Below are 461,373 nucleotides of genomic sequence, written 5' to 3' on the forward strand. Positions count from 1 at the left end.
GTGCTTCATTTGCTACATAATCAAGATCACATTCTTCATCTGGTGTTTCAAGGTTAATCGTTGGCGGAATGACACTGTCTTTAATCGCCAGAACAGAGAAAATCGCTTCTACTCCGCCTGCTGCGCCAAGTAAATGACCTGTCATTGATTTTGTCGAGCTGATCGCAAGCTGATTCGCATGCTCTCCGAACACTTCTTTAATCGCCATTGTTTCAAACTTATCATTATACGGTGTGCTTGTTCCGTGGGCATTGATATAATCAATTTCTTCCACTGTTAAACCTGCATCACGAATGGCTTCTTTCATTGCACGTACGCCGCCTTCTCCGTTTGGAGCAGGTGCTGTGATATGGTATGCATCTCCAGTTGAGCCGTAGCCAACGATTTCTGCATAAATGGTCGCACCACGTTTTAACGCATGCTCTAATTCTTCAAGAACAACAATTCCCGCTCCCTCACCCATAACAAATCCGTCACGGTTTTTATCAAATGGACGACTTGCTGTATCTGGATCAGGATTTGTCGAAAGGGCTTTGTTTGCACAGAAACCAGCAAACGACATTTTCGTTAATGGTGCTTCTGTACCACCTGTAATCATCGCATCTGCATCTCCGCGCTGAATGACTTTAAAGGCATCACCAATGGAGTTTGTTCCTGTCGCACATGCTGTTACAGTACAAGAGTTAACCCCTTTTGCGCCAAGTGCAATTGAAATTTGGCCTGTTGCCATGTCTGGAATCATCATTGGAACGAAGAACGGGCTTACGCGTCTTGCTCCTTTATTCGAATACACTTCGAATTGCTCTTCGAATGTTTCAAGTCCGCCAATACCAGATCCAACCCATACCCCAACACGAGGTGCGTTTTCATCTGTAATTTCGAGGCGTGAATCTTCTAAAGCCTTTTGAGCAGCAACGACTGCATATTGTGTGAAGCGTGCCATCTTTCTCGCTTCTTTTTTCTCCATGTAATCTTCGATGTTAAAATCTTTTAGTTCTGCTGCTACTTTTGCTGTATATTCACTTGAATCAACACGTGTGATCGGGCCAACACCTGATACACCTGCTACAGCATTTTTCCATGTTGTCTCTACATCGTTGCCAAGAGGTGTCAAAGCACCTAATCCTGTAACAACTACTCGTTTCTTATCCATTAATTTGTGCACCCCACTCTTTTATCGGCCCCATCGCATAGCGATTGCGCCCCACGTTAATCCTCCACCAAAACCAACCATTACAATCACATCGCCGTCATGAATTTTTCCGGCTTCGATTTCTTCACATAGTGAAATTGGAATGGATGCTGCTGATGTGTTTCCATATTTATGGACTGTTTTCGACATTTTTTCAACTGGCAGCTCTAAGCGTTCGCGTGCTGCTTCCATAATGCGAATGTTTGCTTGATGCGGAATCAAAAAGTCTACGTCTTCTTTTGATAGTCCAGCTTTTTCTATCACGTTTACGCTTGACTCGCCCATTTGTCTCACAGCAAATTTAAATACTTCTCTTCCATTCATGATTGTATGATCTTTTTCATCTAAGTACAAGTGCTTCCCGCCGCTTCCATCGGCTCCAAGCTCAAATGATAGAATTCCCTTGCCTTCGCTGACTGTTCCTAGTACAGCAGCCCCTGCTCCATCTCCAAACAAAACAGCTGTGTTGCGGTCATCCCAGTCGGTAATGCGAGAAAGCTTTTCTACACCAACGACAAGCACGTGTTTGTAAGTGCCTGATTCGATAAATTGTTTTCCAGTAACAAGCCCATACATAAAGCCAGCGCAGGCAGCGCTAATATCCATTGCACATGCTTTATGTGCACCGAGCTGCTCTTGAATCATACAAGCGACTGTCGGAAATGCTTGATCTGGCGTAACTGTCGCTACAAGAATCATATCAATATCTTCTGCAGCCACATCTGCGTCAGCTAATGCTTTTTTTGCAGCAGCAAGCGCCATATGAGATGTATTGACATCATCAGATGCAATTCTTCTTTCTTCTATACCTGTTCTAGTACGAATCCACTCGTCAGAAGTTTCAACCATTTTTTCTAAATCACGATTTGTTAATACTTTTTCAGGTATATAGCGGCCAAGGCCAATAATTCCAGCATTCATTGAATAAGACTCCTTTTACTCATACGAGCATGTGATATTGTGATCTTATATTAGTATCTGGTACTAATTTTACCTTATTTTTTTCTCCTTGGCAATACAAACGTCTAACCTTTCCTCTCACTTTTTTCATAGATTAATGATATACCAATAGTAGAAAGGAACATGTGATATGGCGCAAAAGGATATTTTCTCAGCAATGATGTTTGGTCAGCCGCTTGAAAAGGAGAAAAGCAAGACAGAAAAAAAGGAGGAGCGTGCAGAGACTTCTTCAAGTGATGACTCCATTGACTACATGCATGTCATGAATCAAATTGGAAACATTATGAACTCCATCGATGAGCTGAAGCCTGTGTTTAAAGATGTTGGTCCTATGATTAGTGCCTTCAAGAAAAAATTATCATAAAAAAAAGCCACTATTCTGTGGCTTTTTTTGATTGTTGACAAAGGGCTAAAATATTTTAGCCCTTTGTCTTCTTCTCAGCGTGATAGAAAACCTTTGCAGTCTAGGATGGACGAGCACTGGAGCGGAGCGAATTTGTCATTCGTGAGCACCAGCGCGCAGGACTGACAAAGAATGCGAGGGTTTGTCTACACGCTGAAAGCCACTATTCTGTGGCTTTTTCTGATGCTGCATCTGCTTTTCCAAGCTCATATGCCTCTTGCATGACAGATGTAAACAAAGAGAGAAGCGGCTGAAGTGCTTGTGGATCAAGCTGAATCCCTGCTTTATCTAATTCTTCTTTTGCTTGTGGAAAATACTTCATCGCAATTTGTAAAAACTCCATCGATTTTTCGTGTTGCATGTTCAACGTCCTCACTTTTCATTTGGCAATTTGCCTGTTTTTTTGTAATTCGCAATATCCTTCTCAATGTCTTTCACAAAAGCGCGGTCTATGGTTGAGCTAAATTTCCCCATTTCGATCACTCCTTCTTTAAAGTCAAAGGAGTACTCACCTTGTTCGTTTAGCTTGCCTTCATTAAACTTCTTCGCAATGATACTGTACGCTTTATCGACATGCTGTACAGTGCTAGTTAACACCGTATGGCTTCCAAGGTTGGATTGATCAGTGACATATCCGATCGCAGATAAATTGTCGGTTTTGATTTGTTCAATGACAGGGATATTATAACCATCACCTGCTGGATACACAACATCTACACCTTGTTTTTTCAATTTTTGATAGAGGTTCACCGCTTTGTCAGCATCATCCCAGTTTTCGACAAATTCCGCTAGGACTTGCACATGTTCGTCCTGATATTTTGCACCTTTGATAAAACCGTCTACTTCACTTTGCCAATCATATGTAGCCAGAATACCAATCTTTTTTGTTTTGGACATATGTGCTGCTGTCATGCCTCCGAAAAAGCCCATTGCTTCTCCTTTAAACGTGACGTTTGTGACATTATCAGCTTGAGGCTTGCCTCCATTGACCGTGATAAATTGTGTTTTCGGATAATCTTCACTGATCAAGTTGAAAATTTCGCTGTATTCATTGCCATGGCCAATAATCAAATTGACTCCTTTTTTATGAAATTCTTCAATGGCATCAACGATTTTCTCCTTGTCGACCATCCCTTCCTTATAATAAACATCTACACCAAATGTTGATTGGATATTTAATAAGCCTTTATAACCTTTCGTTCCCCAAACTTGATCATTAATCGTATCGGGGACGAGTAAACCCACCTTCTCAATATGTCCTTTTAACGGCGCCTGTGAGCAGGCAGATAGCATAAGAAGAAGGAACGAAAAGATCATGACAAGCCGCTGGTACTTCATGCCATGTTCAACTCCCTTTGCAACACGCAGGCATGAACCTGTATGTTAAATATAGGTTTATTTTATACTGAAAAAAGATAAGATGGAAGATCATTCTTGCTTTTTGTCGAAAAATGTTGAGTTTTGTCTTTTCCATTCTGCTATGATTTCTTCTGCTTGTTTGTCACCTGTTTGTCTTTCTACCTTCAATTGATGGATCATTTCCTGCCTTTGATCAGTCCGTGCCCACTTTAAAAGCTCCTTTGCGACATCTTCTACAAAAAATGCGTGATCGTCCTTTATTCGTCTCTCTTCATGGAGTGTCCACGGACCAAACATGCGTGGAAGGATAACAGCCGAAACGCTTTGTTCATGCGAATGACTTTCGGGTTCTTCGTAAAACAAGCGGTATATGCCATGCTTCGCTTCGAGGTCTGTCTCTCTGTTCATTGAATCATCTGATTGAAAAAAGATCAGGTCATATGCCTCTTTCCTAACTTGACCATCAATAACGCGGACAAGATCATTGCGGCCGAGCCACATCATCCGCTCTTCTAATAACATTTTTTGCTCCTCTGACTGCTCCTTAGGATATGTGATATCCACTTGTATGCCCTCTTTCATCATATATTCACAAAGTGTCAGTCCAAAAAATTCATCTGCACCTATGATCAGTCCTGTTTCCATGTTCATGTCCCCTTTTTTAGCATATCGAATAAAAAGAAGAGCCCTTTCCATGAAGGGCTGTTATCATCCTATTCATTACAATTCTCTTTCATGCGATTTATAAAACTTGTGAATGGACTGAAAGATTCTTCTTGGATGATCAAACATATGCAAGGTAAGGTCCATCTGACAATGGTCTGGATTCATCATATGCTGATCAATAAAAGGCTTTGCGTGTAGTTCATAGGCATACGGTGCGCCGTTTAGTCTCTGCCATATATGAATCGGTACATGAGCTGAATGAACGGGGCAAGAAGGAAGTGGATACGTTTCCGCTTCCTTTGCAGAGCACCCATAGCTCTGTGCGAGTTCTTTCATGAACTGTTTGTAGAAAAATTTGTGTTCCTTTTCTCTTTCTCTTTGTGCTTGCAGGTGTAAACATGGATTCATCATGGCTATAGACCTTAGCACTTCTGGCATTTCTTCGGCAAGACTCATGGCGACAAGTGCTCCCATTCCCTCTGCCAGCACATGAATTTCCCGGTTTAATATTTCTTGTTTTAATGTGTGATGAACAAGCTGTTTCGCACTAAAAACAGCATCTTCACATCCCCAGTGATTCCCATGAAGATGACTATTAAACAATGTATATCCTTCATCCTTTAAAGCAGTTAAAAGCTGGTTTCTTCCGTAATGCTGAAGCCAGAATGATGTATTTTCCTGCACAAAGTGATTTCGGTCACCGAGGATTAGAATGCCAAAGCCATTTGGTTTTTGAGGAAGGTGAATGACGTTCCACTGGGAACCAAGCTGGAAAAAACGTTCGCTTACACCCATATGGCCAGCCTCCTTTCAGTGATTCTGCTTTCTATGATATGAACAACAACTCTTGTAGGAATAAGGAAATCCCCTAAAGACAGAAGAATTCTTTTTATTTTTATAGTAGAAGGTCTCAAAATGGTCACATAAAGGCGGAAAACAGTCTTTTCTCTGAACTCGTATCTATGGTATGATAGTCAATAGATTGTTACATAAAGGACGGTGGAATAATGCATTACATTATCACCCTCATTTGGACTTTTCTGCTGACACATATGGCTGGTTACATCGTTGCATCTATGAATGGAGCTGCTTATGATTTTACGTTAACTTCCATTCTTGCCATAGTGTTTACGGTTATTTTATTCATCTTTGCTGAAGTAAGTCCAATGAAAGAAACAGAAAGTTCAACAGAACATTCTTAATATTGCTGGAAAAGAGCTAATGATTTGAGGTTAGCTCTTTTTCTTTTTTTCAGAATGATGACCAGAAGTTGAGAGCGCACGCTAAAACCCCCTGCCGTCAATTACAGGGGGTTTTTGAGTTACACCTCAACCGTTTCGGACTTCTGTTTGTCTGCTGACAAATGGCTTTTCGCAAGCCCTGTGAACAGGAAGATCGCAATGCCCGATAAAATTTCAAGCACACCACCCCCCGCAATGACAGGTCCTGCTCCAAAGCGTTCTGCCAGGACGCCCGATATGACGGCTGCAAGCGGGAGAAAGACATTTGATGACGCATTGATCACGGCATATACTTGCGGCTGATCTTCTTGGTCAACAGACGTTTGAATAATGACCATCTCTGGAACATTGATCGCACTGACGGCTGCACCAAAAATAAAGGAAGCTAGAAGAACGACTGGAAGCCATGTACTCATTCCAGTGATAAAGAATGCAGCTCCTTCAATCATGCCTGCGACAATAAAGAACAAGCCAAACCTTTTGATTTTCACCTTCGCCAGTGCAAAGCCCATCATAAACGCACCGACTGCGGCGACACCTCTTAAAATGGAATACACCATTGAATCACTTTGCAGCGCTTCTGCTACATATACAGCGGATAATGCCTGCCACGGAGCTGCGGCGACATTCATTAAAATACAATAAAGGGTCAGTGCAAATAAAATATGATGATTTTTAACGACTAGAAAGCCTCTTTTTAAGTTATACAGATATGTATTCTTTGCTTGTTTAATGCCTGCTGCTTTTTCTTCGTCAGACTTCTTCAGTTTAACGCCAATAATAAACATGCCCGATATGATGAATAAAGCAGTGGTGATTAGGAGCGTATCTGCAGGGCCAATTAATTTGACCAAAAGACCAGCGACCATCACCGCAGCAAGTGCGACAATTTCAAAAGATGATTGCAGGATCGCATTTGCTTTTTGAATGAGATGCTTTGGAACAATCTGCGGCAGGATGGCCACAGAAGCCGGGTTATATGCTGCACCTGTTGCCGATTGAATAACCATTAATGAGATCAATAACCATAGAGGCAATATGTGCGAAAAATGCAGTAGTGGAATAATGAGTACAATGGTTGCTCGAATGACATCTGAAGCAAACATCCATTTAGATAAATGATGTCTTTTCATAAGAGGTCCTAGTATTGGGGCCAACAATGATGAAGGAAGAACTGTCACTGCTAGAAGAAGTCCGGTACCGAGCGCTCCATCCCCTCTTAAAATCAATAACCAAAGAACGGATGTAAAAGCAAAACTTTCTCCTGTATTTTTTATGAGTCTTGATATGAACAATGAGGTGAAGCGTTTATTCCAAACACTTTCACTGAGATTCATCTTTTCCATCACACAAATCCTTTCAACCTTATACTATTCTTACATATTTTACCTTAATCTTTCTTTTTTTCATACTATTTATTTGAAAATTGGAACTTAATTGTTTTTTATTATAAAGAAAAAAGAGGCATGACACATGCCTCTAAAGACTTATTCATATGGACTCTTAGTCAATTGCTTACGGCTTTCTTTGGTAAGTCCAAACGCGGTTATGGTTCGAGTTATCTGGAAAGACGTCTCCTGCTTTAAGCTTTATCTTTAAAGGATCTTTCACCATACTACCGGTCTCACCGATTTCGATATAAACACCATTATTAGGTGCCTTATTACCAGATTTAAACTGATGCTGTTGACCCATTTCCATCCTCCTTTCTCGATTGATGTTATTATGTCCCGTCCATTGTCTCTCCAATCCAACATGTAAAAAGTCCCTGCTCAGTCGAGACAGGGACACTTGTGATTTATTTAGGTTGTTGATACATGAGCTCTTTGATTAACGCTTTTTGCACATGCAGGCGATTTTCTGCTTGCTGGAATACTTTAGAGTGTGGTCCATCAATGATATCAGCCGTCACTTCTTCTCCGCGGTGTGCCGGCAAACAATGAAGGAAGATATAATCTGCTGCTGCATGTTGCATGAGTTCCTCATTGACTTGATATTCTTTAAATTCAGCTAGACGTTTCTCTGTTTCAGCTTCCTGTCCCATGCTTGTAAATACGTCTGAATAAATGACATCTGCATCCTGAACAGCAGCTACTGGATCTGTTGTGACGATGACTTCTGCGCCTGATTGTTTTGCAAACGCCTGGGCAGTCTCTGTCACCTCTTGAAGAGGTTCATAGCCTTTTGGTGATGCAACGGCAATGTCACAGCCTAACTGCGCGCAGCCGACCATTAAGGAATGAGCCACATTATTCCCATCACCGATGTACGCCACTTTCACACCTTTTAGTGTGCCTTTTGCTTCTTTAATCGTCAGTAAATCAGCCAGTGCCTGACATGGATGAGAGTAGTCCGTTAGTCCGTTGATCACTGGAATAGAGGCGTATTTTGCAAGTTCTTCTACCTTCTCATGTTCAAAGGTTCGAATCATAATGCCATCTACATACCCAGACAGCACCTGCGCTGTATCACCAATCGTTTCTCCTCTGCCAATTTGCAGATCATTTGAGCTGAGGAAGAGCGCATGTCCGCCTAGCTGCGTCATGCCCGCTTCAAACGAGACACGGGTTCTAGTTGAAGATTTTTCAAAGATCATCGCTAATGTTTTTCCTTTGAATAAATCTTGATATGGATGTTGTTTCATTTCTTCTGCTTTTTCAATTAAGTACGCAATGTCATTGATCGAAAAGTCTTTTAACGATAAAAAGTCTTTTCCGTATAATGCCGGTTGCACGTCGACTTGGCTCATGCCGTCACTTCCTTTTTATATAATTCGTGGAGAGATACTGGTGATACATCACCATCTTTTCCTTGCAGGAACGCTTGCGCTGTTTCATATTCGGTTAGAACTTGAACACCATGTGTGAGTGCTTTTACACGCTGTTCTTTTGCCTCTTCATCATCACCTAAATGAATGTGAAGCGATTTATCGTCTTGTTGCAGCCACGATTCAAAGCTGCCAGTCCAGACGTCAAAGCCTGCTCGTTTTGCTTCATCTACGAATAATTCACTGCCTTGTATAAAGAGGCTTCCTTTCTGTTTCCAGATCGGTGCAAACACTTTTTTCAAGGCGCTTTCGACGTTCTTTCCTACACACATTCCTTCACCCGTCGCCTTCATTTCAGGTGTGAGCTTTAAATCGATATCTTGAATGGCGTGTGAGGAGAAGACTGGGAATTTAACAGCTGTGCCCCCCTTATTCTTCGTTGCCGGTTTCAATTCTTCAAGCGTTGCACCAGCTAACAGCTGAGTCGCCATTGGGATCATGTCAACACCCATGACTTTACTTACAACTGGAACAGTCCGGCTTGCCCGAGGATTCACCTCTAATACGAGCGCCTGGTTCCCTTTTATCACAAATTGAATATTCATAATGCCTTTAAAAGCTAATTTCTTTGCGATTTGTTCAGAAGCGTTATACACCTGCTCTTTGATGTCTTCACTAATAGAGACACTTGGTAAGATGGCAAAGCTGTCACCTGAGTGTACGCCCGCTTTTTCAATATGCTCAACGATTGTTGGAATGAATGTCGTTTGTCCGTCTGAAATGAGATCCACTTCCACTTCTTTTCCAGTGACATACTCATCAATTAAGATCGGATAAGGTAAATGATCTGGCTGATCAAGTATTGCTACCAATTGAGCTTCTGTATGGACAACGATCATGCCCATTCCCCCAATGACATATGATGGACGAATAAGAACAGGGTACCCGATGCTTGCAGCATGCTCCAGTGCTTCTTCTTTTGAATGTGCTGTATCTCCTTTTGCATGAGGAAGGTTCAGTTCATTAAGAAGCTGATAGAATAAATCGCGATCTTCTAATGCATCTAGTGTGTCAAAGGACGTGCCTAACAAGGTAACGCCGGCTTTTTCTAATCCTTCCGCCACATTGATTGCTGTCTGCCCGCCAAATTGAACGATGACAAAATCAATTTGCTCCGCTTCAACTACGTTTAAAATATGTTCTAACGTGATCGGCTCAAAGTATAAACGATCTGCAATCTCATAATCGGTACTAACCGTTTCTGGATTATTGTTCATCATGATGGTTTCAAATCCAAGCTTTTGTAAAGTAAGAACGCCGTGAACGGCACTATAATCAAACTCGACCCCTTGCCCAATTCGAATCGGACCAGATCCAATGATGAGTGCACGCTGCTTTGTTTTCTCTTGATGCTCTCCATCACTTTTGCCAAAGTACGTAGAATAGAAGTAATTCGTTTTTGCATCGAATTCAGCCGCACATGTATCGACAATTTTAAATGAAGCGGCAATGCCATACTCTTGGCGAAGCTGTCTGATATCTTGTTCACTGCGATCCGTCAGAGAAGCGATTGTTTCATCAAGGAAACCTTTTTCTTTCACCTTTCTTAAAGTGTCTTTGGATAGCGTCCCCTGATGATTCTTCAATTCTTGTTCGAGTGTGATCATATTCTTGAAGACATGTAAGAAAAACAGATCAATCTTCGTCGTTTCATGAATCGTTTCAACGGTTTCTTGTCTGGAAAGCAGCTCCATGACAGCAAAGAAACGGCGATCGTCCGGTGTTTTGATTAATTCAAATAACTGTTCAGTCGAATGTTCTTTCAGTTCAGGCAAGTGGAAGCCCTTTGTTTTGATTTCAAGTGATGCGACGGCTTTTTGAATGGCAGATTCTAAATTACGGTCAATCGCCATGACTTCACCAGTCGCCTTCATTTTTGTGCCTAATTTCCGGTCTGCCTGTTTAAATTTATCGAACGGCCAGCGCGGGAATTTCACCACGACATAATCGAGTGCCGGCTCAAAGCTAGCATACGTTGTTCCTGTAAGCGGATTTTTCAATTCATCTAGTGTATAACCGACCGCAAGTTTTGCCGCCATTTTGGCAATCGGATAGCCTGTTGCTTTCGATGCAAGAGCAGAAGACCGGCTGACCCGAGGGTTGACCTCAATGACAAAATATTCTTTGCTAAGTGGATCAAGAGCGAACTGGATATTACAGCCGCCAACGACATCAAGCGCTGAAATGATTTTTAAGCTCGCTGAACGGAGCATTTGATAATCCTGATCCGTTAATGTCTGTGACGGTGCAACGACAATCGAGTCACCTGTATGCACACCAACTGGATCGATATTTTCCATGTTACATACAGTGATACACGTATTTTGACGATCTCTCATAACCTCATACTCGACTTCTTTAAAGCCAGCAATGCTTTTTTCAACTAAGCACTGATGAATCGGACTCGCTAGAAGAGCACCTTCAATCAGCGGTTTAAAAGCCTCTTCAGTTAAAGCGATGCCTCCCCCTTTACCACCAAGTGTGTAGGCTGGTCGAAGAATGACGGGAAAGCCCACTTCTTTTGCAAATTGAAGGGCGTCTTTCGCATTATCCACAATTTCACTTTCTGGTACAGGTTCATTCAAATGCTTCATGAGAGCACGGAATTTCTCACGATCTTCACCGTTTTCAATTGTTTCAACTGACGTTCCGAGCAGTTTTACCCCATGCTTTTTCAGCACACCGGCTTTTTCCAGCTCGACAGCAAGGTTTAAAGCCGTCTGTCCGCCAAGATTGGCTAAAAGACCATCTGGTTTCTCTTTTTCAATGATTCTTGTCACTGAATCAACTGAAAGCGGTTCAAAATAAATTTCATCAGCAAATGACTCGTCTGTCATAATGGTTGCTGGGTTGTTATTCACTAAGATGACGTTGTAGCCTTCTTCTTTTAAGGCCATACAACCTTGGGTTCCTGAGTAATCAAATTCTGCTGCCTGACCAATGATGATTGGACCAGACCCGATGACTAGAATGGTTTGTATGCTTTGATCTTTAGGCATGTGCGACTTCTCTCCTTGCTTGTTTCACTTTCTCAATAAAATCATCGAATACCCATTCACTTTCTGCAGGGCCTGGATGTGCTTCTGGATGAAATTGAACGGACATAATCAGCTTCTCTTTATGAATGAATCCTTCAACAGATCCGTCATTCACGTGGAGGAATTTGACGTCCACTTCTTTGTCATTCATGCTTTTTTCATTGACCACATAGCTATGATTTTGGCTTGTCATAAAGACACGTTTTGATTCTGTATCTTGTACAGGATGATTCGCCCCGCGGTGGCCAAAAGGAAGCTTATACGTATCCCCGCCAAGCGCAAGAGCAATTAATTGATGACCTAAGCAAATGCCTAGTGTCGGGAAGGTCATCATGATGTCATGAATGGTTTTTAAATATGGCTTCATTGTTTTTGGATCTCCAGGTCCATTTGACAAAAGGATCGCATCTGGCTTGATATCAAATACCTTTTCCATTTGTTTGTACGGAATCACTGTGACTTTACAGCCGCGCGCTTCGAGTGAGTCCGCAATAGATTTTTTAAAGCCAAAATCAATGAGCGCTACATGTTCCTCGCCGCTTCCTTGTGTGTATACTTCATCTTCTGTGACCTGCTCAATCACATTGTCTTGCTTCATTGCAGGAGGCGTTTCATTTTCGTCTAAACTAAGCACTGCATTCATCGTTCCATTTGCTCGAATGTTCTGCACGACTGCACGAGTATCTGTATGTGTAAGAAGCGGAATGTTCCACTTCTGTAAATAATCTTTTAAGCTTACGGCTGCAAGGTGATGAGAAAAATGGTCAGCTGCCTCATAGACAACGACCGCTTTCACTTGTGGTTTTTTGCTCTCAAAGTCTTCATGATTGATGCCGTAATTTCCGATGAGCGGATATGTGAAGACAATGATTTGTCCTTTATAAGAAGGATCTGTGAGCACCTCCTGATAACCTGTCATCCCTGTAAAAAAGACCACTTCACCTGTTATGCCAGCTTCTCCTGTCAGATCTCCTTCAAAAGAGGCTCCATCTTCTAAATTTAAATAACCTTTCATGCTTGTGTCACCCCGTATTGAATAATTAATAATATAAATGCATGTTTATACGTTTCGATGCAAAAAAATTTAGACCGTTACTGTTTCATTTGCTAACACTTGAATGACCGCTTCTATTGCTTGATCCAATTCAACTTTTTTGACATTCAGTGGAGGTAATAAACGAATGACATTCGGACCAGCTGGAAGCACCAGCAAACCTTGCTCTCGAAGAGCTGTGATGTAATCACCTACTGGCTGGTGACACTCAATCCCTGCCATTAATCCTTTGCCCCGTACTTCTTTCACGATATTCAGCTGTTTGACTTCTTGCAGTCTCTTTAAGAGATACGCACCCTTTTCTTTCACTTCTGAAAGAAAGTCTTCTTTGAATATCACATCAAGAGTTGCGTTCACAGCTGACATAGCGAGCATGTTGCCACCAAATGTTGTGCCATGAGAGCCTGGAGAAAATGCATCCCCTAAAGCTTTTTTCCCTATCACTGCACCGACTGGAAACCCATTTCCTAAACCTTTTGCGGCTGAAATAATATCAGGATCAAGTCCCGATTGCTCATAGGCAAATGCTGTCCCTGTTCGCCCAATACCCGTTTGGATTTCATCTACAATCAGCAGCGCTTGATGTTTTTTGCAAAACGTTTGAACGGCTTCTAGAAATTCAGCTGTAGCTGGATTCACTCCACCTTCACCTTGCACCACTTCCAGCATGACAGCTGCGACATCATCGATTTCACACGCTGTAATCGCTTCAGGGTCATTAAACGGTACATAATGAAAGCCTTCCAGCATCGGTCCAAAACCAGTTTTGATTTTATCTTGACCTGTGGCAGCCATACCAGCATACGTGCGCCCATGGAAAGAGTGCAAAAACGTCACAATATTTGTTTTACCTGTTGCTTTTCGGGCCAATTTGATAGCCCCTTCATTCGCTTCAGCCCCGCTGTTGCAGAAAAATACGAGATCTCCTGAACTGTTTGCTGCCAGCTTTTCCGCTGCTTTTTCTTGCAGTCCATTTTCAAATAGATTTGATACGTGCCAGACCTCGTCAAGCTGCTTCTTGATGGCTTGATTGACCTTTGGATGATTGTGACCTAAATTCGTGACCGCAATGCCTTGTATAAAGTCTAAATATTTTTTCCCAGTTGTATCAACTGCCCAAGAACCTTCTGCCTCTTTAATTTCAACATTCCACCGTCCGTATGTTTGAAAAAGATGACTCACAGGACCGCCTCCTTTTGTTTTACAATTCGAGTTCCTTTAAAGGTATCTCCTGTAAAAATACTGCCTTTTCCATTCACAATCATGACTTCATCCACATCTCCTGATAAAGCACTGAGCGCGGATTGTACTTTTGGAATCATTCCCCCGGAAATAATGCCTTCATCGATGAGCTTGAGAGCTTCTTGTTCGGTGACAACGTCTAACAGCTCTCCATTTTTTAAAATTCCTTCCACATCTGTGACAAACATGAGCTTATCAGCTTTCATAGCTCCTGCGACTGCTGATGCTGCAAGATCAGCATTTACATTTAACGTTTGGCATTCTTCGGTCATAGATAGCGGCGCAATGACGGGAATGAATTGTTTCTCCATTAGTGCTTCTGCCATCTCTGGATTGACTTCTTTGATTTCGCCAACGTACCCATATACATCTTGATCGAGAAAATCGGCGACAAGCATCTGTCCATCTTTACCAGATACACCGACAGATGATATATCATGCTTTGCCAGTTCTGAAACAAAGTATTTATTCACCGTTCCTGAAAGGACCATTTCGGCTACCTCTAACACCGGCTTTGTTGTTTTGCGCTGTCCATCTACAAATTCCGTTTTCACTTCTAATTTTTGCAGCATGCTCGTGATTTCAGGGCCCCCGCCATGTACGATAGCCAGTTTAAATCCAGCAGCTTGAAGTGAGCGGACATTTTCATAAAAGGTATCGGAAAGTTCTCGAATGACACTGCCTCCACACTTGAACACGATCGTTTTATCCATGTCTATCTCCTTCATTATGTGCGATAGCTCGCGTTAATTTTCACATAATCATAGGTAAGGTCACAGCCCCATGCTGCCGCTTCACCATTTCCTTCATTCATTTGAATGAAAATCGTAATCTCATCCTGCTCTAGATACGCTTTTGCTTCCTCTTCTGAGAAAGACTGAGGTTCATTATGTTTAAACAGACATTGCCCGCCTAAGTAAACTTCAACCTCATCTGGCGTGACAGAAGCTGCGCTATGACCGATTGCTCCGACAATCCGGCCCCAGTTGGCGTCCGTACCGTATACGGCTGTTTTCACAAGACTTGAACCTACGATTTTTTTGGCAATAATACCAGCTTCTAAGTTGTTTTTTGCACCAACAACTTTCGCTTCGATTAATTTAGTTGCGCCTTCTCCGTCTCTTGCAATCTCTTTTGCTAGATCTTCGCAGGCTAGTTTTAATCCTTCTTTAAACAATGGCCATTCTGGATGTTCTTCATTCAGTGCCTGGTTTTCTGCCATTCCATTTGCCATCACAAGCACCATATCGTTAGTTGATGTTTCTCCATCGACGGTAATTTGATTAAACGTCACATCTGTGATGTCACGAAGAGCATTTTGCAAAGCTTCTTGTTCGACATTTGCATCGGTTGTGACAAACCCGAGCATTGTGGCCATGTTCGGATGAATCATACCAGAGCCTTTTGCTGCACCAGAAATGAGAATCTCTTTCCCGTCTATCGTCAAGGAGTATGTCGTATTTTTAATGACTGTATCTGTTGTTAAAATCGCTTCTTCAAAGTGGCCATTTCCTGCTTTTGCTTCTTTTAGCTGAGCGATGCCTGTTTTGATTTTATCCATATCCAGACACTCTCCAATGACACCAGTAGAAGAAACAGCAATGTAATCAGGCTCTGTCCCTAACATGTCTGCACAGGCTGCCTGCATGTCGTATGCATCTTTTAATCCCTGCTCACCTGTACATGCGTTGGCGATGGCACTATTGACAATGACACCTTTTAGTTTGCCCGTCTTTTTCAAGCTTTTTTGTGTGACTTGAAGAGGCGCAGCTTGAAAGTGACTTTGAGTGTATACCGCTGCACTCGCTGCTGGTACTTCACTGATGATCAAGCCAAGGTCTTTTTTTGAATAGCGTAATCCTATATGAATCCCCTTTGCTTCAAAACCTTTTGGTGATGATACGTCCCCGTCTATTTTGACAATACTTTTTTCATTCAATTCGATCATGTTTGTTGTCTCCCCTGTTCTTATGGATAGAGAGGTGTCATTGTGAGGCCCGCCTCTTCATGAAAGCCTTTGATGATGTTGAAGTTTTGAACCGCTTGGCCGGCTGCACCTTTCATGAGATTATCTATGACAGATACAATCGTCAGTCTACCTGTTCGCTCATCTAAATGAAAACCAATGTCACAGAAGTTACTGCCGTATACTTCTTTTGTTTGTGGATATATCCCATGATCTCTCACTCTTACAAAATAGGAATCTTCATAAAAATTCTTCATCCGTTTCATTAATTCTTCTTTTGTGACATCTGATTTCAATTGTGTATACATCGTCGCCATAATCCCTCTTGTCATCGGGACAAGGTGTGTTGAAAATGTGATGTTCGCCGTTTGCGGGTTCCATTCTCTAAGTACTTGTTCTATTTCAGGTGTGTGCTGATGTTCATTCACCTTATAAATTTTAAAGTTATCGTTCAGCTCTGAAAAATGTGTGCCAAGTGAGGCTGATCGCCCTGCACCGGACACCCCGGTTTTTGCATCTATAATGATCATAGATTCATCGATTAAATTCTGTTTCATCAGCGGTGCTAAACCTAGAAGAACTGCAGTAGGAAAGCAGCCTGGGTTTGCAATGACTTCCGCTTGCTTAATGGTTTCACGATTCAATTCAGATAATCCGTATACAGCTTGTTGAACCGATGCTTCATCCGCTGCCCTTCGTTTATACCACGCTTCATAAACAGTTCCATCTTGAATGCGCAAGTCACCTGATAAATCAATAATTGGCACCCCTTGATTCATGAGCTTCGGTGTGAGTTCACTTGAAACGCCTGCTGGTGTCGCTAGAAACACAGCATCTGTTTCTTGCACAATGGTAGCCGGATCAATGGCTTTTAATGTTTGGTCAGTAATCGTTGTCAGATGCGGATAAGATTGACTGTATAATTGCCCATCACCACTTGATGAATACAATATACATTCCTCCACATGTGGATGCTGCTTAAAGATACGAACTAATTCCGCACCACCGTACCCTGTAGCACCTATAATACCTATTTTCAACGTCAATACACCCTCTTGATCTTTGTGAAATTATTTAACATTATAACATGTATAAAAATTAATTCAATTGTATATTTAATATTTGTTTTCATTTTTTTTCATAAAAAAATCCACATATCTTCGTGAGACATGCGGATTTTATCTATTGTTCTTCATATTGAGGACCAGAAGCGCACTGCATAAATATAATAGGGAACTTGCATAAAAAATCAAATGAATGGTGAAGAAATCAGCAAACAGGCCGCCAAGCATAATGGCGATAGATGAAAAAAGCGCTGTCCAAAAATGATAGTGCCCAACTTCTTTCATTCGCTTCTTCTCATTTGTGAGTTCGGTGACGAGCAGTTTCTCTCCGTGCTTCTGAACACCACCTAGCACACCTAAGGCAAGCTGAATCATATAAACTTGCTCTACTTCTGTGATATGTGGAAAAAGGAGAAGAAGAAACGCCATACCAAACGAATGAATGATTAAAAAGAGACGCCTGTCGGTCGTTTCAGGAAGTTTTCCTAATAATAAATGAATGAACGCACCGCTCAAACCAAACAGACCATAAGCAAGACCAAATTGAGAATAGCTCGACCCAACATTTTTAATAAAAAGAATATAAAAAGGGAAAATGAGACTACTGGCGAAAAACAGTAGACTTTGTGAATAGACGAACCATTTCATTGCTTTAGCATTCATTGTGTATTGTACCTTTCATAAAAGTAGTTGATAAATCTGCCATCTGGATCTGCTTGCTTTTTCTTTTGAAAGAATAGATCGGTTTTTGGATACGCTTGTTTCATTTGTGCTTTCGTTTGATAAGGCATGTATGGTAAGTAATAGCTTCCATGGTGCCGTAAGGTGATATCTGTCATTTGCCGGATGACCCGCTCTGCTTCTGCCTTCTCTTCTTTCTCAAAACCATAATTCACTAACAAAACAAGTGCAAACATATCTTCTTTCGCATATGAGAGATCCGCTTTTTCATTTTTTTGTACGTAACGGATCGTGATGTTCATTAAATTCAATTCTTCCTGTTGTAAAAAGCTTCTCATGTCATCGATATACGCACGAAAACGATCAACTGGAACAAAGTATTCTTGAAGCACATCGGTATCTGACTCATTTTCATATTCTAAAAAAGCAGAATCAGACCGCATCACGTTATTTCTTGTGATCAGCTGGTCATTTTGACTTTGAAAATACTTCTTTTGCAAGTTCCATAGCAAATCTTTCCCCATATCAAATCTTCTCGAAAGGCCGAGCATAAATTTTAAAGGGATGACGAGCTGATCTTCTTTGAGCTCGCGGTATGAATCGATCTGTTGATCAGAAGTAAGTGAATAATTCGTCACATACATCTCTTTCAAAAAATTTGTTTTCGCTGTAGAGATTCTTGCGAGATGCATGCGCACTTCTTTATTGTTCTTTACATGCTTTTGAAAATAATCAGTGTATTCATCGTAGTGTAGAGAGGTTGTCTCCATTTTATATAATTCATCCTTTGTTAAGGAAAGCTCAACATCTAAAATGACACCGAATAAGCCGTATCCTCCAATCACGGCAGTAAATAAATCATCGCTAGGCTTTACTGTGATGATCTCTCCATCTGCTTTTAACAGTGTGAAAGAGCGCACAGTGTCAATAAGTGAGCCGTAGCGAATGTCACGTCCATGTGCATTTGCACTTAACGAGCCACCAATCGTAAAGATGTTTTGAGATTGCATCACCTTTACTGCAAGACCATATGGGTTCACATATTTTTGAATATCATCCCATGTGGCGCCGCTCTGGACCCGAATGGTCTTCTTATTTTCATTAAATGATACGATTCGGCGAAATTTCGTCATGTCTAGTACAATGCCATTTTCATAATACGTGTGGCCGCCCATACTATGCTGCTTTCCGGCGATTGAAATGGGCAGATTCTTCTCTTTTGCTTCTTCTAATACTTCTTTTAAAGATTCTATTTCTTTTCCTTGCACGACTTTTTTTATTTTGACCGGCATGAGGTGACTCACATCTGTAAACGCCTCAAGTCCTTGTCTTTTGTGTGCTTGATCTTCACGTATAGAGACTGATGCAAAAAAGGCAGCACCATATCCCATCAAAAGGACGATCCATATCCACTTTCGCTTCATTATAGGTACTCCGTTCTATAAAATTACATCCATTATATCATTCCATACTCCTCCTTCACCTTAATTTTTCATAAAAAAAACCTAGCATGAGTTCAACTCATACCAGGCATTTTTCGTATTTACTTATTGAATACCAAGCGCAATTTTTGCGTACCTTGACATTTTGTCACGTGTCCAAGGTGGATTCCATACGATGTGAACTTCTGTTTCTTTCACTTCAGGCAAGTCGCTCAATGCTTTTTTGACTTCATCGACGATAACTGGTGCAAGAGGACAGCCCATTGATGTTAAAGTCATTGTGATATCCGCTTTTCCATTCTCATCAAGATCGACATCATAGACAAGTCCAAGGTTGACGATGTCTACGTTTAACTCAGGGTCAATCACCTGTTCTAGGGCGCCTAAAATATTTTCTTTCAATGCTTCATCCATGATATCCACTCCTTTTTCAACTAGTATAACGTACTTTTCCTTTTGGCTAAACGTTTGTGCTTTTCAGGTGTGTCACAAACCAATCAATCGTTTCAAACATCGCTTGTCTTGAGACCTTATGGCCAGCCTGTCCATCTGTAATAAAACGAATCAGGTGCGGATCTTCTTTATATTGGGTTTCTGCTAACTCGTCATAAAGAGCTTTTGCATGTCTGTAAGGGACAACTGGATCGTTTTCTGCATGCCAGAATAACAGCGGTCTTTTGTTTAATCGATCTGTTTGCAGCGTTAAATCATAAGGACGCAGAGCGTCTAATTGCTGATTGACTTCTTCGTCCGTGATATCTTTCATCAACCCTTTGTGACGCATGTCCATGATTTGTGCTTGTAGGAATGTCGTATATTTCGGACTGCCCATCAAGCTGACTGCCGCTTTAATCCAATCATGTTTTGCGAGTGCACCAAAGGTCGTGATTCCTCCCATAGATGTACCCGCAACACCTATTAGATCGGCTTCAATCAATTGTTTTTCTTGAAAATGTGTCTTAAGTATATCGATTTCACGGATTTCGTTCAGGACGATTTCCCAAAACTTTGATGCCAGTTCCTCTAAGCTGAGGTTTTCTGATCTTACACCATGATAAGCACAGTCAGGCAAAATGACTCTCATGCCTTTTTCCGCCAAATGAAAGGCGAAGTGTAAGTTGTGCTCGCGTGCACTTGTAAATCCATGTATAAAAAATACAAGTGGCAGTGGTTTGTCTTTATTTTCAGCTTTTACGATATGTAAAAATGGAATATCGTGCGTCATTTGCTCATCAATGGTGATCACAGCCTATGAATCCTCCTTTATCATTCCCGTCTTTGTTTATTTTAACATGTAGACAACGAAGATGTGATAAAGATACACTATAGGTGGAGGCACCCGCACCAGCTGCCTCCTATTACTTACAGATCAAAGGAGATTTTATGGAGACTAAACCTTATCTAATCGCACTTGACCTGGATGGCACGTTATTAAAAGACGATAAAACGATTTCAGCACACACACTTGATGTCATTCAAAAAGTGAAAGACAGCGGGCATCATGTCTGTATTTCAACTGGCCGGCCATTTCGTTCCAGCTCTCCTTATTATCAGCAATTGCAGCTCGATTCACCGATTGTGAACTTTAATGGAGCGTTTGTCCATCATCCTCTTGATGAAAAATGGGGCAGATTTCACACATCACTTGATCTTCAAGTCGTGAAACAGCTTGTGGATATTAGTGAGGAATATAAAGTACACAATGTGTTAGCTGAAGTGCTAGACGATTTGTATTTCCATTATCATGATGAAAAGCTCATTGATATATTTAATATGAATGCAAACAAAGTGACCGTTGGAGACCTTCGGAACAATCTTGGAGAGAATGTCACAAGCGTCTTAATTCACGCAAAAGAAGAAGACGTCGGAGCGATTCGGAGCTATTTGACAGATGTTCATGCAGAAGTGATTGACCACAGACGCTGGGCTGCTCCGTGGCACGTCATTGAAATCATTAAAACAGGTATGAACAAAGCCGTTGGACTGCAAAAGATCAGTGATTATTACGGTGTACCTCAGGAGCGGATTGTGGCATTCGGAGATGAAGACAATGATTTAGAGATGCTTGAATTTGCTGGATGCGGGGTTGCCATGGGCAACGGAATTGATGCAGTGAAACGCGTCTCTAATGAAGTGACAGATACGAACGAACAAGATGGGATTGCAAAATTCCTAACGAATTACTTCTCGCTTTAATTTTTCCATTCATACATAGCAGGTCGAAGCGGGCATACTACCGTTAGACAGGTTGTCCTGTCAGCTTGTGTAAAGGGGCGGATTCCGAATGGGTAAAAGAAGCAAATCGAAACGCTTTATACAACAAGGTAAAGATTCAGTCAGTCTGCATGACGCACGTTTTCCGTATCGTTCCACACTTGAAGAAGCTGCGGAGGACAGGGGAAATATGAAGACTGATGCTTCTGGAGGTTCATTGTGAGAAACGAACTTTTTGATCAAGCCAAATCATTTACTGAAGAAGCCCTTACTTCTTCATTTCCATCTGGTTTAGAGCGTCAACAAGCAGTTCAGCGAGCTAAAAACGCCGTATCATCTGCATTTGCTAATTCGACAGATGCAGAAAGAAACCAGCTGCATACGTTCCAAGACCTGCTTGATGATCTTTAACGAAAAAAGCTGTCCGCTTTGTGGACAGCTTTTCTTATGCTTATTTCACTTGGAACGTTTTCTTCTCAGTGATTTGCTTTAGCCCTTCTGCTTTTCCTTTAAATGTGACGACCGCTTCATACGTTCCCGGCTCCACACCGTTTGACCACGTATCTTGGAAGTCATATGTTTCATCTGCTTTCAGCACAAAGGATTGGATGGCTTGTGTGAACATACGGTCTTTCGAGTAACGGTATTTTTCATTTCCGTCTTCATCGTACACACTCAATTCGAATTTTTGGCTTGTGTTAAACGTGAATTCAATATCTCGATCTGATTCATTTTTGAGTGACATATGAAATTGAACTGAAGAACCTTTTTGGACGGGGTCTACTGTGAGTACAACGGTTTTTTCTCCCATTTGACCGGATACCTCCTTGTCTGGTTCATCCTTTTTTTGTTGTCCACAAGCTGTTAAAACCAATAGAACGAGAAAAAGCACTAACCCTTTTTTCATCTTCTACCCACCTTTTAATCTCGTCTGAAAAATCCAAGAATATTGGTTGTTTGAACAATATTTGTAAAGGCTTTTGGATCGACTTCCTTTATAATTTGTTCAAGTTCATACAGCTCATACCTTGTAATGACAATGACCATCATTTCTTTTTGTTCATTGGTAAATGCCCCTTTTGCCGGAACAGTCGTAATCCCTCTGACCATTTTTCCATAAATGGCTTCTTTGATTTCATCTGCTTTCTTTGTCACAATCATGGCAGTCAGCTTTTCATGTCTCGTATGGATGGCATCAATTACCCTAGTCGTCACATATAATGTGACAAGGGTATATAAAGCTTTCTCCCAACCTTGTAACAATCCTGCTGTAAAAATGATAATTCCGTTTAAAATGAAGAAATACGTGCCCACTGGTTTGTCTTTCCATTTCGCTAAAATCATCGCAATAATGTCAAGGCCGCCTGTAGATGCCCCATATTTCAGTGTAATCCCAATGCCAAGTGCAGAAATGACTCCGCCAAATACAGCATTTAATAAAATATCTTCAGAAACACTTGTCTCTGGTAAAATGCCGAGGAAAATCGTTGTCAGTGCCACACTAATAATGCTATACAAAGTAAAGGAACGACCAACCTTCATCCAGCCTAAAATGCCGACCGGAATGTTTAAAATAAATAATAGGATTCCTGTTGATAAATAAAACGGTGCATATTGATCGATTAAACTGGATAACAGCTGGGCTACCCCCGTAAAACCACTTGCATATACGTCAGCAGGGATTAAAAATAAATTCAGCCCAATCGCATTGAGTAAGGCACCAATGACGACGACGATGAGTTTTTTTGCTTCTCCAATGAACATGTTGTCATTCCTCCACTTACCATTCTCTCTATGGTTTTCCCTAAAATTTAGAATTTGAACACGAAAAGATGATTTTCTATGATATAGTTAGGCTAAAAAGATGTAAAATATGGTTGATTTTTTTAGAAAGAAGGGATTTTGATGACCGTTCATATCATAGCAGACAGTGCTGCTGATCTGCCTCTTTCTTATTATGATGAACAAAACATGACACTCATTCCGCTGCGTGTGTTACTCGGCGAGCAGGAATTTGAGGATTTGATTACCATTGAACCAAAACAAGTATTTGATGCGATGAGACAAGGTGCAAGTCCAAAAACATCACAAGCTTCACCGAACCGGATAAAGGAAGCCTTTGTTTCTGCAGCACAAACCCATACATCGGCTATTTATGTTGCCTTTTCATCAGAGCTTTCAGGTACATACCAAACCGCTGTGATGATGGCAAACGAAGTGAAGGAAGAATACCCTGATTTCGATTTACGGATCATTGATTCTAAATGTGCTTCACTTGGTTATGGACTAGCTGTCAAACACGCTCAATCACTTGCCATTGACGGAAATACAATACAAGAAATTGAAACGTCTGTAAAGCATTTTTGTGAATCTTTACAACATATTTTTACTGTAGACGATTTATCGTATTTAGCAAGAGGCGGAAGAATCAGTAAAGCGTCCGCATTTGTTGGCGGGTTGTTAAGTATTAAACCCATTTTACACGTTGAGGATGGAAAACTGATACCCCTTGAAAAAATTCGTGGCCGGAAAAAATTGTTGAAACGCATTATCGAGCTAATGAAAGAACGCGGATCTGACTGGTCCAGCCAAACTGTTGGCATTAGTCATGGAGATGACCCTGCACTTGCAGAAGAAATGAGACAATTAATCGAAGCCGAATTTCATCCAAAAGAAATCGACATCCAGGTCATCGGCGCAGCTGTCGGGTCCCACTCAGGCCCTAGCACACTTGCCATCTTCTTTACAGGCAGTCCATCATAAAAAGCACCCTTCCCTGAAACATCACGGGAAGGGTGCTTTTCTTATGATAACTTAAATCGGTGAACGGTTTCGTTTAACCTTGCCGTCATACTCATCAGTTCTTCTACTTGTTTGTTCATTTGATGGAAAGATTGCAGTTGTTCGTTTGCCGAGGCAGAAATTTCTTCGCTGCCCGCTGCCGTTTCTTCTACAACGGCACTAATATTTTCAATCGAGTGCAGCACTTGTCCGCCAAGCTCTGTTGATTGAATAATTTGGTCATTTAAGACCGCCATTTCTTGCTTAATATGTTGTGCTTTTGTTTCTATATCTTCAAAGGAGTGTGAGGTTTTGTCCATTGCATCTTGCTGCTGAAGTGATAGCTTGACCCCTTCTTGTACAGTTTGGCTAATGGATTGAATGCCTTTTTCAATATGACTCACCATGTCAAAAATTTGTCTTGTTGCACGAGACGATTCATCTGCCAGCTTACGAATTTCGTCCGCTACGACGGCAAACCCTTTGCCAGCTTCTCCTGCTCTTGCCGCTTCAATCGCCGCATTGAGCGAGAGGAGGTTTGTCTGGTCCGCAATATCAGAAACCGTTTTGGCCATTGCGGAGATTCCGCTTGCGTACTGAGTGAATTCTCCTGCAGACTCTTCAATTTGTCTCGTCGCACGTGTATTTTTTTCAATGGCTGCTTTTGTTTCTGTTAACGTGTGCTTTCCGCTTTCTACCGCTTCAATGGCATCCTCTGTACTACGAATGACTGTATGTGATCTTTCGGAATTCTTACGGCCATGTGAATCCATTTTCTCAATCAAACTAACGCCATGCTGAAGGTCTTCTGAAATCGCTTGTGAACCATTTGCCATTTCGTCTGTCGATACAGACACTTGATTGGCTGATTCCATAAGCTTTTTGTTTTCATCATCTAACTGAATCGAAAATGATTCTACTTGGCTTGAGACATGGCTGATTTCTTGAATCAAGCTAATCAGCTGATCCGTCATTTGATTGAACGACTCATTTAATCCGCCGATTTCATCTTTACGCTTGATGTTCATCCGCTCTACAGCGAGGTTTCCTTCGGCAATCTGTTTTGCCCGGTAAGAAAGGGATTTGATTGGTGTCACAATGGATCTCGTTAAACCAATATTTAAAAAGACGGCGATGACAATCAGCGTGAGGGCTGCGACAGATGCGCTTGTAATGATCCATTGCACATTATCTGCCGCCTCCTCTAAATGGTATTCATACGCTTCTTGTGCTCTTTTATTCATCGTATGCACGTCGTTTAAAACACCGTCAATTCTGGCAGCCACTCGTCTGGCATCAGAGGCATTTTTTTCACCAATGGCATTGTTTGCTTCTTGCGTCCATGTGTCAAACTTTGAATTTAACCGTGTTAGGGCTTCTTTGTTCATATTTCCTGCGTTTTTGTTTAACGTTTGCAGCTGTTTTTTCGCTGTCGATATATCGTTTTGAACGACCTCTAGCTGTTCATCTGAAAGGGTCATGGAATAATTGGTCATGGCTTGTTCGACACTTTCAAAGCTGGCCTTCGTTTTTTGTACATTCAGTAAGGTTTGAACTTCTGTTTCGCTTGATGACTGAATCTTTGTCATGCTCACAATAATAAAGGCAATTACGCCAACCGCTAAAAGAAGTGAAATGAGTGAGTTGAGCAAAATTTTGATGCGTAAGCTCATGATGCTGCCCCCTCTTCTTTCAGAAGTGTTTGCTTCAGTCCATTTAATTTTTTGGTCAATTTCTCAGCATCTTTGAGCACCCGGATTCTTGCCATATCGATTCCGTCATTACTTAAGTCATAAACGATATGTCCACTTTTGATTTTGCTGCTTTTGACGAGCTGTTCGCTGAATTGATAGACGACTTCATCTACTTTTTTGACCATAGACGAAATAACGGCTTTTTCAGCTGTATAATACTGATCGCTGTCCACGCCGATTGCATATTTGCCTTGCGTTTGCGCTTCTTTTAATACACCAACACCCGTATAACCGGCTGCGGCATATAAAACATCTGCTTTCTTTTTGATCATGTCTTTCGCTATTTTACTGCCTTTGCCTGCATCACTAAATGTGCCAGCATACGTGGATACGACCTTGATTTTCGGATTCACTAATTTTGCGCCTTTTTGATAGCCTTGTTCAAATCGATGGATCACCTCTGCATCGACTCCGCCCACAAAACCAATGACATCACTTTTTGTTGTCATGGCAGCAAGTGCTCCCGCTAAATAGCTGCCCTGCTCTTCTTTAAAAGTCACTGATGTGACATTTTTCAATTCAGACACAGCATCAATGAGTAAAAATTGCTTTTTCGGATATTTTTTCGCTACCTTTTCTAAGTCTTCTTGCATACTGAAACCTACACCGATGATCAGGTCATTTCCATCTTTCACAAGCTCGGTCAGCCCTTTTTCATATGTATCGGTTTCTGCAATTTCTCTATAATCGAATTCAATGCCAAGCTCATCACGTGCTTTTTCTAATCCCTTAAATGATGAATCGTTAAATGATTGATCACCAAGACCATCATCCGTCAGCATGACACCAATATGCTTCGTATTTGATACCGGTGGTCCTCCCTGCTGATTGCTGCATGAGGCGAGTACCATGATCATAGCTGCCATCAGAAGTAATGAAATCTTCACTTTCATCCAAAAACACACTCCTTTTATCATCCTTACCCCTTATTTATCGGATTTGAGAGTCATTGTTTCAATGATAAAGTGAAGGATTTTCAGCTTTTTTCATGACTTTTTTCACTGAAAAAAACCATTATTTATGACAAAAATAAAAAAAGCGAGCAAATGCTCACTTTTTCTCGTATGTCCATCCTTCTTTTTGGTAAACAAGATCATTTTTCATCAGATGACCTAATGCTCGTTTGAAGGCTGCTTTGCTCATTTGAAATCTTTCCCGGATATCTTCTGGATCACTTTTATCCCCGTAAGGCATTGCACCGTTTCTCGTTCTCATGTAAGTTAAGATTTCTTCTGCATCGACAGATAATGCATCCTGCTTTCTCGGAAGCAGAGAAACGTTTACAGTTCCGTCCTCTTTCACTGCAATGACGCGTCCTGTCACGGTCGATCCCAATCTAGGCTCTTCCTTTCGTTCCGTGCGGTGGATAAATCCACGCACGCCTGTATCTGTCAGCATAAAAGAACCTGTCGCAATTAAGCGATAGATTGTTCCAGTAATTTCTTTGTTCATTAACGTTTCTGGCGCTTCAGTAAATAATTCACTGATCACATCTTCAGTGGCTGGTTTTGCGAACATTCTCCCGTAACTTGTCACTTTGAGCATACAGTATAGTTTGTCGCCTTTTTTCGGCCACGCTTCCTCAAAAGGCGGGAGGTGTTCAGTTGCAACAAGTGCATCCTTTGACAAACCTATATCGACAAAAGCACCCATATCTTCTACAACGTCTACAACTTCTACCCAGTCGTATGTATGTGCATTGATTTTAGGAATTTTCATCGTCGCTGCCAGTCTTTCTTCATGATCTACATATAAGTAGACCTCTACTTCATCACGATCTCCAATATCCTCTGTCATCTCACTGCGATGTAGGAGAACAGAATCTTCGCCATCTGTTAAAAAGTAGCCGTATTCCATCTCGTTATCTATTTGCAAGGTCAGTTGCTCACCTGGTCTCATGTTCTCTTCCTTCCTATCTGCCCTTAAAAGAGCGTTCGTTCATCTTTTGATTCACTTTATTCTACTATACTTCTGTCATCATGAACATCTCTAGTTCTGTTAGCTAAAGTGGACAAACTGTACTTGAATTATACCGCATACATCTGAACTCTCTTCGATAAAGTTTCTTCTTCCCCTATGGGCATGATAAAATAGACGCAATATCTATAGTTGGAGGTCATATGTGATGGCAAAAGAAAGTTCATTTGATATTGTATCGAAGGTGGAGCTGCCAGAGGTGCAAAACGCCATTCAAGCAGCACTGAAAGAAATTAAAAACCGTTATGATTTTAAAGGAAGTAAAAGTGATATTTCACTAGAAAAAGAAGAACTCGTTCTCATTTCTGATGATGACTTCAAGCTGGAGCAGCTAAAGGATGTCCTTGTGACAAAACTGATTAAACGAAACGTACCGACTAAAAACATTGACTACGGAAAAACAGAACATGCCCTAGGTGGAACCGTTCGCCAGCGTGCAAAGCTGATTAGCGGGATTGATAAGGACAATGCCAAAAAGATCAATGCCTTGATCAAACAATCTGGTATAAAAGTAAAGTCGCAATTTCAAGATGACCAAGTGCGTGTGACAGGAAAAAATAAAGATGATTTACAAGAAGTGATTGCGCTTATGCGCAAGGCAGATTTACCGATTGACGTCCAATTTATAAATTTTCGATAAATTTCAAATTTTCCATTGATTATTTCCGATTTTTTCGATACAGTTGATGGAAGTTCAATTCATTGACATGTTCATATCGCTTTCTTATCAAGAGAGGCAGAGGGACTGGCCCTGTGAAGCCTCAGCAACCGGTGTAGTAGAAATCTATTTTCTATGACCAAGGTGCTAAATCCAGCAAGCAACTGCTTGGAAGATAAGAAGAAGAATTTCCATACAGCCAAAAAGTCTTCTTCTTATCAGAAGGCTTTTTTTGTTACATAGAAATAAGGAGGAAACCAATGGGCCTATTACAAGACTTACAAAATCGCGTACTGATTGCTGATGGAGCAATGGGAACACTTTTATACTCTTATGGCATTGACCGTTGCTTTGAAGAATTAAATTTATCAAAAGAAGATGAAGTCAAAAGAGTGCACGAGGCATATGTGCAAGCTGGAGCGGACATTATTCAAACGAACACATACGGTGCGAATTATATTAAACTATCCCGCTACGGTTTAGAAGAAGAAACAAAACGCATTAACACAAAAGCTGTACAAATTGCCAAAGCAGCCGCTGGCTCAGCTTATGTCCTTGGAACGATCGGTGGCATTCGAACATTTAACAAAAATGCCTACTCTTTAGACGAGATTAAACGGAGCTTTAGAGAACAGCTCTATATCCTTTTAAATGAAGAGCCTGATGGATTACTGCTTGAAACATATTACGATATTGAAGAAGCAAAAGCCGTTCTTGAGATTGCTCGCAAAGAAACAGCGCTTCCGATTGTCATGAACGTCTCCATGCATGAGCAAGGTGTATTGCAGGACGGGACACCGCTAAAAGACGGTTTATCTGAATTATCCTCACTTGGCGCTGATGTCGTCGGCATTAACTGCCGGCTGGGCCCTTATCATATGATTCAGGCACTTGAAGGTGTTCCACTTTTGGAAAATTCTCATTTATCTGTCTATCCAAACAGCAGTCTCCCCTCCCTTGAAGAAGGCAGACTCGTCTATGATACAGATAATGATTATTTCCGAAAAAGTGCACTTGAGTTTAGAAATCAGGGCGCACGAATCATTGGAGGCTGCTGCGGAACAACCCCTCAGCATATTAGCGCCATGGCTGAGGCGGTCAAAGATTTAGCACCTATCACCGAAAAAGAAGTGAAAATATTAAAAGAAGAAATCATTTCCATCCAAGATCAACGGACAGAACCAGGTCTTGACGAGCTGGCTGTGAAAAAACGTTCGATTATCGTCGAGCTAGACCCGCCGAAGAAGCTGAACTTTGAAAAATTCCTCGTCGCAGCGAACGAATTAAAAAGTGCAGGCATTGATGCCCTCACACTGGCCGATAACTCTCTAGCTACCCCGCGTATTAGCAATGTGGCATGCGGCGCTTTATTAAAACAGCAGCTTGATATGCGTTCACTTGTCCATATCACATGTCGTGATCGCAATTTGATTGGACTCCAATCCCACTTAATGGGGCTGGACACACTTGGACTAACCGATATTTTAGCCATCACAGGCGATCCGTCTAAAATTGGAGACTTCCCAGGTGCGACATCTGTGTATGATTTAACCTCCTTTGATTTGATCCGTCTGATCAAACAATTTAACGAGGGACTATCTTTCTCCGGGAAGCCGCTCGGGAAAAAGACTAATTTTTCAGTGGCTGGCGCGTTTAATCCAAATGTCCGTCATATTGATAAAGCAGTCAAACGCCTCGAGAAGAAAATCGAATACGGTGCCGATTATTTTATTTCACAACCTGTATACTCTGAGGAACAGCTTGTGAAGATTCATGAAGAAAGCCGACATTTGGATAAACCGATTTACATCGGTATTATGCCGCTAACAAGCAGCCGAAACGCAGAGTTTATTCATCATGAAATTCCCGGCATTAAATTGTCTGACTCGATTCGTGAGATTATGGCCAAGGCAGGCGAAAATAAAGAAAAGCAGCGGACAGAAGGGTTAGCGATTGCCCGCTCTTTATTAGATACAGCTTGCGAATTGTTTAATGGTATCTATTTAATTACCCCTTTCCTTCGATCAGATTTAACAGCAGAACTGACAACTTACATCCATCAGAAAGAAAAGGAGCCAAACATCCATGCCAACTATCACTGAACAGCTCAAAAAACGCATCCTCGTCCTTGACGGTGCAATGGGCACAATGATTCAAAACGCCGATCTCACAGCAGAGGATTTCGGCGGAGAAGAGTATGAGGGCTGTAACGAATATTTAAACGTCACAGCCCCTCACATTATCTCCACGATTCACCGGCAATACCTAGAGGCAAGTGCTGACCTCATTGAAACAAATACATTCGGTGCGACGAAGCTCGTTCTCGATGAATATGGACTTGGCCATCTCGCCTATGAATTGAACGTAAAAGCAGCTCAGCTGGCAAAGCGTGAAGCAGACCGTTTGTCGACGCCAGACTGGCCCCGCTTTGTAGTAGGCGCAATGGGGCCCACTACAAAAACATTATCCGTGACAGGCGGCACAACGTTTGAAGAGCTCGTTGCAAATTATGAAGAACAAGCCCGCGCCCTGATTGATGGGAAATGTGATGCTCTTCTTTTAGAAACGAGTCAAGACATGCTGAATGTCAAAGCTGGATTTAAAGGCATTCAAGAAGCCTTTCACGCAACCGGTATTGAGCTACCACTGATGGTGTCAGGGACGATCGAACCAATGGGCACCACCCTTGCCGGTCAAGATATTGAAGCCTTTTATATCTCACTTGAGCATATGAAACCAATCAGCGTCGGACTAAACTGTGCAACTGGTCCAGAATTTATGACAGACCATATCCGTACACTTTCCTCCATCTCAAAGTCGGCTGTCAGCTGCTATCCAAACGCTGGTCTCCCTGATGAAGAAGGACAATATCACGAATCCCCTGCTTCGCTTGCTAAAAAAATCGCCGCTTTTGCAAAAGAAGGCTGGTTAAATATCGTTGGCGGCTGCTGCGGTACAACGCCTGCACATATTAAGGCATTATCAGATGAAGTACGTCCGCTTCAGCCCCGCAGCATGTCGCATGAGTCATCACCGCATACCGTATCAGGAATCGAGCCCCTCATTTATGAAGAAGCGATGCGCCCCCTCTTTGTTGGTGAGCGCACAAATGTCATTGGTTCACGCAAATTCAAACGGCTCATCGCAGAACAAAAGTTTGAAGAGGCAGCAGAAATTGCCCGTGCTCAAGTGAAAAATGGCGCTCACGTCATTGATGTGTGTTTAGCAGACCCTGATCGTGATGAGATAGCAGACATGGAAGGCTTTTTAAAAGAAGCCATGAAAAAAGTGAAAGCTCCTTTTGTCATTGATTCAACCGATAAACATGTCATCGAAAAAGCACTCATGTATTCTCAAGGAAAAGCCATTATCAATTCTATTAATTTAGAGGATGGAGAAGAGCGCTTTGAAGAGATTCTTCCGCTTGTCAAGCTATATGGCGGCGCACTTGTTGTTGGAACAATCGATGAAACAGGGATGGCCGTCACAGCAGATCGAAAACTTGAAATTGCCGTAAGATCCCATGACCTGCTCACGAAAAAATATGGAATCCCTGCGAGTGATATCATTTTTGACCCGCTTGTCTTTCCAGTAGGTACTGGAGACGAACAGTATATTGGTGCTGCTGAAGAGACGATTAAAGGCATTGAGCGAATCAAAGCAGTACTGCCTGAATGTCTCACCATTTTAGGCATTAGTAACGTGTCTTTCGGACTCCCGCCAGTTGGTAGAGAAATATTGAATGCCGTTTATTTGTATCACTGCGTCAAAGCAGGGCTTGATTATGCGATCGTGAATACTGAAAAGCTTGAACGCTTCGCTTCAATTCCAAAGGAAGAAATCAAGCTGGCTGAAACTTTACTTTATGAAACAAATGATCAAACCCTTGCTGAGTTCACACAATTTTATCGCGGGAAAAAGAAAACAGAGAAAAAACCAAAGATCTCCTTATCGCTTGATGAAAGACTGGCACTCTATGTCGTCGAAGGGACGAAAGAAGGCCTGATTGATGACCTTGCCCTTGCTTTGGAGAAATTTGAATCACCTCTTCATATCATCAATGGACCATTAATGCAGGGAATGTCAGAGGTTGGGCGCCTTTTTAATCAAAACGAATTGATTGTAGCTGAAGTGCTTCAATCCGCTGAGGTCATGAAAGCATCTGTTTCATACCTTGAGCAATTTATGGAGAAAAAGGACGCAAGCGGCAAAGGGAAGATTCTCCTCGCCACCGTCAAAGGAGATGTCCATGATATAGGGAAAAACCTGGTCGACATCATTTTGAGCAATAATGGCTTTCAAGTCGTCGATCTCGGAATCAAAGTAACCCCACAAACATTGATTGAAGCGGTGCAAAAAGAAAAGCCAGATATGATTGGACTATCAGGTTTACTTGTCAAATCAGCACAGCAAATGGTCTTGACCGCTCAAGATTTACAAAAAGCAAACATCTCTGTTCCCATTTTGGTGGGCGGCGCGGCGCTTTCACGGAAGTTTACGAAGATGAAAATTTCGCCTCAATATGATGGCCCCGTCCTTTACGCCAAAGATGCAATGGACGGTCTGTCTTTAGCGAATGAATTAAGAACGAACCCTCTTCAATTTCAAACAAAACCCTTAGAGGATCAAGAAACGCTCCATAAGGAAAAAGAAACAACGCAGCCAAAAGCTGTGATTGAATTACTAGAAAAACGCGCGACACTTCCGGAGGCAGCGATATTCACGCCAGAAAATACGAAACGCCATTATGTACGGGATATTGATTTGCACCACATAATGCCCTATGTCAATGAGCAAATGCTGATCGGCCATCACCTCGGTTTAAAAGGAAAGGTCAAAAAGCTCTTGGCTGAACAGCATCCAAAAGCATTGGAGTTAAAACAGCTGATCACAGATCTTCTTCAAGAAGGCAGAGAGAAAAACTGGTTTGCACCTGCATTCGTCTATCAATTCTTCCCTGCCAATTCAAATGGGAATGACCTGCATATCTATGATCCAGAAGCGCCTGACCGCGTCATTGAGACATTCCAATTTCCAAGACAGGAAAAACTTCCGTACCGGTCTATTTCTGATTATGTGCGGAAAACCGGAGAGAACGAGAAAGATTATATCGCCTTATTTGCAGTGACGGCTGGTGCCCGCATACGAGAAGTTGCGCAGCAATTTAAACAAGAGGGTGACTATTTGAAAATGCATGCTGTCCAAGCTTTAGCACTTGAGCTTGCAGAAGGATTGGCTGAACGAACGCACCAAGTAATTCGTGATAAATGGGGATTCCCAGACCCAGTCGATTTCACGATGGAGAAACGATTCCAAGCCAAATATCAAGGTCAGCGCTATTCCTTTGGTTATCCAGCGTGCCCTAATCTAGAAGACCAAGAAAAACTATTCCACCTGCTGCAGCCAGAAAAAATCGGGATTCATCTCACAGAAGGGTTTATGATGGAGCCTGAAGCATCCGTTTCAGCCATTGTCGTTTCTCATCCTGAAGCTCGATATTTTAACGTTCACTAAAAAAACCTCCTGAATTGGAGGTTCTTTTTATAAATAAAAATGGAATAAATATGAAAAATTAAGTTTATTTACCGATATTATAAATGAAAGTCATTTACTTAAAAGGAGATGTTTGTCATGTTCAAAAAGAAGATCGGGGTTTTATTGCTTACAGGCCTCTTTATCGCTAGCCCTCTTTTCCAATCACCTGCTCAAGCAAGTGAAACGTCTACTAAACAAACCAAATATTATACAGAAGAATTGGAGCATCTGTATCCAGACAGTGATTATGCAAACAATGATACGATGGACAAAGCTCAATTCTTACAGCACTCTCTTCATCTAAACAAGACCTATTTATATCACGAAGGCAGTATCTCTTCTATGAATGACATTGATTTTTACCGGTTCACCAGCTCTAAATTTGATGGAGCAGATGGCCGCTTTTCTATCAAACTCGTCAATGTGAAAGCTGGAAATGATTTCGATCTTTATCTTTACAATCAGAGCGGGTCACTCGTGTCTTCCTCTGTGCGAACAAACAACCAAAATGAAATCATCCATATGCCGAAAATTGCCGCCAGTACTGACTACTATTTAGCCGTCAAACCAAAGCAATTATTAAATGAAGAGGACAACATGTATCGTATTGTCTTTGATAAAAGTATTGAAAAAGGCACAACCAAACGATATGGATCACCTGCCACATTGAATAGTTTCAATGAAGCCGGATCTCCCAATTCTTCTTTTGATTTAAGCAGCTTGCCGCAGGATGCCGTTGTCACTGGCCTGTCATTAGAAGCTGAAAAAGGTAGTACAAATGCATATAATTATGTATTCACCGTCTCTTCCTTAAAAGGCGGAACAGTGAACGTACCTTGGAACGGTCAAAAAGTTGACATCTCTTCTTATAAAACAAGTCAAGTGCCAGCAAAAGACCGCTTTTTTGTTTCTTTTAATGCAACCGAGGTTCCTCAATTGATCGGTGGACGGTTAATCAAAGTAGGCGTTGTCTCAATTAAGAACTTACAGCTCACCTTTGAATATGAATACAACCGTGACCTCAATTATTAAACTAGACAAAAGGAAAAGGTATCCCCTTTTCCTTTTTCTTATGCGTTCTTATGGTACGATACATAGAGAGAAATCAGCTAAGAAGGAGTTGCGTGTATTGCCAAACGTTATTCAACGATCTTTAACCCTTGATGACATACCAGACCTTGTCGCATTGTCAAAAGAGGTCGATTGGCCTGATTACAATGCGGAAGAGCTCACATCTCTTTTAACAAATGGACATTTTACCGGTTTTACAACAACTGAAGGACAAGTCATTTCATGCGCTGGACTTTTTCAGTATGACAGTGTGGCATCAATTGGAGCGGTCATTGTATCTGAGACACATCGAGGCCTCGGTCTTGCCCGTCAAATGATTGACACACTGCTTCGTCATAGTGATCCAAGTGTCCCTGTCGTTTTAACGGCTACTGTACAAGGACAGCCAGTCTATGAAAAAATCGGCTTTCAGACAGCCGGTTATATTCATACATACAAAGCACAAAAAACAAACCCTAGTGCGCTTCATCCGTCACATCAGATTCATCTTTTTCCCGCTGATGAAACGCACCTCCCGTCTATTGAAAGACTGGATGAAAAAGGCGCAGGAACCAATCGATCAAACTTCTTAATAAAACGAATGGAGCGAGCAGCATTTAAACTGATCGCAAAGGATGAACACCACGAAATCACCGGCTTCGCGTTTGGTGTGGAAACACCAGCTAATCTGATGATTGGCCCGCTTGCAGCAAACGATGAACAAACGGCGCTATTACTCATTCAATCACTTCTCACGTCTTATTCTGGCGCCTTTCGTTTAGATATGCAGGAAGAAACAGCTGAACGCCTGCATGCATCACTTGTAGAAGCAGGATTTACGAAAACAAACGTCGCACATTTTATGATGATTCGCGGGAACGAAAAGCAGAACGATCCTGCGCTTCTCTATTTCCTGGCCTCACAAGCATTTTCTTAAAAAATCAAAAAGCTGTAGACAGATGTTGTCTACAGCTTTTCTTATTTATTTTTCGCCTACGGATGAGAGAACTTGAGCGAGTGCATTTGTGACCTTGCCATGCTCTGATGCATGCGGCCGGTCATCTCCATCTCCATAGCCATAATCAATCATGCGATTACGGTTTAAGCAAAGCTTTGTCAGCTGAGGCTGGAATAGATCAAATAAAGCAAAACGATCTTTTAGTTGTGGAAATTGCTTTTGATACTGCTGAATTTCTTCTGCAAGCAAGCGCCAAAGCGTCGTTTCATCTAACAGATTGTGATTGTCTAACACGTTTGACACGTAACGAAGATTGCAAATAAACAGGCCCGTAAAAATAAATTGTACAAGACCCTCAGGCGGCTCACTACGCAGCACTTCCTTTAGATCTTCTTCTAATGAAGCCAATTCAGGCAGCGGTTGATCACTAATGTTCACATCATCAACAAAATCTTTGATCGCCAAACGATGCGGCTTATGATCTTTTAATACAAGAATTGTATTTTGTCCGTGCGGTGAAAACACCGTGCCATATTGATACATAAAGTGCAGAAGCGGCGGCATGACAACATGGAAGAATGACGCCATCCATTCTTTTGCTGACAGACCCGATTTTTCAATGAGCTGCTTCAGATAAGGCTCGCCTTCATGATCTTCATACGTCAGTGCCGCCAGCGTAACAGGGCTCTCCCCTTCATCTAAATACGTATAAATGCTTTCTCTAAAAATGACTCCAAGCATTTCAAGGTATTGATATGGCGCACCAGGTAGCTTGCTGTAATAAGGATGATCAACATTGATACTCGCATTCTCACCTGGTAAAATGACGCGGCATACATCGGACAAAAAGACGTCTTGATCGGCGATGCCTTTAATATGCGCTGTAATACGAGGAGCAATCACCGTACGTTCTGATGGGAGCCCCCGGTACACTAGCGTATTTAAAATACTCATTGGCAATTTAATATGATGCTTGCCTTTATTTGAGATGTTCGTAAAGGTTCTGATCGATTGCTGTGGAATATATTGATCCAGCCCTTCTCCTAAATACACAATACGGCGCATCGCTAAATCTTCGGGGAAATGTTGGATGATCATATGTGTCCACTGCCATTTATGAACAGGCATCATATAATAATCAGCCGCATTCAGCCCTTCATCCTTTAACACACGTTGGAATTGACGAATCGTGACTTCGTCTAATTCCTTGGCAATGATGTGCTCATAGTTCTCATGATCGACCGCATGGAAAGTCGCAAGCTCTCGGTGAACAGCAATCCAAGACAGCTGCACACATTCCTGCCTTTCAGGTGCATAGGCTAAGTAATCCTCGTAGCTGAACCCAATACGCCCTTTGTTATAGACGATCCACGGATGACCAGTCATCTCGCCTTCAATCCATGCGTAATCTGTATCCGTCAGCTCATCTGCACGAAGTGCTTTTTTCGACAGCAAATGAACATCAGCTAACAAGGTATGGTGAAGCTCTTTGATCAGATGGCCAGTTGTTTCAGAAGACATTGGGATGATCGGCTGAATGTCTAGTAAAAACACAATGGCACTAACATCCTTTGTCCACGTTCCGTCTTGACAGCACTCGATCGATTCAGCAATCGTATCAAAACTATCAAACAAACGAGGTTTTGCGAGATAACGATATTTCTTCTGTTCGTGAATGATTAATTCATATTGGGCGATGCCATCCTGATGATTTAGCTGAACGGGATGAAGCATATCCTCATACATATATTCGGACAGCATTTTTGCCACCATTCGCTGGTTTGCTTTTTTCCAAGCAGCAGGATTGACCGCTTTTTTCATTTCATCTTGTATACTCATCGGTTCATCCTCCTTACCCTTTGATTTCTTCAAATGTATTTGCGTGTTTATGTGTACCGAATGTCTGGAAAACATGCTTTTGATAAAGTGGATACACAGGTCGACGAGCCAGTTCATTGATAATGACACTGTTTCGGTACGCCCCTAGCCCTAAATCTGGTGCGCCTACTCCATGTGTATGAAGCTCTGCATTTTGTACAAAAATATCATTTTCACCTAATGTGTTTGTTTTCAATCGATATTCACGTTCAACCTGGAAGCGTCCTTGATGATCCCACTGAATATGATGGGAAATCGGATCAATAAATGGCGGTAATACAGATTGATAGCCCGTTGCCAAGACGACAATGTCTGTCTCATGCGTAAAAGATTCCTCTTTGACCCATTGATTGCATGAAAGCGATAAGCCGTCCCTCGTTTCCTCAATCAAATTGACCTCCGTCATCGCCTGCAGCACGGTGTTCAGCTGCTCTCCGCAAGCAGAACGTTCATAAAGCAAGTGATAAATATCTCGGATCATCGCTGAGCTGATGCCTTTATACAGCAAATCTTGCTGCTTTAATAGCGCATCTTTTTTAGGCTGCGGAAGCTCATAAAAGAAATCAATATAGTCTGGAGAGAAATACTCAAGACCCAAATTTGAATATTCCATTGGGAAAAACCCTTTAGAGCGTGTAAACCAATGAATATCCTTCGCCTCATCGTCTGATAAAATGTCATAGAATACTTCTGCCGCACTTTGACCAGAACCGATGACCGTCACGGATTTTCCTTTAAAACAGCCTTCTTTCTTTCGTTTCAAGTAATCAGCAGAATGAAACACCCGATCCCCTAAAGCTGGCTGAAGAGATGCTGGTACCGCAGGCTGTGTACCGATACCTAAAACAAGATGCTTACTTTCAAACACCTCTACCGTTTGATCTTTCACATGACGGACATGCACTTCATATCGTTTTTCTCCAGCTTTTTCAACGATAGAGACAGATTCGACATTCATGCCAAATCGGCAAGAATCTAATTGATCCGCGACCCAGCGGCAATAATGGCTATATTCCTTGCGCGGGATATGGAAGTCTTCTAGAAAGTAAAATGAATACAAACGGTTTTGTTCCTGCAAATAGTTGAGAAAGCTATATTTGCTTTTCACATCCGCCATACTGACAAGATCCGCTAAAAAGGGGACCTGAAGTGTTGTCCCTTCAATGAGCATACCTGGATGCCAGTGGAACGCTTCACTTCTTTCAAAAAACAAAGCGTCAATTTCATCTACTTCTTCAGATAATGCAGCAAGCCCTAGGTTAAATGGTCCAATACCAATCCCAATGACATCCACTACATTATTTTGCTTGTTGAACCGCGTCATGGTTATACTTCCTTTCAAATCGATCTCGATGACAAAACATCAAAAGACCTGTTTTATCTGGTAAAGTAACTGGTTTCACACGTTCGAATCCACACTTTTCAAAGACATGAATCATTTTTTCGTTCCGAATATCTGGCTCAGCCACGATTTTTTCTGTTCGTTTGTTCTGCTCAAACTGAAATGCTGTCATGGCTTGAAGCAGCGGAGCCGCAAATCCTTTCCCTACATAATCTGGCTCTCCAATTAACAGGTGAATGCCTTGATCATGCGGAGAAGGCTCATAGTACGATTCAATGATATCCCCTTTCACATTGTATGCTTCAAAATAGCTCATCGGCGTTCCATCAATGGTTCCTAAATAAAGGGTTTGATGCGGATCATGAATGGCCTGATAAAAGTGCTTTTCAAAAGCAGGAAATGGAATATTCAAATGCCAAAATGGGTGGACATACTCTTCTTGCATCCACTTGTGGACAAGCTGGACGTCCCGTTCATATTCAGCGCGAATGAACCCAATTCGATGCCTCATCCAATCAGCGCCTCCTTATGTAAAAAGAGCGGATTCAACACAGACGTGTACCTGGATTGAGTTTCTAAAGAACCCGTCAGCTCATCCATATCTTCAAACCTCGTGAGTAAGTTCGCTTTTGAAGGCAGCTCCTGTGACCGAAGAAGACTGTTCGTCAGCTCAGATGCACCATATGTCTCTTCATGCGCAAGCAGTGTGTCTCTAATCAGGGCTAATAAATCTTCTTCTTTTGCAAGCCCCTCTGTACCAAAACCATTCACAAGACCAAACAAATGATTAAAGAAGAAATAGTAACGCAGTCTCTCAACCGCTACATCGTCTGCACAAATGGTTTCACTTCTGACGCTTAAGTTTTGAACAAGCTTCGCAAGCTGATCCTTTTTCGATTCGCTATAATAGTAGCCTTGATTGTCACGATAATAGAATGTGTGCGGATATCCATTCTTTAGCTGTACGACAGCATTTTGCTGATGGGCTTCAAGGGCAAGACCATACGTTTCAAACAACCAAAGCATCGGCTCTAACGAAATCGATAAATATTGTGTGAACCAATCACGGCTGACATCTTCTGTTGATCTGCCTTCAGCATCTGCTAATTCATTGATAATGCCTGAAAGCCTTGATTTTCCTCCGTATGCATGATCCTGACATAGCCCTGCAATTAAGCTTGCCCCTTTTTCATGATGCAAAAATGGATTTTGACGAATGACGACTTCAAAGCCAGATTCCGCCTCATCCCCTTGAATAGATAGATACGCAGGATCTTCAATCACACGGAATCCAGAGAATTTGTCATATAATGAAACGCCTAATTCTGTTTTTAAGATACGAGACATCTCAACTCCACGATCAAGTTCCTTTTGTTTGTTAACGCGTAAAGAGTTTGTGATCTTTACAGGGACAGAGAATTTAAGCATGTACGCAGAGTCTTTTTGATAGACCGTTCTAAAGGAAGATGTCGCTGTGTATTCAGATCCTAGCGGCCCTAAATACGTCAGCATTCCGTCCTCTATATAACGCTTGACGAACGCTTTCTCCATGACCACTTGGACTTGTAGCGGATGAATCGGAATCAGGACATATTGACCGCCTTCTGTTAACGTCGTCAGTCTCTCTTTTTCTTCTGGCATCTGTCGCATGAGCTCCTCAAACATGAGGCTTGCCGCAGACTGTGAAATTGAAGAATCCTGAAGCACAATTGACGGATGTGCTTTAAAGTAATGAAGCTGGAAAGAGCCTTTCAGCTCAGGAGAATAAATAGCTTCCTCCTCTTCTTTCATTCCTTGTCTGCTTTTTGGTGTAGGATGCGTTAAATGCCCAAGAAGAAGTGACTGCTCCGCTTCAATATATTCAAAATCAGCTGAAGAAAGAGCCGCTCGATCACTTTCTCTCTCTCTGATGAATCGTTCAATATTCCGGCAGCTTAAAATGATGCGAAGCATGAACTCATCCTCTGCATCTGTGCGGCCATATTCAATGAGAAGTTCCTTTGAACATAAAGCAACAAGTGTGGTGTAATCGATGATCGTTCCCTGTTGCTCACTGCCTTGCGGGCGAAAGCGAACGGGAAAATCAAAGAGATGACGGCCTACAGGCGAAAAATATCGAATCGGAATGACAAGCTCAAGATCTTGTTTTGCTAATGCTGCTACAAATACAAGTGAGCCGTCTGCTTTTGTCTCTTTCTTTGCAGATCGATCAATTCCTGTTTCACGTAAAAAACAGTTTAAAAAGCTTTGCATAGTTGCATTTTCAGCCATTTGTTTATATTGACTCAACGTAGTACCCTCCCGGATTGAATATGAGCGATCCCGATATCAACAATGTCAGAAAGGATTTCCTCAATATGTGTAATAGTCGTTCTCGGATTTAACAAAGTGAATTTTAAGCAAGTTTGACCATCGGCTACTGTTTTTGCTACGACAGCCGTTCCTGTTTGGAAAAGTGTGCGATGAATGATTTTATTGATGTCCTCTGCTTGATGATCATCTATAAAACGAAACACGACTGCATTGATTTCTGGATCAGGATTGATCACCTCAAGATGCTCATTTTTCTCAATCAACGTAGCCACATCTTTCGCAAAATGGATGGTATGGTCAATGATACTTGCAAACCCTTCTTCTCCAATCATACGCAGAGAGAGAAGGAGTTTTAGCGCATCAAACCGGCGCGTCGTCTGAACAGATTTATTCACGAGATGCAGAATGCCTTCCAGTTCATCTTCCTTTGGGTTGAGATAATCTGCGTGGTAATCAATCAAACCAAAATGTCTTTTATCCTTTAGTAAAAATGCCCCGCAGGAGATCGGCTGATAAAATTGCTTATGAAAGTCAATCGTGATCGAATCAGCCAGCTCGATGCCATCTAATTTTCCTTGGAAGGTTTTGCTTAATACAAGCGCTCCTCCATAGGCAGCATCTGCATGAATCCACAAACCGAAAGGCTTCACCATGTCATAAATGTCACGTACAGGATCAATACTGCCAAAATCAGTTGTCCCGCAAGTCGCCACGACTGCAAATGGAAGCAAATCCTGCTCTTTAAGCTCCATAAGCTTCTTCTGCAAATCATGCAGGTCCATTCGGTGATGTTCGTCCGTCTCAACTAACACAACAGCCTGTTCACCTAAACCTAGCTGAGATGCTGATTTTTTCACAGTGAAGTGGGCATTCTTGGAGCAAAGAATCCGCATACGGTTTGCCTCGCTCGGCAACCCTTTCTGCTGTACATTCCATTGCCAAGTGTTTTCGCAAAATGCATCTCTTGCTAAAAGCAGTCCCATGTAGTTAGATTGGGTTCCACCGCTCGTAAAGGTCCCATCTGCTCGTTCTCCATAAGAAAATTTTTCACATAACCACTTGAGGATTTCCTCCTCAACCAAAGATGCAATGCCGCTTTGATCAAAGGAATCCATTGATTGGTTAAAGGAACTTACGATCACCTCTGCTGCCAGAGCAGGGATAAGAGGTGGGCAATGCAAATGTGCCAGGCATTTAGGATGTGACACATCAACTAAATGCGGTAAAAGGTGATTTTTTATATCTTGAAAAACAGACTCAATGGATTCACCAGCCGGTTGAATCTGGAATAACGATTCGACATGAGCCGCTAATTTCCCAGGCAATATTCCACTATACGGTCCTCTGCTTGTTTGCCACTCTGCCAGTAAGCTGTCGATGGATGTGTAGAGAGCCGCTTGGAAGGACTCCCTCCCAAGCTGGCTTTGTTGAATAAATAATGAATCGACAGATGGTTTAGTTGACTGCATCGTAAACTGCCTCTTTAAAAATCGTGATGACTTTTTCAAGCTGTTCTTCTGTCATGATCAAAGGCGGTAAGAATCGAATCACACTTCCAAAACGGCCTCCTGTCTCCACAATTAAGCCTTTATCAAAACAATTCTTTTGAATGAGACTGGCTAGCTCTGGATTTGCTGGATAACTGCCGTCCACATCCTGTTTCTCATCTGGATTCACAACTTCAACACCAATCATTAATCCTCTTCCTCGTACATCACCGAGAGCAGGCACTTGTTTTTGAATGTCTTTTAGATTGGCCTGCATACGCTGACCAAGTGCTTCTACATGATCAAGCAGATTGGTTTCTTTTATAAATTTAAGCGTAGCAGTTCCAGCTGCCATCGCCATTTGATTTCCTCTAAACGTGCCAATGTGCGCACCTGGATTCCATTGATCTAAGTCTTTGTCATAAATCATAACGGATAGCGGAAGGCTTCCCCCAATTGCTTTTGATAACACAATGACATCTGGCACAATACCAGCATGTTCAAAGGCAAACATCTTACCTGTTCGGCCGATGCCTGACTGAACCTCGTCAATAATAAGTGGAATTCCTTTTTCTTTTGTGATTCGTCTCATTTCTTGTATCCATTCAATTGATGCCGGGATGGAGCCGCCCTCCCCTTGCACCGCTTCAAAGATCATGCCTGCTGGCGGGAGAATTCCACTCTCAGGGTCATTTAATACACGCTCAATATAAGAGCTTGAAATGCGATGTGAGTCTTTACCGCCAATTCCAAATGGGCAGCGGTATTCATATGGATAAGGCAGGAAGTGAACATCTGGCATTAATCCTTGTACTTTTTCTTTTGGCGATAAGTTGCCGCTTAATGACATCGTGCCATGTGTAGCACCATGATATGCTCCGTGGAATGATAGAATGGAACGATTTCCCGTCGCTGTCTTGACTAATTTAATTGCTGCTTCTATAGCATCACCACCAGTTGGTCCACAAAATTGAATTTTTGCTCTTTTTGCAAACTCCTCTGGCAAGTGAGAAAAAATCTCATTCACAAATTCTTCTTTAATCTCTGAAGTGATGTCCAGCGTATGCAACGGTCTTTTTTCATGAAGCATACGTTCAATAGCATCTATAACAACCGGGTGATTGTGACCAAGGGCAAGTGTTCCTGCACCTGCTAGGCAGTCATAAAATTCTCTACCATCTGCATCTGTCACGATCATACCTTCGGCTTTTTGCATGGCTAATGGGAACCGTCTCGGGTAAGACCTTGCATTAGATTCTCTTTGACTTTGTTGCTCTAAAAATTGCTGATTTTTAGAAACGGTTTTGATGGACATAATAAAACACTCCTCCAATTGATAAAGATTATCATTTTCATTTACTAGCCTAGAGGATGTAAGATACGAAAGTCAATTGTATTCAAAAAGATGATTCTAAAAGCATATGAATGCTATATTCTCTTTTTAACGAGTAATTTCGTGTATTTTTTACAAACATCTACAGCCATAAGGGCGATGTAACGTTTGAGCATGAAAAATGTTGAAAAAAATTACAAATCAATTCTCCTGGTTCTTTTGCTCTATTCGTTGTAGCTCCCTTGTTTGATACGGGACGGCCGAATGAAATGAATGCAGTAAAACAAAAAATGAACGTTATTTTATCTTGATATAAATGGTTATGATGGTATAATTTCTCTGAAACGAATGGGAATCGAGGGAGATCTGATGATTTTAACGAAGCATGACCTTCACCACTACTTGGCACAAGATCAGAAAGCACTTGCCATCAATCGAAAAAGACCAAAGTGGCTTGGGGATGATATTTGGAAATATCAAAGATATTTACGAAAATATGAGTACTATACGAATAGCGGTGCTACGTTACGCAAATGGTTTTATCGTTACTTACATAAAAAGAAAGGCATGCAGCTTGGCTTTGATATCCCAATTGGTGTATTTGGACCTGGGCTCAGAATCAACCATACTGGGCTGTTGATTGTGAACAAGCATGCCAAAATTGGCGCGTTTTGTGATATTCATCAAGGCGTAAATATCGGTCAAAACCATCATGAAAAAGATGTGCCCGTCATCGGAGATCATGTATGGATCGGCCCTGGCGCTAAACTGTTTGGAAATATTTATATTGCGAATCATATTTCCATCGGAGCAAATGCAGTAGTGAATCGCTCCTTTCATGAAGAGCGGATTGTCATTGCAGGTGTCCCTGCTCAAAAAATAAAAGAAAAAAGCCCTTCTTTATGAAGGACTTACTTGACCAAAGCAGTGAGCCACATGAGATAAAATAAGATGGATACACATGAGGATCATCCTGTCCGAGCCCCATCACCATTTATCCTATGATGCTTTGGCGCAATCAAACCATCAATCGGTAGCAACTTGAAGTGAAACAAATCACCACAGCCGTACTCTCTAATTTGCGTTGGAGTACCCGAAGACCAGCATGAGAAAGTACAAGACAAAGACGAGGATGGCAATCGCATAGATGAAAATGGACACAATCAGTACTGTCCAGCCCAACCCTTTTCTTCCTGTTTGAATGAGATATATTCCAAGTGTGAAGAGCCCGAGTAAAAGACCTAAGATAGCCCATAACCATTTATTTTTCCCGTGTTTTGGTGCATCAACGAATAGGTAGATTGCGACTAAGATGGATACAAACCAACCTGTAATCCATTTCACATTCATCCGCCACCCTTCTTTTTCAATTTATTTAATCTTACTATACTTTTTTCCTAATCTTAAAAACAACTATTCAAATGAATGATTCGGAAGGCTTTGCCATTCTTCTCTCAGCATCCCATACCGCATCGAATCATAATATTCCCCTTGATAGTAACGAACCTTACGCAGTCTTCCCTCAAGGATAAACCCGCATTTCTCTGCGCAACGCATCATGCGTTCATTTCCAGACCAGGTGGTCAGACCGATGCGTGGAATATCAATGTGTGAAAAGAGTTCATCGATCCATAGACGCAATGCCTTTGTTCCAACGCCCCCATTCCAAAAACGTGAGTCATAAATAAGAATCCCACACTCCAGCCAACGTGTGCGCTCATTCTCCCAATAATAAGAAACTGTGCCCTTTAATTCACCTCCGACATCAATGCCAAATAGTTTTGGCAGGACAGAATCATCCTGTAAATAGCGTTTTTTAAATGCAGTAAGCGATATGTCATGTTCAATAAAATACGGTGCATTCCACTTTCGATAGGCCTGGTCTGGTGCTTTAAACCTTAAATGCCATACCACTTCTAAATCGGTTTCGTCTAATGGACGTATGCTCACAATCTCTTCTTTTTTTCCTTTCATCTGTTCACGTTCCTTTACTTTGTCGTTCTTTTAGCAAGATGACGATACTCGATAGGCGTCATGCCTTCATTTTGCCGAAACAGCTTTGAAAAATAAGTAGGGTCATCAATGCCTACATGTTCTGCAATGAGAGCTATTTTTTCATTCGTTGAAGCAAGCAGGCTTTTGGCTTTTTCAATTTTGAGTCGATTGATGTACTGGCTCGGCGTCAGTCCGTACACGGTCTGCATGCACCTTGTCATGTAATCAGGATGATAATGAAGAATCTCTGCCAGCTTCTCCATCTGTAATTTTTGCGTAAAATGACGTTCAAGATAGTGAACCACTTCTGAAGCGACAGTCTCCTTTGCACTTGGAATATGAAATGCTTCTTTTTGTAAATGAATGAGCATTTCCTCAAATTGAAGCTGCTTTTTGAGCTGAAGTTCAGACGCATCATCATTTAAAGCGCGCATCGCTGAAAGATGCTTCTGTAGCACGCTTCCCCCTTTCACTTTTCCTTTTCGGGGCAGACGAAATTCATAGCTTGCTGCTTTTTCAAAAGTGGCTTGATTTTGCTTCATGTCAAACCAGTGTTCTCTCGGCCGATCTGTAAACTCAAATGAATCGATTGAAAAATGCAGCCACTCATAAAGTGTTTCTTCTTTGCATGGCAGATGTCCACCATGGGCAAGTCCCGGTGATAAGATGATATATTCTCCCTCTTTTACATGATGAGGCACCTCGTCTTCTGTGATCCACAGTTCACCTTTTGTGACATAAAGAAGATCAAATACGGTGAAAATTCTGGAGATATGTCGTTCTCCTGGGTGGAATACACCTTTGCCTGAAGCAATATAGACTGGAAATGGTGGTACAGTAAATGTAATAAACGGACCCATATTCATCCCCTTATGAAGTCGGATTTCTCCAATAAGTTTCGGTTTCATCTCTTCTTATTATAGTCGATGCAAGGTACACTATAAATCGGATTTATACGAAAGAAGGCGATGTGATGAAACCACAAGCACTGACAATACAAAAGGTTCAAGCCAAAAGTGAAAAATCCCACCCTTCATTATTTGCATTAACTTGGCCTATTTTTATCGAAATCTCTTTATATATGCTGATGGGGAGCGCAGATACACTGATGCTCAGCCAGTATTCTGACAATAGTGTTGCCGCAGTAGGGGTAAGCAATCAGCTATTAAATCTATTGATTGTGATGTTCAGCTTCATTACGACTGGGACGACGATTGTCATTGCGCAGCTTTTAGGAGCGAGCCGCAAGCAGGAAGCGACCCAAGTTGCCTATGTATCACTAGGCACCAACTTCCTCATTAGCTTTGTGATCAGTCTTCTTATGTTTGTGTTAGCTGTGCCCATCCTGCATATGATGGGCTTATCAAGCGAGCTCATGCCAGATGCAACCGTCTTTTTACAGATTGTCGGCCTGCTTTCTTTTATTCAGGCGCTCATTATGACCTATAGTGCTATTTTAAAAAGCTATGGATTCACGAGAGATACGATGTATGTCACCATCGGTATGAACCTGTTAAATGTTGCTGGTAATTATTTGGTCATCTTCGGACCATTTGGCTTCCCTGTATTAGGTGTCATGGGTGTCGCTCTTTCCACATCATTTGCACGGTTGATCGGTCTTACAGCCATGATACTCATTGTTCGACACCGCATTGGATTGCGGTTTTCATTCAAGCGAATGTTTTACATCCAGCGAACGCATTTAAAAAAACTGCTAAAAATCGGCATTCCTTCTGCTGGAGAACAACTTTCTTATAATGGCTCTCAAATGATTATTACGCTGTTTATCACATTTATGGGCACGCAAGCACTAGCAGCAAAAGTCTATACCCAGAATTTGATGATGTTCATTATGTTATTTGGTGCCGCCATTAGCCAAGGAACACAAATCTTAATCGGGCGCCTGATCGGGGCGAAAGAATTTGATGCGGCCTATCGAAGATGCATGAAAAGCTTATACTGGGCCATTGCCATCTCGCTTCTTTCTTCTACTGCTTTATCTTTATCATCGACGCATTTACTTACTTTTTTCACTAGCAACAGTGAGATCATTCAAATAGCGAGCCTCCTCCTCATATTGACGATTGTTTTAGAGCCTGGACGTTCTTTTAATATGGTCATCATCAACTCCTTGCGGGCAGCTGGTGACGCGAAGTTTCCAGTCTATATGGCGATGATTTCAATGTGGGGCATCGGCCTTCCGATCGCTTATTTATTAGGCATTCAACTTGAGATGGGCCTTATCGGGGTTTGGATTTCTTTTATTGTGGATGAATGGGTAAGAGGTATCTTCATGTATAGGCGGTGGCGTTCAAGGGTGTGGACGGAGTACCGGTTTACTTCCACATAAAAAGGACTGCGGGTGCAGTCCTTTCAGATTGTTGTCAAAGGGCTAAAACGAACTTTATTTTACCCCTTTGTCTTCTTTTCATTACGTAATATCTTCTAAAATAAGTGCTTTTTCTTGTGTTGAAATATATGACCGCTTCGTAAAGACGCGGTATTCGTTTTCTCTAGTTTTATCTAGAATAGCCTTATAAAAGTGAGCAGCTGCTTTCACTGGTATCCTTGAATAAAGTGGGAATTCATGGAGATGGTCAAAAAATTCCTCATAGTACGCCTCTGCCTCAAACGCAATATATTCCCATACATGCTGGAAGGCTTGATTGACGATCCCTTCTTGTAATTCTTGCTCTGTATACCCAAATTGATCCATGACTTGTTTTGGCAAATAAATGCGGTTCCTTTCCGCCTTATCCTCACCAATGTCTCGAAGAATATTGGTCAACTGCATGCCAATCCCAAGGGAAATCGCGGCTTCTTTTAGCTGTTCTTTTTTACGCGGTGCAATGATCGGAAGCAGCATTAATCCAACTGTACTTGCGACATGATAGGAATAAATGAGCAGTTCATCTAACGTTTCATACCGGTGCTGCTCTAAATCCATCTCCTGTCCTCGCAGCAGGTCACGGAATGGGGATTCATCCATACGAAACTGTTGAAATGTATACTCCAGCGCCACCCACATTGGATCATCACTATCTACTTCTCCTTGCAAGAAACGTTCAAATGCCTCCTGAAAAGACGCCAGTTCTTCCTTTGGTGAAGGAGACTCATCTACAATGTCATCCGCTCTCCTACAAAAGGAATAAACAGCCCAAACAGCCTGTCTTTTCTTTTTAGGCAGCATGGAAAAGGCACGATAAAACGTTTTTGAATGGGTTTGAATGGTCTCTTCACATATTTTCAATGCTGTTTGCACATCAACCACTTAGCTTCACTTCCTTTCTGTTGTTCAGCTCTTTAAGCAGTACAGAAGCCATGAGCTTTGCACTTTGCATCACGATCGGTACCCCGCCGCCGGGATGGATGGAAGCACCTACCGCATATAGATTGTCTACATCTGCAACCTTTACTTGCGGGCGAAACACACCTGATTGAAACAAATTAGGAGCGAGTCCAAAGCTGCCGCCTTCAAACAATCCTTCTCGCATTGAATCATTCGGTGTTCTCACCTTATGCCAGACAACCGCCTCTCGCAGCTGTGGAAAGCCTCTTTTTTCAAGACGCTCCACCATTTTATCCACAAAGTCTGTCTCTTGTTCCCAATTGATGTGATCTCCTGATGGAACAGGAATGAGCATATATAGGACACTGCTGCCTTCTGGGGCAAGGGATGGATCGATGGTCGATGGATTAAACGTATAAAATGATGGATCTTGAGGTATCGTTTTCGTTTGGAACACCTCTCTCATATGCTGATCAAAGTGTTCTCCCATGAAAAATTGATGAACAGGTGCTTCATCGTATACTTTGTTTAACCCTAGATACACCATCACGCAGCCGGAGGATGGAACGTATTTACGCCGGTCTTGTTCACCTAAACCAAGCTGTTTTAACGCCGCTGGATAATCTCCGTTCATCACAAATGCATCAGCTGCTATGTGTTCATCATTTATTTTTGCCTTGACCACACGTTTCCCCTCAAACTCAAGTTGTGCGACTTCTTCACTTTTTCTTATGTGTACACCCGTCTTTAAGAGCTGTCTCTCCAATATATCTACTAAACTCGCATATCCGCCTTTTAAATAGTAAATTCCGTGTGCGTGCTCACTATATGAAACAAGCGAATAAATGGCAGATGCTTCATACGGATTTCCTCCGACATAGAGGGTTTGAAGTGCATATGCATCTCGGAGGCGCTCATCCGAAAAATATTTTTTGAGAGAACTTTGAACGGTTCGATATGCTTTTAATTTCATTAAAATCTTCATGTTCGCTTTTGTAAAAAAGGTTCGTTTTTCATGAAATGATTTTTCTAGAAAAGCTTGCTGCCCTTCTTGAAACCGATCCGTCATTTCTTGCATAAATGTTAAATATCCCTGTTCTTCCTTTGGAAATACACGTTTGATTTCTTCTAGTTGTCGCCGTGTATCAGAGTATTTCGTGTAGGAGGTTCCATCTTGATAGTGGATCGTATACAGCGGATCGAGCTGCAAGAGATCAAGAGATGTTTCATCAATGCCTACGTCATGTAAAATGCCTCTTAACATATCAGGAAGTAGGACAATGGTCGGACCTTCATCTACTTTATATCCTTTCTCACGTACAAAAGCAAGTCTCCCGCCGAGCCGTTCATTTTTTTCAACAAGGGTGACATCATGTCCAGCTTTTTTTAAATAGAGGGCTGAGATCATTCCGCCAATACCGCCGCCAGCAATCAATATATGTTTTTTCATGAGGCGCTCCCCTTTTCTTCATGTGGCACTCTTTTGTGCGTATGTTTCTCTTTTGACAGAATCGCATTTGTCGTGATACGCGCTGATTCTAAAATGGTTGGCAATCCGCTCCCTGGGTGGGTTCCTCCACCAACGAGCCAGCAATGTTTCAACTCATCAAATTCATTATGCGGCCTGAGTACCATCATCTGCGTCAACTGGTGACCAAGATTAAATGTAGCTCCTTCATACACGTACAGCTCTTCTTCCCAATGCTTCGGCGTGATCATCCGCTCGACTTCGATATGCTGCCTGATATTCTTAAAGCCCGTTTTCCGCTCCAGTGTATCCAGCACAAGCTCTCTAAATTCTTCTTGATGCGCTTCCCAGTCAATACCGCTTTGATTATTGGCAACGGGTGCTAACACATAAAGAGCGGACTTGCCTTTTGGCGCAAGCGAATCATCCGTCACACTTGCATTTTGAATATAAATGGACGGATCATCCGGCAACTCAAAGGTTTTCGTAATCTCTTTGACGAACTTCGCATAGTCATCGGAAAAAACGATGGTATGATGCGGCTCATCATATATCGTATCTAAACCTAGGTACAGCATAAAGGTGGAGCATGAGAATTTTTTCTTTTTCAGTTTCTTCTCGCTATATTTCTTTAAAAGACCCGGCTCTACAAGCTTTGTCATCACGTGTGCAAAATCACCATTTACGACCACCTCATCTGCCCGTATTTCTTCACCGGTTTCTAAGCGAATGCCCTTCACTTTCCTGCCTTCCGTCAGCAACTTCTCAACTCCAGTTGATAGATGAAGGGTAGCCCCAGATTCAACAGCTGCCTTTGCCATCGCTTCTGACAGCTGATTCACTCCGCCTTTCGGATGATAAACGCCTGTGTCATGCTCCATAAAGGAAAGAATTGAGAACGCTCCTGGACATTCCCAAGGTGACATCCCTAAATATTTTGATTGGAATGTAAAGGCATATTTCACTAATTCATTTGAGAAATAATCCGACAGCACATCATATAAGCTTTTATTTAATGAGAGCTGAGGAAGTGCTTTGATGACTTTTGGACGCAAATAATGATGGAAACGATCCATTTTACTTTGTAGAATTGGTGTTAGGCGGTCCATTTTTCGTTTTGTATCATTCATAAAACGTACATACCCTTCGCCCTCCCCAGGTGCAAAGGCTTCTAGCCGTTTGTACATTTCATCTCGATCTCGAATCATATCAAGCTTCTCATCTTGAAAGATTAATCTATACATTTCTTTTAATTCAATCACATCTATATAATCATAGAGATTTTTACCGGCAAAGGTGAATAGTTCCTCTGCAATATGAATCATACTGAGAAAAGTAGGACCTGTATCAAACGTGAAATCACCAAGTTGAAACTTAGAGTTACGTCCGCCAACAAAGGACTGTTTTTCATATATATGAACATCATGTCCTTTGCTTTGCAACATCATAGCTGCTGCAAGTCCCCCTGGTCCTGCTCCGATCACAATGATTTTCATTATCCTTTTTCCTCCAAATTAATTCACTTTAAGTTAATTATACAAATTAAAACTGTTAGTTCAACTTTTGATGTGCTCTAAAAGTCTCATGTTATGTATAAAAAAGCCGACTTCCTTTCAACAAGTGCAAGAAAGCCGACCCTTTGTTATGCTTCTATATCAATTCGATATGTTTCAAACCAATGGTGAATCTGTGCCAAATGGGCAATGAGCTGTGGGCCTTTCATTAACTGACCATACCAAGGAACCTGGAAAGAAGCCCCTTCTGTTTCAATCAGCTGTTTTAATTGATGTGGATCTAAAAATTCATGAAGCACAGAATCCTTTTGCGCGAGACAATCTGTTAACATCTCTTTTACCGCCTGAGTATAAGCAGGATGATGTGTTTTCGGATAAGGGCTCTTCTTGCGATAAAGCACTTCATTCGGTAAAATTCCCTCTAATGCTTTCCTCAAAACCCCTTTTTCCCGATTTCCATACATTTTCATTTCCCAAGGAATATTCCATACATACTCAACAAGACGATGATCTGCGAATGGAACACGTACCTCAAGGCTCGCCCCCATGCTCATACGATCTTTTCGATCCAGAAGCGTGGTCATAAACCAAATCATATTTAAGTAAAAAAGTTCTCTTCGGGCTTTATCTACTCCGGTTTCTCCATCTAAAAGAGGGGTTTCTGCCACGGTTTCTTCATATTTGCTTTGCGCATATTCCTTCAGTGATAATTTCTTTTGCCATGAGTCTTGAAGAAGCTGAATGCGTGCTTCCGTTGATCTCATCCACGGAAATCCATTGGTTTCGCTTGCCATGTGAAACCATGGGTAACCTCCAAAAATTTCATCTGCACATTCACCTGATAAACCGACAACAAAATCCTTTTTAATTTCTCGACAGAACCATAGTAAGGAAGAATCAATATCTGCCATCCCCGGCAAATCTCGCACTTCAACCGCTTCTTTCAAATAAGAAGCCAGCTCTTTTTGCCCGATGATACAGCTGTGATGATTCGTTTGAAACGCTTTGGTCATTCGATCAATCCACGGCCCGTCAGCATTGGGCTGAAATTGACTTGCTTCAAAGAATTGATCATTTCCGTCGTAATCAACGGAATACGTATGCAGCGGGGCTTTCCCTATTTTCTCAAAGTGCTTGGCGGCAATGGCCGTAATGGCACTAGAATCCACTCCGCCCGATAAAAACGTACATACAGGCACATCAGAGACGAGCTGTCTTGTAACGGCATCCGTAAAGAGTTCCTTCACGTGCTGAGCGGTGTCATCAAGCGAGTCTGTATGCTGCTTGCTTTTGACATTCCAGTACCTCCACACACGCAAACCATCTTTTGAGAAGGTTAAGGCATGAGCAGGTCTCAGCTCTTTCACCCCTTTAAATACCCCTTGCCCTGGTGTTCTAGACGGCCCTAGGCCAAAAATTTCTGATAAGCCTTCATGATCGACTTTGGCTTTCATTTCAGGATGAGCCAGAAGTGCTTTGATTTCTGAGCCAAACAAAAAGGAATGATGACGTTCTGTATAGAAAAATGGCTTGACACCGAGCCGGTCTCTTGCTGCAAATAATAATTCACGTTCACTATCCCAAATGACAAATGCAAAAATTCCATTAAAATGGGTCACACACTCTTCCTTCCATTCTGTATAGGCGTGAAGAAGAACCTCTGTATCAGAATGCCCAAGAAAGCGGTGCCCCCTTTTGAATAATTCTTTTCGTATATCCTCTGTGTTATAGAGTTCTCCATTGTATACCACCGTATAATCATGGTGTTGATGGGTATATGTCATCGGCTGCTTTCCGCCTTCAACATCGACAACGGCTAACCGTTTATGGCCGAAAAGAACGTGCTCACTTTTCCACGTATTTGTATCATCCGGCCCTCGTTTAGATAATGTATCTGTCATTTGATTGATTACATGATCCTGTTGGATGAGCTGCTTTTTAAAGTCTGCCCAGCCTGTTATTCCACACATCATCATCAGCTCCCATCCGTTTTTCATCAAGTGTTCTCATTTAGCCTTTCTTAGTTTATGCATCGTCTCCTTGATAGTTGATTTGTCCTTTTTTCCTCCTGTGTATAGGACAAGCTTCATTTGGTAAGAAAAGAAAGAGGAAAGGAGGTTTTGCGAATGGAGAACCGCATGACATATCTTCAGCAAAACCACCCAAAATGGTGTAACGGATACTTACTGATGGAAAACGGTCATTGTCTGATTGAAGACGAAGAAGGAGACATCATGCTGCCTGAAAGCCTTCAAAGTTCTATGATCTGTTTGAAAGAAAAGGATCGATGGACAAAAGGAGAATTGCTCGGGTCTGTCGTTCTTTGTGATAATGGGAAGTTGATGGAGGTAAAAGGCGGTGAACGCATTCAATATACAGCGTCTCTTTCTAAAGGGTGGCTTGATTTGCTCATGTTCGTACCAGAAAGCGTCTTTTATCAGATCATTGACCATGTAGAACAGCTTGGCTTTTCCGTCTATGATTGTGTCTTCTCTTCCTTCCATCCTTCTCATCGCGTGTCTTTTTTTCAATTTTCAGGAGACATGCAATCACTTGCCCTTCAATGCCACCATCATTCGGGTACAAATCAAGTTCAATTGGAATGGACGACGTCTGACGGTCACCGGCTGATGTCTCAGTTTGATCTCACATAAAAAGGGCACTGCTTTTGATAAGCAATGCCCTTTTTATCTTAAAAGATATGGAAACCGATCGGCAGACGTAAGCCGAGAAGAATGGTCACAATGGCAACCACGATAAAACCAATGAATACACCCGTCACCGATTTTCCTTTTTTCTTGCGTACCAGGACCATTTCCATGAAACCAATCACAAGAATACCAAGTATCATTTTTCCAACATACTCGCCCCCGTAACCCGGGATTTTCATTCCTGTGCGAACATACAGCTCTACACCCGTTGCAATAATAATCAAGTAAAATAGGCGTACGATCATATGCACAATTTTAGCGCCTTTATCGTTTTTACCTGCTAATGCAAAGGCAACGAAAAATAGAATAATACCTAGCACCCACGCTGTAATATGTAAATGTGTTCCCATTTGTGATTTCCCCCTTTATCAGAACAATTACCTTCTCATCGTACCACGAAATAAGTCGAACACAAAGCGACAATCCTGTGTCAACACGCCTTTATTTGACGCGATTTGATAACGTCCCAATTGGTTCAATTGTTACTTCAACCTGATCGCCTGAGGCTAAAAATTTTGGCGGTTCAAAACCTTTGCCGACTCCAGAAGGTGTACCTGTTGCAATGATGTCTCCCGCTTCTAGCGTCATCCCTTTTGAAAGAGTTGACACAATGTCTTCAATTGGGAAGATCATTAATTCCGTACTGGCAGACTGACGAACCTCTCCGTTTACCTTTGTTTCCACATGGAGTGCTCCATGATCCTTGATCACTGACTTGTGAACGATATAAGGTCCCATTGGACAAGTTGTATCTAAGCTTTTTCCGATGAAAAATTGTTTGTGTTTTTTCTGCAAATCTCTTGCCGTTATATCATTTAAAATGGTGTAACCGAAAATGTAATCGTGGACCTCTTCAGGAGCAATATTCTTTCCTGTTTTGCCAATGACAATGGCAAGCTCCCCTTCGTAATCCAATTCACTTGTCACATCTTCATGGAGAAGAATGTCCGCTTCATGCCCTACAACAGAGGTAGGCGCCTTTGTAAAGATCATCACGTCTTTAGGAATATCTGCCGCACTTCCCATTTCCATGACGTGATCTTGATAGTTTTTCCCAACACACATGATGTTTTTCGTTGGTTTTGGAATCGGTGCATGGAGTGTCACGTCCGAAAGCGGATAGACATAAGAGCCACGGTCTTCTTCTTTTTTCTCCGCCCAATCAAGAAGCTGTTTGACGTGTTCGACAAACTTGTCCCCCATGTTGATGCATTCAGATAAAGAGTTTGGCAATGTTTCTAGCTCAAATAGTTTTGCTTCTGCCTTTTTGACGTCCATCACCCATTCATCATCAATGACGACCCCGATAAACAATCTGTTATGTATCTCACCTGTAAAAAACTTCATGTCTTCCCCTCACAATCTTCATTTCAATACATTATGATGTCTCATTTTTATTTCTCTACGAAATAAAAAAAACCCTTTTTTATCATACTCTCTTTTAAAAAGGGTTTCAAAAATGAAGACCTGACATTTAGCGGTAGCGTCGATACTCCCACATATTCCCTTGATCCCATTTACGATCAACATTTCCTTGATGGCGGGAATGATGTTTTTTCTTTCCGCATCTTCGGCAAGAGTGACTCCGTTTATGGTGATGAGAACGTTTAGATCGATGGCTGCGGTGTGATTTGCGGCAGCTTTTCTTATGATGTGATCTGTGTTTGCTGCGGCATGATTTTCTTGGTTCACTCTTTTTGCTGTGGCAAGACTTTTTACTTTTATACGACTTTTTGCTTTTGCATGGTTTCTCGCTCTTTACACTTTTTTTTGAACAGCGACTTTTTTTAGAGCGATAGCTTTTATGGCTTTTTTTGCTGCGATGTGACTTACGGCAGCCTCCTCCACCAAAGAACCAGTGACGGCGATTTGAATGACGAGAACGAGATGATTTGTGCGAATGTCCCGATTCGGGTTCACGATCTAAGTGTTGATCACGCCCCTCACTTCGAAGTGAATCAACTGCATGTTCAATATGCGAATGATCAAATGTGCTCACGAACAATTCCCCTCCCAATCTGTGCTCTGACAAAACAAACAGACGAAGCTGTTTATCTTCTCTGCTTTATGTTACGAGACTCGATAGACAAGTGTTCTTGGCGAATGCCTCTTTCTTAGAAAACTCCATGAATACCTACCAGCAGGTACAGGACATTCCTTCATTTTCATATAGTGGAGGAGATATAGGAGGGTGATGAACGCATGGACACAGAACCTTTAAAACAACTGGATATCTGGATTCATCCAAAAGATCTCATGGAATTAAAAAAGGACGTATGGAACGATGAACCCGTCGAGGCCATTCTGAAAACCGGCCAAACGAAGTCACATATTTATGCCTCATACCGAGGATCACACATCCGAAAGCTCAAGAAAAAATCCTATCAAATTGAATATCGAAAACCAAAGCAAAGACAGGGCGAATCCCTTTTTCACTTAAATGCAGAGTACAATGATCCTTCTTTCATTCGCAACAGGTTGTCTTTTTATTTCTTTGAACAAATGGGTGTGTTCAGCCCGTCCGCTTCTCATGTGTTTCTGACCATTAATGGAAGAAAAGAAGGCATTTATTTAAAAATAGAATCTGTAGATGAGCTGTTCCTCCAAAAACGACAGCTGCATGGAGGCGGCATTTATTATGCTGTAGATGATGACGCCAATTTCTCTCTTTTAAGTTCATTTGATAAAAAGCCTAAAAAACATCTTCTTCTCGGTTATGAGAAAAAAACAGGAACACCTGAACACGACAAGCAGCTGAGTGAATTTATTTACTTTTTGAACACCGCAAGGGACGACACGTTTGCAAATAAGATTGAGCAGTATCTTGATGTGACACAATATTTCCGCTGGCTCATTGGTGTCGTGTGTACCCAAAATTTTGATGGCTTTGTTCATAACTATGCCCTTTATGTGAATGATCAAGGAAGGTTTCAAGTAATGCCTTGGGATTATGATGCGACTTGGGGGCGTGATATTCACGGAGAAGAAATGGCGTTTGATTATATTCCAGTCAGCGGTTTCAATACATTAACCGCTAGATTACTAGACATCCCTGCATTTAAAAGAGACTATTATGCCCTTTTCCAGCACGTACTAGATACACATTTTTTAGAAAAACGACTTCTCCCCATCATTGAGACATGGCATGCTTCGATTGAGCAGCGAATTGGAGATGATCCATATACGAAAAACCGACAAGACATGCTGCGTTCAGAGCGAGAATTAATCCGACAGTATATCAACAAAAGACGACGTTATTTACAAACTGAGATTAAAAAAGAGACATCGCACCTGTAAAGACACTTTCGAATTTTGTCACTTTAGTTCTCATATTGACGAAAGAGCTTTTTTTATAGAAAAATAGGGTATACTAACCATATCCTTCTATTTGATAAAAAATGTGAGAGTTGGCGTCCGTTATGATCAATTATGAAATTGAACAAAAAAGATTACATTTAATTGAGACCGCAAAAAAATTCGGAATGAATGCCGAAGAAACCATCAGGTGCAGTCAAGAGCTTGACACACTCTTAAATAAAGGCATCAAAACCACCTCTAAAGAATGCTCGAATAAAGGGTAAACCATACACTTCATTCCTCTCATCAAAGTTCTTCAAAAAGACAATCACATATTAAAAGACCCATCATAAGCTATGGTGAAACGCCCAAAAACGAAGTGCCCTATTTTTCTAAAGGATGTGCACCGCTATGCCGGCTATTGTTGGAGCCTTTAAAGTAAATGCCGTCGGAACGAGCGGAGTCGTTCATGTTGGAGATTGCATCACCATTTCTCCAAATAGTCAGGTTAAAACGTTTGCCGGCGCAGGCAGTTTTAACACTGGTGATCAATTACGCATTAGCAACTATAAAAGTGTGACAAATACGTATGATAGTGATGTCATTGATCAACCGCTTGTTGGTAACTTGTAAGGAGTGAGAATCCATTGAACTTCTATATTAATCAAGCGATACAAATTAATTACTTACGTGTGGAGTCTGTGAGTAACTCATCCGTTCTTCAAATCGGCAGTGCTGGATCAATCAAAGCACTCTCCAATCTGTATAACACTGGTAGCTACGTAGAAGCAGCACCTGCCGCAGCAGGCACACAAGGAATTGAAGAGTCTCAGGGCGCAAGCACGGCACCTTTTGTACCGCTTCAGTCACCAACAACATAAGTTCATCTGCAATCCCCGGAGGTGTATGCATATGTATGACTATCAAAACAGCGCTTCACAAATGTATGGCATCATTCAAAAGCAAACACAGCAAATCATGATGCTTGAAAAAAGGCTTAACGAGCTTCAGCAGGAAATGCAAATGATCAAAGATAAACCGACAACAACGATTGAACGGATTGATTATCAATTTGATCAACTGAAAATCGAGCGGCTGGAAGGCACATTAAATATCGGCCTCAATCCATCTGATCCAAATAGTGTTCAAAATTTTGAAGTGGGCCAAACAACAACCCCGGGAATTGGAATGATGCAGCAAGAAATGGCTGATCAATTTTTCAATCAAACACGCCAGCTTGTCGATGCATTCTTAAATGAAGAAGCACCGCAGCTTCTTGAAGAACTAGAGCAGCGATACGAAGGCTCGCTTGATGAAAGCAACAAACACCATATCATTGAGGACATTCGAAAACAAATAGACAGCAGAATCAAATATTATGCGGGGCAGCTGCCACAAAGGGAAGATATGACCCCGCTTCAACGTTCCGAGCAAATTGCTGAATACGTGAAACATGATGTCAAACGGGCAATCGAACACTTTTTAGCCCATATTCCAAATGAAACGAAAGGAGAGGAAAACGGATGAATTTCACAGTCGTCAACCGCAACATCGAAACCGGAAGCATTAAAGTAGTTGGGGTATCGTCCTCTTCCCTATTTATTATCGGGGACACGGATCACGTACAACTGTCATCGATTTTTGATACACCGCCAGAATCATTAATTATTGGCCCGTTTGTTCCTCTAGCCCCTCGATAATGATCAAGCGCACATCTCAAGTAAAGTTCTCGAAGGTGAATTCTGTCGGGATTGCGAGTGTTGTTCAAATTGGTGATACACAAGAGCTATGCCCGAACGTGAAGGTGTTAGCTGTTCAGCGAACCATTAGTTTGTTTTATGGAAATGAAGCTGAAAACCTAGATGCAAAAGAATTTGAAGTGTATTATGAGCCGATCCCATTGATGCTGCCAGAACGAGCGGTTAGAACGGCCTTTTATCATGAAAAGCCTCTCATTAAAGTGTCGTCCATTCATGTAGAAGGGGTCTCTTCCTCCTCTATCTATCAAATTGGCTCTACGTGCGGAATAAATGCCGTTGCGCGAGTGAAGCATATTCGAGAGTTATTTAGCAACAATGACGAACATCCGCCAAACTCACAATTGGACCTACCTTCGCATATGATGGTGATATGACTTCGAATAAAGGATGTCGATTATGCCAGCAATTGTCGGACCCATTTACATTAACTCGATTTCTGGGGGCGTCGTAAACGTCGGTGACTCATTTTATCTTTCGCCTAAAAGTTCTTCAAAATCTGCTTTAGGCTCTGGAGCGGGGAATACCGGAGATTTCTTGATTTTAAATAATGGCATTAGCGCCACCAACTATGTGGATCCTGACTTAAATGATCAGAATATGGTAGGCAATGCATAAAGCGGCTCCTCTACACTCATTTCATTTAGAGGAGCGCTTTTTTATGCTCATTTCTTTCTGCGTTGTCTTGATTTCTTTGTTTTGACCAGCTTGCTTGCCGGCTGCTTTCGAATCCATTTGATGTACGGAACAAGCTTTTCATCTTGTCTTAGTGCATCCAGCGTATTCAAACGTGCGGCAAGCTCCTGGTTTGTATAAAGAGCATGTACTTGTTTATGGCAAGGGATACACAGGAAGGCAGTCGGTAGAAAGGCCCCGCCCTCTTCTTTTGGGGTCAAGTGATGTTCCGTAAGGACGACCTCTTGTCTTCCGCACAGCTCACATAATCCAATCGTTTGCTTTGCCATCCTGAGATCACCTCACTTTACATTAATTCCATCGAGACTGTTGTTCCTTTCCCGCTTGGATCTGCTGGGTGGACAATCAGTTTCTTTGGCAGTCTCATCTTTAATTCTTCCACATGGCTGATCACACCAACAGCTAAATTTTGAGACTGCAGCTTCTCTAATGCTGTAATCACCGTATCTAACAAGTCTTGATCGAGTGTACCAAATCCTTCATCTAAGAAGAAGAATTGCAGCGGGAACTCACCTCTCAGCTGAATTTGTGCAGACAGAGCAAGAGCAAGTGCTAAAGACGTCAGGAAAGTTTCTCCCCCAGACAAGCTGGATACCGGACGTCTGACACCTCCATTGGCATCATCCCGCATCACAAAACCGCCCTCTGAATCGACTTCAATGGCATATCTTTGTCTTGTCAAAATCCCAAGACGATGAGAAGCATCACGGCTGACACTTTCTAGCTGTTCTTCTGCTAGGAACTCAACAAATGTATTCCCTTTAAACACAGTTTGAAGCTTATCCAGCCGGTCAATTTCTTGCTGCAGTTCTTCAAGACGTTCATGAATGCTTGCAAAGCGTTGATGGTTTGCTTCAATCACTCGCAGATGCTCTTGTGCAGATCCACTCAGCGCTGTCGCTTCTTCAAGCGCTTTTTCCGCCGCTTCTTTTTTTAGTTGAATATCTGTCCACTCGTCTTCATCCAGCGACTCACCTTTTAACAGTTCCGAAATTCGCTTTAAGTTTGCTGCACATTGCTTTCTTTTATCCTCAAATTCATCAATTTCCTGTTTGACTGTAAGACGTACAGATCGATCCATTAAAGCAGGTGCTATCTCCTGAGGATGAGCAAAAGGAGTAGATGCTGTTTCTTTTTGCCACGCTTTCTCAGCTTCTTGTTTTCGCCGCTTAGCCTCTTGGAGCTGACGTTCACTGCTTGAGAAATGGCTTTGCGCCTCACTAAATAATTGCTGTGCATGCTTAAATTGCTCGTACGATTGCTGTTCTTTTTCATTTAGATGAACAAGAGATTGTTGAACTTCGTCCAGTTCATCAGAAAGAGAAGCGGCTTTTAAAGGATATCGCTGTAAATCTGTTTCATATTGATCGATCAGGTGTTGCTGGCTTCCCAGCTGATGCGCCAGCTTATCGAGTTCCTTCTCTAGATCGTATATGGCTGTTTGCAGATGCTCTTTTGCCTGCTGTTTTTCCTCTAGAAAAGAAATACTCTTCTCAATACGCTCTTGATAACCTTCCGCTTGTTGATCCTTTTCGTCAATTTGTTGCTGCATTTCCTGCACTTGGTTGATTGTCAGGTGAGGAAAGGTCTGTTCAAATTGCGTCAGTTGTTCGGAAAGCTCAGATCGAAGCTCCTTGATCAGCATGTCTAGTTCTTGTATGCGCTGCTGCTCAAATGTCAGTTGATCTTTGACTTTGCTCATTTCTGCCGCTTGATCATAAGTAACGTCCATTAAACGAGCTCGTTTGCTTTCGATTGCTTGAATATCTTGTTTTACGCCTTTCCATTCTTGAATCAGCTGGTGCAAAGACTGCGGATTCTGTACTACTTCTACTGCTGCAGCTACTTCCGAATCGGGGGCTTTTTGAGATAAAAAGGAGAACTGTTTAACTAATTGATTGGCATGCGTTTCAAGCAGCTGCTTTGCAGCAAACATGTCTCTAGCATATTCCTCTGCCAGCTTGAGCTCTTTATCCATTTTTACAATCCATTCATCAATTTGGGCAACCGTTTCTTCATGGACATTGTCTATCACAGCCTTTGGATCATGATGAATCGATCCACAAACAGGACATGGTTCACCGTCTACTAGCTCTGCCGCTAATTCTTTTCTTAATTCTGCCGATCTGACAACATCGCGCTGTTTTAATTTTTCTTGTTTTTTGTCCTGCTCTTTATGACTCCATTCTGTAAGACCTCGTTCAAATTCACATACATAAAAATACAATTGTTCTATCGCTTGAAACGATTGATTTATTTTTTCATGATGATCTTTTTGCTGTTTTTGAAGCTTTTCATACGATTGTGTCGCCTGTGCTGAACGCTGTCTTAGCTCCTCAATCTTTTGTTCTTCCTTTTGAATGCTCACATTCATTCTTTGAACATTTTCACTGAAACGAAGTGCGTCTTGTACAAGTTTTCGCTCTTTGACAGAGACTTGTAATTGTTCCAGCTCATGCTTCAACTGTGTTTGTTTCGCAAGCGCACGCTCTAATAAAGATTGCACGTTTTCGGCTTCCGCTTTTTTTTGAGTCAATTGCTGCGCTTTTTCATGGTTTTGCTGCTCTAGTACGGTCTTTTCCTGAAGAGCTGTTTCTTTTTTTCGTTCAATTTCTTTTAATTGAATCAGCTGCTCTTTCTTTTGAAGAAGCTCTGGCTCATTTTCCATTTTCTTTTGCCGCGTTTGCTCATACTCCTGCGTCATTTGATCATAGATCGTTCGTTGATGAAGTAAATGTTTTTCTGCTTCCTGCTTCTCTTTTGATGCTTGAGAGAGCTGCTTTTCAGCCTTTGTTAATGCATCCGCATAAGGCTTTAATGTCTCTGCCTGCTCTGCAATGTGAAGTTGATTCTTTTTCTCTTCCATCGTAGATGCCAGCAGATTGAGGTTGTGTTGTTCCTTCTCGTACGCTTCTTGTTCCTGTTGATACTGCCAGATGGCTTGCGCTTTTGTAAAAGCAGTGAACGCTTCGTCCCGCGTTTGTTTTTTCTCAAGAAAAATAGCTTGCGCCTGCGCAGCTGCTTCTTTAGCTTTCGCTAATGCCTCTGGACCAGCTTCTCCTAATCCAGTCAGTTCAGCCAGCAGTTCGTTTTTCTGTCCATAGTGATTTTGAGCCTTTGCGCGTAAACGTTTGACAAGCTGATCACCATATTTCTCCAAATTAAACAAACGCTGCAGCATTTGGCGTCTGTCGGCTCCTTTCAATGAAAGGAATTCCGCAAACTTTCCTTGGGGTAAAACAACCGCTCTCGTAAAATCGTCAATGGTTAAACCAAGTAATTCTTCTATTTTACGATTGACCTCACTTGCTTTATCTGCAAGAACTGTCTGCGTATCACCAATTTCAATCAATCGGCATAACGTCGTTCTAACCTTCATTTCATCTGCCCTTTTAAAGGCACGTTCCACTTTATAAGAAATATGGTGTTCCCTTTGCAAAGCGAACGTAAAGGAGACAGACAGCTTTTCTTCAGCTTGGTTCAAAATACCATGCGTATTATTGAGTGCACGTTCGACCTTGCCATAGAGTGCTAGTGTCATGGCATCTAATATGGACGATTTTCCGCTTCCAGTCGGTCCAAAAATACCAAACACACCTGCATCACATAAGGAGCTAAAGTCAATGGTTTGCTCTTCTCTGAAGCTATGAAGTCCTTTAATGGTTAGCGTGATCGGCTTCAATTCGCTTCCTCCTCTTGCATGTCATTGGCAAGCTCTAAAAATAGCTTGACGGTTTTTTCATCAGGTAGACCTCCACCTGTCTGACGCTCATAAAATTTCACGAACCGCTCTTCAATCGAGAGCTTTTCCACTTGTTTTTGTTCTTCTTTTTGCTGTAACTCTTTAAACTTTGGTCTAATATGGACAAATCCACTATGCTGTTTTCTAAGCTGATGAATTTGTTCGATCGACAGCTGATCTGTTAAGTGAATCTCTAAATCAATCCAGGCTTGAAGATCCCGCTTTTCATCCAGCCAACTGTGTACTTGGCTCAGCCCTTCAGTCGCCTTCCACTTCATAAGTGGTTTACCGCTTGATAAAAACACTTCTTTCCAGCTTGCTGTTTCATTCGGTTTTGCATCCACAATGGTGACTGATTTGGCGTAGCCTGCTTCAGAAAAGCTGTATGCAAGTGGAGATCCAGAATAGCGGGCAATCGTTTTGGCACGTTTAATGGTTTGGGGGCGATGCAAATGCCCCAGTGCGACATAACAAGCCGCCTCAGGCAGACTTTCGGCCGCAACGGTATATGCGCCTCCCACTTCAATCGGCCTTTCCGAATCCGTTTGACTGCCACCTGCCACATAAATATGACTTGTTGCGATATTGACCGTATCCGCCTGAAATTGGTTGCTTAAATGTTGAAACATTTGTTGTATTTTTAAATTGTACTGATCACGAAGCAGTTTCTCTTCAAATGTTTCAGCCAGCACCTCGTTTAGCCTTGCTTCGGACGGGTAAGCGAGTGCGGCAATAGATAGACGTTCACTTGCAGAAGGAACATCGACATGAATTAAATCATTAGTCGGATATCCAATTAAATGAATCCCCTGCTCATTCGTTAAAGGAGATGCGGCTGATAAACGGTCTGGGTTATCATGGTTGCCAGAGATCACAACCACCTGACGCTTTCCTTTATCAGATAATGCAGACAGACTTTCATAAAAAAGCTGTTCTGCGCGAGCAGGAGGGTTCACTGTATCAAAGGCATCGCCTGCCATCACAATGACATCAATGTGTTCATCCTTGACGATTTGATTTAATTCATCTAAAAACTCCGCTTGCTCCTCAAGCCGGCTTCGGCCTTCTAGGGTTTTCCCTAGATGCCAATCCGCTGTATGCAGAATCCTCATGTGATTCACCTCTCATTCATTCCACCTATAAAGAAATTTCTAGATTTCCATCAAAGAAATAAAGGATTTTTTCCTCTAATGTTCTGTTTGTTAAACGTTCTACCGCTGCTGTATACAACGATATTTGCGTTTCATAGCGTTTTTTTAACATCGCTTCAGCTTCCTCTAATCCACCTGAGAATCTGCCAGTCACTCGATCTGTTTTATAATCAAGTAAATAGAGCTTGCCATCTGCTTCAAATAAACAATCAATCATTCCTTGAATGAGCACAGGTTCACCTTCTGCATCAATATGGCTGTATACCTCTTTAACCGGTAAAACCATACTAAACGATACTTCTCGTTTCACCCAGTCCGCTTTCCGCAGTTTTTGACCAATAGCAGTAGAAAAGAAGGCCACAATTCCTTCTCGATTGATGGACTGGATTTGTTCATCTGTTAGTAAGTCTTTCTCTTTTAAAGAATGGAGCAGCTCTTCTACACGAGATTCATCATATGGTTCATTTGAAGGAAGAGGGATATGCTGCATAACTGTATGCATGGCCGTCCCTTGTTCTGCGGCTGTGAGTGTTTTTTTCTTCATAAAAGCCGGTCGTTCGTAAAGTGTCGCATGAGCTTTTCGAATGGAAGAAGGCACACTGTATTCATCCTGTATTTCTTTCATTCTTTTGATCTCAGAAACTGACTGCTTTGTCCCTACTTGGGAGGCCGCTAAATATGGATAACGCCATGTAAGTCTTTCTTTTACTTCCTCCTCGTAATCGCCATATCCTTGAACAGGCACACCTTCCATTAATGCTTGTACCACTTCGTCTTGTTTTTGTTTTTCAAGTGACATGTCTTCTTGTAGAAGATCGGACGCTTGATGAAAGGTGATAGAAAATGATGATGGATGAGAGAGAACGACTTCTCTCGATTCTTCTAAAAGAGAAGACATCGCTTGATGACGGATAAGAGCAGGGCCAATAAAATCTAAGTATGTTCTCGCTTGATAACGTTCAAAATCAGGGAGAAGCCAGTCGTCTCCGTTTGCGGCATTTTGCCACTTGCTTAAAGCTTTCACTTGATTTTTGACAGAACCGACTAAAAATAATTTTTCTTTCGCCCTTGTGAGCGCCACATATAGAACCCTCAGTTCTTCAGATAATAGTTCTTTTCTCATCTTTTTTTTCATCGCGATCAGCGGTAATGTTGCATAACTAATTCTCAGCTCAGGATGAATATATTTGCTGCCAAAACCTAATTCTTTATCGAGCAAATAGGACTGGTTTAAATCCATCATATTAAAGTTCCTGCCAAGTCCTGCAGTAAACACAACAGGGAATTCGAGTCCTTTACTGCTATGAATGGTCATCATGCGGACAACATCCTCTGTTTCACTGAACGTTTTTGCTGCTCCAAGATCATCTCCACGCTCTTGCATTCTTTCAATAAATCGAAGAAATCGAAACAGCCCTCTAAATGCAGCCTTTTCATACTGTTTCGCTCGATCATATAAAGCCCGAAGGTTTGCCTGTCTTTGCTTACCTCCTGGCATCCCGCCGACATAATCTAGATATTGTGTATCTCGGTACACTTCCCAAATCAGTTCTGCTACCGAATGCTGAATAGAAAAATCACGCCATTTGCGTAATTGAAGGAAGAAACGCTCCAGCTTTCTGCATGTCGGATGATCAGAGTTTGTCACACTCATAAATGCCTTCACAGCGTCATAATAAGTGCCTTTTTTATCACTTGTTCTAATCAGTGCCATCTCATTTTCGTCTAAATGAACAAGAGGTGACCTTAAAACAGCAGCGAGCGGAATATCTTGATATGGATTATCAATCACTTTTAACAAAGAAAGAATGACAGATACTTCTGTAGCTTCAAAATAACCTGAGGAAAGATTCGCATAAACAGGGATTCCCTGCTTCTTCAACTCTTCCATCATTTGCGGAGCCCACGGCATTGAGCGAAGCAAGATCACAATGTCTCGATACTGCAAGTTGCGGGTCAGCTGCTGTTTTGCATCGTACACTTGAAAAGGCTGTTCTACCAATTCTTTTATTTTCTTTGCAATCACTCTCGCCTCAAATTGAACCGTCTCTAGCTCTTCTCGTTCTTCATCGCTTTCTGTGTCGTGCTGATCTAAATGAACAAGAAGCATTTCTGTCGTCGTGTCTTCGCTTTGCGGATAACTCGCTCCAAGCTTTAATTCAGCTTGTTCGTCATATTCAATTTCTCCAACTGTTTCTCCCATCAGCTGTTTGAACAGAAAGTTGGTACTGTCTAATACATCAGCCCGGCTACGGAAGTTTTTATTTAGATCAATTCTTTTACCTGTTTCATTGCTGTCTGCTTTAAATTGTTTATATTTATTTAAAAAGAGCATCGGCTCTGCAAGTCTAAAGCGATAAATGGACTGCTTCACATCACCAACCATAAAGCGATTGCCTTCGGCAGGATGTTTCCCTTTAGACACAAGCTTTAAAATCGTTTCTTGGACAAGGTTTGTATCCTGGTATTCATCCACGAGTACTTCTTCAAATTGCTGTTGATAGTACTTAGCCGCTTCTGTTTCAATGAGATTTCCTTCTGCGTCCTGCTTCGCTAAAATGCGCAAACAATAATGTTCTAGATCCGAAAAGTCTACGATTGATTTTTCTTGTTTTGCTCTTTCGAAACGCTCTCCATATTGAATCACAAGCTCTACAAGTGTTTCTACAACTGGCTTCATTTCAGCCAAGCTTTTTAAATGCTGATCGGGACTGCGCATAAAGTATTCATCTTTTAGCTTTTCTAATTGTTTTTTGGCTTGATTGCGTGCATCTGTTGCTTTTTCTAACAGAGCTGGGTCATAGTCATCCCCTTTGCAAGTCTTTAACCTTTTAAAATTGATGTTTGGCAAAAGCTCATAAAGTGTTCCAAAATCATCTTGATGCCTTATTAATTCATTTACTTGCTCTAAATCATCTATAAAATTCTCTGCTCTCGGTGCTGGACCGCCCGGCTCTTTTGATAAAGTGAGCGCTTGTTCCAGCAGTTCCTGACAGCTTCTTAAAACGAGAGAAAGGTCCTCTTTGATATATGGATAAAAGGGTAATTCTTCTACCTTTGTCTGTGTATCCACATCATAAAGAGAAAGGAATGCCCGCATCCACTGTTCGGGCGCTGGATGTGACCTAGAAAACTCATAAATTCTTTTGACAAGCCATTGAAGATCTAAATCATGCCGATCAGATGTGTAACGATCAACGAGTTCAAAGAATGACGGCTTTCCAGCCTTATACTCATCCTCAAACAGTTCATCTAACACTTCATCTCCTAGTAATTCTCCTTCTGTTTGATCACCCAAACGAAAACCTGGATCAAGGTCAATCTCATAATAAAAAGTGCGCAGAACTTGCAAACAAAAGGAGTGCAAGGTAGAAATATTGGCACGATTCATAAGTGACAGTTGTCTCCGCATATGAAGGGAACCAGGTTTTTTAGATAGTTCTTTTTCAAGTGCTTCAGTGATCCGGTGCTTCATTTCTGCTGCTGAAGCATTGGTAAAAGTCACTACGAGCAGCCTGTCCACATCAACTGGCTGCTCCGGCCGAGTCATTTTTCGAATGAGCCGTTCAACCAAGACCGCTGTTTTCCCTGACCCCGCCGCCGCAGCAACAAGAATATCTTGTCCTTCTGAAACGATGGCGTTCCATTGGTCATCTGTCCAAGTACTGTTATTCGGTTTTGGTATTTGCATACTGATCCCCTTCTTTTTTGATCCGGTCTAACATGACATCATCCTTCTCAGAGGTGAGCACCCTAAATTCATTATCTTCTATTGATTCATCAAATTGGCAAATAGACTTAAAGGAGCAAAAGCGGCAAGGGGTTTGATCCTTTAATTTATATGGGTTTATCTCTACCTCACCGCTTGTAATTCTTTCTCCTGCCTCTTCAAAGGTTCGCCGAACGTGTTTTGTGAGAATGTGAAAATGATCTTCACTTAATACCGCAGAGTCAGATCGGAAAGAACCATCCTTTTTCAAACCAGCTTGGATGACTTGTGATCTTCCTGATTCGAGTGTTTGATCCATCAACTTCACTGCTTCCACATCTTCGAGCAATAGACCCTTCATTTTAAATTTCTTCAATATTTCCTGCTCAATTGCATCCTCTGCGAGCGGAATAGGCGCTTGAATCAGCGGGTCATGAATATGGAAGTATAAAATCCCTGCCGGTGTCGCTTCCATGCCAAGCCATTCTTTAGAATACGTAATGGTCAGGTCTAAATAAGTGAGCATTTGCAAGGCTAAACCGTAGTAAACTTCTGCTAGATCAAGCCCCTTCTCACTGGACTTATAGTCGACAATTCTTAATAGAAGTCCTTTTGATCCTTCTGCTTTATCCACTCGGTCAATCCTTCCAACAAGCTCCATCGTGCAGCCGTTTTTTAATTGAAAAGTAAACGGCGGCAGAGGTCCTTGACCTCCAAAACCTAACTCAAGTCCAACCGGAGAGAATCCGCTCACTTTTGCATGTTCGCTTAATATAGAAGACACCCTGATGAGGATTTTTTGGAGCTTTTCTTTGATATAAGCATGCCGATTAGAGCTTAATAAAATTTCTTTTTGCAGACGTGGAGCCAGCTGTTCGATTGCATGCCTTGAGTAGGTCACACAATCTTCCTTCGTTAAGTTTTTCCAATCCTTTTTTTGTTCAACAAGCGTATCTGAAATCAGTTTTAAAGCTGAGTGAAAGAGCTGGCCGATATCAGGTGCTTCTAATTTGTAAAATTGTCGATCTTTTAGTTTTAGCCCGTGGGAAGCAAAATGAGAAAATGCACATGCATTGAATTTCTCCATTCTTGAAACACTGCCCTGAATATGGTCACCGTAAAGTTCTTTTGTGACATTCGGCTTTAAACGTGTCGCTCTATTTGTAAAGAACAAGCTGGACATGATTTTTTTTGATACGTCGCGGTTGGAAGAGGTCATCAAATGATTATATACACTCCACCATACGCCGCTGATCGGATATTGGTTGAGCCATTGTTGCAGCTGCGAAACGGTATAGGATAACGAGACATGCTCGTTTGTTACAAATTTTAATTGCTCCTGATCATCCAACTGCTCTGGATCTAACACATAGAGGGCTTGCTGATGGTTTGGCATCAGTTCCTCACAATACTTGATGAGGGTCGAAGGCAAAAGAGACCGCCCTTCCGTATCTGAAGCTGAATAGGATACATACAGGTAGTGCGATGGACTGGACAGCGCTTGATAAATCAAAAATTGTTCATCCAGCAGCCGTTCCTTCCCTGTCTCTGCCAGCTCTGCTCCTGCACGTTTTAACCATTCCCGGTCGTCTTCAGACAATACACTTTCATCAGAGGGCCGTGCAGGTATAACCCCATCATTTACTCCAATGACAAACGTACACTTTACTTGATACATTCTGGATAAATCCATACTTCCGATAAACACTTGATCAAGTGAAGGGGGAATCAAAGCGAACTTGAGAGAGGACAGTCCTGTATCCATCATCTGTTGAAATAATGGAAATGAGAGCTCCTCCTCGCCCAGCATTTCAACAAATTCATCCATCAATTGAACGACAGCATCCCACACTTGCCCATGCTGCATCGCTTCAGCTAATCTGCCTGCTTCTTCTGCCTCAAGCCTTGCCTTTTCAAGCTTTTCTGGCACTTGGGCTTCCTCTAGAAAGACATACACTGCCTCCACCATGTCTCTTAGCTTTTGCGCTTTTTTCAATCTTTTTTGCAATTGAAAGAGAGGCGGAACAATCCATTCTTTTACATCATTCAGCATTTGCTCCATTTCTATTTCTTGATCGGTTTGTCCAAAATCTTCATCTAGTGATTGGAAGCGGCGATAATGAAATCGTGAACCATTCGTCCAGCGTTCACCTTTTACACCGTAAGCAATACAATAGTTTTCAAGCTGATCCGCCTGTTCTCTTGCTTTGTTTTTAGCGAGTTCAAGCGGAAATAAGAACTCCGTTTTCACGCAGCGAAACACCGCCTCATACCGCCAGTTCCCTTTTATGACATCGAGGCTCGAACGAATGAACTCAATGAGCGGATGATACTGCATCGATTCATTTCCATCAATAAAGAAAGGAATATCGTAATCTCGAAACACCTCTTTTAACGTATCTTTATAGTCGTCTACATGTCTTGCAACAATTGAGATGTCTCGTAACCTAAGACCTTCCCCTCTTACTAAATCAAGAATATCTCTCGCTACTCCCTCAATTTCAGCTCGTTTATTTGCACTTTTCGATACGGTAAGGTGAGGCGTTTCTTCTTGATACGGCTGCAAAGGTCTCTGTTCATATTGATTTTCTAAATAAGCTAGATCTGGGGTATGAAGATGCCGCTTATTTCTCTCCAAAATGTTCTCAGAAATAGCCGCTCCGCACTCTTTGGCCAACTGATAAAGCTGGGAATATGTCTTACCTGTCATGCGAAATAAATCAAGTTCATTTGGCTGCGTGTCATGATAGGAACGATCCACTGTGAATGCAGCTGTTATTTTTTCTGCATGTAGCAAAAGCTGTTCAATGACAAGAAGCTGCTGGGGGGTAAACTGATAAAAACCATCTATATAAATGTGTGCCCCTCTCAATTCTTCTGATAAAGGAATTTGCTGAGCCAGAAGTGTCAAGTAATCCTCTGAGTGCACATACTCATCTTGCAGATGCTGCTCCATCTGCTGATAAAGAACATGAAGATCATGCAATTTTTCCGCCGCACGTCTTTCTTCTGTATACTCTGAATGCATACTGGATGCCGAGATTTTTTCAATATCCTCCGGCATCATACAGTACCTTTTGAATTCAGCCATCGTCTTTTCTATTTGCTCAACAAATCCCGGTTTATCACTCGCCTTTTTGAATACCTTAAACTTGTCTTTCTGTTCTTCTATTACTTTTCTTAAGAGCATTTGAATTCCTGTGCTTGTGACAAATTGACGGTTCGCACCGCCAGTCTGCTGTAATATAGACCAGGCAAGCCGAGTAAAACTAAAGACTTTGGCCCTGATCATTCCACCAGCTTCAGATGTTTTTGCAAGCTCATATTCCATTAAAAATGTCATTTGATCCGGGACTAAAAAAATGATTGGCGGACCCAGCGGATCAAGCCGAAGTTGTTCTTTGATTTCTTCTAGAATTGCAGTCGTTTTTCCACTCCCTGATCTGCCTGCTAAAAACTGAATCTCCACGTTCCACAACACCTTTCTTATGTACTCATATTCTAGCGAAAATAAAGGTAAATAGCTATTTTCCTATCACCTTCCCTTTCTCCTCCGATTGAAAAGAAAATAGGCACCTTTCCCGACTCTTTTCATATCATAAACCATCATGATCTAAAAGGAGGCTGGCAATATCATGTATTACGGTTATTATGACTACTCGCCATATGACATGCGCCAAAACACAAGGATCATTGCAGACCTTGAAAAGGCCATCAATGGCGAATATTCTGCGATCCAATGCTATGAAAAACTTGCACAAAAAGCAAAAAATCCTGAAGCGAAAAAAATCATTCAAGAAATACGTCAGGATGAAGTCAGACATTATCAGCTATTTACAAAGCTATACTATTCTTTGACTGGTAAAAACCACAAACCAAGCATAACAGAGCCTTGTCCAGACCAATTTAGGGAAGGTCTCTTATTTGCCTTTAAAGACGAACAAAAAACAGTCGATTTTTACTTAACGGTATCAGACTATGTCCGTGATCAAGGAACAAAGGAATTAATGAAGCGTATTGCTCAAGATGAACAGCAGCATGCTGTCTGGTTTCTATATCTTTTAACGCACCATGTTTCTTAGTTACCCCTATTTTAATAGGAGATCGTATGTTCCGTCAAAAAATGAAATTGCTTTTTTGCTCATTCAATATGTGAAATAAAGGGCTGTCATCATCAAAACGACTCTTCGCTTTTCCTTTTTTAATGATAAAACGACCTTTTGACCATAAAAAAACTCCTCTGCTACAAATCGCAGAAGGAGTTTTTTGTTATTTAATGAAATTTTGCTTCATTGCTTTGTTGCTGTTGTTTTAACAATCCATCAATCGAAAGCATCTTGCTGCCACTAAGTGTCAAGTAAAGCGCCATGACCATTAAAGAAAGTTCAAATTCATAACCGCCCACAAATCCTCTTGCAAAACCAACTGTGATAATGGCTACAGCCATAATTGGCACAAATAAAGCTGCGAAAAGACGTGTGCCTAAACCTAGAATCAGGGCAATTCCACCAACCAGTTCAATTGTTTTGACAATATAGGCCATAAATTCAGGAACACCAATTTGACCAAAAAATGCCGCAGTGCCTCCTAGTCCACCTTGATATGCTTGAAGTCCATGTAAAAAGAAAATAATGCCTAAGATGACGCGTACAAAAAGTGTTCCTATTTCTTGATTTGTTTTCATATAGTGATTTCCTCCCATTTTTACACTACATCATGTAATGTTCATTCGTAAAAAAAATTAGTAATTTAAGTTGAGCATAATCATTAAGACCAACATGAGGATGGTTGATGTCACAATTGGGATAAGTGGTACATTGAACGGTATGTTGTATGTTGGGTTTAAGATTTTTTGGATTCTTAAATTCAATGCTCTATCTCCAAAGGACACGGCAAATTTCGTTTGTTTTTGAAACTGGGTTCTATTTTTAATGAGTTTCAAAAGGGCTTGCCCTACTCCAAGCTCAGTCCCTGTCTGCTGAATGGCATAGTCATCTGCAATGACTTCACGAAAAACGGAGTAACTTTGTCTCATATGCTTTAACACAGGAATGTACCAAATCACTTTTGTGAGCATAGAGAAAGTGAAAGTCTTTAAAGGATCGTAGCTGTATTTGTGATGTAATTCGTGATAGACAACAGCATCGATTTCTCCTTCATCCAGTATGTCTATAAGCGCTGTTGAGAGATACACTTTTGGCCGAAGCATCCCCATTGCGAAAGCAAGCGGTTCATGGCAATGAAACACAATGATCTCATTTCTATACTTGTCTGATAGACTTTGCGTTGAATGTTGATCGACTGCCATCATCATATTTCTTTTGAAATGAAGATACTTTCTGACCTGCTTCGTCATATAGAAAACGGCAAAACCAAGCGTATACAAGACGAACGCATCCAGAAAATACTTTAACGGAGTGAATCCATAAAATTCGAGAACAGATTGACACACATGGATCAGGTTATATGCTTGATTCCAGCCAAAAAAGCTTGAGAGTACATAATAGCCCATCTGGTAAAAGATCACTAAGCCAATCAATATACCGCCTAAAAACAGCAGACTCGACTTCATTTTAATCATGTCGTTTCTCCTCTTTTTTGGATGCAAGCCTTGCTTCGAGTACCTTCAGTAATTCAGGATCAGCACTTTCAATTGCGTCCACCATATGATTGACTGCAAGGGGGCCGAAATCATCCATCAGTCCTTGAGTAATCCATTTCGTTTGCTCATTTAAAAATTCTTCTTTTGTTAAAACAGGGTTATAGATAGATGAACGCCCTTTTGTTTTCTTTTCCACAATTCCTTTTTCGGTTAATCGATTGAGTACCGTCATGACCGTGTTGAAATTAATTGGCTTCTCATCTGACAGCTTCTGCTGTACCTCTTTAATCGGCATATCCTCACCTTGATAAAGGATCTCCATAATCCTTCCTTCTAAAGGACCGAAAAAGCGGTTCAATCCCTTTTCATTATATTTAAAAGAAGGAATTTTCATGTCATCACCTCACACTAAGCATTGTAGTGTAATTGAAAATGATAGTCAACCGATAACAAAAATAGGGGAAAATCGTTGTATATTGTATTTGTTTTTGACAAAAATTATATGACATTTATATCAAAAACAATTTTTTCTAACAGAGTTAACCATAAGATAATCTTATGAAAATACTAAAAAAATTCGTATTTTATTTATAGAGACTTTTGTATTATAGTGAAGATAACAACATTTCACTTACTGAACAAATATACAGGAAGAAGGTTTATACGTGATGAAGCAAGGAAACAGCCTTCGAACCGATCTCATTTTGATTGCGGTAAGCGGTTTAGGTGGATTCCTTTTATCTCTAACAGGGATGTCTATCGGCTGGATGATTGGCACATTAATGACAGCTGCATTTATTGCCCTGCGCCGTCCCGCCCTGTTTCAGCGTAAAGGAAAGAATACCTTACGTATTCACAGCAGATGGCTACTCCTTGGTCAATTCATTCTCGGAATCGAACTAGGACAAAAAATGAACATGAAAGTCCTTCACATTTTCGCTGAAAATTGGCTTCCCGTGAGTTTCATGCTCGTCTTTTCTATTTTATTAGCCATGCTCTCCGGGTTTGTCTTATGGAAGCTGAGTAAAACAGATATGCTGACTAGCTTTGTCGGCACTGCCCCCGGCGGTCTTTCCGCTATGCCGGGCATCGCCCAAGAGGTTGGAGCAAATACAGCTGTAGTGAGTCTCGTACAAACGATACGTGTGTTAATGGTCGTACTGACCATTCCATTTACGGTATTTTATTTAAATACAAAAAGCCAATCAGATGTGGTAGTCGCCCAAGGCAGCGCCTTCTCATCAGGCGTTTTCACAATATCAAACATTTCTTGGACTGCTGCACTCATTTTAGGGGCATGGCTGATGTCACGCCTAGCCGTGCGTCTTCACTTTCCCGCCCCTTGGCTCATCGGCAGTATGTTAGGTGTGGCAGCTCTCCAAGTAGGGGCAGGCGCCTTGACAGGTCATGATTTGATTCCTTACTGGCCAGCCCAAGCGAACATTGCGTCACAGGTATTTCTAGGGGCAACCATCGGGTCAAAAATGAATAAACAAATGTTTGTCGGGTTAAAAAATACCTTGATTGTGGCCGTCGTCAGCTCAGCCGGATTGATTGCTGCGACCGTTCTCAGTTCAATTGCCATTGCAGAAATAACAGGTATTTCTGTCATTACAGCCATTCTTGCTTTTTCGCCTGGCGGTATTGCAGAAATGGCCACAACAGCTGTTACACTTCATGAGGATTCCACATTTGTTGTGGCTGTACAAGTCGTCAGAATTATTTTGGTCATCGCCATGCTGCCACCGTTTTTTCGTTTCTTACATCATGTCTGGGCAAAAAGACAGACTGATTATAAAACCGCTAAATAGAAAAAGCCGCTCTACTTATGCAGAGCGGCTCTTTTTTATTCATCATGATTCCTTTTTACACCGACTACTTGATCCTTTGAGATGGTTCCAAAATGCCGGCTGTCAAAGCTATGTATTCGATTATCTCCGATCACGAAGTAATGATTGTTTTGTATGTTCTGACGACCGGTGATGGCTTTCAGCTGAAAATCACCTGTTAGGACGTTGCCCATTTTATGTTTTTTCTGCTCTTTTAAATACGGCTCTTTCCACTTTACACCATCAACAAACAGTTGATCATCTTCATATTTGATTGTTTCTCCTGGAAGCCCAATGACCCGTTTGATCAAGATTTGATTTTTAGGGCCATGAAATAACACATAGTCAAACCGGCTAATTTTCGTGAGTTTTGGCGAGAACTTGTTAATTAATAATTCTGTTCCATCTGTAAATGTCGGGTCCATACTAACCCCTTCTACTTTGTACGTGACAAACATGAAATTCTTTACTTGGAACAACAAGACGATGCATGTAATAATCATGAACCATAGCAATGGCTTCTTTTTCATTAAGAGCCTCCTTTGTCCTCACGCTGACTCATCCGAATATTCAACCTATTTTCTACTCTCTTTCCAACATACCATAATAAAGCAATGACTAGAACCGCAAAAACACTTCTTAACGGATTCTTTACTAAAGCAGAAATGTCATAGCCGATAAAACTAATAATAAAGAGCATGACACACTTCCCTGATAAAGCAGCTAATGAGAACTGCCAGACGCTGATTCTTGATAGACCTGCTACGACATTAACGGCAGCAGAAGGTGTAAAAGGAAAGCAGAGTAAAATAAACAACGGACCAAATCCCCGCTTTTCAACCCAAAGCATTAGCTTTTGAATAGAAGGGTGTCTGCTAATAAAGTTCAGCATCCTCATCTGTCCAAATTTTCTGATCAGTAAAAAGACAAGGATAGACCCTGCACTTGCACCAATCCAGGTCAATAAAAAGCCTTCCCATAGCCCAAAAGCATTTGCATTGGCCACCGCAAATGCCACGAGAGGTAAAAACGGTAGAAATGCTTCTATTAAAGGGAGTAATATAGCCACAATGGGTCCAAAAGCCTTGTAGCTTTCAAAAAATGATGTGATATTTTCATGAGTAAATATAGCAAGAAATGATGGCAACTTGTTTGACTCCTTCAAGGTTTGTCTATCTTTCATTTTACATGGAAAACATAAAAATATACAAATGAATCCCTCTCAGCCCCCCCTTGAGATTTTTCAACTCATCCGATATAATAAACAAGAACAAGTGTTCTACATATAAAGAAAGCAGGCATGGACATGACGAGATTATCAAGCGTACAACTTCAGATGATGGAACAAGCCATCTTTCTTCCAATGGTCATCTCCATCCTCAATCGTGATTTGACGCACCTTAAAAAACATCAAACATTCAAACTAAATGAACCATATATTCAGCTAGTCACCTCTTCATTAAAAGAAGCACAAAAAGCCCTTTATCAACTGAAACAACAGTTACGTAAAGAAAAAATGAACGTACAGCAAATTGAACACGATGAAGGATTTACGACATATTTATTTCTGATAAATGGCTATGAAGAAAAGCATAAATATTTTAATCCCCGTATACGTCATCGTGTAGAGGAAATGCTCACCCATTATTTTCTCCATTCTGGAAAATAATATGGTTATATTTTACATTTATAGAAGGAACTCTTTAGTTTTTGGCGAATTGATTGTTATACCAAAAATTAGGAGGTTTCAACTCATGTTCAAAAAAATAACAGCACTTACCTTAGCAGCAGGATTACTTGTGCCAAGTACCGTTTCGGCATTAGAACCACTGCAAACAGGAAAACAAGCCCCAGCAACATCTGCACAAATAACAAGTGTAGCTTATACAACGGTTTCTATCGTTGGAAAACGAGTGAAGTTTGAAGTGAAAGCACTCGAAAATCCTTTTAACATGAATTACTATAATCGAATTGCTTGGACGAGTACGGACGAAGAGCCAAGTGTATTCAATGACAATATTCTATCGGTCATTGTCGCTAAAAAAACCGGACAGTCTTATCAAGTCTTTTCATACGAAGCGCTCACTTCGGTAAAGGACAAGATTGAATCAGGTCAAAAGGTGTATGGCTGGGCGCTTGCTTTAAATGGTGTGTGGTACCCAACGATGCCTGCAACCCTCTATTATTAAAAAAAGCCTGCCACTGTGGCAGGCTCCAGATAGTTGACAAAGGGCTAAAATGAACTTTATTTTAGCCCTTTGTCTTCTTTTCAGCGTGATAGAAAACCTTTGCAGTCTAGAAAGGACGAGTACTGGCGCGGAGCGAATTTCACATTCGTGAGCACCAGCACGCAGGACTGACAAAGAATGCGAGGGTTTGTCTACACGCTGAAGCCTGCCACAGCGGCAGGCTCTTTCTCCATTATGACAATTCGAGCTGTTTTCTCAGCTCTTGTCTCACTTCTTCTAATCCTGGTCCATCTAACTCAAAGTAATACACATTCCCAGGCTGGTAATCGTGCCCTTTTAACTGGATGGTATCCACTGATTTTAATGAACTCAGTAAAGGGAATAGACCGATCAACTGCTTCATGGATAAATTGGTGGAGACGTTATCCCCAAGTGTATCAATGATGTTGTCATAAGACGGTATGGAAGAAATGGATTTGGATTTTTCAAAGATGGCTTGAAGTGCTTCCATTTGGCGCTTTCCACGCATGAGATCACTATCTGCCTTTCTCGTTCTCACAAACGCTAATGCTTCTTCACCACTGAGCGTATGCGTGCCTGTTTCCACATGAACTTTTCCTTTTGAATCCTTTTCCATTTGTTTTGCAATGCCTTCATCTTCAATCGTTACGTCAATTCCATTTAGCTCATCGACAATGTCTTGAAACGCCTTAAAGTTTCCTGCAATCACATAGTCTACCGGGATGTTTAACAAATTCTCTACCGTTTTGACTGATAAATCTGCACTCCCAAACGCATGGGCGTGAGCAATTTTATCATATCCTCTCCCCGGTATATCAACATAAGAATCACGAGGAATACTTAGGAGCTTGATCGTTTTGTCTGTTCGATTCACCGTCGCCAGTAAGACCGCATCACTTCTTGCTTCGTCTACCGTTTCACCTGGACGGCTGTCAATCCCTAAGAGCAGCACCGAAAAGCTATCCTTTCCTGGATCAAAAGCTTTCACACGCTTTTGCGAGGTCTCTCCTCTTTCTAAAGATACTTGCGCTTTATTCGACGCTTTTGAAATTTTATAGTATGCATATCCTGTGACAGATACAGCCATAACCATGACAAATGCCATGATAAACAGCACGACTTTCACCCAAGGTCTTAGCCTTCTTTTTGATCTTGTTTTCTCCTTCATCCTTTCCGAACCCTCACTCTATCTTAGTCTCACAATGTAGGTTCCACTATAACATATTTTGATGAAAGTTTCCTGCATGCAACATATTTTTATGTATCCACAATAAAAAACTGCTCGATAGGAGCAGCTTTTCATCGATTACTTTTATTCAATTCCTTTTTTCACTTCATCAATCATCGCATTCAATGATTCAAGGCCGCCGCCTGCTAAATACCACATGTCAGAGTTTAAATACACCACATGATTGTTTTTAACTGCTTTGACTGATTTCACATAATCATTTTCAACAAGCTGTTTCGCAGACGTTTCTTCTCCAATCGCCGCACCGCGATCCACGACAAATAAGTAATCTGGATTCGTTTTGACCATATACTCATACGAAATGCTTTGTCCGTGTTTATCAGATGGCTCTAGCTTTTGATCTGCTGGTGTGATGCCAAATACATCATGGATCAGACCATATCTTGACTTAGGACCAAATGCCGTCATTTTGCTGTCGTTCGCCATGATGACGAGACCATTTTTCTTTAACTCTTTTGCTTGTTTCTTTAATGCATCTACTTTTTGATCAATAGCAGAAAGTTCTTTTTTGACTTGGTCTTCCTTATCAAAAATCTTCCCTAACGTCTCAGCATTCTTTTTAAATGAATCCATATAGTTTGCATTATCTACATCCATATAAATCGTCGGAGCAATTTCAGAAAATTCATCAAATGCATCTGCTTGACGGTGCTGAATAATGATCAAGTCAGGCTTCATCTCTGCAATTTTCTCAAAGTTTGGCTCTTTTAACCCGCCGACATTTTCATATTTGTCACTTTCATATTTAGATAAATAGTGAGGAATCACTTGTTTTGGTAAGGCTGTCACGTTGACACCAAGCTTATCAAGTGTATCGAGACTTCCCATATCAAAAACGACGACTTTTTTCGGGTTTTTCTTGATCTTCACACCGTCTTTATTCAACATATCCTTTACTGTTACGGTTTCCTCATTCGTTCCCGCTGTTTTCCCTTGGTTACCACAGGCAGCAAGGACAGCAATCGCTGTTAGTAATGTTATCATCCAAATCCATTTTTTCATGATTGATCACCTCTTCATTTTTTCAAGAAAAATATAAGCAAATACGCTCACCACGAATGATTTCGATCGGTATGCGCATGTCATAAATGTGTTCAAGTGCTTCTGTTTGAATCACTTCATCAACGCTTCCTTCTTTGATCACCTGACCCTCTTTTAAGGCGACGATGTGATCTGAATAGACAGATGCAAAGTTAATATCATGGAGAACAACAACAATCGTTTTTCCAAGATCTTTCACGAGCTGCTGAAACAGCTTCATCATTTCAACTGAATGGTTCATATCTAAATTATTTAAAGGCTCATCTAAGAAAATATAATCCGTATCCTGAGCCAGCACCATGGCAATAAAGGCTCTCTGCCTTTGTCCGCCGCTTAGTTCATCTAAATATTGATGCTGGATTTCGATGAGTCTCATGTATTGAAGCGACACATCAATCATGTTCTCATCTTCTTTTGTCAAGCGGCCTTGAGAGTAAGGAAAGCGGCCAAAGCTGACAAGCTCACGAACGGTCAGACGCACACTCATGTGGTTCGACTGCTTCAAGATGCTCATTTTTTTCGCAAGATCCTGAGGAGAGTACGCTCGATAAGGTTTATCCTCTAAATAAGCTTCCCCAGTATCAGGTTGAATCAGGCGGCTCATGATGGACAAAAGCGTACTTTTGCCTGCGCCATTTGGACCAATGAGAGAGGTCAGCTGTCCTTTTTTTACACTGACAGTTGTTTCGTGAAGCACTGTTTTTCCGTTATATGTCTTACTGACTCCCTTCATCACGACCATGAACGACTCTCCTTTAAAAGTAGATAAATAAAATACAGTCCGCCGACTAAATCAATCAGCACACTAAGCGGTGTTTGAAACGTAAAAACCTTTTCCACAAGAAATTCCCCGCCAACAAGCGCAATGACACTAATGAAAAACGAGCCTAATAGCAAGTACGTGTGCCGATATGTACGAAACAGCTCTCTTGCCACATTTACGACGAGTAAGCCAAGAAACGTAATTGGGCCGACGAGGGCCGTCGCAATAGAAACAAGGACGGCAATGACGATCAGCATCTTTTTTGTGATCCCGTCATAGTCAATCCCGAGATTCACAGCCTGTTCCTTTCCTAACGACATGACATCTAATTTCGCGCGGAAGGTCCATATATAAAGACAAAGTGCCGCAAATAAAAGAGAAGCGAAGAGTAAAATATCTGTGTTCATGTGATTAAAGCTGGCAAAGGACTTGTCCTGTACGACTTGGTATTCATTCGGGTCAATGAGCATTTCCATAAAGGAAGAAAGACTTTTGAACAATGTTCCAAACACAATCCCGACAAGCAGGAGTAAGAAAATATGCTTGTTTTTGCGCTTGAACATGACCGTATAGAGCAGCACAGAAAATAGAATCATTAATCCAACGCAGAGAAAGAAATTCAGGTTCTTATTCGCGATCATCAAATTGGTCGATCCAAAAAGATAAATAATTGCCGTTTGCAAAAACAAGTAAAGCGCGTCTAACCCTAAAATGCTTGGCGTTAAGATTCGGTTATTGGTCAATGTTTGAAACACAACAGAGGAAAAGGCAATCGCGCCTCCTGTCAAAGTCATGGCAAGCACCTTTTTTAAACGGCTCGGCACTGTGTACTCCCAGTACCCCATTTGAAAGGTGACGAAGATGACAGCGAATACGGCTGCAATGGCTGCAATGAGAAATAATGTTCGTTTCTTATGCATAGCGCTTCCTCCTTAATAACATGTACAGGAAGATCGCACTTCCAATAATGCCGACCATAAGCCCGACAGATATTTCATATGGATAAATAATCACCCGTCCGAGCACGTCACATATGAGCACAAAAATGGCCCCTAATAAAGCCGTATGCGGCAGGCTCTTTTTCAAGTGATCCCCTCGGTAGATCGATACAATATTCGGAATGATTAAGCCAAGGAATGGCAGCATGCCAACAGTCAAAATCGTTACAGAAGTAATCATCGAAACAATCACCAAACCAACTGCCATGACACGTTTATACGTTAAACCTAAATTGACGGCAAAGCTCTCACCCATACCAGCCACTGTAAAGCGGTCAGCATATAAATACGCGATGATCAATAGAGGAACACTCACATAGAGCAGTTCATAACGCCCCTGAACAATAAGAGAAAAATCCCCTTGCAGCCATGCGGATACGTTTTGGATCAAATCATATTTATAGGCTATAAACGTGGAAATTGAACTAACAATTCCGCCAAACATTAAGCCGACTAACGGTACGTAGATCGTATCGTTCACCTTAATATGGCGTAGAATTTTTAAGAATAATAGATTGCCAGCTAACGTAAATAAAAACGCAATCGCCATTTTCATCAGCGGGCTTGCTTGTGTAAAAACAAGCATAGCGGTTAAAATACCCAGCTTGGCCCAATCCATTGTTCCTGCAGTCGTTGGAGAGACAAATTTATTTCTCGTCATGCTTTGCATGATAAAACCGCATAAGCTCAGGCTCATGCCAGCAAGCACAATACTCATCAGCCGCGGGATGCGACTTGAAAATAAGGTGTTCATTTGTTCATCTGATAGATGAAACAACTGTAAAAGAGACAGGTCCTGTACTCCGACAAACAGCGACGCACATGCCAAACACACAAACAACAAACTTAATTGGTACAACTTCATACAGGGTTCACACTTTCTATCAAGCTCTCTGCCACAAATGATTATCATTATCAATTAACGGCAGTTCATATATTATCATATTTAGTGAAATATTCAATAGTAGAATGAGAAAGGGTGAAAACCGCATAAAAAAACAGCTTTTAGGATCAGCTGCTTTTTTACGCTTCAATATTCAATTGAAACTGCCCTTGCAGTTCCTCTTCAGCCTCTTGAAATAACTGCCGCAAATTCTCTGCATAATCACCAAGCTCGTCTTTGCTTGCTTGATAATGAATCCATGTCAGCTCTATAGGCAAGCTCACTTCTCCTGTTAAACAGTCCCAAAGGGCATCAAGATTTTTCCCGTAATGATCAGGAAGTTGTAACACTGTTTTTAGTTGATCATGAAGCTCCTCTTGTGATCTGCACATCGCACCATTTAGCTGTACTTTTTTCATTTCCCTCCCCCTCTTCTGTCTTTATTTTAAACGAATTGGAGAGGAAAGAGAAAGAATCCATTTCACTTTTGCCTCTCTCTGAAACTTAAACTAAGCAAGATCAGACAGGCAGCCAGCACGAGCATGAAAAAGAGCGTTAACACTGTCTGAGTACCGTACATATCAGCAAAGAGACCAACGAACACACTTGGTATGCCAAGACCTAGATACGCAAACAAGTAATACCCAGCAACGGCTCTAGCCGCTTCCTTCTTCCCTTTCTCAACAATCAGCTGGAGACCGCCTAAGTAAGTAAATCCATAGCAAGCTGTGCCCGCTAAAAGAGTTCCAGCAAGGACAAGGAAAATGGACCCGCTATTAGCACCGAATAACAGCAGGCCATATCCGCACGGAAGACAAATAAAACCGATACGAAGCGCTGCACTGCTATTCATCTTTCGGACAAAAGGCTGCATCAGAACACCTGCCATATTAATAAAAAACAGTGCCGGGCCTACCCACAATTCATAGCCATTTAATTTAAGCTGTGCTGGCAAAATCGAAATGACAAGACCGCACACAGACCATGCGATAGCAATGGCTAAGTTGGCAGGCATTGTCCCTTTTGGAAACCTCGGCATGTTCATGAGCGGTTTACTTGCATCCCCTTGTACAGGCGGCACCAAAAAGAATACAGCAACAATCGTCAACATAATCAAGACCAACACAATCCAATAGCTAAGAGGCGTCAGTGACACTTGCTCAAAAGAAAGAATCGCTGTAAAAAGAGCACCTCCACCAAATCCAATTGAACTGCATAATGCGATAAACGTTGGGATCCAGCCCGATTTCTCTGGATATAAAGCAATCAAGTAGGCAGTACATGTGCCAACACTTAACCCAAGTCCCACTCCTTGCAGCAGCCGGGCGACAAAGAGCATTTGTATGGTCGGATGCACGATCATGAGCAGGGTGGCACATAATGAAAAACAAAGTGCGATCAATAAAATCGGTTTTCGTCCAGCCCGGTCAGACATGCCGCCAAGTAACAGTAATACTGGAATCAGTCCGAAAACATACGCAGCAAACACAAGGGCTGTTGACGCCTTTCCGTATCCTGCCTGCTCTGCATATTCCGTATAAAGAGGGACTTGCAGGTTCACTGCTGTTGTAATCATAAAAAGGCTAAATAAAACGAACACAAACGGAATCATGGATAGCTGTGCTGTTTCTTCTTTTGATGCAGGAATCATGGGACTCTCTCCTCTGTGTAAATGATATGAACCAGTGTACACATCATTTGGATTTCTTCCCACATCCAAAAATGAAGCTATTGACCAGTCCATAATTCCATGTCATCATCAATGATGACATGACAAAGGAAAGAAGGTGCACTGTGTACATTCATTTAGACCGTTCCAGCTCTACCCCGCTCTGGCAGCAAATCGTCAATGGCATCATTCAAAAAATTCATACAAACACACTGAATCCTGATGATCAGTTGACTCCGACAAGAGTATTGGCACAAGAGCTCAACGTATCTCGATCCACCGTACAGCTTGCCTATGATGAACTGCTGGCAAGAGGCTATGTCAGCACCTCTAGAAGAGGCGGAACAAAGGTCATTTCAAGTGATCACTATGCTGCTTCTCCCCCACATCAAAACGAACCGCCTTTTGCACTTCCGACAAGACCTCACTTTGACGAGGCTGAAAAACAAATGGATCACTGGCTCTCGGCCAATCAATTTCATGACACACTTGAGATTGATTTCCGCCATCAAGAACCAGCCATCGACGACCATTTTCAAAACATATGGAAACGCTCGCTTCTAAAAGCATTACAGCGTTTAAATATGAAAGATTGGGGCTATTCTTCTCCGCATGGATTATGGGAAGTGCGTTCAGAAATTCGCCAATACTTATCCGTTGAACGCGGCATTGATATAGAAGAAGACCAAATGGTGTTAACAGGGGGAACACAACAAGCCATTGACTTGATTTCACAAGTCATGCTCAAAAAAGGAGATACAGTCGCTGTTGAAGATCCTGGTTTTCCTGGAGCTAGGTTGTCCTTTTTACATCGCGAAATGACTATTTACCCCGCACCAGTCGATGAAGAAGGAATGATGGTGAATACATTGCCAGAACGTACAAAGCTGATCGCTGTAACGCCCTCTCATCAGCGGCCAACCGGTGTCTGTATGAGCGTCAATAGAAGACGGGAGCTGTTGCAGTTTGCTGCGAAGGCTCAATCTTACATATTAGAAGATGATTTTGATGGGGATTATCGTTATCATGGCGGACCGCTTCCTTCTTTATTTTCAGAAGCACCCGATCATGTGATCTATATTGTCAGTTTTTCCAAGGTGCTTGCACCAGGCATCCGCCTTGCTGCCATCATCGGCTCCAAAGCAGTCATCAAAGAAATCGCTGCACTGCAATCACTTATTCAAAGACAGCTGCCGATCATGGAGCAAATCACCCTTGCCTCTTTTTTCAGAGAAGGCGAGTTTACGCGATATGTCAGGCGGATGAGACAGGTGTATAAAAAACGGCAGGCAGCGATGATGGATGCTCTTTTGACACATCACTTTGACAAACACTTCCGTTTATATGGAACCGATACAGGCCTTCACGTCTTTTTAGAAGGAACATCAGACTTTGATGAACAAGGCACGATTGAGGCCGCACAAGCGGCAGGTGTCGGCATTTATCCATTAAGCCCCTATTGTTATGAAAGCAAAAGGAAAGGGTTGCTGCTTGGCTTTGCCTGTACGGATGAAGCCATGATTCAAGAAGGTGTACGCCGATTAAAGCAAACACTGCACATCTAAAAAAGCCTGGAAGTCTCTCTTCCAGGCTTTTCATTGAGATTGCTGAACGTTTCCTACTTCTTCAATGAAAGAGGCTGTCTCTTGCAATCCATCTTGAAAATGTTGAGTTGCTGACATAAACAGCTTTTCTTGATCAGGACGCTTCAACAGCTGCTCTACCTTGCTCATTCCTTTTTCAAATGAAGCAAGACCTGTCTTTAATTGTTTGTCTGCCTTTTGATACACAGCTGGCACTTCTTGATGAGTAAGCCCTTTTTGAATGACACGGTCGAATGCTTTCGTCGCTTTTGTCAATTTTTCATTTACTTGAATTTTTCCATGTCCATCTGAAATAAATTGATCGGTCATGTTTTCATATGCTTCATTTAACTCATCCATATAACGCTGAACCCATTGTTCATACGCAGCTTCTTTTGTGTTTTGTTTTGAAGGCGGCTGACCTGCTTGATTGCAGGCCGTGAGTAGTGTCACTGTCACGGTAAATAGCAGCATCAAATGCCATCGTTTTTTCATACAGGGCCCCCATTTCTCTTTCCCATTTGTTCATATCGGTCAAATATGATCAACTTTTACCTCATACGAACACATTGCAAGAAATGACTTGTTTTTATTGTAACAGACCGCATGTATCACTTCTGTGATTTATGCGGAAATGAATGAAAATCCTTCTAATGGTTCACATTTCCCTGCCATTTCATGATGATACAGTCAATAGACGACGAGAGAGGCACGTTTGGTTTCAATCTATTTCATCTTCGTCATTTTTTCTCAAATAAAAAAGACCCCTTTCGGCGCCTTTTTCTTAGATGTATGGATTTCAAATGATGATCTTTCTTAGAATGGAAGCTGCCTTATATTCTGCTCTGCATAGCGGCAACACCCTCTATGACCCTACCAATTTATTGCAGCTTTCCTTTACAAGCAATCTCCAGCTCTTCTACCACTTCGCCATCTTGAATGAGGTATGCTTTTTCATGAAGATTCACAGCAGGACAGATGTGATTCGGAATAATTTGCACCTTCTCACCGATCTGTACACTTTGACGAAAGCCTTCATGATAGATAATGGCATGCTCGTCAAATACGCTTGAAACAAATACATCATCATATTCTTTCACTTTGCCTAAGCCCTCTGTTTTGGTCAGCCCTTTTGTACGTGTTTGTGCCGTCAGCCCCTTGGCCCCTACATCTGTAATCACCCGGCGCTCTGTCGGTTTACTAATGACCGTCGTCAGCACAGATGCTGCACAATGTGAATATGTGCCGATTACATTGGACTGGGAAGCATCCATCAAGATGTATGTGCCTGGCCGTATTTCTGTGACTCCTTTTGGGATATCAAATTGAAATAAAAATGGCGGTGTTGATCCAATACTGACGACCTCTATCGGCATACCAGCTTCTTCTGCAATCTGCGCAAAACGGAGCGTTCGATTTACAGCCTCCTTGTATAATGTCCGGCAATGTGCTTTACTTTCCGCTTGATATGTATGGCCATCATGAGAAAAAATCCCCTTTAAATGAACGGCATCACTTGTTTGAATCGCCTCTAATATGTGGCAGAAATCACGTTCTTCAATGACACCAGACCTTCCTTCTCCAACCTCTATCTCAATTAAAACCTCCGCTTTTTTCTCTGATTCACGAAAGACTTGCTCAATCTGCTTCACATGCTCAACACAATCTATACCGAATGAAATCTGTATCGACTCTGCCAGTTTACGAATCCGCTTGAGTTTAGTCTCACCTACAATTTGATTGGCGATAAAAATATCCTTGAGCCCATGGGCTGCCATTACTTCAGCCTCTCCTACTTTCGCTACCGTAATGCCAGATGCACCTTTCTCTTCCTGCAGCTTGGCAAGTGCAGGCGTTTTATGCGTTTTCGTATGAGGGCGCAATTTGACATGCTGACGGTCTGCGTATTGCTGCATCGCCACTACATTCTCCATCATCACCCGTTTATCAATGAGTAGTGCCGGCGTATCCAGTTCTTCATACATCATCCCCATGACCCCTTTCGTTATATAAAAAATTATATGATATAGATAAATTATATATTTTTTTATACGATAATCAATGGTTTTTTCTGCAAAAAAGTGATGACGATGAGTAAGCAGTCCAGCGGCTGTCTGCCGCTGGTCTCTCACTAATAACGATTACGAAGTTCTCTTAAGATAAAATCATACACAAGGTTGAGCTGCTGTTCCTTTGGATACAGCATAAATTCTTGTTTCTTAGGAAGACCTCCATCAAGTCGATCTTGAAATTTCGTTCGGAGATACGCTGTTCGGTGTACCTGACTCTCAAATGACTTATATGAGACATCTAATTTGACCGATTGCTCATTTGTAAAAGTAACAACCGTGTCTCCGAGGGATGATTCCTGAAAGATATGAATGTATTTGTGGGAGATCCATCCGCATTGAGGGCGGTTGGATGAATAGGTTGGGAAGAAATACAGATGATTGGATGAGTCAATCACGATGGGAGGCTTGTGGGAAATACCTGTTACTTCATATGTTCCCGCTTTTCTGCCTGCATAGCTTGAGCCAAAGAACCTGCAACTGCGTTCTATAATTTGCAGCGGCTTTAATTCAACGTAAAAGCTTGTCTCTCTTTCGATCACTTTTGAATATACTCGTTTTCCTTCTTCAACCGGAAGGACCGCCATTGTTGTTTGATTAATGACGTATGAATCTAATGGTGTTTCACTAATTCCTGACACTTCATTTCCTCCTGTGTTAATTTTTGGTTATTTTAGATACTATTAATCTATCACCAACGTATAAGAAACGACAGGATTTTTTCAATATTTATTTAAAATTATCTTTTTATCATGTTTTTTAGTACATTCGATCTATCTAAAAGCCATTTTTAAAGATATATCGCATCTTGTCGACTGGACAAGTGGTGTCGATATGGCTCAAAAATAAATTGTCTAAAAATTATAAATTCTTGTTGATTTTTTCTCCGCCAATCCATATACTATAAAAAAGGCATCGGGGGGATTCTTTATGAAAGAGAAAAAAACGTATGCTGAGCTCATGAAGTCCCGCAACACCCAAAAAACCGAAGAGAATGGCGTTACTATTTTAGACATTTATATTCAAATGGTTTTAGATGAGGCGCTTTATAAACAGCGCTTAACCTTCCTTAGAGAAGAGATTGACAAGGCGCTAGATCAGCGTGATGAAAAGCGTTTTAATGACCTGTCAGCTCAATATGCAGAACACTGCTTACATCAATCATGATGATTTTACTTGCGGCAGAGAGACAGAAACTTGTCTCTTTACCGCAAGTTTTTTGTTTTTATCCATTTAATATGGTTCCGCCATTCACATGAATCATTTGTCCATTCATATAAGAAGAGTCTTCGCTCGCTAAAAATAAATAACTCGGTGCTAACTCTACTGGCTCACCAGGCCGCTCCATTGGGACATCACCACCAAATTCAGACACTTCCTTTTCCGTAAATGTGGATGGAATCAGCGGTGTCCAAATCGGTCCAGGCGCTACCCCATTTACCCGGATCCCTTGTTTGATAAGAGATAGAGATAATGACCTTGTAAACGTTACAACCGCCCCTTTTGTCGATGAATAATCAATTAAGGTTTCATGACCTTTATAAGCAGTGACCGATGCTGTATTAATAATACTGCTTCCTTTCTTTAAATGAGGGAGCACCGCTTTTGTTAAATAGAACATGGCAAATATATTCGTTTGAAATGTCCGAAGAAGCTGGTGAGAAGTAATCTGTTCAATGCTTTTTTGCGGATGCTGTTCACCTGCGTTGTTGACCAAAATATCAATCGAACCGAAAGCATCTTTTGTTTGTTTGACGACCTCGTTTGAAAAAGCTTCATCCCCTAGGTCACCTGATATTAAAATGACGCGGCCTCCCATTTTTTCAATATAGTCCTTCGTTTCTTCCGCATCACGATGTTCATTCAAATAAACAATCGCTACATTGGCTCCTTCTTTCGCAAATAAGACAGATACTGCTCTTCCAATCCCGCTGTCTCCACCTGTGACAATCGCCGTTTTCCCTGTCAGCTTTTTGCCTTGCACCTCTCGATCAAAGATAGGTCTAGGGTTCATTTTATATTCAAGTCCTGGACGTTCGTTCTGATGCTGAGGCGGTAACGTTTTCTTTGGCTGCTTTGTTGACACGTCAGTCCACTCCTTCCTTTTTATCTCGTTTATTTTTATGTGTTGCTCATTTTTTTATGTATTTCGCTCTTGTTTTCATTAAAATGTATGATTTTCAGCATCGTGGAAAAATTATACACAACAAGTGACTGGAGGCGACAACATGGAACAAGAACATAAAGGATCGGAACAAGCAAAGTCGTTATGGCTAGCTGATAGTGAGAAGCCCTCTTTTCCTACTGTCAGCGAAGATCTTACAGCAGATGTCATCATTGTCGGTGCCGGTATTACCGGTATCGCTACTGCATTTGAAATGACAGAACGCGGACTGAATGTCATCATCATAGATGCTGATCAAGTATTGCAAGGAACCACCGGACATACGACAGCGAAAATTACCTCCCAGCATGATGTGTACTATCATGAGCTGATTCAGCATATAGGTATGCCGAAAGCCCGTTTATATGTAGAAGCAAATGAAAAAGCAAAGGAACTCATCCAAGCACGTGTGAAAGAGTATGACATTGATTGTCATCTTGAGGTAAAAGATGCTTACCTTTATGCAACAGAAGAAAACGGCGTCAAAAAGTTAAAGAAGGAATTAGATGCGTACAAACAGCTCGGTATCGATCGCGAATGGAAAACAGCGCTCCCGTTTGATGCTGGCATCAAGGCAGCCCTCGCCATGACGCAGCAGGCACAATTTCATCCTCTTCATTATCTTCATGCACTGATCGATCAGCTCATTGACCGAGGCGTGCGCATATTTGAACAGACAACGGCAGTCGATGTAAAAGAAGGAAAACACCCTGCTGTCATCACAAAAAGTGGCCATCATCTGATGGGGCGCTCTATCATTTCATGCTCACACTTTCCTTTTTACGATGGCAAAGGACTGTATTTCACGCGAATCCATCCTGAGCAATCTTATGTCGTCGCAGCCAAAACAAAAAAACCGCTCCCAGACGGCATGTACTTAGGAATTGATCAGCCTGCCCATTCATTAAGAACGGCGAAATTCCATGGAGAAGATGTCGTGCTCATCGGTGGACAAGGCCATAAAACCGGACAAGGCGGAGATGAATCCGCACACTATGAAGCACTAGAAAAGTTTGGTGAAGCCACCCTTGGTATAACGGAAGTCCTTTACCGCTGGTCCACGCACGATATGGTCACAATGGATCAAATCCCTTACATTGGCCGCCTGACATCGCATCATTCGAATATTTTTGTGGCAACAGGCTTTAGAAAATGGGGCATGACCACAAGCCACGTAGCAGCGACACTGATCGGAGATTTGATCGAAGGAAAATCGAATCCTTACGAATCCATCTTTACTCCATCAAGACTCGTATCAGACGCATTCGTAAAAGACTTTATCAAAGAAAACACCAATGTTGCAGCAAAGCTGATCAGCGGTAAATTAAAGCGAGCTGATCAAACAATTGATGATTTAAAACCGGGTGAAGGCGGGATTGTGTCTTATGAGCATAAAAAATGTGGCGCTTTTAAGTCAGAGGACGGCGATATCTTTCTTGTCGATACAACCTGTACTCATTTAGGCTGTGAAGTCGCGTGGAATAATAGTGACCGCACGTGGGACTGTCCTTGTCACGGGTCTCGTTTCTCCATTACGGGAGAAGTAGTAGAAGGTCCGGCGAAAAAACCACTAAAAAGGTCATATAAAGAACAGTAAAATTTCACTGTTTCCCCTTTAAAAAATCCAATATTATCCGATAAAAAACATAAAGTCTGATATTTTTGATGATCATGGGGGGACAAACACATTGTTATTTAAAAAAGAGAGTAAAAAGAAAAACACTGCTTTTTTCACACAGCAGGATGATGGGATAAAACGAATCAATTTTCCGGAGAATACGGACATTGCCAAACAAATTAAAATGATTGATTTGACGCAGCAAGACCTTTTTATCTTGAAACAGCTGAATCCAATCGTTCAAGATGAAATTGAACATATCGTCGATAAATTTTATAAAAACCTAGAAGTCGAGTCTTCCTTGATGCACATCATTCAAGATAACAGCTCAGTCGAGCGTCTAAAGAAAACACTACGCATTCATATTAGTGAAATGTTTGCCGGTGTGATTGACGAATCTTATGTGGCCAAAAGAATTAAAATTGCACAAGTTCATTTAAGAATTGGACTTCAACCTAAATGGTATATGGCAGCCTTCCAAGACCTATTGCTATCCATAATGGATTTATTTGCCCAGCATATCCAAGATTTCAAAGAATATCAGACGGCAGTGAAGGCGACGACGAAAATTTTAAATCTAGAGCAACAGCTTGTCCTAGATACGTTCCAAAATGAATACTCTAAAGTTCGTGATGAAGCAGAACTACAGCAAAAAGAGCTTCATACAAAAATTACAGAAACATCTAATTCACTTGCTTCTCTCTTCTCAAACACAACAAATGCAGTGGACAAACTTGTATCAAAATCTGATGAGATGGCGGATATGTCACAGGCTGGCACAAAGATCTCAGCACAAGTTGAAGAGAAATCAATTGGCGGTAAAAAAGAGTTAGAAATTCAGCAGACGCAAATGAACCAAATTGACGGCAGTATGACAAAGATTGAAACAGAAATTAAACGCTTAGAAGAAATTGCGAAACAAATTGAACAAATTTTTGGGATCGTCACAGGTATTGCGGAGCAAACGAATTTACTATCTTTAAACGCTTCAATCGAATCAGCTCGAGCAGGTGAACATGGCAAAGGCTTTGCTGTCGTTGCAAATGAGGTTCGCAAATTATCAGAGGATACAAAGAAAACGGTTTCAACTGTATCTGAGCTCGTCAACAACACAAATTCACAAATCGCCATTGTGTCACAGCATATTGCTGATGTGAATTTACTTGTGACAGACAGTAAAGAAAAAATGACCCAAATCAACTCGCTATTCGATGATATCGTCAGCAGCATGAACTTAAGCAAAAACCAAAACGGAAAAATTGAAATAGATTTGCAAACATTCCTAAACGAATTGAAAGAAGTCAAACAAACAGTGTCCCAAGTGGCAAGTTCGGTCGAGTCTTTAACGAGTCTGACAAATCACTGATCCAGTCATTCTTCTTCTGTTTTAGTATAATAGAGGAAAAGATAGAAAAGGCGGGATTTGATTGACAGCAATTTGCCTAGTCAGACACGGAGAAACCGATTGGAATGCAGCAAAACGAATTCAAGGACGAACAGATATCCCTTTAAATGACACTGGTAAATGGCAAGCGGAACAAACCGGTCTTTACTTAAAAAATGCCCACTGGGATGTTGTCATTTCCAGTCCGCTATCAAGGGCAAAAGAAACAGCTCATTTGATTTTACAGCATGTACATGCACCGCTCGTGATCATGGACGATTTTATTGAACGTGACTATGGCGACGCTGAAGGCATGTCATTTGAGGAACGTCAGAAACTGTTTCCAAATAAACAGTATCCAAATATGGAACCACTATCGGCACTTCAAGATCGAATGCTAGAAGGTATTGAAAAAGTGAGAGCAACCTACCCAGATCAACGGGTACTAATCGTAGCACACGGTGCTGCCATCAATGCCTTACTCACCTCACTAGCTGACAAACATATGGGTATTAAGGATACAAGACTTGAGAATGCCTGCTTAAATTATGTGGAATGGACAGATGGTGAATGGAAGGTGAACGATTACAACGTGGTCAGCCATTTAACACAATCTGCCCCTTCTTAAAGAACCTGTTTTCATAGCAGGTTCTTTTTCATGTCAAAAACAATGATAAAATAATATTTTTTTATATCGAAATTCGAAATAGATGATAGCCTTTTCTACCTATTTTATGGCATTTCGGGTATCGAATGTTTATCCTCAAATGGATCATGAGAAAAAAAGCACGATTCCTTTTTAATAGAAAACCGTTGGAAATATAAAATAAACATATTTTACCATCATTTCCAAGTGACTTAATTCCCTATTTTTCGCTAGGACTTCCACAAAAATTCAGGTCTACTCTTATTTGCCTATCTCTATTAAACTGAAAATACAGAATAATCAAACGGATCATTCTAATAGACTACGGATGATTATTCTGAAATAAGAAAAAGGGATGTGGAATGTGCGTGAAAAAGAAAAATGTGATGACAAGTGTTTTATTGGCTGTCCCTCTTCTGTTTTCAGCAGGGTTTGGAGGCTCGATGGCAAATGCCGAAACTGCCTCAAAGTCAGAAAGCGAAAAAAGCTATATCGTTGGCTTTAAAGCTTCTGCCACCACAAACAGCTCTAAGAAACAGGCAGTGACACAAAATGGTGGGAAATTAGAAAAACAATACCGCCTCATTAATGCTGCACAAGTGAAGATGTCTGAACAAGCCGCAAAAAAACTTGAACACGACCCTAGCATTGCTTATGTAGAAGAAGACCACAAAGCAGAAGCATATGCCCAAACCGTCCCTTATGGTATCCCTCAAATCAAAGCTCCAGCCGTACACGCTCAAGGTTATAAAGGTGCTAACGTCAAAGTAGCTGTCCTTGATACTGGAATCCACGCCGCACACCCTGACTTAAATGTTGCAGGCGGTGCTAGCTTCGTCCCTTCAGAGCCAAATGCCACACAAGACTTTCAATCACACGGAACTCATGTAGCCGGAACCATTGCTGCCCTTGATAACACGATTGGTGTTCTTGGGGTTGCGCCAAGCGCCTCCTTGTATGCCGTTAAAGTATTAGATCGTTACGGCGATGGACAATACAGCTGGATTATCAGCGGTATTGAATGGGCTGTTGCCAATAACATGGATGTCATCAATATGAGCTTAGGCGGACCAAACGGCTCCACAGCGCTTAAAAATGCTGTAGACACAGCGAATAACCGCGGAGTAGTTGTCGTTGCCGCAGCAGGGAATTCAGGTTCAACTGGCTCTACTAGCACCGTAGGGTATCCTGCAAAATACGACTCTACAATTGCTGTTGCCAACGTGAACAGCAACAATGTCAGAAACTCGTCTTCTAGCGCAGGTCCTGAATTAGATGTTTCTGCACCTGGTACATCGATTTTAAGTACAGTACCAAGCAGTGGATATACGTCTTATACGGGAACATCAATGGCATCTCCTCATGTAGCAGGAGCAGCAGCGCTTATCCTTTCTAAGTATCCGAATCTATCAACGTCTCAGGTTCGTCAGCGCTTAGAAAATACGGCAACACCGCTTGGTAATTCGTTCTATTATGGAAAAGGATTAATTAACGTTCAAGCGGCTTCTAACTAAAATAAGTGTGACAAAAAAATCCGGCGAACTGAGCCGGATTTTTTATTTATTGCTTTTTCGATGTTTCCTCTTTTTTTGCGGCTTTTTCCATATCGAAGATTCTCTCCATCATCGTCGGGTGTCCATAGCGGAAGATTTTCACTAAAAGTGGCGGATTGACTTGGGAAAGCCCTGATTTTGCAAGCTTTTGAAATGACGTCACCCCCGCCTCTCCATCTTTCGTCAAGTTCACGGCGTATTCATCAGCTGCACGTTCTTGATGCCTTGACACAGCATTTGTAAAAGGAGAAGCAACAAATGACAGCATAGATACAATGATCAACAGAAGCGGAAGAGCAGCAACGTCATGTGGTGCCTTCAGACGAAATGGAGAAGCGCCTTTTTGGTAAAGGTAAAAATAAAGACGGTCAATGGCAAAAAATCCAACCAGAGACAGCACTAAATATCCTGCTAAACCGATATACACATGCTTCATCACGTAATGTCCCATCTCATGCGCCATGATAAATAAGATTTCACGGTCTTTCAGCTTTTGAAGTGTCGTATCCCACAAAACAATACGCTTATTTTCACCAATTCCTGTGACGTAAGCATTCATCGTGTTTGTTTTCTCTGACATGTTGACTTCATATACATGATCTGCTGGAATGTGTGCTTTCTCTGCAAGAGTTAATATCTTTTTCTCAAGCGCTTGATCCTTCAATGGGTAAAAATCATTGTAGAGTGGATCAATAACGACCGGCTGTATAAAGAAGAGAAATAGAGTAACTGGAACGGTTAAACACCAAGCATACAGCCACCAATACTTCCTTTTCTTTTGAATGAGCCAAAAGAACACAATCGCGCATAGAACAAGCAGTGGATATTGAATCCAAAAATCAAGCGTTTGGTCTTTTAGCCAACTTGCCGTGCTTTGTGCTGAAACACCGTAGTTCAAGGACAACTGGTAGCTCACCCACTTGACCGGCAATGTGATCAGCATCGTCAAAAATGACAGCACAAACACATACACAAGTTTGCTCAAAAGGTGAAAACGAGCTGCTGCCAAGCTCCAATCTGCTAATTTCCTTGAAAACCCTGAAATGAGCAAAAGGAAAAAGACATACCAATCTAAAGGAATTGTCATAAAGTACAACAGGTTACGAATGTTCGAGTAACTTTCACTAATCACAAGCTCATGGCTTGTCATAAATGTATGCGGGTCTGCACTTGTCCCTTTCACACTGTCAGGGACAGATGAATCCCCCATTAGAAATAAGTAAGAATAAATAAAAAGACCGTACAATATGTATGCTACCGTTGCAAGAGCTACCCATTTGCGTACTCGCACTGGTCAGCCTCCTTTCCATTTCTCTCTCTATTGTAATCACGCACGCTTTTGTTTAGAACCTGTCTCATGTGGCTCCATCATAGCATGCCCTATCTGAAAAAGCTTGAGTGAAAAAAATGATTATGCTGTTCAAAAATCGGAGAAACTAACCATAAAAAAGTGAGTTGGAGGTTCATCATGAAGAAAATCCTTGCAGGAATTGTGATTTTTGGGCTTTTACTGATTACCTTCTTTTATGTGTTCAGCCGGACAAGTGACATCTTCGATGAAAATCGAGCAGAGAAATTATTGCTTTCACCGACGAACCAGTCCATTTCTTATGAAATAGATGATAAAGATACAACTGAAGATCTAATTGAACAATTAAACAAAGGGAAACAAACAAGCAGCCATCTCAAAAAGAATGTAAAAAAGCCAGATTATATTGCCAAGGTCATGTTCGGACGGACAAATGGCACTTCTTTTCAGCTATGGACCAACCGCTCTCAAGTTGTTTTTTTAGTAGACGGCACCTATTATGAATTAAATCAAAAACAGTCAAATTCCTTTCGAAAACAGGTACAAGAAGCGATTCAAAAAGGAGACTCTTCATAGGAGACTCCCAGCGTGTAGACAAACCCTCGCATTCTTTGTCAGTCCTGCGTGCTGGTGCTCACGAATGTGAAATTCGCTCCGCGCCAGTACTCGTCCTTCCTAGACTTCAAAGGTTTTCTATCACACTGAAAAGAAGACAAAGGGCTAAAATAAACAACATTTTAGCCCTTTGTCAACAATCTGAGGAGCCTCTTCAAGAGGCTCCCTTTTTATTTACTTGTTTCTGCTTGGTACTTATCCTTTAGCGCTCTTCTTAAAATTTTACCAGTCGTGTTTTTTGGAATATTATCAATGAAATGGATCGTTTGGGGCTGCTTATATTTCGCCAAATAGCGTGAACAATGTGTGATGATGTCTTCTTGATTGATGTGAGCATGTTTCTTAGGGGAAATGTAACAGACAACAGCCTCTCCTGTGTTTGGATCTGGCACACCGATGACAACGGCTTCTGCTACAGCTTCATGTTGATAAAGCACTTCTTCTACTTCTCTTGGATAGACATTATACCCGCCAACGAGAATCATATCCTTTTTTCGATCGACGATATAAATATATCCGTCTTCATCTCTTCTCGCCAAATCTCCTGTGTACAGCCAGCCGTCTTTCAGGGCCGCCTCTGTGTCTTCTGGCATTTGATAATAGCCTTTCATAATGTTTGGCCCTTTTGCGATGAGTTCTCCGACTTCGTTTGGTCCAACTTCCTCTCCAAGTTCATTCACAATCTTATTTTTCACATTCATAATATCAGTGCCGACCGAGCCTGGTTTTCTTTTTCCATCAAGGGGATTGAATGCCGTCACTGGGGAAGCCTCTGATAATCCGTAACCCTCTAGCACCGTGACACCGAACTTTTCTTCAAAACCGTGAAGTAAAGCAACAGGCATGGACGCACCGCCTGATATACAAATCCTCACCGACTTCATCGCTTCCTCATGACCGTCCTGGCGGTATAAATAGTTATACATGGTTGGAACACCAACAAATAGCGTTGGTTTTTCTTTCTCCATCATTCGTAAAAGCTCTGATGGGCTGAAATGCGGCAGGACATAGATGGTCGCTCCATGAATCAAGGGGGCATTCATACAGACGGTCAAACAAAACACATGGAACATCGGCAAAGCAGCAATCACCTTGTCCTTCTCATCAATTGACAGGTACTCCGCAATGTCTCTTGCATTTGAATAAAGGTTAACATGAGTGAGCATTGCCCCTTTTGGTTTTCCTGTTGTGCCAGATGTAAATAAAATAACGGCCGTATCGTCAGGTTGTATGGCAGGATGCTCAGCTTCTGGTGCATCTCCAGACACAAGCTTTCCGAAGAAAACAAGACGATCAGATACTTCTTTTAAGCTTGACCTGCACGCAGATTCATTTTGAGCACAAATAATGACTCGTTCAATCGCTGGAAGCTGTTCATACACCTGCTCGTATATCGGCAGAAGCTGATCCGGTGCAACAATCCCTTTTACATCACCAGTGACCAGCATATAGCCGATTTCACTTGGCGTATATGTTGGATTGACAGGTACAACAACAAGCCCTGCCTTTAATGCACCAAAAAATGAAATCACAAAATGCGGTGAATTTCCTAAAATCAGCGCGATATGATCTCCCGCTTGAAACCCTTCGCTCACTAAACCATCTGCAAAACGTTCGATACTTGTCATCAGTTCTCGATAGGTCCACTTGTTCCCTTCAAAAATCAGTGCGACGTTCTCTCCCTTGGTCATCGCAGTCTGCTCAAGATTTTTGATCAAATCCATTCTCCCACCCCTTATACTTCATCAATGAATGAATAGCCATTCATTTTATGACCAAACATTCCTCCTTTCTATTATAATAGACAATCGAAAAAATCCACAAGATCAAATGTAAACCGCTTTCATCCCTTTCAATAGAAAAAGCACCGCTATCTCTAGCCGTGCTTGTCCTTGCTTAATAAATCAAATCCAGAAAATCTTCTTTTGATACGTTACCAAAATAATGGCGCATATCCATGTCTTCTAATACATCACTAATGGTTTTGCGATCATATTGCTGCCCAATGAGTCGTTTCTCAATATCAGCAATATCCCCTACACCGAAGAAGTCACCAAAAATTTTGCAGTCTTGAATGATGCCTTTTTTCACTTCTAATCGAAGATCAATCGATCCAGCTGGAAAACGCTTAGAGTGCTGCAAGTTAAACTTAGGTGAACGGCCGTAGTTCCATTCCCATTTTTGGTATCGATCACGAGAAATCTCATGAATCTTCTCCCAATCCTTTTCTGTCAGCTGATACTCAGGCACGTCTCCGTTCGTGTCAAAAATATAGCTTAAAAGAATTTTTCTAAATTCTTCTGTTGTCATCTTTTGATCCATCAGTTCACTAATATTCGCAACCCTGCTTCTAATGGATTTGATGCCTTTTGATTCGATCTTTTCTTTCTTCACATTTAATGCCGAGACAACATGTTCGATTTCTGAATCAAATAATAGGGTGCCATGACTGAAGATACGTCCTCGTGTAGCAAATTGAGCATTCCCCGAGATTTTACGCCCATCTGCCATGATGTCATTTCTGCCGCTTAATTCCGCTTTGACGCCAAGCTTTTCAAGCGCTTTGATGACTGGCTCGGTGAATTTTTTAAAGTTATGAAAGCTGTCCCCATCGTCTTTTGTAATAAAACTGAAGTTCAAGTTTCCTTTGTCATGGTAAACTGCACCACCGCCAGATAACCGGCGAACGACTTTGATGCCATTGTCTTCCACATATTTTGTGTTGATTTCTTCTATTGTATTTTGGTTCTTTCCAATAATAATAGACGGCTGGTTGATGTAAAACAGCAAATACGTTTCTTCTGGATCTAAATATTTTAAGCAATACTCTTCAATGGCTAAATTAATCATTGGGTCATAATGTTGCTCGTTATCGATAAACAGCATCTCTATCTTCCTTCCTTGTTCCATCTAAGCCCTGAATGGGCAAGCTGTATATTGCCAGTATATAACGCCTGTGCTTCATTGACTAGGTCTTTATGCCGACCGAAATGAGGCAGATGGGTGATGATGAGCTCCCCAACATTTGCTTCACTGGCCAGCTTCCCTACTTCAGTGCTGTTCATATGTCCTGCACCCGATCCGTCTTGTCCGGCGTAAAAGTTGCTTTCGGCAATAAGTAAGTCTGCATCCTTGCTAAAAGGGATAAATGCATCTTGATAGCTGGAGTCGGCTGTATACACCACCACAGCCTCATGTGCCTGAATTCTCATCGCATAGCATTCTGCCGGATGAACCGTTTTCAAAAAATCAATTTGAAATGGTCCGATTTGAATGCCCTCTTCCGGCTGATAAGGTTTTGCCTTTGTATGTACATCATCAGAGAGCCGCTGAAATGCTTCTTGATCCCCGGTGTGTCCGTAGATCGTCAGCGGACCACTGCTTTTTCCTAAATGATAACCCACTAGCTTCGCATATTGGAGAGGTCCGATATCTGCAATATGATCGTGATGATAATGAGAAAGGAGTACAGCATCTAGTTCTTCTATATCAATGTATTGCTGAAGCTTTGACAGAACTCCACTCCCGCAGTCGACAAGCAGACGAAAACCATCTGATTCAAAAAGATAACCTGATGTGGCTTCACCAGCTGCTGGAAATCCTCCGTAGCAGCCAATCACGGTTAATTTCATCGTCATATTTCCTCCTTTTCAAAAAATCCCCTTCTTACAATATACCCATTTTTCATAAAAAAAGCATTCTTCTTGCCTATTGTTACAAAACAGATTGACAATTATTAATCTGTTATAATACAATGATAGCAATAAAACGTATTGGAGGATGACAAATGCTAGGAAAAATCACTGAGTTTTTTAGAAATTTGCCTTCAAAAAAATGCACAAAATGTGGAAATGATTTAATGGAACAGCACGAGTGTTACGGTAATGAATGTGAGGAATGCTCACAAGTAAGTTATCTTAAATAAGGTAATAAATAGAATAAAAAAGCACTTTTTTCCTCCATCGTCAGTTGGAGTCAAAAGTGCTTTTTATTTTTTCTGAAAAATAGGCAAAAAGGTAAAACCCTTGGTACAGAAGGGTTTTTTAGTATTTTCATATGATGACTTTTAGTTCGGAAGGCACTTTTTATTGACTTAAAACAACGAAGGGGGTTCGAAGTGTCCATTTTTTCAAATAATTTTGTATTTTCTTAATATAATTTAATCGTGGACGAACCTCTTTAATTTTAGTTATACTTTAATTCATATATTAAAACTTAATATAATGGGAATATTCCTTTAATGAATATGTTAGGGAGGAAATCTATGAAAAAATTAAAATTTGGATTAGCTACTCAAATCCTAATCGGTCTTATTCTCGGTGTCGTGGTTGGTGCGATCTTTTTCGGTAACCCTGGTGTTGAGACATATTTAAAACCAATTGGAGACTTCTTCTTACGACTCATTAAGATGATTGTCATTCCGATTGTCGTATCTAGCTTAATTTTAGGTGTTGCAGGTGCGGGTGATGGTAAAAAAGTAGGGAAGCTTGGTTTTAGAACCATTCTTTATTTTGAAATTATCACAACGTTTGCGATCATCCTTGGTCTTGTGCTTGCTAACTTTGTTCAACCAGGTGCAGGCGTTGACTTTGGACATACAGAAAAACAGGATATTAGCCAGTATGTTGAAACGGAAAAAGAACAAAGCAGTAAATCAGTTGCTGATACGTTCCTTCATATCGTTCCGACGAACTTCTTCCAATCATTGGCGGAAGGTGATTTGCTTGCGATTATTTTCTTCACTGTATTATTCGCACTTGGCGTTTCAGCGATTGGTGAACGCGGCAAACCAGTGCTCGCCTTCTTTGAAGGTGTGTCACATGCGATGTTCCATGTCGTCAATGTTGTGATGAAAGCTGCACCATTTGGTGTGTTCGCGCTCATTGGTGTGACAGTATCAAAATTTGGTCTTGAATCTCTTGTTTCATTAGGTAAGCTCGTAGGTCTTGTTTATTTTGCGCTCGCTCTCTTCCTTATCGTTGTATTCGGAATTATTGGAAAGATGATTGGCGTCAATATTTTCAGATTTCTTGCTTACATGAAAGACGAAATGCTTCTCGCCTTTAGTACATCCAGCTCTGAAACAGTTTTACCGAGAGTCATGGATAAAATGGAGCGCATCGGGTGTCCAAAAGGAATTGTTTCTTTTGTTATCCCAATTGGTTATACGTTTAATCTGGACGGCTCCGTCTTGTATCAAGCCATTGCGGCGCTTTTCCTAGCGCAGGTATATGGCATTGACCTCACGATCGTACAGCAGCTCACACTGATTCTTGTACTGATGGTGACATCAAAAGGAATGGCTGCTGTTCCTGGTACATCCTTTGTTGTATTACTTGCAACACTCGGAACGATTGGTGTTCCTGCTGAAGGTCTAGCCTTTATTGCAGGTGTTGATCGTATCATGGATATGGCAAGAACCGTTGTCAACTTAACTGGTAATGCACTTGCAGCTGTCGTGATGTCTAAATGGGAAGGGCAATATGACCCTGAAAAAGGACACCGCGTGATGACTGGACAAGATGTACCTGAGCCAACACAGCTTTCAAGCTAATCAAAAAGAACCCCGCGATCGGGGTTCTTTTTTTATGCTGTGATTAATTTGCTTTGAACATAGTGGTACAGAAGATTGGCTGTATGAATCAATGAGTCTTCATGGGTTCTTTCAAAGGCATGCGAAGAGTCAATGCCAGGTCCAATCAGTCCATGAATGATATCATGCCCTGCTCGAATCGCTGCCGACGCATCTGAGCCATAATAAGGGTAAATATCAAGGCGGTAATCGATCTTATTTGCCTCAGCTAATGCTGCTAAATGTTTGCGCAGACCATAGTGATAAGGACCGCTAGAATCCTTCACACATATCGACACACTGTATTCATCGGTTGATTGACCATCACCGATGGCTCCCATATCAACGGCCAAATATTCCACCGTTTCTTCCGGGATATTCGAGTTCCCACCGTATCCGATTTCTTCATTATTTGAAATTAAGAAATGTGTCGTATGCGGCAATGTGATGTTCTCTGTTTGAATGCGGTGAATCAATCTCAGCAACAACGCCACACTTGCCTTATCATCAAGGTGTCTTGATTTAATAAAACCTGAAGATGTCACTTCCACTCTAGGATCAAATGAGATAAAGTCTCCTACTTGAATGCCGAGTGCTTGCACATCGTCTGCATTTTTCACTTTCTCATCTAAGCGAATCTCCATATTTTCTTGATTTCGCTTCGCTTTTCCAGCATCCTCATATACGTGAACGGACGTTTGATGCATCAGAATGGTACCTGTGTATGTACGGCCTGTTACTGTTTCAATTTCACAATACTCGCCTTCTATCGAGTTATATTGAAAGCCTCCAATGAGTGCAAGACGCAGCCGGCCATTTGATTTAATTTCTTTGACCATCGCACCGAGCGTATCGACATGTGCTGTCAGCATGCGGTGTTCCTTGTCATCTGTTCCTTTTAGGGTGGCAATTAATCCGCCTTTTCGATTTCGCTTCGTTTCAATATGTAAATCTTGTAAAAAACGTTCGACAAAGCCAATCACTTTCTCAGTATTTCCTGATGGACTTGGGATTGACACAAGCTTTTGAATAAGCTGAACCGTTTCATTTACTTCCGTTGTCATTCGGCATATCCTCCTTCATCTAAAAGAAATTCTTTCCAAGCATGCCTTTTTTCAGCATCCTTCTTAAAATATATCGCTTCGGGTTCCTGATGTCTAATTTCTAATCAAAAAAACCTTTCTCATGGAAGAGAAAGGTTTCAGATTGTTGACAAAGGGCTAAAATGAACTTGATTTTAGCCCTTTGTCTTCTTTTCAGCGTGATAGAAAACCTTTGCATGCTAGGAAGGACGAGCATCGGGGCGGAGCGAATTTAACATTCGTGAGCACCGAAGCGCAGGACTGACACCGCATGCGAGGGTTTGTCTACACGCTGAAAACCTTTCTCATGGAAGAGAAAGGTTTTTTTGATTAAGCTTCTTCTTGTTTCATTTTTCTTATGTTCCAAGCAAAGTATGCTGTTGTTGCAGCCATCATGATGATGGCTACTGTTCCAAGAATCGCTGCTTGGTGCCATAAATAACTGTTATCACCGCTTGCAATGATCGTTCTAAATCCGTTGATGGTATACGTCATTGGAAGCAGACTGTGAATGACTTGGAAGAATTTTGGTACAAGCTCTAGCGGGAATGTACCCGCACTTGCTGCAAGCTGAAGAACCAAGATAATGACGGCAATGAAGCGACCTGGATTCCCCATTGTCGTCGCAAGAAGCTGAATGATCGCTAGGAATGTCAGACTGACGATGATCGCAAAGAGATAGAAGCGCCAGAGGCTTTCCACCTCAAGTCCAAGTCCAAAGATGAGCATAGAGCTTGCAATCACTGCCTGCAAGATACCGACTAAGAGAAGCACACTATATTTGCTGACAAACCATTCAAACGCATTTCTAGGGCGTCCTGCAGGATCTTTCATTGGGAATACAACAGTCAGCATAAGAGCTCCAACAAAGAGTCCCATTGATAAAATATATGGTGTGAGCCCTGTTCCATAGTTATCAATTTTTTTCGCTGTATCATTCTCTGTTTTGACTGGGCTTGCAATCATATTGTAATTGTCCTGCCCCGCATCAATGTCTCCTGTTTCATCTGCAGCGCTTTTTAGCTTATCAGAAAGCTCTCCAGTCCCGCTTTTTAAGTCACCTAATCCTTTATCAAGGGATTTTGACCCTTCAGCCAGTTTAGATGAGTTGCTTTGGATACTCGCTGATCCACTTTCTAGTTTATTCAATGCTGCACTAAGCTGGCTTGAACCATTTGCCAGTTTATCCGCACCACTTTTCGCTGTATCAAGCTTTCCATTTGCTGTTTGCAGGCCATCTTGTAATTTCCCTTGGCCCGTTTGAAGCTTCAGTGCACCTTGATACAATTTATTCGTACCGGATGTCATTTGATCAATCGCATTTTGTATGGCGACTGTCGATGTATACAGCTGTTCTGTTTTCTCTGGCAGCTGCTTGACTTGCTGTAGCTGTGCTTTTGCAGATGCAACCGCAGACTGAACTTCACTTGCGTCAGGCAGTTCCTGCAGCGCCGCTAAGCTTTGCTCAAGACCAGACATATCAGGCAGTTCGATTGTAGGAAGACTGTCTAGCTGATCCATTGCCGCCTTTTTCTCTTCATCTGTCATCGAGCTGTTTTGAATAATACTTTTTACTTTTGCATCTCGATTAGATAATGCTTCTTTTAAAGAAGCAAGTTTGGTACTAAACGTTTTTGCATCTTTTTTCACCTGATCAATCTTAGGCGCCATCTTTTCAAGATTCGCTAATTCAGGTGAAGACAATACTTTCTCCACAGCAGCGATTTTTTCTGAAAATGACTGTGCTTTATTGTTCAGCTGCTCAATGCCTGCTGTAAATTGCGGCATTTTAGAAGAAAGCTGCTCATGTCCTTCACGGCTTGTGTTTAACCCTTCGGTCAATGTATCAATTCCTGTGCCAAGCTCACCAAATTTCTGATCAATCGTTTGATAGCCTGTTAAGAGCTGACCAAGACCGCTATCAAGAGATTGAATTCCAGTGTTCAGTTCACCCATTTTTCCTGCAAACTGATGAACACCTTCGCTATACGTTAACGTTCCTTCTGCCAATTTCGCCAGATTGTCTTTTAACTTTTGGCTACCGTCTTTTGCGCTTTTTGTTCCGTCATCAATTTTCTTCGCTCCATCGCTTGCTTGATCTAATCCTTTTGCAATCGTTTTGAAGTTATCAAAGATGACCTCTGCATAATTTTCTGTGACTTCCTTTGAAACCGAATCTTTTAATTTGATAATGGCGTTATTCGCAATTTGAGACGCAGCATAGTTTGCGCCTGGATTCGTATAATATTTCAGATTCGATTTTTTCGGATGTTTGTCTAGTACTGTACTCGCATTTTTCGAGAAATCTTTCGGAATCTCAACGACAAGATAATAGTCTTCGTTATTTAACCCTTTGATGGCCTTTTCTTCACTATCAACAAAATGCCATTTAAAACTATCGTTTTTCTTCAATTCCTTCACTAAATCATCGCCTACTTGAAGGGTTTTGCCGTCATAATGACTGCCTTCATCCAAGTTGACAACCGCTACAGGTAATTGATCAACTGTACCATATGGATCCCAGTAAGCTTTTAAAAATACACCACTATAAATCAGTGGAATAAATAAGACAGCTAAAATCGGGATCAGTAGTTTTTTGCTCGTCACAATGTCTTTCCATTGATTCCGAATTACATTCATTGCTGTTTTCCTCCCATTGATGAATGACTAAATTAAGAATTCGGTCATTTGAACTCAAAAAAAATTATGTTGTTGCAGACAGTCCTTTTAGTACATAAAGCTCGAGCGATTCAGCGACCTCTTCTTTTGTTAAAGGCTCATATCGCTTTTCCCAGTCAAAAATAAGTGCAATATATAGTTTCACCATCACAAATGCCGTCAATTCAGGATCACAGGGCTTAATGTCGCCTTTTTCAATCGCTTCTTTTACTTTTGTTTTAATATAGCGAATGATCATCTGCTCCATTTTTTCAATCATTTCTTTCACTGCTGATGTGCCAAGCTCCGCATTTTCCTGAAAGATTTTAATTGTAAGCTGGTGGTTTTTTCGAAATTCTAATATTGCAAAGAGTGCTAAATGAAGGTTTTCTGAGAAACTATTCTTCTCATCTATTGCTTCATCTGCAATTTTCTTCATCTCCATTAACAGTGATGTGAAAATTTCATCGAACAGCTCTTCTTTGTTTTTGAAAAAGGTATAAATCGTTCCTTTTCCGACGTTGGCAAGCTTTGCTACAAGGTCCATTGTCGTGGCTTTATACCCGAACTGAGTAAATGCCTTTGTTGCTCCATCTAAAATCATTTGTCTCCTATCAACACTCATGATCTCACTCCCAAAATGACTATTTGAACGTTTCGGTCATTAAGTACAGAAAATAATATACCACATCCTTTTCTTCAGATGCAACAACTTTGTTCAATTTTATTATTCACCACTCTTTTCTAAACATACGAACATGAAAAACTCCCTTTCCATGACAGAAAAGGGAGTTTGTTTTTTATGAAAATAGATAAGATACAGCTTCTGAGATGGCAGCTTTTCCTTGATCAATACAATCAGGAATCCCAACACCTTCAAATGCAGCACCCGTGATATAAATACCAGGATATGATTGCTTAAACGTTTCTCGCATCGTCGAAATCTGTTTTTGATGACCCACATGATATTGCGGCATGCTTGTTTTCCAGCGAGTCACTGTCGTCAGCTCTGGATCTGCTTTAATATCCATGATCTTCTTCAAATCCTCCAGCACGATGCTCACGATTTGATGATCAGACTGTTCAACAATTGATTCATCGCCAGCTTTCCCAACATATGCACGAAGCAATGTTTTTCCTTTAGGTGCAGTGTGAGGCCATTTCTTATTTGTCCACGTACATGCTGTAATGGAGAAATCACTATTTCTTGAGATGACAAAACCAGTACCATCATATTCATTGTGAACATCCTCTTCTTTAAATCCGAGTGCAACTGTTGCAACAGAAGTCGATGTCATGTCATGCAAGTACTCAAGCCCTGCTTCTTTTGGAAACATGGAATAGATCGATTGGTGAGGAGTTGTCACAATGGCAGAATCTGCAAAAAGCGTTTGACCGCTGTCTAATTGAACGCCATAACCTCCCTCGGCTTTTTCGATCTGGGTCACTTTTGTCCCTTTGTAAATCTTCGTCAGCTTGAGTTTACTTTCGACCGCTTCAACAAGTGCTTGCAGCCCTTGATTGATTGTCTGGAACTGTCCTTGCTTTTTCGCTGTCACTTGTTGCGCTTTTGCATGCTGCTGTGATTTTTTCATCCCAAGAATCAAACTGCGATGCTTCTGTTCTGTTTGATAGAACTGCGGGAAGGTAGACATTAAGCTCAGGCGATCAATGTCACCAGCATAAATGCCTGATAGTAGCGGTTCAATTAAATTCTCCACCACTTCATCACCCACACGTCTTCTAAAAAATTCCCCCAGAGACTGATCTTCTGTCTGTTTGCTTTTTGGCAAAACGAAATCCATCGCTGCACGTGCTTTTCCGGCAACTGAAAAAAGCCCAGTTGTAATGAAAGGACTGATTTGAGTTGGAATGCCCATGACAGCGCCCTTTGGCATCGGATGAAGGGTTTCATTGACTAATACATACGCTTGCCCTGTTTCATTATTGACGAGCTGATCAGATAGGCCAACATCTTTTGCCAGCTGGGGTCCACTGACCTTTCTTTCTAAAAATGAATCGGGTCCACGTTCAATGATATAACCGTCTTTATATAATGTTTGAATTTTTCCACCTAGCCTAGGACTCGCTTCAATAAGAGATATTTGGATAGGAAGGCCTTTTTCTTCAATTTCCTTTTCCAAATAGAAGGCGGCGGCCAAACCTGTGATGCCACCGCCAATGATGACAAGGTGTTTTTGATTGTCATGCATAGGATCGCCTTCTTTTATATGATTACTTGCTTTCATTAAGCTTCTTTAATACGACTGCTGCCAGTGCATCAATAAATGCTGGTTTCGCATTTGGCATTTCTGGACGATAGTAAGCTGCACCAATTTCATCCGTGACGACTTTACATTCATAATCATTGTCGTATAACACTTCAAGGTGATCAGCGACAAAACCAACAGGCACGTATACAAATGTTTTATAGCCTTTTTGCTCAAATAGGTCACGCGTGAGATCCTGTACGTCTGGTCCAAGCCACGGATCAGGCGTATTGCCTTCACTTTGCCAGCCAATTTCATAATGCTCAATTCCTGCACCTTCAGCAATCATTTTTGCAGATTGTGCAAGCTGATCAGGGTATGGGTCCCCTGCTGCAATAATTTTTTCAGGAAGACTGTGTGCAGACACAATCAGCACTGCTGAATCTCTCTCTTCCTGACTCATGGATGCATACGTCTCTTTCACTTGTTTCACCCAATAGTCCACAAACTTCGGCTCATCGTACCAGCTTTCAACAGAAGTGATATTTAACTGGCCAAGCTTTTCTGCTTCATCTTGTGCACGTTTGTTATACGATTTCACACTAAATGTGGAGAAGTGCGGTGCAAGGACAATACTCACCGCTTCTGTGATACCATCTCGGTGCATATCAGCGACCGCATCCTCAATGAAAGGCTCGATGTGTTTTAACCCAATGTATACATGAAATTCAATCTCGTCTTGGATCTCATTCAAATGTTCACACAAACCATTTGCCTGCTGTTCTGTAATTTTGGATAAAGGAGAAATGCCGCCAATTGCCTTGTAGCGGTCCTTTAAATCTTGCAGCATCTCCGGCTCTGGCTTTCTGCCTCTACGGATATGTGTATAGTAACGTTCAATGTCTTCTTCTTTATATGGGGTGCCATATGCCATGACAAGTAGCCCCATTTTCTTTTTCTCCACAACCAACACTCCTTCAGATCATTTGAAATATTTAGATGGATGTTTTTTTATGTTTAGCTGAATAATCGTGAATAAAGTCAGTCAGCTTCTTTAACGTGTCTGGTGAGACATCAGGAAATACCCCGTGACCTAAGTTAAAGATGAATTGATCTGATTTCATCCCTTGATCTAAAATCGCTGCTGCTCTTTCTTCAATCACTTCCCAAGGAGAAAGTAAAATCGTTGGATCAAGGTTTCCTTGTAACGTTTTTGTTAAGCCTTCTTTTCGCGCTTCGTCTATACTCATACGCCAATCCAGTCCAACGACATCAAGCGGCAAGTCATGCCAATCTTTCGCTAGATGGCTCGCACCGACACCATACATAATCATTGGTACGTTTTCAGACTTCAGCTCTGTGAAAATACGCTGCATGACAGGCTTAATGAAGGTCCGGTAATCTGCTGCATTTAAAGCGCCAACCCAAGAGTCGAAGATTTGAAATGCTCGGACGCCTGCTTTTACCTGAGCGCGTATGTATGTGATCGTCATATCGGCTAATTTATTCATCAAAAGCATCCATGTCTCTGGCTCACTGTACATGAGCGCCTTTGTTTTATGATAATTTTTAGATGGACCGCCTTCGATCATATAGCTTGCCATCGTAAAAGGTGCACCTGCGAAACCAATCAGCGGAACATTCAACTGCTCCTCTGTTAACAGCTTGATCGTATCAAGCACATACGGCAGGTCTTCTTCAGGATGAAGCTCTCCAAGACGCTGGATATCTGCCTTTGTCCGAATAGGCGAGTCAATCACTGGTCCAATTCCATTTTTAATTTCAACATCCACACCAATAGCTGGAAGCGGAGTCATAATATCTTTATATAAAATAGCGGCATCTACACCATATTGTTCTACAGGAAGTCTTGTTACGTAAGCACATAGCTCTGGCTGATGCGTAATTTCAAATAGCCCGTATTTTTCTTTAAGGGCACGATATTCAGGCTGCGAGCGTCCTGCCTGTCTCATATACCAAACTGGTACATGGTCTGTTTTTTCCCCTTTGCACGCCTTTAAGAACGTGTCATTAAAAGCCTTCGTTTTTCCCATTACCTTTCATTCCACCTTTCGCCTCACACTCTCTTTGTATAAGGCTCAAACACTGCTTTTACTATACCGCTTTTTCAGGGCTCGGTATACTAAAGCGGCTCAATGTTCAAAAAATCGCCGAATATTAACGTCCAAAAGCCTCTGGCTTGATATAAGCACTACCTTCGCCTTCTTCTTGTGTTTGAGTATTGTATGGAACAACCTTATACTGCGCATCTGAAAACACATTTGCATACGGCATTGTGTAGCTGTTTGTTCCTGTTACAGAATCGATCAGGGTCTCGCTTCCATTTCTCTTTTCATAAATACGATATTCAACGCGTTTGTCTTCCTGTTCATCCCATGACAGCTCCAATGTAAAGAGCCCTTTGATTTTAAATGCATAACGTGCTTCAAAGCCTGACAGTCCTTCTAAATGGATTGGCGATTGAAGTTCTTTAATTCCCTCTGGTTTTTGGAATGTTTCATTGGTTATTTGGGCTGTCGTTAAAATATCTTTCATTAACTGCACTGGATACTGACTGCCGCCAGTTAAATAATGACTGTTATCCGTTTTGTCATACCCCATCCAGATTGCCCCTGTTGTACTAGGCGTGTAGCCAGCAAACCAAGCATCTTTCGTTGCCCCTTTGACACCGGAATACGTAGTTGTGCCTGTTTTACCAGCCAAATCTCCAGCGTATGATCCGCTCTGAGCGGTTCCGCCTTTGACGACCTGTTGAAGCATTCTTGTCATATTCCAAGCATTTTGTACGCTAAACACTCGTTCTTCTTTGTTTCGATTTTTTTCAACGGTTTCACCATCATCATTCGTGATTTTCTGAATGAAGAACGGCTTTTTATAGACGCCTTCATTTGCAAATGTATGAAATGCTCCAGCTATCTGCAACGGAGAAACCCCTTTTTCTAAACCGCCAAGCGCTATGGCAAGTCCTTTATCCGAAATATCCATTCCCATTTTCTCAAGATAGGATTTAGACGTATCGATGCCAAGCTGGCTTAACGTCCATACGGCAGATGTATTTTTACTTTTCATGAGAGCCTCTACCATCGTGACCCTGCCTTCGTACTGTCCATCGTAGTTCTTTGGAGAATAGCCGTCATAGCTTTTTTCCTTGTCCTCAAGCAGTGAATACGGTCTGAATTTTTTCTCCTGCATCGCTGGACCATATACTGCGATCGGCTTAAAGACAGAACCAGGCTGTCTAACAGCTGTGACTCTGTTATAGCCTCTTGCCTGATATTCTCGTCCGCCTATTGCTGCTTTTACACCACCAGATGCGTTGTCAATAAACACAGCGCTGCCTTCAGGTGACCCGCTTTTTCCCGGGAAATAACGATTGTTTTTCATCGCATCATAGGCAACTTTTTGCAAATTCATATCGATTGGTACGGTAATAGTATAGCCGCCTTGAAGCAATTGTTCATGCGAAATCGAATACTGTGATTCTGCTTCTTTAATCATGAGATCTACATAACTGTCCACCCAAGGGGTTTCTGATTTCTTTTTTAAATGAATACCAAGTGTTCTTCCTTTTGCTTCAACTGTTTCTGTAGAAGACAAATATCCTTGTTCATTCATTAAATTCAGGATGGTATCCCGTCTTTGTTTATTTTTATCTGGGTGTAGAACAGGGGAATACGTTGAAGGTGCCTTTGGCATGGCAGCAAGTGTAGCTCCTTCACTGACAGTGAGATCTTTTACATCTTTACTAAAATAGTAATTGGCCGCTGCTTGGATCCCATAGACGCCATGACCAAAGTAAAGCTGATTCAAATACATTTCAAGCAGCTTGTCCTTTGAATAATCTCTTTCTAAATTGATCGCAATAATGACTTCTTTTGTTTTTCGAAGAAACGTTTTATCATTTGTGAGAAAGATATTTTTGGCGAGCTGCTGGGTGATGGTACTGCCGCCTTCTACCTTTCCACCTGCTAATATATCTCGATAAACCGCCCTTGAAATCGATTGTGCATCAATTCCGTGGTGCTCATAAAAGCGCTTGTCCTCTACAGCAACAAAAGCTTTCGCCACTTTATCTGGGACCTCTTTTAATGACACAGGGTCCCGATTTTCTGAATACATGCTTGTGAGTTCTTTTCCATTCTGATCAATGATTTTCGAGGAAGCGTGAAAAACGAGCTTCTTCTCATCTATGACATAATGTCCTAAAAATAAAATGGTCAGATAGCCAATAAATGAAAGCACGATTGTACTTCCTGCAATGACTAATGGAATGATTATCTTCTTTTTCTTCAAATTAGGTCACCTCATTCCTTTATACGGATAGTATGGGATGTATTGCTTCATAATATGTTTTATGGATTGACTACCAAAGAATTATATATCATTCTTTTGTTATACTATCAAGCAGGAGGCGGTTTAGATGAATTTCTATATTACATATGGAACAGCAGACTTTTTGCAAAAAATCGCAAAAAAACATCATCTTGAAAATCTGCTTTATACGGTCGGTAAGGAACAAGCGGCTCTTTTTCATGAAACGGAGGGTGAGACAGTCTTTAAAGCCCCCCATGCCTATGATGTGATTTATACAAAAGGTGAGCTCGTCCAATCTGGCTTTGTCACGCTGAATCATATCCCTGTAAAGCTCGAAAGCAGAGCACTTTTTGAATCCACCTTTCAGAAAAAAACAAACATGTCAGAGCACCAGCGCGGCTTTCAGGCGCTTCGTGTGTTAAGACCAAAAAAGGATGAAGAAGTGTACTTGATATTGACCCTTTGGGAATCTGAAGACTTATTTCAAGACTTTCAAGAGTCAGAAGCATTCTTTCAGCCGCACGAGGATACTGGCTCCATCTTCTCTCGTCCTGCCTATCTGACATCCTATCATGCCGTCATAGACCATTAAAGAAGTGCTGCTCTTCGCACTTCTTAGATTGTTGACAAAGGGCTAAAATGAACTTGATTTTAGCCCTTTGTCTTCTTTTCAGCGTGATAGAAAATCTTTGCAGCCCTAGGAAGGACGAGTACTGGAGCGGAGCGAATTTGACATTCGTGAGCACCAGCACGCAGGACTGACAAAGAATGCGAGGGTTTGTCTACACGCTGGGAAGTGCTGCTCTTCGCACTTCTTTTTTTCATGAAAAAAAGCCCTTCTGCTGGGCTTTCAACGCTTATCTCTAAGCTCGTACCGATGAATGATTGGCTGAAGTACATAAAAATTCAGCAAGATCCATCCTAATAAGATTGGCCATTTGAGCATAGGTGAAGCACCTTTCATCTGAATAAGTAGTACCAACAGTGGAATCAAACAAATCATCAAAAAGCTCATCTTCGAAACGAACGTTTCTTTGATTTGATGCCGGCAGCTTGGACAAAGCATCATTCTCGTATGCGATAAATGAAATTTTTCGACGAAAGAAAATGCTTTTGAACAATTTGGACAGCTTCCCAATGCCACTCCCCCTTTTTCAAGCTTCATACTTAACCTTCGACTTTTATGTAAAATGACCTTTTCTATCATTCTCAACATCCTCTTCTATTGAAAGATTCTAACAATTACCATACAATCAGTAAAAGAGCCTAAAGGAGGTTTTCGGATCAATGACAGTATCCACTTTACACAAAAGGATCAATGAACGTCTTGATGAACATTATGAGGAAATGGTTGAAATTAGACGCTATCTCCATATGAATCCAGAACTTTCTTTTCAGGAAGAGGAAACAGCTGCTTACATCGCTCAATATTATGACAGATTACATATCCCAACACGCACACATGTAGGCGGACATGGTGTACTCGCTTTTATTGAAGGAGCTTCCCCTGGACCGACCATTGCACTGAGAGCTGATTTTGATGCACTTCCCATTCATGATGAAAAGGATGTACCTTACCGTTCAACAAAACCTGGCGTCATGCACGCATGCGGTCACGATGGCCACACAGCAACACTTCTCGTCTTAGCGAAGATCTTACATGAGCACCGAGATCAATTAAAAGGAAAAATCGTCCTTATTCATCAACACGCTGAAGAATATGCCCCCGGCGGTGCGAAACCAATGATTGAAGATGGCTGTTTAGACGGTGTTGACGTCATTTTCGGCACCCACCTTTGGTCCTCAGAGCCATGCGGCACTGTTCTTTATAAAAGCGGGAACTTTATGGCAGCCGCCGATCGTTTCTCTATTCAAGTGCAAGGGAAAGGCGGACATGGCGCACAGCCGCACCTGACGAAAGATGCCGTACTCATCGGTTCACAAATTGTAGCCAATCTTCAGCAGGTCGTGGCCCGTAAAGTCAACCCGATTGATTCTGCGGTTGTATCTGTAGGGGGATTTGTCGCTGAAAATGCCTTTAACGTCATTGCAGATTCGGCCGTGCTGACAGGTACTGCACGTTCCTTTGAAGAGAGTGCACGCCATATCATTGAACGTGAAATTGAACAGGTGGTGAAAGGTGTCTGCCACATGCACGATGCTTCTTATACTTATGAATATGTAAGAGGCTATCCTGCAGTCAAAAATCACCCTGCACCAACTGAATATATAGCAGAAATAGCCAAACAGACAGAAGGAGTCACAGAAGTAAAAGAAGCCGAAACCCAAATGGGCGGAGAAGACTTTGCTTACTACCTTCAGCATGTTCCTGGTACTTTCTTCTACACAGGCGCTATGCCAGAAAACAGCCAAGATGTGTATCCACACCACCATCCAAAATTTGATATTAACGAAAACGCAATGCCTGTCGCAGCAAAGGTAATCGCTCATGCCGTCCTTTCCTACGATGAATGAAAAAAAGCCGCTGCTGGGCAGCGGCTTTTCTATTTCGATTCTTTCAACACTCTCAAGTGAAACACATGGCGTGCGACTTCACCAAGCTGTCCTGTCAGCTGATGATTTGCCACCCCACCAACAGCGGCACCGACCACAGGCATTAATTGAAACAGCTTCACAAGGTCAATATAATCTCGATATTCCTGCTGAAAGCTATACCAATCCATTTCTTCCCGGGTTGTTTCCCATTCTTCAATGAGTTTCATCATTTTTTGACGGTGTGTACTGCTTGAAAAGGCGAGTTGAAAAATACAAAGCAAAAAGAGTCTTTCCTCTTTTTGAGACAAATCAAATCCATATATACAGGCAAGCTCATAAAGACATTTCATCTTGATACTTAAAAGGAGAGGGAAATCCGCCATTCCGAGAAACAATCCACCCGCACCTGTGCCAATTCCTTCAATCGCAGCGGCCTTTTGATAATATGTCACCTTTTCCTTTGCCAGCTCATTTCGCTCTACAATAGACAATTGTTCATCAATGACTGTAAATGAAGTAAAATGGCTTCCTGATACGGTGGATTCAACCATTGTTTTCACCGCACTTGTGATGACTTGATGAAATCGAGCAGGGATTCGGCGATTCACTTGCTGCTGAACACCTTTTGAAAACCGCTCGATCTTGGATGGTTTTCTTAAAAAACGCATTTGAAAAAAAATGGCCTCTTCATACAGTTCCCGTTCAGCTGCATTCATCCCAGTTCCCTCCTTGGTGACATCATACACACGCTGTAAAAAATGCTTATCTCATCTTTTTTAATCTACTTTGTACGTAAGGCTTAAATAGGACAAGCACAAATACCAATGAAATGAGAAGAGCAAGTCCGCTTCCCTTCCATCCACCTGCTGGGAAAACGGCGGAGCTCAGTAAAATTGACTGGATAATGAGTACATTTCGTACGAGAACAAAAAAGCTTCGATCTTTTTCTTGCTGAGACACAGGATAAAGTGCCTGTAACGACAGATGAGCAAAGTGCTTTGTTAACGGGACAAGCTGTACACCTGTGATAAAGACTGTAAACAAGACAAGTAATGCCCCCACCCAGCCTGCTGCACCTGTATACAAGAGGATGAGCACAAACACGACCGTTAACCTAAACACAAGACCAAAATAGTCATTTGAACGTAAAAACGCCCTCACATACATATAAGAAAAAGCTTTACGCTGTTCATAAGGAACAAACTGCAAGACCCAGTCCATATACGCCCTTCTTTTCACTTGTTTCTTTAAATGAGGGACATCCGTAAATAAGTTTGCCAAGCGGTAAAAACGCTGTTTTCGTTTTAACTCATCAGAAATATGCAATTCCCATTGAAAGGGCTGTTTTTTTACTGCATTTGTTAGATAAATGAGATAGACAGCATATAAAAGATAAAAGACGATGGCAATGGCATAAGCTGCTTGTAAAACGGTATACATTAACATTGTATTGAGCAGAAAACGAATCACTGCATCAATCCATCTGACATGTTTCCCTTGAAAATAAGTGATTCTCCACTGAATCGCTGTATTCAGACCTTTTATTAAGATCATTTGCGCCAAAATGAGCACATATAGCATCAGATCGCCTGAGGAGACAGCCGAATATAGCGGAAGTGCAATAATGGACACGGCAATCAAAGGAAATAACTGAGAAATGAAGCTAAAGTTAAACGCTTGTTTTAAATAAGGGTCCATCTTAGCTTCCAAAGGAAGCATAAACACAAGATCTGCCTCTTTGATCAACGTTCGCACGTAAGAACTAGTCAGGACCAATGAGAAAACAACTGCCATGACCCAATAGGATGGGAAGTGAGCTGGAATATGCTTCAGCCAATTACTGTACCAGCTCGCCCCGCCTGCAAGGAAAAAAATGAGCACAATCACAAGATGATCGTTGAACATATATTTTAAATATTTTCTTGTTTCTTGTACGTGTTCTTCTAATCGTGATTTCCAAATGGTTTGCGTTGTTTTACTCATAGCTTTCTTCCTTTGTTAATTCCAAATAAAGATCATCGAGTGTCGCATCTCTCATGTTGAACTGCTCTCTTAGTTCTGTCAGTGTTCCTTTCGCTCTAATTTCCCCTTCATGCAAAATAATAAAGGAATCACAATAACGTTCCGCTGTGGCTAAAATATGCGTTGACATCAGAACACTTGCGCCGTTTTGTTTCGCCGCATTCATCCGTTCTAATAATGCGTTGATCGCAAGCGGATCAAGCCCTAAAAACGGCTCATCGATAATATACAACTCTGGCTCCACAAGAAACGCACACATAATCATCACCTTCTGCTTCATCCCTTTAGAAAAATGAGCAGGGAACCATTTCAATCGCTTCTCCATTCGGAATTCCTTCAGCAAAGACGGCAGACGTTCTTCTAATTGTTCTTTTGAAAGGCCGTAAGCCATCGCTGTCAGCTCTAAATGCTCTTTTAACGTTAATTCTTCATATAAGACAGGTGTCTCTGGAATAAACGTAAATTGTGAACGATACGCCTCTTGATCTTCTTGAAGGGTTCGTCCGTTCAGCTCAATGACCCCTTTATGAGGTTTCATTAATCCAATAATATGACGAATGGTTGTACTTTTTCCCGCCCCGTTTAAGCCAATGAGACCAACGATTTGGTTTCTTTCTAATTCAAATGAAATATTTTTCAGAACGGGATTCTTTGTATATCCACCCGTTACATCTTTTACAGTTAGAAGGGACATCAGTTCGTTCCTTTCTTTCTTTTTTCCTTTATAGTACCAAAAACGAAAGACAATTTGAAATGTTTACCTATAGACAACTCATGAATAAAACATCGGCATACTGGTCATCATAATGTATGTAGAAGAAATGAACTTGATGACCAATACGTAAATGAGGTGTTTGTTAAAGGCAATAACCGCATGACAAGTTGGTTTTTCATCTAAAAACCTTAGCTTCTGTTTTGCTTCACTGATTCTTGATTTTTGTGTCCTATACAAATATGTATACGACGAACCAAAACGTCAAATGAGGTGTTTACGGCAGAAATAGCAGGCATATGAATTCTTTATTTCAGTAAATAAAGAATTCAAAAGGCATATCAAATGAAAGCATCAGCATTTCTTCTGCAGGAGCAGGATGAGCGACCAAAGGAGTTCGCTTGTCCTGTTTTCTTTTTTTCTTCTTTTTGTGATACGATAAAGGAAAAATAATGAGGAGTGACATGGCGTGAGCGACTGCATTTTTTGCAAGATCATTGATGGAGACATTCCATGTGCAAAAGTATATGAAGACGAGCATGTATTGGCTTTTCTTGATATCAGCCAAGTAACAAAAGGACATACCCTTGTAATCCCGAAAATACATAAAGAAAACATTTATGACATGACACCAGAAGTGTCTAATCATTACTTCCAAGCGATTCCAAAAATCGCTAGAGCCATCAAACAAGAATTTGAACCAATTGGTTTAAACCTTCTGAACAACAACGGTGAAAAAGCCGGACAATCTGTGTTCCATTACCATATGCATATTATTCCGCGTTATGGCAAAGGCGACGGCTTTGGTGCCGTATGGAAATCTCACCAAGATCAATATACATCAGAGGATTTAAAAGACATTTCTTCTGCCATCCATACGCGCCTTACCTCATCTTAATTGATGAGGTTTTTCTTTTTTTCGCCTCTTTTCTGAGCTTATCCTCTGAATCGTAAGATATTTAGGACGATTCAAATTTTTTGTCCAAATGCTTCAAATTTGTGATAGGATGGTTTTATCTTTTGATCCATTAACGCGAGAAATAGGGAGAGATTGTGATGAAGCGAACGACGAATTTTAATGCTGGTCCGGCGGCGCTGCCGCTAGAAGTGCTTCAAAAAGCACAGGAAGAACTTGTTGATTTTAAACAAACCGGGATGTCTGTGATGGAACTTTCTCATCGCAGCGGTGAGTATGAAGAAGTCCACAATAAAGCGAAAGCACTCTTGGTAGAATTGATGGACATTCCAGAAGATTATGAGGTCCTCTTTTTACAAGGCGGGGCAAGTCTTCAATTTGCAATGATTCCGATGAACTTCTTACATGAAGGCGAAACGGCTCATTTCATCCAAACAGGTGCTTGGTCAGAGAAAGCCTTGTCAGAAGCAAAAGGGTTTGGTGAAACATCAGTGTTTGCCTCAAGTGAAGACGACAACTATTCGTATATTCCAGATGTAGATGCGTCCGTTTTAAATGACGGTGCTTACTTGCACATCACATCGAACAATACCATTTTCGGTACTCAGTGGAAAACGTTCCCGAACACGTCACTCCCGCTTATTGCCGACATGTCCAGTGATATTCTCAGCAAAAAAATAGACGTGTCTTCATTTGATTTCATTTATGCCGGGGCACAAAAAAATCTAGGGCCTTCTGGTATCACGATTGTGATCGCGCGCAAACGTTTATTAGAGAAAGAAAAAAGCGGCACACCTAAAATTTTAAAATATTCAACACATGCCAAAGCCAATTCTCTTTATCACACACCACCAACTTTTGCGATTTATATGCTGTCCCTTGTCCTGGAGCATGTGAAACAGGCGGGCGGTGTAGAAGCAGCAGAAAAACGCAATGAACAAAAAGCAGCGCTTCTGTATGATACGATTGATCAAAGTGGCGGTTTTTACAAAGGGCATGCACGTGCTGACAGCCGTTCACATATGAATGTCACGTTTACCCTGCGTGATGATGCACTCACTGCATCCTTTGTGGAGAAAGCAAAACAAGAACAAATGGTTGGACTCGCCGGCCACCGTTCTGTTGGCGGATGCAGAGCCTCGATTTACAACGCCGTCTCTATAGAAGACTGCCAAAAGCTTGCGGACTTTATGAAAAAGTTCCAGCAAGAAAATGAGTAAAAAGGCTTTTCTATCGTGAAATAAATTTGTTATAATAACGAGAAATATAAAGTCATGACTCTTGCAATAAATGATCAGCCATATTATTGGAGAGTTCTAAGAGCTTAGCAGAGGAGAGCATAGAAATGAAAACAAAAGAATTAGTGATTATGTCATTGCTTGCAGCAATGGGAGCTGTTTTGCATACGATTTTCCCGCCCATCTTTTTTGGAATGAAACCTGATATGATGCTGGTTATGATGTTTTTAAGCATCATCCTTTTTCCGAAAGTACAGCATGTCGTTGTGATCGCCCTAGTTACTGGGGTCATTTCCGCTTTGACAACAGGTTTTCCAGGCGGACAAATTCCAAATATGATTGATAAACCGGTGACAGCCTTTATCTTCTTAGCCCTTTTCTTATCTTGCCTGAAGATCAAGAACAAAGTCGTTCTGACCGCTGTACTCACCGCTGTTGGGACCGTCGTATCGGGCGTGATTTTCCTATCTGCCGCTTTACTGATTACTGGACTGCCGGCTGCGTTACCAGCACTTCTTGTAGGTGTTGTCCTGCCAGCAACTGTGATCAATACGATAGCTATGGTATTTGTCTTCCCGATTGCTCAGTCCATATTAAAGCGCGCAAGAATGATTGAAGTCGCTTAACGAATAACTGAACCTCTTCATTAGATGAAGAGGTTTTTTTCATATTGTTGACAAAGGGCTAAAATGATTCTTTATTTTAGCCCTTTGTCTTCTTTTCAGCATGATTGAAAGCCCTTGAAGTCTAGGAAGGACGAGTACTGGCGCGGAGCGAATTTGACATTCGTGAGCACCTGCACGCAGGACTGACAACGAATGCGAGGGTTTGTCTACATGCTGGAACCTCTTCATTAGATGAAGAGTTTTTTTTCATGCTTCTATAAAAGAAAAAGGGTAAGCAGCAAAATGGAGAGCGAAATCCCTGCACCTGCAGCACACACAATTGCTTTTTGTCTTAATACATGTTTTGGCGGATAAGACCCTGCATACCCAAGCTGCCTTACATAATGAATAGAACCACCTGCGAAAATCACACACATACACGTAAAAACGAACAGAAAGACAGACAACCTTCTCCCCTCCCTTTTCTTCAAAAGTATGCTAAAATAAAGCAAGCTATGTATGGAAGTTCAATGAAGCTGATCGTCAGCTCAGAGAGAACATGCGAATGTGTAAAATTTGACTAGAGGTGATTGGAATGGCTAGTGGACGTTCTTTATTAACAGGATTATTTGTAGGCGGTCTCCTCGGAGGTGCGGCAGTGCTCCTGACGACTCCCTCTTCTGGCAGAGATGTACGCGGAAAGATGAAAGACGGCTATGACAAATTCGAAGATACGCTGACAAGATTAAAAAGAGATGGACAAGCTTTAAAAGAGCAGATTGTTGAAACCGCAAAAGAAAGTGCTGAGGTCATTAAAGAGGTCGGAACTGAATTGCAAACATCCATTCAGCAATGGCGCGAGGAAATCAAACCTCATCAGCAGGACTTACAAAAGGAAATTCAGGAAATTGAGGAAAAGCTCAAACAACTGGAGAAAACCTTACAAAACTAATATACTCACAAAAAAATATTCGTTTACAAAAGTGTGCGGGGTGCGTATCCCGCACTTTTTTTGTTGAAAAAAGGTTATTTTGTCAATGTTTTTCATGACTTTTAAAAATTCTTGAATTTTCAGCTTTATTAATCTTTATTTTATTGGCATAATAGAATTACAAGAAAAAGAGAAGTAGGTGAAATGGATGAATCATTCGGAACAGCCTTTCGATGTAAAAGAAGCACTTTTATTCAGTCAAAGAATGGCCCAATTGAGCAAAGCTCTTTGGAAATCCATTGAAAAGGACTGGCAGCAGTGGATCAAACCGTATAACCTAAATATCAATGAACATCATATTTTGTGGATTGCGTATCAATTAAAAGGAGCTTCAATATCAGAAATTGCAAAGTTTGGCGTCATGCATGTATCAACGGCGTTTAACTTCTCCAAGAAACTGGAGGAACGAGGATTTTTAAAATTTTCTAAAAAGTTAAACGATAAACGCAATACGTATATTGAGCTAACGCCAAAAGGCGAAGAGACATTCCATAAACTACTCGAAGATTACGACCCGGCCCGAACTGGTATTGTCAAAGGCGCACAGCCGCTTCATGACATTTACGGAAAGTTCCCTGAAATTTTAGAAATGATGTGTATTATCCGAAACATTTATGGTGAGGATTTCATGGAGATTTTTGAGAAATCGTTTTCAAACATTGAGAAGGACTTTTTGAATGAACGTGGGAAAGTCACGAAAAAGCCTGAAGAACTTGAAGACACAGCAGAGGAAAAAGCGGCTAAAGCAAATCAAATTGTTTAATGATCTTTATAAATTCATTCATTAACGGCTGAAACAGCCCTTGATCATGCAAAGCAAAAATCGTCTCATGAACATCCAGCTTTTCAATTAACTGTCCCGCAAACAGCGCAAGGAGATCGTCGAACATGACGTAGCCTTGTGCTTTTTGCTTGTCCATTTCATCTGAGAGCTCAACACAAATACGCTCAATGTCCTTTGCCTCTTCTTTCGATACACGCTGCCGGATCAATAGCGCATAATATGGATAACGGCTCATATCTGTCGCCGTCAGTAACAGTTCCATATAATATTCGAGCTGGCTCATTCGTTCCTCAATACTCATGTACGTTCCCTCTTTCTCTTAGTCACTCTATTTTAGCCGAAATTACTCATTGACGAAAGAGACGAACCTCCCTCTTATGTCTTTTTTTCTTGAAAAACCCAAAGTTTCCTCTCTTTACTCCATATGAATGTAACAATTTATTTTTTTTCATGAAAACCATTGATTTTTATCCTCAGGAAGAGTAAATTATCTTGAGATATTCAATTAGTTTTTTTGAGATTGGAAGGATGAAAAATGAATTGTTGGAAGACCATTAATCTTGAAAAGGATTATGGTTATACGAGAATGATGATTTCAGCCATATGTCTTACTGTATTTTTTTTCATTATGGCATTTTTATGTTTTCAACTGACTCATCCTGAAACGAGACTCAGCAGTCACAATGCACCACTTTTTGTCGTGCTTTTACTTGCGACATTGCTTGTCCACCGCGTGGTTCACTTGATCCCAGTCATGAAACATAAGAAAAAAATGACGTTATTTAAACGAAATTGCTGGCAGCGCGTGCCTAAGAGAGTGATGCTTTTCTCACTGCTCAGCCCGTTTTGTGTCATCTCACCTGTTTACTTTGTTTTAGGAATGGCGTTTCCAATGTACGCACACTATTTTATCATGATCGCAAGTATTCATGCAGGCTATTGTTTGCCTGACTTTTTATTTGCTTGGAAACTGCTCAAAGCGCCAAAATCATGCATCATTGATCAAGCCCAAGACGAGTTTGATATTTTAGTTGACCCAACTTCCTCATCATGAGGTTTTTAAAGCCAACTTCTATCTTTTTCATAAAAAATTTGGTAATGTAGTATGGGAATAGCATAGAGAGGGGGGATCTCCGATAGTTTTATTTTACTTCATCGTCTTTGCCGCGTTTATTGTGTATTCAATAAACAGGCTTACTAATACATTATGCCTTGTCAGAGAGATTCCTGAAGAACGGCAAGATAAGGTGTTTCGCTTTATCAATGTATCGATACTGATCTTACTGATCTCATCATTTGTTGAAATTACCATATCTATTTAAGATCAAAGCAAAAGCTGCCTGTTTGATGGCAGCTTTTTGTGTATGATGATCTATTAGCAAATCCAAGATGCACCGATAATGATCAATAAGATGAATAATACGACGACTAGTGCAAAACCGCCAGCAAAGACTTCTCCTCCCATGTGAAAACACCTCCTGCCAGTTCTTCCTCTGTTCTAAGCTCAGTGTATGCAGAAAATTTTAAAACGTTTAGGCACTTGTCATCGTTTTAAAAAAGAACCGCCCGCACGCATGGCAGGACGGCTCCTTTCTGTCACAGCGATTTAATTAATAAAGATATGCTGCACCAACGATGATCAGCAAAATGAATAGCACGACCAATAAAGCAAACCCATTAGAATATCCTGCTCCCATATAATTCAGCCTCCTTTTTGTGATCAATATATGTGTATGTTGGTCGCAAAAATTTGACTAGACGAATGCCCTCCCATTTGCATTTCTTTTTACAGCATGTCACAATATGTTATGATACAAGCAATGATAAATAAATTGGAAAGATTAGGAGTGTTTTTTGAATGAAAAAAATGGCTTTAGCAGCTGTAACAGCAGTAAGTGTTTTAACTCTTGGCGCATGCAGTAGCGGTGACAAAGAAGTGATCGCAACAACAAAATCAGGAGATGTCACAAAAGAAGAGCTTTACACAACACTTAAAAAACAAGCAGGTGGAGATGCTTTAAACCTACTTGTTCAACAAAAGGTTCTTGCTGACAAATACAAAGTATCAGATAAAGAAATTGATAAGAAATTGGAAGAATATAAAAAGACACTTGGTGAAGATCGTTTAAAACAACTTCAAGATGAATTCGGAAAAGATTACATCAAAGATCAAGTAAAATATGAGCTGCTGACTCAAAAGGCTGCCAAAGCTAACATCAAAATCACTGACAAAGAAGTAAAAGCGTATTATGATGACCTAAAAGGGAAAATCCGTGCAAGCCACATTTTAGTTGCTGACAAGAAAACAGCAGATGAAGTAGAAAAGAAATTAGATAAAGGCGAAAAATGGGATGACCTTGTATCTGAATATTCAACTGACACTGCTTCAGCAGCACAAGGCGGCGATGTAGGCTGGTTCGCAAAAGATGGCCAAATGGATGAGAACTTCAGTAAAGCTGCCTTCAAACTAAAAGTAAATGAAATCAGCAAACCAGTAAAATCTCAATTTGGTTACCATATCATTAAAAAGACCGAAGAACGCGGTAAATACGATGACATGAAAGCAGACTTGAAAAAAGAACTGCTTGATCAAAAACAAGCAGATAACAATGAAATTCAGACGATCTTAAACAAATTGGTGAAAGATGCTGATGTGAAAGTAAAAGATAAAGAACTTGAAAATACATTCAAAGAAAAATCTGAGCAAACCACACAACAAACAACAAACCAATAATGAACGAAAAACCCCTCTACATGAACTTGTAGAGGGGTTTTTTTATTCTTATTGATTATGCAATCGAATGGTCCTCATGCTTCGCCGTTTCCTGTGATCGTTTCATTTGCTGTCCTTGACGTCTACGCTCTCTCTCCTGCTCCATTCGTTCGATAAAGATTTCTCCCTCTTTTTCAATAAAGGATTGATCAATCTCTTGCTCCTCTTTGGCTGTCGTCATTAATTTATAGGCACAAAAAATAATACCAATGATACATGCATATACCCACCATGGAAAAAATAACATTGTCTTCCCCTCCTTTTTCAGGACTAATCTCTCTTCCTTTGTGTTACATGCTTATGCGAAAAGAAGACAAGTTATGAAAAAAAACGCCCGCATCAAACGGGCGTTTTATCATGATGATTCATTGTGAAAGGTTGGTTTATAAAACGAACGATTCTCTAGTGCAAAAATACGCTCTGTATATTCTCCTGGCTTCACATGCTCAAGCGCACGATCCATCATGTTCATTTTTGCATCTAAATTATCTATATAGTGGAGAATTTCCGCTTCCTTCACCATTGGTGGTTTAGGACTGCCCCACTCCCCTTTTCCATGATGACTCAGCACTAAATGCTGCAGAATCAGAATTTCCTCAGAATCAATGCCAAGCTCCTCTGCGGCTTTCGCAATTTCTGTCACCATAATAGAAATGTGGCCAATTAAGTTCCCTTCTACTGTATATGTGGTGGAGACAGGACCCGAAAGCTCTTTGACTTTCCCTAAATCATGTAGAATGATCCCTGAATATAAAAGATCTCGATCAAGTGATGGGTATAGATCAACAATGGATTTCGCTAAATGAAGCATCGATACCACGTGATAGGCAAGACCCGAAACAAACTCGTGATGGTTTTTCGTAGCTGCTGGGTAATCAGCGAATTCCTGTCCATATTTCTTCAGCAAATGTCTTGTGACACGCTGAATATTAGGGTTTTTCATATCAAAAATATATTGCATGATGGTATCCATCATATCGTGCTTTGGAATAGGAGCTGTTTCTAGAAAATCATCAATGCGGATTTGCTCGTTTTCAGCAACAGGACGTATATTCCTAAGCTTCAGCTGATTCCTTCCGCGATAATGATGAATATCACCTACTACCTTTACAATGGTTTGTGCGGCATATGTGAGTTCATCATTCTGCTTTGCATCCCATAGCTTCGCCTCAATATCTCCACTTTGATCTTGAAGAATTAACGTTAAAAATGGTTTGCCATTACTCGCAATCCCTTTAGTAGATGATTTAATTAATAAATGCAGGTCAACTTGTTCGCCGACGTCATAGGTCATGATCCCTTTAGCCATTCAATAAATGCTCCTTCCATGTTTCTGCTCATATAAGTATAACATAAGTCATAATTTGTCAATCATTCCACTGCTAAACTCGTAATCTGCCCGTTTTCCGCTGCTTGTTTCATATAATGATGACAAGTGAAATAAAACAGCTGTGTTTCAAAACGAGTGAGTTCATTCATCAGCTCCAGTACCCTTTCTAGACGGACATGATCAAAGTGAACGAAACTGTCATCCATCATAAATGGGAGCTGACAATCTTGCTGGTGGGACAAAGCAAGTGCAAAACGAATCGAGAGATAAATCTGCTCACATGTTGCTTGTGAAAGCTCCTCCGGGCGGAATAGGCGTCCATCCCTCCGTTTCACAATCAGCCGGTCATCTTCGGCAGAAAATAAAATCACTTCATATCGATCATTCGTTAACGGCTGAATAAATCGGGAAGCTGTTTGGAGGAGTGCTGGTAGCCTCGTTTCTTTATGCTCATTGAGTTTCTCTCGAATGACGGAACGAACGAGCTGAATAGCCGCCCATTTTTTCGCTAGGTGCTTTGCCTGCTCCTGCTCTACAGCAAGCTGATGAGTCAAATCAGACACCGTACCTGATGCTTCTATTTGGCGTATTTCTACTGCTAATTCTGCCAAGCGCTTTTTCATATTCGTCACATTCTCTTGCATGTCATTCAGACGTCTTTTCGCTTGTGCACACTGCTCCTCAAGGGTGCGCAAACCTTTACGGACAATGACCTCTTCCTCATCTACATAACCGCTTCTGTGCAGCTCTTGGTTCAGCTGCTGCAAATTGTACAGTCGCTCCCGGTATTCTTTGGATAGATGAGACAGGACATGATAATCTTCTTTTGACGCTGCTTCTACTTTTTGAAAAAGCTCGTCCGTTTGTTTTTTATAATATTGAACTTCTCCTTCTAATGTTGTCAGCTGCTGCTCTACATGCTGAATGGATACGTGTAATGTCTGACGTTCTTTTTCTTTTTTTTCCTCATCTTTCAATATCTCTTGAAAGGCTGAGATATTCTCTTGAATGGTCCCTTCTTTTCTTTGAAGGAGACTCATGAGCGCTGAAACTCTTTGCTCGTAGGTCGATTGCTGCTGTGTGAGCATCTCTATTTCCTTGTTAAGCGCCTCATATGCCGCTGTATTCGCTTTTAATTGTTTCAAGATATGGAAAGCTTCCACAAGGAATGAGAGCTCTGAGGACAAACCTAGCTGCCTTCTCATATCTTCTACTTGCTGCTGTACAGGTTCCAGTTCCCGCTCCCAGTCTTCATATTGCTGTATCATTCTTTCGTATAAAAGCTCCTTTTGCTTCACTAGCGTTTCAGCTGAAGCTGTTTGAACGTGAAAGGAATGATAGGCGTTACTGTCGTTTGCTTCCCTCATCTGAGTCTGTTTAAGCACTGGATAAATAACGATCAAGATAAATACGGAAAATCCTGCAAACAGTAACGTCACCCAGCTCTCTGCTAAAACGAATAAAATCGTGAGAATGACAGCACATAGCACGAACATCAGCGGGAATAACCACACTCTGGAATGATTCTGTTTCACTGTAGCCCTTGTGCCCCTGACATCTTCTGCATCTTGCTGTTTAACGGGCTGTTCCTTTAATCCTTTTAGAGCGGTTTCCGCTTCTTCTAGCTCATGTCTTGCATGATCAAACCGGTCATCGAGCTGCGTTTTCCTATCCATTAAACGAACGTATTGGCTCACAGCCTCTTTTAATTCCCACTCAAAGTCAAGTGAATCATCCAGCTGGTCAAGCTTGATTGGACGCTGCCACTTCAGCTTCGCTGATGCTTCTTCTATTTTTTGTTTCAAAGAATTCTGCTCTGTTTTCCCTTCTGCTAAGCGTTTCTTCACAAGTTCAGCATCAGATGATTCAGCTATGACCTGCTTCATCTCCAATACCGTATCCTTGTCATAGAGTGGCTGAACTTGCGTGAGCGACGTTTGCAAATGATCTAATTTTTGTTTCAGTGCCGTCAATTGCGCCTTTTTTGGGTGAAGGTGTGATTCTAATTTATCAAGTTCATGCGCGGTTTCCGGTCTAAACCGCTTGACTCGTTCTGGATAACTAGCCAAATCTTTTTTTAACTCTATCTTTTTTTCTATCATAGGATAAAGTCGAATATGTTCAGTCAAATGCTGAATCTCTTTTTCAGTCTGTCTCATTTCATGCTGAAGCATTTCTACCTTCTCGGTTAATTCAGCTTGTTCTTTTTTCTTTTCGGTATACCGACTTTCTACCAATTTGGCCTGTTTCAACTTACCTGACAGCTCTTTTACATGATCGAGCTGCTGATTTAATTCAGGCTTACGTCCATTCGGTTTAAAAAGCTGCTCCTGCTGTTTTAGCAACCTACTGTCCATTTTGGATGCCGCATCTGAGCCAAACAAACTTGAAAAGAGTAGAAATTCCCCTATTTGATCTTGATTTAATGCTTGTACATTTTGCAGACCAAACACGTCAAAAGAATAGATCGATTGGTATAATCTGCGATCCGTTCCCTTTAACATCGCATGTAGAAAAGCTTCATCTTTCACTTCACCATTTGGAAGCAACACCTGAGCTTGGCCGCCATGATCAGATGTTCTTTCAATATGAATCACACCTAATTCCTCATCTAAACACGTAAGAGAACCACCATAAAACGAGCCATGCTTTGGCTTATACATATGGCTTTTGGAAAAACCAAATAACATCGATTCAATAAACGCCTTCAATGTCGTTTTCCCCGATTCATTCAGGCCATAAACTAACTGAAAACCGTCATCAGAAAAGTGGAAGGTTTGATTGGAAAATTTCCCGAAATTCGCAATATGGAGTGAACGTATTTTCATCATGCCTCTCCTTTTCTCATAATTGCTTCAGCTGTTCTGCCAGCAGCCTTTGTGCCTCTTCTTTAATATCGATCTCGTCCTCTTTTGTAAGAGCTTTTCCTGCTTTTCTATAGGTTGGATGACGCTTGATCGGTAAAAGCAGCTCATCATACGCATCAAACTCGGCAATTTCTGCTGTTAGTTCTGTCAAAAAAGAATCTTCTGGATAGACGGCATCTTCATGTGTCCGGCAGTCAATCGACATCACCCAAACAAACAAGTCTTCATCTTCCTCCTGTTCATGAAGTACAGCCATCAGCTCCTCAAGCACTTCAAGCTGCGTGAGCTCCATATAAGCAGGAGCATCGCCAGTTAGTACGATTTTCACAAAATGAGGAACACCTCTCTCTTTCAGCCCACTCATCTTTTTGTCCACAAGTGTCACAAGATCGGTCATATGAGCGGTATGTGTGATATCTATTGTCAATGTCTCAAAGATGACATCTGAACAGCTCATAAACTCCGCTCTTTGAGCATCTTCAGATAGGTAAACGACATAACAGCCTTTCTCTCCTGTTTCTTTTATATGTCTTCCTTGCACGTTTCCAGGATAGATCACCATTGGATCTTCATGCAGAAGAGCCCGCTTATGAATATGTCCAAGCGCCCAATAATCAAAATCCCGCGCTAGAAGCTGCTGAAGCTGAAATGGTGCATACGCATCATGCCCTTCTTGACCTGCTAATGTGCCGTGAAGCATGGCAATATGATAGGGGGCATCTGTTTTTTTTTCATAATAAGGTGTCATATTTTCATGGACAGCCCGCTCTTTGTAGCTGAACCCGTAAATACTTGCCACAAGCTGACCTTCTCTATAAAAGGCTTGCTCACTTGGCGTACTGCTCAAAAAAACGTGAACATTCTCTGGCCACTCAATTGGTGTCCATTCACCACCTAAATGATCATGATTACCATAAATAATAAACACTTCAATCCCGTGTGATTGCAGCTGAAGAAACTGATTTCTTAAAAAAAGCTGTGCTTTTAGGCTGCGATTCGATTCGTCAAATAGATCTCCGCTAAGCAGCATAAAGTCTACTTCTCGATCAATTGCAAGTTCAAACATGTTCTTGGCACTTTGAAATGTACTTTCTTTCAACCTCTTAAAAATTCGGTTCGGTATATTGGACATTCCCGCAAACGGACTATCTAAATGAAGATCTGCGGCATGAATAAAAGTGAGCTTCGTCAAACGTCTATCTCCTTGTACGTTACTGTAGTTATCCATATTTTATCACGCCGTTTTTACGAATGCACGTTCTATCGCTCTTATTCTAAAAAACACATTTTTAGGGGTAAAAAAAGAGGTTTTAACTTCCTCCTTGTATAATTCATTAAAAAACAAGAAGAAAGGGAAGATCAGAGATGGAGAAAACCTACTTTTTGACTGTATTTGATTCGTCAGGTGAAACCTTATTAAACGAAAAAATCACCACAGATAGTGATGAAAAAGCAAAAGAATTAGGACGTCATCGTTTAATCGAACAACAATACACAAAGCATTCTCACCGGCTCGTAAATGATGCAGGTAAACTGCTTTTATTTGAACGTTAAAAAAGCCGGCATCCGCCGGCCATTCATTCTTCTATTTAATGAAACACAGGACGTCTTTTTTCCAAAAACGCTTGAACACCCTCCTGATGATCACGGCTTTGTCTCAGTCTAGCTTGTGCAGCACGCTCTTTTTGAAGAACGGCTAACAGCTGTGATTCTGACTGCTGAAAATAAATCATCTTTGTTTCAACAAAGGCTTGGAGTGGCATATTTAAAAATGGCTTGACGCACGCTTTTTGATACGTATCCACCTCATCTTGAAACACGCCGTCTGCAAGGCGAAGCTTGAGCGCTTCTTCAGCCGGCAACTTTTGCCCGCTCCAAATCAATTGTTTAGCGGTTTGTTCACTAACTCTTTTGGTGAGGAAAAAATGCCCTCCGCCATCTGGGATTAACCCGATTCCATTAAAGTTCATGGCAAGTTTAGCATCTTGATGCATAAACAAATAGTCACAGCTAAGGGCAAAGCTAAAAGCAAGACCAGCCGCTGCCCCGTGGACAATTGCAATCGTCACTTTTTTCATACTGGCTAAAGAAAGTGTAATTCCCTCGATCAGATCCATCACGCGATGAAAATCTTCTTCACGATCTTGCTTTAGCATCATGCCAATATCTCCGCCTGCTGAAAACCCTTTGCCCATCCCCTTGAGTACAACAATTTTTGCACTGCTCTCACTCGCTGTATCACACGCTTCCTTCAATTCAGCAAACATGTCAACATGGAACGAGTTATACGCTTCAGGTCTATTGAAAGCGATCTCAAAAATATCCCCATCTACCTGACAATTGATATATGTCATCATCCATTCCCCCTCTTCTTTTCAAGCTCATCACTTACTTCAATTTCCATCAAACAATTCCTTTTCCTCTACACAAAAAATTTCAAGATCAACTGATACTAAAATAAGCATAATTGTTGAAACGAGAAATATATTTTTATATAGTAAAATAAGAAATAAAACATCATATGAAAGGGGGAGAATGATTGATAAGAAGTTCCATATGTATATTGATTAGCTGCATCGTCATGTTTTCTCCCTTTTCAAATGTCGTTTTTGCTTCACAAGCAGAAGCGAGCACACCCAGCCTGATTTCTCCATCGATTTATGATGAAGAAATCAATGCTGTGAAGACACCTCCGTTTTCAAAAAAACATGCCGCATCTCTTCTGTTAAAACAGAGGTTATCAATGGGCGCTTCAAAAGCTTTTCTTGTAAAGCTTGCATCAACCACAGCGTTATCTATTGATTTATGTTTTTTAGAAATGAAGTGTGCGATCCCCATTATGTACCAATCAAATTACCTCGACTGATTCATTTTATTTCATCCGTACTCACTATATGAAAAACAAAACCTATCATATTCGGAGGGATAAAATGAACATTAAAGAAAATGATCTTCCTGGGATTGGAAAGAAATTTGAAATTGAAACGAGAAATAGAGAAAAGATGACGATTGTGATTCATGATGATGGCAGACGGGAGATTTATCGTTTCGACGATGAAGATCCAGATGAAGTACTGTCCACCATTTCTCTCGATGATGCTGAAGCCCGGCAAATTGCTGCCATTATTGGCGGTATGGTGTATAAGCCGCAAGCACTTGAAACGATTGAAATGGCGTTCAATGATTTGATCATTGAATGGTTTAAGGTAGAAAAAGACGCAAAAGCGGTTGGACATACACTCGGCGATTTAGATGTGAGACAAAATTATGAAGTCACCGTCATTGCGATCATTAAACATACAAATGAAAAATTACTCAACCCCGGTGCCGATTCGATTATTCAAGCAAATGATACGATGGTCATTTCAGGCGAAAGAAAACACTTGAAGCGATTGATACGTGATTTTCTTTCTAGAGGGGGAGAGTGATGAATGGATCATTTAGTCTTTGAAGTTGGAACGGCGCTTATTCTCATCGCCATTGCCAGCTTAATCGCCAATAAAATTAAATTTTCTATCATTCCTTTTCTCATTGTCCTCGGGATGGTTGTTGGTCCGCATGCACCAACCATCGGGATCATTGATTTGAAGTTTATCGAGAGCACCGAGATTATTTCATTTTTTGGTAGAATGGGTGTCCTGTTCCTTCTATTCTACCTCGGGCTTGAGTTCTCTGTCGGCAAACTCATAAAATCGGGTAAATCCATTGCAGTCGGCGGATCTATTTATATTTTGATCAACTTTAGCTTAGGATTGCTTTATGGGTTTATCACAGGCTTTGGATTCCTTGAAGTTCTCATTATGGCAGGCGTTATCACCATTTCATCCAGCGCCATTGTCGCCAAAGTCCTTGTCGATTTAAAACGGACAGCGAACCCTGAAACAGAGTTAATTCTTGGGATTATTATGTTTGAGGATATTTTTCTCGCCGTTTATTTATCTGTCGTATCAGGTCTTGTCCTTGGAGATGCCACGTCCGTTGGCGGTGCCTTATTATCTATTTTAATCGCTTTTGGTTACATGATGATTTTCTTTATCATCGCGCGTAAGCTGCCAAAACTATTAAACAAACTATTCGATATCCGTTCAAATGAAGTATTTATCATTGTCATTTTTGCCGCTTTGTTCTTCGTGGCTGGTTTTTCAGAGACGATTCATGTCGCAGAGGCCATTGGCGCTCTCTTACTCGGTCTTGTGTTTTCAGAAACAGAGCACTCAGACCGCATTGAACATCTCGTTGTTCCTTTTAGAGATTTCTTTGGCGCCATGTTCTTCTTCAGCTTTGGACTAAGTATTGATCCATTTACATTAGGAGATGCCTTCTGGCTTGCGATCGGTGCTGTCATTCTCACCTTGATCGGGAACTTCACCGCCGGGATGTTTGCTGGAAGAAGAGCCGGTTTCTCTCATAAAGCCTCTTCTAATATTGGATTAACCATCGTATCAAGAGGAGAGTTTTCCATCATTGTAGCCGAACTTGGGATTGCAGGCGGGCTTGCCGCTACATTGAAGCCATTTGCTGCATTATATGTATTAATCCTTGCGATTTTAGGACCGCTAGTGACGAAAGAATCAAAGCGTATCTATCAAATCCTAAACAAAATCTTCAAATGGAAAACTGAAAAACCAAAAGTAAAAAGAGAAACAACCATTTAATTGAAAAGGGCCCTGTGCAGGGGCCCTTTTTTATATCTATTCAAATTGCTGAAATGCTGTTTCTTGCTTCACTTGTTCTTTCGTATCCCCGCGAATGGTTCGGATGACTTTCTGATTGCGGTAGATCGATAGTTTTAAATTGGTCGCCGCTGTTCCATGAGAGTGATCGAGGTTCGTGAATGTAAAGAAATGATGAGACCGTTTGTCTTTAAACACAAGCCTGAAGTCGTCTGTCACTTTAAAATGCTTATCGCTCTCCCATTCAATCAATGGTTCATATACGCTAAACCATTCCGGAATATTAGGCGTATATCCTGTAGCCAATACCACATGATCGGCTGTGATTTTCTTTTCTTTCTTCAGCTGCCATTGTTTCAAATGCAGCTCTACCTGCTGCTCATCCTCCATATGTATCGCTTCAAGCTCCGTCATTGGCTGAATGAGTACAGAAGGCTCTTCTCCTGAAACGGAGCGATGGTACAATTCCTGATAAATACGAGAAAGCGTCGATGCATCTATGCCATTCCTTAATCCTGCCAGTCTAGGCAATGTGTTCATCCGTTCTTCATAAGGAAGGGAATGAAAATATTCCACATACTTAGGTGTAAATAGCTCCTGACCAAGCTCCGCTGTCTCTAGTTCTCTAAATTCACTTGAACGTGTAAACCATGAAAGCTTCTGTCCTTTCTTCTGATGCTGAAGCAGGTCTAAGAAAATTTCAGCTGCACTTTGACCTGAACCAATCACCGCCACCGTTTCAGCTTCATGAAGTTCTTTTTGTTGATCTACATAACGGCTGCTATGGGTCACATGCGGCAACGCAGCTTCTGGCACATCGACAGGAATCATCGGCTTGCTTCCAGTTCCAAGGACGACATGCTTTGCACGATATTCAGAAAGCGCCCCATCTTTCAACCGCCGAACTTTTACAAGATACCCGTCTTCACAGTCGGTCACTTCTTCCACCTTCATCCCGAACTGACAGCTATCTAATTCACCTGCAACCCATGATAAATACTCATTGAATTCTCTCCGGGGGATATCAAATTGTTCAAATGTATAAAAGCGGTGAAGCCTGTTTGATTCATGTAAATAATTTAAAAATGTATACTTGCTCCTTGGATTAGCCATTGTCACAAGGTCCGCTAGAAAGGAAACTTGTAAGTCCGTTCCTTTGATGAGCATACCAGGATGCCAAGCAAATTCGCTTTCCTGTTCAAAAAAACAGCATGTCACATCTTCATACTCCTCTAATAAAGCGGCCAATCCTAAATTTGCTGGCCCAATCCCAATTCCGATCACATCCATCATATGTACACCTGCTTTACCTTTTTACCCCCTATATACCCTTTTACAAATGAAAAAAACACTGCGTCACCGCAGTGTTTACATGTGAGAAACAAATAATGACTCAAGAAACTGAATCTTCTCTTCCGTATAGTGCTCATAACGATCATTATAAGACTTTGGATCTTTTGGATTGGCATACTGCGTAATTTTTCCGGTTCGCGGATCAATGAATTTACTCGCAGCGCCGCATCCAATGCCAATGATCGTCTGCACCTCTTCCATAATGATAATATTATACAAACTTTCCTGTCCATCTAACGAATACCCGACATTTTCTAGATTCCCCAAAATGTTTTTTTGTCTGTATAAATAGTACGGATGATAGTCATGTGCCTTTGTCCAAGCAACCGCTTCATCCATCATACGTGTGATCTCTTCTCGGTCTGCCACTTGATACTTTTCCTTATTGCGGGTCATTTCAGACGCTCTCTTAAAGGAAAGTGTATGCACCGTTAAAGATTCAGGCTTCAGTTCTTCTGTCTTGTTCAAGGAATGCTGGAATTCCTTTAGCCCTTCTCCTGGCAGCCCAATGATTAAGTCCATGTTAATATTATTCATGCCATACTGCCTTGATAAATGATACTTTTCAATCGTTTCTTCCACACTATGGTGCCGGCCAATCGCTTTCAGTGTTTCATTCTCATATGATTGCGGATTGATACTAATCCGGTCAATATGATAACGGTTGAGCACTTCCAGCTTATCAGGTGAAATCGTATCAGGTCGTCCCGCTTCTACAGTGACTTCCCGAATATGTTTCACATCTGGAAAAGAGCGATACATCTCCTCATACAGCAAATCCATTTCTTCTGCTGTAATACTCGTTGGAGTACCTCCGCCAAAATAAACAGTCGTCACTTTAATCCCATGTTCCTTTAACCATTCGCCCATTTTTTGCATCTCATAATGCAGCCCAAAAAGAAACGTTCCCACTCTTCCAGCTTGTCCTTGAATGGCATAAGCAGGGAACGTGCAATAAGCACATTTTGTTGGACAGAAAGGAATACCGATATAAATACTCACTTCCTCCTGTAGATCGTACAGATCTGGAATGGCTTTGATTTGACGATCAACAATCTCCTGCATCAAATGGATCTTTTCATCATGAATCAAGTAATCGCGCTTTAACGCTGCATGTGCTTCTTCCTTTGTCATGCCTTCTCTTAGCATCTTATGAAGTAATTTCGTAGGGCGTATCCCCGTAAGAATCCCCCATTTTTGCGTCATTCCTGTATATTCCTGAAGCAGATGTAAATAAACAGACAGCACAGTGTTTTTGATTTGCTTCCAGCGCTCTTTATCGTTCAAGCCCTCTGGCATCTCTCTTGTAAAACGGCTCGTCATATCTGATCCAGCAATATGGCCAGAAGCCTCCACCATACCATGGGTTTCTTTCCAATCAAACACCATCACTAGGCCATCGTTTGCTTCACCTGAATCAAACAGCACTTCACTATCTTCCTCGAATAAATTGGCTATATTGACAAGCGGTCGATGAAATCGTTCATCAGACAGCCCTTTAACTAAAATTCGCATCGTATCACCTTTATCTTCAAACTTGTTTCATTTTACAAAATTCATCTAGGAAAAGCAATGAAGAGAACAGACGAAGGCCCTGCCATTTCTTAATAGACAGGGCCTTCACTGTATTATCGTTTAATATCAAATTGATGTAAAAAACCTTCCCTTTGCTGCATTCTAAAGTATTCTTTGATCATATAAGCAACACCCTGTTCATCATGAGAACGTGTCACCCAATCGGCTTTACGTTTGACCGAATGAGGTGCATTCCCCATCGCAACGCCTAAGCCAGCTAACTCAAGCATCGGGATGTCGTCTGTCCCGTGACCGATCACGACCGTATCTTCTAATGTAAAACCTAGTGCTGAAGTTAAAAGAGAAAGTCCTGCTTCTTTCGATACCCCTTTGCATACAATGTTCATTTTCTCATCACTGATCTTAATCAGATCCACAGATGGGAATGCTTGTTGAATGGTTGTGTGGATTTCAGGCTGAAGTGCTGCCGTCGAATACACTTCAATGACAGGTGTGCTAACCGGTTCATCCATGAGCATATCACTTAATGATTCAACAAATTGAACGGGATAGAAAATGGGATCAGACGGATGAATCAACGTTTTTCCCATCAATTGAGACTGTGTTTTTTTCCGATTGCCGATTGAGAATTTTTCATGTAACAAGCGAACATTACAATCAAAGCTTTCAAGGATCTGCACAAGATTAAATGTTTTCTCTTCCGTTAATTTCTTCACATGGAGCGGCTCATCAAGCTTATCCGCGATAAATGCACCACTATGCGTCACAAGAGTTGAAGTTGGTATTTTCAACGCCTTGGCAATTTTTTGTGCAGATCGAAAATGACGGTTGGTGACAATCGTCACGTAAACCCCTTTTTTCTTAACATATTCCACAGCTTCTTTTGTAGCGGAATGGATTTTCCCATTGGAACGAAGCAACGTTCCATCTATATTGAGTGCAAGTAGCTTTTTTGACACTGAGGCATCCCCCTTCTTGATGACTGTACTTACGATGAGGATATGCCCTAGCTTAGCGCTTTAGAACATGCAGTTGAAGCAGCCCTTGTTTTATGCCTCAATCGCAAATAAAAAAAGCCTACCCCTAGGCTTTTTTTTATGTATGGTTTGGATGCGTAACAATGGCGTGATGAAGCTCCCCATGATCCCCTCATCTTTCACACACCAAAGCATTGCTTATATCATATCCCCTTATGCTTTGCTTTTCTCCCAGAAGCGCTTCTCTCTCATTTGGCTCATCGCCGTAAATCCAAAGTGGAACGCACCCAATTCATCACGATAGCGCTTTTTGAAAGCACTTTCAATAAGTATTATCGCAGAATTTACGAGCTTCGACAACCCTTTTTTTAAAGATATACAAGCGGCGATATGAATGAAAAAAAGGGCGAATATGATCGCCCTTTCAATTAATTTTCTTCAGTATTTCCATAAAGCTCTTCAAGAGGCTTCATGATAATTTTATTTAATTCACCGATGAGAACACTTACGCGTTGTTCTGCTTCCATCAACTGAGAGATTTTATCGTGCTGCTGCACAAGTGCAACCGTTTTTTGCGCTTGCTCTACTTCTTCTTGTGTAATCTCTTGACCAGTCATTTGTTTTTGTTGAAGGTTTACTTGAATGTCACGGAAGTTCTCAAACATTCTTTTAGAGGACTCATCCCCGTTTACCTCATCATAAAGATTTCTTAACGCTGAATATTCTTCGCTATGACGCAGTGCTTTTTCAAGGTCATATGCAACATCATAAAGATTTACAGACATGTTATGTCTCCTTTCTATCCGTTATCACCGATATGGATCGGCGGACACCACTCCACTATAACAAACTATGGCTTTCGTTTCACATATATACAATAAATTCATCGAAATTTCTCGATCTTGCCTTAGAATAAGGTGACAAAAATCGCTTGGACAGCACCGATCAATCCACCTAAAAGACCGCCTAAAAATGTGATCATCTTCAGCTCCTTATTAGATATGCTGATTACAAGCTCTTCCATTTTTTCAAGCGGGAAAAGTTCAATTTGTTCACGAATAATTTCTTCAAATTGGAGCTTTGCGAGCAGTCCCTCAAGCGCATTAGATGCGGCTTCAATCGCTTTATCAATGAGAGATGGAGCAAATTTGGTCTTAAGATCATCCGCTACTGCACTGATGTAAACTCCTACTGGTCTATCTAACAGCACCTTTGTAGAAAAATGTGAAAGCAATTGCTTTTTCACACTAAATAGAAGCTCTTTCACATTCCATTTTTCATCAAGCTCATGTAAAGAAAATTGCTTTACCTTGTCCCATTCTTGAACAAGTAAATCTGATAAAAACCTTTTTGTCTCTGCATTCTTTAAGAACTTCATCATTTCAGGATGCACGCGATCAATTAAGCTTGAATTCCCTAAAAACATTTGGACCATACTGCCAAGCATTCCTCGTTCTTTTAAGAAATCATCTATCATATGACCGAGTCTTGCTTTTCCCTCATCACTTTCAAAATAATGAATGCCTCTCTTTAAAATATAATCTGCGGCATCTGGAATTTTTGATGCAAGCTTATTTTCTACATCCTGTGGCAACAGCTCAGACAATGTTTGCTGATCATACTTTTCAAGCAGTGAGTGGAGCTTATGATCAGTCCACTGATGAAGCCATGCGTCAGCTTTAACGTCAGCCTGTGAAAAACCGTATTTTTCTAACATGGAGAAAACCGTCATTTCCATATCAGCACCTTTATCAATATATCGGTGCACTGTCCGCAATATCTCTTGCTTTGCCTCTGATGATTCAAATCGTTTTTTAATGCCCTCTGGCGTTAGTAAATGCTCCATCACCATGACGCCAACCTGCTTGGCTACTTCATCTCTTCTTTTAGGAATGAGACCCGGTGTAAATGGGAGCTGCTTCCCAAATAAATAATATGGCTTATACGGACGAAAAAGCATTTTAATCGCGAGATGGTTTGTTGCTGCCCCTATCACTGCACCTATCACAATCATAAAGATAAACGTTGTGAATATATCCAAAGTCGTCATCTACCTTTCAAACAACACCTGAAGTTTATTGTTTTAATCTATACGTATTATAGTTGTTGTCAAGAGTCCAAGCAAATGAAGCATTCAATATGACATATGAGACAACGATCTGTCGTAATGATATAGGAACGCCAAGTTTATGTAAAATCAACAAAAAGTGTTTTTCAGATGTTAAAAAAAGAATTTGAAAAGTAGGTGTTGTTTCATGACGTCAACGCTCGGCATTGTCACTCTTTCTCCGAAGCATGAAGAAGCATTCTCACATCAGCTTGCCAAAGCAGCCTCTTCTTTTGATTTAGAAGTTGTTCGTTTTTCACCTCTAGATTTAAAGCCTGCTTCAAATGTCATTCACGGTCAAAAATTTAAGACTGGCAAAGGATTTGAAGCGTCAGAATTTCAGATTCCTGACTTGATTTATGATCGTTGTCTTTATCAGCATGACGCACAATCTAAAAAAGCAAAACCTATCATGAATTGGTTAAAAAAGTATCCAAAAACCGTTTTTTTGAATACTGGAATTTCAAATAAAATGCGGCTATTCGAGCAGCTCCGTCTCCTCCCTTCTTTACAACCATACTTACCTGTCTGCTCTCTATTGACAGAGCCTTCAGACCTGCTCAACTTGGTCAGAAAGGGCGGATATTGTAAAATACAGCCGCTTTCTCAACAGCACGCAGCACCCTCTTGCTTCATTTCTTTAAAAGACAAATCACTCATTACTGTGCAGCTAAACGCTAAGCAAATCATCACCTTTTCACATTCAGCAGAGGTTGAACGCTGGTGCAAAAAGTATATCGGCCGATCTTTCCTTCAATTTTTTAACACGAATGATCAAAAAGACGTTATATTCAATGAAATTAGGATTTTTCTTATAAAAAATTCACAAAATCAATGGAATAGCATGGGGATTCATACAAAACCATCAGTAGAAAACAGCCTTTTAAGCAATACACAAAATTCCATTCATGTGGTAGCCTTTGATCACTATTTAAACTCATTAAAGCCACACATCAAGGAGCTGTTGTTAGATGATATTGCCTCCATTCAATCATCTCTTCCAGCGTTTATAGACAAAACTTTCTCACCGTGTATTGAATTCGCTATAGACTTGCTTCATACAAATGAAGGCAGACTTTTCATCTCAAATGTAAGATCAAAGCCAGGACGATCCTCTTTTTTAAAAGCTTACCCTGAGAGGGAGAATCAATTGATTCAGACCATACTTGAACATGCCAAATCGATGATGGCTGAAGAAAAGGAGGTTCCTTATGAAGAGAAAACGCTACATCATCGCTCCTCATTCAGCAAGTGAAAAAACAGTATATCTCCCTGCTCAGTTTAAAGAGCAGGAGGCAATTTTATCTATTGCTTTAGGTTCTTGTTTAGTAGATGATTTCGCCATTTCCTATCATCATCAATCTCAAATGATTTTATTATCAGAAGACCTTTATCGCGCTTTATTCATTCCATACAAAACGAAAGCTGATGTCATATTAGTTCAACATACACTCTATATAGGACCTCTCATCGGCATTTTCACTGCAGGATTCGAACAAAATACAGCACCTTTAGGCGCAAGATCTTCCTATTTTATGAAATTGCTGCAATCTTGCAGGCAGCATGCTGGTTTTGCATATCTTTTTGGTACTCATTCTATCGATTGGGATAAAGGAATAGTAGAAGGTTTGCTTTACCAAGAGGAGCGCTGGGTAAAAAAGCAGATGCCCCTCCCATCCGTTGTTTATGACCGGCTGCCTAATAGAAAGGCTGCTCAGTCGGCATTCATTCAAGAAACAAAACGAAAACTCACTCAAGACTACGATATCCCTTGGTTCAACCCTTATTTTTTTAATAAATGGGACATTCATGAACAGCTATTAACAGATGAAAAAACAAGCTCTTTCTTACCACATTCTATACGATTAGATCCTGTTGATGCTTTAAATAAAATAGAAACACTCCTTCATATGCATCATGTCATTTATTTAAAACCAACAAACGGCAGTCACGGAGACGGGATTTATCAGTTAAAGAAGACGGAAAACGGGGTCACTGTCTGCTCAAATAAAGGGAAATCCACTTCATATCATTCCGTAGACCATTTCGTAAAAAAACTGCGGGAAGATTGTGCAATTCACGACTTGATTGCACAACAAGGCATTGAGCTTCTTCAAATAGACAATCAACCACTGGATTTTAGAATTCATACGAATAAAAATAAGTATGGTCATTGGACTGTTACAGCCGCTGCTGGAAAAGTTTCAGGAGATCACACTGTCACAACCCATCAACTGCATGGTGGTTCAGTAAAAACACTGTATGATATCTTTCCTGATGCAGAGAAACGTTTGAAGGTTTTGCAAGAGCTCTCTGATACTGCCCTCGCACTTAGTCGTGTGATAGATGAAAAAATGCCCGGTCTGATTGGGGAAATTGGCTTTGACTTAGGTATTGATCACTTAGGTGCTATCTGGATGTTTGAAGCCAATTCTCGTCCAGGCCGCGAGATTTTTCTGCATGCACCATTGAAAAACTCAGAATGGCTGATTGGGAAAAGAATCGTTGAATACGCATCTTACCTAACACAAATGGCTCTTACTCCTATAGACCATGCAAACGCCTATTGATGTTTTCTTTTCATGTCTCTGAAATCTGTGCTTTCCCTATGCTCTTTTCATCAGATGAGATACAATAAAACCAAGTTCAAGGTTGTTTCCGTATTGTCGTGTGTATTTATTGTTTCATCAATAAAAGCAAGGAGGCAATGATGATATGATTTCTCATTTTCAATGGAAACCTCTCTTTAAAAAAGCGCAATTACCTGGCTGGAAAATATCCTTTTTTCATAATGGTTCACACTATGAAGGCATTTATCACAAAACGGGTGATATTGAATGGGGCTCTCAGCTTCCGCCTCATGAAGTTGAACCAACCTTAAAAGAAGAAATCCACGAATTAATGCTATTCCATGTGTATGATTAAACTGTTTAAGGAGCCTCGCCATGTTAGAAAAACTAAAACTTGTTTACGGACACCATATCATCAGTTCACCAACAAATGATAAACAAACTCTCTGGTATCAAACAGACGAAGGCGAAATATTCGGAGTAAACAAAACGGAGCTAACAGAAAGGGAAACGCTTCTTCTCAATTCATTCCTCACACCAATTGATGTACCTCATACGCAGGAAACGGAAGAAGAACAGAAATGGTACAGCTATCTCTTTGAAAACAAATCAATCACCATCGATCACTCCGTCCGTGTTCATTTTTTTAAAATGGATCACCAAGCAGAACAAAGGCAGCAAATAAAAGAGGCTGTGAACAGCAGCCTCGAACATATTCATTTCATATGGACAGGCACTGAAACAGCTATGCTCATTCAAACAAACGCTACATCAGAAAATGGTCAACTTGAACAGCTACATGATTTGTCTCAAGCCATCACAAGTGATTTTTTAACAGACGTTGTCTTCATGCAAGGACAGCTGCATTTGCCAAATGAAAATTTAAAAAAGAGATTATTAAATGAACATCAGCTCTTCTTATGGCATCTGAAGCAAGGAAAACTTAGGTCAGGGGTTGCAACATTTTATCAATGTCTACCTGCTTTCATTCGCCATGATACAGACATGGTTTCTGCCGCTATTTCAGATGCATTTATAGAAACAATCTTTGATCGGGACGTTTACCGGACTCTCACGACCTATATGCAGTGTAATTTAAATGCATCGCAGGCAGCAAAAGCTTTATATGTTCATCGAAACAGCCTTCAGTATCGGATTGATAAATTTATTGAACGGACAGGACTAGATATACGGCATTTTCAAGAAGCGTCAGCTGCCTATTTCATGATGAATCTTCTCGATCTTTCTTAAATGATCCTATCATGAGCACCTTGCCTAAAAATGAAAATAAGATGTTGTGCACGTTGTCCATTTACAGACACCCTTCCTTTTTATACACTTCATTTATAAGTAAAGCGCTTTCAAAAAAAGGACTGGGAGGCTACCACCTATGGCTGAAATGATACTGAATCAAATTTATAAAGTGTATGATAACAAAGTAACAGCAGTAGATAACTTTAATCTACATATTGAGGATAAAGAATTTATTGTGTTTGTTGGTCCATCTGGGTGCGGAAAATCAACAACCCTCCGCATGATTGCAGGCCTTGAAGAAATTTCACAAGGGGATTTTCTATTAGACGGCAAGCGAATGAATGATGTGGCACCAAAAGATCGGGATATTGCGATGGTTTTCCAAAACTATGCCTTATACCCTCATATGAATGTGTACGATAATATGGCTTTTGGATTAAAGCTTCGAAAATTTCCTAAAGCAGAAATTGATGAGCGGGTACGAAACGCTGCGAAAATATTAGGGCTTGAACAATACTTAGATCGAAAACCTAAGGCATTGTCTGGAGGTCAAAGACAGCGTGTTGCACTTGGAAGGGCCATTGTGCGAGATGCAAAAGTCTTTCTTTTGGATGAACCTCTCTCTAATTTAGATGCTAAACTTCGTGTTCAGATGCGTGCCGAAATTTCTAAACTTCATCAGCGGCTGCAGACGACATTCATCTATGTCACACACGATCAAACAGAAGCCATGACAATGGCTACTCGGCTTGTTGTCATGAAAGATGGCTTTATTCAGCAGGTTGGCGCACCAAAGGATGTGTATGAAAACCCAGAGAATGTCTTTGTAGGAGGATTTATTGGCTCTCCAGCGATGAACTTTTTTACAGGAAAACTGTCTGACGGAGCCATTGCCATTGGGAATACGCACATTCGTGTACCAGAAGGAAAAATGAAAGTATTACGCAGTCAGGGCTATATCGGAAAAGATGTGATTCTAGGCATCAGACCAGAAAATTTCCATGATGAGCCTGTGTTTATAGAGGCTTCTGAAGGAACAAAAATTGAAGCAAACGTAGAAGTGGCTGAATTAATGGGAGCCGAAACGATGCTTTATTCTTCTCTCGCTGGTCAAACGTTTATTGCACGAGTTGATTCTCGCACAGATATTCAGGCAGGTCAGACGATCCCTCTTGCCATTGATATGAATAAAGCGCACTTCTTTGATACAGAGACTGAGCTGCGCATCCGCTCAGCTGAATAAGAAGACGTTCCACAAACCATCACCATTGGGTGGTGGTTTTTTGTATGTGAAAACAACATTTACCATGTTCTTTTTCCGTATGTTTTTTTCGTAGCGAACCATAATATTTAGTACAAAGCAGTTACCGCATTGGGTTTCGCCAAGTGGCAAATGACTTGGTCATTTCGCTGGTGCGACTCCAGCAAACCCAACCAAAAAAATCATATATAAAAAGGAGATTCACATCATGGCAAATTCTAATAGTTCAAATCAATTACTAGTTCCTGGAGCAGCGCAAGCAATCGATCAAATGAAATACGAAATCGCTTCTGAGTTTGGTGTAAACCTTGGAGCAGAAACAACAGCTCGTGCTAACGGTTCAGTTGGTGGAGAAATCACGAAACGTCTTGTATCTTACGCTCAGCAAAACCTTGGCGGAACAAAAGCTTAATTTCATATCTGGATCATAGAAGGCACCTCTTATGGTGTCTTCTTTTTTTGGTTTTATCCCTCACCGATTCCTTTTGAATTCATATGATGTATTAGAAAGGAGCGGATCTTCATGGACATTATTTCAGGTATGAATTTTGAACTTCTACAATTTGTCGGTCTCTCTCTATTATGTGAATATGCTCATAGTATTCGGTCCTTTCATCTTTATAAAAAAAGCATGACATAAAACTGTACCATTTTAAGTTCTTTTCACTTATAGTATGTAGTGGAGGGATCGATCAGATGAAAATAGCTCTTTTCGGTGCTCATGGACGTGTAGGACAAGCATTTCTTCGTTTCGTAAAAGAAGATGATCGTTACATGGTTCGCTCGTTAATTCGGACAAACCGGGAAGAAATGCTTGCGGGTATGTTTCAAGTCACCGGCAATTCCAGAAATCAAGAGGATGTTCTTGAAACAATTAAAGGATCAGATATTGTCGTGAGCTGTCTATCAACAGATGGTGATGATACTTTATCTGTTTCAATGGAGCATATCGTACAAGCCATGAAGCAAACAGGAACATCAAGAATTATAACGATTGGTACAGCAGGGATTTTGAAAGCAAGGCAGCAGCCTGAGCTTTACCGCTTTGAAACAAATGAATCAAGGCGAACCACTTCCCGAGCTGCTAAAGAACATGCCAAAGCATTTGAAATTCTTCAATCAACTGAACTAGATTGGACAATCATTTGTCCAACCTATTTACCAGATGGAGAAGTGACACGGTCATATCGCTATGAAAAGAATTTTCTCCCTATAGATGGACAGAAAATCTCAGTTGAAGATACCGCACACTTTTTGTATCAGCAGTTAAACTCAAAAGAATTTGTGCATCAACGCGTCGGTATCGCTTATTGACCATTTAGTTCGTGTAAATGATATACAACCAGTAAAAGTCGAGATCATTTCATGAAGCCTCGACTTTTTTCATTGCCATGAAAAAAGCCTCTTTCAAATTGAAAGAGGCTTTTTCTACTCATCCTATCAGCTGCTCGTCACAGCTCCCTTTTGTAATTCGTACATTTGCGCATACAGTCCGCTTTGCTCCATGAGCTCTTCGTGGCTGCCGCGTTCGACAATTTCACCCTTTTCTAACACCAAAATCATGTCAGCTTTCTTAATAGTAGATAATCGGTGTGCAATGACAAAAGTGGTTCGTCCTTCTTTGACGACATCCAGTGCCCGCTGAATGATGGCTTCTGTTTCTGTATCGATGTTAGCCGTCGCTTCATCTAGAATTAAGATCGCTGGATCGTATGCCAGTGCACGGGCAAATGAAATCAATTGACGTTCCCCAGAGGAAAGAGTACTCCCCTTTTCAACAACTGGTTCATCAAAACCTTCAGGCAAATGCTTTAACAGTTCTGCTGCGCCCACTTGCTTTAACGATGTTTCAATCGTTTCTCTTTTAATGTCTTCATTTCCTAAACTGACATTGGACGCAATCGTTCCAGAGAACAAATAAGGATCTTGTAGTACAATGCCCATTTGCTTACGCAGCGTTTGGCGCGACTGATCATAGATGCTTTCTCCATCAATGAGGATGTCCCCATGCTGAATATCATAAAAACGCAGCAGCAAATTCATGATCGAACTTTTCCCAGAACCGGTATGTCCAACAAGTGCCACCGTCTGACCTTTTTTCGCCTCAAAGGTGATGTTCTTTAATACATTTTTCCCTTCATTATACGCGAAGGTAACATCCTGAAATTGAACGTGTCCCTCTAGTTTCTTCTGAACTGGTTCTTCCACTTCAGTACCTGGCTCATCTAATAATCGAAAGACCCGTTCAGATGAAACCCTTGCTAATTCTAATCTAGAAAATTGATTCACAATGCCTGTAATCGGCTGGAACAAACGATTTAAATAATCGACAAATGCATAGAGCACCCCAATCGACACAATGCCCGTCGCACTTAAGGACGCGCCGCCAAAATACCAAATGAGTGCGACATATGCTAAGTTCCGAAGCAGATTCACCAGGTTATGTGAAAGCAGTGAATTTAAATGAAGCATCTTTCGCTGATATCGAAAGTGATTGTTATTCAGCTCATCAAATTCTTCTTTCGTTGCTTGTTCATGTCGAAATGCTTGAATAATCGTCATTCCTTGAATAGCTTCATTTAGCTTGGCATTAATTTCACTGATGATGGATCGAATGCGATGATTGTAAACCGACGCAAACTTTCGGTAAGTCATCGACCATAGGAAAATAATCGGAACAGCCACTAAACAAATGAGCGCCAGCTTCACATTTAATAAGAACATGGCGATATAAATGCCAACCATGTAAATGGCACTTGTGACGAAATTAGCGAGTACTGTTACATATAAATCACGAATGGTTTCTGTGTCATTCGTAATCCGCGCGACAACCTTTCCAGCCGGTAAATTATCAAAATACCGAATCGGAAGCGTTTGGATATGTTCAAATACGTCCACTCGCATTTTTTGAATAATGCGATTTGCAATACGCTGGAGTAAATAGTGCTGCCCATATTGAAAGAAAATCGCAATGACGAGCATCCCAAAATAAAATAGAACAAGCTGCACCAAACCACTGATTTCCGGCTGATAAAAAGCGAAGATTTCCTCTTTGGATAAACGCTGTACCTGATACGTCTCACGCTCGCTCCCATTTTCAATGGTGAGCTGATCCCCTTCTATTGTCCGGCTCCCGTCAAATCGAATCGGTTCATTCACAAAATAGTACCCAAATCCGACTTGCACGACATTGATTTGCTTTCCAGCTTCATTTTGATTCTGTAGCCGGTCACTTCTTATATAGTTATTTCCCTGGTAATAAACCGTTTTATCTGTTTTTTCATCTACCTCAACATACGGTTTTTCTACACCTAAAATATGATCATCAATCATTTTTTTCCCAATGAAAGGTCCTGTCAACTCAGCACCAACTGCAATGATCAGAAAGATCAAAGCAACAGACAATACTTTTTTATATAGGAGTGCATAGGCAAGAAGTCTTCTCCCTGTTGTCATGCCTCATCCCCTCCTTCCAGCTGATTTGTCAGCTGCTGACGCAGAAATTGCTCTTTATACCAGCCATCTTGCTGAATAAGCGCTTGATGGGTTCCCTTTTGAACAATACGCCCTTCTTCCATGACAAGAATGAGATCCGCATGCTCAACAGCTGATAGACGGTGGGTTGTAATAAATGTCGTTTTTCCATGACGATTTTGTCTTAAATTCTCTAAAATAGCCGTTTCTGTTTTTGCATCAACTGCAGATAACGAGTCATCCAAAATCAAAATGTCTGGATCAATTAATAATGCACGTGCAATGGAAATCCGCTGCTTCTGTCCTCCTGACAGCGCCACTCCCTTTTCTCCAACCATGGTTTCCAAGCCTTCTGGTAAAAGGCGTAAATCCTTTTCAAAGTAAGCATCTTTAATCGCTTGTGCTAATTCAGCTTCTTTCGCGTCTCTATGACCGAAACGCATATTCTCTTCTACACTTTTTGAGAAAAGGACATGATCTTGCGGAACATAGCCAATCCATTGGAACAGTTGATCCAATTCAATGTCATCAATTGGAACACCTGAAAACAAGATCTTTCCATCACCTGTCGGATACTGACGAAGAAGCTGTTTGACAATCGTTGTTTTTCCGCTTCCCGTTTTTCCTGTAATACCAATCGTTTGCCCTTTTCGTACAGTAAAGGAGACATCCGTTAGATTATCTTTAGAGGAAGTTGGATATCTAAATGTCACATGTTCAAATTGAATATCGCCAGGCTCTTGTAATCTTTTTGGCTTGGCTGCGTCAGTTACATCCGGTTGATAACTGAGTGTATGATTCAACCGGTCTAATGAGGCATTTCCTCTTTGCATGATATTAATCAATTCACCAATGGCAAACATTGGCCAGATCATCATCCCCAGATAGACGTTAAATGCGACAAGCTCACCAATGGTTAAATCACTTTGGAACACAAGATATGCGCCATAACCGATACCGATTAAATAACTGATCCCCACAAGCAATTTCACCGTCGGCTCAAACAATGAATCAATGATCGCCACTCTCATATTTTTTTGAAAAACATCATCTGTCATTTCTCGAAAGCGATTAACATCTTGTTTTTCCTGTACAAAAGACCGAATCACCCGAATGCCGGCAACTGATTCTAATACACGATCATTCATATCACCAAATGCATCTTGAGCGACTGTAAAGCGTTCATGAATTTTACTGCCATAAAACGCTATCAAAATCGCCATCAGTGGCATTGGAATAATGGCCATTAAAGTTAATTTCCAGCTGATCGTCAGCCCCATCGTAAAAAAGATCATGAGCATGTAAGCAGTGGAATCGACTAATGTTAAAACGCCAAATCCTGTTGTTAAAGCCACAGCATTCAAATCATTTGTACCTAGTGCCATTAGATTTCCGGTTTTTTTCTTTTCATAAAAGGTGGGTGTCATCTTAAGTAAGTGGCGCATTAATTTTCCGCGCATCACACGCTCCATGACATTTGCGCCGCCAAATAACTGATACATCCAAAAATAGGTGAGCGCATAGACACTGACACCAAGTAAGCAAAAAATGGTTACGTAAAACAGAATACTGGATGTTGTAAATTGACCAGACCGAATGTCATCAACTGCTTGACCTAGATACCTCGGTGGCAGCATTTCAAGCACATTCACAATGAGCAGCAGCGTAATGGCGATTGTATAGCGCCTCCACTCTTGTTTAAAGAACCAGCCTAATTTCACAAATACTGAAAACATGTTTGTCTCTCCTTTTAAAGCTAGCCGCTTTCTATATTTTCCTGATTGTCACCTTGTTTCGTTTTTTGAGCTTTTGTCATTTGTCTTGCCTTTGGCATGTTCACATGCTTTCACTCCTCTTCATTTAGTTGTTGATGCATTCCATTATTTCGAGATACGAAATGTATACAACAAAAAAAGAGGCAACCAGCTGACTGGTACGCCTCTTTTATACATGATAAAAAGGCGCATGTTGACAAATACGCAACATACGCCTTGATTCATCCGATCAATTGGAACATACGAGTCCCTTTTCAATGACCAATGAAGGTGTAATTGTCACGTGAATCAACCCATTCATGCAGTTTGATTTCATTCTTCCAATGATGTTGCACATGACATTTCCTCCTTTTGGCTCTTGAATCTTTTTTTATCTTATAGTGGCTGTCACTATTTTGTCAATAAATATTTTTCAATAAATGAAATTTTCTAACAAAAAGTTCACACCCTTTATGTGTATCTTTTTCAGATATCGGGTATACCATGAACGTATAGACTCCTTTTGAAAGGAATGAGGACATTGTTTCAAGCTGATCGGATGGTCGTTGCGTTTGATGGACATGAAGACAGTAAGAAAGCATTAAAGAAGGCAATCGCTTTAGCCAAAACGTTGCATGCCAAGCTAACCGTTGCCTACGCTCATGATGGGAAATCCAGCAGACAGGTGTTTGATGCACCTCGCCCAATGACTGGCGGCGCTTATATCGGAGGCGGCATGGCAGACCTTCAAACACCCCCTGTGTATGTACCTCATGATGAACAGCAAAGTCCCTTGATTTTTGAAGACCATACAGAAGAGGTCGTTGCAGAAGCAAGAATGCTGTTAAATGAAGAGCAGTTTGAAGCTGCGATTGAAATTGTTGAAGGGGAGCCTGCAGAAGCGATTATCGAATACGCTGAAAAGATTTCAGCAGACCTCATCGTCATGGGAGCACGTGACAAGAGCAGATTGAAAAAAATGCTCTTTGGCAGTGTGAGTGAAAAGTTATCTTCCAAATCAGATATACCTGTACTGATCGTGAAATAAATATAAATCACAAAAGGCTGTAAACCAATGTTTACAGCCTTTTTCTTTTTATGAAGAAATAGATGCTTCGCTTTCATGCTTAATTTTTTTCTGGAACCCTTCCTGTACACGCTTCGTGATCTCTCCTGGAACACCTTTCCCAACTGGCTGACCATCTATCTCTACAATTGGAATCACTTCAGCTGTCGTTGAACTAATGAAAATTTCCTGTGCATGCAAAAGTTCGTCTTTACTCATGCGGGTTTCTTCCACACGACATCCTTCTTCCTGACAAACCTCTAGCAGCTTTCTACGTGTAATGCCGTTTAAAATCAGGTTATTTGCTGGGTGTGTACGAATGACACCATCAATGACGGCATACACATTCGAGGACGTCCCCTCTGTCACAAAGCCGTCTCTTATTAAAATCGCTTCAAACGCACCAGCTTCAGACGCTTTCTGCTTTTCCATGACGTTATATAAAAGGTTTAAGCTTTTAATATCACATCTTAACCAGCGAAGATCTTCAGACAATAGAGCTTTCGCACCAGCTGTCTGCTCTTGAATAGGCTTTTTCACTTGAAATGTATATGCCGTAATTTGAGGGGTAAGTGCACCATATTGATGTTTACGAGGTGCGACGCCTCGCGTGACTTGAATATACACGCCGCCATCAATCACTTGATTATCTGCGACTAGCTTCTTCAAATTCTCTTCCATATCGGATACTGTACCTTGCAGATGAATGCCGATTTCCTTTGCACTCTTGAATAGACGCTCAGTATGCTCTTTTAATGTAAACAAAGTCCCATTATATACGCGGATGACCTCATAGACTCCGTCGCCAAATTGATAGCCTCTGTCTTCAATATCAACATGTGCATCTTTTTTTTCAATAAAATCCCCATTGTACAATACTTTCATATGGAATCTCCCCTTCGCTTTGCTTAATGGTTGAATCTGATGCTATCTTAGCGGATAAATGTAAACGTTTCAATGATTATTCAGAATTATTTCATATCCATTTGACTGGATAACCTTCTATTGTAACAAATATAGATTCATAACCAAAAAGATTCCAATTTTTTAGCATCTTCTATATTCATAGGCTCTTTTTTCCTGTATACTTACTCCATATGAGCACGACAAAAAACAGCGAAAAAAGACAGAATCCACTACATGATTCGACACAAACTACTGATTTATTGGAGCGATTGTAATGCAACGGGTTACGAAAAAACAGACACCTTCAAACACGATGCTGCTCTCAAAGGCGATTGGTCTAGTCATCCTGACATTGATCCTTTTTTTCATTTGGGATATGTCTAAAACCAATATGCAGGCAGCAGATCAACCGAATGAAGTGTCTGCGAGCAGTCCATTTCGAGACACAAGTACAAGTCTGAAAGCAAAAGATGATTCGCCAAAAACATTAGATGCACATTTTAAGATCAATCCAAACAAACATGTAACGGATCAAACGATCTTTTTGACCTTTGATGATGGCCCTTCTGCTACATCAAATCAGCTGTTAGATGTGCTAAATTCACAGCAAGTGAAGGCCACATTCTTTATGCTCGGGCCTCAAATCAAAGAACACCCAGCAGCTGTGAAAAGACTTCATCAAGAAGGTCATCAATTAGGACTTCATGGCATCACGCATGATGTGAAACGCTTTTATCAAAAAAGTGATTCTCCTGTAAATGAAATGAAAGAAGATCAACGTATATTGGCTTCTGTTACTGGTGAATATACACATCTTGTGAGAACACCTTATGGCAGTTCTCCAAACTTAACAGACCAGCAAAAAACACGTTTAAAACAAAAAGGCTTTGTATACTGGGACTGGACCATTGACAGTCTTGACTGGAAATATAAAAGCTCAAAATATGTACCAGAAGTATTAAATCAGCTGCAAGTGCTTGAAACCAAGTACCCGAAAGAGCCAAAAATCATCTTAATGCATGATCAACCAGCTACCGCAAAATACTTAAACAGTCTGATCACACAATTAAAGGCGAAGGGCTACACGTTTGAAGTCCTTGATGAAACAATGAAGCCACTACAGCAATAAAGCAAACCCGCACCTGTTGGATGCGGGTTTTTTATGATTTATAAAGCATTCACAAGCTCGCCAATTCGTTCGTGAAAGACAAGATCAAACAGCGGATCGAATTCCGTTTCACTTAAATTCATCATGACCTTAAAGATGGAAGGATGATGAGCAGCATCTTCTGGAATATATCGGGCTGGTGCCACTTCTAAGGACGTTCCCATGACGAGTAGCATGTCCGTTTGCAGGAGCGATTTCTCCACTTGATCAAAGTGCTTCACCATGTCCCCAAAAAGGACAACATCTGTTTTAAGTACTCGTCCACATGTACGGCCGTCTGATGAAATCCGCTCACAAACCGGTACCTCTTCTTGTAATAAATAAGGCAGTTCGTATGTTGACCCGCATGATGGACATGTAGCTGTTTGAATGGAACCATGCAGTTCATACACATGCTGGCTTCCCGCTTTTTTATGCAGACCATCGATATTTTGCGTGAAAATATCCACACGTTTTCCTTGCTTTTCTAAATTGGCTAAAAAAGCATGTCCAGCGTTTGGCTCGTACTCTCCACTCATCTTCATTTGAAACAATTCTTTGAATTTCGGCCAAAATTGATGCGGATGTGATAAAAAGTAGGACCGGCTCATTGCCTCCATGCGAGAGGTATCTTCTGTCCATAGTCCACCCGTTGATCTAAAATCGGGAATTCCCGATTCTGTGCTCATCCCAGCACCTGAAAGGACTGTAATATGTGAGGCCTTTGATAATCTCTCTCTTAGCGCTGCCACTTTTGTTTGATCCAACCACCATTCCTCCTTTATTCACCGAGCTGTTTCTCACCTTTTTGTTTCATATAAATGGTCTGTCCAGGAAAAGCAAATTCTACCCCTTCTTCATGGAAGATATCAATAATGCGATAGTTAATATCCTGCTTAATATCCAGGTTTTCAGACCAAGCCGTTGTGTTTGTATAAAAGTTAAAGAATAAGTTTAAATAGCTGTCTGCCAGCACATCGAAATTCACCATAATCGTTTCCTTATGAACCCCATCATGCTCATAAAGCATTTGCTTCAGACGTTTGATGCACTTATCAATGTTTTCTTTCGGTGTATTGTAAGATACGCGAACGGAGAACGTAATTTGACGTTTATTCATTCTCGTCCAATTTGTGATCGGCTCCTTTGAAAGGGTCGAATTTGGCACGGTCACCACCGCTTCAGCAGGTGTTCTAAATTTTGTGCTTCGGAAGGTAATGTCCTCTACAGTCCCAAGTACACTTGGAGTCTCTACAAAATCGCCCATTGTAAAAGGCTTCTCTGTAATAATCACAATTCCTCCAAAAAAGTTCGCCACTGTATCCTGCGCAGCGAGTGCAAAAGCAAGACCACCTAGGCCAAGCCCTGCCACAAGTCCGTTCACATCATAATTAAATTCTTGTGCAATGACGCTAATACTCAGTGCAATAATCATAAACCGAAGAACCTTTGATAAAAATGGGGCTAAAATATCATCCATCTCTAATTCAAATTTTGAATTCACTTTTTGAAATAAGAAGGAAGAAGCTGCGGTTAGATTACAAAGCCCCCACGTCAGCATCAAAATAATAGAGGATCTATACAATTTGACAATAACATCCATATGGTGCTCAAAGTATGGGGCTTGTCTTAACGCAAAATATAAACCTAGTGCCACAAAAAACAGTCTCGCAGGTTTTTCAAACGCCACGACAATTTGGTTAATGACTTCGGTTTTAGACCGATTTGTCAGCTTAAAGAGCAGGTGAAACAAGTATTTCGTAAATACTTTTCGAAGTAATAAAAAAAGCAATAAAATACAAAGGCTAATGCCTATTTGGATCGCAATATCGACTGTAAAATATGTATCCATCCATTTTTGTGTAAACATCTCTGTCTCTCTCCTTTAAAACAATCCTCTCTAGTTTATAATATAACCTTCGTTTATGTCCTCTCTTAAATGTCTGACCTCTATATAAAAAGCCTCGGGACCTATCCCGAGGCATGATGTTCAATTATGAAATTTTGGCTTGAGACATATCGACGGGCAGCAAACTACTTTTTCTTCTGAGCCTGATCAAGGAGAGTCGCTTTAAACATTTCAGCATCCGTTTCGGCCTTAATACGTTCTTCCACTCTAATTCTCCCTTTACCCAATCATCTCGCCTCCTTTTCATCATTATAAAACATCAGAATTTTCAGTCAACATGACGAAAGCACTAATATTTTGACGAACGCTGACGATTTGGACAAAATTGATCGAAGAAAAATTGATGTAATTCAGGTTTACTCAATCAAAGCTTGCTCTATTCCTGTAAACTTTTCAAAATGATACATCAAGCTTTTTCAGTACTGAGGTTCCATGATAATACGGCGCTCTTCTTCTCCATATAGTAAAGAAGGAAAACCAACAAAGCATTTGATATGATAAGACCAGAACTTATGTCAGGGAGCTGGAGCAAGTGTATATTATCGCACATAGAGGGTCATCAAGCGCAGCCCCAGAAAATACAATCGCTGCGTTTGATGTAGCTGTCGAGCAAGGAGCAGATTATATTGAATTAGACGTACAAATGACAATGGATCAGCACGTCGTCGTCATCCATGATGATACCGTTGATCGAACGACGAACGGAAACGGTTTAGTCAAAAGCTATACACTTGATCAGTTGAAAAAATTGGACGCAGGAAGCTGGTTTGACCACCAGTATACGAATGAACGAATTCCAACATTACAAGAAATTCTTGAAAGATACAGTCAGCGGATTGGGATATTGATCGAGATCAAACACCCAAAACGGCAGATAGGAATCGAAAAGGCCGTTGCCCGCATCATCAATCGGTTTGCCTATTCTCGTCATATCATGATTCAATCTTTTGATGTTCATGCACTGCAAAGAATCAAAGCATTCGCCCCTTCTCTTCGCACAGCTTTGATTATAAAGCCTGATGCATTTAAACTAACGAAACGAAAGTTAACGACATACAGCTCGTTTGCAAATTGTCTTAATATGAAGAAAACGATGATCAATAGATGGTGGATAGACCGCATCCACACATTCGGGATGGATGTGTTTATATGGACTGTAAAAGATCAAAAAACAGCGGATCGAATCAAAAAATATCCAATTGATGGTGTGGTAACCGATAACCCGCTATTTTTTCAAAAGGAGAAATGATGCAGATGAAAACTTATTTCGCCGTTTTTATCGGTGGATTGATTGGTACACTTTGCAGATATGAACTAAGTCAAACTGTCATCAGCCAGACATTCCCCTATGCAACGATGATTGAAAATATTTCCGGCAGCCTGCTTCTTGGTTTTGCGACAGGATACTTTCTATTTCAGAAAGGAAAAAAAGATCTTGCAGCTTTGATTGGAACAGGTTTTTGCGGCGGGTTTACGACCATGTCCACCTTTTCTAAAGAGACAGTTCTTCTGTTACAGGCAGGGCAGTTCAATTTAAGTATGATGTACATCCTGCTCTCAGTCATTGCTGGAGTAGCCGCTGCTTTAGCTGGCCTGATCCTTGCTGAACGGCTCTTTCATCAAAATAAGCAGCAGAAAGGAAGCAGATAAATGATTGTTTTTTGTACAGCTGTAGCTGGAGGGATCGGTAGTGCATGTCGTTTCTTCATCAGCCAAACAATCCAGAAAACTCCATCCCATGCCCTTTTCCCGTACAGTATTATTTTCATTAATTTATTAGGTGCAGCCGGTTTGGGTTTTCTCACAGGAGCTTTAACGTCCAATCATCCACTGCTAGTGATCATAGGAACCGGTTTTTTTTGGCGGCTTTACCACATTCTCTACGTTTAGTGTAGAATCTGCGACGATGCTGATGCAGCGTCAAATAGGAAAGCTTGCTGCCTATTTACTTGTGACAATTATCGGCTCTTTATGCCTTTTTGCGGCGTTTTATCAAATAGGACAACTTCTGTTTTAAATATCTGTGATGGCAGCTAGGCTGATGAGCAGTTGATCCATCAGCTGGCGCTTCATTAAAAATAGTGTCTTCTCACTATAGCCGATTTCGATTGCACATTTTGCCATGCGCCAATCTCGAAAATACTTATAATCAATGAGCTGCTGCTCTATTTCATCCAATTCTTTTAAAGCCGTTTCAATACAAGCAACAATCAGTTCATACTGACTTTTCTGCTCTTCTAATTTTTGACGTGCCATATGATGATGTTGGAGAGAACTTCGCTTTTCAAGCTGTCTTTCAATATTTAAAATGGCCGCTTGATAGTTCTTGAAATTTTTTAAATGAAACTCAATACGTTTCATTGAGGTTTTTTTCTCCGTGATACTTGCTGTTTCATACCAGAGCATGTCCATCCCCCTTTTACGAACGTTTGTTCTTATTATATACGAACATACATTCTCAAAAAAGAGGCTAAATACCTAAAAAAACCTTGAGCTTATTTTTCGCTCAAGGTCATTTCATTTACTAACAGTGGCTCTTTTATATCAAGCCCTGTTCGTGTATTTTCTTTTACTGATGATGTGACGCCTTTTTTCAGGTCGATCTTTTTCACATAGCGTCCATCCATCTCCAAGACCTTCATCCGAATATCATCAAGATAAATGGATTGTCCTTCTCGGATATCAATGTTCTCATTTAAGATTAGCCCGCCTATCGTATCAATTTCTTCATCATGATATGACATTTCGATCAAATCTTGAACTTCCTCTAATCTCACTTTTCCATCTAATATATAATGATGCTCCGCTCTCTTTTGAATGACCGGCTGCTCATCTTCATCGAATTCATCTCGAATGTCTCCAACAATCTCTTCTAAAATATCCTCCGTTGTGACAAGTCCAGATGTCCCGCCATATTCATCCGTTAAAATCGCCATATGCATTCGATCGCGCTGCATCTTGACGAGAAGCTCTTGAATTGGAATCGTGTCAATCACTTCAATCACTGGATAAATATAATCTTGAAGCTTCAGTTGATCTTTTTCTCCTTGGTACACAATATCTGCAAAGAGCTGCTTTTTGTTGAGCATGCCAATGACATGGTCTTTATCCCCTGAAAACACTGGGAAGCGTGTGTACTTTTCCTTTGTCATGATCGCCAATATTTCGTCTAACGGCATATCTTCTGGAATCGCACAAATTTCTCTTCGCGGTATCATAATTTCTCTTGCGATTCGATTATCAAAATCGAATATCTTGTTCATATAATTATACTCTGATGAGTTGATTTCCCCATTTTTTAAGCTTTCAGATAATAAAATCTTTAATTCCTCTTCGGAATGGGAATGTTCTTTTTCAGACCCCATATCGATACCCATCATTTTCGTTAGTACACGGGCTGACCCGTTCAAGACATAAATGAAAGGGTACATAAGGATATAAAATGCATGCAGCGGTCCTGACAGCCAAAGCGTCATTTTTTCTGCCTTTTGTATGGCAAGTGTTTTTGGTGCAAGCTCGCCAACAACTACATGCAAAAAGGTAATAATAGAGAACGCAAGTGTTGCTGAGATCAGGCTGATTGCTGAATCAGGAATGTTTGTCAAACCAAAACCTCGAACTAAAAGTTCTTTTACTGCCGGTTTACCGATCCACCCTAAACCAAGGGATGTCACTGTAATACCGAGCTGGCAGGCTGACAAATATTCATCTAGCCTTGATGTCACCTTTTTCGCCATGATAGCCTTTTTGGACCCTTCGGCAACAAGCTGATTAATTCTTGAACTTCTCACCTTTACAATGGCAAATTCAGATGCAACAAAGAAAGCTGTTAAAGCAATCAAAACTCCGACTATACTCAGATTAACAATATCGTCCATTTAACCTTGCTCTTTCTTAGAAGAACAAGGAGTCACCTCCTGATTGATGATGTTGTCTTTTGCAAAACGGTTAACTGATTAAATAAGACTACTTTGAGGGCCCCACTTAACCACCTCCGGTTCACGTAAAATCCGTCTCTCTACATATATATGAAACGGTATTCATTTTATCTTACCATAAATAATCTGAAAATTCCTGTATCGCTACAGTATTTTAGAGATGACACCTAAATTGATGGAAATGCCCTTTATTTCTTCATATTGGCAGGAAATCTGAACAATTATCTTGTATTTCAGACTCGAATTATATTAAACTATTTTCATAAACTATAACGTGACGGTTAGGAGGAGATGTTCAGATGGGGCTGAGAAAAAGTATCGTATTGGTGAACTAGCACAGATTGCACAGGTGACGAAACGAACTGTAGATTATTATACGAATCTAGGGTTGCTTGCGCCTGTTAGATCTTGCTCTAATTATCGTTATTACGATGAACATGCTTTAAAACGATTACAATTAATCGTTCTTTGCAAACAGCAGAGATTGGCTCTTTCTGACATCAAATCCAGATTAGATGAACAATTCCCTTCTCAAAAGGAAGAACATGACGAACTTGTCCATTTAACCTCTGATATCGATCGGATGAATGAGCATATGGACCGCATTTTGGCACGTTGTAAGCAGCTTCAGCCAGAACAACGTGAAAAACTAAAAGAGCAGCTTACTCCTGAAAAAATGACGGCTGTCCAATCATTTTTACTGCTGTTAAGTTAAAATTTTTACTAAACAGGAGGTGTTACCTTCGTTCTCAAAGTCAGAACGAAGGCCTTAATTGGACATAGTGAATTTACTCATAGTTGCTTTACTTATAGCTTTAACCGCGTTTTTCGTTGCATCGGAGTTTGCGATCATTCGCTTAAGAAGCTCAAGAATTGATCAATTAATTGCAGAAGGTAATAAAACAGCAGTTGCTGTCAAGCACGTCACCACTCATCTTGATGAGTACTTATCGGCCTGTCAGCTTGGTATCACCATTACCGCCCTTGGGATTGGTTGGTTAGGGGAAGAAACAATTGCGCACATGCTTGCTCCACTATTTGTAGAGCTGTCGATTCCTCAATCAGCCAGTCATATTGTCACTTTTATTATTGCGTTTAGTATTATGACGTTTTTACACGTCGTGGTTGGAGAGCTTGCACCAAAAACACTCGCCATTCAAAAGGCTGAGCAAGTGTCCCTTCTATTTGCTAGACCGCTTATGATTTTTTACAAAGTGATGTTCCCTTTTATCTGGGTATTAAATGGATCTGCTCGTTTGTTAACAAAAGCATTTGGTCTTCAACAAGTTTCTGAGCATGACATGGCGCACTCTGAAGAAGAATTGCGGATTATTTTATCTGAGAGCTATAAGAGCGGCGAGATTAACCAGTCTGAATTCAAATATGTGAATAAAATTTTTGAATTTGATGACCGTCTGGCGAAAGAAATTATGATTCCTCGTACCGAAGTTGTCAGCTTCCCTCATGATATTACCATTGAGGAAATGCTGAAAGTGACTAAAGTCGAGAAATATACACGTTATCCAATTGAAGATGGCGATAAAGACAACATTATCGGTGTTGTGAATATTAAAGAAGTACTCACTGCATGTATTAGTGGTGAATGTTCCACAAGTGATACGATCGAACATTTTGTAAACCCGATTATTCATGTAATTGAAACAGTTCCTGTTCATGATCTACTGCTTAAAATGCAGCGTGAGCGTGTACACATGGCCATTTTATCAGATGAATATGGCGGTACAGCAGGACTTGTAACAGTTGAAGACATCCTTGAAGAAATCGTCGGTGAGATTCGTGATGAATTCGATATTGATGAAATCAACGAAGTGCGTAAACTGGGAGAAGACCACTATATCTTTGATGGAAAGGTCCTTGTAGATCAAGTTAACCTGCTACTAGGTATTCAGCTTGATAACGAAGAAGTCGACACAATCGGCGGCTGGTTCCTTACACAAAAATATGAAGTCGAGAAAAATGACGCGATTCGTGAACAAGGCTATGAATTTATCATTAATGAAGTCGATGGACACCATGTGGCATACATCGAAGTCAAAAAACTAAACGAACAACTATTAGAAGCAGCTGAAGAAGGCGCTTCTTAAGAAAAAAACGACCCTTGCCTTAGCAAGTGGTCGTTTTCTTTATCCCTTTTCGATTAACTTAGCTTCAAGTTCTTTGATTCTTGTGTTTAATACTTCTGTCATCGCACCTAATCTTTCTTTTGGCGGCAGATGATCAAATTCAGACAGCTCAATCGGTTCACCAATGATTAAGCGCATTTTTCCCTTCTTAAAAAGGCTTTTTGCATTAGAAGGTCCTTTGTACGCTGCTGGAACGATTGGTGATTTGCCGAGCTGCGCAATCGTAACGGCCCCTCTTTTTAAAGGAACATCTTCTGTTGTACGTGTTCCGCTTGGAAAAATCCCAACGATTTTCCCCTCTTTTAATAATTTAATGGGCGTTTTAATACTGCTTGGCCCAGGATTCTCTCGATCAACAGGAAAAGCATGAATCTTCTTTAAAAATCCGCCGATCCATTTATTTGCAAACAATTCTTTTTTCGCCATGTAGTGGATCTCAAACGGAAGAATTCCTGCGCCTAATGCAAGAACATCCACAAAACCCTCATGCGTACAAGCAATGACAAACCCCCGGTCTGTTGGCAGATTCTCTTTTTGATATACTTTGATTCCGCCTCGGAGAGCAAAAAATGCTTTGACGGTATAGCCTGAAAATTTATACATAGTGCACTTCCTTTGTTTGAAGAATGAAGGATTTGTTTCTATTATAACAAATTTTTTATTACCTGGTACTAAAAATTTTCTCCTGCTGATAAAATAGAGACGGTTCACTAAAATTATCTTTTCACTTAAGATGACCGCTCCTTCTGTATTCAAGTATGTGTTTTTAGGAGAGAATAGAGGAAGAAATGTGTCCAAAATTGTCGTTTTTTGAGTTTTTTTCCTGATTTGTTCTATTGAAAACACTTTATAAATGATGCAAATTTCGCTATGATAAGGAGAAATGATTTTGATTCGGTGAAAGAGATGAGTAATGTACGGCCTATGAGAAGTTTCGTGCAACTTTATGCCTTTCTTATGCGTGTATAACATAGAGGGGAGAAAAATCAGTGACGATCGATGAAATTTATCAAATGTATATGAACGATGTTTACAGGTTTCTGCTCTCCATGACAAAAGACAAACATTTGGCAGAGGACTTATTGCAGGAAACCTTTATGCGTGCTTATATACATATTCATTCCTACGACCATAGCAAAGTGAAACCTTGGTTATTTCAGGTGGCACGAAATGCTTTTATTGATTATGTCAGGAAACATAAAAAAGAAGTGACCATATCGGATGATCTCATTGGCGGCCTTTTACAAACGTCTGTACAAAGTCCTGCTGAACAGATTGAAATAAAAGAAGTCCTCAACATGTATTTGGAGCAGCTTCCAGATAACTACAAGGAAGCGTTGACATTGTATTATTTAAAAGAACTGAATTACAAAGAAGCATCCAAGGTCATGAATATTACTGAAGCAAATTTTAAAAGTGTTTTATTTCGTGCAAGGCAGCGCCTAAAAGCACTATATAACAGAGGTGTTAATGATGAATGAAGAGTTTAATAAGCGATGGGAACAGTATAATAATGGCGAGATGAATGAAGAAGAAATGATGGCGTTTGAAGAAGAGCTCGAAGAAAATGAAAAACGCTTAAGCCAAGAACTGAATGACTCAGATTGGACAGACTTCTCCATCAGTCCTGAAAAACAAAAAGCCATTTTACAATACGGAAAAAGAAAGTCCTATTTACGTATTTCTGTGCTTGCTGTCATATCTACGCTGATTATTTTACCGCTTTGTACACTAGGTAGTTATCTATACTACGGCGTTGGCGGAGCAGACAGTAAAGGCAATCATTTTATGGAAACGGCCGCTGTAACAGTCGCCCTAACAAAACCGAATGTCGCCATTGATATGAAGGATTTAAAAGGGCAAGTCAAACTATTTGGTATGAACACAGAACTTAAGCTACAAAAACAAATTGGCAATAAAACAGAAGCCATCGGCAGTGAACAAATCGAAATGTTTTTCGATAAATTAAAGCAGCCTACGATCTCTTATTATGGCGACAGCGCACGTAATACGGAGGATTTCTTTACGCACCCTTCGTCTCAGGCAGATACATCAAAAAAACAAACACTCACTACTCTAGACAAGCTACCTGAAGGAACAGTGAGTGAAGTGTATGTATCCTATGACAAAGCATACACACCGAAAGACGTGTATTCATTTTCTAAAAAATATGATATGAAAGTGCTTTGGAATGCGATAAAAACAGAAGATTCATTAAGTGGAAATCAGCGTCCAATCGGTTTTCCCGGGAAAGACTCTGAATTTTTAAAAGAGCTTCAGCACACATCAAAAACAGAGGTTGATCAGTTCAAAGATGCCCTCGCCTATGTCAACCAGCATCCATCCTGGGCAAAAACGATCTCTGGCAGACCTGAACTTGACCTCTCTAACCGAATACGCTACATCAATCAAAATGGTGTCACGGTTTACGGTTCTGTTGTCACAGGTCCTTCTAAAGAAATAGAGAAATTTGTGAAGACAAAACGCATTAAAACGGCCAAAGTGAGCGAGGTGGAATTATGGAATTGGTAAGAATTTTTAAAGAGCATAATGTGTTTGGCTGGATTTCGGTCGGCACCGCTATTTTATCGCTGCTCATGCTGAACCTCGCCATTATCAGCAATGTGACATTTTATTCGTTTCAAATGCTTCCTTTTGCAATGGCCGCAGTTCCATTCGGTGTGATTGAACTGTTCATTAAAAAAGGCCGCACTGGACCAGGTTTCCTAGGCGTCGTTCTGAATATTTTTGTCATCGTTTGTGTCTATGCGATCGTCTCCATTGATGTCGATCTTCAATTAGGTTTTTAATACTAAAAAGCCAGTCATACTTGACTGGCTTTTTCTGTACACTCTTATTTTTTGTTTAATTCGGAGTGCTTTCTTGAATATAAGAAATAGACAACAAGCCCAATGGCAAGCCAGATTAAGAAACGAACAAATGTGATGGTGCCAAGCTTATAAATGAGCAGTCCGCAAGATAGAATAGCCAAGATTGGAATGAGCGGCACTGCGGGGCATCTGAATGCTCTCGGTAAATCAGGCTGTGTTTTTCTCATGACAATGACAGCAACTGAAATCAAAATGAAAGCTGAAAGTGTTCCGATGTTCACTAGACTTGCCAGCTCATCAAGCGGAATGAATCCACCCATTAATGCTGACAATGTTCCAAAGAAAAGAGTATTGATATAAGGTGTTTTATGTTTTGGATGAACCTTTGAAAGAACCTTTGGTACCAAGCCATCACGAGACATGGCAAACATGACACGTGTTTGGCCGTACAGCATGACAAGCATGACCGTGGTCATCCCTAAAATCGCCCCAACATCTACAATACCCGCCACCCAATTTTGACCGGCTACTTGTAAAACAAGAGACACTGGATGGGATACTCCCTCAAAGTTCATAAATGGAACAATGCCTGTCATGATCGCACTGACTACCACATACAACACGGTACAAATCAATAAGGAAGTGATGATTCCTCTTGGCAAGTTGCGGGATGGATTTTTTGTTTCCTCTGCCGCAGAAGCAACTGCATCAAATCCGATAAATGCAAAGAATACGAGAGCTGCTGCACTTAACACGCCTGAAGTTCCAAAAGGAACGAATGGTGTCCAGTTTTCAGGTTTTACATATTTCACAGCGACTAAAATAAAGAGCAGAATCACCGCAATTTTCATAATGACCATAATGTTGTTGACTCGTTTTGATTCTTTAATACCGAAGTACAGCAAGAAGGTGATGATCATTAAAATAATAAATGCAGGAAGATTAAAATATGTCACTTGACCCTTTAAACCACCTGGTGCTGCTGTTAATTCAACCGGTATATGAATCCCTATCCCATTTAAAAACGACACAAAGTAGCCTGACCAGCCTGCTGAAACGGCACTAGCGGCTAGCATATATTCTAATATCAAATCCCAGCCAATGATAAACGCTAAAAATTCTCCCATAGATGCGTACGTAAATGTATAAACAGATCCTGATACTGGCACTGTGGAAGCGAATTCCGCATATGACAATGCCGCAAATAAACATGCAAGACCTGCAATCACAAATGATAAAACAAGTCCTGGTCCTGCTGTGACGGCGCCTGTACCTGTCAGTACAAATATCCCTGTACCGATAATCGCTCCAATACCAAGCATCGTTAAGTCAAATGAACCTAATTCCTTTCTTAACGCTTTTTCCCCTTGTGTTGCCGCAATTAGCTCTGAAATGCTCTTCTTTCTAAACAACGAATTGCTCATACCATCACTCCCAAAACTTAGTATCCGTCTAAAGACGCCACCACTTCGTAATTCACTTTATTTTCTGAATATTTAGATTTAATTTAGCGCAATAAATTAGTGGCGTAAAATTATTATATATGAAAATTAAAAAATGAAAACACTTTTTTTCAAAATAGAGTGAAAATTCTTATTTATCAACAAAATATTTGTCAATCATCAGGGTAGATTTTCTTCAATCTTTATTCAAATCATAGCTTGGCTTCTTCTATTTATTATACAAAATACAAAATTATACTTTTTTGATATAATTTTTATAAAGTGAAAATAAAATTATTCTTTTGATAACTTGTCTTCACTTTTGCTTATTTAAAAGCCTTTAGACTCATAGAGAGCTATGATAAAGGACTGATTGAGCTGCGCAAACGATATACAAAAAAAAAGACTGCCTAGTAAGCAGTCTCTTAAGATCCATTATTAGTTTACAAATGTCTTTGCGCCAAGGTAAATTGGCTTCCAATAGCTTGAAGTCATATCGCTGATTGTCACACCATCAGAAGCAGCGTGGATAAACTTGTTGTTCCCAAGGTAGACACCCATGTGAGATGGGCCAGATTTATAGGTTGTAAAGAAGACAAAATCTCCAACTTTAGGTGTTGAGACGCTTTTCATTGATCCCCAAAAACCTTCAGTTGTTTGTCTTGAAATCTTTGTTTGTTTGTTAATGATATACCACATAAAACCGCTGCAATCAAAGCCTTTCGGTGTCGTTCCACCCCATTTATATGGTGTACCGTTTTGTGCTTTCGCATCTGCTACGAGTTTAGACGTGTTTAAAGAAGAAGTAGCAACTGTTTTTTCTTTGACAGGTGTTGGTTTCACTTTGGACGTCTTTTTCACTTTCAGCTTTTGTCCAATTTTAATCAGATCTGTTTTGAGTTTATTTAACGATTTCAGCTCTTTCACTGTCATTCCATATTTTTTGCCGATTTTAGATAAAGTATCTCCTTTGACAACTTTATGAGTGGCTGTCGTTGAAGACGCTTTTACTTTTGTTGTTGTTTTTGATGTTTTCGTTACCTTTTTTGAAGAAGTACCATTCACTTTTAAGGTTTGTCCAACATAAATCGTGTTAGATTTCAACTTATTGTCTGATTTAATCTTACTCACGGTTGTTTTGTATTTTTTCGCTAGAACAGAAAGAGAGTCACCTTTTTGAACCTTTACTGATTGTGCTGAGGCAGCTCCGGCAAATAATGTCGTCCCAAGTAGAACTGCACTTGCAGCTGTGATCAATTGTTTTTTCATTTGTTCCTCCTGTATGTATCTATCGTGATCCGAATTTTTATCTACTTTCTATTATAAGGATCGAATACCAGAAGAAATAGTCTTGACTTCCTACGACATTATGCTTATTAATTCGGCAAAAATTATTTTTTTTTAGGGTTCTTTTTATTTCATTTTTATTACACAATCATGACAAAACAAATGCATCTTGTCATAGATAAATCATACATTCATTTCTCTTTTTGGTTCATTCTATGTAAAGTGGACCTTTACAATTTTAAAGTGAACTTTACGGTGCTGTCATTTGGAATCCACACTTCTGCTCTACCATTGTAAACGTGAGAGCGATACATAAACAATGAGGAGGCAAAATGAATGAGTGTGTTGAAAAGCTCGAAAACGAAAATAGCTGCAATCGCAGCCGCATCTGTGTTATCGATTGGTATTTTTTCAGGAATTGAATTTGGACAGGCTGACAAAGCTGAGGCTAAAAAGAAACCAAAAAATGACGTACAAAATGTGATCGTGCTCATTGGAGATGGCATGGGAACACCTTACCTTTCAACTTACCGCTCATTTAAACACAACGGTGATCTTTCCAAGCAAACAGCGTTTGACCCTTACCTCACTGGCATGCATAAAACATACCCTGATGATTCTAAAAGTAACATTACTGATTCAGCAGCAGCTGGTACAGCCATGGCAACTGGTCAAAAGACATACAACAACGCCATTGGTGTAAACAAAAATGGCAAAAAACTAAAAACAGTATTAGAAGAAGCAAAACGCAAAGGAAAGTCTACTGGTCTCGTCGTCACATCTGAATTAACCAATGCGACACCTGCTGCGTATGCCGCCCACGATGTGTCTAGAAAAAACACAGCAGCCATTGCTGATGATTTCTTCGATGAGAAAATTGGCAAACAGCATACAGTCGATGTCATGCTTGGCGGAGGACTGATCGATTTTGTCCGCAAAGATCGTGATTTGACGAAAGAATTTCAAAAAGCAGGCTATCGTTACGTAACCAATAAAGCTGACTTACAAAAAAACAAACAGCAAAAATTGTTAGGCATTTTTGCTGACGGTGGTCTCGATAAAGCAATTGATCGTGATAAAACGACCCCTTCCTTGCAAGACATGACATCCTCAGCCATCAAACAGCTGTCTAAAAACAAAAAAGGATTTTTCCTCATGGTTGAAGGCAGTCAAATTGACTGGGCTGGACATGACCACGATATTGTCAGTGCGATGAGTGAGATGAAGGATTTTGAAAAAGCATTTGAAGAAGCCATTCGTTTCGCAAAAAAGGATAAAAACACATTAGTCATCACGACCGCAGATCATTCAACTGGCGGCCTTTCCTTCGGAGCAGACGGCTCGGGCAGCTGGGATTATCAGCCTGTCAAAGCAGCAAAAAAGACACCTGATTTCATTGCAAACAAAATTGTAGGGGGTATGACGGTCGAGACTGCGCTTCAACAATACATCGACCTTGATTTCACAAAAGAGGAAATCGCCTCTATTCAAAAGGCGGCTGAAACAAAAGATCCTGTTCAAATCGATGATGCCATCGAAAAAGTCATCAATACGAGGTCTCATACAGGCTGGACCACATCGGGTCATACAGGGGATGAAGTACCATTTTATGCTTATGGACCAACAAGTGAGCAGCTAAAAGGGCTTATGGAAAATACAGATCAAGCGAAACACATTTTCAAACTGCTGAAAAACCAATAAAGTGCTAATCACAAAAAAAGATGTCTAGTCGTAGACATCTTTTTTGATCATTAAGTGAGATACTTCCTATGAACCCCTTTTCCATCGTATGAAAACATCACTTCTTTTCCTTCAAGAACTGACTCGATGTGCACACTTCTTCCCCATAGCTGATACAAATATGGAAGCACCTTTTCTAAGTATTTGAGATCAAGCTCAATGCCTTCATACCAATGTTTAATATAGAGTTCGTTGTTTTTTAAATAGTCGCCATCAATGACTGTCAAATACGGAAAGCCGCCATTGACCCTCATGCTGACTAGCTGATCACGGACTGCCTTCCATTCTTTATCAATGACTTTATAGTCTCTCCCCTGCTTTTGAAACAAGTACAAATCTTCCCTCATCACAAGGTCTTTCGTTAAGTAATTTCGAATAAAAGAAATGTCTGATTCAATTTCTCGCACTTCAAACATTTTGCTGCGACCGGACCCTTCCGTCACTCCTGCTTTTTTTAATTCCTCGCATGGATGATCGTAGCGCTCTTCAATATCTTCAAAAATCTTCAGCCCTAAATAGTAAGGATTGATTCCTGTCTTAGATGGCTGCACGACACCTGCATTTAATTTTGCAAATTCAATCGATTCACTTGAATCTAAATCAAGTTCACGCATAATCCGCTGGTGCCAATACGATGCCCAGCCTTCATTCATGATTTTCGTTTCTAGCTGTGGCCAAAAATAGAGCATTTCCTCTCTCAGCATCGTCAGCACATCCCGCTGCCAAGGCTCTAGCTCCCGGGAGTGTGCCTCGATAAAGAGCAAAATATCTTTTTCTGGATTTGGGGGGAATTGCTTGATCGTTTTCTTTTTCTCACGTGTTTTCGGTTCATCCATTCCCCACAAATCATCATATGGCGTTTGACGTTTTGGTTTGTCCTCTTCATATTCATCTTCATCGTCGAGATTCCAGCTTAATTTTGAACGAACAAGCGACGGATCAATATGCTCCTGCAATGCCAATACAGCATCTAAAAAGGACTCGACTTCTTTTGTACCGTGGATATGTTCATATTCTTTAATTCGCTCTGCTGCCGCTGACATACTTTCCACCATATCTCGTTTTGTGTTTTGGAAACGGCAGTTGTTTTTAAAGAAATCGCAGTGTGCCAAGACATGAGCCACAATTAGTTTATTTTGAACAAGCGAATTGTTATCAAGGAGAAAGGCATAGCAAGGATTTGAATTAATCACCAGCTCATAAATTTTGCTTAATCCTAAATCATAATGAAGCTTCATTTTGTGAAATTGCTTTCCAAAGCTCCAGTGGCTAAATCGTGTTGGCATGCCATATGCACCGAATGTATAAATAATCTCCGCGGGACAGATTTCATACCTCATCGGATAAAAATCCAGACCAAATCCTTCTGCAATTTCTGTAATTTCATCAATGGCTCGTTGTAAAAGACGCTTTTCAGATACGCTCAAGGAAACCATCCCTCCTCATCGGACTTATCCCTACTATATGAGCGTACCTAAAAAAACATGATGTTCAGCCAGTTGTTTAGACGACTTCCATCTCTTTCATGGACTGCCCGCCGAACGCTTCAAAATGGATATTCTCTTCTGGGATGTCCATCGCTTTTAGAATAAGGATCATCTCTTGAGTAAATGCTGGAGAACCGCAAACATAAAATTGGCCTTTTCCTTCACCAATCACTGATTGAAGGAAAGGTCGGTCAATCCGCGTAGCCACCTTCTCAACCAGATCACTCTTTCCACTCTTTTCAAATTGTTCGTTACAAAGGATAATACGCCCCTCTGGAGATGAAGTGAGAACGTGTTCAAACTCTTGTTCGAAAGCGGTTACATCCTCTAGTCTGTCTGCATGAATCATCGTGAATGGCTGATTGTTATGCGACGCTGTTTTCACTAAACCAATCATTGGTGTGACACCAGAACCGGCACTAATCAAATAAACGGGTTCTTTTGTGTCATCTTGCAAGCAGAACATTCCCTGCGGCATACTCACGTGAAGAATATCGCCTTCTCTCATTTCATCATGCAGGAATGTGGAGACATGCCCATCTCGTTTCACGGTGATGCGATAGTAAGATGGGTGATATTGATCTGATAAACTGTATTGTCTGCTGCATACATAGGCTTCACCCGGCATATCTACCTGCACCGTAATGTATTGACCAGCTTCATACATTGGTAGCTCAGATTCATCCTCTGGTACGAAATAAAAGGAAATGAGTGATGGAGATTCTTGTTTCTTTTTCTTCAGAATAAACGGTTTGACATCTGCCCATCCACCCGTTTGTTTCACATTTTCAGCCATCATTTCTGCCTCAATGGTGATGAATATATTCGCAATGATGTCATATGCAGCCTTCCAAGCCAACAATGTGTCATCTTCCTCTGATAACCCAAATACCTCTTTCATTGCTTCAAGAAGGTGATATCCGACGATTGGGTACTGCTCTTTTTTCACCATGACACTGACATGCTTATGGGCAATTTGTTTCACAGTAGGTAACAAGTCTGCCAAGCGATCAATGTGCAGTGCAGCTTGATAGAGTGTTGCGGCAAGCGCCTCTGGCTGGCTTCCATTCATGAGATTTGTTTTATTAAACTGATTGAGTAGCTCTGGATGCTGTCTGATCATATTTTGATAAAAAACTGTCACAAGTTTTGTTCCCTCAGCTTTTAGAAGAGGGGCTGATTGTTTAATGGCATTCATTTGATCTGTGGATAACATCGTTATTCCTTCTTTCAAAAGATGTATTTTAAATACATCTTTATCGTAATGGATGACAGCTTATAAAAGCAATATTTAAAATGCATGTTTTAAATGTTGTCACATTTAGTACTTTCTCGAACAGTTTTTGTCTAAAATGTGTTACGATGATACAAAACTCTATTAGGTTTAGAGGTCGTCCAAATGAAACTTACGAATTATACAGATTTCTCATTAAGGGTACTCATTTATTTAGCTTCGAGAGAAAACAATGAACTGTCAAATATTCAGCAGATTGCCGATATTTATGGCATTTCGAAAAATCACCTGACAAAGGTCATTTACCATCTTGGAAAACGTGGTTATGTAGAAACGATCCGCGGAAGAAATGGTGGGATTAGGCTGGGGATAAGCCCAGAAAGCATTAATATTGGTGAGGTTGTCCGCTATACAGAGGATGATTTAGTCATGGTTGAATGCTTTGATCCGAAGAAAAACAGCTGTATTATCTCCCCGATTTGTTCATTAAAACACGTACTTCATGAAGCACTCACTGCTTATTTACGCGTTCTTGACCAATACACATTAAATGATTTAACACAAAACAAAGATGCTCTAAGAGAGCTTCTGCTCTAAGGCGAAAGAATTTATTTCTTTCGTCTTTTTCTTTACCTCCTTGTAATAATAATTTATTTAAAATTATTATAAATAAATATTGACTATCATGTTTGATTCAATATAATTAGGGTATATAGATTGCTAGAAACCATTTTTTGTTTACAGGAGGAGAAAAAGAATGACAAATTCTAATCATAAAAATTTGACAACGAATCAAGGCGTGCCAGTTGGCGATAATCAAAACTCTAGAACTGCTGGTCACAGGGGGCCTTCATTTCTTGATGATTACCATTTGATTGAAAAACTTGCACACTTTGACCGTGAACGTATTCCAGAGCGTGTCGTTCATGCAAGAGGCGCCGGCGCTTATGGTGTATTTGAAGTAGAAAATAGCATGGAGAAACATACAAGAGCAGCCTTCTTAAGTGAAGAAGGAAAACAAACAGACGTTTTTGTCCGTTTCTCAACGGTTATTCACCCTAAAGGTTCACCTGAAACATTACGTGACCCTCGCGGCTTCGCTGTCAAGTTTTATACAGAAGAAGGCAACTATGATCTAGTTGGGAACAACTTGCCGATCTTCTTCATTCGTGATGCACTCAAATTCCCTGACATGGTTCACTCTCTCAAGCCAGATCCTGTAACCAACATTCAAGATCCTGACCGTTATTGGGATTTTATGACGTTAACACCTGAATCCACTCACATGCTCACATGGCTCTTCTCTGACGAAGGTATTCCTGCGAACTACGCTGAAATGCGCGGTTCTGGTGTTCATACGTTTAGATGGGTAAACAAATACGGAGAAACGAAATATGTGAAATACCACTGGAGACCATCAGAAGGCATTCGCAATTTATCGATGGAAGAAGCTGCAGAAATTCAAGCAAACGACTTCCAGCATGCGACAAGAGACTTGTATGATCGTATTGAAAAAGGAAATTATCCAGCATGGGATCTTTACGTTCAGCTTATGCCGCTCAGTGATTATGATGAACTAGATTATGATCCATGTGATCCGACGAAGACGTGGAGCGAGGAAGATTATCCGCTGCAAAAAGTGGGCCGCATGACACTGAACCGCAATCCAGAAAATTTCTTTGCTGAAACAGAGCAATCTGCTTTCACGCCAAGTGCCCTAGTACCAGGAATTGAAGCATCTGAAGACAAACTGCTTCAAGGTCGTCTGTTCTCTTATCCTGACACGCAGCGTCACCGCCTAGGTGCAAACTACATGCGCATCCCAGTGAACTGTCCTTATGCGCCTGTTCACAATAACCAACAGGATGGCTTTATGACAACAACTCGTCCAAGCGGTCATATTAACTATGAACCAAACCGTTATGACGATCAGCCAAAAGAAAACCCTCACTACAAAGAAAGTGAACCCGTTCTTCATGGTGACCGTATAGTGAGACAAAAAATTGAAAAACCAAATGATTTCAAACAAGCTGGAGAAAAATATCGAAGCTACTCTGAAGAAGAGAAACAAGCATTGATCAAAAACCTGACAGCTGACTTGAAAGATGTAAATGAAAAAACGAAATTACTTGCGATCTGTAACTTCTATCGTGCAGATGAAGATTACGGACAGCGTTTAGCGGATTCACTCGGTGTGGATATTCGCTCATATCTTCAAGGAAGCATGAAATAGATCTTGTTTTCAGCTGGAGCACCTCTTTTTAAAAGAGGTGCTTTTTTATAGCCGAAATACGTTAATACTAATCAAATGACCCGTCACTGGATGAAAATAAATTTCTGCATGTGCTGCAAATCGTGTGGAGCCTTCCTTCACGGTCACGCGAAACACATCTTTTGTTTGATCTTCATTCACTTGTGTACGTCCAATGTAATGATAATCGTTTAAAGCGGCGCCTTCATATTCATCTTGCAAGGCAGTATACGCAAGTCTTTCCCAATTCTCTGCCGGCTGCACAGCTGCTTGTGAAGATGGATGAATCATGAGACTGCCAAATAAAACAATTCCTGCTGCAAAAAGCATCCATAATTTCGGGTGCATAATATCAATATTCTCACTTTCATGTCTATTTTGTTTAGGTTTTGCTGGTTGGTTCTTTTTCATACATCAAGCATTTATTCAGCCTATAATTCCCGGTACCCAGTTTATGCAGACACCAACTTTTCCCCTGAAAAAGTCGACCTGATCCGAGCAAACTAATGAGGACTTCTCAAGGGAAAGGAGAAGGTTTAATGAATGTGGCAGATTATGATAAGGCACTTTATTATACGCATCGCTCGCAATGGGATAATTTACTTATTCTTATGGTCCGTACGCAAGATGATTTGCTCTCGAAACGTATTGAGCATTTCTTACATGCGTATCAATTTAACCGGAACGATGCAGATGTTGAAAAATGTTTATATGGACTCCTGCAGTATATCGACCATGCTTCAGAGGCTGCCGTTGCTGAAGCATATGCAGAACCAATGTACACATAAAGGAAAAGGTTGATTTTCTTTCAGATTGTTGACATAGGGCTAGAATGAACTTTATTTTAGCTCTTTGTTTTCACCCTTTTACTAACCGCCTTTCATAAAGAAGAAAAGACTTCATGAGAAATACTCATGAAGTCTTTTGGAATGTCCACCATTCATATAGACTGTATATGCTCTTCTTTTACAACAGCTCTTTCGGCTGATTTTTTTGATAATCTACCGCATAGAGAGCGGCCTGAGTTCGATCTGCCAGCTCTAACTTTGATAACACATGAGACACGTGAGTTTTCACAGTCTTTTCAGAAATAAAAAGCGATGAGGCGATTTCTTTGTTACTTTTCCCTTTTGCGATTTCAAATAAGACATCACGTTCTCTATTGGTCAGTTCGTTCATCAATGCCCATTTCTGCTCTTTAGGTTCAGTTAGATGCTGGACAAGAAAAGCTGTAATATGACCTTCTAGCTGGTACGTACCATTTTGCACCTCAATCATTGTCGTGAGAAGCTTTTCAGGTGCGACATCCTTGAGCTGATAAGCCTTTGCTCCCGCTTGGATAGCAGGGATCACATAGTCCTTATCTGCATAGCTTGTCAGAATGACAATGCGGACATCCGGCATATCCAGCGTCATTTGCTTTGTCGCCTCAATTCCATTCATTACAGGCATAGAAAGATCCATCAAGACAATGTCAGGCTTTGTCTGCCTCACTACCTGTAGTGCCTCTTCTCCATTGGATGCTTCACCAACGATGTCCACATCTGGCTGGGTTTGCAAGAAAAAGACCAGTCCTTTTCGGACAATGTGATGATCATCTGCAATGACTACCCTCATGACAATCCCTTCCTTTCTTGAGAAAATGGTACTTTCACATCAATCGTCGTTCCCTTCCCTAGCTCAGAATTGATGCAAAATGTACCTCCTGCTCTTCGGATACGGTCGGCCATCCCTTTCAGCCCAAATGAAGGAAGACTCATTTGTTCATCATACTGAAATCCCTTTCCCTGATCGATGATTTTCATACCAAACGTATCTCCTGATTGCTCCAGTTTGACCTCTACTTTCTCAACGCCCGCATGCTTTTGGCAATTATTGAGAGCTTCTTGGCATACGCGAAATAAGGTCTCGTGCTTTGAATGATCTATTTCCATACAGCCTGATAAAGACAATGAACAATTTAGACCTAAAAGCTGTGCATACTCTTCAATCGCTGTCGTAAATCCTTTTTCAAGTCCTTTTGGTCTTAACTGCCATATGAGTGAGCGCATTTCAATGAGGGCATCTTGTGATAAATGCTGAATAAAATCAATCATTTCACCTAATTTTTGATCACTTGTCATTTGACGCGCTGCCTTTGCAGTCAAACTCACGGAAAACAGCATTTGATTCACAGAATCATGTAAATCCTGCGCAAGCCGGTTTCGTTCTTCTAGCAGTGCATGCTGCTGCTCATTTTGCACAAGCTTCATACGCTGAATAGCCGTACCAATTTGCAGTGCAATACTTTCAAGCAGATTCAGCTCCTCCTGTGTAAATGTGACCTTCCCTTTTGCCGCCACATTTAATAAGCCAAACGTACGCTTACATGCTTGGAGAGGAACGGTTGCATGATGGGTAATTCCTTCTGTATCTCCAAGCTTTTGCTCAATCGCCGTTTCAATCCGTTTACAATTGATGATATTGGTCGCTGATTGCAGTGAGCCTTTTGTGTAGCGGTTGATGCAATAGCAATCGTTTTGACACATCAATTGCTTTCGATCCTTTGCCAGTGCTTCAGGTAAGCATACTTCTGCCATTAGTTCATACGATCCGTCTTCTTCTATAAAATAAATCCATGCTGTTTGAAAGCCTGTCACTTCCATAAGCATATGAAGCACTTCATGAAGCGTTTCCTTCATTTCCATCCCTTCATTTAGCTTTTCAGCAATTTCTTTTAACGTTTTTAATGTTTTGACTTTTTCTTGGTAATCTCCCATCGTGTGTACCCCCGGCTTTTACTGCCTCTCTGATCAATATGTTGATTATACCATGAGCATCTGTGCGGCTCTTTCTCAAAAAGGATGATTTTTTCTCATCCTTTTGACTGAGAAAAAGCCATCATGCATGACATGATGGCTTTGTGATGTTTTATTTAGCTGTTTCTTCCACAATGTCATAGACGACTTTCATGACTTCTTCTGATAAGTGTTTCAGCTTTTCTTCGCTGTCAGTTAACGATGTGCCTTTGACTGCAATATAAAATTTGACTTTAGGCTCCGTACCAGAAGGTCGTAAACAAAACCATGAGCCATCTTCAAGGAAATATTTCAGGACGTTTGATGCCGGCAGATGAATCGTTTCTTCTTTCTTTTCAGCCACAAGGTGCCTTTGACTTGATTGATAATCCTCAATGACCGTAATGCGCTGACCGGCGATAGAAGCTGGCGGGTTTGATCTAAAGGTATGAAGAATAGCAGAAATCTGCTCTGCTCCTACTTTCCCCTTTAAGGTTAATGACTTTAACCCTTCTCTATAAAATCCAAATTCCTTAAAAATATCAACAAGCGCATCGTATAATGACTTGCCTTGTTTCTTATAAAAGGCTGCGACCTCAACTGCTAATAGCGCCGCTTGAACTGCATCTTTATCTCGTGCAAAATCACCGATCAAATAGCCGTAGCTTTCTTCATAGCCAAATTGAAACGTGTATTCTCCGCTTTCTTCAAACTGCTTGATTTTTTCTCCGATAAATTTAAAGCCAGTGAGCGTATCAATGGTGTCAGCTCCAAATGCTGAGGCAACAGCACGCCCAAGCTCACTTGTCACAATCGTTTTCATCACAACGGGGCGAGGCGGCAACTGACCTAGTTTTTGTTTTTCAGATAATAAATAATGAAGTAGTAAGGCGCCTGTTTGGTTGCCGGTCAAAACGGTAAATTCACCATCATGATTTTTCACAGCGATACCTAATCGATCTGCATCTGGATCTGTCGCAATCAACATATCAGCATTTTGCTTTTCGCCAAGCTTGATGGCGTATTCAAAAGCGGCATGCTCCTCTGGATTTGGAGACGTGACCGTCGAGAATTGTGGATCTGGTTTTTCCTGTTCAGGTACAACCGTCACATGCTCATAACCAAAGGCCTGAAGTCCGTTTCGGACAGGTTTATTCGCCGTTCCATGAAGCGGGGTAAACACCACTTTGACATCGACTTCTTTTGCAAGCTCAGGGTGCACACGAATGGTTTTTAATTTTTCCATATACGCTTGATCGATTTCTTCACCAATCATGCGGATCAAACCATTTTGCTTCAATACTTCTTCTGATTCCACTGAAATGGCTAATTCATTTTCGATGGCATCTACTTCTTTAATGACTTGATCTGCTTCAAATGGGGGCATTTGGCCTCCATCTTCTCCATATACTTTATAGCCATTATATTCCGGCGGATTGTGACTTGCTGTCACAACAATCCCTGCAAAGGCATTCAGTTCTCGAACTGCAAAAGAGAGTTCTGGTGTCGGACGCAGTTCATCAAATACGTATGTTTGAATGCCATGTGAAGCAAGTGTTTTGGCCGCTTCCATCGCAAATTCAGGAGATTTATGGCGTGAATCATAGGCAATGGCGACGCCTCTTTTTTTTGCATCCTCTCCATGTGCTGCAATATACGCAGCAAGACCAGCGGATGCTTTTCGAACAGTGTAAACATTCATTCGATTCGTTCCAGCACCAATTTCTCCGCGCATTCCTCCAGTACCAAACTCAAGGTTTTTGTAGAAACAGTCTTCAAGTGCTTGATGATCATCTTGATGTGCCTCCAGCCATTCCCTCAGTTCAGTATCCAGGTGCTTCTCATTGATCCAACGCTCATAATTCGTATTCCAACTCATGGTCGTCCTCCCAGCTCTTATCATCAATAAAATAACATCTACTGTTATTTTATATGGAATTATCCTTCATGTCATGTTATATCATGAACATATGAAAAAACGATGAACAAAATAAAAAAAGCCGATACACGATCGGCTTTTTACTTATTCAGCATCAAGCGGTACGACTGCTTCATGGAATAGTCGGTCTAATTCAGTTTGATGTTTCTGTTTTGTCTCTTCATCCCAGCCAAAACGATCTGCCATATAGTCAACAACAGGCTGTGCATACGTTTTTGCCCAATTGATATTAAATAATAGGCTGCCTGTTCTTCTCAAGAAGAAATCGACAGGTGTTACAGCCAATTCTTCTTCGATCGCATAGACAAGTTCAGCCAACACATATGCGGGAATGTTTCGTTTGTCTGCTTCCCCTTGAAGCTGCTCTACACGCTTGAAGACATTGCTGACGTTTGAGCCATATTTCTCAGCTAATTTTTGTGCAATCGGTTCTGTCAAACCAACGGATGCTCCTTCTGCCGTTTTCGCTTGAACAAAGGATGCCATATTTTTCGAACCGCCTACATGCCCACCTGAAATTGGCATATGTTTCGTTTTACATGGTCCGAAATCTTTTCCAGTTTCCTCTTTCAGTCCATCACGTACAAGATTCACAATGTGTTCAGCCATTTTACGGTAACCTGTTAATTTACCGCCGGCAATCGTGATTAAGCCTGAAGATGATGTCCATACCTCATCTTTACGAGAAATTTCTGAAGGATCTTTCCCTTCTTCATGAATGAGTGGACGAAGACCAGCCCAGTTAGATTCAACGTCTTTCTCTGTAATGTTAAGATCTGGGAACATATATTGAATGGCTTTGATCACGTAATCACGATCTGCTTTTGTCATACGCGGATGTTCCAGCTGTTTTTTGTAAACGGTATCTGTTGTTCCCACGTACGTTTTTCCTTCTCTTGGAATCGCAAAGACCATTCGTTTATCAGGTGTGTCAAAGTAGATTGCTTGTTTTAATGGGAAAACAGATTGATCAAATACTAAGTGAATTCCTTTTGTATGCTGTAAATGTTTCCCCTCTTTTGAGTGGTCCTTGTCTCTTAGCTGATCGACCCATGGACCTGTCGCATTGACGATTTTTTTCGCATATACATCGTATGTTTTCTGTGTTGTGACATCTTCAATGACAACACCGACAACTTTGCCTTTATCATAAATAAATTCTTTTACTTTCGCATAGTTGACCGCTTCTGCCCCGAATTTCACAGCCTCTTTCATGACTTCAATTGTCAGACGTGCATCATCTGTACGGTATTCAACATAGTAGCCCCCGCCTTTTAAGCCATCCTTTTTCACAAGCGGTTCTTTTGCAAGTGTTTCTTTCGCACTTAGCATACTTCTGCGTTCACTATGCTTAACGCCAGCTAAAAAGTCATATACTCTAAGTCCGATTGAAGTTGAAAACTTACCGAATGTCCCGCCTTTATGCATCGGAAGAAGCATCCATTCTGGCGTTGTCACATGAGGACCGTTTTCGTATACGATGGCACGCTCTTTACCGACCTCTGCGACCATTTTCACTTCAAATTGTTTTAAATAACGAAGTCCACCGTGCACTAGTTTCGTTGAGCGGCTAGACGTACCTGCTGCGAAATCCTGCATTTCCGCAAGACCGACACGCATTCCGCGTGAAGCCGCATCAAGTGCCGTACCTGCGCCTGTAATACCCCCACCAATGATAAACACATCATATGGTTTTTTTGTCATGTCCTGAAGCATTTGTTCTCTTTCTAAGCTAGAAAAAGTCATCTCTTGTTCCTCCCATGTTGTACGGTAAAGAAAAAGAGACCGCAAACACCCAAAGCGTATTTCTACACTTCGGTGCTTGCGGTCTCTCCAGTTCTCCAACCGTTCTATTAACTTACTTGAAGTATACCATACTTTTTGTTTATTTGAAAGCTTGAGCTGCTTTTACAGCCTTTTTCCACCCGCTGTATAACGAGTCACGGCTGTCTTCTTCCATTTTAGGTTCAAAGCGCTTGTCAAGGTTCCATTGTTTTGCAATGTCTGAACGGTCGTTCCAGAAGCCAACTGCTATTCCCGCAAGATAGGCCGCACCGAGTGCCGTCGTTTCATTAATTTCTGGACGTTCTACTGGTACATCGAGCAAATCACTTTGGAAGCCCATTAAGAAATCATTCTTTACAGCTCCGCCATCGACACGCAATGTTTTAAGTGAGATGTTTGAATCTTTTTCCATCGCATCTAAAACATCTTTCGTTTGATAAGCAAGTGATTCTAACGTTGCTCGAACAAAGTGCTCTTTAGAAGTACCGCGTGTTAAACCGAATACAGCGCCTCGGACATCACTATCCCAATATGGTGTGCCTAAACCAACGAATGCTGGTACGACATATACGCCGTCTGTTGACTCAACGCGCTCAGCATAAGCTTCACTGTCTTTTGAGTCTTTAAACATTCTAAGTCCATCACGCAGCCACTGGATCGCTGAGCCAGCAACGAAAATACTTCCTTCTAAAGCATATTCAACTTTGCCGTCAATGCCCCATGCAATCGTCGTTAACAATCCATGATCCGACTTAATTGCTTTTTCCCCTGTATTCATCAACATGAAACATCCTGTACCATATGTGTTCTTCGCCATTCCTTCTTCAAAGCAAGCCTGACCGAATAACGCAGACTGCTGATCTCCCGCCGCTCCTGCAATCGGAATATTTTTACCGAAGAAGTGATAGTCTGTTGTTTCACCATAAATGTGTGATGATGGTTTGACGTCTGGCAGCATGGAAGCTGGAACACCTAAGATATCAAGGAGTTCTTCATCCCATTTCAGATCGTAAATATTGAACATTAACGTTCTTGATGCATTCGAATAATCTGTCACGTGTGATTGCCCGCCAGTCATTTTCCAAATGAGCCATGTATCGATTGTGCCAAACAGTAAGTCACCATTTTCTGCTTTCTCACGAGCACCTTCGACATTGTCTAAAATCCATTTCACTTTAGTGCCTGAGAAATAAGCATCAATCAGAAGACCGGTTTTATTTCTAAACGTTTCATCGTGCCCTTGCGCTTTTAGCTCATCACATATACCCGATGTTTGTCTAGACTGCCAAACAATTGCATTGTAAACGGGTGCGCCTGTATGTTTATCCCAAACGACAGCTGTCTCACGCTGGTTCGTAATTCCGATACCGGCGATTTGATCTGCTTCAATTCCTGATTCGATTAAAGCAGTTGAAATAACTGATAGAACAGAGCTCCAAATTTCATTTGCATTGTGTTCTACCCAGCCTGGGTTCGGAAAATATTGATTGAATTCCTTCTGAGCTGTATGTGCAATTTTACCTTCTTGATCAAATAAGATCGCTCTTGAGCTTGTTGTCCCTTGATCTAATGCGAGAATATATTTTTCTTTTGCCATGGTGTTTTCCTCCCCTTACATACTTTCATTGACAGCATTTGTCTGGTTTTTCGTAGAAACATAGAGTCCTAACAATACCACAACTAAAATAACGCTTACAATCCAAAAGGCTGGTGTGACGTTCGCTTTAAAGGCTGCATTATAGAAAACACCGCCAAATGCACCGCCCAAAATTGGACCAACAACAGGAACCCAAGCATATTTCCAATTTGATGGACCTTTACCTGGAATCGGCAGAATGGCATGTGCGATTCTTGGACCTAAATCACGTGCAGGGTTAATTGCGTAACCAGTTGTACCACCTAATGAAAGACCAATTGCGACAATTAAGAAACCAACAATCAGCGGATTGACTCCGTCTGCAAATTTATTTGCACCAATCGCTAGAATTCCTACCACCAATACAAATGTACCGATGACTTCACTGAGCACGTTTGCAAAAGTATGCGGAATCGCAGGACCAGTTGAGAATACGCCTAGTTTTGCACCTGGATCGTCTGTCGCTTTCCAGTGTGGTAAGTAATGTAAGAAGACAATAATAGCTCCGAGTAATGCGCCAAGCATTTGACCGACAATATACATTGGAACATCAGCCCAAGGAAAACTTCCTTCTAATGCAAGACCTATTGTCAGCGCCGGGTTTAAATGTGCACCGCTGATTCCTCCAGTGGCATAAGCTGCAATCGCTACTGCAAATCCCCATCCGAAAGCGATTACAATCCAGCCGGACTGATAAGCGAGCGATTTCTTTAAACTGACTGCCGCACACACACCGCCTCCGAAAATAATCAGAAGCATTGTACCAACGACTTCACCCCAAAATGGTGTCATGAAAAATTCCTCCTCTGGTTCAGTTGCCATCCCCTATAAATGTGTAGAAAAGATAAAGAAAAAAGACCCACAACAAACATACTTTACATCAGGGTCATTTGTCACCTAGTAAAGCGTCGTTGTGGATCTCCGTTTCTCCATCACATGATATTAACTTAGTGCTATAGTATCAGAGGATGAAAACGTTGTCAATCAATTTTCACATTTTATCTTTTTCACTTTTGGAACGCTTTCCAAAGCTTTGTATTCGATGTGGTGACAGCTGTCGCCCCTGCTGCAAGCGCCCGTTCTACATCTTCTTTTGTTCGGATAAATCCTCCTGCAAATATTGGTATTCCAGCTCTTTCGCGCACTTCTGTAATTAAATCTGGCACGACACCCGGCAATACTTCAATAAAATCTGGACGATGTTTTCCGACAAACTCCATGCTTTTTTCCATCGCACTTGTATCAAGTAAAAACATTCGCTGGATGGCATATACCTTTTTCTGCTTGGCTTTTACTATGACAGAAGACCTAGTAGAAATAATACCTGCCGGTTTCATTTCCTGACAAATAAATTCCGTTCCGTACTCATCATGTTTAATTCCGTGAATGAGATCGACATGGACAAACATTTTTTTATGATGTGCATTCGCCTCATTCATGATGCCCTTAAGCCGCCCTAAGTGAACATCTAGTAAGACCCCATATGTAAATGGACTTTTTAAAAATTCCTCAAATTGCTTCATATTGCGAACAGCAGGTAGAATGGGTTGATCATGAAAACTCATATGCCGTCTCCTTCTAATGTGTATTGGTTCTATCTTCTCCTTACAGTAATAGAATCGCATGTTTTTTTCAATACACCTAGTGTGCCCATTGACCATTCAGCCTAGCAGATCGATTAAAACCTGATCCTTTCTGGACATAGAAAAAAGCAGAGAAACCTCTCTGCTACAGCGTGTAGACAAACCCTCGCATTCTTTGTAATTCCTGCGTGCTGGTGCTCACGAATGTCAAATTCGCTCCGCGCCAGTACTCGTCCTTCCTAGGGATGCAAAGGTTTTCTATCACGCTGAAAAGAAGACAAAGGGCTAAAATAAATAATATTTTAGCCCTTTGTCAACAATCTGAAGCTGAGAAATCTCTGCTATAATTGTGCCATGCTTTCTTTTAAAGTATGGATAATGAATGAGGCGTCTTCATCAGTGATATTTAGCGGTGGTGCTAGCTGTGCCACGTTATTATAGCCAGCCACTGTATCGCCATTTTTCCCAATGATCAATCCTCGTTTTTTACATTCTGCAATCAATTGACCGACTACACTTGGATCAGCTGGCTTTTTTGACGCCTGATCCTGCACAAGCTCAATCCCAAACAGCAGGCCTTTTCCTCTCACATCACCGACAAATGGATGCTCTTTTAACTCTTGCAAACGATCGAGCATGTCTTGGCCAAGCTTGCCTGACCGCTCCACTAATTGCTCGTTTTCCATGATCTCTAGGTTAGCAAGCGCAACCGCACAGGAAGCAGGGTGACCGCCAAATGTATTCACATGCCGTAGCCTGTCATACGTATCTTCTCCTGCATACGCTTCATAAATGTCTCGTTTCACGCACGTTGCAGATAGCGGTAAATATCCACTTGTGATCCCTTTTGCCATGGTGATAATATCTGGTTTTACCTCTTCATGCATAAATCCAAACCGCTTTCCTGTCCGGCCAAAGCCGCATATCACTTCATCCACAATGAGGAGCGCCCCATGATCTTCACAGATTTCTTTCACCTTCTTCAAATATCCTTTTGGCGGCATTAAGATACCGCCTCCTGTAATCATCGGCTCCATGATGACGCCAGCAATGGTCTCACTTAATTCCCACGTCATAGCTTGATCGATTGCATCAGCACTTGCCAAGCTCTCTTGATCTTCAGGATGCCGGTACATATCAGGCGGTGCGACATGGATAAACCCCTGCCCTAACGGTTCATATTTGTACTTACGCTGCGCTTGACCCGTTGCGGCTAGAGCTGCTGCTGTATTGCCATGATACGATCGATATCGGGAAATGAATTTTGTTCGTGTACTCTCTCCCTTTTGCGCATGATATTGTTTGGCTATTTTAAATGCCGCTTCGTTCGCTTCAGAACCACTGTTAGAAAAAAAGATCACATAGTCCCCGCCTAGCCATTCATTGAGCTTCTCAGCCAGCTGAATCGCTGGCACATGGCTTTGTGTCAGTGGGTAGTAAGGCATCGTATTTAATTGCCTATACGCCGCTTCTGCAAGCTCTTTACGTCCATATCCGGCATTTACACACCACAACCCTGACATCCCGTCTAAATAGCGATTTCCATGAATATCTGTCACCCATGCGCCTTCTGCCTCATGAATCACCATACTTTCATTTTCTTTGTTTGTCCCTTTCATATGATGCCAAATGAACTGATCATCTTTCGCCTGAAGATCTTGTGCGTTATGTGTTTTCATCTTCCCACGCCCCCATGTATCCGTTTTCATCATCAAAGAAGCTTAAACCGGTCCTGCATATGACCTCTCCATTCATTATATGGATAAAAAGTGAGGCATATGAAACTGAAACAAGACCGCCCGTGTCGTTACTCTCATTATAAAAAAGGGGCCAGACACATTACATTAGACAGATCGTCAACTGATTGAAAAGAACCATGAGACACTCTACTTGATCCCTTGGCAAATCTAACATATACCGTTAATGGCGATTCCCCTGTAAAAATTCATAAGCAAGGATCGCAAATTCAAGCGCTTGACGTTTTGGCGCTTGCATCATATCCTCACCAAGTAAAGCATGAAGCTTATCCAATCTGTGATAAAGCGTCTGCCTCACAATATAGAGCTGGCTTGCGGTTTCTTTTTTAGAACCGTTTGTCTGTAAAAAGATATTCAGCGTCTGATAGAGCCTGCCGCTATTTTGTTTATCATATAAAATCACCGGCTCTAAATACTCTTTCACCATGCATTCTAATAACCCGCTTTCTTTCATGACAGGCATCAATCGAAGCATATGTAAATCTTGATAAAATGGGCTTTTTATCCGTTGCGGCATCACTTTCTTTAAATGCAGCACTTCTTTCGCTGCTTGAAAACTTTTTCTCATGTACTGAAATTGCTCACAATATGAACCGATTCCATAATTGATGACTGCCTCGCCGGGCTTCTCACGGTCATATAATTGCGTGATGTCGTTTGCCGCTTTTTCTGCACGCTCTTTCCAGTCCTCAACTTTTCTTGTATTCAATAAAATAAATAAGGTTTGTCCTTGATGCTCGTACACAATCAAATAGAAACCAGCACGCTGAAAAATAGAACGGCAAGAGACAAGAAAATAAAGATTCCCTGCGATTTCTTCTATTTGGTGGTTTTTTTGAAAGAGCATCACCACACAGCCGGTCGGTTTTTTCAGTCCTTCTGTTTCCTCAAGGTGTTCTATGATTTCTCTTTCTGTATGCTCTTCATGAAACCATTTTTGCAGCCATTCATTCTCTTTTGTCTTCTTCAGCTCTTCTGTATACAGCTCTCTTAAAGTTTGCTGGGCAAGGGCATTCGCTCCTTTATCCATCACAAGCAGTTCAAATTCCGAGAGTGTGTTCGATTGATGAATGAGGACGAGGTCTGCAAAGGTTTGTTTGAGTGCAAGGACTTGTTTTTGCGTCACTTCATATCCTTTTGGTAATGAAGCATATTGCAAATAATTCATCACCAGCTCTTCTGTTTGTTTGGAAGAATCACATAAAATAATCGGCTCACCTTGAACAGGGATCAGCAGTAGTATCCCTCTCACATGCTGATACACTTGATCCAAAATATCCATCTGCGGATGAGGAGTTAGTAAAAGCTCATTCAGCTTTGACGACAAGGCTTCTAAATCTGCCATCATCTGATACTGACGTTCAATCATCATCGTATGGAGATGCTGTGTAATATTGACGAACTTCACTTCTTTTGTAAACAGAATTAGCGGAAAATCACGTTCTTCTGCATAAATAATCAGTTCTTCCGGTACATCAAACCGGAGCGGTACAAACTCAATACATAATCCAGCCGCACCTGAGTCAATCAACTGTCTTAAAAACGCCTGAAAGACTTCCAATTGATCATGGAAGCCTGCGGCCGTCGTTAAGATCAGCTCGCCTCCGTTTAACAAATCCTCTACAGCAGGCACTTCAAGTACATGTACCCATTTTACCTGCCGAAACAATCCCTTTTCCCCAGCTAACACTTTCGCATGCGTAAAATGCTTCGTTTTTAACACATCACTTACTTGAAAATGAACATCTACATTCATTCATAAGTCCCCCTTTGTTTGCCGTCCCCTATCCCAGAGGGTGCATGGATAAAATCCATAATAAAACAGGTAAAGTCACAATACTTAAAATCGTACTGAGAAACGTCGTGCTTGAGACAAACTCAGGTTTCGTTCGAAATTGCACAGCCATCAGCGTGGTATTCGCCGCAGTCGGCATCGCTGCAACTAAAATCATAATTTGTTTCACCAAATCATCTACCGGTAAAATAAGCGTAAAGCCGAATGCGATGAGTGGTGAGATAAACAGCTTCAGCAGCACCGCATAGGAAATATTACGATAATCCACTTGTTTAAAAGAAATCACTGCGAGCTGCATACCTAAAATCAGCATAATCGTTGGTATCGCTGCATCCCCGACCAGCTGAACACCTGTCATAAGCTCTTTAGGTAATGAAAGGTCAATGAGCTGAAATAATAGACCAAGAAGAGCCCCGTAAGCAACCGGCATACGCAGCACTTTTTTTAGAACGACCTTCAAGTCTCCCGCGTCCTCTCCACCTTTTGCTGCATAATACATGCCGATCGTACTCATGACGAGCTGCTGAAGGACCATTAGCACAATCGCAATATCTAAACCAGCTGCTCCAAAAACAAGAAGGACAACAGGCGTGCCGTAATTTCCATTATTCATAAATGCTGATGACAAAATCATGGCGCAATACGTTTCATTCGAATACCCGTAAATTCGAGATAAAATGAAGACACATAAAACAAGTGAAAGACAAAGCCCTACGACAAATATTGATAAGTACACATAGTCCATCGATACTTTATTTTGATAAAAGGTTTCAAACGCAAGAAATGGTGACATTAAATATAAAGACATTGATGAGAGCGTATGTATATCAAAACCAATTGTCTTCTGCCCAATATACCCTATAAGGAATATGCCGAACACTGGCATTAAGACAAGTAAAAACTCCATGCAGCACCTACTTTTCTCTAGATGAATTCCTTCTTTTTTACCCTCTTATCATACCACTGATCATCAATAAAAAAGAAGCACCCTTATGAAAGGTCGCTTCTCTCCTCATCCATATAAAACACTTCCCATAAATGACCATCACGATCCTGAAAGCTCCAGCCATACATGAAATCATGGTCTTGTTTTTCCTTAAACGGTGAACCACCAGCTGCGATCGCACGCTCTACAAGCTCATCAACCTCTTCCCTCGTCTCGACCTGTAAAGAGATAATGACCTCTGCGCCATTTCTGGCATCTACCAATTCCTTCTCTGAAATGGATTGGAAATGCTTAAGTGATAACAGCATGACTGTGATCGTCTCATTCATCACAAAACAAGCAGCATGTTCATTCGTCAGTTCTTGTTGAAAGTCAAAACCCAGCTGTTCAAAGAAAGCCTTTGACTCATTTACATGCTTAACCGGCAAATTGATATACAGATGTTTAGATTGTCGCCCCATATCCCTCTCCCTTTGTAAAACATCATTTCCATTCAGTATATTCGTCTTTTCATTTGGCATCCCTTTGTCGCATGAAAAAATAAGCGGTAAGTCTCATTACCTTATTTTAACAAAAATGTATAATAAATCTCGTGCACAATACTAAATGAACTAGGAGGTTTTCTTAATGAAAACAATCGCAAAATCTTTGATGCTCTCCACCACTGTCCTTTTATTCGCTTCACCTATTACACAAACAGCTGATGCTGCATCTATTCAAACGAAGCAGGTGACAGCAGAAAGTGATTTTCAGCTTCCTTCAACAACAGACACCATTAAACAAAACATCGAACAATCTTTCCAAAAACAAGAAAAGTGGCTACAAAAATTAGAAGTGATTGCCGGACAAGAAAAACGTGAACAATTTGAGCAGTTTTTCAACCAGCATGTAGGACCTGATTTAAAAAATCTTTTAGAAGAGCCTGCTCTTACATGGAAACAAGTAGAAAAAACGATTTATCAATCTCTTGTCAAATCAGACGTTCCATTTTTAGCTGCCAAAAGCATTGCCCACTTTGCTACACTCGCATTAAAGAAAATGTAAACATACAGAAAAGCGCCTCGCATAACTGCGGGGCGCTTGTTTTGATTATTTCTTATATTCAATATGGTACACGTCTCTTCTTCGGTCTTTCAGCTGACGAACCGTCCCATCTTGACGCTGCCTTCTTAATATTTCTAAGTCGACATCACCGACAACCACCATTTCAATATTCGGGTTGCATTCCCCTACAATGCCATCTCTTGCGAATTCAAAATCAGATGGTGCAAAGATGGCTGATTGTGCATATTGGACATCCATGTTTTCTGTTTGCGGAAGGTTTCCGACTGTTCCAGAAATGACCGTATATATCTGATTTTCAACCGCTCTCGCCTGCGCACAGTAACGCACTCGTAAATAGCCTTGACGGTCTTCTGTACAGAATGGAGTGAAAATAATTTTCGCTCCTTTGTCAGCTGCAATTCGAGCAAGCTCAGGGAATTCAATATCGTAGCAAATTTGGATCGCAATTTTACCGCAGTCCGTATCAAATACCCGGACTTGGTCACCAGCTGAAATCCCCCACCATTTTCTTTCATTCGGCGTGATATGCAACTTATATTGCTTTTCAATCGTTCCATCACGTCTAAATAAATAGGCGATATTATAGATTTTCCCTTCCTCTTCAACGAAATGAGAACCACCGATGATATTAATGTTGTACTTGACCGAGAGATCTGTAAACAAATTGATGTAGTCCTCGGTATATTCTGTGATCCGCTGCACTGCTAGACTTGGTGATCTCTCTTCTAAATATGACATAAGCTGGGTTGTAAAGATTTCCGGGAAAACGGCAAAGTCAGCTGACGCATCTGATGCCACATCCACGTAATACTCCACTTGATTCATAAACTCCTCAAAGGAATGAATTTGCTTCATTGCATATTGAATGACACAAATACGTACTGGGAACGCCGATTTATAATATCTTTTCGATTGCGGGCGATAATCGACATTGTTCCATTCCATTAGCGTTGCGTACGTGCTGGAAGCTTTATCATCCGGCAAGTAATTCGGATTGATCCGCATCAGGCTAAATTCATTTAACAGCTGAAAAGATAGCACAGGATCATAAATTTGGTGCAGCATGACTTGCTCTACATATTGGCGAGGCGTCATTTCCTCTTGATATTTATGATAATTCGGGATACGTCCACCAATGATGATGCTTTTTAAATTTAATCTTCTCGCTAAGTCTTTTCTTGCTTCGTATAAACGATGACCGATTTTCATCCGGCGGTACTCAGGACTGACCATTACTTCAATTCCGTACATATTCATCCCATCTGGATTATGGTTTGTGATATATCCATCATCTGTGATGTCCTGCCATGTGTGACGATCATCGTATTCATCAAAGTTAATTAATAAACTTGAACATGAGCCAATGATTTCTCCCTCGAATTCCGCACAGAACTGGCCTTCTGGGAAATGTTCAAGGTGGCTTTCAAGGTGCTCTTTTTTCCAAGGGTCCATGCCTGGAAAGCATACCTCTTGCAATGCGATGATTCGGTCGATATCTTCTTCTCTAATATTTCGAATCACCATTCTTTTTTCAAATCGCGTTAAATCTAGTTTTTCTGCCATGATGTATTGCCCCCTTACTGATCCTCTTTTTCAAGCTGATGGAATAGCTGGAGCAATTCGATTTCAGCCATGGATTCTAATCTCGCGTCATATTCTTCAAACTGCAGTGTGCTCGTCACTTTATTTGGCACGATGACACATTTCATACCCGCTCGTTTGGCAGCGATTGACCCATTCACAGAGTCCTCAAATGCCACGCAATCTTTTGGCTCAACGCCTAAGCATTGTGCGGTTTGCAAATAAAGTTCTGGGTGAGGTTTCACTTCTTCCACATCGTCTGACGTGCGGATACATTCGAAGTAATCGAAAAGTCCAATTTTTTTCAGGTGATCAGACACCCATTTATAATCTGAGCTGGAAGCAAGTCCAATCTTAATTCCAAGCTCCTTTGCCGCTTCTAAATAAGCTTCTACACCAGGTCTTGCTGCTTCGTCCTTCATTCTCTTTTGAAAACGTGAACGCCGGTCTTCTGTGAGTGCCTCATGATCTAATGTCTTTCCTAACTGCTCTTCCAAGTATTCAAAAGGCTTAAAACCTGCCTGCGTTCCAATCACATTTCCCCATACAGACAGAGGCAGCTCCGATTCATGCTCCGCAAACATTTCCTGCAGAACCTCATATTCATGTGTTTCTGTATCTAAAATTAATCCATCAAAATCAAATATAATCGCCTTTACCAAAGAGGCCACTCCTTTTTTCCGAAAGTCTGAAATATCTTCCATACTGCTATCATATCGTGAATAAAATTGACTTTCAAAGATGAATGTCTGCTAAAATGATTATGTATAAAAGGAGCCTGCATCGTTTTGTCAGGCTCCTGTCATGTTCGATTCTTTCTGCAAGAGATCCAAGCGCTCCGATTCGTGGAGAATAGACATTGTTGAAAAAGAGCGGAATTGGTATTACAGATCTTGAAGGTTTCTCCGTTCCCTTAAAAATAGTATGTGCGACGACCTTGTAAGTTAACAAGGAAGTTCACACCAACTTTTACGCATTTTGAAGGTGACGGCCTGCAAAATCATCTAAATCAAACGGGAAAGAAAAGCCGCACGCATTAATTTGTTCACGGTTGAGTTCAAATAACTCACGATCTCGTTTTGTGATATGTCGCTTCGGCTTTAAAATAATGGTATGTAATAGCTGAAGACCTGATAAGATACGAAAAGCATCATCCATTGTCCCGTTATACACACCATCAATGAATGTAAGCGGGGGTTGTTTTTCCTGCGCTTCTCCATTGACAGAATGGGATAAAAGATCTTCAATTTCCTTTGATACTTCTTCAATTGCCTGCTCTTGAAGGTCTGTCGCAGCTTTCATTAATCTCACGTGGCATCTACCTCTCTGTCGTTATTACTCCATTCAGAATAGCACAGAAAAAAAGTCATTCGCTAAGGTAAGTGTTTCCTATATATACCCAAAGAGAGGACGAATATCATGATCATAAAAGGACACACGCTCTCCCTAAAAGTAGGTGAGCATCAAAATGGCAATTCCTTAAGTCAATTTTTAAAAGACGAAGTGTCTGCCTCTAAACCGATTATCCATTTTTGGATGGAGCACCAAAAAGTCCGTCTCAATCAAAAACCTGCCCACCATGCTGCAAAAGTGAGTACAGGTGATCAGATTCTCATTGATTTATTTGAGACGGAAGAAAGTGATGTGACGCCAGAATACGGTGAATTAGAGGTACTCTTTGAAGACGAGCATTTATTAGTTGTCCAAAAGCCTGCTGGAAGGCCGACGCATCCAAATGAAAAAGGACAAACAGGTACGCTGGCGAACCTAGTCGCTTTCCATTTTCAAGCAAATGGAGAAGAAAAGCGGGTCAGACATATACATAGGCTGGATCAAGACACAAGCGGCACCGTTATTTTTGCCAAACACAGGTTGGCACATGCTGTACTCGATCAAATGCTTTCAAAAAAAGCGATTAACAGAACGTATCTTGCCATCGCACAAGGACTGTTTAAGAAAAAGAAAGGAACGATCCAAGCAGCCATTGGACGTGATAAACACCATGCCGTCAGAAGGAGGGTTTCTCCTACTGGTCAAAGCGCCAAGACTCATTATGAGGTCTTCCATCTCAATAAACGTTTACAGATGACGGCCGTTAAGCTTCGATTAGAAACAGGCAGAACGCATCAAATTCGGGTCCATCTTAGCAGTCTCGGGCATCCTTTAGCTGGCGATACATTATATGGCGGGAAGCGTGACCTGATAAACAGATGCGCCCTTCATGCCAAACAAGTAGACATGAACCATCCATTCACAGGTGAAAAGCTGACGATAGAAGCACCGCTTCCACCTGATATGGCTGAATTAATGGACAATATGTAGAAAAAGAGCCTGATCATACAGGCTCTTTTGACGTTAGACAGATGCTCTTTTCGCATAAATAATGTACCGCTCTGGTGCATTGCCGACAAAATGAAATGGATAGCATGTGGTTAACACAAGCTCTTCTTTTTTATTTTGTAAGGTAATAATGGATGTATCATGCTGATCCACAATTTTCGTATGCGTAATTTCATAAACAAACTCACCATACGGTACAGTGATTTTCAGCTGATCCCCAATATCCAGTTCACCAGTCCGGCGGAAGACCGTATCCCTGTGTCCCGACAAAACGATTTGTCCATTTTGATCAGGGTAATAACTGCCTTTATAATGACCGACGCCTTTGGCAAGGTCGTCCGCATCTGTCCCTTCAACAATCGGCAAATCGGCTTTTAATTTCGGAATGGTCAGGATGCCAGAGGCTTTCCCCATTTCAGGTGAAAATTTTTCCTTCGTCATCCCTTGATCAGTTTCTACGACCTTTTTTGCTTCCTCTAAAGAATGTGCTGTTTGTAGGTGAGTAGAAGCCATTTGCCAGATTCCCCAGCCAAGCACCACAATTCCCGCTGACATGACAATCACTGCAAGCCATTTTTTCATGCGTTAACTCCTTTGTCTTTGCTGATGATTCTTTAGCTTGCTGCTGCCTTTTCTTCTTGTTTCGCTTGTTGAATTCGGCCCTCTTTTTGATACACAATAGAAGCTCCCTCGAAGCTCTTTACAAAAGCGACCGTTGCTTCTAAATCTTCTGGGCCTGTTTCCGGATTTTTCCCTAGCCGCCCAATCGGTGCATACTTACTTCCAGTGGCAGTCGCCATGAAGTTGTTCACTGTGAGTGTATACGTTTTATCGAAATCAACGGAAGAACCATCAGGCAGTTTTAAGTCGACTACTTTATATGTTAACGGATTGTACGAATAAGAAAAGCCTGAAATGCTATAATCCGGTCCAAATTGAGGAGATATTTGAGCTTCAATGATATCAACTAAATCTTTCCCCTTGATGTCCAGCTTTACTAACACATTTCCAAATGGCTGAATATTAAAGAGGTCTCCCCAAGTAATGGGTCCTTTTTCGAGATTTTGTCTGATACCGCCGCCATTCATCATGGCAAAGTCACTTTTCATTGAATATCTCATGCCATCCGCAATGAGGTTGCCAAGTGGTGTATCACCATCATTGGAATAGCCACCTTCCATCTTGACGCCAGCTTCTCCAACCACCTCACTAATAATCGGCTCCACTTCTTTTCCGTAATGGGCTAAAATGTCCGCTGCTTCCTGATCCTTTTCAATACCAGCCTGGTCTACATACTGGATCTTTGCACTCTTTTTGACAATATCCTTTGTTTTCCGGTCAAGTGTGACATTGACTTCTCCAATTGCCTTTCCGTATTCAAAGGCTTGGACAATTAATTTTCCATTCATTTCTCCATTGACCACTTCGTGATTATGGCCAGCGAAAATGACATCAATTTCGTCATCACCTTCTTTGGCGAGCCTTGCGCTTTCTCCAGTAATGGTATCACCATTTTGAGAGGCGGTCATATGAGCCAGAACTGCGATCGCTTTAATCCCTTTTTGCTTTAATTCTTTCGTTGCTTCATTGACAGCTTTGACTTCATCAGTAAATTGAATATCTTTAATTCCTTCTGGCATGACCATTCCTGCCGCTGATGTTGTCACTACCCCGATAAAAGCCACAGGAATTCCTTCGACATCCATGATTTCATAGGCCGGTAAAAGTGGTTTGCCAGTGTCCTTGTATTCGCAGTTTGCACAAACAAGCGGGAAGTTCTGCCCATCGTATCCTTTTGTGCCTTTCGGGTGATCTCCACCTTTTAAGATGCGCAATAATTCATCTACACCTTCATCAAACTCATGGTTGCCGACAGTCCCAACATCAAAGCCGATGTTCTCCATTAGTTCAACGGTTGGTTCATCTTGTAAAAGAGAAGAAACCGGCGAGCTTCCGCCTATCATATCTCCTGCATGAACTGTCAGTGTATTTTTTTGCGCAGCTTGCTTTTGTTTTATATAAGCCGCCACATAATCCATCCGTCCATATGTTCCTTTACTGCCATCACCTTTTACATCCAGCTCATATTGCTGATCAATTTTCCCATGTAAATCATTCATGCTTAAAATGGTTAATGGAACTTCACGGGTTGATGCTGACGCCTGATATCCAGCCTGCTCTGCTTCTTCTTTAGAAGCAAAAAAGATACGTTTATCCACATCGATCTCATTCCAGCTGTCAGGTGATACGTAGGTTTTTGCAGATGAATCCCCCACATAACGTGTGAGCCCTTTTTTCTGCTCGCGTGCTCTAAATTCAAACGGCTGTTCTAGCAGAGGATCTTCTTCATTCCAAATACCAAGCCCTTTTTCCTTGGCATCTTTCACTGCTTGCTGGAACATCCGATACTCTTTTTCATCTCCAACAGGCCAAATGAAATAAGTAGGGGCATATCCTTTTTTCACAAGCTCTAGGTTCGTATTCAGCCCTTTTTTGGTTTTGACTTGAGCTAAAAGACGTCCATATCCATCCTTTGCTTCCGGGCCAATCTTTAATGTGACTCGATCACCACTTGAAAGAAGCGTTTTTAAATAATCCGTCGCTTTTTGTCCAAAGCGCAGCTGGTTTTGATCTAATTCATTTTTGGGCTGGTGGTAGGTTTCTGGTGTGTCCATATTCACGAAGCGTACCTTTGTTGTGCCGAGCACAGGCTTCTTCAAATGAATGGTATCTCCATCCACAACACGATCTACCGTTGCCTCATATTCTTTTTTGATTTTTGGCGGCTTTGGCTGGTGCTTCAGCAATTTGACATCGGTTTTGTGTCTTGGAAGTACTTGCAGCGTATCATATCTGCTTAAAACGCCAGTAAACTCATACCATTTTCCGGTCTTCACTTGATCAATGGCACCCGTATCAACCATGACTCTAAGAACTGTGCTATGATATTTTTTATCGATGATGACCACATTGTATCCACCGCCAGCTGGCTGATCTGGCGCTTGTTCTACATAGCCTTTTACCTTCACTAATCTTCCTTCATATTTGCTTGCCTGATCCGATTCCAATTGTTTAATGGAAACTTTCTTTGGCGAAGGCAATGGCTGATTCACAGCATCTATCTTCAGACGATCTTGATCTGGCACAATTTCAACGAGCCCTTTATAAGTCGTCACCTTGCCAGTCACCGTGACCTTCATGCCTGCTTTCAGTTCTGGAAAATTCTTCGGCTGCGCAGAATAAATATTGAGACCAGCTGTTTTGTCTTGAATATATGTTGATAGTTTCCCATTCCCTATAGCGGATTGATCTGCTGTTACGATTCCGCTCACCGTTACCGTTTCTCCTATCAGTTTTCGGGCTTTTTTTATGTTCATCGGCTTTGTTTGTTTCCATAAAGTCTCCTTTTTCTCAGAAGAAGAAAACGCCTCAGCTGTCATCATACTAGGCAGTAAAGATTGCAGACTAAATATCACCAAAATCAAACAACAGACCATTCGAATGGATTGTATACGTTTCATTAGATTTCTCCCCTTTGAACTTCATCTCTTCTATTGTACAAAGCAATTATTGAGAATGGATGGATTTCATGTAAAGCTGATCTCAATTACTTGGAAACGTAATAATCACACGTGTCCCTTCAAAGCTTTTGCTCTCAAAACGAATGGTACCGCCATGGCTTTCAATAATCTTAATGGTCATCATTAATCCAAGACCCGTGCCTTTTTCTTTCGTTGTGTAAAAAGGTTCACCTAATTTCCCAATCTCGTCTTCTGGTATGCCCTTTCCTTGGTCTTCAAATATCAGCATCATTTGGTCGTTTTTCAATAATGAAGTCACTTGGATCACACCTGTTACTCCATCCATCGCTTCAATTCCATTTTTAAGAATGTTAAGGAACACTTGTTTTAGTTCATTTGGAATGCCTTGAATATGTGGCAGAGAGGGCGCCAGATTCTTTTGAATCGACACTCCTTTTAAGACCGCCTGAGATTCAACGACCATAATGACTTCTTCGAGCAGAAGATTCACATTCACCGGTTCAAATTTAACAGATTTGCTTCTAGAGAGCACAAGGAATTCGTTAATAATAGACTCAAGCCGATTAAACTCTGACATCATCACATCGGCATAATCCTTCTGATACTTTTTACTTTGAATCATTAGCTGTAAAAAGCCTTTTAACGACGTAAGTGGGTTACGTATCTCATGGGCAATACCAGCTGCAAGCTGTCCAACTGCTGACAGCATTTCAGACTTCATCAGCATTTTCTCAGACTGTTTTTGACTTGTAATATCCTCCGAAATCCGCATGACAGTAGACTGCATTTTGTCAGGGTCATCGATTCGGTGTAAAGAGACTCTTTCCCATCGCTCACGCCCTGATAAGTCCTGAAAATACAACTCACCTGTCCAGCTGCCCTCTCTTAAACACACGTCCCATTGTTTCGCTAGATCATCACATTGACACAACGCATAATAGACAGAAAAAATATCTTTTCCGATCAAGTCATATTCATGCTGCTGTACAAACTGACAAAAGCGCTGATTGACACACTGAATAACGCCTTCTCCCGTTGCAACCACAATATGAATATGGCTGTTATCAAGTGCTGTCACCGCAAGATGAAGAGCCTGCTTCAATTTCGTCATTTCGGTCATTTTGATCCAGGTCATCACTGCTCCCTCGCGATCTTGATCATAGAACGGCGTCATATGAACCGTGAATTGTTCTCCTTCGTTCGTTTCAATTTCACGTTCGATCACGCGCCTATCTGAAATGACAGATTGAATATCATGATAGAGCATTTCCTTCGATAGCTTCTTCACCATCGACTGAAAAGTTTGCTGGTGCCGGGTTTGAGCTGAAGTAAATAAAGAGGCAGCTGTAGGAGTGTGATAGCGAATATTCATTTCCCGGTCCACAAACAACGTGGCAAGTTCTGGCTTCACAGACGGCCGGTACAGTTCTTCTCTTGTCACCTTTAAGTTGTTTATGATATTAATAAAATGCTCGTTTGTTTTCTCGCGCACTTCTATTTGCTTGTTTTTTTCTTTTAATTGAGCCCTTGCTTCTTGCTCCTTTTGTTTGACCTCATTGAGCTCATTTTCTAAATCGACAATTCGCTGTTGATAAACCGAATTCTGCTCTGACATCCCTTTGTCCCTGCCGTTCTTTTGATTTTTTCCTCTCTCACTCATCCGAATGAGAATGACGTATACTCCTTTAAAACGGCGATCAAAATGTTTCACTGTAAAATCTGCATACTGCTTTCTTCCATTTTCCGAAATGAGGACATGTTGAAAAACAACCTCAGTCTCTTCAGTCCACACCTTTTGAATGCTTTGACTTAGTATCTCTTTCATATAATCAGGGGTTACATATTCACATAATTCATCTGAAACTTCTGCATGCGCTAAGAAAGAATAGGCACCGTTTGATATCGCGAGAATTTGCTCGCAATCGTCTATGATGAAACATGCATCATACTCCTGCTCTACTTCTTTCATATATTGGACAGCTCGTTCTTTTAACTCCGTACGACCTGCATTGTATTTAGGAACGTTTGAGTGGGTGTAAATGTTCCACTTTTCATTTAACAAATGAAATAAACGAGGGATATTGGGTACCTTTTCATTCGGTCCTAATATCAACATCCCTTGATCCTTTAGTGCATATTGGAATCGAGATAAGACTCGTTTTTGTACTTCTGGCTGGAAGTACATCAGAACATTTCGGCAACTGATAAAATCGAGGTGGATAAAAGGTGAATCAATCAATAAATTGTGAGGAGCAAAGACAATATGTTTTCTAAGCGACTGCTTCACAATAAAAGCGTCACCTTTTTTTTCGAAATATCGCGCCCTCCATTTTTCTGGCATCCGTGCCATAGACTCAAGCGAATAAACACCTTTGCTTGCACTTTGGATGGCTTTCCGGTTGATGTCTGTTGCAAACACTTGAAGTTCAATGGACACTTGTCTTCGTTTCATTTCTTCTAAAAATAACATCGCAAAAGAATAGGCTTCTTCACCTGTAGAACATCCTGCAATCCAAATGCGGCATCGAGATTTCCCATTTTTCATTGTGTTTTGAATGATCGACGGAATGATGTGATGTTCACATACTCGAAAGGCTTCCATATCTCTAAAAAAGGAAGTCGTTCCGCTTAAAAGCTGTACATGCAGGCGATCAAGCTCATCTGGTTCTCTCTCTAATAAACGATCGTACTCGGACAATAAGGAGATCGATTGGTTCGCACTCCTCATTCTTTTTTGAATGACAGAGAGCAGCCTGCGCTTCTCATAGGTTGAAAAAGCAATTCCTTTATGCATTTCAAGACGTTCAATCATTCTGATCAAAACAGGGTCTGCAACATATGTATGCGGAATGTTGATGATGTTGGCTATATATGACGCAAGTGCAGAAGGGTCTTGAAATGTTTGATGATACATACGATCAAACCCACTATTTGTCTCACTGCACGATATGGCTGTACCGCCTTGCTCAACGATTTGAAGCAAACCACTTCCTACACAATAGCCTTTTTGAAAAAAGATCGCATAGGCCTCTTCCTTTTGCACATTGGCAAGTGACTGAAACAACGAATTCACAGCACACGCCTTGTTCGTAGGATGCTGCTCTGTTATGTGTAGCCGTTTGTCTTCTGTCAATGTCACAGCTGCATGCTGCGGACAAAAATAAATCGTATTTTTCATGACTTTCTCACCATGCTTAATCGGCTTTGCTCGGTAGCCAATCGGTAAAACAAGTGCTTCCAAATCAGTTACACAATCGCCTGTCACATGATTTTGCACAACAATAAAAGAGGCATTTAATTCCTGCGGAAATGATTGAAAAAAAGCCTCAAGATGATGCTGTTCAAACGGCGAAACACCGATGCCAATCACTGGTGCCTGCACATGTTCGTCTTCTATCAAACGATTAATGATTTTGTCCTGCATCTGGTACCCCCATGTTCATTCGTCTGATACATTTTTTCGACAAAAAGGAAGAAAACCCTCTAATTGTAAATAATGTTTTTTGCATGAAAGGAGGAAAACTTCCTCACATTAAAACAGACTGTATAAACAGAAGGAGGATTCTTTATGCAAAACGATCAGCAGACAAATGTTCAAGGACATGCCCAGCAGTCCCAATTCAATCATGGCGGGCATGAGTTATTTGATTTACATGAGGTATTGGCAGGGACCATTAATATTTTGGATCAATACATGATCTTTCGGCAATTTATCCAAGATCCCGCATTATCCGACATGTTAGATCGACAATATCAATTTGTATTGTCCCAGTACAACGTCACGGTAGATTGCTTTTCTACTGGTCAAAAGCCTAGTGAAGAAACATCTACTTATATGATGAAAGAACAGACGCAGGTGACATACGGAATAAAACCATCTCAGCCTAAGAAGCCAAATCAATCATTACAGGATGTAAAAGATGCGGGAATTACAGGACATATGCTTGGTCTCGTGAAATCTCATGCTGGATTACTCTCAATGACTGCATTAGAGGTCACAAACCCTGTGGTGCGACGTGTGCTTGCAGCGCAAATTCCGAACTTTATTGAAATGGCATATGAAATTTTCTTATATCAAAACAAACATAGCTATTATCAAGTTCCACAGCTTACAGCTCAAGATATGCAGGCGATGACGTCTACATTTGCCCCTATGCAGGGACAAGTGCAGATGCCGCCAAGCAAAGTCAATCAGCAAAAACCGCTTCATTAAATAAAAACAACGGCCGACCTATTTACAGGTCAGCCGTTTTTTCTTTGATAATTCAGTTTAAATTGCTCTTCAAAATCTGTGAGACGTTGTCCTGTCGCTTGTTCAAACCCTCTATCAAAACGACTAGTTTTCGCCGTTTCCTCCATGATCTCATGTATGACATCTCGTCCATAAAGCTGCACAAGCTCATAGATCATATAGTAGCTTTGTAAATAAACATCTGTCTCATACGTCGTGCGAGATTCTTGCCAGTCTTGATCAGAATAAAGAGATTTAAAAGGAATGACGTCAAACCGTTCAGACGTGGCATTCAGCACATCATAGGCCGTCCATTCTGCTGTTCCTTCATGGAACCAAAGGGGAAAGACGACTGGAGATACCTTATATGCATGCACCTTTTCATAGAAAACAAAATGGGCATACTCATGAATGAATAACGTGTTGAAAAAGTATAAAGGCAGTGTCTCTTTCTTCAACAATTCTTCCCGTTTATCTGGGTATAATCCAATCATATGATCAACATCAGAATAAAAACCTGTAATATGCTTGATGCCAGCAAATTGCTCAATCGTCTCTTTATCATCAAAATAAATGATATCTAACGGTTTATCAGCTTCATACTGAAACACTGACATCGTTCTCTTCTTTGCCTGCTCAAGCGCTTCTATGGTCAGATCGACAAAGGCGCCCTCATCCTCTGCATAGTAGATTCGAATATGTTCATAGACTTGCTTATTGAGTCCTTCCGTTAAGACCGTTTTAGGCGAAGAATGCTCCTCTAGATATTGCCCTGCCAGCTGGAACGCTACATAAATCAAGTACGCAGTGAACGCATAAAAAATCAAACCTGCTGCAATCATTCCGCTTACAAGTTTTTTATGAATTAATGACGGTTTTGCTTTCATTTACTCCCCACCTGAATTCATCCTGCAACCTCTTTCTCTTTCTATGAAAAAACAAAGATCAACAAGAGGTGATATATTTTTTACTTTATGCAGTCAGGTGCGCAAGGTGCGGTTCCAAACAAAAAAGCCGCATATGACATACGGCTTTTGTCGTAGCTATTTTGATTCAGGGAAGACACGTCGAACCGTTTCAGTAAACTCGTCGAAGAATCCTGAAATTGGCTCTCCACTTCTAATACGTTTTCCGTACCCTGCCATACGATCGACAAAGTCTGGATTAGCAGATACATACACATTATCAATTTGTTGATCCGTCGATTTGACTTTGTCAGAAATTTTCTTTTTCAAATCGTCTGTTACATCTCCGCTTTTATTGCCTTCAAGCACGACAGCAACAAATGCATTTTTCCCTGTGACAAGTACGTTCGCTGTTTTCACTTCAGACATGTTGGCAACAAGCTCTGATGCCTTATCTGCCACTTTCACCTTCTGAGGTGTTTGCACATTTGGTTGATCCTGTCTCATGTTGTCGTTCTTATATGTGACATTTTCATACTGTCGTTTCATTGTTCCTCTTCGTTCATCGCCTTGGTTGTTCATTCCACACCCAGCAGTGATCAATGTTGGAACGAGTAATAAAGATAGCATCCATTTCTTATTCATCAATTGATTCCCTCCTTTTGCTCATAGGTTTTTCATCCAGCAGACTTTTTATGCACACATCCTCTATTTCAGCAATGAATTCATAAATCAGCCTTGATTGGTCATCCTAAACATGATGAAGAAGTATCATCACGATCAAATGGAGGGATTCGTTTGTTTAAAAAGAGAAAAGGTATGAGTACTGGTGCAATGATCGCAGCATCAACAGCCATCATTGCATTATTTTCACCACTATTACGGAGAAGACTTAGCAGAATGACTCAAATGAATTTGTCCTCAATGATGAAAGGCAAAGATCAACACCAGCATGAGTCATCTCGTCATGAGTCCCATTCACATTCACGTAAAGACTCAAAAGGTACAGCTGAAGTAGGACAAATGATCAAGCAAGCATTCACCGCTGTCCAGCCTAATGAAACAAGCCAGCATCAAACATCATCAAAAACATACCAAACTCATCAGCCGCCGAGAGAGTCTTACGCCCAGTCTCTTCACATTGATGAAAGTGTCATGAATGTAATGGATGATGAATCTATTCAGCAAGTACTCAATGACATCGAGCACAAATAACTAAAACAGGAGCCTTTTTTCAGAAAGGCTCCTGTTTATTCTCCTGAAAAATGCTCTTTCACCATGATGCAGAAGGAAGGCAAGAAGGTGATTTCGATCGTGATAACAAACCGTTCCACACCATCTAATAGTATCAACAGCTCTTTTTCATGCTGCCGATCCTTTTTTATTTCTACATGTCGCACAGTTTTAAAGGCATATACTCCTAAAACGGATGCGTCCTTTTTACGAATAGCCTTCAAAGAAAATTCTTGTACTCCAAGAGACATCGTCACCACAAATCGCTCTTCCTCATTCTCAAACCGAAACGTTAGATCTTGATATTCAATGGGCATATCTCGTTCAAATCCTTCATCAGGCCACGTCTCAAAAAAGGAAAGCCAGTCTGTTCGATCTGGAAATTGTTTTCTCCTCATTTTAAACCCCTCATAAGTGAAATTTTTATTAATTATCTTGTTTCCCCTTTTCTTTTGCAACAAATTTTAGTAATTTTAAAAAGGTGATTTTATTTTGCTAAGAGACCTCTTTATTAATTTAACAATTCTTGTCACTTTCCATTATTTATTGATGCTTGTGTTTAAAGAGAATTTTTTAAAAAAGGAAGACACCTTGCTCAGACAAATTTTTAAAGGAATCATTTCTGGGTTACTCGGTGTCCTCTTAATGTTTTTCTCTATTAAAGCAGGACCAGCCATCATCGATTTAAGACATATCCCCCTTATTTTAACGGCATTTTATGGAGGCATTGCACAAACGTTCATTGCAGCCTGTGTGATTATTATTGGCAGATTATTAATCGAAGCCAATGTCGCTTCTTTCATTAATATTTTTTCCATGATATTTATCGCCACAGCTTCCTTTTTAATTGCTGAGCGTCATATCAATCACGTCGTAAAAATGCTGTTATCTATTACCATGAGCAACGTCATAGCGACTAGTTTATTTATCTCCATCGTCAATGAAAGATCGTTTGAACTGCATGCTGCCTATTGGATTTTCTCGTATATTGCCGGTTTATTTAACTTTTATGTCATTGAGCATCAAACAAAAGCGTATCAGATGTTAAATTTGTATAAATTCCAAGCTCATTATGACTTTTTAACTGGTGTTTTAAATAAACGGAAATTCGATGAAATATTAAGTGATGCTTTTTCTCTGAACTTAAAGCAACCTATCCATCAAATGTCCTTGATTTACCTAGACATCGATTATTTCAAAACCATCAATGATCAGTATGGACATCATGAGGGAGATATCGTTTTAAAAGAAATCGGAACAAGGCTGATTAAGAACACAAGAAGCTCTGACTATATTGGGCGGATCGGCGGTGAAGAATTTGCTGTGCTTTTACCGAATTGTTCCGTTGAAAAAACATGGCAAATTGCGGAACGTTTACGAAAAAAAATGGCGGATCAGCCAATTTATTTGCAAAACGGAACATCTATTCACATTACGGTGTCAATTGGATGTGCTTATGATGCAGGAACAAGTGAAAACATGAAACAATTACCGATTATTGCAGACCAGGAGCTCTATAAAGCAAAGCAGTCAGGCCGAAACCAAGTGAGCTTTTCTGGACGAAAAAGAGAACACTTAACATAGGCTTTTTCCTCAATTTGTTAGCGCTAATTATTTTTAAAAAAGTTTTCGTATAACAGTTGTTTTTTCCCGCAAACACTGGTAAAGTAAAGGTAATTATTTTTGTTCGTATCATCTTTAAGAAGAAAGTTTTGAAAGAGTTTTCGTCTTTGAAGTTTGTGTAAGAGCAAGAATAGTGAATTTAAGCGTTAAGATCGCTTTAGGAGGAAATTTCATGTTAGAAGGTAAAGTAAAATGGTTCAACTCTGAAAAAGGTTTCGGATTCATCGAAGTAGAAGGTCAAGACGATGTATTCGTTCACTTCTCTGCTATCCAAGGCGAAGGCTTCAAAACTTTAGAAGAAGGTCAATCAGTTTCTTTCGAAATCGTTGAAGGTAACCGTGGACCACAAGCTGCTAACGTTAACAAAGCGTAATTTAAGAGCATCTGCTCTTTTAGCACTTTATAGAGTGAAGGAAAACCGCTCGGCTTATGCCGGCGGTTTTTTTGTGTAATAAAAAAAGAGAACCTGACAAGAGGTTCTCTTTTTATTTGTCCTTCTGCTTTAGTTTCTGTAAAGCAGAACGATACATATCATCATTCATTTTCGTCTCTGGTTCTTCTTCTTTGACAGGTGGTTCTGGCTGTTTAAACTTTTGAAGCGCCTGTCTATAGAAATCATCACCTGACGGAGCATCATCTGTCTGAGAAGGCTCTGACGCTTTTTCTTCCACTTCAGGCTCTACAGGTCTCGCCGCAACTTCTGGCTCGCTATGCGGCACGTCAGGATGATTCGATACATCTTCTTTGATCTCTTCCTTCTCGGCCGAAGCGTGTCTGACATTGAACGCTACTAATCCGATAATGACTAGAACAGCAGCTACTAACGCTACAATAATCGTCGCCAAAAGAACCCTCTCCTTATCGCTTTAATGACGCAGTGACTGATGCTACACGTCTTCCTAATGCTTTCCCCAGCTCAATGCCTTCTGTAGAAATCACTTCATCAGAATCAATCGGGCACGTCACACCTGCTCCATAATAAGAGCCGTATAACGCATTTTCTGGAACATTTCCAGGAAGGCCGACCACAAGCATCCCTTGATGGAACATCGGCGTAATCAAATTGTGCATCGTCATTTCTAATCCGCCATGTGTTGTCGCAGTGGTACAGAAAACGGCACCGACTTTATCGATGAGTTTTCCTTCTGCCCATAAATACCCAAGACGGTCAATCCATGTCTTTAATCCAGAACTAATGGTACCAAAGTGACCAGGGCAGCCCCAAATGATTGCATCCATTTGATCAAGCTTGCGGATATCCGCATCTTTCACATGATCAATGAACACTTCAGCTTGCTCTGTTTCACCTGCGCCAGCTGCAATCGCTTCTGCAAGTGCTTTTGTATGGTCACCTTCACTATCGTATACGACATAAATTTTCATGTACGGTCCCTCCACACTTATCTTGCATCTTGGTTTGCTTCCTTAGGTGCTGGAAGCAATGTCATTTCTTGTTTCTTATCCTGCTTTTCTTTTCGCTTTTTATCCTTACGTACATCTCGCAGGAACAAGCTGAGAATCACACCAGCTGCACAGAATAATGTCACCCACATGTAAGCATCATTGATGCCCATCACATTTGAATCAACTTGTGCTTTCGTAAAGAGCTGGGTCGACACATATTTTTGAGCAGCTTCTGCTGTCATGCCCATATGGTGCATCACATTAGAGACAGCCGCCTGGAATGAATTCATAAAGAACGGATCAGCTGTATTCGTTTGATCTGCCATATTAGAATAATGGAATGTCGTGCGATTTGTATAAATCGTCGTGATCAAACTCGTACCGATCGAACCACTGATTTGTCTCAGTGTATTTGACATCGCTGTACCATGACTGTTTAAATGCTGCGGTAATTGGTTCATCCCAGCAGTCATGACTGGCATCATTAAGAGTGACATACCAAAGGCACGTACTGCATACATGAGCACAATGTGACTATAAGATGTATCAATCGTAAGCTGTGTAAACTCGTATGTGGTGACAACCGTAATCAGCATCCCCACAATGGCAAGTGGACGAGGTCCAAATTTATCAAACAAGATCCCTGAAATTGGGGACATAATGAGCATCGCAAGTGCCCCTGGAAGCATTAATAACCCCGATTGCAGTGCAGTAAACCCAACGAGGTTCTGCAAGTAGATCGGTAGTAAGAACATCCCAGTGTATAAGGCAACGGTAATAATAATGTTAATAACACTTGATAATGAGAAAATGCTGTATTTAAACACGCGGAAATCAAGCATCGGATTATCCGCTTTTAGCTGTTGGAAAATAAAGAGAATGATCGCAATCGCACCAATGATAATCGTAGATAAAACGATTGGATCTGTCCAACCATCACTTCCCGCTTCACTCACTCCGTATAGAAGCGAAGCAAAACCAACGATCGACAGAATCGCACCAAGAGTGTCCAGCTTGATTTTTTTAGGCTCTACAATATTTTTAAACATAAAGAAAGCCGCGATAATGACAATCGCACCGATTGGTACAAGTCCATAAAACATAATACGCCATGAATAGTGTTCAATAATATAACCAGATAACGTTGGTCCGACAGCTGGCGCAAACATCATCGCAAGACCAAAAATCCCCATTCCTTTCCCTCTGTTTTCTGGAGGGAAAATAAAAAGGATTGTTGTCATGACGAGCGGCTGTAAGATACCGCCACCGACTGCCTGAATCAAACGACCAATCAGCATCGTCGAAAAGTTTGGCGCAATACCGCAAATAAAAGTCCCTAGTGTAAATGAAATCATCGCCACGAGGAATAAGCTGCGCTGGCCAAAACGTGTGATTAAAAACGCAGATAACGGAATGAGCACACCATTGACAAGCATGTAACCTGTTGTAAGCCACTGAATTGTCGTCGCACTCACATTAAATTCAGTCATTAAATGGGGCATGGCTACGTTCAAAAGCGTTTGGTTTAAAATCGCTACGAACAAACCGGCCATTAAAATGATCAGTAAAGACAAGGAGCCTGCTCCCTGTTTTGTCGCTGCAGGTTGATTTGCCATCTCAGACAACCTCCTTTCATTTTTTGATATCAGTCATCATTAAGATGAAATTTTGACAGAAGCATTCATACCTGGAAGTACTTTGTCAGATGGATTTTTAATTGAAATTTTCACTGCTACTTTTTGTGTCACTTTCGTGTAGTTACCACTTGAGTTTGTTGCTGGCAGCATATTGAATGTTGAGTTTGTTGCATAACCAATTTGTTCAACTGTTCCTTCAAATGTTGTATCAGGATCGCCGTCTACAACGATGTCCACTTTGTCGCCTTTTTCAATGTTCTTAATGTCTGTTTCTTTAATATTCGCTGTAATGTAAAGCTTGCTGAGGTCAATCGTTTCACCAAGAACTGTCCCAGGCTGCACTTGTTGGTTGTTTTGTACTTCTTTTTTGACTAATGTGCCATCAGCCACTGCTTTAATGTTTGTTTTTGCTTCTCCTTCAACTTTTGCAACTGTGCTGTCTTTTTGCACTTCGTCACCTTCATTGATGTCCCAGCCTTTGATTTGTCCAGCTGCTGGCGCTGTAATTTGGTACATGTCACCTGTCACTTTTGCTTCATCTGTTTTTACGAAGTTTGTGCTTTCGTAGTAGTAATAAGCACCTCCGGCAATAATGGCAAGAATCACAATAAGGCCAATAATATTCGTTAGCAATAAACGCCCTCTGTTCATGTTTTGTTTCTCCTTTCATGTATAAAAATATAGTGTCATCTGCTTTAGCAAACTTAGAATGCCCATCATCTGACAGATTATGAAACAAGCTCATAGAGCTGCCTGTTTCCCCTTTTTCTACTCCGCTGAAAATGGTGTGCAGCCCATTTATACTTATTGTTCACTTATGAGCAAAAAGCAGAAAAAGAAGAAAAGACAATCGGCATCTTTTTTGAAAAACTTATATTTAACAAGATTAAATATTAATAAATGAAAATTGAAATGTCAAAGAGAAAGTTTTACTTTTTTTCTGGTGATCCCTTCCTTCTCCACACAAAAAACCTTTCAGCCCTTATGCTGAAAGGTTTTTTTGAATGTTCTCTTTAAGAAAGAACTTCTTCCTGCTGAAAAAATTTTTTTAATGCGAGAAAAACGTCTGATTTTTGCTTCAAAATATAATGCTTAAATTTCTCATCCTGAATATGTTTATATGCTGACATTAACGTAGAATGCCGATTATATTGATTCACTTCACCATAACAAAATAAATTGGCTTTTTTCATAATTTCAGAAACGAGCTTCACGCACCGTGCATTATCAGAGGTCAAATTGTCACCATCAGAAAAATGGAAAGGATAAATATTATATCGTGACGGGGGATATCGTTCGTCTATGAGCTCTAGTGCCTTTCGATAGACAGAAGAACAAATGGTTCCCCCGCTCTCTCCCCGAGAAAAGAAATGCTCCTCGTCTACGACCTTCGCCTCTGTATGGTGAGCAATGAATTCGATCTCGACTGTCTCATACTTTGTCCGCAAGAAACGTGTCATCCAAAAGAAAAAGCTTCTCGCCATATATTTTTCCCAAAGCCCCATACTTCCGCTCGTATCCATCATCGCTAGGACAACCGCTTTTGATTCTGGTTTGGTGACTTCATTCCACGTCTTATACTTAATATCCTCTGGATAAATAGGATAAAAGGAAGGGCTTCCTGTCATGGCATTTCGTTTAAATGCTGACAGCATTGTTCGTTTTTTATGGATATTACCGGTTAACCCCGTTTTGCGAATATCATTAAACTCAATTTCCTCGACAACGATATCATCAAGTTCCTTTTGTTTAAGATTTGGTAGCTCCAGCTCACGAAACAGCGCTTCCTCTAAATCCATTAATGAGACTTCTGCTTCGTAATAATCATCACCGGCTTGATCTCCAGCACCTTGACCTTTTCCCTGCCCTTGCTTACTGTCAGATCCATCCCGAGCGACCACATCGCCAACTTGGCTGTCTCCATCCCCCTGACCTACATGCTTATTTTTATCATAGTTGTACCGAATTTTATATTCATCTAAAGAACGGATCGGAATTTTGACCACATCTTTGCCATTAGACATGATGATGCTTTCCTCTGTGACAAGATCCGGCAAATTGTTTTTAATCGCCTCTTTGACTTTTTTCTGATGACGCTGCTGGTCATCAAAGCCTTTTCGATGGAGGGACCAGTCTTCCTGAGACACAATAAACTGACTTTTTTCTTGCCGGGACATCCATCCCCCTCCTCACCTTTTTGGACAATTCTTGTACCCATCGATTCCATTATCGTATGCTGGCCGTCGTCGAAATGACGATGATTTTTAAAAAAGACATTACCGGTGCTAGTTTGCGCCAATAATGCCTCCTTCATTTATTAACGATTCAGAAGACTGCCTACATATTTTAAGAGTTCATTTGCACTTGTAGAATTATAGCCATGCTCATCAATCAATCGCGCCACTACTTCATTGACCTTTTTCAACTGTTGCTCATCCGGCGTTTTCGTCGATGTCGTAATTTTCACGACATCTTTCAAATCGGCAAAGAGTTTCTTCTGAATAGCTTCTCGTAATCTCTCGTGAGAATTATAATCAAAGCGTTTGCCCTTTCTCGCATAAGCCGAAATCCGAATAAGGATTTCTTCTCTGAATGCCTTTTTGGCGTTTTCAGAAATGCCGATCTGTTCCTCAATTGAACGCATGAGCTTTTCATCAGGATTCATTTCTTCACCTGTTAACGGATCACGCAGTTTGTTTTTATTGCAGTACGCCTCGACATTATCTAAGTAATTATCCATGAGAGTTTTCGCAGACTCCTCATAGGAATACACAAATGCCTTTTGAACTTCCTTCTTCGCCATATCGTCATACTCTTTTCGTGCGACAGAAATAAAATTCAAATAACGTTCCCGATCTTCACTTGAGATCGATGGATGCTGATCGAGTCCTTCTTTTAAGGAACGGAGGACATCCAGTGCATTGATGGATTCCATGTTCTTTCGAATAATAGTGGATGAAATGCGGTTAATGACATATCTCGGGTCAATTCCGCTCATTCCTTCGTCATGAAATTCCTTTTTCATCTCATCAATATCAACAGATTGGAAACCTTCGACACTTTCGCCATCATACAGTCGCATTTTTTTCACCAAATCGATATCAGACCGCTTCGGCTCTTTCAGCCTTGTCAAAATAGAGAACATCGCAGCCACCTTTAGCGTATGCGGCGCAATATGAACATCTGAGACATCACTTTCTGAAATCATCTTATGATAAATGCGTTCTTCCTCTGTCACCTTTAAATTATAAGGGATCGGCATCACAATAATTCTTGAGTGTAAAGCCTCGTTCTTTTTATTTGAAATAAATGACCGATACTCCGTTTCATTCGTATGTGCAACAATCAATTCATCCGCACTAATCAACGCAAAACGCCCCGCCTTAAAATTTCCCTCCTGCGTTAATGAAAGAAGATGCCATAGAAATTTCTCATCACACTTTAACATCTCCTGAAATTCCATCATTCCACGATTCGCTTTATTGAGCTCTCCATCAAACCGGTACGCACGCGGGTCTGACTCTGAACCAAATTCAGCAATCGTTGAAAAATCAATACTTCCTGTTAAGTCAGCAATGTCCTGAGATTTCGGATCCGACGGACTGAAAGTACCAATGCCGGTCCGTTTGTCCTCTGAGAAAAAGATTCGTTCCACTCTCACATCCTCAATGCGGCCATCATATTCCTCTTCCAGCCTCATCAAGTTCAAAGGTGATAAATTCCCCTGCACACGTATGCCATATTCTCTATAAAAATCCTCCCGCAGATTTTGCGGAATGAGATGAAGCGGATCTTCATGCATTGGGCAGCCTTTAATCGCATAGACTGCGCCATGATCTGTCAGTGAATACTCTTCAAGCCCTCTTTTCAGCCTTGTGACAAGCGTCGATTTCCCGCCGCTGACTGGGCCCATTAACAATAAAATACGCTTTCTGACATCTAAACGTTTAGCCGCAGGGTGAAAATACTCTTCCACTAGCCTTTCCAATGATTCCTCTAAACCAAAAAGCTCCTGATCAAAAAATTTGTAGGTTCTGACCCCATTCTCCTCTTCAATCCCGCTGTCCTTAATCATATGATAAACGCGAGAATGAGCAGATTGAGCGACAAGTGGATTTTCTTTAATAATATCTAAATATTCGCTGAAGGTGCCTTCCCATTTCAGTCGCTGCTCTTCTTCTCTGTGCTGTTCAATTTTCTTTAAAATATCCATATGAACCTCCTCTTTCAAGATTGAAGCTAGAAATCAGATACTGTTTTACAATCTATGCGGAGGCGTCCTATTACATGCTTTCGTTCTTCAAAATGACGAATTGGCAAACTGAATTGACAACCATCCGCAAGACCCTTCATAATAAAGGAAAAACAGGAGAAAAATGATCTTCATCTCCTGCTTTTCAAGGCGAACTTCACAACATATGAAACCGGCAGCAAAGGAACAACGGGATAAGGGGGAGCTTATATGAGAACGGTCATTATGATGGGCGTCATCATTACGTTTTTAGTATCCATTTTCACAGCTGGCTACGAAGGCAAGCCTGGTAAATGAAAAAAAGGATGTTCCATCAGCGGAACATCCTTTTTTATTTAATTCGTTGTTTTCAGCACTTACATATTCACTGAAAGCGAGATGGGATCTCGGCTTTTATCATGTTCTTATATCAAATCTCGGTATTGCTGCTGGCGAAGCGCCTCATACACAAGAATCGCTGCCGTATTCGATAGATTCAGTGAACGAACATGCTCTGTCATCGGTAAACGAAGACAGCGATCCATATTCCGTTCAATCAAATCTTTTGGCAATCCACTTGTCTCTCTGCCAAATACGAAGAAATAGTCTTCATCTAGCTGCGAGTAATCGAACGTTGTATGCGGCTTTTGCCCAAACTTTGTGATGTAGAAAAATTGCCCCTTCGGATGAGCCTCAAATAATTCATCTAATGAATCATGATAGACGACATTGGCATATTTCCAATAATCGAGTCCTGCACGCTTCAGCATTTTATCATCTGTCGAAAAACCAAGCGGACGAATCAGATGAAGTGTTGTATTTGTTGCTGCACATGTTCGCGCAATATTTCCAGTATTAGCTGGAATTTCTGGTTGATATAAAACGACATGAAGTCCCAAAAAAGTTCACCTCTAATTTTCTTTTCCGCTCAACATTATACCATTAACTATCCTTCGGAGCATCGTCCAAAATGTGAAAAAATGTATAACGAATACTAGGTGTATAAGCCGTTGAATCTTCATACGACCAGTAACGCATACGGCTGTCATACGTTTGTGCATTCACAAGAGGCATTCCACCTTTATCATGATCAACGACAATGGTTGTATGATTATACCTACCGTCACCCTCAAAATCGTAGCAAATAACATCACCTATTTGAAGCTCCTGCGGCTCCTTGAGCTTCTTTGCTCTCAACCCCGCTTTGGAATTCGCTAAATAATTTTTCATCGAATGTGCCACCGTCCAGCTGTAGCTCCACGTATGTGGACGAACCCACCAGCCAGATCCACGGTTCGGATATCCTCTCGTTGGCGCATTCCCTGCTTTTAGACATTGTGAAATAAAATTCGTACAGTTATCTTCGAAATTTTTATAGGCTGGATTCCGTTTATTCCAATACGTCTCAGCATATTGAACAGCTGCACGCCGGTCATAGTGAAAAGCTCTTCCAAATTGGTCTTCATTTTGGAAGCGCTCATCCACCGGCTCTTCCTTTTGTCGTTCTTCTAACATCATCCGATCTTTCACAAGCATGTCGTTATAAAGAAACGCTTCTCTTTTCTCAACCTGTTCCTCTAAATAAAAAGAATCGTCTATATCCTTACAGACATAAGTGAGGTGCGCGAGATATTGTACTTGCTGAGCTCCATCATCTTGAATAGCTGAATCGAGAAGTTTTGCTTTTGCTTTCGCCTTGACAATCTCAACTTGTCTTCTTGCAAACAGCTCTTTCTTTCGCTCCACAGCGTCCACATCAGACATCAGCTGCGGCTGTTTGATCGTACTGCCATTTAATAAATATGCCAGTCTGTCTTCTAACGTTTGTTCTAATAATTGTTTCACACAGACACCACCAAACTTTTTTTAACATCTCTGTTTGGTTCATTCTATGTTCAATGGGAGGTTATTTAGTATTTAAAGGTGTTTGTAACAATTCAATCCCTTTGATGATCTCTTGTTTTGCTTCTTCATCACTTTCCCGCTCAAGGGCTTTTTCCAGTTCTGAAAGCTGCTGACCATCGCCAATTTTACCGATTGCCCAAGCAGCCGTACCTCGAATGACCGGTCTTGGATCTTTATGCATCAGGTCAACCAAATCTGGCAAAGCAGATGCATCTTTAAAGTGAGCAAGTGCCAAAATGGCATTCCGCTGAATAGGCTTTTTCCCTCGCCATGATCCAGAAACATGACCATACTTCTCTTTAAATTCACGATTGCTGATTGTCAGCAGTGGCTTTAAGAGCGGCTTTGCAATTTCAGGGTCCGGCTCCATTTCAGGATGTAGATGAAAGTCTTTCCCTTTATTAATTGGGCAGACCGTTTGGCACGTATCACATCCATACAACCGATTCCCTATTTTCGAGCGAAATTCGTCAGGTAAAAACCCTTTTGTCTGTGTTAAAAACGAAATACACCTTTGAGAATTGAGCTGGCCTGGATTCACAAGAGCACCCGTTGGGCATGAATCCACACATTTATTACAAGTTCCGCACTGGTCTTCTATTTTCTCATCCGGTTCAAATGGAACATTTGTAATCATCTCAGCCAAATAGACATAAGATCCGAACTCTGGTGTGATAATCATACAGTTCTTTGCACTAAAGCCAATGCCAGCACGTTCAGCTACAGCACGGTCAGACAATTCACCTGTGTCCACCATTGATTTTGTCCGTATATCTTCGTGTTTACTGCGCAAAAACTCTTCAAGCATGTCGAGCTTTTTTTTCAGCACAACATGATAATCAGTTCCCCATGAAGCCCTGCAAAAAATCCCTCTCCTTGCATCCTTTGTACTTCGAGGAGCATCTTTCATTTTGGAAGGGTATGCGAGCGCAATGGCGACAATTGATTTTGCTTTTGGAAGCAGCAAAGCAGGATTTGTTCGTTTTTCGATATCAGGCTCTTCAAAACCGGACAAATACCCTAACGATTCATGTAAGATGAGGCGGTCCTTTAATGAATCAAATGTATCAGCACTCGCAAATCGAATTTTATCGACACCAATTTCGTTCGCATATTGAATTAACTCTTCTCTTAATTGTCCAACATGAATCACCTTGCAAACCTCCTTTCTTTGTTTCTTCAGTTGTTTTCAGTATAATACGAGTGTATCATGACCGATTGGAGTGAGTCACTGTGAAGATACAAATGGAAATCTCCCAACCTCAAAGCCCGTCTATCCATGTTGGACAGATTGAATATTCACATATTGAGATAGGAAAATCCCCTCAAATGTTAAAAGGCCGACTGCGCCTGTTTCAAGAATCTTTGTTTTTTGAATATGAAGATCAAACTTTGGAAGAAGTACCAGCGATCAAAGAATGGACGAATCTTCTAGAAGGTGTCCCCTTTCTTCCGCTTCTTGCTGATATTCAAAAAGAACAATTTATTGACTCGACCAATTCCGTACAGGATTTGTCGATATTTTTTTCATTAAAATATTTCTTGCCTATCCTTACATTAGATGCCGATCAATTGCAAGGGCCTCTTTCATTATCCAAAAATGAAACTGGTCATATTGAATGGCAGGATGGCGCAGAGCTTAAAGGGTTATTTTCTCAAGCAAATAAAGCTCAAATTTCTCAAGACACAAAAAGCATTCTTCAAATCATTCTCTTCCCACCATCTATTTCCCGGGAAAAGAGTGAGGCACTTATACAATCCTTGACGAAGATGTTTATACAAATACATGGTGGAGAAAGCAAATATGAACTCATTGAAAAAGCACTGTAGGTCACAGTGCTTTTCACATTATACTGACATAATAAAAAACGCAACACTTCGTTTATCTATGAAACGAAATACTGCGTTATAAACAAAATTATGTATTGGAGCGGGTGATGAGAATCGAACTCACGACATCAGCTTGGAAGGCTGAGGTTTTACCACTAAACTACACCCGCATCAATCTTTTAAAGACAACATCATTGCGTTGACTTTTATTATGTTACAACTTTCTTAACAATTCGTCAAGAGAATATGAAGATTTTTCGTCAAAAAATTTCATATTCTCCATATATATTACGATAGTTATTTATCGAGCTGGATATAAAATAAGTAGGCATGTGACTTATTCTTCAGCGCTTGCTTAGGATTTTTCTCAATCCTTTCAAGCATCGGTGAATTCCCGTCTTTTCCCATTGCCGCTGTATATGCAATCAGTGCCTTTCCTCCAGAAGAGACTTTGACAGTATCAGATTGTGCAGAAAAAACATAATCACTTATTTTGAACGGAAAACTTGCTGTTGCTTTTGTCATTCCCTCATTCTTGTTGTCTGACCACATACTAAATTGTGATTCATATGTATCTTTCTCATTTCTTAATTGTAAAAGTATATTCATCGTTTGGTCAGTTCCATCCTGATGTAACGTAAAAGTCGAAGAAGATACTTCCTTATCAACTAGTCGGCCATTTTTGTAGTGGCTCCCGATAAAAGTAATACTCTTATCATTCTTCGTTAATCCTTTAAGTGTAAGAGCTACTATTTCATTCGTCGTTGATGCGTCTAGTAAGTTCTTTTCTTTTTTTGTCAGTTTCATTTTTTCAATCGTTACTTGGTTTTTAGAGTCAGACTCTGTTTCTATTTTAGAGACCGTTTTCTCTGTCGTTGTTGTTTCTGCAGCCTTCTCGCCGCATCCTGCTAATAGAAAAACAGTCAATAAAAGAATGCTCCATTTCTTAATCATTGATATCCCCTTTTATACTTTTATTTTTTATTATACTAAAATTTGGTTGATTATACAAAAAAAGATTAGGAGAATTCTCCTAATCTTTCGCTTTTTTCTGTTTCATGGCTGATAGGAATGCCACAATGAGAAAACTGACAGCAAAAATGACAACCATATAAATAAAAAAGTTTGGTTTGATTTGGAACGTAAATGCAGACGAACCTTCCATCTCAAAAGCAAGACTATTAAATAATAATTCATTATTTGTTTTTGATTGAAATAAGTGATAGAACAGAACACCAATGGTCAGCATCGGAAAACCTAAGAAACCTAGGAAACTACCAACAATTGCACCTTGTTTCATTGCCTGAACGTTCATGATCGTTGTCCTCCCATTCCACCAAGCAATAACTGCTTCATAATAGACTTACCATCCCCCATAAACGGAAGAAGGTAGAGCAATTGAATAAAATACGTGATTGAAAAAATGAAAAACCCTGTCGAAATCGGATTTTCTTTTAGAAATAAAACAGTCACAATGATTCCGGCTGTGCCAATGAGCCCCGGCAAAAGCGGACCAAGCAGTGTAATCCACACCTGTTTTTTCTGAAACGGATCTAAAACAGGCCTCACAAATTTCACAGACATCATATCGCTCGCAAAAAAGCCTTGAGGACCATCCCGGCCGGCGAACTTCCGATGTGCATACCCATGTGCCGCCTCATGCAAGGCAGTTCCAGTAATTAATCCAAAATAAATAATCGTAAAATAAATCGCAATGGCTGCAATCGATGGATCAGGAATAAATAAAAAGGCGATTCCCGCCATGATCATAAAGAGCACCCAGAAAAAAATGATTTTACGCGTCACCATCAGCAGAGCCGTGCCTAGTATGTGAAGAAATGAATGACCCGTGCAGTCAAACCGCTCTTTCATCTTTACTTGATACTGTTTAAAAAATTGACAGCAGGCTGTGACAGCTCGATATGGTGATTGATAATGAATCGATAGCAAGTGATGCTGATTCAGCCCCATCATCAATTGATAAAAATCGCGGGCAATCACAGACTCATCGACTTGAAACAAATCGGCGAGCTCTGCCGTAATACTCGCCTCTGTCCTTTGACCATCCACTTTCGTTAACATATGATATGCACTTTCGTTAATTGGAAGTGAGCTTCCGTACTGCGTATCAGTCAAATGCCTTTTTTGTAAAGTCACATAAGGCGCAAGTGCCGGCACCCGCTCAATCTTTAGCTTAGTGTTAAGAAGTTGAATCATGTGAATACCTCCATGAAAAACCTTTATATATGGCAAAGATGAGCAGACATTCAAATCCTGCCACAAGCAGCCACTGAATCATTTGACTCGATTCCCCTATCACATAGTTTCCAATAAATACAATCGGAATCATGATTAAAATAAGCGCTCCAAACGAGAAAATGCCTGTGTAAGGATTATTTCGATCAAGGGGCAATAAAATACCCACCACATAAAAGAGAGCCGTTGCATTACACAAGACAGCAGCACCAATCAACACGATCCAGATCTGATCCGGTAGCGTCAGTGTTGTGATCATAAATAAAACAATTTGGATCACACCAACGAGCAAAAGTCCGAGAAACTTATAAAGAGCCACTTCCCACGGCCTTAGACCGAACGTTTTATACATCCCAAGCATACGTTTGTCATTGCCAAATGAATTAAAAGCTGTTAACCCAGCTAGCGCACATAGGACAAAAAAAGCTTCTCCTTCAAAGCGGAAGGCAAACTGATAACGGACAAATAAAATGACAATAAGGAGGATGAGAAAATTTAAAATATTTTCTTCATTTCTCACTTGTGACTTTATTTCCTTTACAATGAGAGACCACTTTTTTGAAGATGAAAATGGCAGTTTGTGCAGAAAGGTTAACGCTTTTTTCTCAGCCATAATTGGCATTAAAGCAAGAGAAATAAATGCGCCTCCCGCAGATAATAGGATGAAGAGGATCAAAATCGCATAATTCACCCCGTCAGGAGACATCCCTTGTGACGCTAAGAAAAACGGCGCTGTAAAATACATCAAATGATAATCAAACTGTACATATGATTGCTGTATTTGATTGATGTCGAAATGTGTCATTCCATACGCTACAACTAGCGCTAATAAAACAAATATCGCTGCAAATTTTTGCAACGGTAATTTTAATTTTAGTACGAGTAAATAAGTCACGTTGTAAATGAGCTGAAGCAGTGTTAAGACAAAGAGTGATTGCAACAGCACCATCAAAAAGAACGTAAGAATAAAGAAAATACTGATCCCTTGTGCAATAAAATTAGGTAAAAGCAAGATCCCGATGAAAAATAAAACAAGCCCTGTCACGACTGTCACCATCGGAATGAAGTAACCAAGACTTTTTTGAAAGGTAGACAGCGGAAACCAGCTGAGCTGCATAGAAAAACGATCTTGTTCAGGTGTTCTGACTTTGATCAGCACAAATAACAAGCTTGTAAAAATGGATGCATTGATTGCCATCGACACAACCAACAACCCAAGTGAACGTTCATCTCCATTTAAGAAAGCCTTCATAAAGACACCCGTAAAACTGTATCCGATGATGGCTCCCATTGTGACTGCAAACAAAAAGAATAAGACCACAATGATTCGCTTCGTTTGAGTATCAAAGAGCTTATACATCTCCTGCTGCCACATTTTAAGCATCATTTTAGAAATGATTAATGATTTCATCAAAATGTGCACCCCTATCACTTAACATTGAAGCTTTCAGAAACACCTGTTCCAATGTGCTTGATTGATACTTTTCTTTTAAGGCTGAAACCGTCCCTTCATCCATTTTATTTCCTTTAGAAATAATGGCGATCTTGTGGCACAGCTCTTCCGCTGAAAGCATATCATGCGTTGAAAGCAAGATTGCACCATGGTGCTCGGCATAACGTTTCATTAGTTTCTTTGTGTTTATAACCGCTTCAATATCAAGTCCTCTAAAGGGCTCATCCATGATCACTAATTGACTCTCAAGCATAAAGGCAGCAATCAGCTGTGTCTTTTTTTTCATTCCATGGGAATAGGTTTCAATCGGTCTTGATAAAGCTGATTCCATATCAAACAATTCAATTAGTTGATTTCTTCTTTGAATTGTTTTACATTCATACATAGAAGAAACAAAATCTAAATATTCAGCACCAGTCAATGCTTCAGGGAGCAGCAGATCATCTGGAACATAGGCGACTTGTTTTTTAAAGGATGGATCATCATTTGTGACATCCTTGATATGAATGGTTCCTTCTGTATGCTTAATGATGCCGAGTACACAGTTAATCATCGTTGTTTTACCGGATCCATTTGGTCCAGCCACAGCAACGATTTGATGAGGGGCAATTTTCAAATGAAAATCATTGACAGCAGTCACGTTATTTTTATACGTCTTGGTTAAATTCTCGATCGTAAACATATAACCTCCAAGTGTCTGCATATTCTTTAAAAACAGATCAGGCTAAACCGCCCGCCACAGACGGTTTAGCCCTGGTGTCTTATCTAAGAAGTAAAAAGATGAATCCTAAGTATAGCTACTTACATTCAATTTGGACTTTTAAGCCACTTTCCCACTGAACGGCTCCTGTAAAGCTACCCTTGCCGTTTGCTAAACACCAAACTGCTGCTCCTAGAACAACTGTTGCCCCCAATCCAAGAAGGACAGCAATAAATACTAAGAACCAAGCTTGGTCCATAATAGCAGGTTCCATAGTGGAATAGTCAACTTGCGGCGCTGCATAAGTCATACTTTTCACCTCCCAGCTTATGATGATCGTATCATAGGCGTCACACTCCAAACATCAACAGAAGATCCCATTTTTGACCGAACATATTTTCGTATAAAATGTGACTTTTTAATCAATTATTCATTTTCAACTGGATGAATTCTTCCTTTTTCACTAGTTTTCACCACAACATAAGGACCACAAAACCCATATATTGGCAATTGAACCATCTTTTTTCTGCCTTTTTTCAAATAGTTCATTTATATCATCTCGTTTATTTATTCTTTCATTTTTTTGAGATAGAAAGAATTCCTCCGATATATCAGATATAAAAGTCCTAAATATATGTCGTTAACATCTCAATTATGACATATTCACTGATAATTCCGACAAAAGAGTGAGCCCATTTTCCTTCTTCTCTTGTCTCTTAAAATATGTATATACAAGAAAGCCTGTTGGGAAAAAAGCCCTTGCCTTCTTCCACAGCATATATCCTTTTACTCGCTTCTCTTTCTATAAATAAAAACAAAGCAGCCCGATAAGTGTGGCTGCTTTGCTTTTTTTATGAGGAACTTGCAGCAGAGGCTGTATCAGGAAAGTAATTGTTCCCAATAATTTCACCAGCAGGCACATGTGGTCCTGCGTCATCACTTCTTTTAAATGGGAGAAGCGGGAAAACAAGTTCTGCCAAATAATAAGCTTCTTCTAAATGCGGATAACCAGAAAAAATAAATGTATCAATACCTATAGACTGATATTCTCTTATTCGTTCTGCTACTGTATGCGGGTCACCGACGAGGGCTGTTCCTGCCCCGCCTCGAACTAAACCAATTCCTGCCCAAAGATTCGGACTAATTTCAAGTTTCTCTTTGTTCCCTTGATGTAATTCAACCATTCGTTTTTGCCCTACTGAATCCATCCCTTGTAAAGTCTTTTGCGCCTCATCAATAGTTTCTTGATCTAAATGACGAATCAGATGTTCCGCTGCTTGCCAAGCCTCATCTTCCGTTTCTCTCACAATGACATGAAGTCGAATACCAAATCTCACCGTTCTTCCTTCCTTTTCAGCCTGTTTTTTCACTTGTGCGATTTTCTCTTTTACTTGTGCAGGCGGCTCGCCCCAAGTTAAATAAACATCTGTATGTTTTGCAGCGGCTTGAATGCCTGCTTCTGATGATCCTCCAAAAAAAACGGGTGGATGTGGTGTTTGAGCTGGTGGAAATAACAGCCGTCCATTTTGTGTTTGCATATGCTTCCCTTGAAACTGAACATTCTCTCCTTTCAATAACCTCTTCCATATGGTCAAAAATTCTTCTGTTGCCTCATAACGTTCATCATGAGAAACGAATAGCCCGTCTCCTTCAAGTTCTTCTTTACTTCCTCCCGCTACAACATTGATCAGCAGTCTCCCGCCTGAAAGCCGATCAAATGTGGAGGTCATTCTAGCAGCAACAGATGGCTGCATCAACCCTGGCCGAAGAGCCACAAGAAACTTTAAATGGGTTGTTTCTGCAGCTAAAGCGGCCGCTGTCAGCCATGGATCTTCACAAGATCTACCAGTAGGCAGCAAGACCCCTGTGTACCCAAGCTGATCGGCAGCTTGAGCAATTTGTTTAAAATACGGATAGTCTGCCTGTCTTGCCCCTTTCGATGATCCTAAATAACGCCCATCCCCATGCGTTGGAATAAACCATAGAATATTCATCATATCGCCTCCTGTTATTTTTCACCTTGATAACTTGTGCGCCATTTGAGCAGTCGCTTTTCTAACAGCCGTACAAATGAATCAGTCATCTTACCAACTACCGCAAAGATGATAATCCCTACAAACACTTTATCCGTTTGCGAGAATTGTCTTGCATCCATAATCATGTAGCCAACTCCACTACTCGACCCCATCAATTCAGCCACCACTAAACCAAGCCAGGCAATGCCTAATGAAAGCCTCACGCCCAGAAGAATATGAGGAAGGGCAGCAGGTAAAATGAGCTTTGTGATATTTTGATACAGATTAAACTCTAAAGCGCGAGCCACATCGAAAAGTTTGTTATCTACACTGCGAATTCCTAGAAAAGTATTGATATAGATCGGAAAAAAAGCCCCAAGTGCAATCAATAAAATTTTCGCTGATTCATCAAAACCAAACCAAAGAATAAATAAAGGAGTCACCGCTAAATGAGGAACTGTTCTCAGCATTTGCAAGGTCGGATCTACATACTGCTCGGTTTTCCTAGAAAAACCGACACACAGACCCATCGCAAGTCCTAAACCTCCCCCAAGTAAAAACCCGCATATTGCTCTGTAGAGACTGATGTAAAGATGGCCAAACAGCTCACCGGAACGAATCAACTCACGAAAAGATGCCGCAATGACAGTGGGTGCAGGTAGTACAGTAGAAGAAACGATTTGGGAAGCAGCAGCTCCCTGCCAAATCGCAATGAGTAAAGCAGGTAATACAAGTCCTTTTAACATGATGAAGGATGAAGCTTTTCTCCTTTTTTTCTTCATTCGCTCAGTTTTAGTCACAAGGGCTGGGTTAGATGCAGCTTTCATCAACTCTTCTCCTCTTTCAGCATTTTTTCAATAAACGAATTATCTACCACCTGATTGACATCAATCTTCCGCTGAATCGCCTTTGTTTGATATTGAAAATCAGCTGTATGCTGCTGGGCGTTTATGATCTTCTTAGAAATGGGCTCATTGAGCGGCTCTGTATTGTTTAATACTTGTGTCACCACCTTCTGATCTAATTGTTTCAAACGAGCATAAAGTGTAATGGCTTCCTGTTGATGGTCTTTCTGCCATTTCACCGCTTTGTCATATACTTTTAAAAATTGCACCACTAGTTCAGGGTACTCATCGGCAAACTTGGTTCTGACAAGTGTGAATCCAGGTGAATATAAATCGGTCGCTTCTCCATTAACCAGTAGCTTTGCTCCCTTTTCTATCGTTTCAAGTGATAAGAACGGCTCCCAGATCGACCAAGCATCAACTGATCCATTTTCAAACGCAGATATTGCCTCATCCGGCTGAAGCTGAATGATCTGAACATCCTTTGCAGATAAACCAGCCTGATCTAATACTTTGTATAAAAAGTCAAAACCACTGCTTCCTTTGGCAACGGCAATTTTTTTCCCTTTTAAATCTTCTACTTTTTGAATCTCACTGTTCTTATTCACTAAAATCCCATTCGCCTTTAACCCATCCTGAGATAAACCAATTTCCTTAAAATCAATACCTGCTGCCTGACCAGCTATAACAGGTGAATTACCAACCTGTGAAAAATCTAATTGATTGGCGGCGAGTCCTTCGAATTGGGGAGGACCACTTTGGAACTCCACCCACTTGACTTTCACACCTTCTTTTTCAAATGATTGCTCAAACCACCCTTTTTCCTTTGCTAAAAGAAGTGGGCTTAGACTTTGCTGAATCCCAATCCGAATCTCTTTCGCCTTGTCTTCTGATCCATTCGCTGCTTGACCACACCCAGCTAATACAAGGAGGATACCCAGAAAGAGAACGATCCTTTTTTGCCTTTTCATTCAATTTGACCTCCTTAAATTCCTGAGCCTTTCGTCAGTAACAGCTCATCTGTTTTCTCAAATTCTGAAAGCACCTTTTGTCTTAAGCTCTGAAAAGCTGTTGACGTTCTATTCCGCGGGAATGGTAAGTTCACAGGAAGGATTTTATGAATTCGGCCGGGTCTTGCTTGTAACAGCACAATTTCATTGGCTAAATAAATGGATTCGTCAATATCATGAGTGACAAGCACCATCGTTGTTCTTTTCTCCTGCCAAATATCCAGCAGTACATCCTGTAAGTGTTTCCGTGTAAATGCATCTAGCGCACCAAAAGGTTCATCAAGCAATAAAATCTCCGGATCACGCAGAAGTGCTCTTGCAATAGCAACACGTTGTGACATCCCGCCTGAAAGCTCATGTGGATAGGCGTGTTCAAAACCTTTTAACCGAACAATTTCAATTAATTCATCCACTTTGCGGCGAACAGCCACCTGTTTTAAATTGAAATTGGCAGCGATATTTTCTTCGACCGTCAGCCATGGAAACAAGCGATGCTCTTGAAAGATAAAGCCCTGTTTCATTCCTGGTTCTACCACACGCCTTTCTCCTATCACGATCTGCCCATCATAATCTGTATCAAGGCCTCCAATCATCTTCAGCAATGTACTTTTCCCGCAACCGCTCGGACCAATCACCGTCACGAATTCACCAGGAACGATGGTGAGCCTTACGTTTTCAAGTACTTGAATGGTTTGTTTGTCTTTCCAAAAAGACTTATCCACAATATCAATGGAAATAGTCAATGCAAGTTCACTCCTCTTGTCATCAGATAGATACACAGAAAGGCCCTTATCCCAAAAGAGAGATAAGAGCCTTCGTTTTGTCCGATCAGCTTTTCATATTGAGTTGTTAGCACCATCCTAAATCATATTATTCCTATAAATCAACTATATTTTATAAAATGGTTATTTCGACCTTGTATGTTTTTCATCAATACGATCGTAAATGGCTTCTATTCGTTCTTGATTGCTGTAAATCTCATATTTGTTACGCTCAATCAAAATGTCTAATGTGATATCCATATGTTTTCTGTATTTTTTTCGTTTTTTCTTTTTCTCCATCTTCAACTTCCCTCCTGATTAAAATAAAAAAAGGCCCTTCACTCATGTCTGAGTGAACGAGCCTTCGGTTGACCGATCAGCGATTCTTGTTGGTATTTTCAGTATGCTTATGTTAATACATACTATTCCGACATGTCAACTATATTTATTGTTTTTTCAGATTTATCTAAAAAATGATTGACCGTGCACTAAACAAGATTTATAGTCTTATTAAATATTTCTTATTAAAGTAGTTGGTTTTATCTAACAAAAGGAGGATACACACATGTCAGAAGAACTTCAATTTCGTTTAGAAACAAAAGCAATACACGCAGGTCAAGAACTGGATTCAGCCACCTATTCAAGAGCTGTACCTATTTACCAAACAAGCTCTTTCGGTTTTAGAGATAGTGAGCATGCGGCGAATTTATTTGGACTTCAGGAACCCGGTAATATTTATTCACGTATTATGAACCCGACAAATGATGTGTTTGAAAAACGGATCGCTGAGCTTGAAGGTGGAATTGGTGCACTTGCTGTCTCCTCAGGACAAGCAGCGACCACTTACTCCATTTTAAACATTGCAGGAGCTGGTGACGAAATCGTATCCTCCAGCAGTCTGTATGGCGGCACATATAATTTATTTGCTCATACATTAAAAAAGCTCGGAATTACAGTGAAATTTGTGGATTCCTCAAACCTTGAAGAACTTGAAGCAGCCATTACAGATAAAACAAAAGCCGTGTATGCAGAGAGCATCGGAAATCCAAAAGGCGACATTTTACATATTGAAGCCGTATCAGCCATTGCACACAAGCACCATATCCCTCTAATTGTGGATAACACACTTGCCAGCCCTTATTTGTTAAGACCGATTGAATTTGGCGCAGACATTGTCGTCCATTCAGCGACGAAATTCATCGGCGGCCATGGCACATCCATTGGCGGAGTCATCGTCGACAGCGGCAAGTTTCCTTGGAGTGATAGTGATAAGTTCAAAGGACTGACGGAACCAGACCCTAGCTATCATGGTCTGACGTATACAGAAGCGATTGGTGAAGCGGCTTATATCACAAAAGCACGTGTACAGCTCTTACGTGATCTAGGGGCGGCTTTATCACCATTCAACTCATTTTTACTCTTGCAAGGCTTAGAAACATTGCATCTTCGCCTTGAACGCCACAGTGAAAATGCATTGAAGACAGCACAATTTTTACAAGATCATCCTCTTGTAGAATGGGTCAGCTATCCAGGTCTTGAAGGCCATGAATCCTTTGAGCTGGCTCAAACTTATTTACCAAAAGGACAAGGCGCCATCCTCACATTCGGCATTAAAGGTGGCAAAGACGCAGGAAAAAAACTCATTGATTCGGTTCAGCTTTTCTCACATCTTGCAAACGTAGGCGACTCTAAGTCACTCATCATCCACCCTGCCAGCACAACGCATCAGCAATTAAGTGAAGCAGAGCAAAAAGCCACAGGGGTGACACCAGAACTTATTCGTTTATCTGTTGGAACAGAAGCGATTGAAGATATTCTGGCAGATCTAGAACAGGCGATTTCAAAAAGCCAGTCTTAACCAAACAAAAAAAGCACACGCCTGTGTGCTTTTTCTTATTGATTAGTGATTGATTAATCGAATATCTTGGAAGGGATAAAACACGAATGATGTTGTCCCTTGAATATCACTCTTTGTAAAAAGACCTAAACCGTTGCGACTGTCCATTGAGTTTTGGCGGTTGTCACCCATGACAAAGTACTTTCCTTTAGGGACTGTAAGAGGACCAAAATCAGGTGTCAGCAAGGTGCCATCTGCGGCAGCTTTCTTTTTGTTTGATGCTAAATAAGGCTCCGCCACTTTTTGACCGTTCACATATAGCTGGTCATTTTTCATTTCGATTTTATCACCAGGTAAACCAATCAATCGTTTCACATAGTGAGTACTGCGGTCTTCCCCATCAAGAACAATGATCTGTCCGCGTTTATAATCGCCGAAGTAATCCACTGTTTTATTCACAAACACCCGCTCTGTATTATGCAGTGTCGGTTCCATAGAAGTCCCCTTTACAATATACGGTGCGAATAAAAAGTTACGAATGATAAAAACAGCAATAAATGCGATTAAGATGGCTTTGATCCAGCCCCATAATTCTGATTTCTTTTTTTGTGTTTTTGTATTTGTTGTCATAAGCTCCTCCTGAAATCCCCTAGGACAAAATGAGTTATCGCCAGCTGACCGCTAGCGCCACGCTTGTTTCTCCCTAAATATAAACATATTTTGCCAACAAATCAAGCTGTAAGAGAGAAAAAGGCAAGCACCTTTCTGTGCTTGCCCAAAACTCAGTTAGTTAGCAGAAGAATCCGCTTCTGTCTCTTTGTTTGTTTTACCATAGAAATAATCAGATGGATTCACTGGTTTAAAATCAGATAGCTTATGGAATCGAAGAAGATCCCTGTACAGCACTTTATCTGAAAGGCTTAACTGATTATCAACACGGGCTTTAATCGCTTCTGTCTTTTTGTTTTGTTTCACAACTTTACCCGTTTTTGTATCGTAGACGGTATTATCTACAAGGGTATATTTTGGTGTCACATAGTTTCCGTTACGGAATGCAACAGTTTGATCATGCTTTTTAGAAAATAGATCTGTCCCAAAATTCACAAACTCGTTTGAATCAATACCCTGCAAATGAAGAAGCGTCGGCATCACGTCTACTTCACCGCCATACGTATGATTCACGCCGCCTTGTTTACCAGGGATCCGAATCATGAGCGGTACACGCTGATTTTGTGCATTTTGATATGGCGTAATTTCTTTCCCTTGAATCTCACTCATTGCACGGTTATGGTTTTCAGAAATACCGTTATGGTCACCATATAATAGAATCACTGAGTCTTTATACAGACCTGATTTTTTCAAGTCCTTAAAGAATTGTTCTAATGACTCATCCAAGTATCTCGCTGTTTGGAAATAATTATCCACTGTTTTATCGCCAGTTGTTGCCTTAGCGATTGTCGCATCTTTCTCATCTAAATTAAATGGATAATGGTTGGTCAATGTCATTAAGTGTGCATAAAATGGCTTTTTCATTGATTCTAACATTGGGATTGATTCTTTAAAGAACGGTTTATCCTTCAGACCCATGTTTACAAGGTTTTCTTCATCCATGTTGTAATAAGATGCATCGAAGAATTGATCAATTCCCATATGTTTATAAATCGTATCACGGTTCCAGAAAGATTTATAATCCCCGTGAAGCACTGCACTCGTATAGCCTGCTTTTTGATCTAAGATGGCAGGAAGTGATTGGAAAGTATTTTCACCTTTTGTCACAAACGCTGCACCCTCTGGCAAGCCAAACATACTATTATCCATCATGAGCTCAGCATCAGAAGTCTTCCCTTGACCAGTCTGGTGGAAGAAGTTATCAAAATACGTAAAATCTTCTTTTCCATGAGCTAGTTTGTTTAAAAACGGCGTCACTTCTTCTCCATTTAACTTGTAGTCAATTAAAAATGACTGGAAGCTTTCTAAATGGATTTTGATGATGTTTTTCCCTTTTGCTTGACCAAAGTATTCTGCATTTGGTTTCGCATAGTGAGAGGTCGTATAGTTCACGACATCCGTTAAATCATCACTACTCGCATTTGCTACCTGCGTTGCATTTTGTGCGGTTTGCACGCCGTCATAAATCGCATAGTTATAAACACCTAAATATTTCACAATATACTTATGATCAAATGTTCTCGTCAATAATTCTGGACGATCTTTTTCAGCTAAGTGTAGGTTAACGAAGAACAGTCCAACACCTGCAGCCACAATCAGCAGTGCGAAAGTTTTTTTCATTTGGAACTTCTTCACTTCTGGTCTCCAAATGACAATGGCAATTAAAATGATGATATCAAGGAAGTACAAAAGGTCATGCGGCTTAATACTTGCTAACACACCGCCAGTCATACCTCCCCCAAGATTACCGGCTTGTTTCATTGTGGGGAATGTTAAAAAATCATCAAAGAAACGATAGTACGCTACATTCGCATATAAAAGTGCGGTCATAATAAAATCAATGACAATTAAAACAATGGCCGATTTACGCCCCTTCAAAAAGAGAGCAAGTCCTAAAAACACGATGGCTGAACTGAATGGATTTAATAAGAGAAGACCCTCTTGAAAAGATCCCTTCACTCCTAAATTAAAGTCCATTTTGTAGGCTGTGTACGATTTTGCCCAAAATAGAAGAACAGCCAAAACAAAAAAGCTATATTTGTTCGCAAATATTTTTTTCATAAAACCTCTTCTTTCTTATTTTCGATCTGATATAAATGAAATCATAAAAAATTTACATTGATTTTGCAAATGTAAATCTTCTGCACCAAGCATTCCGATGCTCTTTTCTCCGCAGGTTACATGTGCTCCTTTAATATAACGAATAAGAAGCATCATAAGTTTCAAAAAAAATACGAGTAAATAAAAGGAAAAATATCCATTTACATTAAATTTACTGCCGCTTCATGTTTCAGAGAATGATGAAGGTTTTGTAAATCACTCAGTACTACTTTACTTTTTTCATCTAATCGTGTCAAAGTAATTATAAAGAAAAGGAAGAATCACCTAGGCTTTTCGACTCACTTAGCCAAATTTATACAAAATCCGAACCAATTTGCTTTTTTATTGTGACTCAACCTCCAGCAATCCATGTATCCTCTCTGCTACCACAAACCTAAAAAACAGTTTTAAGCAAAAAAAGCTTGATTTCCCCTGCCAATGTACGGTGTGATAAAGGTATAGCTCCATCAAATAAATCAAGCTGGGGGACATTCTATGAAATCAAACAAACAAGTCAACATATTTGAACAAAGATTCTCAGAAGAAGTGATAGACATCATGGCTGTTACAGGACCTTCTGGAGTCGGCGCAGGAAAAGCGGGAAAAGAAACTCTTTGGACTGCTTCAATCCCACTCATTGCATGGAAGGAAAAAGACCGCATCGTAACCGAAAAAGTAAGACTGTGCTGGTTAACAGATGAAAAGGGATTACGGGAAAAACAAGCGCAATTACATAAAGAATCTATCGTCACACTTCAAGTACGTAAAGGTGAAGGTGAATTCATGCTCGTTTCACTTGTTGATACAGATACTGAAGATAAGGAACTTCAAGAAATATTAGAAGAAGCTCAACAACCTATCTTTTACCACGATGACAAGCTGGGTACCTTTGAATTAGTGAAAGGACTAGACTTATTTGAAACAACCATCCAGTGGGGCAATGAGGAGTGCCTTCTTTACTTCAATCTTGAAGAAGAGGAAGAAATGAATGACTCTCTGAAAACGGCTAGACAACTCGTAGAAGAGCAGACGACATGGGATGCCTCCATGAAGTCATATGCAGCAAATCAGCTGATTGAACTAGCAAAAGATTGGCAGGAACAAGACGACTCCGCTGAAAATTCAGAAGAGATCACACCGGATCAATTTATCAGCCGCATCTCTCTTGAAAGCCTCCATGCTTATCCAAATGGAGAATTCGAAGCCTACTATCATGACGGAGATTTATTTTGGGGACATGTCATCATTGTCTCTGGCAATATGAATGGAACGTTCCAAGATGCACACATTGCTGGCTAAAGAATGGAGGATAGATAAATGAAGATCAAAGCTTTTGACGAATTAAATCAACTAGGAAAAACACCTATTTTAGCCAAAATAGGCGGGTTTCGCCCTGATCCATCTAAGTACAGCTGGTTTGCTGGTCATTTTTTCATCCAACGTGATAAAGGGTGGCCGGCAGATCAAGATGGAGCTATGATTCCCATTTTACAAATGTATTTACCCGAAGTACCAGGGGGAATGAACGGCTTTGATGAATGTAAGTTGATTCAAATTTTCATCAACAAGAAAACCCTTCCGATCGATATCGCCAAAAACGGTGAGGGCTGGAAACTCATTGAATATTCATCAATGGAAGGATTAGAAATCGCTGAGACCCCTGAAGACGTGAAAGGAATGAAACCTTTCCAGATAGAGTGGCTCGAAGGTGAACAACCGGATTATCCATGTTGGGAAGAAGCTTGGTCATACGTTGACTTATCAGAGGTTAATGAAAGTGAAAAAGCGACAGATCATTTCTTCGAGCATTACTCAAACTACTCGTTCACAAAAATCGGTGGATACGGAGCTTACATCCAATCTCCTCCCCACCAGATGTCAGGAGAATTCATGCTGCAAATCGCCTCTGAAGAAAAACCTCGGTTCATGATTGGTGATAACGGCACGATGTATTTCTATTACGACAAAGACAATAAAGAATGGTTCATGCACTGGGATTGTTTTTAAAACCAATTGAAAGGAACCATTCCCCTTTCTAAACGTAATAAACGATATGAAGGGGGCCAGTGATATGGGATTCATTTTAGACATCTTCAATCTTGCTCTGTATATCCCTTTTCTACAGGTAGATGAAGAAGATATATCACGGAATGCAACACAGCTAAAAAAATACAGCTGGTTTCAAGCGTTATTAAATGATCAAACGAGCAGAGAGCTGATCATTTATGATCAAGGAGTCCGCCGTGTAATTGGTCAATTTAAGACGAGTAAACTCCATAAGAAGCCATACAACATCAGATGCGAACGAAAGGTACAACAAGCCATACACCGTGCCATGTCAAAACACGGAAAGATCCGCACTTAGCTGTGGCTCTTTCCGTACAAATGTAATAAATCCTTTTGAAGAAAACAATTGACGCTCGGACAACTCTCCCCGTATATTATGTATAAATCCATCTTTTTATAGAAAAGGGGGCCTCACATGCGCTTGTTTAAGAACTGGAGAAAAAAGCAGCACAAACAGCCGATTACTTCAGAAACGCAAGAAGACAGCATCCCAATTAATTTTTCCACCCTTCCCTTTGGCACAGACACCATAGATGATTTTTTGTTCAACTTAGACCTAACCTCCAAACTCATAGATCCATACAAAGAAGCAGACACGAACAAATAGAACCTAAACTTTCGTGAACCCTCATCCAATATTGGATGATTTTTTTATACTTAGAGGAAGGTGTACCCCCTATGAAGACATATTATTTCGTCAGACACTGTCAAGCAGATGGACAATCCGAGGATGCGTCTTTAACGCCTCAAGGCATCACACAATCGCATGAACTCGCACAGCTTTTTTCCGGCATTCAGCTCAATCAGATCATCTCAAGTCCTTATAAACGAGCGATCCAAACCGCTGAGCCCCTTGCTCATGTCAAACAGATCAAGGTACAAATTGACAAGCGTCTCTCTGAACGTAGGTTAAGCAGTCAACCAATGGAAGATTGGTATGAAAAACTAAAGCTCAGTTTTTCGGACTTGCATATGACCTGTGAAGGCGGAGAATCGAGCCAAGAAGCGATGAATCGTATTGTAGAGGCACTCTATGAACAAATAAAATTAGGAAGAGATCATACTTTATTCGCCACTCATGGCAATATTATGAGCCTGCTTCTAAAACACGCCGATTCTGCAATTGGATTCAAGGAGTGGGAACAACTAAGCAATCCAGATGTCTACATCCTGAAATATTTTAAACCAGGCCATGTAGAAATAGAAAGAATATGGCATAAATAAAAAAGGCAGGGTTGACCCCAGCCTTTTTCTTATGAAAAACAACTATCGGTGATAGTAAAATGTCTGTACCCACTCATAGGGCTTTTTACGATCCGCACACCATTTCACAAAGCCTCTTGTCTCCGTCTGCTGAAATTCCTTCCAGTCCGATAAAAGCTGGTTATAGTAGACTGCTAGTTTTTCAACATTGCTTTGAACATTTTTATCTTCGATCAGTTTCATGACATCTTGAATCCCTTGAATTCGCTCATGATCTTTCTCATAGGTGCTTAAATAAAGATCTTCATGTATATGATGAAACGAATACCACAAAGCCGAGAAATAGGTTTTGCAAATTTGAACAATCACTCGCTGCTCTTTGCTGCCTCCCATCTCTAATGCCTTCAATAAATAGGGCAGCCCTTCCCCCTGATGCACAAACAAGCCTTGCCAGCGATACGGTCTCACATCCATTGGATCAATATTTTCCCACTCTCGAAGAACAGGGTGGATCACCCCGTGTACCAATGGATACACAAGCAAATAATGACCATCCTCAAAACGTTCAATGTAATCAAACAGCCAAGCAACAAATGAACGCCGTGCTGCAAATTCATTCTTATTCATCTCTTCAACAAAAGACTGAAGAACCTTTAACGCATCTTTACGCAGACCCTGTTCTTTCCTTACACAGTACTGTCTAAAAAGCGGATAATCATGTGATCGCTCATCTTCAATAATAGTCTGTAATATCGTCTTCATTTGCAAGATAACAACTCCGCCTCTTTACATTCATTCTATTGAACTATTATAACCAATTGTAACATCCACATGAAACTAGTAAAAAGATGAGTTATCCTTTTTCTTTTATAAAACCCTTGGCATCCTCAAATCCATTCTTTTCTGCGTTCATGAATGAATTGTATGTCTTTTTGATAATGTTCAAGGTGCCCGTCATGAATCATTTTTTGAAAAGCTCTATCCCCTTCACTCGCTTTTCGCTTCATGTATTGACATAAACCTTCTAAACGCAGCAACACCATGTCCACATAACCTTCTGGTATTTCCTCAACATAAGCTTCAAAAAACAGTTTGACTCTATACTTTATATGGGCTGCATGCTCTAACGAATGATAATTTACGACCTCCCCTGTTTCAGTACGAAAAAACCTACTGAGAGGGACACAAGTATAGAGAGTATATGCAATATCCCAAAGCCTTGGACCAGGGGCAGCTACATCAAAATCAATGATTCCCACTGGCTTTTTATTGTTGAAAATGATGTTGTACATCGCAAAATCATTATGGCACACAACCTCTATGTTGTTAGGCGTATTGTCCATTCGTTCCCAATCGTCTGAAATGGGAAAATCACAAACAGCATCATGGTACAGTCTAAGCATTTTCGCTATTTCTTTTAAAGCATTGTGAGAGCACATGTATTCTTTTAAGGGATCATGACCGGCCTCACCTTCAATGAAGGACAAGATCTCTCTACCTTTTTCATCAACCCCTAAAAACGTTGGAGCATAGGAGAAATTCTTTTTTTCTAAATGCTTTAGCAGCTTTTGTATATTCATATTGTCTGACTTTACCTCTCTGCGAACCGTATCTCCCGAACGATATACGTTGGAGACATTTCCACCTGTCAATAACTCTTCATGATCATTTTGTTTTTTCATAAATTCTCCCCCAAACTGGGTCACAATGATGATGCAAGCTAAAGATGTGCATGTACCCACAAATATTCATTTAGTTACACAAAGGTAATTCACTGTTTTATGTGAATGCGCTAATCCATTCTGTTTCCTTATATGGTTAAATGTATCGTACCAAATGTTGCAAATCATCTAAAGTTTATTCTGTTAAAAGTAGTACATGCTCATTCTCTTCTAATAGGATTCTATTTTCATCTAAATAACTCATTTAAACCACAAAAAAACGTTTCACCACGAGGGTGAAACGTTAGGTTCACGGTAAAAACCAAACTTTTAATAGATACCGGTGGCCGGAGTCGAACCGACACTCCGTGATAAATGATTCCAAAAAGGCAAGGTATACCCTCTTAAAGTAAAGCAGCCGTTAATGAAATAAGAATTAGAGTTCTTCTTGATATATTGCTGATTTTATCGGCTTTAAAGTCAAAGGAATTTTAAACTCATGAATACTTTCAATATGATGAAAAAAATGATCTATATCGTCATAATCCATTGACCATTCTTCTACTACCTTTAACTTTTTTAACTCGTTTGTTGGTTTAAATAAAAATTCACAGTGCAGTTGTTCCATGTGAGAATAATCATCTTCTTCATAAATTGTAAACTGACGTACAAAATCAAGATGAAATAGTTCCTCTCCTGTAAAATCATAGACACCACACTGAAATAAAATTTCTTTATCTTCTTCGCCCTCAACGGTCTCCTTTGAAAAAGCCTTAAATGTTTCCCAAACCTTATTTATCTCATCGGTATCTTCACCGATGCTATCTTTAAGATAACTTTCAGCATTTTTAACTGTAATCATTACAACACCTCCTATGTACAATTGATCCAATCCATCTTCAATTGTCCTGCCCCTTTAGTTTAATCATAAGGTAACCATCAATAAAGTAAAAGTTAATCTCCTTTGAACACAATTTGAAGTAATTTTTTCGTGTGAAAAATCAGGTAAACAACAAATAAAAAAAGTCCTCCTACAATTTGTAGAAAGACGTTTTAAACGTTAATATTCCTTAATTCTTCTGTAATTGACGATAATAAAGAATATCTTAAACTAGATACCGGTGGCAGGGGTCGAACCGACACTCCAGAGGAACACGATTTTGAGTCGTACTTGAACGTCTGAACCCTTGAACCATTGGCATTATGCTATTTATTCAACATTTCTTAAAATAAAGATGCTAACAAATTAGATTTTGCATAGCATATTTCTTCTTTATACACTAATACATCCGATACATTACATGTTACCCGTTTCCCTTGTATATCCCAAGAATGAGATATTTCATCACGAACATACTCATAAGCAAGTTTTGTCTTTTCAATTTCAGTTTGAGCCGGATTAAAAAGTTCATCTGCATTAGACTTAATAATAGGATTAGTATAATTGACTTGGTTTAATTCAAGCAAATAATCTTCTATTTTTTCAATTTCACATATCAAATGCATGAAATTCACCCTCCAATCGATAATTTTTTAACCAAGTTTTTTCATCATTGAAACAATTTTTATACTTAAACCATTTGGCTTATGTACAACTTCCTCATCGTAGATGCTATACCCCATTGAACTATACAATTTTATGTTTCTAGTCACGGTCATACGAACTTTGCAGAATATACTAGTTAATTCTTCTTGTACTGCAAAATTTTCTAAAAAACTTAATAATTTTTTGGCAATACCATGACCCTGCATTTCTGGAATTACTGATAGTCTATAAAAATATAAACTATCTTCTTTTATTTTAAAGCGAACCATTCCAACTGGCTGATTATCAATATAACAAATTAAACTCCTCTCTCCGTCTTTTAAGGCAATTAAAACGGATTGCACAGTTTCCTCCAAAGCACTTGAAGGTGGCACTTCGTCTTTATACTCCAAAAATGCCTTTATCATTAAATCATGTATTACCGATGTATCTGATAAATTAGCAAACCTTATCTCCAAATGTATCCCTCCTTTAACATTCTTGTTTAATGACAGGTAAGCACACGATTATATGTACACGATATTTTTATAAGAATCGTATTGAAGATAAATAAAAAACGTTCCTTACAAAGTGTAAGAAACGTTGATTTCATCGTATTTACTACCGATGATATAGATACCGGTGGCCGGGGTCGAACCGGCACTCCGTGAGGAACACGATTTTGAGTCGTGCGCGTCTGCCAATTCCGCCACACCGGCATGATCATTAAAGAGCGCAACTTATAATAAATAAAAAATGGTGCCGAGGGCCGGACTTGAACCGGCACGGTAGTCACCTACCGCAGGATTTTAAGTCCTGTGTGTCTGCCAATTCCACCACCCCGGCAGTCTTTTCAAAAAAGGCGACACCCGGATTTGAACCGGGGATAAAGGTTTTGCAGACCTCTGCCTTACCACTTGGCTATGCCGCCATAATTGGAGCGGAAGACGGGATTCGAACCCGCGACCCCCACCTTGGCAAGGTGGTGTTCTACCACTGAACTACTTCCGCATATCAACTGGGCTAGCTGGATTCGAACCAACGCATGACGGAGTCAAAGTCCGTTGCCTTACCGCTTGGCTATAGCCCAATAATAAAATGGGGCGATTGATGGGAATCGAACCCACGAGTGCCAGAGCCACAATCTGGTGCGTTAACCACTTCGCCACAACCGCCATAGATGTTATGAATCATATAATTGGCAGGGGCAGTAGGAATCGAACCCACACCGGAGGTTTTGGAGACCTCTGTTCTACCGTTAAACTATGCCCCTATGAAAATAAAAATGGTGGAGGGGGGCGGATTCGAACCGCCGAACCCGGAGGGAGCGGATTTACAGTCCGCCGCGTTTAGCCACTTCGCTACCCCTCCACATTTGAAAAACAGTGCCGGCAAGAGGACTTGAACCCCCAACCTACTGATTACAAGTCAGTTGCTCTACCAATTGAGCTACACCGGCAAATAGTGGTGGCTCGGGACGGAATCGAACCGCCGACACACGGATTTTCAGTCCGTTGCTCTACCAACTGAGCTACCGAGCCAAGTATTCTTTTTAAAAAATGGCGGTCCGGACGGGACTCGAACCCGCGACCTCCTGCGTGACAGGCAGGCATTCTAACCAACTGAACTACCGGACCAATAAAGAGAAATTTGGTTGCGGGGGCAGGATTTGAACCTGCGACCTTCGGGTTATGAGCCCGACGAGCTACCGAACTGCTCCACCCCGCGACGATATAAAAGATATGGTGGAGGATGACGGGCTCGAACCGCCGACCCTCTGCTTGTAAGGCAGATGCTCTCCCAGCTGAGCTAATCCTCCGAATAAAATGCTGGTATGTATTTCTATAAAAATGGTGACCCGTACGGGATTCGAACCCGTGTTACCGCCGTGAAAGGGCGGTGTCTTAACCGCTTGACCAACGGGCCCTTTATTATGTAAATTGTGGCGGAGAGCAAGGGATTCGAACCCTTGAGACGGGGTTACCGCCTACACGATTTCCAATCGTGCTCCTTCGGCCACTCGGACAGCTCTCCAAATTGGCTCCGCAGGTAGGATTCGAACCTACGACCGATCGGTTAACAGCCGATAGCTCTACCACTGAGCTACTGCGGAATGAAGAAAGCCTGGCGATGTCCTACTCTCACAGGGGGAAACCCCCAACTACCATCGGCGCTGAAGAGCTTAACTTCCGTGTTCGGTATGGGAACGGGTGTGACCTCTTCGCCATCATCACCAGACAATTTAGTGACAAAAGATATTATACTATGTATTACAAATAAATCAAGAGATATTTCAAAAAATGTTCTCTCAAAACTAGATAACAATGTTCATGCTTCACATTAGAATATAGGTTAAGTCCTCGATCTATTAGTATCTGTCAGCTCCACGTGTCACCACGCTTCCACCTCAGACCTATCAACCTGATCATCTTTCAGGGATCTTACTTCCTTGCGGAATGGGAAATCTCATCTTGAGGGGGGCTTCATGCTTAGATGCTTTCAGCACTTATCCCGTCCGCACATAGCTACCCAGCGATGCCCTTGGCAGAACAACTGGTACACCAGCGGTGCGTCCATCCCGGTCCTCTCGTACTAAGGACAGCTCCTCTCAAATTTCCTGCGCCCGCGACGGATAGGGACCGAACTGTCTCACGACGTTCTGAACCCAGCTCGCGTACCGCTTTAATGGGCGAACAGCCCAACCCTTGGGACCGACTACAGCCCCAGGATGCGATGAGCCGACATCGAGGTGCCAAACCTCCCCGTCGATGTGGACTCTTGGGGGAGATAAGCCTGTTATCCCCGGGGTAGCTTTTATCCGTTGAGCGATGGCCCTTCCATGCGGAACCACCGGATCACTAAGCCCGACTTTCGTCCCTGCTCGACTTGTAGGTCTCGCAGTCAAGCTCCCTTGTGCCTTTACACTCTGCGAATGATTTCCAACCATTCTGAGGGAACCTTTGGGCGCCTCCGTTACATTTTAGGAGGCGACCGCCCCAGTCAAACTGCCCACCTGACACTGTCTCCCTGCCCGATAAGGGCAGCGGGTTAGAAGGTCAATACAGCCAGGGTAGTATCCCACCGATGCCTCCACCGAAGCTAGCGCTCCGGTTTCCAAGGCTCCTACCTATCCTGTACAAGCTGTACCAACATTCAATATCAGGCTGCAGTAAAGCTCCACGGGGTCTTTCCGTCCTGTCGCGGGTAACCTGCATCTTCACAGGTACTATAATTTCACCGAGTCTCTCGTTGAGACAGTGCCCAGATCGTTGCGCCTTTCGTGCGGGTCGGAACTTACCCGACAAGGAATTTCGCTACCTTAGGACCGTTATAGTTACGGCCGCCGTTTACTGGGGCTTCAATTCGCACCTTCGCTTACGCTAAGCGCTCCTCTTAACCTTCCAGCACCGGGCAGGCGTCAGCCCCTATACTTCGCCTTACGGCTTCGCAGAGACCTGTGTTTTTGCTAAACAGTCGCCTGGGCCTATTCACTGCGGCTTCTCGGGGCTTTAACACCCTAAGAAGCACCCCTTCTCCCGAAGTTACGGGGTCATTTTGCCGAGTTCCTTAACGAGAGTTCTCTCGATCACCTTAGGATTCTCTCCTCGCCTACCTGTGTCGGTTTGCGGTACGGGCACCTCTCACCTCGCTAGAGGCTTTTCTTGGCAGTGTGGAATCAGGAACTTCGCTACTAAATTTCGCTCGCCATCACAGCTCAGCCTTCACGGGAAACGGATTTGCCTATTTCCCAGCCTAACTGCTTGGACGCGGATATCCAATACCGCGCTTACCCTATCCTCCTGCGTCCCCCCATTGCTCAAATGGTGAGGAGGTGGTACAGGAATATCAACCTGTTGTCCATCGCCTACGCCTTTCGGCCTCGGCTTAGGTCCCGACTAACCCTGAGCGGACGAGCCTTCCTCAGGAAACCTTAGGCATTCGGTGGACGGGATTCTCACCCGTCTTTCGCTACTCATACCGGCATTCTCACTTCTAAGCGCTCCACCAGTCCTTCCGGTCTGACTTCACTGCACTTAGAACGCTCTCCTACCACTGTTCGTAAGAACAGTCCGCAGCTTCGGTGATACGTTTAGCCCCGGTACATTTTCGGCGCAGAGTCACTCGACCAGTGAGCTATTACGCACTCTTTAAATGGTGGCTGCTTCTAAGCCAACATCCTGGTTGTCTAAGCAACTCCACATCCTTTTCCACTTAACGTATACTTTGGGACCTTAGCTGGCGGTCTGGGCTGTTTCCCTTTCGACTACGGATCTTATCACTCGCAGTCTGACTCCCAAGGATAAGTCATCGGCATTCGGAGTTTGACTGAATTCGGTAACCCGGTAGGGGCCCCTAGTCCAATCAGTGCTCTACCTCCGAGACTCTTACCTTGAGGCTAGCCCTAAAGCTATTTCGGAGAGAACCAGCTATCTCCAGGTTCGATTGGCATTTCACCCCTACCCACACCTCATCCCCGCACTTTTCAACGTGCGTGGGTTCGGGCCTCCATTCAGTGTTACCTGAACTTCACCCTGGACATGGGTAGATCACCTGGTTTCGGGTCTACGACCACGTACTCATGCGCCCTATTCAGACTCGCTTTCGCTGCGGCTCCGCATCTTCTGCTTAACCTTGCACGGGATCGTAACTCGCCGGTTCATTCTACAAAAGGCACGCCATCACCCGTTAACGGGCTCTGACTACTTGTAGGCACACGGTTTCAGGATCTATTTCACTCCCCTTCCGGGGTGCTTTTCACCTTTCCCTCACGGTACTGGTTCACTATCGGTCACTAGGGAGTATTTAGCCTTGGGAGATGGTCCTCCCGGATTCCGACGGAATTTCACGTGTTCCGCCGTACTCAGGATCCACTCTGGAGAGAACAACATTTCAGTTACAGGGCTGTTACCTTCTTTGGCGGGCCTTTCCAGACCTCTTCGCTTATATCGTTCCTTTGTAACTCCGTATAGAGTGTCCTACAACCCCAAGAGGCAAGCCTCTTGGTTTGGGCTGTTCCCGTTTCGCTCGCCGCTACTCAGGGAATCGCATTTGCTTTCTCTTCCTCCGGGTACTTAGATGTTTCAGTTCCCCGGGTATGCCTTCTCATACTCTATGTATTCAAGTATGGATACTACTCCATTACGAGCAGTGGGTTTCCCCATTCGGAAATCTCCGGATCAAAGCTTGCTTACAGCTCCCCGAAGCATATCGGTGTTCGTCCCGTCCTTCATCGGCTCCTAGTGCCAAGGCATCCACCGTGCGCCCTTTCTAACTTAACCATTTCTTACTTTAGAAAGAATCACTATGTGTGATGAACTTTGCATTGCATTCAATGTGAATGTATTACTTATTGTTATCTAGTTTTCAAAGAACAATCCTGTCTCGCTAGAGACATGTTTTGAAGGAATGATCCTTCAAAACTAAACAAGACGAAAAACGTACGCTGCTCCATATATCCTTAGAAAGGAGGTGATCCAGCCGCACCTTCCGATACGGCTACCTTGTTACGACTTCACCCCAATCATCTGCCCCACCTTCGGCGGCTGGCTCCATAAAGGTTACCTCACCGACTTCGGGTGTTGCAAACTCTCGTGGTGTGACGGGCGGTGTGTACAAGGCCCGGGAACGTATTCACCGCGGCATGCTGATCCGCGATTACTAGCGATTCCAGCTTCACGCAGTCGAGTTGCAGACTGCGATCCGAACTGAGAACAGATTTGTGGGATTGGCTAAACCTTGCGGTCTCGCAGCCCTTTGTTCTGTCCATTGTAGCACGTGTGTAGCCCAGGTCATAAGGGGCATGATGATTTGACGTCATCCCCACCTTCCTCCGGTTTGTCACCGGCAGTCACCTTAGAGTGCCCAACTGAATGCTGGCAACTAAGATCAAGGGTTGCGCTCGTTGCGGGACTTAACCCAACATCTCACGACACGAGCTGACGACAACCATGCACCACCTGTCACTCTGTCCCCGAAGGGAAAGCCCTATCTCTAGGGTTGTCAGAGGATGTCAAGACCTGGTAAGGTTCTTCGCGTTGCTTCGAATTAAACCACATGCTCCACCGCTTGTGCGGGCCCCCGTCAATTCCTTTGAGTTTCAGTCTTGCGACCGTACTCCCCAGGCGGAGTGCTTAATGCGTTAGCTGCAGCACTAAGGGGCGGAAACCCCCTAACACTTAGCACTCATCGTTTACGGCGTGGACTACCAGGGTATCTAATCCTGTTCGCTCCCCACGCTTTCGCTCCTCAGCGTCAGTTACAGACCAGAGAGTCGCCTTCGCCACTGGTGTTCCTCCACATCTCTACGCATTTCACCGCTACACGTGGAATTCCACTCTCCTCTTCTGCACTCAAGTTTCCCAGTTTCCAATGACCCTCCCCGGTTGAGCCGGGGGCTTTCACATCAGACTTAAGAAACCGCCTGCGAGCCCTTTACGCCCAATAATTCCGGACAACGCTTGCCACCTACGTATTACCGCGGCTGCTGGCACGTAGTTAGCCGTGGCTTTCTGGTTAGGTACCGTCAAGGTGCAAGCAGTTACTCTTGCACTTGTTCTTCCCTAACAACAGAGCTTTACGATCCGAAAACCTTCATCACTCACGCGGCGTTGCTCCGTCAGACTTTCGTCCATTGCGGAAGATTCCCTACTGCTGCCTCCCGTAGGAGTCTGGGCCGTGTCTCAGTCCCAGTGTGGCCGATCACCCTCTCAGGTCGGCTACGCATCGTCGCCTTGGTGAGCCGTTACCTCACCAACTAGCTAATGCGCCGCGGGTCCATCTGTAAGTGACAGCCGAAACCGTCTTTCATCCTTGAACCATGCGGTTCAAGGAACTATCCGGTATTAGCTCCGGTTTCCCGGAGTTATCCCAGTCTTACAGGCAGGTTACCCACGTGTTACTCACCCGTCCGCCGCTAACATCCGGGAGCAAGCTCCCTTCTGTCCGCTCGACTTGCATGTATTAGGCACGCCGCCAGCGTTCGTCCTGAGCCAGGATCAAACTCTCCGAGGTATGCAGGATGCATATCACACATGCGTTGCTACACGATGTAGCGAACTTAGCATGTGATCATTTCCTGCCTCGTCAGCGTTTGACTGACTACCTATGATGTATCATAGGATTTTTTTATAAAAACTCGAATTAACAGGTACGTTTTGTCTTGTTTAGTTTTCAAAGATCATCTTCATTGTCGCTCAGAGGCGACTTTCTCAATATAACATTTGAGCACCGTGTGCGTCAAGTGTTTTTCTAAATTTCTTTTTGTCCGCTTTTCTTTAAAAGCAACTCGGTTGCTCATTAGCGACGTTTAATAATATACCATCATAATATTCATGCGTCAATATCTTTTTTAACAAAATATCCTCGATGATAGATTTTTTGTCCCTTCGTCTCAATTGGCTCTACTAGCACAATTCCTTTTTCCACAAAGAAATCAATCATCACACTAAGATCAGGTGTGAAATGTTTGAGATCAGGATGTGCAAGAAGCTCGCCAAACAGCCAAATTTCCTGCTGTTCCATGACATGACGCAAATGAGCCGCACCAATTTCTGCTTTTGAATGAATCAAGAAATCATTCGCTAGGAATAAAAGTTCTAACCGTTTATGAAGACTTTCGTGGCTTTCAATCAACTCTGAATAAAGTTTATATACTTCCGGCTCCATATGACGTACTTGGTTCCAAACGGTCACTTCTGGGTGGAAGCCTTTATCAATCACTTCAATACGCGCCAGATGATGCAGGGCATGCACAATGGAATTATATGCATCGAGGAATTGATTTGATTCAAAAAATGCTTTTCCTTCTATATATCTACGAATGAGCTTGCCATATTCTAAACCAATTTTGAGCTTACGGTTAGAAAACGGGAATGTACTCAGTTCATCAATCAAGTTGAAAATATATTCATTTCGATCAAACAGGACTTTTCCGTTTAAAATCCAATCAATAATCCGTCTGTTGGTACCTAAGGTAATCCATTCCTTCAACTGATCATCTGTGACAACATTTAAAGAAGCTGTTTGGTGATCGGATTCATAGTGCTTAATAAATAACGGTTCTTCCGCATCCTTTACGATGACTAGAAGCGCTGCATCAAAGTTATCCGTCTCAGAAGATACTTTATGTCTTCTTTCTACTATAATCACAGCTAATGTATCTGGATGACTTGCTCTCTCTTGATAAATAGGACGGAGAAGATTTTCCATAGTGATTCCTCCAATACTCGGGTGTAAGGTTCTTCTCTAATGCTATGTATTTCTCCTCATAGAATCAAAATTCCTTCAATACATGAAAAAAGATCGTTGAATCATTATAAGCAATTTATTCACAAAACTCTATAACTAATTCAAACAGAAAGGTAAAATGTGCTATATTGGAGATAAGGGGGACTAGGGATGGCGAAATACTCCAGTAAGATTAATAAAATCAGAACATTTGCACTTAGTTTGGTTTTTGTTGGTTTTTTGATCATGTATATCGGTGTGTTCTTCAAGGAATCGGTCTGGCTGTCGACCTTCTTTATGCTACTCGGCGTGTTATCGATTGGATTGAGTACAGCCGTTTACTTTTGGATCGGTATGCTTTCTACGAAGGCAGTCCGGGTCGTATGTCCAGGCTGTGAGAAAGAAACAAAAGTGCTTGGGCGGGTGGACATGTGCATGCATTGCAGAGAGCCACTTACACTCGATCCAGCATTAGAAGGCAAAGAGTTTGATGAATCCTACAATCGAAAAAAGTCATAAAAATAAGCTGACCATTCAACTGGTCAGCTTTTTCATTAATGATTTTCTTTTTTTGCACATTCTTGACAAGTGCCATAGATCTCCAAGCGATGATGACTTACTGTAAAGCCTGTCACATGGGATGCAAGCTGTTCTACTTCATCAAGGCCAGGATAGTGAAAGTCAACGATCTTTCCGCAGTTTTCACAAATCGCATGGTAATGGTCAGATGTCGCAAAATCAAATCGGCTTGAGGAATCCCCATACGTTAATTCTTTTACTAATCCAGATTCCCGGAAGACTCGTAAATTGTTGTAAACCGTTGCTACACTCATATTAGGAAATTTTCCTTCAAGTGCTTTATATATATCGTCCGCGGTTGGGTGAGTCATAGAATTTACGAGAAACTCCAAGATGGCATGGCGCTGCGGAGTAATTCGAACACCGGTTTCTTTTAGAGCGTCTAAAGCATCTTTTAGTTCGTGAGCAGCCATTTCATCATGCACCTCTCTTTTCAAAAATATTCTTATATTATAATCTTTATAAATAGTGTACCCCCAGAGCCGAAACTTTGTCAATTACAATCCTCTTTTTTACCTATTCTTCTATACAAAAAAGACCGGCACGACTGCCGATCTCATTACGTCAACATATTAAGCGTGAGCTTTCAGTTCCTCAAGCGCTTCTTCCACATGATCTTTCACCTTTACTTTACGCCACTCTTTCACAAGCTTTCCTTCTTTATTAATAAGAAACGTTGAGCGTTCAATTCCCATGTATTCCTTACCAAAGTTCTTTTTCAACTTCCATACACCGAAAGCTTCAGACAATTTTTGTTCGTCATCTACAAGAAGCAGGAAAGGTAAGTCATGTTTTTCTTTAAACTTTTGGTGCTTGTCTTGACCGTCTGGGCTTACGCCGATAATCACAGCATCTAATTCCGCAAAGCTTTGATGGCGGTCACGGAAATCACAGGCTTCCGTTGTACACCCTGGCGTCATATCTTTTGGATAAAAATAAAGGACAATGTGTTTCCCTTTAAAATCAGAGAGCTTTACTTTCTCTCCATTATCACCGAGTAATTCAATATCAGGTACTTGCTGCCCCACTTCGATTGTCATGATACAATCCCTCCAACCTATTTTTTCATTAGCCTATCCAATTTCGAGAAGATATTCAACTAAGGACGCTTGCATCGGCATGTTAAAATAATGATAGACGACGTGATACGTTGAGATAGGAGGCTATTTATGAAATTCACCGAATCAGAAAAATTACACCAAGAGGCGCTGGAGCATATTGTTGGAGGGGTTAACAGCCCATCTCGTTCATATAAAGCAGTGGGCGGCGGGTCACCTGTTGCAATGGAAAAAGGCGAAGGCGCTTATTTTTGGGATGTTGACGGAAACCGTTATATCGACTATTTGGCAGCATACGGTCCAATTATTACGGGACATGCTCATCCTCATATTACAAAAGCCATCACGAAAGCAGCCGAGACGGGTGTCCTTTACGGAACACCAACGAAGCATGAAGTCACTTTTGCTAAGATGCTGAAGGAAGCGATGCCTGCTTTGGATAAAGTTCGTTTTGTCAATTCAGGTACAGAAGCTGTGATGACGACAATCCGTGTCGCTCGCGCTTATACAGGTAGAACAAAGATCATTAAGTTTGCCGGATGTTACCACGGTCATTCTGATCTTGTGCTAGTTGCGGCTGGCTCTGGACCTTCCACTTTAGGAACACCAGATTCAGCGGGCGTGCCTAAAAGTATTGCAAATGAAGTCATTACCGTTCCATTCAACGATATAGACAGCTACAAAGAAGCATTAGACCGCTGGGGTGATGAAGTAGCAGCTGTTCTTGTTGAGCCAATTGTCGGGAACTTTGGCATCGTAGAGCCTAAAGACGGTTTCCTGCAGCAGGTGAATGACCTGACTCATGAAAAAGGGGCTCTAGTCATCTATGATGAAGTCATTACAGCTTTCCGCTTTATGTATGGTGGTGCACAGGACTTGCTTCAAGTAAAACCTGATCTCACTGCATTAGGTAAAATTATCGGCGGCGGTCTTCCAATCGGCGCTTACGGCGGCAAAAAAGAAATTATGGAGCAAGTCGCCCCGCTTGGACCAGCCTACCAAGCTGGCACAATGGCAGGAAATCCCGCCTCGATCCTTTCTGGTATTGCATGCTTGGAAGTGTTAAAACAAGACGGGGTCTACGAACGTCTTGATCAACTCGGGGCTATGTTAGAAGAGGGAATTTTAGCCCACGCAAAAAAACATCAAGTAGATATTACAGTGAATCGCTTAAAAGGTGCTCTCACCATTTATTTTACAAAAGAAACGATTGTGAACTACGAGCAGGCTGAAAATACGGATGGTGAAATGTTCGCCCGTTTCTTTAAATTCATGCTCGCACAAGGTATTAACCTCGCTCCTTCTAAATATGAAGCTTGGTTCTTAACCATTGCACATACTGAAAATGATATTTCTGAAACGCTCAAAGCAGTAGATCACGCGTTTGAACAGCTGAAACAATCATAATGAAGAGAAAAACAGACGTAAATTCATGCGTCTGTTTTTTTATTTACCAGCTCTTGATTGTCAAAAGCGAGTGAATCTGTTACATTTTTTCTCAATACCTTCTTTTGATGTTTTCATGAACTTTCAAAAATCACTTGAATATTTCGGAAGACCGCTGTATATTACTTAGTTGTTTCATCAAAATATTTATGATATATGACAAGTGGTCATCTATTATCGAAAAGAAAGGAATGCAGGGACAAAACCAATGAAACTTGGAGCCCGTATTTTAAAAACTGGTATTGCCATTGTACTCGCGCTTTACCTGGCAACATGGCTTGGGTTGCCGACACCCGTCTTCGCGGGAATTGCAGCTGTATTTGCTATCCAGCCATCTATTTATCGATCATTTTTAACGATTGTTGATCAAGTGCAAGCCAATATTATTGGAGCAGCACTTGCCATTACGTTCGGTCTGCTTTTTGGCACAGGACCAGTCATCATCGGCTTAACTGCCGTCATGGTCATTGCGATTAATTTAAAGCTGAAGATTGAACACACGATTCCGATTGCACTCGTAACCGTCATCGCGATTTTAGAAAGTGCAGGGGATCATTTCCTTTCCTTTGCCTTAATTCGAACAGCAACTGTGGTGTTAGGCGTACTTTCTTCATTTTTAGTGAATTTGATTTTCCTGCCGCCAAAGTATGAAACAAAGCTTGTTCATCACATTATGGAAAATACGGAGGAGATTTTAAAATGGATCCGTCTGAGCTCCAGACAGTCTACTGATCATTCCACTTTAAAGGATGACATCGATCAAATAAAAGAACGCATGATCAAATTAGATCACATTTACTTGTTATACAAAGAAGAACGAAGCTATTTAAAGAAAACAACTTATGTCAAATCTAGAAAGCTTGTTTTATTCAGACAGGCAATCATGACGTCTAATCGAGCGCTGTACTTGCTGAAAAAGCTTCATAAATTAGAAAATGAAATTCATTTGATGCCAGAGCATTTCAGAGAGAGCTTAACAGATGAGATTGATTATTTACTTTATTGGCATGAACGTACCTTGATGAAGTTTGTTGGAAAAATGAAACCGCAGGACGATGAATTTCAAAATGAATGCTCTCTTCGTCTTGAAGCATTAACGAAATCATTTATTCAGCACCAGCAAAATCAAGAAAACGACTTGCTGGATTACAATATGCTGAATGTGATGTCGAGTATTATTGAATACCGTGATGAATTGGAGCATCTAGATACTTTGATTACAAGCTTCCAAACGTATCACCCAAAAGATAGTGAGATTGAGACAGAAGAAAAAGAAGCTTAAATCGAAAAGCCCGATTCTTAGAATCGGGCTTACATTTTTGACAAAGGGCTAAAATGATCTTTATTTAGCCCTTTGTCTTCTTTTCAGCGTAATTGAAAACCCTTGAAATCAAGGAAGGACGAGTACCGGAGCGGAGCGAATCTGACATTCGTGAGCACCGGCACGCAGGACTAACAACGAATGCGAGGGTTTGCCTACACGCTGTGACCGATTCTTAGAATCGGTCTTATTTTATTTTCTTCATTTTAGGATCAAGGGTGTCTCTTAATCCATCTCCCATCAAGTTAAAGCCAAGAACCGTCAGCATGATCGCAATCCCCGGGAAAAATAAAGTCCATGGCGCTTGTACGAGATAAGGTCTCGCATCGGCAAGCATTTTCCCCCACTCTGGACTTGGCGCTTGTGCACCTAATCCTAAAAATCCTAAAGCCGCCGCTTCAATAATGGCTGTACCAATCGCAAGCGTCGCTTGAACGATGACCGGCACCATACTATTTGGCAGAATGTGACGAAGAACGATGCGGCGGTGTGACATCCCGACTGCCTTTGCTGCTAAAACATATTCTTCTTGCTTAATGCTCAGCACCTTTGAACGAACCAGCCGGCCAAATGTGGGGACGTTAATAATCGCTATGGCAATTAGGGCATTTTGTAAGGAAGGTCCTAAGATGGAAACAATCGCAATCGCTAATAGAATGCTAGGAAAAGCGAGTAAAATATCAAATAGTCTTGAGATGACAGCATCCAGTAATCTACCGCCGTAACCTGCCATCAACCCAAGCAATGTCCCTAAAATAACCGACCCGAGAACGGAGAAGAAACCCACCCATAATGAAATCCGAGCTCCATGCACGACTCTAGAAAATATGTCTCTCCCGAAATCATCCGTACCAAACCAATGCGCAGCTGAAGGGGCACTAAATCGCTCGCCTAGTGACTGCTCGTTGATTCCATAAGGAGCAATGAGCGGTGCAAAGATTGCTAGGATCAGAAATAAAAAGACAATCACAGTGCCAATGACCGCCAGCTTGTGCTGAAAGAACAGTTTCATCGATTCAAGAATCAGTGATTGAGAGCGTTCTTCCTTTTGTTTAGGTGCTTGAAGCTCTTTTTGCGCTTCCATGTCGTCACTCTCCCTTCACTAGTATTTAATCCTCGGATCAATGACTGCATACAAGATATCCACAATGAAATTGATCAGCACAAATATGAGCGCAACAACAAGAATGCCAGTTTGAATGACAGGATAATCACGATAGCTAATTGCATCGTAAATATATCGCCCAATTCCCGGCCAAGCAAAGATCGTTTCTGTTAAAATGGCTCCGCCTAGCAAGAGACCTGTTTGAAGACCAATAATCGTTAAAATCGGAATGAGCGCATTTTTCAGCCCATGCTGATAAATGATGAAAAATGAACGTACCCCTTTTGCTTTTGCTGTTCGAATAAAATCTGAATGAAGAACTTCCAACATACTTGCCCTCGTAATCCTTGCAATAATCGCAGCAGGAATCGTTGCGAGAGCGGTACTTGGTAAAATTAAATGCTTGATGCTGTCAAAGAATTGATCAAATCGTCCTTGCAAAAGCGTGTCCAACGTATGGATATAGGTGATCGACTCTACCGGATTTCTGACGTTTTCTCGTCCTGTAGTCGGCAAAATACCTAATTCAATCGAGAATAGCCACTGTCCCATTAAGCCTAACCAAAAAATCGGCATGGACACCCCAATGAGAGCAATAAACATGGCCACATAATCAAAGAAAGAATGTTTAAACCATGCACTAATGATTCCGGCATTCACACCGACAATAATCGCCAGCAACATAGCGAAGAAAGTCAATTCTAATGTAGCGAATAAGTAAGGCTTCATTTCCTGGGCAATAGCCGCTCCTGTTCGTATGGAAGTCCCTAGATCGCCTTTTAAAAGCCCCAGCATGTAGTGACCATATTGTACGTACCACGGCTGGTCTAAACCAAGCTGAATCGTCAATTGCTCTACTGCTTCTTTCGTTGCCCGCTGTCCTAAGATGACCTGCGCCGGATTTCCAGGGATAAACCGAATAATAGAAAATACAACTAAGGTCATTCCGATCAGTACTGGAATGAGCATTCCTGCTCGCTTCATACAATAAGCAAACAAACAGCTTTCACCGCCTTTTCATTGTTTGGATAAGGGAGATCGAACGATCTCCCTTATTTGCTTATTCGAAATATACGTCAGTCAATGCTTCGGAACCAGTCGGATGCGGCTGGTAGCCTTTTAAATCTTTAGATGCGGCGAGCATTGGAATTGAATGGACTAATGGAATCCAAGGTGCTTCATCATGAATGATTTCTTGAGCTTCTTGATATAATTCATTTCGCTTCTTTTGATCCGTATCGGTCTGAGCTTCAATGAGGATGTCATGCATTTTATCGTTTTGGAAGAATGTATAGTTGTTACCGCCAATACTGTCTTTATCTAATAATGTATAGATGAAATTATCAGGATCGCCATTGTCCCCTGTCCATCCTAATAAGAACACATCTGCTTCGCCTTTACTTGCTTTATCTAAATAAGTCGCCCAATCATATGTGACGATTTCGGCTTTGACACCAACTTTTTCAAAGTTTGACTGAATGATTTCAGCTACCTTCATCCCGTCTGGCATATATGGACGCGGCACAGGCATTGCCCAAAGCTTGATGCGAAAACCGTCAGGGAAGCCTGCCTCTTTCAATAGTTCTTTTGCTTTTTCCGGATCATATGGATATGGCTCAATCTCGTCATTGTAGCCTTCTAATGACGGAGGAAGTGGATTTTTTGCTGGTTCAGCAAGCCCTCCATAAAACGACTCGATGATTGATTCTTTATCAACTGCATAATTTAGTGCCTGACGAACCAACTTGTTATCAAGCGGCTTTCTAGTCACTGTCAGCCCGATATAACCCACGTTCATGGATGGTCTCTCAATCAGCTGGAGCGCTTTGTCTGTTTTAATGCCATCTAAATCGGACGGATTGACGCCATCCATTAAGTCGATTTCGCCTGTTTTAAGCGCATTTAAACGAGCAGAGTTTTCAGGAATAGAGCGGAAGATGATTTGTTTCAGTTTTGGTTTATCTTTTTGCCAGTAATCTTCGTTCTTTTCTAAGACAATACGGTCGCTCTGCTTCCATTCTTTAAACTTAAATGGTCCTGTGCCCACTGGGTTTTCTCTAAATGAATCACCGCTTTTTTCAACTGCTGCAGGACTAGCGATACCAAATGGTGACATGGCGATGTTTTTCAGAAATGTTGCTTGCGGGCGTTTGAGTTGAAATTCAATTTCATGCTCTCCTTTAACGATGATGTCTTTAATGACATGCCCTTTATCTTTTTTATAGCCGCCAAACATGCCGTAGTAAGGAAATTTTTCGGCATCTCCATTCATCCAGCGGTCAAAGTTGAATTTCACTGCTTCTGCATTAAAGTCTGTGCCATCGTGAAATTTCACACCTTCTCTTAAGAAGAACGTGTACGATTTTCCGTCCTTCGCAACATCCCATTCTGTTGCGAGGCCCGGATGGATAGTCGTGTCTTTTTCACCGTAATTCAAAAGCTTTTCAAACATATTCTCTGTGACCTTGAAGGTTTCGCCTTCTGTTGTTGTAATCGGATCAAGTGACGTAGAGTCCCCTCCTCTGCCAAATACGAGAGTGTTTTTGGTGGCTTTTTCTTCTGATGTTGATGAAGATGAACAGCCCCCTAAAAATAACGCAAGTGCCAGCACAAAAATGAAACTACTGAATAACCATGTCTTCTTCATTGTGTTCCTCCTTTTGATATAAATAGCACGCAGCTGCATGGCCTGTTTCCTCCTCATACAAAGGCGGAACATCTTGCAAGCATTGCGCCCACCTTTTTGGACATCTTTTATAGAAAGGACAGCCATCTTCTGACACCAGGGTGGATTCTTCCGCTGACACATCCTGCGTTTCCAGCACGTGATCCATATGTGGAATGGATTTCAGAAGAAGCGATGTATAAGGATGAAGCGGCTTGTGAAATACGTCCTCCGCAGGACCCATTTCTACAATACGGCCAGCGTACATCACTGCAATTCGGTCGCTCATATACTTGACAACGCCTAGATCGTGAGAAATAAACAAGTACGTCAGAGAAAGCGTCTTTTGCAATTCGAGCATTAAATTCAATATTTGCGCTTGAACCGATACATCTAAAGCGGAAACTGGCTCATCGGCAATCACAAGACTTGGATGAGTAATGAGCGCCCTAGCAATTCCAATACGCTGCCTCTGACCGCCGCTGAATTGGTGCGCATAACGGTCTCCATAGGATGGGTCAAACCCAACAATGTGCAGCATCTCTTTTACCCGCTTTTGTCTTTCTGCTTTTGTTCCATGTTTATGAACAATGAGCGGTTCTTCTAAAATGTCTTTGATTTTCATTCGTGGATTTAAGGAAGCGTATGGATCTTGGAAAATCATTTGAATGTCTTTTCTGAAGGAACGCATGTCTCGTTCTTTCAGAAGCGTCACTTCTTTTCCTTTCATTTGGATTGAGCCAGAAGTCGGTTCGATTAATCTCATTAAGCTTTTGCCAAGGGTTGATTTCCCGCAGCCAGATTCGCCCACAATGCCGAGCGTCTCTCCTTCTTTCACGTGAAAGGACACTTGATTTAAAGCCAAAGTCGTCTGTTTGTGTTTAGAAAAAAATGCCGATGTGTCATAACGCTTCGTCAGTTGATTCACTTGCAACAGTGGGTGATTCAGTGTCTTCTCCTCCTTCCATTAGAAAACATGCGACGCGGTGATTGTGTGAAATGGATTGTAAAGATGGGTCTTTTTCAAGACATTGCGTCATTTGATATGGACAGCGTGGTGCAAATTGACAGCCGGACTGAATAGCTCCTGGCTTAGGTACATGACCCGCAATAGACATGAGTTTTTCTTTTTTCTCTTTAAATGATGGAACAGAGGCGAAAAGACCTTTCGTGTAGGGATGGAGAGGTTTTTGGAAAATACGGTCAACGGTTCCTTCTTCTACGATTCGACCGGCATACATAATCATGACACGCTGGCATATTTGCCGCACGACGCCTAAATCATGAGTAATAAATAATATAGCGGTGTCCATCTCTTCATTTAACTTTTTGAGCAAACGAAGAATTTGTGCTTGGATGGTGACATCAAGTGCAGTCGTTGGTTCATCTGCAATCATGAGCTTTGGGTGACACAGCATCGCCATCGCAATCATCACACGCTGACGCATGCCGCCCGATAGTTCATGTGGATATTTTTTGAGTAATGACGCTGCTTGTTTCAGGCCAACCGTTTGAAGCAAATCTACCGCCTTCACTTTTGCTTCTTTTTGGTTGATAGTCTGATGTGTGAAAAGGGCTTCTGTCATTTGCTTGCCGATGGTCATGAGTGGATTGAGAGAAGTCATGGGTTCCTGGAAAATCATTGAGATGTCATTCCCTCTGACCTCTCGCCATTGTTTCTCCGACAGTGACAGCAGGTTTTGACCTTCAAATTGTATGTGACCTGTTGTTTCTGTTTGGTGATTCAGCCCCATTAAAGACATGGATGTGATGCTTTTCCCGCAGCCAGATTCGCCCACAATACCTAAGGTTTCTCCTTTTTGAATAGAGAATGAGATGTCATGGACGATCGGCACTCTCTGCTTTTTTTGCTGAAAGGCAATAGACAGCTGTTTGACATCTAGCAATACTTCTTGTTCTTTCACATCTTCACCACCCCGTCATACTTTTTAAAATTGTATTGAGACAAGCTGGGAAATATGTCATGTTTTTGACAAGCATAAAAAAGCCTATCCGCTAGAATCGGATAGGCTTCTACTAATTTAATGTTTGAATGGTAAATAGATGGCGATAGTGGCTGTCTCGGTTCATTAACTCCTCATGTGTTCCTTTTTCCACAATCTCGCCTTGCTCCATGACCACAATGAGGTCCGCATGTGTAATCGTTGATAAACGGTGCGCAACAATAAAAGTTGTGCGATCTTTTGCCAGCTTTTGCATCGCTTCTTGAATGTAATGTTCACTTTCTAAATCAAGTGCAGACGTCGCTTCGTCTAAAATAAGCAGCGGTGGATTTTTAAGAAATACCCTCGCAATTGAAATTCGTTGTTTTTGACCGCCTGATAGCTTTACGCCACGTTCTCCTACCTTTGTGTCATATCCTTCAGGAAGAGACATGATGAACTCATGGGCATTAGCCGCTTTGGCCGCCGACACAATTTTCTCAAAGGATGCTTCCGGGTCTCCCACAGCGATATTTTCTTTAATGGTGTCACTGAATAAGAATGTATCTTGGAGCACCATCCCGACTTGATTCCGCAGGCTTCTTGCCTTGTACTCTTTAATATCAATGCCGTCAATTTCGAGTGATCCGCTTGTGACATCATAAAATCTTGGAATTAAACTGACGAGTGTCGACTTCCCTCCGCCGCTCATTCCTACAAGCGCAACGGTTTGGCCTTTTTCTACTTTCAAGGAGATATTGTGTAAAATCTCTTCCTGTGTATGTTCGTAACGGAACGACACATCTTTAAATTCTACCTCTCCTTTTAAGTGATTGGCTTCTTTTGCATTCGGCTTGTCTGTTACTTCATACGGTTCATCAATAAACTCAAAAATACGATCCATTGATGCTACTGACTGAGTTAAAGTCGTCGATGAGTTAATGAGACGGCGAATCGGGTTGTACATCCGATCAATGTAGCCGACAAAGGCAATCATTGTCCCAATTGAAAGCGACCCGTTAATGACGGTATAACCAGCAAAAGCAATGATGAGCAGCGGCGCAATGTCTGTGATCGTATTGACGACAGCGAATGTTTTGGCATTCCAATTCGTATGATTGATCGCTTTGTTTAAGAAATTTTTATTTTCATCGTGAAAATTCTCTTGTTCGTATTCTTCAATCGCAAAGCTGCGAATGACAGGCATTCCTTGTACTCGCTCATGCAGGTGCCCTTGTACCTCAGCCAGTGCCTGCGACCGCTCTTTTGTCAGCTTGCGAAGCCGTCCGTAAAAATACTTCACTGCTAACGCATACAGCGGAAAAATAATGACAGACACAATGGTGAGTTTAAGATCCAGTGTACACATAATGGCTATCACAATCAGGACGGTCATCAAATCAAGCCAAATGTTCATAAGCCCTGTGATGACAAATTCCTTTGTTTGCTCCACATCGTTGATGACCCTTGAAATAATTTCCCCTGTTCTCGTGTTGGCGTAATAACGAAGGCTCAACTTTTGAATGTGCGAGAACAGTTTTTCCCGAATATCAAATAATACTTTACTGCCTGTCCACTGCGCATAGTATTGTCTGTAGTACTCAACAGGCGGTCTCATCACTAAAAATAATACAAGCATGATTCCCATAATAATAAAGAGAGTGGATGTTTTTTCTTCAGCCGATCCAGAGCCTTGAATCACATCATCAATGACATACTTTAAAAGCAGAGGCAATGTTAAGGGGATCGAGAACTTAATCATTCCGATCACCATTGTCAATGCAATCTGTTTTTTATACGGTGTTACAAAAGCCATGTAACGTTTTATGACCCCCATGTAAATCTCCTTCCCAATCTATCAGTGCCTCTTATCCGTACGCAATCAAAAACCTGTTGGCTTTGAAAAGCCAAACAGGTTTTAGCTGCTGTTACTTATTTTGTATAACGCAAAAAACGTTCATACCACATATCCACAAATTCTGGAGCAAACGGTCCCTTCCGCTGGTGAATCCAATGCAGTAATGTATTTAGATGCTCTCGTAAGATACTATCGATTTCTTTTGGATAATTCATCTGCCTCTTATGATCTGCATATTCATCCTCATCCAAAATATTATACGTCATGTCCGGAAAGACTTTGACATCTAAGTCGTAATCAATATACTTAATCGCCTCTTCATCTGTCGCAAAAGGAGAGCTGATGTTGCAGTAATAATACACCCCATCATCTCGAAGCATCCCAATGACATTAAACCATTGTTTTGCATGAAAATAGCAAATAGCCGGTTCTCTTGTCATCCATGTTCGGCCATCGGATTCAGTCACCATTGTTCGATCGTTTGCACCAATGATACACAATTCCGTTGCTTTCAGAATGGTGGTTTCATTCCAAATCCTGTGGATCAAGCCATTATGTTTATAGCTTTGAATTTGGATGGTTTCTCCTTCCTTGGGATAGCCCATATTTTCTCCCCTACTTTCTATAACAAACAAACCTAACAGTCCAAAGACCTAATTTCCCAACTAAACATGTCTCTATTATATTATACCGTTACATCATTAAAAAATGAAATGAAAAAGCCATTCAACCCAATTGAACGGCACACTCTTTTACATGACGGTTGAGCTCTTCTCCATTTGTTTATACGAATTGATGACTTGTTCAGTCTGTTTTGTAAATAGTGTTTGGACTTTTTGCAGTTCCTCTCGTTTCTGTTTGATTTGATCATGAAGCTTATGCCGCTCTTCCTTTTTTTCACCTTGCAGCAATTGTTTTTCTGTCTCTAAGTACAGATCAAGTTCTCCTTGTACATCGAGCAGCTGATCCATAAGCTGCATTTGTTCTCTGACAAGCTGATCGAAATCAGACATCTAACTCCTCCCTTTCATTCGTATCGACTTTTTGTATCTATACCATTTCTTGAAAGAAGGAAGAAGTCCTTTGACTGTTTATGTAGAGGTTTTACAGGTTTTGTCGGATGGTGGGGAGAGGCAAAAAGAAAAGCACTTCATTCGTAGATGAAGTGCTTCCCTTTGTTTCAGTGATTAGCTGTTTTGTTGTTTGTTTTGCTCAGCTTTTTGGTTGTATTTTTTTACGTGCTGTGCGTCAGTCTCGCTAGCAAATTCAGTGCCATATTGACCGCCTTGTGCAGCAGCTTGGTTTTGTTTTTTCACTTGTTGTGCGTTTGTTTTGTTTTGTTGTTTATCCATCATTATCACCTCCACGCACATTAATTTGTGCAGAAGGTGTACATCTTATTCATAATTTTTTTAAACAAGCAAAGAACGTCCGCCATCGACGATAATCGTCTGTCCTCTAATCATATCTGCTTTGCCTGATACAAGGAATTCTACACTGTCGACCATGTCTTTAATTTCCACCATACGGCCTGCTGGTGTATTTTTCTTAGCGTCTTCTAATAGCTCTTCACGATTTGGGAAGTGCTTGAGTGCATCTGTATCAATGGCGCCGCCTGATACGGCATTCACGACGATATTTTTTTGTGACAGCTCAACGGATAGGTAGCGTGTCAACGCTTCTAGTGCTGCTTTAGATACACCGACCACCGTGTAGTTTTCAAGGTAGCGGATAGAGCCTAGTGAGCTAATGCTGACGATATGTCCGCCGCCGTTTTTCTCCATTAATTTGGCTGCTTCTTGTCCGCAGAATAACAAGGCTTTCGCATTGATATTCATGGTCCAGTCCCAATGATTTTCTTCAAGATCCATGATTGGGCGCTGAACGCCAGATGCCGCATTGTTCACAAATACGTCTAAACGGCCAAACGTTTCGTCAATTTGCTGGAACATGTCTTTGATTTTCTCTGGCTGACCAACGTTGGCTTTGACAACTAATGTTTTAACACCCATCGCTTCAATTTCTTCAGCTGTTTCAAGTGCTGCTTTTTTGCTTCTTGCATAGTTAATGACAATGTCATATCCTTTTTCAGCCAGGCGAAGGGCTACTTCTTTCCCAACACCTCTACTGCTGCCTGTAATTAGTGCACATTTACGCTTGTTCATTATGGTTCATCTCCTGATTTGAATAGTTTTCGTCCATTCGCTTCACACTAATAGGAAAGTTCCTATTAGGAGGTTACATTCATGTATGTCGGACGCGATTTAAGCCAGCTTGGCATGATGTCAAAGGATCAATGGAAAGATACTGAGCTTGCTTTTTTTCATCATGCTTTCCAACAAATTTTACCTTATTTAAACGAAGAAGGGCAATCTAAGTATCGAGAAATCATTTCTGAAATTGAAAACCGCGGGGGTCTGCACCGAAATGAAGCCGATTATACCCATGGTACAACGGTTAAATATGACTAGGCTGTTCAAGTGCCATCTTCCATATTTTTTGATGTGAGACTGGCAAAGCATATGCCTCAAATTCTTCTGTTGTGACTTTTTTCAGCATCGTGTCATCAGATACAGAGGTCACACGTCCAAAGAAAACAGAAATATTCCAGATGAGGTGGGTAAATACATGTTGAATGGTGCCTTCTAAATCACCAAGTTCTGCTTGTACACCCGCTTCCTCTTTTAAGAAATCAATCAGCTGCTCTTTTTCCGTTTTTCTTCCCTTCATTGTTTCCATGTTTGGGAACTCCCATAAATTCGCAAGCAGACCTGTACTTGGACGCTTATGAATATAGAGGTGGCCTGCATCATCAAATAACACCACCGCTGCCATTGATTTCGCAGTCGGCTTTTTCTTTTTACTTTTCACCGGCAGCTCATGCTGAACGCCTTCCTCAAGTGCCGAGCAATGCATGTTTACAGGACAAATGAGGCATGCAGGAGAGGTTGGGGTGCAAATAAGCGCACCTAGCTCCATTAGCCCTTGATTGAATTCTGACGGCTTTTCCCGGGAAATGAGCTGATCAACCGCAAATTCGAAAATGTTTCTCGTTTTTGGTTTTGCAATATCATCCCATATGGACAAGATACGGGAAATGACCCTCATCACGTTGCCGTCTACCGCAGGGTATGGCTTGTTATAGGCGATACTCAGCACTGCGCCGCTCGTATATGGGCCTACACCTTTCAGCTTTGAAAATTGTTCTTTCGTATCAGGAACAACGCCCCCGTAGGATTCATAGACTTCTTTCACAGCTGCCTGTAAATTACGCACTCGTGAGTAGTAGCCAAGACCTTCCCATGCTTTCATGACCTTTTCTTCATCAGCTAAAGCAAGATCCTTCACCGTCGGGAATTGCTCCATAAACCGATTGAAGTACGGAATGACCGTATCCACTCTCGTTTGCTGGAGCATCACTTCTGATACCCAGACGCGGTATGGATCTTGATTTTCACGCCATGGAAGTGTACGTTGTTCTTTTTCATACCAATCGATTAAATCATGCTGAAAGCCCGCAATATCTTTGCGGTCCAGCTTTTCTTGAATGTCTTTCATATCTATACTCCTTCTCATTGGACCGAGGGCTAACGTTCTGAAAAGAACCTTATTTGTTGTATACTGTTTGTAGATACGTTAACATGTTACATTAAATCGGGATAAAGCAAAAGTGATTTTGCACATAGTCTTGATGAGAGACGTATACTTTGTATGATTGTTCCTAAGCATGACAACTAGGAGGTAATCAATTGGATACTGGTACTCATGTAGTAATGGGCATTTCTCTTGGGGGACTTGCGCTTTTAGATCCAGCCGTCAGCGCAGATCCACACATGGCACACGCCGTGATGATCGCGACCATCGCCGGCTCCCAAGCACCAGACATTGATACTGTGCTAAAACTAAAAAATAATGCAGTTTATATAAGAAATCACCGGGGATTTACTCATTCCATTCCGGCTGTACTGTTTTGGTCATTGCTAATTCCGGCTGTGATTTTCCCATTTGTGCCGGGGGCAAATTTACTTCACCTTTGGTTATGGACACTATTAGCCGTCGTGCTTCATGTGTTTGTCGATATTTTCAATGCTTACGGCACGCAGGCCATTCGTCCATTTTCAAAGAAATGGGTAGCGCTTGGGATCATTAACACGTTTGATCCGTTTATCTTTTTTACACATCTTGTCGCCATTGTCGTATGGGCGATTGGCGGACATCCCGGCTATACGTTCATTACGCTGTATGCCGTGATTTTCTGTTACTATATCGTCAGGGTCATTATGCAGCTTCAGATTAAACGTCAGCTTCGTGAACGATTCGATGAGATTGAGGAAATAATCATTTCGCCTACAATGAAGTTTAGACAATGGCGTATTGCTGTGAAATGTAAATCCTCTTTCCATGTTGGACGCAGTATGAATGGTGAGATTATCATTTTAGACACCTTTAACCGTGTGCCGGTCCCTGATACTGAGATTATGAAAATTGCCAAACAGGATGAAAACATTTCAGCCTTTCTCTCCTTCTCCCCTGTCTACCGGTGGGAAGTAGATAAATACAAGGATCATTATGAGGTACGGTTCATTGATTTGCGCTACCGCAGCAAAGGTCACTATCCTTTTGTTGCAATCTGCCATATCGACATGGACCACCAAATCAAAAATTCCTATACCGGCTGGATTTTCAGTGAAGAAAAACTGCAAAAAAAATTAAGACTCGGCTCTGTGTGAGCGAGTCTTTTTTTGTGCTTACATCTTCGTCATATATTCCACAATAAACTCCCAAAAGCCAGGTCCTTCTTGGTAAATCAGCCAGTCTACTTTTTCGATGAGTTTGATATAGAGTTCTTGTTCGAGGTCTTCTCTTTCTTGATATGCCGTGTTTTGTAGTTTCTTTTTGATCATGGGTGTGAAGGTTTCAATGAGTTCTTCCATTTCTCCATTGGTCATTTTGTCTTCTTGCACGGACATCTCCCCCTGTTTCTTCTTTTAGTTTGTTGAGCGCTTTTTTGTGGATGTTTGAGATGTTTTGTCTTGATTCGCCCAGCCGGTCGGCTATTTCCTTCATCGTTTGGCCTTCGACATAAATATGGGTTAAAACCATTTTTTGTTTTTCTGTGAGCTGCTGATAGGCCTTGTACAATCTTGGGTCTTGCAGGTGCTCCCCTAAGTCTTGTTGGTTAAAGAGCACAGCTTCATACGTATCTGTTTGAACAGGGTCTTTCACTTCTTGCGTATCAGGATGATCGAGTATGAGCGGAAAACGTTGCTGCTTTTTTTTCACTCGTTTGTCAAAGTCGACTGAAAAGATGCGGATCATTGTGGAAATATACTTGATGATGCGGATTTTTTGATAAAACTGCTTGAACTCGGAATCTAGTTTTTTCGCATTTTCTTCGTTTGGCTCTTCCATGACTTGCCGGAGCAACTGCTGGTTTTTAGGATTGCTTAAAAACTGCTGAATGAGCGGGTGGTCAACGATTTCCTTCCATTTTGCTTTCAATAACAGCCGATAATCCATGTGCATCCTCCCCTTTGTTCTCTCTACTTGCATTAAGTGGACAAAAGTTAAAAAAAGTAAACTTTGTGAAACGGGTCTAATGGTTCATTTTCTCCCCCTTTGATTTCCTATTTCTTCTTTCATACCACTTATAGAGAAGACGAGCATCCGCTGGGAGGTGAGACAAATGGAGACCTTTTTTTCGGAGGAATGGCTGAAGCAGCTCGGTCAGGCTGGCTTTCCTGCCATTTTGACGGTTTATTTGCTGACACGTTTTGAACGAAAGTTTGATGAATTAAGCAAACTCATCCAACGATTGGTCGCTGTTCAAAAAAATGATGAATCAGATTGACATCTTCTTGATTCGTTTCACCTTATGAAAGCGAGGGCGAAATGAAAGGCATTTTGTCACCTCACACAATACGATGTTGAAAGGGGATTTTATCATGAGTGAAAAGCAAAATGGAATACCACAGCCGATTCGAGGAGAAAAAGGAGCAACGGTCAAAATTCCACGTAATCTCGAGCGAGACAGACAAAACCCAGATATGCTCACGCCACCAGAAACCGATCATGGAACGGTTCCCAACATGAAATATTCTTTTTCTGATACGCACAACCGTTTAGAAAAAGGCGGCTATGCCCGCGAGGTAACGGTACGTGAACTGCCAATCTCTAAAAGTCTTGCCTCTGTGAACATGCGGCTAAAACCTGGTGCAATTCGCGAGCTGCACTGGCATAAGGAAGCGGAATGGGCGTACATGATTTATGGGGAAGCCCGAATTACATCGGTTGATGCAGAGGGGCGCAATTTTACAGAAGATGTAACAGAGGGTGATTTGTGGTACTTCCCTTCAGGCTTGCCGCACTCTATCCAAGCACTTGAACCGGGAGCTGAATTCTTGCTTGTGTTTGATGATGGATCTTTCTCTGAAAATAGTACGTTCCAAGTGACTGATTGGCTTGCCCATACGCCAGAGGAAGTTGTGCTCCAAAACTTTGGAATGACAAAGGAGCAATTTAAGAAGCTGCCAGAGAAAGAGAAGTATATTTTCCAAAAAGGAATTCCTGGTTCCCTTGAATGTGACAAGGTGAAAACAGAGCAAGGAGAGGTCCCGAATTCCTTTAAATATGAGCTGTTAAAACAGAAGCCAATTACGTCAAGCGGTGGACAAGTGTGGATTGCGGACTCTACCAATTTTAAAGCGTCTAAAACGATTGCATCCGCTCTTGTGAAAGTTGATCCAGGTGCCATCCGTGAGCTGCACTGGCATCCAAATACGGATGAATGGCAATATTTCATTTCTGGAAAGGCACGAATGACGGTCTTTGCTTCTGATGGACATGCAAGAACCTTCAACTATCAAGCGGGAGACGTTGGCTATGTGCCATTTGCGATGGGGCATTATGTAGAAAATACAGGTGACGAACCGCTTTATTTCTTAGAAATCTTTAAGAGCGATCATTATGCAGATATCTCGCTAAATCAGTGGCTTGCGGTCACACCGAAACAGCTTGTTTTGGATCATTTAGATCAAGGCGAAGAATTCTTGAAATTGCTTGATACTGAAAAACATCCTGTTATCGCTGCACCTAAAAAAGAGGATTAATTCCACCTTCCTGCAAAAAGGCTGTCCTTTTTGCAGGTATCTTCATGTAAAGGAGTGTTGTTTACCATGCAGCAACCTGTTCACGCTTTATGGCAAGGGCTGAAATGGCTCATGGCGGCGTCGGCTGTCTGTTACATATTTTTGTTGTTTTGTGTGCTGTTCTTTCATTTGACGGGTGCTTTTTATCATTCGATTTTATCGCTGCTACTGTTTATGGGCACCTATGTTGTACTTGGGATCTCTTTTGAACATCTGGAACACGTGCTCATGCGGTTTGTTCGTAAGTGTCGGTCCAAAAAACGATCCATCATTTTCTATGCCGTTTTATTTCACCTTTTGTTTATTTGGGGTGCTGTCTATGTATCAGACGAATTAGTTGACGGCATTTTGCTGACTACTTCTGAAGAAATTCTCTTTGCGCTAAGTCTTTGGTTATTTCATTTTTTGTTTGATTATGCGTCGTTTTCGTTTGATAAGGAAGCTTCGTGAGACGCTATCGTCTTTCTGTAGAGAGCGCTTGTTTGACCTGCTCCATATGATGGAGATCATGTTTAATCAAACCTTGAAAATAACTTGATAACGTCAATTCGATTTGACCGATCAGAAAGGGTGTAGTCCAGCGAGATGTTTCGATTTTCTTCATTTCTTGAAGCAATTATGTTCTGACAGCAATAAACCGCCCGATCGTCTCGCTTCTCTCTTCCTTTCTTGCTCTTTCGGCTGACTGCTGATTCATTTCATGCACATCAGGTGCCTGAGGTAACGCTTTATTGTTCCAAAATACCTTTAGGCGATCGTGTAAAATAAATTCATCCCATGGAACGAAATGTGCGATGATCTCAGCAATGCTCCACTTTCCATCAGCGATGGCGCTACGCCATTCTTCTTCTGTTACTTTCGTTAGTGACTGCACCCATTCAAGGGTGTGTTCATAGTGTTTTATCACGGTGTCTTTGTTCATGTTTTGTTATCCCCTTCATGTTTTTAAAAGAAGTTGATCAGAAATTGGTTAGTTTCATTCTTGCGAAATCATTTCTAACATATTATCATATACTTTAATTACCAAATGAAAAGGGGGGAATTGTGATACTCTGTCCTATATGAAAAAGCTTATTTTTTTGCACTGAAATAAACCGACCGGTCTGTTTATAAAAAGGGAGGAAAAATGATGAAATCTCAAAATGTGATCATTATCGGCAGTGGTGTAGCAGGATTGGCTACTGCTTTATTTTTAAAAAAGGCTGGAATGGAAAGTACGATTTATGAAAGCAGGTCAGATGAAGAATTAGAAACAGGAGCAGGTTTTTTACTCTCTCCGAATGGGGTAAAGATTTTGGATGGAATCGGGTGTAAAAATGAAGTGATAGCAAATGCAACCGTGATAAAGAAGATCCAGCAAATAAACAGTGAAAATGAAGTAGAAGCGATCTTTCACAATTATAGTGAAAAATATTATGATGCTCCTTTACTGAACGTCATGAGAGACCAAATCATCAAATCACTTTTAAAAGAAGTTCACCGCCAAGGAATAGAAGTGAAATACAACAAAAAGTTAACCTCGATCAAACAGCAGCCTCATTCCGTTCAGGTTCTTTTTGAAGATGAAACTGTGATAACAGGTGATATCGTAATAGGAGCAGATGGAACTTTTTCTAAAACAAGAGAGGCTATTGCGTTTAATGCTAAATTAGACTATAGCGGTTTTTGGGGACTACAAGGAGTATCGTTTGTAAAGGATTTTGTATTGGATGAGGCAACAAGTTATTTTTACAATGACGGAAACTTTCAATTCATTTTTGGGAAAGCGCATCCAACAAATAAAATGAATATTTTATGGCAAGCTTTCTCTCAGTGTACTGAGAAGTTACCTACAAAACATTTTGAGAAAGCCAATAAAGAAACCATCCGACAGTTATTATATAAACAAATGGAACATTGGAACATTCCTAAACATCTTTCTGACATCATCGATCATACAAACATGTTCTTTCCAAGAAGTATCTATGAAATAAAGGATTTTCCTGTGTGGTCAAAAGGACGTGTTGTTCTTGTAGGTGATGCGGTACATACGGCGAACCCTTTTGTTGGTCAAGGAGCATCGTATAGTCTAGAAGATGCCATGCTCATAGCAAAGATGCTAAGGGATCATGATTATCGAGATGCGTTCTATTATTATGAAAAGGATCGAAGAAAGAGGACAGAAGAATTGAATGCGCTATTTCAGCACATGAGTATTCAGAACGATATTGATAAAAAAATGAACGAATACACAATTGAATGGGATGAAGAAACTTACGTATGAGATGAAAGATAAAAAAAACACCACTTATGCTGAAAAGTGGTGTTTCTTGTGTTTTCTCCGTGCATAGAGGATCGCAACGATCAAACTGACGAGTGAAATCAATGCGAGAATTCTGATATAAGGCGGATAGTAGGTTAGCACGATCTCGTTTTTTCCTTTTTCTATTGGAAAACCGATAAACGCATAATTGGCTTGTTCAATATCGGTCTGCTGACCGTTTACTGTGAGCTCCCAGCCTTTTTCATATGGTACTGGCAGAATCATATAATCATCGCCGCGCTTGTTCTCATAAGAAATCGTAAAGCGGTTATTTTTAAGCTTCACCTGCTGGCTGCCATCATCCTGTTTTTCTTTTTCATATGCGCGCGCAAGGGTGCGGTAAGGCTCATGATACAGCTTTAATTGACTCAGCTCATACGTCCCTTTTGGCACTCGTATGGAAAGGATTTTTTCCGCAGGGACTCGAATCGTCACGTCATTAACGCCTGTTTTGTAGATAGACGTATTGCTTTTGCGTGATGTGACATAGTCATCCACAGATAACTGAAACCCTTCGTTACGGTCGGTCCGCTTCACATAAAAGCTCACATACACATCCCCAGCGCGGGCCATATCATCTGGAAGGGTGATATTCAGCCCGCCCTTTTTCCCGTATACATCAAGCACGCCATTTTCGTATACCGCTTGTTCAGTATGAATGTTTGTATCCTTTATTCGATCAGGCGATTGGTCGATTTCAGCATTTCCTTTTTTGTTTAAGATTACACCTTGCAACATCGCATGTTCTTTATCAAGTGCTGACGCATGCTCTAGTGACTTTTCTGAATAGACGGTACTCGTTGTTCTTGCAAATGGGAGCGGGCGTGTATTTTCATACACTTCATAATGTTCGCTTTCCAATATGGGCTTAAAATAAACCGGCGGTGAGAAAGACATCGATTTGTCTCTCATATAATACTTCCCGTAGGTCAGACTGTATAAATTCGCTCTGTTCCCCATTGTGGCATACCGGCTAACACTTTCCCGCCCCATATCAATTTGCAGGTCATTCCAGTAGAAATGGAGCAGATGCTGATTCAATATACTTGAATACGCACTCATGCCTTGAAAGCCTTCAAATAATGGCGTGTTGTTACGTACACCATTCATCCAATCAATCCGGGCAAGCGGATCATCTTTTGAGCGGTTTTGAATTTGCTGAATCAGCTTCATTTGCTCTGAACCCGCATACGCTTCGCTTTTCATATACGTATTTGAGACTTTCTTGATATTACTTCTTTCAGATAAGTAGCCCTGCTGATAAACACCTGCCGTCAATAAACTAATGATAAGCAAAACAGCAGAAAAAAGACGCAGGTGCAGACGTTTCCCCGCATGTATGGAAAGGAAGAACAAGCTGATCACAAGCAGTCCTATTCCGGTAAATACAACGACATCCATGTGTTCTGATAAAACGACAGTGAGGAGAAAAATGATCCAAGCGCCTAATACCGCACGCTTTTTCCACTTCCACTCGATTTGCGCAAAATGCTTGATCGTGATGGCAGCAGACGCTCCAACTGTAAAGGCAAGAATGTATTCAAACCTATACTGCGGTGCTGAAAAACCATTAAACACGCTCGCCATCTTTGGACTGTAGTGAAAAATGATCAGCAGAACACTGATCGATGTGAACATGAAAAACCATCTGTTCCGGTATAGCGGAACGAGGAACAGACAAATCAGAAAGATGACCGGCAATAAATACACCCTGCTTGTAAACAGCAGATGATCATGCAGCTCAAACCAAGGAATTGCCTGTTCATACGGCGGTCTTACATTATTGAGAAAGCCGTAAACAGACGGAATAAAAAAGGCAGCACTGATCCCAAACGATAACAGCGTAGAGATCGCAAGGGTCCAAAACACCTTCCAGCCTCGCTCCTCGCTTTGAAGCTTAATCATATATCTGAAGACAAGATAAATGGCTAAAAAGATAAAGTGAATGTAAGCAAAGTAAAAATTATTGATCAGCATGAGACTGCAAGCCGTAATAAACCAAGCCGGCTTGCCTGTTTTGAAAATACGTTCAACCCCGAGCACAAGCAGCGGAAGCCACATCATGCTGTCGGTGAAAAACTCCCAAAATGTTTGATGCCGAAAGTACACAATAGACAGTCCGTAAATACCGGCACCTGTCAGCGCCCCCAGCCTATGCTGCACAATCGAGAGGAGCACACGATATGCGATGAACAGAATGACTGTCAGCTTGATCACACTAAGCCAAATGACAGCATTTGCCCAAAAGTGAATGTCTGTTGACTGTACAAGGTGAAGCGCATTTAATAGCCAGACAACAGCGACTGTGACCATAAAGACCATCGACGTTGTAAAATAATAACCTAATTGTGTATATGTACCGCCGCCTAGACCAAATTGATAGGAATAAAAGAAGTTTCCTTTGACGTATTCGTCATACAGCAGCTTTTTAAACGGGAGCATTTGCGAAATGCCATCCCCATCTCCCGTCATATATCGGCCTTGCGTATATTCATATAAGAAAAAGGAGTGTCCTAATAAAGCGAGAATGAGGCACATTCCAATGAGTATCCATCTACGTTTCATCATCTAAATCCTTTCTACAAAAGATCCACTGTCCATTGAAACAAAACAACCCAGCAAGCGATTCGTGCTTGCCGGTTATTTGACTCCACATTATTTAAATAACTGTGTTAACACTCGGTCTTGTTCTTTTGAGCTTGTCTCTTGTTCCATGACATTTGATTCTTGAATTAAGTAATGCGGCCTCTTTTTCGTTTCATAGTAAATCCGGCCAATGTATTCTCCGATCACACCTAGACTCAAGAGCTGAACACCACCGAGGAAAAGCACAGCTGAGATTAAAGTGAAATAACCCGGTACCATGATGCCCGTTCTGACGATTTGAATAAAGGTCGCCACGATGTAAATCAAAGAGAGAAATAAGATCAAAATACCCGTATAAAAACAAATACGCAGCGGGCGGTTGTTAAAAGAAATAACGCCATCTATGCCATAGTTAAATAATTTCTTCAGTGACCATTTTGTATCACCGTGCTGTCTTTCCACATTTTCATAGTAGATGACCTTTTCTTCAAAACCAATCCAGCAAAAAAGCCCTTTTGAAAAACGATTTCCTTCTTTTAGTTGAAGCAATGCGTCGATCGCTTGACGGGATATTAAGCGGAAATCTCCTACACCATCACGCAAGTCCACTTCGACCACCTTGTTCATCACTTTATAATACATCGATGATAGGTAAGAACGAAGCTTGCTGTCCCCTTTACGGTTTCGCTTGGCAATGACTTGATGATAGCCTTCTTCGTAGCCTCTAACAAAATCCTGAATCAAATACGTCGGGTGCTGTAAGTCGGCGTCCATAATGATCGCAGCTTCCCCTTTTGCATGCTCAAGACCTGCTAAAATTGCAGCTTCTTTTCCAAAGTTACGAGAAAAGGAAATGTATTTGACTTTTGCACTTTTGAGAGAGAGCTCTCTCATGTATTGAAGCGTATTGTCTTTGCTTCCATCATTCACAAAGATGATTTCAAAGTCATAATGAAAATCGCGAAACTCTTCCTCGAGTGCCTCAAAGATTCGTCTGATGTTTTCACCTTCATTGTAAGAAGGAATTATAACAGAGAGCAGTTCCTGTACCATATCGCACCTTCTCTTCACTTTTTTCACATTGTCTGTTATGTTCATTATTCCTTTTTTGTCAGGGAACAAAACCCTTTTTTATTATCCATAAATTTCATGTATCCTTAATCGTTACATTATATCAGAGTTTTATTTCCAGTGATTTTCACCAACATGAATTTAATGTAATTTTAAGTTTATCCATTGTAAAAAGCCTGTAATTTTGATCACAGACTGGGTATTGTTTCATAAAATTGTTTGGTCAATTATATATTTTCCTGTTTGTTGAAAAAGATGAGTGGAAGTGAAAAGGGCAACCCTTTTAATGCAGCAGCCCTTTGTCGTTTTGTTGCAGATGCTCATTTGCCTTCGATTGTTTATTTTGAAATAAATGCAGCTGAGCGCCGTAGCTTTCGATCCATTCTCGGACAATCCGTTCAGTCGTTTCTTGTCCTTTATACTTGCGGCCAGCCTTTGCATAGGTTGTTTCAAAATCACTCCAAAGGAGCTCTACCCATGTACGTGCTTCTTCATATGTGAGCATATTGTTTTTTTCCATTAGTTGTTCGGTTAATCGCTCAAAATATTGTTCCATACTGGTTCCTCCTTCATCTAGCAGAAAGTGCCTTTTTAAAAAAATCTCTTTTTTCATATACTACCCTTACGTCTTCAAAAGACGCAAATGATTTGTATTGTTTGGAGGGAATCAGTATGCGTAATAAAGCAAAGGGCTTTCCAAATCAAGTGAATCACAAGTTTGAAGGCGAACCAGGGGCCACAGATGCTTATGCGTCTAAAAGGCCGAACGGTGAGACGAATACACGTCCACAGGAACGTATGAGGGCATCAGGGAAACGCTAATTTTTCCAAAGGGAGTGCTTGAGATATGAGTTCAAATGGGAAATCGTATATGGAAGACTTTGTTCAATTAAGAACAACCGCTTACCCTCAACCATGGGCGAATGCTAAACATTCTGCCTCTCAGGTCAACGGAGAAACGCAGCAAACGCAGCACGACATCGTACTTCAGAACAACGTCCGTAAACAACGTTCGAAGTAAAGAAAAGGACTGATCTCTAGGGATCAGTCCTTTTGCGTAAGCATTGAAATCGGCAGGGCATCTTCTTTATTTGGCGCTGATACTCTGTAGCCCCAAGCAAAAACCCCATTTAAATACTCCACATAAAACTGCTCGTCTGTATCTTTGATGTGATAGGTCGTTTTCGTCTGAATAGTAGCTGGATCTAATAAATAGGCTTTCGCCATGTCAATTTTCCGCTCCAACACGGCATATTCATTCACAATGCCTAGCTGCTCAGCCTTTCTTGCTTTTTCAGAAAGAGCGGCAATCTCCTGCTTTAATTCGTATTCTGTCATTTCACTATAGCGTTTTTCCATCTGTCATTCCCCTTTGTCTAAAACGTGATCAATTGTATCAAGATCAAATCCTTTTCGGTAAAGGAATTGCTTTACTTTCATTTTTTTCTCAAATGATCCGTCATAACCTACCTTGCGTTTTGCCTTCTCAAGCATATAGTGAAGGGCTTCTTCTTCCTTTTCCTCTTCCTGTCCATCATAGGCTTCTTGAAGGGCTTTATCAATGATATCAAATGAAAATCCTTTTCGCTGAAGCTGCAATTTGATACGCTGTTCAATTTCTTTTGCGGACCGGTTTTTCTCTTTCTTAACCAGCTTTAGTACTTGTTTCACTGCTTCCTCTAGCTGCAAATCATTTGGATATTGCGATAGTGCTTGTTCGATGGTGTCATCGTCTATGCCTTTCAGCTTTAATTCTTTTTTTAGCACTGACGGGCCTTTGCTATTCGTTTTTCGGTGGGTGCTTACATACGCTTCTGCAAATTCAAGATCATTTACATACTTATAATGTTTTAATTTGTGTATAATTTCACTAATAGCAGGTGCTGGTATGTCTTTTTTCGTCAAATAATCGGTGACTTCTTTCACTGATCTCATCCGATACGATAAATAATCGACGGCCTGCTGAAATCCTTTTTTTACTGCATCACCGAATTGAATCTCTATGATATCGGCTTCGTCCAGCTCTTTTCCCTTTTTCAAATCATGCTGGACGAGCACATCTAGATCAACGCTAAAAGCGTACTTTTCATCAAGAAAGATGTTCACGCGTTCTGTATTGTTTTTCTGAGCAGAGATTTTCGTAATATAGGGCATCCTGTGATCACTCCTTTTTTCAAACAGTCAGGATGTTTCTTCTGATTCAAAATCGTGAAAGATATAGGTATGTATATGAGAGGAGAAGATGTCAATTGAATATCGCCATTACCGGAGGAACCGGGTTTATCGGCCAGCATGTCACAAAGGTGCTCGCAGCTGAAGGACATCATCTATATATTTTAACAAGAAATCCAAAGGAATCCGAACAAAATCATTTACATTACGTGCAGTGGCTGACAGATGGTGCTAAACCTGAACATGAATTGCCTGCGATTGATGTATGGATTAACCTTGCTGGAAAATCCATTTTCACACGCTGGACGGACAAAGCAAAAAAAGGCATTCTCTCCAGCCGTATTCAATCCACACAAGAAGTGAGACGCATTATAGAAGCGCAGGAATCGAAACCATCTGTGCTCATTCAAGCAAGTGCTGTCGGTATCTACGGCACTTCCAAGACAGAAGACTTTACGGAGGAGGCCCCTCCAGCCGATACAGACTTTTTAAGTCATACGTCAAAACTTTGGGAAGCTGAAGGGCAAAAAATTGAGGCGCTCGGTATTCGCACAGTTTATACACGCTTTGGGGTAGTGCTAGGAGAAAAAGGCACACTTCCTCTTATGACCTTGCCATACAAGCTGTTTGCTGGTGGAACGATTGGCTCTGGCTCGCAATGGGTATCTTGGGTTCACGTGGAGGATGTAGCACATCTCATTGCGTATGCCATTGAGCATGAACACATATCAGGTCCACTCAATGTCACGTCTCCAAATCCTGTTCAAATGAAGCAGCTGGGACAAACTATTGCATCTACCCTTCATCGCCCTCACTGGCTGAAGGTGCCGTCCTTTGTCATCAAAACCGCACTTGGCGACATGTCATTGCTTGTATTAGAAGGTCAACGTGCTCTGCCGAAAAAGGCACTGCTGTCTTCTTATGAATTTTTACACCCTGAGCTAAAAGAAGCGATTTTGCATTCAGAGGAATAAATTTTGTCAAAAACACCCATCCTATTAAAAATGAGATGAGGGGGCGATTTTGATGAAGAAAAAAGAACACCAGCCGACTTCAAAACTGAAGAAAACCCAGGAAGTTCTGTATCAGCAGGAATTCAAAAAAGCGGAAAGAGCAGCAGAAAAAAGAAACAAATAAAACGGATATTCCTCTTTTACAAGCACATAACTAAAGTGATCTTGTAAAGGAGGGAAAAGCTTTGAAAAAAGACCAACACAAAAAATCCAACCACCAGCTTGCGGCACAAGAGACGGATGGCGAATATGTTGAATTTTCCAAAGAACTTGCAGATCCGAATGACGTAAAAGCGATGGCACGTATGAAAGCAGCCGATCAGCGTGCCAAAAAACAATAAGTAAAAAAAACAGACCCTATCAAAAGGTCTGTTTTTATTTGATTTCAGTTAGCAGGCTTGATGCCTTCTGACGTGACTTTTCCTCAGGCACCTCTTCTGGATAACCGATGTGAAGAATCGCGGCAAAGCGTTCGTTTTCCTTTAATCCCATATCCTGTTGAAACCCTTTGTCGTATAATATACGGCCGCTCTTCCATACCATACCGATTCCTTGATCCCAAGCCAGCAGCTGGAAGTTTTGAATGAGCGCACTCACAGCGGCAAAATCATCATTTCTCACAACTGGATTTTCGTCTTCTTTTAGAACAACAAGTAAAAGTGCTGGTACTTTAGAAAAATAATCTCTGTACTGATTGATCTTTTCTTCTTTTGCGTCTGGATTGTTGCGTTTAAAGAAAGCAATAAACCGCTCAACAAATACCTCTTTTGCTTCATCCGTCACTGCATATAAAAAACGCCAAGGTTCCGTGATTTTATGATTGGGTGCATAGACTGCGTCCTCTAATAATGGCTGAAGCTGCTCAATGCTCACCGGCGTTTCTTTGAATTTTCGAATCGATCGTCTATATCTGACAGCGTCTCGAACCGTTAACGCTTCTGTTTGTTGTTTTGTTTCTGGCATATATGTCATCCTTTCAATCAACCTTAATTGAAATTGATTCTCATTCACATTATAAACATGATCATGTGCTGTTTGCAAATAAGACCTCACCTCTCTGCTAAAAAGTTGTTTGCCTTTTTCAAGTAATGTTACAATCATATTACGTTTTAAACAAATTTTGAGAAAAAAGCCAAGATGATGAAATGATTTCAGGTATTTCCACTTTGTCTCATGCGGCTATTTTTTCAAAAAGCTTTCAACCCATGATTGGAAGGGAGGCTTCTGAATGGAATGAAAATCAATATTGGGCAAATCATCAAACTCTATCGTTATAAACAAAATATGACCCAATCGGAGTTGGCAGAAGGAATTTGTTCTGTCTCTCATTTAAGTAAAATTGAAAATGGCTCAAAAGAGGCCAATCAAGATACGATCAATCTTTTACTTGAACGGCTTGGAATAAGTCAAGAAACGCTGTCGCAAAAGGCGCGTCATCTGCTGTCATTGCTCGATGAGTTTCAGATGAACATGTATTTCTATGCGCTCGATCAAGCAGAGCAAAATGCAGAAATGATCATTCATCACGAGGAACAGTTCTTTTCGCTAGATTTAGGGATTCAGTATCATTTGTCCTTATTTCAATTTTATTTATTAACAGAAAAACAGCAGCTTGCCTTAAAAACGCACCGCGTGCTTAAGAAGTTTGAAAAAACCTTTATTGACACAGAAAAAGAAACGTTTGAATATCTAGATGGCATCCACCAGATTAAAATCGGTCAGCTCGAAGAAGGATTGAAAAGACTTGAAAGCTGCTTTTCTTACGCTTCTGTTGAACAGAGCGACCTGTATTATCACTATGCAAAAGCACTTGGAGCCATGGGACATCTCGGTGATGCGCTTGAGGCCACACATCAAGCAATGGATTTGTATAGACAAAAAAATAATTTCAAGCGGGTCATTCATTGTACACTCATTCATGGGGTCATCTCACTGGAATTAAAGGCCTTTCAAACAGCTAAAAGATATTTAAAAGAAGTGATTTTACACACATCGCTTCACCCTGATGCTTATATTAAGATGACAGCTTATTTTTATTACGGGGTTCTCTTAAAACGCCAAGGCGATTTCTCATCCGCTGTGCCTTATTTACTAGATTCACTCAATTATTTTAATCAAGAACAGATAGAAGATCGTTACTGTGAAACGCTTTATGAAATCGCGACATTGTATGCGGAATATGATCGCAAAAAGGCGCTTCCATATATACACGAGCTGCTCAAACAGCCTCGTATTCAACCAAACTGTTTATATATGATTAAAATCTATAAATTGATGATTGAAGAGAATCCTCATGATTTGAAAACTTATTTAGTAGAAGCAGCGATTCCTTACTTTGAACACAATCAGCTCCACAATGAGTACTTGTTTGCTCTTAGAACCTTGCTTTCCTATGCGGTTTCTGAGCTTGATAAGCGTGCATATATGTCTTACACAACGAAGCTGCTTGATCACTTAGCATCATATATCCCGTATTATAAAAAAGCATGACCTTCTGCCGATCGAAGGTCATGCTTTTTCTATGATTAGATGGTCTTTTGTTGATCTGTATCGGGACGGGTGACTTGTTCGACAGAATGAATGTACCGTTTTCTCGCAAAATAATCGTAAGCATGCTGCCCAAAGCCAAGCCAAATGCTGAGTACAATGAATGGGACCGTTCCCCATAATGCAGGGATGTGACAAGCCATTCTCAGCCACGTATAAATCCCTGAGTTTTTTTGATTTTTCGCTAAAGAAATAGACACGATTCGTTTCTCTGCCTTCTCTTCACTAATTTTATTCAGTCTCAGCAGCTGTGAGTTTCTAAATGATTCAAAGTGAATTCGGTTTTTCCAATCGAGTGATTTCAACAGGTCAATTGCTTTTGCACATGAAGGACTTTGTCCGTCATAAAACACAAGCAGTCTGAGTGATTTGATGGAACGCTGTTCTCTTTTCTTTGATTCAGCGAGCTTCTTTTTTTCTTGATCGAGATAGATGATTTTTTTCATAAATTGATCGCCAGCCCTTTTCCTTCATTTATTTTTTTAGTTCGTTCAAAGGAGATTACAACTAGATTACTATAGTTGCTGGGCCTCTTGTATTGGGAAAAAGCCATCCGACGTGCGTTATATGAGCCTTTAGATAAGGGCAAAATAGCTGATTTCATGTCATATATGAGGTTTTTCAACTAAAAGTGGTTGGGAAAATCGTGATGCTTTGCGGTTTTCTGCGGTATTTGATAGAATTCTGCGGTTTTTCTACATCTTTATGCGGTGTTTTGTAGGTAAAACGCAAAAACAAGATAAAAAAAGACTACTTCCCATTGCGGCGAAGTAGTCTTTTGGTTTATATTTTTGCCAAAACTTCTACTATTTCTTTCTCAATATCTTTCCATAAGTAACGATCTGTCGTATAGTGATGTGCGGCTTCTTTCGCAAACACTTTAAATGCTTCCTCAAAATCGGGTGCATCTTTATCCGGCTTTTTCTCGTCGACAAAGCGCTGAGCTTCTGCTGAGCGAGGTCCCCATTTCCCCACTTCTTTCCCGTCCTGATCAATGATGACGATAATCGGAATCGATCTTGCGGTCCCGTTCGTTAAATACTGATCCATCAGGTCTAGGTGCTCGTCCCGAATGAAATAGCGCACATCAATCAGTGCTTCATTTGCAATACGCATGAAAATAGGTACATTAACCATCGCATCACCGCACCAATCTGCCGTGATCACAAGCGCTCTGAGCTTTTTCTTTTGAAGTTTTTGAAGCAGCTCTTTTTCCTTTTGATGAATTGCGTACTGGTTGTACACCGTGAGTAAGTTTTCACGGTTTTTCTCCATGTTGTGTACATATGTACGTTCAGCTAATCCCTTTGTAAACCATTCATTTAGTGTCATGTGAACATCCCCCTTACCCTTCAACTTTACCACTTTTGCTATTCTTTTGTCTAAAAAAACCTTCACCTAGTGAAAGGTAAAGGTTCTTTGGACTTATGGACGCCGTTTTCGATTTGGGTCCATTCCTATCAGCTTAGTGACGAGCACCATTGTGACAGGCAGTGATGTATTCTTTTTATACGCTAAATATTTTCCGCGCCATTCTGGTTTATATTTCTGTTTAAACGACCGTAAGCCGCTGAAACTATACATATATCTGACGTTATTGAAGATGACACTCGCCAAACGTTCTGTCAGAAAGGACTGATGGAACGTGCCAACATTCGATAATGGCGCCATTCCCATGTTAAAGGATGTGTAGCCTTTTTCTTTCGCCCATTGAAACAGGTGGATAAAGAGTGCATCCATCATCCCGTTCGGTGCATCATGCATATGACGCATGAGATCGATGGATATCTCTCCTTTTTGATACATCGGCATTAAGGACACAAAAGATATGATCTGCCCTTGTTCATCCTTTAAAATCGCAATCGGTGCTTTTTGAAGGTAGTCTTCATTGAAATAGCCTAATGAAAATCCTTTTTCTTTTTTCTTGCCCATCCAGCTGTCAGAGATTTGTTTTAAGGTTGAGATCAATTCCTCTGAAAAGGGCGGCTCCAGCATTTCAAACGTATAGCCTTCTCGTTCAAATTTATTTGCGACAGCCCGTAAGTTTGATTTTTTCTTTCCTGACAAAGAGAACGTTTCTAAATTGACCATCGCTTCTTCCCCAAGCTTAAAGAAGTGAAAACCTAGGTCATGATAAAGCGCCATTCCTTCACGTTCTACTTGATAAAAAGCGACACGATAGCCTGCTTTTTCTGTCTGCTCCAAAAATTCTTCCAGTACAAGCGGATAAGAGGCTCTACGCCCAGAAGGATCTCCAAGCACAATTACGCAACGGCCAATCCGGCCAAACTGAAGCATCGCCTCTCCATCACTTGAGAAAAACAGTTTTTTGTCTCCCAAAAAACCTAGATGACTAAGAGCATTTCCTCCCTTTTCTTCGAGAAAAGTTTTTAATTTTTCTTCATCGGCTTCTTCGCCGATTGGAACTGCTTTTTTATTAAAAATCAATTTGCTAATGAAAAAGAAAAGAGGGACGCCAATTAAAGCAATCATACTGGTCATCGTGATATGCCGTTCATTATGAACCAAATAGTCCTTGCTTAGGAAATGACCAATTTTCATCCAAATGAAGTTCCCAATGACATTATAGTTAAACAACACGAGTAAATATCCGGCGGCGGCGGCCACAAACTGATTCAAAGAATAAGGGGCCTGCTGCTTCACAAATTGATTTCGAAGCGAGAAAAATACCACCATGATGACCGGCAATATAAAGATCAAACTCAGGTTAAACCCTTTTAGTAAAGTAAACACAAAGCCGCCTGCTAGGGCAATCATTGTCAATAGATAAGACCGTTTTGTTCTTTTATACACTTCAATGGACAAAATCATTAAAATGATCCCGAACATTAAAGAAAGACCATTAAATCCTGATAACAAAAAGCGTGGAATGGTTGTAATCACACCTAAACGATCAACAGGAAGCACAACGGAAGCCATAATGAGCAAACCGCTTCCAAACGTTAAAATGGACAAAGATCCGTACAATAAACGGATGAGCAGCGCTCGGTGCAACACAATTAAGACGTTTGTTGTTTCAATAGCAGGCGCCATTCTCGGATTGCCCTCAAGACGCCTGAGTGTTGTTCCAGTTAAATCGTATGCCGCTAGACAAAGTCCAAGAATAAACGGGAAAATGGAGTAAACGAAGCGGTACAAAACAAGCGCTGTCAGCACCATCTCTTTATCAAACCCAATGTATTGCATACTGAGTAAAAAGATCAGATCAAACGAACCAAATCCGCCCGGAACCATACTGATTAAACCGCCGATTGACGCAATCGCAAAGACGCCTAATACAATTCGGACATCAACGTTCATCCCCATAGAGACAACAGCCATGTACATGACAAGACCAGCTGCCAGCCACTCTAAAAACGATGCACCAATATAAGCATAGATCGGGTGCTTCAGTCCGTTTTCACCGCTCTCAATCGAGCTTTTTCGAATGGACGCCATGATGATGTAAATGGGCACAATACAAGCAAAAATAATGACAAATGCCCATAACCACGGCTCCTGACTAATAATACTTTCAACTGGCAGGACCCTAACTAAAATCAAATCACTGAAAATAGATAAACCCAGCAGAACAGAGGATGTTAAAAGGGCAATGCCTTTCAGCAGTTTTTTCGTATCATTTATGTATTCCTTGTATAGAAGCGTTCTAAGCCCTGCTCCTGATAAACCACCGAAACCAAGCACACTATTAAAGGAGTTGGCGATCCAAGAAATACGGATCGTTTTCCAGCCGCTGATGGGCATATCAAGGCTTTTTCTTAAAATAAAATCATATAAGGACATGGATAAAACAGCGACAAGTCCAAGAAAGACAAGAATAAACAAGTCCATTCGATTCAAGCTGTCAATAATATAAAACGTCTTTTTAATGGAAAGGCCGCTCAGCTCCTGCTTGGCGACAAAAATTAAGACAAGGATGATCACGATCGGAAAGAGCATTTTTAAGATCGTCATACCCGTTTTTTTGTTCCACATGTTTCTCCCAACTTTCTAAGTTGCTTCATTAATTTCAACTGACCATTATTATACAACAAATACCACTTAATTCATGCAGTTTAACATTCAAAAGCTTCATGATACTTTCAATTAGAAGTAAAAATCAGTAATATAAAGAAAAGAGCCGCTTAAAGGAAGTGAACAAGCGTGGAATATAATATTCATGACACCACCGTACTAAAAGAGGAAATCCTATCTCCTGAGGAGAAAAAGACATGGGTGCTGTATATGAAAGTGCTCACTGCTGCAGGACTTGGAGATGTTTCTGAATGGATGAAGCTTGATATGAGTATGCCTCAAATGAAAGTGCTCATGCTGCTCAATAACCATGGCTCTCTTAAAGTGTCCGAAATTGCTGAAAAAATGGGGGCTTCTTTGTCCAATATGACAGGGCTGCTTGATCGGTTAGAACAATCGAACTTTGTGGAACGAAAGCATTCTGAGCGTGATCGTCGAATCATTGTCGTCGAATTGACAGAGGAAGCGAAAAATATTTTCAGAAGTATTTATCAAAAAGGGCATGAAAAAATTAAAAATTCCCTGCAACGGCTCAATGACGAGGAAAAAGAAAAAGTTAATGAAGGTCTAGCTATTTTAGAAAAAGCACTTCGTCCCGAACGTGGCTAAAAAAGGAAAAAAGACGGTCACTTGAGGTCCGTCTTTTTTCATTCTTCTTTTCCTTGTCTATCTGGGTTCAAAAGATACTGACGAATGACTTCCCTGTCATCCCACAAGAGATAACCTAAACCGATAATGAGAAAAATGATGCTGATCCACGTACCGCCTGGGAGTATATCTTCCAGTTCCTCGATCGTTCTTTCTGCGCCTACATTTCCACCATAACGAATCTCAAACAAAACGAATTTTGCTATATAAAACAATGCCGCCATGCAGATAAACATAGCGCCGACAATTCTTCTACTAGACATGTGTTGACTCCTTTACTTCCACTGATTTCTTTTGATTAATTCCGTGATATGGGCGAGATGATGCTGTGAATGCCAGACGTACATTCCTGTTGCATCATATAAGGACACCGTTTGTTGATCGGCTGGATGGTAATATGCAGCGTTGAAATCTTCCTCTGTCATCTCGCGAAGTAATGTGACCCATCGGCGATGCAGACTGCTGATTAACGGCAGTGATAGGCTGATAGGCGCCTTGCTGTCAGGAAGTGAAGCAAATGCCTCCTGATCATATGGACGTATGTGCGGTGTTTCTTCTGTTAGCGCAAGTTTAAATCGCAAGTAGGCGTTCAGATGGCTGTCCGCTACGTGGTGAATGAGCTGACGAACGGTCCATCCTCCTGGCCGATATAGAGTATCCAGCTGATCATCTGTCAATGGGACAACTGCCTCTTCATACTTTTGAGGAATGAGTGCCAGCTCATCAATCCATGCCTCCAGCTGCTTTTTCGTTTGTTGGTCCACCGGTTCATATAAGCCAATCGGATATTGTAATGATGTCATCTGCTGCCCCTCCTTAAAATCCTTCTAGAACAAATTTACCTATCATCTTCCCTTGCTCAAGTGTTTGATGTGCCTGCTTCAAATTGGTGGCATTGATGGGGCTGAGCACCTTTGTTAATGTATGTTTTAACTTCTTCTCTTCAAATAATGTACTCGCTTCTTTTAAAAGCTCGTGCTGCTTCATCATATCCGAGGTTTTGTACATCGGCCGTGTGAACATGAATTCCCATACAAATGAAGCACTTTTATTTTTGAGTAATTGAATGTCTAAATGGTGCTGATTTTCAACAATGGTACAGATCGTCCCTTGAGGTTTAATCGCTTCTGCCATCCCTTTGAAATGGCCATCTGTATCATTTAAGCATAAAATGTAATCCACTTCGCCAATCCCTTTTTCCCGAAGCTGCGCTAAGAGCGGCTGGTGATGGTCAATGATATGATCAGCCCCTAATGAGAGACACCATTCATTTGTTTCAGGTCTTGATGCAGTGGCGATCACAGTCGCCTTTGCTAATTTGGCGAGTTGAATGGCGATAGAGCCCACTCCGCCTGCTCCACCGATGATCAGCAAGGTCGAGCCTTCTGCATCCCGCTTCATATGCATTCGGTCGAATAGCGCTTCATATGCCGTAATTGTTGTAAGAGGCATGGCAGCTGCTTCGGCAAAAGAGAGATTTGCAGGCTTTTTCGCCACAATTCTCTCATCCACAAGCTGGTATTCACTATTTGAGCCTTGTCGCGTGATATCTCCTGCGTAATAGACATGGTCACCAGGCTGAAACAACGTACACGCTTCGCCCACTTCCATCACCGTACCGCTTGCATCGTAGCCAAGAATTTTCAGTTCTTCTTCTTTCTGATTCTTCGGTGACCTCACCTTTGTATCCACTGGATTCACCGACACAGCCTCTACTTTCACCAGAATATCCCTGCCAGCTGTTTTGGGCTTTGCCACCTCCTGATCGATCAAGCTTTGTTCATGCTCAATTGGCAAATACTCAAATAATCCAACTGCTTTCACTCGCTCGCACTCCCTTTCTCCATGCTTCTTTTCCACATTTTATCATACATTTCTGATGCTGATGGATCAGTCAGCAAGCGATTGCACATTTAGGAGTTCTTCAAAGCCCTTCGTTCCCTCACGATGTAAGAAGGACGAGCCTTTTGTAAAGAGAGGACATAGGTGAACCAGCCGCTCGATTTAAAGAAGTACTGAACATAATAAAACTGAATGTGCTGAAAGAAAACGACGATGAACAGAAAAATTGTGAATAATAGCGTCACAATGTCTCCCTGCATCGATCCACTGATCAATAACATCACAAAACCGAGCATCATGAGCTGTTCGAGCCTCTGCATGATCAGGATAACGAGATGTCCCCGTTTGGTTAGGTCACCTGATTGACGCTTTCGAATGTTTCTTGATTTATAAAACCATACCATACTTGTCACTAGATGATGAATGATAAAAAGAGAGATCATGACCATCAATAAAGGAGTTGATTCAAAAAGGTCTTTTATAATGAATGGGATCACCAAAAAATAAAATGCGGTAAATGCATGTCTAGCTGATAAGAGAAATAGTTGTTTTTCTATGTATCGCTGCATGTGCCTCACCTCTATATGTAGTACGTCTCATTTGTCATAAGGTTCCTTCTGCCTATCAAAAAAGGATGCCCTGAAAAAGGCATCCTTCATGAATCAAGCTTAAAATGCAGCACTCAGTACGACAGGACCTTGCGGAAGCTTGTTATCCTTTTTTGGTTCAAGGGTGACAGCCACCGTATCCCATGATTCGTTTGCTTCTTTCTCAGATAACGCATAGGTGACGGTGCCCTCCCCTTTGCTATCTGTTTTAAAGGCACCGGCCGGAACGGGCTGATCTCCTTTAATGAGCCATACTTGATAAACAGCTGATGAATCAAGCTGGCCTTTTAATCCGTCGGCACTCACGACAAGCTCTTTTTTGCCGTGATGCTCAATCACTGAAAAAGCACCCGTTGTTTTTGCCGATTCGGCAGATGCCAGTGATTTTGTCGCAACAACTTTGACAGGTTGTTCTGCTTGATCTGTTCCATTTGTTAAGAAATACACGTTCCCAGCTGCAGAAATGAGAAGTAGTGCGGCAACGAGAGGCAAAAGCCATTGATTTTTCTTCTTCATTGGCGGTTTCGTCTCATTTGCATCACGCACTATTTTGAGATCTTGAGGCGGGTTCGATGTTGCAGCGATTGTTGTCTCTGATATCTCTTCTTCAAATACTCTTGATAAAATGCGGCCTTTCATCCCTGCCGGAGGCGTTTCGTCCTCTGCTAGAAACGGAATATCAGACATGAGCGATGTCAGTTCTTCAAGCTCTTCTTTGCAATCCGAGCAATGTTTGATGTGTTCTTCAAACTGCGTCTTTTCTTCTCCTTGTAAATGCCCGTTAAAGTAATCAATGACTTGATGTTTACACTGAGTCATGCCTCTTCCTCCTCCTTTCCTCCGCGAGACAGTTTCGTTCGTAAATGCTTCAATGACAATCGAACTCTTCCCTTCACCGTTCCAATAGGGATGCCTAGTTTTTCCGCAATGCTCTTTTGTGTCATTCCTTTAAAATAGACATCTTCGATGATGGTTTGCTGTTCTTTCGACAATGTTGATACTGCTTCACGTATGATTTGTTTTTCTTCGTTCCATTCTACTTCTTTTGACACATCTTCTTGATGATCTGCCAAGTATTCAATATGCTCATCTTCAAGAGCTGTTTCATTTCGGTGTTTCCTTAATAGATCGATTGCCGTGTTTCGTGACATCATAAATAACCATGAGGAAAATTTCCCTTTATCTGTATTGTATTCTCCTATGCCGCGCCAGAGCTTGATAAAGACTTCTTGAAGCACTTCCTCCGCCAGCTCACGGTTTCCAGTCATTTTATAAATAAACGAATATAACACACGTTCATAGCGATCGTACAATAATTCAAGCGAGGGCTTATGTCGATCATGTTTGATCTTGTGATACAGCTCAAAATCCTTCAGTGTGTCCATGGTCATCTCCTTCCTTTTTCATGAGAAAGAGCATTATGCATTCATCATGAAATCTTCACGTATGGCTCATCACTCAAATTGCTGAGATAAGCCTCCTTTGTACTTTACTCTTTTTTCAAGAAGAAAAAAAGGGCGCTGAAAAAGGAAATGTGTTCCTCATGAGAATGTACATACTCAACGGATGGATTGACCATTTGGATCACCCGCCTCATTGAAAGTCAAGAATCCATGTGTTTCATTCACTGTTCAGTTGATTTTAGCAAACTCTCATTCGTCTCTCAATTTACATCAGGTAGAACGCACCCTTTCAACATGTCATAATAGAACGAAACAGGAGAACTGGAGTGTCCGTCAATGATTGTAACGATTGTTCTTTTTTTATTAGCTGGTCTGGCTGAAATAGGTGGCGGTTATCTTGTCTGGCTGTGGCTGCGTGAAGCAAAACCCGTCAGCTATGGAATCGCAGGTAGCCTCATCTTGGTCGCTTACGGCGTCATCCCTACATTCCAGCAGTTCCCGACCTTTGGGCGGGTTTATGCGGCCTATGGCGGTGTTTTTGTCGTTCTCGCTGTGTTTTGGGGCTGGTGGGTCGATCGCAAAACCCCTGATTTCTATGACTGGATGGGTGCTTTGATCTGTTTAGCTGGTGTCAGTGTGATGTTATTTGCCCCCCGCAGTTAATGGTCGGATGATGATCACACGCTAAAAAGCCGGCAATATGCCGGCTTTTCCTCTTTTACATTCTAAACTGTGTTTCATACAAACGCCGGTACATCCCGTCCATTTCCAGCAGGTCTTCATGCCTGCCTTGCTCTTTTATGCCCTCTTTTGTCAAAACCACAATCCGGTCAGCATGCTGGATGGTTGCTAGGCGATGCGCAATAATAAACGTGGTTCGTCCTTCAGATAGTTCTTCAAGTGAGCCCTGAATAAAGGATTCTGTCTCCGTATCCAGAGAAGATGTGGCTTCATCTAAAATAAAAATTGGCGGATTTTTAAGGAAAATACGTGCAATGGAGATACGCTGTTTTTGTCCGCCAGATAACATCATTCCGCGTTCACCGATGATCGTATCAAGCCCATTTGGCAAGCTATTTACAAGATCCTTCAGTTGGGCTTTCTCCACTGCCTGCCACACTTCTTCATCAGATGCATCGAGTTTTCCGTATAAAATGTTTTCTCGGATGGTCCCATGGAATAAATAAATATCTTGCTGGACGACACCAATTTGTCTCCGCAGCGAAGACAGTGTCATCTTTCTTGTCTCTATGCCATCAATTGTAATGGTACCCTCCTGCCATTCGTAAAAGCGTGGCAGCAAACTGCAAAGCGTCGATTTCCCAGCACCAGAGGGACCTACGACCGCAATGGTCTCTCCTTGTTTCACCTCAAGATTGATGTCATGAAGAACCGGTTTGTCTGATTCATATTGAAAAGACACGTGCTCAAAAACGATATCCCCTTTTAACTGATCAACTTCAATGGCATCATTCGCATCCTTTTCATCAGGTGATTGATCGATGAGTGATGCAAATCGTTTAAAGCCTGCTGCACCTTTTGGATACATTTCAATGACTGCATTGATTTGTTGAATGGGTCCTAAGAAGATGCCTGTTAATAGCACAAATGATACAAATTCTCCATACGTCATATTTTTTTGCAGCACAAACCATGCGCCGCATACAAGGCCAAACACTGTCACACTCTTAATAAGAAAATGACTGACAGCGGTATGCACAGCCATCATTTGATATGTGGTTAGCTTTGTCTTTCTAAATTGCTCGTTATGTTCAATAAATCGGTCCATTTCATGTGATTCATTTCCGAATGCTTTCACAACACGTATGCCACTAATATTGTTTTCCACACGTGAATGGAATTGACCAATACTCGAGAACATTTTATCAAAAGCAGCAGACATTTTTTTCGTAAAGTAGACGGATAATCCGATCAAGAATGGAACGACAATAAATGTGAGAACTGCCAGCTGCCAATTAATCGACAGCATCAAGCCAAAGGCACCCGTGAGTGTCATGATCGCGATAAATAAATCCTCCGGGCCATGATGCGCGATTTCTCCAATATCCATTAAATCATTTGTCATACGGGACACGAGTTTTCCCGTTTTCTTTTTGTCAAAGAAGCGAAAGGACATTCTTTGTACATGAGAAAATAGCTGATTCCTCATATCCGTTTCTATATTAATGCCTAATTTGTGCCCAAAATAGGTGACGACATAATGCATCGTAGAGCTGATCACGTATAAACTGAGGAGCAGAATGCCCCAAAACCAAATGGCATCCCAATCACCATTTGGCAGTAAATCGTCCATCACTTTACTGATGGCAAGGGGAAAGGATAATTCGAGTAAGGCTGCCAGTACCGCACAGGAAAAATCTAATATAAACAGCCCCATATATGGTTTGTAGTATGAGAAGAAACGCTTTAACAATTGACAGACCTCCTACCGATCAGACATTTCTGTCAATATGTCAGCAAACTCTTCCGCTTGATTGGCTACTGCAATCGGATCGTAAGGCCAGAAGAACTCTGTATCCATTTGATAGGTCTGCTCTTTTTTGACAGATTCTAGACTCTTCCAAATAGAATTGTTTTTATCAAATGTTCCGCCGTTGCTTTCATCAATGAAAATGTAGTCTCCTGCATATTCAGGAAGGGTTTCATAAGAAATGACTTCATACCCTGTTTTACTTTTTAAAATTGTATCTCTGACCTGTTTTGGCGGGTTTACCTGTAATTGCTGATATAATGCCTGCCCGCCTCGATAAATTCCGTTACCATATACATAGACATCATTTTTAAAAGCGCCCATGATCGAGACCGTTTCATTCTCTTTTAAAGCAGACTTCACTTTTTTCCTAGCAGCCTCAATTCGTTGATCGAAGGCGGTGAGAAATGCTTTTCCTTCCTCTTCTTTATTTAAAATTTTTGCCAGCGTCGTTAATTCTTCATGTGCATCTTTGAAAGAACCGTAAGGATACACGATGGTAGGGGCTATTTTTTTGTACACATCATAGACTTTTTCATCCTGTACGGCTGTGATAATCAGATCAGGCTTTAAGCTAAGTGCTTTTTCAGCTGAACGCTCGTCACTGATGTCCTCTATTCCTTTTATCTTGCCCTTTAAGTGTACGTTCTTTAAATCCTGCGTGGTCGATCCAACAGGCTGAACGTCAAGTGCAATCACACTCCCTAAATATCCATCTACGAGAATTCGTTTAGGTTCAGCTGGAATCTCTATCTTTCCTTTCACTGTTTCAACCGTTTTCGTTTCTTGCTTTGATTCTGCTGTTTTGGCTTGTTCTTTATTGCCACAAGCCGTCAATATCATTAGAAGAATGACAGCACATATCCAATACGTCTTTTTCATCTCCATATTCCTCCTTCATTTTCGCCACTACAAATGAGAATAGTTATCAATTACTAGTCTCATGTATTCTATCAACCTCATCTGTCGTGGTCTATGGAGGATTCTCGCAACTTACATATGGACAATTGTTGGATAGGCTGGCTGTGTCAATTGAGAGACAAACCGGTCCATCAAAAGAAGTGCACGCTCTCCTTCATCAAATCGAAACTCCTCCAGTTTTACTGGATAAAAGGTACCATTTTTCACAGCCGATAATTGACGAAGAACATCACTTTCTTCCATTCGCTTGTCCATTTGCCTATACCACCCATATTGGTCAGAGACAATAAAAAACATATGATCCGCCTCGTATTCTCCAAGTCTCTCTAAAGGAATGACTGTATGTTGATTAGGAAGAAGAACTTCTTCTAAAATGGCTTTTGGAGGTTTTAAGCCAAGCGTTTCGTAAAGATAGAAGGCCCCTCTTGCCTCATAGGACCACATATACACTTTGTCATGTCCTCTCATTTCATAGATTGCAACGGTCTCGCCTTTTTCTCTAAAGGAAGACAGGCTGTTTCTTGCCTGTTGACTAAGCTGTTCAAATCGTTTCACCCATTCGTTTGCCTCGTTTTCTCTTCCTAAAAGGCGTCCTATAGACAGTACTTCTTGTACAGCATGATGACCGGCGTATGGCAGAACAAGAACAGGTGCGATTTGCTCCAATCGCTTGATCAATGCAGGTTTTGAATAATAATAGTTAGGGACGATGATGACATCTAATTGAAGTGATTTAAAGACGTCATCAGGCGTATGTTCATTTATGACGAGCGAACTAGCTAGATGTTCTTTGAGTATATCTGAATGGAGATCGGTTTCTTCGTCAATACAAACAGGCTCAATGCCTATTGCAACCAATGACCCGACAAATTGAAAAGCAGCAATCCGCTCTGGTCTTCGGTTCATTCGAAACTGACTGGGCGTTCTTCCTGTTTTTTGACGGAACTTCCTGCTGAAATATAAACTGTCTGCATACCCGACTTGCCGTGCTATGATTTGAATTTGATCGTCTGTTTGCAAAAGACGTTTTTTGGCTTCGTCTATTCGAATTTGTGCAATGTATTCTGTCACACTCATTCCCATACTTTGTTTGAAAAAGGTAGAAAAGTAACTCTCATGAAACCCCATCTTATGAGCTAAGTCTTTTCTTGTTAGTTTTTGATCATAATGCTCAGCCATATACTGCAAGATCATGTTAATCGAATAATGCACTTTTTCGTTGTATGGCTTGGATTGTTTGCGGAAAATGGACATGATTTCTTCCAGCCATTTCGCCTGTTCTTGTATGATTTGGCTCGTCTGTATTTGTTTGATGTAAGAAAAAAGGACGGCAGAGCCTTTCACCACTTCCCCGTTATCAGGGAGATGATCATAATTCACCTTATAGACCAATTCATTTTGTGCATCATGTGCCAGAGTGAATTGGTCAAATGTGACAGTATAGATCACTACTTGCTCGCTGGATAAAGATTCAACCATGACATCTATTCCTGAGCGGATCAACACACTGTCTTTGGCGTTTAGCTCATATCGAATTCCTTCCATGTCAAGTCTCACCGCACCGTCCGTAGTCAAGAACATCAGTGAAGATGTTTGCCATGAGTCCGTTTGTTTCACAGAAAGAGATCGTTTACTGCTTTCTTTCATGCGAAGAATTGTATGAGTATAGGCGGTCATTTTCTCTTTCTCCTTCCATATAAAAAAGTGCTAAAATAAACCATTTTAGCACTTCAATGTCTGACCGAATGGTGATTATCGCGCTCCAGCCGTTTGTAATTCTTTGTTTTTCTCTTTAAAGCGTTCATTATGTGAAGACACGTACGCTACTTTTTCTGCTTCTGGTTCGATGTATAGCTTTGCGCTATTGAGTGCATTGACTCCATCAACAAACGTACCGGCAATTAAACGCACTTTACTTTTATGTGTGCATAAGTCGCCAACTGCATAGACGCCAGGTAAATTGGTTTCCATCTTTTCATTGACCTCGATGAGTCCCCACTCACCTTGCTTGAGTCCCCATTCTGATAGAACGCTTAAATCACCTTTCATGCCATGGTTGACGATGACAGCATCGGTTTCGATTCGTTCGATGTCGCCTGTTTCTAAGTGCTGAATGGTGACGGCTTCAATTTTGTCACCTTGACCATGAAGCTCTGTGAGTTCATGCGGTGTGAGAATGCGAGCACTAGATGCTTTCATGTTGGCGACGTTTTTTTCATGTCCACCAAACATATCACGACGATGCACAACGGTCACACTTTCAGCAATTGGAACGAGGGCATTGGCCCAATCAACAGCTGAATCTCCGCCTCCAGAGATGACCACCCGCTTTCCTGCAAACGTCTTTAGCTCCTGCACGGTGTAATAAAGGTTTGTTACTTCATAACGGTCTGCATGCTCGATTTCAAGTTTTCGCTGAACTGGAATTCCGTGACCCATCGCTAAGATGAGGGTCTTTGTCAAATGACGATCGCCATTTTCAGCCGTCAGCAGGATATGACCATTCTCATCCCGCTCGAATTGCGTGATTTTTTGATTCAACGCAATCTCTGGTTCAAATGTTTTCGCCTGCGTTTCTAGCTGCTGAATCAGCTGTTCACCTCTTGTTGGCGGCAAACCGCCCACATCCCAAATGACTTTTTCAGGATATAAGAGGATTTTTCCGCCAAGGCTTTCGTTATACTCCAGTACCTTCGTCTTTAAATCCCGCATCCCGCTATAAAAGGCAGTGTACATTCCTGCTGGACCGCCGCCAATAATGGTGACGTCAAACAATTCAAGTTGTTCTGTCATTTGAGTCCCTCCGTTTTTTCATCGATTGATCTATTTATAAGTGATATTGATTCTCATTATCATATGTACCTATTGTAGTCTACTCTGGTGAAGGGAATCAATAGCTTTCTGCAAAAAAAGAACAGGACGAGCGCTTTCTCGTCCTGTCATCCATCACACAATCGTTAATCCAAGGTCCTTTAATTCCAGCGAAACAAGTCTTGCAATCGCATCTGCTCCTTCTTTTGTAAAGTGCGTGCGATCCTCAATGCCTGTTGACAGCATAAAGTAAGAAGTCGTTTTCTCTATGCCGGAAATTTGATAAAACTGGAGACTAACTGTATTTAAATCAACGAGAAGAACTTCTTCTTCATCGGCTAGTTCTTTCATCGCGGCACAGTAATCAGGGAAATCATTGATATATTCTCCGTCTTTTTCATGAAAGCGGCCGACAGGGGTTAATAAAAGCGGTGTAGCTCCTTTCGCTCTTGCTCCGTGAATATATTGAGACAAATAGCTTTTATACGTTGTGAAAGGATCTGTATGCCGTTCGGGCTTCTCCGTTGAAGCATCATTGTGCCCCATTTGTGTAAACAGCCAGTCCCCAGGCTGAATGTCAGCCAATATTTTATCAAGCCGTCCTTCTTCAATGAATGTTTTTGAGCTTCTTCCACCGATTGCGCGGTTGTCGACGCTCACACCCTGTGCTGTGTAGCGATGTAAAAACTCTCCCCACCCTCCTTGAACAGGACGATCTGGGTAAGATGAAACGGTTGAATCACCAGCTAAATAGATGGTTGTCATGTTCATACGCCCCCTTTTTCATTGAGCCACCTCTTCAAGAGCGATGCAGACGCTAGTGGCTACTGAAAAGATATGAAACAATCAGCATCGCTACTTCATTCATTCTCTTTTTAATGATCAAAACCCTGCTTACCGGTAGATGTGAATACGTTAAATATGCGGCGGAAGTTCTACTTTTGTCTCAACGGCTTGCTTTAACGCCTGAAGCATATAGCCAATTCCTTTATATGGAGCCAGCGGATAAATCGCTGTCTGATGAGGAAGTAATAACGGATCGATCACCTTTCGATATTTCTTTCCACCTAGTATCACTAATTCATCATATGCAGTGAGATGTTTTTCATGAAATTGCTGACTTAGTGCTTCTCTTGTTATCTGATCAGTATGCAGTGTACCAAAAGCCACATCATAATTTTCATGAATAATATCATCTGCCTTTAAGAATCCATGCTTCGCTGAAATGATTAGATAGTCTGAAAAGAACGTTCGGGCATAGCTTTTCGTACGCTGATGCAGCGGACTTAAATAAACGAGGTTCGCCGGCTGGCTCCCTGCCTCTGGATGGACGTCCCACATTTTCTTCGCCCCACATGGAATGATACAAACTCGCTTCACTTGATTTTCTCCTTCCTTCGTTGATACATCCGATACAACATACAACCTAGCGCTGTGCCAAGTGTATTTAAGAGAATATCATCAATATCGCTGCTTCTTGTAATCATACCAGATTGCGAGAATATCCATTGAAGCACTTCAATTATTGTTGACAAGAAAAAGCCAGCAAGAATCGCCTTTTGCCAGCGCAAGGTTCGGAATACTTGATAAAGAAAAAAACCAAGTGGCACAAATAACAAAATGTTCCCTGCCAAATTTAAAAAAACAAGATTGGGATAGCCATGATGATACGCATGGAGATTTTGATAAATGGACTGCAAAGGCATGAGGTTGACACTCACCTGATCCCTTGGTGCGGAAAAACGATTAGGAAAGACCGTCAAATATAATAAAACATTTGTATACATAAACAGACAGGCAAGAACGATTTCAGTTCGTAAATAGATAAATCGTTTTTGTTTTTTCGCCTGTCTGTATCTCATATGTAAATAGAGCGGGACGAGCAAGAGGAAATAAGTCATGGAAAACATCGCACTGAATGTCATACGGAGAGCTGCCCCTTTCTCACATAATGCTTGACCATATTTACAGCTTATTCAGGCCTGCCCGCATCTATTCATCACTTATTCTCCTATTCAATGACGAGAAACCCATATTGACAAATCGTCATTTTTCCGCTAAACTGACTGACATTCAGTCATTTAAGGTCGGTGATGATGTGTCGAAACGAGATAAGATTATGCTTGCTGCCATTGACGCGTTTAAAGAAAAAGGAATCGAAAAGACGACCATTTCGGATATTGTGAAAGCAGCAGGAGTAGCGCAAGGAACGTTTTATTTATATTTTCCTTCAAAGCTGTCTGTCATGCCTGCCATCGCTGAACATCTGATCGCACAGATGGTGCCTGCGATCGAAAAGGAATTAACTCAGCATGCAGATGTCCTCGATCAAGCAGATGCGCTTGTTGAATTCATTTTCGCTTTTACAAGGCAATACCGTGATGTCCTTGCCCTCACCTACTCAGGTTTAGCTGCCACCGAGCATTTAAAGGAATGGGAAGATATTTATGAACCGATTTACAAATGGGTCGCTTCTTTTTTAGAAAAGGCAAAACAGGACAAAAGAGTACGTGCGAACTTGAACTGTCAATATGCTGCGAAATTCATTATCGGTTTACTTGAATCATCAGCTGAGCAAATGTACTTATTTACAGAAACAGATACAGAAGAGGTTCTGATTCAAAAGCGAGAGGTCAAGCAATTCCTTCTTTACGCACTCGGTATAGAGACACCTTAACTTAGTACAGCACTTGCTGTACGCAGCGTGTAGACAAACCCTCGCATTCGGTGTCAGTCCTGCGCGCCGGTGCTCACGAATGTCAAATTCGCTCCGCGCCAGTGCTCGTCCTTCCTAGACTGCAAAGGTTTTCTATCACGCTGAAAAGAAGACAAAGGGCTAAAATCAAGTTCATTTTAGCCCTTTATCGACAATCTGAGTACAGCACTTGCTGTACGCTCTTTTTTGGCTTCAAAATGACGAATCGTCAGTTTTAAGGTTTAGGAGGAAATACGATGAAAAAAAGCTGGATGTATGTCGCACTCACATGTTTATTTGAATTACTTTGGGTGTTTGGTTTAAATAAAGCAGATGCTGTGTGGGAGTGGGCGATCATTATCTGCCTGATCCCGGTTGATTTTTATTTTTTAATGAAAGCTTGCGAGAAGCTACCGACAGGGACCGTGTACGCCGTGTTTGCCGGAGTTGGAACGATTGGTACGTCTTTAATGGATTATGCGCTGTTCGGCGGTTCGTTTTCATTAGAAAAGCTCTTATTTATGGGCATTTTAATTCTCGGAATTATTGGACTGAAGGTGTCTGATGGAGATGCACATGAGCAGAAAGGAGAAGCGATATAAATGGGCTGGTTTTTTGTACTGTTGGCCTCTGCCTGTGAAATTGGCGGAACCATTGGTCTCAATATGTTTAGTAAGAAAAAGCAACTCACGACAGGCATTATATTTGTCGGCGGATTTGCCTTATCCTTTTTGTTTTTGTACGCCTCGTTCTCTTCCGTTCAAGTCTCCGTTGCCTATACGGTTTGGATTGGACTTGGAACAGCGGGTTCTGTCTTGTTTAATATGATTCTATTTAAAGAGCCGAAAAACATGATTCGTATCCTCAGCTTGCTGCTGATTGTGATAGGTGTGGTTGGGCTGAAGTTGTTTGCGTAATAGAAAAAGCAATGGAATAGATTATCCATTGCTTTTTAAGTTAATTTTTATACTTTTCTTGGTACGCTTTAAATTGTTTTTCGTATTTTTTCAACTTTTCTCCATCGACTTTTGAATTTAATTTCGGTTTCCGCTTTCCAATCACCATTACATCTTTATCTACAATAGGACTTGATAAAAAGATGTATGGTGCAAAACGATCACACTTCGTATGTGGAAGGGTGACGGATAATCTAGCGTATTCTTCTGTCGGGAATTGGTTTGAAATGTCAAGTTCCTTGAGTCCCTCTAATGCCGATATTGGCTCTAAAGACTCGTCCTTCACTTTTATATTTGATAAGCACAGATATTTTAAATTCTTAAGGTACCTTAAAGGTTGAAGCGTATTTAAATTTAATGTATTCCAAATCCCGCCTGACAATTGCAACCATTCTAAATCAGTGTTTTTTTGCAAAGGAGCTATGTCATTCAACTTTGAAAAATCTGTTAAGGATAAAGATTTTAAAAAAGTGTTTTTTGATAGATCCCATAAACTTTGTGCCTTTGTATTCCATTCAAGTGACAATACCTCAACATCTTGAAGAGAACTGATGATTGATAAATCTTCTACTCTCAGTTCACGCATATAGAGCATTTTGGGATTAACTACGCTCAAGATCGTATTGAATTCCTTTTGGCCCACTTTGTAAATCCACAATTTCGTCAGGTTAGAAAAAGAGTTCAACCTTTCAATATTTTTTGTTTTTCCTGTGATTACTAACTCAGTGGCATTTTCATCTACATCGGCTAAATCATGAACAGCTTCTGGTCGTGCATCATGACGAAAAATATATTCAGGGTCTTCTTTTAACATTCTTTTACCTCCATACCTACTAATGACGGATATCTAAATGAATTTTATCAGAGTTTTTCCGAAGAAACAGGGAAAGGGATAAAATCGAGATGGTCTTCTTTGGTCCGTTTAACCACAATCCACCGATGATTACGTCTGTTTTCAATCCATTTTATAAAATCTTTTTCATTTAAAATATGGAGCAACAACATATCAACGACTTCGCTTTCACTATCCTCCATATATTCTGCACAGGTCTTGACGATAGCTCGTACTCTTTCATATAAACAAATAAAAGAACTCCAATTCATATACGAATTAGAGTCCTCATTATATGACTAATACAATTTTCCCACCTTAAAACCGAACCGGTTCATTAAAGATCTTGCTTTTTTATTTCTCGTTTAATGTGGATTATGCTGCTCAAGCAAGAAATCCATTGCGTAAATCAATTCGCCTTTTTCATCCAATAAAAAGTATACAATCAAAGGCTCTCCAAAGGACCCTGTCTGCTGCGTGAACAAAACACATGTGAATTTTTCAATACCTATCGGGATCTTTCTTCTTAATAAAGGATGAAGAATAGGCGAAATCCGAATTGTATCTATATCCACATCCCAACGTTCGTTTTTTAAAGTGGGATAATGCTCTACTAACAGTTGGTGTAACATGTCGGTCGTGAGCGTTGCTTTTCCATCAAACTCATCATCTATTATGTTGGTGTTATACATCCGACGATTGCTTATCCTTTGAAGCATTGATTCGTATTCCTTTTAAGACAAATCGTTTCTGGCCATCAAGAGTACAAGTAATCAATGTCAGTTCATTTTTCCCGCGATCCTTTAGTACATCAACATCCGTCGGTTCTATCGTAGCTGAGCTGACAATTTTGTATTCGTATGTTTCTGCTTGATGATGTAAGACGACTTTTTCTCCTTTAGGCACCTCTGGCAGCTGCCGGAAAAGCCGATCGCCTCTATACCCTCTATGGCCTGCAATCGTGAAATTTCCTTCCCCTGGCATTTGATGAGATTTGATTTGAGTCAGTGCAATACTTAAATTTTCTTTTGATGTAACAGGTAGCACTTTTTCGTTTAAATCAATTGACGGGATCTCAAGCTCCATCGTATCTCGCAGGTCTTCTTCTGACACAGTTAAATGTGGAATAGAAGAAAGGGCATCACTGTCATTTTCTTCAATCATTTTCAATGCCTGTTCCATGGCTGCTGTCTCTTGAGAAGTTCGCCACTCATATAGAAAAGGAACGGAGATGAGCATTAGTCCCGCGACCACCAAAAAGCTGCCTAATAAGGTTCTTTTTTTCATCAATACACTCGTTCCTTCCTTTTACTGAATGGTCCTTCTTCTGACTACAAGAAGAACAGTTCCAGACACTACTAGTAAAATCCCTGCATACATCAAATAACGTAGCCATTCTTCCCCAGTCTTTGGCAATTCACCGTTTGAGTCATGAGGCGGATGTTGATCCCCTTGATCTGAAGCTGGAGGATTTGTGTGGTCCACTTCATTCTTCATTGGAGCATTTTTCACAATCAATGTCTTGATCTCCACTTCGCCCATTTGAATTGTAAAAGCGAGTGGTTTTTTTAACGCTACATAACCATTTGGAGCTTTCGTCTCTGTGAGTGTATATTCACCAGGTTTAAGCCCTTTGACAATGGCTTCTCCGTCTTTTCCTGTTGTCACAGATTTGATGATTTTCCCGGCTTTTGTACGAATGTCAAAGGCTGCACCTTTTAAGGTTCTATCAGTCTGCTGGTCTACCTTTATGATACGCAGACTTCCTAAAATCAAGTGATTCTTCGCTGTTAATTGAAGAGGCTTCTGCTGATTTTTCTCAATCGTAAACCGGATCGGCTGATCATCTAATTCATAGCCATGAGGCGCTTTCGTTTCAACGAATTGATATTCTCCCGGTTTTAGATCGTTGATGTGAAGCTTTCCTTTTTGATCCGTTACAAGTGATTTCTTCAGCGTTTTCCCGTCTTTACTCTGAAGAGCAAACTCTGCGTTTTCCAGCGTGTGTCCTTCAGCATCCACTTTGGTCAGTTCCACTGCTCCCGGCGTCAGTTTGTTGATCATTTCTACTTTTGCTGGTTTGTCTTGACCTAAACGAATCGTAAATGAGACAGGTGTCTGATCCAATTCATAGCCGGCAATGCTTGCTGTTTCGACAAATTGGTAGGTTCCTGGCTTCAGTTGATCGACTGTCAGTTGACCGTTTTTGTCTGTCTTTAAGTCTTTCTTCACACGCTGACCGTGCGCATCAATCAGGTCAAAGGTCACGCCAGCGAGCAACTGACCATCCTCCCCTTTTTTCTCAAGCTTCACAGCACTTGTCGTCCGAATATTTTCTTTCGTCACTTTCACCAGTTGATTTGGATTGAAATCAATCTTGAAGTCTACTGGTTCTGCATCAAGTTGATGTCCAAAAGGAGCCTTCGTTTCAACCAATTGGTAAGCGCCTGGTTTCAAATCGTTGACAGTGATGATGCCTTTTTCGTTGGTTGTTAAACCTGACATCAATTCTTTACCATCATCATTGAAAAGTGTGAATTCTGCGCCTTTCAATCTTTCTTGTTCTTCCCCTATTTTTGTGAGTTCTACAGAACCTTTCTTGAGCTGATTGATTGCCTCCACTTGAATCAAGTCTTTTTGACCTAATTCAACTTCAAAGACAAGTGGTTTCGCACTCAATTCATAGCCTTCAAGACTCTTTCTTTCAACAAATTGATATTCCCCAGGTTTTAAACCTGTGAAGGTAATCTTTCCATCCTGATTGGTTGTAATCCCTTCTCCTCCTGCCACTATCATTCCTTTGGCATCAGATAGATCAAAGACAACCCCTTCTAATGATTTCCCATCTTCACCTTTTTTGTGTAACAGCACTCCGCCAGTTGTGCGGCTATTTTCTTTTTTCACACTGACCAGCTTCTCAGGGTTAAATGGCATAGCAAAAGTGACAGGTGTTTCGTCAAGCTCATGACCGAATGGCGCCTTCGTTTCAACAAACTGATAGGTTCCAGGTTTCAGATCGTTGACGATGATCTTCCCGTTCTCATCTGTGACAAGACCTGTTTTTATCTCTTTTCCATTTGCATCTACCAGCTTGAATTCTGCTCCTTCAAGCACATCATTCTTTTCACCGAGTTTCGTGAGCTGGACAGCTCCAGTTTTGAGATCATTGATCACTTTGATCTCTGCCGGTTTTTTTTGTGCGATTTCGATGGTAAACGGATAAGGTTTATTTTTCTTTTGGTAACCATCAATACTCTCTGTCTCCACAAGCTGATATTTGCCCGGTTTGAGGTCATCGACCAACAGCTTCCCATCTTCATCTGTTGTCAAATCTTTACGCACGACTTTGTCATTTTGATCCAAGACTTCAAATCGAACACCTTGAAGCTTCTTGCCATCTTCCCCTTCTTTCATCACTTCTAATGCACTTGTTTCATAGAGGTTCTTTTGTGAAATGATGACTGGTTCTTTTGGATCGAGTGGTACTTCAAATGTGATGGGTGTTTCATCTAATACATAACCGTCTGGTGCGTTTGTTTCGATGAGCTGATACGAACCCGGTCTTAGTTCATTGATCGTGATCTTGCCATCTTTTCCTGTGACAAGCGCACCATTTAGCTCATGCCCATCTTGATCTAAGAGCTTGAACTGTGCACCTTCTAGTCTCTCTCCGCCTTCACCTATTTTGCTCAATTCTGCAGAGCCTTTGATGATGTCATTTACTGCGGTGACAACCGTTGTTTCTGTTTGATTTTCTTTAATGGTGAACGGCCATTTTTGCTGATTTAATTGATAGCCTTTCGGTGCGTTTGTCTCAACAAAGTAATAAGAACCTGGCTCAAGATGTTTGAATAGGATTTCTCCTTTTTCATCTGTTTTCAAATGGGTTTGGACGGTATCTCCAGATTCATTTTTCAGTTCAAATTCTGCATTTTCTAATGCCGCACCCGTTTCTTTGTCTTTTTTCGTGAGCTTCACATGCTGGCGGATTTCTTGGTTTTGCACCGTCATGCTGTTTCCTATTTTCGTTTGATCTCCTGATTCGTAAGGCTGATCAATCGTGACATTGATCGGTTCCTTCGTTTTCAAATAACCATCAGGTGCTTTCTCTTCTGTCACGATATAGTCACCATACAGAAGACGATCAAATCGAAGAGCTCCTTCTTCATCTGTTGTCTTTGTTCCAATGACGATACCGCTCGCAGCATCTGTCAGAGAAAAGCTTGCTCCTTTTAGCGCTTTTCCACCACTCGCATCTACCTTTTTAATGGTTAAAGCGCCAATCGCTCCTGTGCCATCTCCCATGCCAGCGGTACGTTTGACCACAATTGAGGCTTCGGATTCCTTTTTGATTTCTTTTACATTTTCACCTCTAAACGTTACTTCGTTTTGAAGTGTACTTCCCACCTTATCTAAAATGAGAGATTGGTATTCTAAAATATAGGGTCTCGTGATTTCTTCTTTAAATTTGATTTGAAAAGAATCTGGATCGAATTCAAGGTCTAGTTCATAATCCTTCCCTTTTTCCAGCTCATCCTTTTTAGTCACTTGCCCCTTTTCATCTATTGTTGTCGAATAGAGATGAAATGAGTTTTCTATTATGGCTTGGTTACTGCTCGGATGGTCTATAATCGTCGCATCTTGGACTGTTGATTGACCAAAGTTGATATTCAGTTTCCAATCAATGACTTTCCCTTGTTGATTTCCTGATTTGCTCGTGTATTTTCCTCCATTTGGAATGGACACCACAGCATTCACGTCTGATTCTTTCGTCTTTCCATCATAAAGGGTCGCTTTATTTTCGTAGGTTTTCTGTACTAAATCCATTCCTTCAACACTTGTTTGATACGTGATTTTGTATGGGGAATCAATGGCATGTTTGAAAATGACTTCGAAGCCTGATTCTCCCTTTTCATTTTCAAGGAATTTGATGTCATAATGTTCTTTCGCTAATACCTCTTTTTCTTCCGCACCATTTTCCCCGCCTTGTAAATCAAGCGAGTAGACGATAATTGAATCTTTAAGCAAACGCTGATTTCCTTGAATGAAATCCTCGATTTTCGCCTCTTCTAGATGTTTCAAATTATAGTTCACACCGATATTCCATGTGATCTCTTTTTTCTTTGCATCATATGTTCCGTTCTTGAACCCATTTGACTGCGTGTATGTGTCAGGCGTAAAGACAGATTGATTTTCCTTCGTCAAATCCTTGCCATCTTCATTTACCCATTCAAGTTTTACATGGTTACGCAGGTTCTTTTGATCTTTATCTGCTCTTTTTTCATAATCAAAAGACGTTGTATATGTGACGGTATGTTCGGTCTTGATTTCTTTCGTAAATTGAATATCAAATCCATTTGCATGTTCAACGATTTGATAATCTGTGCCTTCTTCAAGCACTGTATTACCTGTCGTCACTTTTAAACTATCTTTTTGCAGCGTCAATCCTTCGTTTGTGAACGTATCTTTTAATATTACGTTGTTCATGGTTTGTTGATCTTTGTTGAAGGTGATATGCCATGGAATGGTCTTGTTCTTGTAATTCGGTGTTCCTTGATTTTTCGTTAGGATTTGCTGATCAATTCTTTGCTTCCCTTGTTCGCTCTCTTTGCCAGCTGTTACAGTATTGATAATGTCTTCAGCTTCGAAAATTCGCTCGGTTGCTTTTGTTTGATATGTGATCAGGTAAGCCGATTGAATTTCTTGATTGAATTGCAAGGTAAACCCGTTTTGTTCATCCTTTTTTTGAGGTTGAACCACGTAATTTTCAAATGCTTTTGTTCCTGCTTCGTTGCCGTTCTGATCAATTGTGACTTCTTTGACTTGAATTGAGTCTGATATTAGCGCCTGTGTGCCGTTAAAGAAGTCTTCTATCAAAGCATCCTTTTGAGCCAGCTTTTTTTCGTTATAGTTATACCGAATTTCCCAAGTAATCGTTTGTGTGACTGGATCGTAGTGGGCGGCTTTTTTATTTAAAGGGCTGCCTCTTGTCACATTCACGGTTCCTTCTGCTGAACTAATCACTTTATCAGCAGAGACAAGGGACGCTTTATTACGAAACGCAGACTGATCTTGATTCGTAATGTCCGTTTCATACATTAGACGGTAAGCGAGATGCACGTCATCTTTAAATTCGATCGTGAAATCTTGACCATCTGCTGTTTGGCCGATTGTGTAGTGGTTTTCGTCAAGCAGCTGACCAATCGATGTTTCACCATTTAGCTTTGTATCAACACGATAAAGCTTGATTGAATCTTTTTTTAACGCTTGACCTTCTTGAATCGGATCTAACAGTTTCGCTTGTTTCACATCATCTAAGTCCATATTAAAATCGACTGTCCATTGAATGGTTTCAGCATTGTAAGATCGATTGGGTTCTCCCTTTTTAGAGACATTTGGACCATTTGGAATGTATTGAATCGGGATCGATATCGTATCTTTGCCTTCAATCGGGGTAATCACCACTTCTTTTTCTTCAGTGATCACTGTTTTTTTATCTAATTGCGTCCACACTTGAAGTGTTCCTTGGATATTTGAATATTGTTTAATAAAATCTGTGAACTCGATGGAGGCATTTCCGCTTTCATCTACAGAAAAATAACCAATGATCGATTGATTAAATTTCATCTCGAGTCGATCGATTTTTTCGTAAATGACTAATTCCTCTGGAACCTTGAAATGGAATTCATCCCCGCCATTATAGTTATGACCATTCGGGATGGCCCACTTATAGTTAATGGAAATCAGTGAGTTGACGTCAGGCTTATCAACTGAATTACCTTCCTGATCTTCAAAAATTAATTTGGCATCAGTAAGGAGATTTTCTTGTATCTGCATTTGTTTGGAAACACTTTGCAGCCCTACACGCTTAGACACGTTCACTTTGTTTTTTAATAACTCATTTTCATCGTTTTGTGTCTTTTGAGCAGTTTCTTGATTGTTAGCAGCTTTGTCTTTCTCCGATGAGGTTGAATCATCTTTTAAAAGATTTTCTTCACGCTCGTTTTGCTTTGTTTTCTCTTTTTTCTCAGCTATACTGGTGACGTCAATATCTATAGATCCTTCTAAATTCGGATCAAGCTCAATATCCTCATTGAATGTGACCGTCACTTCATTTTGTTTCGAAACGGTATACTCACCAACAGGTATGTCATTGACAGTAATGAGTTCTTTCTGCTCCTTCTCTACCTGCATGACTGAAGGAAGAGAGAGAATATACGGATATTGCTTTTTGAGATCAATTCCTTTAATAGACCAATGCACAATGGCCTTTCTAACTTGCTGATCTTCTATGTTTGATAACTTGTTGCCTTCGCTATCAGCAAACTCAATATTCCCATAGATATTCTCTTGAATGTCTTTAGCTTGTGCCCCTGCTAAAGGCAAGATTCCTAATATACTAGACTGTATGACTAACACGGTCATCAGTGCCACCGATAATATTCTTTTCAATACATCCACCCTTTTCTACAATTATTTTTCAACAACGATTAAAAAATCATTTGTATACTGTCTGATCAATCACTCCGCTTCTGATCAAATTTTTCTAAAAATTGCATCTTAAGACCCTATGAATAAAATGAGTTGATCAACCATGAGTTTGAAAGGTCATCATGAGTAGTAGATATAGTAGCTGGATAGGGGTCTATAGCAATGGGGAATAGTGAGAGGGAACATGAAAAGAATAAATGTGAATTTTTCTATTTATACTGGAACGAACAACAAATGATTAGTACATGCATATATAAGCATATATTCACATATAGAACGTTCATATAAAACAAGCATGACTCATATGGTATGTATGGTGAGATAGTTCAGCATCATATAGATCGCATTCCTTCTACTCCCTTCCATATGGTAATCAAAAAGCCGATGCTTTTTATTCTTACATTTACCGTTTGAGCAGCAAAAAAATAAACAAAATATCTAAAATGATCCATTTTTATAGGATTCTTGGCATATTTATCACCTTTCAATAGAAAAATATGGAGAATCAGGGCATAACATTTGTTTTCGTCTAATTTTTTTCTCTTTTATCATGAAAAGTGAAGACAAAACGATTTAGCCTAAACATTACAATCATTTCATGCCTATTTTGAGAATCAAATGTTCTTTAAGTGAACTTCATAATATAGAGGCAAGCTAAAGGAAGGAGTTAGTTGTTTGATGGAGCTCATTGATAATAAATCAAAGAGATGGATAAACATTTTAAAATTGCTTGTATCCAAAAATAAGTGGTGGAGCCTTCAAGAGATATCGAATGAACGTATCGGCTCGGTTCGTGCGATTCAAAGCGATTTAGAACAAATGAAATCGTTCCAAACAGAGAATGGAGAACCGTTAATCCACATAAAGCCAAGACAAGGCATATCCATTTGTAATACGCAGACGATACGCGTGGATTACTATATCAAAGAAATTCTAAAGGATACGATTGAAATTCGATTGATTGACGGCATTTTTTTTGAAGAAAACAGATCTTTCTATGAATGGATGGAAACGCTGAATATCAGTAGATCCACATTGTATAACACGATTCATAAAATCAACTCGATCCTTACATCCTATGACATCGAGTTACGCCCAGATAGTATGCAGTTTCATGGAAATGAGAAGGAGATTCGTCAATTCTTTGTTGAATTTTTATTTGAAGTGTATGGAAGCCGCCTTTGGCCATTTGATGATATTCAAAAACAAGACGCAGTGAATTTATTACAAGAACTATTTCAGGTGCTCGAAGTCAATGTACCAGATGTCGCGATAGATAAATACTGCCTGTGGCTCGGCGTTTCCATTCACCGAATGCGAAAAGGTTTTACAATCAGCCGTAAATATACATACTCAATGAATGAAGAAAAACAAACCTCTACAGCTAAAGGAATCTATGATCAAATTAGAAGATGGGAAGAGCACATCTGCCGAATGGCCAAAGACGTATTTGATGTGACGCTGGATCATCATGAATTTGTCTTTTTGCTATTGATCGAACCAGCTATTGGACACTTTAAATCAATTGAGTCTGTCGAAGAAAAATTGACGTTCTTTCAGTCGCATACACCACGCCTCTATGATGCCATTCATTCATTTATCACCCAGTTGGAGTCGATTTTTCATCAAGAAATAGCGAATCGTAAGGTGATGACACTCGTTCTTCTCCAATATTATGTGTATTCCAATGAAATTACCGTGAGAGATGGATTCCTTTTCAAAAAGAAATCGAGCTATTTATCAGAGGTGAAAAAACAGTTTCCCTACTTCTATTCGAGGATTAGTCATATCATCCAAGAGTTAAAAACAGACGATATCCTCGCTTCTTTTGTGAAAAATGAACGGGAATTGATTCGTATCATTACATCTTCCTGGAGAGGACTTGTTCATTTGGAGATGGAACGGAGAAACGTGCTGAACATTTTTGTTACTTCAACATTAGGTTATTATCATAGTTTGTTTATTGCTGATTTAATTAAATTAAGTGTGCCTCCTCTCATTCACATTTTCACAAGTCCAGAAAATACGTTAAATGATGTCACGATGGATCAACTTGGGATTGATATGATTGTGACCGATACTGAGCTTCCTCTTCAGTTCGTTCGATCTACGCTGCTGATCAGCTCTTTTCCAACAAAAAAAGAATTGGACAACTTGCACCGCAGATTGGTTGATATGACAAACTGATGTTCATCATAAAAAAAGCTGCTGAGACAAGCTCAAGCAGCTTTTTGGTTCTGTATTAATGAAGCACGATTTGTTCATTCATCAAATCAATGGCGTAAAGCGATTGCCCATATTCATCTAATAGAAGGTATACTTTGAGCGGGGCAGTGGTTTGATCTGTTTGCTGCGTGAATAGGACACAAGTGAATTTTTCAATCCCATCTGGCAGCTTGCTTTTCAGAAAAGGATGAAGAATAGGAGAGATTCGAAGGGTATCAACATCTTTTAGCCAAAGCTCATCTTGTAACGCAGGATAATGGTCAACCAAAAACTGACGAAACACTTCCAATGTACTCAAGGTAGATATCCTCACTTTCTTCTAACTTGGCTTCAAACTCACCTAAAAACAAACGGAACCAACTCATCATATGATCTCGGTACACGTATTTTCGCATACGGCTTGAGACATGATCATTCACTTTTTAGACTTGATACTGTAGATCAACTGTACTGTCACGAATGTTTAATATGTATAACGTTTCCTATGTCTTCTCATTGACTCCACCACGAATCCAAACAATGGACCTATGATCATATTCTTACCTGTTTTCTTTCGTGATGAAACGACAACTTCCTGCTACAATATTCCATTTTTCTGCAAAAAAGAGGGAGATGGGACAAAAAAAGAACAGCACTGACTGTTCTTTCAATAGCGTAAAGTGCCAATTCAAATATCTTGTAAAGGAATGACTTCCCCGCTCACTGCATCCACTCCATCATGACAATCTAGTTTTCCACATAAGACATACTGCTTTTCTGTAAAATCATATACATAGATGGGGGTCAGCTCTAACCGATCTTTTAATTTTTCGAAGGCTTCTTGTTTTGTCAGGGTGATTTCGCCAGGGGGGTGGAGTTCATCCAACATGCCACACTCCTTAAACATTTCTTTTCTATCTATGTAATTAACGGCTTCAAATGTAAGGGCATCAATGAATATCAAGATTTTATCTGTAAGCAAGCTTTTCTCTTGTCTATTTGCTTTTACTGTTGCATGAATGTAATGATCACGATGAAGAGAAATGCAAACCCATTTTCCGGTGTCGTTAGGATATTCCTGACTCAACAATTTTTGAACTGCTTTCAAACACTTATCTTTTTCTTCCTCTGTTATGGGCATTGTATCTGGTGAGGGTTCAATTGAAAAGGCTTGATCATCTGAGATGTCTTCTTGAATATTTAATTCCTTTCTTACAAAAGGTTCAGTTATTGGTTCATCCCATTTGATGATTTGGTTGATATTGAGACATTGATGTTCCTGTATCGTACCTTCAAACGGGAGGATTCCGGTTCCATCATTCTTTACATACACTTCTTCTAACGCATAAATTGGACGAATTTTATTCTGATCAAAGGAAGGCCATTCGATTCGTTGCACTTGCTGAACGGCTAAGCTTTCAATCTTCTCAATGAGCAACGTATATTTTTCAGCCCTGTACTTTTTTATAGAAACAAATGGGCCGTGAAGAACAAAGTAAATGAGTTGTCCATGTTCATCCCATTTCACATCAATCATGCCCGAAGGGGTCACTGGTACACCAGCAATTTTTTCCTCAAAAATAAGCTCCCCTTTTTCCTCCTTATGCAAGTGAAAGTGCTCTCCATATATCAACCCTGTTTCTTGTTCAATCCATTTGATGGCGTCATTCTGACCGCTATCAAAGCACACACCCTCCTTTGCATATGTTTTACCCATGACAAAAACAGCACTCTCAACCTTTCCTGTATTCAAATTCACTTCTATCACGGCTGTGCCATCCGGGTTTAAATCTTCGTCCACAGGTGCCGTTTGATGTGGAGGAAACCATTCCATACACAATTTATAAATTGTTTCATTAAACATATTCACATTTCGGTAATACTCGTAGTTTTTTAAACAATAATCATCTAAGCCGAACTTCTTTCTTGTATCATCTATTAGATGCTGTAGAGTTTCATTCATTTGTTTCACCTCAATCTGTTAAGTGATTATCTTATGGAAGGACGAATATGACGATAAAGCCGAATAGGATGATGATGGTCAAGAAACCTAAAGCCATTGCCATCATATTTGACTCTTTTGTATAACCTTTTAATTCGTGTTTCTCAGTAGATCGATCGATTTTTCTAATTCGAAAAAGCATACTTACATTGATAAGAGCTAAAGAAATAACCAAGAAGAAAATGAGAAAAATAGGTTCTATGTCAAAGAATGGATTCGGTATATTTTGAATATTAAACGACTGAAAGAACATAAGTCCACTCAATATCAATTTCCAAATATTCTCCATCTTTTTTTCTTTGTACCATTCTTTACCCAGTTTCTCCTTTTCATAAATAGCTACCTGCTCGAAAAGAGGAATGAAAGACTTTGTTGTTCCTTTTTTGATAAAGCCCAATACACCTTGAAAAAGCATTAGAATGCCTAAACAAAAAAAGAAATGTGTAAATCGTATTTCAGAAATTTGAATAATCATAAAAAAGATCACCATCATGATGCCAAATATTAAATTAGACGCTGCTATTTGTTTTATTCGCATCTTTTTTAATACAGCTTGTTCCATACTATACTCCTCCCCGTTCAAATGGTTTGATAATCGCTCTATCTGTACTACGTTTTTATCGGAAAAATGTTTCAATATTTTTCCTTTCTATTGTGAATTTGGTTTTTCACACACGAAAAAAGTAAAGAGTAATTCCCTTTACTTTTTCGCTTGCCTCTATGGGTTTAGTCCTATTCTCAAACCGCTGAATTGACTGCTTACTCATTTTCATGGACTGTCTAATCAGTTGATATTAGTGTTTAAAAATTCCCCTTCACAATCGTTCTTTTGGCTTTCTTGACAATTCTGCTAGTTGCTTTTGTATCAGAATCTTTTAACCACTGTTCACACAGGTTTATGACCCAATTTGGTTGTGTTTTACTAGCGTCATTGAGCCAGTTTCCTACAGAATCTTGAACATATGTTGATGGATCAGATTTGAGCAAGTCTAGAATAGGCTGTGCCCTCATTGGCTCTTGTTTTAATGACTCAATATGCTTTGTCCAAACACCTCTTGGGCGAATAGCTTCTACTGAGAATCGGCGAATATTTTCATCATTACTTTTAGCCCATGCTGTTAAATGTTCTATACTTTGATCGAGCTGATCCGTTAGGCTTTCTCTCACTGACATCCACGCAATTTCTCGAACTCCAAAATGAGGATCAGCTGCAAATGGTTGAATGTACGCCAATTTCTCTTCCAAAGTTGATAAACGGGGTTTGTTCATATAAGCAGCCCAACAGCGGACGCTATCAGATACATGGTGAGTAAACGCCTGTAGCACTTCCGCTTGTTTTTCCCCATTCTCTTTCTGCAACACTTCATCTAACAATTGACCGATGAGACGAATTGCTTTCATTCCAGACTCAGCCTTTTGTTGAGTGACATCAGATGATACATCGTCTAAATGATGGTCTAAACCAACGGATGGCAAAACATGATGTAATAACGTCAGATGATTGACAGCCAGCCATTCAGTTAAATTCACACTCTCTATTTTTCCTTGATTCAAAAGGAACAAGACGTCATGAGGGATATCAGTCCCCTTTCGAGCACCTTTTCGATTGATGATCTCTTCGCTGATTTGCATTTATTTTCTCTCCTCATCTAGTGGTTCTTTTGTTTGATATTCATCGTTTTTAAAAGAAATATATGAATGCCTTCAATCTTTGGATATTGCCCCCTATTGTATCAAATAAACAACTTTACTGGTGCATTCTTCAAACCAAAAAGGAACTACCCGAAATAAGTAGTCCCTTCCATACAAAATTGAATTTAAGTTAGCTTCCTTGCTCGATCACCTTCAAACGCATATGTTGAGAAAATCGGTCAAACGCCACCATGAGAATGGTCATGAGTAACGCAAGGAAAACCGTACCGGCGCTGAGCCAACTTAGGTTCAATACAGAGGTTCCGTTTAACACAATCCCCCCTACCCCCGAGCCTAAAGCAAATCCGAATTGAATAAATGATGTATTGACACTTAATGCAATATCAGGAGATTTCGGAACAAGGGTTACAAGATATAGCTGCTGAGCTGGTGATGTACTCCATGTTGCGATCATCCATATCATGATAACAGCCACCATGACCACGAGATTCCCTGTGACAAATGCTAGTAGCATGAGCATCATGATTTGCAAGATGATGCCAGAAAAAATCGTGAAGATGGGTCCTTTTTTATCTGCTGCCATCCCTCCAAGGCTTGATCCCAAAAAGCTGCATATTCCCGCTAGTAATAAAATGCCACTGATTTCTGTGATGCTTAGGTTGGCTGATTTTTGGAGGAAAGGCGTTAAATAGGTAAATAAAGTCGAATATCCCCCTACATAGAATAACGTGACTGCCACTGCAAGCAATATTCGCTTGTCTTTTAAAATCGATAATTGCATACGAAGCGTCACCGGTTCTTGTTCTTTCATAGAAGGGATCCGCCTATACACCACAATTAGCGGAATAAGCGTGATCACTCCAATGGCTGCGAATAATGCTTTCCATCCGATCATACTGCTTAGAAATGTCCCGATTGGAACGCCTAAAACCAAGGAGCTGCTTAATCCCATTAAAATGATGCCAATCGCTGTTCCTCTTTTTTCTCGTTCCACAAGACGAGTTGCCACAGCCATTGCCACTACAATCGCCGTTCCCCCACTGATTCCTTGTAAAATTCTTGTGATCATGACCATTTCAAACGAATGGCTGATACTTGTGATAAAGTTACTTAAAATAAAAATGATCAGCGCCCATGTTAATATTTTTCTGCGGTCCATATTGATGGTTAGTGCAATGACAATCGGTGCGCCGATTGCGGCCGAAAGTGCTAAAGATGTGACCAATAAGCCAGCAGTAGACGTTGTGACATGTAAATCATGTGCGACCATTTGAATAATGCCAGTAATGATGTATTCGATCGTTCCGATTAAAAAAGCTGCTAAAGCAAGTAAATAGACAACGGTTTTATTTTTCATCGTGACGTTTCTCCTTTGGGCCATGTTTACGATTTGATTTCATTTTTAATAGGAATTTGAATTTCAATGAGTCTGCCTTCTTCATTTTCTGACAATGGGTAATAGATTTCTCGGCCCGGCTGATCATCTTTCACGCGGTATCCGTTATGTTCGATCCATGTCGCCAGGTCAACACAAGCAGTTTGTGCGGATGGAGAATGTGAATGAAATAAGAGTGTCGCCATGGTGTCTTCTGCAGGTAACGTACGAATTGTCATTCCCTGAGGAAGCGAGCACCTGAACGATTTGACGGAATACCCCACCTCAAATTCGAACTCACTTTCTTTATCCAGTGATTCTCTCCATAGCACCACTTGCGGTCCCGAGATCGATTCTTGTTGATGTTTATGTAATAAATGATGAAACATTTGAAAGAATGAAGGGATTTCTTCAACAGTTCCGTTGGATTGAAAAGACATGATGCGTTTGCTTTCAACCGATTTGATGATGACCTCCTGTTCTTTTTCAACACACCCCTCTCGTTTGATGAGGTGCATCCGCTCCTTAATACGCGCTAATTTCTGTTGTTCTCTTTCGATCAATTGCTGAATCTCACTCTCTTTCAAGAGAAACATGCCCTGAATTTGCTCTACCGAAATATCTTCACGAAGAAGCTGCCCCATTTGTTTTAACGTAAAGCCTAATTCCTTATAGAGAAAAATTCGATTGACCTCAAGCAGCTGCTCAGCTGAGTAATAACGGTATCCCGAATCTTGATCGATCTGTTTAGGTTTTAATAAATCGATCTGGTCATAGTACCTTAAGGTTTTGACAGGGACTTTACTTAACATAGAAAAATCGCCAATCTTGAACATCCTGATCTCCTCCGATTTGTTGATCTGATCACAGTATAAACCTTTCAGTAAAGGGGAAAGTCAATAGAAGATTTTAAAATACAATTTATTCGCATATAAAAAAGCCCTATCTCAAATAGGGCTCGTTGTTTGATGAATTTTATTTGTCCTCCAAAATATGTTTAGCCGCTTCTAGTGCTGAAGCTGCTTTAGGCCATCCGATATAAAAACTAAGATGAGTGATGACTTCAATCAATTCGTTCTTCGTGACACCATTTTCTTTGGCAAGATGTAAATGGTATTCCAGCTGATTCAGACTGCCCGTACTTACTAAAGCTGAGACTGTAATCATACTGCGATCTCTAAGAGAAAGTTCCTCCCTTCTCCATAAATCTCCAAAGAGAACTTTTTCTGAATACTCAACAAATGCTGGAGCAAAATCTCCGAGAGTGAATTTTACAGTTTGCTTGATTGGTTGATGCATAGCTATTTCCCCTTTCAATCGTTCCGTTACTTGATCATCTGCGCAAGCCCTTCTCCAAAGGACCAATTTTCCAAGCCTGTCTCAATCAGCATAATGAATACATTTTCTTTTGATATATGGAGTTTGTTATACAACTGGTCAGCTATTTCCTTATATAAAGATTGCTTCTGTCCCTCGGTTCTTCCTGAACCACATGTAATTTGGATATATAAAAGACAATGATCTCTTTCATGACGAACAAGATAATGGGGATCATAAAAAAATTCTTCTTTCTTATGTGAACTGAATACCTGAAAGTAGTCTTTTTTAGGAACTTGAAATTCTTTTATCAGAGCCTTCATGATCGTTTGGCTAATAGAAGTTAAGCTTTCTTTATCGTACTCATCTTCCATATAATTGACTTTTACAAATGGCATGTATGTCATCTCCCTTTTTCTGTCTCACTTCATTTTACATCCCAATACTCGTTTTATATAATTGAATAATATATAAAAACGTATTCATATATCGAATGGAGAATATTAGAAATGGACCTAAAAGAGTTAAAAGCATTTCAAGCCGTGATTCAGGAAGGGACCTTCTCAAAAGCCGCTCAAAAATTGAATTATGCACAGTCGACCATAACGAATCAGATTAAACGATTAGAAAAGGAGTTAGGATTTCAATTGTTTGTAAGAGGATGGGAGGCTGAATTAACCCCTTCAGGACAATTGTTTGCCAAAGAGATTGATCAGTTGATACTCCATTGGCATTTTGTATTAGAGCAATCACAAAAACTCCAAAAAGAAGAAATCGGAACCTTGAATATAGGCGTCATAGAACCAATTGCTGTCTCTATTCTTCCTTCCGTCCTTCAAACATTCAGAAAGCAAAAACCGAATATCACATGCCACTTTATCATCGGTAATACAGATTTCCTTCACAAGCAGCTCCTCCAGGGGGAGATCGATTTTGCTATTGCAGGGGAACCTGTGATGAACACACTTCCGTTTGAGGAGTTGTACAAGGAGGAAATGTCTTTTATTATTGCAAAACAGCAGGCAGATCAAGTTGGAACGATCTCATTGATCAAGGAACTTTATGAACAGCCTCTGATCATAGGCGGGGAAAGTTGTTTATATCACATGAAGTTACAAAAGGAACTTTCAAGAATAAATGTGGAGCCCTTCACTTATACCGTCAGCCAGATTTCAGCCATTCCATCATTTCTAAAGGGATTTCCCTCTGTCGGCGTCGTCCTTTCCTCTACCCCATTGTCAGACGAGTTTGTGAAAGTTCCAATTGAAATGGAGGACCCTTTTATCCCGATAGGAGTCTTAACTCATAAGGACCCCCATCTCTCTCTGGAAAACACCAAGCAGCTGCTGCTTAATCTATTTCGTCAAGGAGCGGAGCAATTCACATGCTCGTGATCTCGTATCAAAAACAATAAACCTAGCTTTCATACATCTAGGTTTTTTAATCTTTCAAGCCATTTCAAGATCGCTCCACTTTTAAAGAAATTGAATATGGCTCCCTCACTAAATCGCTCAGCTCTCAAAACCCCCATGATGAGAGCAAGTACACACTGTGCATTTAAATTTGAGATGTCCACATGCTCCATATCGTTCGTTCCCCATTCAATGCCATTTTCTTTGAGGATTTCTCTATAGTGGGTAAGTTCCATTTCTTGATGCTGTTCTGCAAAGGTATAGACATCTTCAATAAAGCGTTGGACCGTTTCTGAATAATTCACAAAAGGCATCTGGATTGGGCGTTCAGCTGTTCCATCATTTTCTTGATCGATCACCCATTCTCCGATATGATCCTCCTGAAGCTTCGGTATGTATTTTGTCAGAATCTCAAATTGACTCATCGTTATCCTCCTCTATTTTTTTAGAATGCTTTCAAGTCCGACAATAATAAAAGGAAACATTTTCAGGCCATGTATCGTGCATACAGGAATGACATTAGTTCAGAATTAAGCTGGAGCCTTCAAATAGATCGAAGGCTCCATTTCCAACTAAATTGCTTTAGCTAAAATAATAAATCGGTGTTGTTTTGCGTCAAAATAACCCCTTTGTTCAATGGTTTTATGAATGGTGTATAATTCATCCTTGAAATTACTTATTTCAAAACCTGGCACTTGCCAAGGAATTGCTTTTAGATAATACACCAATGCTCCGATATCATAAAATCTTAGAATGGGGAACTCTTCAGCACTTTTCAACACCTCAAAATGATTCTCCTGTATCTCTTTTAAAGCTAGCTTTAAGTTCCAATCAATAAATTCTTCATTTATTGGTACCCTTAGATTCTCATTAATCTCTATGCAATCGAGTCCACCGACTTGTTGAGTTAGAAAAATACCTTCTTTCGAGATAATTCTTCTCACCTCTTGAGATGAAAATGACTCATGTTGATTGATGATAAGATTAAATTTTCCAGTCTCAAACGGCAAATTTTCATCATTAGAAATTTGAACTACCTTAACTCCTAAAGGGGTTAATCGTTCTTTTGCGACAGGTACATTAGGTAAGTAACCTTCTGTAGCATAAACTGATGTTGGAAAAGGTCTTAATTTTGATAAAAACTCTCCACCACCTGTTCCCATGTCCAGCATTGATTTTGCACTTTGAACAAGAGAAGTAGCTATACTACCATATGACCATGAAAGCAACTCACTTTTCATTCTTCCAGTTTCAGATATGAATGAGAAATCCCACCCAACAAAAGGTTCATCTGCTTGTTTTATAAATGAAGAAAACTGTTTGTCATTCATCATAATCCCTCCAATTATCATTTTGCAGTTTTAATGATTAAATAATAGGTGGGCCTCTTACGAATATATAAAGTTGTTATATTTCATGTTCTTTTAGTCTCATATTCAATAACTCCCTGTAAGAATCTTGATTTTTGACATTCATTCCAAAATTCATTCAACTGATATTTGAGTAAGACATGATTTTGTTTGAGAATCGAGAGTTCATGATGGATGTCTCATTATAGAGGTCTAAGTACAATGATAGAAGAGAATACGAAAAAAGAGCTTAGGAAAAAATAGATTGTTAGTTAAAGTAAAACCCCTCCTGTTGGAAGGGTTTTTTCATTTAGTTACTGCCTTTTCTATTGCTGTTTTCGGTCCACCAATTTCGTCTGCTGTGGGTCCATATATAGTTGGAATCGTTTGAATGCATTTTGGTCTATCATAGCTGTCATTCCCTTTTTATTTAAGAGATAAAGACACTACACACTCCACATGCGCCGTATGCGGAAACATATCCACTGGTTGCATGTATTCGATCTTGTAGTCTTTTGACATGTATTCGAGGTCTTTTGCTAGTGTAGATGGGTTGCAAGAGACGTAGACAAAGCGTTTTGGTTTGACTTGTTTGACGGTGTCTAGGAAAGTGCGTTCGCAGCCTGTTCTTGGCGGGTCAACGACGATAACATCGGGACGGAAGCCTTCTTTGACCCATTTTGGCAGCCAGTGTTCGGCTGTACCTGTCACATAAGTTGCGTTTTTCATGCCGTGTTTTTTGGCATTTTTCTTCGCGTCATCAATTGATTCTTTGATGACATCCATACCTCTTACTTCTTTTGCTCCATCTGAGAGCCACATTCCAATGGTTCCAACGCCGCAATACGCATCGACGACCTTTTCTTTGCCAGTCAGTTTGGCCGCTTTTTTCGCTTCGTCGTAAAGCTTTAATGTCTGCTTCGGATTCAATTGGAAGAAAGCCCGTGCACTCAATTCAAATGAGACGTCTCCTAAAAATTCTTGGATGACCATGTTGCCAGCTAGGTGCGATGTTTTATGCCCAAAGATGACTGATGTTTTTTCGCCATTGATATTGTGCATAATAGACGTCACTTCTGGCAGACGTTTTTGAATGGCTTCGGCGATTTCTTTTTTCTTTGGAAACTCAGGCTTTGATGTGACAAGGACGACTTGTACTTCACCTGTTTCAAAGCCGACACGCACAACAATCGAACGCACGTCGCCTTTTCTTGTCCGTTCGTTGTAGACAGATACGCCGAATTTTTCTAAAATTTTGCGGACGACGCCTGTTGTTTTATTCGTTTTCGGATGCTGGACGATACATTCCTTGATTGGGACAAGTTTATGAGAATTCAGCCCATAAAGCCCTGCGATGATGTCGCCGCTATGTGATCTTCCGACTTGGAACTGACTTTTATTCCGGTAGTGCCACGGATCTTCCATACCAATTGTTGGTCTAATGTCGATCTTTTCAACCGACAGCTTTGTATGACGCTCCATTGATTGAATGACAATATCGCGTTTTTCCTTTAACTGCTGCTCATACGCCAAATGTTGAAGCTGACAGCCTCCGCACTCTTCGTATACTGGGCACGGCGGTTTCACTCGATGTTCTGAGCGCTTGCGAACTTTCCTCACCGTACCTTCTGCATATTTCGCTTGAACATTCGTTGCTTCCACTACTACTTCCTCACCTGGAAGGGCACCTGGGACAAAGACCACTTGCTTTTTAAAATAACCGACCCCTTCCCCATTAATGCCAAGGCGTTTAATGGTAAGCGGGAACTGCTGCCCCTTTTGCAGAAGGGCTCCTTGCTGTTTTTCTTTCACGTTTATTCTCTCCGTTCTATTTAAACCTTTATCGGTTGTCCTCATTTTATTCCATCTCAATAGTATATCACGACTTGGACGAAGAGAGAAAATGCCTTTCAATTATTTATCTGTCTCTATACTTCTCCATAAATAAAGGGAGGCGTAGCTTAAATAAGGTGCCCACTCCTTGCTTAAAACTGCCATCTCTTCTTTTGTTGGCTTTTCTGGCAGGTCAAAGTGACGTTTGATCGCATTTTGAATCCCGATATCTGCCATTGGAAAGAGATTTGGTCTTCCTAGTCCATTCATGAGGACATTTTGAACCGTCCAAGGTCCAATCCCTCTAATCGGAAGCAGACGTTCTTCAATTTCAATATCCGTTAAGTCGTGTAATTCCTCTAAATCCAGAGAGCCGCTCACTATTCGCTTTGAGACATCAATCACATATTCCGCTTTTCGCTGACTGAATTGCAGTTTTCTCAAATCGTCGGTTTCAAGTGATGCAATGGTTTTCGGTAAAGGGTCAAACCAGACGCCGTCGATTTGCTCACCATACGTATGAACAAACCGTTTCGTCAGCTCATAAGCAAATGCAAGATTGAGCTGCTGATGAATGATGCATTTCATCAAGCAATGATATAGATGGAAATCCAGCATAAGCGGCGTTCCGATATGACGGTCAAAAATGGGCGCAAGATTTGTTTGAGCAAAATGGTCATGCACAGCATGTAATTGATGTTCCATGCCAAATATCCGCTTCACCTCAGAAAGGATGGCTTCCTCCGGCCCGTTAGCCTGTACCCGGAACGAAGGTGCTTCTTTTGTTCCTGTCGCTTGAACGACTGCAATGTACGGTTTATGATTCAGCCTCATCGGTACTTTGATTTCTCTTTTATCCAGATCGACCGCCTTTAATGGATCGCTCGACAAACGTCTCAGCACTTGATCGAAGTGATAGGGCGGTTCAACCAATAGGTGTTTTTCCCACATGTTTTTCCTCTTCCTTTCTGTCAACACACGCAGATGTGATTGTTTCACTTTGCATGAATGATTCTCTATATTGAATACTTTTAAATATAAAGAGTACAAGAATTTATCAGTTATATCTTCCTTATTTATGGTCATTCTCCTTTTGGATAGATGAAAATTTTTAGTCGAATTTAGCTAAAATTCGACAGCAATCTTCAACATTTTAGGATCATTTTCCTTAAATTAGAAATAGAACCTATGGGTGATATCTTCTGTTTCAAAAATATTTGTATAATTATGACATATCAAGGAGGTGAACAAAGGAATTAGCGGATTAGGCAATCATTTGTTTCATCTTGCAGGAACATATTTACCTCATTGATAACCGGCTTCACCTAGTTTCACGTTTTACTAAAAGAAGACCCAAAATTTAAAAACAAAGGAGATCCGACCAATGAAAAAAACAATTCTTTCTGTTGCCCTTGCCACTGCTGTTTCTTCGACACTACCAGTATTCGCTGACGCTGCTGAAAAAACATCATCAGCACCCGTCTCTACTACACTACAGCAAACTGTTTTAAACAAAGCTGCTGAAGGTAAAGCTGGAACGACAGCTAGTCCTAATGTTAACGTCAATTTCGATGTCCTTGGAATTGCCAATGCAATCATTAACGCAGTAAATGCAAATGCCAACCGTTCTGGATTCGTTAAAGGTGTAATGGAAAGCACATTCTATGCTGCTGGCGGCAGATATAACGTCATGGTCTTTAACCTAAGCCAAAACTATGAAGACCGCTTTAATGGCGTGAAAACTTTCGCTACTGCTAACCTTGGTAATGTTGTTTACGGTATTTGGGTTTTTGAGAGCGGTACATTTAAAAACAACGGCGATGGTGGCTGGGATAACTGGGCATTTAGAGGCTGGTTTGACCGTCAAAATAAATTCGTTACGTTCCATCGTCCTTAATTCTCGCTTTATCCATCAATCATACACGCACATTGGACCGATCTCAGCGATGAGATCGGCTTTTTTATGGTGAAAACGTATAAGTTCACCGCTGCTGCTTCATGATATAATGCAAGTCTGGAGGGGTGCACATGCTGAAAAAACTTGCAGTGACAAAAAACGGCGACTTGATTGAACATGCAACATTGCAGCAGCTTTCAAGCCCCGATATTGCCTGGTATTGGATTGATTTTTATGCGCCAACGGAAAAGGAAGCAGCACTGTTAAAGGAATTTTTTCAGTTCCATCCGCTTGCGATTGAAGATTGCTTCCATTATTTACAGCGGCCAAAGCTTGATTTTTATGAAGGGTATTTATTTTTCGTCCTTCATGCCCTCAATCAAAAAACACTTCGATCTGAAGAAGTCGACCTGTTTGTTGGAGAAAACTATATCGTTACTTTTCATTTGAAGGAAGCGCCCTACATTGATCGAGTCATTCGAAAGCTCAAAGGGTCTGACAAAGCACGAGAGAGCGGTCCAGAGCATATGGCTTATATGCTGATTGACCAGCTCGTCGATGATTATTTTCCTATTATTTATCAAATTGAGGACAGGCTCAATGAAATCGAGGATGAAGAAGGGCATAAAACGTATGGTACATTAATGAACGAAGTATTCGGTATTCGATCCGATTTGCTCAAACTGCGCAGAACCATTATCCCGATGAGGGACCTCTTATATCGAATTGTGAACACGAATATGATGAAAAGCGATGCAAACCGGCAAGCATATTTTAATGATATTTATGATCATCTATTGAAACTAACAGAGATCGTTGAGTCAAACCGTGATATGACAGCCGATTTACGAGACAGCTATCAAACACTAAATTCCAACCGAATGAATGCCATCATGATGACACTGACCATTGTCTCGACGATTTTTATTCCACTCACCTTTATTGTTGGGGTGTATGGGATGAACTTTGATAACATGCCTGAATTACACTGGAAATATGGCTATTTTGGCGTACTGATTTTCATGGGTTTGCTTGTCTCAGGGATGCTTTTGTGGTTTAAACATAAAGGATGGTTTAGGATTTTCAAATAGTTTTTTGAGAGAAGTGCTTGAAAGGGAGATACTATGGAAAACTGGATTCCACTGACAGACAAAGAACTAAAGTACGCATGGAAAACATTTGATCAAGAGTTTAAATTTAACCCAAGCATCTCTCGCTTTCCCGGTTTTCAAGCACCATCTCCTTACATCACATATGATATCTCTGCTTATTTCGAGGACCCTTCTCTCCTAAGTGCGGATGAAGACCTTGAAAAGAAGGCACTGCTGTCTTTTCAGGAGAATATCACCGGAACCGGCGAATATATGCAGGTACTTGATTGGCAGCACGAATGCTATTGGATCACACCATACGGCTCATTTGAAAAAGATGAATTTGGAGAATGGAGAGTTCCTGTGCTCCCAAATGGGGATTACTATTTCTTTTTATCAAAAGAGATGACCTGGGGTTTACTAGGACATCCTTGGGAGCAAAGCATCACGATTTTCGGTGAGGGCTTGATTGACTCCTTTACTCGTCATCGTCCCCTTTTGTTCCAACGTAAAATAAGAGAAGGATAAGTCAAAAAGCTTGCAGTGTCTGCAAGCTTCGGATTGTTGACAAAGGGCTAAAATGAACTTGATTTTAGCCCTTTGTCTTCGTTTCAGCGTGATAGAAAACCTTTGAATTCTAGGAAGGACGAGTACCGGCGCGGAGCGAATTTGACATTCGTGAGCACCGGCACGCAGGACTGACAAAGAATGCGAGGGTTTGTCTACACGCTGAAGCTTGCAGATGTCTGCAAGCTTTTTTCTATAGCTGAGGGAGATGCCATACTTTTTCAAGCATGAGATCGTCTAAGCTTTTAAAGGTATATCCTTGTTTTTTTAAAGCAGTGATGGCATCATCAAGTGCCTCGGCATTGTCCCTTGAGACGGTATGAAGTAAGTAAATGGCACCCGGATGCGCCTGTTTCATCATTTGATTGTACGCATACTGTTTTCCTTTTTGATGGTGGATGTGCCAATCTACAAACGCTACTGACCAGAAAACGGTTTGGTAGCCAAGCTGTTTCGTTTCCTTTAGTACCCTTTCACTGAACACTCCGCGCGGTGGACGAAGGTAGAGGTTATCTTGTTTTCCTGTGATTTTGTATACCGCTTCATTGACACGATCCAGCTCTTCTTTGATTTCTTTCGTGCTCTTTGTTGTTAAATCTGGATGGTGATAGGAATGGTTGCCAATAATATGACCTTCCTCTGCCATACGTTTGATGAGCTTAGGCTGGTCCTTTACGAAGTGCCCAGTCACAAAAAAGGTGCCCGGTACTTGATGTTTTTTCAGCACGTCCAAGATTTTGGGTGTGTATCCATTCTCATAGCCATTGTCGAATGTAAAATAAATCTCTTTCTTTTTCGTATTTCCTAAATAGAAAGCATCATATTTCTTTAAGAGTGTCGTCAGTTCCTTGCCGGCATCTGCTGGCTTGTGCTCTTTGCTTTTAGCAAATCCCCAATGAATCGGCTGATTAGACACGGCTTCTAGGTTGGAAAAAGGCATCGATACAAAAAGCGCACATAAACAGATCAGTATGCATTTTTTCATTTACGTCACTTCCCGGTTTTTCTTCTATTGTGCAGAATATACCGGGTACTCATACACTTTTTGACCTGCCAATTTAAAGAAAAAAGCCCGCATCAGCGCGAGCTATTCTTCCTTCCAATCGGTTTTAAACCGTTCATATTTCGCTTCCAGGTCGTCAATCATCTGGATGAGTCTGTCTATATCCTCAACGTCTGTGGATTCAGGATCTAATGAATCAATCACATTCATAAACATATCTAATCGGTTCTTTAAATAATCAACCTGCTGCTCTTTGCTGTCTGCTGCCTTGCCCATAGATACACTCCCTTTAGCATTTGTTTATAGCTTATCTTTTTTTCCTTTGTAAATCAATTGTGTCCCCTCTTGCGTATAACGGTGATGGGGCTTAAAATTAACTGTTGGCGGGTCTATGTTTGCCCGAATGAAAAGGAGATAGATACCATGAACCAAAAAACAGCACTTCGTCCGATTACACCTGCATTCGACCCTTGGGAAGCCTATCTCGATGTGCAGGATTACGGAGAAATGAAGCTGACAAATATTGAATTGACGACAACGACGTTGTGTAACATGAGATGTGAGCACTGTGCGGTTGGCTATACTTTGCAGCCAAAAGATCCGAATGCACTGCCACTCGATTTACTGCTTCGCCGTTTAGATGAAGTACCGCTCTTGCGTTCCCTTAGCATTACAGGCGGAGAGCCGATGCTGTCTCTGAAATCTGTACGGGAATATGTCGTTCCTTTATTAAAGTATGCCCATGAACGCGGCGTCCGTACCCAAATTAATTCGAATTTAACACTTGATTTGGCTCGATATGAAGAGATTATTCCATACTTGGATGTCCTACACATTTCACATAACTGGGGGACGGTCGAAGAGTTTGCTACGGTTGGTTTTGCAATGATGGACCGAAAGCCAACCTTTGAGCAGCGTGAGAAATTGTTTAACCGCATGATTGAGAATAGTCAGGCCCTTGTGAAAGCGGGTGTAACCGTATCTGCTGAAACGATGCTGAATAAGCGTACGCTTCCTTATATTGAACACATCCATCGTCAAATCGTGGACGAGATGAAATGCCAGCGCCACGAAGTTCATCCGATGTATCCAAGTGATTTTGCGAGCGCCCTTGAATCATTGTCGCTTCCACAAATGCGGGATGCGATTCATCAGTTACTCGATGTTCGTGATGAGAACACATGGATGCTGTTTGGCACATTGCCATTTTATTCATGCAGCACAGATGAAGAAGACCAGCGCCTCTTGACTCGATTGCGTCAAGCGAAAAATGTGACAGTACGAAATGACCCTGATGGCCGTTCACGGTTGAATGTGAATATTTTTGATGGGAATATTATTGTGACAGACTTTGGCGATACACCACCATTAGGAAATATTGAAACCGATACGTTGCAATCAGCTTATACACGCTGGATGAACACAAAATTGGCAAAAGAACTGAATTGTCATTGCCCAAGTGTGCAATGCCTTGGTCCGAATGTTCTTGTGAAAAACAGTTATTATCAAGATGTTGATTTTACTTCTCGTACAGCCAGGGGGTAACCGATAGATGGACGAAACATTTCTGACAGTGGTCAAGAACAAATACATTGAAATTCTCCTTGTTGGACTCATTCTTTGGCTTGCCGTCTTTATGATCAACAAAGCGCTTCAGATTTTCTTTAAACGCACTGAATTCATTGAAGACAAGAAGAAAAAAACGATTGAGAGCTTGGTCAAATCGGTTTCAAAGTATACAGCTTCCATATGTTTTGTCTTATATGTGATTTCTTTATTCTTTCATGACTTTGGGAAAATCCTTGCGGGGGCTGGTGTGGCTGGAATTGTCATTGGTTTTGGCGCTCAGACCTTGATTCGTGATATTTTAGCCGGCATCTTCCTCATTTATGAAAGGCAAATTCATAAAGGTGATTATGTGACGGTCAATAATCTTTTTAACGGAACCATTGAAGAAATTGGTCTCCGGTCTTTGCAAATTAGAGAATGGAGCGGCAAGCTTTTAACCATTTCAAACGGAGACATTCGTCAAATCCAAAACTACAATATGCACTACATGCGTATCACAGAGTCAGTCTTGATCAGCGCAAACCAAAATCCTGATATTGCTTTTAAGGCGCTAGAAACAGCATGTGATCAGTTAAATCAAATGCATCATGATTTACTGAAAAAAGATGAATTCCAAAACGCCATTGAACCTTTTCAGGTTCATGGCATTATGGGGCTCAATAAATTGAATCGCGGGATTGAGATCACCGTAAAAGGAATGGTCGAGGATGAAAAATACTTCGAAGCCGCCCTCGCTGTGCGAAAAGAAATGATCACACAACTTCATCAGCATGATGTGAAATTGCTTGAGGATCTCGTCTATCCACAGCCTGCAAAATAACCTCATTTGTGATGGGGTTATTTTTTTGATTGTTTTTAGTTAACCGGTTAATTATAATATTATATAGTTAACCAATTAACTAAAAGGAAGGATGTTTACATTGAGAAAAACTGAAGCGATTTTTTTTATTAAGCAAATGTATCAAGAGGTGTTAATCCAATTAGATATAGAAAAGGTGGAGACTTATTTTTCTTCAGATTATCAGCAAGTCACTGATGGAAAGGTCTCTTCCCTTGATGAATTTAAAAAGCATCTCTCCACATTAAAAGTCATGACCAAACAGCTCGACATCCCCGCCTTTCATGATATGTTGTTTGATGAAGAGACTCAGCAAGGGTGTTTTCGTTACACTGTACATGTTGAGCTGTCCACAGGAGACCACGGTCTAATAGATGTGATGGCGTTATTTACTTTATTAGATGGTAGAATCATTCGGTGTGATGAGCTGACTAGACCGCATGAGAAAAATAAGACGCTTGAACAACTTGGACATATCAGCTAAGGAATTCTTTTCTTTTCAGCCCTCTTACTTCTATCCTCTTGACTGATTCATGTATAATAGAAAGCAGATTGATTTCATGCAGCATGGGGACCCTCATACTGTGTATTTACTAATTGAAAGAGAGTGAATAAGATGGGTCGTAAATGGAACAACATTAAAGAAAAGAAAGCATCAAAGGATGCCAATACAAGTCGTATTTACGCAAAATTCGGGCGTGAAATCTATGTGGCTGCCAAGCAAGGTGAGCCAAATCCAGAATCAAACCAAGCACTTCGTTTTGTCCTAGAACGTGCAAAAACATATAGTGTCCCAAAACACATTGTGGACCGTGCGATTGAAAAAGCAAAAGGCGGCGCAGAAGAGAACTTCGATGAGCTGCGTTACGAAGGATTTGGTCCAAACGGATCTATGGTGATCGTTGATGCCCTGACCAATAACGTCAACCGCACAGCGTCTGATGTTCGTGCAGCATTTGGGAAAAACGGCGGAAATATGGGCGTCAGTGGATCTGTTGCTTACATGTTTGACCAAACAGCGGTGATCGGTGTCGAGGGGAAAAGTGAAGAAGAAACGCTTGAACTTTTAATGGAAGCAGACATTGATGTACGTGACATTATGGAAGAAGATGATACGGTGATCGTCTACGCTGAACCAGATCAATTCCATCAAGTTCAAGAAGCGTTCAAACAGGCAGGCGTAGAAGAATTTACTGTCGCCGAAATCACAATGCTGCCTCAAAACGAAGTGACATTAGATGATGAATCGAAAGCACAATTTGAAAAACTCATCGATGTATTAGAAGAGCTTGAAGACGTGCAGCAGGTTTATCATAATGTGGATTTAGGGGAATAATCAGCTAAGCCATCGTAGTTGTTGGATTCATTCAACTTCTGCGTTGGCTTTTTTATTTTCTTGGTAAGGTTTACGTTCTACTCAAGACCATGTAATATGAAGATAGAGTCATTCCCACAAATAACCAAGGGGTTGAGTTTCATTTTTAAAACATGGTGGTTTTCGTATTCTGGCTTTATGATCCTCCCTTATATTGGCCTATGCTTTATTTTCAACAATTTGACGATATTCACTAAAATCATTTTCTTTTTTTTCATTATATGGTATTTATATAACGCCTTTGATTTTTACATTCATGAAATGAAAAAGAAAAAAGATAGGACATCTTAATCAAAAAACAGTCATCTCCCCTTGGTAAGAGGAGATGACTGTTTTTAATTCATCCCTTGAAACCCAAACGTCAGGTGATCCTGAACAGGAATCCAAGCACCGATTCCTTGTGAGGTCACATTTTTCACGACGAGTTTGCGTTTATTTCCTTTGAGCACAAGATACACTTCTCCGTATGTGACCTTTCCTTTTTCATTAATCGCTGGTGCATAGGCATGAAGCGATGCTGCTTTTTTCGGAGATACGTGGTAGGACTGATCTCGCTTTGTTCCTGCACCAATCACTGTGTCGAAGGCGAGCGGAAGTTTTGTTTTTTGGATGGCTTTTTGCATCATCAATGTTTTCACATCTTCTGGGTTTGGTACTTTTGCTGTGAGCCCTCCACTTACTTTTACTTGCTGCTTTTGCACATATTTGCCGATGGCTGTTTTGTTTCCGCCTCTATTATCAATGTGATTCGTGTTCACTTTTTTGTATTCCCAATTGGCGACGGTTTCGTTTGAATCATAGCTAAGTGCCCATCTTCCAAGGAAAATGGTCGCGCGGTAACCAACAGCTAATGGCGTCCCTGAAATACTGGATTCATTCAGCATTTTAATCAAATGTGTATTTTCAATTGGTACACTTGTTGTTTTAAACAATTCGGCCGTCAGCTCGCTCGGCTGGAGCAGCGGCTGATCTTGTGACGCATTTGGATACGTATTTTCCTTTGAGATACTGGCGACAGACGATGGCACCTTAAACGGCTTTGCTGCCTCGGCTGGAAAGCTGTATAGAAAACTTAAGGATAAGAGAACAACAAACATGATGCGGGGCATCTTTTTCATATCATCACTCTTTCTCATTCATTTTTCCATAGTATTTTCCCGAAAGACGTCCCTTATCCACAAAAGATTATAAAAGGAAAAATCCAATCGCCATAATGAAATAGGCAGCGAGCAATGTAGCACCTTCAAACCAGTTCGTATCCCCATCATTTGAAAGGATGACCGTCAGTAAAACAGAGGATGCCATGGCAATGAGCTCTGGTAATGAGAAGATCAGTGGCATTTGCTTTTCAAAAAACAGAGAGCTGATCACAAGGATCGGTGCGACCATCATGGCGACTTGAAGCGTGGAACCGAAAGCAATTTCCACTGCGACATCCATTTTGTTTTTATACGCCATAATCACAGCAGAAGCGTGTTCTGCTGCATTACCGACAATCGCCACAATAATGACCCCGATAAACAGTTCACTCCAGCCAAACTGTTCTCCGACCGTGTCAAATGTATGGACGAGCCGCTCTGAAATATACGCCACAGCAATTGTCGCAAGGAGTAAAATCGCCGTGGCAAACTTCCCAGACCATTCTGGTGTCTCTTCTTCCGTCGCGGCTCCCCCTTTCGCAATTTCTTGCTTGGCAACATAAACACCCCTGTGGCTGACCAGTTTGAAATAGAGTGCTGCGACATAAAGCAAAATCATCACAATGCTAATGCCAATACTTAAAACAAATTGACGATCTTCTGCCATCCCCATGGAAAAGACTTCTGGAATGACAAATGCCACAATAATCGCAAACATAAGCAGCCCAGAGTTGTGCCTTGCATCGTGGACATTGAACTCTTGTCGTTTAAATTTCAATCCGCCAACGAAAAAAGACAGTCCAGCCACAAGCAGTAAATTGCCGATCACTGAGCCAGTGAGTGAAGCAAGGACAATGGCGGTGAGTCCTTGTTTTAATGCAAAAAATGAAATGATTAATTCCACTGCATTTCCAAAAGTAGCGTTTAATAACCCACCAATTCTTGGTCCCGCTATAATGGCAAGACTCTCTGTCGCTCTTCCCATATAACTTGCAAGACCGATGATGGCGATACAATAGACGGCGAACATGACAGCCTGCGGAAAATGAAGAAAACTACCAATTACAGATAATGGAACACCGATTGCGACAATCACAAGAAACAAACGATTCATACAGCCAATCTCCTTTACATCATATCTGACTGTTATTCTTTCGTGAGTGCCGGCATCATATACATTTAGATTCGTTCGTGTGAAAGGGTGATATCAATCGTTCCTTTCACGGATTGCACCATGGAGCAATGCTTCAACGCAAGTTTCATTACTTTTTCCAGCTGTTCATCAGAGGTGCTGATGCTTTCAAAGATCATATGTAAATGAATATGAGTGATTTTGTTTACAGTTCCTTCTCTTGTCGTTTCAGGTGTAATGGTCAGCCCTTGATAGGATATTCGTTTTTTTCGGCAAACATGAATGACCATTTCTCCAAAACAGCCCGCAATAGCCGAGGTGAACAATTGATACGGCCTGTATCCCGCTTCTTCATTTCCCGAAATAGGCAGCTGCCTTTGATCAGCATTTGCGATCCACCGATCATTTTCGTATATCAGCTTCATTCCTTTTCCACCTTTCTATTGAAACCCCTATGGTTCCATTGTACGATGAAAGCATGAACTTGTAAGGAGCTTCTTATGTCGAGAATTCATTTTATGATTTTAATTTTACTTGTATCCGTATCTGGTTTTTCACAGGGAGCGTTACTGCCAGTTATTTCGATTATTTTCGAACATGCCGGCACTTCCCCGACGTTAAACGGACTGCATGCCACCGGTTTATATATCGGCGTGCTGCTTGCGTCTCCTTTTATGGAAGCGCCGCTGCGCCGCTTCGGATTTAAACCATTGATCGTCATTGGGGGCGCTGCTGTCTTTTTAAGTTTATTTAGTTTTGTCTTTATTGAATCTTATGTCGTCTGGTTCTTCTTGCGGCTGATGATCGGCATCGGTGATCATATGCTTCATTTCTCCACACAGACGTGGGTAACCTATGCCTCTTCATCTAGAAATCGCGGGCGAAATATTTCATTGTATGGGTTATCCTTTGGACTCGGTTTTGCCGCTGGCCCTTTTTTAACACCACTCATTGAAATCAATCCATCCTTGCCGTTTATTGTGTCTGGTGCAGTTAGTTTGTGTATTTGGCTGCTTGTGTTTGTTTTAAAAAATACATATCCTGATACAGGTGAAATGCAGACGTCAGAGCAGACAAATAGTTTGAAGCGCTTCAAGAAGGCGTTTCAATTTGGCTGGGTAGCGTTTATGATGCCGTTTTGCTATGGCTTTTTAGAAACGACGCTCAATAGTAACTTCCCTGTGTATGCGCTGAGAAGTGGGGTGACGATAGATGCTGTTGCGTTTATTTTACCTGCGTTTGCGATTGGGAGTATTGTTTTTCAGCTTCCTCTTGGGATGCTGAGTGACCGTTTCGGCAGACGACTCATGATTTTAGTTGTGACACTCGTCGGTTCATTCTTTTTCCTTTTAGCAGGGATTTTCATTCAGTCCGTTTTGGCTGTTGCGATCTGTTTCTTTATCGCAGGTATGGCTGTAGGTTCGACCTTCTCACTTGGCATCAGTTATATGACGGACTTATTGCCAGCATCTGCTGCCTGCTGGGAATTTGATGTGCGGGATGGCGTTTAGTGCAGGAAGTATTCTCGGTCCGGTTCTTGGCGGATTCTTTGTGCAGACGTTTGAGGGCATGAATTTACTCTATCTTGTCAGTATCGTGATTTTATTTGTGTTTTGCTGTGTTCGATTTGGGAGGACGCTGGCAGTGGTTGAAAGTAACTAAATGGAGGATCTATTTTGTTTACATTTAACATTTCAAATGACTTAAAATTGGCGTGTTTACAAGTAGCCGATGCAGAGACATTATTTGCACTTATCCAGCAGAATAAAACTCACTTGGGAGAGTGGCTACCATGGGTGAATCACTGTTATCGCATAGAAGATGTTCAATCTTTTATTCAATCTGCCCACACTGCCTATGCTGAACGAAAAGACATAGAAGCGGGTATCGTATTAAACGATCAATTAATTGGGGTGTTCCGCATGACGTTTCAGCATCGGATAGGCAATATTGGGTATTGGATTGGTCAAGATGCACAAGGGCAAGGTATTGTGACCAAAACAGTGAAATGGATGACAGATACTTTTGCTCCTGAAGTCGATGGATTTGAAATCTTTTGTCCTGTTGGTCATGTCAGAAGTGAACGTGTTGCGATGAAAGCAGGGTTTCAGCTCGATCCTCACTATCAGCCAAAGCCTGATGCAACTTTTCTCCTGAAGCGTTATATACGGATATTGAATCATTAAAAACTCCCCTGCACCTATGCAGAGGAGTTTTTTCATCTAGTGATACCCATTTTGCCCATTCGCACTTCCGCTTGTTTTGTGCTTTGGCTGATGGCCTTTGTTTTGTTTTGTGTTGCTTCCGCCTTTTTTCGATTGTTTAGACATTCGGTATTCCCCCATCCGTCAAGATTGAACATGTTCGTTCTCCTTTAGGATGCCCGGATTTCTTCACACCTTGCCTGGTACGATTTTACGCTTATGTAAAAGCGCATTGAGCTCGCCGCCGAGGATGATCATAATGCCGGTTAAATAAAACCAGATCATTAATATAATGATTCCCCCAATGCTTCCGTACATCGCACTATAGTTAGCAAATTCGCCTACATAAAATGAGAACAGCATGCTGACAAGAATCCAGCCAACAGATGCAAATATGGCGCCTGGCAGCACAAATTTCAATTTCAGCCTGATGTTGGGGGCAAAATAATATAGGGATGTAAAAACAATCAGTAAAATCAGTGGACTAATAATCCATCTCATGGCGGTCCAAATGGTGAGAAACGCATCTGACTGCCCTACTAATTTGGCAACGAATAAGCCAAGTTCTTTTCCAAAGACAGGCAGCATCAAGGCAAAAATAATCGTAAGCACCATCGCAATGGTTAAGATGATTGATGTTAAACGTACGAGAATGAAGGAACGATTTTCCTCAACTTCGTAAGCGTGGTTAAATGCTCTGACCACCGCATTAATGCCGTTGGATGCAGACCAAAGTGCCGCAATAATCCCGAATGACAACAATCCGCCGTTACGGTTATTCAGCGTCTCTTCGGCAATGGATTCAATCATCGAAAGCGCTCCCTCTGGCGCATAACCAGAAATGACACTTAGAACATCCTTTGATGTCAGCGGCAAATAACCAACAAGCGTCAGCACGAAGATGAGAAACGGAAATAATGAAAGCAAAAAGAAATACGCAAGTTCAGCTGATTTTGCCGGTCCTTCATGCAGCAAAAAGCGTCCAATTAACGCTTTAACAAAACCCATACGCCTCATCTCCAATGATCAATCTTTCTGTTTCTTTTGAAAGTGATCCTTTGTTTCTTCAATAATCTCTAATACCTTTGGTGTTGTTTCCTTTAACTGATTCACCTGTTCATTCAGAAAAGACAAATCATCCGAGACCGTTCTCATCAATTGCTTCGTTTCTTCCATTTTTCCCTTCACGCAAGCAGACATCTTGCCAGGCTCCAGGCGGTATTCATCCAGCTTTTGCTGGCAGTCATTCCATTTTTCTTTTAATGCAATCCTTGTTGGGCGATGAAATAATGTCAGCAATATGCCGCAGGCTGCGCCTATAACAGCTCCCCGAAGCACGATTTGTTTGTTCTCTTCCATCTCATCTGATCTCCTTTCCGTTAAAGGTGTTTCTCTTTTTTTACATACGTCAAAAAACGATCAATTCCTGTTTCAATTAAATCATGTACTTCCTCAAAGTTCCCAGTGTAATAAGGATCTGGCACATCGTCTCGATCGTCGTCTTCTACAAAGTCAAGAAGACGGCCAATAAAGTGATGTTTTCCATAGCCGGCTAAACTGCGGAGGGCGCCTACATTTTCAGCATCCATCGCAATGATATAGTCGTATGTGGTGATATCCTTATCCATGATTTGTCTTGCCGTCATTCCTTCATAGCTGATACCCTTTTCATCAAGCAGCTTTCGTGTTCCTTCATGCGGAGGACTGCCTTGATGCCAGCCACCAATGCCTGCTGAATCAATCACAAAGTGTTCACTCAGCCCTTCGTCTTCGACTCGTTTTCTAAACATCGCCTCTGCCATCGGTGACCTGCAAATATTGCCGAGGCATACAAATAATACATGAATCATCCTTCATTCTCCTCCTATCTTTTCCCTAAGAGTCCCTTTGGAAAACCTTTTCTCTATCATATCAAGCCCTTTTTCTTTTGGAAACTTTGCAAGAAAAACTCCCATCGGCATTGACAAATTACACAAAAACAGGAGAAACTTTAGGAGAATTACACAAACAAAGGGGGACATTAGATGGGAATCATTGAGCAATTTGTCACGACGATGAACAATTTTTTGTGGGGGCCTCCCCTGTTGATTTTAATTGTTGGTACTGGAATCTACCTCACCTTTCGCGTTCTCTTCATTCAAATTAGATTACTTCCTTATTCTTTAAAGCTCGCTTTTTCAAAACAAGACAAAACATCAGAAGGAGATATCTCCCATTTCCAAGCATTAATGACGGCTCTTGCTGCAACTGTCGGTACAGGGAATATCGTCGGTGTTGCCTCAGCTGTCATTGCAGGTGGTCCTGGTGCAGTATTTTGGATGTGGTTTGCTGCATTTTTCGGGATGGCCACCAAGTTTGCAGAAGCTGTTCTGGCTGTAAAATACAGGGTCAAAAACGAAAAAGGCGAAATGTCTGGCGGACCTATGTATTATTTAGAGCATGGCTTAAAACAGAAATGGCTAGGGGTACTATTTGCTGTTTTCGGTGCCAGTGCTGCCTTTGGGATCGGCAACCTGGTACAGTCTAATTCCATTTCAGGCGTCATGAATTCTACTTTTCAAATTCCAACATGGGTAACAGGTATCATCATTACCGCCTTTACGGCACTCGTGATTTTAGGCGGAATTAAAAGTATCGGCCGAGTGACATCTATTTTTGTACCAGTCATGGCTTTATTTTACGTCATTTGTGGGCTCATCATTCTTGTCATGAATGCTGATCTTGTTCCTGGCGCAGTCAGTCTTATTTTCTCAGATGCCTTTACAGGTCAAGCCGTGGCAGGTGGTGCGATTGGAACCGTTATTCGCTGGGGTGTCGCGCGAGGCGTCTTTTCCAATGAAGCTGGACTTGGATCAGCACCAATTGCTGCTGCAGCTGCGAAAACGGATATGCCTGCCCGTCAAGCGCTCGTCTCTATGACGCAAGTGTTTATTGACACCATCATTGTTTGTTCTATCACTGGCATTACGATTGTTATGGCAGATATGTATTTAACAGAAAAAAGTGATGCGCTGACTTCGTTATCCTTTGCTCACTTCCTCGGTCCAGCTGGCTCAACCATCGTGGCAATCGGGCTGCTCCTATTTGCCTATTCAACCATCATTGGCTGGTCCTATTATGGAGAGAAATGCTTTACATATTTGGCGAAGGATTCGTACGTCATGTATTACCGCATCGTGTTTGTGATAGCTGTCTTTTTCGGTGCCGTGTTTAAGAATGACTTCGTCTGGGGCGTAGCAGATATGCTCAATGGGCTGATGGCCATTCCAAACTTAATTGGCCTCATCGGTTTATCAGGTGTTGTGGTGTTTGAATCCAAACGAATCATTGATAAGATCAAAGAGGAGAAAAAGGAAAAAAACATTTCAGTGTCGTCATAATAGCCCTTTTATTCTTTTGCTTTTCTGTTAAAATAGACATATTATTCGACACATGCAGGAAAGGACGTGCCGCCCTTGTCACAGCAAAAAGCGGCTGAAGTCAATCAGCTGATTGAAGACATTTCGCAAAAGCTCAATATGCTGAATATTGGAGTCATCAAAGCCGAAGACTTCAGTCCAGATAAGTATGAAGATATTGAATTTCTTCACCAAATGGTGATGAAAAAATCTTCATTCAGCCCAAGTGAAATGCAAGCCATTGCAAGCGAGCTGAAAAGCTTAAGAAAATAATCGTGCACCTGATACTGAATTGCGGTTGACGCCGCTTTCTTACATCCATGCACAGAAAAAGCCAGCACCTCGCAAGGTGCTGGCTTTGTTTATCCTGTCAAAACTACTTATTTTGCGAGCAGTTTTAATGATTCACGGTTAAATGCTGGAATGTCATCAGGTGTACGGCTTGTGACAAGCTGATCCTGACAAACGACAACTTCTTCATCTTTGAATTTGGCGCCTGCGTTTTCCATATCTACTTGAATGGATGTATAGCCGGTCGCGCCTCTTCCTTCCAGCGTCTTCGCTGTAATAAGCAATTGCGGTCCATGACAGATCGCAAATACTGGTTTTTTCTCGTCCATAAAGGCTTTTGTGAATTGCACGTAGCGATCATCCGCACGCAGAATGTCTGGTGAGAAGCCGCCAGGAATCAGAAGTGCATCGAAGTCTTCTGGTTTCACGTTATCGATAGACGCATCGACTCTTACTTCTGCCTCTCCTTGCTTTCCTTTCACTGTTTTTCCTTTTTCGTTTTCAATTACTGTGATCTTATGGCCTGCGTCTTTAAAGGCTTTTGCAGGCTCGGTGAATTCAACATCCTCAAAGTAATCTGTTAAGACAACTGCAATTTTCTTACCCATGTAGAAACCCTCCTGCTTGATTATCGTTTACACTACACACTATACCCCCACCAATTGAAATCAAACATCCTATCCCTATGAGAAAACCCCCTTTCATAAAAATAAGCATTTAGACTCATTCACATTCCCTTAACAAGGTAATTCGTATGATTTATGTTATCTTTACAATAATCTGCAAAAAATAACTACAAAAGTTAACGAAACATTTCTACAATAGGTATTGTGGTCAAAAAAATTAGAAAGGCGGAGATCAGGTGAAGAAGCAAGCACATAGGTCTAAACGAAGGAAAAACCTGTCTATTCTGCTCACTTCCATTATGTTGATTAGTCTCATTCTCCCAGCAGTACCTACTCATGCAGAAACAGAAAGCGGCAGCGCCGTAAAGGTCAGTATCTTAGCCACAACGGATGTTCATGCGAACATGATGAATTACGATTATTACAGCGACAAAGAAACAAATGAATTCGGTTTGGCAAAAACAGCCGAGCTGATTGACAAGCACCGTTCACAAAATCCTAATACACTCCTTGTTGATAACGGAGACCTGATTCAAGGAACCCCTCTTGGAGAATACGTTTATAAAAATGAAAAAGACAGCATCATCAATCAAACAAAGGTTCACCCCATTATTCATACACTCAACAAATTAAAATATGATGCAGGTACACTCGGCAATCATGAATTTAACTACGGTTTATCTTTTCTTGACGGTACCATTGCGGGCGCCAACTTCCCGATTGTCAATGCGAACGTCAAAAAGTTAAACGGAGAACACCGATTTACTCCTTATGTCATTCAGGATAAAACCTTTAAAGATGCAAACGGAGCCTCCCAAACTGTGAAAGTCGGTTACATAGGATTCGTACCACCACAAATTATGACGTGGGATAAGAAACATTTAGATGGACAAGTTCAAGTGCAAGATATTGTGGAGTCTGCCAATGAAACCATTCCAGAAATGAAAGCAAAAGGCGCAGATGTCATCGTCGCTCTTGCTCATACAGGAATTGAAAAAACAGCTTCACCTAAAGGATCAGAAAATATGATCTTTGACCTTGCCACGAAAACAAAAGGCATTGATGCGATTGTGTCTGGCCACCAGCATGGCACATTCCCAAGCGCTGAATATAGCGGCGTTGACAAATTTGATGTCGCAAAGGGAACCATTAATGGCATTCCTGTCGTCATGTCAAAAAACTGGGGAAGCTACCTCGGGGTCATTGATTTAACGCTAGAACCAGACGGAAGCAACTGGAAAGTCACAGACGGAACAGGCAAAATCGAATCCGTTGCCGGGGTGACATCTCAAAACAGTACAGTGAAAAATGCCATTCAAACAACTCACCAAAACACCCTAGATTACGTCAGAAAGCCAGTTGGAAAAACAGAAGCAGACATTAACAGCTTTTTCGCTCAAGTGATGGATGACCCTTCTATTCAAATCGTGACAGATGCCCAGAAATGGTATGCACAAGAAAAAATGAAAGATACTTCGTACAAAAACTTGCCGATTCTCTCTGCGGGTGCGCCATTTAAAGCCGGCGGACGCAACGGTGTGAACTATTATACAAATATCGCAAAAGGTGATTTAGCGATTAAAAACATCGGCGATCTCTATCTTTACGATAACACCGTACAGATTGTAAAACTAAAAGGCAGTGAAGTAAAAGACTGGCTTGAAATGTCTGCTGGTCAGTTTAACCAAATCAAACCAAATACTTCAAATGAACAGCCTATTTTAAACGAAGAATACCGCTCATATAATTTTGATGTAATCGATGGTGTGACGTACCAAGTAGATGTCACACAGCCTGCTAAATACAGCACAACAGGCACACTTGTTAACGCTAGTGCGAACCGCATCAAAAACTTGTCTTACAACGGAAAACCCGTTTCTGACAATCAAGAATTTTTAGTCGTGACAAACAATTACCGTGCATCTGGCGGCGGAGGCTTCCCGCACCTCACACAAGATAAAGTCGTGCTTGCCTCAGCAGATGAGAACCGCCAAGTGCTGATGGATTATATTATTGAACAAAAAACCATTAACCCAAGCGCAGATCAAAACTGGTCCATTGCACCAGTAAAAGGCGCAACAGTCACCTTTGAATCTTCTCTACTTGCAAAACCGTTCGCAGAGAAATCAAGCAGCGTCGACTTTATTCGGAATGCCAGCACAGACGGACTTGGCGTGTACAAGCTAGCGTTTAAAGATGATGGTACAACAGAACCACCTGCAACAGACAATTGGCATTTAACGGTGATGCATACAAACGATACACATGCCCATCTGGATGATGCAGCAAGACGCGCAACCAAGATCAAAGAAGTTCGCGCCCAAAGCGAAAACAATATTTTATTAGACGCTGGAGATGTCTTCTCTGGTGATCTCTATTTCACAAAATGGCAAGGACTTGCCGATCTGAAACTGATGAACTTAATGAAATACGATGCCATGACGTTTGGGAATCATGAATTTGACAAAGGTCCATCTGTCCTTCGTCAATTCCTGACAGGTGACGCATCCAGTGTAGATGCTAAAAACCGTCACCAGTTTGAAAAACCGAACTTCCCGATCGTGTCATCAAACGTGAATGTCTCTAAGGAAAAACAGTTAAGCGACTTAGTGAAAAAACCAGCAACATTTAAAGCTGGTGAGAAAAAAGAAGCTGGCATTTACCCTTACATTCTGCTTGATGTAAATGGTGAAAAGGTCGCTGTATTCGGTCTAACCACTGAAGACACAGCCATTACATCCAGCAGTGGTCCTAACATTCAATTTCAAGATGCATACAAAAAAGCAAAAGAAACAGTCAAAACCATTCAAACTGAAGAAAAAATCAATAAAATTATTGCGCTCACACATATCGGCTATAACCGTGATCTAGAACTGGCTCAAAAAGTAGATGGCATTGATCTCATCATTGGTGGTCACACCCACACTCTTGTTGAAAAATTAAAGGTCATCAATAAAAAAGAACCAACGATTGTTGCGCAAGTAAAAGACTACGGACAATTTTTAGGAAAAGTAGACGTGGCCTTTGACAAAAAAGGCGTCGTACAGCCAAAAGAATCTACTTTTGACCTCATCACGATCGACGACTCTGTGAAAGAAGATGCGGACGCAAAAGCGATTCTTGATCAGTACAAGGCAGATATCCAAGATTTAAAAACCGAAAAAGTCGGGACGTCAGATGTTTTCTTAGATGGACAGCGTGAACACGTCCGTGCAAAGGAAACGAACCTTGGAAACTTTATTGCAGATGGCATGTTAAAGAAAGCACAAGAATCTGCTGGGGCTGACCTTGCCATTACAAACGGCGGCGGTATTCGAGGCAGCATTGAAAAAGGAGATATCACATTAGGGGATATTTTAACTGTGATGCCTTTTGGAAACACACTATATGTCGCAGATTTAAAAGGCAGTCAAATTAAAAAAGCGCTTGAACAAGGTCTTTCAGGCATTGAAGAAGGCGGAGGCGCATTCCCTCATGTAGCCGGTATTGAATATACGTTTACACTGAGTAAACCAGCTGGCAGCAGACTGATTGATGTCAAATTGAAAGATCAAAAGGGCAATCTGACTGACATTGATGATCAGAAAACATACCGCGTGGCGACTAACGCATTCGTCGGCACAGGCGGTGATGGCTACAGCGTCTTTACAGAAGCGTCTCATGGTGAAGACTTAGGCTATGTTGACTATGAAATCTTCAAAGAACAAATTGAACAGGCAGACGGTCATATCTCTCCAGTCATCGACCATCGAGTGAAAGAAGTATTCCTTCCTCGCTTGAAAGGAAAAGGCGTCTATGACATTCAAGATGATGAGAAATTCCAAACGTATGTGCAGCATACGAACAAAACATTGCTCTATTTAGACAAAGCAACCGAAGCGAAAAAGGTTCAATTGTCTCTATCAAAAGGGCAAGTAGCTGAACTGAAGAAACGAGAGCAAGATCCAAACGTCACCATCTATCATGACAAAGTCGGTCTAGCATTACCGCTCTCCAATTTGTCAGAGCAACAAGCAGATATATCAATGGCAAAAACAAATAAATTGAAAAACGCATTAACCGACACATACGATTTCCAAATCAAACAAGATCAGAAAAATGTCTCTACCTTTAAAGATCCTGTCACACTGTCCTTTACATTAGATGCGCCTGAAAAAGCGAAAAAACCAGGTGTCTATTATGTCGATCGTGAGAAAAACCGTTATACCAAAACAAATAACGGTTCATTCGAAAACGGGATTGTCTCAGGTAAAACGGAGCACTTTAGTGAATACACCGTACTCAATCAAAGTGAAGCTGCTGGAACAGCTCCAGACCAAAATGGCGGAGACGGTGGAACTTCTGCTCCAGGCGGTTCGGATCCAAGTCAGGATGGAAGCAGCATGCCAGGCGGCACACTGCCGAATACTGCAACGATGATGTATACAGCGGTATTAATTGGCTTGCTCATGCTCGCCTCAGGCGGTATCCTTTATTACTACCAGCGCAAGCGCACACGAAACAAAGTATCATCTTAATAGAAAAAGGACAGAGCTTCGGCTCTGTCTTTTTTCATGCAATGATTTTGTCTTCCTTTAACTAATTACGACTGAATAGTTTGTTCCATTTGAATAATGATTGGCTCGGAAAATAAAGATACCTTTAGCCCTTTCTCATTTTGTGCAAATGCCTTAACTTTGTATTCCCCATGATTTGTTGTCTTTAAATCATAAAATTTGTCTAGTGAATAGTTTTTTGCATCTATCTTTTTATTGTTTTGATAGACATACCAAGCAACTTTATTATCAGTCTCTGTTTTTGCAATAAATTTACAACTGCCATCAACATTGTTTCTTTGAATCTCAATATCCAGACTTGGGTATCCTATATATTCCCTTATTTTCCTCTTTAATATTGGTGGAAATGCCTTTGCTACATCACTATGTTTATCATAATCTCCTAGGTCGAGATTATATTGTAATGCAGCATCATCTAGATCTTTCGTTAAAGGCAGTACATGTTCTTGATAAGACATTTCGCCTTTACCTAAATGTATCAAAATATTTGGCTTGTTGTGAGTTTTGATTATCATATTTTTCATTATCGTGTTTAAAAAAATATGATCTCTCTCTAAGTCATTCCCGGCCATAAATTTTACAACTTCGTTCGTTCTCGTTTGTTCTAGTAAATAGTCACCTAGTAAATATTGCGGAGAAGCAGAAATTATAAAATCGAATCCGTATTTTATTCCATAATACATTGCAGCGTATCCACCTTTGCTAGATCCAGCAGATATGACTGTCTTTATGTCATTTTCTTCGATGATTTTCTTGATCAATTTTATTACCGAGCGTTCAATCGAAAAGTCCCTATTTTCACACAAATAATAAGAAGCCCTTGCCCCGAAATCATCTAGTATGAACAATTTATTGCAATCAAACTCTTCTATCGTTCGAACATAGTTATAGCTAGGGGGTGAACCAATTTTTTGGAATGCAGAAAAGACAATGACAAGCGCATCTGTTTCTTTGAAAGATTTTCTAAATACATACTTTACACTCTTTTCACTATCGAAAGTTTTTTCATCCTTAAACATTCATTCACTCTCCACAAAATTTTTCATTATGTTATTTTCTTTTATATTTAGGAGGGACACTACTTCCTCGTTCTTACTTTCAATTTCTTGATCTTCTTTTAATGCACTTTTTTATAAAATAGAATACACCTATTCGATTTTCAAATTTTTCTTCTATTAGTACATCCTCCCTAAATCCTATATATATATTATCATTTCATTACAAAATAATATACAGAATTCGAGACCCTGCAACCTTTTTTCTACTAATTTAATAGCAGAAACTCTTTTACATACTGTCTTCATGTTCTAGATTAATTCATTTTCTGGTATAAGTATCAGACTGGGTAAAATGGTTTCCAAATCGGTGACTTCCGTTGATAACCACATTATCTTTTGATATCATTGGATTTTTATGTATCTTGAATGACTTTCAATATACGAATCAAGATGTCTTCTTAAAAGAAAAGGACAGAGCTTCGGCTCTGTCCTTTTTCCATCTCACTATCAATCTTGGGATAAATACATCCAATGACGATCATCAAATTCTTTCACATCATCTGACCCTATATGACGCAGCATTCTATTAAAGAACATGATATCATCTTCATCATCAACGGCATATAAATCCTCTTGAACATATTCTCTCGTAATGAAATTCGTTAAGTTCGTGTTATTCACAAATTCAGCAAAGTACGATTTCACAAGGGTTAAATCTTCTTCACTTAATGTTTCATCACTGATAATTGAAATATGAAACACATTCAAAATCGCTTGAATGTCTTCTTCATCCATATAACATAATGGCTCTAATTTTCTATCTTCTTCCGTAAACGGTTTTCGCGTGTCTTCAATGATGACATAACATAAAATCCTGTGATCTTTCATCACGCTAAAAATTTCTAAATCTCGTAATTTGAGTGGTCTATTCAGTCTGATCATTTGTCCTCCTAGAATGTTGCTCTTGTTTCCCTACAACCTGAAATAGACAGAGCTTCGGCCCTGTCTACTTCTCTCTTCTAGCAAAATCCACGAATCTGAAACGATCTAGCCGGTGGCGGCTTTCAGTGTATTGGAATAGACTCGTATCCTCCAAGAACACATAATTTTTCACCACCACCACATGATCAAACCCGTTCAAATCAAGATACCTCTCATCTTCTTCAGTACATGGCTCGACCACAAATTCCTTTTGTGCGTAGCTAATCGAAACCCCAAGTTCTCCTTCAATATACTCGTAGATCGATCCTTCACAAATGTCCTTAGACAAGACCTGCACATGTTTTTGCAAAAAGTAATCTTTGTCTAAAATGACTTCTTCTCCGCTAATATTGCGAGAGCGAATGACTTCCCAAACGTCCTCCTGCCCACTGATTTTCAGCTGAGACTGAATATACTGATCTGGCTTGATTAAACCGAACTCATGAACCGTTGTTACCGTCTTGCGTCCAAGCGTTTGGGAAAGCTCTTTAAAGCTGACAAGACCCGAAACTGGGAACTGCATTTTCTCTCGATTCAGCAATACTGAGCCTTTCCCACGAATTTTTTGGATATAGCCATTTTGCACAAGGATGTTTAATGCCTTTCTCACCGTCTCACGGGATGTGTCATACATGACAGACAGCTCATGTTCTGATGGGAGGATGCCTTTATCCTGCCATTCACCTTGTTCAATTCGTCTTGCGAGCTGATCATAGATCACTCGAAACTTATTCTCTTTCATTTTCCTTCCGCCCCATTTACTAGCGTTTGGTTAAATGATAAACGATTGACTCATATGGGCGCAACGTAAATCCCTTGATATCTGCCGGCACATCCTCATAATTGGACAGCAGGACTTGCCCTTTCATGTCATTGACATCCTTTGCAAACTCATCTGGAAGTGTAAAGTCCGTCTCGCCTGCATAAAAATGGTTGATCACGAGAATCTTCTCATCTTTGCCTTCTCGCACATACGCAAACACCTTTGGATCATCTGAAAGCAGTAAAGTAAAGCTGCCATAGGTGATCACATCAAGTTCTTTGCGAAGTCTGCAAAGGGCTTGATAATGATAAAAAATCGACGTCTCTTCTTTTAATGCAGCTTCTACTGAAATATCGTTTTGAGCTGGTTCAATCCAAGGCGTACCTTTTGAGAACCCCACATTTTTTTCCGACGTCCATTGCATAGGTGTCCTTGCGTTATCTCTTGATTTGACCTGTAAAATCGCCAAAGCTTCTTCCTTTGTTTTCCCTTTTTCAAGCATGACTTCGTACATATTGAGTGATTCGATATCGCGGTATGACGAAATGTCCTCAAAGCGAGGATTCTTCATCCCAATTTCTTCACCTTGATAAATATAAGGAGTGCCTTGCATCAAATGAATGGTGGTCGCCAGCATCTTCGCCGATTGCTGATGGTACGTGCCATCATCACCGTATCTAGACACGATGCGTGGCTGATCATGGTTGCACCAAAAGAGTGCGTTCCAGCCGCCGCCCTCATGCATTTTCGTCTGCCATTCTGACAGAATTGATTTCAACTCTAGAAAATCAAATGGCGCAATGGCCCACTTTTCACCGTTAGGATAGTCGACTTTTAAATGATGAAAATTAAACGTCATATCCAGCTCCTGCCGATCAGGTCTTGTATACCGAATACAGTCTGCAATATTCGTTGAAGACATTTCCCCCACGGTCATGCTATCGTATTTCGAAAACACTTCCTGGTTCATTTCATGCAAAAATTCATGAATTCTCGGCCCATCTGTATAGTACATACGTCCATCACCTTGCACTGATTGCCCGGCATCATCTAAAAAGCGTTGATCCTTTGAAATGTTATTGATGACATCCAGTCTGAATCCATCGATCCCTTTTTCAAACCAAAAGTGCATGATGTCATATACTTTCCTGCGCACTTCATCATGTTCCCAGTTGAGGTCTGCCTGGGTAACATCATATAAATGAAGATAATAGTCACCTGTCGCTTCATCTAATTCCCACGCTGGCCCGCCAAACTTTGACTGCCAGTCATTCGGAGGAGAGCCGTCCGCTTTCGGCTCCTTCCAAATATAATAGTCTCGATACGGGTTCTCCTTCGACTCTCGGGAGGCTTGAAACCACTCATGGAAAATCGACGTATGGTTCACGGCTAGATCCATGATGACACGGATCCCTCGTTCATGTGCTTCTTTCAGCATGTGTTCAAAATCAGCCATTGTGCCGTACATGTCATGTATTTTTGTATAATCACTAATATCATAACCATTGTCATGCTGTGGTGACTCATACATAGGGGTCAGCCAAATACAATCCGCCCCTAGCTCTTTAATATAGTCGAGCTTTTTCGTCACGCCATTGATATCACCTGTACCAGAGCCTGTTGTGTCTAAAAAGCTCTTCGGATAGATTTGATAGACCACGGCTTTTTTCCACCACGGTTCGTTTGTTTGTTGATTCAATTTCCTTCACCACCACTAGTTAAGTTCTTGTGATACATCCTTCTTTTTAAGTTTTGCATATAAAAGGGTACCAATGAATGGGACGATCAGCACAATCACCATTCCGATGGCAAATGCCCCCCAATATTTCGGAATGATCGAGAAGATTCCTGGAATGCCTCCAACGCCGACTGAACTTGCCAGTACCCCTTGTGAGGCAATAAACATACCAGCTATCCCTGAACTGATCAGGGCAAAAATAAACGGGAATCTATAGCGCAAGTTCACCCCAAACATCGCCGGTTCAGTAATGCCCAAGTAAGCAGAAATACTTGATGTCAGCGAGAGCCCTTTTTGCTTTTCATCTTTTAAGACAAACATCATCGCAAGTGCCGCTGATCCTTGAGCAATATTAGACAAGGCGAGCATTGGCCATAGGAACGTGCCGTGCAGTTTTGAGTTAATCAGCTGAATATCGACTGCTAGGAACGTATGATGCATCCCTGTAATGACTAACGCTGCATACAATCCGCCATATAAAAGGCCGCCAAGTGCTGCGAATTGCTGGAATACAGTGACGAGTCCAGATGTTAATACGTTTCCGATCGCAAATGTAACGGGACCAATGACGATAAATGATAAAAATCCAATGAGTAGTAATGTAATTGGTGCAACAACTAACAACTGAATACTTTCAGGTGTCCGCTTTGTAATAAATAATTCGAGCTTTGCGAGTAAATAGGAGGCGACAAGTATCGGAAGAACCTGCCCTTGGTAACCTACCTTTTGTACTTCAAGTCCAAACAAATTCCAGACAGGAATGTCACCTGTCTTTTCCGCCGCTCCATATCCCCACGCATTCAACAGATCTGGATGTACAAGCATCAGTCCGAGGACCATCCCTAAAAGTGGATTACCTCCAAACCGCTTGACAGCCGACCAGCCGATTAATGCTGGCAAAAAGGTAAAGGCAGTACCTGCAATCAAGTTGATCATATTTGCTAAATCCGCCCATGCCGGATACACATCCACAATGGATTTTTGATCAAAGAAAATATCAGGAGCTGTTAAAATATTATTAATCCCCATCAATAAACCGGCTGTCACGATAGCTGGAAGGATTGGAATGAAGATATCTGCAAGCGTCTTCACCGCACGCTGAAGTGGGTTTAATTTCTGATCAGAGGCACGCTTGACGTCCTCTTTTGTCGCTTCGCCGATTCCCGTCTGTTTGACCATTTCGGCATAAACCCGATTCACCACTCCTTGACCAATGACCACTTGGTATTGGCCATTCGCTGAGAAAGATCCCTTCACTTCATCAATTTGTTCTAGTGCTTTCTCATCCACCTTACCTTCATCTTTTAGCACAAAACGAAGTCTTGTCACACAATGTGTGGCTTGATCAATGTTTTCTTTGCCGCCAATGGCTTTCACAATCTGATCTGCCGCTGCCTGATAATCAGCCATGCTATCCCCTCCGAGATCGTTTTTTTATAAGAAAAAAGAATCAAAACTTGTATATACATGTTCACTTCATATTTTATATTTGTATATACATGTAGTCAATAAGAAAATGTAGCGCTTTCATAAAAAAAGCTCCCTCAATGTGCTCAAAGAGGCAGCGTGTCATCATCTTTTTTTATGCTCCGTTAGTTTTTCGTAGACCCTATTCTTATAAAAGGAGGAGGCTGGTCGAGCAAACGTTTGGCGCTTGGATGTGAGTTCATCAAGGCGTTTTTGTTTTTCCTCACATACGAGAGAGAGTTTTTTTCTTTCTTCTCCATCTATACTCGTTTTCAGTAACTCTTTGACCGTCATTAGTTCTTTTTTCAAAGCTGTTTCTTCCCCTGCAAAGCCAGCATTTTTCATGATTCGATAGCCCATCCTCAGTTCTTCAGGTACATGAGCAGCATCATCCTTTGGCAGAGGTTTCCCAAAACCTGCTAGTCCTTCAAAAGCTCCATGGTCCATCGCCTTTTTGATCCGTTCTTCTGACAATCTCTGCGCAAAATCCATGACACGTCTCCTTTCAGATCGTCTGATATTTTGGTTAAGCATAGCAAAAAAGCTGACTCTCTCACAAGAGCCAGCTTTCTCGTTATTTTTTGTCGATTTTAAAAGTAGATACCATTTGTGCCAAGTCCTCTGACATGTCAGAGAGCTGTTCAATCGCACTTGAAATTTGCTGCATGCCAGCACTTTGCTGTTCTGTTGCTGCCGCTACTTCTTGAGAGCTTGCCGCATGTTCTTCTGACACGACCGAAATTTGTTCAATCGATGTAGAAATTGTTTGATAAGCTCGTTCTACCTGCTTAATAGATTGAAGCAAATTGTTCGTTCTGCTTGCAAATTGAGACACTCCATCATAAATACCAGCGAAGTTCTGCGAGGTGCCTTTCATTTGCTCACGGCCTTCTTCCACTGCTTTACTGCTTTCCTCCACGCTTTCAAGGACACGCTGACTATTTTCCTGTGTGCCAATGACTAAGTCTGAGACCGTTTTAGCTGCATCAGCTGACTGTTCAGCTAACTTACGGACTTCATCAGCCACAACAGCAAATCCTTTTCCTTCTTCTCCTACACGTGCGGCTTCAATAGAAGCATTCAGTGCAAGCAGATTCGTTTGCGCTGAAATGTCCGTAATAATGGAGATGACACTTTCAATTTCTGTTGAATGTGATTGCAATTCTTCTGCCGCCTGCTTTGAGCTTGTCATCATGTCGTGTAACATGTTGAGATGTTCAAGCACATGCTGCACCAATTTTTGACCAGATTCTGACTGCTCTTGTACTTCTGATGAAACAGATTTCATTTCATCCACTTCTTTTGTCACGCCTTCGATTTGAGTATCAATTTCCGCAACAGATGTTGTGCAGTCTGTAATGTTTGCGACTGAATCATTGATTCCTTCACTCATATTCGTCATCGCTTCTGACACTTGTTGTGCACTTTGACTAGATTCCGTTGTCACTGTGCGAAGCTGTGAAGACATTTTCGACACTTCACTTGATGAGTTTGAGATCTTTCCAATAAGCTCTTTGATCCGTCCCTGCATTTTCTGGAAGGAAGCCGCTAATTGACCGATCTCATCTTGACTTTGAACTTCTACCATGCCAGTTAAATCACCATCTGCAATTCGATCCGCTGATTCCATTAATGAACGTGCTGGTTTTGCAATTCTTCTTCCCATGAAGAATGAGAAGAGTAATCCGCCGATGAGCACAATCGCAGATGCTACTGTGATATAAATTGTCAACTTTTTCGTTGTTGCTGGAACAACAGACGCATCTAAGTCAATTCCTAAAATCCCCGTGAGTTCACCGCCTGAATCTTTAATTGGTAAAAAGACGGATTTATGAGTCCCATACGAATCAACATAAATGTCACTTTTGACCATTTTATCTTCAGAAAGAGCTTGTTTCATTTCATCTGAAAAGACATAATCTTGATCAAAATCATTGTCTTCCCCTGTTAGTACGATGATTCTTTCTTTGCCGCCCTTATTTGATAACACGTATAAGTTCTCAAGCGTATGATCTTTTTGTAGTTCTGTGAATTTCTTTTTGATCTCCACATAAATGGGATCATCCTTCCCGCTAATGCTAAGGACATTTCCATCAATATTATCGATTTCTTTTTTCGCTGTATCAATATCTGTTGTTAATCGATAATCAAATTGCTTTAATAATTGGGAAGATAAATCCTGGCTAACTAAATAAAATGTTAGAACGAATAATGCAACGGTTGCGAGTAATGTTACGACAACGACTGACATGATTTTGGAGGATATCGTAAGTCCTCCAAACTTCCTTTGTTTCGCCATTTTTTTCTACATCTCCACTCTCAATTTTAATTTAAGCCTCTACACTTTCAAATTGTCCACAAACAGATGCAATGACATCTTTTAAATAAGATACGATATGAGGGATATGCTCCGGTAACGTATAAGGTGAAATCACAAAAAATTTACTCACACTTAGATAGAATTCTTGACCTTCTTTGGCATTGACTTGTAAAAACTTCGTTGTATCACCAAAGAACATTTCGTCTCTTTTCTCTCCAAGCTTTTCAAAGAGGATTTTGTTCAAATCATTGTTGCGCTCAATTTCCATAGCAGTTGCTTCTCCAGATATTTCTTCCTTAAAACGAGGAGAGCCGTCTAGGTAAATTCTAAACAATGTAGCCATTCCGACATTGTCATCATTGACGACTTCTGCTTGTGGAATTTCCTGACGAAGTGCTTCTCTAAATGCAAGGTTCACCTCTAAAAATTGACCGAGCAAGCGCTGGTATCCTTCAACTCCAAACGTTAGCAGCACACTTAGCATGCTGATGGAGCTTCCCATTCTTGAACATTCCAGTGTATAACCCGTATGGTATTCGCCGTAGCCTCTATGTCCAACATATGGTGTCTCTTGTTCTTCCAGATCTAAACGCTTTAAGTCAGCAGCGTTTTTCACTAAGAATAAACTAGATGTGTATGGTGTTTGTCCGAGTTTTTGAAAGTCAAAACACATCGTGTCAGCAAGAGAAAGATGCTGGAATTTCGCTTTGATTTCTTTTAGCATACGAAGAACACCGTCTGAGAATTGCAGCGGGTTTTCAGATACATCATACTCATTAAAGAAAGCAAAGAATCCACCAAGCGCCGAATCTGCATGAATATGCGGCACCTTGAGACCATACTTCTCAGCAATGGCTTCTGCCGTTTCACGCACCCCTTTTACATCATCAATTGCAATGGCATCTGTTGTTCCGGTTGTTGCCACAATATAAACGGGAATTCCGCCATTTTGGGCAACACGTTCCATTTGACAACGCAAATCTTCCATATCCATCGAATGATCTTTATTCGTCTTAATTCTGATTAAGTTGTCTGTGCCAATCCCTGTTGCTTCCATTGACTTAAATAAGCTGTAATGTGCTGCATCAGAACAAAACGCATAAAGATTTTGCGGGACGCCTTTTCGTAATGACTCCGGTGCAACTTTCGCAATCGCTAAACGAAGCCCCGAGAAAATAGCCCCTTGACCTCCCCATGTTGTGTAGCCCCCGCTCACATTTGGATCATATCCGATGAGCTTAGACATCATTGAGACCACTCTGACCTCAGCTTCTGCGCCTGCTGGTCCATACACATCCCATAGGTTGTTTCCGTTAACCAGCATAGCCGTCAGCATGCCTAGAATTCCTGGTGTACTTGCCATTGGCAAAATGTTCGTGAAGAAATACTTCGTGTGGTATGGATGATTATGTAAAAGCTTCAGTAATTCTTCATTCACAAGTTCCGCTTGTTGTCCGTTCATCGGAATTTGACTTGTTTCAGTGAGCTTTTTGTAAAAGTCCTCCTCGCGATTCTTTTCACCTTTTAGGTGAGCACGGTTCGGATCCTTCAGGTCATCGACCCCTGAAATGATCTGTTCCATTAATTTAATGAGTTCTTTCCGCTCTTCTGCATTTCCGTCCTCACTCGGAAACCAGTTCTGAACGAGGTTCTGTGCTCGTACAGTCATATACTATCAATCCTTTCAATGGAAGATTTCCTGTCACTGTCTATATCGACCCCGTTTCAAAAGTTTATAGTGTCGAACTGTTCACTTAAGTATATTTAGATAATTTGTTCACCCGTCAAAACGAATAAAACCCTTACAATACACATCAAAACCATTATGTTTGTGAAACAACAATATATATCAATATACTTTCTTGAAGGAATTATTATCCAGACAATTCAGCGGTTTATTCATTCATTTTTTTTACTTAACCTGCATAAACATTAATAAACACTGGAAATACGCCTAAATACACCATTGTAGAAATCAAATTAATTCTTTAGACTTGTGTCTTTTTACCTGTTTTATTGATATAGCAACAGGAAAAATACAGAATTTTCTGTAATTATTAGGATGAATTTCACAAAAAGTTTTTCGGAGATCGAATATTTTCGATGTCTTCCCAACTCTAGCTCGGACAGGCTGCCTTAGGTGCTCACCGGTTATGACTTTTCTATTTGTGCATTTCATGGTATATTCTAATGGTTCGTTTTCTTTCGTTCCGCCTCTTCCGTTTAACGGAGAAAAGGAGTGTTTAAATGAAAACATTTATTCAAAAAAGGGGCCTCGGCTTCTTTGTAATTGCAGCCATCTTGTTATGGCTCAAGACGTATACAGCTTATTTAATCGAATTTAAACTTGGTATATCAAATGTGCTTCAGCATATTTTGCTTTTTGTGAATCCTATTAGCTCCAGCTTGTTCTTTCTTGGCTTTGCTTTATTGTTCAAGAAAAAATGGCAGCCTGCCGCTATCATTGTGATTCACTTTTTCATGTCTTTTTTACTTTACGCAAACATCGTGTACTATCGATTCTTCAATGACTTTATCACGCTGCCTACAGTGATGCAGGCAGGAACGAATGGCGGACAATTAGGTGATAGTGCATTTTCACTCATGCGTTGGACTGATATGTTTTACTTTCTCGATACCATCATCTTGATCGTACTCGCAGTCCGCATGAAAAGACAGCAGCAAACAAGTACAGCGACTGTACCTGTTCAAAAAACAAAATCGTTTAGACTCGTTCTTGTGTCCTCTGTTCTGATCTTTGTTGTCAACTTAATCGCAGCAGAAATTGATCGCCCAGAGCTTTTATCAAGATCGTTCGACCGCAATTATTTAGTCAAATACTTGGGTGCTTATAATTTTACGGTGTTTGATGCCATTCAAAATGTGAAATCAAACAGCCAGCGTGCCCTGGCAAATTCAAGTGACGTAACAGATGTAGAGAATTATCTAAAGGCGAACAGCGCTGATCCTAACCCAGCTTATTACGGGAAAGCGAAAGGCATGAACGTCATTACAATTTCTCTTGAATCACTGCAAAACTTTGTCATTGATTACAAAGTGAATGGAAAAGAGGTCACTCCTTTCCTCAATTCATTAGCCCATGACAACAAAACGTTTTATTTTGATAACTTCTTCCATCAAACAGGACAAGGAAAGACATCTGATGCGGAATTTATGATGGATACGGGGCTTTTCCCATTATCACAAGGCTCTGTGTTTATTAACAAAGCTCAAAACACATATCAGGCGCTTCCTGGCATTTTGAAAAAGGACCAATACACGTCCGCTGAATTCCACGGAAATACGAAAACGTTCTGGAACCGAAATGAAATGTTTAAGTCCTTTGGATATGACAGATTTTACGATTCTGAGTACTACGATATGAATGAACAAGATACGAAGAACTATGGATTGAAAGACAAACCGTTCTTCAAAGAATCCATGCCAATGCTTGAAAATCTGAAACAGCCGTTTTATTCGAAATTCATTACGCTGTCAAACCACTTCCCATTTGGTATGGATGAAGGTGATACTGATTTTGAACCTGGCGACTTCGGAGACTCCGTCGTTGATAACTACTTCCAATCTGCTCATTATTTAGATGAAGCCATTGAACAGTTCTTTAATGACTTGAAGAAATCCGGTCTCTATGACAATACCGTCGTCATTATGTACGGTGACCATTACGGCATTTCAGAAAACCATAATGAAGCGATGGAAAAAGTGACTGGCGAAAAAATTGGAGATTATGAAAATGCCCAGCTTATGCGTGTGCCGCTCTTTATCCATGTGCCAGGCGTAAAAGGCGGACAGATTCATAAATACTCTGGTGAAGTGGATGTTGCGCCTACCCTTCTCCACCTGCTCGGAGATGATACGAAGAACTATTTAATGTCTGGTTCTGATATCTTATCGAAGAACTTTAAAGAGCTTGTGCCATTTAGAAATGGAGACTTCGTGTCGAAGGACTACACGAAAGTAGGCAACAACTATTACAGCAACAAAACAGGTGAAAAAATCGAGCCGACTGAAAAGGCATCACAAGAAAACGAAACGGTGAAAAAGATGTTAGAGACATCTGATAAGATTGTCACGGAAGATTTACTCCGTTTCTACAAACCTAAAGGCTTTACACCAATTGAGCGCAATGATTATGACTACACAAAGAAAGTACAGGATGAAAAAGATTCCTCTTCCGCCAAAGATGAATCCAGCTCGTCTTCCAAATAACTTTCTCTTTTAAAGCCCCAGCCATCAGCTGGGGCTTTTTACGTTTGATACACATGGCACCGGGTATAGTTGAAGAAGGAGGGATTGATTAATCATGAAAAAAACAGCAGCTTTTGTCGTGACCGCTTCACTCGCTTCTTCCACCTTATTCGGTTTTAGCCCGGCGATTTCAGCGCACACCATGACCCAAACGCAGACAGAACAGTCCATTCCTCAAGGTCCGAAAGCAGCGCTAAACAGCATCTATCAGCTGGCGCATAAAGGACAAATGCCATACTATGCAGAAGGACTCAAAATAGGGGTTCAAACAAAAAAAGACGTACGGCATAAACTAGGACAGCCTTATCCAGAAACGGGTCAAAGCGGCTTTGATTTGTATCATGCTGAGATGGGCAACCCTGGATTTGCTTTTCACTATGACAAAAAAGGCAAGATTAACGAAATCCGTTATTTTGGAACAAATGTAGAAAAAGAAACGAATATCGGAGGAATGACTCCTTCCCTATTAAAGAAACAGCTTGGACCAGCAGATTCAGTCAGCACCATCCCACAAACAAAAGAGAAAAAATACGTTTATCAGACCGGTGATTATGAGCTCGAATTTATCGTCGGACATGATCCAGATATCAGTCAGCACGAGCTGACTGTGGTGCATATTAACCTCATCAAAGCCGGTTCCTAAATAAAAAGCATCCTGAATTTTGGGACTGACCCCCGTTTTTGAGACAGGGATCAAAACACCTTTATGAAACAGCCAATTGCCGATAGTTTATCGGTGATTGGTTGTTTAGTTTCGTTTGAATACGAATGTTGTTATAATAATAAATGTATTCTTTGACAGTGCGTTCTACGATGGTGGTCGTAGTGCGATCAATCCTGTTAAGATAGAACGTTTCAGACTTTAGTGAGGAATGAAACGATTCGATGGAGGCATTATCAGCGGGCGTCCCTTTACGGGACATGCTCATGGTAATGCCTTTTATATGAACAGCTTTCTGATACTCGTAAGATGTATACACAGAACCTTGATCGCTATGTAACACGCAATTCTCAGGAAGTGCTGGGAGCTGATTAAGTGTGTTTAAGATAAAGTCTGTGTCCTGCTTATCACCAATTGTAAAAGCAATCACTTCTCCATTATATAAATCCAATATACTGGAAAGGTACAATTGTTTCTGTCCATAAGGCAAATACGTGATGTCCGTGACTAGTTTTTCAAGAGGGCGATCAGACTGAAAATTCCGATCCAGTATATTACCAGCCACGGCATAGGGCTGCCCATTCTTCTTACGCTTTTTCATTTTAACCCGGCATTGCCACTGGTTTTTCTGCATGATACGTTGAACAGTTTTATGGTTAATACGCATTCCCATTTTTAGTATGGCTGTGATTTTCCGATAACCATATCGATATTTGTGCTTTCGGCACAACGTGCCGACCTGTTTCTCTAGTTGTCTTTTAGAATGATTCTGAGTCAGATTCTTTTTCCATCTATAATACGAAGTGCGTGAGATGCCTAAATGGACACAGATGTCCTGTACCGTCATCGTTTTGCACAATTCATCTACCAGTTTGCTTGACGTTTCCTTATCAACTTCCTTTCCAATTCGTTGTACTTTTTTAAAACCTCATTCTGTTGACTCAAATAGCGATTTTCTGCCTGAAGTCTCTCTAATTCTGAAGAGTACTCGGGACCCTTTCCATAGGTATATTGTTTTCCAACAGGTTGTTCGAACCTGTGTGTATCCCCAGTTTTATGCCATCTCACCCATGTCTGAACCTGCGTCTTATTCTTGATATTCAATTCCTGCATGATCTCTTTCATAGGTACGCCTGCCAATCTCATTTCTACAGCCTTCTGTTTGACTTCAACCGGATAACTCACTCTTGTCCCCATAGAAAAAACACCTCCATGTTTTATTTCGGATCACAACGATCCGTTTTCAAACTTAAAGGTGTTTTTTATTTGTCTCATCTTTTGGGGTCAGTCCCTTTTGCTCAGGATGCTTTTCTTTATTATGATGCCACTTCTAAATGCGGCTTTCTTTTCAGTTTTCGCTTAAGGACTGGACCTGCTACATAATCAAGACCAAATTTTCCGGCATTTCCTTTCGCTGCTATGATAAAGACGGCGATCAGAAGAAGAAGCGGGTTAACAGAGACGGTTCCAGCTAGTAAGAAAGAGACATTCATCACGCTTCCAAAAAAGGCTGCTGTTGTTGTGAACAATCCAACAATTAGTCCTAGACCAACTAAGATTTCTCCCCACATGACCATGACACTGAAGAGTCCGGCATTTGGCAACGCGACATTTTCTAAAAACCAGACATAGAACGGATAAACAAGATGTCCATCTTTCACAACAGGTTCAGCTATGGCAAATTGCAAATATCCTGATGCATCGAATCCGCCTGTTAGTTTTCCAATACCAGATGTCAGCCAAGTCCATCCGATATAAAGTCTTGCTGCCAAAAGGATAACCGCTGCCCATACATTCGTTTGTAAGAATTTTGTAAACATGATGATGCCTCCTTTTAAATTATGTGAAATATTTCACATTTTCTTTATGATCTTATTATACTACTTAATATACATTTGTGATCCTTTTCACATATATATTCACAAATTGTTCATGAATATCTAGTTGAGGTAAACTTTTCTCTTGTTATCACCGTCTAAGTTATTTCAGACAGTGAAAAGGGGTTACATTTTGTATGAAAACATTATTTCATTTTGCTTATTTACAGGCCATCTCTTGTCTATTTCCTGTCATGATCTTTACGGCGCTTGCCCTATCAAAGGTCGTGTCTATTCCTTTTCTTCATCGATATGATTTTATTCTTCTGCTTTGCCTCATGGCACAGCTTCTCATGCTGATGCTGCGGCTTGAGACACTGACAGAGTTGAAGGTTATTTGTCTCTTTCATGTGATTGGAATAGGCTTAGAAATCTACAAAGTACATATGGGTTCATGGTCCTATCCTGAAGAAGCTTATACGAAAATTTTTGGGGTTCCGCTCTATAGCGGCTTTATGTATGCGAGTGTGGCAAGCTATATTTATCAGGCACTGACTCGGCTTCGCGTGAAGGTGAATGCGTGGCCTCACCCGTTTCTTTCAGTGGGGATCAGTTTATGTATTTATCTCAATTTCTTTACTCATCACTGGATTTATGATCTACGCTGGTGGCTGACATTACTCCTAGTGGTTGTGTTTCGAAAAACAACCGTTTCCTTTCAGGTCGGTTCATCGATCTTTCGTATGCCGCTTGTTATCTCGTTTTTACTGATTGGCTTTTTTATTTGGGTGGCCGAAAATGTCACGACCTTTTTAGGAGCATGGCAATATCCAAATCAGCAGCATGCTTGGTCTCTCGTCCATCTTGGTAAAATCAGTTCATGGTTTTTACTTGTTGTCATCAGCATTGTACTGGTGATCGAACAGCGAAAACAAAAAAACGTTCAGCCCATTTGATCTGGCTGAACGCTTTTTTTAGTCCTGAGCGACTTCCTTACGAAGATCATCGGCGACAAATTCAACATTTGTTCCAATGATGATTTGTACGGAAGTTTTTCCTGACGTCAGTACCCCTTTGGCACCTGCTTTTTTCAATGTACCTTCATTTAATAAATTGGTATCTTCTACTGTTAAACGAAGACGGGTCGCACAATGGTCAATTGTGGTGATATTGTCTTTGCCGCCTAGTCCCTCTACGAGCATACTTGCTCCGGCAGTATGTGTATCATCCCCTGGGATATCTTCGATGTCATCATCTTCCCTGCCCGGTGTTTTTAGCTTTAACAATTTAATCAGGAAATAGAAAACAACAAAGTAAATTACGCCATAGATGACCCCAACCACAAGTAACAGAATGGGCTTTTGCGCAATTCCAAAACTTAAAACGTAATCAATCGCACCGGCTGAAAAAGCGAAACCGCTATGAATGCCTAAGGTGTTGACAATAAAGAGCGAAAGACCAGTTAATATCGCATGAACACCATATAAAAGTGGAGATAAAAACATAAATGAGAATTCAATTGGTTCTGTGATTCCTGTAATAAATGACGTCAGTGCCATTCCAATCATAAGACCGGCTGTTGCTTTTCGTTTTTCAGGCTTTGCGGTTACAACCATCGCGAGACATGCCGCCGGCAGCCCAAACATCATCACTGGGAAGAAACCAGTCATAAAGACACCTGCACTTGGATCTCCTTTGAAGAACCGCGCTAAATCACCTGTCGCTCCGCTGAATTCACCGAATTGAAACCAAAATAGATTATTCAACACATGGTGAAGTCCTAATGGAATGAGCAAGCGGTTAAAGAAGCCAAACAGCCCGGCACCCGTTGCTCCAAGACTTAAAATCCACTCTCCCAAATCATTGATCACACTTTGAATTGGAGGCCATACATATCCAAAAACGGCTGCTAATAGAATGGTAAAAAGTGCTGTCATAATTGGCACAAGCCGTCTTCCACTAAAGAAACCTAAGTATTCCGGCAGTTTCGTGTCCTTAAATTTATTGTAAACGTAACCTGCCAAAAGTCCGCACAAAATACCACCCAATACCCCCATATTGTTGGTCGAATTGATCGACGTGGTACCAGCTGACAAAATAAAATAAGAGATCGCTCCTGATAACGCCGCTGCCCCGTTACCGTCCTTTGAAATACCAATCGCTACACCCATAGCAAAAATTAAAGCCAAATTCGCAAAAATTGCATTTCCTGCCGCATGAATAAACGGGATGTTGAATACATCTTCACGCCCAATAGCCAAAATGATACCCGCTGCAGGAAGCACAGCGATTGGAAGCATAAATGATTTTCCTAACTTTTGAAAAAACTGAAACACCATCTTATTTCTCCCCCCTTCGTCATCATCATGAACAAATCTCTCATGATGTTCATAAAAAATATATCATATGCACATCTAGTTATCTATACCAATTTGTCCACATCTCACCCTTTACTCTTTTGGCGTAAAATGTGGTAAGCTATTGAATAGAATGAAGTTATAGAAAGCGGGAATGAACAGTGATTGTCAAACATGATCATGAGTTAGAAGCCTTAAAAAAAGTCGGCCGAATTGTCGCTTTGGCAAGAGAAGAAATGAAAAGCCAAGCGAAACCAGGCATGTCTACAAAAGAATTAGATTTGATTGGGAAAAAAATATTAGAAGAGCATGGAGCCAATTCAGCTCCTGAAAAAGAATATGATTTCCCCGGTACGACTTGCATCAGTGTCAATGATGAAGTCGCACATGGCATTCCAAGTGAAAAAACCATTTTACAAGAGGGCGACCTCATTAATATTGATATCTCAGCAGAGCTTGATGGATATTATTCCGATACTGGGATTTCATTCGTTTTAGGTACAGGAGATGCTCGTCTTGAAGCATTATGCCAGTGTGCAGAGGATGCATTCCTTGAAGGATTAAAGCATGCGAAAGCCGGTAAAAGACAAAATCAAATTGGCCGTGCGGTCTACAATACAGCGAAAGAACAAGGATTTACCGTCATTAAGAACTTGACAGGACACGGTATTGGGAAAAGCCTGCATGAAGCACCTAACCATATTTTGAACTATTATGATCCATTCGATAATGCTTTGTTTAAGAATGGGACAGTCATCGCCTTTGAACCTTTTATTTCAACAAATGCTGAATCGATATATCAAGCGGATGACGGCTGGACATTTAAAACACCTGATAAGAGCCTGGTCGCACAGATTGAACATACGATTGTGATCACAAAAGACGAACCGATTATTTTAACAAAGCTGTAAGCAAGCGGGTCCCTTCCTTCACTGGAGGGGATTTTTTCATGCCCGTTTCACGAATCTGTCACGACTAAACAAAAATGCCTGTGGTAAAATAGGCAAAGATATGCGAAAGGGGTCTTATTTGATATGTGGTTCATCATCATCGGTGTTATCTTCTTTATTGAAAGTATTATTTTAACGGTTGTAGGTATTAAGAAAAAACAATCCATGATGACCTACCTCGGGATTGTCATCATGATTATGACAGTCGGCATGATCATCGTTACCCTCAACCCGCCAAATTCATAAATGATTATTTCCAGCATATACATGGATCATAGGCAGATAGAATCAGTTTTCATTTCTAAACACCTGCACACTTTTCACGTCCTTTTTTGAGATGTTACAATGCAGGCAGTTTCCATTGAAAGGAGTTTTCTATCATGCATTATGGTAGCAAAGGCTGGTATGTCGAAGAATTAAAGAAGCTTGGTGTGACCAAGCATGAAGGAAGAAAGCTTCAAAGCTTTAAAACTTATTTCCTTGCAAATCTTCTTGAGCAAAAGAAAACGAGCTCTTAAATGTTGAAAAGCCGTACATCCATAGCAGATGTACGGCTTTTTTATATGGGCTGAACACGCTTTTCTAAAGACTTCCTGACCACATCTGCTAAGGCATCTACTTCAAGAACTGCTTTCAACCTGTTTTGATCTACTTGACGGTATTTGACTTCATTGACTTCGTGGACTGTGATGGGATGGGGCGCTTTTTCGACTAACACAAGAGCTTCATCAGGAGAGACCATTCCTTCTTTCAGCACACGCAAATAAAAACCGGTATATCCCGTTTGCTGCACTTCCTTCACAAGCTTCATGTTTCCATGCTTAAGAGAGAGCTTCACACACGGCTGTCTTGGCTGGCTGACCTCAACAATCGCTTCCCCAAACTGAAATACATCTCCAATACGGACTTCTGTCTCTACAAGCTGATGCACGGTCACATTCTCACCGAAGGCTGCCTCCTGTAACGGCACCCCTAAAAATTGCTCAAAATAAGTATAGTGATCATATGGAAAGACGCAAATGGCTTTATCATCACCTCCGTGATGGACCAAATCACCTTGGCCATCTCCATCAAAATTGAGCTTACTCAAATAAACAGGCTCGTGAATACGCTTTTTGTTGATGGCTGTTTTGATTTCTTTACCATTCACATAGGTGGTGATAGGTTGTCCTACTTGAATTCCTTCGATGTCGTACCTTGTCTGCCCCACTCTCGCCATCTCCTTTGATTGTCTGATTGCCTTTTATTTTACATGGTTTGACAGTCAAATCATAGTCGGTACGTGAAGGAATGAGGCAGGTTATGGTACGATGAGAAAAAAGGAGAGATGACATTGGTTCATTATCACGCTATTGTAAAAGGACGAGTGCAAGGAGTCGGTTTTCGATATTTTGTTCAAGGAGAAGCCGTCAATCGAGGGATAAAAGGCTGGGTACGCAACACAGATGAGGGTCACGTGGAGTTAAAAGTAGAAGGAGAGCAGCAGGAGGTGTTTGACTTTTTAGAGACCGTTCGTAAAGGTAGTCCTTTTTCAAAAGTCACACATATGGACATGAAGCCGCTCACCAAGTTCGCCCATTATCAAGACTTTCGGATTAGAGGATAGTTGATGTGTACTCTTTATTTCACAACAGTAAATGGGTTTGCAACATCATAACCAATCAAGGTTGTACGTGAAGCATCTTTGTAGAGACTCACATGAACATCATAGTTGGCTGACCCACTGTTAGGAAGTAATAAACGAGTAGGTGCTGCGAAAGCGTTTTGTCCAGAGATAGACCCTTCGTGTGTAAAGACTGGTGTCACTGGGAAAGTAAGTTTTCGAATAGCAGCTGTATAATAAAGTGTTTCATTTGTTGTTGCGGTCATGTTGACGTTGACCTGAGGATGGAGCGAAGTATAAGTTGAACGATCGGTTGTCACCTTTAAATCGATGACATTCTGAACCATTGTTCCAGTAGTTGCTTTAGCTCTTTCATTACCTAGTGGTAGAAATCCGTTGAAACTGAATACAGCCAAAAATATGAGCAACGTTATTTTTTTCATCTATATTCCCCCTTTTTGATTTCACCGACATTAAACCATCATTTTCCAAATTAAACAACATTCAAAAGACTCATTTCATACAAAAAAACCTAGCTTTTCGCTAGGCTCTTTCCGTCCCGTGGTATGGTTTTTCCTGATAAAAATAATTCGGTTTCACGATCGTATTGTCATAGTGACGATGGAAGATATGCGTAGCAGCTGGTGATACTGGCGGAATCAGCCATGTCCAATCACCAGTCAGCTTACGGTCAGCCTTTTCTTCCTGTTTTTCAAATTGTTTGAACTGATGGGCAGCTGTATGATGATCCACAATGGTCACCCCTGCCTCGCGATAAGAGTGCAGAACCGCGACATTCAACTCGACAATGGCTTTGTCCTTCCAAAGTGACGCATTCTTTGTCATGTCCAGTCCTAAAATAGAAGCGACTTTTTTCAGCATATTGTAGCGGTTTTCGTCAGCTAGATTTCGTGCGCCAATTTCTGTTCCCATATACCATCCATTAAACGGTGCCGCATTGTAATGAATGCCGCCAATTTCTAATTTCATATCAGCAATAATCGGAACAGCATACCATTTCAGTCCTAAATCACCGAACCCATCATATTCAGGATGAGTGATCTCTACCTCTTGAACGATCTCTTTCGGAAGATCATACAGAACCGGCGGCTGATCTTTTAGCTGAAACATCAGTGGCAGAAGGTCAAAATGCGTGCCTTCGCCTTTCCAGCCATGCGCTTCACACAACTTGGTTAATTCAAGTGATGCCTCGTCCCCAATGATGCCATATTCCGACTCATATCCCGCATAACGAACGAGTTGATGATTATAAATAACGACTTCCTTCCGTCCCTTATTCTCTGGTGGGAAGATGGTAATGGACGGTTTGATTTTACCCCCATTTGTCGCATACTCAATATGATGAAAGAGTGCCTCTTTCACCTCATCTTCTGTTGTCACGTGCCGGCAGTCATGCACATGCAGTGTTGACCAAAACAAGCGCCCAATGCACCGGTTGCTGTTGCGCCATGCCATTTTTGCCCCGTGAGCTAATTCTTCCTGCGTATGAGTATACATACCGTCAGACTCAATTTCTTTTTTTATTTCATGCAGACGTGCTGCTTTTTCTTCATTTGACTTGCCTAATTCTTCATAGCATACAGAAATAAAAGCTTCTGCTTCATTCCACAACGCTTCTTGGTTACTCAAACATACTCGCCTCACTTTAATACGAATATATCCATTGTAGCGGTTTCTATTGATAAATTCACTTGTTTCAAACCATTTTTTATCATATCGTGCGACGATTGTCCTTAGACAATGGATGAATCAATGACTTCAAGGGTCTTTTGGAGCCAGCGAACATACCCTTTTTCCCTTTCGATTGCTCTTGTCAGTACTAAATAATGCCCGAATTGTGTTGAATGCAGTGATTGGGCAGATGGATCTTCTTCTGTTAAAATATTCAGTTTCTGTTCAAGCATCTCCACTTTCTTTGTTCGCTCCTGCAGCTGATGTGAGAAGAGACCGACCGCTTCTTTTTGATCCATAGATGAGATAAAGAACGTTTTTAACATAAATTCATCTTTTGTTGTGTCTGGAATCGGGCCTTTTTTCCTTAACCACTCATGCAGTTCTCTTTTTCCTGCATCAGTGATTTGATAAACCTTCTTCTCTAGCTTCTTTCCTTGTATGTGAATATCAAATTCAATAAAACCCTCTTCTGTTAGCCGCTTTAATTCAGGGTATATTTGACTATGCTTCGCACTCCAAAACTGTCCAAGGGAATCTTCAAAGTGTTTCTTCATATCGTATCCCGTCAGCTCACGCTGATCTAGTAAGCCAAGAATGGCATATTTCAGTACTCTCATGACATGCCTCCAACGCATATTCTTTGACAATAGTATACCATACACCCTAAAATAAACATGTAAATCATGACATGTTTGAAACAACATCATTTTAATTGAAAGAAGGAATAAACATGGATCAATTCGTTGGACTTCATATGATTTATACGTATGAAAATGGCTGGGAATATGAGATTTACATTAAAAATGATCACACCATTGATTACCGCATTCATAGCGGAATGGTTGGAGGCCGCTGGGTTCGTGATCAAGAAGTGAATATTGTGAAGCTGACAAAAGGGGTATACAAAGTTTCCTGGACGGAACCGACTGGGACAGACGTGTCTTTAAACTTTATGCCTGAGGAGAAACGCATGCATGGGGTCATTTTCTTCCCAAAATGGGTGCATGAACGTCCAGATATCACCGTTTGCTATCAAAATGACTATATCGACCTCATGAAAGAATCCCGTGAAAAATATGAAACCTATCCGAAGTATGTCGTACCAGAATTCGCAGACATTACGTACATCCACCATGCTGGGGTAAACGATGAAACGATTATCGCAGAAGCACCGTATGAAGGCATGACCGATGAGATCAGAGCTGGACGAAAATAGAAAAAGCGGCACGCACTGTGCCGCTTCTAGGATGGTTGACAAAGGACTAAAATGAACTTGATTTTAGTCCTTTTTATTTTATACCTAACGTCTTTTGAGATAACAGGAATCGGTAAACTGGTAGTTCATCGCCTACTTTTGATGCAATAAAACCTGATGACATATAGCTGTCTTTTGATTCTGGTTCAAGGGCAAGTGACAACAAATTGGTCTCTGGCTGTGCAGTCACATATACCTTTGTTCCTTTTGGCAGCTGACGTTTCTTTTCAACGAGTCTCGTTTCAAGCTGAATATCTGTTTTGCTTGTTTCCACTCGTTTTGTTACCTGATAGGCTTGTACAGGTACTTTCATGCCAACAGGAAGTGTCACACTTTTTAACCCTAAAGTTCTGAGCTTTCTATCTACTCCTTCATGTCCTGGGAGAATAAGATAAGCTGTCGGCCGTTCTCTTGTCAATACAGGAACCGCATCACTTGCACTATGAAAACGTACCGGGACATTGGTGGTTTGTCCTTTCTCAATATCCACCATTTCAAGTGAATCGTTCACAGGCGCCTTGAAAGCATCTTGAATGACCACTTGATCATCATCGTTTGATTGAAGACCTTTTTTCACAAGTTTCAGCCGCTCCGTCACCATTTGCTGCTTCACCTGCTTGGCATGCTTCACTGTTGTCTCAATGATTTTTTCATGAGTGGTGACTTGTGCTGCCACGCGCCGGGTAAAGTCCTCTCTGCCAATTCCAATCCCCCTACTTTCTACAAGAAATGAAATAGCTGGTGAAAGCGCTAGGGCATTTCGGCCAATTCGTGCATCAGTTCCGCCTTCATAAAGATCGATTTTTCCGTCCTTCCCTCTTGTGTTTGTATAATATAAATCGTTGGAAAATCCCTTATTCGTCAATGTTTCACGCACTCCGTTGACGTACAATTCATTTGACGTGAAACGAATACTTTCAGGAATGTTCAAATTCTTACCGGATAATATCAGCAAATCGTGATACTTGAGTGCACCTGATGCACCGATGTCTTCAAACTGCTTTTGACCAACATCATATTCATGGGCATCGATGACGACCTCGGGCGCAAAGCGATTAAATTCTTGATGAAGGGCTGTCAGCTCTGGAGATTCTAGTGTCATGTGGTCACGGTTGCCATCCATTCCGTTTGCAAGCCTGCGGTCAAATGCATAAGAACCATCTGGATTGATTCTTGGAACAATGATGACGTTGACATGGCTCAGTATACGCTCTCCTTCATCACCTGCTAGTCGTTTGGCGATGACAAGGGCAGATTCACCGGAGGCTGGTTCATTTCCGTGTATTTGTGCTTGAAGCCAGATCGTTGGCTTTTTTGACAGTGGAGAGATGTGACGATCCTTTGTAAAATAGAGGGCTGGAATGGATCTGCCTTCAATGGATGTTCCAATCTGTTTCTGCGTGGCGTAAGGACTTTTACTGACAATGTCACGTAAAAAATCTTGAAGCTCTTCTTGTGTGGTAAATGCTTCTCCTTTTTTCTGAAAGGCAGGGGTATCAAACGTTTCGTCAGGCTCAGGATACAGTTTTTGAACCGAGGCTGGCTGCTCATAGCTTTTTCCATAATAAGGGGTCTCTGCATTCGCTGAAGCTGGTGTCACCATCGACAAACTTCCTCCCATGAGGCATACAGCAGCAAAAAGAATGGTACTTTTCTGTTTGGACATGCTATCCTCTCCCTTCGTTGATTTGCATTATAAAGAAAAAAACAGCAAAAGTGTCAGCATTTTTCAAAAATATATCTTTTGGAGGAATCATGCATGTCTTTATATAGGGCAAATGAATGGATGTTGCCCTGCAATAGGACCTAAAAAAGAGTGCCTGCATGAGCAGCAGACACTCTTCTCATTACCAGATCGAAATGGCCCCAATGAGAACCGCCATCACTGTCATGGCGACGACTGCAAGAACCGCCCATTTCATGCCAAATTTCTGATGCTGATCTAGTGATACCCCAACGAGTCCAACAAGTAAATGAGTCGATGGAACAAGTGGGCTTAACATATGAATCGGCTGACCAATGATAGATGCTCTCGCAATCTCAATTTTATCGACACCGTATGCTGCCGCTGTTTCTGATAGGATCGGCAGTACCCCATAAAAGTATGCATCATTCGGCATAAAGAAAGTGAAGATCCCGCTTGTTAGCGCAACAATGACTGGAATAAACCCGCCAAGCTGCTCTGGAATAGCCGAAACAATCGAAATCGCCATTTCATCAACCATTTTCGTCCCAGTTAAGATGCCTGTAAAAACACCTGCCGCAAAAATCATCGAAGCAATCGCCAAAACATTTGTGGAATGAGCCGCAATCCGCTCACGCTGCTGTTCTAAATTCGGATAGTTCACGATAATGGCGACACAGAAGGCAAGAACAAACAGTACCGTTAAGCTTACTTTTCCAGACACAAGCAAGAGAACCAATAGCAAAGTCAGTGTCAGGTTAAACCACCAAAGTTTCGGTCGCTTAATATCATCTTGCAGCGCTGCTGCCATTTCATTTGCATGAATCGGCTGTTCGAGCTCAATAACACCAAGACGTTTTCTTTCAGACTTCCCAAGAAAGTATGCCACCACAATCATGCTCAAAACCCCTGCACCAATGACTGGAATCATCGGGCCAAATAAAAGTGATGGATCAACGCCAAGTGCACTTGCCGCTCTAGGTGTTGCCCCTCCCCATGGTATCGTATTCATAATCCCCATGCCGACTCCGGCAATACCCGCTAAAATAATCGGACGAATGCCAAGCAGTGTAAATAGTGGAAGCATGGCTGTTGTTGTAATCATGTACGTTGTGGTTCCATCACCGTCAAGTGCGACAAGCATCGTCAGGACGGCTGTTCCGACAACAATTTTTAATGGATCGCCTTTGACGATCTTTAAAATTTTCGCCACCATTGGATCGAATAAACCTGCATCAATCATAATCCCGAAGTACAAAATGGCAAACATGATCATGACCGCCGTTGGTGCAACTTGCTGTACACCTTTGACAATCATGTCTGAAATTTCTGTAAAATGAAAACCTGCAATAAGAGCAAATGCAATCGGTGTTAATACCAATGCCGTTAGAACAGACATACGTTTCGTCATAATTAAAACCATAAATACAATCATCATAAGAAATCCTAAGATCGCTAACATTTCGTTCACCCCTTATGTTGTATACGCTTTCATTAAATGTTGGTATCCCATTTCCAACCCTTTCTGTCATGATATCTGACGCCTGAATTGAAGTAAATATTATGAATTTTAATTCTTTTTTGGTCGATAAATGCTTTTTGTTCATTTTGTGCATTCGCTGATGTTCCTTAATTGCATGAAAAAAAGCGGTCTCATTTGACCGCTTGTTCTCCTTGTATAAATTGCTCATATCGCCTTAATTGATCTTCCATAAAGACCTTTGCTTCTTTACTATTCATATAACGGCCTGTCCAGCCTTTTTGTTTTAACTGCTTTTTCCATGACTTCGTTTGCGTCATTTTTTGAAGAAGCTGATCCCATGCTCGAATGTCGTGCTGATTCATTTGCTTTGGTCCCATCACACCACGCCAATGAGAGAAGATGAGCGGAATCCCTTGTTCTTTCCAAGTGGGCACGTCTTTGAATCCTTCTAAACGCTGATTCGTTGTGGTTGCAACGAGCTTCAACCTTTTCTTTTCATAATCATGGCGAACTTCTGTAATGGTTGTAGTCGCCGCATCTACCTCATGGTCAATGAGTGCTTGAAATAAATCATCTGCACTGTCAAATTTTAAAAACTGAATGCGGTACGGATCTATCCCTGCCATTTCGGCAGCCCGTGCGAATGAGATTTGATCATCATTTCCAAAGTCCGGGGCAAACCCAATTTTTAAGGAATCCGGTTTCTTTTTTAGTGCGTGTAATAGCTCTTTTCCATTTGAGAAAGGAGAATCAACTGGCACTGCGACTACCTGCCACTCTTCCGCAAGAATAGCGAGCGGGGTAAAATCATTCATGGTCACGTTACTGCTGCCCAGCAAATTACGGCTTAATAATAAGCTTGAATTTAAACTGATATAATTGGCATCTCGCTCCATCATATAGGTCCAGCCTTTATCAACCGTTCCGCCTCTTTGATAAAGAATATGCACAGGCTCTTCCACTAGCTTTTCTTGTTCTAACACGGTTTTCATCACTTGAGCCGTTTGGTCAAATCCGCCGTCAGGTACACCTGATACCACAATGTATAATGGGCTGTGCTCCAGGAAAGAATCTTTTGCTGTTTTTTCATTAAAGGTGAGCGTTGTACAAAGACAGACCAAAATGAGTAAGAGTATTCCTTTTTTCATTTTTATGACTCCGTTTGTTTTTTGGCGGGATAATATTTTCGTTCTGGTCTACCAATGATTCCATACGCCAGCTCTGCCCGGCATTCTCCCGTTGTCACAAGATACTCTACGTATCGTCTTGCTGTTGTACGTGATGCGCCCATTTTTTCTCCGAGTTCTTCCGCTGTAATTCCGTTCATCTCTGCTGCCATGAATGTTTTCACTTTGTCCAAAGTCAATGAATTAATGCCTGTTGGCAAGTCTCGCTCATCCTTTTGTTGCGATTCTTCCTGTATTTGACCAAAAAACAGATCAATCATCGTTTGATTGACTTCATCTTTTGAATTGATTAACTCTCTCTTCTCTTTATATTCGGTTAAAACCTGCGTGAATTTTTGGGCGGTCACTGGTTTGATTAAATAATGAACCACTCCATAATGCAGTGCGTCTCTTAACAGCATCGTTTCCGTTGCAGCCGTGATAATGATCACATCCACTTCAGGATGGCGCTCTCTTAACAGCGGCAAAAGGTTCGTGCCGAGCTCATCAGGCATGTAGACATCAAGTAAAATGAGATCCGCTTGTTCTTTTTGAAGTGCCTCCCACAGATCCTTTGCACTCTTTGCCTTGCCGGCAATTTGAAAGCCTTGTACCTTTTGTATATAAGATTCATGAATCGCAGCGATTCGAAAATCGTCCTCCGCAATGAGTACCTTGATCACAACCTATTCCCCCTTTGTGCCTTTCGGTATGTAAACAGTGAAGATGGCACCGCCTTCTTTTTGGTTCGCAACTTCAATCCAGCCCCCAAGTTCATCTAGCACTTCTTTGACATTGGCAAGTCCATAACCTCGCCCTTCTCCCTTTGATGAATGTCCTCTTGTGAAAAGTTGTGAAATGGCTCCTTCATCTACACCGTCCCCTGAATCAGATACCTCTATGATAATATCAAATCCAATATCTGTGATGAACAAGCTGACTTCTCTTTTCTCTTTATTCAATACAGCCTCAAACGCATTGTCTACGAGATTGCCAATGATGGTAATAAAGTGAGATAAACTTAAATGGGCTGGGAGCGGCTCCAATGAACTATTTTCATCAATGTGAAAATGAACCTTTTTCTCGGATGCCTTTCCTAACTTCCCAAGTAAAATGGCTTGTATCTTCGGAGAGCGAATTTGTTTCATGAGTAAATCATGCTGGCGATTTTGAAGTGTATACTCTTCTTTAATTAACTCAATGGCTTCATCCACTTGTTTCAACTCAAGCAAGCCTAAAATAGCGTACAGCTTATTCGAAAATTCGTGTGTTTGTGCTCTAAGGTCTTCTGAATATTGACTGACCTCTGTCAATGTATCCAGCAGCTTTGTCAGCTCGGTTTTCTCCCTGAAGCTCACAATTCCTCCAAATACTCGATTGTCCTGCACCACTTTTTTGACATTTAGCACGAAGGTTTTATCATTGACGACTGATTCTATGTTAGGTTCAATCGTCTCTACCTTTAGATAGGAAAGAAGATTGGCATTTGGCAACACTTGATCAATATGAAGAGGCAGCGTTGAAGAGACGCGTAGCATCTGTTCAGCTGACGTATTCATCATCGTAATGGCACCTTTACGGTCAAATGCAATGATTCCCTCTTTAATCGCATGCAGCATCGCTTCTCTTTCTCGATATAATGAAGCAATTTCATGCGGTTCAAGCCCTAATATATCTTTTCGAATACTCCTTGTTAAAAAAATCGCTCCAAAAACCCCAGGCAAGAGCACAAGAAGGGCAATATAACTTAATTTGAAGAGTTGATGAGCTGTCGCTTGATCGATATCTCTTTTTAAAAATTCGACACTGACTGTCCCAATAATTTCTTCATGACTGCCTGTTTCTTTCATGATCGGAGCACTTCCTCTGACAACGGTTTCACCATCAGAATCACCCATTGATATGGAAGTTCCTCCAAATAGCAGTGTACTTCTTCCTTCCGACACACTGATGGTTTTCCCTACATCCTCATGATTCGTATGAAAAAGAACCTTTCCTTTTTGATTGGTGATAAAAATGGCATGTGCTCTTACTTGCTCCTTCATTTGTTCAAGCACAGCCTGTTCTTCATTTTGCGAATCTCCCGTGGCCACCGATGTTTTAATGGGCGGCATATAAGATATCGTTCTAGCAGTTTGCACCGCCAGCTGTTCAGCTTGGCTCTGCCTTTCTGATGTCTGCAAAAAACCAAAACAAATGGTCAATAAGGCAATAACAACAAGTAAAAGACCAATAATTAACCCCAAAATTTTTGTTTGTAAAGTGACTTTCCTTTTGCCCATCCTCACCGCCACAACCCCTAATTCAGTAGATTCACCCGAATAGACTCTAAGAAAATCATATCATTTTTTCTCATGAAGTTAAGAGAAAATTCACATAGATAAAAAAAGGATGACTCAGTATTGAGTCATCCCTGTGTGCCTATTACGTGATGGATAAACCAGCACTCGCATAGCCTTCTACAGTATTCACTAAGGAAAGACCAGTAGCTGTTGCCGAGAATACGACAAGCAATCTTGTTTCTGGTGTGACTGGTACACTTAAACCAGTAGCGATACCGTTTGTAATAGCCCCTATCGTTAAAATACCGGTTAATGCCGGTGCCAATGTAACGCTCGCTACTTGCGTGAAGCTGTTATCTGGTGTTGGTGAAGCAAACAGACTAGCCGTCACAGTAATATTTGTGCCAACTAGAGAAAGGGCTGCTGTCGTACTAAAATAGCCCGCAAATGACGTAATGGTTCCTGCTCTCGGAACGGAGAATGCCATGTTTAACAATGTTCCTGCTGCTCCGGTTAAATCAATGATTCCGCCTACAATACTGACACCAGTGGCTGAGTTACCGAATCCTACCAAGCTAGATGTCCCGACCAAACCGCCAGCGATGGTTGTTAAAGCGACAGGTAAACCTGATGCAAATGGGATAATCGCACTCGATCCTGTTGCTCCTGTGGCTCCCGTTGCACCGGTTGCTCCCGTGGCGCCTGTTCCTGTAGCCCCTGTTGCACCCGTATCTCCTGTGACTCCTGTGGCGCCTGTGACTCCGGTTGCTCCTGTTGGACCTGTATCTCCGGTGGCACCGGTTGCTCCCGTGGCGCCTGTCACACCTGCGGCTGCCAATAACGTATAATCTGGAGACGTATCTGGTGTGCCGGTTGGTGGTGCTGTATTTACGACATAAGTTCCACCTTCATATGTCACCACTTGACCTACTGTATAGGTTGGAGCTGTTGCTGGGTCAAATGCCAAAATACCTGCTAACCCTACTCCGGTTGCTCCGGTATCTCCCGTTGCACCTGTGGCTCCGGTTACTCCAGTCGCTCCCGTATCTCCTGTTGCTCCTGTTGCTCCGGTTACTCCGGTCGCTCCCGTGTCTCCGGTTGCACCTGTGGCTCCGGTTACTCCAGTCGCTCCCGTATCTCCCGTTACACCTGTGGCTCCGGTTACTCCAGTCGCTCCCGTATCTCCCGTTGCACCCGTGGCTCCGGTTACTCCAGTCGCTCCCGTATCTCCCGTTGCTCCTGTGGCTCCGGTTACTCCAGTCGCTCCCGTATCTCCTGTTGCTCCTGTTGCTCCGGTTACTCCGGTCGCTCCCGTATCTCCCGTGGCGCCTGTCACACCTGCGGCTGCCAATAACGTATAATCTGGAGACGTATCTGGTGTGCCGGTTGGTGGTGCTGTATTTACGACATAAGTTCCACCTTCATATGTCACCACTTGACCTACTGTATAGGTTGGAGCTGTTGCTGGGTCAAATGCCAAAATACCTGCTAACCCTACTCCGGTTGCTCCGGTATCTCCCGTTGCACCTGTGGCTCCGGTTACTCCGGTCGCTCCCGTATCTCCCGTGGCGCCTGTGGCTCCGGTTACTCCAGTCGCTCCCGTATCTCCTGTTGCACCTGTAGCTCCGGTTACTCCGGTCGCTCCCGTATCTCCCGTGGCGCCTGTGGCTCCGGTTACTCCAGTCGCTCCCGTATCTCCTGTTGCACCTGTAGCTCCGGTTACTCCAGTCGCTCCCGTATCTCCTGTTGCTCCTGTGGCTCCGGTTACTCCAGTCGCTCCCGTATCTCCTGTTGCTCCTGTGGCTCCGGTTACTCCAGTCGCTCCCGTATCTCCTGTTGCACCTGTAGCTCCGGTTACTCCGGTCGCTCCTGTATCTCCCGTTGCACCCGTGGCTCCGGTTACTCCGGTCGCTCCCGTATCTCCCGTTGCACCCGTGGCTCCGGTTACTCCAGTCGCTCCCGTATCTCCCGTTGCACCTGTGGCTCCGGTTACTCCAGTCGCTCCCGTATCTCCTGTTGCACCCGTGGCTCCGGTTACTCCGGTCGCTCCTGTATCTCCCGTTGCACCCGTGGCTCCGGTTACTCCGGTCGCTCCCGTATCTCCTGTGGCTCCCGTATCTCCTGTGGCTCCTGTTATTCCAGTCGCTCCCGTATCTCCCGTTGCACCCGTGGCTCCTGTCGCTCCGGTTGCGCCGGTATCTCCAGTAGCGCCGGTCGCTCCGGTTCCTGTTGCTCCCGTGGCGCCCGTATCTCCGGTGGCTCCTGTCGCTCCAGTTGCGCCGGTATCTCCAGTAGCGCCGGTCGCTCCGGTTCCTGTTGCTCCCGTGGCGCCCGTATCTCCTGTGGCTCCTGTAGCACCGGTGGCTCCTGTATCTCCTGTAGCACCGGTCGCTCCGGTTCCTGTTGCTCCCGTGGCACCCGTATCTCCTGTGGCTCCTGTCGCTCCGGTTGCGCCGGTATCTCCAGTAGCGCCGGTCGCTCCGGTTCCTGTTGCTCCCGTGGCGCCCGTATCTCCGGTGGCTCCTGTCGCTCCAGTTGCGCCGGTATCTCCAGTAGCGCCGGTCGCTCCGGTTCCTGTTGCTCCCGTGGCGCCCGTATCTCCGGTGGCTCCTGTCGCTCCAGTTGCGCCGGTATCTCCAGTAGCGCCGGTCGCTCCGGTTCCTGTTGCTCCCGTGGCGCCCGTATCTCCGGTGGCTCCTGTAGCACCGGTGGCTCCTGTATCTCCTGTAGCACCGGTCGCTCCGGTTCCTGTTGCTCCCGTGGCGCCCGTATCTCCGGTGGCTCCTGTCGCTCCGGTTGCGCCGGTATCTCCAGTAGCGCCGGTCGCTCCGGTTCCTGTGGCTCCCGTGGCACCCGTACCTCCTGTGGCTCCTGTCGCTCCAGTTGCGCCGGTATCTCCGGTGGCTCCTGTCGCTCCCGTTCCTGTTGCTCCTGTGGCACCCGTGGCGCCCGTATCTCCCGCAGCTGCTAACAATGTATAATCTGGAGACGTACCTGGCGTACCTGTTGGTGAAGCTGTATTCGCCACATACGTACTTCCATCAAATGTCACCACTTGACCTTCTGGATAGGTTGGGGCATCCGCTGGATCAAATGCCACGATACCGGTTAAACCTACACCGGTGGCGCCTGTTGCGCCCGTTGCTCCTGCTGGACCCGCTGGGCCAACTGGACCCACTGGACCTGCCGGACCTGCTGGGCCTCTCCTTCCTCTTCCCCCTGGCGGTCCTTGAATGACACACACACAAGGATCTTTTCCGCAGCATGGATTTTTTACTGGTTTCCTTTGTTTGTCTGATTTACCTTTCTTACAACTATCACATTCCCAGCCATCATCCTTATACGCATCATACCAGCTTCCTTTTTGGTAGTGGTCTGTCGAATGAGTTGGGTATATCTTTCCGCATTGTCTACATTTTCTCATAGAATCACCCCAATCCATCGTATTCATCATGATCGATAAAGGTGTATGTACAATTTTATTTTTATCAAAAAATTTGAAAGGCCTTGCACTCTACGTGCAAGGACCTCTCTCCATCGTTAAAATGTCATCGTCATTTTTAAATCTTTTCCTACCATACTATATTCAATATCCGCTGGACGGATCGCCTTTTTTAGTTTTTTCACACCTTCTCCTTCAAAAAAAGTAGGTGCATCTTTCCCTCCAATCAACAAAGGTGCCATATAGATAACAGCTTCGTTCACAAGTGATGCTTCTAAAAATGATGCACTCACACTGCCCCCTGCCTCTACAAGCACTGACATCACAGAGCGCTTCTTCAACATGTGTAACACATCCTGAAGATCTGTCCGGTGTTCTCCGCTTGTAACAAATACTTGATGACCTTTTTGTATCAACTGTTGATACTTTTGATGATCATAATCTTGTGATGTACAAATTATGGTTTCTGCCCTATGATCTGTTAAGCATTTGGCATGAATCGGTATCCTTAATGTTGAATCTAAAATGACACGAATGGGCTGATGGTTGAATGAATCCTTTACAAGTAAGCCGGCATCATCTTGAATAATCGTTTCCACTCCTGTCAGCACCGCATCTGCTTCTTGACGTAAGCGCTGCACTTCTGTTCTCGCTTCTATTCCAGTGATCCATTTGCTTTCTTGATCAGCCGTGGCAATCTTCCCATCTATCGAAATAGCTGATTTTAAGACGACATAAGGAAGGTTTGTTTGCATTAAATGAAAAAAAGGAGCATTTAAACGATCTGCTTCCTGTTTACATATCCCTTGCTCCACCTCAATTCCAGCCTTTTTCAAAAAGGCAATTCCTTTACCTGCAACAAACGGATTCGGATCTTGGGTAGCAATCAACACTTTCTTCACACCACTGCTAATGATCGCTTCGGTGCAAGGGCCTGTTTTTCCGTGATGTGTACAAGGTTCGAGCGTTACATACATGTCTGCTCCCTTCGCCTTTTCTCCTGCCATTTGCAGCGCATGAATTTCAGCATGAGGCTCGCCAGCCTTCATGTGCGCACCAATCCCAACGATCTCACCGCTCTGAACAATCACTGCACCAACAAGCGGATTGGGTGAGGTTTGTCCTTTCATCGCCTTCGCGTTGGCAATCGCCAGCTTCATATAAAAAATATCGTCTTTCATCTCGGACTCCTTTCTTCTCTCAAGGGAAAGAACTCCTTCAGAAAATGAAGGAGTTCTTTTCTCATGGGCTATATTTTCTCCATCCGTTTCTTTTCAGTTCGATCATAGTAAGGCAAGGAATAAAACAGTTTATATGATGCTCGTTGTTTACAAAAACAGCATTTGCGACATTCATATTTATTAATGAGGAGCACATGCGGACAATTGAGTACAGTCAGACCTTTTTTCATATGTTCCTTGCAAACACTTATCATGAGAATCCCCCGCTTACATTCTTTTTCTTAATGAGAGATTACTTCTTTCGGAAATTGTTCAAATAAGCGCAGTACTTCCGTATGTGTGCCATCTTCTCGAATATGATAAATACCACCGTCATATGAACTTGCATACACATCATTTCCTAGTTGTCTAATGGCACTAATACCATTCTTAGCAATTCGAATCGGACCTGTATTGACATCTAGCTCTGGATTCCACACCACAATATATCCCCAATAGTCTCCACTCACAATATAGCCAGAGTCTGTCACAGTGATGGATTTAATGGAATATTGATGCTCGTTGTGCTGATTTAAAATTCTGCCTGTATGCAAATCAAACAATCGGACGTTTTTATCCCGGCTGACAATGGCAATGCGATCTCTTTTGCTATCAATAAATACATCATTTAACAGCTCTGTCGCCCCGATATATTCTGCTGTTAAGGACAAACTCTTTTTATCGAGAAGACAGATGGTTCCTTCAACTGCCGCTGTGATGATATGATCTCCTTCTACCTTTAATGCTTTGACCGCGCAATCATGTGCTTTAGAACGGCCGATTTCCTTTAAGTGTTCAGTCGAAATGACATGCACATAACCGCCATAAGTGCCGATATAAAATTGACGATCCTCCTCATGGAAATACACACTATTGACAGGACCTGTGTTGAGATCAAAAGAGACCATTTGCTGCAATGACTCGTGTACAATATGCACCTGACTCGCATGATCGCCCCATGCATAATAGCTTCCATCCCGAGCAACAGCCACTCCATTTGTGAGAACACCTGTTGATTTTGCGATTTCGATTCCATTTTTTCTGAATTTTCCGTCATCTGATGCAGTGATAATATCCCCCGCTTCAGTCAACGCAATATCATTAATAGAAGGTGTCGCCAATTCCTGCTCATCAGAGATCACTTTTCCTTCTTGAATGGACCATTCACAATACGTTTTCCCAAAGCTGGCTCCTAAAATAGCCTGCTCATCTTCTGTCCAAACAAGCGAGCGCTCCCATTGATATTTATGAGGCAGCAGCGTATCAATTAAATCACCGGTTTCATAATTCCAGAGCTTAATTAAATGGTCATATCCCGCTGTGAGCAAGTAGTTACCGCTCGGCGAAAAGTTTACACGTTTCACACCTTGTAAATGAGCTTTAATGATTTTTTTCTCCTGTAATGTAGCGGCATCATAAATGATGACCGTGCCATCGTCTCTACCAAGGGCGAATACTTCTTTTTGATTGCTGCCGCTGATGGTATCCAGCTCATAATCAAACGGGCCAATTTCACCTACAATTTCTCCTGTTTCATAGAGCCATACAAGGACATAGCCATCGTCACCAGTTGTATAAGCTTTATCCTCATGAATCCATACAGCTAATACATCCTTGCTATGTCCATGAAATTCTCTTAAAATGGCTCCCGTTTCAATATCCCAAACTAAGCATCTTCTGTCTCTGGACACCGATACAAGAAGCGTATCCTGCTTTGCAAATGCGACAGCTTCCACATCATCCGCATGACCATATAGCGTACGAATTCTTGTATGTGTGCCAGTATCATATAATTGAATGGTATAGTCTGACGATGCACTCGCTAAATACGTTCCATTTTCCGAAAGGGATAAAGAGTTGATGATATGCTCGTGACTACCAATAAATGTTCCTTCTCCCGTGGCACGGTCCCATTTATAAATACAGCGGTCATAGCCACCTGTGTAGACAATTTGGTCATGCTGAGTTGATAAAACGGATGTAATCGGTCCTCTATGCATGGTTTTACACTCCCACCTTTATATGTTGTTTTTGACGAGTAACTACACGAAAACCAGTAAATCGAAAAACAGGGTCTGGGTGTTTACCGTGTCTTCTTGCGACTCTGCATAAATCTCCGCCTCTTGCGAAGGAGCCACCTTTTAAAATGTAGTAATCACTGCCGAGTGTCTCGGTTAAATCATCTACAACCTCAATTCCGCCTTCATATATGTGATACTTGGTGTTGACCCATTCTTCGACATTGCCACCCATATCATATAGTCCAAATAGAGATCTTCCTTTTTCGTAATGACGGACAGGTGTCGTTTTTTCAATATTTGATTCGTGCGTATTACAGTAAGAGGGATCAAACTCATCTCCCCAAGGATATTGATGTCTTGTATTGCCCCGGGCAGCATATTCCCATTCTTCCTCAGTAGGGATCGATACCTCATATCCAAGCTTCCCGCTCAGCCACTGACAAAATGAGAAAGCTTCCTCGATGTCCATGCCCCAAGCTGGATGGTCTTTTCCCCCGCCAAGTTCTAGGTTCGTCAAGCTCTCTGGATAAGGCTTTCCTGTCTCGTCGCAATAGCTTTGATACCATTCATTGGTGACGACCGTATCTGAGATGAAAAATTCACTCATATACGGCTGATAAGATGGAAATTCTTTGTACAGCCATTTTTGAAATTTTTTCTCACGGCCATAGGCTGGATTCAGAAGTTTGTCCTTCCAAAATTCTGATGCCTTTTTCATATCTTCTTCATTACTTCCAATCGTCGCATAGCCGCTTGGGATTTGAATCCAATTGATATCAGGTTTCACGCTTTTCTCCCGCCTTCTTTAAATAAACTCATCTACTGATTAATTAATTTCTTCTCATCGACCATATGCCCTGATGCTGCTTTTGCCTTTAAATATGCTTCATTATAGAGAGAGGCTTCTACCGTATGATCAAACCGTAAAACCGGAAGACCGTAAGCAGCAATGGAATCGACTTTATCTGGATTATTGGTTAAAAGATGCAATGGTTTCCCTTTGTTTAAATAGTGCAAGACAGCCGCTGCTTCCTCGTAATGCCGATCATCATCTCCGCAGCCGATCAACCTGTTCGCCTCAAATGTATCCAGTTTCATTTCCTGTAATTTATACGTGAAGGCTTTGGCCATTAGCCCAATAGAGCGCCCTTCTTGATTGGCCATATACACAAGCATGCCTTTTCCGTAATCGGTGATTTTTTTTAGCGATGATGCAAGCTGTGGACCGCAATCACATTTCAGTGACCCAAACACATCCCCTGTTTGGCAGACACTATGAATTCGCACAAGCGGCGGCACTTCATTTTCAAAGTCGCCAAAAAGGAGACAAGAGGAAAATGTTTGCTGCTCGGTACTCATTTGTACAATAGACTCAACCGTTGGCGTTGTATCAGCTTCTACAGACGCAAAGGCATACCATGTAAACTGCACTTCTTCATGTTCAATAGAGATCGGCAGGTTCACTGGCCCCACGAGCAAATAGTGTTTTTCTTGAAATGTAAAATGATGAATCATTGATTGTAGTTCAGCTACAAACTTGTTCATTTGTCTCCCCCTATTCATCACTGCACCCCATTGAACTCTCTCAGCGCAGTGATGGCGTGATGAATATGTGTATGCACTCCCTTTGCACCCTGAGCACCGGTTCCAGCTAGAATCATGGCTCAGGAGAAATTTCCTGTCATACTGGCTGAATAGATGTGCGATGCCAATCATCCATCAGTACCTTTCATAAAGACTCTTTTTAGACTGTCACTTGTCCAGTACAAAGGAGCAGAAATCGAGCTTCATACGCTGTATTCTCTGTAAGAGAGCAACACCATTTGATGATTCTTGAATGGAAACTGACATGCTCTTTCTCTAAAAGAATATCTCTGCTAGCTTCGAGCTGCTTTCTCCTTTACTAGAAGCTCTGGTCCTTCAAATGCACGTCATCCGGTTGTACCCTTTGATTGGATGAATAGTCCGTACTTCAATTCAGCTACATTGATTGAAGCATGACACCCGCCTAGGTATGCACCAAGAACCATCACATCAAACATCGCGTTTATCCTCCTTTGCACTAGATTTTGACAGCAATGACATGATGCTGGCTGATCCCAGCCTTCGCTTGTAATGGTGTAATCGAAACGAGCTCAAGCCCTGATGTACAAATCTTTTCTCCAAGCTGAGTATCTGAGAATGAAAAATGGAAGCGTCCATCTTCTCCGATTAAGCCTGTTTTCCACTCTTCTCCCCATACAACAAGGGAAAACACACCACCTTCATGAAGCAGCGAGGAAATCTGCTTTAAGTATCGTTCGTGGTCATCAGGGTGCTGATGGTGAAAGCAGCCATGATCTAAAATCAAATCAAACGTCAGCTCGCGCCCTTGATCCATTGACCAAGACATAAAATCTTGATGATAAAAATGGACAGGAACCTCTTTTCTCTTCTTCAATCCTTGCCATTCCTCATGCTCATAAAGGTCAATGCCGGTATATGCCGACAGTCCTTGTAAATGTTCAAGAGCCCGTCCATTCCCGCAGCCGATATCCAGCACAGAAGCAAGTGCATCCTTTTCCCTGGAACGCCATGCCTTGAGAGACATCACAGCAGCGTCTGTTAATGATGGATCAGTAGACCACATATCTGTTCTTTGCTCATAGTGTTCTTGAAAAGCCATGCGCATTTTCTCTAAATACAACCCGCTGTCTTCATGATACAAAGCCTTTTTCATCACTTGACCTCCTTCAATTCACAATCACCTTTCCTAACAAAGGTGGTTTTCAAGCAAAAAGCCTTATGATAAAATGAAAGATGGATTTTTTAGGAAATCTGTTTTCTGAAAAAGGAGAGAAGCATTCCACATGTCACTCTTCTTTTTCAGCACTCATCTTCACATACAACCACAGCCATTCAACTATTACAGCGCCTCAGTTTGTTATACATTTTCTTCATATGGGTTCACCTCCTTAACAGCGCTAGGAAAGCGCTTTCTTTATGATGATCCTCTGAATATTACCATTGAGAAGTAGGCATAGTAGAAAAACGAATCTACCGTTCTAAGCTATCTATCATTCATTTCTTTTTGTCTAATAGATATTTCTTCAGTATCGCTTTGCCCCAGAAGTGCTCTTCCTTAGGTCTTAATGCATCATCATTTACAGAATTGATCCTGAAATCCACCTATCAAAAATTTAACAACTAATTCCATAATGACTTGATTAAGCCAAATATATTGTTTTTAGATTATTTTGTCAACAAATTATTTCCTAAACATTAGAATGATTTTCTAATTGAAAATACAGGTATATTTCGTGGTTTTTTGACCTTAAAACACTTATTTCTACACAAAAATACAACTTAAACCAATAGAACTAAGAAATTTATCTACTAAATTACACAAGATTTTTATTTCATTTTGAGATAAAAATAAAGATATCATAATTATTTCCCGAATGGTTTTTTGTGATATTTTCACTACTTTTTTCTTTTTTTTGATGGTATCCTTTGATATTTCTATATTTTCAATTAGACATTTTACTGTTTACCCCAATTTTTTAACCTGTCTTATTATAGTGAAAAAGACAGATGGTAGATTTTAATTATCGCAGCATGAAAAAAAGCCCCTTACAAAAGTAAGAGGCTTTCAGCGTGTAGACAAACCCTCGCATTCTTTGTCAGTCCTGCGTGCTGGTGCTCACGAATGTCAAATTCGCTCCGCGCCAGTACTCGTCCTTCCTAGACTGCAAAGGTTTTCTATCACGCTGAAAAGAAGACAAAGGGCTAAAATCAAGTTCATTTTAGCCCTTTGTCAACAATCTGAAAAAAAGCCCCTTACAAAAGTAAGAGGCTTTTTACGATGGCGTTTATGCCCAATTTTTCACTTTTTCATGGTCAGTCACAAAGAGAAGAACTTTTCCTTCGTCTAAATGTTCTTCAAATGTCTCAGCTTCTTCTTTTGAGAAACCAATTTCGTGAATCTTATTGCGGAGTTCATCTCCCTTTTTGCTAAAGATGTTTCCAACCGCATGCTTGAGTCCAACCTCTTTTGGACCTATCGTATTGGCATCTGCGTTGCTTGCAATACGCTCAGTTCGATCATCGTCATGGGACAGAACATAAATGTCCTCTCTTGCAACACCAAGTTGTTTTAATTGCTCCACATCTCTTTGAAGTGTTTCATCATTTGAATACTCTCTTACAACAGGTTTCATTTATTATTCCTCCTTTAACGTCTTACGAATCTTTTACCCGTCACTTTTGTCATTAAACCTTCCTCCAGCACATCCATTTTTACTCTGTGAACTTAATGCGTCTATGGACTTATTTTTGACAAAAAGACTGTAAAAATGACTAAATTTTCTGAAAAATTGTATGCTTTCCTTGTCATTTGTTGTACAATTCTTATACTGGAGGCTAGAAATGGGGTGGAGCTGATGTATTATTTTTCAGCTGAGCAGCAGTTTAATGCATGGGTTGTCAGTGATTTGGTGAAACAGCTTTTTCAAAAATGGAATCCTGAAGAATCAAAAGCAAAGCCGCTTACTTTGTTTGCTGAACAGCACTTTCACATCTGCATCGATTATCTCTTTTCTATTATTATTAACATTGGAGATATCGAGTCAATCGAACAAGATCCACAAGACCTGTTGTCCTCATATTTAAATATCCTTTTTCCTTTTGTGACGCACGATATGATGAAAGCCTCCATGCAAAATGCAAATGAATATTTATTAAAAGAACGTGATGCGGATGAGTATCAACTGTTTGGTTGTCTCCCGCCGCTCCTTTCTGTCTCTCTTCAAAAAAAGTAGTCCCCTTCTTTTAGATGGTGGCTACTTTTTTGTATGTGCTTGGAAAAGACCGTATGTTTTGAACGAAAAGAAGCATCATGTTAATGTAAATCTAGGTTGCAAGTGAAAGGGAGGATTTGACATGAGTCAACAAAAACAAATTCAATTAGCAAAACGTCCAAAAGGTTTACCTACTAAAGATGTTTTTCATTTTGAAACAGTTGATATACCAACGCCGCAAGATGGCGAAGTCTTGATTCAAACGAAATATGTGTCTGTAGATCCTTACATGAGAGGACGAATGCAAGATACAAAATCCTATACACCTCCGTTTAAACTCAATGAAGTGATCCAGGGTGGTGTGGTCGGAGAAGTCGTCGAGTCCAAATCTCCTCAATTTGAGAAAGGTGATTTTGTACTTGGATTCCTTGGCTGGCAGGAATATTCTACTGCCAAAGCAGAGTCTCTGACAAAAATTGATCCATCCATTGCGCCGTTATCTTATTACTTAGGGATTTTGGGCATGCCAGGACAAACCGCCTATTTTGGACTTCTTGCGATTGGTCAGCCAAAAGAAGGCGAAACGGTTGTCATTTCTGGAGCCGCAGGTGCCGTTGGTTCTGTTGTCGGACAGATCGCTAAAATCAAAGGTGCCCACGTCGTTGGAATTGCCGGATCTGATGATAAGCTGGCTTATTTAAAAGAACTGGGCTTTGATGAAACCATTAATTATAAAACAACAAATGATTTAGATGACGCCATTGCAAAAGCCTGTCCAAACGGTGTCGATGTGTATTTTGACAATGTGGGCGGCGACATCTCTGATGCTGTAATGAATCATTTGAACCGTTTTGCACGTATTCCAGTCTGCGGCGCCATTTCTTCTTATAACATTAGTGCAAGCGAAGACATTGGCCCTCGTGTGCAAACAAAACTCATTAAAACAAGTGCATTGATGCAGGGCTTCATTGTTGCCAACTACTCTGATCGTTTTGAAGAGGCGGCAAAAGATCTCGCACAATGGGTAAAAGAAGACAAACTGACTTACAAAGAAACCATTATCGAAGGTTTTGATCATATTCCAGATGCATTCCTTGGACTATTCAAAGGGGAAAATGTCGGAAAACAACTTGTCAAAATTTCATAACAAAAAAGGACCCTGCCAATTATGGAGGGTCCTTTTATTATGCCTGCTTGGGCGCAAGGTGCAGCTGGCCTTGCTTATACACAATTTCTTCAAGCGAAAGATTCAGCTTTTTCGCCATTTTTTTCAGCATTGATTGCTCTTGAGGTGTGACAAGACTGATGACTGCGCCTTCTTTTCCTGCGCGTCCGGTTCTACCTGAACGGTGGATGTAGCCCTCTTCATTTGGCATATCTGCATGAATCACATATGGCAGATCATCAATATCGATTCCTCTTGCTGCAATATCTGTTGCAAGGAGGAGCGGGAATTCACGCTGTTCAAACGCCTTTAAGATGACAGCACGCTCTGCTTTTTTCGCTTCACTGTGAAGCACACCAAGGTCGACATGGTGATACGCTAATTTTTCTGCATAAATGCTCAAATTCGTAATATCTCGCACAAAGACAAGCGCCTGCATGTCCTCAAGCCGTGATAGCTTTTGCAGCAGTTTCACTTTGTCACGCTGATCACATAACAGATAATAGTGACCCACTTTCTGCGCTTCTTCCTCGCTTCTAGCAATTTTCAATACTTCTGGTTCAGATGTCATTTCTTTAATCAGCTGAACGGTTTCTTCTTTCAATGTTGCAGAAAAACAAAGGATTTGTCTTTCTTTTAATGTGGACTTAATGATCCCTTGGATCGTTTTCATATGCTCTGGCACAAGAAGTTGATCTGCCTCGTCTAACACGATCGTTTTCACTTCATGCATTTTCAGTTTCTTGATTTTGATTAACTCTTGTACGCGACCCGGTGTCGCCACCACGATATTCGGGTGTTTTTTTAGCTTTTCCTGCTGCTTCTTGATATTTGCCCCGCCTATTAAGGAAATAGCTTTGATGTCTGAACCTTGTTTGAACTCTTGCACAACATCAAAAATTTGCATCACAAGCTCTCTTGAAGGTGCCAAGATTAAGACTTGCGGGTGTTTGATACTCACATCAATTTTATTTAAAAGCGGCAGAACATACGCAAGGGTCTTCCCTGTTCCAGTCGGTGATTCTGCGATCACATCGCGTTTTTCCGTAATCCACTCTGCTGTTTGTTCTTGTATCGCTGTTGGCTTCTCAAAGCCAGCCGCTTCAAAGTTCTTTTGAATAAATGGCTTTGCTTCTTTCAAAAATGCCCAATTTTCCGTCATGTTGATCTCCTTTATCCTCATTCAATCTATCCTTAAGTATCTCAAAATCAGCTTTGAAACGCAATTTTTCTTTTGATGCTTTTATCGAGCCGGACAGTTCGATATAATCATGAGAGGCACTAGCCGTTTTGAATCTATTTGAGGTGTAAAAAATGATATTATCTGTTAAAGATTTAAGTCATGGCTTTGGCGACAGAGCCATTTTCCACGAAGTCTCCTTCCGGTTATTAAAAGGCGAGCATGTCGGCTTGATCGGCGCCAACGGTGAAGGAAAGTCAACGTTTATGAATATTATTACTGGCAAGCTTGAGCCAGATGCAGGAAAGGTCGAATGGGCAAAAAATGTCCGTGTCGGCTACCTCGATCAGCATACCGTGCTTGAAAAAGGAAGAACCATTCGTGAAGTCCTTCAAGATGCATTCCATTATTTATTCTCAATGGAAGCCGCAATGAATGACATTTACGAAAAAATGGGTGAAGCAGATCCTGATGAGCTAGAAAAGCTTTTAGAAGAAGTAGGCGTCATTCAGGATGCCCTGACGAACAATGATTTTTATATCATTGATTCCAAGGTAGAGGAAATTGCAAGAGGTCTTGGGTTAACAGATCTCGGGCTCGATCGTGATGTGACAGAGCTGAGCGGCGGACAGCGTACAAAAGTACTGCTTGCGAAATTGCTATTAGAGAAGCCTGAAATTCTTCTTCTTGACGAGCCGACCAACTATTTAGATGAACAGCATATTGAGTGGCTGAAGCGCTATTTGCAGGAATATGAAAATGCGTTTATCCTCATTTCACATGATATCCCGTTCCTAAACAGTGTCATTAACTTGATTTATCATGTCGAAAATCAAGAACTCACGCGCTACGTTGGTGATTATGATCAATTTAAGCAAGTGTACGAAGTGAAAAAGCAGCAGCTAGAAGCAGCGTATAAAAGGCAGCAGCAAGAAGTGGCTGAACTAAAGGATTTTGTCGCGAGAAATAAAGCACGTGTCAGCACTCGAAATATGGCGATGTCTCGTCAAAAGAAACTCGATAAAATGGACATGATTGAATTAGCAGCGGAAAAACCAAAACCAGAATTCCACTTTAAACCTGCACGTACATCAGGGAAATTGATTTTTGAAACGAAGGATTTAGTCATTGGGTATGACGAACCGCTCTCTCGTCCATTGAATTTAAAAATGGAACGCGGACAGAAAATTGCGTTATACGGTGCCAACGGTATCGGAAAAACGACACTGCTCCGAAGTCTTCTTGGAGAAATATCCCCCATTTCTGGTGAGGTGGAACGCGGAGAATTCCTGCATATAGGCTACTTTGAACAAGAAGTAAAAGAGCAAAACAGCAACACTTGTATCGAAGAGGTGTGGAGCACCTTCCCATCGTACACACAATATGAAGTCAGAGCTGCCCTTGCCAAATGCGGTTTAACGACAAAACATATTGAAAGCCGTGTGTCTGTTTTAAGTGGTGGTGAAAAAGCGAAGGTCCGCCTTTGCAAGCTCATTAACGAAGAAACCAATTTGCTTGTTCTCGATGAGCCGACAAACCACTTGGATGTCGATGCAAAAGAAGAATTAAAGCGCGCATTAAAAGAATATAAAGGCAGCGTCCTATTGATTTCCCACGAACCTGAATTTTATCAAGATGTGGCCACTGAAACTTGGAATTGCGAATCCTGGACAACAAAAGTATTATAACGACAAAAAAGCCTTATATCTTCAAAAGATATAAGGCTTTTTCTAATTAATGACCTGCTTGGATATTCACCAAATGCTTACGTCCAAGGAGCAGGATGATCATGCCTAAGAGAACCACAGCCGCCCCTACATAATAAGGGGTACTTGCTGTGTAAGTTTCAGCGAGAACTCCCGCAATCCAAGGCGCAATCGCACCACCAATAAATCGTACAGCACTGTATGAAGATGATGCAATTGAACGCTCAACAGGAGCTGATCCCATCACAGCCGTCGTCAGCACCGTATTGATTATGCCGAGGATTCCCCCAGCAATGACAATACCGCAAATGACCACGACCACATGTGATGTCCATATTCCAATGCCGAATAAAATCACAGCAAACGTTGCAAAGAGAATCACAAGAGCTGTCAATGTCCCCAATTTGCGATGAATGACCGGCGCTGAGAAGACAGATGTCACAGCCAAAAATAATCCCCATCCAAAAAAGACATAGCCAAGACCATGCTCATCAAGATGAAGCACAAATGGCGAATAAGCTAGAAGAACAAAGAATCCAAAATTATATAAGAAAGCAGCAGATGCCATCGTTAAAAGCCCCTTATATTTCAAGGCTCCAACAGCTTCAAATAATTTCACCTTTTTCTGCGGCTTTTGTATAGGTGGAAGCATAAAGGTAATGGCTAAAAGAGCAACGAGCATTAACACTGCCACGCCAAAGAATGGCCCGCGCCAAGAGATCGTTCCAAGCTCACCGCCAAGGAGCGGCCCGACAGAAATCCCAAGACCTAGTGCCGCCTCATATAAAATGATGGCTTTCGCACTTCCTCCAACAGACACACCGACAATGACTGATAATGCCGTTGAAATAAATAAGGCATTCCCAATGCCCCATCCGCCTCTAAAACCAATTAATTCATTAATGGTTGAAGAAGTACCGCCTAAAGCAGAAAAGACAATAATAAAGATGAGTCCTAATAATAACGTCCATTTGGCACCAATACGACTAGAAATAAAACCGGTAAAAAACATCACAAAGCCGGTGACAAGCAAATAGCTCGTAAATAAAAGAGACACCTGACTTGGAGATGCATGTAATTGTGATGCAATGGCTGGTAAAATCGGGTCTACAAGCCCTATGCCCATAAATGAAATCACACAAGCAAAGGCCACCGCCCAGACGGCTTTTGGCTGTCTAAGCAAACTCGTACGCTGTTTCAATACTTCTTCTTCCTTCATTCCATCAGAACCTTTCCTACAGTTGATTAACAAAATAAAATAAACACGCTGAGGTGTTTATTTTATTTTGTTGACAAAGGGCTAAAATGAACTTTATTTTAGCTCTTTGTCTTCTTTTTCAGCGTGATAGAAAACCTTTGCAGTCTAGGAAGGACGAGCACTGGAGCGGAGCGAATTTGGCATTCGTGAGCACCAGAGCGCAGGACTGACAAAGAATGCGAGGGTTTGTCTACACGCTGAAATAAACACGCTGAGGTGTTTATTTTTGTAATTGCTCAATGGCATGAGCCGCTCTTTCTTTCATCATTTCAAGATCCTTTTTAAAGGATTGAATCGTTTCTAGCTTTTTTGTAATCAATTGATGCTGCACAGTCAGCTGCGCATCAATATCTAACAGTTTCTCTAATCGTTCCTTCGGATCAAGCGACAGCAAGTAGCCTTCTTTATTCAGCTCTAACTGCTTTCCTATTTCCATAAACGATTGAAGCTCTTGTAAAGAAAAGCCAAGTACTTCTTTGGCCTGCATCACTTTCTCCAGTTCTTCCATGTCATCCTCTGAGTAAAGTCTGACACCGCCCTCTGTCCGCTTTGGTGCTGATAATAAACCAATCTCTTCATAGAAACGAATGGTCCGTTTCGTCAGACCGCTTCTTTTCGCCACTTGATCAATTTTCATCCATTCCATCACCAGTGCCTCCTGCTCATCAATTCATGTTTTATTATACACCTTTGTGACCTTAACGTAAACGTTAATGTTTGATCACTTGATTTCTATTGTGGTTTGATGCAGAATAAATAGGAATAATTACGTTTTAAAGGAGGTACCTTATGCGTTCATTTCCATCCAAAAAAGAACGACACGCCCAATTCGGTTCTGTCCCGCCAAGCGCTAGAACAAAACCTTGTCAAAAAGAGGACATGATAGACATCCAACAAACCGAACAGGACTTTTATTTTGATCTGGAACAGGTCGGAATTTGCCGTGTGTCGTACCCTGTACATATTTTGTCTAAAACGACTCCACAGCACCAAACCGCTTCCGCTGATTTTACGATGAGTACATATTTGCCAGCTCATCAAAAAGGCATTCATATGAGCCGTCTCACCGAGCAGCTTCACTCATTTTATGAGAGCGGAAAGCCGGTTGATGTGGATTCCTTAAAAGAATTGACAGCACAGCTTGCCAAGCATATGAATCAGCCATCTGCCTCGATTCAAGTTTCCTTTCCGTGGTACATGGAAAAAAAGAGTCCCATCAGCGGAAAGTCCGGTTTGATGCATGCAGACGTGCAATATGACATCCATTTTCATGAAGAAAACGGATGGATTTGTCATATTGGCTGCACTGCTCAGGTGACAACGTTATGTCCTTGTTCAAAAGAAATCAGTGAATACGGCGCACATAATCAGCGCGGCACTGTATCGATTCAGGTAGAGCTGTTTGAACAAGGTCAACTCCCTGATGACATGAAAGCAGATCTACTGCAGATCATCGAGTCTAATGCGAGTGCGCCTCTTTACCCTGTACTCAAAAGACCAGATGAAAAACAAGTGACAGAAGAGGCCTATGAAAACCCACGTTTTGTAGAGGATGTTGCGAGATTAATTGCGGCAGAGTTGTACGAACAAAACTGGATCAAAGGCTTTCAAATTGAGTGCCGAAATGAAGAATCCATTCATCAGCACGATGCTTATGCCAAATGTTCTTATCAAAAAAAACTGTAGAATGTCTCTACAGTTTTTTTGATAACCTTTATTTTTCATTACTTTCTAATTCTTCAATCATCATCGACAGTTCTGTCCAGCGGTCCATTGCTTGTTCTAGTTCTTCAGCGACGGCTTTTTGCTTGTCCATCAGCTCTTGAATTTTCCCAAAATCACTGCCAGCCTCAGCAATGCTGGCTTCGAGCTGCTGGTGTTTGTCCTCTAGTGCTTGTATCCGATCTTCAATCCCATCCCATTCAAGCTGGTCCTTATAGGATAGTTTTTTCCTCTTTTTCGGTGCAGCTTCTACTTGTTTTTCAGCTGGTTTTGTCTCTGTCCGCTTCTGTTCTTTTTCTTGCTCCATGTAATCGCTGTAAGCACCTTGGAAGTGTGAAATACGTCCATTCCCTTCAAACACAAGCAGACGATGGACGACTCGGTCTAAGAAATAACGATCATGCGACACGGTGATGACTACGCCTGGGAACTGCTCCAAATAATCCTCTAAAATGCTCAGTGTCTCTGTATCCAAGTCGTTCGTCGGCTCATCTAAAAAGAGAACATTCGGCTCTTCCATCAATACCTTCAATAAATACAATCTGCGGCGCTCTCCCCCTGACAGCTTGCGGATAAACGTGCGCTGCATGGATCTAGGGAATAAAAATCTCTCCAACATCTGCTCTGCTGTCACAATGACACCATCTGCCGTTTTGACAATTTCAGCTGTTTCTTTGATGTAATCAATGATATTCAGCTCTTCATTCATTTCGTTATGGTCCTGCGTGTAATAGCCAATGCGGACTGTTTGTCCAATGGTCAATTGCCCATTCGTCGGTTCGATTTTACCCGCCAGGCAATTGAGTAAAGTCGTTTTGCCCACTCCATTCGGTCCGATAAATCCGATACGATCCCCTGGCACGACTAAATCACTGAACTGATCCACAAGGGTTTGACCAGCAAATGTGATGCTGATCTCTTCTGCCTCAATCACTTGTTTTCCAAGCCGGTGAGAACCGATCGCAAAATCAAGCTCTCCCTTTGCATCAGGTCCCTTTTGATCCTTCAGCTCTTCCACTCTGCCGATACGTGCTTTTTGCTTTGTCGTTCGAGCCTTTGCTCCTCTTCTGAGCCATGCAAGCTCACGTCTAAGCAAATTTTGACGTTTCGTTTCTTTTACTTGAGCTTCTGCTTCTCGTTCCGCTCTTTTTTCTAAAAAGACTTCATAATTTCCTTTATATGTGTAAAGCTGCCCCTGATTTAATTCATAAATCCGATTGGCGACGCGGTTTAAGAAATAACGATCATGGGTCACCAGAATGACAGCCCCGCTGTATTGACTCAAGTACCCTTCCAGCCATTCAATGGTTGCGTTGTCCAGATGGTTTGTCGGCTCATCTAAAATCAGCAAACCCGCAGGCTGAATTAAATTTTTGGCGATCGCCACACGCTTTTTCTGTCCACCTGATAACGCATGAACAGATCGGCTCACATCTTTAACGCCAAGCTTTGTCAAAATCGTTTTCGCCGAAAGGTTCGCATCCCATGCGTCGTCCTGATCCATTTTATTTTGCATACGCATAAGCGCTTCTTGTTTTGCCTCGTTTTGTGGATCATGCTCTAAATCAGCCAGTGCCTTTTCATAGGCCTTCATTGTTTGAATCATTGGTGCTGTTCCTGAAAAAATATAGTCGAGAATCGTTTCATCCCCGCTCATTTCAGGATCTTGCTCGAGAAATTCGATATCAAGTGTCCCTGCCTTTGTGATGTCGCCTTCCTCAAATGATTCAAGTCCTGCAATGACTTTTAAAAGCGTTGACTTCCCTGTTCCATTCGGTCCAATTAACCCGATGCGTTCCTTTGGTTCTATATGAAAAGAGATATGATCAAACAGCGTTTTTTCGCCATAGGTTTTATATAATCCTTCTACATTCAATAAACTCATTTTATCAGCCCTTACATAGATTCTTCCTTTATTTTAAATCAGCCAGTAGCAGAAAACTAGTTTTAAAAAAACCCGCTGCTGAAAAGAATGTTTCCTTTTGATGCTCGATACACTATGAAGAGGTGATCTAAAGATGATAACCATTAGTTTATGTATGATTGTGAAAAATGAAGAGGAGGTTTTGGCTGACTGCCTATCTTCTGTTCAAGACATTGTAGATGAGATGATCATTGTTGATACAGGATCAACGGATCAAACAAAGGACATTGCTCACTCCTTTTCAGCAAAGGTGCTCGACTTTGAATGGGTCCAGCATTTTGCAAAAGCACGCAATTTCGCTTTTTCCCATGCGACAAAAGAGTATATCTTATGGCTGGATGCCGACGATGTCCTGCTTGAAGAGGACCGGCAAAAACTGCTTCAGCTCAAACAGACGCTAGATCCCGCAGTAGATGCCGTCTCGATGTTTTACCACGTTGGATTTAGCGAGGACGGTCAGGTGAATTTTAAATATAGAAGAAATCGGCTCGTCAAGCGTGCCTTGAACTTTCAGTGGTATGGGGCCGTTCATGAATTCCTTCAAGTGTATGGCAACATTTTTCCCGCTGATATCGCCGTCACCCATCAAAAGCGTAAGAAAACAACCGCCGGAGAGCCCGGACGCAATCTGCGCATTTATGAAAACATGCTTGCAAAAGGCGAAGAGATGACACCTCGTGATCTCTTTTACTTCGCCAATGAATTACGAGATCACAAGCAGCATGTGAAGGCGATTCGCTTTTATCACAAATTTTTAGCCACAAAACAATGCTGGATTGAGGATGAAATTCGCACATGCCAAAATTTAGCTGACTGCTATTATGCAGTCGGTTTTGAGGAAGCCGCCTTATCCTCCTTATTGCGATCCTTCTTATATGATCAGCCCCGTCCAGAATTTTGCTGCCGGATTGGGGATCATTTCAAAGCACAAAATAAACACAAAGCAGCGATCTATTGGTATGAGCAGGCACTGAAAGCGCCTGAAATCGAAACAGCCTTTACACTGACACAATATAAAACATGGTATCCTCACCTTCAGCTTTGCTATTGTTATTATCAGCTCGGTGATTTGGCTCAAGCGAAAACCCATCATCTTGCATCCTCAGCCCATTACCCAACACATCCGAGTGTGCTGTACAATGAAAAAATATTTGCTGAAGAAACGTAAATCTCCTGTTATCACATCCGCCTGTCAATGACGGCGGATGTCTTTTGATACACATTAGACTTTTGTGACATTTAACACTTTAGTGATTTAAAGCGTTTTTCAACCAATTGACTAAATTGTCATTTACGCATATACTAACATTCGTCTTACGAAAAGATTTATCCATTAGGAGGTCAACATGAGTTCTTTATTTAGAAAAAAGTCTCTCGATCAGCTCATGCTTGAAAGTCAAACGAAGCGGCTGAGCCGTTCTTTGAATACATTTGATTTAATCTTGCTTGGCATTGGCTGTGTGGTCGGGACTGGAATTTTTGTGATAACGGGGGTTGCGGCTGCGAAAGATGCGGGACCTGCGATTATTATATCTTTTATTTTGGCTGCGATCGCATGCGCCCTTGCTGCTTTTTGCTACGCTGAATTTTCCTCGTCCATTCCAGTGTCAGGAAGTGTCTATACGTATTCTTACGCAACACTTGGAGAATTCCTCGCCTTTTTAATGGGCTGGGATTTAATGCTTGAATATGTTGTTGCGCTCTCTGCTGTGGCAAGCGGATGGTCATCCTATTTTCAATCACTGCTCAGTGGATTTGGTCTGCACATACCGAAGGCTTTATCGGCTGCACCCGGAGCCGCTGATGGGGCCATCTTTAACCTGCCAGGCGCACTCATTATTTTACTCATTACCTTTATTGTCTCAAGAGGCGTAAAAGAGAGCACGAAGCTGAATAACATCATTGTGCTCATCAAAATTGCCATTGTCCTCCTCTTTATCATTTCAGGCTTTGCTTACGTTAAACCTGAAAATTGGACACCTTTTATGCCAATGGGCTTCCATGGCGTGATTGCAGGAGCGGCAACTGTCTTTTTTGCTTACCTTGGATTTGATGCAATCGCTAATGCATCAGAAGAAGTCAAAAACCCGCAAAAAGCGATGCCAATCGGAATTATTGGCGCGCTCGGCGTTTGTACGATTTTATACATCGGGGTTTCATTTGTCTTAACCGGCATGGTTCACTATACGAAACTGAATGTCAGTGACCCTGTCGCTTTTGCTTTACAAGTGGTTGGACTGAATAGTGTCGCTGGTATTATATCGGCAGGTGCTATTATTGGGATTACGACCGTGTTAATTGCACTTGTCTACGCTCAGGTTCGTTTAACCTTTGCCATGAGCCGAGATGGACTCATGCCAAAAATCTTTTCAAACGTTCATCCAAAATCGAAGACACCGGTTGCCAACACTTGGCTGACAGGCGCTGTTGCGGCATGTATCGTTGGTTTCGTCAACTTATCAACACTTGCTAATTTAGTCAGCATCGGTACACTTGCGGCCTTTACGGTGATCTCGATCGCTGTGATCATACTCCGGAAAAAACATCCGAATATGAAAACAGCGTTTAAAGTACCCTTTGTTCCTGTTCTTCCCATCATTAGTGCGGTCATTTGTATGATCTTGGCTGCCACACTGAAATGGGAGACATGGCGAGCCTTCCTCATCTGGGTAGCCATTGGTGTCGTTGTGTATTTTACCTACGCAAGACGCAAAAGCCATCTGAATCAAACACAATAGAAAAGAGACACGGGGAATCCCGGTCTCTTTTTTTGTTTAAATCACACTGTTTTTCACTGAATTCGAGTCCACCATATCTGGATCGAGTACGCTTGAAATCGGAATGACAAGCGGTGAACAATCTCCATTGTCCTCACCAAAACCTTGGTTCAATTTCATCGAGAGAAAATAATCGATCTGCTGATAAGGTCCTAGCGTCAGTGATGCCCCCCGATCCATTGCATTGATTTTAAAAGCACCGACATTGACGACTGAGGGTGAGAATAACATCACACATCACTTCCTTGGAATAGGTTTAGCTGCTGGCGAAAAAGAGGCAGGTGAGTCCACTTGATCTCGATCATCTACATGGCTCTTTGTTCCGACAAAACCGCTGGCATCTCCAAAATTCTGTCCGTACCCCTGATTTTTTTTATCTGAGTTTTGCCACTCTGCTAACAAATTTTGTCCGACATTCACCGCCGACGCATTTTCAAAGGAATTAATTTTTAACATGAAAATATTAATATTGATATACGGAGTTGGTTGAACCACAGATAAACCTCCTTTTTATAGGTATATGCGAGCACCCATCAAGTATGTTAACAGGAGGTCTTCACATGGACTTCGAAAAAATGAAGCAGTGGATGGACATTGCCCAGCAAATGCATGGAGATGATTTTTGGAAAATGATATTCGATGATGAGCAAAGATCTCCCTTTATGGCAAATGGTCCGTCTCCATTTACATTCTCGCAGCAAGATCAGCGAGGAACAGATGCATCGTTTCCACCAGTCGACATTGTGGAAACCCCTACTGAATTTCAGTACTTAATTTATTTGCCTGGCTACCGGAAGGAAGATGTTCAGGTGCTGTCATATGGTGAATATTTAGTTGTAAAAGGACAGCGTTTTTCCTTTTTTAACGAACAGGATTTTCGCCAAAAACAAGGAAAGTATGGTCCGTTTGAAAGAAAAATTCGGCTCCCAGATATGATTCTTGGTCAAATGAATGCGGCCTTTAAAGACGGCGTGCTATACATTCGCCTGCAAAAGGATGAAGGAAAAGCAACTGCGATTATCATAGATGACGAATATTAATACTGACTGCGTCTATTAGATCACGATCATCAATCGTTTCAATTGGCAAGATCGTGATCACGCCATCGGCATTTTGTTCACCAAAACCATTGTTTCTTTTGATCGTCGAGCAGTGATTTCGTACGATCGTCGAACCGAATGTCATCGAGGACCCTGTACCAATCGTATTCGTCTTCATATGGGTAATCTGAATGCGTGTAGGCAGCATGCCCTTCTCCCCTTTCATGTATCTCTATAAGTATATACTGGGTAGCTTTTCCATAGACTAGAGCAAGGCGAAAGAAAAGGTTGTGGTCCATTTGAAACATTTCATTCAATCACTCTTTAAAAAAACTGAATCCAGTCCATCCCCATCTGTCGTCGAGCTGGAAAAAAGACTCACCGCTCTTGAGCAAAAAATGTCTGCACCTGCTCCGCCTGTCTCGGAGGATACGCACATTCATATTGAATCACTGCATGTGGACAAAATTGACTACCATTTAGAGTTTGGTGAGCTTTCCATTGATCAGCTTAAAGGCAGACTCAACATTGGAGCCACCTATTACACGCCAAAGGACCCGCACCTCAAAAAGGCAGCTTCAGTACCGAAGCCAAAAGAAACAAAAACACCAAAAGTCTCCATTCGATCAAAGTCTTCATCTCAGAACGACCGGAAGCCAAAAATAAACCGCAAGCACAATCGCTACAATACTGATCACATTTAACCAAAAGCCAGCCTTGACCATATCAGATATTTTCAGCACGTCCGCACTAAAGACAGCCGCATTTGGCGGTGTGGAGATTGGCAGCATAAATGCACATGAAGATGCTAACGCAGCCGCAGCCATTAAGCCGTACGGCTCCATGCCAATTGCAAGTCCAAGCCCTACTGTAATCGGAATGATCATGTTCGCAACTGCTGTATTAGACATAATTTCGGTCATAAATAAAATTGAAGCCGTTAAAATAATCAGCAGCATGAGGTAAGACAGCCCATTTAAATGCTGTAAATTTTCCCCGATCCATCCTGTTAGATTCGTTTCCGCAAATCCTGTAGCGAGCGAAAGCCCGCCTCCAAACAAAAGCAAAAGCCCCCATGGCAGCTGTTTCATATCCTGCCATTCTAGTATTCTCTCTCCATTTGTCGCTGGAATGAGAAATAACAGCATCGCCCCAAAGATTGCGATCGACGTATCCGAGACAGGAAGCCCGCCAAACAAAAAGATTTTAAAGATCCATAAAAAAGCCGTCATAAGAAAAATAGCAAAAACCCATTTTTCTTCTTGTTTCATTTTGCCTAAATCCTCTAAACCCTTCCGTATAAACACTGCTCCCATTTCCCCTGTGTGCTCTACCTTGAATTGTATCTTGGTCAAATACAGAAATAAGAGAATGAGCAGAACAGCCGCCACCGGAAAACCAAACAAAAACCATTCAAAAAACATAATTTCTCGATCTAACAGCTTTTTTGACATCGCCGCAAAAACAGCATTTGGCACAGACCCAACGAGTGTCGCCAGTCCGCCAATAGAGGCTGAATAAGCGACCGATAATAGGATGCTTTTACTGAATCGGTCAAGAGATGCACCAGACAAAATATCGTTCGCCTTCACCTCTTTAATCACAGCCAGTGCCACAGGCAGCATCATCAGTGCTGTGGCTGCATTCGAAATCCACATAGATAGAAAAGCCGTTGCTATCATAACCCCTAATACAATGCGGTCACTTCTTGTGCCAATGATGTTTAAAATATGTAAAGCCATTCTTCTATGTAAATTCCATTTTTCAATGGCAATGGCAATCATAAATCCACCCATGTACATAAAAACAATCGGATCTCCATAAGCTCTTGATGTTTGCTCCATCGATAGCCCACCAAGTGTTGGCAAAAGGATGATGGGCAATAAAGAGGTCGCCGGTATAGGCAAAGCTTCTGTGACCCACCATGTCGCAGTCCATGCTGTAATGCCAAGTACCACTCTCGCTGCATAGGTCAATTCACTTTCTGGAATGAGCAAAAAAATAGGCAAAAAGAAGATCGGTCCAAGAACAAGTCCAGTTAGATTCACTTTTTTATAAACGATCACAATTCCCCCTTCATGAAAACGCTTTTAAAATTTTTCTAATTTTTCACATTCGATGATCACATAAAAAATCCTTTAAATCATAAGAAAAAATGAAGATATCCTTAAGCAGCAGCTGTGTCTTGCTTCATATTTCCACTTCATGTCTTGGTCTATTTTCATAGGAGAAACTATACAAATCCTACACAGTAACTGTAAACTATAGAGGATCTAATCAAAAATTGAGGTGTTTTCATTGTATACAGATCAACGAAAATCATTTTGGAAACAGAAAAAAGTCATCATTCCCCTTCTTAGCATCATCGTGATTGCTGCTGCTCTCTTTTTCTTAAAAGATTCGCTTTTCTCAAAAGAAAAAGAGGCGCTGAAAGCCGCTGAATCCTTTACGAAACATCTGGAGAAAAAAGAATTCACGAAACTGGCAGATGAGGTCACAAGTGGCTCTCTGAAAGCCAGTGACTTTTCTAAAAAACAACTTGCCGAAAAATACGATAAGATCTTTAGCGGCATTGGTGCAAGTGATCTAAACGTCTCAAACGTCAACGTAGAAAAACAGGACAAAGGAAATGGGTATCAATTCACCTATGAAGTCACGATGAAAACGTCACTTGGAAAACTGAACAAACTCTCTTACAAGGGCGTTCTCTCCGAAGAGGATAACGAGTGGAAAGTAGACTGGAAACCAAATCTCATCTTCCCGCAAATGGAAACGGGTGACACCATCAAAGTGACAACGGATCCTGCGGTACGCGGAAATATTGTAGATCGAAAAGGGCGCACGTTAGCCGAAACAACTGGTGGACACGCACTTGGCATCATCCCTGGAAAACTCGGGACAGGCACGGAAAAAGAAAGCAACATCAAAAAAATCAGCAGCGCTTTTGATATAGATGAAGAGCTGATTCAAAATCAGCTGAAACAAGCATGGGTTACAGATGACACATTTGTCCCGCTAAAGTCTATGTTAGAGCAAAAGCCGATTCCAAAAGACATAAATGGCGTCACCTATCAAACGAAGGAAATGCGCTACTATCCATATAACGAAGCCGCTGCTCATCTGACAGGCTATGTGGGAAAAGCAAATGCGGATGATATCAAAAGAAATCCAGCTTTAAAGGCGGATCAAATCATCGGCAAAACCGGCCTTGAATTCACATTTGACAAGAACTTAAGAGGACAAGATGGCGGAAGCATCCTCATTATCCATGATGAAACAGGTATTGAAGAAACATTACAAAAAACAGACCGAAAAGACGGAAAAACAGTCAAGCTGACCATTGATGCATCTTTACAGAAAAAAGCCTATCAACAGCTGAAAGGTGAAAAAGGGGCTGTCACCATTATGAACCCATCATCAGGTGATTTATTAGCGCTTGTTAGCACCCCTTCTTACGATGTCAATTTAATGACCAACGGGATCACGCCTAAACAATATCAAGCATACAGTGAAAATCCCGATCTTCCATTCCAAGCTCGATATGCGAGCAGATATGCACCAGGATCTACATTCAAAACCATTACAGCAGCGATTGGACTGGAAACAGGTGTCACAAAACCTAATAAAGTACGCACCATTCATGGACTGAAATGGCAGAAGGATCAATCTTGGGGAAATTATCGCATTACACGGGTACATGACAAAGAACAAGTCAATATGGTCGATGCCCTCGTGTACTCAGATAATATTTATTTTGGACAGGAAGCCCTTGAAATCGGCAAAGATACTTACGAGAAAAAAGTGAAAACATTTGGATTTGGTGATGATTTAAACATGCCGTTTACAATGAAACCGGCACAAGTGTCTAACGACGGAATCAAATCAGACATCTTACTTGCCGACTCAGCATATGGCCAAGGAGAATTACTCATGTCACCAATTGAACAAGTACATGCCTATTCTCCATTTGCAACAGGAGGAAAGCTTGTGTACCCTCGAGTCATTCAGGATGAAAAAACAGCATCACCAAAACAGATCATCAAAGAAGATACAGCAAATACGGTGAAGGACGCACTCACTCAAGTCGTCACCAATTCAAACGGAACCGCTCACTCGTTGCAAATAAAAGGGGCTGATATAGCCGCTAAAACGGGAACAGCGGAACTAAAGAGCAAACAAGGTGCGACAGACGGTACTGAAAATGGATTTTTACTTGCGTTTAATCCTAAAAAAGAAGATTATGTCCTCGTCGGCATGATTGAAGGTGTGAAAAACCGTGGAGGCAGTGGACTTGTCATTCAAAAAATGAAGCCTGTCATCGCTTCTTTCTATAAATAACCCTTTAGAGACACATGCTCCATCAAGCGCATGTGTCTCTTTTTTTCTAAATCATGACAATTTGCTATTGTTTTATAGTTCACCTTATGAATAAAATGAGGAGAATGAAAAAAGAAACAAGTTGAATGAAAGGAGGAAGTCTCATTGGCTATTGCTGCTCAAACAAAGGATAAACCTCAAAAAGCGGTCACCGGTTCAACGGTTTATCCTATTTTATTGATTATTGGTATTTGCCATATGCTCAACGACACATTGCAAGCTGTGATTCCTGCCATGTTCCCTATTTTAGAACGCTCAATGGGGCTGACCTTTACTCAATTAGGGCTAATCGCCTTTACATTAAATATGGTCTCCTCCGTCATGCAGCCTGCGATCGGGTGGTACACAGATAAACGGCCGATGCCCTATGCACTGCCTATTGCATTATTTTCAAGTGCTGTCGGCATTTTCGGCCTTGCGTTTGCGCCATCATTTGCGACCATCCTACTGTGCGTCGTCTTTATTGGACTCGGCTCTGCGATTTTCCATCCAGAGGGCTCACGGGTTGCCAACATGGCAGCTGGTCCTAGACGGGGTCTTGCTCAATCCATCTATCAAGTCGGCGGAAATACAGGTCAAGCCTTTGCTCCACTAATCGCTGCATTCATGCTCGTCCCTCTCGGTCAGCCAGGTGTGGCTTGGTTTACGATTGTTGGAATGATTGCTGTCGGTTTCCTTCTTTATATTTCGAGATGGTACGCAAGAAAGCTTCAAACCATTCGAGCACAAGCGAAAAAAGCGCCTGCAAAAGCAGCAAGATCTGAACTTCACCGCAAGTCAGCGCTCACAGCACTTGGCATTATCGTCTTTCTTATTTTCGCGCGTTCTTGGTATGGAAATGCGATCTCGAATTTCTATGCGTTTTATGCGATTGAGCAATATGGTTTGACGATTAAAGAATCACAAACTTATATTTTCTTATTTCTTATATTGGGTGCGATTGGGACATTTTTAGGCGGGCCGCTTGCAGACCGCTTCGGCAAGAAAACCGTCATTTTAATTTCTTTATTGGCATCCTTTCCGCTTGCCCTACTTCTCCCATTTGCCGGACCGGTTGTTGCTTATGTTTTACTTGGACTCATTGGGATCATTCTGACCTCAAGCTTCTCTGTCACCGTGGTCTATGCCCAAGAACTATTTCCCGGGAAAATTGGCACAATGTCTGGTTTAACTGTTGGACTTGCGTTTGGTATGGGAGCGATTGGATCCGTTGCCCTCGGCTCATTAATTGATGCAGTCGGTTTAACGCCTACCATGATCGGTGTCGCCTTTTTACCGATATTAGGCATCCTAGCCTTCTTACTGCCAAGCGATCAGACCATAGCGAAATGGAATGAATCATAAAAGGTAAAAACCGCTCAATAAATGAGCGGTTTTTTCATATCTCATAAAAATGCGTGTCAGGAACATGCTTCTTTGCAATAAACCCCTGCTGAAAGTCTGGAAAGACCTTTTGCACCTGTTTAATTTTCAGATGAATCAAATCCGCATACGGAATATACAAATGATCCACAAGAGTGTGTTCTGTCATATAGTAATACCAATTCAGATTAAAGTTCTTTTCATCAATGATCGTAAAGGCAGAAAAATGATAGAACAGCAGTGGACATTCGTCGAGATACATATCTCCTTTCACAACGGAGAGCTTATAGTTTTCAATATTCCAAATCGCTGCATTGGCACCTTTAGATGCCACCACATGGACACCCTCAAAATCATCGACCCATCTTTCAACATACCGCTGATCACCATATGTCTTTTTTTCCGTATCCATTTCTACTGTACAGTGCGCAATGCAGTTCTCTTTCCACTGCGTCACAGCCCGTTTGGCCACATCTGTGTTTCGACAGCCTACAAACCCAGTATTAAAACGGCCGGATAATTCATAAAAGTGATAGAATCGCTTGGAATTCATATGATCTGTCAAAAATACATGAGCGAGTGGATTTTCTGCAAATATCGCCTCTGGATCATGATAAAAATACAAATCCGTATCCAAATGAGCGAGATAATCTGCATCAGAGGACTCAAGAATTTTGAGTAGAAACGCAGGCTTAAGCGTCCAACAATACTCGTGGAACGTACGATCCGCCTTTGCTTTTCGCAGCGAATCATCTTCCACATCTTCAAGCTGTTCATATTGGACATGTGGATGAGGAAATTGACTTAACACCTTGTAAGCCAAAGGATCAGCACATAAGACAGAAAGTTTGTATGATTGAGCCGTCTGTTCAAGTGAATGAATCAGCGCCAGCAGCTTAAATACATGGGTATTCGACACAATGGTTGTGAAATGATAGGATGCCATCTACAACACATCCACTTGGAACAAGTCAACATGCAGCAGCTCTTTTGTGAGCCCTTGAATGGCTTCTGCCAGCACCGTGCATCCATGTTCCTGCTTGGCAAGTTTGGCCGTCTCTGACAGCTTTTTCAAAGGGAAATGCTTTGCCGTCAGCACGTCCTTTTGATCACGTTTAATGCCCACATTCCGCTCTGTGATCATATGAAGCAGCTCCAAAAAATAAGCGAGCAGATCATCATATGCTGCATTCTTACGCAGCTGGCGAATGTCTTTCACGATATCATTTGTCACGGTATGAGAAAATGGTCCAGAGAAAGCCAAATGAACATCAATCGAATCAATATTGTTGTACTTCTCGCACATATACAAAATGTTATATTTGATGTCATCGAATGACGTTAAATTACTTGGATGTTCCTGATGCACACTTAAAATATCCTCACGCAGCTCAAATGAGAGGCCAAGCTGATGCAGACGAATGCCTAAATCATAATCCTCAAACCCGTATCGAACGATTTTTTCATCAAACATCCCTAGTTCCATGACATGCTTTCGCTTGACGGAAGAGTTATTTGTGATAAAAAATCGCCACGGCAATTGATAAGAACTTAAATCATAGTCGTACGTGTTTAAAATGTCTTTCAGAATATCAATAAATTCGGACTGCAAGTCGAAGCTTCTCTCTAGAAATGCTCCGTTTTTTATTTCCTCCATCGACACAAGAGACGTTTTGTCTTTCATTTTCCGCTGATACAGCCCTTGTTTTTTTAATCGCTTCACATGATCTTGATCAAAACCGGTGTAAAAATAACGGTAGATTCGCTTCCAGCATACACCGCAAATGACACGGTCCTCATGATCAGCATGTGCCTCTGCGTGCTTTTGAATAAATTGGGGCTCTGCCAACATATCGCTGTCATGGAATATTAAGAGGTCTCCCTCTGCCTCACGAATGGCATGATTGCGCCCCTTGGCAATTCCTTGATTGACAGGAATACGCACCTTTTTGAATGGAAAGTTCACCTCAATGTTTTCGAGCATTTCCATCGTGCCGTCCGTTGACCCATTATCAGCAACAATGACCTCAAATGGAATATCGGTTTCCTGAAGCGTTAAGGAAAAGAGGCTCCCTTCTAAACGCTCTTTCGCATTATAACTCGGAATAATGACGCTGACCTTCGGCTTTTCATTCATGCGCCATCCTCCTCCAGTTTGGCATAGCCGTTAAACATCGGATTGACTTGTTCTACCGATTCAATCACATGACGCAGCACTTCCCGATAGGCTTCTTGGAAAAATGGCAAGTCATCTCTTCCTTTTTCATGGATTTGCTGCATATCATCTTTGCTTAAGATCCGAAAACCACTGAAATGATAGCAAATGAGTGGGCTTCCATCCTCAAGCAAAATACGTCCATTCTCTTCCTGATAAGAATGCTGGCCATAATTCCAGTGACCAATATTCACACCCTTTGTTTGAATATCTTCTACTTTTTCAAACAGCATCGGCATATGATCCAAATACCCTTGATCGCCAAATTTCCCCTCTCCAGGCGCATTTTTGCATTCCTTTAGACATTCTTCTTTCCACCAGCTCAGGCACTTCCGGCCGGCTTCATCTCCTTTAAAATGCAGGAATCCTGAATTATAGCGCCCTAAAAGTTTCTGAAGCATCTTCACTTCCTCTGGATCAAAGCTTGGAATGACAATATCCCCTCTTGATAGAAGCACAGACGCATCAGGCTGATTTTGAAAAATCACTTGTGGACGCTCATAAAAGAACAAATCCGCATCAAGATACGTCACTTCCTCCGCCTGGTCCTGCTTAAATAGCCACTCAATCCAAATCGGTTTTAATGTCCAGCAATATTCCGAATCATTTCGTTCCTTTTTGATCTCTAACAGCTCTGGCGTTTCAAGCTCACGTACATGAACAAGATCGACATGCGGGAAATTCATTTGATGAAGCAAATCAAATGCAGCATCATCCATACATAACGTCTTGATGACAGCATCATCTTCTACTTGCTTCAACGATAAGAAAAACGCAATGGCTTGATAAAGTCTTCCACTTGATAGAACCGTACAATATATGCTGTTCATCTGTATACACCTCTATTTTTGAAAGAATTCGCGATACCATTCAATTGTCTTTTCTAACCCTTCATCAATGGAGTAATCAGGCTTCCAATCAAGCAGCTTTCTCGCCTTTTCTGCTGATAAATATTGATGCTTAATCTCATGCGTTCCTTGATTCAAAATACGAGGTTTTAGTTCACTGCTCATTGCCTTTAAGATTTTATCAACGAGCTCAAGCACGGTCAGCTGAATTTCATTACTAAAATTAAAGGCTTCTCCTGCAAGCCCTTTTTCCTCCATTTTTTCAGCTAGCAGTAAATAAGCCTTGACCGCATCTTCAATATAGAAATAATCACGAATAAAGGTTCCGTCACTTCTAATTTCTGGCGCCTTTCCCTCTAACACAAGCTGGATGGTTTGCGGAATGATTCGGTTAAAATTCAAATCCCCGCCTCCATATAAATTACCGCAGCGCGTAATACAAACCGGAAGACCATATGTGTTGTAGTACGTGTGGGAAATTAAATCTGCACAGCTTTTTGACACATCATATGGATGCTTGCCGTTAAGCGGCATGTCTTCATCATAAGGAAGCTGCTCTTGATCCCCGTATGCTTTATCACTCGATGCCACAATCACTCGTTTGATAAGCGGCTGTCTTCTGCATGCCTCCAGCACATTCCATGTTCCTAAAATATTGGCTTCAAATGTAGAGACCGGGTGACGATTTGCGACCCCAACAATCGCTTGGGCAGCCAAATGAAAGACTGTATCAATCTCATATTCTCCTAACGCACGTTCTATCGTTTGCATGTCCTCAAGTGCGCCTTGGACGACATTCATCTTTTCAAATTGACTGCCTTGATATAAGTTCGATCTTGGCACCTGATCACGTACAAGCCCTGTTACGTTTGCTCCTTGATCTATCAATTCCTTGACGAGGTAACTCCCTAACAATCCCGTACACCCAGTCACAAATACGTTTTTCCCATTCCAAAATCCGCTCATGCTGTCACCAAACCTTCCATGGTTGTTTTCCTTCATTCCACATGCCGTTGATTTCTTTCAAGTTTTTATACGTATCAATTGCTGTCCAAAATCCGTGGTGCTCATAGACTGCAAGCTCTCCATCATTCGCCAGCTTTTGAAGAGGCTCTGCTTCAAAGACGCATTGATCATCATCTGTTAAATAATCAAAAACCTTTGGAGACAACACAAAAAATCCTCCGTTGATCATCCCGATACTGTCTGTCTTCTCAGAGAAGGATTGTGCCATCCCGTTATACACCTTCAGCGTGCCGTACTGTGATGTCTTTTCAATTCCTGTGACAGTGGCAGCTGCTCCAAGCTCTTGATGGCGCTTGAGCAAATGAAACATATTGATATTGGCAAGTCCGTCACCGTACGTCATCATAAATGTCTCATCACCAATATAATCCTGTACCTGCTTTAACCGCCCGCCTGTCATCGTATTCTCACCCGTATCTAAAAAAGTGATTTTCCAGTTCTCCGAATTCCCTAAAAGCTTCATTTCTCCTGTCGACATATCCAGCTGCATGCTGTGATGCCTCCAGTCGTAGTTGAGAAAATACTCTTTGATTTTCTCTCCTTTATATCCAAGCAATAAGATAAACTCGTCTACACCGTAATACTGATAGATTTTCATAATATGCCATAGAATAGGCCGATCTCCGATCATAGCAAGTGGTTTAGGAAGCGCTTGTGTGACCTCACTCATTCTCGTTCCCTTTCCTCCGCAGAGAATGACTGCTTTCATCTTCTCCCCTCATCTCTCTATGAAAATTTTTGATTGAAAACCCTATCTTCATGCGGAAAATCAGTACATGTACCCTTATACTTTGTCCGACATCAGGTTTTGAATCTACTCTATTCATATGTTGGAATAAGAGAGGGTGCCACCTAGCATTTAACTATTTTTACAAACAAAAAAGAGCGAGATTTGCATTCTCGCTCTTTCAAAGTTTAAATTGTATATTTTCAGGGCAGATGGTATGATAAACATGTGCATATACAGCACAAACAGCCTCTTTCGATAAAGAGACTACTAGATTGAATGAACTCAAGTGGCAGCTTGCTTCATTCTTAATATGAATCACGGAGGTGAATTCCCATGGCACAAAATGTACTTTGTGAAGTGAACTCTTGCCGTTTTTGGGCTGACAACAGCTGTACAGCCTCTACCATTAAAATTGGTAAAAGCACAATGACTGACGTGACTCGCAATGCTGAAACGGATTGCGAAACATTTGAAACAAAATAATACATGATTTTCTGAGATGAAGGAACTGGCAGGTTCCTTCTTTTCTTTTATCATTCTATCAAGAATGATAATTATTATCAAGCGTTTTTCACGAAACATTTCTCGGGAAATAATGACACGATATTTCTCCATTCGTTGACGATTTTCACTCCTTTTTCTATACTCAACATATCCAAAGAAGAAAAAGTGGTGACCAATCAGTGGATTTTACGATACGATTTCTATCATTCTATGTCGTTGAAATAGAAGGCAAAGAGGAACAAGCAAATAAACGGTTTAAACATTACCAAACATTAGACCAAGAAGAATTTGAACAAAGTGAGCTGAAGGACTTTCTAGACGGTGAGCTTAAAAAAATCGTCAAACGAAAAGTGGACAGACACCCTAAGTCTGAGCAAGTACCGACTAAAATTGGCCGATTTATTGTAGAACCCGGGCATGAACTCGATTCAAATCCAAACTACAATTTATTTCATCAGACGAGATTTGCAGATACAAAAGAAGTATTTAACGAATGCAGTGAACAATTTGTTCGCACCTATTTAGATACAAGTGCTGTCAGAGGCGGCGTGTTTTTGGTTGCATCTGCGGTTCCTAAAAAGTATTTCGATGACTCTTTTGTCTTTATCATGAAATGCGATTTTGAACAGAAAGTCGCTTCTATTGCTGATACATCTACCTTGATCAAAAAAGTAGAAATGGCGATTACAACAAAAAACATGAAATCGATTCAATACCCGTTTATGCCAGAAGAAGGCATGACAGAGGAAGCCGAAGTGAAAATTCATCAATCCTCACACGCTCGTTATTTTGAAGACTTTCTGAAATTCGTCGAATACGGAGAATCGATGCCTGAAATCATGAAATCACAGGTCATGAATATGGTGCAGGAACATGTATTTGAAACATTTCAGGATGAAAGTGAAGAATTAAAACAATTTGAAGAGGACCTTGAAATATGGGAAGCAAGTGAAAAACGGGAGATTCGGGAAACACTCGATACAGAACAGGTCACGCTAGCAGCTTCTCATATTGTGGAACAAACCCCTGATATCACGATGAAGATGCGTCTAGGCGAAACAGAAATTAAAGGACTTTTAGCCGACTTCGGCCACTCGATTCATATCGCAAAGGTCAACAATCGATATGTCGTGCTCGTTGAAGCAGATCAAATTGTATTTGAAAAAGGAAGCACACCTGTTGAATTCCATAAACCCAATGGATTGAAAGAGGTCGTCAGCCAACTCACGCAAAAAGCCTATGATTCAGACTTAGAATAAGAGAATATGACTGCCTCCTGCGATTAGCTGCATGAGGCAGTTTTTTATATAACGCTTTATTTTTTACACTGCACTAGAAGAAACATGCTGCCCGCTTCTTATCCACATGCTGACGAGCATTAAACTTATGATAAGCATCAGCCAAAAGACGCTGTTTGTTCCGAAAAACTGGATCAACGTATACCCACACAAAGGTCCTAAAGCAGCCCCCATATCTTGAACAAAAGAATAGCTGGCGAGAAAGCGGTTCTTATCTGTTTGAGCAGAAGCTTTTTGAAAGGCAAGTGTATCGGTGAACGTTGTGACAATTGTTGCCATTAGTTGAATCAAAAGCAGCATCAATAGGAACCAGCCGCTTACCTTCAGCATGATTACCAGAAAACTGAGCCCTCCAAATGAAAGAAACATCCAGCATAACATTCGTTCCTTCATCACAAGACGATCAAACCATTTGCCCGTTCTCGGTGCGAGAAATGGTTCCCATCCCCACCTGAGTGCTTGAATAACACCGCTTAAAGCCGAAGCTCCGATGACAAAGCCAAACAGAGTCAATTCATCTTGGTCAATCTTTGCTTCAATGACATGACTCAGCGTGGATGCGAATAAACCTTGGATGATCAGTGCGATCAGCATGCCTGTTATCAGTACTTTTACCACATCTCGTGTAAACCACTTCTGTTTGATGCCATGATACACCTGCGTGCCTTCTCTCTTTTCAATTTCATCCAACGATACATAAAAAATGCAGCCCATTAATGTGAGTAAGCCAAAGACAAGCGTCATGGACTGAAAACCGATCAAGCTGGCAAGGATTCCCCCAAATAACATGCCAAATAAACTGCCAAGCCGGTAAAGCCCATTATAAAGACCCGTCAAATGTCCTTGTGAGCCTTCGTCCATTTCAGCCAAGACCCTCATCCCACTCATACGGAGTAACGTCCAAGCGAGACCCCATGCACAGCGGCAAATCAATAGCAGCCAAAATCCACTCATACCATATAATATCGTGGTCACTGACGCGATCATAATTGCGATCAGTACACCGGTCTTCATTGGGATATATCGATAAAGCCACCATACGACAGGTGCTAGCGGGATACGAATGAATCGGTTGATAGACAGCAGTAACCCCACCTCCCAAATGGATGATAAACCAATCTCTTTCCAATAGACCGGGAGAACAATATAGAGCATTGAATCCCCAATAAGAGCAAATGCTGTGATGAGCGCAATTGACACAACTTGCTTTTGACGACGATCCATTTTTTCTTCCCCCTTCGCTACCTTTACGATAAGGGATACCTTATAATAAATCTAATGAATGTTTTTGATTGAATCATCAAAATAATTGATAGGCGGTGCAAAGATGAATTTACATGCCCTCCGTATTTTTGCAAAGGTAGCCGAAACAAAAAGTGTCACACAAACGGCAGACGTGCTGTCTTTGACGCAGCCGGCTGTGACGGCACAATTACGAAGCATTGAACGAGAGATCGGCTTTCGTCTTTTCAAACGAAACGGCCGGGGAATTACCCTGACGGAGATGGGAAAGATCCTGTATCCATATGCCCGGCAAGTATTCGAGGCGGAAAAAGAAGTAGAATATCAGATCACCCTTCTGCAAAACGGAAAAAAAGGAAGACTCAGAATTGCTTCTACCTATGTACCACTTAACTTTTTGCTGCCTGATTGGCTTGCCTCTTTTAAAACATCATCGCCACAGACAGACATTGAATTAAAAAGCGGAAACTCCGCTCAAGTGATCGAAAGCCTGCTTCAATATCAATCAGATGTGGCGATCGCCGTAATAGAGGACCTGCACCACGAAGATCTTCACACCTCTCACTTAACTGATTTAAGTTATGACTTTATCGTGCCTGTGGATCACCCGTTAAATGGACTAACCGTCCCCCTAGAACGCCTAAGCCATGAACCCTTTTTAATGCGAGAAGAAGGCAGTTCGACGAGAGACAAGCTTTTTTCCCTTTTTACCGCTAAAGGAATTAAAAAACCGACCGTTGATTTACAATTCAGTGGTGTCCACGAAGCCATTCAAATGATCAAAGCTGGCTATGGCATCACCCTTGTTCCTCGTGACGCTGTTCAGCGCAGCTTAGAACGTGGAGAGATTGGGCGCGTGTATATCGAAGGAATTGACATTATCAGACCTGTTGTGGTCTGCAAACGGGCGAATGACCTTGAGGAAAATAGGACGGTGAATGCTTTTCTGCAAATGAAAGACATCGGACCCTTTATAGCACCTGACTCCAATTAAAAAAGTGCCTGCTTCAGCAACAGGCACTTTTTCTATTCGGATGGCTGAACAAGATCAAATGGGACCGCTTTTGAAGCTTTCACTAATTGTTCTGGTGTGATGAGGATTTCATTTCCCCATTCTCCTGCTCCAATCCCTAATATCTCTTCCTCCAATAACGAAGCTTCAATGATCGTGCGGAATCCTTCTGGCTGCCAGCAAAACGGCGGAATCGAACCAATTCGATAGCCCGTCACTTCAAGAACCTTCTCCGGTGAAGCCATTTTAATATTACGGGATCCGGCCGCTTTCTTTAGTTTCCCTGACTTAATATGCTGGTCAGCGCCAACCATCACAAGCAGCTGCTCCCCTTCTCCTGTTTCAAAGATCAATGTTTTGATCATTTGTCTTTCACGAAAACCAAGGGCTGCCGCTACATTTGCTGCTCCTTTTTCTGTTTCGGCAGAAAATGTTTTGATCTCATATGGGATGCCATGTTTGTCCAAAAAGTCATGTGCTGGTAATTTTCTCAAGTGATTGAACCCCTTTCCTTACAGTGTCCTTCATTTAGCTTATCACAATCTTCTCATCCTTAAGATGTATTTTTCAATGGGAAGCCTCCGAACCCTTCATCACCATGCTATACTAAACATGTTTTTGAAAAGGAGCCGGTTTGATATGGGAAACAAGTTTTGGTGTTATACAAGCAGTAAAAGCCTTCTCATGTTGAGTGATATTTTATTTTTGATGACGATCACGTTAGTTATTTATCAAGATACACAATCTGTCGCCTATGCGGCTGTATTTCCGCTCATAAGAACGCTATGTCAGCTATTGGCTGGACTCCTCTCTCCTGTTTTGACAGATCTCTTTCAAGCCAAGCGTCTATTGAAATGGGTCCCTCTTTTACGTATTGGGATGCTCGTCGTGTTCACGACCCAATTTGATTTCTTTCAGCAGCACCTCGTCTGGCTGTTTAGCGCGTTCGTTTTAATTTCCATCACAGGCGGATTCATCAGCCCTTTATTACAGGCCATCATGCCGATGCTTGTACCAACAAATCAGCTTGTGAAAGCGAACAGTACAGCTTCCGTTTTTTATCAATCTGTTCAAATCGCCGGCTATTCGTTTACTGGAATGCTCGTTCTGTTGATTGGTCCATTTTATTTAATGTGGGCCTCTTGTTTCATGATTGTGTTGTCCTATCTATTGATCATCCCTGTTTTTTCTCTACTCAAGCAAGAAAACACGGTTCAAAAAGCAAATAAGATGAACAGGTTCAAAGATGGCTGGAAGATCATTTGGACAAACAAAACTGTTCGCACCCTGACCTTCATGGATGTTTGTGAAAATATTGCAGGTGCTTTGTGGGTCGGGCCGGTTACGCTTGCCTTTGTCACACTTGTTTTAAAGGAAGGTGCGGAATGGTGGGGATATATCAATGCCGCTTATTATATAGGTGCCATTCTAGGCGGACTCTTGGCTGCATGGCTAAACCAGTCTATTCAAAAACACCTTCTCCTCTTTATGGCTGCAGGCTCTTTTATCTATGCAATATTGACCATTTTATTTTCGCTAAACAGCCTGCCATGGCTTGCATTACTGCTTTGTATTTTGATGGGGCCTGCCTATCAAATTCGGGATGTTTCGCAGCAAACCATTCTTCAAACAGAAACGCCAGTCCATGATTTATCAAAGGTGTATTCGGCTCAATACGTTCTCTCTTCTATGTCTGTCAGTTTATCTATTTTCTTTGTTGGATTAGTTGCTGATACATTCGGAGCGAGATTTGTGTATTTATTAGGCGGACTGTTTGTTCTCATCTGTTCCGGGATTGCCATCACCACTTTCATGATGCAGAAAAAAAGAGCCGCTGTTTAAGGCAGCGGCTCTTTTACTTTTCTTTTAACATCGCAAACATGTCACGCGCCATTGCTTCTAGGATATACACAACGGGTGTCTGTGTGGTGATGTTGGCTCTATGGACTCGTTCGTCTGTGACGTAATAAGCAATATTCAAGTCAGAAATACGAGAAATTGTACAGTGCTGATTGTTTGTAATACTAATGATCGTGCTGCCTTCTCTTTTAAGTTTCGAAATATGATCAATCGTAATACTGTTCTCTCCTGATACCGACAGCACAATGGTGACACTATTGTCTAAATACTGCATATTCATCGGGAAAAACGGATCATTGATGTAGAATGAAAATTTCTCAAGACTTGAAAAGTACCTTGCCCCATACTGCGCCAAAATACCAGAACTGCCTGTCCCGATAAATAGCACATTTTTTGCATCCGCAATGAGCTTCGCTGCCTCTTTAATCTTCTCTTCAAAATCTCCTTTAAGTGTCCGTTCGATAAATTCATACAGGAAATGCTGCGTGCTTTTCAAAGAAGGTGTTTGTTCTGCTTCTAAATACATTTTGAGCTTCACCTTAAATTCTGAAAAGCCTTCACAATTCACTTTTCGACAAAAGCGAAGGACAGATGAGGTCGATATATGTGCGGCATCTGCCAAATCACGAATTCTCATATAGACGACTTTTTCACTGTTTTCCATAATGTATCGGTATAAAGCGCTTTCTAGTTCATTAAAGCTGGAAATGACCTCACTTGAAAACATCTGACTTCCCCTTTCTCCAACAACATGACACAACACGTTTCTTTTATGTAACAAATCTCTAAATAGGGCACCCTTGCCTAAAGACGCTGAAACCGTTTACGCACAAGGTACTCTCACGATAAGCTATAGATGTACAAACAAATGATAAAAGATTGATTCACTCTATTATAACATTGTGCGTTACATTATTCGGAGGTGCAGAACATGGCAAAAGGATTAAAGGTTGTCACAATCGGCGGAGGATCAAGCTATACACCAGAACTTGTCGAAGGATTCATTAAACGGTACGATGAATTTCCAATTAGCGAACTTTGGCTCGTCGATATCGAAGCAGGTAAAGAAAAGCTTGAGATCGTCGGAAATCTTGCAAAACGCATGGTGAAAAAAGCGGGACTTCCAATCGAGGTTCATTTAACTTTAGATCGCCGGAAAGCACTGGTAGACGCTGATTTCGTCACAACACAATTCCGCGTCGGATTACTGGAAGCACGTATGAAGGATGAACGCATTCCTTTAAAATATGATGTCATTGGTCAAGAAACAAACGGTCCAGGCGGTCTATTCAAGGGTCTGCGCACCATCCCTGTCATTCTTGAGATTGTGAAAGATATTGAAGAATTATGCCCGGATGCTTGGCTTGTGAATTTCACAAATCCAGCTGGTATGGTCACAGAAGCCGTACTTCGCTATTCAAATCACCGCAAAGTTGTTGGACTATGTAACGTACCAATCGGCATTCGCATGGGCATCGCCAAAGGACTTGATGTCGACGCAAGCAGAGTCGAAGTCAGCTTTGCTGGATTAAACCATATGGTCTTTGGACTGAACGTGTTCTTAGACGGCAAAAGCATCATGGATCAAGTGATCGAAGACATGGCAGATCCAAACTCCACCATGTCCATGAACAACATTCAAGCGATTCCGTGGGATGCAGATTTCTTAAAAGGGCTTGGTGTGATTCCTTGTCCGTACCACCGCTACTATTACAAAACAAGTGATATGTTGGCTGAAGAAAAGAAAGCAGCAGAAAATGAAGGAACTCGTGCAGAAGTCGTTCGTGCACTAGAAAATGACCTGTTCGAGCTTTACAAAGATCCTGATCTTGATATTAAGCCGCCACAGCTTGAAAAACGAGGCGGTGCTTATTACAGTGATGCAGCATGTAACTTGATCGCATCCATTTATAACGACAAGCATGACATTCAGCCTGTAAACACAATCAACAATGGCGCCATCAGTGACATTCCAAATGATTCTGCCGTTGAACTGAACTGTGTCATCACAAAAGACGGCCCAAAACCAATTGCTGTTGGTGAAATGCCGGTCGCTGTCAAAGGACTTATTTCTCAAATTAAATCCTTTGAACGTGTAGCCGCTGAAGCAGCCGTGACAGGCGACTACAACACAGCACTTGTCGCCATGACCATCAATCCGCTCGTCCCATCAGATGCCATTGCAAAAAGCATCCTAGATGAAATGCTAGAAGCACACAAAGACTACTTACCACAGTTTTTCAATAAAGTCGAAGCATAAAAAGAAGCCGCACTTGTCAAAAGTGCGGTTTTTCTTATTTCCCGGCAAACAACTGATCCATCTGAGCACGGTCATAGTCTAAAAGCCAGTGCTGTAAACCTTCATAAACTGGACACAGATGTTCTGGATCTGCCGCAATGAGATCACAGCCTCGATCATCATATAAGTGGAAAATCATCTGTTTTGAGAGATTGATGAGATAAATGTCATAACCAAGCTTTCCTTTCAAGATTTGATTCGGCTTGTAGAAATCCTCTTGGCATATGGCTTGTAATAGCGGGCGCAATCGAATATCTTGCAACTGACACTTGAGTGTAAATCTCTCTCTTTTCATTGTTTCTTCTTGTTTTGGTTGTATATAGGTCAAATGCTCGTGACGCAATCGGTGACGCACTTGTCGGTCGGCATATTTTTGATAAACAAGGAGCTTTTGCTTCGTTAGTTCATGTTCATGTTGCGTATAGACATCTGTGACAAATAGAATATCGTCTTCTGAATCAAAAGCATATCTGACGATTTTCAAAGCCCGATTGCCTGCTTTTTCTAATACAACCGATTCTTTTCCTAATGACCAATCTGCCACTTCAAAGCGAAGACCAAAAGGCCACCTATAAAAAAGAGGCGGTGTGAGGACAAGATCAGGAAAATGACTTTTTAAAAAACGATTGGTTTGATCGCTCATCTCATGTCCTTCCATTGGTTTTATTTCTTATTTTACCGTTGAAACTGTTGGAAATTCAATTGGAAATAAACTGTCATTTCTTATATGATAGAAAGAGATGGAGGTGTGACCAATTGAAAAAATGGTTTTTACAGGTGTTCCTCACCGCATTGATCACGATGTGGATACAGACTGGACTTGATCAGGCGAACATCATTCAAATCAACAATGTATGGGTCGATGTCAGTAGCTGGATCCTGATCTTCTTTGTCATCTACGCACTTTTTGAATGGACTGCTCACGTCTTAGCAAAACGGAAAATCGCTCATCGCTGAACATCTCTTTTTACAGAGATGTTTTTTGTTGAAACTCTTCCTGCACAAGTTCATGAATCACGCCCATTCCTGCCTGACTTCCAGCTGCTGCTGCAAGAACAAGCTGAGCAGGCCCGCCTAAATTATCACCACATGCAAAAATACCGCTGACGGTTGTACGCCCAAGAATATCTGTTTCAATGCCCCCATTTTTCGTCATTTGACAGCCTAGTTTTTCAGCAAAAGGGGTTGACTGCTTAAAATCACTTGCGACAAATCCGCCTTCTCGTTTCACTGTTTCCCCATTCGCAAGGTGAATTGAGTGCAGCTGACCATTGTCATGATGGATCGCTACAATTGGCACATCAATAACTTGAATAGAATGTGCTGATAACAGTGCTTTCTCCTCTTCAACTAACACTTGCTGTCCATTTGTAAACACAATCAAATCCTTTGTCCAATTCGAAAGAAGTTTCGCCATATGCGAAGCGCGCTGGTTCTCTGCAATCAGGGCAAGTGGCTTATCCTTCAGCTCCCAGCCATCGCAGAAAGGACAGCTAAACAACGTCTTTCCATACACTTCATGAATCCCGTTGATCTTTGGTAATATGTCCTGAAGTCCTGTGGCCAAAATGATTTTTTTCGCTTCGAATCTTTCTCCTTCTTGTGTCAGTAACGCGAAGTTATCCTCATGATTTTGTATCTCCACAATTCTGCTTCGTTTGATTTGGATATTGGGGTAGTTTTGAAGATCCGCTTCTCCCGCTTGTCTGATCTTAAACGGTGTCATTCCATCGTTTGTAATAAATCCATGTGATTCATGAGTCACTCGATTTCTTGGCATCTCGTCATCGAATATCATGACCTGTTTTCTGCCCCGCCCCACAACAAGAGCTGCATTTAATCCGGCTGGCCCGCCTCCAATAATGGCACAATCTAATAACATGTCAATCTCTCCTTTTTATCCAAGACTTTAAAGACTCTTAATATCTATAATTCACTCAAAAAAATCACATCTTGAAAAATGGATTTTTTTCTGTCTGCTCTATTTGGCTTGCAATATCAACTAACCGCTTTTGACTTAACGTCTCCTGCATTTTCATTTCAACATCCTGCATGACTTGTTCAATCAAACAGCCATCGTGAGGCATGAAAGAATCATGTTCTAAAGAACAACGAAATAAATGGGTTTGTCCTTCTACCGCCTGAATGACGTCTAAAAACGAAATGTCCTCCTTCTTTTTCAGAATGGTGTAACCACCTTTTGCGCCAGGTGTTGATTCAATCAACCCCGCCTTCACAAGCTTTGTTAAAATTTTAGATAAATAAGTAGGTGAAAGATCTTGCATCTTGGCGAGAGGCTCAACGCCTATTGCTTTCCCCTTTGGTGCAAGGGTTAAAAAAACCATCGTATGCAGGGCATAGTTGGTCGCTTTAGAATATTTCATCAAAACATTCCTTTCTATCTATTGTAGACCTTTTATATCTGTAATTGATCATAAAAGATTCAAGAAGAAAAAGCAAGTATTGTGGATCTGCTTCTTTTTTCATTCCACATTTCGCATTTCCTTCCGATAATAGAAGTAAGCACGAATAAAAGCTTGATGAAGACTAGAAGGAGTGAAAAAAATGTCAGATCAACAGCACAATGCAGCACACGAAGAAGAAGAGGAATTTAACGTATACGACATGCTTCCACCCGCAGGAACAATCATTGGCGAAGCAACAGAAGAAGAAATGGAGGCTGCGGCAGCATTAGAAGTGAGACATTACGCCTTTATGCGTCTGCAAGACTCGTACATTCAATTTGATGGATCTTCTTATAAAGAATTGCTTAAAGACTTTCAAGAACTAGAATTTGATTCTGCAAAGTTTTGGAGAGCCATCGCACGACGCCTGCAAGTCCCATACGAATGGCCAATCCGAATCGACCATGCAAACGGTCCTATTTATATTGGTGAAACAGAAGATAGCCGTGATGTTGAGGAGAGTGCGGAGTAAGTTATAAACTATAGTAAACACCTTATGTTAAATATGACTAATGTCTAATAAACTTAAGGTGTTTATATATGAAATTTTCAACTTAGATACGCCTGTTTTCATTACTGATTTTATTATATTCAATAATACAATCTTTAAGTAAGTCACTTAAATAATATCTTCTATCCATGTTTTTTTCTCTATTCCTCACATAAAGAATGTAAAATACGCCAAGTATCACAAATGCAATTAAAATCATATAGAGTGAAAGTTGAAAGACCGGTGAAGGGTCTAGACTCTTTAACCATTCAAATAGCTCATCTTTACTTATTTTTTCTTCCCCTAAATGATTTTTAAGAAGGGTATTAAACATAGTAAAAGTCACAGTAATCATTCCAATTATAACTGTAGTTAATACTGGCAAAAGTACTGTTATAAAGTTGAAAACAATATTATGGAGAGGCTGTATATCTTTGGCCCTTTTAATTTGAGATTCTGAACGTCTTAACATTCTTTTTAATTCAGACTTATCATGATCTAGTATTATTGATTCTCTCAGTTCTTTTTGGTCTTTAAAATTCAACTCATAAATTTCTCCATACCTAGCACTAAGATAATTTGAAACGTATTTAGATTCTCCGTAATCTCTAGTCATTTTTTTCACCTCCAACCTTTATATCGACAATCTAAAAAAAAATCAAAATTAATAAAATCTCATTTTGAATTCATTTGTGTCCCAAAATGGTTTCAAATAAAATACCTCCAATTGTTATTTCTATCTCATTTTACCATTTAAGAGAACTAGTTTAATAGTCCTATTCATAAAAAAGAGAAGGGTTCCCCTCCTCTTGTTGATTATGATTGTTCCTGATTTCTCGCCTCAAATTCATCTAGCATTGCACGCACTTCATCTGTTGATGATGTGTTCATTAATTGGTTTCTTAGGAAGCTCGCTCCTCTGAATCCTTTTACATAAATCTTAAAGAAACGATGCAGTGCCTTGAATGGACGCAAGCCTAATGAGGAATATTGATCATGAAGATCAAGATGCAACCTTAAAAGACCTAGCAGCTCATCACTCGTATGCTCCTTCGGCTCTTTTTCAAAAGCAAATGGGTTATGGAAAATCCCACGCCCAATCATCACACCGTCCACTCCATACTGTTCAGCAAGCTTTAAGCCAGTTTGACGGTCAGGAATATCACCATTGATCGTCAAAAGCGTATCAGGTGCTACTTCATCACGCAATTTTTTAATCTCAGGAATGAGCTCCCAATGCGCATCTACCTGGCTCATTTCCTTTCTAGTACGAAGATGAATCGATAAATTCACAATGTCTTGCTCCAAAATATGTCTGAGCCAACCACGCCATTCATCGACCTCTGTAAACCCTAGTCTTGTTTTCACACTAACAGGTAATCCCCCTGCTTTTGCCGCTTGAATCAGCTCTGCCGCAACGTCTGGGCGAAGAATCAATCCACTACCCTTCCCGTTTTGCGTGACATTTGGGACAGGACAGCCCATATTAATATCGAGCCCCTGAAATCCTAACTCCGCCATTCCAATACTCATTTGTCTGAAGTTCTCAGGCTTATCTCCCCAAATATGAGCAACAATCGGCTGCTCATCCTCTGTAAACGTTAAACGGCCTTTCACACTTTGAATGCCATCAGGGTGGCAGTAGCTCTCACTGTTCGTAAACTCTGTAAAAAACACATCCGGTCTCGCCGCCTCACTCACAACATGACGAAACACAACATCTGTCACTTCTTCCATCGGTGCTAATATAAAAAATGGCCGTGGTAAATCATGCCAGAAATTTTTACTCATCTTTCATCCAATTCCTCTCATGACATAGCGCCTAAAGGGCATGTCCTTCTGTAAATTCTTTCAGCAATTTTTATCATTATATACTTTAATATGAACTAGGCAAAATTGCAAAAAAGGACATTTCAAAACCAAATAGGGGGTAAAAATTAATTTTCGACCTATAATTACCGTTTTGTATTCAAGTGAAGGGCAGCCAAAATAAAAATATCCCGATATCGGTGTTATATCACGAAATCGGGATGCTTCAATACATTATGACTGTTGAATCACAAGACTAGCAACGCACTCCACATGACTCGTATGCGGAAACATATCCACAGGCTGCACTTCCTCTGTCACATACCCACCATCTTCAAGAATACGCAAATCACGGGCAAGCGTCCCGGGATTACAAGACACATACACAACTCGTTTTGGTTTCATCTTTAAAATCGTATCAAGCAGTGCTTCATCACAGCCTTTTCTTGGCGGATCAACAACTAACGTATCTGCTTTGATGCCTTCTTTGTACCAGTTTGGGATAACCGTTTCTGCTTCGCCGACTGCGAATTCAACGTTGTTGATTCCGTTTAAGGCAGCGTTGCGTTTTGCATCTTCAATTGCTTCTGGGACAATTTCCACGCCATATACTCTGCCTGCTTTTTGTGCGAGAAATAAGGAAATTGTACCGATTCCGCAATACGCATCGATCACGGTTTCTTCTCCTTGCAGCTCGGCATATTCAAGTGCTTTGTCGTAAAGCACCTTTGTTTGGGCTGGGTTCACTTGATAAAATGAGCGGGCTGAAATAGCAAATTTGATGTCGCCAATCGTGTCATAAATGTATTCTTCTCCCCATAAAACGGTCGTTTCGTCTCCGAAAATGACATTTGTCTTCTTAGAATTCACGTTTTGCACAATTGACCGAACGTGTGGGAAGCGTGCTATAATCTGCTCAATCACCTGTTGCTTTTGCGGAAAATCAGCCGTTCTTGTGACAAACACAACCATCATTTCACCTGTTGCCATGCCGTAGCGAACCATGACATGACGGAGCCAGCCTTTATGCCGCTCTTCGTTATATGCTTTGATGCCAAACGCATTGCAGATGTCTTTTACTGCTTGTACCACTTCGTCATTTTCTGATTGCTGGATCAAGCATTTTTCCATATCAATGATTTCATGGGTACGTTGCTGATAAAATCCTGCAACAAGTCCGCCTTCCCGTTCGCCAACTGGTACTTGTGCTTTGTTTCGGTAATTCCAAGGGTCTTCCATGCCGAGTACAGGATGAACTTTTACACGGCTCATATCAAGCTTGCCGATCCGCTCCAATACGTCCTTTACTTGTTTCTGTTTAAAAAGCAGCTGGCCTTCATAGCTCATGTGCTGAATTTGACAGCCTCCGCACTGCTTATAGATAGGACATGGCGCATCTTGCCTGTGCTGACTTTCCTTTGTCAGCTCCATGAGTCGTCCAAAAGCAAATCCTTTTTTGACACGTGTGACTTTGACTTTCCCTTGCTCGTCAGGAAGGGCATTCGGTACAAACACAGGGAAACCCTCAATTTTCGCTACACCTGCACCTTCGTGCGTTAAATCTTCGAAGGTTACATTGTAGTATTCATTCTTTTCAACAGGCGGTTTCATTTTCACCAATTTTATCACCTCATTTGCAAAGAAAAACTTGGTCGCCATAAGGAACCAAGTTTAGTCTTCACCCTATTTTTTCAGCTGTTGCTTTTGGCACAATAAATTCAATATGACGATACAGGTTTTCAAATTCACCTGGCAGCATGCCGCCGTATTCACCATCTAAATTCAATTGCATTTTATCTTTTACATCTACCTTCACGCGATTCGCTTTTGCGTAGATGACATTGTTATCATGAATATGCTCGCCTCTGAGTGCAAGGCTGACCACTCGAATGGCTTCTGCTAGATTGACCTTCTTTAGAATGATCAGGTCAAACATCCCATCATCTAGAATGGAATCTGGTGCCAGCTTTTCAAAGCCGCCTACTGAGTTTGTTAGTGAAACAAGAAACAGCATGATTTCTCCATGAAACAATTTGCCGTCATATTCAATTTCGACTTCTGTCGGGCGAATGGAAGGAAGCATCTCCATGCCTTTCAAATAATACGCAAGTTGTCCTAGCATGGTTTTCAGCTTACTAGGCACTTCATAGGTCAGCTCTGTTAATCGGCCGCCTCCCGCAATATTAATGAAATACTGTCCATTCACTTTACCAATATCAAGCGGCTTTGCTACACCATCAATGATGGCATCTGTCGCTTTTAAAATATCTTCTCTTGGAATGCCAAGTGCTCTTGCGAAGTCATTGGTCGTTCCAACTGGAATGATTCCTAATTTTGGTCTTTTTTCAAGCGGCGCTAATCCGTTGACGACTTCATTAATCGTGCCGTCTCCACCAGCTGCTACAATTAAATCAAAGTCTCTCTGTGCGGCTTTTTCGGCTGCTTGTGTTGCATCTCCTGCACATGTCGTCGCATGACAAGATGTTTCATAGCCAGCCTGTTCAAATTTTTGCAAAACCTGCGGTAAATTCTTCTTAAAGAGTTCACGTCCAGATGTCGGATTGTATATAATTCGAGCACGTTTCATTCATCATCATCCTATTATCATTATGCAATCTATTTTCACCACTAACAACCTTTAATTATACTATGAGATTTGAAAATGGCAACAGAACAACCCCCTAATATTTGAAATCTCATGGCACGTTTCCCTGAGCAGATCAACATTCTGATAAGATAAAAGAAAACGATGAAAAGGATGGTATGCCATGAAAAAGCCTGTCTATTTCAACCATGACGGCGGTGTTGATGATCTTGTGTCCTTATTTCTACTTCTTCAAATGGAACACCTGAAAGTGATCGGAATGTCTGTGATTCCTGCTGATTGTTATTTAGAGCCTGCGCTGAGCGCTTCTCAGAAAATTATTGATCGTTTTAGCCCATATGAGATTGAAGTCGCCGCTTCCAATTCTAGAGGTGTGAATCCTTTTCCAAAGGAATGGCGCATGCATGCTTTTTATGTAGATGCCCTGCCGATTTTAAATGAAAAAGGCGCTGTTGATACAAAAGTATCTAAGCTTCCTGCACATCTTCACCTGATTGAAACGGTGAAAAAGTCAACAGAACCTGTTACGCTGCTCTTTACAGGACCGCTCACAGACCTTGCACGCGCCTTAGAAGAAGATCCTTCCATCTCAAATAAAATTGAGAAACTGGTGTGGATGGGCGGCACATTCCTTGAAAAAGGCAATGTCGAAGAACCCGAGCATGATGGAACAGCAGAATGGAATGCTTTTTGGGACCCTTATGCTGTGAGCACCGTATTTCAAGAGCGTTTTCCAATTGAAATGGTCGCACTGGAAAGCACGAATCAAGTCCCGCTCACACTCGATGTCCGTCAACGCTGGGCTTCCCTTCGCTCTCACATCGGGATTGACTTTATTGGACAATGTTATGCCTTTTGTCCGCCTCTCATTCATCACGAAACGAACTCGACTTACTACTTATGGGATGTGCTGACAACGATCACTCTTGCATCCACCTCATTTACCCGTTCAAAAGAAATGAATGCAATTGTTTATACCGAAACACCAAGACAAGGACGTACCGAAGAACATCCAGATGGAAAGACGATTCATGTCATTGACCACGTCGATCGGGATGCCTTTTTCGAGGCCTTTGAAGAGCTTATGAGAAAAGCGGTTTGTCAGATTTCATCATAAAAAAGCCCCGCTTATTAGCGGGGCTTCCTCTTACTCTTCTTCAGCGTACTTTTTCTTACGTCTAAACTTGCTTAAGATTTCATACACGATTGGCACGATGACCAATGTGAGAAGTGTAGAACTTGTTAAACCGCCAATAACGGTGACGCCAAGTCCTTTTGATACGATCTGACTTCCGCCTTCAAAACCTAATGCGAGTGGCAGCAATGCACCAATTGTCGCAAGTGCCGTCATTAAGATTGGGCGTAATCTTGTTGTACCTGCTTCAAGTAAGGCTTCTCTTGTTGAAAGTCCTTCTTTTTCTTTATGAATCACTCGGTCAATCAAGACAATGGCATTTGTTACAACGATTCCGATTAGCATCAGCAATCCAATCATGGCATTTAAACTGATGGTTTCTTTCGCTACAAACAATCCAACGAGTGCCCCAATAACCGTAAATGGAAGTGAGAACAGAATCGCAAATGGTGCAAGACCTCCGCCAAATGTAATGACGAGAACGAGGTATACAATCGCAATCGCTGCAAGCATTGCGAGTCCTAGCTGTGTAAAGGATTCCTCAATATCCGCACTTACACCGCCTGTATCAATCGTAACGCCAGATTTTAAATCAAGCTTGTCAACTTTCTTCTGGACATCTTGTGTCACACTTGATACGTCGTCTGTTGTCATGTCACCAGATACTTCAGCGTAAATCTTCCCATCACGTTTTGTCACAGTGTTTGCTGTTGTGCCATCTTTCACTTTCACCACATCGCCAATTCGGACTTGTTGTCCTGTTGGTGTTGTGATCTTTTTATTCTCTAGATCTTTTTTACTCTTGTATTCATCTTTTTCCGTTTGAAGCTTCACATCTAGTTCTTTGCCGTCCTCTGTTACTTTCGTCAACGTTGTTTCATTACTTTGAGGAGCGATCGCCTGTGCGATTTGTGAAGCGGTTAAGCCTAGTTTCGCCAGTTTTTCTTGATCTGCATTAAACGTATATTCGTCATATTTCTCAGATAAGCTTGTGCTGACGTTTTTCAAGTTCTTTTCATCTTTTAAAATGTTCTCGACATCTTTGACTGTGCCTTCAATATCACTTGCTTTGTCACCGTACACATAGTACGTCACTGTATTACTTGCGCCAGCAGATGAGAAGTCTTGTGATTTCCATTCCCCTTTAGACGTTTTGTCTTGAAGGGCTTTAACCATACGATCTTTTTCTTTATCAAAGTTCGGTGTGTCCTCGTCGTATTGTACGAAGAATAATGCACCGTTAGAGTTTCCGCCAACACTTGCTGTCATTGCATTTGAAGAGCCTAATGAATATTGAACCGTATTGACATGATCACGTTTCATTAAGTAATCTTCTGCCTTTTTCGTTTCAGCAATGGCTTGTTCTCTCGTTTGTCCAGGCTCTGGCGTGTATGTCACCATTGCCGTTTTTTCTGCTTCCTGTGGTAAGAAGCTGACACCGACAAGTGGTGCGAGGAATAAGCTTCCGACCAGCATCAAAATCGCAATTCCTGACGTGATCCATTTATGGTTCAATGTCCAATTGAGTACACGTCTATAACCACCAGCAAGTTTGCTTGGTTTGTGTTCTTTTACCTTTTTCGCTTTGCCGTACAGGTTCTTTTTAAATAGGCTGTGAGCCATCATTGGAACGATTGTAATGGCGACAAGTAGTGAAGCCATTAGAGCAAACACAATGGTTAATGCAAATGGGATGAATAGTTCACCAATCATTCCACCCACTAGCGCTAATGGCAAGAATACCGCAATTGTGACAATCGTCGAAGACATAATCGGAATAAACATTTCTTTTGTGGCTTCTCTAACGAGTGCTTTGCCTTTTAACGGTTCATCTTTTAACGCCATTCGTCGATAGATGTTTTCTATGACAACAATCGAGTCATCGACAACACGCCCAATGGCGACTGTCATGGCACCAAGTGTCATGATATTTAATGTGATATCTAGCTGATTTAATAATAAAACAGCAATCAACAGGGATAACGGAATGGAGATGACCGAAATTAATGTTGATTTGATATCTCGAAGGAACAACATGATGATAATGATCGCAAAGATTGCTCCGATGATCGCCTTGTTCAGCATTGTGCTGACAGATTCTTTAATCGGCTCTGCTTGATCATATGTCGTGCTGACTTTGATTCCTTTATTGTCTTTTTTGAATGTATCAAGTTCTTTTGTGACTGCTTCTGCTACACTCACTGTGTTGGCATCAGAGCCTTTGACAATTTGCAAACCGATACTGTCTTTTCCGTTCGTTCTAGAAATTGATTCTGCATCTTTCACGACTTTAATATCTGCTATCTCAGAAAGTTTGATCGTCGGCAGTTCTACCGATTGACCGCTTGCTGCACCTGCACCTGTTTGTTGCTGAGCTGCTGCTTGCTGCTGACTTGCACTTCCAGCCTGCTGATCGGTACCTTGAGCACCTGCATTTTCTGAGCCGCTAGCAGATGCACCAGCTCCTGCGCTTGCACTTGGTGTGACAGGAATTCGCATGTTTTTCAAATCTTTAACACTTAAAATATTGCCATCCACTACGACTGATTTTTGCTTGTTGCCAAATGTGTATAACCCTAAAGGTACATTGACATCAGAGCCTTTGATCATGTTTTGGACAGTTTCTTCATCTAAACCATATTCCTTCAATTTCTTTTGTTTAAAAGAAAATTCTACTTCTTTGATTTGTTGTCCAGAAGCTTCGACAGACGAGACACCCTCTAAGCTTTGAAGAGAAGGAATAAGGTCATTTTCCACTTTTTGTGTCAGGTCTTGTAATGATTCTTTATCACCGGAGACACTTAGAGCTAAGATTGGAATCGCATTGATGCTAAAACGTGTGATTTTTGGTTTTTCTGCATTTTCTGGAAAATTGATATTGCTAATGGCATCTTCAATTTCCTTCTTTGCTTCATCCATATCTTTATTGTAATCGTACTCGATTTGAATCGATGAGGCATTTTCAAAAGAATTAGAAGTGACCACATTCACCCCATTGAGATTTTGTATCGACTTCTCAATTGGGTCTGTCACCTTATCTGATACTTCGTCCGGCGTTGCGCCAGGATACGTTGTAGAAACCGTAATGACTGGAGTGTTGATATTCGGGATTGATTCTTGTTTCATATTCAATCCGGCATATAGACCAGCAACTGTTACGATAATCGTCATGAGCCATACAGCGAACTTGTTCTTTAATACAAAATTGATGATCGAATTCATTATGTCCTCCATTTTCCTTTATGTATTGACTGACTGGTCATTCTATATCATAATAAACGGTGATATACAATGCCGTCAACCATTTCACTTGCGTTTGACGTAACATTCTAAAGCTGAAGGGGCCTTATTTCATGAACGAAAAAAAAGAAAAAATCATTAAAGCAAGCATTCAGTTGTTTGCGAAAAAAGGTTTTTCTTCTACGACCATTCAGGAAATTGCAGATGAATGCGGAATTTCTAAAGGTGCATTTTATTTGCATTTCAAATCAAAAGAACAGCTTTTCAACAGAGCGTTTGAATATTATATCGACACGTCTATGCAAAGTATTGAAAAGATTCGAAAAGAAAATCAGCATCTTGCGCCTAGAGATATCTTTCAGAAACAAATCGCTGAACAGTTCCAGCACTTTGCTGAGAACAAGGATTTTATCATTTTGATCCTCAGCGAGAACATTATTCCGGAAAATCAGCAAATTAAAAAGTATTCCAAAACGGTTAAAAAGCAGATGAATGATGAAATCCAAATTTCTATTTTGACCACGTATGGACAGGAGATCGAACCATACATAACTGACCTGTCAGTCATGATTCAAGGAATCATCCAATCTTATGTGCAGGTACTGCTTTTACAAGATCAGATGCAATTATCATGTGATGAGCTCTCATCCTTTATTCTCGACCGATTTGATGATTTGGTGCATGGGCTTCTCCGTTCTCATGCGAAGCCGATTCTAAAGCAAAACATTTGGGATGATGAAGCGCCAAATGCCGCTACTCTTCAAGAAGAGCTTCGATTGTTAAAATCTGAGCATCTGCTTTCGGATGATACCCTTGTATCCATTGAAGTTATTGAAGAAGAATTGGCCAAAGATGAGCCTCGCAAGCCGGTCATTCAAGGGATGCTGACAAATTTAGAAACGTGTGAGGACTCCGCTGTCCAAAGAGCTGTGGAACAATTGAAGCTATTCCTCCAATGACAATACGTGGCGATGTTCACTTTAGTTCACCTTTATCCCCTTCGAATATGTGCAAAGCTTATGCTTCATTATAAAAAAAGAACCAATGAATTGATATACGGCGGTGGTCTGAATCTGTGATAAGACCCTGTCATATCCATCAACAAAAACCGCCTCTTCCATGAGGCGGTTTTTGCAATTTAGCGTTTTTTGATTTCTTCAAGAAGAATCTTGTTGACCATCGGTGGGTTTGCTTGTCCCTTCGATGCTTTCATGATTTGTCCGACTAAGAAACCAATTGCGCGGTCTTTTCCATTTTTGAAGTCTTCAATGGATTGCGGGTTGTTATCAAGAGCTTCTGTGACAAGTTTGAGCAATGCACCTTCGTCAGAAATTTGGACAAGTCCTTTTTCTTTGACGATTGTTTCTGCGTCGCCCCCATTTTCGATAAGCTCTTTGAATACCTTTTTGGCAATCTTAGAAGAAATCGTTCCTTTTTCGATGAGCTTGATCATGCCAGCCAGTCCTTGCGGCGTTAGCTTCGTATCTTCCAGCTCTTTTTGAGCCGAGTTCAAGTAGGCAGATACTTCACCCATGAGCCAGTTTGATGCTTGCTTCGCTTCAGCACCTTCTGAAATGGTCGCTTCAAAGAAATCAGACATTTCTTTTGTCAGCGTCAGTACCATTGCGTCATATGCAGGAAGTCCAAGTTCATCAATGTAGCGTTTGCGGCGCTCGTCTGGAAGCTCTGGAATGGATGCTCTTACGCGTTCTTTCCACTCGTCATCAATATACAGCTCCACCAAATCTGGTTCTGGGAAGTAGCGGTAATCATCAGAGCCTTCTTTGACACGCATGAGGATCGTCTTTTTAGACGCTTCGTCATAGCGGCGAGTTTCTTGTTCGATCAAGCCGCCAGAAAGCAATACTTGCTCTTGACGTTTTTCTTCGAACTCAAGACCTTTTTGGACGAAAGCAAATGAGTTTAAGTTCTTCAGCTCTGTTTTCGTTCCAAACTCTTCACGGCCGATCGGACGAAGAGAAATGTTGGCATCACAACGTAGTGAGCCTTCTTCCATCTTACAGTCAGAAACGCCTGTATATTGAATAATGGATTTTAATTTTTCTAAGTAAGCATACGCTTCTTCTGGCGTACGAATGTCAGGCTCAGATACGATTTCAACAAGTGGTGTTCCTTGACGGTTGAAATCGACGAGTGAATAACCGTCGCCTGTGTGCGTCAGTTTTCCTGCATCCTCTTCCAAATGAAGACGCGTAATACCAATTCGTTTTGTTTTGCCGTCTACTTCAATTTCAATCCAGCCGTTTTCACCGATCGGTTTATCAAATTGAGAAATTTGATACGCCTTTGGGTTATCAGGATAGAAATAGTTTTTACGGTCAAATTTTGTATCAGTTGCAATCTCACAGTTCAGTGCCATTGCTGCTTTCATCGCAAAGTTCACCGCTTCTTTGTTCAGCACAGGCAGTACGCCAGGATAACCAAGATCGATGACACTTGTTTGCGTATTGGCAGCCGCACCAAAAGGCGTCGGTGAGCTTGAGAAAATTTTTGATTGTGTTTTGAGCTCTACGTGGACTTCAAGTCCAATTACCGTTTCAAAGTTCATTCTGATTCACCCCTTACAGTTCAGGTTTTGCTTTATGATGATCTGTTGCTTGTTCGAAAGCGTGAGCCACGCGGTAAACGGTTCCTTCATCAAAGTGTTTACCGATGATTTGCAGTCCTAACGGAAGACCATTTGCAAATCCACAAGGCACACTGATTCCTGGAACGCCTGCAAGGTTAACAGGGATCGTTAAAATATCGTTTGCATACATTGTGAGTGGATCGCTTGTCTTTTCACCAATGTTAAATGCCGGAGTTGGTGTTGTTGGTCCTACAATGACATCATACTTTTCAAAAACATCTTCAAAGTCTTTCTTGATCAGCGTACGGACTTTTTGTGCCTTTTTATAGTATGCATCGTAATATCCTGAGCTTAGAGCGAATGTGCCAAGCATGATGCGGCGTTTGACTTCGTCTCCAAAGCCTTCAGAACGGGTATTTTTATATAAATCAATCAGGTTGTCTGCATTGTCTGTACGGTAGCCATAGCGAATACCGTCAAAACGAGCAAGGTTTGCAGATGCTTCTGAAGATGAAAGCAAGTAGTAAGTCGCAAGCGCATATTTAGAATGCGGAAGAGACACTTCTTCCCATGTGGCACCAAGTCCTTCTAATACTTTCAACGCTTGAAGAACAGACTCTTTTGCTTCTTCCCCAACACCTTCGCCAAGATATTCTTTTGGCACAGCGATTTTCAAGCCTTTGATGTCGCCAGTTAATGAAGAAAGAAAATCTGGGACATCGACATTTGCACTCGTTGCGTCCATTTGATCAACACCAGAAATCGCTTGAAGAACATATGCATTGTCCTCAACATTACGCGTAATCGGCCCAATTTGATCTAATGATGAAGCAAATGCGATTAAACCGTATCTAGATACACGGCCATACGTTGGTTTAAGACCAACAACACCACAGAATGATGCCGGCTGGCGAATGGAGCCGCCTGTATCCGATCCAAGAGAGAATGGTACTTCTCCAGCTGCAACAGATGCTGCTGATCCACCACTTGACCCACCTGGAACTGTGTTTAAATTCCACGGGTTTTTCGTTGCTTTGAAGCCAGAGTTCTCCGTAGAAGATCCCATCGCAAATTCGTCCATGTTTAATTTACCGATTGTGACAGCTTCCGCTTCTCTTAAGCGGTTCACAACGGTTGCATCATAAATAGGATCGAAGTTTTGCAAGATTTTACTTGATGCCGTTGTACGTAAATCTTTCGTCACGATGTTATCTTTGACACCGATCGGCATACCGAACAATAGACCAAGCTCGTCCTTTTCACCAACGGCCTCGTCCAATTCTTTTGCGTACGCACGTGCTTTCTCTTCGTCCAGCGCTAGGAATGCTTGTACTTTCCCGTCTACTTCATGGATTCGTTTATAAGACTCGTCCACTAAATCAGAAACAGACAGTTCCTTTTTATGTAAAAGCTCTTTTAATTCAGAAATTTTGTGGTCAAACAGTGACATGCCTCAGGCCTCCTTTAGTCCAAAATTGATGGCACACGAATATAGCCGTCTTTATGATCAGGCGCGTTTTTGATGACTGCCTCAATGGAAAGACCTTTATTCGGAACATCTTCTCTCATGACGTTTTTCATTTTTAATACGTGTGTTGTTGGTTCAACGTTTTCCGTATCTACCTCGTTTAACTGCTCTGCAAATGAAATGATGCTATCAAGCTGTTCTGTAAACATCTCAGCTTCTTCTTCTGTAATTGCAAGCCGTGCCAAATGCGCAACATGCTTTACTTCTTCTATTGAAATTCTTGACATGCAGGTTCACCTCCAAAAATGATACGTGTTCGTGGTCATGATCATAAGTCATATACACTTTATCATATCAAATTTTACTGTTCTAAAGCAACTTTACGAGGACGTCTAGAAAGGCTTTGTCCACTAATATGTCATTGTGATGCATCCAGTGTCCAACATATTCATTAAGGTAACTTTCATTTTTCAGAAAATTTTTTCTTTGAATTAATTTTGTAAACGCTTCCATATAGATTCTTATCACTGATACACGCATTTTCTTTAATCATTAGGAGGTTTAAGAAGGTTGATCACTCGGGAATACTCTGATAGGTTAAGTAACCATAGCAGTGAGCAGACAATAGGCTGTTCTTTGTATATTTTGATTGAGGTGATGTCAAATTAATACGAAAAAGGTGATATGGAAACATGAGTATTGAAATTGGAATTTCTTTATCTATTTATTTTATTGGGATGCTGGCTATTGGCTGGTATGCATTTAGAAAAACAAATGACTTGAATGACTATATGTTAGGCGGACGCGGATTAGGTCCTTATGTAACGGCTCTCTCTGCTGGTGCATCCGATATGAGTGGATGGATGCTGATGGGGCTTCCAGGCGCTATGTATACAACTGGTCTTTCATCTGGATGGCTTGCTGTTGGTTTAATTAGTGGGGCTTACTTAAACTATTTATTCCTTGCGCCACGATTGAGATCGTATACAGAAGTTGCTGATGATGCGATTACCATTCCAGACTTTTTTGACAAACGGTTTAAAGACTCATCTACTTTATTGAAAGCTGTCTCAGCTGTCATCATTATGATTTTCTTTACACTTTACACCTCATCAGGTATGGTATCAGGCGGACGCTTATTTGAATCAGCGTTTGGTGCTGATTATATGTTTGGTTTAATCTTAACTTCTAGTATCGTGATTTTGTACACACTATTCGGCGGCTTTTTGGCAGTTAGTTTAACTGATTTTGTTCAAGGAGCTATTATGTTTTTAGCATTAGTGCTCGTGCCGATCGTTGCCTTTACTCAATTAGGTGGACCTGTTGCCACATTCAATGATATTCAACAGATTGACCCTAAATTGCTTGATATTTTTAGAGGAACGAGCGTCATTGGCATTATTTCCTTCCTCGCTTGGGGACTCGGTTACTTTGGACAGCCGCACATTATTGTTCGCTTTATGGCGATTACGACTGTAAAAGATTTAAAGCCAGCACGTCGTATCGGTATGAGCTGGATGATTGTGTCTGTCATTGGTTCACTATCTGTCGGTTTAGTCGGCGTGGCGTATGTTCATGAAACAAGCACCACTTTGGCAGACCCAGAAACCATCTTTATTGTGTTTTCTAAAGTGTTATTCCATCCATATATTACTGGATTTTTACTTTCTGCCATTTTAGCTGCGATTATGAGTTCAATTTCTTCTCAGCTGCTTGTTACTGCAAGTGCGATGACAGAGGATTTATACCGTACGTTCTTTAGAAGAAAAGCCTCTGACAAAGAGCTTGTCATGATTGGACGTATGTCTGTACTAGTCGTTGCCATTATTGCTCTTTGTCTCTCGCTAAACCCAAGTGATACGATTCTTGACCTTGTCGGATATGCTTGGGCTGGATTTGGATCTTCATTCGGTCCAGTCATCTTGTTATGTCTATACTGGAAGCGAATGAATCATCACGGTGCTTTAGCTGGAATGGTTGTTGGGGCTGTTGTCGTTCTCGTTTGGATTTCAACAGGCTTAAACAACACGACTGGATTGTACGAAATGGTTCCTGGATTTATTTTAAGTGGTTTGACTGCTATTATTGTCAGCCTCTTAACAAATAAACCGTCTAAAGCTTCTAAAAAGCTGTTTAGCAAAATGGAAGACCATCTCGAAGAAGAAACAAAATAACCAGACATGAGGAGTCATCTGCATTATGCGGATGACTCTCTTTATTTTTCAATAAAATGCTTTTCTTTCTCCCGTTTCTGAATAAAATAGAAGTTGTGCAGCCATATGGGCTGTGAGAAGATCATATACATGATGTGAAACGTACATGAAGTGAAAGGAGCGATACGCATGTTTTGGACAATTGAATGGGATACGGTCTTAAAATTAGCCGTTGCCACCTTAATCGGTTTGATCATCGGTCTTGAACGCGAACTTAAGAAAAAGCCGCTTGGGCTGAAAACGTGTATTGTCATTGCTGTCAGCTCCTGCGTATTAACCATCATCAGCATTGATGCAGCCTACAATTTCCCTCGAGTCTCTAAGCTTCAAATGGACCCACTCAGGTTACCGGCGCAAATTATATCTGGTGTTGGTTTTATTGGAGCAGGTGTGATTCTTCGCAAAAGCAATGACGTCATCTCAGGTCTTACGACATCTGCGATGATTTGGGGAGCAGCAGGACTTGGGGTTGCAACAGGTGCAGGTTTTTATAAAGAAGCCTTCCTCAGTCTTTTCTTTATTCTTGTCAGTGTGGAATTTTTACCTTGGCTCTTCCAGCGGATTGGACCCATTCGCTTACAGGAAAAAGAAATCCGCATCAGAATGTCACTTTCTGACCGAAACCGCATGACAGAAATTTTAAAAGAAATGAAAGCACTCAATATTCGGATTCATTCTGTACGTATTGATGATTTAAAGGAAAAAGACTATCCGATCATGGAAGTACGTGTTCGCGTACATAAAGACCGCTATACAACCGATGTGTACTTTGATATTAAAGATTTAGAAGGCGTTGTTGGTGTGAAGTGTGATACGGTGTAGGATAAAAAGCCCCTTGCTATGTGAAACAGCAAGGGGCTTTTGATTTATGTTGTTAGCTGATGAAAGTCAAAAGGCGTAATTGGGGTTTTGTCCTCAATCTCCTTTCGAAAACGCGCCAGCATGGCACTTTCGTCAGCGCTTAGTGTTCGGAGATCAAATGCTTGATGTAAAAGCCCATAAATAAGCATATGACGCAGCATAAGGAAATCTGGTATTGTCGCCAGCCATGCGTCATCAAGCTCATTCTCCTGTCGATAGCCTTTGAGAAAATGGCTCATAAATTCACCCGTAAATTCAGCTTTATCCTCATACGGAATCACCGGATACCAAAGAACGTTGTATAGCAAAATGCTTATATCATTGATAAACCAGTGATACCCACAATCATCAAAATCAAATGCAATGATTTCTCCCTGATGATAATGGAAGTTCCCGTGATGTAAATCCGCATGCACCAGTCCATAGACATCCTTGGATATTCGGAGCTGGTGAAGCTTTTGCATCAGTTCATCTTTTCTCTGCAACACAACCGTTTGATCAGAAGGAATATACGTTTCAAGCTTTAATTGCTCCTCCTCATACCACTCTTGACGCTTATAGCGAGGATCTTTCACTTGATATTGTTTAGTCGTTTGATGCATACGCCCAGTATAGGCTCCTAACGCTTGAAACAACTGTCCATTCCAATCTGCTTCGGTCACTTTTCTGCCGGGCGCCTTTTCGTACACTCTCAGCAAAAAAGCGCCTCCTGCTTGATCGGGAATCGCTTCAACATCTTTTCCTCTTGCGGATAAAACCGGTTTAGCTACTGAGATTCCATGTTGAGATAAATACCGAATCCAGTCCATTTCTCCTAGAATATATGTGCGGGAGCGGCGAATGGTATGGGTAATTTTCAATATATAACTTGACCCTTTTTCATCCGTATATTCATACACATAATTTTCTGCATCGGCTAGAAATGTGACCTGTTCTGGCTGAAAATGATAGAGTAGAGCCGCTTTCTTTAAGACCATTTGTTCATCGTATCGTGCTTTTACTTCTTTATGCATGCTGATTCTCCTTTTATCGTCTTTTTACTTATACATGACGGTAATCAGCATTTATACGAGCATCAACATACCTGCCTTTCCTTTTGGTTTCTTCAACATACTTTGACAAAAGTTGAAAGATTCCTCTAATTAGAAATAAAAAACCGCCAAAAGGCGGTTTTCAGATGGTTGACAAAGGGCCAAAATGAACTTGATTTTAGCCCTTTGTCTTCTTTTCAGCGTGATAGAAAACCTTTGCAGCCCTAGGAAGGACAAGTACTGGCGCGAAGCGAATTTCACATTCGTGAGCACCAGCACGCAGGACTGACAAAGAATGCGAGGGTTTGTCTACACGCTAAAAACCGCCAAAAGGCGGTTTTTATTTAGTCATATATATGGACCGTTGGTTCTTTATCTTCAGCATTTTTTGTGATGAGGGCTTCTTGCTGATCAGAAGAGGTGATGTTGATTTCTATATTGGTGCTCTTATAGTAATCCATGACTTCACCTGTTAAGTATTGCGTGAATGCCACGACTTCTGTTTTTCCGTAGAATTGCATTGGAATTTCTACTTTCATTTTTTGCAAGTTCCCGTTTTTATAGAAACCTTTGCCTACCACACCTGTGTAATTCGGGAAGTAGTCTTCTACCTTTGTCTTGAAGCGGTCAAATCGCTCTGAATCATCTTTGTAGCTGCTCTTGGCATTATCTGAAGGGAAGAAGACATTCTCTTCTTTAATCGTATCCCAACTGCCAATATCAGCTGATCCTGCTTTTACATCGGTTTTAGCGATGAAGTTTCCTGGAACAATAGATGATTTTGGTGCTTGTTTATAAAGAGCAATCATGACTGGGACTTTTTGCAGTCCGTCCATTTGACGAATTCGTTTAATGACTTGTTCCGCAATTTTTTCGCCCTCTGCTAAAAGTTTCTTTGAATTCTTCGATGAATCGATGGTCACCTCTTGCTGAGGATCTCCGATATTTTCGCGATAATAATAGACAGAGTTAAGCGCAAGACCGATGACAACCCCGCCAAGCTGTAAGCTATTTTTATCTTTTCTGATTAAGTAATTATGCTCTAACATGGAAGCTAAGTAGATTGGACTACTTTCATTTTTTGACTTTGTTGAACCTGAGTTTGGAAGAGCAGGGTTTAAACCTAAGTTCTTAAAGTCTTTGTCTTCTTTTTCAGCCTTTTTCAGATCACTGCCTGTTTTTTTGCGGGCAAGCCAGCTGAGAACAGTATCTTCATCTAAATGTTGTCCTTCTTGGAACAGATAATCGTTTGTATTGAATGATTCTGTTGCCAGGCGCATGAGTCCTGTTTCAAATTCATCAATGTCTAAGCGTGTATTGAGACGCTCTGCTGTTAGTCCTCTTGCCGCTCCTTGTTTAAACGGCAGCACCATTTTGTAATAGGAATCAGAGATGTTGTACATTGGGATGATCGCTGTTTCTTTCGTTTCATCCGTCTTTTGTGTGACCTCTTCCTCATCCTTTCCCCCAAAAGGTGCACACGCTGACAATACCAGTGTGAGCATTGTCAGCAGCAATAGCAACTTTTTCAATAGAAAACACTCCTCTTATTTCTTTAGCTCCTCGAGCATTTTGGCTTCGTCCCAAATTTCAATATTGAGTTCTTCTGCCTTTGTCAGCTTACTTCCAGCTGCTTCGCCGGCAATGACTAAGTCTGTTTTTTTACTTACGCTACCTGCTAACTTGCCGCCTAATGCTTCGATCGCTGCCTTTGCATCATTACGAGACATTTCTTCTAATTTCCCCGTCAGCACAATCGTTTTTCCTGCAAAGTAGGAATCACTTTCTTCTACTTTCACCGGTTTTGGCCCTGTGTAGGTCATATTGACCCCAAGTTCTTTTAGTTCATTTAGCAGATCTAGTATTTCTTCTTTCTCAAAGTACGTGACGACTGCATCGGCCATTTTTTCACCAATTTCATCTACTTCAAGTAATTGTTCTTTCGTTGCTTGTTTTAACTGATCGATATCCTCAAAGTGCATGGCCAACGTCTTCGCTGCTTTAGAACCAATAAATCGAATACCGAGTCCAAATAATAAACGTTCAAGAGAGTTTTCTTTCGATTGCTCGATCGAGCGCAGTAAATTATCGACTGATTTTTCGCCCATTCGTTCTAGCTGAATCAGCTCTTCTTTAGTTAAACGATAAAGGTCTGATACACGAGAGACAAGCTGTTCTTTGAAAAGTTGTGTAATGACTCGCTCGCCTAGCCCATCAATATTCATCGCATTACGAGACACAAAGTGAATGAGTCCTTCACGTATTTGGGCGGGGCATTGTGGATTGATGCACCGAAGCGCCACTTCTCCTTCAATTCTGACCAGCTCACTATGACACTCTGGACATTCAGTCGGCATGTGAAACGGCTCTTCTTCTCCTGTTCGCTGATCAACAAGAACCCCTGCAACCTCTGGGATAATATCGCCCGCTTTTTTGACAATCACTTGATCAAAAAGGCGGATATCCTTCTCTTTGATCAAATCTTCATTATGAAGAGAAGCACGCTGTACTGTCGTCCCTGCCACTTTTACAGGCTCAAGAATCGCTGTTGGGGTGATGACGCCAGTACGCCCCACACTTAGTTCAATATCAATCAGCTTCGTCACGACTTCTTCGGCCGGAAATTTGTACGCAACAGCCCAGCGTGGACTTTTTGCTGTGAAGCCTAGTTCTTCTTGCTGTGCCAATGAATTGACTTTAATGACAATGCCATCGATTTCGTATGAGAAATCAGCACGCTTTGTTTTCAGTGTTTCAATGAGGTCGATCACTTCTTCAATGGTTTGGCACATCCGTCTTTCTTTGTTCGTTTTAAAGCCAAGCTCATCGAGAAGATCAAGTCCTGCGCTTTGCGTTTCAACACCAATTTCATCAAGCTCCGCTATACTGTAGACGAAGATATCAAGGTTTCGTTTCGCTGCAATTTTCGTATCGAGCTGACGAAGTGAGCCAGCAGCCGCATTACGCGGGTTCGCAAACGGCTCTTCTTCGTTTTGTAATCTTTTTTCGTTAAGGGCTTCAAAAGAAGGTTTTGGCATAAATGCCTCGCCTCTCACTTCAATCGACAGAGGCCGATTGATTTTGAGCGGGATGGAACGAATGGTTTTGAGGTTCTCGGTAATATCCTCACCTGTTGTCCCATCACCCCGCGTGGCACCCCGGACAAACACGCCATTTTCATAACGGAGAGAAACAGCGAGTCCGTCAATTTTCAGCTCGACATTGTAAGCGACGTCGTCACCGACTGCTTGACGAACCCGGCGGTCAAAATCAAGAAGGTCCTGTTCATGAAACGCATTGCCGAGACTGAGCATCGGTGTACCGTGACGTACTTTTTGGAAGGCGTCTAAAACAGCACCTCCTACTCTTTGCGAAGGTGAATCCGCTGCTTTTAAATCAGGGTATTCTTCCTCCAGAGAGATCAGCTCACGCATCCGCGCATCATATTCAGCGTCAGGAACACTTGGACGATCCAGTGTGTGATATTCGTAGTTGTATTGATTCAAAATCTGGTGTAGTTCCTCGATCCGGCGTTTCGCTGCTTCTTTATCCATCTGCTTCTTCCTTTCACTTCATCCGTTTTGTCAGTCCTATCAGTTTATTGCTTTTCGATTGGCGCAAATGCGGCAAGGAGACGCTTAATGCCTGTAGGGCTTGGGAAGGCAATATCAAGCTCTGTACTATCCCCACTACCTTTTACACTCACAACCGTGCCAACGCCCCACTTTTTATGAGCGGCTTTATCACCGACAGCCCAGCCAATGCTGCCGCCGCCTGTGTTTTGAATGGTTTGCGTTTGGGGACGTGAGACAGGCCCTCGTCTTTGCGGTCTTTCTCTCGTTTGGCCAAACGGTGTTTTCGTTTCTTTTTTCTCATTTAGGTTGTCCAATAAATCAGCTGGTATTTCTCTGATAAATCGTGATTCCATATTCATGTTCGTCCGGCCGAATAACGTTCTCATCTTCGCACTTGATAAATAAAGCTCTTCTTCGGCCCGTGTGATCCCTACATAAGCAAGACGGCGCTCTTCTTCCATCTCGGCATCTTCCATTAGTGAACGGCTGTGCGGGAAGACGCCTTCTTCCATACCCATTAAGAACACAACAGGGAATTCAAGTCCTTTTGCTGCGTGGAGGGTCATTAAAATGACCGCATCCTGATCTTCTTCCTCAGCCTCATCCAGCTTATCAATGTCTGCGACGAGGGCGAGGTCTGTCAGGAAGGTGACAAGTGATTTATCTTCATTTTGTTCTTCAAAGTTTTTAGTGACCGATAGAAACTCGTCAATATTTTCTAAACGGCTTTGTGCTTCAATCGTTTTTTCAATCTTCAGCGCTTCACGGTAACCTGTTTTCTCTAGGATCTCTTCCGTTAATTCTGTGACAGATAAATAATCCTGCATATTTGTCATTTGATCAATGAGCTGTTTGAACTCATCAAGTGCATTGGCTGCTCTTGCACTGAGTCCAATGAAATCCACCTGACCAAGGGCTTCAAACATAGAGAGATCATTCATTTCTGCGTATGCGGCAATTTTATCAACAGAAGTCGCCCCAATTCCACGCTTTGGTACGTTGACAATGCGCGCAAAACTAATGTCGTCATCTGGATTTGCCACAAGGCGTAAGTATGCCAAAATGTCCTTGATCTCTTTTCTGTCATAGAACTTCGTGCCGCCGACGATGTTGTATTGAATGTTCGCCTTCATTAACGTTTCCTCTATGACACGTGACTGAGCGTTCGTTCGATAGAGGATCGCAAAATCAGATAACTTACGCTTGCCGCTCTGATGAAGCTGACGAATCTTGCCAGCGACAAATTGACCTTCACCGAATTCATTATCTGCGCGGTAATAGGCAATCTTCGCTCCTTCGTCATTTTCTGTCCAAAGGTTTTTTGGCTTACGGTTTGAATTGTTTTGAATGACCGTGTTTGCAGCATTCAGAATACGTTTAGTCGATCTGTAATTTTGCTCAAGCAAAATCACTTCACTGGACGGATAATCTTTTTCAAAGGAAAGAATGTTTGTAATATCCGCTCCACGCCAGCGGTAGATGGACTGATCCGAGTCACCGACCACACATATATTTTGAAAACGCTGAGCGAGCAATTTCACAAGCATGTACTGCGCTCTGTTTGTATCCTGATACTCATCGACATGAATGTATTGGAATTTTCGCTGATAGTGTTCTAATACTTCAGGGATCCGCTCAAACAGACGAATCGTCATCATAATAAGATCATCAAAATCGAGTGATTGGTTTTTGAGTAATCGTTTTTGATAATCTGTGTAGACGTCGCTGACCACTTGATCGTAAAAGTCACCGGCTGTTTTTGCGTATTCCTCTGCGTCAATGAGTTCGTTTTTTGCACTACTGATTGAACCTAAAATGCTACGTGGATCAAACTTTTTAGGATCGATATTTCGTTCTTTTAAAATGTTTTTAATGACTGAAAGCTGATCAGATGTGTCTAATATAGAAAAGTTGCGATTCACACCAATACGGTCAATATCGCGTCGTAAAATGCGCACACACATGCTGTGGAACGTAGAGATCCAAATGTCATCCGCACCAGGTCCTAAAATGGCTTGTACACGCTCACGCATTTCTCTTGCTGCTTTATTTGTAAAGGTAATCGCTAAAATATTCCACGGTGCCACATGCTTTTCTGCCATTAAATACGCAATTCGATGCGTGAGCACTCGTGTTTTTCCACTACCTGCTCCTGCCATCAGTAGCAGCGGCCCGTCTGTTGCTTTGACCGCTTCTTTCTGCGCGTCATTCAGCCCTTCTAATAGATGATTCGATATTTCATTCATTTCATTCACCGCCAATTCGAACTTATGTTCTATTTTAACCCGTTTCGTCTTGTTTGACTATGATGACTTTTTCACTGCGTCGACTGTCTTTAACGCTTCTATAAAATTGTCATAAATGACGTTTCCCACTACGACAACGTCTGCATGCTGTGCAAAGTCTTTCGCCTGCTCTTTGCTTTCAATACCGCCGCCATAAAATAGAACCGTTTCTTGTAGCACTGCTTTGGTTTCTTTCACAAGCTCTATGTCTCCAAGCGTCCCGCTGTATTCTAAGTAAAAGATGGGCAGTTTCATCAAGTGCTCTGCCACTCTCGCATATGCTCTTACGTCATCTATATCCAGTGCCGTATTTGCCTCTGTCAGCTTAGCCGCTTTACACTCTTCGTTTAAGATGACATATCCTTCCGGCACAATCTCTTCCATTGACATCAAATCACCGTATTCCTTCATCGCATCCTTATGCAGACCAACAATCCAATCTGGATGAGCGCTGTTTAACACAGTGGGGATAAAATACAAGTCAAAGCCAGGCACAATCATCTCATGTGTCGAGATTTCAAGGACACATGGCACAAGAAAGCGGCGCACCTTTGACATCAGTTGCAGCACGTTGTCTTCTGTCACGTTGTCACTGCCGCCAATTAAAATGGCATCCGTACCGGATTCACAAATCGCTTCAAGTTGTTCATCGGAAATCTCTTTATTTGGATCGAGTTTAAAGACATGCTTCCACTCGGTAACATCATACATGAAAAACGTTCCTCCATTCGTTTCATTCCATTTAAATATTATAACAAAATCAGACACCGCAAAAAATGGGTAACCTCCTTCAGCTAAAAGTTTCATTCTTTTGAAAATAGGCGATTTTCACTTTAGGCGAGGTGAATGATTCAAGAGGCGCTGAGGGAGATCAATAGATCGATGCTGAACTGAAATGAGAGCTACTTCATCTCATCACATGATATTATACATGAAAGGAACATTTTACTATCGACCAAGCAGGTGAATGATTTGAAAAGAACCATCACATATGATCAAACGATCGACATCGGATACATCTATCTCATCCCGCCTCGAATCGGGACCATCAAAGAAACCATTGAATTAGACGTGAATGAATGTGTGAACGTAGACATCGACAAAGAGGGCCGAGTGGCTGGGCTGGAGTTATTTGCAGAAGAAGCCAAGGTGTTGAAGCACACACCCGTTTATGAGGACGACCTTTCGTTACGTTTTACGGATCAGGAAGTTCTCTCAACCTATCATTTATCGGGCATTGAATTTCTTTTCTCGACGCCTGATCACGAAGGGTTGATCGGTTTTACGATTGTCGATCCTCTTCGATATCACATCAAAAAAAAGACAAGAAAAAACCGTTTTGAATGGTCAAAACGGTTTTTCTAAACTATTGTCTCACTTCATTAAAATAATGAACAGATGTCATGGCCCCTTCATCGACCATCTTGTTGTCTTGAATATCTAACGGATCAGGGTGTCCAGCTTTTTCAGGAACCTTTTCATCTGATCGGAACATGCTTGCCCATTTTTTGAGATGCTGTTTATTTTTCACTGCTAATAACACTGCACCACCAACCCCTAATCCTGCAAGTACATACGCATTCGGACGCTTATTCATGTATGTTCCCTCCCCTTATGATCTTATTTGTAAGTTACCCCGCCTTTTCATTTCTAAACGTCACAAGCTGTTGAAGTGGTTTCTCTTTCAATGAAAAGTGGAATAACAACAGTAATGATAGAGAAAAGAGGGGATTTTCGTGACAACAATTGTCATTGGCGCATTATTAGTGATTTTTTTCATCATACCAATCATTTTATTCATCTGGATTTGGATGCGAGATGAAAAACAGGAAGAGCATTCTGTCCTACGAAATTATCCGGTCATTGGAAAATTGAGGTTCATTTTTGAAAAAATAGGACCTGAGCTTCGTCAATATCTGTTTCTAAATGATCGAGAGGAGCTTCCTTTCTCAAGAAGAGAATACGAGCAAGCTGTCATGTCTGGGAAGTACAAAAGCCGGACAATGGGCTTTGGATCAAAACGTGATTTTGACAAGCCTGGTTACTATATTCGCAACGTCCTATTTCCAAAGCAGCGAGATGAGTTACGCATCGATCAATCTGAAAAAATCCCAACAAAAGTGTATCAGATCGATCAAGACAATTTACTGAGAAGAAGTGAACATACAAAAGAGGTAGAAGCAAAACCTTACTACCTCCATCAAGACGATGTACAAGTGATAGGCGAGCACACATGTCAAAAGCCTTTCCGTGTAAAAGGCCTGATTGGTCAGTCAGCCATGAGCTACGGCTCATTAGGCGACCGGGCGATTACGGCTCTATCCTCCGGGTTAAAAATGGCTGGCGGCACATGGATGAACACAGGTGAAGGCGGGCTTTCGCCTTACCATCTCAAAGGGGGCGCCGATATCATTTGCCAGATTGGGCCTGGTTTATTTGGGGTTCGAACAGAGGATGGCGCATTTTCATTTGAAGAGTTTAAGAAAAAAAGTGAGCACGAGGAAGTCAAAGCCTTTGAGCTGAAGCTGGCTCAAGGAGCTAAAACACGCGGCGGACATATTGACGGTGAAAAGGTCACCGAAGAAATTGCAAGCATCCGTAAATTGCCGCCCCACCAATCCATTGACAGTCCAAATCGATTTGAGATGTTCCACTCCATTCCTGATATGTTTGATTTCATTGAACAGTTGCGAAGTATAGGCGGAAAGCCTGTCGGCATCAAGCTTGTGGTCGGACATAAAGAAAACATTGAGGAACTTGCAACGTACATGAAAAAAAGCGGAAAGCATCCTGATTTCATTACAGTGGATGGCGGAGAAGGCGGCACTGGTGCATCCTTTCATGAATTGGCAGATGCCGCAGGGCTGCCGATTTTCACGGCACTCCCTATGGTTCATCAAATATTGAAAGAATACGGTGTCAGAGATCAGGTAAAACTCTTTGCGTCTGGCAAACTTCTCTCACCTGATAAAATTGCGATTGCCCTTTCCATGGGTGCTGACTTTGTCAATATCGCACGGGGACTCATGTTTTCAGTCGGATGCATTCGCGCACAAGTGTGCCATACGAATAAATGCCCAGTCGGGGTCGCAACAACTGATCCAAAGCTGCAAAAGGGTTTATCCATTGAAGAAAAGAAATACCGAGTCTGCAATTATATCCTTTCTCTAAGAGAAGGTTTGTTTAACTTATCCGCAGCCGCAGGAATTGAATCTCCCATTCATTTTAATGAGAAACATATTGTCTACAGACAAGAAAATGGTCAGACAAGTGAAATCCCTATTTTTTCAGGGACACAGCCGTCTGTCTAGTGTAAAATTTTAGAGTCTTAGAGAAACAGAATGACACCAACACAGTACATTAACAAATAAATGAAAAATTGAATATACACAGAATAAAAAAGCAGGGAGCGGGACTGACCCCAAAAGATGAGACAAATAAAAAACACCTTTAAGTTTGAAAACGGATCGTTGTGATCCGAAATAAAACATGGAGGTGTTTTTTCTATGGGGACAAGAGTGAGTTATCCGGTTGAAGTCAAACAGAAGGCTGTAGAAATGAGATTGGCAGGCGTACCTATGAAAGAGATCATGCAGGAATTGAATATCAAGAATAAGACGCAGGTTCAGACATGGGTGAGATGGCATAAAACTGGGGATACACACAGGTTCGAACAACCTGTTGGAAAACAATATACCTATGGAAAGGGTCCCGAGTACTCTTCAGAATTAGAGAGACTTCAGGCAGAAAATCGCTATTTGAGTCAACAGAATGAGGTTTTAAAAAAGTACAACGAATTGGAAAGGAAGTTGATAAGGAAACGTCAAGCAAACTGGTAGATGAATTGTGCAAAACGATGACGGTACAGGACATCTGTGTCCATTTAGGCATCTCACGCACTTCGTATTATAGATGGAAAAAGAATCTGACTCAGAATCATTCTAAAAGACAACTAGAGAAACAGGTCGGCACGTTGTGCCGAAAGCACAAATATCGATATGGTTATCGGAAAATCACAGCCATACTAAAAATGGGAATGCGTATTAACCATAAAACTGTTCAACGTATCATGCAGAAAAACCAGTGGCAATGCCGGGTTAAAATGAAAAAGCGTAAGAAGAATGGGCAGCCCTATGCCGTGGCTGGTAATATACTGGATCGGAATTTTCAGTCTGATCGCCCTCTTGAAAAACTAGTCACGGACATCACGTATTTGCCTTATGGACAGAAACAATTGTACCTTTCCAGTATATTGGATTTATATAATGGAGAAGTGATTGCTTTTACAATTGGTGATAAGCAGGACACAGACTTTATCTTAAACACACTTAATCAGCTCCCAGCACTTCCTGAGAATTGCGTGTTACATAGCGATCAAGGTTCTGTGTATACATCTTACGAGTATCAGAAAGCTGTTCATATAAAAGGCATTACCATGAGCATGTCCCGTAAAGGGACGCCCGCTGATAATGCCTCCATCGAATCGTTTCATTCCTCACTAAAGTCTGAAACGTTCTATCTTAACAGGATTGATCGCACTACGACCACCATCGTAGAACGCACTGTCAAAGAATACATTTATTATTATAACAACATTCGTATTCAAACGAAACTAAACAACCAATCACCGATAAACTATCGGCAATTGGCTGTTTCATAAAGGTGTTTTGATCCCTGTCTCAAAAACGGGGGTCAGTCCCAGCCTCCCTGCTTTTTTATTGGACTTTATTAACATTGGTACATCACCATTTTTAAAAAAACTCTCTTCTAATTTCTTAACTGCCAATTTGCTCTACAACCTAGAGCATTCAATTGCATGCATTCTGCTTGGATGTTATTAAAAAACTTTCATTAAGTTGAAATCAAATACATGGTGCAAACGAACCTTCTCAATGTTGACTGGATATTGTACCATTCTTGTTAGATATCCATCATATTAACCGTACTATCAAAACCCATAGCTAAAGTATCTAGTTAAATTAAGCTTTTGCAACCAATAGTTGCATAGTGGTTGGTAGTGTGCAACTTATAAAACCATTACAATGACAATCAACATAATATAAAGGGGAGTTGCAAGATGTCATTAGGTTCCAATATTGCTGATAAAAGAAGAGCTTTAAAGTTATCGCAAGAATATGTAGCTGAGCAGTTAGGAGTGAGTCGGCAAGCAGTATCAAAATGGGAAACATATCAATCAGAACCATCGATGAAACATTTAATAAAATTAGCTGAATTATTTGATAGCGACATAAAAGAATTAGTATCTCCAGAACAACCTTCTTGGAAAAAAGACCAAGAAAATCGCATTAAACCAAATCAAAAAGATATAAGGATGCAACTCTCAGCAGTATTTGGTCGAATTCTAATGTTGATCAGTTTTTTAGGTTACACAGGCGCCTATTTTGACCCAGCTGCATATCAACTACCTATTTGGTATTTACACATTTGGTGGGGAGTTCTGTTTTTGACTGGATTTATTTTAACATTTATTGGGGCCAGTGATTACTTTAATAGAAAATCTGGTTCAAAAAAAATAATAGGGCTTGATTGTTTATTAGTGACATCCTATTTTCTATATGAAATATTGCCTTTTGAAAGAAATATAAATACATTGGTTTCATTACTATTTGGTATTTCCATTCTGATTATAATAAACATTTACTTTTTCATCCCTACATGGAGGAAATCAAATCATTAAACAAAATTTTAGAATAGAGTTCCACAACACAGTCTATTAGATGCAGTTAATGTACTGATTTTTGGGGTTCCTAATAGGGAATAAGACAAATCTATTGCACAAAATAGTCAAGAAATACGAAAGAGAAAGAAAATAAAAAACAGGACCGCTTCATTTAGCCAGTCCTTGTTTGTTTTTTCAGCGCTCTTCATAAAAAAACTGTAAACAACGCCATTCTTGTTGAAAAGGATTGTTTACAGTGAAAGCTGTTTTATTTTGTTTCGTCATTTGCCTGCTGTTCTGCTACGCGGTCAAGTGCCATTGTATAGGCATCGTTTCCGTAGTTCAAGCAGCGTTTGACTCGTGAGATGGTTGCAGTGCTTGCACCTGTCTCCGTCTCAATTTTATGATACGTGTTTCCCTCGCGAAGCATACGTGCTACTTCAAGACGCTGTGATAAAGATTGGATTTCATTGATGGTGCACAAATCATCAAAAAATCGATAACATTCTTCCAGGTCTTTAAGGGATAAGATGGAGTTGAATAACTGATCTAAGCTTTTGCCCCTTAATTTATCAATTTGCATCTTTATACATCTTCTCCTTTACTATTGGCACCGCTTCGCACTGACTTTTCCGAGAAAGCGGTATCTTTCCTGACTCATTTTTTTCAACCTCAGCAATGAGCTTTGAACGAATCATGACAGGTTTGTTTATACGCTGGAAATGCCGTCAGTTCTTTCGTAAGCCGAAGCTTCTTTATCGTATACAAATTCGACAAGTTCTGTCATTTTCCTTGTTCGACAATCTGACAAACTTGTTTGCTTCCGATATCCAGACCACTTCTGCTTCATTAGGTCTGCCCTAAAAATACAGGCTGTGCGAAAAGCTCGACGAGATCGCAAACATGCGCCCCGCCTCACTCAATGATTCAAAATATGTTGGTCGGCCAGCGTAACCGACAGATTCATTTTACAATTGGGCACTTCATTCGTCATGTCAAAGCCCTATGCTTTGTCACCATATCTAGCAGCGAAGAGATCTCTTGCTTACTCCTGCCCTATAACAGCGGTCAGAAATCTAGCAAATATGATACAGCTCCACTCTGTTATATTTTAACGCATTATAGACGGAAAGAGTACAGTTTTTTTCATGACATCAAATATTCCTCTTGGTGTCACTCGAATATACGGCAAGTGTGTGCTTTGGAAAAAGACAAGTGTATCAATTGGGCAGTCAAATGGATACCCTCGCTCAATGAGTAGCTCGCGTAACGTTTGCTCCTGCTGAAGAACCGTTTCAAACGGTTCAGCTGATGCACAGCCTGATAATTGCAGCGGGATTTCATGCAAAATCTTTCCGTTTTCTGTGAGCACAATTCCACCGCCAATTTCTTTCATTCGCTTATGAGCAAGCATCATATCATCTTTATTTTTCCCAATCACTAAAATGTCACCAGTGGTTGAAAATGAGCTGACAAACCCTTGCACCTTGTTTGCAAATCCTTTTAACATTGTGTTCACGCGCCACTCGCCTTTTCGATCAATCAGGCTGAAGAAGCTTTGATCATGGTCACAGGACAGCTGGTTGACAGAGTTATCAATCTCCACTGTATAGGGCTCCATGATGACGGCATTTCGCATTTTGACACCAAGCGGCATTGAGAATTGCAAGTCACTCATCGTCAGGTCATAGCTTAAGTCTAATGGTTCAAGCCCGCCATTTTCCCATTTTGTCTCTTGGAATTGATGCTGGTTCTCCCCCTCTAATTTCAGGATAACCCCTTTAGAAATCACCGTTTCTGGATTTGGATTCATCGGATCATCTAAAATATTCAAAGAAGCCAATCGGCCAGGACCGACCACGCCTAATAAGTCATCAATTTGATAGTATTTCGCAATGTTAAAAGTCGCCATATTGTACGCATCAATAGTAGGCACGCCTTCTTCAAGGGCAATGGAAATGAGACGATTGATCATGCCTTCTTCATAAAAGTGAGGCGCTGATCCATCTGTTGTATAGAAAAAGTGATCGTAGTGCCTAAAGTCACGCTCATGCAATTCCCTTAAAATGTTCACTAAATCTGGGCGGATGGAAGAATGACGCAAGGACACATGATAACCTAGAGACAAGCGTTTGAGCACATCGTCTGCATTCATTGCTTCATGATCACTGTCCGCTCCAAACAGCTTCATTTTTGTTAGCGTTTTCTCAGAAGCCCCAGGGAAATGCCCTTCAATTCGTTTTCTCTGCTTCTTCGTTTCTTGCATGCAATATAAAATGAGATCATCACCGTCCATTAATCTTGGCCAGCTCGTTAATTCGCCGCCTTGAAGGACGTCGGGATGATCAATCCATTCTTTCCGATAGTTAATAGGCAGCATCTCATCTTCATACCTGACCTCGGTTTGAAGATCGTATCTGGACCACCAGAAATACTGAAATGGCTGCTTTTTTAATTCGCATAGAGTGGAAAGCGCTTTCTTTTCATTGCTTTGCAAAAGAAGAAATAAGTTATCGCTGACCATTGTTGTTGTGCCAAATTGAGACACATATTCTGCAAGTGATTGGGGATTATAAATATGGAACGGATGCGCGTGAGGTTCAATATACCCCGGCACAATGTATTTACCTTCACAATCAATCACACGTTTAGCTGATTTATTTTGAGGAAGCTCTGCTCCGACATAAACAATTCGATCATCATGTATCCAAATATTTGCCTTCACCCATTGCTTCAAAAACGGGTTTAGCACGAGTCCATTCGTTAAAAGGAGTGTTGGAACTATTTTTGAGTCGACTACATCGATTTGTGTGCGGATGTCATTGTTTCTCCAATTAAAAGTACGTTCGGACATTCACATACTCTCCTTCATTTGTATTAGCCCTATCGTAACATAACGAACCACGTTACGCATTAATGAAACGTTACAATTTCTTGAAATCACACTTAAAATAATTTAAAAAAGGAGAATTACTTGCAATGAAACCTAATCTTGGCTTAATGGAAGCGCTCATGAGAATTGCCTGCGGAATGACGATATGTACTGTAGCTGGATCCTTATATGCTCGAAAACCATGGAGTAAAATGCTGCTTTTTGGCATCATGCTCGGCGGATTAAAATTGGGTTCTGGTATTCTTCGTTTTTGTCCAGTGACCTATATGTGTGAACAGCAGAATACACATAAAGAGAAGGCTGAGTAGACAGCCTTCTTCAGATTGTTGACAAAGAGCTAAAATGAATTTTATTTTAGCTCTTTGTCTTCCTTTCAGCGTGACATGAAAACCTTTGAAGTCTAGGAAGGGCGAGCACCGGCGCACAGACCTGACAACGAATGCGAGGGTTTATCTGCACGCTGGAGAAGGCTGAGTAGACAGCCTTCTTTTTTTGTGTGTGAATCACTCCGCTGCTTCGCACCATTTGACCAACGTACCAGCAATGATTTCTGCTGCTTCAATGACATGTTTGATCTCAATAGATTCATTCGGGAAATGGGCAAGCTCTGTCGTTCCAGGTCCAAACACAATGATTGGGATATCCGCTGCTTGTGACAGTAATCCGCCGTCTGTCCCCCAAGGGGCGGCTTCCACCTTTGGCGGGTGCTGCATGACCTCTTCATATTGTTCCTTCAATAGACCTAAAAGCGGGTGATCAGAGTCGATTGACCCTGGAAGCCATCTAGCACCAAACCACTCCACCTCCACAGGATGTTCTTGAAACCAATCATCATTTTCAGCGAGTCCAGTCATCCAATTTTCTAATTCCTTCTCTGCCTGCTCAACTGTCTCACCTGGCATCACACCAAGCCTGCCTTCCATTGTGACAAGATCTGCGACAGAGGACGGCCAATCACCGCCTTGAATTTTCCCAATGTTGATTGGAATTGGAATCGGAATATGCTGAAACAGCGGCTCCGTCACTCGCTGATTTCTTTCTTTTTCTAGTGCCGCTATATGAGAAAGGACCACCGTGCTCTTTTCAATAGCAGAAACACCGTGATACCTTGTTCCGCCATGAGCTGCCCTTCCTTTAATATGCAGCCTGAACCACTTTGATCCTTGCTGAATCGGAAAAATGTTCATATGACTTGGCTCTGGAATGATGGCAGCATCCGCTGTGTACCCTTTCATTATTGCTGCAAGTGTGCCTGCTCCGCCGCTTTCCTCTTCGACGACACTATGAAACACCACATCTCCTTTCAGGGGAATCTGAAGCGCATGCAGTGCCTCAAGCGCAAAGAGTAAAGAAACGTTTCCACCTTTCATATCTGTTGCCCCGCGTCCATAAAGTCTCCCGTTTATGATATGCCCGCTGTAAGGCGGATATGTCCATTGATTCGTATCTCCTGCCGGAACCACATCTACGTGCCCGTTTAATAAAATCGATTTGCCGCCACCTTTTCCTTTCAATCGCCCAGCAACGTTGGGACTCCCCTGAAAAGATCGGCGCGGGGAATAAAAATAAGGATGCTCTAGTAATTCATCGCCGCCAATTTCCCAAACGTCTACATCAAAGCCAATGGCGGACAGTTTATTGGCCACGATCTGCTGCACGTCTTCTTCATTTCCTTGGGTGCTGTCACATTGCACCATTTGCTGAAGAAGCGTAACGGCTTCATTCTGATGTTCTTTCATCCAGTTTCTGATACGTGTCATTGGCTGCAAGTCGTTCATCCTTTCTACACAACAGATTTGACATCAGGCGCTAAAATTAATGGCGCTTCAGTCGCCCTTATGACATCTTCCGGCTGAAATGGCGGCATGACTTCACGTAAAATGAGCAGCTGAGACTTGACCTCAATGACCGCCATATCCGTAATAATCAAATCGACACACGCTTTAGCGGTTAAGGGCAATGTACAAGCCGTTTTCACTTTAGATCGACCGTGTTTATCCAGATGGCTCATCACCACTACCACTTTTTTCGCTTTTTGCGCCAGCTCAATCGCTCCGCCCATACCCGGTACTCTTTTCCCCGGTACAATCCAATTGGCAAGATCCCCTTGGCTGCTTACTTCAAGTGCACCCAAAATCGTCATATCCAGCATGCCTTTTCGAATGATGCCAAAAGCAGTCGTACTGTCCATGTACGAGCCGCCCTTTGTTAACGTAATGGGAAAACCGCCCGCATTGCATAAATTCGGATCTTCTTCCCCTTGCAAAGGCGAGGCTCCTGCACCCATAATGCCGTTTTCTGCATGCAGCCACACCTCGTAATGTGATGGAATGTAATCTGCTGCTAGGGTCGGAATGCCGATCCCAAGATTCACAATCATGCCATCTTCAATTTCTTGTGCTGCTCTTTTGGCAATGCGGTGTCTTAAATCGATGTCTCCCATGCCCATGTCCAGTTCACTCCTTTTGATTGCACGATTTGATTCACAAATACGCCTGGCGTCACGATTTCTTCTGGATCGAGCTGCCCCGCTGCCACAATTTCTTCTGCCTCCGCAATGGTCCAGTCTCCTGCCATCGCCACAATCGGGTTTGTATTCCGTGCGCTTTTATCAAAAATGAGGTTTCCCACTTCATCTGCTTTGTAGGCATTGACGATGGCAATATCCGCTGTGAGCGCAGGCTCCAACATATAATCCTTCCCATTCAGTTGAACCAATTGTTTCTCATCGAGATTCAGGCTATCCATCCCAACATCTGTCACAATGCCCGCCAGACCCATTCCGCCTGCTCTGATTTTTTCTGCAAGAATGCCCTGCGGATAAAAATGAACGTCTAATGTACCAGCCTGCATTTTCTGTCCGGCAATGGGATTTGAGCCGATATGAGAGGCGATGATTTTTTTCACTCTTCCTTCTGTGATGAGCCGGCCCACACCAATTTGCGGGAAACCTGCATCATTTCCGATCAATGTCAGATCTTGAATATTTGCTTCCAAAATGGCATCAATCAACGATGGTGGTGAACCCACGCCGCCAAATCCGCCAAACATGATGGTCATGCCATCTTTTAATCGCGTCATCACTTCATCCAACCCCACAGTTTTATTCATGTTCGTTCCTCCTTACATAGCAGATGGGAAAAACCCTCGATTGATTACTTCTTGTTCGACTTGTGTGATGGTCTGGCCGAATTTATCAATCAGTTCATCCATTTCCTGCTGTGTGATGGAAAGCGGCGGTGCGATCATAACCGCTGCGCCTCCGACTCCATCCTCTCCAGCGCTCGCTGGATACACCAACAGTCCATTTTGTTTTGCCGTTTCAACAACGAGATTGGTTATCTGAGCACGTGCAGGAAATGGCGTTTTGGATAAACGATCTGCGACAAACTCAATGCCAATCAGCAATCCCTTCCCTCTCACATCTCCTATGATGGAATGATTGACTTGCAGATCTTTTAAAGCATTCATCAAATATCGCCCAGAAAGGTCAGCCCGATCGGGAAGCTGATGCTTTTTCATATATCGAATGACCGCTAATGAAACGGCTGCTGAAAGCGGATTGGCACTATATGTGTGCCCTGCCATGACAGAGCCGGAGCCGCTGATAATCGGTGCCATCACACGATCCGTTGAGACAACTGCTGCAATTGGAGAATAACCTGCGCTCATGCCCTTTCCAAGAACCATGATATCTGGTACCGTGCCCCAGTGTTCCATCGCAAACATTTTCCCAGTTCGTCCAAAGCCCGTCATGACTTCATCTGCAATCATTAAAATGTCGTTTTCTTCACAGACACGCTTCATCGCTTCGAAATATCCGTCTGGCGGCAGGAGCGCCGCTCCCGCTGCGCCAACAATCGGTTCGGCGATCAATGCGGCAATCCTCTCTTTTCCTATACGCTGGATGACGGTTTTAAATTCCTGGACATACCACTCGACCTGCTTGCTGTCTTCCTTTGGAAGCCATGACCTGTAGCTATAGGGCGGTGACAGCACTGGATGCTTTTCAAGCAGTGGTTCAAAACGCTCTCTCCTTGCAATATGACCTGACATTGACAGCGCCCCTAATGTAATACCGTGGTAACTCATCCATCTTGAGATGATATGATTTTTTTCCGTCTTCCCCTGCTCTTGCCAATGCTGTATCGCCATTTTCATAGCAGTTTCCGTTGCCTCTGAACCGCTCCCTACAAAAAAAGACCAGTTCAGATCACCTGGGCAAAGTGTACTCAATTCATACGCTAGTTCTTCCGCTGGTTCATTCGTAAATTGTGATCTGTACGTAAAGCTCACCTTTTTCGCTTGCTCTGTCATCGCATCAATAATCTCTTGTATGCCATGTCCAATACTTGCCGTGACTGCCCCTGATGAGCCATCTATATATTTTTTTCCGTCCCGATCATATAAATAAATCCCCTCTCCTCTCACAGCCACAGGATATTGCTGATTTAACATCGGTTTGATTAAGTAATCCCGGGTCTCCACTTTGTCATTCCTCCCTCTCTTGTCAGCAGCTGCACTTATCTTTTTACATGAATCGCAAGAAAATTTTGTATACTTGGTATAAGATTAGCTTAATCAAGAGGGCAGTCATCCTCCATTCGCCATATGCCCGAATTTCACACGTGTTTTTTATACATGGTGTATAAGAGTGTTCAAAAGGAGGTCATGAGTCTATGGCGATTCTCGTCAAAGATGCACTCTCGCTCGATATGATGAAAGAAACCAAACTGCTTGCTGGAGAAAATGGACTGGATCGTCTTATCCAGTGGGTGACCATTGTGGAAATTATTGAAGACACATCTAGACTTTCCGAAGGAGAATTACTTGTTACAACTGGATTTGGGCTGACAGAAAATAAAGAAAGACGCATCCGGCTTGAAAAATTGATTCAATCTCATCGTCTTTCAGCCATTGCCATTTATAAAGGCGTGTACTTAACGGAAATTCCCGCATCACTCATTGAAGCCGCCGAAAATAGCGGTATTCCGCTCATCGAGATTCCGCCCCATGTCAATTTTTCAGACATCACAAAAGCCGTTCTAGAACAAATCGTCAGCAGTCAGCTCCATCAGCTCAAATATTCTTCCGCGATTCATCAAAGACTGACCCATTTAAATGTGAGCAATAAAAATGTCACGCAAATTACGGATGAACTGGCACATCTCACAGCGGCAAATATCGTCGTACTGGATGTGTTTTTGCACCAAACAGCCACTCATCTCGAAACAGACGAAGTGACCTATTCCCCTGCTTTTGGCTTTCTAACAGATGACGAACCGATTGAAACCTCTTCTCTGCTCAAGCAGGCAGAGGAAAAAGGCCGGCTCGTCTATGACACATATGGTGCGTTTGTTCTAGCAGCATGCCCTGTGATTGCAATGGGGGATATTTTCGGGTTCATTGTGGCGTTAAAGAAAAAAGAGACGTGGCACCATCTCGATGCCATCGCCATTGAGCATGCCGGTGCGGTGTATGCGATTGAATGGTTGAAACAAAAAGCCATTCAAGATACAGAAAACCAAATGCAGGGGCATTTATTGGATGATATGCTGCAACAGCAATACACAGAAGAAAGTTATGTCATCGAACAAGCAAGAAAGCTGCAATATGATATGAGCGAAGAACAAGTCGTCATCTACTTTCAATTTCAGCATCAGCACACACAGCTCGACCATCAAATGGTGCAGCGCCTATCCCAATTGCTCACATCCATTTTTGAACGCAGACAAATTCCTTTTTTATTAAAGGCAAGGCTTGATTCCATTTTCGTCTTGACACCCGCAGGGAAAAGCACGTATCAAGAAACAAATTGGTATCGCGCATCAGAAGAATGCTGCAGTACTTGGTCTTATTTTTTCCCCGTCCATCCCATTGTGATTGGCATCGGAAGAGCCTACGACCAGATCAGTCTCTTTGCTAAAAGTGCAAAAGAAGCCCAGTATGCAGCAAGGCTCCTTCCTCTTTTGAAAACAGATGACAGTATCATTCATTATCAGAAGCTCGGTCTATATGGGATGCTGCTTGAAATGAACGAAGCCGGAATGAATTTGCATGACTTTTACGTGGAGCTGTTAAGCCCGCTGCTTTATACAAAAAAACAAGGAGCTGACCTGATTCATACACTCGAAGTGTATTTGGCACATAATGAAAATATTCAAAAGTCAGCGGGGGAATTGTTTATTCACCGGCATACGTTAAGCTACCGGTTGAAACAAATTGAAACGAGAACAGGCTGCAGCCTCAAATCCACTGATGATCGGATGAAGCTGCAGCTGAGTATCATGGCGTACCGCCTATCTGGTCTGCTTGATCAGATGAGAACCATCTCATGATTCATTTGGCGTTTTGACCCATAGATTCATATCTTCAATTTTGTCAAAAATATAGCAGTTGTTTTGAAAGCGTCCGGTGTATGTATACCCGAGCTGATAAAATACTTGATTCATTCCATAGGACAGTGCACGGGCAAGAGAATAAAAGACATAAATGTGCATGGATTGAAGCTCTTGTTCGAGGGCTAGAATCAAATGATGCATGAATCCTAGTTTTCTGTATGTGGGAAGGGTTGCACAATCTGTTAATTCTGCATGACCATACGGTACATTGATTTCAGCAGAAGCGGCACTTACAAGTTGACCGTCATGTTCAACGGCATAAAAAACCGTCCCTTCCTCCATTACCTTTTGGATGTAATTTGGCTCATTCATTGGCGTGGGGTACGTTTCAAAGACCGTATCATAGAGCACTGCCAGCTTGTGCACATCCTCTGGACTGGCTTTCCTCATCACATACTCATCCTGCCACACGCCTTGGTCTGTTTTGATCGGCTTTTCTTGAATAGACGTAACGATTTCATCTTCCTTCAGCCAAAACGGGCTGTTCATTCGATCTTCGGTCAGAAAGAGCGACATGCCGTATGCATCACTTCCGAGAAAATAATGAGAAAACACCCCTTCAAGCCGAAAGCCTTTTTCTAAAAAAAGCGGCATATGCTCACGCCTTACTTTTACAATGACCTTAGACGCCTTGCAGTCCGCCGCTTCCTGAAGCACGGACTGAATCACATCACGCACCCTGCCGCTATAATCATCCAAACGAATTCTCTCGTTAAATGGATCCATACAGATCAAAGCAGAAAAACGCTCGTTTGCAAGTTTCTTCAATTGCACCATACACTCATTCCCCTCTTAGCTAATAAAAAACTTCCAAATTAAAAATGAAGAAATAGCAATGCCAGAAAAAATGGATAGGATCATATAACTAATGGCTACGCCTTTTTTCAATTCATTCATCTTAATGGCAGTCAAAAAGACGTTATTTATGGCTATGAGAAATAAAATAAGCATGAATAATACACCAATGATATATGTTTTAATAACCATGTTTTAACCACCATTCATTTCCTTTTATTTTGATTGTATCCTTTTATTTACTTTATTGAAAGTGTGTAATTGCTTCAAAGTAAAAAACACCTTCGAGTTTCAGTAGATGACTTCTCTACACACAAACTAAAGGTGTTTTTTTCTAACACTTATGGCAAAATGCTCGCTTAAAAAGTTTTCCCCGCAGCCTTCAGCGCACGGGCGCCAATGTCACGGCGATAAAATAAACCTGGCTGAATGATTTCTTCAACCGCTTCATACACTCTTGATCTTGCTGCTTCAAATGTGTCGTCAAATGCGGTCACATTTGCTACACGGCCGCCATTTGTGACAAATTGATCGTTTTCCTTTTTTGTTCCTGCATGGAAGGTCACGACATCAGAAACCGTTGTTTGCAAAGCACCGATTGGTGTGCCTTTTGCGTAGTCTTCCGGGTATCCTTCTGATGCAAGAACGACACTGACAGCGGCTGTGTCTTTCCACTGCAAGTCCACATCTTTTCCATCTAGAATGTCGAGGAATACTTGGACTAGATCTGATTCAAGACGAGGGAGTACTACTTGCGTTTCAGGGTCGCCAAAGCGTGCATTGAACTCAATGACTTTTGAGCCTTCTGGTGTTAGCATTAAGCCCGCATATAAAATGCCTGTAAACGGACGCTCTTCCTGCACCATCGCGCGAGCTGCTGGTTTGACGACGTCTTCCACCGCTTTTTGTACGACTTCATCAGAAATTTGTGGAACCGGTGAATAAGCACCCATCCCGCCGGTGTTTGGTCCTTTGTCATCTTCAAATGCCCGTTTATGATCCTGTGCGATCACCATCGGATACACCTTTTCTCCATTGACAAAGGCCATCAGAGAAAACTCTTCACCTGTTAAAAATTCTTCAATGACAACCGATGCACTCGCATCGCCAAACTTTTCATCCTCTAAAAAGTCATGCAGGCAGTTGATCGCCTCTTCAAGTGTCATTGCCACAGTCACACCTTTTCCTGCGGCAAGTCCATCTGCTTTAATGACAATTGGAGCACCCTTTTCTTCCACATATGCCTTCGCTTCTTCAAACGATGTAAAAGTGGCATAAGCGGCTGTCGGGATCTCATAATTTTTCATTAAGTCTTTTGCAAATTCTTTTGAGCCTTCAATGACTGCGGCTTTTGCATTCGGTCCAAATACCTTTAGACCTGCTTCTTCAAATGCATCGACGACACCTGCAATTAAAGGAACCTCTGGACCGACAATTGTTAAGCCAATGTTATTGTCTTTTGCAAAACGAATTAACGCCTCATGATCGCCCTCGTCGATCGGTACAAGCTTCGCAGCGTCTGTCATTCCATCATTGCCGGGTGCGACAAATACTTGGCTGACAAGTTCGCTTTGATTCACTTTCCATGCGATGGTATGCTCTCTTCCACCTCTGCCGATAATTAATACGTTCACACTGTCATCCCCTTAATGTTTGAAATGTCTAACGCCAGTGAAGACCATGGCGATGCCGTATTCATCTGCTTTTTGGATTGATTCTTCATCACGAATGGAACCACCTGGCTGGATGATCGCTGTAACGCCTGCCTTTGCAGCAGCTTCCACTGTATCGCCCATTGGGAAAAATGCATCAGAACCTAGTGCACTGCCTTTTGCCTTTTCACCTGCTTGCTCAATCGCAATGTTAGCCGAGCCAACACGGTTCATTTGACCAGCGCCGATGCCTGCTGTCATTTGATCCTTCGCTAGAACGATGGCATTTGATTTCACATGCTTGACGACTTTCCAAGCGAGCTTTAAGTCTTTCCATTCGTCTTCAGTCGGCTCTCTTTTCGTTGGAATAGAGATCGTTGCTTCCTCTAAGCCGTATGTGTCGATATCCTGAACGAGTAATCCACCATGAACACTTGTGAGCTGCTTTTCTTTTTTCCCAAGATCTGCTTCTACATCTAATGTTAGTAGACGAAGGTTCTTTTTCGCTGTTAGCACATCAAGTGCTTCTTGGCTAAACGATGGTGCGATGACGATTTCTAAGAAAATCGTATGGAGCACCTCAGCCGTTTGCTTATCTACTTCACGATTAAGCGCCACAATGCCGCCGAAAATAGATGTTTCATCTGCTTTAAATGCACGATCAAATGCTTCTGCAATCGTTTCTCCTGTCCCAACACCACATGGGTTCATATGCTTTACAGCCACAGCCGCTGGCTCCGTAAATTCACGTACAATTTGAAGTGCTGCATCTGCATCTTTGATGTTGTTGTAGGAAAGTTCTTTTCCATGTAATTGCGTTGCCGTAGCTAAAGAGCCTTTGCTTGGAAGCGCATTTTCATAGAACGTCGCCGCTTGGTGCGGGTTTTCTCCATAACGAAGAGATTGTTTTTTCTCAAATGTGACTGTGAACTGTTCTGGCTCAGTTTCGCCAACAAAGTTCGTTAAATAATCCGCAATCAGGGCATCGTAAGCAGCCGTATGACGGAATACTTTTGCTGCAAGCTCACGTTTTTTCTCTAGTGAGACGCCGCCTTCTTTAATTTGTTGAACGACAGAATCATAATCACGCGGGTCTACAATCACAGTGACGTCCTGATGGTTTTTAGAAGCAGCACGAAGCATACCCGGTCCGCCAATATCAATGTTTTCAATCGCTTCTTCATACGTGACATCGTCTTTGGAAATGGTCTCTTTGAATGGATATAGATTCACAACGACAAGATCAATCGGCTGAATGCCGTGCTTTTCGATCTGTGCCATATGCTCATCGTTTTCTCTCACTGCTAACAGTCCACCGTGAATGTTCGGATGAAGCGTTTTGAGTCGTCCGTCCATGATTTCTGGGAAGCCAGTCACTTCAGAAATACCAATGACATCAATGCCGTTCTCTTGAAGAAGTTTGTGTGTACCACCAGTTGAAATCACTTCAACGCCAAGTTCTGTTAGTTCTTTCACAAAAGGTACAAGATTTGTTTTATCGGAAACACTGATTAATGCGCGTTTGATCGTCATGCCTTTGTCACCTCATTAAGATAATTCTAAAAGTGATTTGATCACTTTTGGATATAGTGTGTGTTCTAATTCATGCATTCTTTTTTCAATGGATTCAAGGTCTTCCCCTTGTTCAATATGAATGGCTGCTTGGTCAATAATCGGACCGGTATCCATGCCTTCGTCGACATAATGAACCGTGATGCCAGCCACTTTGACTCCTGCTTGATAGGCTTGTCCAATCGCATCGAGTCCAGGAAATGCTGGCAATAAAGAAGGGTGGATATTCACGATTTTCCCTCTGAATGCGTCAAGTAATGTCGGACCGATCAGTCGCATATACCCAGCGAGGAAAATCCATTCCACTTCATGCAGCTTCAGCTGTTCAATGATGGTTTGCTCAAAAGCGGCTTTACTCGGGAAAGCCTTCGGCGTAAAAGAAAAGGACGGAATGCCCTCTTTCTCTGCCCGCTCCAGCACCTTCGCACCCGGTTTATCACAGATCACAATGGCGGCTTTTGCCTGCCACTGTTCTTCTTTTAACGTATCAATAATGGCTTGAAAATTTGTCCCGCTTCCAGAGGCGAAGATCGCAAACTTTTTCATGAGAGGCTTCCACCACCGAAAGTGACGCCTTCTCCTTTTTGAACTCGTCCGATAAGGAAGGCTTTCTCTCCGTCTTGTTCAAGTCCGCTGATCACATCGACGAGATCATCCTCTTTGACGGCTAGGACAAAGCCGATGCCCATATTAAATACATTGAACATCTCTTCTGCTTTTAATTGCCCTTTTTCTTGGATAAAGGAGAAAATAGGTGGAACTGGCCATGAGCCGTTATCAATCTCAACACCAAGTCCTTCAGGTAGCATACGTGGTAAATTCTCAATAAATCCGCCGCCTGTCACATGTGCCATACCGTCAACTTTGCCAGCTTTCACTTGTTTAAGAACAGGCTTGACATAAATCTTCGTCGGTTCAAGCAGCTCTTCTCCAAGTGGTCTTGTAAAAGGTTCATACGTTTGGTGAAGATCTAGACCCGCATCTTCAAGCAATACTTTTCGTACAAGAGAATAGCCATTGCTATGAATTCCGCTAGAGCTGAGTCCAATCAGCAAATGCCCTTCCTTGATGTTCTCTCCTGTGACGATATCATCTTTTTCAACGACACCTACAGAAAATCCAGCAATATCATATTCTTCTTCTGTGTAAAGACCCGGCATTTCTGCTGTCTCTCCGCCGACAAGCGCTGAGCCAGACTGCTCGCATCCGTCAGCTACACCTTTGACGATGGATTCAATTTTCAAAGGATCTGCTTTTCCAACTGCTAAGTAATCTAAGAAAAAGAGCGGCTCTGCCCCTTGTGCAAGTACATCGTTCACACACATAGCAACAGCATCTACACCGATCGTATCGTGTTGATCCATTAAAAAAGCGAGCTTTAATTTCGTACCAACACCATCTGTTCCTGAGACAAGTACGGGCTTTTTATATGGCAGTTCAGATAAATCAAACATCCCGCCAAACCCGCCTAGAGCCCCCATGACACCTGCTCTTTTTGTACGTTCTACATGTGTTTTCATTCGTTTGACGGCTTCGTATCCTGCTTCGATGTCGACACCGGCGTTTTTATATGCTTCTGACATCCCATTCACTCCTTTTATCTGCTTGTCTTCCATGTATTTTCGGCAGAATGAAAGAGCAGCATATCAAATCACGTTGACTGCTGCTCCATTATTCGATTATTTCGTCAGGACTGTTTCCTTCACATGAGGAAGGACAGTATCTTCATAAATTTCGGTCGGGTATTTTCCAGTAAAGCATGCTAAACACTGACCGCGCTGCGGATCATCATACTTTCTGCCAATCCCGTCCATTAAACCGTCTACAGATAAAAATGCAATGGTGTCTGCACCGATTTCCTGTCTAATTTCTTCCACTGAATGAGATGACGCAATCAGCTCTTCGTGTGTAGACGTATCAATTCCATAAAAACACGGATGAGCAATTGGCGGTGAACTGATGCGTACATGCACTTCCGTCGCACCCGCTTCTCTTAGCATCGTCACAATTCGGCGACTTGTTGTTCCTCGTACGATGGAATCATCCACCATGACGACACGTTTGCCTTCGACCACCCCACGCACAGCAGACAGCTTCATTCGCACGCCCTGCTCACGCAATGCTTGAGACGGCTGAATAAATGTCCGGCCGACATAACGGTTTTTAATTAAACCTAGCTCATATGGAATACCTGTTGCTTCGGCATAGCCAATCGCTGCAGAAATACTGGAGTCTGGTACACCTGTCACGACATCTGCTTCGACATGTGCTTCTTCTGCAAGCTTCTTGCCAAGATTCTTTCTCGCACTATGCACGTTGATGCCATTGATATTGCTGTCCGGTCTTGAGAAATAAATGTATTCCATGCTGCACATGCTGCGGTTAATGTTCATTGAGAAGCGCTCAGATTTTAAGCCTTCATCATTAATGATCAGCATTTCGCCAGGCTCTACATCACGTAAATACGTAGCACCAACGACATCAAAGGCACATGTTTCAGAAGCGACAACATAAGCATCTCCAAGCATACCAAGTGAAAGTGGGCGTAACCCGTTCGGATCAAGGGCTACGATCATTTCTGTTTCCGTCATGATTAAGAAAGCATATGCTCCTTTTAACATGGACAGAGCATTTTTGATTTGATCCTTCAAATCCATATATCCGCTACGCTTAATTAAGTGAGCGAGCACTTCGGTATCAGAAGACGTTTGAAAAATACTTCCTTGGTTCTCTAGCTGCTGCTTTAATTGCGTTGCATTGACCAAGTTTCCATTATGAGCAAGGGCAAGACTGCCATTGTTTTGCGAGCGGAAGAAGAGGGGCTGCACATTCTCAAAGCCGCCTCCGCCTGCTGTCGCATACCGAACGTGTCCGATCGCACCTTTTCCCTTTAAATCCTTAAGCTCACCGTTTTGGAACACTTCCGTAATCAGTCCAAGGCCTTTGTGTGACGTCAGGTTTTCACCGTCTGTTGCAATAATTCCCGCACCTTCTTGTCCTCGGTGCTGAAGGCTATGCAATCCGTAATATGTGATTTGCGGGGCTTCTTCGTGTCCCCAAACCCCAAAGACGCCACATTCTTCGTTTAAGCCTCTGATTTCAGCAAGCATGGGATCGCTCCTTTCCATGCGCGTTCAAGCTCGTTGACTGCCGCATGAATCCATTGTTGTCCTTCTTGATTTTTGACAGTGAATACACCATCATTTGTGACCGTTCCGACTTCTTTTGCATCTTGCACAGCCGCAGCAAATGCTTCGCGGTTTTCTGGTTTCACTGTGACGACAAAACGTGACTGTGATTCACTAAATAGTGAGGCAGCGCTGTTTAGATCGATCTGGATATCAGCGCCAAGACCATCTGTTCCAAATGTACTTTCAGCTAGAGCTACACCAAGACCGCCTTCAGACACATCATGTGCTGACTGAACAAGTCCGTTTTGAATTGCTGCTAATAGGGCTTCTTGACGCGCCAGCTCTACATCCAAATCAATTTCTGGTGCTTTTCCGTAGATACGGCCTTCTGTCATTTTTTGAAGCTCACTGCCTGCGAATTCTTCCTTCGTTTCACCAATGACGAAAATCACATCGCCTGCCTGCTGGAACGATTGAGTCGTAATATGAGCTGTATCTTCAATCAAACCAACCATGCCAATGACTGGCGTTGGGTAAATGGCTGTTCCATTTGACTCGTTATATAAAGAGACGTTACCGCCGATGACCGGTGTACTTAAAGTACGGCAAGCTTCGCTAATGCCGTCAGCAGATTTTTCAATCTGCCAGAAGATTTCTGGTTTCTCCGGGTTACCGAAGTTCAAGTTATCTGTTACTGCAAGCGGACGAGCGCCTGAGCAGACAATGTTACGTGCGGCTTCTGCAACGGCGATTTTCCCGCCGACCTCTGGATCAAGGTAGAGATAACGTGCGTTACAATCTGTTGTCATCGCAAGAGCTTTTTTCGTCCCACGGATTCTGAGCACACCCGCATCAGAGCCAGGTGCAACGACTGTGTTTGTACGAACCATATAGTCGTATTGATCGTAAACCCATTCTTTACTCGCAATCGTTGGCTGTTTTAACAGCTGTTTCAATGTATCTGCTGCATCTGTGATCGCTGGAGCTTCCACTTTTGTTTCTAAAAACTCACGATAGTATGCAGGCTCACTTGACGGCTTGTGATAAACCGGTGCTTCTTCTGCAAGTGCATCAACTGGAAGCTCACACACTACTTCTCCTTGATGGAGTAAACGAAGCATTTTATCGTCTGTCACATGACCGACTGAGACTGCTTCAAGATCGTATTTTTCAAAAATATCAATGATTTCTTGCTCACGGCCTTTTTCAATGACCAACAGCATTCTCTCTTGGGATTCAGACAGCATCATTTCATACGCTGACATGCCTGTTTCACGCTGAGGGATCAGGTCTAGGTTCATTTCGATACCTGAACCGGCTTTACTTGCCATCTCTGCACTTGAGCTAGTTAAGCCAGCCGCTCCCATATCTTGAATGCCCACAAGCGCATCATTTTTGATGACTTCAAGGCATGCTTCAAGCAAAAGCTTTTCCATGAACGGATCGCCGACTTGAACCGCTGAACGTTTTTCTTCTGATTCATCAGAAAATTCTTCAGACGCAAATGTTGCACCGTGAATCCCGTCACGTCCCGTTTTAGCACCAACGTACATGACCGTATTGCCAACACCTTTTGCCTGCCCTTTCTTGATGTCTTCATGGTTGATTAACCCTACACACATTGCGTTAACGAGCGGGTTGCCTTCATAGCTTTGATCAAAATGAACTTCTCCGCCGACTGTTGGAATACCGATACAGTTTCCATAGCCTGCAATCCCTGCCACTACTTCTTCAAACAAGTACTTCACGCGCGGTGAAGTCAGTTCACCAAAACGAAGAGAGTTTAATACCGCAATTGGACGAGCACCCATGGAGAATACATCACGGATGATTCCGCCAACACCTGTTGCCGCTCCTTGATACGGTTCAATTGCAGATGGATGGTTATGTGATTCGATTTTAAATACAACCGCTTGGTTGTCTCCAATATCAACGATTCCAGCGCCTTCCCCAGGACCTTGAAGAACATGCTCTCCTTTTGTCGGGAATTTGCTTAAAACAGGCTTTGAGTTTTTATAACTGCAATGCTCTGACCACATGACAGAAAAGATACCCGTTTCTGTGTAGTTTGGCAGCCTGCCAATAATGGATTCGATTAAAGCGAATTCTTCATCACTCAATCCCATTTGCTGATACAATTTCTCTTCTTTAATTTGCTTGTGACTTGGTTCAAGCAGTAGTGACATGAGTGTCCCTCCAATTTTTCACGATAGATTGAAACAATTTAAGTCCGTCTGCGCTGCCTAGTAATGAGTCAACCGCGCGCTCAGGGTGCGGCATCATGCCGAGTACATTGCCCTGTTCATTCGTTACACCTGCAATTCGATTGACACTGCCGTTAATATCGTCACCGTAAGTGAAAGCGATTTGGCCTTGTTCAATCAGCTTCGCTAACGTGTCTTCGTCACAGTAGAAGTTGCCTTCACCGTGTGCTACAGGAATCGTAATCGATTCACCTTTTTGATAACCGCTTGTAAATTGCGTTTCGTTGTTCTCTACAATGAGTTCAACTGGACGACAGATAAATTTTAGATCTTTATTCCGTCTCATTGCACCTGGCAAAATGCCAAGCTCCTGAAGAATTTGGAACCCGTTACAAACACCAAGAACAGGTTTTCCTTCCGCAGCTGCTTTTTTCACAGCCGGCATGATGTTAGAAAAACGAGCAATCGCA

The 461,373-nt window shown here is 41.4% G+C and carries 440 protein-coding genes, 17 tRNA genes, 3 rRNA genes, 3 pseudogenes and 1 riboswitch (2 of these 464 cut by a window edge); of the genes and pseudogenes, 152 read left to right on the top strand and 311 right to left on the bottom strand.

Annotated elements, in window-relative coordinates; genetic code table 11:
- Together fabF and LCD32_RS00490 are read right to left on the bottom strand one after the other, a co-directional pair.
- Window positions 1-1,153, bottom strand: the 5' portion of a protein-coding gene (gene fabF, locus LCD32_RS00485; protein WP_008348501.1) for a beta-ketoacyl-ACP synthase II. 89 nt of this gene lie to the left of the window's left edge; only the first 1,153 of its 1,242 coding nucleotides appear in the window; the start codon lies at window positions 1,151-1,153; its stop codon lies off the left edge, out of view.
- Between the two features lie 21 nt (window positions 1,154-1,174).
- Window positions 1,175-2,113 (bottom strand): beta-ketoacyl-ACP synthase III, encoded by a 939-nt coding sequence (locus LCD32_RS00490; protein WP_008348504.1) that lies wholly within the window; start codon window positions 2,111-2,113, stop codon window positions 1,175-1,177.
- Between the two features lie 169 nt (window positions 2,114-2,282).
- Here LCD32_RS00490 and LCD32_RS00495 point away from each other — a divergent pair, with 169 nt between their 5' ends.
- The gene (locus tag LCD32_RS00495; RefSeq protein WP_008348506.1) at window positions 2,283-2,516 is read left to right on the top strand and encodes a hypothetical protein; all 234 of its coding nucleotides are present in this window, start codon (window positions 2,283-2,285) and stop codon (window positions 2,514-2,516) included.
- Window positions 2,517-2,718: 202 nt separating this feature from the next.
- Here LCD32_RS00495 and LCD32_RS00500 read toward each other — a convergent pair whose 3' ends face one another.
- The 4 genes from LCD32_RS00500 to LCD32_RS00515 all read right to left on the bottom strand — a co-directional run bounded on the left by LCD32_RS00500 (window position 2,719) and on the right by LCD32_RS00515 (window position 5,375).
- Complete coding sequence (locus tag LCD32_RS00500; protein ID WP_008348507.1) at window positions 2,719-2,916, bottom strand: ComZ family protein; 198 nt, start codon at window positions 2,914-2,916, stop codon at window positions 2,719-2,721.
- Window positions 2,917-2,927: 11 nt separating this feature from the next.
- On the bottom strand, window positions 2,928-3,893 hold the full coding sequence (locus LCD32_RS00505; RefSeq protein WP_017360174.1) for a BMP family ABC transporter substrate-binding protein: 966 nt from the start codon (window positions 3,891-3,893) through the stop codon (window positions 2,928-2,930).
- A 90-nt stretch (window positions 3,894-3,983) separates the two neighbouring features.
- Complete coding sequence (locus tag LCD32_RS00510) at window positions 3,984-4,559, bottom strand: hypothetical protein (protein ID WP_060780962.1); 576 nt, start codon at window positions 4,557-4,559, stop codon at window positions 3,984-3,986.
- Between the two features lie 75 nt (window positions 4,560-4,634).
- The gene (locus tag LCD32_RS00515) at window positions 4,635-5,375 is read right to left on the bottom strand and encodes a hypothetical protein (protein ID WP_007499048.1); all 741 of its coding nucleotides are present in this window, start codon (window positions 5,373-5,375) and stop codon (window positions 4,635-4,637) included.
- A 212-nt stretch (window positions 5,376-5,587) separates the two neighbouring features.
- Here LCD32_RS00515 and LCD32_RS00520 point away from each other — a divergent pair, with 212 nt between their 5' ends.
- Window positions 5,588-5,782 carry a YjzD family protein gene (locus LCD32_RS00520; protein WP_008348514.1) on the top strand — a complete coding sequence of 65 codons (195 nt, stop codon included), beginning with the start codon at window positions 5,588-5,590 and terminating at the stop codon, window positions 5,780-5,782.
- Between the two features lie 119 nt (window positions 5,783-5,901).
- Here LCD32_RS00520 and LCD32_RS00525 read toward each other — a convergent pair whose 3' ends face one another.
- The 13 genes from LCD32_RS00525 to LCD32_RS00585 all read right to left on the bottom strand — a co-directional run bounded on the left by LCD32_RS00525 (window position 5,902) and on the right by LCD32_RS00585 (window position 20,381).
- Window positions 5,902-7,167 (bottom strand): MFS transporter, encoded by a 1,266-nt coding sequence (locus LCD32_RS00525; RefSeq protein ID WP_008348516.1) that lies wholly within the window; start codon window positions 7,165-7,167, stop codon window positions 5,902-5,904.
- Window positions 7,168-7,336: 169 nt separating this feature from the next.
- Window positions 7,337-7,516: a YjzC family protein gene (locus LCD32_RS00530; protein ID WP_008348517.1), complete on the bottom strand. Its 180-nt coding sequence runs from the start codon at window positions 7,514-7,516 to the stop codon at window positions 7,337-7,339.
- Window positions 7,517-7,619: 103 nt separating this feature from the next.
- Entirely contained in the window at window positions 7,620-8,570 is a 951-nt protein-coding gene (argF, locus tag LCD32_RS00535) for an ornithine carbamoyltransferase (RefSeq protein ID WP_017360177.1), read from the bottom strand.
- Window positions 8,567-11,647 carry a carbamoyl phosphate synthase large subunit gene (locus LCD32_RS00540; RefSeq protein ID WP_060780961.1) on the bottom strand — a complete coding sequence of 1,027 codons (3,081 nt, stop codon included), beginning with the start codon at window positions 11,645-11,647 and terminating at the stop codon, window positions 8,567-8,569. Before LCD32_RS00540 ends, argF begins: the two co-directional genes overlap by 4 nt.
- Window positions 11,640-12,701: a carbamoyl phosphate synthase small subunit gene (locus LCD32_RS00545; protein WP_060780960.1), complete on the bottom strand. Its 1,062-nt coding sequence runs from the start codon at window positions 12,699-12,701 to the stop codon at window positions 11,640-11,642. Before LCD32_RS00545 ends, LCD32_RS00540 begins: the two co-directional genes overlap by 8 nt.
- A gap of 69 nt (window positions 12,702-12,770) precedes the next feature.
- Window positions 12,771-13,922, bottom strand: a complete 1,152-nt coding sequence (locus LCD32_RS00550; RefSeq protein ID WP_017360180.1) for an acetylornithine transaminase — start codon at window positions 13,920-13,922, stop codon at window positions 12,771-12,773.
- Window positions 13,919-14,695 (bottom strand): acetylglutamate kinase, encoded by a 777-nt coding sequence (gene argB / locus LCD32_RS00555; protein WP_017360181.1) that lies wholly within the window; start codon window positions 14,693-14,695, stop codon window positions 13,919-13,921. The genes LCD32_RS00550 and argB overlap by 4 nt, the downstream gene beginning before the upstream one ends.
- A 14-nt stretch (window positions 14,696-14,709) precedes the next feature.
- Complete coding sequence (gene argJ / locus LCD32_RS00560) at window positions 14,710-15,930, bottom strand: bifunctional ornithine acetyltransferase/N-acetylglutamate synthase (protein WP_035700269.1); 1,221 nt, start codon at window positions 15,928-15,930, stop codon at window positions 14,710-14,712.
- Between the two features lie 20 nt (window positions 15,931-15,950).
- Window positions 15,951-16,988, bottom strand: a complete 1,038-nt coding sequence (gene argC / locus LCD32_RS00565) for an N-acetyl-gamma-glutamyl-phosphate reductase (RefSeq protein WP_057079820.1) — start codon at window positions 16,986-16,988, stop codon at window positions 15,951-15,953.
- Window positions 16,989-17,126: 138 nt separating this feature from the next.
- Complete coding sequence (locus tag LCD32_RS00570) at window positions 17,127-17,675, bottom strand: MFS transporter (protein WP_008348533.1); 549 nt, start codon at window positions 17,673-17,675, stop codon at window positions 17,127-17,129.
- Window positions 17,672-19,117 carry an FAD-binding oxidoreductase gene (locus LCD32_RS00575; protein WP_057079706.1) on the bottom strand — a complete coding sequence of 482 codons (1,446 nt, stop codon included), beginning with the start codon at window positions 19,115-19,117 and terminating at the stop codon, window positions 17,672-17,674. The genes LCD32_RS00570 and LCD32_RS00575 overlap by 4 nt, the downstream gene beginning before the upstream one ends.
- Window positions 19,118-19,240: 123 nt before the next feature.
- Window positions 19,241-19,549 carry a metal-sulfur cluster assembly factor gene (locus tag LCD32_RS00580; protein ID WP_003211530.1) on the bottom strand — a complete coding sequence of 103 codons (309 nt, stop codon included), beginning with the start codon at window positions 19,547-19,549 and terminating at the stop codon, window positions 19,241-19,243.
- Window positions 19,550-19,595: 46 nt separating this feature from the next.
- Window positions 19,596-20,381: an alpha/beta fold hydrolase gene (locus LCD32_RS00585; protein ID WP_017360185.1), complete on the bottom strand. Its 786-nt coding sequence runs from the start codon at window positions 20,379-20,381 to the stop codon at window positions 19,596-19,598.
- A gap of 137 nt (window positions 20,382-20,518) precedes the next feature.
- On the opposite strand from LCD32_RS00585, the gene LCD32_RS00590 reads away from it, so the two are divergent.
- The 3 genes from LCD32_RS00590 (at window position 20,519) to LCD32_RS00600 (ending at window position 21,760) form a co-directional block, all read left to right on the top strand.
- On the top strand, window positions 20,519-21,331 hold the full coding sequence (locus LCD32_RS00590; RefSeq protein ID WP_008348537.1) for a Cof-type HAD-IIB family hydrolase: 813 nt from the start codon (window positions 20,519-20,521) through the stop codon (window positions 21,329-21,331).
- Window positions 21,332-21,419: 88 nt separating this feature from the next.
- Window positions 21,420-21,572, top strand: a complete 153-nt coding sequence (locus LCD32_RS00595) for a hypothetical protein (RefSeq protein WP_008348539.1) — start codon at window positions 21,420-21,422, stop codon at window positions 21,570-21,572.
- Window positions 21,569-21,760 carry a DUF3813 domain-containing protein gene (locus LCD32_RS00600; RefSeq protein WP_008348541.1) on the top strand — a complete coding sequence of 64 codons (192 nt, stop codon included), beginning with the start codon at window positions 21,569-21,571 and terminating at the stop codon, window positions 21,758-21,760. The genes LCD32_RS00595 and LCD32_RS00600 overlap by 4 nt, the downstream gene beginning before the upstream one ends.
- A 40-nt stretch (window positions 21,761-21,800) precedes the next feature.
- Here the strand turns inward: LCD32_RS00600 and LCD32_RS00605 are convergent, their stop codons facing one another.
- Window positions 21,801-22,256: a BsuPI-related putative proteinase inhibitor gene (locus LCD32_RS00605; RefSeq protein WP_008348542.1), complete on the bottom strand. Its 456-nt coding sequence runs from the start codon at window positions 22,254-22,256 to the stop codon at window positions 21,801-21,803.
- Window positions 22,257-22,270: 14 nt separating this feature from the next.
- Entirely contained in the window at window positions 22,271-23,113 is an 843-nt protein-coding gene (locus LCD32_RS00610) for a YitT family protein (protein WP_025207135.1), read from the bottom strand.
- A 141-nt stretch (window positions 23,114-23,254) separates the two neighbouring features.
- On the opposite strand from LCD32_RS00610, the gene LCD32_RS00615 reads away from it, so the two are divergent.
- A complete protein-coding gene (locus LCD32_RS00615; RefSeq protein ID WP_008348544.1) occupies window positions 23,255-24,112 on the top strand; it encodes a DegV family protein in 858 nt (285 codons plus the stop codon).
- Window positions 24,113-24,153: 41 nt separating this feature from the next.
- Here LCD32_RS00615 and LCD32_RS00620 read toward each other — a convergent pair whose 3' ends face one another.
- From LCD32_RS00620 to LCD32_RS00630, 3 genes are all read right to left on the bottom strand, one after another.
- Window positions 24,154-25,803 carry a methyl-accepting chemotaxis protein gene (locus LCD32_RS00620; RefSeq protein ID WP_060780959.1) on the bottom strand — a complete coding sequence of 550 codons (1,650 nt, stop codon included), beginning with the start codon at window positions 25,801-25,803 and terminating at the stop codon, window positions 24,154-24,156.
- A complete protein-coding gene (locus LCD32_RS00625) occupies window positions 25,800-26,777 on the bottom strand; it encodes a BMP family protein (protein ID WP_035392456.1) in 978 nt (325 codons plus the stop codon). Before LCD32_RS00625 ends, LCD32_RS00620 begins: the two co-directional genes overlap by 4 nt.
- Before the next feature lie 157 nt (window positions 26,778-26,934).
- A complete protein-coding gene (locus LCD32_RS00630) occupies window positions 26,935-27,783 on the bottom strand; it encodes a S1 RNA-binding domain-containing protein (protein WP_017360190.1) in 849 nt (282 codons plus the stop codon).
- Between the two features lie 226 nt (window positions 27,784-28,009).
- Here LCD32_RS00630 and LCD32_RS00635 point away from each other — a divergent pair, with 226 nt between their 5' ends.
- The 5 genes from LCD32_RS00635 (at window position 28,010) to LCD32_RS00655 (ending at window position 36,041) form a co-directional block, all read left to right on the top strand.
- Window positions 28,010-28,501, top strand: coding sequence for a YajQ family cyclic di-GMP-binding protein (locus LCD32_RS00635; RefSeq protein WP_007499076.1), 492 nt, complete (start codon window positions 28,010-28,012; stop codon window positions 28,499-28,501).
- 81 nt (window positions 28,502-28,582) lie between these two features.
- A riboswitch (SAM riboswitch) is annotated at window positions 28,583-28,701 on the top strand.
- Window positions 28,702-28,779: 78 nt separating this feature from the next.
- Window positions 28,780-30,621: a bifunctional homocysteine S-methyltransferase/methylenetetrahydrofolate reductase gene (locus tag LCD32_RS00640; protein WP_046527338.1), complete on the top strand. Its 1,842-nt coding sequence runs from the start codon at window positions 28,780-28,782 to the stop codon at window positions 30,619-30,621.
- A complete protein-coding gene (gene metH / locus LCD32_RS00645) occupies window positions 30,605-34,033 on the top strand; it encodes a methionine synthase (protein WP_046527337.1) in 3,429 nt (1,142 codons plus the stop codon). The genes LCD32_RS00640 and metH overlap by 17 nt, the downstream gene beginning before the upstream one ends.
- A gap of 117 nt (window positions 34,034-34,150) precedes the next feature.
- Complete coding sequence (locus LCD32_RS00650) at window positions 34,151-35,086, top strand: hypothetical protein (protein WP_008348558.1); 936 nt, start codon at window positions 34,151-34,153, stop codon at window positions 35,084-35,086.
- Between the two features lie 97 nt (window positions 35,087-35,183).
- Entirely contained in the window at window positions 35,184-36,041 is an 858-nt protein-coding gene (locus tag LCD32_RS00655) for a GNAT family N-acetyltransferase (RefSeq protein ID WP_035392462.1), read from the top strand.
- Window positions 36,042-36,086: 45 nt separating this feature from the next.
- Here LCD32_RS00655 and LCD32_RS00660 read toward each other — a convergent pair whose 3' ends face one another.
- Genes LCD32_RS00660 through LCD32_RS00685 form a run of 6 tightly spaced genes read right to left on the bottom strand, consistent with a single transcriptional unit; the run spans window position 36,087 to window position 44,397 of the window.
- Window positions 36,087-37,901 (bottom strand): IucA/IucC family protein, encoded by a 1,815-nt coding sequence (locus LCD32_RS00660; RefSeq protein WP_017366993.1) that lies wholly within the window; start codon window positions 37,899-37,901, stop codon window positions 36,087-36,089.
- A 13-nt stretch (window positions 37,902-37,914) separates the two neighbouring features.
- A complete protein-coding gene (locus LCD32_RS00665) occupies window positions 37,915-39,264 on the bottom strand; it encodes a lysine N(6)-hydroxylase/L-ornithine N(5)-oxygenase family protein (protein ID WP_039167398.1) in 1,350 nt (449 codons plus the stop codon).
- Window positions 39,239-39,793, bottom strand: a complete 555-nt coding sequence (locus LCD32_RS00670; protein ID WP_007499091.1) for a GNAT family N-acetyltransferase — start codon at window positions 39,791-39,793, stop codon at window positions 39,239-39,241. Before LCD32_RS00670 ends, LCD32_RS00665 begins: the two co-directional genes overlap by 26 nt.
- Window positions 39,790-41,571: an IucA/IucC family protein gene (locus LCD32_RS00675; protein ID WP_060780958.1), complete on the bottom strand. Its 1,782-nt coding sequence runs from the start codon at window positions 41,569-41,571 to the stop codon at window positions 39,790-39,792. The genes LCD32_RS00670 and LCD32_RS00675 overlap by 4 nt, the downstream gene beginning before the upstream one ends.
- Window positions 41,568-43,064 carry a pyridoxal phosphate-dependent decarboxylase family protein gene (locus LCD32_RS00680; RefSeq protein ID WP_041507481.1) on the bottom strand — a complete coding sequence of 499 codons (1,497 nt, stop codon included), beginning with the start codon at window positions 43,062-43,064 and terminating at the stop codon, window positions 41,568-41,570. The genes LCD32_RS00675 and LCD32_RS00680 overlap by 4 nt, the downstream gene beginning before the upstream one ends.
- Entirely contained in the window at window positions 43,051-44,397 is a 1,347-nt protein-coding gene (locus tag LCD32_RS00685) for an aspartate aminotransferase family protein (RefSeq protein ID WP_224562546.1), read from the bottom strand. The genes LCD32_RS00680 and LCD32_RS00685 overlap by 14 nt, the downstream gene beginning before the upstream one ends.
- 387 nt (window positions 44,398-44,784) lie before the next feature.
- Between LCD32_RS00685 and LCD32_RS00690 the strand changes: the two genes are divergently transcribed.
- The gene (locus LCD32_RS00690; protein ID WP_017360201.1) at window positions 44,785-45,321 is read left to right on the top strand and encodes a serine O-acetyltransferase; all 537 of its coding nucleotides are present in this window, start codon (window positions 44,785-44,787) and stop codon (window positions 45,319-45,321) included.
- Window positions 45,322-45,489: 168 nt separating this feature from the next.
- On the opposite strand, the gene LCD32_RS00695 is transcribed toward LCD32_RS00690, so the two are convergent.
- The 3 genes from LCD32_RS00695 to LCD32_RS00705 all read right to left on the bottom strand — a co-directional run bounded on the left by LCD32_RS00695 (window position 45,490) and on the right by LCD32_RS00705 (window position 47,270).
- Entirely contained in the window at window positions 45,490-45,765 is a 276-nt protein-coding gene (locus LCD32_RS00695; protein WP_035392471.1) for a hypothetical protein, read from the bottom strand.
- 63 nt (window positions 45,766-45,828) lie between these two features.
- Entirely contained in the window at window positions 45,829-46,389 is a 561-nt protein-coding gene (locus tag LCD32_RS00700; RefSeq protein ID WP_163116403.1) for a GNAT family N-acetyltransferase, read from the bottom strand.
- 14 nt (window positions 46,390-46,403) lie between these two features.
- Window positions 46,404-47,270, bottom strand: coding sequence for an AraC family transcriptional regulator (locus tag LCD32_RS00705; RefSeq protein WP_025207121.1), 867 nt, complete (start codon window positions 47,268-47,270; stop codon window positions 46,404-46,406).
- A gap of 113 nt (window positions 47,271-47,383) precedes the next feature.
- Between LCD32_RS00705 and LCD32_RS00710 the strand changes: the two genes are divergently transcribed.
- Window positions 47,384-48,760: an MATE family efflux transporter gene (locus LCD32_RS00710; protein ID WP_224562549.1), complete on the top strand. Its 1,377-nt coding sequence runs from the start codon at window positions 47,384-47,386 to the stop codon at window positions 48,758-48,760.
- Window positions 48,761-48,841: 81 nt separating this feature from the next.
- On the opposite strand, the gene LCD32_RS00715 is transcribed toward LCD32_RS00710, so the two are convergent.
- The 4 genes from LCD32_RS00715 to asnB all read right to left on the bottom strand — a co-directional run bounded on the left by LCD32_RS00715 (window position 48,842) and on the right by asnB (window position 54,651).
- The gene (locus tag LCD32_RS00715) at window positions 48,842-49,681 is read right to left on the bottom strand and encodes a phytoene/squalene synthase family protein (protein ID WP_224562552.1); all 840 of its coding nucleotides are present in this window, start codon (window positions 49,679-49,681) and stop codon (window positions 48,842-48,844) included.
- Window positions 49,674-51,149: a phytoene desaturase family protein gene (locus LCD32_RS00720; protein ID WP_224562555.1), complete on the bottom strand. Its 1,476-nt coding sequence runs from the start codon at window positions 51,147-51,149 to the stop codon at window positions 49,674-49,676. The genes LCD32_RS00715 and LCD32_RS00720 overlap by 8 nt, the downstream gene beginning before the upstream one ends.
- Entirely contained in the window at window positions 51,146-52,663 is a 1,518-nt protein-coding gene (locus LCD32_RS00725) for a phytoene desaturase family protein (RefSeq protein WP_224562558.1), read from the bottom strand. Before LCD32_RS00725 ends, LCD32_RS00720 begins: the two co-directional genes overlap by 4 nt.
- Window positions 52,664-52,809: 146 nt before the next feature.
- Entirely contained in the window at window positions 52,810-54,651 is a 1,842-nt protein-coding gene (gene asnB / locus LCD32_RS00730) for an asparagine synthase (glutamine-hydrolyzing) (protein ID WP_024720029.1), read from the bottom strand.
- Window positions 54,652-54,807: 156 nt separating this feature from the next.
- On the opposite strand from asnB, the gene LCD32_RS00735 reads away from it, so the two are divergent.
- Window positions 54,808-55,335 (top strand): DUF2777 family protein, encoded by a 528-nt coding sequence (locus LCD32_RS00735; protein WP_008348597.1) that lies wholly within the window; start codon window positions 54,808-54,810, stop codon window positions 55,333-55,335.
- 38 nt (window positions 55,336-55,373) lie between these two features.
- Here the strand turns inward: LCD32_RS00735 and LCD32_RS00740 are convergent, their stop codons facing one another.
- The 4 genes and pseudogenes from LCD32_RS00740 to LCD32_RS19330 form a co-directional block, all read right to left on the bottom strand.
- Complete coding sequence (locus LCD32_RS00740) at window positions 55,374-55,742, bottom strand: YisL family protein (RefSeq protein WP_007499115.1); 369 nt, start codon at window positions 55,740-55,742, stop codon at window positions 55,374-55,376.
- Between the two features lie 91 nt (window positions 55,743-55,833).
- Window positions 55,834-56,739, bottom strand: a complete 906-nt coding sequence (locus tag LCD32_RS00745; RefSeq protein WP_144678937.1) for a fumarylacetoacetate hydrolase family protein — start codon at window positions 56,737-56,739, stop codon at window positions 55,834-55,836.
- 18 nt (window positions 56,740-56,757) lie between these two features.
- Window positions 56,758-57,045: a hypothetical protein gene (locus LCD32_RS00750; RefSeq protein ID WP_411231015.1), complete on the bottom strand. Its 288-nt coding sequence runs from the start codon at window positions 57,043-57,045 to the stop codon at window positions 56,758-56,760.
- Window positions 56,930-57,391, bottom strand: a pseudogene (locus tag LCD32_RS19330) (CotG/ExsB N-terminal domain-containing protein); the annotation flags it as partial. The gene LCD32_RS00750 and the pseudogene LCD32_RS19330, both read right to left, overlap by 116 nt.
- A gap of 203 nt (window positions 57,392-57,594) precedes the next feature.
- On the opposite strand from LCD32_RS19330, the gene LCD32_RS00755 reads away from it, so the two are divergent.
- The 8 genes from LCD32_RS00755 to LCD32_RS00790 all read left to right on the top strand — a co-directional run bounded on the left by LCD32_RS00755 (window position 57,595) and on the right by LCD32_RS00790 (window position 61,064).
- Entirely contained in the window at window positions 57,595-58,689 is a 1,095-nt protein-coding gene (locus tag LCD32_RS00755) for a CotH kinase family protein (RefSeq protein ID WP_007499119.1), read from the top strand.
- Window positions 58,690-58,811: 122 nt separating this feature from the next.
- Window positions 58,812-58,973: an aspartyl-phosphate phosphatase Spo0E family protein gene (locus LCD32_RS00760; protein ID WP_008348605.1), complete on the top strand. Its 162-nt coding sequence runs from the start codon at window positions 58,812-58,814 to the stop codon at window positions 58,971-58,973.
- 127 nt (window positions 58,974-59,100) lie between these two features.
- Complete coding sequence (locus tag LCD32_RS00765) at window positions 59,101-59,322, top strand: spore germination protein (RefSeq protein WP_003211745.1); 222 nt, start codon at window positions 59,101-59,103, stop codon at window positions 59,320-59,322.
- 14 nt (window positions 59,323-59,336) lie between these two features.
- Complete coding sequence (locus tag LCD32_RS00770) at window positions 59,337-59,570, top strand: spore germination protein GerPB (protein WP_003210877.1); 234 nt, start codon at window positions 59,337-59,339, stop codon at window positions 59,568-59,570.
- Window positions 59,571-59,601: 31 nt separating this feature from the next.
- Window positions 59,602-60,216, top strand: a complete 615-nt coding sequence (locus tag LCD32_RS00775) for a spore germination protein GerPC (protein WP_008348607.1) — start codon at window positions 59,602-59,604, stop codon at window positions 60,214-60,216.
- Window positions 60,213-60,389 (top strand): germination protein GerPD, encoded by a 177-nt coding sequence (locus LCD32_RS00780; RefSeq protein ID WP_003210893.1) that lies wholly within the window; start codon window positions 60,213-60,215, stop codon window positions 60,387-60,389. Before LCD32_RS00775 ends, LCD32_RS00780 begins: the two co-directional genes overlap by 4 nt.
- Window positions 60,389-60,823 carry a spore germination protein GerPE gene (locus tag LCD32_RS00785; protein WP_065460098.1) on the top strand — a complete coding sequence of 145 codons (435 nt, stop codon included), beginning with the start codon at window positions 60,389-60,391 and terminating at the stop codon, window positions 60,821-60,823. The genes LCD32_RS00780 and LCD32_RS00785 overlap by 1 nt, the downstream gene beginning before the upstream one ends.
- A 22-nt stretch (window positions 60,824-60,845) precedes the next feature.
- Window positions 60,846-61,064 carry a spore germination protein gene (locus LCD32_RS00790; protein WP_003211468.1) on the top strand — a complete coding sequence of 73 codons (219 nt, stop codon included), beginning with the start codon at window positions 60,846-60,848 and terminating at the stop codon, window positions 61,062-61,064.
- Between the two features lie 47 nt (window positions 61,065-61,111).
- Here LCD32_RS00790 and LCD32_RS00795 read toward each other — a convergent pair whose 3' ends face one another.
- From LCD32_RS00795 to addB, 5 genes are read right to left on the bottom strand one after another with little or no spacing between them, the layout of a single operon-like run.
- Window positions 61,112-61,411: a hypothetical protein gene (locus tag LCD32_RS00795; protein WP_025207111.1), complete on the bottom strand. Its 300-nt coding sequence runs from the start codon at window positions 61,409-61,411 to the stop codon at window positions 61,112-61,114.
- A 17-nt stretch (window positions 61,412-61,428) separates the two neighbouring features.
- Window positions 61,429-64,824, bottom strand: a complete 3,396-nt coding sequence (sbcC, locus tag LCD32_RS00800; RefSeq protein ID WP_224562560.1) for an exonuclease subunit SbcC — start codon at window positions 64,822-64,824, stop codon at window positions 61,429-61,431.
- Window positions 64,821-65,996, bottom strand: coding sequence for an exonuclease subunit SbcD (gene sbcD / locus LCD32_RS00805; RefSeq protein ID WP_007499123.1), 1,176 nt, complete (start codon window positions 65,994-65,996; stop codon window positions 64,821-64,823). The genes sbcC and sbcD overlap by 4 nt, the downstream gene beginning before the upstream one ends.
- Before the next feature lie 25 nt (window positions 65,997-66,021).
- On the bottom strand, window positions 66,022-69,726 hold the full coding sequence (gene addA / locus LCD32_RS00810) for a helicase-exonuclease AddAB subunit AddA (RefSeq protein WP_224562562.1): 3,705 nt from the start codon (window positions 69,724-69,726) through the stop codon (window positions 66,022-66,024).
- Window positions 69,704-73,213: a helicase-exonuclease AddAB subunit AddB gene (gene addB, locus LCD32_RS00815; protein WP_060780950.1), complete on the bottom strand. Its 3,510-nt coding sequence runs from the start codon at window positions 73,211-73,213 to the stop codon at window positions 69,704-69,706. The genes addA and addB overlap by 23 nt, the downstream gene beginning before the upstream one ends.
- A gap of 166 nt (window positions 73,214-73,379) precedes the next feature.
- On the opposite strand from addB, the gene LCD32_RS00820 reads away from it, so the two are divergent.
- Window positions 73,380-73,826, top strand: a complete 447-nt coding sequence (locus tag LCD32_RS00820; protein WP_007499129.1) for a ferritin-like domain-containing protein — start codon at window positions 73,380-73,382, stop codon at window positions 73,824-73,826.
- Between the two features lie 191 nt (window positions 73,827-74,017).
- On the opposite strand, the gene LCD32_RS00825 is transcribed toward LCD32_RS00820, so the two are convergent.
- The 3 genes from LCD32_RS00825 to LCD32_RS00835 are packed head-to-tail and all read right to left on the bottom strand — an operon-like array spanning window position 74,018 to window position 75,740.
- Window positions 74,018-74,428 carry a DoxX family protein gene (locus LCD32_RS00825; protein ID WP_008348626.1) on the bottom strand — a complete coding sequence of 137 codons (411 nt, stop codon included), beginning with the start codon at window positions 74,426-74,428 and terminating at the stop codon, window positions 74,018-74,020.
- Between the two features lie 57 nt (window positions 74,429-74,485).
- Window positions 74,486-75,325 (bottom strand): M56 family metallopeptidase, encoded by an 840-nt coding sequence (locus tag LCD32_RS00830; RefSeq protein WP_035392496.1) that lies wholly within the window; start codon window positions 75,323-75,325, stop codon window positions 74,486-74,488.
- A complete protein-coding gene (locus LCD32_RS00835) occupies window positions 75,318-75,740 on the bottom strand; it encodes a BlaI/MecI/CopY family transcriptional regulator (RefSeq protein ID WP_007499135.1) in 423 nt (140 codons plus the stop codon). The genes LCD32_RS00830 and LCD32_RS00835 overlap by 8 nt, the downstream gene beginning before the upstream one ends.
- Window positions 75,741-76,014: 274 nt before the next feature.
- Here LCD32_RS00835 and LCD32_RS00840 point away from each other — a divergent pair, with 274 nt between their 5' ends.
- Complete coding sequence (locus tag LCD32_RS00840) at window positions 76,015-77,157, top strand: AbrB family transcriptional regulator (RefSeq protein ID WP_048002596.1); 1,143 nt, start codon at window positions 76,015-76,017, stop codon at window positions 77,155-77,157.
- Window positions 77,158-77,192: 35 nt separating this feature from the next.
- On the opposite strand, the gene lepB (LCD32_RS00845) is transcribed toward LCD32_RS00840, so the two are convergent.
- Together lepB (LCD32_RS00845) and LCD32_RS00850 are read right to left on the bottom strand one after the other, a co-directional pair.
- The gene (gene lepB, locus LCD32_RS00845) at window positions 77,193-77,705 is read right to left on the bottom strand and encodes a signal peptidase I (protein WP_007499139.1); all 513 of its coding nucleotides are present in this window, start codon (window positions 77,703-77,705) and stop codon (window positions 77,193-77,195) included.
- Complete coding sequence (locus LCD32_RS00850; RefSeq protein ID WP_017360223.1) at window positions 77,705-78,322, bottom strand: TVP38/TMEM64 family protein; 618 nt, start codon at window positions 78,320-78,322, stop codon at window positions 77,705-77,707. The genes lepB (LCD32_RS00845) and LCD32_RS00850 overlap by 1 nt, the downstream gene beginning before the upstream one ends.
- A 159-nt stretch (window positions 78,323-78,481) precedes the next feature.
- Between LCD32_RS00850 and LCD32_RS00855 the strand changes: the two genes are divergently transcribed.
- Window positions 78,482-78,844, top strand: coding sequence for a hypothetical protein (locus LCD32_RS00855; RefSeq protein ID WP_008348633.1), 363 nt, complete (start codon window positions 78,482-78,484; stop codon window positions 78,842-78,844).
- An 85-nt stretch (window positions 78,845-78,929) separates the two neighbouring features.
- Entirely contained in the window at window positions 78,930-79,364 is a 435-nt protein-coding gene (locus LCD32_RS00860; protein WP_224562565.1) for an enoyl-CoA hydratase, read from the top strand.
- A 232-nt stretch (window positions 79,365-79,596) separates the two neighbouring features.
- Here the strand turns inward: LCD32_RS00860 and LCD32_RS00865 are convergent, their stop codons facing one another.
- From LCD32_RS00865 to LCD32_RS00895, 7 genes are all read right to left on the bottom strand, one after another.
- Window positions 79,597-80,553: an LCP family protein gene (locus LCD32_RS00865; RefSeq protein WP_008348636.1), complete on the bottom strand. Its 957-nt coding sequence runs from the start codon at window positions 80,551-80,553 to the stop codon at window positions 79,597-79,599.
- A 144-nt stretch (window positions 80,554-80,697) separates the two neighbouring features.
- Entirely contained in the window at window positions 80,698-81,636 is a 939-nt protein-coding gene (locus tag LCD32_RS00870) for a siderophore ABC transporter substrate-binding protein (protein ID WP_060780948.1), read from the bottom strand.
- Window positions 81,637-81,658: 22 nt separating this feature from the next.
- Window positions 81,659-82,417 (bottom strand): ABC transporter ATP-binding protein, encoded by a 759-nt coding sequence (locus tag LCD32_RS00875; protein ID WP_060780947.1) that lies wholly within the window; start codon window positions 82,415-82,417, stop codon window positions 81,659-81,661.
- Window positions 82,408-83,358 (bottom strand): iron chelate uptake ABC transporter family permease subunit, encoded by a 951-nt coding sequence (locus LCD32_RS00880; protein WP_060780946.1) that lies wholly within the window; start codon window positions 83,356-83,358, stop codon window positions 82,408-82,410. The genes LCD32_RS00875 and LCD32_RS00880 overlap by 10 nt, the downstream gene beginning before the upstream one ends.
- A complete protein-coding gene (locus LCD32_RS00885; protein ID WP_017366964.1) occupies window positions 83,351-84,301 on the bottom strand; it encodes an ABC transporter permease in 951 nt (316 codons plus the stop codon). The genes LCD32_RS00880 and LCD32_RS00885 overlap by 8 nt, the downstream gene beginning before the upstream one ends.
- A gap of 158 nt (window positions 84,302-84,459) precedes the next feature.
- A complete protein-coding gene (locus LCD32_RS00890; RefSeq protein ID WP_048001722.1) occupies window positions 84,460-84,738 on the bottom strand; it encodes a barstar family protein in 279 nt (92 codons plus the stop codon).
- Window positions 84,739-84,800: 62 nt separating this feature from the next.
- Complete coding sequence (locus LCD32_RS00895) at window positions 84,801-85,970, bottom strand: MFS transporter (RefSeq protein ID WP_048001723.1); 1,170 nt, start codon at window positions 85,968-85,970, stop codon at window positions 84,801-84,803.
- A gap of 143 nt (window positions 85,971-86,113) precedes the next feature.
- Between LCD32_RS00895 and LCD32_RS00900 the strand changes: the two genes are divergently transcribed.
- On the top strand, window positions 86,114-87,553 hold the full coding sequence (locus tag LCD32_RS00900) for a PLP-dependent aminotransferase family protein (protein WP_205630551.1): 1,440 nt from the start codon (window positions 86,114-86,116) through the stop codon (window positions 87,551-87,553).
- Between the two features lie 30 nt (window positions 87,554-87,583).
- Here LCD32_RS00900 and LCD32_RS00905 read toward each other — a convergent pair whose 3' ends face one another.
- The 3 genes from LCD32_RS00905 to LCD32_RS00915 all read right to left on the bottom strand — a co-directional run bounded on the left by LCD32_RS00905 (window position 87,584) and on the right by LCD32_RS00915 (window position 90,281).
- Complete coding sequence (locus tag LCD32_RS00905; RefSeq protein WP_007499155.1) at window positions 87,584-88,066, bottom strand: hypothetical protein; 483 nt, start codon at window positions 88,064-88,066, stop codon at window positions 87,584-87,586.
- Between the two features lie 386 nt (window positions 88,067-88,452).
- Window positions 88,453-89,559, bottom strand: a complete 1,107-nt coding sequence (locus LCD32_RS00910) for a D-TA family PLP-dependent enzyme (RefSeq protein ID WP_056705189.1) — start codon at window positions 89,557-89,559, stop codon at window positions 88,453-88,455.
- Between the two features lie 143 nt (window positions 89,560-89,702).
- A complete protein-coding gene (locus tag LCD32_RS00915) occupies window positions 89,703-90,281 on the bottom strand; it encodes a competence protein ComK (protein WP_017366958.1) in 579 nt (192 codons plus the stop codon).
- Between the two features lie 289 nt (window positions 90,282-90,570).
- Between LCD32_RS00915 and LCD32_RS00920 the strand changes: the two genes are divergently transcribed.
- Window positions 90,571-90,807, top strand: a complete 237-nt coding sequence (locus tag LCD32_RS00920) for an IDEAL domain-containing protein (protein WP_008348804.1) — start codon at window positions 90,571-90,573, stop codon at window positions 90,805-90,807.
- A gap of 58 nt (window positions 90,808-90,865) precedes the next feature.
- Here the strand turns inward: LCD32_RS00920 and LCD32_RS00925 are convergent, their stop codons facing one another.
- The gene (locus LCD32_RS00925) at window positions 90,866-91,726 is read right to left on the bottom strand and encodes an SDR family oxidoreductase (RefSeq protein WP_058337510.1); all 861 of its coding nucleotides are present in this window, start codon (window positions 91,724-91,726) and stop codon (window positions 90,866-90,868) included.
- Window positions 91,727-91,868: 142 nt separating this feature from the next.
- Between LCD32_RS00925 and LCD32_RS00930 the strand changes: the two genes are divergently transcribed.
- From LCD32_RS00930 to LCD32_RS00945, 4 genes are all read left to right on the top strand, one after another.
- Window positions 91,869-93,401 carry an FAD-dependent oxidoreductase gene (locus tag LCD32_RS00930; RefSeq protein WP_060780943.1) on the top strand — a complete coding sequence of 511 codons (1,533 nt, stop codon included), beginning with the start codon at window positions 91,869-91,871 and terminating at the stop codon, window positions 93,399-93,401.
- 25 nt (window positions 93,402-93,426) lie between these two features.
- Window positions 93,427-94,788, top strand: a complete 1,362-nt coding sequence (locus LCD32_RS00935; RefSeq protein ID WP_370539267.1) for a globin-coupled sensor protein — start codon at window positions 93,427-93,429, stop codon at window positions 94,786-94,788.
- A 61-nt stretch (window positions 94,789-94,849) separates the two neighbouring features.
- Window positions 94,850-95,434 carry a histidine phosphatase family protein gene (locus LCD32_RS00940; protein ID WP_060780942.1) on the top strand — a complete coding sequence of 195 codons (585 nt, stop codon included), beginning with the start codon at window positions 94,850-94,852 and terminating at the stop codon, window positions 95,432-95,434.
- Between the two features lie 386 nt (window positions 95,435-95,820).
- Window positions 95,821-96,966, top strand: coding sequence for a serine alkaline protease SapB (locus LCD32_RS00945; RefSeq protein ID WP_008348814.1), 1,146 nt, complete (start codon window positions 95,821-95,823; stop codon window positions 96,964-96,966).
- Between the two features lie 46 nt (window positions 96,967-97,012).
- On the opposite strand, the gene LCD32_RS00950 is transcribed toward LCD32_RS00945, so the two are convergent.
- Window positions 97,013-98,296 (bottom strand): M48 family metallopeptidase, encoded by a 1,284-nt coding sequence (locus tag LCD32_RS00950; protein WP_060780941.1) that lies wholly within the window; start codon window positions 98,294-98,296, stop codon window positions 97,013-97,015.
- Window positions 98,297-98,473: 177 nt separating this feature from the next.
- Here LCD32_RS00950 and LCD32_RS00955 point away from each other — a divergent pair, with 177 nt between their 5' ends.
- Window positions 98,474-98,890 (top strand): hypothetical protein, encoded by a 417-nt coding sequence (locus LCD32_RS00955; RefSeq protein ID WP_008348821.1) that lies wholly within the window; start codon window positions 98,474-98,476, stop codon window positions 98,888-98,890.
- Between the two features lie 209 nt (window positions 98,891-99,099).
- Here the strand turns inward: LCD32_RS00955 and LCD32_RS00960 are convergent, their stop codons facing one another.
- The 3 genes from LCD32_RS00960 to LCD32_RS00970 form a co-directional block, all read right to left on the bottom strand.
- Complete coding sequence (locus tag LCD32_RS00960) at window positions 99,100-100,653, bottom strand: fatty acid--CoA ligase family protein (protein ID WP_224562567.1); 1,554 nt, start codon at window positions 100,651-100,653, stop codon at window positions 99,100-99,102.
- 172 nt (window positions 100,654-100,825) lie between these two features.
- A complete protein-coding gene (locus LCD32_RS00965) occupies window positions 100,826-101,815 on the bottom strand; it encodes a lipoate--protein ligase (RefSeq protein WP_008348846.1) in 990 nt (329 codons plus the stop codon).
- A 2-nt stretch (window positions 101,816-101,817) separates the two neighbouring features.
- The gene (locus LCD32_RS00970; RefSeq protein ID WP_224562573.1) at window positions 101,818-102,561 is read right to left on the bottom strand and encodes an MBL fold metallo-hydrolase; all 744 of its coding nucleotides are present in this window, start codon (window positions 102,559-102,561) and stop codon (window positions 101,818-101,820) included.
- A 155-nt stretch (window positions 102,562-102,716) separates the two neighbouring features.
- Here LCD32_RS00970 and yhfH point away from each other — a divergent pair, with 155 nt between their 5' ends.
- Both yhfH and LCD32_RS00980 read left to right on the top strand, forming a co-directional pair.
- Complete coding sequence (yhfH, locus tag LCD32_RS00975; RefSeq protein WP_008359029.1) at window positions 102,717-102,854, top strand: protein YhfH; 138 nt, start codon at window positions 102,717-102,719, stop codon at window positions 102,852-102,854.
- A gap of 339 nt (window positions 102,855-103,193) precedes the next feature.
- On the top strand, window positions 103,194-104,483 hold the full coding sequence (locus tag LCD32_RS00980; RefSeq protein ID WP_008348850.1) for a cation:dicarboxylate symporter family transporter: 1,290 nt from the start codon (window positions 103,194-103,196) through the stop codon (window positions 104,481-104,483).
- A gap of 32 nt (window positions 104,484-104,515) precedes the next feature.
- Here LCD32_RS00980 and LCD32_RS00985 read toward each other — a convergent pair whose 3' ends face one another.
- The 7 genes from LCD32_RS00985 to LCD32_RS01015 form a co-directional block, all read right to left on the bottom strand.
- Entirely contained in the window at window positions 104,516-105,565 is a 1,050-nt protein-coding gene (locus LCD32_RS00985; protein ID WP_035703473.1) for a M42 family metallopeptidase, read from the bottom strand.
- A 348-nt stretch (window positions 105,566-105,913) separates the two neighbouring features.
- The gene (locus tag LCD32_RS00990; protein ID WP_224562576.1) at window positions 105,914-108,223 is read right to left on the bottom strand and encodes a YhgE/Pip domain-containing protein; all 2,310 of its coding nucleotides are present in this window, start codon (window positions 108,221-108,223) and stop codon (window positions 105,914-105,916) included.
- A 64-nt stretch (window positions 108,224-108,287) separates the two neighbouring features.
- Window positions 108,288-108,866, bottom strand: coding sequence for a TetR/AcrR family transcriptional regulator (locus LCD32_RS00995; RefSeq protein ID WP_026050070.1), 579 nt, complete (start codon window positions 108,864-108,866; stop codon window positions 108,288-108,290).
- A gap of 175 nt (window positions 108,867-109,041) precedes the next feature.
- Complete coding sequence (gene hemY, locus LCD32_RS01000; protein ID WP_008348859.1) at window positions 109,042-110,454, bottom strand: protoporphyrinogen oxidase; 1,413 nt, start codon at window positions 110,452-110,454, stop codon at window positions 109,042-109,044.
- Window positions 110,455-110,476: 22 nt separating this feature from the next.
- The gene (gene hemH / locus LCD32_RS01005; protein ID WP_035703469.1) at window positions 110,477-111,415 is read right to left on the bottom strand and encodes a ferrochelatase; all 939 of its coding nucleotides are present in this window, start codon (window positions 111,413-111,415) and stop codon (window positions 110,477-110,479) included.
- A gap of 31 nt (window positions 111,416-111,446) precedes the next feature.
- A complete protein-coding gene (gene hemE / locus LCD32_RS01010) occupies window positions 111,447-112,505 on the bottom strand; it encodes a uroporphyrinogen decarboxylase (protein ID WP_025207037.1) in 1,059 nt (352 codons plus the stop codon).
- Window positions 112,506-112,629: 124 nt separating this feature from the next.
- Window positions 112,630-114,765, bottom strand: coding sequence for a transglycosylase domain-containing protein (locus tag LCD32_RS01015; RefSeq protein ID WP_017360307.1), 2,136 nt, complete (start codon window positions 114,763-114,765; stop codon window positions 112,630-112,632).
- A 127-nt stretch (window positions 114,766-114,892) separates the two neighbouring features.
- On the opposite strand from LCD32_RS01015, the gene LCD32_RS01020 reads away from it, so the two are divergent.
- Complete coding sequence (locus LCD32_RS01020; RefSeq protein ID WP_007497177.1) at window positions 114,893-115,378, top strand: antibiotic biosynthesis monooxygenase family protein; 486 nt, start codon at window positions 114,893-114,895, stop codon at window positions 115,376-115,378.
- A gap of 258 nt (window positions 115,379-115,636) precedes the next feature.
- Here the strand turns inward: LCD32_RS01020 and LCD32_RS01025 are convergent, their stop codons facing one another.
- Complete coding sequence (locus tag LCD32_RS01025) at window positions 115,637-115,930, bottom strand: hypothetical protein (protein WP_224562986.1); 294 nt, start codon at window positions 115,928-115,930, stop codon at window positions 115,637-115,639.
- A 143-nt stretch (window positions 115,931-116,073) separates the two neighbouring features.
- On the opposite strand from LCD32_RS01025, the gene LCD32_RS01030 reads away from it, so the two are divergent.
- On the top strand, window positions 116,074-117,261 hold the full coding sequence (locus LCD32_RS01030; protein ID WP_060780936.1) for a M20 family metallopeptidase: 1,188 nt from the start codon (window positions 116,074-116,076) through the stop codon (window positions 117,259-117,261).
- A 29-nt stretch (window positions 117,262-117,290) separates the two neighbouring features.
- On the opposite strand, the gene LCD32_RS01035 is transcribed toward LCD32_RS01030, so the two are convergent.
- From LCD32_RS01035 to LCD32_RS01045, 3 genes are read right to left on the bottom strand one after another with little or no spacing between them, the layout of a single operon-like run.
- Window positions 117,291-117,998: an EcsC family protein gene (locus LCD32_RS01035; RefSeq protein WP_017360311.1), complete on the bottom strand. Its 708-nt coding sequence runs from the start codon at window positions 117,996-117,998 to the stop codon at window positions 117,291-117,293.
- Window positions 117,999-118,044: 46 nt separating this feature from the next.
- Window positions 118,045-119,265 (bottom strand): ABC transporter permease, encoded by a 1,221-nt coding sequence (locus LCD32_RS01040; protein ID WP_017360312.1) that lies wholly within the window; start codon window positions 119,263-119,265, stop codon window positions 118,045-118,047.
- The gene (locus tag LCD32_RS01045) at window positions 119,258-119,998 is read right to left on the bottom strand and encodes an ABC transporter ATP-binding protein (protein WP_008348877.1); all 741 of its coding nucleotides are present in this window, start codon (window positions 119,996-119,998) and stop codon (window positions 119,258-119,260) included. The genes LCD32_RS01040 and LCD32_RS01045 overlap by 8 nt, the downstream gene beginning before the upstream one ends.
- Window positions 119,999-120,485: 487 nt before the next feature.
- Here LCD32_RS01045 and LCD32_RS01050 point away from each other — a divergent pair, with 487 nt between their 5' ends.
- The 3 genes from LCD32_RS01050 (at window position 120,486) to LCD32_RS01060 (ending at window position 122,796) form a co-directional block, all read left to right on the top strand.
- Window positions 120,486-120,914, top strand: coding sequence for an HIT family protein (locus LCD32_RS01050; RefSeq protein WP_008348883.1), 429 nt, complete (start codon window positions 120,486-120,488; stop codon window positions 120,912-120,914).
- 158 nt (window positions 120,915-121,072) lie between these two features.
- A complete protein-coding gene (gene serC, locus LCD32_RS01055; RefSeq protein ID WP_007497164.1) occupies window positions 121,073-122,152 on the top strand; it encodes a 3-phosphoserine/phosphohydroxythreonine transaminase in 1,080 nt (359 codons plus the stop codon).
- Window positions 122,153-122,277: 125 nt separating this feature from the next.
- Window positions 122,278-122,796 carry a tryptophan transporter gene (locus LCD32_RS01060; RefSeq protein WP_017360314.1) on the top strand — a complete coding sequence of 173 codons (519 nt, stop codon included), beginning with the start codon at window positions 122,278-122,280 and terminating at the stop codon, window positions 122,794-122,796.
- A 254-nt stretch (window positions 122,797-123,050) separates the two neighbouring features.
- On the opposite strand, the gene LCD32_RS01065 is transcribed toward LCD32_RS01060, so the two are convergent.
- Window positions 123,051-123,242 carry a hypothetical protein gene (locus tag LCD32_RS01065; protein WP_008348888.1) on the bottom strand — a complete coding sequence of 64 codons (192 nt, stop codon included), beginning with the start codon at window positions 123,240-123,242 and terminating at the stop codon, window positions 123,051-123,053.
- A 128-nt stretch (window positions 123,243-123,370) separates the two neighbouring features.
- Between LCD32_RS01065 and LCD32_RS01070 the strand changes: the two genes are divergently transcribed.
- Together LCD32_RS01070 and LCD32_RS01075 are read left to right on the top strand one after the other, a co-directional pair.
- Window positions 123,371-123,727: a YtxH domain-containing protein gene (locus LCD32_RS01070; protein WP_007497160.1), complete on the top strand. Its 357-nt coding sequence runs from the start codon at window positions 123,371-123,373 to the stop codon at window positions 123,725-123,727.
- A gap of 187 nt (window positions 123,728-123,914) precedes the next feature.
- On the top strand, window positions 123,915-124,529 hold the full coding sequence (locus tag LCD32_RS01075) for an HTH-type transcriptional regulator Hpr (protein ID WP_048002576.1): 615 nt from the start codon (window positions 123,915-123,917) through the stop codon (window positions 124,527-124,529).
- Here LCD32_RS01075 and LCD32_RS01080 read toward each other — a convergent pair.
- Entirely contained in the window at window positions 124,507-124,851 is a 345-nt protein-coding gene (locus LCD32_RS01080) for a YhaI family protein (RefSeq protein ID WP_048002577.1), read from the bottom strand. The two genes, LCD32_RS01075 and LCD32_RS01080, sit on opposite strands and share 23 nt — an antisense overlap.
- Window positions 124,852-125,085: 234 nt before the next feature.
- Between LCD32_RS01080 and LCD32_RS01085 the strand changes: the two genes are divergently transcribed.
- Together LCD32_RS01085 and LCD32_RS01090 are read left to right on the top strand one after the other, a co-directional pair.
- Entirely contained in the window at window positions 125,086-125,604 is a 519-nt protein-coding gene (locus LCD32_RS01085; RefSeq protein WP_007497155.1) for a DUF3267 domain-containing protein, read from the top strand.
- Between the two features lie 82 nt (window positions 125,605-125,686).
- Window positions 125,687-125,872: a hypothetical protein gene (locus LCD32_RS01090; protein WP_072368131.1), complete on the top strand. Its 186-nt coding sequence runs from the start codon at window positions 125,687-125,689 to the stop codon at window positions 125,870-125,872.
- A gap of 53 nt (window positions 125,873-125,925) precedes the next feature.
- On the opposite strand, the gene LCD32_RS01095 is transcribed toward LCD32_RS01090, so the two are convergent.
- Both LCD32_RS01095 and LCD32_RS01100 read right to left on the bottom strand, forming a co-directional pair.
- Window positions 125,926-126,015: a YjcZ family sporulation protein gene (locus LCD32_RS01095; RefSeq protein ID WP_017360317.1), complete on the bottom strand. Its 90-nt coding sequence runs from the start codon at window positions 126,013-126,015 to the stop codon at window positions 125,926-125,928.
- Between the two features lie 145 nt (window positions 126,016-126,160).
- On the bottom strand, window positions 126,161-126,247 hold the full coding sequence (locus tag LCD32_RS01100) for a YjcZ family sporulation protein (protein ID WP_008361129.1): 87 nt from the start codon (window positions 126,245-126,247) through the stop codon (window positions 126,161-126,163).
- Window positions 126,248-126,408: 161 nt separating this feature from the next.
- Here LCD32_RS01100 and LCD32_RS01105 point away from each other — a divergent pair, with 161 nt between their 5' ends.
- On the top strand, window positions 126,409-127,284 hold the full coding sequence (locus LCD32_RS01105) for a peptidylprolyl isomerase (RefSeq protein WP_007497153.1): 876 nt from the start codon (window positions 126,409-126,411) through the stop codon (window positions 127,282-127,284).
- Window positions 127,285-127,339: 55 nt separating this feature from the next.
- On the opposite strand, the gene LCD32_RS01110 is transcribed toward LCD32_RS01105, so the two are convergent.
- From LCD32_RS01110 to LCD32_RS01125, 4 genes are all read right to left on the bottom strand, one after another.
- Window positions 127,340-127,570, bottom strand: coding sequence for a sporulation YhaL family protein (locus LCD32_RS01110; RefSeq protein ID WP_017360318.1), 231 nt, complete (start codon window positions 127,568-127,570; stop codon window positions 127,340-127,342).
- Window positions 127,571-127,678: 108 nt separating this feature from the next.
- Entirely contained in the window at window positions 127,679-128,632 is a 954-nt protein-coding gene (yhaM, locus tag LCD32_RS01115; RefSeq protein WP_007497151.1) for a 3'-5' exoribonuclease YhaM, read from the bottom strand.
- Between the two features lie 62 nt (window positions 128,633-128,694).
- Window positions 128,695-131,481: an ATP-binding protein gene (locus LCD32_RS01120; RefSeq protein WP_065460073.1), complete on the bottom strand. Its 2,787-nt coding sequence runs from the start codon at window positions 131,479-131,481 to the stop codon at window positions 128,695-128,697.
- Window positions 131,482-131,497: 16 nt separating this feature from the next.
- Window positions 131,498-132,712: an exonuclease SbcCD subunit D gene (locus LCD32_RS01125; RefSeq protein WP_076821956.1), complete on the bottom strand. Its 1,215-nt coding sequence runs from the start codon at window positions 132,710-132,712 to the stop codon at window positions 131,498-131,500.
- A gap of 173 nt (window positions 132,713-132,885) precedes the next feature.
- Here LCD32_RS01125 and LCD32_RS01130 point away from each other — a divergent pair, with 173 nt between their 5' ends.
- Window positions 132,886-133,074: a YhzD family protein gene (locus tag LCD32_RS01130; protein ID WP_008348907.1), complete on the top strand. Its 189-nt coding sequence runs from the start codon at window positions 132,886-132,888 to the stop codon at window positions 133,072-133,074.
- A 35-nt stretch (window positions 133,075-133,109) separates the two neighbouring features.
- On the opposite strand, the gene LCD32_RS01135 is transcribed toward LCD32_RS01130, so the two are convergent.
- A complete protein-coding gene (locus LCD32_RS01135) occupies window positions 133,110-133,877 on the bottom strand; it encodes an enoyl-CoA hydratase (protein WP_083693016.1) in 768 nt (255 codons plus the stop codon).
- 182 nt (window positions 133,878-134,059) lie between these two features.
- Here LCD32_RS01135 and LCD32_RS01140 point away from each other — a divergent pair, with 182 nt between their 5' ends.
- The 3 genes from LCD32_RS01140 to LCD32_RS01150 all read left to right on the top strand — a co-directional run bounded on the left by LCD32_RS01140 (window position 134,060) and on the right by LCD32_RS01150 (window position 136,175).
- A complete protein-coding gene (locus LCD32_RS01140) occupies window positions 134,060-134,386 on the top strand; it encodes a hypothetical protein (RefSeq protein ID WP_025207030.1) in 327 nt (108 codons plus the stop codon).
- Between the two features lie 64 nt (window positions 134,387-134,450).
- Window positions 134,451-134,948 (top strand): cation:proton antiporter regulatory subunit, encoded by a 498-nt coding sequence (locus LCD32_RS01145; RefSeq protein WP_017366937.1) that lies wholly within the window; start codon window positions 134,451-134,453, stop codon window positions 134,946-134,948.
- 3 nt (window positions 134,949-134,951) lie between these two features.
- Window positions 134,952-136,175, top strand: a complete 1,224-nt coding sequence (locus tag LCD32_RS01150) for a cation:proton antiporter (protein WP_048001733.1) — start codon at window positions 134,952-134,954, stop codon at window positions 136,173-136,175.
- Window positions 136,176-136,211: 36 nt separating this feature from the next.
- Here the strand turns inward: LCD32_RS01150 and LCD32_RS01155 are convergent, their stop codons facing one another.
- The 5 genes from LCD32_RS01155 to LCD32_RS01175 all read right to left on the bottom strand — a co-directional run bounded on the left by LCD32_RS01155 (window position 136,212) and on the right by LCD32_RS01175 (window position 142,100).
- Window positions 136,212-137,486 carry a lysine N(6)-hydroxylase/L-ornithine N(5)-oxygenase family protein gene (locus tag LCD32_RS01155; protein ID WP_058213973.1) on the bottom strand — a complete coding sequence of 425 codons (1,275 nt, stop codon included), beginning with the start codon at window positions 137,484-137,486 and terminating at the stop codon, window positions 136,212-136,214.
- A gap of 75 nt (window positions 137,487-137,561) precedes the next feature.
- A complete protein-coding gene (locus LCD32_RS01160) occupies window positions 137,562-139,061 on the bottom strand; it encodes a coproporphyrinogen III oxidase (protein WP_007497137.1) in 1,500 nt (499 codons plus the stop codon).
- 113 nt (window positions 139,062-139,174) lie between these two features.
- Window positions 139,175-140,041 (bottom strand): Cof-type HAD-IIB family hydrolase, encoded by an 867-nt coding sequence (locus tag LCD32_RS01165; protein ID WP_008348923.1) that lies wholly within the window; start codon window positions 140,039-140,041, stop codon window positions 139,175-139,177.
- Between the two features lie 446 nt (window positions 140,042-140,487).
- Entirely contained in the window at window positions 140,488-140,844 is a 357-nt protein-coding gene (locus LCD32_RS01170; RefSeq protein ID WP_008348927.1) for a YlbF family regulator, read from the bottom strand.
- A gap of 122 nt (window positions 140,845-140,966) precedes the next feature.
- Entirely contained in the window at window positions 140,967-142,100 is a 1,134-nt protein-coding gene (locus LCD32_RS01175; RefSeq protein WP_065460063.1) for a DUF445 domain-containing protein, read from the bottom strand.
- Window positions 142,101-142,314: 214 nt separating this feature from the next.
- Here LCD32_RS01175 and LCD32_RS01180 point away from each other — a divergent pair, with 214 nt between their 5' ends.
- From LCD32_RS01180 to LCD32_RS01210, 7 genes are all read left to right on the top strand, one after another.
- Entirely contained in the window at window positions 142,315-143,421 is a 1,107-nt protein-coding gene (locus tag LCD32_RS01180) for a YheC/YheD family protein (RefSeq protein ID WP_058213970.1), read from the top strand.
- On the top strand, window positions 143,378-144,736 hold the full coding sequence (locus LCD32_RS01185; protein ID WP_058213969.1) for a YheC/YheD family protein: 1,359 nt from the start codon (window positions 143,378-143,380) through the stop codon (window positions 144,734-144,736). Before LCD32_RS01180 ends, LCD32_RS01185 begins: the two co-directional genes overlap by 44 nt.
- Before the next feature lie 145 nt (window positions 144,737-144,881).
- The gene (locus tag LCD32_RS01190) at window positions 144,882-145,091 is read left to right on the top strand and encodes a YheE family protein (RefSeq protein WP_008348933.1); all 210 of its coding nucleotides are present in this window, start codon (window positions 144,882-144,884) and stop codon (window positions 145,089-145,091) included.
- A gap of 20 nt (window positions 145,092-145,111) precedes the next feature.
- Window positions 145,112-145,987 carry a helix-turn-helix domain-containing protein gene (locus LCD32_RS01195; protein WP_058213968.1) on the top strand — a complete coding sequence of 292 codons (876 nt, stop codon included), beginning with the start codon at window positions 145,112-145,114 and terminating at the stop codon, window positions 145,985-145,987.
- A 139-nt stretch (window positions 145,988-146,126) separates the two neighbouring features.
- The gene (locus LCD32_RS01200; protein WP_224562579.1) at window positions 146,127-147,233 is read left to right on the top strand and encodes an ABC transporter ATP-binding protein; all 1,107 of its coding nucleotides are present in this window, start codon (window positions 146,127-146,129) and stop codon (window positions 147,231-147,233) included.
- A 226-nt stretch (window positions 147,234-147,459) separates the two neighbouring features.
- On the top strand, window positions 147,460-147,663 hold the full coding sequence (locus LCD32_RS01205) for an alpha/beta-type small acid-soluble spore protein (RefSeq protein WP_008348940.1): 204 nt from the start codon (window positions 147,460-147,462) through the stop codon (window positions 147,661-147,663).
- 284 nt (window positions 147,664-147,947) lie between these two features.
- Window positions 147,948-148,565 (top strand): NAD(P)-dependent oxidoreductase, encoded by a 618-nt coding sequence (locus LCD32_RS01210; protein ID WP_008348943.1) that lies wholly within the window; start codon window positions 147,948-147,950, stop codon window positions 148,563-148,565.
- 126 nt (window positions 148,566-148,691) lie between these two features.
- On the opposite strand, the gene LCD32_RS01215 is transcribed toward LCD32_RS01210, so the two are convergent.
- Complete coding sequence (locus tag LCD32_RS01215) at window positions 148,692-150,707, bottom strand: ABC transporter ATP-binding protein (RefSeq protein WP_017366929.1); 2,016 nt, start codon at window positions 150,705-150,707, stop codon at window positions 148,692-148,694.
- Entirely contained in the window at window positions 150,704-152,461 is a 1,758-nt protein-coding gene (locus LCD32_RS01220) for an ABC transporter ATP-binding protein (protein WP_017366928.1), read from the bottom strand. Before LCD32_RS01220 ends, LCD32_RS01215 begins: the two co-directional genes overlap by 4 nt.
- A 559-nt stretch (window positions 152,462-153,020) precedes the next feature.
- Here LCD32_RS01220 and LCD32_RS01225 point away from each other — a divergent pair.
- On the top strand, window positions 153,021-153,527 hold the full coding sequence (locus LCD32_RS01225; protein WP_224562582.1) for a universal stress protein: 507 nt from the start codon (window positions 153,021-153,023) through the stop codon (window positions 153,525-153,527).
- A 48-nt stretch (window positions 153,528-153,575) separates the two neighbouring features.
- Here the strand turns inward: LCD32_RS01225 and dat are convergent, their stop codons facing one another.
- The gene (gene dat / locus LCD32_RS01230; protein WP_224562585.1) at window positions 153,576-154,430 is read right to left on the bottom strand and encodes a D-amino-acid transaminase; all 855 of its coding nucleotides are present in this window, start codon (window positions 154,428-154,430) and stop codon (window positions 153,576-153,578) included.
- 295 nt (window positions 154,431-154,725) lie between these two features.
- Between dat and LCD32_RS01235 the strand changes: the two genes are divergently transcribed.
- Window positions 154,726-155,580 carry a polysaccharide deacetylase family protein gene (locus tag LCD32_RS01235; protein WP_203085378.1) on the top strand — a complete coding sequence of 285 codons (855 nt, stop codon included), beginning with the start codon at window positions 154,726-154,728 and terminating at the stop codon, window positions 155,578-155,580.
- 38 nt (window positions 155,581-155,618) lie between these two features.
- Here the strand turns inward: LCD32_RS01235 and LCD32_RS01240 are convergent, their stop codons facing one another.
- The 3 genes from LCD32_RS01240 to LCD32_RS01250 form a co-directional block, all read right to left on the bottom strand.
- Window positions 155,619-156,350 (bottom strand): NAD-dependent protein deacylase, encoded by a 732-nt coding sequence (locus LCD32_RS01240; protein ID WP_373368002.1) that lies wholly within the window; start codon window positions 156,348-156,350, stop codon window positions 155,619-155,621.
- Between the two features lie 29 nt (window positions 156,351-156,379).
- Window positions 156,380-157,468 carry a mechanosensitive ion channel family protein gene (locus LCD32_RS01245; RefSeq protein ID WP_024719970.1) on the bottom strand — a complete coding sequence of 363 codons (1,089 nt, stop codon included), beginning with the start codon at window positions 157,466-157,468 and terminating at the stop codon, window positions 156,380-156,382.
- Window positions 157,469-157,632: 164 nt separating this feature from the next.
- Window positions 157,633-157,734 carry a YhdX family protein gene (locus LCD32_RS01250; protein WP_017360338.1) on the bottom strand — a complete coding sequence of 34 codons (102 nt, stop codon included), beginning with the start codon at window positions 157,732-157,734 and terminating at the stop codon, window positions 157,633-157,635.
- A 305-nt stretch (window positions 157,735-158,039) separates the two neighbouring features.
- Between LCD32_RS01250 and LCD32_RS01255 the strand changes: the two genes are divergently transcribed.
- The 3 genes from LCD32_RS01255 (at window position 158,040) to LCD32_RS19230 (ending at window position 159,524) form a co-directional block, all read left to right on the top strand.
- Window positions 158,040-158,756, top strand: coding sequence for a glycerophosphodiester phosphodiesterase (locus LCD32_RS01255; RefSeq protein ID WP_025207021.1), 717 nt, complete (start codon window positions 158,040-158,042; stop codon window positions 158,754-158,756).
- Complete coding sequence (crcB, locus tag LCD32_RS01260; protein WP_017366925.1) at window positions 158,756-159,157, top strand: fluoride efflux transporter CrcB; 402 nt, start codon at window positions 158,756-158,758, stop codon at window positions 159,155-159,157. The genes LCD32_RS01255 and crcB overlap by 1 nt, the downstream gene beginning before the upstream one ends.
- A gap of 262 nt (window positions 159,158-159,419) precedes the next feature.
- On the top strand, window positions 159,420-159,524 hold the full coding sequence (locus LCD32_RS19230) for a hypothetical protein (RefSeq protein WP_263485661.1): 105 nt from the start codon (window positions 159,420-159,422) through the stop codon (window positions 159,522-159,524).
- On the opposite strand, the gene LCD32_RS01270 is transcribed toward LCD32_RS19230, so the two are convergent.
- Together LCD32_RS01270 and LCD32_RS01275 are read right to left on the bottom strand one after the other, a co-directional pair.
- Entirely contained in the window at window positions 159,521-159,913 is a 393-nt protein-coding gene (locus LCD32_RS01270; RefSeq protein ID WP_017360342.1) for a hypothetical protein, read from the bottom strand. The genes LCD32_RS19230 and LCD32_RS01270 overlap by 4 nt on opposite strands.
- A gap of 89 nt (window positions 159,914-160,002) precedes the next feature.
- A complete protein-coding gene (locus LCD32_RS01275) occupies window positions 160,003-161,385 on the bottom strand; it encodes a hemolysin family protein (RefSeq protein ID WP_076821964.1) in 1,383 nt (460 codons plus the stop codon).
- Window positions 161,386-161,719: 334 nt separating this feature from the next.
- On the opposite strand from LCD32_RS01275, the gene LCD32_RS01280 reads away from it, so the two are divergent.
- Together LCD32_RS01280 and LCD32_RS01285 are read left to right on the top strand one after the other, a co-directional pair.
- Entirely contained in the window at window positions 161,720-162,160 is a 441-nt protein-coding gene (locus LCD32_RS01280) for a MerR family transcriptional regulator (protein WP_076821966.1), read from the top strand.
- 58 nt (window positions 162,161-162,218) lie between these two features.
- Window positions 162,219-163,550: a hemolysin family protein gene (locus tag LCD32_RS01285; protein ID WP_007497105.1), complete on the top strand. Its 1,332-nt coding sequence runs from the start codon at window positions 162,219-162,221 to the stop codon at window positions 163,548-163,550.
- 39 nt (window positions 163,551-163,589) lie between these two features.
- Here LCD32_RS01285 and LCD32_RS01290 read toward each other — a convergent pair whose 3' ends face one another.
- Window positions 163,590-164,192: a lysophospholipid acyltransferase family protein gene (locus tag LCD32_RS01290; protein ID WP_017360344.1), complete on the bottom strand. Its 603-nt coding sequence runs from the start codon at window positions 164,190-164,192 to the stop codon at window positions 163,590-163,592.
- Between the two features lie 386 nt (window positions 164,193-164,578).
- On the opposite strand from LCD32_RS01290, the gene LCD32_RS01295 reads away from it, so the two are divergent.
- The 3 genes from LCD32_RS01295 to LCD32_RS01305 are packed head-to-tail and all read left to right on the top strand — an operon-like array spanning window position 164,579 to window position 166,399.
- Window positions 164,579-165,070 carry a sigma-70 family RNA polymerase sigma factor gene (locus tag LCD32_RS01295; protein ID WP_008348979.1) on the top strand — a complete coding sequence of 164 codons (492 nt, stop codon included), beginning with the start codon at window positions 164,579-164,581 and terminating at the stop codon, window positions 165,068-165,070.
- A complete protein-coding gene (locus tag LCD32_RS01300; RefSeq protein ID WP_017366923.1) occupies window positions 165,063-166,121 on the top strand; it encodes an anti-sigma factor in 1,059 nt (352 codons plus the stop codon). Before LCD32_RS01295 ends, LCD32_RS01300 begins: the two co-directional genes overlap by 8 nt.
- Window positions 166,109-166,399, top strand: a complete 291-nt coding sequence (locus LCD32_RS01305; protein ID WP_008348984.1) for a hypothetical protein — start codon at window positions 166,109-166,111, stop codon at window positions 166,397-166,399. Before LCD32_RS01300 ends, LCD32_RS01305 begins: the two co-directional genes overlap by 13 nt.
- A gap of 44 nt (window positions 166,400-166,443) precedes the next feature.
- On the opposite strand, the gene LCD32_RS01310 is transcribed toward LCD32_RS01305, so the two are convergent.
- On the bottom strand, window positions 166,444-167,844 hold the full coding sequence (locus tag LCD32_RS01310; protein ID WP_008348986.1) for an amino acid permease: 1,401 nt from the start codon (window positions 167,842-167,844) through the stop codon (window positions 166,444-166,446).
- Between the two features lie 456 nt (window positions 167,845-168,300).
- A complete protein-coding gene (locus LCD32_RS01315; RefSeq protein WP_007497097.1) occupies window positions 168,301-169,131 on the bottom strand; it encodes a C40 family peptidase in 831 nt (276 codons plus the stop codon).
- 354 nt (window positions 169,132-169,485) lie between these two features.
- Between LCD32_RS01315 and LCD32_RS01320 the strand changes: the two genes are divergently transcribed.
- Window positions 169,486-170,850: an alkaline phosphatase gene (locus LCD32_RS01320; protein WP_035392556.1), complete on the top strand. Its 1,365-nt coding sequence runs from the start codon at window positions 169,486-169,488 to the stop codon at window positions 170,848-170,850.
- 50 nt (window positions 170,851-170,900) lie between these two features.
- Here LCD32_RS01320 and LCD32_RS01325 read toward each other — a convergent pair whose 3' ends face one another.
- The gene (locus tag LCD32_RS01325; protein WP_374998525.1) at window positions 170,901-172,325 is read right to left on the bottom strand and encodes a SpoVR family protein; all 1,425 of its coding nucleotides are present in this window, start codon (window positions 172,323-172,325) and stop codon (window positions 170,901-170,903) included.
- A 67-nt stretch (window positions 172,326-172,392) separates the two neighbouring features.
- On the bottom strand, window positions 172,393-173,592 hold the full coding sequence (locus LCD32_RS01330; protein WP_035392561.1) for a globin domain-containing protein: 1,200 nt from the start codon (window positions 173,590-173,592) through the stop codon (window positions 172,393-172,395).
- 183 nt (window positions 173,593-173,775) lie between these two features.
- Between LCD32_RS01330 and LCD32_RS01335 the strand changes: the two genes are divergently transcribed.
- Window positions 173,776-174,207 (top strand): Rrf2 family transcriptional regulator, encoded by a 432-nt coding sequence (locus tag LCD32_RS01335; RefSeq protein WP_224562588.1) that lies wholly within the window; start codon window positions 173,776-173,778, stop codon window positions 174,205-174,207.
- Window positions 174,208-174,367: 160 nt separating this feature from the next.
- A complete protein-coding gene (locus tag LCD32_RS01340; RefSeq protein WP_144684746.1) occupies window positions 174,368-175,843 on the top strand; it encodes a catalase in 1,476 nt (491 codons plus the stop codon).
- 45 nt (window positions 175,844-175,888) lie between these two features.
- Here the strand turns inward: LCD32_RS01340 and LCD32_RS01345 are convergent, their stop codons facing one another.
- Entirely contained in the window at window positions 175,889-176,272 is a 384-nt protein-coding gene (locus LCD32_RS01345) for a YqzG/YhdC family protein (protein ID WP_041507533.1), read from the bottom strand.
- Window positions 176,273-176,400: 128 nt separating this feature from the next.
- On the opposite strand from LCD32_RS01345, the gene LCD32_RS01350 reads away from it, so the two are divergent.
- Window positions 176,401-176,649: a YhdB family protein gene (locus LCD32_RS01350; RefSeq protein ID WP_008349000.1), complete on the top strand. Its 249-nt coding sequence runs from the start codon at window positions 176,401-176,403 to the stop codon at window positions 176,647-176,649.
- Between the two features lie 178 nt (window positions 176,650-176,827).
- Here the strand turns inward: LCD32_RS01350 and LCD32_RS01355 are convergent, their stop codons facing one another.
- From LCD32_RS01355 to LCD32_RS01405, 11 genes are all read right to left on the bottom strand, one after another.
- Complete coding sequence (locus tag LCD32_RS01355; RefSeq protein WP_113747680.1) at window positions 176,828-177,478, bottom strand: response regulator; 651 nt, start codon at window positions 177,476-177,478, stop codon at window positions 176,828-176,830.
- Window positions 177,475-178,620 carry a GAF domain-containing sensor histidine kinase gene (locus LCD32_RS01360; protein WP_041507534.1) on the bottom strand — a complete coding sequence of 382 codons (1,146 nt, stop codon included), beginning with the start codon at window positions 178,618-178,620 and terminating at the stop codon, window positions 177,475-177,477. Before LCD32_RS01360 ends, LCD32_RS01355 begins: the two co-directional genes overlap by 4 nt.
- Window positions 178,621-178,771: 151 nt before the next feature.
- Window positions 178,772-180,517 (bottom strand): phospho-sugar mutase, encoded by a 1,746-nt coding sequence (locus LCD32_RS01365; protein ID WP_041091804.1) that lies wholly within the window; start codon window positions 180,515-180,517, stop codon window positions 178,772-178,774.
- A gap of 144 nt (window positions 180,518-180,661) precedes the next feature.
- Window positions 180,662-182,323, bottom strand: a complete 1,662-nt coding sequence (gene glpD, locus LCD32_RS01370; RefSeq protein ID WP_076821972.1) for a glycerol-3-phosphate dehydrogenase — start codon at window positions 182,321-182,323, stop codon at window positions 180,662-180,664.
- 139 nt (window positions 182,324-182,462) lie between these two features.
- Window positions 182,463-183,959: a glycerol kinase GlpK gene (gene glpK / locus LCD32_RS01375; RefSeq protein ID WP_007497075.1), complete on the bottom strand. Its 1,497-nt coding sequence runs from the start codon at window positions 183,957-183,959 to the stop codon at window positions 182,463-182,465.
- A gap of 15 nt (window positions 183,960-183,974) precedes the next feature.
- Complete coding sequence (locus LCD32_RS01380; protein WP_008349011.1) at window positions 183,975-184,790, bottom strand: MIP/aquaporin family protein; 816 nt, start codon at window positions 184,788-184,790, stop codon at window positions 183,975-183,977.
- Between the two features lie 215 nt (window positions 184,791-185,005).
- Window positions 185,006-185,563, bottom strand: a complete 558-nt coding sequence (locus LCD32_RS01385; RefSeq protein WP_008349014.1) for a glycerol-3-phosphate responsive antiterminator — start codon at window positions 185,561-185,563, stop codon at window positions 185,006-185,008.
- A 359-nt stretch (window positions 185,564-185,922) separates the two neighbouring features.
- Window positions 185,923-187,260, bottom strand: coding sequence for an aspartate aminotransferase family protein (locus tag LCD32_RS01390; protein WP_057079762.1), 1,338 nt, complete (start codon window positions 187,258-187,260; stop codon window positions 185,923-185,925).
- 241 nt (window positions 187,261-187,501) lie between these two features.
- Window positions 187,502-189,094: a PucR family transcriptional regulator gene (locus LCD32_RS01395; RefSeq protein ID WP_098681053.1), complete on the bottom strand. Its 1,593-nt coding sequence runs from the start codon at window positions 189,092-189,094 to the stop codon at window positions 187,502-187,504.
- A 28-nt stretch (window positions 189,095-189,122) separates the two neighbouring features.
- Entirely contained in the window at window positions 189,123-190,040 is a 918-nt protein-coding gene (locus tag LCD32_RS01400) for an AEC family transporter (protein WP_007497064.1), read from the bottom strand.
- Window positions 190,041-190,123: 83 nt separating this feature from the next.
- Window positions 190,124-190,540, bottom strand: a complete 417-nt coding sequence (locus tag LCD32_RS01405) for a VOC family protein (RefSeq protein WP_008349030.1) — start codon at window positions 190,538-190,540, stop codon at window positions 190,124-190,126.
- 166 nt (window positions 190,541-190,706) lie between these two features.
- Here LCD32_RS01405 and LCD32_RS01410 point away from each other — a divergent pair, with 166 nt between their 5' ends.
- Entirely contained in the window at window positions 190,707-191,123 is a 417-nt protein-coding gene (locus LCD32_RS01410) for a hypothetical protein (RefSeq protein WP_025207006.1), read from the top strand.
- Between the two features lie 45 nt (window positions 191,124-191,168).
- Here the strand turns inward: LCD32_RS01410 and LCD32_RS01415 are convergent, their stop codons facing one another.
- The 3 genes from LCD32_RS01415 to LCD32_RS01425 all read right to left on the bottom strand — a co-directional run bounded on the left by LCD32_RS01415 (window position 191,169) and on the right by LCD32_RS01425 (window position 194,036).
- On the bottom strand, window positions 191,169-192,707 hold the full coding sequence (locus LCD32_RS01415) for a bifunctional GNAT family N-acetyltransferase/carbon-nitrogen hydrolase family protein (protein ID WP_007497061.1): 1,539 nt from the start codon (window positions 192,705-192,707) through the stop codon (window positions 191,169-191,171).
- A gap of 14 nt (window positions 192,708-192,721) precedes the next feature.
- Window positions 192,722-193,387, bottom strand: a complete 666-nt coding sequence (locus tag LCD32_RS01420) for an HAD family hydrolase (protein ID WP_017360360.1) — start codon at window positions 193,385-193,387, stop codon at window positions 192,722-192,724.
- 307 nt (window positions 193,388-193,694) lie between these two features.
- Entirely contained in the window at window positions 193,695-194,036 is a 342-nt protein-coding gene (locus tag LCD32_RS01425; protein ID WP_048003243.1) for a DUF5365 family protein, read from the bottom strand.
- A gap of 108 nt (window positions 194,037-194,144) precedes the next feature.
- Between LCD32_RS01425 and LCD32_RS01430 the strand changes: the two genes are divergently transcribed.
- A complete protein-coding gene (locus tag LCD32_RS01430; RefSeq protein ID WP_048003244.1) occupies window positions 194,145-195,047 on the top strand; it encodes an RluA family pseudouridine synthase in 903 nt (300 codons plus the stop codon).
- 33 nt (window positions 195,048-195,080) lie between these two features.
- Here the strand turns inward: LCD32_RS01430 and LCD32_RS01435 are convergent, their stop codons facing one another.
- The 3 genes from LCD32_RS01435 to LCD32_RS01445 form a co-directional block, all read right to left on the bottom strand.
- A complete protein-coding gene (locus LCD32_RS01435; protein WP_024719945.1) occupies window positions 195,081-195,647 on the bottom strand; it encodes a class D sortase in 567 nt (188 codons plus the stop codon).
- A 32-nt stretch (window positions 195,648-195,679) separates the two neighbouring features.
- Window positions 195,680-198,586 (bottom strand): 5'-nucleotidase C-terminal domain-containing protein, encoded by a 2,907-nt coding sequence (locus LCD32_RS01440; RefSeq protein ID WP_052321071.1) that lies wholly within the window; start codon window positions 198,584-198,586, stop codon window positions 195,680-195,682.
- Between the two features lie 82 nt (window positions 198,587-198,668).
- Window positions 198,669-202,031: a CheR family methyltransferase gene (locus LCD32_RS01445; RefSeq protein ID WP_224562597.1), complete on the bottom strand. Its 3,363-nt coding sequence runs from the start codon at window positions 202,029-202,031 to the stop codon at window positions 198,669-198,671.
- Window positions 202,032-202,175: 144 nt separating this feature from the next.
- On the opposite strand from LCD32_RS01445, the gene LCD32_RS01450 reads away from it, so the two are divergent.
- On the top strand, window positions 202,176-202,820 hold the full coding sequence (locus LCD32_RS01450; RefSeq protein ID WP_060780917.1) for a spore coat protein: 645 nt from the start codon (window positions 202,176-202,178) through the stop codon (window positions 202,818-202,820).
- A 29-nt stretch (window positions 202,821-202,849) separates the two neighbouring features.
- On the opposite strand, the gene LCD32_RS01455 is transcribed toward LCD32_RS01450, so the two are convergent.
- On the bottom strand, window positions 202,850-203,725 hold the full coding sequence (locus LCD32_RS01455) for a hypothetical protein (protein ID WP_058213957.1): 876 nt from the start codon (window positions 203,723-203,725) through the stop codon (window positions 202,850-202,852).
- A 156-nt stretch (window positions 203,726-203,881) separates the two neighbouring features.
- A complete protein-coding gene (locus LCD32_RS01460; protein WP_008349054.1) occupies window positions 203,882-204,388 on the bottom strand; it encodes a YhcN/YlaJ family sporulation lipoprotein in 507 nt (168 codons plus the stop codon).
- Between the two features lie 153 nt (window positions 204,389-204,541).
- Between LCD32_RS01460 and LCD32_RS01465 the strand changes: the two genes are divergently transcribed.
- A complete protein-coding gene (locus tag LCD32_RS01465; protein ID WP_224562598.1) occupies window positions 204,542-204,958 on the top strand; it encodes a spore coat protein in 417 nt (138 codons plus the stop codon).
- A gap of 35 nt (window positions 204,959-204,993) precedes the next feature.
- Here the strand turns inward: LCD32_RS01465 and LCD32_RS01470 are convergent, their stop codons facing one another.
- The gene (locus LCD32_RS01470; protein WP_017366906.1) at window positions 204,994-205,374 is read right to left on the bottom strand and encodes a hypothetical protein; all 381 of its coding nucleotides are present in this window, start codon (window positions 205,372-205,374) and stop codon (window positions 204,994-204,996) included.
- Window positions 205,375-205,468: 94 nt separating this feature from the next.
- Between LCD32_RS01470 and LCD32_RS01475 the strand changes: the two genes are divergently transcribed.
- Window positions 205,469-206,560 (top strand): GGDEF domain-containing protein, encoded by a 1,092-nt coding sequence (locus LCD32_RS01475; protein ID WP_017366905.1) that lies wholly within the window; start codon window positions 205,469-205,471, stop codon window positions 206,558-206,560.
- 211 nt (window positions 206,561-206,771) lie between these two features.
- Window positions 206,772-206,972: a cold shock-like protein CspB gene (gene cspB / locus LCD32_RS01480; protein ID WP_008349061.1), complete on the top strand. Its 201-nt coding sequence runs from the start codon at window positions 206,772-206,774 to the stop codon at window positions 206,970-206,972.
- Between the two features lie 112 nt (window positions 206,973-207,084).
- Here the strand turns inward: cspB and LCD32_RS01485 are convergent, their stop codons facing one another.
- From LCD32_RS01485 to queG, 9 genes are all read right to left on the bottom strand, one after another.
- A complete protein-coding gene (locus LCD32_RS01485; protein ID WP_017360371.1) occupies window positions 207,085-207,444 on the bottom strand; it encodes a hypothetical protein in 360 nt (119 codons plus the stop codon).
- A 13-nt stretch (window positions 207,445-207,457) separates the two neighbouring features.
- Window positions 207,458-207,982 (bottom strand): flavodoxin family protein, encoded by a 525-nt coding sequence (locus LCD32_RS01490; protein ID WP_224562599.1) that lies wholly within the window; start codon window positions 207,980-207,982, stop codon window positions 207,458-207,460.
- Between the two features lie 17 nt (window positions 207,983-207,999).
- Window positions 208,000-209,619, bottom strand: a complete 1,620-nt coding sequence (locus LCD32_RS01495) for a DHA2 family efflux MFS transporter permease subunit (protein ID WP_024719937.1) — start codon at window positions 209,617-209,619, stop codon at window positions 208,000-208,002.
- Between the two features lie 39 nt (window positions 209,620-209,658).
- Window positions 209,659-210,291, bottom strand: a complete 633-nt coding sequence (locus LCD32_RS01500) for an HlyD family efflux transporter periplasmic adaptor subunit (RefSeq protein WP_007497037.1) — start codon at window positions 210,289-210,291, stop codon at window positions 209,659-209,661.
- Window positions 210,292-210,653: 362 nt separating this feature from the next.
- On the bottom strand, window positions 210,654-211,817 hold the full coding sequence (yhbH, locus tag LCD32_RS01505; RefSeq protein ID WP_007497035.1) for a sporulation protein YhbH: 1,164 nt from the start codon (window positions 211,815-211,817) through the stop codon (window positions 210,654-210,656).
- 140 nt (window positions 211,818-211,957) lie between these two features.
- Window positions 211,958-213,853, bottom strand: coding sequence for a PrkA family serine protein kinase (locus LCD32_RS01510; RefSeq protein WP_224562600.1), 1,896 nt, complete (start codon window positions 213,851-213,853; stop codon window positions 211,958-211,960).
- A 443-nt stretch (window positions 213,854-214,296) separates the two neighbouring features.
- Window positions 214,297-214,770 carry a tRNA (uridine(34)/cytosine(34)/5-carboxymethylaminomethyluridine(34)-2'-O)-methyltransferase TrmL gene (trmL, locus tag LCD32_RS01515; protein WP_003211950.1) on the bottom strand — a complete coding sequence of 158 codons (474 nt, stop codon included), beginning with the start codon at window positions 214,768-214,770 and terminating at the stop codon, window positions 214,297-214,299.
- 43 nt (window positions 214,771-214,813) lie between these two features.
- On the bottom strand, window positions 214,814-215,716 hold the full coding sequence (locus LCD32_RS01520; protein ID WP_224562601.1) for an amidase domain-containing protein: 903 nt from the start codon (window positions 215,714-215,716) through the stop codon (window positions 214,814-214,816).
- Window positions 215,717-215,777: 61 nt separating this feature from the next.
- Window positions 215,778-216,926: a tRNA epoxyqueuosine(34) reductase QueG gene (gene queG / locus LCD32_RS01525; protein WP_224562992.1), complete on the bottom strand. Its 1,149-nt coding sequence runs from the start codon at window positions 216,924-216,926 to the stop codon at window positions 215,778-215,780.
- 83 nt (window positions 216,927-217,009) lie between these two features.
- On the opposite strand from queG, the gene LCD32_RS01530 reads away from it, so the two are divergent.
- The gene (locus LCD32_RS01530; protein ID WP_224562602.1) at window positions 217,010-217,606 is read left to right on the top strand and encodes a hypothetical protein; all 597 of its coding nucleotides are present in this window, start codon (window positions 217,010-217,012) and stop codon (window positions 217,604-217,606) included.
- Window positions 217,607-217,702: 96 nt separating this feature from the next.
- On the opposite strand, the gene LCD32_RS01535 is transcribed toward LCD32_RS01530, so the two are convergent.
- From LCD32_RS01535 to LCD32_RS01590, 12 genes are all read right to left on the bottom strand, one after another.
- Window positions 217,703-217,776 (bottom strand) — tRNA-Gly (locus LCD32_RS01535).
- 127 nt (window positions 217,777-217,903) lie between these two features.
- Window positions 217,904-218,560, bottom strand: a complete 657-nt coding sequence (locus LCD32_RS01540; RefSeq protein WP_217816447.1) for a hypothetical protein — start codon at window positions 218,558-218,560, stop codon at window positions 217,904-217,906.
- 79 nt (window positions 218,561-218,639) lie between these two features.
- The gene (locus LCD32_RS01545) at window positions 218,640-218,921 is read right to left on the bottom strand and encodes a hypothetical protein (protein ID WP_008349089.1); all 282 of its coding nucleotides are present in this window, start codon (window positions 218,919-218,921) and stop codon (window positions 218,640-218,642) included.
- Entirely contained in the window at window positions 218,918-219,823 is a 906-nt protein-coding gene (locus tag LCD32_RS01550; RefSeq protein ID WP_060780913.1) for a PqqD family protein, read from the bottom strand. The genes LCD32_RS01545 and LCD32_RS01550 overlap by 4 nt, the downstream gene beginning before the upstream one ends.
- Window positions 219,807-221,273: a hypothetical protein gene (locus LCD32_RS01555; RefSeq protein WP_060780912.1), complete on the bottom strand. Its 1,467-nt coding sequence runs from the start codon at window positions 221,271-221,273 to the stop codon at window positions 219,807-219,809. Before LCD32_RS01555 ends, LCD32_RS01550 begins: the two co-directional genes overlap by 17 nt.
- Window positions 221,251-221,997 carry an ABC transporter ATP-binding protein gene (locus LCD32_RS01560; protein WP_008349096.1) on the bottom strand — a complete coding sequence of 249 codons (747 nt, stop codon included), beginning with the start codon at window positions 221,995-221,997 and terminating at the stop codon, window positions 221,251-221,253. Before LCD32_RS01560 ends, LCD32_RS01555 begins: the two co-directional genes overlap by 23 nt.
- A 115-nt stretch (window positions 221,998-222,112) precedes the next feature.
- The gene (locus LCD32_RS01565; protein ID WP_008358673.1) at window positions 222,113-222,325 is read right to left on the bottom strand and encodes a hypothetical protein; all 213 of its coding nucleotides are present in this window, start codon (window positions 222,323-222,325) and stop codon (window positions 222,113-222,115) included.
- 541 nt (window positions 222,326-222,866) lie between these two features.
- Window positions 222,867-224,009 carry an FMNH2-dependent alkanesulfonate monooxygenase gene (ssuD, locus tag LCD32_RS01570; protein WP_224562604.1) on the bottom strand — a complete coding sequence of 381 codons (1,143 nt, stop codon included), beginning with the start codon at window positions 224,007-224,009 and terminating at the stop codon, window positions 222,867-222,869.
- 14 nt (window positions 224,010-224,023) lie between these two features.
- The gene (locus LCD32_RS01575) at window positions 224,024-224,812 is read right to left on the bottom strand and encodes an ABC transporter permease (RefSeq protein WP_224562995.1); all 789 of its coding nucleotides are present in this window, start codon (window positions 224,810-224,812) and stop codon (window positions 224,024-224,026) included.
- 44 nt (window positions 224,813-224,856) lie between these two features.
- Window positions 224,857-225,846 (bottom strand): aliphatic sulfonate ABC transporter substrate-binding protein, encoded by a 990-nt coding sequence (locus tag LCD32_RS01580; RefSeq protein WP_060780909.1) that lies wholly within the window; start codon window positions 225,844-225,846, stop codon window positions 224,857-224,859.
- Between the two features lie 14 nt (window positions 225,847-225,860).
- The gene (locus tag LCD32_RS01585) at window positions 225,861-226,628 is read right to left on the bottom strand and encodes an ABC transporter ATP-binding protein (RefSeq protein WP_060781625.1); all 768 of its coding nucleotides are present in this window, start codon (window positions 226,626-226,628) and stop codon (window positions 225,861-225,863) included.
- A 162-nt stretch (window positions 226,629-226,790) separates the two neighbouring features.
- Window positions 226,791-226,946 (bottom strand): FbpB family small basic protein, encoded by a 156-nt coding sequence (locus LCD32_RS01590; protein WP_008349111.1) that lies wholly within the window; start codon window positions 226,944-226,946, stop codon window positions 226,791-226,793.
- Between the two features lie 265 nt (window positions 226,947-227,211).
- On the opposite strand from LCD32_RS01590, the gene LCD32_RS01595 reads away from it, so the two are divergent.
- The gene (locus tag LCD32_RS01595; protein ID WP_008349114.1) at window positions 227,212-228,504 is read left to right on the top strand and encodes a homocysteine synthase; all 1,293 of its coding nucleotides are present in this window, start codon (window positions 227,212-227,214) and stop codon (window positions 228,502-228,504) included.
- 42 nt (window positions 228,505-228,546) lie between these two features.
- Here the strand turns inward: LCD32_RS01595 and lepB (LCD32_RS01600) are convergent, their stop codons facing one another.
- Both lepB (LCD32_RS01600) and LCD32_RS01605 read right to left on the bottom strand, forming a co-directional pair.
- Window positions 228,547-229,113: a signal peptidase I gene (gene lepB / locus LCD32_RS01600; RefSeq protein WP_017360387.1), complete on the bottom strand. Its 567-nt coding sequence runs from the start codon at window positions 229,111-229,113 to the stop codon at window positions 228,547-228,549.
- A 156-nt stretch (window positions 229,114-229,269) separates the two neighbouring features.
- Entirely contained in the window at window positions 229,270-231,213 is a 1,944-nt protein-coding gene (locus tag LCD32_RS01605) for an LTA synthase family protein (protein ID WP_017360388.1), read from the bottom strand.
- A 534-nt stretch (window positions 231,214-231,747) separates the two neighbouring features.
- On the opposite strand from LCD32_RS01605, the gene LCD32_RS01610 reads away from it, so the two are divergent.
- From LCD32_RS01610 to LCD32_RS01630, 5 genes are all read left to right on the top strand, one after another.
- Window positions 231,748-232,551 carry a DUF2262 domain-containing protein gene (locus LCD32_RS01610; protein WP_060780908.1) on the top strand — a complete coding sequence of 268 codons (804 nt, stop codon included), beginning with the start codon at window positions 231,748-231,750 and terminating at the stop codon, window positions 232,549-232,551.
- A gap of 18 nt (window positions 232,552-232,569) precedes the next feature.
- Complete coding sequence (locus LCD32_RS01615) at window positions 232,570-233,259, top strand: DUF1963 domain-containing protein (protein WP_058213950.1); 690 nt, start codon at window positions 232,570-232,572, stop codon at window positions 233,257-233,259.
- 64 nt (window positions 233,260-233,323) lie between these two features.
- Window positions 233,324-233,617, top strand: a complete 294-nt coding sequence (locus LCD32_RS01620) for a hypothetical protein (RefSeq protein WP_017360391.1) — start codon at window positions 233,324-233,326, stop codon at window positions 233,615-233,617.
- 117 nt (window positions 233,618-233,734) lie between these two features.
- Complete coding sequence (locus LCD32_RS01625; protein WP_017360392.1) at window positions 233,735-233,926, top strand: hypothetical protein; 192 nt, start codon at window positions 233,735-233,737, stop codon at window positions 233,924-233,926.
- Window positions 233,927-233,997: 71 nt separating this feature from the next.
- The gene (locus tag LCD32_RS01630; protein ID WP_017360393.1) at window positions 233,998-234,543 is read left to right on the top strand and encodes a histidine phosphatase family protein; all 546 of its coding nucleotides are present in this window, start codon (window positions 233,998-234,000) and stop codon (window positions 234,541-234,543) included.
- A gap of 42 nt (window positions 234,544-234,585) precedes the next feature.
- Here the strand turns inward: LCD32_RS01630 and LCD32_RS01635 are convergent, their stop codons facing one another.
- From LCD32_RS01635 to LCD32_RS01755, 25 genes are all read right to left on the bottom strand, one after another.
- Entirely contained in the window at window positions 234,586-235,290 is a 705-nt protein-coding gene (locus tag LCD32_RS01635; protein ID WP_060780907.1) for a hypothetical protein, read from the bottom strand.
- A gap of 119 nt (window positions 235,291-235,409) precedes the next feature.
- Entirely contained in the window at window positions 235,410-236,204 is a 795-nt protein-coding gene (locus tag LCD32_RS01640) for a phosphotransferase (protein ID WP_060780906.1), read from the bottom strand.
- 415 nt (window positions 236,205-236,619) lie between these two features.
- Window positions 236,620-237,045: a hypothetical protein gene (locus tag LCD32_RS01645; protein WP_060780905.1), complete on the bottom strand. Its 426-nt coding sequence runs from the start codon at window positions 237,043-237,045 to the stop codon at window positions 236,620-236,622.
- Between the two features lie 362 nt (window positions 237,046-237,407).
- On the bottom strand, window positions 237,408-237,689 hold the full coding sequence (locus LCD32_RS01650; protein ID WP_082181636.1) for a transglutaminase family protein: 282 nt from the start codon (window positions 237,687-237,689) through the stop codon (window positions 237,408-237,410).
- Window positions 237,690-237,716: 27 nt separating this feature from the next.
- The gene (locus LCD32_RS01655; protein WP_039962725.1) at window positions 237,717-238,187 is read right to left on the bottom strand and encodes a GNAT family N-acetyltransferase; all 471 of its coding nucleotides are present in this window, start codon (window positions 238,185-238,187) and stop codon (window positions 237,717-237,719) included.
- A gap of 158 nt (window positions 238,188-238,345) precedes the next feature.
- Window positions 238,346-238,427 (bottom strand) — tRNA-Leu (locus LCD32_RS01660).
- A gap of 38 nt (window positions 238,428-238,465) precedes the next feature.
- Window positions 238,466-238,554: transfer RNA gene (locus LCD32_RS01665), tRNA-Leu, on the bottom strand.
- Between the two features lie 14 nt (window positions 238,555-238,568).
- Window positions 238,569-238,639, bottom strand: a tRNA-Cys gene (locus tag LCD32_RS01670).
- Window positions 238,640-238,644: 5 nt separating this feature from the next.
- A tRNA-Gly gene (locus LCD32_RS01675) sits at window positions 238,645-238,719 on the bottom strand.
- A 7-nt stretch (window positions 238,720-238,726) separates the two neighbouring features.
- Window positions 238,727-238,798, bottom strand: a tRNA-Gln gene (locus tag LCD32_RS01680).
- A 9-nt stretch (window positions 238,799-238,807) separates the two neighbouring features.
- Window positions 238,808-238,883, bottom strand: a tRNA-His gene (locus LCD32_RS01685).
- Window positions 238,884-238,907: 24 nt separating this feature from the next.
- Window positions 238,908-238,981: transfer RNA gene (locus tag LCD32_RS01690), tRNA-Trp, on the bottom strand.
- Between the two features lie 13 nt (window positions 238,982-238,994).
- Window positions 238,995-239,079: transfer RNA gene (locus LCD32_RS01695), tRNA-Tyr, on the bottom strand.
- Window positions 239,080-239,094: 15 nt separating this feature from the next.
- A tRNA-Thr gene (locus LCD32_RS01700) sits at window positions 239,095-239,167 on the bottom strand.
- A gap of 6 nt (window positions 239,168-239,173) precedes the next feature.
- Window positions 239,174-239,249 (bottom strand) — tRNA-Phe (locus tag LCD32_RS01705).
- A 19-nt stretch (window positions 239,250-239,268) separates the two neighbouring features.
- Window positions 239,269-239,345: transfer RNA gene (locus LCD32_RS01710), tRNA-Asp, on the bottom strand.
- Between the two features lie 14 nt (window positions 239,346-239,359).
- Window positions 239,360-239,436: transfer RNA gene (locus tag LCD32_RS01715), tRNA-Met, on the bottom strand.
- A gap of 15 nt (window positions 239,437-239,451) precedes the next feature.
- Window positions 239,452-239,527 (bottom strand) — tRNA-Val (locus tag LCD32_RS01720).
- Between the two features lie 32 nt (window positions 239,528-239,559).
- Window positions 239,560-239,634: transfer RNA gene (locus LCD32_RS01725), tRNA-Glu, on the bottom strand.
- A 17-nt stretch (window positions 239,635-239,651) separates the two neighbouring features.
- Window positions 239,652-239,742, bottom strand: a tRNA-Ser gene (locus LCD32_RS01730).
- A 4-nt stretch (window positions 239,743-239,746) separates the two neighbouring features.
- Window positions 239,747-239,821: transfer RNA gene (locus LCD32_RS01735), tRNA-Asn, on the bottom strand.
- A 9-nt stretch (window positions 239,822-239,830) separates the two neighbouring features.
- Window positions 239,831-239,946: ribosomal RNA gene (rrf, locus tag LCD32_RS01740) — 5S ribosomal RNA — on the bottom strand.
- A gap of 110 nt (window positions 239,947-240,056) precedes the next feature.
- Window positions 240,057-242,987: ribosomal RNA gene (locus tag LCD32_RS01745) — 23S ribosomal RNA — on the bottom strand.
- A 183-nt stretch (window positions 242,988-243,170) separates the two neighbouring features.
- Window positions 243,171-244,719, bottom strand: a 16S ribosomal RNA gene (locus LCD32_RS01750).
- Together the 16S, 23S and 5S rRNA genes with 16 tRNA genes alongside form the textbook arrangement of a ribosomal RNA operon.
- Window positions 244,720-245,037: 318 nt before the next feature.
- Entirely contained in the window at window positions 245,038-245,916 is an 879-nt protein-coding gene (locus tag LCD32_RS01755; RefSeq protein ID WP_007496752.1) for a nucleotidyltransferase-like protein, read from the bottom strand.
- Between the two features lie 189 nt (window positions 245,917-246,105).
- Here LCD32_RS01755 and LCD32_RS01760 point away from each other — a divergent pair, with 189 nt between their 5' ends.
- Window positions 246,106-246,453, top strand: coding sequence for a YgzB family protein (locus tag LCD32_RS01760; RefSeq protein WP_007496750.1), 348 nt, complete (start codon window positions 246,106-246,108; stop codon window positions 246,451-246,453).
- A 35-nt stretch (window positions 246,454-246,488) separates the two neighbouring features.
- Here LCD32_RS01760 and perR read toward each other — a convergent pair whose 3' ends face one another.
- Window positions 246,489-246,926 (bottom strand): peroxide-responsive transcriptional repressor PerR, encoded by a 438-nt coding sequence (perR, locus tag LCD32_RS01765; RefSeq protein WP_003217782.1) that lies wholly within the window; start codon window positions 246,924-246,926, stop codon window positions 246,489-246,491.
- 159 nt (window positions 246,927-247,085) lie between these two features.
- Complete coding sequence (gene bcp / locus LCD32_RS01770; RefSeq protein WP_007496746.1) at window positions 247,086-247,553, bottom strand: thioredoxin-dependent thiol peroxidase; 468 nt, start codon at window positions 247,551-247,553, stop codon at window positions 247,086-247,088.
- 129 nt (window positions 247,554-247,682) lie between these two features.
- Here bcp and LCD32_RS01775 point away from each other — a divergent pair, with 129 nt between their 5' ends.
- Both LCD32_RS01775 and LCD32_RS01780 read left to right on the top strand, forming a co-directional pair.
- Window positions 247,683-248,978, top strand: a complete 1,296-nt coding sequence (locus LCD32_RS01775) for a glutamate-1-semialdehyde 2,1-aminomutase (protein ID WP_007496744.1) — start codon at window positions 247,683-247,685, stop codon at window positions 248,976-248,978.
- A gap of 247 nt (window positions 248,979-249,225) precedes the next feature.
- On the top strand, window positions 249,226-250,299 hold the full coding sequence (locus tag LCD32_RS01780; RefSeq protein ID WP_007496742.1) for an FUSC family protein: 1,074 nt from the start codon (window positions 249,226-249,228) through the stop codon (window positions 250,297-250,299).
- A gap of 226 nt (window positions 250,300-250,525) precedes the next feature.
- Here the strand turns inward: LCD32_RS01780 and LCD32_RS01785 are convergent, their stop codons facing one another.
- From LCD32_RS01785 to fabL, 10 genes and pseudogenes are all read right to left on the bottom strand, one after another.
- Window positions 250,526-251,422: an ABC transporter permease gene (locus tag LCD32_RS01785; protein ID WP_007496739.1), complete on the bottom strand. Its 897-nt coding sequence runs from the start codon at window positions 251,420-251,422 to the stop codon at window positions 250,526-250,528.
- Window positions 251,423-251,440: 18 nt separating this feature from the next.
- Window positions 251,441-252,442 (bottom strand): ABC transporter permease, encoded by a 1,002-nt coding sequence (locus tag LCD32_RS01790; protein WP_007496737.1) that lies wholly within the window; start codon window positions 252,440-252,442, stop codon window positions 251,441-251,443.
- Window positions 252,443-252,503: 61 nt separating this feature from the next.
- Complete coding sequence (locus LCD32_RS01795; RefSeq protein WP_060780904.1) at window positions 252,504-254,090, bottom strand: ABC transporter substrate-binding protein; 1,587 nt, start codon at window positions 254,088-254,090, stop codon at window positions 252,504-252,506.
- Window positions 254,065-255,042 carry an ABC transporter ATP-binding protein gene (locus tag LCD32_RS01800; protein WP_082181635.1) on the bottom strand — a complete coding sequence of 326 codons (978 nt, stop codon included), beginning with the start codon at window positions 255,040-255,042 and terminating at the stop codon, window positions 254,065-254,067. The genes LCD32_RS01795 and LCD32_RS01800 overlap by 26 nt, the downstream gene beginning before the upstream one ends.
- Window positions 255,011-256,033: an ABC transporter ATP-binding protein gene (locus tag LCD32_RS01805; protein WP_060780902.1), complete on the bottom strand. Its 1,023-nt coding sequence runs from the start codon at window positions 256,031-256,033 to the stop codon at window positions 255,011-255,013. The genes LCD32_RS01800 and LCD32_RS01805 overlap by 32 nt, the downstream gene beginning before the upstream one ends.
- 112 nt (window positions 256,034-256,145) lie before the next feature.
- On the bottom strand, window positions 256,146-257,888 hold the full coding sequence (locus LCD32_RS01810; RefSeq protein ID WP_008341950.1) for an ABC transporter ATP-binding protein: 1,743 nt from the start codon (window positions 257,886-257,888) through the stop codon (window positions 256,146-256,148).
- Window positions 257,889-257,983: 95 nt separating this feature from the next.
- Window positions 257,984-258,514 carry a DUF402 domain-containing protein gene (locus LCD32_RS01815; RefSeq protein ID WP_008341956.1) on the bottom strand — a complete coding sequence of 177 codons (531 nt, stop codon included), beginning with the start codon at window positions 258,512-258,514 and terminating at the stop codon, window positions 257,984-257,986.
- Between the two features lie 147 nt (window positions 258,515-258,661).
- Window positions 258,662-258,922, bottom strand: a complete 261-nt coding sequence (locus LCD32_RS01820; RefSeq protein ID WP_025206975.1) for a YgaB family protein — start codon at window positions 258,920-258,922, stop codon at window positions 258,662-258,664.
- A 174-nt stretch (window positions 258,923-259,096) separates the two neighbouring features.
- Window positions 259,097-259,246, bottom strand: a pseudogene (locus tag LCD32_RS01825) (gamma-type small acid-soluble spore protein); the annotation flags it as partial.
- A 75-nt stretch (window positions 259,247-259,321) separates the two neighbouring features.
- The gene (fabL, locus tag LCD32_RS01830; protein ID WP_007496726.1) at window positions 259,322-260,074 is read right to left on the bottom strand and encodes an enoyl-[acyl-carrier-protein] reductase FabL; all 753 of its coding nucleotides are present in this window, start codon (window positions 260,072-260,074) and stop codon (window positions 259,322-259,324) included.
- An 81-nt stretch (window positions 260,075-260,155) separates the two neighbouring features.
- On the opposite strand from fabL, the gene LCD32_RS01835 reads away from it, so the two are divergent.
- On the top strand, window positions 260,156-260,380 hold the full coding sequence (locus LCD32_RS01835) for a hypothetical protein (protein WP_008341962.1): 225 nt from the start codon (window positions 260,156-260,158) through the stop codon (window positions 260,378-260,380).
- Here the strand turns inward: LCD32_RS01835 and mutY are convergent.
- Window positions 260,367-261,467, bottom strand: a complete 1,101-nt coding sequence (gene mutY, locus LCD32_RS01840) for an A/G-specific adenine glycosylase (RefSeq protein WP_039167932.1) — start codon at window positions 261,465-261,467, stop codon at window positions 260,367-260,369. The two genes, LCD32_RS01835 and mutY, sit on opposite strands and share 14 nt — an antisense overlap.
- A gap of 191 nt (window positions 261,468-261,658) precedes the next feature.
- Between mutY and LCD32_RS01845 the strand changes: the two genes are divergently transcribed.
- The gene (locus LCD32_RS01845; protein ID WP_039167934.1) at window positions 261,659-262,639 is read left to right on the top strand and encodes a metal-dependent hydrolase; all 981 of its coding nucleotides are present in this window, start codon (window positions 261,659-261,661) and stop codon (window positions 262,637-262,639) included.
- 18 nt (window positions 262,640-262,657) lie between these two features.
- Here the strand turns inward: LCD32_RS01845 and rsoA are convergent, their stop codons facing one another.
- Together rsoA and LCD32_RS01855 are read right to left on the bottom strand one after the other, a co-directional pair.
- On the bottom strand, window positions 262,658-262,879 hold the full coding sequence (gene rsoA, locus LCD32_RS01850; protein WP_152035164.1) for a sigma-O factor regulator RsoA: 222 nt from the start codon (window positions 262,877-262,879) through the stop codon (window positions 262,658-262,660).
- On the bottom strand, window positions 262,827-263,429 hold the full coding sequence (locus tag LCD32_RS01855) for a sigma-70 family RNA polymerase sigma factor (RefSeq protein WP_060780901.1): 603 nt from the start codon (window positions 263,427-263,429) through the stop codon (window positions 262,827-262,829). The genes rsoA and LCD32_RS01855 overlap by 53 nt, the downstream gene beginning before the upstream one ends.
- Before the next feature lie 166 nt (window positions 263,430-263,595).
- On the opposite strand from LCD32_RS01855, the gene LCD32_RS01860 reads away from it, so the two are divergent.
- The 3 genes from LCD32_RS01860 to LCD32_RS01870 all read left to right on the top strand — a co-directional run bounded on the left by LCD32_RS01860 (window position 263,596) and on the right by LCD32_RS01870 (window position 265,507).
- A complete protein-coding gene (locus LCD32_RS01860; RefSeq protein WP_003217819.1) occupies window positions 263,596-263,760 on the top strand; it encodes a YvrJ family protein in 165 nt (54 codons plus the stop codon).
- Window positions 263,761-263,854: 94 nt separating this feature from the next.
- The gene (locus tag LCD32_RS01865) at window positions 263,855-265,018 is read left to right on the top strand and encodes an oxalate decarboxylase family bicupin (protein ID WP_060780900.1); all 1,164 of its coding nucleotides are present in this window, start codon (window positions 263,855-263,857) and stop codon (window positions 265,016-265,018) included.
- A gap of 66 nt (window positions 265,019-265,084) precedes the next feature.
- On the top strand, window positions 265,085-265,507 hold the full coding sequence (locus LCD32_RS01870; RefSeq protein ID WP_060780899.1) for a regulatory YrvL family protein: 423 nt from the start codon (window positions 265,085-265,087) through the stop codon (window positions 265,505-265,507).
- A gap of 166 nt (window positions 265,508-265,673) precedes the next feature.
- Here the strand turns inward: LCD32_RS01870 and LCD32_RS01875 are convergent, their stop codons facing one another.
- Window positions 265,674-265,979, bottom strand: coding sequence for a DinB family protein (locus LCD32_RS01875; protein WP_224562608.1), 306 nt, complete (start codon window positions 265,977-265,979; stop codon window positions 265,674-265,676).
- 207 nt (window positions 265,980-266,186) lie between these two features.
- Between LCD32_RS01875 and LCD32_RS01880 the strand changes: the two genes are divergently transcribed.
- Window positions 266,187-267,320: an FAD-dependent oxidoreductase gene (locus tag LCD32_RS01880; protein ID WP_060780898.1), complete on the top strand. Its 1,134-nt coding sequence runs from the start codon at window positions 266,187-266,189 to the stop codon at window positions 267,318-267,320.
- Between the two features lie 24 nt (window positions 267,321-267,344).
- Here the strand turns inward: LCD32_RS01880 and LCD32_RS01885 are convergent, their stop codons facing one another.
- The 3 genes from LCD32_RS01885 to LCD32_RS01895 form a co-directional block, all read right to left on the bottom strand.
- Complete coding sequence (locus LCD32_RS01885) at window positions 267,345-269,927, bottom strand: YfhO family protein (protein ID WP_224562611.1); 2,583 nt, start codon at window positions 269,925-269,927, stop codon at window positions 267,345-267,347.
- A gap of 87 nt (window positions 269,928-270,014) precedes the next feature.
- The gene (locus LCD32_RS01890) at window positions 270,015-270,998 is read right to left on the bottom strand and encodes a glycosyltransferase family 2 protein (RefSeq protein ID WP_060780897.1); all 984 of its coding nucleotides are present in this window, start codon (window positions 270,996-270,998) and stop codon (window positions 270,015-270,017) included.
- A gap of 301 nt (window positions 270,999-271,299) precedes the next feature.
- Window positions 271,300-271,572 (bottom strand): YfhJ family protein, encoded by a 273-nt coding sequence (locus LCD32_RS01895; protein ID WP_017366871.1) that lies wholly within the window; start codon window positions 271,570-271,572, stop codon window positions 271,300-271,302.
- A 116-nt stretch (window positions 271,573-271,688) separates the two neighbouring features.
- On the opposite strand from LCD32_RS01895, the gene LCD32_RS01900 reads away from it, so the two are divergent.
- The gene (locus tag LCD32_RS01900) at window positions 271,689-271,838 is read left to right on the top strand and encodes a small, acid-soluble spore protein K (RefSeq protein WP_003217849.1); all 150 of its coding nucleotides are present in this window, start codon (window positions 271,689-271,691) and stop codon (window positions 271,836-271,838) included.
- A 25-nt stretch (window positions 271,839-271,863) separates the two neighbouring features.
- Entirely contained in the window at window positions 271,864-272,037 is a 174-nt protein-coding gene (locus LCD32_RS01905) for a YpzG family protein (RefSeq protein ID WP_003217811.1), read from the top strand.
- Window positions 272,038-272,060: 23 nt separating this feature from the next.
- On the opposite strand, the gene LCD32_RS01910 is transcribed toward LCD32_RS01905, so the two are convergent.
- Both LCD32_RS01910 and recX read right to left on the bottom strand, forming a co-directional pair.
- Entirely contained in the window at window positions 272,061-272,375 is a 315-nt protein-coding gene (locus tag LCD32_RS01910; protein ID WP_007496702.1) for a YfhH family protein, read from the bottom strand.
- A gap of 3 nt (window positions 272,376-272,378) precedes the next feature.
- The gene (gene recX / locus LCD32_RS01915; RefSeq protein ID WP_017358838.1) at window positions 272,379-273,170 is read right to left on the bottom strand and encodes a recombination regulator RecX; all 792 of its coding nucleotides are present in this window, start codon (window positions 273,168-273,170) and stop codon (window positions 272,379-272,381) included.
- Window positions 273,171-273,265: 95 nt separating this feature from the next.
- Here recX and LCD32_RS01920 point away from each other — a divergent pair, with 95 nt between their 5' ends.
- The 3 genes from LCD32_RS01920 (at window position 273,266) to LCD32_RS01930 (ending at window position 274,542) form a co-directional block, all read left to right on the top strand.
- Window positions 273,266-274,162, top strand: a complete 897-nt coding sequence (locus tag LCD32_RS01920; protein ID WP_047947011.1) for a TIGR01777 family oxidoreductase — start codon at window positions 273,266-273,268, stop codon at window positions 274,160-274,162.
- A gap of 52 nt (window positions 274,163-274,214) precedes the next feature.
- Complete coding sequence (locus tag LCD32_RS01925; RefSeq protein ID WP_017358836.1) at window positions 274,215-274,325, top strand: YfhE family protein; 111 nt, start codon at window positions 274,215-274,217, stop codon at window positions 274,323-274,325.
- A gap of 61 nt (window positions 274,326-274,386) precedes the next feature.
- Window positions 274,387-274,542 carry a YfhD family protein gene (locus tag LCD32_RS01930; protein WP_008341997.1) on the top strand — a complete coding sequence of 52 codons (156 nt, stop codon included), beginning with the start codon at window positions 274,387-274,389 and terminating at the stop codon, window positions 274,540-274,542.
- Between the two features lie 34 nt (window positions 274,543-274,576).
- Here LCD32_RS01930 and LCD32_RS01935 read toward each other — a convergent pair whose 3' ends face one another.
- Window positions 274,577-275,164 carry a nitroreductase gene (locus LCD32_RS01935; RefSeq protein ID WP_024720283.1) on the bottom strand — a complete coding sequence of 196 codons (588 nt, stop codon included), beginning with the start codon at window positions 275,162-275,164 and terminating at the stop codon, window positions 274,577-274,579.
- Window positions 275,165-275,434: 270 nt separating this feature from the next.
- On the opposite strand from LCD32_RS01935, the gene LCD32_RS01940 reads away from it, so the two are divergent.
- A complete protein-coding gene (locus LCD32_RS01940; protein ID WP_060780896.1) occupies window positions 275,435-276,691 on the top strand; it encodes a transcriptional regulator in 1,257 nt (418 codons plus the stop codon).
- A 35-nt stretch (window positions 276,692-276,726) separates the two neighbouring features.
- Here the strand turns inward: LCD32_RS01940 and LCD32_RS01945 are convergent, their stop codons facing one another.
- The 3 genes from LCD32_RS01945 to mprF all read right to left on the bottom strand — a co-directional run bounded on the left by LCD32_RS01945 (window position 276,727) and on the right by mprF (window position 280,744).
- Window positions 276,727-277,194, bottom strand: a complete 468-nt coding sequence (locus LCD32_RS01945) for a thiol-disulfide oxidoreductase DCC family protein (protein WP_024720282.1) — start codon at window positions 277,192-277,194, stop codon at window positions 276,727-276,729.
- 337 nt (window positions 277,195-277,531) lie between these two features.
- A complete protein-coding gene (locus LCD32_RS01950) occupies window positions 277,532-278,080 on the bottom strand; it encodes a thioredoxin family protein (RefSeq protein ID WP_039167961.1) in 549 nt (182 codons plus the stop codon).
- Window positions 278,081-278,173: 93 nt separating this feature from the next.
- Window positions 278,174-280,744 (bottom strand): bifunctional lysylphosphatidylglycerol flippase/synthetase MprF, encoded by a 2,571-nt coding sequence (gene mprF / locus LCD32_RS01955; protein ID WP_224562615.1) that lies wholly within the window; start codon window positions 280,742-280,744, stop codon window positions 278,174-278,176.
- A gap of 168 nt (window positions 280,745-280,912) precedes the next feature.
- Between mprF and LCD32_RS01960 the strand changes: the two genes are divergently transcribed.
- Complete coding sequence (locus LCD32_RS01960; RefSeq protein ID WP_008341672.1) at window positions 280,913-281,392, top strand: MarR family transcriptional regulator; 480 nt, start codon at window positions 280,913-280,915, stop codon at window positions 281,390-281,392.
- 38 nt (window positions 281,393-281,430) lie between these two features.
- On the opposite strand, the gene LCD32_RS01965 is transcribed toward LCD32_RS01960, so the two are convergent.
- The 6 genes from LCD32_RS01965 to LCD32_RS01990 form a co-directional block, all read right to left on the bottom strand.
- Window positions 281,431-281,694, bottom strand: coding sequence for a hypothetical protein (locus LCD32_RS01965; protein WP_060780894.1), 264 nt, complete (start codon window positions 281,692-281,694; stop codon window positions 281,431-281,433).
- A gap of 12 nt (window positions 281,695-281,706) precedes the next feature.
- The gene (locus tag LCD32_RS01970; protein ID WP_224562617.1) at window positions 281,707-282,234 is read right to left on the bottom strand and encodes a YfiT family bacillithiol transferase; all 528 of its coding nucleotides are present in this window, start codon (window positions 282,232-282,234) and stop codon (window positions 281,707-281,709) included.
- 13 nt (window positions 282,235-282,247) lie between these two features.
- Complete coding sequence (locus LCD32_RS01975; RefSeq protein WP_060780892.1) at window positions 282,248-283,255, bottom strand: zinc-binding alcohol dehydrogenase family protein; 1,008 nt, start codon at window positions 283,253-283,255, stop codon at window positions 282,248-282,250.
- 89 nt (window positions 283,256-283,344) lie between these two features.
- Window positions 283,345-283,842, bottom strand: coding sequence for a hypothetical protein (locus LCD32_RS01980; RefSeq protein WP_050827071.1), 498 nt, complete (start codon window positions 283,840-283,842; stop codon window positions 283,345-283,347).
- A gap of 99 nt (window positions 283,843-283,941) precedes the next feature.
- Window positions 283,942-284,700 carry an anti-sigma factor gene (locus LCD32_RS01985; protein ID WP_060780891.1) on the bottom strand — a complete coding sequence of 253 codons (759 nt, stop codon included), beginning with the start codon at window positions 284,698-284,700 and terminating at the stop codon, window positions 283,942-283,944.
- Window positions 284,697-285,266, bottom strand: a complete 570-nt coding sequence (locus tag LCD32_RS01990) for an RNA polymerase sigma factor (RefSeq protein ID WP_035703732.1) — start codon at window positions 285,264-285,266, stop codon at window positions 284,697-284,699. Before LCD32_RS01990 ends, LCD32_RS01985 begins: the two co-directional genes overlap by 4 nt.
- Before the next feature lie 354 nt (window positions 285,267-285,620).
- Between LCD32_RS01990 and LCD32_RS01995 the strand changes: the two genes are divergently transcribed.
- Window positions 285,621-285,947, top strand: a complete 327-nt coding sequence (locus tag LCD32_RS01995; RefSeq protein ID WP_017358827.1) for a YnfA family protein — start codon at window positions 285,621-285,623, stop codon at window positions 285,945-285,947.
- A 55-nt stretch (window positions 285,948-286,002) separates the two neighbouring features.
- On the opposite strand, the gene LCD32_RS02000 is transcribed toward LCD32_RS01995, so the two are convergent.
- The 7 genes from LCD32_RS02000 to LCD32_RS02030 all read right to left on the bottom strand — a co-directional run bounded on the left by LCD32_RS02000 (window position 286,003) and on the right by LCD32_RS02030 (window position 293,432).
- Window positions 286,003-287,718 carry an ABC transporter ATP-binding protein gene (locus LCD32_RS02000; RefSeq protein WP_060780890.1) on the bottom strand — a complete coding sequence of 572 codons (1,716 nt, stop codon included), beginning with the start codon at window positions 287,716-287,718 and terminating at the stop codon, window positions 286,003-286,005.
- Between the two features lie 12 nt (window positions 287,719-287,730).
- Entirely contained in the window at window positions 287,731-288,657 is a 927-nt protein-coding gene (locus tag LCD32_RS02005; RefSeq protein ID WP_169476138.1) for an ABC transporter substrate-binding protein, read from the bottom strand.
- A 111-nt stretch (window positions 288,658-288,768) separates the two neighbouring features.
- On the bottom strand, window positions 288,769-290,373 hold the full coding sequence (locus LCD32_RS02010) for a helix-turn-helix domain-containing protein (protein WP_060780889.1): 1,605 nt from the start codon (window positions 290,371-290,373) through the stop codon (window positions 288,769-288,771).
- Between the two features lie 75 nt (window positions 290,374-290,448).
- The gene (locus LCD32_RS02015) at window positions 290,449-291,489 is read right to left on the bottom strand and encodes an NAD(P)/FAD-dependent oxidoreductase (protein WP_007496663.1); all 1,041 of its coding nucleotides are present in this window, start codon (window positions 291,487-291,489) and stop codon (window positions 290,449-290,451) included.
- Between the two features lie 153 nt (window positions 291,490-291,642).
- Window positions 291,643-292,272, bottom strand: coding sequence for a rhamnogalacturonan acetylesterase (locus LCD32_RS02020; protein WP_017358823.1), 630 nt, complete (start codon window positions 292,270-292,272; stop codon window positions 291,643-291,645).
- Window positions 292,273-292,422: 150 nt separating this feature from the next.
- Window positions 292,423-292,887: a DUF6884 domain-containing protein gene (locus LCD32_RS02025; RefSeq protein ID WP_017366857.1), complete on the bottom strand. Its 465-nt coding sequence runs from the start codon at window positions 292,885-292,887 to the stop codon at window positions 292,423-292,425.
- Window positions 292,884-293,432, bottom strand: a complete 549-nt coding sequence (locus LCD32_RS02030; RefSeq protein WP_017366856.1) for a VanZ family protein — start codon at window positions 293,430-293,432, stop codon at window positions 292,884-292,886. The genes LCD32_RS02025 and LCD32_RS02030 overlap by 4 nt, the downstream gene beginning before the upstream one ends.
- A gap of 194 nt (window positions 293,433-293,626) precedes the next feature.
- Between LCD32_RS02030 and LCD32_RS02035 the strand changes: the two genes are divergently transcribed.
- From LCD32_RS02035 to LCD32_RS02045, 3 genes are all read left to right on the top strand, one after another.
- Window positions 293,627-294,184 carry a TetR family transcriptional regulator gene (locus LCD32_RS02035; RefSeq protein WP_046344945.1) on the top strand — a complete coding sequence of 186 codons (558 nt, stop codon included), beginning with the start codon at window positions 293,627-293,629 and terminating at the stop codon, window positions 294,182-294,184.
- A gap of 275 nt (window positions 294,185-294,459) precedes the next feature.
- Window positions 294,460-294,804: a DMT family transporter gene (locus tag LCD32_RS02040; protein WP_017366854.1), complete on the top strand. Its 345-nt coding sequence runs from the start codon at window positions 294,460-294,462 to the stop codon at window positions 294,802-294,804.
- The gene (locus tag LCD32_RS02045; RefSeq protein ID WP_017358818.1) at window positions 294,805-295,119 is read left to right on the top strand and encodes a DMT family transporter; all 315 of its coding nucleotides are present in this window, start codon (window positions 294,805-294,807) and stop codon (window positions 295,117-295,119) included.
- Window positions 295,120-295,159: 40 nt separating this feature from the next.
- Here the strand turns inward: LCD32_RS02045 and LCD32_RS02050 are convergent, their stop codons facing one another.
- The 4 genes from LCD32_RS02050 to LCD32_RS02065 form a co-directional block, all read right to left on the bottom strand.
- Window positions 295,160-295,972: a hypothetical protein gene (locus tag LCD32_RS02050; RefSeq protein WP_046342976.1), complete on the bottom strand. Its 813-nt coding sequence runs from the start codon at window positions 295,970-295,972 to the stop codon at window positions 295,160-295,162.
- 383 nt (window positions 295,973-296,355) lie between these two features.
- Window positions 296,356-296,682 carry a hypothetical protein gene (locus LCD32_RS02055; RefSeq protein WP_060780888.1) on the bottom strand — a complete coding sequence of 109 codons (327 nt, stop codon included), beginning with the start codon at window positions 296,680-296,682 and terminating at the stop codon, window positions 296,356-296,358.
- Window positions 296,675-297,277: a class D sortase gene (locus LCD32_RS02060; RefSeq protein ID WP_060781624.1), complete on the bottom strand. Its 603-nt coding sequence runs from the start codon at window positions 297,275-297,277 to the stop codon at window positions 296,675-296,677. The genes LCD32_RS02055 and LCD32_RS02060 overlap by 8 nt, the downstream gene beginning before the upstream one ends.
- A 21-nt stretch (window positions 297,278-297,298) precedes the next feature.
- On the bottom strand, window positions 297,299-303,442 hold the full coding sequence (locus LCD32_RS02065; RefSeq protein ID WP_224562623.1) for a SpaA isopeptide-forming pilin-related protein: 6,144 nt from the start codon (window positions 303,440-303,442) through the stop codon (window positions 297,299-297,301).
- A 717-nt stretch (window positions 303,443-304,159) separates the two neighbouring features.
- Here LCD32_RS02065 and LCD32_RS02070 point away from each other — a divergent pair.
- Entirely contained in the window at window positions 304,160-305,668 is a 1,509-nt protein-coding gene (locus LCD32_RS02070; RefSeq protein WP_060780886.1) for a helix-turn-helix domain-containing protein, read from the top strand.
- Window positions 305,669-305,723: 55 nt separating this feature from the next.
- Here the strand turns inward: LCD32_RS02070 and LCD32_RS02075 are convergent, their stop codons facing one another.
- From LCD32_RS02075 to LCD32_RS02110, 8 genes are all read right to left on the bottom strand, one after another.
- Window positions 305,724-306,005: a hypothetical protein gene (locus LCD32_RS02075; RefSeq protein WP_017366847.1), complete on the bottom strand. Its 282-nt coding sequence runs from the start codon at window positions 306,003-306,005 to the stop codon at window positions 305,724-305,726.
- Between the two features lie 369 nt (window positions 306,006-306,374).
- A complete protein-coding gene (locus tag LCD32_RS02080) occupies window positions 306,375-307,649 on the bottom strand; it encodes a hypothetical protein (RefSeq protein WP_046526912.1) in 1,275 nt (424 codons plus the stop codon).
- A gap of 31 nt (window positions 307,650-307,680) precedes the next feature.
- Window positions 307,681-308,250 (bottom strand): hypothetical protein, encoded by a 570-nt coding sequence (locus LCD32_RS02085; RefSeq protein ID WP_046526911.1) that lies wholly within the window; start codon window positions 308,248-308,250, stop codon window positions 307,681-307,683.
- A 239-nt stretch (window positions 308,251-308,489) separates the two neighbouring features.
- A complete protein-coding gene (locus LCD32_RS02090) occupies window positions 308,490-309,320 on the bottom strand; it encodes a DNA alkylation repair protein (protein WP_046526910.1) in 831 nt (276 codons plus the stop codon).
- A 190-nt stretch (window positions 309,321-309,510) separates the two neighbouring features.
- Window positions 309,511-310,698, bottom strand: coding sequence for an MFS transporter (locus LCD32_RS02095; protein ID WP_046526909.1), 1,188 nt, complete (start codon window positions 310,696-310,698; stop codon window positions 309,511-309,513).
- 26 nt (window positions 310,699-310,724) lie between these two features.
- A complete protein-coding gene (locus tag LCD32_RS02100; RefSeq protein ID WP_046526908.1) occupies window positions 310,725-311,552 on the bottom strand; it encodes a MerR family transcriptional regulator in 828 nt (275 codons plus the stop codon).
- 139 nt (window positions 311,553-311,691) lie between these two features.
- On the bottom strand, window positions 311,692-312,015 hold the full coding sequence (locus LCD32_RS02105; protein ID WP_046526907.1) for a carboxymuconolactone decarboxylase family protein: 324 nt from the start codon (window positions 312,013-312,015) through the stop codon (window positions 311,692-311,694).
- Between the two features lie 26 nt (window positions 312,016-312,041).
- Window positions 312,042-312,431, bottom strand: coding sequence for a tautomerase family protein (locus LCD32_RS02110; protein WP_046526906.1), 390 nt, complete (start codon window positions 312,429-312,431; stop codon window positions 312,042-312,044).
- 111 nt (window positions 312,432-312,542) lie between these two features.
- Here LCD32_RS02110 and LCD32_RS02115 point away from each other — a divergent pair, with 111 nt between their 5' ends.
- On the top strand, window positions 312,543-313,427 hold the full coding sequence (locus tag LCD32_RS02115) for a LysR family transcriptional regulator (RefSeq protein WP_046526905.1): 885 nt from the start codon (window positions 312,543-312,545) through the stop codon (window positions 313,425-313,427).
- Between the two features lie 29 nt (window positions 313,428-313,456).
- Here LCD32_RS02115 and LCD32_RS02120 read toward each other — a convergent pair whose 3' ends face one another.
- From LCD32_RS02120 to LCD32_RS02135, 4 genes are all read right to left on the bottom strand, one after another.
- Entirely contained in the window at window positions 313,457-313,870 is a 414-nt protein-coding gene (locus LCD32_RS02120; RefSeq protein ID WP_046526904.1) for a DUF6508 domain-containing protein, read from the bottom strand.
- A 147-nt stretch (window positions 313,871-314,017) separates the two neighbouring features.
- A complete protein-coding gene (locus LCD32_RS02125; RefSeq protein WP_377863175.1) occupies window positions 314,018-314,779 on the bottom strand; it encodes a methyltransferase domain-containing protein in 762 nt (253 codons plus the stop codon).
- Window positions 314,780-315,220: 441 nt separating this feature from the next.
- Window positions 315,221-316,606 carry a 23S rRNA (uracil(1939)-C(5))-methyltransferase RlmD gene (gene rlmD / locus LCD32_RS02130; protein WP_375831777.1) on the bottom strand — a complete coding sequence of 462 codons (1,386 nt, stop codon included), beginning with the start codon at window positions 316,604-316,606 and terminating at the stop codon, window positions 315,221-315,223.
- Between the two features lie 102 nt (window positions 316,607-316,708).
- On the bottom strand, window positions 316,709-317,578 hold the full coding sequence (locus LCD32_RS02135; protein ID WP_035391333.1) for a DNA-3-methyladenine glycosylase family protein: 870 nt from the start codon (window positions 317,576-317,578) through the stop codon (window positions 316,709-316,711).
- 433 nt (window positions 317,579-318,011) lie between these two features.
- Here LCD32_RS02135 and LCD32_RS02140 point away from each other — a divergent pair, with 433 nt between their 5' ends.
- The 3 genes from LCD32_RS02140 to LCD32_RS02150 all read left to right on the top strand — a co-directional run bounded on the left by LCD32_RS02140 (window position 318,012) and on the right by LCD32_RS02150 (window position 320,143).
- Window positions 318,012-318,524 carry a hypothetical protein gene (locus LCD32_RS02140; protein WP_017366836.1) on the top strand — a complete coding sequence of 171 codons (513 nt, stop codon included), beginning with the start codon at window positions 318,012-318,014 and terminating at the stop codon, window positions 318,522-318,524.
- A gap of 131 nt (window positions 318,525-318,655) precedes the next feature.
- Window positions 318,656-319,615, top strand: a complete 960-nt coding sequence (corA, locus tag LCD32_RS02145) for a magnesium/cobalt transporter CorA (RefSeq protein ID WP_007496624.1) — start codon at window positions 318,656-318,658, stop codon at window positions 319,613-319,615.
- 33 nt (window positions 319,616-319,648) lie between these two features.
- Entirely contained in the window at window positions 319,649-320,143 is a 495-nt protein-coding gene (locus tag LCD32_RS02150; RefSeq protein WP_046526902.1) for a DUF2716 domain-containing protein, read from the top strand.
- A gap of 232 nt (window positions 320,144-320,375) precedes the next feature.
- Here LCD32_RS02150 and pdaA read toward each other — a convergent pair whose 3' ends face one another.
- Window positions 320,376-321,167: a delta-lactam-biosynthetic de-N-acetylase gene (pdaA, locus tag LCD32_RS02155; protein ID WP_024720249.1), complete on the bottom strand. Its 792-nt coding sequence runs from the start codon at window positions 321,165-321,167 to the stop codon at window positions 320,376-320,378.
- A gap of 102 nt (window positions 321,168-321,269) precedes the next feature.
- Window positions 321,270-321,461 (bottom strand): SE1561 family protein, encoded by a 192-nt coding sequence (locus LCD32_RS02160; protein WP_003218031.1) that lies wholly within the window; start codon window positions 321,459-321,461, stop codon window positions 321,270-321,272.
- 147 nt (window positions 321,462-321,608) lie between these two features.
- Here LCD32_RS02160 and yfkAB point away from each other — a divergent pair, with 147 nt between their 5' ends.
- The 4 genes from yfkAB (at window position 321,609) to LCD32_RS02180 (ending at window position 324,928) form a co-directional block, all read left to right on the top strand.
- A complete protein-coding gene (gene yfkAB / locus LCD32_RS02165; protein ID WP_017358799.1) occupies window positions 321,609-322,730 on the top strand; it encodes a radical SAM/CxCxxxxC motif protein YfkAB in 1,122 nt (373 codons plus the stop codon).
- A gap of 7 nt (window positions 322,731-322,737) precedes the next feature.
- Complete coding sequence (locus tag LCD32_RS02170) at window positions 322,738-323,574, top strand: mechanosensitive ion channel family protein (protein ID WP_025206933.1); 837 nt, start codon at window positions 322,738-322,740, stop codon at window positions 323,572-323,574.
- Between the two features lie 91 nt (window positions 323,575-323,665).
- Window positions 323,666-324,076, top strand: coding sequence for a nuclear transport factor 2 family protein (locus tag LCD32_RS02175; protein WP_224562626.1), 411 nt, complete (start codon window positions 323,666-323,668; stop codon window positions 324,074-324,076).
- Between the two features lie 132 nt (window positions 324,077-324,208).
- A complete protein-coding gene (locus LCD32_RS02180) occupies window positions 324,209-324,928 on the top strand; it encodes a YebC/PmpR family DNA-binding transcriptional regulator (RefSeq protein ID WP_007496614.1) in 720 nt (239 codons plus the stop codon).
- Window positions 324,929-325,302: 374 nt separating this feature from the next.
- On the opposite strand, the gene LCD32_RS02185 is transcribed toward LCD32_RS02180, so the two are convergent.
- The 3 genes from LCD32_RS02185 to LCD32_RS02195 form a co-directional block, all read right to left on the bottom strand.
- The gene (locus tag LCD32_RS02185) at window positions 325,303-326,085 is read right to left on the bottom strand and encodes a YfkD famly protein (protein WP_017358796.1); all 783 of its coding nucleotides are present in this window, start codon (window positions 326,083-326,085) and stop codon (window positions 325,303-325,305) included.
- Between the two features lie 67 nt (window positions 326,086-326,152).
- Entirely contained in the window at window positions 326,153-327,220 is a 1,068-nt protein-coding gene (gene cax / locus LCD32_RS02190) for a calcium/proton exchanger (RefSeq protein WP_142154424.1), read from the bottom strand.
- A gap of 65 nt (window positions 327,221-327,285) precedes the next feature.
- Window positions 327,286-327,663 (bottom strand): OsmC family protein, encoded by a 378-nt coding sequence (locus LCD32_RS02195; protein ID WP_046527358.1) that lies wholly within the window; start codon window positions 327,661-327,663, stop codon window positions 327,286-327,288.
- A 75-nt stretch (window positions 327,664-327,738) separates the two neighbouring features.
- On the opposite strand from LCD32_RS02195, the pseudogene LCD32_RS02200 reads away from it, so the two are divergent.
- Window positions 327,739-328,900: pseudogene (locus LCD32_RS02200) on the top strand (MFS transporter).
- A 14-nt stretch (window positions 328,901-328,914) separates the two neighbouring features.
- Window positions 328,915-329,424, top strand: coding sequence for a GNAT family N-acetyltransferase (locus tag LCD32_RS02205; protein WP_017366826.1), 510 nt, complete (start codon window positions 328,915-328,917; stop codon window positions 329,422-329,424).
- 207 nt (window positions 329,425-329,631) lie between these two features.
- Here the strand turns inward: LCD32_RS02205 and LCD32_RS02210 are convergent, their stop codons facing one another.
- Genes LCD32_RS02210 through LCD32_RS02220 form a run of 3 tightly spaced genes read right to left on the bottom strand, consistent with a single transcriptional unit; the run spans window position 329,632 to window position 331,292 of the window.
- Window positions 329,632-330,450, bottom strand: coding sequence for a YihY/virulence factor BrkB family protein (locus LCD32_RS02210; RefSeq protein ID WP_008341753.1), 819 nt, complete (start codon window positions 330,448-330,450; stop codon window positions 329,632-329,634).
- Between the two features lie 18 nt (window positions 330,451-330,468).
- Window positions 330,469-330,801: a hypothetical protein gene (locus tag LCD32_RS02215; protein WP_025206929.1), complete on the bottom strand. Its 333-nt coding sequence runs from the start codon at window positions 330,799-330,801 to the stop codon at window positions 330,469-330,471.
- 20 nt (window positions 330,802-330,821) lie between these two features.
- Complete coding sequence (locus tag LCD32_RS02220) at window positions 330,822-331,292, bottom strand: low molecular weight protein-tyrosine-phosphatase (protein ID WP_008341755.1); 471 nt, start codon at window positions 331,290-331,292, stop codon at window positions 330,822-330,824.
- Window positions 331,293-331,466: 174 nt separating this feature from the next.
- On the opposite strand from LCD32_RS02220, the gene LCD32_RS02225 reads away from it, so the two are divergent.
- Both LCD32_RS02225 and LCD32_RS02230 read left to right on the top strand, forming a co-directional pair.
- Window positions 331,467-332,822, top strand: coding sequence for an alanine/glycine:cation symporter family protein (locus tag LCD32_RS02225; protein ID WP_007496593.1), 1,356 nt, complete (start codon window positions 331,467-331,469; stop codon window positions 332,820-332,822).
- A gap of 75 nt (window positions 332,823-332,897) precedes the next feature.
- Window positions 332,898-333,113 (top strand): DUF1128 domain-containing protein, encoded by a 216-nt coding sequence (locus LCD32_RS02230; protein ID WP_008341757.1) that lies wholly within the window; start codon window positions 332,898-332,900, stop codon window positions 333,111-333,113.
- Window positions 333,114-333,220: 107 nt separating this feature from the next.
- On the opposite strand, the gene LCD32_RS02235 is transcribed toward LCD32_RS02230, so the two are convergent.
- Entirely contained in the window at window positions 333,221-333,739 is a 519-nt protein-coding gene (locus LCD32_RS02235) for a type 1 glutamine amidotransferase domain-containing protein (RefSeq protein ID WP_113747780.1), read from the bottom strand.
- 254 nt (window positions 333,740-333,993) lie between these two features.
- On the opposite strand from LCD32_RS02235, the gene LCD32_RS02240 reads away from it, so the two are divergent.
- Window positions 333,994-338,274, top strand: a complete 4,281-nt coding sequence (locus LCD32_RS02240) for a multifunctional 2',3'-cyclic-nucleotide 2'-phosphodiesterase/3'-nucleotidase/5'-nucleotidase (protein ID WP_224562629.1) — start codon at window positions 333,994-333,996, stop codon at window positions 338,272-338,274.
- 65 nt (window positions 338,275-338,339) lie between these two features.
- Here LCD32_RS02240 and LCD32_RS02245 read toward each other — a convergent pair whose 3' ends face one another.
- The 8 genes from LCD32_RS02245 to LCD32_RS02280 form a co-directional block, all read right to left on the bottom strand.
- On the bottom strand, window positions 338,340-339,332 hold the full coding sequence (locus tag LCD32_RS02245; protein ID WP_224562639.1) for a Two component regulator three Y domain-containing protein: 993 nt from the start codon (window positions 339,330-339,332) through the stop codon (window positions 338,340-338,342).
- A gap of 486 nt (window positions 339,333-339,818) precedes the next feature.
- Window positions 339,819-340,253, bottom strand: a complete 435-nt coding sequence (locus LCD32_RS02250; protein ID WP_224562643.1) for a terpene synthase — start codon at window positions 340,251-340,253, stop codon at window positions 339,819-339,821.
- 64 nt (window positions 340,254-340,317) lie between these two features.
- Window positions 340,318-341,034: a trehalose operon repressor gene (treR, locus tag LCD32_RS02255; RefSeq protein ID WP_007496585.1), complete on the bottom strand. Its 717-nt coding sequence runs from the start codon at window positions 341,032-341,034 to the stop codon at window positions 340,318-340,320.
- 19 nt (window positions 341,035-341,053) lie between these two features.
- Complete coding sequence (gene treC, locus LCD32_RS02260; RefSeq protein WP_224562644.1) at window positions 341,054-342,754, bottom strand: alpha,alpha-phosphotrehalase; 1,701 nt, start codon at window positions 342,752-342,754, stop codon at window positions 341,054-341,056.
- Window positions 342,755-342,769: 15 nt separating this feature from the next.
- Entirely contained in the window at window positions 342,770-344,203 is a 1,434-nt protein-coding gene (gene treP / locus LCD32_RS02265) for a PTS system trehalose-specific EIIBC component (protein WP_017358785.1), read from the bottom strand.
- Window positions 344,204-344,365: 162 nt separating this feature from the next.
- Window positions 344,366-344,752 carry a DUF1992 domain-containing protein gene (locus LCD32_RS02270; RefSeq protein ID WP_008341761.1) on the bottom strand — a complete coding sequence of 129 codons (387 nt, stop codon included), beginning with the start codon at window positions 344,750-344,752 and terminating at the stop codon, window positions 344,366-344,368.
- Window positions 344,753-344,834: 82 nt separating this feature from the next.
- Entirely contained in the window at window positions 344,835-346,559 is a 1,725-nt protein-coding gene (locus LCD32_RS02275) for a methyl-accepting chemotaxis protein (protein WP_216943056.1), read from the bottom strand.
- A gap of 31 nt (window positions 346,560-346,590) precedes the next feature.
- The gene (locus LCD32_RS02280; RefSeq protein WP_216943055.1) at window positions 346,591-348,249 is read right to left on the bottom strand and encodes a pyridoxal phosphate-dependent decarboxylase family protein; all 1,659 of its coding nucleotides are present in this window, start codon (window positions 348,247-348,249) and stop codon (window positions 346,591-346,593) included.
- 578 nt (window positions 348,250-348,827) lie between these two features.
- On the opposite strand from LCD32_RS02280, the gene LCD32_RS02285 reads away from it, so the two are divergent.
- Both LCD32_RS02285 and LCD32_RS02290 read left to right on the top strand, forming a co-directional pair.
- A complete protein-coding gene (locus LCD32_RS02285) occupies window positions 348,828-350,810 on the top strand; it encodes an LTA synthase family protein (protein ID WP_017358781.1) in 1,983 nt (660 codons plus the stop codon).
- Between the two features lie 94 nt (window positions 350,811-350,904).
- Complete coding sequence (locus LCD32_RS02290; protein WP_224562646.1) at window positions 350,905-351,492, top strand: YjgB family protein; 588 nt, start codon at window positions 350,905-350,907, stop codon at window positions 351,490-351,492.
- A 61-nt stretch (window positions 351,493-351,553) separates the two neighbouring features.
- Here LCD32_RS02290 and LCD32_RS02295 read toward each other — a convergent pair.
- Both LCD32_RS02295 and LCD32_RS02300 read right to left on the bottom strand, forming a co-directional pair.
- A protein-coding gene (locus LCD32_RS02295) for an IS3 family transposase (RefSeq protein WP_224562648.1) occupies window positions 351,554-352,707 on the bottom strand; the annotation gives its coding sequence in 2 pieces (ribosomal slippage) (window positions 351,554-352,434 and window positions 352,434-352,707; 1,155 coding nt in all).
- 119 nt (window positions 352,708-352,826) lie between these two features.
- Window positions 352,827-353,330: a DoxX family protein gene (locus LCD32_RS02300; protein WP_017366814.1), complete on the bottom strand. Its 504-nt coding sequence runs from the start codon at window positions 353,328-353,330 to the stop codon at window positions 352,827-352,829.
- 194 nt (window positions 353,331-353,524) lie between these two features.
- Between LCD32_RS02300 and LCD32_RS02305 the strand changes: the two genes are divergently transcribed.
- Window positions 353,525-354,283, top strand: coding sequence for a DUF817 domain-containing protein (locus LCD32_RS02305; protein WP_017366813.1), 759 nt, complete (start codon window positions 353,525-353,527; stop codon window positions 354,281-354,283).
- An 18-nt stretch (window positions 354,284-354,301) separates the two neighbouring features.
- On the opposite strand, the gene nagE is transcribed toward LCD32_RS02305, so the two are convergent.
- Window positions 354,302-355,666, bottom strand: coding sequence for an N-acetylglucosamine-specific PTS transporter subunit IIBC (gene nagE, locus LCD32_RS02310; protein ID WP_041506612.1), 1,365 nt, complete (start codon window positions 355,664-355,666; stop codon window positions 354,302-354,304).
- 179 nt (window positions 355,667-355,845) lie between these two features.
- On the opposite strand from nagE, the gene map reads away from it, so the two are divergent.
- The 3 genes from map (at window position 355,846) to LCD32_RS02325 (ending at window position 357,152) form a co-directional block, all read left to right on the top strand.
- Complete coding sequence (gene map, locus LCD32_RS02315; RefSeq protein WP_008341769.1) at window positions 355,846-356,595, top strand: type I methionyl aminopeptidase; 750 nt, start codon at window positions 355,846-355,848, stop codon at window positions 356,593-356,595.
- Between the two features lie 123 nt (window positions 356,596-356,718).
- Window positions 356,719-356,880: a hypothetical protein gene (locus LCD32_RS02320; protein ID WP_008341770.1), complete on the top strand. Its 162-nt coding sequence runs from the start codon at window positions 356,719-356,721 to the stop codon at window positions 356,878-356,880.
- Between the two features lie 134 nt (window positions 356,881-357,014).
- Entirely contained in the window at window positions 357,015-357,152 is a 138-nt protein-coding gene (locus LCD32_RS02325; RefSeq protein WP_008341771.1) for a YflJ family protein, read from the top strand.
- A 41-nt stretch (window positions 357,153-357,193) separates the two neighbouring features.
- On the opposite strand, the gene LCD32_RS02330 is transcribed toward LCD32_RS02325, so the two are convergent.
- Window positions 357,194-357,844, bottom strand: coding sequence for an MOSC domain-containing protein (locus tag LCD32_RS02330; RefSeq protein WP_060780871.1), 651 nt, complete (start codon window positions 357,842-357,844; stop codon window positions 357,194-357,196).
- Window positions 357,845-357,967: 123 nt separating this feature from the next.
- Between LCD32_RS02330 and LCD32_RS02335 the strand changes: the two genes are divergently transcribed.
- The gene (locus tag LCD32_RS02335) at window positions 357,968-358,240 is read left to right on the top strand and encodes an acylphosphatase (protein ID WP_217228673.1); all 273 of its coding nucleotides are present in this window, start codon (window positions 357,968-357,970) and stop codon (window positions 358,238-358,240) included.
- A 14-nt stretch (window positions 358,241-358,254) separates the two neighbouring features.
- Here the strand turns inward: LCD32_RS02335 and LCD32_RS02340 are convergent, their stop codons facing one another.
- The 3 genes from LCD32_RS02340 to LCD32_RS02350 form a co-directional block, all read right to left on the bottom strand.
- Window positions 358,255-358,680, bottom strand: a complete 426-nt coding sequence (locus LCD32_RS02340; protein WP_017358775.1) for a hypothetical protein — start codon at window positions 358,678-358,680, stop codon at window positions 358,255-358,257.
- Window positions 358,681-358,780: 100 nt separating this feature from the next.
- Window positions 358,781-359,887 carry a nitric oxide synthase oxygenase gene (locus LCD32_RS02345; RefSeq protein ID WP_048002729.1) on the bottom strand — a complete coding sequence of 369 codons (1,107 nt, stop codon included), beginning with the start codon at window positions 359,885-359,887 and terminating at the stop codon, window positions 358,781-358,783.
- A 104-nt stretch (window positions 359,888-359,991) separates the two neighbouring features.
- Window positions 359,992-360,549: a PadR family transcriptional regulator gene (locus LCD32_RS02350; protein WP_019743519.1), complete on the bottom strand. Its 558-nt coding sequence runs from the start codon at window positions 360,547-360,549 to the stop codon at window positions 359,992-359,994.
- Between the two features lie 113 nt (window positions 360,550-360,662).
- Between LCD32_RS02350 and LCD32_RS02355 the strand changes: the two genes are divergently transcribed.
- The gene (locus LCD32_RS02355) at window positions 360,663-361,148 is read left to right on the top strand and encodes a phenolic acid decarboxylase (RefSeq protein ID WP_008341777.1); all 486 of its coding nucleotides are present in this window, start codon (window positions 360,663-360,665) and stop codon (window positions 361,146-361,148) included.
- Window positions 361,149-361,221: 73 nt separating this feature from the next.
- Here LCD32_RS02355 and LCD32_RS02360 read toward each other — a convergent pair whose 3' ends face one another.
- The 12 genes from LCD32_RS02360 to LCD32_RS02415 form a co-directional block, all read right to left on the bottom strand.
- A complete protein-coding gene (locus tag LCD32_RS02360; RefSeq protein WP_224562650.1) occupies window positions 361,222-362,853 on the bottom strand; it encodes a M14 family metallocarboxypeptidase in 1,632 nt (543 codons plus the stop codon).
- Window positions 362,854-363,034: 181 nt separating this feature from the next.
- Complete coding sequence (locus LCD32_RS02365; protein ID WP_008341779.1) at window positions 363,035-364,333, bottom strand: citrate:proton symporter; 1,299 nt, start codon at window positions 364,331-364,333, stop codon at window positions 363,035-363,037.
- A gap of 191 nt (window positions 364,334-364,524) precedes the next feature.
- On the bottom strand, window positions 364,525-365,502 hold the full coding sequence (locus tag LCD32_RS02370; protein ID WP_224562652.1) for a tripartite tricarboxylate transporter substrate-binding protein: 978 nt from the start codon (window positions 365,500-365,502) through the stop codon (window positions 364,525-364,527).
- A 2-nt stretch (window positions 365,503-365,504) separates the two neighbouring features.
- On the bottom strand, window positions 365,505-366,203 hold the full coding sequence (locus tag LCD32_RS02375; RefSeq protein ID WP_035703640.1) for a response regulator: 699 nt from the start codon (window positions 366,201-366,203) through the stop codon (window positions 365,505-365,507).
- 3 nt (window positions 366,204-366,206) lie between these two features.
- Entirely contained in the window at window positions 366,207-367,802 is a 1,596-nt protein-coding gene (locus tag LCD32_RS02380; RefSeq protein WP_035703638.1) for a sensor histidine kinase, read from the bottom strand.
- 142 nt (window positions 367,803-367,944) lie between these two features.
- A complete protein-coding gene (locus tag LCD32_RS19290) occupies window positions 367,945-371,226 on the bottom strand; it encodes a collagen-like repeat preface domain-containing protein (protein ID WP_318010832.1) in 3,282 nt (1,093 codons plus the stop codon).
- Between the two features lie 116 nt (window positions 371,227-371,342).
- Entirely contained in the window at window positions 371,343-372,425 is a 1,083-nt protein-coding gene (ribD, locus tag LCD32_RS02390) for a bifunctional diaminohydroxyphosphoribosylaminopyrimidine deaminase/5-amino-6-(5-phosphoribosylamino)uracil reductase RibD (protein WP_224562666.1), read from the bottom strand.
- A 281-nt stretch (window positions 372,426-372,706) separates the two neighbouring features.
- Window positions 372,707-374,464 carry a WD40 repeat domain-containing protein gene (locus LCD32_RS02395; RefSeq protein ID WP_008343181.1) on the bottom strand — a complete coding sequence of 586 codons (1,758 nt, stop codon included), beginning with the start codon at window positions 374,462-374,464 and terminating at the stop codon, window positions 372,707-372,709.
- Window positions 374,465-374,468: 4 nt separating this feature from the next.
- On the bottom strand, window positions 374,469-375,272 hold the full coding sequence (locus LCD32_RS02400) for a formylglycine-generating enzyme family protein (protein ID WP_024718589.1): 804 nt from the start codon (window positions 375,270-375,272) through the stop codon (window positions 374,469-374,471).
- 32 nt (window positions 375,273-375,304) lie between these two features.
- A complete protein-coding gene (locus LCD32_RS02405) occupies window positions 375,305-376,030 on the bottom strand; it encodes a GTP cyclohydrolase II (RefSeq protein WP_017360404.1) in 726 nt (241 codons plus the stop codon).
- Between the two features lie 517 nt (window positions 376,031-376,547).
- The gene (locus tag LCD32_RS02410; protein ID WP_007496773.1) at window positions 376,548-377,204 is read right to left on the bottom strand and encodes a class I SAM-dependent methyltransferase; all 657 of its coding nucleotides are present in this window, start codon (window positions 377,202-377,204) and stop codon (window positions 376,548-376,550) included.
- A gap of 1,132 nt (window positions 377,205-378,336) precedes the next feature.
- Window positions 378,337-378,684: a general stress protein gene (locus LCD32_RS02415; RefSeq protein ID WP_007496775.1), complete on the bottom strand. Its 348-nt coding sequence runs from the start codon at window positions 378,682-378,684 to the stop codon at window positions 378,337-378,339.
- 222 nt (window positions 378,685-378,906) lie between these two features.
- On the opposite strand from LCD32_RS02415, the gene LCD32_RS02420 reads away from it, so the two are divergent.
- Window positions 378,907-379,284: a YfmB family protein gene (locus tag LCD32_RS02420; RefSeq protein ID WP_017366799.1), complete on the top strand. Its 378-nt coding sequence runs from the start codon at window positions 378,907-378,909 to the stop codon at window positions 379,282-379,284.
- A gap of 121 nt (window positions 379,285-379,405) precedes the next feature.
- Window positions 379,406-380,410, top strand: a complete 1,005-nt coding sequence (locus LCD32_RS02425; RefSeq protein ID WP_008343189.1) for an NADP-dependent oxidoreductase — start codon at window positions 379,406-379,408, stop codon at window positions 380,408-380,410.
- 37 nt (window positions 380,411-380,447) lie between these two features.
- Here the strand turns inward: LCD32_RS02425 and LCD32_RS02430 are convergent, their stop codons facing one another.
- Window positions 380,448-381,590 (bottom strand): DEAD/DEAH box helicase, encoded by a 1,143-nt coding sequence (locus tag LCD32_RS02430; protein ID WP_046342921.1) that lies wholly within the window; start codon window positions 381,588-381,590, stop codon window positions 380,448-380,450.
- Window positions 381,591-381,742: 152 nt separating this feature from the next.
- Here LCD32_RS02430 and LCD32_RS02435 point away from each other — a divergent pair, with 152 nt between their 5' ends.
- Complete coding sequence (locus tag LCD32_RS02435; RefSeq protein ID WP_008343192.1) at window positions 381,743-383,296, top strand: ABC-F family ATP-binding cassette domain-containing protein; 1,554 nt, start codon at window positions 381,743-381,745, stop codon at window positions 383,294-383,296.
- Between the two features lie 46 nt (window positions 383,297-383,342).
- On the opposite strand, the gene LCD32_RS02440 is transcribed toward LCD32_RS02435, so the two are convergent.
- On the bottom strand, window positions 383,343-384,533 hold the full coding sequence (locus LCD32_RS02440; protein WP_224562669.1) for an MFS transporter: 1,191 nt from the start codon (window positions 384,531-384,533) through the stop codon (window positions 383,343-383,345).
- A 259-nt stretch (window positions 384,534-384,792) separates the two neighbouring features.
- Window positions 384,793-385,218 (bottom strand): MerR family transcriptional regulator, encoded by a 426-nt coding sequence (locus LCD32_RS02445; protein WP_017366797.1) that lies wholly within the window; start codon window positions 385,216-385,218, stop codon window positions 384,793-384,795.
- Window positions 385,219-385,361: 143 nt separating this feature from the next.
- Between LCD32_RS02445 and folE2 the strand changes: the two genes are divergently transcribed.
- Window positions 385,362-386,258 carry a GTP cyclohydrolase FolE2 gene (folE2, locus tag LCD32_RS02450; protein ID WP_224562672.1) on the top strand — a complete coding sequence of 299 codons (897 nt, stop codon included), beginning with the start codon at window positions 385,362-385,364 and terminating at the stop codon, window positions 386,256-386,258.
- A gap of 28 nt (window positions 386,259-386,286) precedes the next feature.
- On the opposite strand, the gene LCD32_RS02455 is transcribed toward folE2, so the two are convergent.
- The gene (locus tag LCD32_RS02455) at window positions 386,287-388,179 is read right to left on the bottom strand and encodes an ABC-F family ATP-binding cassette domain-containing protein (RefSeq protein WP_041506629.1); all 1,893 of its coding nucleotides are present in this window, start codon (window positions 388,177-388,179) and stop codon (window positions 386,287-386,289) included.
- 133 nt (window positions 388,180-388,312) lie between these two features.
- On the opposite strand from LCD32_RS02455, the gene LCD32_RS02460 reads away from it, so the two are divergent.
- Entirely contained in the window at window positions 388,313-389,386 is a 1,074-nt protein-coding gene (locus LCD32_RS02460; protein WP_007496793.1) for a glycosyltransferase family 2 protein, read from the top strand.
- 178 nt (window positions 389,387-389,564) lie between these two features.
- Window positions 389,565-390,956: an amino acid permease gene (locus LCD32_RS02465; RefSeq protein ID WP_008344176.1), complete on the top strand. Its 1,392-nt coding sequence runs from the start codon at window positions 389,565-389,567 to the stop codon at window positions 390,954-390,956.
- 36 nt (window positions 390,957-390,992) lie between these two features.
- On the opposite strand, the gene LCD32_RS02470 is transcribed toward LCD32_RS02465, so the two are convergent.
- The gene (locus tag LCD32_RS02470; protein WP_008344178.1) at window positions 390,993-391,226 is read right to left on the bottom strand and encodes a hypothetical protein; all 234 of its coding nucleotides are present in this window, start codon (window positions 391,224-391,226) and stop codon (window positions 390,993-390,995) included.
- A gap of 6 nt (window positions 391,227-391,232) precedes the next feature.
- Window positions 391,233-391,490 carry a hypothetical protein gene (locus LCD32_RS02475; protein WP_008344180.1) on the bottom strand — a complete coding sequence of 86 codons (258 nt, stop codon included), beginning with the start codon at window positions 391,488-391,490 and terminating at the stop codon, window positions 391,233-391,235.
- Window positions 391,491-391,555: 65 nt separating this feature from the next.
- Here LCD32_RS02475 and LCD32_RS02480 point away from each other — a divergent pair, with 65 nt between their 5' ends.
- The gene (locus tag LCD32_RS02480) at window positions 391,556-392,035 is read left to right on the top strand and encodes an Hsp20/alpha crystallin family protein (protein WP_008344182.1); all 480 of its coding nucleotides are present in this window, start codon (window positions 391,556-391,558) and stop codon (window positions 392,033-392,035) included.
- Here the strand turns inward: LCD32_RS02480 and LCD32_RS02485 are convergent.
- Window positions 392,016-392,243 carry a hypothetical protein gene (locus tag LCD32_RS02485; RefSeq protein ID WP_017360415.1) on the bottom strand — a complete coding sequence of 76 codons (228 nt, stop codon included), beginning with the start codon at window positions 392,241-392,243 and terminating at the stop codon, window positions 392,016-392,018. The genes LCD32_RS02480 and LCD32_RS02485 overlap by 20 nt on opposite strands.
- Window positions 392,244-392,325: 82 nt before the next feature.
- Between LCD32_RS02485 and LCD32_RS02490 the strand changes: the two genes are divergently transcribed.
- On the top strand, window positions 392,326-392,739 hold the full coding sequence (locus LCD32_RS02490) for a hypothetical protein (RefSeq protein ID WP_224562676.1): 414 nt from the start codon (window positions 392,326-392,328) through the stop codon (window positions 392,737-392,739).
- Here LCD32_RS02490 and LCD32_RS02495 read toward each other — a convergent pair.
- Window positions 392,671-394,101: an SLC13 family permease gene (locus LCD32_RS02495; RefSeq protein WP_060780861.1), complete on the bottom strand. Its 1,431-nt coding sequence runs from the start codon at window positions 394,099-394,101 to the stop codon at window positions 392,671-392,673. The genes LCD32_RS02490 and LCD32_RS02495 overlap by 69 nt on opposite strands.
- A gap of 232 nt (window positions 394,102-394,333) precedes the next feature.
- Here LCD32_RS02495 and LCD32_RS02500 point away from each other — a divergent pair, with 232 nt between their 5' ends.
- Together LCD32_RS02500 and LCD32_RS02505 are read left to right on the top strand one after the other, a co-directional pair.
- Window positions 394,334-396,373 carry a penicillin-binding transpeptidase domain-containing protein gene (locus LCD32_RS02500; RefSeq protein WP_060780860.1) on the top strand — a complete coding sequence of 680 codons (2,040 nt, stop codon included), beginning with the start codon at window positions 394,334-394,336 and terminating at the stop codon, window positions 396,371-396,373.
- A gap of 144 nt (window positions 396,374-396,517) precedes the next feature.
- On the top strand, window positions 396,518-397,756 hold the full coding sequence (locus LCD32_RS02505; RefSeq protein ID WP_017360419.1) for an MFS transporter: 1,239 nt from the start codon (window positions 396,518-396,520) through the stop codon (window positions 397,754-397,756).
- Between the two features lie 34 nt (window positions 397,757-397,790).
- On the opposite strand, the gene LCD32_RS02510 is transcribed toward LCD32_RS02505, so the two are convergent.
- From LCD32_RS02510 to rfbF, 5 genes are read right to left on the bottom strand one after another with little or no spacing between them, the layout of a single operon-like run.
- Window positions 397,791-398,720: a putative nucleotide-diphospho-sugar transferase gene (locus LCD32_RS02510; protein ID WP_060780859.1), complete on the bottom strand. Its 930-nt coding sequence runs from the start codon at window positions 398,718-398,720 to the stop codon at window positions 397,791-397,793.
- Window positions 398,721-399,911, bottom strand: coding sequence for a glycosyltransferase family 2 protein (locus LCD32_RS02515; RefSeq protein ID WP_060780858.1), 1,191 nt, complete (start codon window positions 399,909-399,911; stop codon window positions 398,721-398,723).
- A complete protein-coding gene (locus LCD32_RS02520) occupies window positions 399,908-400,819 on the bottom strand; it encodes a putative nucleotide-diphospho-sugar transferase (protein WP_060780857.1) in 912 nt (303 codons plus the stop codon). Before LCD32_RS02520 ends, LCD32_RS02515 begins: the two co-directional genes overlap by 4 nt.
- Window positions 400,820-400,831: 12 nt before the next feature.
- On the bottom strand, window positions 400,832-401,803 hold the full coding sequence (locus LCD32_RS02525) for a GDP-mannose 4,6-dehydratase (protein ID WP_039956184.1): 972 nt from the start codon (window positions 401,801-401,803) through the stop codon (window positions 400,832-400,834).
- Window positions 401,804-401,807: 4 nt separating this feature from the next.
- Window positions 401,808-402,572: a glucose-1-phosphate cytidylyltransferase gene (gene rfbF / locus LCD32_RS02530; RefSeq protein ID WP_060780856.1), complete on the bottom strand. Its 765-nt coding sequence runs from the start codon at window positions 402,570-402,572 to the stop codon at window positions 401,808-401,810.
- A gap of 354 nt (window positions 402,573-402,926) precedes the next feature.
- On the opposite strand from rfbF, the gene LCD32_RS02535 reads away from it, so the two are divergent.
- Window positions 402,927-403,076 carry a DUF1540 domain-containing protein gene (locus LCD32_RS02535; protein ID WP_008344201.1) on the top strand — a complete coding sequence of 50 codons (150 nt, stop codon included), beginning with the start codon at window positions 402,927-402,929 and terminating at the stop codon, window positions 403,074-403,076.
- Between the two features lie 200 nt (window positions 403,077-403,276).
- On the top strand, window positions 403,277-404,356 hold the full coding sequence (locus LCD32_RS02540) for a DUF3900 domain-containing protein (RefSeq protein ID WP_017360425.1): 1,080 nt from the start codon (window positions 403,277-403,279) through the stop codon (window positions 404,354-404,356).
- 63 nt (window positions 404,357-404,419) lie between these two features.
- Here the strand turns inward: LCD32_RS02540 and LCD32_RS02545 are convergent, their stop codons facing one another.
- A complete protein-coding gene (locus LCD32_RS02545) occupies window positions 404,420-405,619 on the bottom strand; it encodes an MFS transporter (RefSeq protein WP_060780855.1) in 1,200 nt (399 codons plus the stop codon).
- A gap of 103 nt (window positions 405,620-405,722) precedes the next feature.
- On the opposite strand from LCD32_RS02545, the gene LCD32_RS02550 reads away from it, so the two are divergent.
- Window positions 405,723-406,631: a LysR family transcriptional regulator gene (locus tag LCD32_RS02550; protein WP_060780854.1), complete on the top strand. Its 909-nt coding sequence runs from the start codon at window positions 405,723-405,725 to the stop codon at window positions 406,629-406,631.
- A 32-nt stretch (window positions 406,632-406,663) separates the two neighbouring features.
- Here LCD32_RS02550 and LCD32_RS02555 read toward each other — a convergent pair whose 3' ends face one another.
- On the bottom strand, window positions 406,664-407,143 hold the full coding sequence (locus LCD32_RS02555; RefSeq protein ID WP_224562678.1) for an aminoacyl-tRNA deacylase: 480 nt from the start codon (window positions 407,141-407,143) through the stop codon (window positions 406,664-406,666).
- 145 nt (window positions 407,144-407,288) lie between these two features.
- Here LCD32_RS02555 and LCD32_RS02560 point away from each other — a divergent pair, with 145 nt between their 5' ends.
- A complete protein-coding gene (locus tag LCD32_RS02560) occupies window positions 407,289-408,491 on the top strand; it encodes an MFS transporter (protein WP_224562680.1) in 1,203 nt (400 codons plus the stop codon).
- A 13-nt stretch (window positions 408,492-408,504) separates the two neighbouring features.
- Here the strand turns inward: LCD32_RS02560 and LCD32_RS02565 are convergent, their stop codons facing one another.
- Window positions 408,505-409,236: a MurR/RpiR family transcriptional regulator gene (locus LCD32_RS02565; RefSeq protein ID WP_017366780.1), complete on the bottom strand. Its 732-nt coding sequence runs from the start codon at window positions 409,234-409,236 to the stop codon at window positions 408,505-408,507.
- A gap of 204 nt (window positions 409,237-409,440) precedes the next feature.
- Here LCD32_RS02565 and LCD32_RS02570 point away from each other — a divergent pair, with 204 nt between their 5' ends.
- Window positions 409,441-410,769, top strand: coding sequence for a 6-phospho-beta-glucosidase (locus LCD32_RS02570; RefSeq protein ID WP_017360431.1), 1,329 nt, complete (start codon window positions 409,441-409,443; stop codon window positions 410,767-410,769).
- Between the two features lie 34 nt (window positions 410,770-410,803).
- Here LCD32_RS02570 and LCD32_RS02575 read toward each other — a convergent pair whose 3' ends face one another.
- On the bottom strand, window positions 410,804-411,451 hold the full coding sequence (locus LCD32_RS02575; protein WP_060781623.1) for a DUF3885 domain-containing protein: 648 nt from the start codon (window positions 411,449-411,451) through the stop codon (window positions 410,804-410,806).
- A 113-nt stretch (window positions 411,452-411,564) separates the two neighbouring features.
- Here LCD32_RS02575 and LCD32_RS02580 point away from each other — a divergent pair, with 113 nt between their 5' ends.
- Entirely contained in the window at window positions 411,565-411,765 is a 201-nt protein-coding gene (locus tag LCD32_RS02580; RefSeq protein WP_045034441.1) for a hypothetical protein, read from the top strand.
- A 10-nt stretch (window positions 411,766-411,775) separates the two neighbouring features.
- Here the strand turns inward: LCD32_RS02580 and LCD32_RS02585 are convergent, their stop codons facing one another.
- Both LCD32_RS02585 and LCD32_RS02590 read right to left on the bottom strand, forming a co-directional pair.
- The gene (locus LCD32_RS02585; protein WP_060780851.1) at window positions 411,776-412,690 is read right to left on the bottom strand and encodes an NAD(P)/FAD-dependent oxidoreductase; all 915 of its coding nucleotides are present in this window, start codon (window positions 412,688-412,690) and stop codon (window positions 411,776-411,778) included.
- A 64-nt stretch (window positions 412,691-412,754) separates the two neighbouring features.
- The gene (locus LCD32_RS02590; RefSeq protein ID WP_017366776.1) at window positions 412,755-413,192 is read right to left on the bottom strand and encodes an Rrf2 family transcriptional regulator; all 438 of its coding nucleotides are present in this window, start codon (window positions 413,190-413,192) and stop codon (window positions 412,755-412,757) included.
- A gap of 181 nt (window positions 413,193-413,373) precedes the next feature.
- Here LCD32_RS02590 and LCD32_RS02595 point away from each other — a divergent pair, with 181 nt between their 5' ends.
- Window positions 413,374-413,745 (top strand): hypothetical protein, encoded by a 372-nt coding sequence (locus tag LCD32_RS02595; RefSeq protein WP_007496834.1) that lies wholly within the window; start codon window positions 413,374-413,376, stop codon window positions 413,743-413,745.
- An 82-nt stretch (window positions 413,746-413,827) separates the two neighbouring features.
- Here the strand turns inward: LCD32_RS02595 and LCD32_RS02600 are convergent, their stop codons facing one another.
- The 4 genes from LCD32_RS02600 to LCD32_RS02615 form a co-directional block, all read right to left on the bottom strand.
- The gene (locus tag LCD32_RS02600) at window positions 413,828-414,379 is read right to left on the bottom strand and encodes a hypothetical protein (protein WP_017360436.1); all 552 of its coding nucleotides are present in this window, start codon (window positions 414,377-414,379) and stop codon (window positions 413,828-413,830) included.
- 200 nt (window positions 414,380-414,579) lie between these two features.
- Complete coding sequence (locus tag LCD32_RS02605; protein ID WP_060780850.1) at window positions 414,580-415,554, bottom strand: tRNA dihydrouridine synthase; 975 nt, start codon at window positions 415,552-415,554, stop codon at window positions 414,580-414,582.
- A gap of 252 nt (window positions 415,555-415,806) precedes the next feature.
- On the bottom strand, window positions 415,807-417,189 hold the full coding sequence (rlmD, locus tag LCD32_RS02610) for a 23S rRNA (uracil(1939)-C(5))-methyltransferase RlmD (RefSeq protein WP_113747758.1): 1,383 nt from the start codon (window positions 417,187-417,189) through the stop codon (window positions 415,807-415,809).
- Window positions 417,190-417,250: 61 nt separating this feature from the next.
- Complete coding sequence (locus LCD32_RS02615; RefSeq protein ID WP_007496845.1) at window positions 417,251-418,159, bottom strand: diacylglycerol kinase; 909 nt, start codon at window positions 418,157-418,159, stop codon at window positions 417,251-417,253.
- Window positions 418,160-418,340: 181 nt separating this feature from the next.
- Between LCD32_RS02615 and LCD32_RS02620 the strand changes: the two genes are divergently transcribed.
- Window positions 418,341-419,294, top strand: coding sequence for a nucleoside hydrolase (locus tag LCD32_RS02620; RefSeq protein WP_060780849.1), 954 nt, complete (start codon window positions 418,341-418,343; stop codon window positions 419,292-419,294).
- 30 nt (window positions 419,295-419,324) lie between these two features.
- Here the strand turns inward: LCD32_RS02620 and LCD32_RS02625 are convergent, their stop codons facing one another.
- The gene (locus tag LCD32_RS02625) at window positions 419,325-422,534 is read right to left on the bottom strand and encodes an efflux RND transporter permease subunit (RefSeq protein ID WP_060780848.1); all 3,210 of its coding nucleotides are present in this window, start codon (window positions 422,532-422,534) and stop codon (window positions 419,325-419,327) included.
- A gap of 131 nt (window positions 422,535-422,665) precedes the next feature.
- Between LCD32_RS02625 and LCD32_RS02630 the strand changes: the two genes are divergently transcribed.
- A complete protein-coding gene (locus LCD32_RS02630; protein ID WP_017359798.1) occupies window positions 422,666-423,511 on the top strand; it encodes a TetR/AcrR family transcriptional regulator in 846 nt (281 codons plus the stop codon).
- 179 nt (window positions 423,512-423,690) lie between these two features.
- Here LCD32_RS02630 and gatB read toward each other — a convergent pair whose 3' ends face one another.
- From gatB to gatC, 3 genes are read right to left on the bottom strand one after another with little or no spacing between them, the layout of a single operon-like run.
- Window positions 423,691-425,121, bottom strand: a complete 1,431-nt coding sequence (gatB, locus tag LCD32_RS02635) for an Asp-tRNA(Asn)/Glu-tRNA(Gln) amidotransferase subunit GatB (RefSeq protein WP_007496855.1) — start codon at window positions 425,119-425,121, stop codon at window positions 423,691-423,693.
- Window positions 425,122-425,134: 13 nt separating this feature from the next.
- Window positions 425,135-426,592, bottom strand: coding sequence for an Asp-tRNA(Asn)/Glu-tRNA(Gln) amidotransferase subunit GatA (gene gatA / locus LCD32_RS02640; protein WP_007496857.1), 1,458 nt, complete (start codon window positions 426,590-426,592; stop codon window positions 425,135-425,137).
- A gap of 14 nt (window positions 426,593-426,606) precedes the next feature.
- Complete coding sequence (gene gatC, locus LCD32_RS02645) at window positions 426,607-426,897, bottom strand: Asp-tRNA(Asn)/Glu-tRNA(Gln) amidotransferase subunit GatC (RefSeq protein ID WP_003213898.1); 291 nt, start codon at window positions 426,895-426,897, stop codon at window positions 426,607-426,609.
- A 405-nt stretch (window positions 426,898-427,302) separates the two neighbouring features.
- On the opposite strand from gatC, the gene putP reads away from it, so the two are divergent.
- Window positions 427,303-428,784 (top strand): sodium/proline symporter PutP, encoded by a 1,482-nt coding sequence (gene putP / locus LCD32_RS02650; protein ID WP_035703561.1) that lies wholly within the window; start codon window positions 427,303-427,305, stop codon window positions 428,782-428,784.
- A gap of 168 nt (window positions 428,785-428,952) precedes the next feature.
- Window positions 428,953-429,645 carry an MgtC/SapB family protein gene (locus LCD32_RS02655; RefSeq protein WP_008344247.1) on the top strand — a complete coding sequence of 231 codons (693 nt, stop codon included), beginning with the start codon at window positions 428,953-428,955 and terminating at the stop codon, window positions 429,643-429,645.
- A 44-nt stretch (window positions 429,646-429,689) separates the two neighbouring features.
- On the opposite strand, the gene LCD32_RS02660 is transcribed toward LCD32_RS02655, so the two are convergent.
- The 5 genes from LCD32_RS02660 to LCD32_RS02680 all read right to left on the bottom strand — a co-directional run bounded on the left by LCD32_RS02660 (window position 429,690) and on the right by LCD32_RS02680 (window position 437,286).
- Window positions 429,690-430,697: a phosphotransferase enzyme family protein gene (locus LCD32_RS02660; protein ID WP_046527516.1), complete on the bottom strand. Its 1,008-nt coding sequence runs from the start codon at window positions 430,695-430,697 to the stop codon at window positions 429,690-429,692.
- A 362-nt stretch (window positions 430,698-431,059) separates the two neighbouring features.
- Window positions 431,060-432,247 carry a CamS family sex pheromone protein gene (locus LCD32_RS02665; RefSeq protein WP_411908492.1) on the bottom strand — a complete coding sequence of 396 codons (1,188 nt, stop codon included), beginning with the start codon at window positions 432,245-432,247 and terminating at the stop codon, window positions 431,060-431,062.
- Between the two features lie 15 nt (window positions 432,248-432,262).
- Window positions 432,263-434,269, bottom strand: a complete 2,007-nt coding sequence (gene ligA / locus LCD32_RS02670) for an NAD-dependent DNA ligase LigA (RefSeq protein ID WP_017359803.1) — start codon at window positions 434,267-434,269, stop codon at window positions 432,263-432,265.
- A gap of 44 nt (window positions 434,270-434,313) precedes the next feature.
- Window positions 434,314-436,536, bottom strand: a complete 2,223-nt coding sequence (gene pcrA / locus LCD32_RS02675) for a DNA helicase PcrA (RefSeq protein WP_060780844.1) — start codon at window positions 436,534-436,536, stop codon at window positions 434,314-434,316.
- A gap of 57 nt (window positions 436,537-436,593) precedes the next feature.
- Window positions 436,594-437,286 (bottom strand): heptaprenylglyceryl phosphate synthase, encoded by a 693-nt coding sequence (locus LCD32_RS02680; RefSeq protein ID WP_224562683.1) that lies wholly within the window; start codon window positions 437,284-437,286, stop codon window positions 436,594-436,596.
- A gap of 261 nt (window positions 437,287-437,547) precedes the next feature.
- Between LCD32_RS02680 and LCD32_RS02685 the strand changes: the two genes are divergently transcribed.
- Entirely contained in the window at window positions 437,548-437,940 is a 393-nt protein-coding gene (locus LCD32_RS02685; RefSeq protein WP_138278188.1) for a DUF2283 domain-containing protein, read from the top strand.
- 1 nt (window position 437,941) lies between these two features.
- On the opposite strand, the gene LCD32_RS02690 is transcribed toward LCD32_RS02685, so the two are convergent.
- A complete protein-coding gene (locus LCD32_RS02690; RefSeq protein WP_017366762.1) occupies window positions 437,942-438,172 on the bottom strand; it encodes a hypothetical protein in 231 nt (76 codons plus the stop codon).
- A 139-nt stretch (window positions 438,173-438,311) separates the two neighbouring features.
- On the opposite strand from LCD32_RS02690, the gene LCD32_RS02695 reads away from it, so the two are divergent.
- From LCD32_RS02695 to LCD32_RS02705, 3 genes are all read left to right on the top strand, one after another.
- Window positions 438,312-439,886 (top strand): FMN-binding glutamate synthase family protein, encoded by a 1,575-nt coding sequence (locus tag LCD32_RS02695; protein ID WP_411908493.1) that lies wholly within the window; start codon window positions 438,312-438,314, stop codon window positions 439,884-439,886.
- Window positions 439,887-440,081: 195 nt separating this feature from the next.
- Window positions 440,082-441,235 (top strand): IS3 family transposase gene (locus LCD32_RS02700; RefSeq protein ID WP_224562648.1). Its coding sequence is split into 2 segments (ribosomal slippage): window positions 440,082-440,355 and window positions 440,355-441,235, totalling 1,155 coding nucleotides; the frame shifts between segments, so codons are not numbered across the junction.
- Window positions 441,236-441,652: 417 nt separating this feature from the next.
- Window positions 441,653-442,273, top strand: a complete 621-nt coding sequence (locus tag LCD32_RS02705; protein ID WP_008344268.1) for a helix-turn-helix domain-containing protein — start codon at window positions 441,653-441,655, stop codon at window positions 442,271-442,273.
- A gap of 250 nt (window positions 442,274-442,523) precedes the next feature.
- On the opposite strand, the gene LCD32_RS02710 is transcribed toward LCD32_RS02705, so the two are convergent.
- Window positions 442,524-442,838: a YerC/YecD family TrpR-related protein gene (locus LCD32_RS02710; protein WP_003214053.1), complete on the bottom strand. Its 315-nt coding sequence runs from the start codon at window positions 442,836-442,838 to the stop codon at window positions 442,524-442,526.
- A 528-nt stretch (window positions 442,839-443,366) separates the two neighbouring features.
- Entirely contained in the window at window positions 443,367-445,109 is a 1,743-nt protein-coding gene (locus LCD32_RS02715) for an adenine deaminase C-terminal domain-containing protein (protein WP_041093185.1), read from the bottom strand.
- A 125-nt stretch (window positions 445,110-445,234) separates the two neighbouring features.
- On the opposite strand from LCD32_RS02715, the gene LCD32_RS02720 reads away from it, so the two are divergent.
- Window positions 445,235-445,456, top strand: coding sequence for a DUF2892 domain-containing protein (locus tag LCD32_RS02720; RefSeq protein ID WP_008344274.1), 222 nt, complete (start codon window positions 445,235-445,237; stop codon window positions 445,454-445,456).
- A gap of 195 nt (window positions 445,457-445,651) precedes the next feature.
- Here the strand turns inward: LCD32_RS02720 and LCD32_RS02725 are convergent, their stop codons facing one another.
- Genes LCD32_RS02725 through LCD32_RS02740 form a run of 4 tightly spaced genes read right to left on the bottom strand, consistent with a single transcriptional unit; the run spans window position 445,652 to window position 449,636 of the window.
- Window positions 445,652-446,917, bottom strand: coding sequence for a peptidase (locus tag LCD32_RS02725; RefSeq protein WP_224562685.1), 1,266 nt, complete (start codon window positions 446,915-446,917; stop codon window positions 445,652-445,654).
- 14 nt (window positions 446,918-446,931) lie between these two features.
- Window positions 446,932-447,597, bottom strand: coding sequence for a 3-oxoacid CoA-transferase subunit B (locus LCD32_RS02730; RefSeq protein WP_025206868.1), 666 nt, complete (start codon window positions 447,595-447,597; stop codon window positions 446,932-446,934).
- Entirely contained in the window at window positions 447,573-448,259 is a 687-nt protein-coding gene (locus tag LCD32_RS02735; protein WP_224562689.1) for a CoA transferase subunit A, read from the bottom strand. Before LCD32_RS02735 ends, LCD32_RS02730 begins: the two co-directional genes overlap by 25 nt.
- Window positions 448,260-448,271: 12 nt before the next feature.
- The gene (locus tag LCD32_RS02740; protein WP_224562691.1) at window positions 448,272-449,636 is read right to left on the bottom strand and encodes an aspartate aminotransferase family protein; all 1,365 of its coding nucleotides are present in this window, start codon (window positions 449,634-449,636) and stop codon (window positions 448,272-448,274) included.
- A 191-nt stretch (window positions 449,637-449,827) separates the two neighbouring features.
- On the opposite strand from LCD32_RS02740, the gene LCD32_RS02745 reads away from it, so the two are divergent.
- Complete coding sequence (locus LCD32_RS02745) at window positions 449,828-451,486, top strand: PucR family transcriptional regulator (protein WP_224562701.1); 1,659 nt, start codon at window positions 449,828-449,830, stop codon at window positions 451,484-451,486.
- Here the strand turns inward: LCD32_RS02745 and ablB are convergent.
- The 9 genes from ablB to purQ form a co-directional block, all read right to left on the bottom strand.
- Window positions 451,481-452,326: a putative beta-lysine N-acetyltransferase gene (gene ablB, locus LCD32_RS02750; RefSeq protein WP_224562704.1), complete on the bottom strand. Its 846-nt coding sequence runs from the start codon at window positions 452,324-452,326 to the stop codon at window positions 451,481-451,483. The genes LCD32_RS02745 and ablB overlap by 6 nt on opposite strands.
- 15 nt (window positions 452,327-452,341) lie before the next feature.
- Window positions 452,342-452,536, bottom strand: a complete 195-nt coding sequence (locus tag LCD32_RS02755; protein WP_061418199.1) for a hypothetical protein — start codon at window positions 452,534-452,536, stop codon at window positions 452,342-452,344.
- A gap of 167 nt (window positions 452,537-452,703) precedes the next feature.
- Entirely contained in the window at window positions 452,704-453,978 is a 1,275-nt protein-coding gene (gene purD / locus LCD32_RS02760) for a phosphoribosylamine--glycine ligase (protein ID WP_224562718.1), read from the bottom strand.
- Window positions 453,979-453,990: 12 nt separating this feature from the next.
- Complete coding sequence (gene purH / locus LCD32_RS02765; RefSeq protein ID WP_008344287.1) at window positions 453,991-455,529, bottom strand: bifunctional phosphoribosylaminoimidazolecarboxamide formyltransferase/IMP cyclohydrolase; 1,539 nt, start codon at window positions 455,527-455,529, stop codon at window positions 453,991-453,993.
- A gap of 15 nt (window positions 455,530-455,544) precedes the next feature.
- The gene (gene purN / locus LCD32_RS02770) at window positions 455,545-456,114 is read right to left on the bottom strand and encodes a phosphoribosylglycinamide formyltransferase (RefSeq protein ID WP_056705691.1); all 570 of its coding nucleotides are present in this window, start codon (window positions 456,112-456,114) and stop codon (window positions 455,545-455,547) included.
- A complete protein-coding gene (gene purM, locus LCD32_RS02775) occupies window positions 456,111-457,151 on the bottom strand; it encodes a phosphoribosylformylglycinamidine cyclo-ligase (RefSeq protein WP_224562720.1) in 1,041 nt (346 codons plus the stop codon). The genes purN and purM overlap by 4 nt, the downstream gene beginning before the upstream one ends.
- A 96-nt stretch (window positions 457,152-457,247) precedes the next feature.
- Window positions 457,248-458,678, bottom strand: a complete 1,431-nt coding sequence (purF, locus tag LCD32_RS02780; RefSeq protein WP_017359819.1) for an amidophosphoribosyltransferase — start codon at window positions 458,676-458,678, stop codon at window positions 457,248-457,250.
- Window positions 458,654-460,885 (bottom strand): phosphoribosylformylglycinamidine synthase subunit PurL, encoded by a 2,232-nt coding sequence (gene purL, locus LCD32_RS02785; protein ID WP_008344291.1) that lies wholly within the window; start codon window positions 460,883-460,885, stop codon window positions 458,654-458,656. Before purL ends, purF begins: the two co-directional genes overlap by 25 nt.
- Window positions 460,869-461,373, bottom strand: partial view of a phosphoribosylformylglycinamidine synthase subunit PurQ gene (gene purQ / locus LCD32_RS02790; RefSeq protein WP_017359821.1) — the 3' portion only. Its footprint extends 179 nt past the window's final position; only the last 505 of its 684 coding nucleotides appear in the window; its start codon lies off the right edge, out of view — the gene reads right to left on this strand; the stop codon is at window positions 460,869-460,871. The genes purL and purQ overlap by 17 nt, the downstream gene beginning before the upstream one ends.

This window comes from Bacillus sp. RSS_NA_20 (assembly GCF_020165915.1).
In the GTDB taxonomy this organism is placed as follows: domain Bacteria; phylum Bacillota; class Bacilli; order Bacillales; family Bacillaceae; genus Bacillus; species Bacillus altitudinis.

Bases quoted from the DNA above. Each gene is read 5' to 3' on its own strand.
- LCD32_RS02570 (WP_017360431.1), top strand. From the start codon at position 409,441: ATGGCAAAAGGATTAAAGGTTGTCACAATCGGCGGAGGATCAAGCTAT.
- LCD32_RS01325 (WP_374998525.1), bottom strand. From the start codon at position 172,325: ATGGTTTCCTTGAGCGTATCTGAAAAGCGTCTTTTACAACGAGCCATT.
- LCD32_RS01540 (WP_217816447.1), bottom strand. From the start codon at position 218,560: ATGATTAAGAAATGGAGCATTCTTTTATTGACTGTTTTTCTATTAGCA.
- LCD32_RS02455 (WP_041506629.1), bottom strand. From the start codon at position 388,179: ATGAGTTTATTGAATGTAGAAGGATTATATAAAACCTATGGCGAAAAA.
- LCD32_RS01100 (WP_008361129.1), bottom strand. From the start codon at position 126,247: ATGGGAGCAGGATATTCTAATGGGTTTGCTTTATTGGTCGTGCTATTC.
- lepB (WP_017360387.1), bottom strand. From the start codon at position 229,113: ATGACAACAAATACAAAAACACAAAAAAAGAAATCAGAATTATGGGGC.
- gatC (WP_003213898.1), bottom strand. From the start codon at position 426,897: ATGTCAAGAATTTCAATAGAAGAAGTAAAGCATGTTGCGCATTTGGCA.
- LCD32_RS00690 (WP_017360201.1), top strand. From the start codon at position 44,785: ATGATTTTAACGAAGCATGACCTTCACCACTACTTGGCACAAGATCAG.
- pdaA (WP_024720249.1), bottom strand. From the start codon at position 321,167: ATGAAAAAATGCATACTGATCTGTTTATGTGCGCTTTTTGTATCGATG.
- gatB (WP_007496855.1), bottom strand. From the start codon at position 425,121: ATGAACTTTGAAACGGTAATTGGACTTGAAGTCCACGTAGAGCTCAAA.
- LCD32_RS00660 (WP_017366993.1), bottom strand. From the start codon at position 37,901: ATGAGTATACAAGATGAAATGAAAAAAGCGGTCAATCCTGCTGCTTGG.
- LCD32_RS02115 (WP_046526905.1), top strand. From the start codon at position 312,543: ATGGACCTAAAAGAGTTAAAAGCATTTCAAGCCGTGATTCAGGAAGGG.
- LCD32_RS01610 (WP_060780908.1), top strand. From the start codon at position 231,748: ATGAAATCAAACAAACAAGTCAACATATTTGAACAAAGATTCTCAGAA.
- LCD32_RS00745 (WP_144678937.1), bottom strand. From the start codon at position 56,739: ATGAAGTTTTTTACAGGTGAGATACATAACAGATTGTTTATCGGGGTC.
- LCD32_RS01835 (WP_008341962.1), top strand. From the start codon at position 260,156: ATGTATGTCGGACGCGATTTAAGCCAGCTTGGCATGATGTCAAAGGAT.
- ablB (WP_224562704.1), bottom strand. From the start codon at position 452,326: ATGGTGCAATTGAAGAAACTTGCAAACGAGCGTTTTTCTGCTTTGATC.
- LCD32_RS02235 (WP_113747780.1), bottom strand. From the start codon at position 333,739: ATGGGTAAGAAAATTGCAGTTGTCTTAACAGATTACTTTGAGGATGTT.
- LCD32_RS00680 (WP_041507481.1), bottom strand. From the start codon at position 43,064: ATGCAGTCAACTAAACCATCTGTCGATTCATTATTTATTCAACAAAGC.
- LCD32_RS02605 (WP_060780850.1), bottom strand. From the start codon at position 415,554: ATGAGTAAAAATTTCTGGCATGATTTACCACGGCCATTTTTTATATTA.
- LCD32_RS00610 (WP_025207135.1), bottom strand. From the start codon at position 23,113: ATGTTCATTGGAGAAGCAAAAAAACTCATCGTCGTCGTCATTGGTGCC.
- LCD32_RS00720 (WP_224562555.1), bottom strand. From the start codon at position 51,149: ATGAAAAAACATATATTGATTGCTGGCGGCGGTATTGGCGGAATGATC.
- purF (WP_017359819.1), bottom strand. From the start codon at position 458,678: ATGCTTGCTGAAATCAGAGGCTTAAACGAAGAATGTGGCGTCTTTGGG.
- LCD32_RS02085 (WP_046526911.1), bottom strand. From the start codon at position 308,250: ATGGAACAAGCTGTATTAAAAAAGATGCGAATAAAACAAATAGCAGCG.
- LCD32_RS02615 (WP_007496845.1), bottom strand. From the start codon at position 418,159: ATGAAACGTGCTCGAATTATATACAATCCGACATCTGGACGTGAACTC.
- LCD32_RS01355 (WP_113747680.1), bottom strand. From the start codon at position 177,478: ATGAGGGTAGTCATTGCAGATGATCATCACATTGTCCGAAAAGGACTG.
- LCD32_RS01460 (WP_008349054.1), bottom strand. From the start codon at position 204,388: ATGAATAAGAAATGGATGCTATCTTTATTACTCGTTCCAACATTGATC.
- LCD32_RS00705 (WP_025207121.1), bottom strand. From the start codon at position 47,270: ATGGGTCCGTTTATTACATTTACTGTACCACCATTTCCAGTCTATATT.
- LCD32_RS02560 (WP_224562680.1), top strand. From the start codon at position 407,289: ATGGGAAACAAGTTTTGGTGTTATACAAGCAGTAAAAGCCTTCTCATG.
- yhfH (WP_008359029.1), top strand. From the start codon at position 102,717: ATGCTAGGAAAAATCACTGAGTTTTTTAGAAATTTGCCTTCAAAAAAA.
- LCD32_RS01910 (WP_007496702.1), bottom strand. From the start codon at position 272,375: ATGGAAAAACGCTATAGTGAAATGACAGAATACGAATTAAAGCAGGAG.
- LCD32_RS02010 (WP_060780889.1), bottom strand. From the start codon at position 290,373: ATGACCGCCTATACTCATACAATTCTTCGCATGAAAGAAAGCAGTAAA.
- purL (WP_008344291.1), bottom strand. From the start codon at position 460,885: ATGTCACTACTGCTTGAACCAAGTCACAAGCAAATTAAAGAAGAGAAA.
- LCD32_RS02690 (WP_017366762.1), bottom strand. From the start codon at position 438,172: ATGAATAAGCGTCCGAATGCGTATGTACTTGCAGGATTAGGGGTTGGT.
- LCD32_RS02280 (WP_216943055.1), bottom strand. From the start codon at position 348,249: ATGACTGTACGAGCACAGAACCTCGTTCAGAACTGGTTTCCGAGTGAG.
- LCD32_RS01365 (WP_041091804.1), bottom strand. From the start codon at position 180,517: ATGAGTTGGAATACGAATTATGAGCGTTGGATCAATGAGAAGCACCTG.
- LCD32_RS02270 (WP_008341761.1), bottom strand. From the start codon at position 344,752: ATGGATTTTGCGCAGAGATTGTCAGAAGAACGGATCAAAAAGGCGATG.
- LCD32_RS01085 (WP_007497155.1), top strand. From the start codon at position 125,086: ATGAATTGTTGGAAGACCATTAATCTTGAAAAGGATTATGGTTATACG.
- LCD32_RS01200 (WP_224562579.1), top strand. From the start codon at position 146,127: ATGGCTGAAATGATACTGAATCAAATTTATAAAGTGTATGATAACAAA.
- LCD32_RS02625 (WP_060780848.1), bottom strand. From the start codon at position 422,534: ATGAATTCGATCATCAATTTTGTATTAAAGAACAAGTTCGCTGTATGG.
- LCD32_RS00820 (WP_007499129.1), top strand. From the start codon at position 73,380: ATGTATTACGGTTATTATGACTACTCGCCATATGACATGCGCCAAAAC.
- LCD32_RS00860 (WP_224562565.1), top strand. From the start codon at position 78,930: ATGTTCAAAAAAATAACAGCACTTACCTTAGCAGCAGGATTACTTGTG.
- LCD32_RS02395 (WP_008343181.1), bottom strand. From the start codon at position 374,464: ATGCATAGAGGACCGATTACATCCGTTTTATCAACTCAGCATGACCAA.
- LCD32_RS01875 (WP_224562608.1), bottom strand. From the start codon at position 265,979: ATGAACAAAGACACCGTGATAAAACACTATGAACACACCCTTGAATGG.
- LCD32_RS01575 (WP_224562995.1), bottom strand. From the start codon at position 224,812: ATGAAGAAAAAAAGGAGAAAAGCTTCATCCTTCATCATGTTAAAAGGA.
- pcrA (WP_060780844.1), bottom strand. From the start codon at position 436,536: ATGAATGAAATATCGAATCATCTATTAGAAGGGCTGAATGACGCGCAG.
- LCD32_RS00955 (WP_008348821.1), top strand. From the start codon at position 98,474: ATGAAGAAAATCCTTGCAGGAATTGTGATTTTTGGGCTTTTACTGATT.
- LCD32_RS00980 (WP_008348850.1), top strand. From the start codon at position 103,194: ATGAAAAAATTAAAATTTGGATTAGCTACTCAAATCCTAATCGGTCTT.
- LCD32_RS00795 (WP_025207111.1), bottom strand. From the start codon at position 61,411: ATGGCAAAGCAAACGATTGGATTATGTGAGCTGTGCGGAAGACAAGAG.
- LCD32_RS01500 (WP_007497037.1), bottom strand. From the start codon at position 210,291: ATGAACAGAGGGCGTTTATTGCTAACGAATATTATTGGCCTTATTGTG.
- LCD32_RS00570 (WP_008348533.1), bottom strand. From the start codon at position 17,675: ATGAATGCTAAAGCAATGAAATGGTTCGTCTATTCACAAAGTCTACTG.
- folE2 (WP_224562672.1), top strand. From the start codon at position 385,362: ATGCGTTCATTTCCATCCAAAAAAGAACGACACGCCCAATTCGGTTCT.
- LCD32_RS01310 (WP_008348986.1), bottom strand. From the start codon at position 167,844: ATGAGCAATTCGTTGTTTAGAAAGAAGAGCATTTCAGAGCTAATTGCG.
- LCD32_RS00650 (WP_008348558.1), top strand. From the start codon at position 34,151: ATGTTCAAAAAGAAGATCGGGGTTTTATTGCTTACAGGCCTCTTTATC.
- LCD32_RS02060 (WP_060781624.1), bottom strand. From the start codon at position 297,277: ATGAAAAAAAGAACCTTATTAGGCAGCTTTTTGGTGGTCGCGGGACTA.
- LCD32_RS01625 (WP_017360392.1), top strand. From the start codon at position 233,735: ATGCGCTTGTTTAAGAACTGGAGAAAAAAGCAGCACAAACAGCCGATT.
- LCD32_RS00615 (WP_008348544.1), top strand. From the start codon at position 23,255: ATGACCGTTCATATCATAGCAGACAGTGCTGCTGATCTGCCTCTTTCT.
- LCD32_RS01935 (WP_024720283.1), bottom strand. From the start codon at position 275,164: ATGCCAGAAACAAAACAACAAACAGAAGCGTTAACGGTTCGAGACGCT.
- LCD32_RS01395 (WP_098681053.1), bottom strand. From the start codon at position 189,094: ATGAATGTAGATGTTCATTTTCAAGTAAGTGATGTGTTAAAAACGAAG.
- LCD32_RS01400 (WP_007497064.1), bottom strand. From the start codon at position 190,040: ATGGAGTTTTTACTTGTCTTAATGCCAGTGTTCGGCATATTCCTTATA.
- LCD32_RS01630 (WP_017360393.1), top strand. From the start codon at position 233,998: ATGAAGACATATTATTTCGTCAGACACTGTCAAGCAGATGGACAATCC.
- LCD32_RS01815 (WP_008341956.1), bottom strand. From the start codon at position 258,514: ATGGGCTATCCCAAGGAAGGAGAAACCATCCAAATTCAAAGCTATAAA.
- LCD32_RS02545 (WP_060780855.1), bottom strand. From the start codon at position 405,619: ATGGATCGTCGTCAAAAGCAAGTTGTGTCAATTGCGCTCATCACAGCA.
- LCD32_RS02105 (WP_046526907.1), bottom strand. From the start codon at position 312,015: ATGCATCAACCAATCAAGCAAACTGTAAAATTCACTCTCGGAGATTTT.
- LCD32_RS01445 (WP_224562597.1), bottom strand. From the start codon at position 202,031: ATGCAGGACAAAATCATTAATCGTTTGATAGAAGACGAACATGTGCAG.
- fabL (WP_007496726.1), bottom strand. From the start codon at position 260,074: ATGAACAAGCGTAAATGTGCACTAATTACAGGCAGCAGTAGAGGTGTT.
- LCD32_RS01885 (WP_224562611.1), bottom strand. From the start codon at position 269,927: ATGATGAAACGTAGATGGATACTCATTGGAATGTGCCTCATTCTCGCT.
- LCD32_RS01470 (WP_017366906.1), bottom strand. From the start codon at position 205,374: ATGAGGAGAAAACAATTTCCAGATCGAACAGACTGGCTTTCCTTTTTT.
- LCD32_RS01205 (WP_008348940.1), top strand. From the start codon at position 147,460: ATGGCAAATTCTAATAGTTCAAATCAATTACTAGTTCCTGGAGCAGCG.
- LCD32_RS02445 (WP_017366797.1), bottom strand. From the start codon at position 385,218: ATGGAATGGATGAAAATTGATCAAGTGGCGAAAAGAAGCGGTCTGACG.
- LCD32_RS00530 (WP_008348517.1), bottom strand. From the start codon at position 7,516: ATGGGTCAACAGCATCAGTTTAAATCTGGTAATAAGGCACCTAATAAT.
- LCD32_RS01775 (WP_007496744.1), top strand. From the start codon at position 247,683: ATGAAATTCACCGAATCAGAAAAATTACACCAAGAGGCGCTGGAGCAT.
- LCD32_RS01180 (WP_058213970.1), top strand. From the start codon at position 142,315: ATGACGTCAACGCTCGGCATTGTCACTCTTTCTCCGAAGCATGAAGAA.
- LCD32_RS01095 (WP_017360317.1), bottom strand. From the start codon at position 126,015: ATGGGAGGAGAAGTCTTTGCTGGCGGTTTTGCACTAGTCGTCGTATTA.
- purH (WP_008344287.1), bottom strand. From the start codon at position 455,529: ATGACGATCAAACGCGCATTAATCAGTGTTTCCGATAAAACAAATCTT.
- LCD32_RS02485 (WP_017360415.1), bottom strand. From the start codon at position 392,243: ATGCTGCCTACACGCATTCAGATTACCCATATGAAGACGAATACGATT.
- LCD32_RS02440 (WP_224562669.1), bottom strand. From the start codon at position 384,533: ATGAAGGAAGAAGAAGTATTGAAACAGCGTACGAGTTTGCTTAGACAG.
- lepB (WP_007499139.1), bottom strand. From the start codon at position 77,705: ATGAAAAAGAAGCCATTGCTATGGTTCATGATTATTACATGCATCGTC.
- LCD32_RS02380 (WP_035703638.1), bottom strand. From the start codon at position 367,802: ATGGGCAAAAGGAAAGTCACTTTACAAACAAAAATTTTGGGGTTAATT.
- LCD32_RS00760 (WP_008348605.1), top strand. From the start codon at position 58,812: ATGATCAATTATGAAATTGAACAAAAAAGATTACATTTAATTGAGACC.
- LCD32_RS01130 (WP_008348907.1), top strand. From the start codon at position 132,886: ATGGAGAAAACCTACTTTTTGACTGTATTTGATTCGTCAGGTGAAACC.
- LCD32_RS01150 (WP_048001733.1), top strand. From the start codon at position 134,952: ATGGATCATTTAGTCTTTGAAGTTGGAACGGCGCTTATTCTCATCGCC.
- LCD32_RS02015 (WP_007496663.1), bottom strand. From the start codon at position 291,489: ATGACAGAACAACTTGAATTGTTTGACGTCACCATTATTGGCGGCGGT.
- LCD32_RS02585 (WP_060780851.1), bottom strand. From the start codon at position 412,690: ATGTTATTAGATTGTGCCATTATTGGAGGCGGGCCAGCCGGATTAAAT.
- rfbF (WP_060780856.1), bottom strand. From the start codon at position 402,572: ATGAAAGCAGTCATTCTCTGCGGAGGAAAGGGAACGAGAATGAGTGAG.
- LCD32_RS01650 (WP_082181636.1), bottom strand. From the start codon at position 237,689: ATGCATTTGATATGTGAAATTGAAAAAATAGAAGATTATTTGCTTGAA.
- LCD32_RS02320 (WP_008341770.1), top strand. From the start codon at position 356,719: ATGTGGTTCATCATCATCGGTGTTATCTTCTTTATTGAAAGTATTATT.
- LCD32_RS01135 (WP_083693016.1), bottom strand. From the start codon at position 133,877: ATGATGACATATATCAATTGTCAGGTAGATGGGGATATTTTTGAGATC.
- LCD32_RS01900 (WP_003217849.1), top strand. From the start codon at position 271,689: ATGCGTAATAAAGCAAAGGGCTTTCCAAATCAAGTGAATCACAAGTTT.
- LCD32_RS02470 (WP_008344178.1), bottom strand. From the start codon at position 391,226: ATGTTATTCTCACCCTCAGTCGTCAATGTCGGTGCTTTTAAAATCAAT.
- LCD32_RS02120 (WP_046526904.1), bottom strand. From the start codon at position 313,870: ATGAGTCAATTTGAGATTCTGACAAAATACATACCGAAGCTTCAGGAG.
- LCD32_RS01820 (WP_025206975.1), bottom strand. From the start codon at position 258,922: ATGTCTGATTTCGATCAGCTTGTCAGAGAACAAATGCAGCTTATGGAT.
- LCD32_RS02325 (WP_008341771.1), top strand. From the start codon at position 357,015: ATGCATTATGGTAGCAAAGGCTGGTATGTCGAAGAATTAAAGAAGCTT.
- LCD32_RS01545 (WP_008349089.1), bottom strand. From the start codon at position 218,921: ATGAACGTTCAGGCAATGAAACAAGGTGCAATTGTTGGTAGTTTCCTA.
- LCD32_RS00885 (WP_017366964.1), bottom strand. From the start codon at position 84,301: ATGAAGTTGTACCAATTAAGTTTGTTGTTTGTGTGTTTGGCATGTGCG.
- LCD32_RS01385 (WP_008349014.1), bottom strand. From the start codon at position 185,563: ATGAGTTTTCATGATCAACCCATTCTACCTGCTGTTCGCAATATGAAG.
- LCD32_RS02020 (WP_017358823.1), bottom strand. From the start codon at position 292,272: ATGACAACCATCTATTTAGCTGGTGATTCAACCGTTTCATCTTACCCA.
- LCD32_RS02405 (WP_017360404.1), bottom strand. From the start codon at position 376,030: ATGAACAAGTTTGTAGCTGAACTACAATCAATGATTCATCATTTTACA.
- cax (WP_142154424.1), bottom strand. From the start codon at position 327,220: ATGAATCGTTTGTTTCTTGTGATTGTCGCAATCGGTGTTCCATTATCT.
- LCD32_RS02425 (WP_008343189.1), top strand. From the start codon at position 379,406: ATGAGTCAACAAAAACAAATTCAATTAGCAAAACGTCCAAAAGGTTTA.
- LCD32_RS00985 (WP_035703473.1), bottom strand. From the start codon at position 105,565: ATGACAACGGAAGTAAATGAAACGGTTCAGCTTATTCAAAAGCTTGTG.
- LCD32_RS01335 (WP_224562588.1), top strand. From the start codon at position 173,776: ATGAAACTTACGAATTATACAGATTTCTCATTAAGGGTACTCATTTAT.
- LCD32_RS00710 (WP_224562549.1), top strand. From the start codon at position 47,384: ATGAAACCACAAGCACTGACAATACAAAAGGTTCAAGCCAAAAGTGAA.
- LCD32_RS19230 (WP_263485661.1), top strand. From the start codon at position 159,420: ATGCAGCGTCAAATAGGAAAGCTTGCTGCCTATTTACTTGTGACAATT.
- LCD32_RS02210 (WP_008341753.1), bottom strand. From the start codon at position 330,450: ATGGGTTTTGTTAAAGCGTTAATTGGACGCTTTTTGCTGCATGAAGGA.
- LCD32_RS02735 (WP_224562689.1), bottom strand. From the start codon at position 448,259: ATGAATAAAACTGTGGGGTTGGATGAAGTGATGACGCGATTAAAAGAT.
- LCD32_RS00790 (WP_003211468.1), top strand. From the start codon at position 60,846: ATGCCAGCAATTGTCGGACCCATTTACATTAACTCGATTTCTGGGGGC.
- LCD32_RS02045 (WP_017358818.1), top strand. From the start codon at position 294,805: ATGGGCTGGTTTTTTGTACTGTTGGCCTCTGCCTGTGAAATTGGCGGA.
- LCD32_RS02590 (WP_017366776.1), bottom strand. From the start codon at position 413,192: ATGAAATATTCTAAAGCGACCAACTATGCCCTGCATACGATGGTTTTT.
- LCD32_RS02185 (WP_017358796.1), bottom strand. From the start codon at position 326,085: ATGAAAAAGATGCCCCGCATCATGTTTGTTGTTCTCTTATCCTTAAGT.
- LCD32_RS01170 (WP_008348927.1), bottom strand. From the start codon at position 140,844: ATGTCTGTAAATCTTTATGATGTTGCATATGACCTTGAAAAAGCACTG.
- LCD32_RS01950 (WP_039167961.1), bottom strand. From the start codon at position 278,080: ATGACACTAAATGAATGGTTTACAAAGGGATTAGCTGAACGTACATAT.
- LCD32_RS00665 (WP_039167398.1), bottom strand. From the start codon at position 39,264: ATGACGCGGTTCAACAAGCAAAATAATGTAGTGGATGTCATTGGGATT.
- LCD32_RS01905 (WP_003217811.1), top strand. From the start codon at position 271,864: ATGAGTTCAAATGGGAAATCGTATATGGAAGACTTTGTTCAATTAAGA.
- LCD32_RS01590 (WP_008349111.1), bottom strand. From the start codon at position 226,946: ATGGAGAAAAAGAAAAAACGAAAAAAATACAGAAAACATATGGATATC.
- LCD32_RS00930 (WP_060780943.1), top strand. From the start codon at position 91,869: ATGGAACAAGAACATAAAGGATCGGAACAAGCAAAGTCGTTATGGCTA.
- treR (WP_007496585.1), bottom strand. From the start codon at position 341,034: ATGAAAGAGAATAAGTTTCGAGTGATCTATGATCAGCTCGCAAGACGA.
- LCD32_RS01300 (WP_017366923.1), top strand. From the start codon at position 165,063: ATGAATGAAGAGTTTAATAAGCGATGGGAACAGTATAATAATGGCGAG.
- LCD32_RS00765 (WP_003211745.1), top strand. From the start codon at position 59,101: ATGCCGGCTATTGTTGGAGCCTTTAAAGTAAATGCCGTCGGAACGAGC.
- LCD32_RS01605 (WP_017360388.1), bottom strand. From the start codon at position 231,213: ATGAAAAAAATATTTGCGAACAAATATAGCTTTTTTGTTTTGGCTGTT.
- LCD32_RS00505 (WP_017360174.1), bottom strand. From the start codon at position 3,893: ATGAAGTACCAGCGGCTTGTCATGATCTTTTCGTTCCTTCTTCTTATG.
- LCD32_RS01305 (WP_008348984.1), top strand. From the start codon at position 166,109: ATGGAATTGGTAAGAATTTTTAAAGAGCATAATGTGTTTGGCTGGATT.
- LCD32_RS02005 (WP_169476138.1), bottom strand. From the start codon at position 288,657: ATGAAAAAGACGTATTGGATATGTGCTGTCATTCTTCTAATGATATTG.
- LCD32_RS01940 (WP_060780896.1), top strand. From the start codon at position 275,435: ATGAAAATCAATATTGGGCAAATCATCAAACTCTATCGTTATAAACAA.
- LCD32_RS02705 (WP_008344268.1), top strand. From the start codon at position 441,653: ATGTCATTAGGTTCCAATATTGCTGATAAAAGAAGAGCTTTAAAGTTA.
- LCD32_RS01780 (WP_007496742.1), top strand. From the start codon at position 249,226: ATGAAACTTGGAGCCCGTATTTTAAAAACTGGTATTGCCATTGTACTC.
- LCD32_RS01865 (WP_060780900.1), top strand. From the start codon at position 263,855: ATGAGTGAAAAGCAAAATGGAATACCACAGCCGATTCGAGGAGAAAAA.
- LCD32_RS02515 (WP_060780858.1), bottom strand. From the start codon at position 399,911: ATGAATGAAAAGCCGAAGGTCAGCGTCATTATTCCGAGTTATAATGCG.
- LCD32_RS00920 (WP_008348804.1), top strand. From the start codon at position 90,571: ATGAAAGAGAAAAAAACGTATGCTGAGCTCATGAAGTCCCGCAACACC.
- ssuD (WP_224562604.1), bottom strand. From the start codon at position 224,009: ATGAATATTCTATGGTTTATTCCAACGCATGGGGATGGGCGTTATTTA.
- asnB (WP_024720029.1), bottom strand. From the start codon at position 54,651: ATGTGTGGAATAACAGGCTGGGCAGACTTTAAAAAGCAGCTCATCCAA.
- LCD32_RS00580 (WP_003211530.1), bottom strand. From the start codon at position 19,549: ATGGATGAAGCATTGAAAGAAAATATTTTAGGCGCCCTAGAACAGGTG.
- LCD32_RS02370 (WP_224562652.1), bottom strand. From the start codon at position 365,502: ATGAAAAAAGGAATACTCTTACTCATTTTGGTCTGTCTTTGTACAACG.
- hemE (WP_025207037.1), bottom strand. From the start codon at position 112,505: ATGGGAAAAACGAAGGCTTTTAATGACACGTTCTTAAAGGCGTGCAAA.
- LCD32_RS01810 (WP_008341950.1), bottom strand. From the start codon at position 257,888: ATGGGGGTCATAAAACGTTACATGGCTTTTGTAACACCGTATAAAAAA.
- LCD32_RS02360 (WP_224562650.1), bottom strand. From the start codon at position 362,853: ATGTCCAAACAGAAAAGTACCATTCTTTTTGCTGCTGTATGCCTCATG.
- LCD32_RS02680 (WP_224562683.1), bottom strand. From the start codon at position 437,286: ATGTATGATGTTACCGAGTGGAAGCATGTCTTTAAACTCGATCCAAAT.
- cspB (WP_008349061.1), top strand. From the start codon at position 206,772: ATGTTAGAAGGTAAAGTAAAATGGTTCAACTCTGAAAAAGGTTTCGGA.
- LCD32_RS01380 (WP_008349011.1), bottom strand. From the start codon at position 184,790: ATGACACCATTTTGGGGTGAAGTCGTTGGTACAATGCTTCTGATTATT.
- LCD32_RS00880 (WP_060780946.1), bottom strand. From the start codon at position 83,358: ATGCATAAGAAACGAACATTATTTCTCATTGCAGCCATTGCAGCCGTA.
- LCD32_RS01980 (WP_050827071.1), bottom strand. From the start codon at position 283,842: ATGCAGCGATACATAGAAAAACAACTATTTCTCTTATCAGCTAGACAT.
- LCD32_RS01070 (WP_007497160.1), top strand. From the start codon at position 123,371: ATGGCTAGTGGACGTTCTTTATTAACAGGATTATTTGTAGGCGGTCTC.
- LCD32_RS01210 (WP_008348943.1), top strand. From the start codon at position 147,948: ATGAAAATAGCTCTTTTCGGTGCTCATGGACGTGTAGGACAAGCATTT.
- LCD32_RS00525 (WP_008348516.1), bottom strand. From the start codon at position 7,167: ATGGAAAAGATGAATCTCAGTGAAAGTGTTTGGAATAAACGCTTCACC.
- LCD32_RS00825 (WP_008348626.1), bottom strand. From the start codon at position 74,428: ATGAAAACAAATCAAGAAATAGGAACACTTTTTGTACGCGTCATCTTA.
- LCD32_RS01390 (WP_057079762.1), bottom strand. From the start codon at position 187,260: ATGAAAACACATAACGCACAAGATCTTCAGGCGAAAGATGATCAGTTC.
- LCD32_RS01155 (WP_058213973.1), bottom strand. From the start codon at position 137,486: ATGATGGATGTGATCGGAATTGGGATTGGGCCAGCAAATTTAGGATTG.
- LCD32_RS01860 (WP_003217819.1), top strand. From the start codon at position 263,596: ATGGAGACCTTTTTTTCGGAGGAATGGCTGAAGCAGCTCGGTCAGGCT.
- LCD32_RS00695 (WP_035392471.1), bottom strand. From the start codon at position 45,765: ATGAATGTGAAATGGATTACAGGTTGGTTTGTATCCATCTTAGTCGCA.
- argB (WP_017360181.1), bottom strand. From the start codon at position 14,695: ATGGATAAAACGATCGTGTTCAAGTGTGGAGGCAGTGTCATTCGAGAA.
- LCD32_RS02595 (WP_007496834.1), top strand. From the start codon at position 413,374: ATGTCAGATCAACAGCACAATGCAGCACACGAAGAAGAAGAGGAATTT.
- LCD32_RS01560 (WP_008349096.1), bottom strand. From the start codon at position 221,997: ATGTTTACGATCGAGAATTTAACCAAGACGTATAAAAATAACGTGACT.
- LCD32_RS01550 (WP_060780913.1), bottom strand. From the start codon at position 219,823: ATGATTCAACTTCTTAACACTAAGCTAAAGATTGAGCGGGTGCCGGCA.
- LCD32_RS00910 (WP_056705189.1), bottom strand. From the start codon at position 89,559: ATGATGTATGAAGAACTGGATACGCCGGCACTACTCATTGATAAACGG.
- LCD32_RS01890 (WP_060780897.1), bottom strand. From the start codon at position 270,998: ATGGTACAGGAACTGCTCTCTGTTATAATTCCTTCTTACAATGAAGGT.
- LCD32_RS01620 (WP_017360391.1), top strand. From the start codon at position 233,324: ATGGGATTCATTTTAGACATCTTCAATCTTGCTCTGTATATCCCTTTT.
- LCD32_RS02285 (WP_017358781.1), top strand. From the start codon at position 348,828: ATGAAAACATTTATTCAAAAAAGGGGCCTCGGCTTCTTTGTAATTGCA.
- LCD32_RS02520 (WP_060780857.1), bottom strand. From the start codon at position 400,819: ATGAACAGCATATATTGTACGGTTCTATCAAGTGGAAGACTTTATCAA.
- LCD32_RS00965 (WP_008348846.1), bottom strand. From the start codon at position 101,815: ATGCTGTTTATCGATAACGAGCAACATTATGACCCAATGATTAATTTA.
- LCD32_RS00890 (WP_048001722.1), bottom strand. From the start codon at position 84,738: ATGAAAAAAGTACAGCTAAATGGTGCGATGTGCAGATCACAAGAGGAG.
- LCD32_RS01330 (WP_035392561.1), bottom strand. From the start codon at position 173,592: ATGTTATCCACAGATCAAATGAATGCCATTAAACAATCAGCCCCTCTT.
- metH (WP_046527337.1), top strand. From the start codon at position 30,605: ATGCCAACTATCACTGAACAGCTCAAAAAACGCATCCTCGTCCTTGAC.
- LCD32_RS02350 (WP_019743519.1), bottom strand. From the start codon at position 360,549: ATGAGAGTACTGAAATATGCCATTCTTGGCTTACTAGATCAGCGTGAG.
- LCD32_RS01440 (WP_052321071.1), bottom strand. From the start codon at position 198,586: ATGAAACGTATACAATCCATTCGAATGGTCTGTTGTTTGATTTTGGTG.
- LCD32_RS00995 (WP_026050070.1), bottom strand. From the start codon at position 108,866: ATGAGTGTTGATAGGAGACAAATGATTTTAGATGGAGCAACAAAGGCA.
- glpK (WP_007497075.1), bottom strand. From the start codon at position 183,959: ATGGCAAAAGAAAAATATATTCTCGCATTAGATCAAGGGACAACAAGC.
- LCD32_RS01190 (WP_008348933.1), top strand. From the start codon at position 144,882: ATGATTTCTCATTTTCAATGGAAACCTCTCTTTAAAAAAGCGCAATTA.
- LCD32_RS01350 (WP_008349000.1), top strand. From the start codon at position 176,401: ATGAATGTGGCAGATTATGATAAGGCACTTTATTATACGCATCGCTCG.
- LCD32_RS02170 (WP_025206933.1), top strand. From the start codon at position 322,738: ATGGACGAAACATTTCTGACAGTGGTCAAGAACAAATACATTGAAATT.
- LCD32_RS00495 (WP_008348506.1), top strand. From the start codon at position 2,283: ATGGCGCAAAAGGATATTTTCTCAGCAATGATGTTTGGTCAGCCGCTT.
- LCD32_RS02135 (WP_035391333.1), bottom strand. From the start codon at position 317,578: ATGTGGGAAAAACACCTATTGGTTGAACCGCCCTATCACTTCGATCAA.
- LCD32_RS19290 (WP_318010832.1), bottom strand. From the start codon at position 371,226: ATGAGAAAATGTAGACAATGCGGAAAGATATACCCAACTCATTCGACA.
- LCD32_RS02225 (WP_007496593.1), top strand. From the start codon at position 331,467: ATGGGAATCATTGAGCAATTTGTCACGACGATGAACAATTTTTTGTGG.
- mprF (WP_224562615.1), bottom strand. From the start codon at position 280,744: ATGTGGAACAAAAAAACGGGTATGACGATCTTAAAAATGCTCTTTCCG.
- LCD32_RS00625 (WP_035392456.1), bottom strand. From the start codon at position 26,777: ATGAAAGTGAAGATTTCATTACTTCTGATGGCAGCTATGATCATGGTA.
- LCD32_RS02150 (WP_046526902.1), top strand. From the start codon at position 319,649: ATGGAAAACTGGATTCCACTGACAGACAAAGAACTAAAGTACGCATGG.
- yhbH (WP_007497035.1), bottom strand. From the start codon at position 211,817: ATGTCCCGGCAAGAAAAAAGTCAGTTTATTGTGTCTCAGGAAGACTGG.
- ribD (WP_224562666.1), bottom strand. From the start codon at position 372,425: ATGAAAGACGATATTTTTTATATGAAGCTGGCGATTGCCAACGCGAAG.
- purN (WP_056705691.1), bottom strand. From the start codon at position 456,114: ATGAAAAAGTTTGCGATCTTCGCCTCTGGAAGCGGGACAAATTTTCAA.
- LCD32_RS00575 (WP_057079706.1), bottom strand. From the start codon at position 19,117: ATGAAGCGAAAGTGGATATGGATCGTCCTTTTGATGGGATATGGTGCT.
- LCD32_RS02600 (WP_017360436.1), bottom strand. From the start codon at position 414,379: ATGACTAGAGATTACGGAGAATCTAAATACGTTTCAAATTATCTTAGT.
- LCD32_RS01105 (WP_007497153.1), top strand. From the start codon at position 126,409: ATGAAAAAAATGGCTTTAGCAGCTGTAACAGCAGTAAGTGTTTTAACT.
- LCD32_RS02575 (WP_060781623.1), bottom strand. From the start codon at position 411,451: ATGAGCGATCAAACCAATCGTTTTTTAAAAAGTCATTTTCCTGATCTT.
- bcp (WP_007496746.1), bottom strand. From the start codon at position 247,553: ATGACAATCGAAGTGGGGCAGCAAGTACCTGATATTGAATTACTCGGT.
- recX (WP_017358838.1), bottom strand. From the start codon at position 273,170: ATGCCCTATATTACGAAAATCTCTGCTCAGAAAAACAATACAGAACGC.
- LCD32_RS02305 (WP_017366813.1), top strand. From the start codon at position 353,525: ATGAAAACATTATTTCATTTTGCTTATTTACAGGCCATCTCTTGTCTA.
- LCD32_RS01965 (WP_060780894.1), bottom strand. From the start codon at position 281,694: ATGTCTAGTAGAAGAATTGTCGGCGCTATGTTTATCTGCATGGCGGCA.
- LCD32_RS01565 (WP_008358673.1), bottom strand. From the start codon at position 222,325: ATGACTTATGCAGCGCCGCAAGTTGACTATTCCACTATGGAACCTGCT.
- LCD32_RS02525 (WP_039956184.1), bottom strand. From the start codon at position 401,803: ATGAGCGGATTTTGGAATGGGAAAAACGTATTTGTGACTGGGTGTACG.
- LCD32_RS02090 (WP_046526910.1), bottom strand. From the start codon at position 309,320: ATGCAAATCAGCGAAGAGATCATCAATCGAAAAGGTGCTCGAAAGGGG.
- LCD32_RS02480 (WP_008344182.1), top strand. From the start codon at position 391,556: ATGGACTTCGAAAAAATGAAGCAGTGGATGGACATTGCCCAGCAAATG.
- LCD32_RS02030 (WP_017366856.1), bottom strand. From the start codon at position 293,432: ATGACATTCAGTGCGATGTTTTCCATGACTTATTTCCTCTTGCTCGTC.
- LCD32_RS01880 (WP_060780898.1), top strand. From the start codon at position 266,187: ATGAAATCTCAAAATGTGATCATTATCGGCAGTGGTGTAGCAGGATTG.
- LCD32_RS01275 (WP_076821964.1), bottom strand. From the start codon at position 161,385: ATGGACGATATTGTTAATCTGAGTATAGTCGGAGTTTTGATTGCTTTA.
- LCD32_RS01595 (WP_008349114.1), top strand. From the start codon at position 227,212: ATGTCAGAAGAACTTCAATTTCGTTTAGAAACAAAAGCAATACACGCA.
- LCD32_RS02660 (WP_046527516.1), bottom strand. From the start codon at position 430,697: ATGCATAAAGAAGTAAAAGCACGATACGATGAACAAATGGTCTTAAAG.
- LCD32_RS02290 (WP_224562646.1), top strand. From the start codon at position 350,905: ATGAAAAAAACAGCAGCTTTTGTCGTGACCGCTTCACTCGCTTCTTCC.
- LCD32_RS01450 (WP_060780917.1), top strand. From the start codon at position 202,176: ATGCAAAACGATCAGCAGACAAATGTTCAAGGACATGCCCAGCAGTCC.
- LCD32_RS01185 (WP_058213969.1), top strand. From the start codon at position 143,378: ATGAAGAGAAAACGCTACATCATCGCTCCTCATTCAGCAAGTGAAAAA.
- LCD32_RS00905 (WP_007499155.1), bottom strand. From the start codon at position 88,066: ATGAAAAAACGATGGCATTTGATGCTGCTATTTACCGTGACAGTGACA.
- LCD32_RS02220 (WP_008341755.1), bottom strand. From the start codon at position 331,292: ATGATTCATGTATTATTTGTATGCCTCGGCAATATTTGCAGGTCACCG.
- LCD32_RS02110 (WP_046526906.1), bottom strand. From the start codon at position 312,431: ATGCCATTTGTAAAAGTCAATTATATGGAAGATGAGTACGATAAAGAA.
- LCD32_RS00875 (WP_060780947.1), bottom strand. From the start codon at position 82,417: ATGGTCGTGATGAAGGGAGTCAGTAAGACATATAACGGAAAAACAGTG.
- LCD32_RS02565 (WP_017366780.1), bottom strand. From the start codon at position 409,236: ATGTTTTCAAGTGAGGTCATTTCCAGCTTTAATGAACTAGAAAGCGCT.
- LCD32_RS01345 (WP_041507533.1), bottom strand. From the start codon at position 176,272: ATGAAAAAGAACCAACCAGCAAAACCTAAACAAAATAGACATGAAAGT.
- argF (WP_017360177.1), bottom strand. From the start codon at position 8,570: ATGAGCCAAGTCGACGTGCAACCGGCATTATACGGAAAAGACTTTTTA.
- LCD32_RS00785 (WP_065460098.1), top strand. From the start codon at position 60,389: ATGATCAAGCGCACATCTCAAGTAAAGTTCTCGAAGGTGAATTCTGTC.
- LCD32_RS00755 (WP_007499119.1), top strand. From the start codon at position 57,595: ATGGACACAGAACCTTTAAAACAACTGGATATCTGGATTCATCCAAAA.
- LCD32_RS01040 (WP_017360312.1), bottom strand. From the start codon at position 119,265: ATGAGTAAAACAACGCAAACCATTTGGAAATCACGATTAGAAGAACAC.
- LCD32_RS01970 (WP_224562617.1), bottom strand. From the start codon at position 282,234: ATGACATCATTACAATATCCGATTGGCTTATATGAACCGGTGGACCAA.
- LCD32_RS02715 (WP_041093185.1), bottom strand. From the start codon at position 445,109: ATGTCCGAACGTACTTTTAATTGGAGAAACAATGACATCCGCACACAA.
- LCD32_RS02460 (WP_007496793.1), top strand. From the start codon at position 388,313: ATGATAACCATTAGTTTATGTATGATTGTGAAAAATGAAGAGGAGGTT.
- LCD32_RS00855 (WP_008348633.1), top strand. From the start codon at position 78,482: ATGACGAGATTATCAAGCGTACAACTTCAGATGATGGAACAAGCCATC.
- LCD32_RS01645 (WP_060780905.1), bottom strand. From the start codon at position 237,045: ATGATTACAGTTAAAAATGCTGAAAGTTATCTTAAAGATAGCATCGGT.
- LCD32_RS00605 (WP_008348542.1), bottom strand. From the start codon at position 22,256: ATGAAAAAAGGGTTAGTGCTTTTTCTCGTTCTATTGGTTTTAACAGCT.
- LCD32_RS00595 (WP_008348539.1), top strand. From the start codon at position 21,420: ATGGGTAAAAGAAGCAAATCGAAACGCTTTATACAACAAGGTAAAGAT.
- rsoA (WP_152035164.1), bottom strand. From the start codon at position 262,879: ATGTCCGTGCAAGAAGACAAAATGACCAATGGAGAAATGGAAGAACTC.
- LCD32_RS02365 (WP_008341779.1), bottom strand. From the start codon at position 364,333: ATGTTAGCGATCTTAGGATTTCTTATGATGATTGTATTTATGGTTTTA.
- LCD32_RS01990 (WP_035703732.1), bottom strand. From the start codon at position 285,266: ATGGACACACTGAAGGATTTTGAGCTGTATCACAAGATCAAACATGAT.
- LCD32_RS01870 (WP_060780899.1), top strand. From the start codon at position 265,085: ATGCAGCAACCTGTTCACGCTTTATGGCAAGGGCTGAAATGGCTCATG.
- yfkAB (WP_017358799.1), top strand. From the start codon at position 321,609: ATGAACCAAAAAACAGCACTTCGTCCGATTACACCTGCATTCGACCCT.
- yhaM (WP_007497151.1), bottom strand. From the start codon at position 128,632: ATGGCTAAAGGGATCATGACCTATGACGTCGGCGAACAAGTTGACCTG.
- LCD32_RS01490 (WP_224562599.1), bottom strand. From the start codon at position 207,982: ATGAAAATTTATGTCGTATACGATAGTGAAGGTGACCATACAAAAGCA.
- LCD32_RS01755 (WP_007496752.1), bottom strand. From the start codon at position 245,916: ATGGAAAATCTTCTCCGTCCTATTTATCAAGAGAGAGCAAGTCATCCA.
- LCD32_RS02050 (WP_046342976.1), bottom strand. From the start codon at position 295,972: ATGTTAAAAGAAGACCCTGAATATATTTTTCGTCATGATGCACGACCA.
- perR (WP_003217782.1), bottom strand. From the start codon at position 246,926: ATGGCTGCTCACGAACTAAAAGATGCTTTAGACGCTCTAAAAGAAACC.
- LCD32_RS01410 (WP_025207006.1), top strand. From the start codon at position 190,707: ATGAAAACAATCGCAAAATCTTTGATGCTCTCCACCACTGTCCTTTTA.
- LCD32_RS00515 (WP_007499048.1), bottom strand. From the start codon at position 5,375: ATGGGTGTAAGCGAACGTTTTTTCCAGCTTGGTTCCCAGTGGAACGTC.
- LCD32_RS00545 (WP_060780960.1), bottom strand. From the start codon at position 12,701: ATGAAAGGTTATTTAAATTTAGAAGATGGAGCCTCTTTTGAAGGAGAT.
- LCD32_RS02410 (WP_007496773.1), bottom strand. From the start codon at position 377,204: ATGAAAAAGGCTTTGTATCATGAAGACAGCGGGTTGTATTTAGAGAAA.
- LCD32_RS00735 (WP_008348597.1), top strand. From the start codon at position 54,808: ATGGAGAACCGCATGACATATCTTCAGCAAAACCACCCAAAATGGTGT.
- LCD32_RS01855 (WP_060780901.1), bottom strand. From the start codon at position 263,429: ATGGATTATCGGCTGTTATTGAAAGCAAAATGGAAGGAAATCGTTGAC.
- LCD32_RS02275 (WP_216943056.1), bottom strand. From the start codon at position 346,559: ATGGCGAAACAAAGGAAGTTTGGAGGACTTACGATATCCTCCAAAATC.
- LCD32_RS01235 (WP_203085378.1), top strand. From the start codon at position 154,726: ATGCAACGGGTTACGAAAAAACAGACACCTTCAAACACGATGCTGCTC.
- LCD32_RS00870 (WP_060780948.1), bottom strand. From the start codon at position 81,636: ATGAAAAAATGGATTTGGATGATAACATTACTAACAGCGATTGCTGTC.
- LCD32_RS01925 (WP_017358836.1), top strand. From the start codon at position 274,215: ATGAAGAAAAAAGAACACCAGCCGACTTCAAAACTGAAGAAAACCCAG.
- LCD32_RS02340 (WP_017358775.1), bottom strand. From the start codon at position 358,680: ATGAAAAAAATAACGTTGCTCATATTTTTGGCTGTATTCAGTTTCAAC.
- LCD32_RS00510 (WP_060780962.1), bottom strand. From the start codon at position 4,559: ATGGAAACAGGACTGATCATAGGTGCAGATGAATTTTTTGGACTGACA.
- LCD32_RS00685 (WP_224562546.1), bottom strand. From the start codon at position 44,397: ATGTCCATCAAAACCGTTTCTAAAAATCAGCAATTTTTAGAGCAACAA.
- LCD32_RS01615 (WP_058213950.1), top strand. From the start codon at position 232,570: ATGAAGATCAAAGCTTTTGACGAATTAAATCAACTAGGAAAAACACCT.
- LCD32_RS00895 (WP_048001723.1), bottom strand. From the start codon at position 85,970: ATGATTCCTGCATCAAAAGAAGAAACAGCACAGCTATCCATGATTCCG.
- LCD32_RS02250 (WP_224562643.1), bottom strand. From the start codon at position 340,253: ATGATCAGACTGAATAGACCACTCAAATTACGAGATTTAGAAATTTTT.
- LCD32_RS02755 (WP_061418199.1), bottom strand. From the start codon at position 452,536: ATGGTTATTAAAACATATATCATTGGTGTATTATTCATGCTTATTTTA.
- LCD32_RS02245 (WP_224562639.1), bottom strand. From the start codon at position 339,332: ATGTTTAAGGATGAAAAAACTTTCGATAGTGAAAAGAGTGTAAAGTAT.
- LCD32_RS01495 (WP_024719937.1), bottom strand. From the start codon at position 209,619: ATGGCAAATCAACCTGCAGCGACAAAACAGGGAGCAGGCTCCTTGTCT.
- LCD32_RS01640 (WP_060780906.1), bottom strand. From the start codon at position 236,204: ATGAAAAAACAAAATGATCATGAAGAGTTATTGACAGGTGGAAATGTC.
- LCD32_RS02630 (WP_017359798.1), top strand. From the start codon at position 422,666: ATGAACGAAAAAAAAGAAAAAATCATTAAAGCAAGCATTCAGTTGTTT.
- LCD32_RS00540 (WP_060780961.1), bottom strand. From the start codon at position 11,647: ATGCCTAAAGATCAAAGCATACAAACCATTCTAGTCATCGGGTCTGGT.
- LCD32_RS02125 (WP_377863175.1), bottom strand. From the start codon at position 314,779: ATGATGAATGACAAACAGTTTTCTTCATTTATAAAACAAGCAGATGAA.
- LCD32_RS01245 (WP_024719970.1), bottom strand. From the start codon at position 157,468: ATGTTTACACAAAAATGGATGGATACATATTTTACAGTCGATATTGCG.
- LCD32_RS01270 (WP_017360342.1), bottom strand. From the start codon at position 159,913: ATGCTCTGGTATGAAACAGCAAGTATCACGGAGAAAAAAACCTCAATG.
- glpD (WP_076821972.1), bottom strand. From the start codon at position 182,323: ATGACTTTTTCTAGCTTAGAAAGAGAACAAATGCTTCAGGACATGACA.
- LCD32_RS00490 (WP_008348504.1), bottom strand. From the start codon at position 2,113: ATGAATGCTGGAATTATTGGCCTTGGCCGCTATATACCTGAAAAAGTA.
- LCD32_RS00620 (WP_060780959.1), bottom strand. From the start codon at position 25,803: ATGAGCTTACGCATCAAAATTTTGCTCAACTCACTCATTTCACTTCTT.
- LCD32_RS02620 (WP_060780849.1), top strand. From the start codon at position 418,341: ATGAAAAAGCCTGTCTATTTCAACCATGACGGCGGTGTTGATGATCTT.
- LCD32_RS01060 (WP_017360314.1), top strand. From the start codon at position 122,278: ATGAAAACAAAAGAATTAGTGATTATGTCATTGCTTGCAGCAATGGGA.
- LCD32_RS00725 (WP_224562558.1), bottom strand. From the start codon at position 52,663: ATGAAAATCATTGTGATCGGAGCAGGACCAGGGGGACTTGCAGCAGCT.
- LCD32_RS01320 (WP_035392556.1), top strand. From the start codon at position 169,486: ATGAGTGTGTTGAAAAGCTCGAAAACGAAAATAGCTGCAATCGCAGCC.
- LCD32_RS02080 (WP_046526912.1), bottom strand. From the start codon at position 307,649: ATGAATGAAACTCTACAGCATCTAATAGATGATACAAGAAAGAAGTTC.
- hemY (WP_008348859.1), bottom strand. From the start codon at position 110,454: ATGCATGACAATCAAAAACACCTTGTCATCATTGGCGGTGGCATCACA.
- LCD32_RS02140 (WP_017366836.1), top strand. From the start codon at position 318,012: ATGAAAAAAACAATTCTTTCTGTTGCCCTTGCCACTGCTGTTTCTTCG.
- LCD32_RS02160 (WP_003218031.1), bottom strand. From the start codon at position 321,461: ATGGGCAAGGCAGCAGACAGCAAAGAGCAGCAGGTTGATTATTTAAAG.
- LCD32_RS01195 (WP_058213968.1), top strand. From the start codon at position 145,112: ATGTTAGAAAAACTAAAACTTGTTTACGGACACCATATCATCAGTTCA.
- LCD32_RS01405 (WP_008349030.1), bottom strand. From the start codon at position 190,540: ATGGGGCGACAATCTAAACATCTGTATATCAATTTGCCGGTTAAGCAT.
- LCD32_RS01215 (WP_017366929.1), bottom strand. From the start codon at position 150,707: ATGACAACAGGGAGAAGACTTCTTGCCTATGCACTCCTATATAAAAAA.
- LCD32_RS02180 (WP_007496614.1), top strand. From the start codon at position 324,209: ATGGGTCGTAAATGGAACAACATTAAAGAAAAGAAAGCATCAAAGGAT.
- LCD32_RS01220 (WP_017366928.1), bottom strand. From the start codon at position 152,461: ATGTTTTCAGTATTTGTGAAATTAGGCTGGTTCTTTAAACAAGAGTGG.
- LCD32_RS01360 (WP_041507534.1), bottom strand. From the start codon at position 178,620: ATGGGAGATTACCAAGAAAAAGTCAAAACATTAAAAACGTTAAAAGAA.
- LCD32_RS02300 (WP_017366814.1), bottom strand. From the start codon at position 353,330: ATGTTTACAAAATTCTTACAAACGAATGTATGGGCAGCGGTTATCCTT.
- LCD32_RS01430 (WP_048003244.1), top strand. From the start codon at position 194,145: ATGATCATAAAAGGACACACGCTCTCCCTAAAAGTAGGTGAGCATCAA.
- LCD32_RS00990 (WP_224562576.1), bottom strand. From the start codon at position 108,223: ATGAATGTAATTCGGAATCAATGGAAAGACATTGTGACGAGCAAAAAA.
- LCD32_RS00670 (WP_007499091.1), bottom strand. From the start codon at position 39,793: ATGAGGCATCGAATTGGGTTCATTCGCGCTGAATATGAACGGGACGTC.
- LCD32_RS02465 (WP_008344176.1), top strand. From the start codon at position 389,565: ATGAGTTCTTTATTTAGAAAAAAGTCTCTCGATCAGCTCATGCTTGAA.
- LCD32_RS00960 (WP_224562567.1), bottom strand. From the start codon at position 100,653: ATGGATTTGATCAAAAATCTTGAGCAGACTGCGATGACCAAGGGAGAG.
- LCD32_RS00635 (WP_007499076.1), top strand. From the start codon at position 28,010: ATGGCAAAAGAAAGTTCATTTGATATTGTATCGAAGGTGGAGCTGCCA.
- LCD32_RS01985 (WP_060780891.1), bottom strand. From the start codon at position 284,700: ATGACTCAGTGTAAACATCAAGTCATTGATTACTTTAACGGGCATTTA.
- LCD32_RS01895 (WP_017366871.1), bottom strand. From the start codon at position 271,572: ATGGAACAATATTTTGAGCGATTAACCGAACAACTAATGGAAAAAAAC.
- sbcD (WP_007499123.1), bottom strand. From the start codon at position 65,996: ATGAGGATTCTGCATACAGCGGATTGGCATCTAGGGAAAACCCTAGAA.
- dat (WP_224562585.1), bottom strand. From the start codon at position 154,430: ATGAAAGTATTGTACAATGGGGATTTTATTGAAAAAAAAGATGCACAT.
- LCD32_RS01045 (WP_008348877.1), bottom strand. From the start codon at position 119,998: ATGTCCCTTCTAACTGTAAAAGATGTAACGGGTGGATATACAAAGAAT.
- LCD32_RS02355 (WP_008341777.1), top strand. From the start codon at position 360,663: ATGGATCAATTCGTTGGACTTCATATGATTTATACGTATGAAAATGGC.
- LCD32_RS01415 (WP_007497061.1), bottom strand. From the start codon at position 192,707: ATGGCAGAAAAACTAGATTTAACGCGATTTGAAAAAAGAATGGTGATT.
- LCD32_RS00830 (WP_035392496.1), bottom strand. From the start codon at position 75,325: ATGATTAAAATGAAGTCGAGTCTGCTGTTTTTAGGCGGTATATTGATT.
- LCD32_RS02095 (WP_046526909.1), bottom strand. From the start codon at position 310,698: ATGAAAAATAAAACCGTTGTCTATTTACTTGCTTTAGCAGCTTTTTTA.
- LCD32_RS00775 (WP_008348607.1), top strand. From the start codon at position 59,602: ATGTATGACTATCAAAACAGCGCTTCACAAATGTATGGCATCATTCAA.
- serC (WP_007497164.1), top strand. From the start codon at position 121,073: ATGAAGCGAACGACGAATTTTAATGCTGGTCCGGCGGCGCTGCCGCTA.
- LCD32_RS01455 (WP_058213957.1), bottom strand. From the start codon at position 203,725: ATGAAAGCAAAACCGTCATTAATTCATAAAAAACTTGTAAGCGGAATG.
- LCD32_RS02510 (WP_060780859.1), bottom strand. From the start codon at position 398,720: ATGGCATCCTATCATTTCACAACCATTGTGTCGAATACCCATGTATTT.
- LCD32_RS00970 (WP_224562573.1), bottom strand. From the start codon at position 102,561: ATGAAATTAACCGTGATTGGCTGCTACGGAGGATTTCCAGCAGCTGGT.
- LCD32_RS00590 (WP_008348537.1), top strand. From the start codon at position 20,519: ATGGAGACTAAACCTTATCTAATCGCACTTGACCTGGATGGCACGTTA.
- LCD32_RS02720 (WP_008344274.1), top strand. From the start codon at position 445,235: ATGAAACCTAATCTTGGCTTAATGGAAGCGCTCATGAGAATTGCCTGC.
- LCD32_RS02435 (WP_008343192.1), top strand. From the start codon at position 381,743: ATGATATTATCTGTTAAAGATTTAAGTCATGGCTTTGGCGACAGAGCC.
- LCD32_RS01035 (WP_017360311.1), bottom strand. From the start codon at position 117,998: ATGAATGCAGCTGAACGGGAACTGTATGAAGAGGCCATTTTTTTTCAA.
- LCD32_RS01160 (WP_007497137.1), bottom strand. From the start codon at position 139,061: ATGCGAATTTTAGTTAAAGGGCTGTCTGATGAACGATTTCATCGACCG.
- LCD32_RS01315 (WP_007497097.1), bottom strand. From the start codon at position 169,131: ATGAAAAAACAATTGATCACAGCTGCAAGTGCAGTTCTACTTGGGACG.
- LCD32_RS01020 (WP_007497177.1), top strand. From the start codon at position 114,893: ATGAATTTCTATATTACATATGGAACAGCAGACTTTTTGCAAAAAATC.
- mutY (WP_039167932.1), bottom strand. From the start codon at position 261,467: ATGAAAGACATTCAAGAAAAGCTGGACCGCAAAGATATTGCGGGCTTT.
- LCD32_RS02195 (WP_046527358.1), bottom strand. From the start codon at position 327,663: ATGAAGCTGATATACGAAAATGATCGGTGGATCGCAAATGCTGATCAA.
- LCD32_RS02035 (WP_046344945.1), top strand. From the start codon at position 293,627: ATGCTTGCTGCCATTGACGCGTTTAAAGAAAAAGGAATCGAAAAGACG.
- LCD32_RS01110 (WP_017360318.1), bottom strand. From the start codon at position 127,570: ATGTTATTTTTTCCATGGTGGGTATATGCATGTATCATTGGTATTATT.
- LCD32_RS00740 (WP_007499115.1), bottom strand. From the start codon at position 55,742: ATGGGAACACATTTACATATTACAGCGTGGGTGCTAGGTATTATTCTA.
- LCD32_RS02710 (WP_003214053.1), bottom strand. From the start codon at position 442,838: ATGCAAATTGATAAATTAAGGGGCAAAAGCTTAGATCAGTTATTCAAC.
- LCD32_RS00835 (WP_007499135.1), bottom strand. From the start codon at position 75,740: ATGAAAATTCCTTCTTTTAAATATAATGAAAAGGGATTGAACCGCTTT.
- LCD32_RS01580 (WP_060780909.1), bottom strand. From the start codon at position 225,846: ATGAAAAGGCAAAAAAGGATCGTTCTCTTTCTGGGTATCCTCCTTGTA.
- purM (WP_224562720.1), bottom strand. From the start codon at position 457,151: ATGTCAGAAGCATATAAAAACGCCGGTGTCGACATCGAAGCAGGATAC.
- LCD32_RS00700 (WP_163116403.1), bottom strand. From the start codon at position 46,389: ATGAAAGGAAAAAAAGAAGAGATTGTGAGCATACGTCCATTAGACGAA.
- treP (WP_017358785.1), bottom strand. From the start codon at position 344,203: ATGGCTGATTATCAGGCAGCGGCAGATCAGATTGTGAAAGCCATTGGC.
- LCD32_RS02215 (WP_025206929.1), bottom strand. From the start codon at position 330,801: ATGGAAGAGAACAAACAAATCGTGCTTCGGGGAGCTGTTATAGGCGCA.
- LCD32_RS01340 (WP_144684746.1), top strand. From the start codon at position 174,368: ATGACAAATTCTAATCATAAAAATTTGACAACGAATCAAGGCGTGCCA.
- LCD32_RS02550 (WP_060780854.1), top strand. From the start codon at position 405,723: ATGAATTTACATGCCCTCCGTATTTTTGCAAAGGTAGCCGAAACAAAA.
- LCD32_RS00840 (WP_048002596.1), top strand. From the start codon at position 76,015: ATGAAGCAAGGAAACAGCCTTCGAACCGATCTCATTTTGATTGCGGTA.
- LCD32_RS01030 (WP_060780936.1), top strand. From the start codon at position 116,074: ATGACAGTATCCACTTTACACAAAAGGATCAATGAACGTCTTGATGAA.
- LCD32_RS02430 (WP_046342921.1), bottom strand. From the start codon at position 381,590: ATGACGGAAAATTGGGCATTTTTGAAAGAAGCAAAGCCATTTATTCAA.
- LCD32_RS01435 (WP_024719945.1), bottom strand. From the start codon at position 195,647: ATGAAAAAATGGCTTGCAGTGATTGTCATGTCAGCGGGAATTGTGGTG.
- LCD32_RS02535 (WP_008344201.1), top strand. From the start codon at position 402,927: ATGGCACAAAATGTACTTTGTGAAGTGAACTCTTGCCGTTTTTGGGCT.
- LCD32_RS02415 (WP_007496775.1), bottom strand. From the start codon at position 378,684: ATGAAACCTGTTGTAAGAGAGTATTCAAATGATGAAACACTTCAAAGA.
- crcB (WP_017366925.1), top strand. From the start codon at position 158,756: ATGCAGATGAAAACTTATTTCGCCGTTTTTATCGGTGGATTGATTGGT.
- LCD32_RS00780 (WP_003210893.1), top strand. From the start codon at position 60,213: ATGAATTTCACAGTCGTCAACCGCAACATCGAAACCGGAAGCATTAAA.
- LCD32_RS01945 (WP_024720282.1), bottom strand. From the start codon at position 277,194: ATGAAAAAAATCATCTATCTCGATCAAGAAAAAAAGAAGCTCGCTGAA.
- LCD32_RS02055 (WP_060780888.1), bottom strand. From the start codon at position 296,682: ATGTATAACACCAACATAATAGATGATGAGTTTGATGGAAAAGCAACG.
- LCD32_RS01795 (WP_060780904.1), bottom strand. From the start codon at position 254,090: ATGAAGAAGACATGGTTATTCAGTAGTTTCATTTTTGTGCTGGCACTT.
- LCD32_RS01510 (WP_224562600.1), bottom strand. From the start codon at position 213,853: ATGGATATTTTAAAGAAAATTGAACAGCACAGAGAAGAAGAGCAGCGA.
- LCD32_RS01080 (WP_048002577.1), bottom strand. From the start codon at position 124,851: ATGAGTATTGAGGAACGAATGAGCCAGCTCGAATATTATATGGAACTG.
- LCD32_RS01995 (WP_017358827.1), top strand. From the start codon at position 285,621: ATGATTGTAACGATTGTTCTTTTTTTATTAGCTGGTCTGGCTGAAATA.
- LCD32_RS02655 (WP_008344247.1), top strand. From the start codon at position 428,953: ATGTTTTGGACAATTGAATGGGATACGGTCTTAAAATTAGCCGTTGCC.
- ligA (WP_017359803.1), bottom strand. From the start codon at position 434,269: ATGGATAAAGAAGCAGCGAAACGCCGGATCGAGGAACTACACCAGATT.
- LCD32_RS01145 (WP_017366937.1), top strand. From the start codon at position 134,451: ATGAACATTAAAGAAAATGATCTTCCTGGGATTGGAAAGAAATTTGAA.
- LCD32_RS00630 (WP_017360190.1), bottom strand. From the start codon at position 27,783: ATGAGACCAGGTGAGCAACTGACCTTGCAAATAGATAACGAGATGGAA.
- LCD32_RS02175 (WP_224562626.1), top strand. From the start codon at position 323,666: ATGTTTACATTGAGAAAAACTGAAGCGATTTTTTTTATTAAGCAAATG.
- corA (WP_007496624.1), top strand. From the start codon at position 318,656: ATGCTGAAAAAACTTGCAGTGACAAAAAACGGCGACTTGATTGAACAT.
- LCD32_RS00640 (WP_046527338.1), top strand. From the start codon at position 28,780: ATGGGCCTATTACAAGACTTACAAAATCGCGTACTGATTGCTGATGGA.
- LCD32_RS00500 (WP_008348507.1), bottom strand. From the start codon at position 2,916: ATGCAACACGAAAAATCGATGGAGTTTTTACAAATTGCGATGAAGTAT.
- LCD32_RS01760 (WP_007496750.1), top strand. From the start codon at position 246,106: ATGGCGAAATACTCCAGTAAGATTAATAAAATCAGAACATTTGCACTT.
- LCD32_RS02070 (WP_060780886.1), top strand. From the start codon at position 304,160: ATGGAGCTCATTGATAATAAATCAAAGAGATGGATAAACATTTTAAAA.
- gatA (WP_007496857.1), bottom strand. From the start codon at position 426,592: ATGTCACTGTTTGACCACAAAATTTCTGAATTAAAAGAGCTTTTACAT.
- LCD32_RS01075 (WP_048002576.1), top strand. From the start codon at position 123,915: ATGAATCATTCGGAACAGCCTTTCGATGTAAAAGAAGCACTTTTATTC.
- argJ (WP_035700269.1), bottom strand. From the start codon at position 15,930: ATGATCGAATTGAATGAAAAAAGTATTGTCAAAATAGACGGGGACGTA.
- LCD32_RS00865 (WP_008348636.1), bottom strand. From the start codon at position 80,553: ATGAAGGAGAAAACAAGATCAAAAAGAAGGCTAAGACCTTGGGTGAAA.
- LCD32_RS02420 (WP_017366799.1), top strand. From the start codon at position 378,907: ATGTATTATTTTTCAGCTGAGCAGCAGTTTAATGCATGGGTTGTCAGT.
- LCD32_RS02745 (WP_224562701.1), top strand. From the start codon at position 449,828: ATGGCGATTCTCGTCAAAGATGCACTCTCGCTCGATATGATGAAAGAA.
- LCD32_RS02100 (WP_046526908.1), bottom strand. From the start codon at position 311,552: ATGTTCAAGATTGGCGATTTTTCTATGTTAAGTAAAGTCCCTGTCAAA.
- LCD32_RS01120 (WP_065460073.1), bottom strand. From the start codon at position 131,481: ATGAAAATACGTTCACTCCATATTGCGAATTTCGGGAAATTTTCCAAT.
- putP (WP_035703561.1), top strand. From the start codon at position 427,303: ATGAGTATTGAAATTGGAATTTCTTTATCTATTTATTTTATTGGGATG.
- LCD32_RS01785 (WP_007496739.1), bottom strand. From the start codon at position 251,422: ATGGAAGCGCAAAAAGAGCTTCAAGCACCTAAACAAAAGGAAGAACGC.
- LCD32_RS02730 (WP_025206868.1), bottom strand. From the start codon at position 447,597: ATGGGCATGGGAGACATCGATTTAAGACACCGCATTGCCAAAAGAGCA.
- LCD32_RS00520 (WP_008348514.1), top strand. From the start codon at position 5,588: ATGCATTACATTATCACCCTCATTTGGACTTTTCTGCTGACACATATG.
- LCD32_RS01290 (WP_017360344.1), bottom strand. From the start codon at position 164,192: ATGTATAAATTTTCAGGCTATACCGTCAAAGCATTTTTTGCTCTCCGA.
- LCD32_RS02040 (WP_017366854.1), top strand. From the start codon at position 294,460: ATGAAAAAAAGCTGGATGTATGTCGCACTCACATGTTTATTTGAATTA.
- LCD32_RS01555 (WP_060780912.1), bottom strand. From the start codon at position 221,273: ATGAAATCATTAATCATTTCTAAAATGATGCTTAAAATGTGGCAGCAG.
- nagE (WP_041506612.1), bottom strand. From the start codon at position 355,666: ATGGTGTTTCAGTTTTTTCAAAAGTTAGGAAAATCATTTATGCTTCCA.
- addA (WP_224562562.1), bottom strand. From the start codon at position 69,726: ATGCAAATACCAAAACCGAATAACAGTACTTGGACAGATGACCAATGG.